At 68.3% G+C, this 445,599-nt stretch carries 420 protein-coding genes, 2 tRNA genes and 4 pseudogenes (2 of these 426 only partly in view); 199 read left to right on the top strand and 227 right to left on the bottom strand.

Annotated elements, in window-relative coordinates; translation table 11 throughout:
• The 5 genes from AC57B8_RS31485 to AC57B8_RS31465 form a co-directional block, all read left to right on the top strand.
• Positions 1 to 854, top strand: partial view of an NAD(P)/FAD-dependent oxidoreductase gene (locus tag AC57B8_RS31485; protein ID WP_496481744.1) — the 3' portion only. Its footprint begins 388 nt before the window's first position; 854 of the gene's 1,242 nt are visible here — the last part of the coding sequence; its start codon lies beyond the left edge, outside the window; its stop codon occupies positions 852 to 854.
• Between the two features lie 107 nt (positions 855 to 961).
• On the top strand, positions 962 to 1,648 hold the full coding sequence (locus AC57B8_RS31480; protein ID WP_496481743.1) for an energy transducer TonB: 687 nt from the start codon (positions 962 to 964) through the stop codon (positions 1,646 to 1,648).
• Positions 1,649 to 1,719: 71 nt separating this feature from the next.
• Positions 1,720 to 2,547 carry a MotA/TolQ/ExbB proton channel family protein gene (locus AC57B8_RS31475; RefSeq protein ID WP_496481742.1) on the top strand — a complete coding sequence of 276 codons (828 nt, stop codon included), beginning with the start codon at positions 1,720 to 1,722 and terminating at the stop codon, positions 2,545 to 2,547.
• An 88-nt stretch (positions 2,548 to 2,635) separates the two neighbouring features.
• Entirely contained in the window at positions 2,636 to 3,073 is a 438-nt protein-coding gene (locus AC57B8_RS31470; protein WP_496481741.1) for an ExbD/TolR family protein, read from the top strand.
• 9 nt (positions 3,074 to 3,082) lie between these two features.
• Positions 3,083 to 3,511, top strand: coding sequence for an ExbD/TolR family protein (locus tag AC57B8_RS31465; RefSeq protein ID WP_496481740.1), 429 nt, complete (start codon positions 3,083 to 3,085; stop codon positions 3,509 to 3,511).
• Positions 3,512 to 3,558: 47 nt separating this feature from the next.
• On the opposite strand, the gene AC57B8_RS31460 is transcribed toward AC57B8_RS31465, so the two are convergent.
• Both AC57B8_RS31460 and AC57B8_RS31455 read right to left on the bottom strand, forming a co-directional pair.
• On the bottom strand, positions 3,559 to 3,858 hold the full coding sequence (locus tag AC57B8_RS31460; protein ID WP_496481739.1) for a hypothetical protein: 300 nt from the start codon (positions 3,856 to 3,858) through the stop codon (positions 3,559 to 3,561).
• 161 nt (positions 3,859 to 4,019) lie between these two features.
• Complete coding sequence (locus AC57B8_RS31455; RefSeq protein WP_496481738.1) at positions 4,020 to 5,060, bottom strand: alpha/beta hydrolase; 1,041 nt, start codon at positions 5,058 to 5,060, stop codon at positions 4,020 to 4,022.
• A gap of 76 nt (positions 5,061 to 5,136) precedes the next feature.
• Here AC57B8_RS31455 and AC57B8_RS31450 point away from each other — a divergent pair, with 76 nt between their 5' ends.
• From AC57B8_RS31450 to AC57B8_RS31435, 4 genes are read left to right on the top strand one after another with little or no spacing between them, the layout of a single operon-like run.
• Entirely contained in the window at positions 5,137 to 7,299 is a 2,163-nt protein-coding gene (locus AC57B8_RS31450) for a TonB-dependent receptor (protein WP_496481737.1), read from the top strand.
• Between the two features lie 9 nt (positions 7,300 to 7,308).
• Complete coding sequence (locus AC57B8_RS31445; protein WP_496481736.1) at positions 7,309 to 7,584, top strand: hypothetical protein; 276 nt, start codon at positions 7,309 to 7,311, stop codon at positions 7,582 to 7,584.
• On the top strand, positions 7,581 to 7,871 hold the full coding sequence (locus AC57B8_RS31440) for a hypothetical protein (protein ID WP_496481735.1): 291 nt from the start codon (positions 7,581 to 7,583) through the stop codon (positions 7,869 to 7,871). The genes AC57B8_RS31445 and AC57B8_RS31440 overlap by 4 nt, the downstream gene beginning before the upstream one ends.
• Positions 7,868 to 9,415 (top strand): PepSY-associated TM helix domain-containing protein, encoded by a 1,548-nt coding sequence (locus AC57B8_RS31435; protein WP_496481734.1) that lies wholly within the window; start codon positions 7,868 to 7,870, stop codon positions 9,413 to 9,415. The genes AC57B8_RS31440 and AC57B8_RS31435 overlap by 4 nt, the downstream gene beginning before the upstream one ends.
• Before the next feature lie 572 nt (positions 9,416 to 9,987).
• On the opposite strand, the gene AC57B8_RS31430 is transcribed toward AC57B8_RS31435, so the two are convergent.
• Entirely contained in the window at positions 9,988 to 10,773 is a 786-nt protein-coding gene (locus AC57B8_RS31430) for a helix-turn-helix transcriptional regulator (protein WP_496481733.1), read from the bottom strand.
• Between the two features lie 71 nt (positions 10,774 to 10,844).
• Between AC57B8_RS31430 and AC57B8_RS31425 the strand changes: the two genes are divergently transcribed.
• Both AC57B8_RS31425 and AC57B8_RS31420 read left to right on the top strand, forming a co-directional pair.
• Complete coding sequence (locus AC57B8_RS31425; RefSeq protein WP_496481732.1) at positions 10,845 to 11,333, top strand: DUF3237 domain-containing protein; 489 nt, start codon at positions 10,845 to 10,847, stop codon at positions 11,331 to 11,333.
• Between the two features lie 55 nt (positions 11,334 to 11,388).
• Positions 11,389 to 12,402, top strand: coding sequence for a Bug family tripartite tricarboxylate transporter substrate binding protein (locus AC57B8_RS31420; protein WP_496482255.1), 1,014 nt, complete (start codon positions 11,389 to 11,391; stop codon positions 12,400 to 12,402).
• A gap of 551 nt (positions 12,403 to 12,953) precedes the next feature.
• Here the strand turns inward: AC57B8_RS31420 and AC57B8_RS31415 are convergent.
• Both AC57B8_RS31415 and AC57B8_RS31410 read right to left on the bottom strand, forming a co-directional pair.
• Positions 12,954 to 13,928, bottom strand: coding sequence for a Bug family tripartite tricarboxylate transporter substrate binding protein (locus AC57B8_RS31415; protein ID WP_496481731.1), 975 nt, complete (start codon positions 13,926 to 13,928; stop codon positions 12,954 to 12,956).
• A 58-nt stretch (positions 13,929 to 13,986) separates the two neighbouring features.
• On the bottom strand, positions 13,987 to 15,306 hold the full coding sequence (locus tag AC57B8_RS31410; RefSeq protein ID WP_496481730.1) for an arylsulfatase: 1,320 nt from the start codon (positions 15,304 to 15,306) through the stop codon (positions 13,987 to 13,989).
• Between the two features lie 82 nt (positions 15,307 to 15,388).
• On the opposite strand from AC57B8_RS31410, the gene AC57B8_RS31405 reads away from it, so the two are divergent.
• Complete coding sequence (locus tag AC57B8_RS31405) at positions 15,389 to 16,315, top strand: LysR family transcriptional regulator (RefSeq protein ID WP_496481729.1); 927 nt, start codon at positions 15,389 to 15,391, stop codon at positions 16,313 to 16,315.
• Positions 16,316 to 16,337: 22 nt separating this feature from the next.
• Here the strand turns inward: AC57B8_RS31405 and AC57B8_RS31400 are convergent, their stop codons facing one another.
• From AC57B8_RS31400 to AC57B8_RS31370, 7 genes are all read right to left on the bottom strand, one after another.
• Positions 16,338 to 17,708 carry an FAD-binding oxidoreductase gene (locus AC57B8_RS31400; RefSeq protein ID WP_496481728.1) on the bottom strand — a complete coding sequence of 457 codons (1,371 nt, stop codon included), beginning with the start codon at positions 17,706 to 17,708 and terminating at the stop codon, positions 16,338 to 16,340.
• 8 nt (positions 17,709 to 17,716) lie between these two features.
• Positions 17,717 to 18,535, bottom strand: coding sequence for an ABC transporter permease (locus AC57B8_RS31395; RefSeq protein ID WP_095950036.1), 819 nt, complete (start codon positions 18,533 to 18,535; stop codon positions 17,717 to 17,719).
• On the bottom strand, positions 18,532 to 19,365 hold the full coding sequence (locus AC57B8_RS31390) for an ATP-binding cassette domain-containing protein (protein ID WP_495305398.1): 834 nt from the start codon (positions 19,363 to 19,365) through the stop codon (positions 18,532 to 18,534). Before AC57B8_RS31390 ends, AC57B8_RS31395 begins: the two co-directional genes overlap by 4 nt.
• A gap of 19 nt (positions 19,366 to 19,384) precedes the next feature.
• Positions 19,385 to 20,371: an ABC transporter substrate-binding protein gene (locus AC57B8_RS31385; RefSeq protein ID WP_496481727.1), complete on the bottom strand. Its 987-nt coding sequence runs from the start codon at positions 20,369 to 20,371 to the stop codon at positions 19,385 to 19,387.
• 61 nt (positions 20,372 to 20,432) lie between these two features.
• Positions 20,433 to 21,296, bottom strand: coding sequence for a creatininase family protein (locus tag AC57B8_RS31380; protein ID WP_307584953.1), 864 nt, complete (start codon positions 21,294 to 21,296; stop codon positions 20,433 to 20,435).
• 19 nt (positions 21,297 to 21,315) lie between these two features.
• Complete coding sequence (locus tag AC57B8_RS31375; RefSeq protein ID WP_496481726.1) at positions 21,316 to 22,584, bottom strand: amidohydrolase family protein; 1,269 nt, start codon at positions 22,582 to 22,584, stop codon at positions 21,316 to 21,318.
• A 177-nt stretch (positions 22,585 to 22,761) separates the two neighbouring features.
• Positions 22,762 to 23,979: an MFS transporter gene (locus tag AC57B8_RS31370; RefSeq protein ID WP_496481725.1), complete on the bottom strand. Its 1,218-nt coding sequence runs from the start codon at positions 23,977 to 23,979 to the stop codon at positions 22,762 to 22,764.
• A 111-nt stretch (positions 23,980 to 24,090) separates the two neighbouring features.
• Here AC57B8_RS31370 and AC57B8_RS31365 point away from each other — a divergent pair, with 111 nt between their 5' ends.
• Complete coding sequence (locus tag AC57B8_RS31365; protein WP_496481724.1) at positions 24,091 to 25,029, top strand: LysR family transcriptional regulator; 939 nt, start codon at positions 24,091 to 24,093, stop codon at positions 25,027 to 25,029.
• 18 nt (positions 25,030 to 25,047) lie between these two features.
• On the opposite strand, the gene AC57B8_RS31360 is transcribed toward AC57B8_RS31365, so the two are convergent.
• The 3 genes from AC57B8_RS31360 to AC57B8_RS31350 all read right to left on the bottom strand — a co-directional run bounded on the left by AC57B8_RS31360 (position 25,048) and on the right by AC57B8_RS31350 (position 27,482).
• Complete coding sequence (locus AC57B8_RS31360; RefSeq protein ID WP_435533356.1) at positions 25,048 to 25,680, bottom strand: TetR family transcriptional regulator C-terminal domain-containing protein; 633 nt, start codon at positions 25,678 to 25,680, stop codon at positions 25,048 to 25,050.
• A gap of 292 nt (positions 25,681 to 25,972) precedes the next feature.
• Positions 25,973 to 26,821, bottom strand: coding sequence for a PhzF family phenazine biosynthesis protein (locus tag AC57B8_RS31355; protein ID WP_496481723.1), 849 nt, complete (start codon positions 26,819 to 26,821; stop codon positions 25,973 to 25,975).
• 31 nt (positions 26,822 to 26,852) lie between these two features.
• Positions 26,853 to 27,482 carry a LysE family translocator gene (locus tag AC57B8_RS31350; RefSeq protein ID WP_496481722.1) on the bottom strand — a complete coding sequence of 210 codons (630 nt, stop codon included), beginning with the start codon at positions 27,480 to 27,482 and terminating at the stop codon, positions 26,853 to 26,855.
• A gap of 126 nt (positions 27,483 to 27,608) precedes the next feature.
• Here AC57B8_RS31350 and AC57B8_RS31345 point away from each other — a divergent pair, with 126 nt between their 5' ends.
• Positions 27,609 to 28,955 (top strand): aminotransferase-like domain-containing protein, encoded by a 1,347-nt coding sequence (locus AC57B8_RS31345; RefSeq protein WP_496481721.1) that lies wholly within the window; start codon positions 27,609 to 27,611, stop codon positions 28,953 to 28,955.
• Between the two features lie 13 nt (positions 28,956 to 28,968).
• Here AC57B8_RS31345 and AC57B8_RS31340 read toward each other — a convergent pair whose 3' ends face one another.
• The gene (locus tag AC57B8_RS31340; RefSeq protein ID WP_496481720.1) at positions 28,969 to 30,516 is read right to left on the bottom strand and encodes an amidase; all 1,548 of its coding nucleotides are present in this window, start codon (positions 30,514 to 30,516) and stop codon (positions 28,969 to 28,971) included.
• Between the two features lie 21 nt (positions 30,517 to 30,537).
• Entirely contained in the window at positions 30,538 to 31,554 is a 1,017-nt protein-coding gene (locus tag AC57B8_RS31335; protein WP_496481719.1) for a Bug family tripartite tricarboxylate transporter substrate binding protein, read from the bottom strand.
• Between the two features lie 187 nt (positions 31,555 to 31,741).
• Here AC57B8_RS31335 and AC57B8_RS31330 point away from each other — a divergent pair, with 187 nt between their 5' ends.
• Positions 31,742 to 32,647 carry a LysR family transcriptional regulator gene (locus AC57B8_RS31330; RefSeq protein WP_496482254.1) on the top strand — a complete coding sequence of 302 codons (906 nt, stop codon included), beginning with the start codon at positions 31,742 to 31,744 and terminating at the stop codon, positions 32,645 to 32,647.
• Positions 32,648 to 32,668: 21 nt separating this feature from the next.
• Here the strand turns inward: AC57B8_RS31330 and AC57B8_RS31325 are convergent, their stop codons facing one another.
• From AC57B8_RS31325 to AC57B8_RS31310, 4 genes are all read right to left on the bottom strand, one after another.
• Positions 32,669 to 33,691 (bottom strand): Bug family tripartite tricarboxylate transporter substrate binding protein, encoded by a 1,023-nt coding sequence (locus AC57B8_RS31325; RefSeq protein WP_496481718.1) that lies wholly within the window; start codon positions 33,689 to 33,691, stop codon positions 32,669 to 32,671.
• Between the two features lie 85 nt (positions 33,692 to 33,776).
• Positions 33,777 to 34,460 (bottom strand): hypothetical protein, encoded by a 684-nt coding sequence (locus tag AC57B8_RS31320; RefSeq protein WP_496481717.1) that lies wholly within the window; start codon positions 34,458 to 34,460, stop codon positions 33,777 to 33,779.
• Between the two features lie 118 nt (positions 34,461 to 34,578).
• Complete coding sequence (locus AC57B8_RS31315; RefSeq protein ID WP_496481716.1) at positions 34,579 to 35,427, bottom strand: acid phosphatase; 849 nt, start codon at positions 35,425 to 35,427, stop codon at positions 34,579 to 34,581.
• A 22-nt stretch (positions 35,428 to 35,449) separates the two neighbouring features.
• Positions 35,450 to 36,778, bottom strand: a complete 1,329-nt coding sequence (locus AC57B8_RS31310) for a porin (protein WP_496481715.1) — start codon at positions 36,776 to 36,778, stop codon at positions 35,450 to 35,452.
• 373 nt (positions 36,779 to 37,151) lie between these two features.
• On the opposite strand from AC57B8_RS31310, the gene AC57B8_RS31305 reads away from it, so the two are divergent.
• Entirely contained in the window at positions 37,152 to 37,880 is a 729-nt protein-coding gene (locus AC57B8_RS31305; RefSeq protein WP_082817968.1) for a Crp/Fnr family transcriptional regulator, read from the top strand.
• A 4-nt stretch (positions 37,881 to 37,884) separates the two neighbouring features.
• Here AC57B8_RS31305 and AC57B8_RS31300 read toward each other — a convergent pair whose 3' ends face one another.
• The 22 genes and pseudogenes from AC57B8_RS31300 to AC57B8_RS31195 all read right to left on the bottom strand — a co-directional run bounded on the left by AC57B8_RS31300 (position 37,885) and on the right by AC57B8_RS31195 (position 75,549).
• Entirely contained in the window at positions 37,885 to 38,931 is a 1,047-nt protein-coding gene (locus AC57B8_RS31300; protein ID WP_496481714.1) for an AraC family transcriptional regulator, read from the bottom strand.
• A gap of 21 nt (positions 38,932 to 38,952) precedes the next feature.
• Positions 38,953 to 39,948, bottom strand: a complete 996-nt coding sequence (locus AC57B8_RS31295) for a Bug family tripartite tricarboxylate transporter substrate binding protein (protein WP_496481713.1) — start codon at positions 39,946 to 39,948, stop codon at positions 38,953 to 38,955.
• A 43-nt stretch (positions 39,949 to 39,991) separates the two neighbouring features.
• The gene (locus AC57B8_RS31290) at positions 39,992 to 41,323 is read right to left on the bottom strand and encodes a DUF1254 domain-containing protein (protein WP_496481712.1); all 1,332 of its coding nucleotides are present in this window, start codon (positions 41,321 to 41,323) and stop codon (positions 39,992 to 39,994) included.
• Positions 41,320 to 43,680 carry an arylsulfatase gene (locus AC57B8_RS31285; RefSeq protein WP_496481711.1) on the bottom strand — a complete coding sequence of 787 codons (2,361 nt, stop codon included), beginning with the start codon at positions 43,678 to 43,680 and terminating at the stop codon, positions 41,320 to 41,322. The genes AC57B8_RS31290 and AC57B8_RS31285 overlap by 4 nt, the downstream gene beginning before the upstream one ends.
• Positions 43,681 to 43,735: 55 nt before the next feature.
• On the bottom strand, positions 43,736 to 44,719 hold the full coding sequence (locus AC57B8_RS31280; RefSeq protein WP_496481710.1) for a Bug family tripartite tricarboxylate transporter substrate binding protein: 984 nt from the start codon (positions 44,717 to 44,719) through the stop codon (positions 43,736 to 43,738).
• A 244-nt stretch (positions 44,720 to 44,963) separates the two neighbouring features.
• Positions 44,964 to 45,122: pseudogene (locus AC57B8_RS31275) on the bottom strand (acyl-CoA dehydrogenase family protein); the annotation flags it as partial.
• A 15-nt stretch (positions 45,123 to 45,137) separates the two neighbouring features.
• Positions 45,138 to 47,888, bottom strand: coding sequence for an FAD-dependent oxidoreductase (locus tag AC57B8_RS31270; protein WP_496481709.1), 2,751 nt, complete (start codon positions 47,886 to 47,888; stop codon positions 45,138 to 45,140).
• Positions 47,889 to 48,065: 177 nt separating this feature from the next.
• The gene (locus AC57B8_RS31265) at positions 48,066 to 48,722 is read right to left on the bottom strand and encodes a winged helix-turn-helix domain-containing protein (RefSeq protein ID WP_369632028.1); all 657 of its coding nucleotides are present in this window, start codon (positions 48,720 to 48,722) and stop codon (positions 48,066 to 48,068) included.
• A gap of 78 nt (positions 48,723 to 48,800) precedes the next feature.
• A complete protein-coding gene (locus AC57B8_RS31260) occupies positions 48,801 to 50,162 on the bottom strand; it encodes a TolC family outer membrane protein (protein ID WP_095744453.1) in 1,362 nt (453 codons plus the stop codon).
• Between the two features lie 86 nt (positions 50,163 to 50,248).
• Entirely contained in the window at positions 50,249 to 50,902 is a 654-nt protein-coding gene (locus tag AC57B8_RS31255) for an SCO family protein (protein WP_496481708.1), read from the bottom strand.
• 29 nt (positions 50,903 to 50,931) lie between these two features.
• Entirely contained in the window at positions 50,932 to 52,716 is a 1,785-nt protein-coding gene (locus AC57B8_RS31250) for a multicopper oxidase family protein (protein WP_496481707.1), read from the bottom strand.
• A 34-nt stretch (positions 52,717 to 52,750) separates the two neighbouring features.
• The gene (locus AC57B8_RS31245) at positions 52,751 to 54,088 is read right to left on the bottom strand and encodes an HlyD family type I secretion periplasmic adaptor subunit (RefSeq protein WP_070059823.1); all 1,338 of its coding nucleotides are present in this window, start codon (positions 54,086 to 54,088) and stop codon (positions 52,751 to 52,753) included.
• Positions 54,089 to 54,124: 36 nt separating this feature from the next.
• Positions 54,125 to 55,807, bottom strand: coding sequence for a type I secretion system permease/ATPase (locus tag AC57B8_RS31240; protein WP_095950015.1), 1,683 nt, complete (start codon positions 55,805 to 55,807; stop codon positions 54,125 to 54,127).
• Positions 55,808 to 55,838: 31 nt separating this feature from the next.
• Positions 55,839 to 56,108, bottom strand: a complete 270-nt coding sequence (locus AC57B8_RS31235) for a hypothetical protein (protein ID WP_143599160.1) — start codon at positions 56,106 to 56,108, stop codon at positions 55,839 to 55,841.
• A 41-nt stretch (positions 56,109 to 56,149) separates the two neighbouring features.
• Positions 56,150 to 67,144: a peroxidase family protein gene (locus tag AC57B8_RS31230; protein ID WP_496481706.1), complete on the bottom strand. Its 10,995-nt coding sequence runs from the start codon at positions 67,142 to 67,144 to the stop codon at positions 56,150 to 56,152.
• Between the two features lie 497 nt (positions 67,145 to 67,641).
• Entirely contained in the window at positions 67,642 to 68,094 is a 453-nt protein-coding gene (locus tag AC57B8_RS31225; RefSeq protein WP_496481705.1) for a hypothetical protein, read from the bottom strand.
• Positions 68,095 to 68,108: 14 nt separating this feature from the next.
• The gene (locus AC57B8_RS31220; RefSeq protein ID WP_095744458.1) at positions 68,109 to 68,882 is read right to left on the bottom strand and encodes a LuxR C-terminal-related transcriptional regulator; all 774 of its coding nucleotides are present in this window, start codon (positions 68,880 to 68,882) and stop codon (positions 68,109 to 68,111) included.
• 857 nt (positions 68,883 to 69,739) lie between these two features.
• A complete protein-coding gene (locus AC57B8_RS31215; RefSeq protein WP_095950012.1) occupies positions 69,740 to 70,426 on the bottom strand; it encodes a response regulator in 687 nt (228 codons plus the stop codon).
• A gap of 37 nt (positions 70,427 to 70,463) precedes the next feature.
• On the bottom strand, positions 70,464 to 72,146 hold the full coding sequence (locus tag AC57B8_RS31210; protein ID WP_496481704.1) for a sensor histidine kinase: 1,683 nt from the start codon (positions 72,144 to 72,146) through the stop codon (positions 70,464 to 70,466).
• 377 nt (positions 72,147 to 72,523) lie between these two features.
• A complete protein-coding gene (locus AC57B8_RS31205; RefSeq protein ID WP_062470870.1) occupies positions 72,524 to 72,994 on the bottom strand; it encodes a hypothetical protein in 471 nt (156 codons plus the stop codon).
• Positions 72,995 to 73,372: 378 nt separating this feature from the next.
• Positions 73,373 to 74,719, bottom strand: coding sequence for a DUF5666 domain-containing protein (locus AC57B8_RS31200; RefSeq protein ID WP_496481703.1), 1,347 nt, complete (start codon positions 74,717 to 74,719; stop codon positions 73,373 to 73,375).
• Positions 74,716 to 75,549, bottom strand: a complete 834-nt coding sequence (locus tag AC57B8_RS31195; RefSeq protein ID WP_095950009.1) for a DUF6502 family protein — start codon at positions 75,547 to 75,549, stop codon at positions 74,716 to 74,718. Before AC57B8_RS31195 ends, AC57B8_RS31200 begins: the two co-directional genes overlap by 4 nt.
• Before the next feature lie 354 nt (positions 75,550 to 75,903).
• Between AC57B8_RS31195 and AC57B8_RS31190 the strand changes: the two genes are divergently transcribed.
• Together AC57B8_RS31190 and AC57B8_RS31185 are read left to right on the top strand one after the other, a co-directional pair.
• A complete protein-coding gene (locus AC57B8_RS31190; RefSeq protein WP_496481702.1) occupies positions 75,904 to 76,857 on the top strand; it encodes an alpha/beta fold hydrolase in 954 nt (317 codons plus the stop codon).
• Complete coding sequence (locus AC57B8_RS31185; RefSeq protein ID WP_496481701.1) at positions 76,854 to 77,171, top strand: antibiotic biosynthesis monooxygenase family protein; 318 nt, start codon at positions 76,854 to 76,856, stop codon at positions 77,169 to 77,171. Before AC57B8_RS31190 ends, AC57B8_RS31185 begins: the two co-directional genes overlap by 4 nt.
• Positions 77,172 to 77,175: 4 nt before the next feature.
• Here AC57B8_RS31185 and AC57B8_RS31180 read toward each other — a convergent pair whose 3' ends face one another.
• The gene (locus tag AC57B8_RS31180; protein WP_496481700.1) at positions 77,176 to 77,892 is read right to left on the bottom strand and encodes a FadR/GntR family transcriptional regulator; all 717 of its coding nucleotides are present in this window, start codon (positions 77,890 to 77,892) and stop codon (positions 77,176 to 77,178) included.
• A gap of 74 nt (positions 77,893 to 77,966) precedes the next feature.
• Complete coding sequence (locus tag AC57B8_RS31175) at positions 77,967 to 79,292, bottom strand: MFS transporter (protein WP_495260485.1); 1,326 nt, start codon at positions 79,290 to 79,292, stop codon at positions 77,967 to 77,969.
• A 184-nt stretch (positions 79,293 to 79,476) separates the two neighbouring features.
• On the opposite strand from AC57B8_RS31175, the gene AC57B8_RS31170 reads away from it, so the two are divergent.
• Positions 79,477 to 80,034: an ureidoglycolate lyase gene (locus AC57B8_RS31170; protein ID WP_496482253.1), complete on the top strand. Its 558-nt coding sequence runs from the start codon at positions 79,477 to 79,479 to the stop codon at positions 80,032 to 80,034.
• A 140-nt stretch (positions 80,035 to 80,174) separates the two neighbouring features.
• The gene (locus AC57B8_RS31165) at positions 80,175 to 80,537 is read left to right on the top strand and encodes a hypothetical protein (protein WP_496481699.1); all 363 of its coding nucleotides are present in this window, start codon (positions 80,175 to 80,177) and stop codon (positions 80,535 to 80,537) included.
• 162 nt (positions 80,538 to 80,699) lie between these two features.
• Here the strand turns inward: AC57B8_RS31165 and AC57B8_RS31160 are convergent, their stop codons facing one another.
• A complete protein-coding gene (locus AC57B8_RS31160) occupies positions 80,700 to 80,906 on the bottom strand; it encodes a hypothetical protein (RefSeq protein ID WP_062470893.1) in 207 nt (68 codons plus the stop codon).
• A gap of 145 nt (positions 80,907 to 81,051) precedes the next feature.
• Between AC57B8_RS31160 and AC57B8_RS31155 the strand changes: the two genes are divergently transcribed.
• The 12 genes from AC57B8_RS31155 (at position 81,052) to ntrC (ending at position 94,800) form a co-directional block, all read left to right on the top strand.
• Complete coding sequence (locus AC57B8_RS31155) at positions 81,052 to 82,647, top strand: class I SAM-dependent methyltransferase (RefSeq protein WP_496481698.1); 1,596 nt, start codon at positions 81,052 to 81,054, stop codon at positions 82,645 to 82,647.
• 59 nt (positions 82,648 to 82,706) lie between these two features.
• The gene (ggt, locus tag AC57B8_RS31150; RefSeq protein ID WP_139703601.1) at positions 82,707 to 84,443 is read left to right on the top strand and encodes a gamma-glutamyltransferase; all 1,737 of its coding nucleotides are present in this window, start codon (positions 82,707 to 82,709) and stop codon (positions 84,441 to 84,443) included.
• 61 nt (positions 84,444 to 84,504) lie between these two features.
• A complete protein-coding gene (locus AC57B8_RS31145; protein ID WP_354347831.1) occupies positions 84,505 to 85,245 on the top strand; it encodes a pseudouridine synthase in 741 nt (246 codons plus the stop codon).
• Between the two features lie 105 nt (positions 85,246 to 85,350).
• Entirely contained in the window at positions 85,351 to 86,364 is a 1,014-nt protein-coding gene (locus AC57B8_RS31140) for a YVTN family beta-propeller repeat protein (protein WP_492729593.1), read from the top strand.
• Positions 86,348 to 87,178 carry a polysaccharide deacetylase family protein gene (locus tag AC57B8_RS31135; RefSeq protein WP_496481697.1) on the top strand — a complete coding sequence of 277 codons (831 nt, stop codon included), beginning with the start codon at positions 86,348 to 86,350 and terminating at the stop codon, positions 87,176 to 87,178. The genes AC57B8_RS31140 and AC57B8_RS31135 overlap by 17 nt, the downstream gene beginning before the upstream one ends.
• Positions 87,179 to 87,194: 16 nt before the next feature.
• On the top strand, positions 87,195 to 88,169 hold the full coding sequence (locus tag AC57B8_RS31130) for a sterol desaturase family protein (RefSeq protein ID WP_492729597.1): 975 nt from the start codon (positions 87,195 to 87,197) through the stop codon (positions 88,167 to 88,169).
• Positions 88,170 to 88,225: 56 nt separating this feature from the next.
• Positions 88,226 to 89,128, top strand: a complete 903-nt coding sequence (locus AC57B8_RS31125) for an EI24 domain-containing protein (protein ID WP_496481696.1) — start codon at positions 88,226 to 88,228, stop codon at positions 89,126 to 89,128.
• The gene (locus AC57B8_RS31120) at positions 89,125 to 89,925 is read left to right on the top strand and encodes a competence/damage-inducible protein A (protein WP_167394999.1); all 801 of its coding nucleotides are present in this window, start codon (positions 89,125 to 89,127) and stop codon (positions 89,923 to 89,925) included. The genes AC57B8_RS31125 and AC57B8_RS31120 overlap by 4 nt, the downstream gene beginning before the upstream one ends.
• Positions 89,926 to 90,072: 147 nt before the next feature.
• A complete protein-coding gene (gene glnA, locus AC57B8_RS31115; protein WP_062470904.1) occupies positions 90,073 to 91,488 on the top strand; it encodes a type I glutamate--ammonia ligase in 1,416 nt (471 codons plus the stop codon).
• A gap of 146 nt (positions 91,489 to 91,634) precedes the next feature.
• Positions 91,635 to 92,159, top strand: a complete 525-nt coding sequence (locus AC57B8_RS31110) for a hypothetical protein (protein ID WP_496481695.1) — start codon at positions 91,635 to 91,637, stop codon at positions 92,157 to 92,159.
• A gap of 14 nt (positions 92,160 to 92,173) precedes the next feature.
• Positions 92,174 to 93,253 (top strand): nitrogen regulation protein NR(II), encoded by a 1,080-nt coding sequence (gene glnL / locus AC57B8_RS31105; protein ID WP_062470910.1) that lies wholly within the window; start codon positions 92,174 to 92,176, stop codon positions 93,251 to 93,253.
• A gap of 26 nt (positions 93,254 to 93,279) precedes the next feature.
• Positions 93,280 to 94,800, top strand: a complete 1,521-nt coding sequence (gene ntrC / locus AC57B8_RS31100) for a nitrogen regulation protein NR(I) (protein WP_493192983.1) — start codon at positions 93,280 to 93,282, stop codon at positions 94,798 to 94,800.
• Between the two features lie 26 nt (positions 94,801 to 94,826).
• Here ntrC and AC57B8_RS31095 read toward each other — a convergent pair whose 3' ends face one another.
• The 17 genes and pseudogenes from AC57B8_RS31095 to AC57B8_RS31015 all read right to left on the bottom strand — a co-directional run bounded on the left by AC57B8_RS31095 (position 94,827) and on the right by AC57B8_RS31015 (position 112,019).
• The gene (locus AC57B8_RS31095; RefSeq protein ID WP_369632047.1) at positions 94,827 to 95,357 is read right to left on the bottom strand and encodes a hypothetical protein; all 531 of its coding nucleotides are present in this window, start codon (positions 95,355 to 95,357) and stop codon (positions 94,827 to 94,829) included.
• 5 nt (positions 95,358 to 95,362) lie between these two features.
• Complete coding sequence (xth, locus tag AC57B8_RS31090; RefSeq protein ID WP_496481694.1) at positions 95,363 to 96,148, bottom strand: exodeoxyribonuclease III; 786 nt, start codon at positions 96,146 to 96,148, stop codon at positions 95,363 to 95,365.
• A 223-nt stretch (positions 96,149 to 96,371) separates the two neighbouring features.
• Positions 96,372 to 97,136 (bottom strand): ATP-binding cassette domain-containing protein, encoded by a 765-nt coding sequence (locus tag AC57B8_RS31085; protein WP_496482252.1) that lies wholly within the window; start codon positions 97,134 to 97,136, stop codon positions 96,372 to 96,374.
• Between the two features lie 51 nt (positions 97,137 to 97,187).
• Positions 97,188 to 97,865, bottom strand: a pseudogene (locus tag AC57B8_RS31080) (ABC transporter permease); the annotation flags it as partial.
• Between the two features lie 76 nt (positions 97,866 to 97,941).
• Positions 97,942 to 98,772 (bottom strand): ABC transporter substrate-binding protein, encoded by an 831-nt coding sequence (locus tag AC57B8_RS31075; protein WP_496481693.1) that lies wholly within the window; start codon positions 98,770 to 98,772, stop codon positions 97,942 to 97,944.
• Positions 98,773 to 98,820: 48 nt separating this feature from the next.
• Positions 98,821 to 100,746 (bottom strand): molybdopterin biosynthesis protein, encoded by a 1,926-nt coding sequence (locus tag AC57B8_RS31070; protein WP_496481692.1) that lies wholly within the window; start codon positions 100,744 to 100,746, stop codon positions 98,821 to 98,823.
• Positions 100,737 to 101,990 (bottom strand): molybdopterin molybdotransferase MoeA, encoded by a 1,254-nt coding sequence (locus AC57B8_RS31065; RefSeq protein ID WP_496481691.1) that lies wholly within the window; start codon positions 101,988 to 101,990, stop codon positions 100,737 to 100,739. The genes AC57B8_RS31070 and AC57B8_RS31065 overlap by 10 nt, the downstream gene beginning before the upstream one ends.
• 151 nt (positions 101,991 to 102,141) lie before the next feature.
• Positions 102,142 to 102,531: a hypothetical protein gene (locus AC57B8_RS31060; protein ID WP_095744480.1), complete on the bottom strand. Its 390-nt coding sequence runs from the start codon at positions 102,529 to 102,531 to the stop codon at positions 102,142 to 102,144.
• The gene (locus tag AC57B8_RS31055) at positions 102,528 to 103,784 is read right to left on the bottom strand and encodes a formate dehydrogenase subunit gamma (protein ID WP_496481690.1); all 1,257 of its coding nucleotides are present in this window, start codon (positions 103,782 to 103,784) and stop codon (positions 102,528 to 102,530) included. The genes AC57B8_RS31060 and AC57B8_RS31055 overlap by 4 nt, the downstream gene beginning before the upstream one ends.
• Before the next feature lie 12 nt (positions 103,785 to 103,796).
• Complete coding sequence (locus AC57B8_RS31050) at positions 103,797 to 104,048, bottom strand: hypothetical protein (RefSeq protein WP_496481689.1); 252 nt, start codon at positions 104,046 to 104,048, stop codon at positions 103,797 to 103,799.
• Positions 104,045 to 104,665, bottom strand: a complete 621-nt coding sequence (gene fdh3B / locus AC57B8_RS31045; protein WP_062470938.1) for a formate dehydrogenase FDH3 subunit beta — start codon at positions 104,663 to 104,665, stop codon at positions 104,045 to 104,047. The genes AC57B8_RS31050 and fdh3B overlap by 4 nt, the downstream gene beginning before the upstream one ends.
• A gap of 9 nt (positions 104,666 to 104,674) precedes the next feature.
• The gene (locus AC57B8_RS31040; protein WP_496481688.1) at positions 104,675 to 107,650 is read right to left on the bottom strand and encodes a formate dehydrogenase subunit alpha; all 2,976 of its coding nucleotides are present in this window, start codon (positions 107,648 to 107,650) and stop codon (positions 104,675 to 104,677) included.
• 9 nt (positions 107,651 to 107,659) lie between these two features.
• Positions 107,660 to 107,884 (bottom strand): formate dehydrogenase, encoded by a 225-nt coding sequence (locus tag AC57B8_RS31035; protein WP_070059792.1) that lies wholly within the window; start codon positions 107,882 to 107,884, stop codon positions 107,660 to 107,662.
• Positions 107,885 to 108,160: 276 nt separating this feature from the next.
• Positions 108,161 to 108,778 (bottom strand): TorD/DmsD family molecular chaperone, encoded by a 618-nt coding sequence (locus AC57B8_RS31030; protein WP_496481687.1) that lies wholly within the window; start codon positions 108,776 to 108,778, stop codon positions 108,161 to 108,163.
• Positions 108,775 to 110,853 (bottom strand): 4Fe-4S dicluster domain-containing protein, encoded by a 2,079-nt coding sequence (locus AC57B8_RS31025; RefSeq protein ID WP_496482251.1) that lies wholly within the window; start codon positions 110,851 to 110,853, stop codon positions 108,775 to 108,777. The genes AC57B8_RS31030 and AC57B8_RS31025 overlap by 4 nt, the downstream gene beginning before the upstream one ends.
• Positions 110,813 to 111,436: a DUF3306 domain-containing protein gene (locus AC57B8_RS31020; RefSeq protein ID WP_447742684.1), complete on the bottom strand. Its 624-nt coding sequence runs from the start codon at positions 111,434 to 111,436 to the stop codon at positions 110,813 to 110,815. Before AC57B8_RS31020 ends, AC57B8_RS31025 begins: the two co-directional genes overlap by 41 nt.
• Complete coding sequence (locus AC57B8_RS31015; protein ID WP_070059788.1) at positions 111,429 to 112,019, bottom strand: DUF3305 domain-containing protein; 591 nt, start codon at positions 112,017 to 112,019, stop codon at positions 111,429 to 111,431. The genes AC57B8_RS31020 and AC57B8_RS31015 overlap by 8 nt, the downstream gene beginning before the upstream one ends.
• Positions 112,020 to 112,101: 82 nt before the next feature.
• On the opposite strand from AC57B8_RS31015, the gene AC57B8_RS31010 reads away from it, so the two are divergent.
• On the top strand, positions 112,102 to 113,013 hold the full coding sequence (locus tag AC57B8_RS31010; protein ID WP_496481686.1) for a formate dehydrogenase accessory sulfurtransferase FdhD: 912 nt from the start codon (positions 112,102 to 112,104) through the stop codon (positions 113,011 to 113,013).
• 15 nt (positions 113,014 to 113,028) lie between these two features.
• Here the strand turns inward: AC57B8_RS31010 and AC57B8_RS31005 are convergent, their stop codons facing one another.
• Both AC57B8_RS31005 and AC57B8_RS31000 read right to left on the bottom strand, forming a co-directional pair.
• Positions 113,029 to 114,051, bottom strand: coding sequence for an alpha/beta fold hydrolase (locus AC57B8_RS31005; RefSeq protein WP_496481685.1), 1,023 nt, complete (start codon positions 114,049 to 114,051; stop codon positions 113,029 to 113,031).
• A gap of 369 nt (positions 114,052 to 114,420) precedes the next feature.
• Positions 114,421 to 115,161 carry a response regulator gene (locus AC57B8_RS31000; RefSeq protein ID WP_062470956.1) on the bottom strand — a complete coding sequence of 247 codons (741 nt, stop codon included), beginning with the start codon at positions 115,159 to 115,161 and terminating at the stop codon, positions 114,421 to 114,423.
• A gap of 192 nt (positions 115,162 to 115,353) precedes the next feature.
• Between AC57B8_RS31000 and AC57B8_RS30995 the strand changes: the two genes are divergently transcribed.
• From AC57B8_RS30995 to AC57B8_RS30985, 3 genes are read left to right on the top strand one after another with little or no spacing between them, the layout of a single operon-like run.
• Positions 115,354 to 115,773, top strand: a complete 420-nt coding sequence (locus AC57B8_RS30995; protein WP_062470958.1) for an organic hydroperoxide resistance protein — start codon at positions 115,354 to 115,356, stop codon at positions 115,771 to 115,773.
• A 51-nt stretch (positions 115,774 to 115,824) separates the two neighbouring features.
• On the top strand, positions 115,825 to 117,189 hold the full coding sequence (locus AC57B8_RS30990) for an ATP-binding protein (RefSeq protein WP_496481684.1): 1,365 nt from the start codon (positions 115,825 to 115,827) through the stop codon (positions 117,187 to 117,189).
• Between the two features lie 27 nt (positions 117,190 to 117,216).
• Positions 117,217 to 118,980 carry a cytochrome c biogenesis protein DipZ gene (locus tag AC57B8_RS30985; RefSeq protein WP_496481683.1) on the top strand — a complete coding sequence of 588 codons (1,764 nt, stop codon included), beginning with the start codon at positions 117,217 to 117,219 and terminating at the stop codon, positions 118,978 to 118,980.
• Positions 118,981 to 118,992: 12 nt separating this feature from the next.
• Here AC57B8_RS30985 and AC57B8_RS30980 read toward each other — a convergent pair whose 3' ends face one another.
• From AC57B8_RS30980 to AC57B8_RS30970, 3 genes are read right to left on the bottom strand one after another with little or no spacing between them, the layout of a single operon-like run.
• Positions 118,993 to 119,244 (bottom strand): hypothetical protein, encoded by a 252-nt coding sequence (locus tag AC57B8_RS30980; protein ID WP_062479609.1) that lies wholly within the window; start codon positions 119,242 to 119,244, stop codon positions 118,993 to 118,995.
• A 12-nt stretch (positions 119,245 to 119,256) separates the two neighbouring features.
• A complete protein-coding gene (locus tag AC57B8_RS30975) occupies positions 119,257 to 119,502 on the bottom strand; it encodes a hypothetical protein (protein ID WP_062479607.1) in 246 nt (81 codons plus the stop codon).
• Positions 119,503 to 119,511: 9 nt separating this feature from the next.
• Entirely contained in the window at positions 119,512 to 119,673 is a 162-nt protein-coding gene (locus AC57B8_RS30970; RefSeq protein WP_169805078.1) for a hypothetical protein, read from the bottom strand.
• 204 nt (positions 119,674 to 119,877) lie between these two features.
• Between AC57B8_RS30970 and AC57B8_RS30965 the strand changes: the two genes are divergently transcribed.
• The 20 genes from AC57B8_RS30965 (at position 119,878) to AC57B8_RS30870 (ending at position 155,183) form a co-directional block, all read left to right on the top strand.
• The gene (locus AC57B8_RS30965; RefSeq protein ID WP_496481682.1) at positions 119,878 to 120,828 is read left to right on the top strand and encodes a LysR family transcriptional regulator; all 951 of its coding nucleotides are present in this window, start codon (positions 119,878 to 119,880) and stop codon (positions 120,826 to 120,828) included.
• Positions 120,829 to 120,985: 157 nt separating this feature from the next.
• The gene (locus tag AC57B8_RS30960) at positions 120,986 to 121,495 is read left to right on the top strand and encodes a cupin domain-containing protein (RefSeq protein WP_496481681.1); all 510 of its coding nucleotides are present in this window, start codon (positions 120,986 to 120,988) and stop codon (positions 121,493 to 121,495) included.
• 23 nt (positions 121,496 to 121,518) lie between these two features.
• Complete coding sequence (locus AC57B8_RS30955; protein ID WP_070059783.1) at positions 121,519 to 122,526, top strand: hydroxyquinol 1,2-dioxygenase; 1,008 nt, start codon at positions 121,519 to 121,521, stop codon at positions 122,524 to 122,526.
• Positions 122,527 to 122,621: 95 nt separating this feature from the next.
• Positions 122,622 to 124,085, top strand: a complete 1,464-nt coding sequence (locus AC57B8_RS30950) for an aldehyde dehydrogenase family protein (protein WP_062479615.1) — start codon at positions 122,622 to 122,624, stop codon at positions 124,083 to 124,085.
• Positions 124,086 to 124,123: 38 nt separating this feature from the next.
• On the top strand, positions 124,124 to 125,098 hold the full coding sequence (locus tag AC57B8_RS30945; RefSeq protein WP_496481680.1) for a tripartite tricarboxylate transporter substrate binding protein: 975 nt from the start codon (positions 124,124 to 124,126) through the stop codon (positions 125,096 to 125,098).
• Positions 125,099 to 125,119: 21 nt separating this feature from the next.
• Positions 125,120 to 126,187 carry a maleylacetate reductase gene (locus AC57B8_RS30940; RefSeq protein WP_307694338.1) on the top strand — a complete coding sequence of 356 codons (1,068 nt, stop codon included), beginning with the start codon at positions 125,120 to 125,122 and terminating at the stop codon, positions 126,185 to 126,187.
• A 49-nt stretch (positions 126,188 to 126,236) separates the two neighbouring features.
• The gene (locus tag AC57B8_RS30935; protein WP_496481679.1) at positions 126,237 to 127,490 is read left to right on the top strand and encodes an ABC transporter substrate-binding protein; all 1,254 of its coding nucleotides are present in this window, start codon (positions 126,237 to 126,239) and stop codon (positions 127,488 to 127,490) included.
• A 12-nt stretch (positions 127,491 to 127,502) separates the two neighbouring features.
• The gene (locus AC57B8_RS30930; protein ID WP_062479592.1) at positions 127,503 to 128,222 is read left to right on the top strand and encodes an ABC transporter ATP-binding protein; all 720 of its coding nucleotides are present in this window, start codon (positions 127,503 to 127,505) and stop codon (positions 128,220 to 128,222) included.
• Positions 128,219 to 128,935 (top strand): ABC transporter ATP-binding protein, encoded by a 717-nt coding sequence (locus AC57B8_RS30925; protein ID WP_496481678.1) that lies wholly within the window; start codon positions 128,219 to 128,221, stop codon positions 128,933 to 128,935. The genes AC57B8_RS30930 and AC57B8_RS30925 overlap by 4 nt, the downstream gene beginning before the upstream one ends.
• Entirely contained in the window at positions 128,928 to 129,788 is an 861-nt protein-coding gene (locus tag AC57B8_RS30920; protein ID WP_095949975.1) for a branched-chain amino acid ABC transporter permease, read from the top strand. The genes AC57B8_RS30925 and AC57B8_RS30920 overlap by 8 nt, the downstream gene beginning before the upstream one ends.
• 11 nt (positions 129,789 to 129,799) lie before the next feature.
• Complete coding sequence (locus AC57B8_RS30915; RefSeq protein ID WP_496481677.1) at positions 129,800 to 131,395, top strand: sulfatase-like hydrolase/transferase; 1,596 nt, start codon at positions 129,800 to 129,802, stop codon at positions 131,393 to 131,395.
• 49 nt (positions 131,396 to 131,444) lie between these two features.
• Positions 131,445 to 132,419 carry a Bug family tripartite tricarboxylate transporter substrate binding protein gene (locus tag AC57B8_RS30910; protein ID WP_496481676.1) on the top strand — a complete coding sequence of 325 codons (975 nt, stop codon included), beginning with the start codon at positions 131,445 to 131,447 and terminating at the stop codon, positions 132,417 to 132,419.
• A gap of 5 nt (positions 132,420 to 132,424) precedes the next feature.
• Positions 132,425 to 133,462 (top strand): branched-chain amino acid ABC transporter permease, encoded by a 1,038-nt coding sequence (locus AC57B8_RS30905; RefSeq protein WP_496481675.1) that lies wholly within the window; start codon positions 132,425 to 132,427, stop codon positions 133,460 to 133,462.
• A complete protein-coding gene (locus tag AC57B8_RS30900; protein WP_496481674.1) occupies positions 133,446 to 134,309 on the top strand; it encodes an intradiol ring-cleavage dioxygenase in 864 nt (287 codons plus the stop codon). Before AC57B8_RS30905 ends, AC57B8_RS30900 begins: the two co-directional genes overlap by 17 nt.
• A gap of 73 nt (positions 134,310 to 134,382) precedes the next feature.
• Positions 134,383 to 134,613, top strand: coding sequence for a hypothetical protein (locus tag AC57B8_RS30895; protein ID WP_496481673.1), 231 nt, complete (start codon positions 134,383 to 134,385; stop codon positions 134,611 to 134,613).
• A 98-nt stretch (positions 134,614 to 134,711) separates the two neighbouring features.
• Positions 134,712 to 135,566 carry a response regulator transcription factor gene (locus tag AC57B8_RS30890; protein ID WP_492738361.1) on the top strand — a complete coding sequence of 285 codons (855 nt, stop codon included), beginning with the start codon at positions 134,712 to 134,714 and terminating at the stop codon, positions 135,564 to 135,566.
• 907 nt (positions 135,567 to 136,473) lie between these two features.
• On the top strand, positions 136,474 to 137,064 hold the full coding sequence (locus AC57B8_RS30885; RefSeq protein WP_159275150.1) for a DUF11 domain-containing protein: 591 nt from the start codon (positions 136,474 to 136,476) through the stop codon (positions 137,062 to 137,064).
• A gap of 180 nt (positions 137,065 to 137,244) precedes the next feature.
• Complete coding sequence (locus AC57B8_RS30880; RefSeq protein WP_496481672.1) at positions 137,245 to 140,211, top strand: beta strand repeat-containing protein; 2,967 nt, start codon at positions 137,245 to 137,247, stop codon at positions 140,209 to 140,211.
• A 177-nt stretch (positions 140,212 to 140,388) separates the two neighbouring features.
• Entirely contained in the window at positions 140,389 to 148,002 is a 7,614-nt protein-coding gene (locus tag AC57B8_RS30875) for an OmpA family protein (RefSeq protein WP_496481671.1), read from the top strand.
• 11 nt (positions 148,003 to 148,013) lie between these two features.
• Positions 148,014 to 155,183 carry a prealbumin-like fold domain-containing protein gene (locus AC57B8_RS30870; protein ID WP_496481670.1) on the top strand — a complete coding sequence of 2,390 codons (7,170 nt, stop codon included), beginning with the start codon at positions 148,014 to 148,016 and terminating at the stop codon, positions 155,181 to 155,183.
• 16 nt (positions 155,184 to 155,199) lie between these two features.
• Here the strand turns inward: AC57B8_RS30870 and AC57B8_RS30865 are convergent, their stop codons facing one another.
• On the bottom strand, positions 155,200 to 155,982 hold the full coding sequence (locus AC57B8_RS30865) for an IclR family transcriptional regulator (RefSeq protein ID WP_062481672.1): 783 nt from the start codon (positions 155,980 to 155,982) through the stop codon (positions 155,200 to 155,202).
• A 140-nt stretch (positions 155,983 to 156,122) separates the two neighbouring features.
• Here AC57B8_RS30865 and AC57B8_RS30860 point away from each other — a divergent pair, with 140 nt between their 5' ends.
• The 9 genes from AC57B8_RS30860 (at position 156,123) to AC57B8_RS30820 (ending at position 164,866) form a co-directional block, all read left to right on the top strand.
• The gene (locus AC57B8_RS30860) at positions 156,123 to 157,130 is read left to right on the top strand and encodes a TRAP transporter substrate-binding protein (RefSeq protein ID WP_369632074.1); all 1,008 of its coding nucleotides are present in this window, start codon (positions 156,123 to 156,125) and stop codon (positions 157,128 to 157,130) included.
• 155 nt (positions 157,131 to 157,285) lie between these two features.
• Positions 157,286 to 158,350 carry a ThuA domain-containing protein gene (locus AC57B8_RS30855; RefSeq protein WP_496481669.1) on the top strand — a complete coding sequence of 355 codons (1,065 nt, stop codon included), beginning with the start codon at positions 157,286 to 157,288 and terminating at the stop codon, positions 158,348 to 158,350.
• 91 nt (positions 158,351 to 158,441) lie between these two features.
• On the top strand, positions 158,442 to 160,667 hold the full coding sequence (locus AC57B8_RS30850) for an outer membrane protein assembly factor BamB family protein (protein WP_496481668.1): 2,226 nt from the start codon (positions 158,442 to 158,444) through the stop codon (positions 160,665 to 160,667).
• Between the two features lie 36 nt (positions 160,668 to 160,703).
• Complete coding sequence (pqqA, locus tag AC57B8_RS30845) at positions 160,704 to 160,778, top strand: pyrroloquinoline quinone precursor peptide PqqA (RefSeq protein WP_013539171.1); 75 nt, start codon at positions 160,704 to 160,706, stop codon at positions 160,776 to 160,778.
• 58 nt (positions 160,779 to 160,836) lie between these two features.
• Entirely contained in the window at positions 160,837 to 161,757 is a 921-nt protein-coding gene (gene pqqB / locus AC57B8_RS30840) for a pyrroloquinoline quinone biosynthesis protein PqqB (protein ID WP_496481667.1), read from the top strand.
• 4 nt (positions 161,758 to 161,761) lie between these two features.
• A complete protein-coding gene (pqqC, locus tag AC57B8_RS30835; protein ID WP_496481666.1) occupies positions 161,762 to 162,499 on the top strand; it encodes a pyrroloquinoline-quinone synthase PqqC in 738 nt (245 codons plus the stop codon).
• Positions 162,496 to 162,765, top strand: a complete 270-nt coding sequence (gene pqqD / locus AC57B8_RS30830) for a pyrroloquinoline quinone biosynthesis peptide chaperone PqqD (RefSeq protein WP_070059765.1) — start codon at positions 162,496 to 162,498, stop codon at positions 162,763 to 162,765. The genes pqqC and pqqD overlap by 4 nt, the downstream gene beginning before the upstream one ends.
• A complete protein-coding gene (pqqE, locus tag AC57B8_RS30825; protein ID WP_496481665.1) occupies positions 162,743 to 163,921 on the top strand; it encodes a pyrroloquinoline quinone biosynthesis protein PqqE in 1,179 nt (392 codons plus the stop codon). Before pqqD ends, pqqE begins: the two co-directional genes overlap by 23 nt.
• 12 nt (positions 163,922 to 163,933) lie before the next feature.
• Positions 163,934 to 164,866: an alpha/beta fold hydrolase gene (locus AC57B8_RS30820; RefSeq protein ID WP_496481664.1), complete on the top strand. Its 933-nt coding sequence runs from the start codon at positions 163,934 to 163,936 to the stop codon at positions 164,864 to 164,866.
• On the opposite strand, the gene AC57B8_RS30815 is transcribed toward AC57B8_RS30820, so the two are convergent.
• The 5 genes from AC57B8_RS30815 to AC57B8_RS30795 are packed head-to-tail and all read right to left on the bottom strand — an operon-like array spanning position 164,847 to position 169,588.
• Complete coding sequence (locus AC57B8_RS30815; RefSeq protein ID WP_496481663.1) at positions 164,847 to 166,262, bottom strand: ELWxxDGT repeat protein; 1,416 nt, start codon at positions 166,260 to 166,262, stop codon at positions 164,847 to 164,849. The two genes, AC57B8_RS30820 and AC57B8_RS30815, sit on opposite strands and share 20 nt — an antisense overlap.
• Before the next feature lie 4 nt (positions 166,263 to 166,266).
• Positions 166,267 to 167,547, bottom strand: coding sequence for a TRAP transporter large permease (locus tag AC57B8_RS30810; RefSeq protein ID WP_390345359.1), 1,281 nt, complete (start codon positions 167,545 to 167,547; stop codon positions 166,267 to 166,269).
• Positions 167,544 to 168,110 carry a TRAP transporter small permease gene (locus AC57B8_RS30805; RefSeq protein ID WP_095951047.1) on the bottom strand — a complete coding sequence of 189 codons (567 nt, stop codon included), beginning with the start codon at positions 168,108 to 168,110 and terminating at the stop codon, positions 167,544 to 167,546. The genes AC57B8_RS30810 and AC57B8_RS30805 overlap by 4 nt, the downstream gene beginning before the upstream one ends.
• Entirely contained in the window at positions 168,107 to 168,568 is a 462-nt protein-coding gene (locus tag AC57B8_RS30800) for a type II 3-dehydroquinate dehydratase (protein ID WP_062476570.1), read from the bottom strand. The genes AC57B8_RS30805 and AC57B8_RS30800 overlap by 4 nt, the downstream gene beginning before the upstream one ends.
• A 36-nt stretch (positions 168,569 to 168,604) precedes the next feature.
• Positions 168,605 to 169,588 carry a TRAP transporter substrate-binding protein gene (locus tag AC57B8_RS30795; RefSeq protein ID WP_496482250.1) on the bottom strand — a complete coding sequence of 328 codons (984 nt, stop codon included), beginning with the start codon at positions 169,586 to 169,588 and terminating at the stop codon, positions 168,605 to 168,607.
• 196 nt (positions 169,589 to 169,784) lie between these two features.
• On the opposite strand from AC57B8_RS30795, the gene AC57B8_RS30790 reads away from it, so the two are divergent.
• Both AC57B8_RS30790 and AC57B8_RS30785 read left to right on the top strand, forming a co-directional pair.
• Positions 169,785 to 170,567 carry an IclR family transcriptional regulator gene (locus AC57B8_RS30790; RefSeq protein WP_062476577.1) on the top strand — a complete coding sequence of 261 codons (783 nt, stop codon included), beginning with the start codon at positions 169,785 to 169,787 and terminating at the stop codon, positions 170,565 to 170,567.
• Between the two features lie 45 nt (positions 170,568 to 170,612).
• Positions 170,613 to 171,632, top strand: coding sequence for a TRAP transporter substrate-binding protein (locus tag AC57B8_RS30785; RefSeq protein WP_062476580.1), 1,020 nt, complete (start codon positions 170,613 to 170,615; stop codon positions 171,630 to 171,632).
• 56 nt (positions 171,633 to 171,688) lie between these two features.
• On the opposite strand, the gene AC57B8_RS30780 is transcribed toward AC57B8_RS30785, so the two are convergent.
• Complete coding sequence (locus AC57B8_RS30780) at positions 171,689 to 172,180, bottom strand: hypothetical protein (RefSeq protein WP_496481662.1); 492 nt, start codon at positions 172,178 to 172,180, stop codon at positions 171,689 to 171,691.
• 231 nt (positions 172,181 to 172,411) lie between these two features.
• Here AC57B8_RS30780 and gdhA point away from each other — a divergent pair, with 231 nt between their 5' ends.
• Positions 172,412 to 173,755, top strand: coding sequence for an NADP-specific glutamate dehydrogenase (gene gdhA, locus AC57B8_RS30775; protein WP_095744520.1), 1,344 nt, complete (start codon positions 172,412 to 172,414; stop codon positions 173,753 to 173,755).
• Between the two features lie 25 nt (positions 173,756 to 173,780).
• Here the strand turns inward: gdhA and AC57B8_RS30770 are convergent, their stop codons facing one another.
• On the bottom strand, positions 173,781 to 174,020 hold the full coding sequence (locus tag AC57B8_RS30770; protein WP_095951069.1) for a hypothetical protein: 240 nt from the start codon (positions 174,018 to 174,020) through the stop codon (positions 173,781 to 173,783).
• Between the two features lie 55 nt (positions 174,021 to 174,075).
• Positions 174,076 to 174,570, bottom strand: coding sequence for a MerR family transcriptional regulator (locus AC57B8_RS30765; RefSeq protein WP_095744521.1), 495 nt, complete (start codon positions 174,568 to 174,570; stop codon positions 174,076 to 174,078).
• Positions 174,571 to 174,639: 69 nt separating this feature from the next.
• On the opposite strand from AC57B8_RS30765, the gene AC57B8_RS30760 reads away from it, so the two are divergent.
• Positions 174,640 to 175,881 carry an NADH:flavin oxidoreductase/NADH oxidase family protein gene (locus AC57B8_RS30760; RefSeq protein WP_496481661.1) on the top strand — a complete coding sequence of 414 codons (1,242 nt, stop codon included), beginning with the start codon at positions 174,640 to 174,642 and terminating at the stop codon, positions 175,879 to 175,881.
• Positions 175,882 to 175,897: 16 nt separating this feature from the next.
• Here AC57B8_RS30760 and AC57B8_RS30755 read toward each other — a convergent pair whose 3' ends face one another.
• The 3 genes from AC57B8_RS30755 to AC57B8_RS30745 are packed head-to-tail and all read right to left on the bottom strand — an operon-like array spanning position 175,898 to position 178,385.
• The gene (locus AC57B8_RS30755; RefSeq protein WP_496481660.1) at positions 175,898 to 177,025 is read right to left on the bottom strand and encodes a phosphatidate phosphatase App1 family protein; all 1,128 of its coding nucleotides are present in this window, start codon (positions 177,023 to 177,025) and stop codon (positions 175,898 to 175,900) included.
• Positions 177,022 to 177,540 (bottom strand): dihydrofolate reductase, encoded by a 519-nt coding sequence (locus tag AC57B8_RS30750; protein WP_496481659.1) that lies wholly within the window; start codon positions 177,538 to 177,540, stop codon positions 177,022 to 177,024. Before AC57B8_RS30750 ends, AC57B8_RS30755 begins: the two co-directional genes overlap by 4 nt.
• 5 nt (positions 177,541 to 177,545) lie before the next feature.
• The gene (locus tag AC57B8_RS30745) at positions 177,546 to 178,385 is read right to left on the bottom strand and encodes a thymidylate synthase (RefSeq protein WP_390345343.1); all 840 of its coding nucleotides are present in this window, start codon (positions 178,383 to 178,385) and stop codon (positions 177,546 to 177,548) included.
• A 36-nt stretch (positions 178,386 to 178,421) separates the two neighbouring features.
• Between AC57B8_RS30745 and nthA the strand changes: the two genes are divergently transcribed.
• Genes nthA through AC57B8_RS30730 form a run of 3 tightly spaced genes read left to right on the top strand, consistent with a single transcriptional unit; the run spans position 178,422 to position 180,096 of the window.
• On the top strand, positions 178,422 to 179,060 hold the full coding sequence (nthA, locus tag AC57B8_RS30740) for a nitrile hydratase subunit alpha (protein ID WP_496481658.1): 639 nt from the start codon (positions 178,422 to 178,424) through the stop codon (positions 179,058 to 179,060).
• Positions 179,057 to 179,722: a nitrile hydratase subunit beta gene (nthB, locus tag AC57B8_RS30735; RefSeq protein WP_496481657.1), complete on the top strand. Its 666-nt coding sequence runs from the start codon at positions 179,057 to 179,059 to the stop codon at positions 179,720 to 179,722. Before nthA ends, nthB begins: the two co-directional genes overlap by 4 nt.
• Entirely contained in the window at positions 179,719 to 180,096 is a 378-nt protein-coding gene (locus AC57B8_RS30730; protein ID WP_496481656.1) for a nitrile hydratase accessory protein, read from the top strand. Before nthB ends, AC57B8_RS30730 begins: the two co-directional genes overlap by 4 nt.
• On the opposite strand, the gene AC57B8_RS30725 is transcribed toward AC57B8_RS30730, so the two are convergent.
• Both AC57B8_RS30725 and AC57B8_RS30720 read right to left on the bottom strand, forming a co-directional pair.
• Positions 180,093 to 181,520 carry an FAD-binding oxidoreductase gene (locus AC57B8_RS30725; RefSeq protein WP_307637923.1) on the bottom strand — a complete coding sequence of 476 codons (1,428 nt, stop codon included), beginning with the start codon at positions 181,518 to 181,520 and terminating at the stop codon, positions 180,093 to 180,095. The genes AC57B8_RS30730 and AC57B8_RS30725 overlap by 4 nt on opposite strands.
• Entirely contained in the window at positions 181,517 to 181,933 is a 417-nt protein-coding gene (locus tag AC57B8_RS30720; RefSeq protein ID WP_070059724.1) for a DUF2069 domain-containing protein, read from the bottom strand. Before AC57B8_RS30720 ends, AC57B8_RS30725 begins: the two co-directional genes overlap by 4 nt.
• A gap of 66 nt (positions 181,934 to 181,999) precedes the next feature.
• Between AC57B8_RS30720 and AC57B8_RS30715 the strand changes: the two genes are divergently transcribed.
• On the top strand, positions 182,000 to 183,211 hold the full coding sequence (locus AC57B8_RS30715; RefSeq protein WP_496481655.1) for a YihY family inner membrane protein: 1,212 nt from the start codon (positions 182,000 to 182,002) through the stop codon (positions 183,209 to 183,211).
• A 22-nt stretch (positions 183,212 to 183,233) separates the two neighbouring features.
• Here the strand turns inward: AC57B8_RS30715 and AC57B8_RS30710 are convergent, their stop codons facing one another.
• On the bottom strand, positions 183,234 to 183,584 hold the full coding sequence (locus AC57B8_RS30710) for an Mpo1-like protein (RefSeq protein ID WP_496481654.1): 351 nt from the start codon (positions 183,582 to 183,584) through the stop codon (positions 183,234 to 183,236).
• 98 nt (positions 183,585 to 183,682) lie between these two features.
• Here AC57B8_RS30710 and AC57B8_RS30705 point away from each other — a divergent pair, with 98 nt between their 5' ends.
• Positions 183,683 to 184,066 (top strand): thioredoxin family protein, encoded by a 384-nt coding sequence (locus tag AC57B8_RS30705; RefSeq protein WP_139705773.1) that lies wholly within the window; start codon positions 183,683 to 183,685, stop codon positions 184,064 to 184,066.
• A 21-nt stretch (positions 184,067 to 184,087) separates the two neighbouring features.
• Positions 184,088 to 184,753: an NAD-dependent epimerase/dehydratase family protein gene (locus AC57B8_RS30700; RefSeq protein ID WP_159275174.1), complete on the top strand. Its 666-nt coding sequence runs from the start codon at positions 184,088 to 184,090 to the stop codon at positions 184,751 to 184,753.
• Between the two features lie 30 nt (positions 184,754 to 184,783).
• Here the strand turns inward: AC57B8_RS30700 and AC57B8_RS30695 are convergent, their stop codons facing one another.
• Together AC57B8_RS30695 and AC57B8_RS30690 are read right to left on the bottom strand one after the other, a co-directional pair.
• Entirely contained in the window at positions 184,784 to 185,590 is an 807-nt protein-coding gene (locus AC57B8_RS30695) for an alpha/beta fold hydrolase (RefSeq protein ID WP_492729699.1), read from the bottom strand.
• 1 nt (position 185,591) lies between these two features.
• Positions 185,592 to 186,902, bottom strand: a complete 1,311-nt coding sequence (locus tag AC57B8_RS30690) for an O-acetylhomoserine aminocarboxypropyltransferase (RefSeq protein WP_496481653.1) — start codon at positions 186,900 to 186,902, stop codon at positions 185,592 to 185,594.
• Positions 186,903 to 187,050: 148 nt separating this feature from the next.
• Here AC57B8_RS30690 and AC57B8_RS30685 point away from each other — a divergent pair, with 148 nt between their 5' ends.
• Positions 187,051 to 187,509, top strand: a complete 459-nt coding sequence (locus AC57B8_RS30685; RefSeq protein ID WP_062476634.1) for a CBS domain-containing protein — start codon at positions 187,051 to 187,053, stop codon at positions 187,507 to 187,509.
• Positions 187,510 to 187,535: 26 nt separating this feature from the next.
• Here the strand turns inward: AC57B8_RS30685 and AC57B8_RS30680 are convergent, their stop codons facing one another.
• The gene (locus tag AC57B8_RS30680; RefSeq protein ID WP_496481652.1) at positions 187,536 to 188,519 is read right to left on the bottom strand and encodes a Bug family tripartite tricarboxylate transporter substrate binding protein; all 984 of its coding nucleotides are present in this window, start codon (positions 188,517 to 188,519) and stop codon (positions 187,536 to 187,538) included.
• Between the two features lie 8 nt (positions 188,520 to 188,527).
• On the bottom strand, positions 188,528 to 189,640 hold the full coding sequence (locus AC57B8_RS30675; RefSeq protein WP_496481651.1) for an adenosine deaminase family protein: 1,113 nt from the start codon (positions 189,638 to 189,640) through the stop codon (positions 188,528 to 188,530).
• 85 nt (positions 189,641 to 189,725) lie between these two features.
• Between AC57B8_RS30675 and AC57B8_RS30670 the strand changes: the two genes are divergently transcribed.
• Complete coding sequence (locus tag AC57B8_RS30670) at positions 189,726 to 190,628, top strand: LysR family transcriptional regulator (RefSeq protein WP_390345325.1); 903 nt, start codon at positions 189,726 to 189,728, stop codon at positions 190,626 to 190,628.
• On the opposite strand, the gene AC57B8_RS30665 is transcribed toward AC57B8_RS30670, so the two are convergent.
• Both AC57B8_RS30665 and AC57B8_RS30660 read right to left on the bottom strand, forming a co-directional pair.
• Positions 190,625 to 191,323 (bottom strand): N-acetyltransferase, encoded by a 699-nt coding sequence (locus AC57B8_RS30665; RefSeq protein ID WP_492695036.1) that lies wholly within the window; start codon positions 191,321 to 191,323, stop codon positions 190,625 to 190,627. The genes AC57B8_RS30670 and AC57B8_RS30665 overlap by 4 nt on opposite strands.
• A 406-nt stretch (positions 191,324 to 191,729) precedes the next feature.
• A complete protein-coding gene (locus tag AC57B8_RS30660) occupies positions 191,730 to 192,950 on the bottom strand; it encodes a polyhydroxyalkanoate depolymerase (protein WP_496481650.1) in 1,221 nt (406 codons plus the stop codon).
• 80 nt (positions 192,951 to 193,030) lie between these two features.
• Between AC57B8_RS30660 and AC57B8_RS30655 the strand changes: the two genes are divergently transcribed.
• Positions 193,031 to 193,687, top strand: a complete 657-nt coding sequence (locus tag AC57B8_RS30655) for a glutathione S-transferase (RefSeq protein ID WP_062476661.1) — start codon at positions 193,031 to 193,033, stop codon at positions 193,685 to 193,687.
• A 10-nt stretch (positions 193,688 to 193,697) separates the two neighbouring features.
• Here the strand turns inward: AC57B8_RS30655 and AC57B8_RS30650 are convergent, their stop codons facing one another.
• On the bottom strand, positions 193,698 to 194,525 hold the full coding sequence (locus tag AC57B8_RS30650) for a helix-turn-helix domain-containing protein (protein ID WP_496481649.1): 828 nt from the start codon (positions 194,523 to 194,525) through the stop codon (positions 193,698 to 193,700).
• Between the two features lie 116 nt (positions 194,526 to 194,641).
• Here AC57B8_RS30650 and AC57B8_RS30645 point away from each other — a divergent pair, with 116 nt between their 5' ends.
• The 3 genes from AC57B8_RS30645 to AC57B8_RS30635 all read left to right on the top strand — a co-directional run bounded on the left by AC57B8_RS30645 (position 194,642) and on the right by AC57B8_RS30635 (position 197,709).
• The gene (locus tag AC57B8_RS30645; RefSeq protein WP_496481648.1) at positions 194,642 to 195,625 is read left to right on the top strand and encodes a Bug family tripartite tricarboxylate transporter substrate binding protein; all 984 of its coding nucleotides are present in this window, start codon (positions 194,642 to 194,644) and stop codon (positions 195,623 to 195,625) included.
• Positions 195,626 to 195,658: 33 nt separating this feature from the next.
• Positions 195,659 to 196,993: a Rieske 2Fe-2S domain-containing protein gene (locus AC57B8_RS30640; RefSeq protein WP_496481647.1), complete on the top strand. Its 1,335-nt coding sequence runs from the start codon at positions 195,659 to 195,661 to the stop codon at positions 196,991 to 196,993.
• An 83-nt stretch (positions 196,994 to 197,076) separates the two neighbouring features.
• A complete protein-coding gene (locus AC57B8_RS30635) occupies positions 197,077 to 197,709 on the top strand; it encodes a phosphoribosyltransferase (protein ID WP_496481646.1) in 633 nt (210 codons plus the stop codon).
• Here the strand turns inward: AC57B8_RS30635 and AC57B8_RS30630 are convergent.
• The 6 genes from AC57B8_RS30630 to AC57B8_RS30605 all read right to left on the bottom strand — a co-directional run bounded on the left by AC57B8_RS30630 (position 197,706) and on the right by AC57B8_RS30605 (position 201,846).
• Positions 197,706 to 198,053, bottom strand: coding sequence for a DOPA 4,5-dioxygenase family protein (locus AC57B8_RS30630; protein WP_095744544.1), 348 nt, complete (start codon positions 198,051 to 198,053; stop codon positions 197,706 to 197,708). The two genes, AC57B8_RS30635 and AC57B8_RS30630, sit on opposite strands and share 4 nt — an antisense overlap.
• Positions 198,054 to 198,060: 7 nt before the next feature.
• A complete protein-coding gene (locus tag AC57B8_RS30625) occupies positions 198,061 to 198,678 on the bottom strand; it encodes a DUF4166 domain-containing protein (RefSeq protein WP_496481645.1) in 618 nt (205 codons plus the stop codon).
• Positions 198,675 to 199,715 carry an SRPBCC family protein gene (locus AC57B8_RS30620; RefSeq protein WP_496481644.1) on the bottom strand — a complete coding sequence of 347 codons (1,041 nt, stop codon included), beginning with the start codon at positions 199,713 to 199,715 and terminating at the stop codon, positions 198,675 to 198,677. Before AC57B8_RS30620 ends, AC57B8_RS30625 begins: the two co-directional genes overlap by 4 nt.
• Positions 199,716 to 199,745: 30 nt before the next feature.
• Positions 199,746 to 200,690 carry an SAM-dependent methyltransferase gene (locus AC57B8_RS30615; protein WP_496481643.1) on the bottom strand — a complete coding sequence of 315 codons (945 nt, stop codon included), beginning with the start codon at positions 200,688 to 200,690 and terminating at the stop codon, positions 199,746 to 199,748.
• 52 nt (positions 200,691 to 200,742) lie between these two features.
• Entirely contained in the window at positions 200,743 to 201,174 is a 432-nt protein-coding gene (locus AC57B8_RS30610) for a thiol-disulfide oxidoreductase DCC family protein (protein ID WP_496481642.1), read from the bottom strand.
• Between the two features lie 69 nt (positions 201,175 to 201,243).
• Entirely contained in the window at positions 201,244 to 201,846 is a 603-nt protein-coding gene (locus AC57B8_RS30605) for a GbsR/MarR family transcriptional regulator (RefSeq protein WP_159277636.1), read from the bottom strand.
• Between the two features lie 134 nt (positions 201,847 to 201,980).
• On the opposite strand from AC57B8_RS30605, the gene AC57B8_RS30600 reads away from it, so the two are divergent.
• Both AC57B8_RS30600 and AC57B8_RS30595 read left to right on the top strand, forming a co-directional pair.
• Complete coding sequence (locus AC57B8_RS30600) at positions 201,981 to 203,075, top strand: PA0069 family radical SAM protein (RefSeq protein WP_496481641.1); 1,095 nt, start codon at positions 201,981 to 201,983, stop codon at positions 203,073 to 203,075.
• 87 nt (positions 203,076 to 203,162) lie between these two features.
• The gene (locus tag AC57B8_RS30595; RefSeq protein WP_240531376.1) at positions 203,163 to 203,672 is read left to right on the top strand and encodes a gluconokinase; all 510 of its coding nucleotides are present in this window, start codon (positions 203,163 to 203,165) and stop codon (positions 203,670 to 203,672) included.
• Positions 203,673 to 203,815: 143 nt separating this feature from the next.
• On the opposite strand, the gene gnd is transcribed toward AC57B8_RS30595, so the two are convergent.
• Complete coding sequence (gnd, locus tag AC57B8_RS30590) at positions 203,816 to 205,237, bottom strand: decarboxylating NADP(+)-dependent phosphogluconate dehydrogenase (RefSeq protein ID WP_496481640.1); 1,422 nt, start codon at positions 205,235 to 205,237, stop codon at positions 203,816 to 203,818.
• 143 nt (positions 205,238 to 205,380) lie between these two features.
• Here gnd and AC57B8_RS30585 point away from each other — a divergent pair, with 143 nt between their 5' ends.
• Positions 205,381 to 206,364: an AraC-like ligand-binding domain-containing protein gene (locus AC57B8_RS30585; RefSeq protein ID WP_496481639.1), complete on the top strand. Its 984-nt coding sequence runs from the start codon at positions 205,381 to 205,383 to the stop codon at positions 206,362 to 206,364.
• Positions 206,365 to 206,371: 7 nt separating this feature from the next.
• Here the strand turns inward: AC57B8_RS30585 and AC57B8_RS30580 are convergent, their stop codons facing one another.
• Genes AC57B8_RS30580 through AC57B8_RS30555 form a run of 6 tightly spaced genes read right to left on the bottom strand, consistent with a single transcriptional unit; the run spans position 206,372 to position 211,829 of the window.
• Positions 206,372 to 207,157, bottom strand: a complete 786-nt coding sequence (locus AC57B8_RS30580; protein WP_496481638.1) for an SDR family oxidoreductase — start codon at positions 207,155 to 207,157, stop codon at positions 206,372 to 206,374.
• Positions 207,154 to 207,747 carry a cysteine hydrolase family protein gene (locus tag AC57B8_RS30575; protein WP_369632113.1) on the bottom strand — a complete coding sequence of 198 codons (594 nt, stop codon included), beginning with the start codon at positions 207,745 to 207,747 and terminating at the stop codon, positions 207,154 to 207,156. Before AC57B8_RS30575 ends, AC57B8_RS30580 begins: the two co-directional genes overlap by 4 nt.
• Positions 207,744 to 208,229: an aromatic-ring-hydroxylating dioxygenase subunit beta gene (locus AC57B8_RS30570; protein WP_496481637.1), complete on the bottom strand. Its 486-nt coding sequence runs from the start codon at positions 208,227 to 208,229 to the stop codon at positions 207,744 to 207,746. The genes AC57B8_RS30575 and AC57B8_RS30570 overlap by 4 nt, the downstream gene beginning before the upstream one ends.
• A complete protein-coding gene (locus AC57B8_RS30565; protein WP_496481636.1) occupies positions 208,226 to 209,581 on the bottom strand; it encodes an aromatic ring-hydroxylating dioxygenase subunit alpha in 1,356 nt (451 codons plus the stop codon). The genes AC57B8_RS30570 and AC57B8_RS30565 overlap by 4 nt, the downstream gene beginning before the upstream one ends.
• A 23-nt stretch (positions 209,582 to 209,604) precedes the next feature.
• Positions 209,605 to 210,570 (bottom strand): PDR/VanB family oxidoreductase, encoded by a 966-nt coding sequence (locus AC57B8_RS30560; protein WP_496481635.1) that lies wholly within the window; start codon positions 210,568 to 210,570, stop codon positions 209,605 to 209,607.
• On the bottom strand, positions 210,567 to 211,829 hold the full coding sequence (locus AC57B8_RS30555; protein WP_496481634.1) for a dienelactone hydrolase family protein: 1,263 nt from the start codon (positions 211,827 to 211,829) through the stop codon (positions 210,567 to 210,569). The genes AC57B8_RS30560 and AC57B8_RS30555 overlap by 4 nt, the downstream gene beginning before the upstream one ends.
• Before the next feature lie 188 nt (positions 211,830 to 212,017).
• Between AC57B8_RS30555 and AC57B8_RS30550 the strand changes: the two genes are divergently transcribed.
• Positions 212,018 to 213,214 carry an ABC transporter substrate-binding protein gene (locus tag AC57B8_RS30550; protein ID WP_159277626.1) on the top strand — a complete coding sequence of 399 codons (1,197 nt, stop codon included), beginning with the start codon at positions 212,018 to 212,020 and terminating at the stop codon, positions 213,212 to 213,214.
• Between the two features lie 10 nt (positions 213,215 to 213,224).
• On the opposite strand, the gene AC57B8_RS30545 is transcribed toward AC57B8_RS30550, so the two are convergent.
• From AC57B8_RS30545 to AC57B8_RS30525, 5 genes are all read right to left on the bottom strand, one after another.
• The gene (locus AC57B8_RS30545; RefSeq protein WP_495299264.1) at positions 213,225 to 214,250 is read right to left on the bottom strand and encodes an AraC-like ligand-binding domain-containing protein; all 1,026 of its coding nucleotides are present in this window, start codon (positions 214,248 to 214,250) and stop codon (positions 213,225 to 213,227) included.
• A 415-nt stretch (positions 214,251 to 214,665) separates the two neighbouring features.
• The gene (gene arsH, locus AC57B8_RS30540) at positions 214,666 to 215,385 is read right to left on the bottom strand and encodes an arsenical resistance protein ArsH (protein ID WP_496481633.1); all 720 of its coding nucleotides are present in this window, start codon (positions 215,383 to 215,385) and stop codon (positions 214,666 to 214,668) included.
• The gene (gene arsC, locus AC57B8_RS30535) at positions 215,369 to 215,800 is read right to left on the bottom strand and encodes an arsenate reductase (glutaredoxin) (RefSeq protein ID WP_496481632.1); all 432 of its coding nucleotides are present in this window, start codon (positions 215,798 to 215,800) and stop codon (positions 215,369 to 215,371) included. The genes arsH and arsC overlap by 17 nt, the downstream gene beginning before the upstream one ends.
• 36 nt (positions 215,801 to 215,836) lie before the next feature.
• Positions 215,837 to 217,123 carry an arsenic transporter gene (locus AC57B8_RS30530; protein WP_496481631.1) on the bottom strand — a complete coding sequence of 429 codons (1,287 nt, stop codon included), beginning with the start codon at positions 217,121 to 217,123 and terminating at the stop codon, positions 215,837 to 215,839.
• A gap of 304 nt (positions 217,124 to 217,427) precedes the next feature.
• Positions 217,428 to 217,745: an ArsR/SmtB family transcription factor gene (locus AC57B8_RS30525; RefSeq protein ID WP_496481630.1), complete on the bottom strand. Its 318-nt coding sequence runs from the start codon at positions 217,743 to 217,745 to the stop codon at positions 217,428 to 217,430.
• Positions 217,746 to 217,913: 168 nt separating this feature from the next.
• Here AC57B8_RS30525 and AC57B8_RS30520 point away from each other — a divergent pair, with 168 nt between their 5' ends.
• Complete coding sequence (locus tag AC57B8_RS30520; RefSeq protein ID WP_496481629.1) at positions 217,914 to 218,642, top strand: alpha/beta fold hydrolase; 729 nt, start codon at positions 217,914 to 217,916, stop codon at positions 218,640 to 218,642.
• 10 nt (positions 218,643 to 218,652) lie between these two features.
• Here the strand turns inward: AC57B8_RS30520 and AC57B8_RS30515 are convergent, their stop codons facing one another.
• The 10 genes from AC57B8_RS30515 to AC57B8_RS30470 are packed head-to-tail and all read right to left on the bottom strand — an operon-like array spanning position 218,653 to position 225,794.
• Positions 218,653 to 219,276, bottom strand: coding sequence for a 3'-5' exonuclease (locus AC57B8_RS30515; protein WP_159272632.1), 624 nt, complete (start codon positions 219,274 to 219,276; stop codon positions 218,653 to 218,655).
• Positions 219,273 to 219,665: a TfoX/Sxy family protein gene (locus AC57B8_RS30510; RefSeq protein WP_496481628.1), complete on the bottom strand. Its 393-nt coding sequence runs from the start codon at positions 219,663 to 219,665 to the stop codon at positions 219,273 to 219,275. Before AC57B8_RS30510 ends, AC57B8_RS30515 begins: the two co-directional genes overlap by 4 nt.
• Positions 219,662 to 220,057, bottom strand: coding sequence for a VOC family protein (locus AC57B8_RS30505; RefSeq protein ID WP_307637958.1), 396 nt, complete (start codon positions 220,055 to 220,057; stop codon positions 219,662 to 219,664). Before AC57B8_RS30505 ends, AC57B8_RS30510 begins: the two co-directional genes overlap by 4 nt.
• Positions 220,058 to 220,083: 26 nt before the next feature.
• On the bottom strand, positions 220,084 to 220,578 hold the full coding sequence (locus AC57B8_RS30500) for a GNAT family N-acetyltransferase (RefSeq protein WP_223301265.1): 495 nt from the start codon (positions 220,576 to 220,578) through the stop codon (positions 220,084 to 220,086).
• A 46-nt stretch (positions 220,579 to 220,624) separates the two neighbouring features.
• On the bottom strand, positions 220,625 to 221,503 hold the full coding sequence (gene fghA, locus AC57B8_RS30495) for an S-formylglutathione hydrolase (protein ID WP_496481627.1): 879 nt from the start codon (positions 221,501 to 221,503) through the stop codon (positions 220,625 to 220,627).
• Positions 221,500 to 222,429, bottom strand: coding sequence for an alpha/beta fold hydrolase (locus tag AC57B8_RS30490; RefSeq protein WP_496481626.1), 930 nt, complete (start codon positions 222,427 to 222,429; stop codon positions 221,500 to 221,502). The genes fghA and AC57B8_RS30490 overlap by 4 nt, the downstream gene beginning before the upstream one ends.
• A 19-nt stretch (positions 222,430 to 222,448) precedes the next feature.
• Positions 222,449 to 223,555, bottom strand: coding sequence for an S-(hydroxymethyl)glutathione dehydrogenase/class III alcohol dehydrogenase (locus AC57B8_RS30485; RefSeq protein ID WP_070059685.1), 1,107 nt, complete (start codon positions 223,553 to 223,555; stop codon positions 222,449 to 222,451).
• Positions 223,556 to 223,607: 52 nt separating this feature from the next.
• Positions 223,608 to 224,258 carry a glutathione S-transferase family protein gene (locus AC57B8_RS30480; protein WP_496481625.1) on the bottom strand — a complete coding sequence of 217 codons (651 nt, stop codon included), beginning with the start codon at positions 224,256 to 224,258 and terminating at the stop codon, positions 223,608 to 223,610.
• Positions 224,255 to 225,100, bottom strand: coding sequence for an aromatic ring-hydroxylating dioxygenase subunit alpha (locus tag AC57B8_RS30475; RefSeq protein WP_496481624.1), 846 nt, complete (start codon positions 225,098 to 225,100; stop codon positions 224,255 to 224,257). Before AC57B8_RS30475 ends, AC57B8_RS30480 begins: the two co-directional genes overlap by 4 nt.
• Positions 225,101 to 225,119: 19 nt before the next feature.
• A complete protein-coding gene (locus AC57B8_RS30470) occupies positions 225,120 to 225,794 on the bottom strand; it encodes a Rieske 2Fe-2S domain-containing protein (RefSeq protein WP_496481623.1) in 675 nt (224 codons plus the stop codon).
• A gap of 171 nt (positions 225,795 to 225,965) precedes the next feature.
• Between AC57B8_RS30470 and AC57B8_RS30465 the strand changes: the two genes are divergently transcribed.
• Positions 225,966 to 226,961 (top strand): LysR family transcriptional regulator, encoded by a 996-nt coding sequence (locus AC57B8_RS30465; RefSeq protein ID WP_496481622.1) that lies wholly within the window; start codon positions 225,966 to 225,968, stop codon positions 226,959 to 226,961.
• A 47-nt stretch (positions 226,962 to 227,008) separates the two neighbouring features.
• Complete coding sequence (gene aroQ, locus AC57B8_RS30460; protein WP_062470706.1) at positions 227,009 to 227,449, top strand: type II 3-dehydroquinate dehydratase; 441 nt, start codon at positions 227,009 to 227,011, stop codon at positions 227,447 to 227,449.
• Between the two features lie 166 nt (positions 227,450 to 227,615).
• Here aroQ and AC57B8_RS30455 read toward each other — a convergent pair whose 3' ends face one another.
• The 18 genes and pseudogenes from AC57B8_RS30455 to AC57B8_RS30370 form a co-directional block, all read right to left on the bottom strand.
• On the bottom strand, positions 227,616 to 229,190 hold the full coding sequence (locus tag AC57B8_RS30455; RefSeq protein ID WP_223301264.1) for a SpoVR family protein: 1,575 nt from the start codon (positions 229,188 to 229,190) through the stop codon (positions 227,616 to 227,618).
• Positions 229,187 to 230,479 (bottom strand): YeaH/YhbH family protein, encoded by a 1,293-nt coding sequence (locus AC57B8_RS30450; RefSeq protein ID WP_095744575.1) that lies wholly within the window; start codon positions 230,477 to 230,479, stop codon positions 229,187 to 229,189. Before AC57B8_RS30450 ends, AC57B8_RS30455 begins: the two co-directional genes overlap by 4 nt.
• A gap of 81 nt (positions 230,480 to 230,560) precedes the next feature.
• Positions 230,561 to 232,483 carry a PrkA family serine protein kinase gene (locus tag AC57B8_RS30445; protein WP_062470701.1) on the bottom strand — a complete coding sequence of 641 codons (1,923 nt, stop codon included), beginning with the start codon at positions 232,481 to 232,483 and terminating at the stop codon, positions 230,561 to 230,563.
• A gap of 653 nt (positions 232,484 to 233,136) precedes the next feature.
• On the bottom strand, positions 233,137 to 234,273 hold the full coding sequence (gene dnaJ, locus AC57B8_RS30440) for a molecular chaperone DnaJ (RefSeq protein ID WP_062470698.1): 1,137 nt from the start codon (positions 234,271 to 234,273) through the stop codon (positions 233,137 to 233,139).
• A gap of 103 nt (positions 234,274 to 234,376) precedes the next feature.
• The gene (dnaK, locus tag AC57B8_RS30435; protein ID WP_070059679.1) at positions 234,377 to 236,314 is read right to left on the bottom strand and encodes a molecular chaperone DnaK; all 1,938 of its coding nucleotides are present in this window, start codon (positions 236,312 to 236,314) and stop codon (positions 234,377 to 234,379) included.
• 114 nt (positions 236,315 to 236,428) lie between these two features.
• A complete protein-coding gene (gene grpE / locus AC57B8_RS30430) occupies positions 236,429 to 237,001 on the bottom strand; it encodes a nucleotide exchange factor GrpE (protein ID WP_082817966.1) in 573 nt (190 codons plus the stop codon).
• A 224-nt stretch (positions 237,002 to 237,225) separates the two neighbouring features.
• Entirely contained in the window at positions 237,226 to 237,576 is a 351-nt protein-coding gene (locus tag AC57B8_RS30425) for an FKBP-type peptidyl-prolyl cis-trans isomerase (protein WP_496481621.1), read from the bottom strand.
• A 213-nt stretch (positions 237,577 to 237,789) separates the two neighbouring features.
• Positions 237,790 to 238,092 (bottom strand): annotated as a pseudogene (locus AC57B8_RS30420) (winged helix-turn-helix transcriptional regulator); the annotation flags it as partial.
• 189 nt (positions 238,093 to 238,281) lie between these two features.
• On the bottom strand, positions 238,282 to 239,127 hold the full coding sequence (gene asd, locus AC57B8_RS30415) for an archaetidylserine decarboxylase (protein WP_070059678.1): 846 nt from the start codon (positions 239,125 to 239,127) through the stop codon (positions 238,282 to 238,284).
• Between the two features lie 336 nt (positions 239,128 to 239,463).
• Complete coding sequence (locus AC57B8_RS30410) at positions 239,464 to 240,456, bottom strand: Bug family tripartite tricarboxylate transporter substrate binding protein (protein ID WP_390345252.1); 993 nt, start codon at positions 240,454 to 240,456, stop codon at positions 239,464 to 239,466.
• Positions 240,457 to 240,482: 26 nt separating this feature from the next.
• Positions 240,483 to 241,463: a tripartite tricarboxylate transporter substrate binding protein gene (locus AC57B8_RS30405; RefSeq protein WP_139706642.1), complete on the bottom strand. Its 981-nt coding sequence runs from the start codon at positions 241,461 to 241,463 to the stop codon at positions 240,483 to 240,485.
• A gap of 53 nt (positions 241,464 to 241,516) precedes the next feature.
• Positions 241,517 to 242,278 carry a glucose 1-dehydrogenase gene (locus AC57B8_RS30400; RefSeq protein WP_495299286.1) on the bottom strand — a complete coding sequence of 254 codons (762 nt, stop codon included), beginning with the start codon at positions 242,276 to 242,278 and terminating at the stop codon, positions 241,517 to 241,519.
• A gap of 26 nt (positions 242,279 to 242,304) precedes the next feature.
• Positions 242,305 to 243,876, bottom strand: a complete 1,572-nt coding sequence (gene garD / locus AC57B8_RS30395; protein WP_496481620.1) for a galactarate dehydratase — start codon at positions 243,874 to 243,876, stop codon at positions 242,305 to 242,307.
• 22 nt (positions 243,877 to 243,898) lie between these two features.
• On the bottom strand, positions 243,899 to 245,194 hold the full coding sequence (locus tag AC57B8_RS30390; RefSeq protein WP_070059673.1) for a TRAP transporter large permease: 1,296 nt from the start codon (positions 245,192 to 245,194) through the stop codon (positions 243,899 to 243,901).
• Positions 245,195 to 245,202: 8 nt separating this feature from the next.
• Positions 245,203 to 245,691, bottom strand: a complete 489-nt coding sequence (locus tag AC57B8_RS30385) for a TRAP transporter small permease (RefSeq protein ID WP_062470671.1) — start codon at positions 245,689 to 245,691, stop codon at positions 245,203 to 245,205.
• Between the two features lie 96 nt (positions 245,692 to 245,787).
• Positions 245,788 to 246,765, bottom strand: coding sequence for a TRAP transporter substrate-binding protein (locus AC57B8_RS30380; RefSeq protein WP_070059672.1), 978 nt, complete (start codon positions 246,763 to 246,765; stop codon positions 245,788 to 245,790).
• Between the two features lie 45 nt (positions 246,766 to 246,810).
• A complete protein-coding gene (locus tag AC57B8_RS30375; RefSeq protein ID WP_496481619.1) occupies positions 246,811 to 247,698 on the bottom strand; it encodes an SMP-30/gluconolactonase/LRE family protein in 888 nt (295 codons plus the stop codon).
• Positions 247,699 to 247,715: 17 nt separating this feature from the next.
• Positions 247,716 to 248,540, bottom strand: a complete 825-nt coding sequence (locus tag AC57B8_RS30370) for an NAD-dependent epimerase/dehydratase family protein (protein ID WP_496481618.1) — start codon at positions 248,538 to 248,540, stop codon at positions 247,716 to 247,718.
• A gap of 109 nt (positions 248,541 to 248,649) precedes the next feature.
• Between AC57B8_RS30370 and AC57B8_RS30365 the strand changes: the two genes are divergently transcribed.
• The 8 genes from AC57B8_RS30365 (at position 248,650) to AC57B8_RS30330 (ending at position 257,129) form a co-directional block, all read left to right on the top strand.
• The gene (locus AC57B8_RS30365; protein WP_496481617.1) at positions 248,650 to 249,510 is read left to right on the top strand and encodes a FadR/GntR family transcriptional regulator; all 861 of its coding nucleotides are present in this window, start codon (positions 248,650 to 248,652) and stop codon (positions 249,508 to 249,510) included.
• 123 nt (positions 249,511 to 249,633) lie between these two features.
• Positions 249,634 to 250,623: a Bug family tripartite tricarboxylate transporter substrate binding protein gene (locus AC57B8_RS30360; protein WP_307585986.1), complete on the top strand. Its 990-nt coding sequence runs from the start codon at positions 249,634 to 249,636 to the stop codon at positions 250,621 to 250,623.
• 60 nt (positions 250,624 to 250,683) lie between these two features.
• Positions 250,684 to 251,595 carry a 5-dehydro-4-deoxyglucarate dehydratase gene (gene kdgD / locus AC57B8_RS30355; RefSeq protein ID WP_062470656.1) on the top strand — a complete coding sequence of 304 codons (912 nt, stop codon included), beginning with the start codon at positions 250,684 to 250,686 and terminating at the stop codon, positions 251,593 to 251,595.
• Positions 251,596 to 251,649: 54 nt separating this feature from the next.
• Positions 251,650 to 252,108, top strand: coding sequence for a nuclear transport factor 2 family protein (locus tag AC57B8_RS30350; protein WP_139706626.1), 459 nt, complete (start codon positions 251,650 to 251,652; stop codon positions 252,106 to 252,108).
• 14 nt (positions 252,109 to 252,122) lie between these two features.
• Positions 252,123 to 253,112 carry a Bug family tripartite tricarboxylate transporter substrate binding protein gene (locus AC57B8_RS30345; RefSeq protein ID WP_496481616.1) on the top strand — a complete coding sequence of 330 codons (990 nt, stop codon included), beginning with the start codon at positions 252,123 to 252,125 and terminating at the stop codon, positions 253,110 to 253,112.
• Between the two features lie 16 nt (positions 253,113 to 253,128).
• Positions 253,129 to 254,490: a glucarate dehydratase gene (gene gudD / locus AC57B8_RS30340; RefSeq protein ID WP_496481615.1), complete on the top strand. Its 1,362-nt coding sequence runs from the start codon at positions 253,129 to 253,131 to the stop codon at positions 254,488 to 254,490.
• Positions 254,491 to 254,539: 49 nt separating this feature from the next.
• On the top strand, positions 254,540 to 255,637 hold the full coding sequence (locus tag AC57B8_RS30335) for an SMP-30/gluconolactonase/LRE family protein (protein ID WP_496481614.1): 1,098 nt from the start codon (positions 254,540 to 254,542) through the stop codon (positions 255,635 to 255,637).
• Positions 255,638 to 255,692: 55 nt separating this feature from the next.
• Positions 255,693 to 257,129, top strand: coding sequence for an aldehyde dehydrogenase family protein (locus AC57B8_RS30330; protein WP_496481613.1), 1,437 nt, complete (start codon positions 255,693 to 255,695; stop codon positions 257,127 to 257,129).
• Between the two features lie 319 nt (positions 257,130 to 257,448).
• Here the strand turns inward: AC57B8_RS30330 and AC57B8_RS30325 are convergent, their stop codons facing one another.
• Positions 257,449 to 258,990, bottom strand: coding sequence for an ABC transporter permease/substrate-binding protein (locus AC57B8_RS30325; protein ID WP_496481612.1), 1,542 nt, complete (start codon positions 258,988 to 258,990; stop codon positions 257,449 to 257,451).
• Between the two features lie 110 nt (positions 258,991 to 259,100).
• Between AC57B8_RS30325 and AC57B8_RS30320 the strand changes: the two genes are divergently transcribed.
• Complete coding sequence (locus AC57B8_RS30320; RefSeq protein ID WP_496481611.1) at positions 259,101 to 260,159, top strand: ROK family protein; 1,059 nt, start codon at positions 259,101 to 259,103, stop codon at positions 260,157 to 260,159.
• 8 nt (positions 260,160 to 260,167) lie between these two features.
• On the opposite strand, the gene AC57B8_RS30315 is transcribed toward AC57B8_RS30320, so the two are convergent.
• The 4 genes from AC57B8_RS30315 to AC57B8_RS30300 all read right to left on the bottom strand — a co-directional run bounded on the left by AC57B8_RS30315 (position 260,168) and on the right by AC57B8_RS30300 (position 265,693).
• Positions 260,168 to 261,931, bottom strand: coding sequence for an Ig-like domain-containing protein (locus AC57B8_RS30315; protein ID WP_496481610.1), 1,764 nt, complete (start codon positions 261,929 to 261,931; stop codon positions 260,168 to 260,170).
• Positions 261,932 to 262,470: 539 nt separating this feature from the next.
• Positions 262,471 to 263,850: a phospholipase D-like domain-containing protein gene (locus tag AC57B8_RS30310; protein WP_496481609.1), complete on the bottom strand. Its 1,380-nt coding sequence runs from the start codon at positions 263,848 to 263,850 to the stop codon at positions 262,471 to 262,473.
• 25 nt (positions 263,851 to 263,875) lie between these two features.
• On the bottom strand, positions 263,876 to 264,544 hold the full coding sequence (locus tag AC57B8_RS30305) for a glutathione S-transferase family protein (RefSeq protein WP_496481608.1): 669 nt from the start codon (positions 264,542 to 264,544) through the stop codon (positions 263,876 to 263,878).
• A 27-nt stretch (positions 264,545 to 264,571) separates the two neighbouring features.
• Entirely contained in the window at positions 264,572 to 265,693 is a 1,122-nt protein-coding gene (locus AC57B8_RS30300; protein WP_062470629.1) for a 5-methyltetrahydropteroyltriglutamate--homocysteine S-methyltransferase, read from the bottom strand.
• Between the two features lie 145 nt (positions 265,694 to 265,838).
• Here AC57B8_RS30300 and AC57B8_RS30295 point away from each other — a divergent pair, with 145 nt between their 5' ends.
• The 10 genes from AC57B8_RS30295 to AC57B8_RS30250 all read left to right on the top strand — a co-directional run bounded on the left by AC57B8_RS30295 (position 265,839) and on the right by AC57B8_RS30250 (position 275,905).
• A complete protein-coding gene (locus AC57B8_RS30295) occupies positions 265,839 to 266,948 on the top strand; it encodes an aromatic ring-hydroxylating dioxygenase subunit alpha (RefSeq protein ID WP_496481607.1) in 1,110 nt (369 codons plus the stop codon).
• Entirely contained in the window at positions 266,948 to 267,721 is a 774-nt protein-coding gene (locus tag AC57B8_RS30290) for a GntR family transcriptional regulator (RefSeq protein ID WP_062470623.1), read from the top strand. Before AC57B8_RS30295 ends, AC57B8_RS30290 begins: the two co-directional genes overlap by 1 nt.
• 45 nt (positions 267,722 to 267,766) lie before the next feature.
• Positions 267,767 to 268,756 (top strand): PDR/VanB family oxidoreductase, encoded by a 990-nt coding sequence (locus AC57B8_RS30285; RefSeq protein WP_496481606.1) that lies wholly within the window; start codon positions 267,767 to 267,769, stop codon positions 268,754 to 268,756.
• 155 nt (positions 268,757 to 268,911) lie between these two features.
• On the top strand, positions 268,912 to 270,096 hold the full coding sequence (locus tag AC57B8_RS30280; RefSeq protein WP_062470617.1) for an ABC transporter substrate-binding protein: 1,185 nt from the start codon (positions 268,912 to 268,914) through the stop codon (positions 270,094 to 270,096).
• A gap of 330 nt (positions 270,097 to 270,426) precedes the next feature.
• A complete protein-coding gene (locus AC57B8_RS30275) occupies positions 270,427 to 271,299 on the top strand; it encodes a branched-chain amino acid ABC transporter permease (RefSeq protein ID WP_056582994.1) in 873 nt (290 codons plus the stop codon).
• Position 271,300: 1 nt separating this feature from the next.
• Positions 271,301 to 272,287 (top strand): branched-chain amino acid ABC transporter permease, encoded by a 987-nt coding sequence (locus AC57B8_RS30270; RefSeq protein WP_496481605.1) that lies wholly within the window; start codon positions 271,301 to 271,303, stop codon positions 272,285 to 272,287.
• Entirely contained in the window at positions 272,284 to 273,045 is a 762-nt protein-coding gene (locus AC57B8_RS30265; RefSeq protein ID WP_496481604.1) for an ABC transporter ATP-binding protein, read from the top strand. Before AC57B8_RS30270 ends, AC57B8_RS30265 begins: the two co-directional genes overlap by 4 nt.
• Positions 273,038 to 273,745: an ABC transporter ATP-binding protein gene (locus AC57B8_RS30260; RefSeq protein ID WP_095950659.1), complete on the top strand. Its 708-nt coding sequence runs from the start codon at positions 273,038 to 273,040 to the stop codon at positions 273,743 to 273,745. The genes AC57B8_RS30265 and AC57B8_RS30260 overlap by 8 nt, the downstream gene beginning before the upstream one ends.
• Before the next feature lie 38 nt (positions 273,746 to 273,783).
• Positions 273,784 to 275,487: a tannase/feruloyl esterase family alpha/beta hydrolase gene (locus tag AC57B8_RS30255; RefSeq protein ID WP_496481603.1), complete on the top strand. Its 1,704-nt coding sequence runs from the start codon at positions 273,784 to 273,786 to the stop codon at positions 275,485 to 275,487.
• Between the two features lie 118 nt (positions 275,488 to 275,605).
• Positions 275,606 to 275,905, top strand: coding sequence for a putative quinol monooxygenase (locus AC57B8_RS30250; protein WP_307586012.1), 300 nt, complete (start codon positions 275,606 to 275,608; stop codon positions 275,903 to 275,905).
• Between the two features lie 9 nt (positions 275,906 to 275,914).
• Here the strand turns inward: AC57B8_RS30250 and AC57B8_RS30245 are convergent, their stop codons facing one another.
• The 5 genes and pseudogenes from AC57B8_RS30245 to AC57B8_RS30225 all read right to left on the bottom strand — a co-directional run bounded on the left by AC57B8_RS30245 (position 275,915) and on the right by AC57B8_RS30225 (position 282,562).
• Positions 275,915 to 278,287, bottom strand: a complete 2,373-nt coding sequence (locus AC57B8_RS30245) for a TonB-dependent siderophore receptor (protein ID WP_496481602.1) — start codon at positions 278,285 to 278,287, stop codon at positions 275,915 to 275,917.
• Positions 278,288 to 278,440: 153 nt separating this feature from the next.
• Positions 278,441 to 279,778: a sigma-70 family RNA polymerase sigma factor gene (locus tag AC57B8_RS30240; protein ID WP_496481601.1), complete on the bottom strand. Its 1,338-nt coding sequence runs from the start codon at positions 279,776 to 279,778 to the stop codon at positions 278,441 to 278,443.
• Between the two features lie 130 nt (positions 279,779 to 279,908).
• Positions 279,909 to 280,637, bottom strand: coding sequence for a DsbA family protein (locus tag AC57B8_RS30235; RefSeq protein WP_496481600.1), 729 nt, complete (start codon positions 280,635 to 280,637; stop codon positions 279,909 to 279,911).
• A pseudogene (locus tag AC57B8_RS30230) lies at positions 280,631 to 281,524 on the bottom strand (MBL fold metallo-hydrolase); the annotation flags it as partial. The pseudogene AC57B8_RS30230 and the gene AC57B8_RS30235, both read right to left, overlap by 7 nt.
• A 120-nt stretch (positions 281,525 to 281,644) precedes the next feature.
• Positions 281,645 to 282,562 (bottom strand): LysR family transcriptional regulator, encoded by a 918-nt coding sequence (locus AC57B8_RS30225; protein ID WP_487849267.1) that lies wholly within the window; start codon positions 282,560 to 282,562, stop codon positions 281,645 to 281,647.
• Positions 282,563 to 282,662: 100 nt separating this feature from the next.
• Here AC57B8_RS30225 and AC57B8_RS30220 point away from each other — a divergent pair, with 100 nt between their 5' ends.
• The 3 genes from AC57B8_RS30220 to AC57B8_RS30210 are packed head-to-tail and all read left to right on the top strand — an operon-like array spanning position 282,663 to position 285,844.
• Positions 282,663 to 283,610 carry a hydroxymethylglutaryl-CoA lyase gene (locus AC57B8_RS30220; RefSeq protein ID WP_496481599.1) on the top strand — a complete coding sequence of 316 codons (948 nt, stop codon included), beginning with the start codon at positions 282,663 to 282,665 and terminating at the stop codon, positions 283,608 to 283,610.
• Complete coding sequence (locus tag AC57B8_RS30215) at positions 283,607 to 284,806, top strand: CaiB/BaiF CoA transferase family protein (protein WP_496481598.1); 1,200 nt, start codon at positions 283,607 to 283,609, stop codon at positions 284,804 to 284,806. Before AC57B8_RS30220 ends, AC57B8_RS30215 begins: the two co-directional genes overlap by 4 nt.
• 39 nt (positions 284,807 to 284,845) lie before the next feature.
• Complete coding sequence (locus tag AC57B8_RS30210) at positions 284,846 to 285,844, top strand: Bug family tripartite tricarboxylate transporter substrate binding protein (protein WP_095950667.1); 999 nt, start codon at positions 284,846 to 284,848, stop codon at positions 285,842 to 285,844.
• 49 nt (positions 285,845 to 285,893) lie between these two features.
• Here AC57B8_RS30210 and AC57B8_RS30205 read toward each other — a convergent pair whose 3' ends face one another.
• From AC57B8_RS30205 to rpoD, 3 genes are all read right to left on the bottom strand, one after another.
• The gene (locus AC57B8_RS30205; RefSeq protein ID WP_496481597.1) at positions 285,894 to 287,021 is read right to left on the bottom strand and encodes an HPP family protein; all 1,128 of its coding nucleotides are present in this window, start codon (positions 287,019 to 287,021) and stop codon (positions 285,894 to 285,896) included.
• Positions 287,022 to 287,033: 12 nt separating this feature from the next.
• Entirely contained in the window at positions 287,034 to 288,272 is a 1,239-nt protein-coding gene (locus AC57B8_RS30200; protein WP_354347233.1) for a multidrug effflux MFS transporter, read from the bottom strand.
• Positions 288,273 to 288,376: 104 nt separating this feature from the next.
• Positions 288,377 to 290,581, bottom strand: coding sequence for an RNA polymerase sigma factor RpoD (gene rpoD / locus AC57B8_RS30195; RefSeq protein WP_254668039.1), 2,205 nt, complete (start codon positions 290,579 to 290,581; stop codon positions 288,377 to 288,379).
• Here rpoD and AC57B8_RS30190 point away from each other — a divergent pair.
• A complete protein-coding gene (locus AC57B8_RS30190; protein ID WP_254668038.1) occupies positions 290,574 to 290,855 on the top strand; it encodes a hypothetical protein in 282 nt (93 codons plus the stop codon). The genes rpoD and AC57B8_RS30190 overlap by 8 nt on opposite strands.
• Positions 290,856 to 291,036: 181 nt before the next feature.
• Here AC57B8_RS30190 and dnaG read toward each other — a convergent pair whose 3' ends face one another.
• Complete coding sequence (gene dnaG, locus AC57B8_RS30185) at positions 291,037 to 293,064, bottom strand: DNA primase (RefSeq protein ID WP_139705421.1); 2,028 nt, start codon at positions 293,062 to 293,064, stop codon at positions 291,037 to 291,039.
• Positions 293,065 to 293,138: 74 nt separating this feature from the next.
• Between dnaG and AC57B8_RS30180 the strand changes: the two genes are divergently transcribed.
• Complete coding sequence (locus AC57B8_RS30180; RefSeq protein WP_496481596.1) at positions 293,139 to 294,086, top strand: YihY/virulence factor BrkB family protein; 948 nt, start codon at positions 293,139 to 293,141, stop codon at positions 294,084 to 294,086.
• On the opposite strand, the gene AC57B8_RS30175 is transcribed toward AC57B8_RS30180, so the two are convergent.
• Together AC57B8_RS30175 and AC57B8_RS30170 are read right to left on the bottom strand one after the other, a co-directional pair.
• Positions 294,034 to 294,792, bottom strand: a complete 759-nt coding sequence (locus AC57B8_RS30175) for a 3-hydroxyacyl-CoA dehydrogenase (RefSeq protein WP_307694236.1) — start codon at positions 294,790 to 294,792, stop codon at positions 294,034 to 294,036. The genes AC57B8_RS30180 and AC57B8_RS30175 overlap by 53 nt on opposite strands.
• A gap of 130 nt (positions 294,793 to 294,922) precedes the next feature.
• Positions 294,923 to 295,474 (bottom strand): phasin family protein, encoded by a 552-nt coding sequence (locus AC57B8_RS30170; protein WP_095950673.1) that lies wholly within the window; start codon positions 295,472 to 295,474, stop codon positions 294,923 to 294,925.
• Between the two features lie 184 nt (positions 295,475 to 295,658).
• Here AC57B8_RS30170 and AC57B8_RS30165 point away from each other — a divergent pair, with 184 nt between their 5' ends.
• A complete protein-coding gene (locus tag AC57B8_RS30165; RefSeq protein ID WP_070059641.1) occupies positions 295,659 to 296,585 on the top strand; it encodes a histone deacetylase family protein in 927 nt (308 codons plus the stop codon).
• Positions 296,582 to 297,034, top strand: a complete 453-nt coding sequence (locus tag AC57B8_RS30160; protein ID WP_354347224.1) for an acyl-CoA thioesterase — start codon at positions 296,582 to 296,584, stop codon at positions 297,032 to 297,034. Before AC57B8_RS30165 ends, AC57B8_RS30160 begins: the two co-directional genes overlap by 4 nt.
• Before the next feature lie 57 nt (positions 297,035 to 297,091).
• Here the strand turns inward: AC57B8_RS30160 and AC57B8_RS30155 are convergent, their stop codons facing one another.
• Both AC57B8_RS30155 and AC57B8_RS30150 read right to left on the bottom strand, forming a co-directional pair.
• Entirely contained in the window at positions 297,092 to 297,502 is a 411-nt protein-coding gene (locus AC57B8_RS30155; RefSeq protein WP_095950978.1) for a hypothetical protein, read from the bottom strand.
• A gap of 67 nt (positions 297,503 to 297,569) precedes the next feature.
• Complete coding sequence (locus tag AC57B8_RS30150; protein ID WP_095950977.1) at positions 297,570 to 297,803, bottom strand: CsbD family protein; 234 nt, start codon at positions 297,801 to 297,803, stop codon at positions 297,570 to 297,572.
• 185 nt (positions 297,804 to 297,988) lie between these two features.
• Between AC57B8_RS30150 and pncB the strand changes: the two genes are divergently transcribed.
• The 8 genes from pncB (at position 297,989) to AC57B8_RS30110 (ending at position 307,091) form a co-directional block, all read left to right on the top strand.
• The gene (pncB, locus tag AC57B8_RS30145) at positions 297,989 to 299,209 is read left to right on the top strand and encodes a nicotinate phosphoribosyltransferase (RefSeq protein ID WP_070059637.1); all 1,221 of its coding nucleotides are present in this window, start codon (positions 297,989 to 297,991) and stop codon (positions 299,207 to 299,209) included.
• 36 nt (positions 299,210 to 299,245) lie between these two features.
• Entirely contained in the window at positions 299,246 to 300,658 is a 1,413-nt protein-coding gene (locus AC57B8_RS30140; protein ID WP_159277575.1) for a sodium:proton antiporter, read from the top strand.
• A gap of 34 nt (positions 300,659 to 300,692) precedes the next feature.
• Positions 300,693 to 301,682: a 2-hydroxyacid dehydrogenase gene (locus AC57B8_RS30135; protein ID WP_159277574.1), complete on the top strand. Its 990-nt coding sequence runs from the start codon at positions 300,693 to 300,695 to the stop codon at positions 301,680 to 301,682.
• Between the two features lie 36 nt (positions 301,683 to 301,718).
• Entirely contained in the window at positions 301,719 to 303,089 is a 1,371-nt protein-coding gene (locus AC57B8_RS30130) for a DNA recombination protein RmuC (RefSeq protein WP_139705444.1), read from the top strand.
• Complete coding sequence (locus AC57B8_RS30125; RefSeq protein ID WP_070059634.1) at positions 303,086 to 304,249, top strand: MFS transporter; 1,164 nt, start codon at positions 303,086 to 303,088, stop codon at positions 304,247 to 304,249. The genes AC57B8_RS30130 and AC57B8_RS30125 overlap by 4 nt, the downstream gene beginning before the upstream one ends.
• A 109-nt stretch (positions 304,250 to 304,358) precedes the next feature.
• Positions 304,359 to 305,897 (top strand): MFS transporter, encoded by a 1,539-nt coding sequence (locus AC57B8_RS30120; RefSeq protein ID WP_496481595.1) that lies wholly within the window; start codon positions 304,359 to 304,361, stop codon positions 305,895 to 305,897.
• An 82-nt stretch (positions 305,898 to 305,979) separates the two neighbouring features.
• A complete protein-coding gene (locus AC57B8_RS30115; protein ID WP_095950973.1) occupies positions 305,980 to 306,438 on the top strand; it encodes a hypothetical protein in 459 nt (152 codons plus the stop codon).
• 2 nt (positions 306,439 to 306,440) lie between these two features.
• Entirely contained in the window at positions 306,441 to 307,091 is a 651-nt protein-coding gene (locus AC57B8_RS30110) for a TetR/AcrR family transcriptional regulator (RefSeq protein WP_496481594.1), read from the top strand.
• A gap of 9 nt (positions 307,092 to 307,100) precedes the next feature.
• Here the strand turns inward: AC57B8_RS30110 and AC57B8_RS30105 are convergent, their stop codons facing one another.
• From AC57B8_RS30105 to earP, 3 genes are all read right to left on the bottom strand, one after another.
• Positions 307,101 to 307,964, bottom strand: a complete 864-nt coding sequence (locus AC57B8_RS30105; RefSeq protein ID WP_070059745.1) for an LOG family protein — start codon at positions 307,962 to 307,964, stop codon at positions 307,101 to 307,103.
• A gap of 122 nt (positions 307,965 to 308,086) precedes the next feature.
• Positions 308,087 to 308,641, bottom strand: coding sequence for an elongation factor P (gene efp, locus AC57B8_RS30100; protein WP_062479082.1), 555 nt, complete (start codon positions 308,639 to 308,641; stop codon positions 308,087 to 308,089).
• Between the two features lie 153 nt (positions 308,642 to 308,794).
• Positions 308,795 to 309,880, bottom strand: a complete 1,086-nt coding sequence (gene earP, locus AC57B8_RS30095) for an elongation factor P maturation arginine rhamnosyltransferase EarP (protein WP_496481593.1) — start codon at positions 309,878 to 309,880, stop codon at positions 308,795 to 308,797.
• Positions 309,881 to 309,983: 103 nt separating this feature from the next.
• On the opposite strand from earP, the gene AC57B8_RS30090 reads away from it, so the two are divergent.
• Positions 309,984 to 311,432 (top strand): M20/M25/M40 family metallo-hydrolase, encoded by a 1,449-nt coding sequence (locus tag AC57B8_RS30090; protein WP_095744620.1) that lies wholly within the window; start codon positions 309,984 to 309,986, stop codon positions 311,430 to 311,432.
• 61 nt (positions 311,433 to 311,493) lie between these two features.
• Here AC57B8_RS30090 and AC57B8_RS30085 read toward each other — a convergent pair whose 3' ends face one another.
• Entirely contained in the window at positions 311,494 to 313,587 is a 2,094-nt protein-coding gene (locus tag AC57B8_RS30085; RefSeq protein WP_496481592.1) for a gamma-glutamyltransferase family protein, read from the bottom strand.
• Between the two features lie 146 nt (positions 313,588 to 313,733).
• Here AC57B8_RS30085 and uvrC point away from each other — a divergent pair, with 146 nt between their 5' ends.
• From uvrC to AC57B8_RS30070, 3 genes are read left to right on the top strand one after another with little or no spacing between them, the layout of a single operon-like run.
• On the top strand, positions 313,734 to 315,707 hold the full coding sequence (gene uvrC, locus AC57B8_RS30080) for an excinuclease ABC subunit UvrC (RefSeq protein ID WP_496481591.1): 1,974 nt from the start codon (positions 313,734 to 313,736) through the stop codon (positions 315,705 to 315,707).
• A gap of 57 nt (positions 315,708 to 315,764) precedes the next feature.
• Entirely contained in the window at positions 315,765 to 316,331 is a 567-nt protein-coding gene (gene pgsA / locus AC57B8_RS30075) for a CDP-diacylglycerol--glycerol-3-phosphate 3-phosphatidyltransferase (RefSeq protein ID WP_062479069.1), read from the top strand.
• Positions 316,328 to 317,215, top strand: a complete 888-nt coding sequence (locus AC57B8_RS30070; protein ID WP_095950969.1) for a DMT family transporter — start codon at positions 316,328 to 316,330, stop codon at positions 317,213 to 317,215. Before pgsA ends, AC57B8_RS30070 begins: the two co-directional genes overlap by 4 nt.
• 16 nt (positions 317,216 to 317,231) lie before the next feature.
• Here AC57B8_RS30070 and AC57B8_RS30065 read toward each other — a convergent pair whose 3' ends face one another.
• Complete coding sequence (locus AC57B8_RS30065) at positions 317,232 to 318,194, bottom strand: LysR family transcriptional regulator (RefSeq protein ID WP_082818222.1); 963 nt, start codon at positions 318,192 to 318,194, stop codon at positions 317,232 to 317,234.
• A 70-nt stretch (positions 318,195 to 318,264) separates the two neighbouring features.
• Between AC57B8_RS30065 and AC57B8_RS30060 the strand changes: the two genes are divergently transcribed.
• From AC57B8_RS30060 to AC57B8_RS30035, 6 genes are all read left to right on the top strand, one after another.
• Positions 318,265 to 319,176, top strand: a complete 912-nt coding sequence (locus AC57B8_RS30060) for an alpha/beta fold hydrolase (RefSeq protein ID WP_496481590.1) — start codon at positions 318,265 to 318,267, stop codon at positions 319,174 to 319,176.
• Positions 319,173 to 320,258, top strand: coding sequence for a tartrate dehydrogenase (locus AC57B8_RS30055; protein ID WP_062479058.1), 1,086 nt, complete (start codon positions 319,173 to 319,175; stop codon positions 320,256 to 320,258). The genes AC57B8_RS30060 and AC57B8_RS30055 overlap by 4 nt, the downstream gene beginning before the upstream one ends.
• 209 nt (positions 320,259 to 320,467) lie before the next feature.
• Positions 320,468 to 320,740, top strand: a complete 273-nt coding sequence (locus tag AC57B8_RS30050; protein WP_007830705.1) for an HU family DNA-binding protein — start codon at positions 320,468 to 320,470, stop codon at positions 320,738 to 320,740.
• Positions 320,741 to 320,769: 29 nt separating this feature from the next.
• Positions 320,770 to 320,845, top strand: a tRNA-Val gene (locus tag AC57B8_RS30045).
• 76 nt (positions 320,846 to 320,921) lie between these two features.
• Positions 320,922 to 322,841 (top strand): SurA N-terminal domain-containing protein, encoded by a 1,920-nt coding sequence (locus AC57B8_RS30040; protein ID WP_062479055.1) that lies wholly within the window; start codon positions 320,922 to 320,924, stop codon positions 322,839 to 322,841.
• A 109-nt stretch (positions 322,842 to 322,950) separates the two neighbouring features.
• Positions 322,951 to 323,625: a histidine phosphatase family protein gene (locus AC57B8_RS30035; protein ID WP_095744680.1), complete on the top strand. Its 675-nt coding sequence runs from the start codon at positions 322,951 to 322,953 to the stop codon at positions 323,623 to 323,625.
• 6 nt (positions 323,626 to 323,631) lie between these two features.
• Here the strand turns inward: AC57B8_RS30035 and AC57B8_RS30030 are convergent, their stop codons facing one another.
• Together AC57B8_RS30030 and AC57B8_RS30025 are read right to left on the bottom strand one after the other, a co-directional pair.
• Positions 323,632 to 323,964, bottom strand: coding sequence for a hypothetical protein (locus AC57B8_RS30030; protein WP_095744681.1), 333 nt, complete (start codon positions 323,962 to 323,964; stop codon positions 323,632 to 323,634).
• Positions 323,965 to 324,058: 94 nt separating this feature from the next.
• Positions 324,059 to 324,307, bottom strand: coding sequence for a GlsB/YeaQ/YmgE family stress response membrane protein (locus AC57B8_RS30025; protein WP_062479046.1), 249 nt, complete (start codon positions 324,305 to 324,307; stop codon positions 324,059 to 324,061).
• Positions 324,308 to 324,584: 277 nt separating this feature from the next.
• Between AC57B8_RS30025 and AC57B8_RS30020 the strand changes: the two genes are divergently transcribed.
• Together AC57B8_RS30020 and AC57B8_RS30015 are read left to right on the top strand one after the other, a co-directional pair.
• Positions 324,585 to 324,660, top strand: a tRNA-His gene (locus AC57B8_RS30020).
• Between the two features lie 285 nt (positions 324,661 to 324,945).
• The gene (locus AC57B8_RS30015; protein WP_056583066.1) at positions 324,946 to 325,293 is read left to right on the top strand and encodes an H-NS histone family protein; all 348 of its coding nucleotides are present in this window, start codon (positions 324,946 to 324,948) and stop codon (positions 325,291 to 325,293) included.
• Positions 325,294 to 325,390: 97 nt separating this feature from the next.
• Here AC57B8_RS30015 and AC57B8_RS30010 read toward each other — a convergent pair whose 3' ends face one another.
• A complete protein-coding gene (locus AC57B8_RS30010; RefSeq protein WP_095744683.1) occupies positions 325,391 to 326,377 on the bottom strand; it encodes an NADPH:quinone oxidoreductase family protein in 987 nt (328 codons plus the stop codon).
• A gap of 128 nt (positions 326,378 to 326,505) precedes the next feature.
• Here AC57B8_RS30010 and surE point away from each other — a divergent pair, with 128 nt between their 5' ends.
• From surE to rlmD, 5 genes are all read left to right on the top strand, one after another.
• Entirely contained in the window at positions 326,506 to 327,264 is a 759-nt protein-coding gene (gene surE / locus AC57B8_RS30005) for a 5'/3'-nucleotidase SurE (protein ID WP_062479041.1), read from the top strand.
• Between the two features lie 4 nt (positions 327,265 to 327,268).
• Positions 327,269 to 328,045, top strand: a complete 777-nt coding sequence (locus tag AC57B8_RS30000; protein WP_496481589.1) for a protein-L-isoaspartate(D-aspartate) O-methyltransferase — start codon at positions 327,269 to 327,271, stop codon at positions 328,043 to 328,045.
• A gap of 11 nt (positions 328,046 to 328,056) precedes the next feature.
• The gene (locus tag AC57B8_RS29995) at positions 328,057 to 328,968 is read left to right on the top strand and encodes a peptidoglycan DD-metalloendopeptidase family protein (RefSeq protein WP_070059619.1); all 912 of its coding nucleotides are present in this window, start codon (positions 328,057 to 328,059) and stop codon (positions 328,966 to 328,968) included.
• 4 nt (positions 328,969 to 328,972) lie between these two features.
• The gene (locus AC57B8_RS29990) at positions 328,973 to 330,046 is read left to right on the top strand and encodes a sigma-70 family RNA polymerase sigma factor (protein WP_496481588.1); all 1,074 of its coding nucleotides are present in this window, start codon (positions 328,973 to 328,975) and stop codon (positions 330,044 to 330,046) included.
• A 67-nt stretch (positions 330,047 to 330,113) separates the two neighbouring features.
• The gene (gene rlmD / locus AC57B8_RS29985) at positions 330,114 to 331,550 is read left to right on the top strand and encodes a 23S rRNA (uracil(1939)-C(5))-methyltransferase RlmD (protein WP_496481587.1); all 1,437 of its coding nucleotides are present in this window, start codon (positions 330,114 to 330,116) and stop codon (positions 331,548 to 331,550) included.
• Between the two features lie 46 nt (positions 331,551 to 331,596).
• Here rlmD and AC57B8_RS29980 read toward each other — a convergent pair whose 3' ends face one another.
• The gene (locus AC57B8_RS29980) at positions 331,597 to 332,298 is read right to left on the bottom strand and encodes a Bax inhibitor-1/YccA family protein (RefSeq protein ID WP_062479032.1); all 702 of its coding nucleotides are present in this window, start codon (positions 332,296 to 332,298) and stop codon (positions 331,597 to 331,599) included.
• A gap of 171 nt (positions 332,299 to 332,469) precedes the next feature.
• On the opposite strand from AC57B8_RS29980, the gene AC57B8_RS29975 reads away from it, so the two are divergent.
• Positions 332,470 to 332,877, top strand: a complete 408-nt coding sequence (locus tag AC57B8_RS29975; protein WP_056583078.1) for a GlcG/HbpS family heme-binding protein — start codon at positions 332,470 to 332,472, stop codon at positions 332,875 to 332,877.
• A 184-nt stretch (positions 332,878 to 333,061) separates the two neighbouring features.
• On the opposite strand, the gene hemP is transcribed toward AC57B8_RS29975, so the two are convergent.
• The 7 genes from hemP to AC57B8_RS29940 all read right to left on the bottom strand — a co-directional run bounded on the left by hemP (position 333,062) and on the right by AC57B8_RS29940 (position 338,884).
• Entirely contained in the window at positions 333,062 to 333,274 is a 213-nt protein-coding gene (hemP, locus tag AC57B8_RS29970) for a hemin uptake protein HemP (RefSeq protein ID WP_062479029.1), read from the bottom strand.
• A gap of 105 nt (positions 333,275 to 333,379) precedes the next feature.
• Positions 333,380 to 333,793, bottom strand: a complete 414-nt coding sequence (locus tag AC57B8_RS29965; protein ID WP_062479026.1) for an ExbD/TolR family protein — start codon at positions 333,791 to 333,793, stop codon at positions 333,380 to 333,382.
• 8 nt (positions 333,794 to 333,801) lie between these two features.
• On the bottom strand, positions 333,802 to 334,518 hold the full coding sequence (locus AC57B8_RS29960) for a MotA/TolQ/ExbB proton channel family protein (protein ID WP_062479023.1): 717 nt from the start codon (positions 334,516 to 334,518) through the stop codon (positions 333,802 to 333,804).
• Between the two features lie 22 nt (positions 334,519 to 334,540).
• Complete coding sequence (locus tag AC57B8_RS29955) at positions 334,541 to 335,230, bottom strand: energy transducer TonB (protein ID WP_496482249.1); 690 nt, start codon at positions 335,228 to 335,230, stop codon at positions 334,541 to 334,543.
• A 104-nt stretch (positions 335,231 to 335,334) separates the two neighbouring features.
• Positions 335,335 to 335,607: a (2Fe-2S)-binding protein gene (locus AC57B8_RS29950; protein WP_062473051.1), complete on the bottom strand. Its 273-nt coding sequence runs from the start codon at positions 335,605 to 335,607 to the stop codon at positions 335,335 to 335,337.
• Between the two features lie 111 nt (positions 335,608 to 335,718).
• Positions 335,719 to 336,399: a Fe2+-dependent dioxygenase gene (locus AC57B8_RS29945; protein WP_070059743.1), complete on the bottom strand. Its 681-nt coding sequence runs from the start codon at positions 336,397 to 336,399 to the stop codon at positions 335,719 to 335,721.
• 103 nt (positions 336,400 to 336,502) lie between these two features.
• A complete protein-coding gene (locus tag AC57B8_RS29940; RefSeq protein WP_496481586.1) occupies positions 336,503 to 338,884 on the bottom strand; it encodes a catecholate siderophore receptor Fiu in 2,382 nt (793 codons plus the stop codon).
• Here AC57B8_RS29940 and AC57B8_RS29935 point away from each other — a divergent pair.
• Entirely contained in the window at positions 338,883 to 339,104 is a 222-nt protein-coding gene (locus tag AC57B8_RS29935; protein ID WP_159272569.1) for a hypothetical protein, read from the top strand. The two genes, AC57B8_RS29940 and AC57B8_RS29935, sit on opposite strands and share 2 nt — an antisense overlap.
• Positions 339,105 to 339,122: 18 nt before the next feature.
• On the opposite strand, the gene AC57B8_RS29930 is transcribed toward AC57B8_RS29935, so the two are convergent.
• From AC57B8_RS29930 to bfr, 6 genes are all read right to left on the bottom strand, one after another.
• Positions 339,123 to 340,487 (bottom strand): sulfite reductase subunit alpha, encoded by a 1,365-nt coding sequence (locus AC57B8_RS29930; protein WP_496481585.1) that lies wholly within the window; start codon positions 340,485 to 340,487, stop codon positions 339,123 to 339,125.
• Positions 340,484 to 341,494, bottom strand: a complete 1,011-nt coding sequence (locus AC57B8_RS29925) for an FAD:protein FMN transferase (RefSeq protein ID WP_496481584.1) — start codon at positions 341,492 to 341,494, stop codon at positions 340,484 to 340,486. Before AC57B8_RS29925 ends, AC57B8_RS29930 begins: the two co-directional genes overlap by 4 nt.
• Positions 341,495 to 341,508: 14 nt before the next feature.
• A complete protein-coding gene (locus AC57B8_RS29920; protein WP_495273397.1) occupies positions 341,509 to 342,318 on the bottom strand; it encodes a DUF4198 domain-containing protein in 810 nt (269 codons plus the stop codon).
• 43 nt (positions 342,319 to 342,361) lie between these two features.
• On the bottom strand, positions 342,362 to 342,862 hold the full coding sequence (locus AC57B8_RS29915) for a DUF2271 domain-containing protein (protein WP_496482248.1): 501 nt from the start codon (positions 342,860 to 342,862) through the stop codon (positions 342,362 to 342,364).
• A gap of 98 nt (positions 342,863 to 342,960) precedes the next feature.
• The gene (locus AC57B8_RS29910; RefSeq protein WP_062473039.1) at positions 342,961 to 343,608 is read right to left on the bottom strand and encodes a PepSY-associated TM helix domain-containing protein; all 648 of its coding nucleotides are present in this window, start codon (positions 343,606 to 343,608) and stop codon (positions 342,961 to 342,963) included.
• Positions 343,609 to 343,738: 130 nt separating this feature from the next.
• Positions 343,739 to 344,215, bottom strand: a complete 477-nt coding sequence (gene bfr, locus AC57B8_RS29905; protein ID WP_062473038.1) for a bacterioferritin — start codon at positions 344,213 to 344,215, stop codon at positions 343,739 to 343,741.
• A gap of 259 nt (positions 344,216 to 344,474) precedes the next feature.
• Here bfr and ahpC point away from each other — a divergent pair, with 259 nt between their 5' ends.
• The 8 genes from ahpC to AC57B8_RS29865 all read left to right on the top strand — a co-directional run bounded on the left by ahpC (position 344,475) and on the right by AC57B8_RS29865 (position 353,328).
• Positions 344,475 to 345,038 (top strand): alkyl hydroperoxide reductase subunit C, encoded by a 564-nt coding sequence (ahpC, locus tag AC57B8_RS29900; protein ID WP_062473036.1) that lies wholly within the window; start codon positions 344,475 to 344,477, stop codon positions 345,036 to 345,038.
• Positions 345,039 to 345,126: 88 nt separating this feature from the next.
• Positions 345,127 to 346,683 carry an alkyl hydroperoxide reductase subunit F gene (ahpF, locus tag AC57B8_RS29895; RefSeq protein WP_496481583.1) on the top strand — a complete coding sequence of 519 codons (1,557 nt, stop codon included), beginning with the start codon at positions 345,127 to 345,129 and terminating at the stop codon, positions 346,681 to 346,683.
• 160 nt (positions 346,684 to 346,843) lie between these two features.
• A complete protein-coding gene (locus tag AC57B8_RS29890; RefSeq protein WP_496481582.1) occupies positions 346,844 to 349,060 on the top strand; it encodes a TonB-dependent hemoglobin/transferrin/lactoferrin family receptor in 2,217 nt (738 codons plus the stop codon).
• A 26-nt stretch (positions 349,061 to 349,086) separates the two neighbouring features.
• Complete coding sequence (locus tag AC57B8_RS29885; protein WP_496481581.1) at positions 349,087 to 350,172, top strand: hemin-degrading factor; 1,086 nt, start codon at positions 349,087 to 349,089, stop codon at positions 350,170 to 350,172.
• On the top strand, positions 350,169 to 350,555 hold the full coding sequence (locus AC57B8_RS29880; RefSeq protein WP_496481580.1) for a VOC family protein: 387 nt from the start codon (positions 350,169 to 350,171) through the stop codon (positions 350,553 to 350,555). Before AC57B8_RS29885 ends, AC57B8_RS29880 begins: the two co-directional genes overlap by 4 nt.
• Positions 350,556 to 350,588: 33 nt before the next feature.
• Positions 350,589 to 351,497, top strand: a complete 909-nt coding sequence (locus AC57B8_RS29875; RefSeq protein WP_496481579.1) for a heme/hemin ABC transporter substrate-binding protein — start codon at positions 350,589 to 350,591, stop codon at positions 351,495 to 351,497.
• On the top strand, positions 351,494 to 352,531 hold the full coding sequence (locus AC57B8_RS29870; RefSeq protein WP_496481578.1) for a FecCD family ABC transporter permease: 1,038 nt from the start codon (positions 351,494 to 351,496) through the stop codon (positions 352,529 to 352,531). The genes AC57B8_RS29875 and AC57B8_RS29870 overlap by 4 nt, the downstream gene beginning before the upstream one ends.
• Positions 352,528 to 353,328 carry a heme ABC transporter ATP-binding protein gene (locus AC57B8_RS29865; RefSeq protein ID WP_496481577.1) on the top strand — a complete coding sequence of 267 codons (801 nt, stop codon included), beginning with the start codon at positions 352,528 to 352,530 and terminating at the stop codon, positions 353,326 to 353,328. Before AC57B8_RS29870 ends, AC57B8_RS29865 begins: the two co-directional genes overlap by 4 nt.
• 41 nt (positions 353,329 to 353,369) lie before the next feature.
• Here the strand turns inward: AC57B8_RS29865 and ppsR are convergent, their stop codons facing one another.
• Positions 353,370 to 354,191, bottom strand: a complete 822-nt coding sequence (gene ppsR, locus AC57B8_RS29860) for a posphoenolpyruvate synthetase regulatory kinase/phosphorylase PpsR (protein ID WP_062473023.1) — start codon at positions 354,189 to 354,191, stop codon at positions 353,370 to 353,372.
• A gap of 193 nt (positions 354,192 to 354,384) precedes the next feature.
• Between ppsR and ppsA the strand changes: the two genes are divergently transcribed.
• The 7 genes from ppsA (at position 354,385) to dnaB (ending at position 360,613) form a co-directional block, all read left to right on the top strand.
• Complete coding sequence (ppsA, locus tag AC57B8_RS29855) at positions 354,385 to 356,781, top strand: phosphoenolpyruvate synthase (protein WP_062473021.1); 2,397 nt, start codon at positions 354,385 to 354,387, stop codon at positions 356,779 to 356,781.
• Between the two features lie 213 nt (positions 356,782 to 356,994).
• Positions 356,995 to 357,453, top strand: a complete 459-nt coding sequence (locus tag AC57B8_RS29850; RefSeq protein ID WP_492685177.1) for a hypothetical protein — start codon at positions 356,995 to 356,997, stop codon at positions 357,451 to 357,453.
• A gap of 116 nt (positions 357,454 to 357,569) precedes the next feature.
• Entirely contained in the window at positions 357,570 to 357,944 is a 375-nt protein-coding gene (gene rpsF / locus AC57B8_RS29845; RefSeq protein ID WP_062473016.1) for a 30S ribosomal protein S6, read from the top strand.
• A 4-nt stretch (positions 357,945 to 357,948) separates the two neighbouring features.
• Positions 357,949 to 358,263, top strand: a complete 315-nt coding sequence (priB, locus tag AC57B8_RS29840) for a primosomal replication protein N (RefSeq protein WP_062473014.1) — start codon at positions 357,949 to 357,951, stop codon at positions 358,261 to 358,263.
• A gap of 21 nt (positions 358,264 to 358,284) precedes the next feature.
• Positions 358,285 to 358,566: a 30S ribosomal protein S18 gene (gene rpsR / locus AC57B8_RS29835; protein WP_007830781.1), complete on the top strand. Its 282-nt coding sequence runs from the start codon at positions 358,285 to 358,287 to the stop codon at positions 358,564 to 358,566.
• 15 nt (positions 358,567 to 358,581) lie between these two features.
• Complete coding sequence (gene rplI / locus AC57B8_RS29830) at positions 358,582 to 359,034, top strand: 50S ribosomal protein L9 (RefSeq protein WP_056583114.1); 453 nt, start codon at positions 358,582 to 358,584, stop codon at positions 359,032 to 359,034.
• A gap of 172 nt (positions 359,035 to 359,206) precedes the next feature.
• A complete protein-coding gene (gene dnaB, locus AC57B8_RS29825; RefSeq protein WP_056583115.1) occupies positions 359,207 to 360,613 on the top strand; it encodes a replicative DNA helicase in 1,407 nt (468 codons plus the stop codon).
• Positions 360,614 to 360,633: 20 nt separating this feature from the next.
• Here the strand turns inward: dnaB and AC57B8_RS29820 are convergent, their stop codons facing one another.
• The 8 genes from AC57B8_RS29820 to AC57B8_RS29785 all read right to left on the bottom strand — a co-directional run bounded on the left by AC57B8_RS29820 (position 360,634) and on the right by AC57B8_RS29785 (position 366,356).
• Positions 360,634 to 361,383 (bottom strand): helix-turn-helix transcriptional regulator, encoded by a 750-nt coding sequence (locus AC57B8_RS29820; RefSeq protein WP_487849235.1) that lies wholly within the window; start codon positions 361,381 to 361,383, stop codon positions 360,634 to 360,636.
• A complete protein-coding gene (locus AC57B8_RS29815) occupies positions 361,383 to 361,862 on the bottom strand; it encodes an MGMT family protein (RefSeq protein WP_487849234.1) in 480 nt (159 codons plus the stop codon). The genes AC57B8_RS29820 and AC57B8_RS29815 overlap by 1 nt, the downstream gene beginning before the upstream one ends.
• Complete coding sequence (locus tag AC57B8_RS29810; RefSeq protein WP_487849233.1) at positions 361,859 to 362,308, bottom strand: GyrI-like domain-containing protein; 450 nt, start codon at positions 362,306 to 362,308, stop codon at positions 361,859 to 361,861. Before AC57B8_RS29810 ends, AC57B8_RS29815 begins: the two co-directional genes overlap by 4 nt.
• Before the next feature lie 43 nt (positions 362,309 to 362,351).
• Positions 362,352 to 362,801 (bottom strand): EVE domain-containing protein, encoded by a 450-nt coding sequence (locus AC57B8_RS29805; protein ID WP_070059600.1) that lies wholly within the window; start codon positions 362,799 to 362,801, stop codon positions 362,352 to 362,354.
• A gap of 6 nt (positions 362,802 to 362,807) precedes the next feature.
• On the bottom strand, positions 362,808 to 363,182 hold the full coding sequence (locus AC57B8_RS29800; protein ID WP_062473002.1) for a VOC family protein: 375 nt from the start codon (positions 363,180 to 363,182) through the stop codon (positions 362,808 to 362,810).
• A gap of 155 nt (positions 363,183 to 363,337) precedes the next feature.
• Positions 363,338 to 365,134 carry a PhoH family protein gene (locus AC57B8_RS29795; RefSeq protein WP_489057414.1) on the bottom strand — a complete coding sequence of 599 codons (1,797 nt, stop codon included), beginning with the start codon at positions 365,132 to 365,134 and terminating at the stop codon, positions 363,338 to 363,340.
• Positions 365,135 to 365,351: 217 nt separating this feature from the next.
• The gene (locus AC57B8_RS29790) at positions 365,352 to 365,828 is read right to left on the bottom strand and encodes a peroxiredoxin (protein WP_062472998.1); all 477 of its coding nucleotides are present in this window, start codon (positions 365,826 to 365,828) and stop codon (positions 365,352 to 365,354) included.
• 144 nt (positions 365,829 to 365,972) lie between these two features.
• Entirely contained in the window at positions 365,973 to 366,356 is a 384-nt protein-coding gene (locus AC57B8_RS29785; protein WP_062472996.1) for an Mth938-like domain-containing protein, read from the bottom strand.
• A 100-nt stretch (positions 366,357 to 366,456) separates the two neighbouring features.
• Here AC57B8_RS29785 and AC57B8_RS29780 point away from each other — a divergent pair, with 100 nt between their 5' ends.
• From AC57B8_RS29780 to AC57B8_RS29750, 7 genes are read left to right on the top strand one after another with little or no spacing between them, the layout of a single operon-like run.
• Entirely contained in the window at positions 366,457 to 367,689 is a 1,233-nt protein-coding gene (locus AC57B8_RS29780) for a pyridoxal phosphate-dependent aminotransferase (RefSeq protein ID WP_095950778.1), read from the top strand.
• Positions 367,686 to 368,723, top strand: coding sequence for a DUF1176 domain-containing protein (locus AC57B8_RS29775; RefSeq protein WP_496481576.1), 1,038 nt, complete (start codon positions 367,686 to 367,688; stop codon positions 368,721 to 368,723). The genes AC57B8_RS29780 and AC57B8_RS29775 overlap by 4 nt, the downstream gene beginning before the upstream one ends.
• Positions 368,724 to 368,737: 14 nt before the next feature.
• Positions 368,738 to 370,060: a homoserine dehydrogenase gene (locus AC57B8_RS29770; RefSeq protein WP_062472989.1), complete on the top strand. Its 1,323-nt coding sequence runs from the start codon at positions 368,738 to 368,740 to the stop codon at positions 370,058 to 370,060.
• Complete coding sequence (gene thrC / locus AC57B8_RS29765) at positions 370,057 to 371,472, top strand: threonine synthase (protein WP_492695250.1); 1,416 nt, start codon at positions 370,057 to 370,059, stop codon at positions 371,470 to 371,472. The genes AC57B8_RS29770 and thrC overlap by 4 nt, the downstream gene beginning before the upstream one ends.
• A gap of 16 nt (positions 371,473 to 371,488) precedes the next feature.
• Complete coding sequence (mobB, locus tag AC57B8_RS29760; RefSeq protein ID WP_095744706.1) at positions 371,489 to 372,034, top strand: molybdopterin-guanine dinucleotide biosynthesis protein B; 546 nt, start codon at positions 371,489 to 371,491, stop codon at positions 372,032 to 372,034.
• Positions 372,027 to 373,316 carry a molybdopterin molybdotransferase MoeA gene (locus tag AC57B8_RS29755; protein WP_496481575.1) on the top strand — a complete coding sequence of 430 codons (1,290 nt, stop codon included), beginning with the start codon at positions 372,027 to 372,029 and terminating at the stop codon, positions 373,314 to 373,316. The genes mobB and AC57B8_RS29755 overlap by 8 nt, the downstream gene beginning before the upstream one ends.
• Before the next feature lie 8 nt (positions 373,317 to 373,324).
• Positions 373,325 to 373,576: a MoaD/ThiS family protein gene (locus tag AC57B8_RS29750; protein ID WP_496481574.1), complete on the top strand. Its 252-nt coding sequence runs from the start codon at positions 373,325 to 373,327 to the stop codon at positions 373,574 to 373,576.
• On the opposite strand, the gene dapA (AC57B8_RS29745) is transcribed toward AC57B8_RS29750, so the two are convergent.
• Entirely contained in the window at positions 373,563 to 374,462 is a 900-nt protein-coding gene (gene dapA, locus AC57B8_RS29745; protein ID WP_496481573.1) for a 4-hydroxy-tetrahydrodipicolinate synthase, read from the bottom strand. The genes AC57B8_RS29750 and dapA (AC57B8_RS29745) overlap by 14 nt on opposite strands.
• A 238-nt stretch (positions 374,463 to 374,700) precedes the next feature.
• Complete coding sequence (locus AC57B8_RS29740) at positions 374,701 to 375,726, bottom strand: hypothetical protein (protein ID WP_496481572.1); 1,026 nt, start codon at positions 375,724 to 375,726, stop codon at positions 374,701 to 374,703.
• 36 nt (positions 375,727 to 375,762) lie between these two features.
• Between AC57B8_RS29740 and AC57B8_RS29735 the strand changes: the two genes are divergently transcribed.
• The gene (locus tag AC57B8_RS29735; RefSeq protein WP_447743081.1) at positions 375,763 to 376,248 is read left to right on the top strand and encodes a molybdenum cofactor biosynthesis protein MoaE; all 486 of its coding nucleotides are present in this window, start codon (positions 375,763 to 375,765) and stop codon (positions 376,246 to 376,248) included.
• Positions 376,249 to 376,264: 16 nt separating this feature from the next.
• Here AC57B8_RS29735 and AC57B8_RS29730 read toward each other — a convergent pair whose 3' ends face one another.
• On the bottom strand, positions 376,265 to 377,101 hold the full coding sequence (locus tag AC57B8_RS29730; RefSeq protein ID WP_496481571.1) for an acid phosphatase: 837 nt from the start codon (positions 377,099 to 377,101) through the stop codon (positions 376,265 to 376,267).
• Positions 377,102 to 377,206: 105 nt separating this feature from the next.
• Positions 377,207 to 378,187 carry a tripartite tricarboxylate transporter substrate-binding protein gene (locus AC57B8_RS29725; protein ID WP_495264357.1) on the bottom strand — a complete coding sequence of 327 codons (981 nt, stop codon included), beginning with the start codon at positions 378,185 to 378,187 and terminating at the stop codon, positions 377,207 to 377,209.
• Between the two features lie 156 nt (positions 378,188 to 378,343).
• Between AC57B8_RS29725 and clpB the strand changes: the two genes are divergently transcribed.
• Positions 378,344 to 380,965, top strand: a complete 2,622-nt coding sequence (gene clpB / locus AC57B8_RS29720) for an ATP-dependent chaperone ClpB (protein ID WP_139706121.1) — start codon at positions 378,344 to 378,346, stop codon at positions 380,963 to 380,965.
• 9 nt (positions 380,966 to 380,974) lie between these two features.
• Positions 380,975 to 381,304 (top strand): hypothetical protein, encoded by a 330-nt coding sequence (locus AC57B8_RS29715; RefSeq protein ID WP_223301262.1) that lies wholly within the window; start codon positions 380,975 to 380,977, stop codon positions 381,302 to 381,304.
• Between the two features lie 16 nt (positions 381,305 to 381,320).
• On the opposite strand, the gene AC57B8_RS29710 is transcribed toward AC57B8_RS29715, so the two are convergent.
• From AC57B8_RS29710 to AC57B8_RS29685, 6 genes are read right to left on the bottom strand one after another with little or no spacing between them, the layout of a single operon-like run.
• A complete protein-coding gene (locus AC57B8_RS29710) occupies positions 381,321 to 383,144 on the bottom strand; it encodes an AMP-dependent synthetase/ligase (RefSeq protein WP_496481570.1) in 1,824 nt (607 codons plus the stop codon).
• Positions 383,141 to 383,974 carry an ABC transporter ATP-binding protein gene (locus AC57B8_RS29705; protein ID WP_496481569.1) on the bottom strand — a complete coding sequence of 278 codons (834 nt, stop codon included), beginning with the start codon at positions 383,972 to 383,974 and terminating at the stop codon, positions 383,141 to 383,143. The genes AC57B8_RS29710 and AC57B8_RS29705 overlap by 4 nt, the downstream gene beginning before the upstream one ends.
• A gap of 8 nt (positions 383,975 to 383,982) precedes the next feature.
• The gene (locus AC57B8_RS29700; RefSeq protein WP_495264360.1) at positions 383,983 to 385,170 is read right to left on the bottom strand and encodes an ABC transporter substrate-binding protein; all 1,188 of its coding nucleotides are present in this window, start codon (positions 385,168 to 385,170) and stop codon (positions 383,983 to 383,985) included.
• A 15-nt stretch (positions 385,171 to 385,185) separates the two neighbouring features.
• On the bottom strand, positions 385,186 to 386,223 hold the full coding sequence (locus tag AC57B8_RS29695) for a branched-chain amino acid ABC transporter permease (RefSeq protein WP_070059585.1): 1,038 nt from the start codon (positions 386,221 to 386,223) through the stop codon (positions 385,186 to 385,188).
• Positions 386,224 to 386,225: 2 nt separating this feature from the next.
• Positions 386,226 to 387,104 carry a branched-chain amino acid ABC transporter permease gene (locus AC57B8_RS29690; protein ID WP_062472963.1) on the bottom strand — a complete coding sequence of 293 codons (879 nt, stop codon included), beginning with the start codon at positions 387,102 to 387,104 and terminating at the stop codon, positions 386,226 to 386,228.
• Positions 387,104 to 387,943 (bottom strand): ABC transporter ATP-binding protein, encoded by an 840-nt coding sequence (locus tag AC57B8_RS29685; protein ID WP_496481568.1) that lies wholly within the window; start codon positions 387,941 to 387,943, stop codon positions 387,104 to 387,106. Before AC57B8_RS29685 ends, AC57B8_RS29690 begins: the two co-directional genes overlap by 1 nt.
• A gap of 168 nt (positions 387,944 to 388,111) precedes the next feature.
• Between AC57B8_RS29685 and AC57B8_RS29680 the strand changes: the two genes are divergently transcribed.
• Genes AC57B8_RS29680 through arfB form a run of 4 tightly spaced genes read left to right on the top strand, consistent with a single transcriptional unit; the run spans position 388,112 to position 391,207 of the window.
• A complete protein-coding gene (locus tag AC57B8_RS29680) occupies positions 388,112 to 388,768 on the top strand; it encodes a TetR/AcrR family transcriptional regulator (RefSeq protein WP_235926668.1) in 657 nt (218 codons plus the stop codon).
• Entirely contained in the window at positions 388,765 to 389,556 is a 792-nt protein-coding gene (locus AC57B8_RS29675; RefSeq protein WP_496481567.1) for an enoyl-CoA hydratase/isomerase family protein, read from the top strand. Before AC57B8_RS29680 ends, AC57B8_RS29675 begins: the two co-directional genes overlap by 4 nt.
• Before the next feature lie 42 nt (positions 389,557 to 389,598).
• The gene (locus tag AC57B8_RS29670) at positions 389,599 to 390,783 is read left to right on the top strand and encodes an acetyl-CoA C-acyltransferase family protein (protein ID WP_496481566.1); all 1,185 of its coding nucleotides are present in this window, start codon (positions 389,599 to 389,601) and stop codon (positions 390,781 to 390,783) included.
• Between the two features lie 16 nt (positions 390,784 to 390,799).
• Positions 390,800 to 391,207, top strand: coding sequence for an alternative ribosome rescue aminoacyl-tRNA hydrolase ArfB (gene arfB / locus AC57B8_RS29665; RefSeq protein WP_062472954.1), 408 nt, complete (start codon positions 390,800 to 390,802; stop codon positions 391,205 to 391,207).
• Here the strand turns inward: arfB and AC57B8_RS29660 are convergent.
• On the bottom strand, positions 391,176 to 391,703 hold the full coding sequence (locus AC57B8_RS29660) for a DUF2306 domain-containing protein (protein ID WP_492738121.1): 528 nt from the start codon (positions 391,701 to 391,703) through the stop codon (positions 391,176 to 391,178). The genes arfB and AC57B8_RS29660 overlap by 32 nt on opposite strands.
• 136 nt (positions 391,704 to 391,839) lie before the next feature.
• On the opposite strand from AC57B8_RS29660, the gene AC57B8_RS29655 reads away from it, so the two are divergent.
• On the top strand, positions 391,840 to 392,421 hold the full coding sequence (locus AC57B8_RS29655; RefSeq protein ID WP_496481565.1) for a DUF3299 domain-containing protein: 582 nt from the start codon (positions 391,840 to 391,842) through the stop codon (positions 392,419 to 392,421).
• Here AC57B8_RS29655 and AC57B8_RS29650 read toward each other — a convergent pair.
• Positions 392,405 to 392,911, bottom strand: a complete 507-nt coding sequence (locus tag AC57B8_RS29650; RefSeq protein ID WP_496481564.1) for a GNAT family N-acetyltransferase — start codon at positions 392,909 to 392,911, stop codon at positions 392,405 to 392,407. The genes AC57B8_RS29655 and AC57B8_RS29650 overlap by 17 nt on opposite strands.
• Before the next feature lie 133 nt (positions 392,912 to 393,044).
• On the opposite strand from AC57B8_RS29650, the gene AC57B8_RS29645 reads away from it, so the two are divergent.
• On the top strand, positions 393,045 to 393,458 hold the full coding sequence (locus AC57B8_RS29645; protein WP_139706799.1) for a GFA family protein: 414 nt from the start codon (positions 393,045 to 393,047) through the stop codon (positions 393,456 to 393,458).
• Positions 393,459 to 393,468: 10 nt separating this feature from the next.
• Here AC57B8_RS29645 and AC57B8_RS29640 read toward each other — a convergent pair whose 3' ends face one another.
• From AC57B8_RS29640 to AC57B8_RS29610, 7 genes are all read right to left on the bottom strand, one after another.
• Positions 393,469 to 394,353: a LysR substrate-binding domain-containing protein gene (locus AC57B8_RS29640; protein ID WP_496481563.1), complete on the bottom strand. Its 885-nt coding sequence runs from the start codon at positions 394,351 to 394,353 to the stop codon at positions 393,469 to 393,471.
• 31 nt (positions 394,354 to 394,384) lie between these two features.
• The gene (locus AC57B8_RS29635) at positions 394,385 to 396,115 is read right to left on the bottom strand and encodes a SulP family inorganic anion transporter (RefSeq protein ID WP_496481562.1); all 1,731 of its coding nucleotides are present in this window, start codon (positions 396,113 to 396,115) and stop codon (positions 394,385 to 394,387) included.
• Positions 396,116 to 396,176: 61 nt separating this feature from the next.
• A complete protein-coding gene (locus AC57B8_RS29630) occupies positions 396,177 to 396,632 on the bottom strand; it encodes a DUF2501 domain-containing protein (RefSeq protein WP_496481561.1) in 456 nt (151 codons plus the stop codon).
• A 122-nt stretch (positions 396,633 to 396,754) separates the two neighbouring features.
• Positions 396,755 to 397,972, bottom strand: a complete 1,218-nt coding sequence (locus AC57B8_RS29625; protein ID WP_496481560.1) for a beta-ketoacyl-[acyl-carrier-protein] synthase family protein — start codon at positions 397,970 to 397,972, stop codon at positions 396,755 to 396,757.
• A complete protein-coding gene (locus tag AC57B8_RS29620; RefSeq protein ID WP_062472943.1) occupies positions 397,969 to 398,211 on the bottom strand; it encodes an acyl carrier protein in 243 nt (80 codons plus the stop codon). Before AC57B8_RS29620 ends, AC57B8_RS29625 begins: the two co-directional genes overlap by 4 nt.
• Before the next feature lie 165 nt (positions 398,212 to 398,376).
• Positions 398,377 to 399,063: a phosphatase PAP2 family protein gene (locus AC57B8_RS29615; protein WP_095950754.1), complete on the bottom strand. Its 687-nt coding sequence runs from the start codon at positions 399,061 to 399,063 to the stop codon at positions 398,377 to 398,379.
• Positions 399,064 to 399,128: 65 nt separating this feature from the next.
• Positions 399,129 to 400,022: an AraC family transcriptional regulator gene (locus AC57B8_RS29610; RefSeq protein WP_496481559.1), complete on the bottom strand. Its 894-nt coding sequence runs from the start codon at positions 400,020 to 400,022 to the stop codon at positions 399,129 to 399,131.
• Between the two features lie 89 nt (positions 400,023 to 400,111).
• Between AC57B8_RS29610 and AC57B8_RS29605 the strand changes: the two genes are divergently transcribed.
• Positions 400,112 to 401,362: an MFS transporter gene (locus tag AC57B8_RS29605; protein ID WP_496481558.1), complete on the top strand. Its 1,251-nt coding sequence runs from the start codon at positions 400,112 to 400,114 to the stop codon at positions 401,360 to 401,362.
• A 40-nt stretch (positions 401,363 to 401,402) separates the two neighbouring features.
• Positions 401,403 to 402,152 (top strand): sulfite exporter TauE/SafE family protein, encoded by a 750-nt coding sequence (locus AC57B8_RS29600; RefSeq protein ID WP_095950752.1) that lies wholly within the window; start codon positions 401,403 to 401,405, stop codon positions 402,150 to 402,152.
• 677 nt (positions 402,153 to 402,829) lie between these two features.
• Here the strand turns inward: AC57B8_RS29600 and AC57B8_RS29595 are convergent.
• On the bottom strand, positions 402,830 to 403,747 hold the full coding sequence (locus AC57B8_RS29595) for an AEC family transporter (RefSeq protein ID WP_307590444.1): 918 nt from the start codon (positions 403,745 to 403,747) through the stop codon (positions 402,830 to 402,832).
• Between the two features lie 116 nt (positions 403,748 to 403,863).
• Between AC57B8_RS29595 and AC57B8_RS29590 the strand changes: the two genes are divergently transcribed.
• Both AC57B8_RS29590 and xerD read left to right on the top strand, forming a co-directional pair.
• A complete protein-coding gene (locus AC57B8_RS29590; protein WP_496481557.1) occupies positions 403,864 to 404,838 on the top strand; it encodes a tripartite tricarboxylate transporter substrate binding protein BugE in 975 nt (324 codons plus the stop codon).
• Between the two features lie 67 nt (positions 404,839 to 404,905).
• Complete coding sequence (xerD, locus tag AC57B8_RS29585) at positions 404,906 to 405,820, top strand: site-specific tyrosine recombinase XerD (RefSeq protein ID WP_307590446.1); 915 nt, start codon at positions 404,906 to 404,908, stop codon at positions 405,818 to 405,820.
• Positions 405,821 to 405,834: 14 nt separating this feature from the next.
• Here the strand turns inward: xerD and AC57B8_RS29580 are convergent, their stop codons facing one another.
• Positions 405,835 to 406,719: a LysR substrate-binding domain-containing protein gene (locus tag AC57B8_RS29580; protein ID WP_095744730.1), complete on the bottom strand. Its 885-nt coding sequence runs from the start codon at positions 406,717 to 406,719 to the stop codon at positions 405,835 to 405,837.
• Positions 406,720 to 406,969: 250 nt separating this feature from the next.
• Here AC57B8_RS29580 and phnD point away from each other — a divergent pair, with 250 nt between their 5' ends.
• The 9 genes from phnD (at position 406,970) to AC57B8_RS29535 (ending at position 415,092) form a co-directional block, all read left to right on the top strand.
• Positions 406,970 to 407,833 (top strand): phosphonate ABC transporter substrate-binding protein, encoded by an 864-nt coding sequence (gene phnD / locus AC57B8_RS29575; RefSeq protein ID WP_062482233.1) that lies wholly within the window; start codon positions 406,970 to 406,972, stop codon positions 407,831 to 407,833.
• Positions 407,830 to 408,687, top strand: a complete 858-nt coding sequence (phnC, locus tag AC57B8_RS29570; RefSeq protein WP_139705637.1) for a phosphonate ABC transporter ATP-binding protein — start codon at positions 407,830 to 407,832, stop codon at positions 408,685 to 408,687. Before phnD ends, phnC begins: the two co-directional genes overlap by 4 nt.
• Positions 408,684 to 409,502: a phosphonate ABC transporter, permease protein PhnE gene (gene phnE, locus AC57B8_RS29565; protein ID WP_159272475.1), complete on the top strand. Its 819-nt coding sequence runs from the start codon at positions 408,684 to 408,686 to the stop codon at positions 409,500 to 409,502. The genes phnC and phnE overlap by 4 nt, the downstream gene beginning before the upstream one ends.
• Positions 409,503 to 409,564: 62 nt before the next feature.
• Positions 409,565 to 410,668, top strand: coding sequence for an iron-containing alcohol dehydrogenase PsrA (gene psrA, locus AC57B8_RS29560; protein WP_496481556.1), 1,104 nt, complete (start codon positions 409,565 to 409,567; stop codon positions 410,666 to 410,668).
• Between the two features lie 72 nt (positions 410,669 to 410,740).
• The gene (locus AC57B8_RS29555) at positions 410,741 to 411,709 is read left to right on the top strand and encodes a Bug family tripartite tricarboxylate transporter substrate binding protein (protein ID WP_062482231.1); all 969 of its coding nucleotides are present in this window, start codon (positions 410,741 to 410,743) and stop codon (positions 411,707 to 411,709) included.
• A 43-nt stretch (positions 411,710 to 411,752) separates the two neighbouring features.
• A complete protein-coding gene (locus tag AC57B8_RS29550) occupies positions 411,753 to 412,745 on the top strand; it encodes a Bug family tripartite tricarboxylate transporter substrate binding protein (RefSeq protein ID WP_496482247.1) in 993 nt (330 codons plus the stop codon).
• 45 nt (positions 412,746 to 412,790) lie between these two features.
• A complete protein-coding gene (locus tag AC57B8_RS29545) occupies positions 412,791 to 413,372 on the top strand; it encodes a TetR/AcrR family transcriptional regulator (protein WP_095947288.1) in 582 nt (193 codons plus the stop codon).
• Positions 413,373 to 413,466: 94 nt separating this feature from the next.
• Positions 413,467 to 414,600 (top strand): thiolase family protein, encoded by a 1,134-nt coding sequence (locus AC57B8_RS29540; protein ID WP_496481555.1) that lies wholly within the window; start codon positions 413,467 to 413,469, stop codon positions 414,598 to 414,600.
• 39 nt (positions 414,601 to 414,639) lie between these two features.
• Entirely contained in the window at positions 414,640 to 415,092 is a 453-nt protein-coding gene (locus tag AC57B8_RS29535; protein ID WP_062474638.1) for a MaoC family dehydratase, read from the top strand.
• Positions 415,093 to 415,104: 12 nt separating this feature from the next.
• Here the strand turns inward: AC57B8_RS29535 and AC57B8_RS29530 are convergent, their stop codons facing one another.
• A complete protein-coding gene (locus tag AC57B8_RS29530; protein WP_496481554.1) occupies positions 415,105 to 415,785 on the bottom strand; it encodes a pentapeptide repeat-containing protein in 681 nt (226 codons plus the stop codon).
• Positions 415,782 to 416,594, bottom strand: coding sequence for a ferritin-like domain-containing protein (locus AC57B8_RS29525; RefSeq protein WP_095744738.1), 813 nt, complete (start codon positions 416,592 to 416,594; stop codon positions 415,782 to 415,784). The genes AC57B8_RS29530 and AC57B8_RS29525 overlap by 4 nt, the downstream gene beginning before the upstream one ends.
• A 39-nt stretch (positions 416,595 to 416,633) precedes the next feature.
• Between AC57B8_RS29525 and AC57B8_RS29520 the strand changes: the two genes are divergently transcribed.
• Together AC57B8_RS29520 and hslO are read left to right on the top strand one after the other, a co-directional pair.
• A complete protein-coding gene (locus tag AC57B8_RS29520) occupies positions 416,634 to 417,158 on the top strand; it encodes a gamma carbonic anhydrase family protein (protein WP_070059531.1) in 525 nt (174 codons plus the stop codon).
• A gap of 31 nt (positions 417,159 to 417,189) precedes the next feature.
• Positions 417,190 to 418,188: an Hsp33 family molecular chaperone HslO gene (gene hslO / locus AC57B8_RS29515; RefSeq protein WP_496481553.1), complete on the top strand. Its 999-nt coding sequence runs from the start codon at positions 417,190 to 417,192 to the stop codon at positions 418,186 to 418,188.
• Positions 418,189 to 418,200: 12 nt separating this feature from the next.
• Here the strand turns inward: hslO and AC57B8_RS29510 are convergent, their stop codons facing one another.
• The gene (locus AC57B8_RS29510; protein ID WP_496481552.1) at positions 418,201 to 419,076 is read right to left on the bottom strand and encodes an NAD(P)-dependent oxidoreductase; all 876 of its coding nucleotides are present in this window, start codon (positions 419,074 to 419,076) and stop codon (positions 418,201 to 418,203) included.
• Positions 419,077 to 419,101: 25 nt separating this feature from the next.
• Positions 419,102 to 419,890, bottom strand: coding sequence for an SDR family oxidoreductase (locus AC57B8_RS29505; protein ID WP_496481551.1), 789 nt, complete (start codon positions 419,888 to 419,890; stop codon positions 419,102 to 419,104).
• Positions 419,891 to 419,996: 106 nt separating this feature from the next.
• Here AC57B8_RS29505 and AC57B8_RS29500 point away from each other — a divergent pair, with 106 nt between their 5' ends.
• Positions 419,997 to 420,872 (top strand): AraC family transcriptional regulator, encoded by an 876-nt coding sequence (locus tag AC57B8_RS29500; RefSeq protein WP_496481550.1) that lies wholly within the window; start codon positions 419,997 to 419,999, stop codon positions 420,870 to 420,872.
• A 2-nt stretch (positions 420,873 to 420,874) separates the two neighbouring features.
• On the opposite strand, the gene AC57B8_RS29495 is transcribed toward AC57B8_RS29500, so the two are convergent.
• The 8 genes from AC57B8_RS29495 to pyrG are packed head-to-tail and all read right to left on the bottom strand — an operon-like array spanning position 420,875 to position 427,684.
• Positions 420,875 to 421,849: a hypothetical protein gene (locus tag AC57B8_RS29495; protein WP_496481549.1), complete on the bottom strand. Its 975-nt coding sequence runs from the start codon at positions 421,847 to 421,849 to the stop codon at positions 420,875 to 420,877.
• Between the two features lie 52 nt (positions 421,850 to 421,901).
• Positions 421,902 to 422,579, bottom strand: coding sequence for an AAA family ATPase (locus AC57B8_RS29490; protein WP_496482246.1), 678 nt, complete (start codon positions 422,577 to 422,579; stop codon positions 421,902 to 421,904).
• Positions 422,576 to 423,208, bottom strand: a complete 633-nt coding sequence (gene pnuC, locus AC57B8_RS29485; RefSeq protein WP_495269503.1) for a nicotinamide riboside transporter PnuC — start codon at positions 423,206 to 423,208, stop codon at positions 422,576 to 422,578. The genes AC57B8_RS29490 and pnuC overlap by 4 nt, the downstream gene beginning before the upstream one ends.
• 22 nt (positions 423,209 to 423,230) lie before the next feature.
• Positions 423,231 to 423,509, bottom strand: coding sequence for a cell division protein FtsB (gene ftsB, locus AC57B8_RS29480; RefSeq protein WP_070059525.1), 279 nt, complete (start codon positions 423,507 to 423,509; stop codon positions 423,231 to 423,233).
• Positions 423,510 to 423,524: 15 nt separating this feature from the next.
• On the bottom strand, positions 423,525 to 424,808 hold the full coding sequence (gene eno, locus AC57B8_RS29475) for a phosphopyruvate hydratase (protein ID WP_062474653.1): 1,284 nt from the start codon (positions 424,806 to 424,808) through the stop codon (positions 423,525 to 423,527).
• 52 nt (positions 424,809 to 424,860) lie between these two features.
• On the bottom strand, positions 424,861 to 425,151 hold the full coding sequence (locus AC57B8_RS29470) for a DUF1330 domain-containing protein (protein ID WP_062474654.1): 291 nt from the start codon (positions 425,149 to 425,151) through the stop codon (positions 424,861 to 424,863).
• Entirely contained in the window at positions 425,148 to 426,005 is an 858-nt protein-coding gene (gene kdsA, locus AC57B8_RS29465; protein WP_062474657.1) for a 3-deoxy-8-phosphooctulonate synthase, read from the bottom strand. The genes AC57B8_RS29470 and kdsA overlap by 4 nt, the downstream gene beginning before the upstream one ends.
• Positions 426,002 to 427,684 carry a CTP synthase gene (gene pyrG / locus AC57B8_RS29460; protein WP_139705616.1) on the bottom strand — a complete coding sequence of 561 codons (1,683 nt, stop codon included), beginning with the start codon at positions 427,682 to 427,684 and terminating at the stop codon, positions 426,002 to 426,004. Before pyrG ends, kdsA begins: the two co-directional genes overlap by 4 nt.
• Before the next feature lie 124 nt (positions 427,685 to 427,808).
• On the opposite strand from pyrG, the gene coaBC reads away from it, so the two are divergent.
• The 4 genes from coaBC (at position 427,809) to AC57B8_RS29440 (ending at position 430,625) form a co-directional block, all read left to right on the top strand.
• Entirely contained in the window at positions 427,809 to 429,032 is a 1,224-nt protein-coding gene (coaBC, locus tag AC57B8_RS29455; protein ID WP_495304479.1) for a bifunctional phosphopantothenoylcysteine decarboxylase/phosphopantothenate--cysteine ligase CoaBC, read from the top strand.
• The gene (locus AC57B8_RS29450) at positions 429,032 to 429,472 is read left to right on the top strand and encodes a hypothetical protein (RefSeq protein ID WP_496481548.1); all 441 of its coding nucleotides are present in this window, start codon (positions 429,032 to 429,034) and stop codon (positions 429,470 to 429,472) included. The genes coaBC and AC57B8_RS29450 overlap by 1 nt, the downstream gene beginning before the upstream one ends.
• Positions 429,473 to 429,488: 16 nt before the next feature.
• A complete protein-coding gene (dut, locus tag AC57B8_RS29445) occupies positions 429,489 to 429,935 on the top strand; it encodes a dUTP diphosphatase (RefSeq protein WP_062474662.1) in 447 nt (148 codons plus the stop codon).
• 189 nt (positions 429,936 to 430,124) lie between these two features.
• Positions 430,125 to 430,625, top strand: coding sequence for a hypothetical protein (locus tag AC57B8_RS29440; RefSeq protein ID WP_369647613.1), 501 nt, complete (start codon positions 430,125 to 430,127; stop codon positions 430,623 to 430,625).
• A 70-nt stretch (positions 430,626 to 430,695) separates the two neighbouring features.
• Here the strand turns inward: AC57B8_RS29440 and AC57B8_RS29435 are convergent, their stop codons facing one another.
• Positions 430,696 to 431,220, bottom strand: a complete 525-nt coding sequence (locus tag AC57B8_RS29435) for an FKBP-type peptidyl-prolyl cis-trans isomerase (protein WP_369647612.1) — start codon at positions 431,218 to 431,220, stop codon at positions 430,696 to 430,698.
• A 14-nt stretch (positions 431,221 to 431,234) separates the two neighbouring features.
• Between AC57B8_RS29435 and AC57B8_RS29430 the strand changes: the two genes are divergently transcribed.
• The 3 genes from AC57B8_RS29430 to AC57B8_RS29420 all read left to right on the top strand — a co-directional run bounded on the left by AC57B8_RS29430 (position 431,235) and on the right by AC57B8_RS29420 (position 433,215).
• The gene (locus AC57B8_RS29430; protein WP_496481547.1) at positions 431,235 to 432,377 is read left to right on the top strand and encodes a JmjC domain-containing protein; all 1,143 of its coding nucleotides are present in this window, start codon (positions 431,235 to 431,237) and stop codon (positions 432,375 to 432,377) included.
• The gene (locus AC57B8_RS29425; RefSeq protein WP_496481546.1) at positions 432,367 to 432,873 is read left to right on the top strand and encodes a hypothetical protein; all 507 of its coding nucleotides are present in this window, start codon (positions 432,367 to 432,369) and stop codon (positions 432,871 to 432,873) included. The genes AC57B8_RS29430 and AC57B8_RS29425 overlap by 11 nt, the downstream gene beginning before the upstream one ends.
• A gap of 93 nt (positions 432,874 to 432,966) precedes the next feature.
• Positions 432,967 to 433,215: a hypothetical protein gene (locus tag AC57B8_RS29420; protein ID WP_056583267.1), complete on the top strand. Its 249-nt coding sequence runs from the start codon at positions 432,967 to 432,969 to the stop codon at positions 433,213 to 433,215.
• Between the two features lie 79 nt (positions 433,216 to 433,294).
• On the opposite strand, the gene AC57B8_RS29415 is transcribed toward AC57B8_RS29420, so the two are convergent.
• The 8 genes from AC57B8_RS29415 to AC57B8_RS29380 all read right to left on the bottom strand — a co-directional run bounded on the left by AC57B8_RS29415 (position 433,295) and on the right by AC57B8_RS29380 (position 440,823).
• The gene (locus tag AC57B8_RS29415) at positions 433,295 to 434,074 is read right to left on the bottom strand and encodes an MBL fold metallo-hydrolase (RefSeq protein WP_062474678.1); all 780 of its coding nucleotides are present in this window, start codon (positions 434,072 to 434,074) and stop codon (positions 433,295 to 433,297) included.
• 5 nt (positions 434,075 to 434,079) lie between these two features.
• A complete protein-coding gene (gene bamC / locus AC57B8_RS29410) occupies positions 434,080 to 435,156 on the bottom strand; it encodes an NlpB/DapX family lipoprotein (RefSeq protein ID WP_062474681.1) in 1,077 nt (358 codons plus the stop codon).
• A 157-nt stretch (positions 435,157 to 435,313) separates the two neighbouring features.
• Positions 435,314 to 436,210: a 4-hydroxy-tetrahydrodipicolinate synthase gene (dapA, locus tag AC57B8_RS29405; protein ID WP_370680965.1), complete on the bottom strand. Its 897-nt coding sequence runs from the start codon at positions 436,208 to 436,210 to the stop codon at positions 435,314 to 435,316.
• 71 nt (positions 436,211 to 436,281) lie between these two features.
• Positions 436,282 to 436,854 (bottom strand): class I SAM-dependent methyltransferase, encoded by a 573-nt coding sequence (locus AC57B8_RS29400; RefSeq protein WP_095947305.1) that lies wholly within the window; start codon positions 436,852 to 436,854, stop codon positions 436,282 to 436,284.
• A 43-nt stretch (positions 436,855 to 436,897) separates the two neighbouring features.
• Entirely contained in the window at positions 436,898 to 437,041 is a 144-nt protein-coding gene (locus AC57B8_RS29395) for a hypothetical protein (RefSeq protein ID WP_167395003.1), read from the bottom strand.
• Between the two features lie 41 nt (positions 437,042 to 437,082).
• Entirely contained in the window at positions 437,083 to 438,309 is a 1,227-nt protein-coding gene (locus AC57B8_RS29390) for an MFS transporter (protein WP_496481545.1), read from the bottom strand.
• A gap of 131 nt (positions 438,310 to 438,440) precedes the next feature.
• A complete protein-coding gene (locus AC57B8_RS29385; protein ID WP_496481544.1) occupies positions 438,441 to 439,637 on the bottom strand; it encodes an MFS transporter in 1,197 nt (398 codons plus the stop codon).
• Positions 439,630 to 440,823, bottom strand: a complete 1,194-nt coding sequence (locus AC57B8_RS29380; protein WP_496481543.1) for a serine hydrolase domain-containing protein — start codon at positions 440,821 to 440,823, stop codon at positions 439,630 to 439,632. The genes AC57B8_RS29385 and AC57B8_RS29380 overlap by 8 nt, the downstream gene beginning before the upstream one ends.
• 90 nt (positions 440,824 to 440,913) lie before the next feature.
• Between AC57B8_RS29380 and AC57B8_RS29375 the strand changes: the two genes are divergently transcribed.
• The 4 genes from AC57B8_RS29375 to parC form a co-directional block, all read left to right on the top strand.
• The gene (locus AC57B8_RS29375; RefSeq protein ID WP_159272439.1) at positions 440,914 to 441,825 is read left to right on the top strand and encodes a LysR family transcriptional regulator; all 912 of its coding nucleotides are present in this window, start codon (positions 440,914 to 440,916) and stop codon (positions 441,823 to 441,825) included.
• Positions 441,826 to 441,899: 74 nt separating this feature from the next.
• Complete coding sequence (locus tag AC57B8_RS29370; protein WP_496481542.1) at positions 441,900 to 443,888, top strand: DNA topoisomerase IV subunit B; 1,989 nt, start codon at positions 441,900 to 441,902, stop codon at positions 443,886 to 443,888.
• Between the two features lie 33 nt (positions 443,889 to 443,921).
• Positions 443,922 to 444,857 carry a lytic transglycosylase domain-containing protein gene (locus AC57B8_RS29365; RefSeq protein WP_354346271.1) on the top strand — a complete coding sequence of 312 codons (936 nt, stop codon included), beginning with the start codon at positions 443,922 to 443,924 and terminating at the stop codon, positions 444,855 to 444,857.
• Positions 444,858 to 444,944: 87 nt separating this feature from the next.
• Positions 444,945 to 445,599 carry the start of a DNA topoisomerase IV subunit A gene (gene parC / locus AC57B8_RS29360; RefSeq protein ID WP_496481541.1) on the top strand. It continues 1,742 nt past the right edge of the window, so 655 of the gene's 2,397 nt are visible here — the first part of the coding sequence; its start codon is at positions 444,945 to 444,947; its stop codon lies off the right edge, out of view.

Genomic DNA, 445,599 nt, shown 5'->3' with positions numbered 1-445,599 from the left:
AGGATCTTGTGCGACGCGAAGGCCTGCGCCTGATGTACCGCAGCGGGCACGCGATGGAAGCCGCGGCCGCGCACGCGCAGCAGCTGCACCGCGACCATGGGATCGGCCTGGCTCTGCTCGATGCGCGCGCCCTTGCTGCGGCCGAGCCTGCCTTTCGCATCCCCATGGCAGGTGCGGTCCACTGGCTGGATTCGTGGAGCGTCAGTGATCCCGGCGCGCTGGTCGAACGGTACGAGTGCGCGTTTCGGCAGCGTGGTGGCCGATTCGCCAGAGGGGACGCGAACAGCTTGCGTGAGCGCGCTGGCGGCTGGGAGGTGCGTCTTGACGAAGGCGTCGTGCAGGCGCGCCATGCCGTGGTGGCGTTGGGCCCCTGGTCCGATGTGCTGACGCGGCGCATGGGCTATCGGCTGCCGCTGTTCATCAAGCGGGGCTACCACCGGCATTACGCAGGCGGCGACGGTGTCAACGTTCCGACGCTGGACGCGGAGCGGGGCTATGTGATGTCTTCGCAGCAACGCGGCCTGCGCATCACCACCGGTGCGGAGATTGCACGCATGGATGCTCCCTCCACGCCACGCCAGCTCGCCGGCGCGGAGGCCGAGGTGCGCAAGCTGCTGAACCTCGGGCTGCCGGTCGAGGCGCAGCCGTGGCTCGGAAGCCGGCCTTGCTGTGCCGACATGAAACCGGTCATCGGTCGCGCGCAGCGCCACAAGGGCCTGTGGTTCAACTTCGGGCACGGCCACCACGGCTTCACGTTGGGGCCGGCGAGTGCGCGGCTCCTGGCAGACCTGATTGAAGGTGGCACGCCTTACACGGAGGCGACGGCGTTTTCGCCCTCGAGGTTTCCATGCTAGTCGCGGCGAACCCCGACGACTTCAGTCGTCGCCCCGCGAGGGGAGAAGGCGAGTCCGCAGTACATGAAGGTCGTACGCCAGCCCTGGCGGCGCCTGGAGGATATCGAATGGATTTCAATGAGAATCGCCGACCCACGGGGCGGCTGGTCGGCTTCGGCATCGTGGTGCTGTTGCACCTGCTGCTGGGATGGGCGCTTGTCAGCGGATTGGCGCGGCAGGTCGTGGACGTGATCAAGTCCCCGGTGGAAGTCAGCATCGTCGACGAGATCAAGCCGCCCCCTCCACCACCTCCACCACCTCCGCCGCCTCCGCAGGAGCCTCCCAAGCGTCCGCCGCCGGTACGCAAGGCCGCGCCACCGCCTCCCAGCTACGTGCCGCCACCGGAGGTGAGCGTCGCGCCTCTGCCGAATTCGGGCCCCGCGATCACCACCACGTCGGTGGCACCACCGCCCACACCCGTGGCCATCGCGCCCCCGGCGCCAGCGGTGCCGCGCCCCACCGGCACGCCAGCACGTATCGATGTGTCGTCCTGCGAAAAGCCGGAGTATCCGCGTGCCGCGTTGCGCGCTGAAGCCACCGGCACCACGCGCATCCGCTTCACGATCGATGCGACTGGCCGGGTCGCGAAAGCCGAGATCGACAAGCCTTCGGGGCCGACGCGGGAGCACCGCACGATGGACGCTGCCGCGGTCGAAGTGCTGAGCAAGTGCCCGTTCCGACCGGGGACCGATGCCGAGGGTCACCCGGTCGGCGGCGCCGTCACCACTGTCGACTACGTGTGGAAGCTCGAGTAAGCCTTCCCAGTCCTGTTCACCCCACGTGCTGGCTGTGCCGGCCACTTCTTGTTTTCAACGGAGAAAAATCCATGTCCCTGATCCAATTCATGCGCGCGGCCGTACTGGCCGTCGTCGCCATCGTCTCGCTGGCGGCACCCCTGGCTGCCTTCGCGCAGGCCGACCCTGCACCAGCGGTGTCGCCGGCGCAGGCCGCCGCAGCGCCTGCCGCTGCCGAGAGCCCCACCGCAGCCGTGCACGCCGTCGAGAACCCTTACGGTCTCGGCGCGTTGTGGGCGCAGGGTGACTTCGTGGCCAAAGGCACATTGATCATCATGGTGATCATGAGCATCGGCAGCTGGTGCATCATCTTCACCAAGCTGTTCGAACAGCAGAAGCTGTTGAATGCGGCCAATGCGGCCGGCAAGTCGTTCTGGAAGGCCGGCACGGTGCGCGCCGGTACCGATGCCCTGCACAGCGGCAGTGCCTTCCGCTACATCGCCGAGCAGGGCCTGACGGCAAGCGAGCATCACGAGGGCACGCTGGTCGAGCAGATCGACCTGCATACCTGGGTCACCATGAGCATCCAGCGCGCCGTGGACAAGGTCCAGAGTCGCCTGCAGGATGGACTGGCGTTCCTGGCCACTGTCGGCTCGACCGCACCCTTCGTCGGTCTCTTTGGCACGGTCTGGGGTATCTACCACGCACTGACAGCCATCGGCATTTCCGGTCAGGCATCCATCGACAAGGTGGCAGGCCCCGTGGGCGAGGCGCTGATCATGACGGCCATCGGCCTGGCGGTCGCGGTGCCTGCGGTGATGGGCTACAACTGGCTGATTCGCCGCAACAAGAGTGCGATGGAACGGGTGCGCAATTTCAGCGGCGACCTGCACAACGTCCTGATCGCCGGCAAGCGATGAACACGTCTGCATGGCGGTTGCGCCACCTCTCGAAGGATGGTCGGAGCGCTTTCCTGCCGGTCCTTTTCGCTGAAATGAGGGCTCCATCATGGCGATGAACATTTCTGCCGGGGGCGATGATGAGGAGGCCCTGAACTCCAGCATCAACACGACACCCCTGGTCGATGTGATGCTCGTGTTGCTCATCATCTTCCTGATCACCATTCCGGTGGTCACGCAGTCCATCAAGCTTGATCTGCCGAAGGAGAGGAACGTTCCGACACAGACCAAGCCCGAGAACATCGTGCTGGCCGTCAGCCGTGGTGGCGATGTCTACTGGGGTGTGGAGCGCGTGCCCGATATCGAGACGCTGGTGAGTCGGTTGAAGGCCTCTGCGGTCAAGGAGCCGCAACCAGAGGTGCATATCCGCGGCGATGCCGAGGTTCCGTACGAATCCGTCGGGCGCGTGGTCGTTGCCTGTCGGCGCGCGGGCATCCAGAAGGTCGGATTCATCACCGAGCCGCCGGCCGGTGTCGCCAGTCGCTAGGAGAAAAAAATGGCAATGAATGTAGGCAGCGGTGGTGGCGACGACGACGTGATGGTTGATATCAACACCACGCCGCTGATCGACGTGATGCTGGTGCTTTTGATCATGTTCATCATCACCATCCCCATCCAGACCCATGCGGTCAAGATGAACATGCCGGCACCCAGCACGGCTGCGTCACCGCCGAAGCCGCCCGAAGAGGTTCACATCGACGTCGAGACCGACGGAACCGTTGGATGGAACGGTGAAGTCGTGCCGAGTCGAACCGATCTGGAAAGACGGCTCGCGCAAGTTGCAACACAACCTGATCAGCCGGAGGTGCACCTGAGGCCCAGCAAGCTTGTGCCGTACAAGCATGTCGCGGGCGTGATGGCCAGCGCGCAACGCTTGGGCGTGACGAAGATCGGCATCGTCGGGAGCGAGCAGTTAACGAATTGAGGCGCGTCTGCGACTGCGACTGCGGGAGCAGGTCGATCTTGTGAGGTTCATGTGGTCAAGAACGGGCGAGCAGCATCTTTGAGCAATGTGATGACCTCGCTTGCCGACGACTGATACAGGCTGCGCCATTCGTAGTCCCATTTCACAGGTCGGCCGTCATCCCCCCAAGCCGCCAGTGCCGCTGCGTTGACGATCTCAACCTCGAACCATGCGCCCTGATAGCACTTCAAGGAATCAGCATCGCTTGAACCGGCGAAGAGAAATTCCGTCCGCTGAACAAACTTCGCAAATGCGACCACGTCGTCCGTGGCCGTAAGGGCGAGGTTGTCGAATTCGTGACGGTTCATAGATGACACACGTTTAGGTGGAAGGCGGAGGTGGACGGCTGCTCCTGGCCGATAGTACCCATTCGTGCGAGGCCAAGGGATGTCGGCAAACGCTGCAAGGCGGCCTTCCGCAATCCTCGCGACCAAGTAAGCGATCAGGCGACTTGCCCTCAACGTTTGACTCAAGCCGTTGGCGGGCGAGCAGCCAGTGCCAATGCGGCCGGCAGGCATGCCGCCAGCATCGGGCCGTGAGGCGTGCCGGGAAAGGCGAGGTACTGCGCACGCACGCCTGCGCGATCGAGTCGATCCACCAAATCCCGGCCAGCCTGCGGTGGCACGGCGGCACGCTGGCGTCGAAGGCGTTCGGCGCGCGCCGCGCTGACACCCGCGGGGGGCGGCGTGGCAGGACTCTCGCCTTCAGCCGAGGCGCCCTGCATGAGCAACAGCGTGGTCTCGCGTCCCGCCGGCAGGGGGGCGGGGTGTTCGGCCTCGCGCAGGATGAAGCCGTCCTGCCACCACAACGACGGGTCCGCCGCTGCGTAGCGCGAGAAGAATTGCGGCCGGCGCAGCAACGCGTGCAGTGCGAACAAACCGCCGTACGAGTGCCCCCAGAGCGTGCGACGTCGCGGATCCAGCGGCGCACGCGCCGCCAGGGCCGGCACCGCTTGGGCGACGATGAAGTCGAGAAATTGATCGGCGCCGCCGCCTGGCCGGCCACGCTCCTCGTCGTCCCAGGTCGGACCGTCCGCGCGCACCGACGGCGTGTAGTCATAGGCGCGCATCGCCACGTCGAAACGCAGATCGCTGTCGGGACCGATGGCCAGGATCGCCGGCGCGTCGCCGCGAGCGCTCAGTGCATCGAGTTGTGCGGTGCCGAGCGTGTCGGCCACGGCGTTGCCGTCCAGCAGGCAGGCCAAGGGATGGCCCCCGGGGGGCGTCACCCCTCGTGGCCACGCCATCCACAGCCGATAGCGTCGGCCGCCAGCCACGGCGGCGACGGTGGTTCGCTCGAAGTGGTAGCGCCGCGAGTCGCCGTCCCAGATGCTAGGGCCGACGCGACGATCAGGATCGAAACGCGGTGCAGCGGCAGCCGCTTCAGATTCAAGCGGTGGCGTGTCTGCGCACGCCGCGAGCGCGGCAACGCCCGCCAGGCCGGCCAACAGGCGACGGCGCGACGCAAGACCGGCATCGACGTTGGGAAAAAAGGGGGAATCGGTGGGCATCGGTTTCTTCGACCGCACGATTTTGGTGCAGCAGAATATAGAATAGTAACCATTCTCATTCGTTCTTTCTTTTATCGTGTCCCAAGTCAACCAGGCGCCCAGCCGCAAGATCCGTCTCACCCCCGTTGCGCTCGCCTTGCTGGCCTTCAGCGCCAGCGTGTCGGCCCAGACCGCCGACGCCGATCCGGCCGCCACGCTGCCCCAGGTCACGGTGCGCAGCAAGTACGAGCGCGAGGACCTGCCGGTGCGCGCATCGGGCCACAAGGCCGCATCCGGCGCGCGCCTGGGCATTCTGGGGGCTACGTCCATCGTGGACGCACCGGTTCACGTCAACGCCTACACCCGCGAGCTGGCCGAAGACTGGTCGGCGCTGACGCTGCAGGACGTGCTGGAAAACGACTCTGCGGTGGTCTTCACCACCAACAAGAATCACCTGCTGCAGAACTTCAATCTGCGCGGGCTGGACATGAGCGCGATCGACATCGCCACCAACGGCCTGTACGGCATCGCGCCTGCCAACCAAGTGCCGGTCGAGATGTTCGAACGCATCGAAGTGCTGCGCGGCCCCAACGTGCTGCTGTCGGGCATGCCGCCCGCATCCAGCGTGGCGGGCACCGTCAACATGGTGACCAAGCGCGCGCTGCCGCAGCCGATCGCCGACGTGACGATGACCTACGCCTCGCGCTCCTACTTCCAGGTGCACGCCGACGTGGGACAGCGTTTCGGCGCAGAAAAGCGCCTGGGCCTGCGCTTCAACGGCGTCTACGGCAAGGGCGAGATGGGTGCCGAGGACGAGAAGCAGTCCCGCAGGGTGGGGGCGCTGTCGCTGGACTACCTGGGCGATCGTGCCCGCTTCTCACTGGACGTGTACAACGGCGTCAACAAGATCGACAACGGCAGCCCCGGGATGTACAGCTTCCTCGGGCAGCCTCCGCAGTTGACCGGCGTGGGCTACCTGCTGGACCCGCCCAGGGGCGACGTCAACATGTTCCGCGGCACCCATGGCAAGTACGACAACAGCGGCATCCTGGCCCGCGCCGAGTTCGACTTCACCGAGAACTGGCAAGGTTATGTGGCCATGGGTGGCTCCAACTCAGTGGGCCAGGGCTTGATGTTCGGCACCCGCGCCATCGTCACCCGCGCGGACGGCACCACGCGCGGCGCCATCTACAACGTGGACACGCGCTCCCAGCGCCGCACTGCTGAAGCAGGCGTGATCGGCAAGTTCGACACCGGCAGCGTCAAGCACCGGCTGCAGCTGTCGGCGAACATCCTGACGATGAAGGAGGGCACGAACAACAACGCGTGCAACTACTGCTACACCACCAACCTGTACAACCCGGTGACGCCGGTCTTCCCCAGCGCACCGCGATGGACAGGCTATGAAACGGCAACGGTCGCCAGCAAGTACGACTTCCAGTCGCTGGCCGTGGCCGACACCATGAGCATCGCCGAAGACAAGGTGCTGCTGACCGTGGGCGGACGCCACCAGACGGTCAAGATGCCGTACAGGAACTACAGCGAAAGCCGCTTCTCCCCGATGGTGGCCGCCGTCGTGCGCCCCTGGGGCGACGACATCTCGCTGTTCGGCAACTACACCGAAGGACTGGAGCCGGGCCAGGTCGTGGGCGTCGGCTATTCCAACTCGGGCGAAGCGCTGGCACCCAAGGTTTCCAAGCAGATCGAGCTGGGCGTGAAGCTGCAGGCCGGCGAGATGACCCACACCCTCAGCGCTTTCCAGATCAAGCGTCCGTCCTTCGTCAGCGTCAGCGAAGGCGCTCGCCTGCCCGCGCTGCGCGATGACGGCGAACAGCGCCTGCAAGGCCTGGAATGGAGCGCGTACGGCAACCTGAGCACGAATCTGTCGCTGCTGGGCGGCATCACCCACATCAAGTCCAAGCAGCGCAACACCGGTCGCGATACCTATGGCGTGCCCGAATGGCGCGCGCGCATTGGTCTGGAGTGGCAAACACCCGTGCAGGGCTTGAAGGTCGGTGGCCGCGTGATCCACACCGGCGCGCAGTGGGCGGACTCGGGCAACAGGCTGCGCGTGCCGTCCTGGAACCGGCTGGACCTGAACGCCAGCTACGCCACCAAGTTCGGCAACACGCCCGTGCGATTCAACGCCAGCGTGGAGAACGTGACCGGCAAGAGGTACTGGATCGGCCTGTTCGGCGACGGCTTTGCGATGGCCGGGGCGCCGCGCACCTTCAAGCTCGCCGCCACCGTGTCGTTCTGATCTGCCGCGATGTGGATCGGTACTTTGCTGGCCGCCATTTCCGGCTGGTTTTTTCTGTGTGCCACGCGCCGCGCTGAAGGGCGGCTCCGGGGCTGGCGCGGCACGGCGCTGGGGCTGGCGGTGGCACTGCTCGCCGCGTGGCAAATGCATGCCAGCGGCATGGGGTGGGCGGTGTCCGTCGCCCAGGTGCTGGCCGTGGCCATGCTGGCCTTGCCCTGCCTGAGCTATTGGCAGGCGGCGCGCCGCCGCACTGCCAAGGCGGCCGCGCGAGGGGCTTCCCGGTGAGTCGCGCCGGCAACGGGCAGGCGGCTGTGCGCCATCTGCTGTTCAAGGGGCTGACGGGCTTCTTGCTGGGCTTTCCGCTGGCGCTGTGGCTCAGCTGGCTGCTGACCTACGGTGGCCTGCTTCCCGCCTATGTGCCCGTGCGCGATCAGATCGCCATGTGGCTCGCGGTGCTGCTGTGGGGCGCCGCGCCGTGCGTTGCCTTCCTGGCACAGAGTCGCAGGCAGTGCGCGATCGCCTTCCTGCTGGCCAATGCGGCAGCCTTCGGGGCCTGGAAGGTGCTGCAATGAAAGCGCAGACCGTCAAGGATTACCTGGCCGTCCATACCTGGGTGGGCATCCTCTGTGGGCTGGTGCTGTTTGTCGCCTTCTACGCGGGCGCCTTTTCGATGCTGGAGGCCGAGATCACTCGCTGGACGCAGCCGCCCGCGCCTGCGTCCAGTGCGGTGAGCGACGACGGCGATGCGCTGGCCGCTGCCTTCCTCGCCGCCCATCCAGAGGCCAAAGGCCGCGTGCGCCTGCGTTGGCCCGGCGCCGACAACGCCCAACCCGCACTGGCACACATGGAGCGCGGCAAGGATCCCGTGTGGTGGCAGTTGGGCAGCGATGGGCAGCTGCGTCGCATGGCCAGCATGCCGCGCGAGGACGACACCAGCGGAAATTTCGTCGACTACCTGCACCGCAAGGGCGGTCTGCCGATCCCCCTGGAGGTGGCCGAGCCGGTGATCGGCCTGGTCTCACTGGTCTACGCGCTGGCGCTGGTGTCCGGCGTCGTCGTTCTGCTTCCCTCGCTGGTCAAGGACCTGTTCTACCTGCGCCTGGGCGCCAACCTCAAGCGCATGTGGTTGGACGTGCACAACCTGCTGGGCGTGGCCAGCCTGCCATTCCATCTCGTCATCGCGTTGAGCGCCGCCGTGTTCGGCCTGCACGATGTCGTCTACCTGGCGCAGGACAAGTTCATCTACCAGGGCGGCCTGCGCGCCACGGTGGCGCGCGACAGTGTGCTCCCGCCCAAGGTGGCGCGTGCCGACTGGCTGCCGCCCAGCGAGATCAAGCGCCGTGTGCTGGAACAGGCGCCGCACTTCCAGCCGGTGGGCATGGACTACGTGATGCTGCCCACTGGCCCCGTGGCTCTGGTGGGGGGCAGCGACGAGCGGCACTTCCAGCGCGCTTCGCGCTACGGCCTGGCCTTTGTGCATCTGGGCACGGGCCAGATCTACGACCGCAGCTATCTGCCGGGCGACAGCGGCCATGGATCGACCGCACTGCTCAGCAGCCTGTTCGCGCTGCACTTCGGCAGCTTCGGAGGCGATCCGGTGCGCATCCTGTACCTGCTGCTGGGCCTCTCGGGCGCGCTGCTGTTCTATACCGGCAACCTGTTGTGGATCGAGACGCGCACCAAGCGCTTGCGACAGCCGCAGGCCGGGGCGGGCATGGAACGCCCGCGACACGTGCGCGTGGTGTCCGCCCTGACGCTGGGCGTGTGCCTGGGCTGCGCCGCCGCCTTGCCCGCCACGCTCGCGTTGGCGCGCTGGCTGGCCCCTGTGCTGGACGGTCCACTGGATGGCCTGGACGCACTGCATCAGGGCGTGTACTACGCCATCTTCAGCGCCTGCATCGCCTGGGCGATTTGGCGTGGCACGGATCGGGCCGCGCGTGGCCTGTTGTGGTTCACGGCGGCATGCAACGCGCTGGTGCCTCTGGCCGTGCTGCTGAACTTCCGTCCGGATGGGATGCTGCTGGGCGGCGTGTGTGCGCTGCTGGCGCTGTTCTTCGCGTGGCTCGGCTGGCGCCAGCGACTTGTGAATACTCCTGAGAACGACGACAGCCGGTGAGGGTGCTCAGGATGCAAACGGCCTTGTTTCGGCACTCCACTGACACGCTGATCAGAAGTTCGTCGGTCACCTGTCGTACTACCGGCAGCAGTCGATCACCGTTCGACGTGGCGTGCATACACCCCCGTGTTTGCGCATCCTCGAGGCTTGCTACAGTTGATCGCAAGTGGCCCAACATCGCGCAGGTGTAGTTCGGCAACTGCTTGCGGATCATTGAACTTCGGATGAGGGGAATTGAATGGGATGGGGAAGGTGTTTCGAGGTCGACGACTCGGCGAAGGTCCATTTCACCGACTCCAAGCTGCTCACGGCGCTGGCGTCAGCGTATCTCGGCAAGAGCGCCTGAAACCGTGATCGTTCCTCAGTTCTGGGCCGAGGGCCGGATCCAGGAGCGGGTGGCGGGAAAACAGTTGACCGTGCGCCGCTACGGCTGGTCCGACGACAGCCCGTTGGCTGCGCAGGCCCATGCCGATCAGCGCACTCGCGAAGCCTTCGACCGCATCGTCAGCGGCGAAACGTTGAAGCGTCGCGAGCGCAGGCTGGCCTACAACGGGGCGGACGGCCCCGGCGCGTCAGTTCTGGAGGGTTCGTTCTGGCAACATCAGCGCGAACAACTCGCTGCGAAAGTGGATGCCGAGCCGGCCGAAAGCGCGGTTGCGGTAGGTCTTGACCGTGGGCACTGCCAAGCTCATGTCCGCTGCGATGCCGTCCTGCGTCATACCGCGCAATAGTCGCAAGCACACTTGGAGCTCCTGCGCCGTCAGCGCCGGGCACAGGCCCAGCAACCGGCTGCGCAGTTCTTCGGTAGCAGGCGTGCGCGTGAGGGCGATGTGCTTGCGAGTCAGCGCCATCAGCAGCCGCCCCACTGCGCCAAAGTCGGCAAGCTGTGCGTCGCTGAGCGCACGCTGGTGCACATGGCGGTAGAAGTTGACGGCGAACAGCGCGTCGTCGCGGGCCGGTTCTTCCTCGACCACCGACACGCGCTCCATCACGCCGTGCGCGTCGTACACCTTGGCGCGATGCTCGGACGGCACCTCCCGCGCCGTGATGTGGCACACGCGCAGTTGCGGTGCGCTTGTTTCGCGCAAAGTGCGGTCGCCAAGGATCGGCCCCGACAGGTACGCACGCCAGCAATCTCGCGTGGTATCGGGCATGCCCCGGCTGCCGCTCAGGAAGATGGCCGGCTCCACGCCGGTGCGATAGACCGAGAACGAGCCCACCGGCAGGGCCGCCGCCATGGCCTCAAGCAGGCGAGCGCCGAAAGTCGGCTCACCGAGCACTGGCACGACCATCGGTAGGCACTGCGTCAGCGACGCTTCGACGCCTTGAGCAGGTGGTTCGGGAATCCAGGTGCGCATGGAGCAATACGGGGAATCCCGTCATCTTCCGGGATGACTGTGCCGCGCTGCCACCGGACTTACGCTAGGGCATGACTTTCCTCCTTCCAGATACCGACCCGCTCGCCGCACCGCGCCTGGCATGGTTCGCCGACGTCAGCGTCGACGTGGGCGAGCCGCTTGTGCTGGGCGACGGCCCCGAGGGACTGCGCCGTGTCGTGCCCATCACGGGAGGCCATGCCAAGGGAGAGGGCTGGAACGCGCGGGTGCTGCCCGGCGGCGCCGACTTCCAGCGCTTGGCCAGCGAGACAGTCTCCGAGCTCGATGCCCGCTACGGCCTGGAGACGGAGGCTGGCGAGCGCATCTACGTGCGCAACCGCGCGCTGCGCACCGCGCCGGCCGACGTAATGGCGCGGCTGCTGCGCGGCGATCCCGTCGATCCTGCACAGGTCTATTTCAGGTGCGCGCCCTCCTTCGAGACGCGCAGCCCCTCGCTGCGCTGGATCACCGAACGCCTGTTCGTCGGAGTCGGCGTGCGCCATCCCACGCAGGTTGTGATGCGCTTCTTCGCACTGCAGTGAGCTGACGGCGCCCGCGCTGCGCCCCCCGTTTCAACACCGACAGGAGACCTCCATGATGACCGCCTTTGCCATGGGCGCGCGCCGCCGCGCCCTCATCGCCGCCGCCACGTTGATTGGACTCGGGGCCATGCCCTGGGCCTCGCAGGCGTTCGCGCAGGCGGGTTCCGCCTACCCCAACCGGCCGGTGCGCCTCGTGGTCGGCTTTCCGCCCGGCAGCGGGCCCGACATCGTCGCGCGCCTAGTAGCCCAGAAGCTGTCGGAGGGCTGGGGCAACCTCGGCGTCGTGGTCGACAACAAGCCGGGTGCGGCAGGGCTCATCGCCGCGTCGGAGGTGGCCCGCGCACAGCCCGACGGCTACACGCTCCTGCTCGCCGAGACTGGCCTGCTGGCCATCGCGCCCAGCACCTACAGCAAACTCTCGTACGACCCGAAGAAAGACTTCGCGCCCGTGAGCCAGGTGGTCACCTCCGATTTCATGCTGGTGGTGAACCCCGCCAAGGTGCCGGCCCGCGACGTGAAGCAGTTCGTGACATGGAGCCGCGCACAGAAAGGCCTGTTCATGGGCACGTTCGGCGCCGGCACCTTGGGCCATTTCGGTGCCTTCCTGTTCGGCGACGCCATCGGCCTCAAGCCGGAGCCTGTGCACTACAAGACCACTGGCGATGCGCTGAGCGGCCTGTTCGGCGGCGACGTGGCGGGCAGCTTCGCGAGCGTGGGCCTGTCGGCGGCCAACGTGAAGGCGGGCAAGCTGCTGGCGCTGGCCTCCAGCGGCGACACCCGCAGCCCCAGCCTCCCCAACGTGCCGACCTTCCGTGAGCAGGGCTACCCTCAGCTGTCGTTCAGCGCATGGTTCGGCATCGTCGCGCCGGCGCGGACACCGCCCGAGGTAATTGCACGGTTGGAGGCCGACATCCGCAAGGCGGTGCAGTCGGCGCAAGGCAAGGCGAGGCTGGAGGACGCAGGCTTCAACGTCACAGGCACCACGTCCCGAGAGTTCGCGCACGTCATCGACGCCGACACGGTGAAGTGGGGCAAGGTGGTCGCGGCCACCGGCTTCAAGGCGGATTAAGGAGGCGCACCGTAGGGTTGTACTTCGGATCGACTGCCTGTGAGTGAGTGGTAGCCGCGCCCAAGAAAAAGCCTGCGCAAAGGCGGGCAAGGGCGACCTGGAGGGGGGAAGAGGGAGAAGGCGTGGGCCGCCGAGGTCAGTCTAGCGGGATCCTCGGCCGTGCTGGATTTGCGCCGTCTCCCCATTGATTCCCCCTCCGAAACCTTCGGATATAGGGCCGGAGAACATTTTTCAACAATATTGACGACGCTCGCAGAGCGAGGCCCTCGCTGATAACAGCGCGGAGCGCTTGGGGGCAAGGACGGTCAAGTACCCTGACGTGGGTCGTAGTCTATTGCCAGACTAAGACCGGGGAACAAAGCGGGGAACAAATCAAAGAGAGAAATTCTGATTTCCAATGGATGTAGGCTTTTCAGGGCATCATTCAGTAGACCCCAGCCAACGACCCAGGGCGTTCACTGAAATTCAGTGGACGCCCTTTTTCATTGGCCTGACGGCTTCGTTTGGACGACCCCCGCGATCCCGTCGATGGGGTGCACTCCACACGCTAGCTAGTCGATCGCGATCTTGTTCTTCTTCACGAGGTCTGCCCAGCGCCGCATGTCGGTGTGGATGTAGTCGGCGGTCTGCTTCGCGCTGCTGGCTTCGGGAAACATGCCGACGTTCTCGAAGCCTTTCATGACCTCCGGGTCCTTCAGGGCTTGTGCCACCGCTTCGTTGAGGCGATCGCTTCGGTCTGCCGGGAGGCCCGTGCGCGCAGCCAGGACGAACCACTGACTCGCTTCGAAGTTGGCAATGCCGGCTTCCCTGAGTGTCGGCACCTCGGGCAAGGAGGCGGAGCGGATCGCCGTGGAAACCCCGTACGCCTTGAGCTTGCCGGACCTGATGTGCGGGAGCACGGGTGTGATGCCCAGCACGGCCAGGGGGAGCTGTCCACCGATCACGTCGGTCACCGCCTGGTTGCCGCCCTTGTAGGGCACATGCGTCATCGTCACACCCGTCAGTGCCTGGATGAGTTCTCCGGTCAGGTGTTGGCCGGTGCCGTTGCCGGAAGAGCCGTAGCTGTACTTGTCCGGGTGGGCGGATGCGTCTGCAAGCAAGGCCTTGAGGTCCTTGGGCGCATCGGGCCGTGCCGGTCCTACGAGGACGGTGGAGCCTTTGGCGAGCATGGCGATGGCGCTCATCTCCTTGCCGATCTGTGGCATCGGGATGCTCGTGAGCACCGGGCCGGGGACCGTCACCAGGGTGTAGCCATCGGCGGGCTGGGTTGCCACATACCGCAGCGCGAGCGAGCCCGTGGCACCGGGCTTGTTGTCGACCACGATGGGTTGGCCGAGCGTCGCCTCCAGCTTGCGGGCGACAAGGCGCGTGACGACATCGACGCTGCCCCCGGGTGGGTAGCCGACGACCCAGGTGATCGCTCGAGAGGGGTACTTCTCTTGCGCGAGCGTCGCAGAAGAAGCCAGCGCCGTGAGTGCGCAGAAGATCAGAAAGAGGCCTCGGCGGCCGCCTGGATGCTTGGACATGGGGTGAGCCTTCTGGGACGGTGGGGAGATGCGCGAGCGCGTCAGGGATTCCGCGGCCTCAGTCCGGCGCGCCCGGCGCCGTGTGAGGATGTGCTGCCGCACTCTGATGAAAGGCGCGGACCATCCGCTGGATCGGCCCCAGGACCCACGTGTTGTAGACGAGCACATCCGACTCCTCCTTGGGGTCGCGCGTGATGTTGAAGAGATAGGGCGATTCGAGCTTGCCCTTGCCTTCGTTCACCTCGGGCTCCCAGTACAAATGCAGCTTCCAGTCGCGCCACTTCACTGCGCGCAACTCGTTCTTGATGTGAAAGAGAAAGCCCTCGCGCAGGGACTTCTGTTCGCCGAGGAAAAAGAGCATCTGGTCGATGCCGTCGATCGGCCTGTCCTCGGGAATGCGGGCGCCGCCCGCGCGTGCCAGCGTGGAGAAGAGGTCGGTGACGTGCACGATCTCGTTGCTCACCCGGCCCGCGGCGATCTTGCCCGGCCAGCGCACGATGCACGGCACGCGCAGGCTGCCTTCCATGGCCGTGTGATAGGTGCCGCGCCAGGGGCCGGCCGTGCCGCGGTACGGAGCGCGGAACTCGGGGCCGTTGTCGCTCGCGAAGATGAAGAGGGTGTCTTCTGAGATGCCGAGGCGCTCGATCTCGTCGATGACCTGGCCCACGCGGTGGTCCATCTCGACCATGGAGTCGGCGAAATCGCCATGGCCGGTGCGGCCCGCGAAATCGCGGTGAGGCAGGGTGGGAAAGTGCAGGTGCGTGAGCGGCAGGTAAAGGAAGAACGGCTTCTGTACCGCGTGGTTGCGCTGGATGAATTCCAGGGACCGGTTCGTCAGCGTTTCATCGATGCGCCGGCGCGAATCCAGGTTGTATTCCTCCACGTTTTCCGAGGGCGCACCGGCACGGCCCTGCATGATGTACGGGATGTCCGCCACGCTCGGGTCGTAGCCGACACTGGCCGTGAACTGGCTCTCGTCCGTGGTGCGCGGAATGCCGTACCACTCGTCGAATCCCCGGTCGCTCGGGAAGCGGCCTTGAACATCGCCCAGGTGCCATTTGCCGTAGTGCGCAGTCGCATAACCCTGTGCCGAGAGCAACTGCGCCAGCGTGATCTCGCGGCGTGCCAGGCCCTGAGGCAGGCCGGGCGGCACCGATTGCAGGCAGCCCGTACGGATCGGATGCCGCCCGCTCATCAGCGCGGAGCGCGTCGGCACGCAATCGCTCTCGACATTGAAGTTCTGCAGCAGAAGGCCTTGGCTGGCGAGCGCGTCGATGCGTGGCGTGGGCGCGCCCCGCAGCGCCCCGCCGCCGTAGCAGCCGAGCTCGCCCCAGCCGAGGTTGTCGGCAAGGATGAGAACGATGTTGGGTAGGTTCATGGAGGGACTCATTTCGACTGCAGTCTAGGAACGGCTAGGATTCGAGTGTTTCCAATTGGGAAATCTTCGTTAACTTTTATTCATGTCCTTTTCGGCACGCGACCTCGACTACTTCCTGGAAGTGGCGCGCCATGGGCAGCTGGCCCGTGCAGCAACCAGCCTGACGGTGACGGCCGCGGCGCTTTCCAAGGCGATCCGTCGGCTGGAGGACGAGATGGGGCTCGGTCTCTTCGAGCGCTCGGGCCACGGCATGACGCTCACCCCGTTCGGCGTCGCGTTCCGCGAACGTGCGCAACGCATGAAGTCCGAGCACGACGAGGCGCTTCGTCATGCGGGCGACGTCCGTGCAGGACGTGCCGGGCTCATCCGCGTGGGCGCGACGCTGGCGGTTCTGGATGCCGTGCTTTCACCGGCGCTTGCGGCGCTGCAGCCCCGTCGCCCGGGCATGCATGTGCGCCTGGAAGTGGCGTCTTCGGACGAATTGATCGACTGGACGCGCCAGGGCCTGCTCGATGTCGCCGTGATTCCGACCTATGAATCCATGCCGCACGGCCTGGTGCATGAGGACCTCCTGACCGATGCGCTCGTCGCCGTGGCGCGCGTGGGGCATCCGGTCTTCGCGCGTCGCCGTCTCACGATGGGCGATCTGTCGAAATTCCCCTGGGTGCTGCCGTCCGTTCATTCGGCCGCACGCGCGAAGTTGGACGAGGTATTTCGATGCGCGGGCGCGACGCCGCCGCAAGGCGCGATCGAGGTGCACTTCAGTGCATCCTGGTCGCTGCCGGTGCTTGCAGCGACCGATCTGATGGGCATCGTCCCGGTCTCCGTGCTCGCACTGCCCCAGGCGCGTGGTGTCAAGGTGATTCCCGTTGACGCGCTGTCGATTCCGAGGCGCATCTCGCTTTTCTCACGTCCGAATACTTATCGCTCCCCACTCCTCGAGGAGTTCGTGCAGGCGCTCAAGGCACTGGCGCCGACGCAGCGAAGCAGCGCGGCGCGCAAGGGCTGACGGGCGCTCGCTGAGGCCGTTTTCAGGCCGCGGTCGCCGCCTTCACCGGCCAGTCGCGCAGCTTGCCCGGGTTCAGCAAGCCCATCGGGTCGAAGCGCTTCTTCACCTCGATGACTTCCGGCGGCAGCGGCCCGCCGGCCTTGCCGTCTTCCACGATGTTCACGTGCGGGTTGTTGATGTGCACCTGGTGCGCGCGGTGGATGTCGATGATCTTGTTCAGGCGATCCTCGGTGCTGAAGCGCACCAGCTGCAGCCCGCTGCAGGTCAGCAGCCCCGCCGCGTTGCGCAGGAACTCGACGTGCATCATGACCTCGCCGCCCAGCAGCTTCTCCATCTCGATGACCTGCTCGACATGCTTGCCGGGAATGAAGCCGCTTTGCAGGTAGGTCAGCGTCGGGTCGATCTTCAGCGCGTGCAGCGTCGTGTGGTTCCAGGTGAATTCCATCAGCGTGCGGTTGCTCTTCTGTACTTCGGCGGCCGTCTTGCGGTAGCTCACGGTGCCGCCGTGCGCCTGCACCAGCAGCATCATGGCCGGCTCGCTCGGCTCGGCCACCAGCGACAGCACCGTGTGGCAGCCCTTGGGCAGGTGCGTCGCCAGCTGCGCGAGGTGGTCGGCGATGGGCGCCGCGAAGAAGGTGACGCCGCGCTTCACGATACCCGGCGCATGCGCGAGCTTGTCCGCGAAGTTCAGCGCGTTCTCGAAGTCGTCGAAGGTCACCAGCGTCTCGAGCCACGGATGCGCGGGCGCCAGTGCGATCTCCAGTTCCAGCACGAGGCCGTTGGTGCCCCACAGGTGGTGCATGCGCATCGCTTCGGCGCCGCGCAGCTCGATCACCTGCGGCTCGGCCTCGATGGTCATCGCGCGAATGCCCAGCACATTGCCGGGGGCGCCCAGCGGCCCGTAGTTGATCGAGCCCACGCCGCCGAAGCCGCCGCCGAACAGGCCGCCCAGTGTTGCGCTGCGGTAGGTCGAGGGCACGCAGCGCATCTCCTGGCCGGTGGGTTTCGTCTGCTTCTCGAGTTCGCCCAGGCGGATGCCGGCCTGCGCGCGCGCCACGCCGGGCTGCACCCACAGGCAGGCGTTGTAGGCCGTCATGTCGAGCACCACGCCGCCGGCGAGCGGCGTGGTCTGGCCGTAGTTGCCGGTGCCGCTGCCGCGAATGGTGATGGGCACGCCGCGGCGCGCGCAGGCGCCGACCACCGCGCGGATGTCTTCCTCGGTGCGCGGGCGCACCACCACGTCGGCGCGCTTGTCCTTCAGCTGGCGCGTGAGCACCGGGCTGAACCAGGAGAAGTCCTGCGAGAGGCGCGTGACGCGGCCTTCGTCGGTGATCCAGTCGAGGTCGGGGAGTTCGAGCAGCAGTTGTTCGATGGCGGAAGCGGGAGCGTTCATGGTCGATTTCAATCCTGGGAAAGTTCGCTCGCGTGCCACGAGCCCAGCGCCACCTTGGTGAGCCAGGCCATCAGCACGAAGAGCGCCACACCGGTGAGGGAGATGAGCAGCAGGGCCGCGAACATGCGCGGAATGTTCAGCTGGAAGCCCGCCTGCAGGATCTGGTAGGCCAGCCCGGCGCCGGAGCCGCCCGTGCCGGCCACGAACTCCGCCACCACCGCGCCGATCAGCGCCAGGCCGCTGGAGATGCGCAGCCCGCCGAAGAAGTAGGGCAGCGCGCTCGGGATGCGCAGGCGCACCAGCTGCTGCCAGCGCGTGGCGCGGTTCAGCTTGAAGTAGCTCTGCAGGTCGGGGTCGATGCTGCGCAGGCCCAGCGTGGTGTTGCTGATGATGGGAAACAGCGCCACCAGCGCCGCGCACACCGTCATGGCCGCCACCGGGTTCTTCACCCAGATGATGATCAGCGGCGCCACGGCCACGATGGGCGTGACCTGCAGCAGCACCGCGTACGGAAAGAGGGCGGTCTCGATGCGCTTGCTCTGCACGAACAGGAACGAGATCAGCACGCCCGCCACCGTGGCCAGCGCGAACGACAGCACCGTGATCTTCAGCGTGACCAGGAGCGCGCTGCCCAGCGGCGCCCAGTCGGTCACCAGCGTCTGCATCATCAGCCAGGGCGAGGGCACGAGGTAGGGCGGCAGTTCCATGGCCACCACCATCCATTGCCACAGCGCGACCAGCACCACGCCGATGAGCACCGGGTAGAGCACGCGCTGCACGCGCGGCTGGCCCAGCAGGGGCGTCGCGGGTTTCGTCGTCGTCTTCATGGCGCGGCCTCCTCTTCTTCTGTGGTGCTGGCGCGCAGCAGGCTGTCCTGCAATTGCTTCGCGTGGCGCGCGAACGCGGGCGTGACCATGAAGTCGGCCTGGCGCGGGTAGGGCTCGTCGATCTGGAACTGCTCGACCACGCGACCTGGCCGCGCGGCCATCATCACCACGCGGCTGGACAGGAACACCGCCTCGTGGATCGAGTGCGTCACGAAGATCACCGTGAGCTTCTTCTTGCGCCACAGCTCGAGCAGGTCGGCGTCGAGCTTGTGGCGCGTGATCTCGTCGAGCGCGCCGAAGGGCTCGTCCATCAGCAGCAGGTCGGGCTGCGTGACCAGGCCGCGCGCGATCGACACGCGCATCTGCATGCCGCCCGACAGCGCGCGCGGCAGCGCACTGGCGAACTTCTCCAGCCCCACGAGCGCGAGCGATTCCGTCACCCGCGCATCGGCCTCCTTGCGGGGCACGCCGGCCAGGTCCAGCGGCAGCCGCACATTGGTCTGCACGCTGGCCCACGGCATCAGCGTGGGCGACTGGAACACGAACGACATCTTGTGCGGGCAGTCGTGCAACTGCGCCACGGGCTTGCGCCACACCAGCAGGCGCCCGTCGCTGGGTTCGAGCATGCCCGCCACCATCTTCAGCAGCGTGCTCTTGCCGCAGCCCGAGGGGCCGAGCAGCGTGACGAACTCGCCTTCGGCGATCGACAGGTCCACCGGCAGCAGCGCCTGCGTGCCGTTGGGGTAGGTCTTCTCGGCCGAGAGCACTTCCACCGCGGGCACGGCGGGGGTGGTCGGCGGTGCGAGGGTGTGGGGTTCGATGCGGTTCATGAAGAAGAGGCGACGAAGTTCAGGGCAGCACCTTGGCGTCCTTCACGAACTCGGTCGTGTAGGTCTTGGCCAGGTCGACCTTGGCGGGGTCGAGCAGCTTCGCGTTCACCAGGAAGTCGTAGCTCGCCTTGGCGCGCGCGTCGGTCATCACGCCGATGCCCAGCTTGGCCGCGTCGCCGCCCGTGACCATGCCCATCTCTTTCAGCTTGGCCACGCTGTAGGCGAGCTGGTCGTCGGTCATGTTGGGGTTGTCCTTCTTGATCAGCGCGTTGGCCGGTACCGGGTCGGCCAGGTAGCTCTTCCAGCCTTCGGCCGAGGCCTTCACGAAGGCGGCGACCTGCTTGCTGCGCTCCTTCACCGTCTTGTCCATGCACGACACGGTGACCGCGTAGGAGGGGTAGCCGTGATCGCTGAACATCAGCACCGTGCTCTTCACGCCGGCCTTCTGGATGGCGTAGGGCTCGGAGGTTAGGTAGCCCTGCTGCGCGGTGTTCGGGTCGGCCACGAAGGGCTGGATGTTGAAGGTGTAGGGACGCGTCTGTTCGTCCTTCAGGCCGAAGCGGGCCTTGAGCCAGGGCCAGTAGCCGCGGTTGGCCTGCGCGCCGATCAGCAGCGTCTTGCCCTTGAGGTCCTCGAACTTCTTGACGTCGTCGTGCGCGATCAGCACCTGCGGGTCCTTCTGGAAGAAGGCCGCCACGTTGACCACGGGCACGCCGCCTTCGCGCACCTGCATCATCTGGATGTCGCTCGATCCCATGATGCAGTCGGCCTGTCCCGCGGCCATCATCTGCGTGATGTTGACCTGCGGGCCGCCCATGCGGATCGTCACGTCCAGGCCGTGCTTCTTGTAGATGCCCTGCGCCACCGCCTGGTAGAAGCCGCCGTGCTCGGCCTGCGCGTACCAGTTGGTCATGTAGGTGAACTTGTCCTGGGCCTGTGCGGGTGCAACGGCCGTGAGGAGCGAGAGCGCGGCGGCGCCGGCCAGGGAAAGAGCGAAGGAACGCATGGTGGGGACCTCTCGAAGGCGGGATGAAAAAGAAGAACGAAGCCGTTGCAAGGAGCGCGCCTCAGGCCGGCACGAACGACTGCTGGATGAAGCCCTGCTGGTGGCCGCGCTCCCAGGTGGCTTCCTCGCGCACGACCCAGCGCAGCGCATGAAGCTCGGTCAGCGCCTGCGCCCAGCTGTCCGAGAGCGTGTCCAGGATCTCCAGGCCCTGTTCGCGCGTGGCGCTGGTGGGATCGCCGATCACGCCGCTGGGGCCGAAGTCGCGCGCGGTCCAGGCGCAGGCCGGGCGGCCGTCGGCCGACAGCAGCTTGATCGGGAAGGGCGGCGGAAAGTTGGCCGCCGCGCGTTCCATGTGCACGGTGTCGGGCGCCAGCGCGAGCATCAGCGCGGTTTCGGAATGGCCTGCGTGCATCGCGAGCTTCTTCTCCTGCTCGCTCACCTGCCGGCTCGCCGCGCTGGGCAGGCGCGACACGCCGTGCGGCACGATCACGAAGTCGCCATGGCGCAGGCGCAGTTCGCGCGCCGCCATCTCCAGCACCTGCGGCTGGCCGCCGTGCCCGTTGGCGAACAGCAGCTTGCGAAAGCCCGAGCGGTACACCGATTCGCCGATCTCGATCACGGTCGACAGCAGCGTGGTGCCCGTGAGCGTCACCGTGCCGGGAAAGTGCAGGTGCTCTTCCGACTTGCCGTAGGTGATCGGCGGCAGGGCAAAGGCGCGCACCTCGGCCGGCAGCTTCTCCAGCGCCTTGCCCATCACGCCCGAGGCGATCACGCTGTCGACCGAGCACGGCAGGTGCGGGCCGTGCTGCTCGATCGCGCCGCACGGCAGCACGATGACGGTGTTCTCGCGGTCGGGCAGCGCGGCGATTTCGGTCCAGCTCAGGTAGGGCAGGAAGCGGTGGGGCGGGATGTAGCCGTGGAGCATGGGAGTCCTTGCGTGTTCTTTATTCGGGGAAGAAAGGCGATGCGTCGCCGTGCGTCACGCGGCCGTCGCGCAGCACCACGCGGGTGGCGCTGCGCGAGGGCCAGCCGTGGCGGTCGGCCTGCGTGAACAGCACCAGGTCGGCTTTCGCGCCGACCAGCGTGGGCGTCGTCGTGGCGGGCGCGCGTTCCAGCCAGTCGCTGCGGCACAGCGCCTGCGACCAGCGGTCGAACGGTTCGTCGAGCTGTGCCACCAGCGCGGCCGTGCCCAGCGCCTCGACGGGGTCGAAGCTGCCGAGGCGGCAGAACGGGTCCTGCACGTTGTCGCTCGCGAACAGCAATGGAATGCCGCGTGCATGCGCTTCCTTGACCAGCGTGATGCCGCGCTGGCGCGGCGTGCGCCCGGTGACGGCGTCCTGCAGCAGCAGGTTGGTGGCGGGCAGCGACACCACGGTGATCGGCGCGCGCGCCACGGCGTCCAGCGTGGCGAAGGCCTGCGCCTCGGGCTGGGCCGCCAGCGCGCAGAGGTGGCCGCAGACCACGCGGCCTTCGTAGCCGATCTCGCGCAGGAGGCGCGCGGTGGTCTGCAGGCCCACGGCCGAGGCGTCGAGTTCCTCGTCCACGTGCAGGTCGATGTCGAGCTCGCAGGCCTGCGCCGCCACCAGCAGGTTGCGCAGCGCGTTCTCGCTCCAGTTGGTGGAGTGCACGAAGCCGCCGAGCAGTGCGTGCGGTCCGGTGGCCTTCACCTGCCGCGCCAGGCGCAGCGCCTGCGACGCGTCTTCGAACAGGGGCAGCTTGATGAGGGCGACCTGCTCCAGCCGCACCCGGCCGGCCCATTCCTGCGCCAGCTCGGCCATGACGGGCCAGGCCGTGGGCAGCGCATCGGGCTCCCACCAGTCGACGTGCGTGCGCACATGGGCGGTGCCGCATGCCCAGGCCCATTGCAGGCCGCGCGATGCACGCTCGCGCACGTCGGCGGGCGTCCAGTGCACGCGGTCGGCCAGCATCGCGTCGATCGCGCCGAGCAGGCCGGGCTGCACCTTTTGCATGCGCGCCAGCGTGAACGCCTTGTCCAGGTGCGTGTGCGCGTCGACGAAGGCGGGGAGGGCGAGCGTGCCGGCGAGGTCCCAGCCGGCGCCCGGCGTGATGTCCCTCGCGGGTTGCACCGACCGCACGCGGCCGGCCTCGATGGCGATGCGTGCGAGTTCGGGCACCCCGTGGCGCTGCGGCCAGTCGGCGGGCAGCAGCCAGCGTGGCAGCCGTGCGTTGTCCAGCAGCGTGGGCGCGTTCATGGGAAACGCGCTCCCGCCGGGCCTGCGGGGGCGCTGGTTTCCATCGACAGACAGGAGGCAACGCGGGCGTGCATGAATTTGACCAATCAATCAGAGCAACTGGTCAGGTTATGCAAGCGACGTGCCAGTCCGGGTGCACCGGACTGGGGAGGCGGGCGGGGCCCGCGGCGGATGCGCTTAGCTTGCCTGGCGCGGCCAGAGCCGCACCGCCAGCGCGGCGGCGGCCGTGACGGTTGCCAGCGCCGTCACGCCGGCCCAGCCCCAAGAAGCGAGCACCAGCGCGCCCAGCGCCGAGCCGGTCGCCATGCCGATGAACATGCTGGTGAACAGCACGGCGTTGAGCCGGCTGCGCGCACCGGGCTCGATGCCGTAGACGATCGTCTGGTGGGCAATCAGCGCCGCCTGCATGCCCAGGTCGAAGCCGATCGCGGCCAGCGCCAGCAGCCACAGCTGCGCATGCGGCGCCATCAGCGGTGCCAGCCCCATGGCTGCGAACGACACCAGCGCCAGCCCCGCGCCCAGGCGCGTCACCAGCTCCGGTCCGCGCCGGTCGGCCAGTCGCCCCGCCAGCGGCGCCGCCAGCGCACCCGCCGCGCCGGCCAGGCCGAAGGCGCCTGCCGCCGCGCTGCCCAGATGGAAGGGCGCGCCGTGCAGCATCACGGCCAGCGTCGACCAGAAGGCGCTGAATCCCACGGCCAGCAGCGCCTGGGCCAGCGCCGCGCGGCGCAGCGTGCCGTGGCGCGACCACAGCGTGCCCAGCGAGCCGAGCAGGGCGCCGTAGGCCAGGTGCGTCGTCGGCCGAAAGCGCGGCAGCCCGCGCCAGGCCGCGGCGCCGATGAGCGCGATGCTGGCCGCGGCCGCGATGAACATGGCGCGCCAGCCGAAGTGCTCGGCCACGAAGCCACTCACCACGCGCGACAGCAGGATGCCCAGCAGCAGCCCCGTCATCACCGTGCCGACCGTCTTGCCGCGCGTGGCGTCGGGCGCCAGCGTGGCGGCGGCGGGCACGAGGTCCTGCGCCATCGTGGCCGCCAGCCCGATCGCGAGGCTGGCCGCGAGCAGCACGCCGATCGACGGTGCCGCGCCGGCCACCAGCAGCGCGGCGCACAGTGCCCCGGCCTTGATCAGCACGATGCGGCGCCGGTCGAAGCGGTCGCCCAGCGGCGCCAGCAGCAGGATGCCCAGCGCATAGCCCAGCTGCGTGAGCGTGGGAATGAAGCCCACCGCGCGGGTGGAGGCGCCGATGTCGGCGCCCAGCACCCCGAGCATCGGCTGGGCGTAGTAGAGCGAGGCCACCGACAGGCCCGCGCCGGCGGCCAGCAGCAGGATCAGCGAGGCCGGCAGGCCGTGCCCCGGCGCGGCGGCCGGTACATGCGTGGTTTGAATGGAAGACATGGTGTTAACCCTCGATTATCGAAGCAAGGGTTGGAATGTGCCCGTTGGGGTCTTGGCTTGGTAGTCCCGTGAATCGCACAATGCCCATACGCCAAACGTATAAATGAGGCCATGTCAACTTCACCTGCCGTCGACCGCATCGAGCTGATGCAGACCTTTCTTCACATCGTCGAGGCCGGCAGCCTGTCGGCGGCCGCGCTCCAGATGGGCGCGACCCAGCCCACCGTGAGCCGTCGCCTGCAGGCGCTGGAGCGCTCGCTGGGCGTGCGGCTGCTGCGCCGCTCCACGCACGCCATGAAGCTCACGGAAGACGGCGAGCGCTGCTACGAGCGGGCCCGGGAGCTGATCGCCGACTGGCACGCTTTCGAGGCCGACCTGCGCGGCGTGGGCGACGAGCCCGAGGGCACGCTGCGGGTGGTCGCGCCGCATGCGCTGGGCCAGCTGCTGCTGGTCGGTCCGCTGGCCGAGTACCTGCGCGCCTATCCGCGCGTGTCCGTCGAATGGCTGCTGAACGACCGCCGGCCCGACTTCATCGCCGAAGGCGTCGACTGCGCGATCCAGGTCGGCGAGATGACCGATGCCATGGCCGTGGCGGTGAAGGTCTCGGAGGTTCCGCGCGTGGTGGTCGCCGCGCCCTCGCTGCTGGAGGGCCGCCCGCCGCCCGCGCACGCGGCGGAACTGGCCGAGCTGCCGTGGCTCGCGCTGCGCACCTTCTATCGCAACGAGGTGCTGCTCACGCACCGGCCGACCGGCGAGATCGCGCGCGTGCCGATCCGTCCACGCATGAGCACCGACAGCCTCTATGCGCTGCAAAGCGCGGCGCGCATGGGACTGGGCGCCTGCCTGGGCTCGGCCTGGCTGCTGAACGAGGACATCGCCGCCGGACGGCTGGTGCAGCTCGTGCCGCAATGGCATGTGGCGCCGCTGCCCGTCTACCTGACCTACCCGCACGCGCGCTTCCAGCCGGCGCGCCTGCGCCGCTTCATCGAGATGATGCGGCTTGCGCTGGCCGACCCGACGGGCCAGGTCTGGGAGGCGCGCGTGGCCTGAGCGAGGGCGGCGCGGAACTCAGTCCTTGATGCCGCAGCCGCCCAGGACGAACGCCACCAGTTCCCGCGCGATCGGTTCGCGGTCGATCGGCGCTTCGGGTGGCAGGCCGAGCATCACGCGCGTCTGGATCGCGTAGTCGGCGTAGCTCTGGGTCATGGCCCAGATGTGCATCAGCAGCAGGCGCGCATCGAGCGGGCGCATCTGCCCGCGCGCGATCCAGCCGTTGATGATGTCGACCTTCTTCTGCGTCCACGCCTGCGCGTTGGGCCAGTAGCGGTCGAGGTTGCGTCCGCCGTCGAGCACCTCGCGCGTGAAGATGCGCGAGATCTCCGGGTTGTCGAACGCGTGGTCGAGCTTCTTGCGGATGTAGTCGCCCAGCACCGTGGCCGGGTCGCTGGCGTCCTCGAACGAGAACACCACCTTCCACGCATGCAGCACCTGCATCAGCAGCTCTTCGTAGAGCTCTTCCTTGCCGGCGATGTAGTAGTGCAGCTGGGGCTTGGTGAGGCCGGCGCGCGCGGCGATGGCCTGGGTGGAGGTGCCCTTCAGGCCGTGCAGGCTGAACTCGGTCACCGCCGCCGTGCGGATGGCCGCCATGATGCGTTCACGCCCCGGCCTTGCGCGCGACAGCGGGCCGTCGGGGGCGGGCATTTCTTGGGCGATGGCAGGGGGCACGGGGGCGGTGGCGACGGTCATGGGCGTGGGAGGCGCGGCGTGCGCCCGGCCGATGGTAATCCTTGGCCCGTGGCCCTTTCTTGCGATGAGTGCGCCTGCGCCTTTCTCGATGGGCGATGAAAGGTGACAGCGGTCGGCATCGAGGCGTTTCCCTGAGCTACTTTTTTTCTTCCCCTTGCCTCTACCAGCGCCGAACCGCTGTCGAAAAGTAGTGTGCGCAACGCAGGTGAAGTCAGAGTGAAGTCTGTGCAGGCCTTGCGTGAACGGATCAGAGGCCGTCCAGTTCGCCCTTGACGTGCGTGCGCGTGTCGCCGCCGACCCAGACCTGGCCGGCGTCGTCGCGGGTCAGGTGGATGCGGCCCTGCCGGCCCAGGCGTGTGCCCTGCGCGGCGACATAGTCGTCTTGTGCCACGCCCGTGGCGAAGAGCCACTGCGCGAGCGAGGCATTGAGGCTTCCCGTGACGGGGTCTTCGACGATGGCGCCCAGATGGTCGGTGAAGAAGGCGCGCACTTCGAAGGCCGCATCGCCGCCCTCGGCATGAGGGCCGACCACGCCGACGTCGATGCGCGTGGGCCAGCGCCGGGCCGGCTCCAGAGACAGCACCTTGTCTGCCGACGCCAGCCGGATTCCCAACCAGCCGGGACCGTTGTCGATCCAGGCGGCGTCGTGGATGTCGTCGGCTTCGATGCCCAGCAGCCGCCGTGCATCGTCGAGTTCGGCCGGGGTCGGCGCGCCCGAGCGGATCAGCGGCGGCGCGGCGAACGCAAGCCGTCCCTGGTCGCGCCGAATCTGGACCAGCCCCGCGCCGCACTCCTGCGTGATCACCGTGGCTTGTTGCCTGGGCGCGCCCTGGCCCGAGAGCCAGGCGTGGCAGCTGCCGAGCGTGGGGTGCCCTGCAAAGGGCATCTCCCGGTCCAGGGTGAAGATCCTCACGCGGTAGTCCGCCTCCGGGTGCGTGGGGGCGAAGACAAACGCGGTTTCCGAGAGGTTGAACCAGCGCGTCAGCTGCTGCATGTCGTGCGTGGCGAAGGCATCGGCGCCGGTGACGACCGCCAGCGGATTGCCCGAGAGCGGGCCGGCGCCGAAGACGTCGACCATGTGGACGGTGATGCTCATGAGCGTAGTCTTTCGCTGGGATTCATTGGATTCAGTTCTGCGAGGCCAGCAGCTTGAGCCCCGCGGCCGCGAACACCGCCGAGAGCACGCCTTCGATCCAGCGCCGCAGCCGCGCATACAGCGCAATCATCGATGCGGTGGAAAAGACGATCGCGTAGCCGCCGAACACCATGATGCCGAGAAGTACGCAGCCGCCCACGATGGCCGGCAACCCGCCGGCGGGTGTGTCCTGGCGCACGCCGAGCGAGATGATCGCGATCCACGACATGATGGCCTTCGGGTTGCCGATGTGCATGAGAACGCCCTGGCGGTAGAGGGTACGGTAGCGCAATGCGCCGCGTTCCGCGTTGCCCTTCACCGCGTCGGCGCCGGGTCGCATGGCGGACCGGCCCGCGCGAAAAGCCAGGTACAGCAGGTAGAGGCCGCCGGCGATCTTGAGCACGACAAGCGCCTGCGCATACGCGGTCAGGACCGCGGAAACACCGGTCGCCGCCAGGATCGCCCAGAAGAGCGAGCCCGTGACAACGCCGGCCGCAAGCGCGAGCGCAGGGCGGCGGCCGTCGCGCATCGCGGTGCCCATGATGGCCATGTTGCTCGGCCCCGGACTGGCGGTGGCGATGAGGTACGTCCCGTAGACGAGTGCGATCTGGCTGACGGCCATGCGGGTGCTCCAAAACCAAGGGTGTCTTCAGCGGCCTTCAGCGCGATGGAGGCCGTGCGGTGAAAGTTACACTATTGAGATATTCAAAAAGTGTAACGTGACACTTTTATTTGCGAGGCCGCGCACGTGCTTCTTCGATCCTCCTGGACGCCCCGTCTGGCCAGCAACGGCACGAATGCCACCGAGCGCGTGGTGCTGGCCCTGGCCGACGACATCGTCGAGGGGCGGCTCGCAGGCGGCGATCGTCTGCCTGCCCATCGGGACCTGGCGAAGACGCTGCAGATCGGCCTGGGCACCGTGACGAAGGCCTACGCCATCCTGGAGCGCAGGGGCCTCACGCGCAGCGTCAAGGGCCGGGGAACCTTCGTGGCGATCCATCAGGCGCACGGCGACCGGCAGATCGATCTGTCGTCGAACGCGCCGCCGGCCGCGCTCGGTGCGCGCGTGCTGGCGCGCACGTTGACGGGCATCGCGCGCAAGATCGACGCCGATCACTTCAACCTGTACGCGCCGCCCGGCGGGCACCTGGAGCATCGCCGTGTTCTCGCCCGCTGGCTCGAAACGATCGGCCTGGCCGTCGATCCGTCGCAGCTGGTCCTGACCAGCAGCGCACGCCAGGCGCTGTCGCTGGCCTTCGATCTGGTGTGCGGGCGGCAGGGATTGCTGCTCACTGAACGGATCACCTATCCCGGCGCCCTCGCGCTGGCCCGGCGCAAGGGATATCGGATCCAGGGCATCGAGATGGATGCGGAAGGGATGGTGCCGCAGGCGCTCGCACAGGCGCTCGACGGCGCGGCGCCCGCCGGTGGCACGGCGGTTTACCTCACCCCGACGCTGCACAACCCGACGACGGCCACGATGAGCGCGAAGCGACGGCGCGCCATCGTGGCGGTGTGCCGCCGCGCGGGCGCCTGGATCATCGAAGACGGCGTGTATGCGGCGGCCTCCGACGGCTTGCCCCAACTGGCGACACTGGCGCCCGACATCGCGTTGCATGTGAACGGGCTCTCCAAGTCGCTCGGCCCGGGATTGCAGGTCGGCGTGCTGGCACTGCCGCCCGAGCTGTGCGGCCCGGCGCAGGAGCTGCTGCAGGACGTGCCCATGGCGCCGTCGGCGTTCTCCTGCGCGGTGGTCGATGAATGGCTGGCCACCGGCGTGGTCGCCTCGGTCCAGCGCGATCTGCGCCACGAGGCCCGGCGGCGTTCCAGGCTGGCCGTCTCGCTGCTCGGTGCCAGCGAACTGGTCTGGCATCCCGATGCCTACAACGTCTGGCTGCCGATGCGGCGCGATGCGGCCGAGGGTGTCGTGGCCGCAGCGGCGCAAGCCGGCGTAAAGCTCACCCCGCCGCAGACCCTGATGGCGAACCCGAAGGACAAGGCGAGCGGCCTGCGAATCTGCCTGGGCGGCCCCGGCTTCGACGAGCTGACCGGGGCCCTGGCCCTCCTGGCCACCTTGCTGAAGCGAAGCGCCTGACGCGGCGCGGACCTCAGACGACTGGTGCCGGGGCGCCGTCGGTGGGCGCGCTGGCGTGCCGGTCGTCGGGCGGCGCGGTCACGATCGAGTCGAGGGCCGGCTCGGCCTTGCGAAGGCGTGCGAGATCGGGCCGCGGCCGGCGCAGCCGCGGATCGGGGGCGAAGGCCTGTTCCATCGCCTGCGCGGCCGACAGCAGCGCGAGGTCGCCGCGAAAGCGCCCCACCACCTGCAGGCCGAAGGGCATGCCGCGCTCGTCGGTGCCGCACGGCAGGCTGATCGCAGGGTGCGTGGTCAGCGTCACCACGTAGGTCAGTGCGAGCCAGCGGTAGTAGTTCTCCTGCGGGCGGCCGTCGATCTGCAGCGCATGCGACTGCGTCCAGGAAAAGGGCGATACCGGCGTCGTGGGCGAGAGCACCAGGTCGTAGTTCTCGAACACCTTCTGGAAGCGCTGGAGGATGCGCGTCTGTTCCGTCTGCGCCCAGGCCGCGTCGGGCAGGCTCATGCGTGCGCCCATCTCGTAGTTGCTGCGCGGGTTCGGGCCCAGGCTCTCGGGGGCGCGCTCGTAGGCCTCGCGCATGCCGGCGACGAAGGCCTCCGCGCGCAGCACATCGAAACAGCGGTGCACCTCGCCCAGGTCGAAGCGCACCTCGTCGCAGGCCGCAAAGAGCCCGCGCATGGCGGCCATGCGATCGTGCATCGTCCGGCGGATCGACGGGTCGACATCGCACAGGCCGAAGTCGGTGGTCCAGGCCACGCGCAGGCGCGACAGGTCCAGCGGCGCCGGCCGCGCGAAGGCTGCTGCATCCAGCGGATAGCTCAAGGGATCGCCCGGATGCGGGCCCGCCGTGGCCGCGAGCTGGAGGCAGGCGTCGGCCACATCGCGCCCCATCGGGCCGACCACCGAGATCGGCGACCAGCCCAGGCTCTTGCGCACGCTGGGCACGATGCCCGGCGACGGCCGCAGGCCCACCACGCCGCACTTGGCGGCCGGGATGCGCAGCGAGCCGCCGGTGTCGGAGCCGGTGCACACCGGCAGCATGTCCAGCGCCAGCGCCGCGGCCGAACCGCCCGACGAACCGCCGGCATTGAGGTTGGGGTCGAAGGGATTGCCCGTGGCCCCCCAGACCGGATTGCGGCTGTTGGCGCCGGCGCCCATCTCGGGCACGTTGGTCTTGCCCACCACGATCGCACCGGCGGCGCGCAGGCGGCGCACCAGCTCGATGTCGTTCGACGGCACATGGTTGCGCAGGGCGGGCGTACCCATGGTGGACAGCAGTCCCGCCGTCGGCTCGAGGTCCTTCACGCCCAGCGGCAGGCCGTGCAGCAGGCCCAGCGGCTCGCCGCTCTTCACGGCCCGCTCCGCGGCGCGGGCCTCGGCGCGGGCGCGCTCGTAGCAGGTGGCGGTCACGGCGTTGACGAAGGGGTTGAGCTGCTCGATGCGCGCGATGCAGGCCTCGAGCAGCTCGACCGGCGAGAGGGCGCGCGTGCCGATCAGCCGTCGCAGTTCCACTGCGGAGAGTTCGACGAGCTCGGAGGAGGAGGAAGAGAAAGGTTGGGTCATGGCTTTCGGAATGTGCCGCACTCAGTCGGCCTGGATGTTGGCGCGCCGGGCGACGGCGCGCATGAGCGGCAGTTCGCGTTCGATCTGCGCGAGCGAGGCGGCGGCGCCGGCGAAGGCCGGCTCCGCGCCCTGGGCCTGCAGGGCCGCCTGGGCCTGGGGCGTGGCGACGATCTTGGCGAGTGTCTTCTCCAGCCGCTCGCGCACCGGCGCGGGGGTGCCCTTCGGCGCGACGACCATGATCCAGGTGTCGGCATCGACCTCGGGGTAGCCTGCCTCGGCGAAGGTCGGGACCTGCGGCAGCTGCGAGGAGCGCTGCCGGGTGGTCACGGCGATCGCCTTGACCTTGCCGCCCTTGAGCTGCGGAATGGCGGCGGTGACGGTGTCCACCGAGAACGGCACCTGGCCGCCGATCAGGTCCGTCATGGCCGGCGCGCTGCCCCGGTAGGGCACGTGCATGATCTTCGCGCCCACCGCCTGCAGGATGATCTCGCCGGTGAAGTGCGAGGACGTGCCCGTGCCGAAGGACGCGTACGAGTACTTGTCGGGCGCTGCGCGCACCGCGCTGGCGAACTCCTTGACGTTGCCGATGGGCACGTTCTTGTTGGCCAGCAGGATCAGCGGAATGCGCGCGACGATCGCGACCGGCTCGAAGCTGCCCAGGGCGTCGTAGGGCAGGTTCGGGCGGATGGCCGGGTTCATCGTGAGGGTCGAGCCCGAGCCGAGCAGCAGGGTGTAGCCGTCGGGCGATGCCTTGGCCACGAACGCGGCGCCGACCGCCGTGCCGGCACCGGGGCGGTTGTCGATGAGCACCGGCTGCCCCAGTTCCTCCGACAGGCGCTGGCCGACCAGGCGCCCCACCGTGTCCGCGCTGCCGCCGGGCGGGTACGGCACCACCAGCGTGACGGGGCGCGTCGGGTAGGCCAATTGAGCCTGCGCCTGTGCCATCGCGGGCAGGGCCGTGCCGAGGCAGGCGGCCAGGCCCGCGAGGACGGCACAGCACCAGCGCCGATGCGGCGCTTGCGAACGGGGAGCGTTCATTGACAGGGTCCTTCCGTAGAGCGAAGAGAAGAGGGGGAGGGGAAATGCTGGGGCACGCCCTGCGGTGTAGCAAGCACAATGATTGGAAGGTTGCGTTGCTGCTGGCGCAACGCAGACCACGCCGATGAAATCTCCCACTTCCAAGTCTCCCGCCCCGGCTCGCACCGAGGCGCGCACCGAACGCCCGATCAACCAGCGCGTGCTCCAGGAGGAGTCGATGCGCTACTTCCTGGAGGTGGCGCGCGTCGGCTCGGTCACCGAGGCGGCCGTGCGGCTGAACGTGGCGCCGTCGGCCGTGAGCCGCCAGATCGGCCGCATCGAGCGCGAGCTCGACACCCTCCTGTTCGAGCGCCGCGCCCGCGGCATGGCGCTCAATTCAGCCGGCGAACTGCTGGCGGCGCACGCGCGCCGGGCCTGGCTCGACATCGAGCGCGTGACCGACGACATCCTCGCGCTGCGTGGCCTGCGCAAGGGCGAGGTGCGCGTGGCCGCGACCGAGGGCTTTGCCTACGAGTTCCTGCCGGCCCTGGTGGCTGCGTTCCAGGCGCGCTGTCCCGGCATCCGCTTCTCGCTCGACATGTGCGTGCAGCGCGAAGTGGCGCGCCGCGTGCGCGAAGGCCTGGTCGACCTCGGCGTGACGGTGAGCCTGGGCTCGGAGCACGGCCTGGACGTCGAGATCCGGCACCCCTCGCCCGTGTGCGCGGTCATGGCACCTTCGCATCCGCTGGCCGAGCGGCGGCAGGTGTCGCTGGCGCAGGTGGTCCATTACCCGCTCGCGCTGCCGGCGCCCACGTCGACGCTGCGTCAGCTGCTCAACATCAGCTGCGTCCGCCAGCGCCTGCCGCTGGAGGCGGCATTGACCAGCGACCACCTCTACCCGCTGGTGCACTACGCGGCGCACGGCCAGGCCGTGACCTTCTGCGGCGAGCTCGCGCTGCGCCAGCAGCTCGAGAACGGCACGATCGTGGCGCGCGCCTTGCGCGACCGCGAGATGAACGAGCGGCATTTCGAGGTGCAGAGCATGGCCGGTCGGCGCCTGCCCGATGCGGCGCGCGCTTTCGTCGAGCACCTGCGCGAAGTGCTCAGCGCCTGATGCGCGGCGCGGGGCCGAGGCTCAGTCGGCCGTGATGTTGTTCGCCTTCACGACGGCGCCCCACATCTTGTACTGGTCGCGGGTCATCGCGCCGAGCTGCTCGGGCGAGCCGCCACCGGGCTCGTCCCCGCGATCGACGATGCTCTTGACGACGGTCGGCTCCTTCAGTGCCGCGTTCATCGCGCTGTTGGCCTTCTTCACGACCTCGGGACTCAACCCGGGCGGTCCGTACAGGCCGATGAAGGAGATGATGCTGAAGTCCTTGATGCCGCTTTCCGCGGCGGTGGGCACATTCGGCAGCATCGGCGAACGCTTGTCGCTGGTCACCAGCAGGGGCCGCAGCTGGCCCGACTTCACGAACGGGGCGACGACGGAGGTGGCGTCGAACATGGCGTCGAGGCGCCCGGCCATCAGGTCGACCATCGCCGGACTGCTGCCCTTGTAGGGAACGTGGTTCATCGCCGGGTTGCCCAGGCGCTCGCGCAGCAGTTCCATGGTGACGTGGATCAGCGAGCCTGCGCCCCCCGTTCCGTAGTCGATGCCCTTGCCGCTCTTGGCACGCGACTTCACCTCTTCGGCGAACTGCGCGTAGGTCTTGATCGGCGACGTGGCGGGCACCACCAGCACCAGCGGCGACTGCAGCATGATGCCGATGGGTGTCATCTTTTGCGGATCGACGATGCCGAGCTTGGTGTACACGTGCGGCATGATCGTCATCGAGCCGTTGCCCACCAGCAGCTTGTGGCCGTCCGGTGGTGCCTTCATCAGTTCGACGGACGCGATGTTGCCGTTCACGCCGGCCTTGTTGTCGATGACCACGGGCTGGCCGAGTGCGCCCTGCATGCCGTTCGTCAACACGCGGCCGGCGAAGTCGGTCTGTCCGCCGGGTGGGAAGCCGATCAGCAGCGTGATCGATTTGCTGGGCCAGGCCGTCTGTGCCCACGCGGGGCTTGCCCCGAAGGCGCCCAGGCCGAGTGCCGCGGCACCCAGGCAAAGAAGCAGGCGCCGCGGCACTGCACGAAGGGGCTGGGTGGCTTGGATCATGAAGTCCTCCGATGGGTCGTCTGTGGCACATCGCAGCGCGCCCGCCCGTGGATCGACGCACGGGCCGGGGCGCTGCCCAGCAGGCTCAGTTCACGGCGAAGCAGTACATCAGGCCGGCACTGCCGCTTTGCTTGAGCTGGTCGACGCTGCAGCCCCGCGTGCCGTGCGACGCGTTCCACGAGGCGTTGGCGACCGGGTCGGGGTTGGTGCCCTTCTTGTCGTGGTGGCCGACGATGGCCGAGCCGTCGACGCTGCGCGTCCAGTTGCCGCAGGTGGTGTCCTTGCCGGCGGCGGCCGGTGCGAGCGTGCCGTCGGGGCGCGAGCCGGTGAGGATGTCGTGCCGGTTGACCGGGTCGCCGAAGCCCGAGACCACCTCGCTCTTTTCGGTCAGCGAGGTGTCCTTGCCGAGCTTTGCGTTCGGGCTGTGCAGGTCGGCCACGCTGGTGGCCACGACCACGCCCTTGGCGTTGCGCCACGGCCCCGCGCCGATGCGGTCGCGTGCGTTGACGGCCGGCTGGCCGCCCGCTTCGGTGGCGCTCAGGTAGGCGCGCCAGGTCTTGCCGCCCGCACCGGCGCTGGCGGCCAGCGCCTGGCACTGGCGGTCGGCGCCGGCCAGGCCGCCGAGGTCGCCGCCCTTGCCGGGGTTGGCACTCGTGATGAAGAAGCTCATCGGGTTGGCGTCCTTGCCCGAAGACATGGCGCCGCATGCAGCGAGGAGCGCGACCGCCGAGGCCGCGGCACCCCATGACAGAACGGAACGATGGCGCATGCGAGGTCTCCTTGGAGTGGTTGGAGTTGGCGAGGCTACCCGCTTCGCACACGCAGCGTTCCCCTCGACAACCCGCACACACGCTGGCCGTGGGCGAGGTGGTCGAGGGGGCGCGCGCTCAGGGCGTCAGCGCCGCGGAGCCCGCGATCGCGTTCGCCTCGGCCGCGCAGTCGGCCGCAGGCGGGGCGCTGTCCGGCCGACTGCGTGCCTGCGCGATCTCGCTCTTCGCCGCGTTCATCTGCGCCGTGAACGCCGGGTTGGCATGCAGCCGGCCCACGGTGGCCGCGCCGATCAGGCGTCCCGCTTCGATGTCGCTGCGCCAGTGCACGCCGCAGATGCCGCGGCTTTGCGCGAAGGCGCGGCCGCGCTGCAGCAGCGCATCCGCGCGCTCCGGCGCGAGCTCCGTCAGCACCAGCGCCCAGGCCCAGCCCAGCGCCGAGTGCCCGGAGGGGTAGGAGCCGTCCTTGGCCAGGTGCGCTTCTTCCTTCGGCGTGCAGCTGGCGGCCTTCAGCGCCACGAAGGGCCGCGTGCGCTGGTACTTCTCCTTGGCCTTGTAGGTGGCGCCGCCGGCATCGGCCAGCGTGCGCCGCAGCAGCATGTTCAGGTGCGGCGTCTGCTGCTCCGAGATGCGCACGCCCAGCGCGCAGGAGAAGGTGGAGGCCGCCTCCGGAAAGCGCAGGTTGGCATCGCGCACCGCGAGCGCGCCGCGCGGCGAACCCTGCAGCGCGGTGAGGCTGCGGAACGCGGCGACGTCGGCCGCCAGCGCGGCCGAATTCGCCTCGGGCGGCGGTGGCAGCAGCGCCAGGCTGTCGGGCATCTCGGCCGAGGCCAGGTAGCCCTTGAGATAGCCCGACCCCGGGCGTGTTTCGCCGACGTCGGCGGCCGAGGTGGTCGGCGCGGGCGACGTGGCGCAGCCGCCCGCGAGCAGGGCTGCGATGAACAGCGGCGACAGGTGTTTCAAAGCCATGGGTACCTCCTTTCGCATGCGCTCAGAACGCGTGGCGGATGCCGAAGTCGTAGCCCATCGACGAGCGCGGCGCCCAGCCCGCGGCCTGCGCGGTGCCGCCCGTGAGGTAGGCGGCCGAACCACCGGTGATGGCGCCCATCACGCCGGGGTTGTTCCAGCCGTCCTTGATGCGGATGCGCGACACCGAGGCATACAGCGCGGTGCGCTTGGACAGGTTGTGCACGTAGCCCAGCGAGATCTGGTTGGCCGTGGTGTCGCGGTTGCCGTTCAGGCCCCACAGCAGGCTGTTGAGGTCGGTGGCAGCGGGCGCGCCGTTCTTGTACTTCACCGACGCGTACGACGCGCGGATGAGGCCCGGGCCCACGGGCACGGTCACGCCGAGCATGTAGCCGTTGTACTTGTCCTTGCGCGTGGCGGTGTTCATGAACGGAACCGCCAGGCCCGGCAGGTTCTGCAGCGTGCCGGTCTCGTTCTTGTCCTGCACGCGCGAGACCTCGGCGAACAGCTTGGCGGGGCCGAAGTTGTACGACGCGCCCAGGTTCAGCGCGTTGATCTTGCGCTCCTGCGTGGCGGTCGCGATGCCCAGCGCGTTGAGCGTGGTGCTGTCGGCGGCCGTGCTCTGGCCGTAGGCGATGGCCATGTCGAGCGGTCCGCTGGCATAGCCCAGGCGGCCGCCCACGTAGCGGCCCTTGGCCGATGGCGTGCCGGGCTGGTCGCTGCGCTTGGTGTTCTCGTGCAGCGTGTACTGCAGCTGGCCGTAGACGCCGCCCAGGTTCGGCGGCAGGAAGTAGCCGATCGAGTTGCCGGTGCGGATGTAGTTGTCGGTCGCGGCCACCACGGAGCCGGGGCCGGCAATGGCGGCGATGCGGCTGTTGATGTTGGCGATGAGGTTGGTGCCCACGCCGTTGGTGCCGAAGGGATCGAAGACGGTGTCGTTCCAGAAGGTCGCGGCGTAGTCGCGGCCCAGGCGCAGTTCGCCGAACGGACCCGACAGGCTCATCGTCGAGCGGCGGTTGAAGTTGGTGATGCCCTTGGCGCCGTCGTCGTTGGTGATGCCGGACTCCAGCCAGAAGCTCGCCGCCAGGCCGCCACCGAGGTCTTCCGTGCCGCGAAAGCCGATGCGGCTGCCCGCATAGCCCGAGTTCGACAGCGCGGTCTGGCTCGTCTTCGCACTGCCGCCCGAGGCGTTCGCCGGTGGCAGCGCGAAGGGGTTGGGGCTGTGGTACGTGCTCTTGGACGTGTAGCGGCTGATGCCGACGTCGACGATGCCGAACACCGTGACGGACGATTGCGCCGACGCGGTACCGGCGGCGGTGAGGAGAGCCAATGCGGCCAGGGAGTGATGTTTCATGGCAGGTCTTGCTTTGCTTGCTTCTTCAGGGATGAACGAGTCCGCTGGTGCGCATCGCTGCGTTCCAGGGCTCGGGTGTTCCGAAGGGCGGATGCCCTTCGGGGACTTCGGGAAAAAGGGGTGCGGCCTCTAGCCGCGCGCGCGGGCCGTGTGGCCGCGCATCACGGCATTCGCATCGCGTCGCATGCGCGACGCAAGAAGCCGGATCAACGAACGCGCCGCGGTGCTGCGAAACAGCGGCAGGCGTGCAGGCAGGGAACGTGCATGTCTCACTTAGGGAGTTCCTCGTTGTTCTTTGATTGGCCAGTCCTATGATAGGAATCGCTGCTCTTCGAATCCGTCAACCAGGCAACAGTTTTTGCTGAGTCATCCCATGGAATACCCGCAACCCGTATCGCAGAGCACAAGGGAAGAGATCGAGCACGGGCTGAGCACGTGCGCGGTGTTTCTCGATTGGCCGAAAGACCGGCTGCGCGAGTTGGCGAACGCCGCGCGCGCCAGGCACTACCGGCGCCGCACGCCGCTCGTGAGTCGCGGCAACCACCAGCGGGAGGTGTTCGTGATCGTGTCGGGCTCGATCGAGATCGCGGCCACCAACGCGGCCGGCGACAAGTACATCCTCTCGGTGCTCGGGGCCGGCCAGATCACGCGCATGGTGCATCTCATCGACGACATGCAGCCCATCTTCGCCTTCGATGCGCGCGCCGATTCGCACATCATCCACATCCCCGGTGCCGCCATGCGGCGCATCCTCGATGCGGAGCCGGTGCTGTGGCGCAGCATCGCCCAGACCATGCTGCGGCGCTATCGCATGAGCGCCGAGATCCTGCAGGACCAGGTGCTGGGCTCGGTGCGCCGGCGCACGGCGATCACGCTGCTCAACATGGTGTATCGCTACGGGGACGCGAGCGGCGCGCCGTGCGACACCGAGCTGCGCGTGTCGCAGACCGACCTGGCGAACATGCTGGGCGTGTCGCGCCAGACCGTCGGCAAGGAACTGGCGCAGTTCAAGGACGAGGGCGTGCTCGGCTGCAACGAGGGCTACCGCCTGGTCACCGTGGTCGACCTGCCCCGGCTGCACCGCATCGCCGCGGAAGACTGAGGTCTCAGCACGGCGCGCAGCTCAGGCGGTAGGCGTGCGGGCTGGTGCCGGTCCAGCGCACGAAGGCGTGCCGGAAGTTCGCGGCCTCGCTGTAGCCCAGGCGCTCCGCGATCTCCTCGGTGGTCATGCGGGTCTTGCGCAGGTACTCGATGGCCAGCCGCAGGCGCACTTCGTTGAGGATCGACCGGTACGTGGTGCCATGCGTGGCGAGCCGCCGTCGCAGCGTGCGCGGCTCCAGAGCGAGCGTGCGGGCCATCGACTCGATGCTCGGAAACCGCCACGGCATCTGCTCCACCAACTTGCGGCGCACCGCCGCGGCGATGCCGCCGGCATGCGCCAGCCCGGCCACGAACTGCTGGCAGCTCTCGCTGGCCATGGCGTGCGTGAGCGGATCGTGCAGGCGCGGCGCGCGCGTGCACCAGGCCTCGTCGAACTGCAGCGCGTTGTCAGGCCGGCCGAACTGCACGGGGCACTCGAACCACGCCTCCCAGACGCCCGCGCCGTGCTCGGGCGCGGGGCAGGCCAGGCGCAGGCCCGTGAAGCCGAAGCCATCGCCGTACAGGTCGCGCGCCAGCGTCAGGTGGGCCGCGAAGGTGAAGGCCAGCGCAAAGCGGTAGAGCGGGTCGCGCGGGTCGGGCGACACCAGCACCTCGAAGCTGCAGGTGCCGGGCGCGCGCGCGGGGTCGTGGTGCATGTCGGCCAGCGGCCCGATGGCGCGGCGGTAGGTGATGGCGAACTCGATCAGCGCGCTGAAGCTGGGGCTGCTCTGCAATGCATAGCCCCACATGCCGTAGGCCGTGAGGTGCATGCGCGCGCCGGCGCGCAACGCCACCGTGGGGTTGCGCGCCAGCGCGAGCGCATTGCGCAGCACGGTGACCGTCTGCGCATACGACACGCGCGTGCCGGGCGCGCGCAGCGCGGCCTCGTCGAGCTCGCTGCCGGCCAGGGCCTGTGCGGCGGGGATGCCGTCCGAGGCCAGCGTGGCGACGACCGCGGCGATGCGCTGCGGGGTGTACACCCGGGGTTCGAAATCGGGAGGCGGGTGATGCACGGGTCTCGGCCGGCGGCGCAATCAGTCCAGCGTGACGCCCGTGGCCCGCGTGAGCTTCAGCGACACGGGCAGGAACGCCTTGTACGCCGCCGAGGCTTCGGCCGGCGTGTTGCCGATGGGCTCGGCGCCCATGTCCTCGATGCGGCGCTGCACCTCGGGCTGCTTCACCACCGCGGCGACTTCGCGGCTGAGCTTCTCGACGATGGCGTCGGGCGTCTTGGCGGGCACCAGCAGCGAGGTCGGCGCCATGAGCATGAACATGTCGTCCTTGTAGCCCTGCTCGGCGAAGGTCGGCACCGTGGGGGCGGCCTTGGCGCGCTGCGCGCCCGGCACGGCGATCGCGCGCAGCTTGCCGGCAGCGACGTAGGGCTGGAAGGTGCTGATGGAACCCACGGTCATCTGGATCACGCCGCTGAGCAGGTCGACCGCCATCGGGCTTTCGCCCTTGTAGGCCGCGTGCAGCGTCTGCGTGCCGTAGGTCTTGTCCATGAAGACCTGCATCTGGTGCGGCTGCACGCCGGGGCCCCAGGAGCCCATCACGTACTTGCCGGGCGCCTTGCGCACGGCCTCGACGAGGCTTTTGAAATCCTGCGCCGGCACCGAGGGGTGCACGACCATGATGGTGCGCGTGCTCGCGATGTCCGACACATGGCGCAGGTCGGTGCGCGGGTCGTAGGGCAGCTTCTTGTACAGCGCCAGGTTCGCGGCGATCGGGCCCGGCACAGACAGCAGCACGGTGTAGCCGTCGGGCGCGCTCTTGGCCACGTAGTCGGTGCCGATGATGCCGCCGGCGCCGCTGCGGTTCTCCACCAGCACGGGCTGCTTCAGCCGCTTGGCGAGCCCGTCGCCCACCAGCCGCGCGAGCGCGTCGGCCGAGCCGCCGGCCTGGTACTGGACGATGATGCGGATCGGCTTGCTCGGGTAGTCGGCCTGCGCCAGAGCGGCGCTGGCCGCGAGGTGGAGCCCGACGATGCACAGGCCGGGCGCGCGCAGCGCGTGGAAGCGGGAACGGGTCATGAAGTGAGTGCCTTTCGGGTGGGAGACGATGCAGTCGATACGGTCAGGGCAGGCGCTTCAGCGCGGGCGGTGCCCAGCGCCCGTCGAGCACCGGCGCCTGCGGCACGTACAGGCGCAGGTTCATGCTGAAGGGGCCGGCGGGCGCGGGCAGCCAGTTCGGGGCCTTGGCCGGGCCCGGCGACGCGTGCTGGATGTACAGGTCCAGCGAACCGTCGGCGTTGAAGGCGAGCGCGTCGCGGTCGCCGATGGCGTAGCGGTTCAGCGCGTTGTCGACGAAGAACTGGTCGGGGCCGTACAGCGTCAGCGACCAGAACGCGTCGGCCGGCGGCAGCTCGTGCGCATCGAAGTGCAGCACGTAGCGCGCAGTGCCCGACAGCGGCTGGCCTTCGCTGTCGCAGACTGAGCGCGGGTACATCGCCTCTTCGCGCGGCAGCGCGCCCAGGCCGGCGTAGGCGACGAAGGCGCGCGCCAGGTAGTCGTTGCCGTAGACGCCCACGTTGCTGCCGAGGCTCCAGCCGTTGCGCACCATGCGCATCGCCGGTGCGCGCTCGAGCATGCGCCGGTAGGCATCGGGCGCGGCGCGCTCGAGGGCGCGTTGCACCGCCTCGGGGGCTTCGGTCAGTGCGAAGCCGCGGCCGGGGACCAGGCCGATGCGCTCCATGCGCAGCAGCAGCGCACCGTCGGTGGCATGCGGCGGGTTGCGCTGGAGCAGTTCGGCGAAGAGCGCGAAGAAGGCACCGGCACCGAGCGCGGCCACCTGCTCGACGGGCGGGCGCATGTCCATCGCTGCGTCGAAGTGGCCGGCCGGTGGGCCATGGGGCTGGCCCCAGGCCGACAGCGGCACGGCCTCGAAGCCGGCCTGCAGCGTGTGCACGTGGGCGTAGTCGGCCGCGCCGTTGGTCTGGATGCGCCCGACGATCCAGCCCACGTCCGTGGGGCTCACGATGGCGCGCACGCCCTCGGGCAGCGTGCCTTTCCAGCGCGGACCGACGAGCGCGAAGTGGCCGCCGCCGTTGCCGTTGGTGCGCGTGCCCAGCGTGGCGAACACGTCGGTCCACAGGTCGTAGAACGGAATGACGTGGTAGCGCTCGCCCATGTCCGGCAGCGTCAGCACCAGCGGCTCGTCGCCGACGTCGTACCAGATGTTGGAGTACAGCGTGTCGGCGTTGGGACGCACCACGTCCTTGAAGCCGGCGTCGGGGTAGGTGGGCACGTGCACGAAGCGGTTCATCGGCCCGCGCACGCGCGCGCCGTCCGGCTGCGCGACGTTGGTGGCGACGCGGCGCGTCAGCTCCATCACCACCATCGGATAGGCATAGGTGTAGGCCTCGATGCCGATGGCGTAGGCGTCTGCTTCAGTGATCAACGTGCTCACGACTGCGTCTCCGCATAGCGCAGCCAGACGTCGTGGATGTGCCCGTCGAAGCCGAACGGCGCACGGTCGAAGTACTCCGCCGCCACCGGCGAGCCAAGGTCGCAGCCGACGTCGAAGGTCTCGCAGGCCGAGAAGATGGCCGTCACCGTGACGCCGATGTCGCACGCCGCCACCTGCACGCCATCGACGCGCAGCACGGCGCGCGCGGGCCGCTGGGGCGCCGTGCCGTCGCTCATCGTGAACTCGACGTCGATCGCACGGCGTCCGGCGGCAATGCGCGCGGTCGAGCGTGCCTTGAAGCGGTACATGCCGAGCATGTTGTATTCGTAGGCCAGGTGGCCGTCGTCCAGGTACAGGCAGATGCCGCCGTTGAAGCCGCCCAGCGCGAACAGCACGCCGCTCGCGCGCTCGCCCAGCGTGGCATCGACGGTGGCCGTGTGGCTGCGCGTCTTGATGTTGGGCGCGCAGTTCTCCGGGATGCGCGTGATGTCGCCGCTGAAGTGCCACGAGGTATGCCGGGGCGCGATGCGGTGCTGCGGCTTCAGCGTCAGGTGGTAGATCGCGCCCAGCGGATAGACGTGGTTGATGCCCGCCTGCACGGCGAACATCTCCTTCATCTGCGCCAGCTTGGCCGGCTGCGCCTGCGCCAGGTCGTGCGCTTGCGCGTAGTCCTGCGCGACGTGGTACAGCTCCCAGACGTCGTTGTCCGGGTCCCAGGTGGCCAGCCCGGGCGCGGCGCCCGCGACCCAGGGAATGCGCGGGCCGAACACGCCCGCGGTCCAGCCGTCGTGGTGCACCATGCGGCTGCCCGCCACCTCGAAGTACTGCACGCCCTTGCGGCCCTCGGCTTGCGGATGGGCGAAGGTGTAGGCCATCGAGATGCCGTCCAGCGAATCCTGCCGCACGCCGTTGAGCTCGACGGGCGGCGTGATGCCCAGGATGTCGTAGAGCGTGGGCGCGATGTCGTTGACGTGGTGGAACTGCGAGCGCGGCGTGGTGTCGGGCCGGATGCCGCGTGGCCACGACACGACCAGCGGCGTGCGCGTGCCGCCGAAGTGCGCGGCGATCAGCTTGGTGCTCTGGAACGGCGTGGAGCCGGCCCAGGCCCAGCCGGCGTGGTACATGTTGTCGGTCTTGCGGCCACCCAATGCGTCGAGGCCGCCCAGGCCTTCCAGCAGTTCGAGGTGCTGCGAGATCTTGGTGGAGATGCGGTTCTGCGCCAGCAGCTCGACCACGGTGCCGTTCTGTCCTTCGGCGCTGCCGCCGTTGTCGCTGAACACGAAGAACACCAGCGTGTTGTCGCGCAGCCCGAGCTGCTCCAGTTCGTCGACGACCTTGCCGACCTGCGCATCGGTGTGCTCCAGGAAGCCCGCGTAGACCTCCATCAGCCGGCGCTGGAACGGGCGCTCGGCCTCGGGAATGCTGTCCCAGCTGGCAAGCGTCTCGGGCCGGGGCGTGAGCTCGGCGGTCTCGGGAATCCAGCCCATCTTCTTCTGGCGCGCGAAGGCGCGTTCGCGGTAGGCGTCCCAGCCGTCGTCGAACTTGCCCTTGTACTTGTCGGTCCATTCCTTGAAGACGTGGTGCGGGCCATGCACCGCACCGGGCGCCCAGTACATCAGGAAGGGCTTGTCGGGCGTGATGGCGCGGTGGCGGCGCAGCCAGCCGCAGGCCTTGTCGGCCATGTCCTCGCTCAGGTGGTAGCCCTCGTCGCGCGGCGGCTCGATGAGCGTGGTGTTCTCGACCAGGCGCGGCTCGTACTGCGAGCTCTCGCCGCCCAGGAAGCCGTAGAAGTGGTTGAAGCCGTGGCCGGTGGGCCAGCGGTCGAAGGGGCCCATCTGCGTGGTCAGGTTGGCCGGCGTGTTGTGCCACTTGCCGAACGCGGCCGTGTTGTAGCCCCAGGCCCCGAGCACCTCGGCCAGGGTGCCGGCGCTCTTGGGAATGACGCCCACGTAGCCGTCCCAGTCGGTGGCGTATTCGGAGATGTGGCCGTAGCCCACGCGGTGCGCGTTGCGCCCCGTCAGCAGCGACGCGCGCGTGGGCGAGCACACGCCGCAGTTGTGGAAGGCGTTGTAGGTGATGCCGCTGCCGGCCAGCCGCGTCAGCGTGGGCGTGTGGATCTCGCCGCCGAAGGTGTCGGGGTGCGCGAAGCCGGCGTCGTCGAGCATCACGATCAGCACGTTCGGCGCGTCGTCGCGCAGGTGCGGCACCGCCTTGCGCCGCTCGTGCGTGGACTCCGACAGCTTGCGCCCCGCGATGCTGGCGCTGGGCGGCGCGTCGAAGGGCAGGTGGCTGCCCTGGCCGGGCAGGGTGTTGAAGCCGCCGAGGGTCGCGGACGGGTTGGATTTTTCTTGTGTCATGGGGGTTCTCCGGGACGCGCGGGGGCAGGGCCCCGGCGTCGTGGTGGATCGGGCGTCAGTCCAGCGTGACGCCGATGGACTTGACCAGGGCGCTCCAGTCCTGCAGGTCCTGGCGCAGGACCTCCTTGAACTGCTCGGGCGTGGGGCGCGGCAGGTCGGTGAAGTTGAGTTCGCGCAGGCGCTGGGTCACGGCCGGGTCCTGCAGCGCGCGGTAGATCTCTTCGTTCAGTCGCTTGACGACGGCGGGCGGCGTCTTGGCCGGCACGAAGAAGCCGTACCAGGTGTAGTTCTTGAACGGGAACCCGGCCTGCGTCATCGTGGGCACGTCGGGCAGCATCGGCAGGCGGTCGGGGCCGCTGTAGGCCAGGGCCTTGACCCGGCCGGCCTTCACCACCTCGATGGTGGAGGAGATGTCGGCGAAGCCGGCGTCCACCTGGCCGCCCATGAGGTCCTGCACGCAGGGGCTGCTGCCCTTGTAGGGCACGTGCAGCAGCGAGATGCCGGCCTGCTTCTTCAGGCTTTCCATCGTGAGGTGGCCGCCCGAGCCATTGCCCCACGAGCAATAGTTCAGCTTGTCGGGGTGGGCCTTGGCATGGGTGACGAAGTCCTTGAGCGTGTTCGGCGGCAGGTCCTTGCGCACCAGCAGCAGGTTGCCGCCACGGCCCACCTGCGCGACGGGCGCGAAGTCCTTGAGCGGATCGTAGGGCAGCTTCTTGTAGAGCGCCGGGTTGATCACCATCGTGGCGGCGTAGGTGAACAGCACGCGCGTGCCGTCGGCCGGCCCCTTGGCGACGAAGTCGACGCCCAGGATGCCGTTGGCGCCAGCGCGGTTGTCGACGATCACGCTCTGCTTGAAGGCCTTGCCCAGCACGTCGGCGAACAGCCGCGCGATGAGGTCGGTGCCGCCGGCGGGCGGCGTGGGCACGACGATCGTCACCGTCTTGCTTGGGTAGCCGGCGCCGTCTTGCGCCGTGGCCGCGCCGGCGAGGGCGAGAAGGGTCAATGCGGTGAGTGCCGGCCGCAGCAATGTCGTGTTCACGGGATGTCTCCTTGGGGATGGGTCGCGCAGGCCCCGCGCCTCCGGGCGCGTCCCCCGTTGCTACAGGGGGTGGGACTGCGTCTCCATGCTAGGAAACAGCGGCCATCGATTCCGTCAACCAGCCGACAGATTCGCCGACACCGGCTCGGGGAATACCCTCTGGCTCAGCCGGAGGCAGGCTGCATGCCGACCGGCGAGGGCGCGTTGTCGTTCCGTGGTCGCGCGCGCCCTCGACGCGGCGCTCTCACGCGCCGAGCTTTCGCGCAATCAGGTCCTTCATGATCTCGCTCGTGCCGCCGTAGATGCGCTGCACGCGCGCGTCGGCATGCATGCGTGCGATCGGGTACTCGACCATGTAGCCATAGCCCCCGAAGAGTTGCAGGCGCTCGTCCTGGGCCTTGCCCTGATGTGTGTATGACTAGGCCGCCAATGCCACCGAATGCTGCTGCCAGTCCCCACGCTCCAGCAAGGCGGTCATCGTGGAGACCGGCGCGTGCTCGCGCACGGCGGGAATGACCTCGTCCGCCTCGTCCGGCGATCCGACCAGCACCGCGCCGACAAGCCGGCCCTCGGCGACCACCAGCTTGCGATAGATGCCCTGCGCAGGCTCGGACTGCGTCAACTCGAATTCGCCGGGCCGCGCGGCGTGCACGGTGCCCGCGGAGCGGACGTCGATGCCCGAGACCTTCAGCGCGGTCACGGGCACATGGCCGCGATAGACGCGCTTGCCGCCCAGCGCGTTGACGGCCGCAATCTCTCCCTGCTCGGCAGCCACGGCCCACAGGGGGATCGAATGGCCCTCGAACTCGGCCACATCGCCCGCGGCGTAGACATGGGGGGCACTGGTGCGCATCTGTGCGTCGACGATGATGCCGCGACCGAGCGCCAGGCCGGCCGACTGCGCGATGTCGACGTTGGCGCGCACGCCGGTGCACACCACGACCACGTCGGCGGGGAGCTGGCGTCCGTCCTTGAGCACGAGCCGCGCCACGCGGCCCTCGCTGCCCGGCTCCAGCCGCGCGGCGTCGGCACCGGTCATGACATGGATGCCCTGGGTTGCCAGGTGCGCTTCCAGCAAGGCGCTGGCCGGGGTGTCGATCTGCCGGTCCAGGATCTGGCCGCTGTTCGACAGCACCTGGACCTGCGCCCCGAGCTGCGCCAGCGCCTGCGCGGCTTCCAGGCCGAGCAAGCCGGCCCCCAGCACGACCGCGCAGGTGCCGTGGAAGCGCTGCATGTAGTCGCGGATCGCCATCGCGTCGTCGGCATCGCGCAGCACAAAGCTGCCCTCGATGCCGTAGCCGTCGAGCGGCGGGACCCACGCCGAACTGCCGGAGCACAGGATGAGCCTGTCGTAGCCCAGCGTCTCGCGGGTCGCCAGCGTGAGCTCGCGACGCTGCGTGTCGACGCCCGACACATGCGTGTTGAGCCACGCGGTGACACGGTGCTCGGCATACCACTGCTCGGGCAGCAGGTGCAGGCCCTGGACACCCGTCGGCATGCTGATCAGCTTGGCAATGGCCATCCGGTTGTAGGCGTTGTGGTTCTCGCGGCCGATGAGATGGATCTCGCAGTCGGGGTGGCGGCGCCGCACATGGTCGGCCGCGGTCAGGCCGGCCACGCCGTTGCCCACGATCACGACGCGGCGGATCGACGCATCGAAGGGCACGACCTCGGGCTTGCGTGTCTCGCGCGCCGCCGGGGTCGCCTCCCGCTTCAGGTCGATGCGGATGGGCCCGGCATTGCGGATGCGCGCCATGCAGGCCAGGCGCGTGCCGTCGGCGCAGCCGAGCCGGGCCAGCGTCGCCCGCTCGTCGCTGCCGATGGGGGCGAGCCGTTCGCCGCCCGCCACGACGGCGATCGGGTCGGCGCCGCACACGCCGGAACGACAGCCGGCGTTGATGGGGGCGCCGCAGTCCTCGAGCGCCTCGAGCAGGGTCTGGCCCTTGCGGATGGGGGTCTTCATGCCGGTGGGGTCGATGCAGAGTTCGGCAGGCTGCGTGGACGCATCGGCCGGGGCGGCCGTAGCGGCCTCGTTCTCCGGCGGGGCTGCAACCGGCGCCTTGCGCGCGGCGTCGTTCGGGCCGCGGTGCAGCCGCATCGTCTCGATGACGATCGGCGCCAGCCGGGAGCCGTCCCGGACGCCCTTGCGCAATTCACGGCGAAGGAACAGGCGCTCGACATGCAGCGACCGCGCGATCCACGTCAGGCTCGCGATGATCGTCAGGCCGCGCAGCGTGGCGACGACTTCGGGGGCGATGGCCATGCCGCTCAGGCTGCTCAAGGTGCTGACGACCAGCGGGGCGGTGAACCAGTAGTACAGCGAGAACGCGGCCGCCGCGAAGAGCACCGGCGACAGGTTGCGCGTCTTGCTGCCCAGCAGTTCGATCAGGTTGAAGAGCGTCAGGCTGGCCGCCATGTAGACCAGCATCTGCATGACCGTGGAGACCGGGCCGATCTCGGCGGGCGAAGGCACGAGGTAGTAGCCGAGGATCAGGCCCGGAAAGACACCTGCGAAGAAGCTGCGGAAGTTGCGGTAGGCCGGGTTCGGGTCGTACTGGTCGGCCAGGTAGGCCGCGCCGGGATTGAGGTCGTAGCAGTTCTTGGCGCAGCCCACGCACGGTTCGCAGTGCGTGTTGGCGATGCGGATGAACGGCGTCTGGCCGTACAGCCGCTGCACCGGCAGCAGGGGGCAGATGCTGCTGCACCAGCCGCTCTTGCCCTTGAACAGCAAGCCGCCGATGAGCGCCGCCCCCATGGCTGCCGCCAGCAGGCCGGCGGTGGCCAGGCCGTTGCCGTTGAACAGCAGCTTGCGCGCGACGACCGCGCAGATCAGCAGGCCGATGCCGATCGGAAATGCCGCGCCCTGCGACAGGCGACGGCTCGTGAGTGCGCGCGTGATGCCGAGCCTGCGGGGGATCTGGTTGATGGCGGCCAGCGGGCAGACGTTGCGCCACAGCCCGGGTGCCAGCATGAACACGAGCGGGAGCGACGGCACGATCAGCCCCCAGAACAGCGGCATCGCGGTGGCGGGCCGCAGCGCCAGCATGACGGCCAGGGCCAGGGCCGAGGCGATGCTCACCACGCGCAGCGCGCGCCACACCGCTTTCGGCACGATGGTCGGCAGCTGCATGAAATTGGCGAAAACGAGAGCGGGAGAGGGCTTGAACATGGTTCGGTGGTACCTGCGTGAGAAGGTGTCGCCATTCATGCCCCGGGGGGACGCTGCGACAGTGGTGGCGCCATCGGTGAGTGATGGGGCTCTGCGAGTGGTGCGATTCTGGCCAGTCGCACGTCTTAAGGTTGCTATCTTGTGTGCGGCACGCTTACGAGTCTGAAGACGACGGGCTCAGGTATTCAGGCGGTAGCCGACCCCGCGAATCGTGCGGATGATCTGCCGCCCGAGCTTGCGCCGCACGTTGGACAGGTGCACTTCCAGGGCGTTGCTCGTCGGTGCGCCGTGGATCCCCTGCACCAGCAATTCCACCTGGGCCTTGGGGACCGTGTGATCGAAGCGCAGCGCCAGCGCCTCCACCAGGTTCCATTCCCGCTCGGTCAGCGCGACAGGCATGCCGCAGCGGACTGTCGTCCGGCTGCCCAGGTCGAACTCGACGTCGCCGCACCGCACGCGCGGCGTTGCCAGGCCCGCGGCCCGGCAACGCAGTGCCCGCACCCGCTCGGCCACCAGCTCGGGGCGGCACGGCATCACCACGAAGTCGTCCGCGCCCGCGTCGAGGACCTCGGCCTGCGCGGTCGGGCCGGGCGCTCCCACCATCAGCATCAGGACCGGCGTGGTGATGTGCTGCACCCGCAACAACCGGACCCAGTCGAGTCCCGATCCGTCGGGCAACTGCGAGCTGACGAGCAGCACGTCGTAGGACTCGTTCTCCAGCACGTCGATGTCGCCGAGCCGCTCGACGCTGTCGATCAGGAACCCGTTCTTGCGCAAGTGCGTGAACAGGCCGTCGTCGACCCGCGCGCGATCCTGAAGCAGAAGCAGTCGCATGGCGTCACCTGCATGTTCAGCGCCGTCATGGCCGCGAGCAGTCGCTGGTGCTGTCGGTACGTGCCATGGCATGCCTCGTCATTGGCGGGCCGGCGTTCTCCTGGACACGGAGACGGGCGCCGCGCTGTCGACCGGGGTACGGCCGTGGGTTGCAAGCGCGGCATCGATGGCGTTCAGGTCCTCGGGCACCAGCGTGCCGTTGGCCTGCCGCAGCTTGAGATTGCCGAGCAGCACCGAATAGCGCGCCACCGCCAGGTCGCGCTTGGTCTGGAACAGCTGGCTCTGCGCGTTGAGCACGTCGATGTTGATGCGCACGCCCACCTGGTAGCCCATGCGATTGGCCTCCAGCGCGATCTGGCTGGAGACCTCGGCGGCTTCGAGCGCCTTCACCTGGCCGGCGGCCGACACCAGCCCCAGGTAGGTGGCACGGGTGGCCTGCGCGACGCCGCGGCGCGTGGCCTCGAGCAGCGAGCGCGACTGGTCTTCGAGCGCCAGCGTTTCCCTGACGCGGTTCTCGATCGCGTAGCCGGCAAACAAGGGCAGGTTGAGGGAGACGCCCACGGTGAGGGCCTTGACCCGCGAGCGGCCCGGCGTGGTGTTGGTGCCCTGGGGGTTGTTCGTGACGTTGTAGCCCAGGGTCGCATCGAGCGTGGGCAGGTGGCCGGCCTGCGCCTTCTGCACCTCGAGCCCGGCCACGTCCAGGCCCAGGCGGGCCTGCTGGATCGCAGGGTGCCCGGCATCCGCGTGCGAGGTCCAGACCTCGATGTCGGCGGGCGCGAGCGGAGGCAGCATCACGGGCGCCGCCAGCGGCACGGGCACGCTGCCGGTGCTGCCGACGAGCTGGTCGAGCACGATCTTCTTCACCTGCAGGTCGTTCTCGGCCGCGATCTCCTGCGCGATCACCAGGTCGTAGCGGGCCTGCGCTTCGCGCGCGTCGGTGATGGTGGTGGTGCCGACCTCGAAGTTGCGCTTGGCCGATGCGAGCTGCTCGGCCACGGCCACCTTCTGCGCGCGCACCAGGGCCAGGCTGTCCTGACTGGCGAGCACGTCGAAGTAGGCCTGGCTCACGCGCACGATGAGGTCCTGCTCGGCGATGGTGAGCACCATCTGCGCCACCTCGGCCTGCCGCTGGCCCTGCTCGTAGGCGGCCCAGTTGGCGGGGCGGTACAGCGGCTGCGTGGCGTTGATGCCGACGCTCTGGGTGTTGAACCCGCGCGTCGTTGCGCTGCCTTCCGTCGAGAGGTCCTGCCGGGTGTGCGAGGCGCCGGCCGACAGGCCGACGGTGGGCAGGATGCCGGCCCTGGACTGCGCCGCCCGCGCCAGCGTGGCCTCGTACTGGGCCCGCGCGCCCTGGTAGGTGGCGTCGTAGCCGCGCGCCGACGTGTAGATCTCGACCAGGCTCTGGCCATGGACGGGCCACGCGAAGCTCGCTGCGAGCACGGCGCCCCATGCCGGGACGAGACGCTTCCCGGTGGCGGGGGCCCGTGAGCCCTGTCCACCGGGTGGGGGTCGGCGCAGGCGCTGGTTCAGACCGTGCTCCGAGGGTCGACCTGCAAGATGGCGCCACCCGCGCGGCGAACCGCGGCCGGGCTGCGATCGACATGCAGGATGGCCGCCACGATCTGCTCGGGCGCCGCCAGCGCCGGCGCCATCGACCAGCGGTCATAGACGTCGTTGCCGATGCGCACCATGCCGGTGTGGCGATTGATCTCCTTGTCGACCTTCGGGTCCGGGTCGTAGAAGCCCAGGGCGAAGCGCACGAGGTCGATGTTGCTCCGGCTCCCGGTCAGGAAAAGCCAGCCCGGGTTCACGCTGTGCATCTCGGCGTAGTCGGCCAGGTGCTCCACGGTGTCGGTCTCCGGGCGGATGGTGATCGAGTACATGAAGATGTCCCGGCCCACCCGAGAGGCCAGGCGCTCCTGCACGCGCAGGAGGTTGTTGGTCATGAGCGGACAGATGCCTTCGCAGTCCGCGTACATCATGTTGATGGCGACGATCTTTCCCCGGACCAGGTCGTCGTAGAAGTTCACCTTCGCCCCGGTGTGGGTCTTCAGTTCGACGTTCGGCATGCGACGCCCCGGGCGTGCAGCCGTTGCCGGCGCCTCGGCGGAGGCGGGCAGGCCGAACGCGTACAAGGACGCGACGCCCAGTCCGGCGATCAAGTGTCTGCGGTGGTTCATGAGAATCTCCTGAAAGTCATCGGCGTTCTTCACACGATGTCGAAGCGAACCATCATTGCGTGGTCCTCGTGGGTGAGGTTGTGGCAGTGCATCAGGTACTTGCCCGAGAAATCGCGAAAGCGCACGAGCACCCTCACGGTCATGAGTTCGCCGACGACGAAGACGTCCTTGCGTCCGCGCTCGTTCACGGGAATGGGCAGGCTCACGCCGTTGACGCTCTTGCTGAGAATCCGTCCCTCTTCGAAGTGCACGTGGATCGGGTGCTGCCAGCCGTTGTCGGGATTGATGAACTCCCAGATCTCGGCGGTGCCCCTGGTGATCCTGGCTCGGGCCGTGAGCGAATCGAAGAACAGCCCGTTGACGTTCCACATGCCGCTGTTGCGCGCGAACACCCAGGTGCGAACCGGCAGGGCCGCGAGTTCGCTGGCACTGGGCAGGTCGCGCAGCGGGCGCAGCACGCTCGGCACCACGCTCAGGTCGGGCGTCGGTGGCTGGCGATCGACGATGAACTTGAGCACGCGCGTGCCCGGCGACTGCACCACGCCGGGTTTGCGGGTGTCGACCTGCGTGAGCTGGTTGACGAGGTACAGCGTGGTGTTCAGCGGGAATCGCGAGAAGTCCACCACGATGTCCGCGCGCTCGGCCGGGGCGATCCGCACCCTCAGCTGGTTCACGATCGGTGCCGGCAGCAGGTTGCCGTCGCTGGCGATCTGGGTGTACGGGTACACGATGGTGCCGCCCGTGTTCTGCAGCACGAACTCGTAGAAGCGCGATGGGCCGACGTTCAGCAGCCGCAGCCGGTACTTGCGGCGTGCCACGCGCAGCACCGGCTCGATCTTGCCGTTGACCACGATCTTGTCGCCCAGCACGCCCTCGGGGTTGAGCTCGTCGAAGGTCAGCCGGCCGCCCGAGTCGAACCGCTTGTCCGAGAAGCTCAGGGGGTAGTCGTACGCGCCGCTGGGCAACCGCAGCCCCGTGGTCTCGTCGCCGGTGTCGAGCGTGTCGAAGACCATGTAGCGCCCGAACATGCCCTTGAGCACGTTCGGTGCCGTCACGCCTTCCGTGTGGTCGTGATAGAAGAGCGAGCCCAGGGCTTCGCGCGAATCGCCGAGGCCGCCGAACTCGTCGAAGCCGGCGTAGAGGTTGGGGTAGAAGTGGTCGTTGAAGGTCCCCGGCGCGGTCAGCGTCACGCCGCCCTGGACGGCGCTGTAGAAGTCGCTCGCGTAGCCGTCGCTCTCCGACGGCGTGTGCATGTTGTGCAGGTGCGTGCTGATCTCGGGCGAGCCGAATCCCGTGTGGTTCTGCGGCAGCTGGTTGCGGATGCGGCAGATGACCGACTGCCCGTAGCGCGCGTGGATCGTGGGGCCCGGCGTGGTCACCCCCGGCGTGTTGCCTTCGTAGCCCCAGATGGGCTGCGGGGGGTAGTAGGGGTTGTTGCCGTTGAACAGCCAGGCCGGGTTCTCCTTGGCCGTCAGCTGGTACAGCAGCGGCGTGCCGGCCCTGCCGGGCACGGTCAGTTCCGCGTAGCGCTGGTGCGGTGCACGCCCGCACTCGCCGCCTGCGATGTTCGCGTTGAGGGTCGGGGCCGGGGTCAGCGTGGCCAGCGGTGTGAGCGGCGTGACCTGGTTGGGCAGGTCCTCGACCCACGGTGTCGTCGGCGGGCTGGGCGGCAGGGGCGTGGGTTGTGCGCGGGTCTTGCCCGGTGTCAGGACCAGGGGGGCGGCCGTGGCTGCCAGCGAGGCCTTCAGGAACGTGCGTCTCTTGCTGTGGGCGACAGGCGTCACGGGGTCGTGGTGGTTGGAATCCTTGCGCATGATGTATTCCCCTCGTTGACAGAGAACAGCCCCGCTACATCTGCCGTCCCGATCGGCGGATGGTGGAGGTGATGGGCTCGATGACGTACTGCAGCGCGGTCTGCGAGACGCCCGCGATATAGACCTCGGCGGGCATGCCCGCCTGGAGCTTGAAGTCGCCGATGGCCCTGAGCGACTCGGCGTCGGCCAGGATCATCACGCTGTAGTAGGGCAGGTTGGTCTGGCGCTCGATCAACCGGTCGCCGGCGACATAGGTCACCTTGCCCGTGACCATCGAGGTGTTGCGGTACTTGAAGGCGGTGAACTTCACCCGCGCGCGCTGGTTGAGGTGCACGTTGCTGATGTCTTCCGGACGGATGCGCGCCTCGATCATCAGCTGGGCGTCGCTGGGCACGATGTCCGCGATCGCCTCTCCGGGCCCGACCACCGCGCCGGGCGAGGTGAACTTCAGGTCGATCACTTCGCCGCTGGCCGGGGCCACGACGACCTGCCGCTGCGCCGCGTCGTTCGACTTGCGCTGCTCCTGCTCGATCTCGCCCAGGCGCTGGGTGGTGGCCTTGAGCTGGTCGCTCGCGGCCTTCACGTAGTCGTTGCGGATCGACTGGATCTTCAGGTCGATCTCCACCAGGCGCTGGGCGGCGCGCGCCAGTTCCGTGCGCCGCTCTTCGAGCTTGGCCGCGTACTCCATCACCACCGATTCGAGCTGGGAAATCCGGCTCGACGAAATGAAGCCTTCCTGGATCAGGCCGCGGTTGGCTTCCAGGTCCTGGCGCTGCAGGACGAGCGAGTTCTGCGCCTGCGCGATCTGCGCGTGCACGGCAACGATTTCCTGCTGCACGCGATCGCGCTGCGTTCTCATGAGCGAGGCCGCGCTGTCCAGTGAATGGCGCTGGGCCTGGAACAGCGCCGTCTCCTTGAGCAGGGCCTGGCCGATGCGATCGTCCTGCCGGGCCGCGCGCAGCAGGTCTTCGGGGAAGGCGAGCGTCTTGGCGACGGACTGCTCGGCCTCCAGGCGCACCAGCATGGCACGCTCCAGATGGACGCGATAGCTCAGGCGGTTGCGGTCGGCGTCCACGCGCACGTCGCCCAGGACCAGGATCGGATCGCCGGCGTTCACATGCTGGCCGTCGCGCACCATGACTTCGCGCACGGTGCCGCCTTCCAGGTGCTGCACCGGACGGCGGTTGAGGTCCACCTTGACGAACGCGGGGGCCACCACCGCCATCGAGAGCGGGGCGAGGCCCATCCACAGGCCCAGGGGCAGGATCGCGCCGAGGATGACCCAGCATCCGCTTCGCGCGAGGCGTCGTGCGTGCTCCCGGCTGCTGCGTGGGGCTGCAACGGGAGGCATCGGGAGTGTGGCGGTGCTCATGGTGCGGGGTCCTTGTTCGCAACGGCGGCGCGGCGCTCAGGCGGCCTTCTGGTCCACGATCGCCTGGGCCTGGCGCTGCATGTCGCGCATCACCTCGCTCGCCGGGCCGAACTGCTGGATGCGGCCCGCGGCGAGCACCAGGATCTTGTCGACGTGGGCGATCAGCGACGGGCGGTGGGTGACGACGACCGAGGTCACGCCCGCCTGGCGCAGGCCGCTCATAGCCTGGGCGAGTGCGACTTCTCCCGCGCCGTCCAGGTTGGAATTCGGCTCGTCCAGGATCACCAGCTGCGGGTTGCCGTACAGCGCACGGGCGAGCGCGATGCGCTGGCGCTGGCCCGGAGACAACCGCGAGCCGTGTTCGCCCACCGGCGTGTCGTAGCCCTTCGGGAGGGTCAGGATCATGTCGTGCGCATTGGCGCGCACGGCGGCGGCAACCACCGCTTCGGAGTCCACCTTGTCCAGGCGCGCGATGTTGTCCGCCACGCTGCCGTCGAAGAGCTCGACGTCCTGGGGCACGTAGCCGATGTAGGGGCCCAGTTCTTCACGCGGCCAGTACGACACGTCTGCGCCGTCGAGGCGGACCTTGCCGCTGCTGGGGCGCCACACGCCCGTGAGCACGCGCGCGAGGGTCGACTTGCCGGCCGCGCTCGGGCCGACGATGGCCAGGGCCTCGCCCGGCGCCAGGGCGAAGACGATGTTCGAGAGCACCAGGGTCTCCGAGCCGGCCGCGCGGTACGAGATGTTCTCCGCGCTCAGGCGTCCTTCGGGGCGCGGCATGGCGACATGCGGCTCGGTGCGCTCGAAGTCCTTCGACAGTTCCTGCAGGCGCCCGTAGGCCGCCCGCGCCTCGATCAGCGTGCGCCAGCTGCCCACGAGCTGCTCCACCGGCTGCACCGCGCGGCCCAGCAGGATGCTGGTGGCGATCATCACGCCGGCGGAAGCCTGCTGGCTCAGCACCAGGTACGCGCCCAGGGCCAGCATGAGAATCTGGATGGCCTGGCGCGCGGCCTTGGTCCCGGCGGTGAACGCCACGGTGCTGCGGCTGGCGCTGGTCTGCATGGTCGCGATCTGGTCCTGCAGCGCCCGCCAGCGCACCAGCAGGCGCTGTGTCATTCCCAGGGCCTGCAGCACTTCGGCGTTGCGCAAGGAACTCTCGACGTATTGCGCGGCGCGTCGCCCTTCGTTCTGCAGGGTTTCGAGCGACCGGCGGCTGATGCGGTCGTTGAGCCAGGCCAGGCCGAGCATGAGGAGCGCGGAGAACGCAGCGCCCACGCCGAGCGCGGGGTGGAACATCCAGATCACGAACACGTACACGAACACCCAGGGCGCATCGAACACCGCGATCAGGCCATTGGCGGAAAACACGGCGCGAAGCGCGGCCACGTCGCGGATTCCTTCTGTCCTCACGCCGCTCGGGGCGCGTGCGGCGCGCTCCACGATGGCGTTCACCACCGGTGGGGAGAGTCGCTCGTCCACCATGATGCCCACCACGTTCTGCAGCCGGGTTCGCAGGTAGTCCAGCAGCAGCAGGATGAACAGCGCCACGCCGGTTCCGGCGAGCAGCACCAGCAGCGTTTCATGGCTGCTGGTCGAGATGACCCGGTCGAACACCTGCAGGGTGAAGAACGCGGGCACCAGGAACAGCAGGTTGATGAAGAAGGAGAACGCCGCGATGTACAGCAGCAGCGGTCGCAGTTCCATCCACAGGGTTTTCATGTGCGTCTCCTGTGGTTCTGTGGGGCGTTGCTCAGTTGACCTGCGGGTCCTGGGCCGCGGCCTGCGCCGCGGCTTCCAGCGACTTCACCCGCCGCACCAGCCGGTCGATGGTCACCATCTGCGCCGAGTAGGCGCGCGACAGTTGTTGGGTCGCGTCGCACAGGCCCTGGATGGCGACGCTCAGCTCGTCCTTCTTCGCGTTGACCATGCCGATGCGCGACATGATCAACGTCGCCACCTCGCGCGGGTCGGAGATGGAGCGAGGGGCCTGCTGCGGGCTTGCGTTGTTTTTCTCGTCCATGTCGTTCTCCGTGGTCAAGGTCGTTGAAACGTTGGCGGTGCTCATGCCGACAGCACGAAATCGGCCTGCGTGATGGTGTTCGTTCCCACCCCGTTCACGCCCATCAGCAGGATGCTTTCCAGGCCGTCGAACTCGACCAGCGTGTCGGCGCCCAGGTCGGTGATGGACACGTTGGCGGCAAAGTTGCCGGCGTTGATCCCCATCGCGGAGATGTTCAGCCGGTCCTGCCCGTTGAGCAGGTTCCCGCTGGCATCGAAGCCGAGGATCGTGTCGTTGCCGAACCCCGGCGCGAACACGAAGACGTCGTCTCCCGTTCCGCCGTCCATGGTGTCGTTGCCCGTGCCGCCGGTCAGCCGGTCCGCGCCCGCTCCGGTGCTGAGGGTGTCGTTGCCGCCACCGCCATCCACCACGTTCGCGGAATTCAGGAGGGCCACGGGCGCGAAGCTGATGTTGTCGTTGCCCTGGCTGCCGATCACGTTCTCCACCGAGCTCAGCGTGTCGGTGCCGGTCTCGGCGCTGGTGGCGGAGGTCGGCGTGACCGTCGCACCGGCCGAGGTGGCGGACAGGTCGTAGGTGTCGTTGCCGATGCCGCCGGCGTAGCTGTCGTTGCCGTCGCCCACCGTGGCGATGAAGGTGTCTGCGCCCGCATCGCCGTCCACCGTGTCGCTGTCCAGCCCGCCGGTGAGCCTGTCGTCGCCCGCCTGGCCGTTGATGGTGTCGTTGCCCGAGCCACCCAGCACGATGTCGTCGCCGGCGCCGGCACTGATGGTGTCGTTGCCGCCCTGGCCGTCGATGAAGTTCGCGCCGCCATTGACGACGATGATGTCGTTGCCCTGGCTGCCGATGATGTTCTCCATCGTGTTGAGCGTGTCGGTGCCGATCTGCGCGCTGGTCGCGAGGTTGACCGTCACCGTCGCGCCGGCCGTGGTGGCCGACAGGTCGTAGGTGTCCACGCCGGCCCCGCCGACATAGCTGTCGTTGCCGTCGCCGATCGTCGCGACGAAGCGGTCGTCGCCGCCACCGCCGTTCAGCGCGTTGGCACCGGTGTTGCCGGTCAGCGTGTCGTTGCCGGCGCCACCGGTCACGTTCTCGATGTTCGCCACCGATTCGAAGCCCGTGGCCGTGCCTGTGGCCAGGTTCACGGTGACGGCCGTGGTCGTGGCGCCGTAGCTCAGGGTGTCGACGCCGCCCTGGAGGTCGGCCGTGACCGCCTCGACGTCGGTGACGGTGCCGCCCGCCAGGGACGCGATCGCCGTTCCCGTCAGCACCACCGCGAGCGTCTGTCCCAGCGCCGTGCCGGCGATGTTCAGCCGGTCGTTGGCACCCGCGCCGCCGTTGATCGTGTCGGCGCCGTCGCCGACGATGTAGTGGAAGAGGTCGTCTCCCGCGCCGCCGCTGACCGTGTCGTTGCCGGCGCCGCCGGTGAGCGTGTCGTTGCCCTCGCCACCGGTCACGGTGTCGTTGCCGCCGCCGGCGTCGATGACGTCGTTGCCGCCCTGGCCGTCGATCACGTTCGCACCGCCGTTGACGACGATGCTGTCGGCGCCCTGGCTGCCGATGAAGTTCTCGATGGAAGACAGCGCATCGGTGCCCGTCTGCGCGCCCGTGGCGGTCGTCGGGGTGATCGTCACGCCTGCCGAGATCGCGGACAGGTCGAGCGTATCGGTGCCGCCGCCGCCGGTGTAGCTGTCGTTGCCGTCGTTCACCGTCGCGACGAAGCGGTCGTCGCCGCCGCCGCCGTTGAGCACGTTGGCCAGCGCATTGCCCACGAGCACGTCGGCGCCACCGCCTGTCGTCACGTTCTCGATGCCGGCGATCGAGGTGAAGCCCGAGGCCGTTCCGGCCGTGAGGTTCACCGAGATGGCGGCGGCGCTGGTGTAGGTCAGCGTGTCCACGCCGGCCAGCAGGTCGGCCGTGACCGACTCGACATTGCTCACCGTGCCGCCGGCCACCACCGTGAGCGCGGTGCCGTTGTAGCTCACCGCGAGCGCGTCGGCCGCCGCCGTTCCGATGACGTTCAGGGTGTCCAGCCCCGCGCCGCCGTCGACGGTGTCCGTGCCTTCGCCCATCGTGTAGTTGATGGTGTCGTTGCCGCCGCCGCCGGCGATGCTGTCGCTGCCCGCGCCGCCGTCGATGAGGTCGTCCTGGCCGAGGCCGTTGATGGCATCCGCGCCGCCGCCGCCGAAGATCACGTCCTGGCCTTCAGTGCCCGTGAGGACCTGGGCGGCGTTGTTGGCCGCGATGAAGTCGCCCGTGACCACGGTGGCCGCGGAGCGCACTGTCTCGAGCGCGCCCGCATCGTCCGTGAAGCTCACCGTCAGGCGCAGTTCGCGGTTGACCTGGTCGGCGCCCGGCGTGAAGGTCGCCAGCGTGGCGCCCGCGATGGGCGTGAACCCGGCGGCGCCGCCGCCGACGCCCGTGTTGACGGCCTGTTCCCACTGGTAGCTGAAGACGGCGCCCGTCAGCCCGTCCACGTCGATGATGCCGAGGGTCGATGCCGTCAGCAGCTGGCCTTCGGTCGGCGTGGTGTCGCTGATCGTCGGCTGCCCGGTGGCCGCGGTGTTGAGGGCCAGCGGCGCGGTCGTGGCGGAGTACACGTTCTCCAGCACGTCGTTGGCATCCTTGTAGACCGCCCGCACGCGCAGCGCCAGACCGAGCTCGAAGGTCCGCGGCGTGAAGCTCGTGCCCGTGGCCCGCGCCACTTCGCCGCCGGCGTTCTCGATCAGGATGTCCTCGAAGATGCCGGGGCGGACCTCGGCCTGCCAGAAGTAGGCGATGGGGCCGGTGATCGCACCGTCGGGGTTGGTCGCGCTGACGTTGTCCGGGTCGGTCACGCCCAGGGCCGACACGGTGAGGGTCGCGCCCAGGGTGGGCGTGGTGTCGCTGAGGGTCAGCTGGCCTTCGGGATCGAGGTTGAAGCCTTCTTCCGCAATGAACGCTGCGCCATCGGAGAACTGCAGGCGCTCGATGTTGCGCACCACGTCGATGCCGTCGGCGCCGGCCACGCCGTCCACGACATGGCTGATGCGCCAGACATCGTTTTCGAGGAAGGTGATCTCGTAGTTGCCGAAGACGTCCGAGAAGACGGCCGTGTCGAAGTCCGGCGCATCCGACATCAGGATCTCGCGGGCAATGGTGAGTTGACCCGGGTTGTAGGTGCCGTCGAAGACGCGCCCCTGCAGTTCGAGGTCGGTCATGGTGTCATAGCTCGCGATCTCGGCGCCCGTTCCGTCGCCGTTCTCCCGCACGCTGATGCGCACGTTCAGCCAGGCATCGCCGTCGATGATGTCGTTGCCGCCGCGGCCCTCCAGCAGGTCGCTGCCGCCGCCGCCCAGGATGATGTTGCCGGCGAACGAAGTCACCGGTCCGTCCATCTCCATGCCGACACCGAGCACCTGGTCCAGGAGGCCCTGCAGGCCGTCGATGAGTTCGATGTGGGTCAGCACGCTGCCCGTGGTGCCCGACAGCGCCATCGCGGCCGCATCGTTGTCGTCGCCGCGCAGGACGTCGGCGTGCGCCGAGCCCGACATGCCCTCGACCGAAGTGAACCGCGCCAGCACGGTCGCGTTCGAGATCGGCACGGGCGTTTCGTCGAAGGCACGAAGGAACAGGTCGGCCGTGACGCCGAAGGCATCGTCCTTGAACCCGGCCCAGTCGAAGCCGGAACCGCCTTCGTAGCGGTCCACCTGCCCGCCGTTGCCGAACATGATGTCGTCGCCGCCTTCGCCGTCCATCCGGTCGGAGATCGAGTTGCCGATGAAGACGTCGTGGCCCACCACCTGGTCGCGGGCGAAGGCGTCGAAGTTCTCGCCGGCGCTGCCGTCGGCCATGCCTTTCTCGATCCAGTCGTCGCCTTCGTTGCCGAACACGAACTCGTTGCCGCGGGCGCCGAGGATGAAGTCGTTGCCCGTGCCGCCGAACGCCTCGGACGGGTCTTCACCGGTGACGATGAAGTCGTTGCCGTGGCCGCCCAGGATCAGGTTGATGCCGTTGCCGCCGTGGATGGCGTCGTTGCCGTCGCCGCCCTGCATGTTGTCGTCGCCACCCAGGTCCGTCATGATGTCGTCGCCGGCCCCGCCGAAGACGAAGTCGTTGCCGTCCCCGCCTTCGAGCCGGTCATTGCCGGCGTCGCCCCACAGCGTGTCGTCGCCGATGCTGGAAATGATGGTGTCGTTGCCTGCGGTACCGCCCAGAACGACGTGGTCCTCACCGCTGTACTGCAGGTAGTTCGGATCGGCCGCTTCGGTGCCGGGGTTGTTGCGCAGCACCAGTGGCGTCAGGCTGCCTTCGGCCGTCGGATCGTCGCGCCCGTCGAGCCCCAGGCCCGTGAACTGCCGGGACGGGTCCACCTCCAGTGTGAACCCCGGCGTCGTGAAGATGTCGCCAGGCAGGTGCTCGACATCGGTGTTGGCCATCACCAGCCGGGCGAAGGAGTTGTTCTCCAGCTCGGTGAGGAAGTTCAGGCCCTGCGTGCGCTCCAGGTAGTAGAAGCGGTCGCCGTCCTGCAGCTTCTCCATCTGCTCTTCGAAGACGAAATTGAAGGTCGAGCCCAGCAGGCCGCCGAACGGCATCTGCTTTTCGGCCAGGCCGCCGATCCACAGGTCGATGTCGTCGACGCCGGTGGTCGTGATGCCGGCCTCGTCCGCGTAGGCATTGCGTCCGTACAGGAAGTCGAGCCGGTCCTCCGGCGCACCGATGCCGCCGTAGACCAGTGCCACCGCCGCCGCGCGCTTCTCGATCAGGGTGTCGGCGGCGGCCAGGCTGGCATGCACGCCGTAGGCCGCAATGAAGTTGACCACCGAGGCCTCATGCTTGATGTGCTGCATGAAGTCGACCCAGTTCGCGTAGGGCTTGAGCTGGCTGTCGCCGGTCACGCTGTAGAAGTCGCGCCGCGCGGCGTTGAGTGTCGGCACGCCGGTGTCGCGCCCGCGCACGATGTTGATCGTCGCCAGGTCGAGCGGCAGGCCGAGCAGGTTGTTGCGCAGGGCCTCGGTCACGAACTCGTCGATCTCGTTGCCCTGTTGCCGCGTGAGGCCGCGCGCGAGCGCGCCGGCCGCTTCATCCGCCGTGATGCCGCTGGCGGCGAACGCGAGCGGATTGAGGAAGGCCTCGATCAGCCCGAGCTGCTGGGTGGGGTCGACCGTGCCGCCGATCACGTTGAAGTCGACGTCGAAGCGGTCCACCGTCTCCGTCAGCATCGAGTGGCCGAAGCGGTACACGGTGTGGGCGAACTCGGCGACGATCGATGGATCGATCTCGGTGTCGTAGACCTGGGTGGCGGCAAAGAAGATGTCGATCTGCGGCTGCACCTTGCGCGCGAACTCCTCGAACACCAGGTGCTGGTATTGCATCTCGGTGCCGAAGCGGGCCGCCTGGAACAGGCGCTCGCCGTCCCACGAGCCATCGGGCAGGTGCCATTCGGCAATGAAGGCCGCGTCGCCCGACGCCATGATCACGGCCTTGGTGTGCTCGACCAGCCGGTTGTGCTCGGCGTGGAACACATGGTGAATGCTGGTCAGCGCGATGTTTTCGTTCACCCGGCCGTCGCCGGCGATGTAATGCGCGTCGAGCAGTTCGTCGTCGTAGAAGCCCGCGGCCGGCGTGCCGCCGATCTGGTCGTCGGCATCGGCCGTCAGCGCGACGCCCTGGCTGTTCACCGGGTTGGCGGTGTGGGCGATGTCGGCCAGGAACACGTGGCCCGTGCGCACGGCCAGGCTTGCATCGATCGGCGCGCCCGGCGAGCCCGAGGCCAGCGTGCCGCCGGCCTGCAGCACGATCTGCGCGAAGCCGGTCACCGGGTCGGGAATGAAGTTGCCGTACTCGTCGGCCGCCAGCAGCGGCAGGTTGAGCGCGTCGGCATTGTCCAGCGCGATGCCCAGCAGGTCGCGCGCCTGCGCCTTGACCACCGCCCAGGTGGCCATGCCGCCGAGTTCGATGTCGTCGCCGGTGCCGAAGATGCCGTCGGCACCGAGGTCGCGGTTGGTGATCAGCCGCCCGGTGGCGACCGGCTTGCCGTCGGCGTTGAGCTCGTAGGCGCGCAGGAAGACCTGGTGCGAGGGGTGCGACGTGTAGGTCTGGTTCTGGTCGATGAACGGCGTCGTGAGGTTCGTGGCCTCGTGCGTGGTGTCGTCCGCGGTGCCCATGACGCCGTCGGCGCCGGGTCCGGCAACCTGGGTGGCGCGCGTCAGCACCAGGAAGTTGCTGTTGCTGCCCGACACATAGAGCGGATCGTCGGGCTGCAGCGGGACGAAGATGGTGCCGTTGCCGCCCTTGGCCACGAGGTCCAGGCCGTGGTCGAAGAACTGGCCGAAGAAGGTCATGAAGGCGTTGAACGGCGCCGACAGGCCTTCGTCCGGCGCGGTGTTCGGAATGACCAGCAGGGTGCCGACGGGAATCGCCACACCGTCCAGGTCGTACAGGACACCGTCCACCAGCGTGCCCAGGCCCGCGTCGACGAATGCGCTCACCGCCGCCGGGTTGTTGCTCGTCATGTCGACGATCAGGTTGCTGATGATGCGCGGGTCGGCGTCCACCACATTGCCGCTGGGGCCGTAGTCGGTGTTGGTGAGCGTGCCTCCCGGACCGAGGTTGATGCTGTCACCGTCCTGGTCGTTGCGGAACACCGGATCGACCAGGCGCGGGAACACCTGGTCCGCCGCGCCGAAGCCGGACTGGCCCTGCACCAGGTTGTTGTAGGAGCCGTCCACCGTGCGCAGGCCCAGCGGTGCGCGCGCGTTGTCCAGGATGTCGGTCAGCGCCTCGCCGCTCGCATGCCGCTCCGAGATCTTGATCTGCTCCAGGATGAACTGCAGGTCGGACTGCAGGAAGCGCACGCCCGCGCTGTCGACCAGCGCGGAGGAAGGCGCCGGCGCCGGCGGCACGACGGCCGCCACGCCGGTGACCGCCGCGGTGGGCGCGGAGTACACGGTTTCCAGCACGCCGTCGGCATCGCGGTACACGGCCCGCACCCGGATGGCCAGGCCGTCGAAGGGCGCGGTGACCCGGAAGGTCGTGCCGTTCACCGTGGCGGGCTGGCCGCCGCCCAGGTCGATGATGTCACGGAACACGCCCGGCGCGCGCGTCGGGTCGGCCTCGTACTGCCACGTGTAGCTGATCGGCCCGGTGACGGTGCCGCCAGGGTTGTCCGCATCGGTGAGGGCGGCCGACACACTCAAGAGCTGGTTGATCTGCGGCGTGTCGTCGCTGATCGTGACCGAGCCGCCCGGTGCGTTGTTGCTGCCGGACAGCAGCTGGACGGCGTCGGAGAACTGCAGCCGCTCGATGTTGCGCAGGATGTCGGTGCCGTCGGTGCCGACGTTGTCGGTGACGGTGGTGCGGCCGTCGGCGCCGGTGGTGACGGTGTAGTTGGCGCGCAGCCCGGAGAACATCGCAGTGTCGTAGTCGGCGCTGTCGGACATCAGGATCTCGCGCACGATGCTGAGCTGGCCCGGGTTGATCTCGCCCGAGAGCATGCGCGGCACCAGTTCCTTCAGGCTGTCGACGCTGGTGAGGCCGGGCACGCCCGAGACGGCGATGCGCACGTTGAGCCAGGCGTCGCCGTCGATGATGTCGTTGCCGCCGCGGCCCTCGATGAGGTCGCTGCCGTCGCCGCCCAGGATGATGTTGCCCTCGCCGAACGAGGTCATGCCCGCGGGCAGGAGGCCTTGCAGGCCGTCGATCAGCGCGATGTTGGTGAGCACGCTGCCGGTCCAGCCGGCCTGCAGGATCTCGACGGCGTCGGCGTCGTCGCCGCGCAGGAAGTCGGCGAAAGCCGATCCCGACAGGCCTTCGGTGAAGGCGAAGCGGTCCATCATCGCGGCGTTCGAGTTGACCACCGGGGGCACCACGAAGTCGTTGACGATCATGTCGGCGGTCACGCCGTACTTGTCGAACTTGTAGCTGGCCCAGTCGAAGCCGGAGCCGCCGTCGAAGTGGTCTTCGCCGTCGGAGCCGGTGAAGATGTCGTCGCCGCCTTCGCCGATCAGCTCGTCGAAACCGCCGCCGGAGATCAGGACGTCGTTGCCGATGACGCTGTCTTGCACGAGCGGGTCGAAGCTGTCGCCCGTGGTGCCGTCCTGGGTTCCCAGCTCGATCCAGTCGTGGCCCTCGTTGCCGAATGTCGGCAGGTTGCCCTTGCTGCCCAGGACGAAGTCGTTGCCCTGGCCGGCAAAGACTTCGGAAACGTCCTCGCCGGTGATGATGAAGTCGCTGCCGTCCCCGCCGATGATGAGGTTCGCGCCGTTGCCGCCGTGGATGACGTCGTTGCCCTCGTTGCCCTTGAGCACGTCGTCGCCGCCGCGGTCCGTGATGATGTCGTCGCCCGCGCCGCCCTCGACCTGGTCGTTGCCGTCGCCGGACTCGATGCGGTCGTTGCCGCCGTCGCCGTAGATGGTGTCGTCGCCGATGCTGGCGATCAGGGTGTCGTTGCCGGCGGTGCCGCCGAGCACGACGTGTTCGTCGCCCGTGTAGCGCAGGTAGGTGGTCTCCACGGCCGCGGTCGTGGGATCGTCACGGATCACCAGCGGGGTGAGTTCGGTGCCGCCTTCGGTCGGGTCGCCGTGGCCGTCCACGCCGATGCCGGTGAACTGGCGCAGCGGGTCGACTTCGAGGATCAGGCCCGGGGTCGAGAAGATGTCGGCCGGAAGGTGCGTGGCGTCGGTGTTGAGCATCACCAGCTTGGCGAAGGTGTTGTTCTCCAGCTCGGTGAGGAAGTTGAGGCCGGCCAGACGGGAGAGGTAATAGAAGCGGTCGCCGTTCTGCAGCGCCTCCATCTGCGACTCGAAGACGAAGTTGAAGGTCGAACCCAGCAGGCCGCCGAAGGGCATCTGCTCTTCGGCCAGGCCGCCGATCCACAGGTCGATGTCGTCCACGCCCGTGGTGGTGACACCGCCGACCATCGCGTAGATGCCCGTGCTGTTCAGGAAGGCGAGCCTGTCGGCTTCGTCTGCAACGAAGCTGCGCTCCGCGGCCGTGCCGGCGTTGAGAACCACGGTGCCGCCGAAGACGAGTGCGGCCGCCACGGCCCGCTTCTCGGCCATCGTGTCGACGTCCGCGGCGGTCAGCGCGCCATGCGTGCCGTACGCCGCAATGAAGTTGATGACGGAGGCCTCGTGCTTGAGGTGCTGCGTGAGGTCGACCCAGCTCGTATAGGGCTTGAGCTGCGGGTCCGCGGTCGAGGTGTAGAACTCCCGGCGCGCTTCGTTGAGCGTGGGAATGCCGGTGTCCCGGCCGCGTGCGATGTTGATGGCGGCGAGGTCCAGCGGCAGGCCCAGGAGCTGGTTGCGCACCGCGTCGGTGACGAACTCGTCGATCTCGTTGCCCACCTGCCGGGTCATGCCGCGCACGATGGCGCCGGCCGCCTGCTCCGGCGTCAGGGCGCCGTCGTTGTTGAACCCGATCGGGTTGAGGAAGGCATCGACCAGCGCGAGATCGCTCGACAGGAAATTGGGGTCCAGCCGGTCCACGGTCTCGGTCAGCATCGTGTGGCCGACGCGGAAGACCGCGTGTGCGAACTCGGCGACGATCGCCGGATTGATCGTCGTCTGGTAGTTGGTTTCGGCCAGGAACTCGTCGACGGCCGGCTGCATCTTGCGCGCGAACTCTTCGAACACCAGGTGCTGGTACTGCATCTCCGTCGCGAAGCGCGCGGCCTGGAAGATGCGCTCGCCGTTCCATGAGCCGTCGGGCAGCTGCCATGAGGCGATGAACGCAGCGTCGCCGGTGGCCAGGACGGTGGCCTTGATCTCTTCGGCCTGCCGGTTGTGCTCGGAGTGGAAGACGTGGTGGACGGAGGTCAGGGCGATGTTCTCGTTGCCGCGGCCGTCGCCGGTGATGAAGTGGCGGTCCAGCAGCTCGTTGTCATAGGTGCCGGGTTCCGAGAGGCCGATGGCCGAGTCGCTGTCGGGCGCCAGCACGCCGCCCACGAACACGGGCGCCGCGGCATGCGCGATGTCGTTCAGGAAAGCATGGCCGGTGCGAACGCCCACGCTGGCATCGATGGGCGCGCCGGGCGTGCCCGAGGCGAGCCCGTTGCCGTCCGGGTCCAGCGGCCCGCCGACGTCGGCGGCTCGCAGCACGATCTGCGCGAAGCCGGTCACGGGATCGGGAATGAACTTGCCGAACTGGTCCGTCGCCAAGAGGGGCAGGTCCAGCACGTCGGCGTCGTCGAGCTGGATGCCGAGCATCAGCGCCTGCGCCTTGACCTGGGCCCAGTTGGCAAGGCCGCCGTCGGCGCCATCGAGCAGGCTGCCCGTGGCCACCGGACGGCCGTTGGCGTCGAGCACGTACTCGCGCAGGAACACCTGGTGCGAGGGATGCGAGGTGTAGGTCTGGTTCTGGTCGACGAAGGGCGTGGTCTGGTTGGTCTGGTCGCCGTTCGCATCGCGTGTGGCGCGCGAAAGGATCATGAAATTCGGGGCGCCGGGGGCCGTATCGAACAAGGGGTCGTCCGGCTGCAGCGGCATGAAGATCATCTCGGTGCTGCTCTTGTTGACCAGGTCGAGGCCGTGGTCGAAGAACTGGCCGAAGAAGGTGAACCATGAATTGAAGGGCGCCGAGAGGCCTTCGTCGGGGCTGGTGTTCGGAATCTCCAGCAGCGTGCCGGGGGGAATGACGACGCCCTGGAGGTCGTACAGGACGCCGGCTGCGTCGAGCGTTCCGAGGCCCGCGGCCACGAAGGCGCTCACTGCCGCGGGGTTGTTGCTGGTCATGTCGGCGACCAGGTTGCTGATCAGCCGCGGGTCGGCATCGACCACGTTCCCGGCGCTGCCGTAGTCCGTGTTGGTGATCCCTGCGAAGGCGTCGTCCTGCTCGTTGCTGTAGGTCTGCGGCACCAGCTGCGGGAACGGGTTGTCTGCGGAGCCGTAGTCGCTCTGGCCCGGCATCAGGTTGTTGTAGGACCCGTCGACCGTCCGGAGGCCGAAGGGCGCAAAGGCGTTCGGGACCAGGCTGGCGGGGTCTGCTCCCGCTGCTTGTGCTTCCGCAATGAGAATTTGTTGAAGAATGAATTCGAGATCGGACCTGATCAGCGTGGCCATTTCTATTCTCCTCAAGACGAACGACTTTCAATGCAGCCCCGGTCCCGCCTACATGGCGAAAAGGCTCATGTAGCGTGGCTCAGGAGTGACCGCGCGCCTGGAATTGCCAGCCGCGGGTTTTTCGAGGAAGTGATGCAGCGCGTGACCCGGTGGCGGTCACGCCTGGGGAGCGGCTAGGGTCGTCGTCGGCCGCTCAGGCACCGCAGCGGGGCGGTGCAGCAAATATCCATTGCGCGATGCCGGTCAGGCGTGATGCCGGCATGGAGATGAAGCCCGCATTTCATGCGGACCTTGATTCGACACTTGTTCATGCGATACCCCCACCATGGATCCCTGTCAAAAAGAATCTAGGTCGGCGCGCCGAAAGTCGTTGCCGCTTGTAAGCGGACGGCAACCGGTGGTCGATTGGTTGTCTTCGAAAACGAAGGTGCTAATTATGAGAGGCCATCTTCAGGAATGCAACTTTCTCACATACAAATTAACTGACGAGAACCTGACTACGCGCGCCAGAGCCAAAAAAAAACAGCGACCGCGGCGACACCGGCCGAAATCAGGGCGATCAGCGCCATTTCCGCATGGCCGTCATTGCTTTTTTGGGACGTCGCAGCGAAAGCGGGAGGACGTTCATTGCCGTGTGGCGGGCTCGCGAAGGGGCTGTAGACGGCGGAGCCGGGGCGCTCCGGGTCACCGCTTCCTGTTGTGGCCGCCGGATCGTCGGGAGAGGCCGTCACCGCGGCCGCGTCGCTTGCGACTTCGCCGTCCGCAACGCCGCCATCCGGGTTCTCGTGCGCCGCAACGGCGGCCGACGTCGCTTCCGTCGCGATCGCCAGGTCGGCGCACATGACCTGCGTGGCCCAGGCCGCGACAAGCATGGCCTGGACGAAGGGCCGCCTGTCGAGCGCGCGGCGGGGGTGCGATCCGGCGGCGAAGGGGCAATCGATCGGGGTCATGGGGTCGCTGCCCTTCAGATCAGGCCCGTGTGAACGGCGAAGTTCACCGCCTGGGCGCGCGAATGCACATGCAGCTTCTTGTAGATGCTCTTGATGTGCACATTGACGGTCTGGCCGGTGATGCCGAGCTTGGCGCCGATCTCCGCGGAGACGTAACCCGAGGCCACGCAACGCAGGACCTCGCTCTCTCGCGGCGTCAGTGTCATGTCGCGCGACGGCGGCCTCGGCGGCGACGGCGCCTTGTCGGCGACCGGCTCGCGGGGGTGGTAGTCCAGGCGGTGCAGCAGGCGCCGCGTGAGCCGGGGCGTGATCGCCGCCCCGCCGTTCACCACGTGCAGCACGGCATCGGCGAAGCTTTGCAACCAGGCGTTCTTCAGGAGGTACCCCATGGCACCCAGTTCGAAGGCGCGCAGCACGTGGGCATCGTCCTCGAGCGAGGAGATCACGATGACCTCGCTGCTGCGGTGCAGGCGGCGTGCCTCGGTGATCAGCTCGAAGCCCATCTCGTCGCCCAGCTGCAGCTCGAGCATCAGCACGTCGAAGGTGTGCGTGGTCAGCAGCCGGCGTCCCTCGCGAACGCTGTCGGCCTGGCCTTCGAGCTGGATGCGCAGGTCCGACAGCAACTCCTGGGCGATCACCCGGCGCATGTACTCGTCGTCGTCGACGAGCAGCACGCGCACCGGCGATTTTTCCTGGCCGATCAGGAAGTCCGGCCACAGCCTCGCGGCGGGCGCGCAGACGCCGACGGAGGCCTTCTCGCCAGAGCTGATGAGCCGGTGATCAAGCATGTGCCTGCCCCGGTTGGCGTGAGCGACGCAGGCCGGTCGTTGCGAGCGTGGGCGGGGAGACGCAAAGGTCGTCCATCGAGCGCTCCGGGGCCACTTTCCCCATCGGCGGCAAAGCAGTTTGGGGTTTCATACATTTTCAAGAGAAAAATGAAAGGCAAGTGCCGAATTGAATGTTTTCTGTGAGTTTTAATTGAAATTCAATTCGGCCCGAGGCTTGCGCAATCCTATGAACTTGACGGGGCGGTTGCGCGGGTCTTTTGCTCCTGTTTGTGGAAAGACATGAGTGTTTCAAAATGGAACTACCTGAACCATGACGTTCGATATACCTAATTTCTATGTTTCTGAGGCTGATCGTGAAAAACGACGCATTGTTCGCCAAGTGAGCAATGCTGGTTGAAAAGTGGAATGGGTTTATTTATGCATGGAAATTTTGAAAAGAATGAAATTAATCAAATATGAAATTCATTTTTAAATGGGTATTTGGTGTTCGGTGAAATAAAATATTCAAAAAACCAATTGAAACCGTGGAAATAATTTGATTATTGAGATTCCGGTGATATTTGAATTGAATGAAATCTTCTATTAACCAAATTGTCTGCTATCCGATTTTTATATTTGGAATTTATTCTCTCGCTTGATCGTGATTTTTCAATTCAATTGAAATTCAATTTCTTTGGGGTGGCACGAAATACGGTGCCGAATCTTTTCCTCCTCTGCCAGTGCGGTGCGCTCCCGCACGTCAGCTGATCGCAGCAGGCGGTGATCGGAAAAGCGGGGAAATGGCGGGTCCCGGAGGGGCAGCCGACGCTGAGCGGCCCGCAGTGGGCGCCCCGAAGGACGGGGCGGGCAGGGCGCTGTCAGTGCGCCATGGCGTCGAGGTGGTGCTTGACGGCGTAGATGTACAGCTCGAGCCGGTTCGTCACGCCGAGCTTCTGGTAGATCGACGTGAGGTGGTTGCGCAGCGTGTGCTCGGTGACGAAGGCCTGCCCGGCCAGCGTCTTGTTGGAGGCGCCGCTGCCGTGCACCACGGTGCGGACGATGTCGCGCTCCTTCTGGGTCAGGCTGGCCTGCCTGACGGACTCGGGGTCGGCTTTCGGCGGCTTCTTCACCGAGGTGAGCTCCGAGAGCACGCGGCCCATGGTCGGGGCATCGACGCAGAGCTCGCCGTGGTGCACGCGCTCGATCGCATCGAGCACCTGCTCGGCCGAGGCGTCCTTGCGCATCACGCCGCGCGCGCCGCGCAGCACCGCGAGGTCCAGCGTGCGCTGCTCGCGTTCGCCGGTCAGCACGACGACGCGCGAGACCTCGTTCGACAGCAGCTGCGGCAGGATGTCCAGGGCGCAATGGCCGTCCAGGTCGAGGTCGAGCACGATGACGTCGGGGGCCAGGCTCTGCGTGTGCGCCACGGCTTCTTCGCAGCAGCTGGCGGTGGCGACGACCTTCATGCGCGGCTGTTCGCCGTCGATCAGCCGGGACAGGCCCCACAGCATGGTCTGGTGATCGTCCACCAGCAGGACGCCGATGGGATGGGCTTCGGTTTGCATGAGGGGCTCCTCGGACTGTTGTCGTGCTTTTGGGGGCTCAGATGGGGATTTCGATCAGCACCTCGGTGCCGCCGCCCCGGCACCGGCTGACCTGCGCGCGGCCTCCGAGCGCCGCTGCGCGGTCGCTGAGGGAGCGTGGCCGGAAGGGCGCGAAGTTCTCTTCGTCGCCTTCGTTCTCGATGCGCAGGTGCAAGCAGCCGTTGCGGCAGCCGATGCGCACGCTGCCGCGGCGGGCCTGCGTGTGCTTGCAGATGTTGTTCAGGCCTTCGCCCACCATCTGCAGGACCTCCGCGGTCATGCGGTCGTCAAGACGCACGTGGCCTTCGACGTTCACCGAGATCTCGATGCCGTAGAGGCCCTGGATGCGGGCGGCCTGGCTGTACAGCTGGTGCAGCACGAGGCCGCACGAACTTTCCGGGCCGGCCTTGACCGCGCCCGCGAAGCGCCGCAGGTCGGCGATCACGCCGCTCGCCACCTCGGCGAGCTTGTCCAGGTCCTCGAGCAGCGGGTTGTCCGCGGCGGCCTTCTTGCGCAGGGCGCACAGGCCCATGCGCAACCCGATGTAGGGCTGCACGGCGGTGTCGTGCAGGTCCAGCGAGATCTTCAGGCGCTCGGTCGCGGCCGCTTCCGAGGCCATGCGGTCGAGCACTTCGATGGTCTCGATGACCGGGAAGATCTGTTCCATGAGGTGCGCGAGGAACAGCGCATCGGACTTGCTGAAGTGGCCGTTGCGCGAGGAGATGAACACGCGCCCCTCGCCCAGGCGCAGCGGCAGCGCGGCGCTGATGAACGCGCGGGCCTCGAGCATGGCGGCCACCGCGGCACTGCGCTTGGCGCCGTCGCGGCCCTCGGGGCGCCAGCCGATCGCACCGGGGCCGTGCATGTGGCTGCGCGCAAAGAAGAGGTTCAGCGGCCAGGGCAGGCGGTTGCTCAGCACGGTGTGCGGATGCTCCAGCGCCATCAGCGGCGACTCGGCGATGCCCCCGAGCGTCTCGACACCGACGTGCTCGCAGCTGTCGTCCTTGCGCAGCGTGCGCAGGGTCCAGTTGCCGGTGGCGGTGTCCCGCGTCATGAGGATGCAGTGGCTGGCCTTGAAGAAGGCCAGCGTCTTTTCCATCGTGCGGGCGATGGTGCGGCCCGCGCCGAAGCGCGGGTTCGACAGCTGGCTGATGTCACCCAGCAGGGCCAGGCGCCGCTGCAGGATGAGCTTGGAGCCGCCCCAGTGCACGATCATGTGCCCCAGCGCCAGCAGGAAGGTCGTGCGCATCAGCAGCTGCGGCGCGTCGTCGCCCGTGCTCGTGCCGAGCCCGCAGGCGGCGAACGACGCGACCGAGACGATCGTCACGCGGGCGCCTTCCTCGAAGCCCCAGCGGAACGAGGAGGTCAGGATGGCGAAGAAATAAAACAGGAAGAAGAGGCTGTGCACGCCGCCCGTCACGAAGACGATCAGCGTGAACCACATCACGTCGGACCAGTGGACCGCCTTGCCCTGGACATGGCGCCAGCCCCCCTGCGTGCAGGCGTGCACCAGCACGCTGTGCAGGAGGTATCCGCAAAAGGCCAGCCAGACCGCGCTGGCCACCGGTTGCCGCGTGGGCCCCGCATCGACCGCCATGGCCAGCACCGCCGAGATCGACAGCACCAGCCGCATGCGGGCGGCCATGAGCGCATCCGTCGACAGGCTGCTGTCGAGGCTCGGGGCGGAGACGGGGGCGCGCATGGCAAGACATCCTTCGCATGAACTGTTTCATGCACGGCAGGGGCCGACGTTCGGTGGTAACAGCCTGGCGTTCATTTCTTCGTGCCAATAACGCGGTGTATGTGAAGGTTTCACATTACTTCTTTGGTACTCGAAAGGAACCTTGTGGGCGATCTGTGACGTCTGTTGCGCTTGGTTTCAATTGTGTCGTGGGCAGGCTTTTTTCATCGCCGTACGAGGCGCCTTCGCTGGGCCGGGGGCTGCCGCAGGGCAAGCGGGTACCCGATTCATGGAGGTGTGGGGCAAGGGGAACGCGAGGGGCGGTGTTCGTGCGCGCCGGACGCACCGATCCCGGCGCGCCAGGGCTGGCACGCCGGGCGTTCGACCCGAACCCGGATTCAGCCGCGCCGCGGCACCAGCGCCGTCCGTCCCAGGGGCGTGACCCGCAGGACGGTGGCCTGGCGCAGCTTCTGCCGGGCGCGGCAGATCGGGGGGAGGGTGGCTTCCACCATGCCGGCGGCTTCGAGGACCGCCACGGAGTTGATCTCCGACGGGTCCTCGGTGTGCAGGGGAAAGGTCGAGTTGCCGATCCTGCGCAGGTAGTCGAGCGGCATGACGCTCCATTGGGGGCGTTCTTCATGCACCGAGGCGCCGTTGCCGCAGAGCGTGGCGATCTCCGCGTGCCCCTCGTCCGTGATGGCAAAGACCTGGGCGCTTTCGTACCGCTGGTAGCCGAAGTTGTCGACATGGAACTCGGCTTCGATGAGTCCGGTGGCGACCAGCACCGAGGCATGCCGGATGTCCGCGTCCGCCGTGAGCATGACCGGAAAACGCTTGTTCATGAGCCGAAGAAGAAGGACGAGCGGCATGCGGTACTCCTCGCAATGTCAGCGGTGCCGGCTGGCCCGGCGACGAACAGGCACCCGATGCGCAGCCCCGCACAGGGAGACATCCGTCAGGCGTGGGCCTGCGATGCCAACGGGGAGCAACGGTCGCACTGAACTCGCGGGAACAGACACGGAAGCCACCAATGTAATAAATGTGATTTTTTCACTTTAGTCCCTTTTTCGTACTTTCGCCACGGGTTTGGAGATAGATGGCCGAAGGTGCTATCCGGCCCGCGTGCGCGCAGGCCCGCCGCGATGCGGCGATATCGAGCTGGATGCGTGAGAAAGCCCGGCTTCGCCTGCCGCCAGAAGGGGCGGGCGATGCGACCGGGCGGCGGGGCGCTGCGCCGCCGCTTCAGGTCAAGGGTTGAACGTCACCCGCTGGGCGATGAGAACGCCGTCGACCACCCGGTCTCCCACGACGGTCACGCGCTGGCCGTTGGCCAGGTTCGCGGCGGTACCGTTCTCGAAGGTGGTACCCGGTCCGCTGGCGTCCACCGGCTGGCCCTGCACCCTGAAATTGGCCGAAGACTGGTAGCCGCCGATGGCCCCGATGAGCGTGAACGAGGCCGGCCCGCCCGTGCCCGGCACATGGCGGATGCGCAGCTTCTTGACGACCAGCACCCCGCCGGACATGAAGCCGTCGACCTCGACCTTCACGCCGTTGCCGAGCGAACCGACGGGGCCGCCCGTGATCTGCGCATTGGTGGCGTCCACCGGCGTGCCCAGCACCTTGAAGGCGCCGCGCGAGACGAAATCGGTGATGTCTCCCGCGAGCTGCAGTGCGATGCCGTTGCTCGTCGGTATCGCGTACCAGCCCTGCACCTGGGTCGCCGTGAACGCGTTGCCGGTCGGCGCGACCGTGCCGCGGGCGCGCACGATGATACCGTTGGCCAGCGACGAGGCGTCGATGCCCGCGAAGCTGGCGCCGCCATAGCTGACCGTCAGCTGGCCGAGCGTGAAGGTCTGATTCGTCGTGTTGAGGTTCTGGATGGCGCCCGTCACCAGCGGGGCGGTCAGCGTGGGTGCGGTCTGCACGCGGGTGGCGCGCAGCGTGCCCGGCGCACCGGGCAGGCCCCACACCTGGATCAGGCTGCCGTCGGCCACGTTGGCAAGCCCGTTCGCGTCGGCCCAGACCGTGGCCGCATCGACGGTCACGTTGATGCCCATGACGACGAAGCTGCCGGCGCCCACGTCGATGCGCGAGACGGCGCCGCGCAGTTCGGCCCCCGACACGACCTGCGTCGCGATGCCGCGGGTGAAGTCGGGGTCGACCTTGCCGGCGACCCGCGCACTCATGCCGATCTGGAGTTCGGTGGCGTCCTCGACGGTGATGGTGGCCGTGTCCGTGGTGTAGCGCAGGCCGTTCAGGATGATGCTGCCCAGGCCGTCCGCGGCGCCGATGCCGGCGGCGTCCGCAGTCACGCCGGTGCCGCCCGAGCCGACACCGGAGCCGTCGGTGTTGCCGTTGCTGGCGGTGTCGCCGGAGCCGCCCGTGCCGGCGTTGCCCGAGCCGGACCCGGTCCCATCCCCGCCGGTGCCCGTGCCCGCGCCGCCGGGGCTGTCACCGCCGATCGCGGTGCCGGTGCCCAGGCCCAGGTTCCCGGTCGAGGCACCACCGCCGCCTCCGCAGGACATCAACAGGACCGTGAGGCCGGCGCAAAGCAAGCCCAGCAGGAGGCGGCGGGGTGTTTTCATCGTGCTCATGAGGGGCGCTCGCTTTCAGAGGACGCGGGCGGGGGCGGCGTGCCCTCGTCCTCGTAGTACGTGTAGATGCCGACACGGATTCGTCCTTCGGCGCGGGCCGGCGCGCGGCTGACCGCCTGTGCCATTTCCTGCGCGAGCTCGTGGTGCAGGGCGGACCAGCGGTCGCGCACCAGGCGGTGGATCTGTTCGCAATCGTTCAGCGACAGCCCGCGCGCGTACACCGCGCGTTCGAGCATGCGGGGCTGCTCGCCCAGCGTGTTGGCGACGGCCGCCAGCAGGTGGTCCCGGCCGTTGTCGCCCAGGAAGGCCAGCATCGATTGCAGGTCCTGCACGGGCACGAAACCGTCGGCGGTGAGTTCGGCCATGCCCTCGTTTTCAGTCACCATGTTCAACCGGATCAGCTCGTCGAGGATGGTGCGGTGGTGCACGTTGCCGCGGCTGCTCAGGCGGGCGACCGCCTCGAACGAGGGCGCCGTGTGGCCCGAGGTGACGGGCAGGCGCCGGAACGAAGCGTCTTCGGTCAGCATCTGCAGCCACAGCGTGAACGTCTTGGCTGCGGCCGACAGTTCGGTGTGGGGCAGGGGGTCGACGGTGGAGCGGACCTTGGCGGTCACGGCCTTGCGGTTCAGGCCGGTGGTGACCGACAACTGGCTCAGGTTGGGTTTGGGAACGCCCTGGCTGCGCCAGGAGTGCTGCGCCTCCTCGATCAGCAGGTCGCGCAGCAACTCCTCCAGGTGGGGGTGCTTGACCCCCATCGCGAGGGCGAGCTTCACCACGGGTCGAAGGATGCGTGAGCAGGCCGCGAGGGCCCATTCCAGCCGTTGTTCCATGACGCGACGTGTGTAGTCCTGAAAGTGCGATGCCGACAGGATCGGAGGCGGCGCCCCGACCACCATCAACGCCCCATTGTCCTGCGCACCGCGCTGCAGTGAAAGCTTTGGACTGCGGTTTGACGGCCAGTGAGCCAAAGTTTCATGTTCGGGCGCGGGGCGACCGTCCGGCCGGTGCTGCCAAGGCCGATCGGCCGACGGGATGGCCAGGTTGCCTATGTCGCCCTGCAGCGTGCCCGCCGCAGGGCGCGCGCGGCCTGGACGACACCCAGGGTCGGCCCTTTCCCACATGCGGGCCCCGCGCCGGAGGCGACAAAGACACCTCTGTTTCTTTGCATGTCTCAAGGAGCCGAGATGGCCAATGCGAACCCCCGAAAGAACGACGCGGCCGGCACGACCGCCGTCACGCACCGCACGGTGCAGATCGATGGCGTCGAGGTCTTCTATCGCGCGGCCGGTCCGGTGGGTGCCCCGGTGCTGTTGTTGCTGCACGGCTATCCGTGTTCTTCGTTCCAGTACCGCGCGCTGATGCCGGCGCTGGCGGACCGCTGGCGCGTGGTGGCGCCCGATTTCCCGGGCTTCGGCTACAGCGGCACGCCCGAGGAGAACTTCGTGTTCGATTTCGATGGCTACGCGTACTTCCTCGACCGCTTCACCGCCGCGCTCGCGCTGCGCCGCTACGCGCTGTACCTGCACGACTACGGTTCGCAGATCGGCCTGCGCCATGCGATGCGGCGGGCCGGGCGGGTGACGGCGCTGATCATCCAGAACGGCGACATCTACGAAGACACGCTGGGGCCGAAGTACGCGGCGATCCGGGCGTACTGGAACGACCCGAGCGAGGTCCATCTCGCGGTGCTGGAGCGCGCCGTGAGCGAAGAAGGCTTTCGCGACGAGTTCATCGGCGAGGTGTCGTCGCGCGTGGCCCCTCGGCTCGCGCCCGATCTCTGGCGCCTTCACTGGCCGTTGATGGACACGCCCGTGCGGCGTGGCATTGCGCTCGGTCTCATGAAGGGGCTGAAGGACAACCTGCGGTGGTTCCCGCGCTACCAGGACTACCTGCGCACGTACCGCCCGCCCACGCTGATCCTGTGGGGGCCGCAGGACGGCTACATGCCGATCGAGGCCGGCCGTGCCTACCTGCGCGACCTGCCCGACGCCCAGTTCCACGCGTTCGACGACGGGGGCCACTGGCTGCTCGAGACGCACCTGGCCGAGGTGCTGCCGCCGCTGCGCGATTTCCTGGGGCGGCACCTGCCGGTGCCGGCGTCTGCATCCACCCGGACGATCGAAGGCGTGCCGGTATGAGCACCGCCACCATCGCGCGCATCTGGCGCGGCCGCGTCACGCCCGACCGCGCCGACGCCTACGAACGCTACCTGCTGGCTGAAGGCATTCCGCCGTTGCGCAAGACGGCGGTCGCGGTGCAGCTGTTCCGCGAAGACCGCGCCACCGACACCGAATTCGTCACGACCTCCTACTGGCCCGACGTGGCCGCGATGAGCGCGTTCACCGGCGGCGACCCGAATGGGGTGCATCACCTGCCGCGCGATGCGGAGTTCCTGATCGAGCTGCCCGAGCGCGTCGAGGTGCTGCGCATCGTCGTCGACACGTGGACCTGAAGCGTCAGGCCGCCGAACCTGCCTCGAGCCCCGTCGGAAAGTGCACGCCCGCGCGCTGCGCGGCCTGCACGATGTGCTGCGTCATCGCCTGCTGCGCCAGCGCCGGGTTGCCTTGCGCGAGCGCTTCGATGATCGCCATGTGCTCGTCGTAGGTGGCATGGCGCGCGCCGCGCTTGTAGAAGGGCAGGCGCTGGCTCTCCTGCATCACCTCGGCGCTGTTGCGCAGGATCTCGGCGATGGCCTGGTTGCCGGCGATGCCGATGATCTGCATGTGGAAATCGAAATCGAGCTGCGTGGCCTGCGTGAAGTCGCCGGCGTCGATGCATGCGCGCATGGCCTGTGCATTGGCGCGCAGCGCCGCCAGGTCGTCCGCTTCGATGACCAGGCAGGCCAGCCGCGCTGTGAAGTTCTCGACCGCGAAGCGCAGTTGATAAACGTCCTGCAGTGAATGCGAGGTGGCGAACTTCCAGGCCGGGGAGGCGGCCGGCGCCTGTTGTCCGCCGTCTTCGGCCACGTACATGCCCTTGCCGGGGCGCGGAATGACGAGGCCCGTGCCCTGCAGCGTCGACAGCGCCTCGCGCAGCGAGGTGCGGCTGATGCCGAGCTGCTCGGCCAGGTCGCGCTGCGAAGGCAGCAGCCCGCCGGCCGCGTAGGTGCCGTCCGCGATCCGCTGCTGGATCAGGCGGGCGGCGGTGGCGGCGACGGCGGGGGAGGCGAGCATGGGTGGTTTTCGGTGCGAAGTGCGGCAGTGGCGGGAGCTGGAAATCTTACTGTGGCCGCACCCCGGGGCCTTCCCTACTTGTTGACCAGCTTGGCCGGCACCGTCCAGGTGAGGAAGGCGCCGAACAGCAGCACGCCGGCCAGCACGAACAACGCGATGTCGGTGCTCTTCGTGGCGTCCTTGATCAGGCCGATCATGTAGGGGCTCACGAAGCCCGCCAGGTTGGCGAAGGAGTTGATGAGCGCAATGCCCGCCGCCGCGCCTGCGCTCGACAGGATGGCCGTCGGCAGGCTCCAGAACAGCGGCGACGTCGCCAGGCTGCCGCCCGCGGCCAGGGCCAATGCGGCCAGCGAGAGGTACACGTTGTTGCTGAAGATCGCGCTCAGCGTGAGGCCCAGCGCGCCGCAGCAGAAGGGCACGATCAGGTGCCAGCGGCGCTCGCGCATGCGGTCGGAGCTGCGGCTCACCAGCAGCATCGAGACGATGGCCACGGCAAACGGAATCGCCGTGAGCAGCCCGATGTTGAACGCGCCCGACACGCCCGACTGGCGCACCAGCGTGGGCAGCCAGAAGGTCAGGCCGTACTGGCCCATCACCGTGCAAAAGCAGATCAGCGCCATCTTCACGATGCGACGGTCGGCGAACAGCGCGCGCAGCGTCATGTGGCTGGTGCCGCCCTTGGTGGCGTTCTCGGCGGCGATGTTGCGCGCGAGCACGGCCTTTTCTTCGGCGGTGAGCCAGCGTGCGGCCTGGATGCTGTTGTCGAGGTACACGATGACCAGCAGGCCGATCACCAGCGAGGGCAGCGCCTCGATGAGGAACAGCCACTGCCAGCCGCGCAGCCCGCCCATGCCGTGCATGGCGTCCATGATCAGGCCCGACAGCGGTCCGCCCAGCACGCCCGACACCGGGATCGCGCACATGAACACCGCCACCATCTTGGCGCGCCGGTGCGAGGGAAACCAGTAGGTGAGGTACAGGATCATCCCCGGGTAGAAGCCGGCCTCGGCCGCCCCGAGCAGGAAGCGCAGCACGTAGAACTGCGTGGGCGTGGTCACGAACATCATCGCGGCCGAGATCAGGCTCCACGTGATCATGATGCGCGAGATGGTGGCCTTGGCGCCGATGCGGTGCATCAGCAGGTTGCTCGGCACCTCGAAGAAGAAGTAGCCGATGAAGAACAGGCCCGCGCCCAGCCCGTACATCGCTTCGCTGAACTGCAGGTCGCTGAGCATGTTCAGCTTGGCGAAGCCGACGTTCACGCGGTCCAGGTAGGCGGCCACGTAGCAGAGCATCAGGAACGGCATGAGTCGCCATGCCACTTTCTTGTAGAGCGCGTTCTCCGCTGCAGCAGAGGTGGTGGCCGGCTGCAGCGGCGCATGAAGGGTGGTGGTTGACATGGCGGTCCTCGAAGGCGTCGATGGGTGGATTAACTGGTATTACCGGTATGATTTAACGCGACCGAGACCTTAAGGCCTCATGCGCCATTGGACACTAGCGATTTCCCTGACGCCGGGAGATTGACTGAGTGGATGTATCGCAAGGATACTGGTAATACCAGTTGGACCAAAAGCCGAGGAGTTTCTGTTGACGATTGCCAGCCCCACTTTCCTGCCCCCGGCGCCGGGCACGCCCGCGGCGCTTGCGCTCGTTGCGCAGCCGCTGACGCGCGAGGCCTTCGCCGCGTTCGGCGACGTCATCGAGAGCGCGCACGCCCGGGCGATGCCGATCAACGCGGGCATGACCACGCGCTTTCACGACCTGGCGCGCGTGGACCCGGGCCCCGGCGACAGCCGCGTGCTGGTGAACATCTTCGAGACCCAGCCCTATGCGATGCCGTTGCAGGTCGGCATGCTGGAGCGCCACCCGCTGGGCAGCCAGGCCTTCGTGCCGATGGACGGCAGCCGCTTTCTCGTGGTGGTGGCGCCGGCGGGCGACACGGTGCGCGTGGAAGACATCCGCGCCTTCGTCACCGACGGACGGCAGGGCGTGAACTACGCGCGCGGCGTCTGGCACCACCCGCTGGTGGTCACGCAGCAGCCGGCCAGCTTCGTGGTGATCGACCGCGGCGGGGCCGGGCCGAACTGCGACGAGATTCTGGTGCCGCCGGCGTGCGTGGTGCGCGTCAGCCTGGCGGGCTGAGCGCGCTCCATCCCTGCGGCCATCGCCCGGCGGCTGCGCCAGCGTCGCAGGCACCGCGACGCCGACTTGCGGTCATTGGCGAAAGAGGCCTACACCGCCGGGAGCGCCCCGGTGAAACCTTCGGGCCATGGGTGAACGCCATGCGCAATCCAACGAAATCGATGTTTGCCGGAAGCCTCGCCATCGGGGTCTTGGGCGTCGCGGCGCTCGTTGCCGGGCCGGCTGCCGCGCAGTCGGCCGACAAGCCGCCGCCACCGCCGGTCAAGCCGCAAGCGCAACCTGGGCCCGACCCCGAATTCCTCGTGAAGCCGCCGCCCCATGGCCATCCGCGGCTGGTGAAGCCCGCGCCGCCCGACCGCGACCCCGGCATGGTGAAAAAGCCACCGGCGGACGCGAAGCGGGCCGGCGAAGACAAGCCCCGCGTGGACGACCCCGGCGCGCCCTCGCGCCAGGACGACTGCCGGGGCACCGCTGAGGACTGCAGGCAGAACTCCCCACGATGACGCCTTGAACGGAAGAACACGCCTCGCCATGAAATGGTCGAGTCGCCGGGCTACCTGCGCAAGACCTGAGATCGCGAGAGCGGGTTGGCGCTCATCGACATCGACGCCTGAGCGGTGCGGCCGGGCGTCAGCCCTGCGTGATGAGGTGGGTGGTGCAGTGACTCACTGGCACTGGAACAGCACGCCGGATTCGGCGGGCGCCTTGCCGAGCCACTTCGGCTCCTGGCTCTTGGCGCTGCAGTAGTCCGAGGCCTGGGTGTAGGTCATGGCACGCAGCACACCGTCGCGGAAGGGAACGATCTGGTTGGGCGGCGTCGAGCAGCCGGCAATGACCAAAGCCAGGGGAAACAGTGTGATGCGCCAGTTCATCGGGCCATTCTAAAGAGGTCGTGCAGACGCCGAGTCCCGCGGCCAGGGCAGGGCTGCTCGACCCGCGCCGGCTTCTTTTTGCGAGGGCACGGGGCTATAGTCTGCGAGCACTGCTGCAGCCCCTTCCGATCCCCAAAGGACGTTCGTGCCGGACTCTCTGACTTCCACGCTCACCAGTTACTACGATGCGGTGCCCTACGACTCGCACCCGTTTCCCCAGTCCGCCGTGGAGCACCTGGAAGCCCTGGCCTTCCTGTTCGGGCTCGAGGCGCCGCCGCCGCACAAGGCGCGCGTGCTCGAGCTGGGTTGCGCCGCCGGCGGCAACCTGATCCCGTTCGCGGCGCGCCATCCGCAAGCCCACGCGGTCGGTGTCGACCTGTCGCGCGTGCAGGTGGCGCAGGGCGCCGCGGCGCTCGACCAGGCGGGGCTGTCGAACATCGAGCTCAAGGCCTTCAACATCGCCGACATCGACGCCTCGTTCGGCCTGTTCGACTACATCGTCTGCCACGGCGTCTACAGCTGGGTGCCGGGGCCGGTGCAGGATGCGATCCTGCGCGTGTGCGCCGAGAACCTGGCGCCGGGCGGCGTGGCCTACCTGAGCTACAACGTGTACCCGGGCTGGAAGGCGCGCGAGATCGTGCGCGACGCGATGATCCTGCGCGGCGGCCCGCGCGACACGCCCGAAGAAAAGCTCTCGTACGCGCGCGGCATGCTCGAGTTCCTCGAACAGTCGGCCCGGCCCGACAGCGTGCTGCGCAAGACGCTCGAAGAGACGATGCCGATCGTGCGCAACTCCGGCAACTACTACCTGCTGCACGAGTTCCTCGAGCCCTGCAACGAGCCCTGCTACTTCAAGGAGTTCGTCGCGCGCGCCGAGGCACGCGGCCTGGCCTACCTGTGCGACGCCGAGCCCTCGACCATGTTCGTGCAGAACTACGGCGAGAAGGTGCGCGACCCGCTGCTGCGCGAGTGCGGCGGCAGCCAGGTGATGATGGAGCAGTACCTCGACTTCCTCGTCAACCGCACCTTCCGCCAGACGCTGCTGGTGAAGCAGGGCAACGCCGCGAACATCCGCTACCGCCTCGAAGTTCCCCGCTTGCGCGCGCTGGAATTCGCCGGCGTCTTCCGCGTCGATGGTGGTGATGCGCTCACCATCGACACCCGCGAGCAGCCCTGCACCGCGCTGCGCGACCTGAAGGTCACGTTGCGGCTGCCCGCGCACAAGGCGGTGGCGCAGGCGCTCGACGCGAGCTATCCGTGCTCGATGTCGACCGAGGCCCTGCTGGCCGCGGTGGTGACGCTCACCGGCGAGCCGCACGCGGCCGTCGAACCCATCGTGCTCGCCATGCTCGAGGAGCTGCTGATCCTCGGCGCGCTGCGCATCCGCCGCACGCCGGTGTCGGCGGCTGCTTCGGTGTCGGCGCTGCCGCAGGTGCTGGCCCCGGTGCGCCGCGCGCTGGCCGGCCTGCCCGCGTCGCAAGCGACGGCCGTGCTCTGCAACCAGTGGCACGAGCCGGTGTCGCTCTCGGTGCTCGAACGCAGCCTGCTGCCGCTGCTCGACGGGACGCACACGCACGAGGCGCTGGCCGCCTTCCTGCTCGACGAGGTGCGCGCCGAACGCCTGCGCTTCCTCAAGGACGAGCAGCCGCTGACCGACCCGTCGGCGCTGCACGCCTTCGCGCAGGAGCAGGTGGCGCAGGCGCTGCAAAGCCTGCGGCGCAAGGCGCTGCTCACGGCCTGAAGGCCAACACCATTCACCCCTCCCTCATTCTTCATCCAACGCACAGAGGAGACTTTTCCATGCAGCACTTCAAGTGGACCCCCACCCTGCGCGCCGCCGTCGCGGCCGCGCTCACCCTGGCGGCGGCCGGCGGCGCGCAGGCCGCGTCGCAGGCGCCGGTGGCGGCTGAACACGGCATGGTCGTGAGCGCGCAGCACCTGGCCAGCAAGGTCGGCGTCGACGTGCTCAAGCGCGGCGGCAACGCGGTCGATGCGGCCGTGGCCGTGGGCTATGCGCTGGCGGTGGTGTACCCGGCCGCCGGCAACCTCGGCGGCGGCGGCTTCATGACCGTGCAGCTGGCCGACGGCCGCAAGACCTTCCTGGACTTCCGCGAGAAGGCCCCGCTGGCCGCCACGGCCAACATGTACCTCGACAAGGACGGCAACGTCGTCAAGGGCCTGAGCACGCACGGCCACCTCGCCGTGGGGGTGCCGGGCTCGGTGTCGGGCATGGAGTACGCGCGCGAGAAGTACGGCACGATGAAGCGCGCCGACCTCATCGCCCCCTCGGTCCAGCTGGCCGACAAGGGCTTCGCGCTGGAGCAGGGCGACATCGACATGCTGCTCACCGCCACCAACGACTTCAAGAAGGACCCGGTCTCCGGCGCCATCTTCCTGAACAAGGGCGAGCCCTTCGCGGTCGGCCAGAAGCTGGTGCAGAAAGACCTGGCCAAGACGCTGCGCGAAATCAGCGCCAAGGGCACCGACGGCTTCTACAAGGGTTGGGTCGGCAAGGCGATCGTGGCGTCGAGCCAGGCCGGCAAGGGCATCATCACGCAGGCCGACCTCGACCAGTACAAGACGCGCGAACTCGCGCCGGTCGAGTGCGACTACCGCGGCTACCGCGTGGTGTCGGCGCCGCCGCCGAGCTCGGGCGGCGTGATCATCTGCGAGATGCTCAACATCCTGGAGGGCTATCCGCTCAAGGACCTGGGCTTCCGCTCGGCCGAGTCTGTGCACTATCAGATCGAAGCCATGCGCCACGCCTACGTGGACCGCAACAGCTACCTGGGCGACCCCGACTTCGTGAAGAACCCGCTCGATCGCCTGCTCGACAAGGGCTACGCCGCCAAGATCCGCGCCGCCATCGACCCCAAGAAGGCCGGCGTGTCCAAGGACATCAAGCCCGGCGTCGCGCCGCATGAAGGCAGCAACACCACCCACTATTCGATCACCGACAAGTGGGGCAACGCGGTCTCGGTCACCTACACGCTGAACGACTGGTTCGGCGCCAAGGTCACGGCCGACAAGACCGGCGTGCTGCTGAACAACGAGATGGACGACTTCACCTCGAAGATCGGCGTGCCCAACATGTACGGCCTGGTGCAGGGCGAGGCCAACGCCATCGCCCCGGGCAAGCGCCCGCTGAGCTCGATGAGCCCGACCATCGTGTCGAAAGACGGCAAGCCGGTCTTCGTGGTCGGCACGCCGGGCGGCAGCCGCATCATCACGGCCGTGCTGCACACCATCCTGAACGTGGTCGACTACGGCATGAACGTGCAGGAGGCCGTGGATGCGCCGCGCTTCCACCAGCAGTGGCTACCCGACGTGACCAACGTCGAGACCTTCGCGATCAGCCCCGACACCCGCAAGATCCTGACCGACATGGGTCACAACCTGGGCGTGCCGCAGCCGGCCAACCACCTGGCGGCGATCATCGTCGGCGCGCCCTCGCTGGGCGGCAAGCCGGTGGGTGCCAACCGTTTCTACGGCGCCAACGATCCCCGTCGCAACACGGGCCTCGCAGCAGGCTACTGAACCTGCGGCACACTTGAAGGCGGTCGTGCCCCTGTCGGCACGGCCGCTTTTTTCATTTTTCATGCACCTGCAAGACATCCTCTATACCCAGGGCTTCGGCACCCGCCGCGTGTGCGCGGGCCTGGTCCAGCAAGGCCACGTGAGCATCGCCGGCGCGGCCGTGACCGACCCCTTCGCCGACCTCGACCCCGAAGGCCTGCGGTTCACCGTGCAGGGCACCGAGTGGGCCTGCCACGAGAAGGCCTACCTGATGCTGCACAAGCCGGCCGGCACCGAGTGCTCGCAGAAGCCCTCGACCTACCCGAGCATCTACACGCTGCTGCCGTCGCCGCTGCGCCTGCGGCCCAACAAGGGCGCGGTGCAGGGCGTGCAGGCCATCGGCCGGCTCGACCAGGACACGACCGGCCTGCTGCTGCTGACCGACGACGGCCAGTTCATCCACAAGATGGGTTCGCCCAAGCACCATGTGCCCAAGGTCTACGAAGTGACGGCCAAGCACCCCATCGACGAGGCGCAGATCGCCAAGCTGCTGGCCGGCGTGGTGCTCGACGACGATCCGAAGCCCGTGCGCGCTGCGGCTTGCGAGTCCGACAGCCCGCTGCACCTGCGGCTCACGCTCACCGAGGGCAAGTACCACCAGGTCAAGCGCATGCTGGCCGCGGTCGGCAACCGGGTCGAAGGGCTGCACCGCTCGCGCATCGGCGGCCTGGCGCTGCCGGACGACCTGGCGCCGGGGCAATGGCGCTGGCTCACGGCCGAACAGGTGGCCCAGCTGCGCGCGCCCGTGCCCCGGGCCGCTTGACATAGGTCAAGGCGCCGGGCGCAACAGCGGGTGAGGGCGCGCCGGCGGTCAGCTGTTTGTCGGGTTCGACCGTTAAGATTGTTAACCCTCTCCCGGAACCTTCCCTTGCGACTCCCTGCCCGCCCGAACGGCCGCATCGCGGCCTTCCTGCTGTCCTGCCTGTGCCTGACAGCCCTGGTGACCCTCCCCGCCGCGGCGGCGCCGCCGGCCCCTCCACCGGTTTTTGTGCTCAATTCGCTGGACGCCAGCGTGAGCGTGATCAACCCGGTCGACTGGACCGAGAAGCAGCGCATTCCCACCGGCAAGGAGCCGCACCACATCTACATGACGCCCGACGAGAAGTCGGTCATCGTGGCCAATTCGGCGGGCGATTCGCTCACCTTCCTGGACCCGCGCACGGCCGAGGTGCAGCGCGTGGTGTACGGCATCATCGACCCCTACCAGCTGCAGTTCTCGCGCGACATGAAGTGGTTCGTCACGGCGGCCAACCGCCTGAACCACGTCGACGTGTACCGCTGGGACGGCAAGGACCTGAAGCTGGTCAAGCGCATCGCCACCGGCAAGACGCCCAGCCACATCTGGATCGACAACACCAGCACCGTGGCCTACGTCACCATGCAGGACAGCGACGAGCTGATCGCGGTCGACCTGCCGACGCAGACCGTGCGCTGGCGCATGGCCACCGGCGCCATGCCGGCCGACATCTTCGGCGCCCACAACGACAAGACGCTGCTCGTGGGCCTCACCGGCAGCGACGGCGTGCAGGTGTTCGACGTGGCCGGCGCCCAGCCCAAGCTGGTCGGCAAGATCCCCACCGGCAAGGGCGCTCACGCCTTCCGCTCGGCCGGCGACGGCAAGACCGTGTTCGTGAGCAACCGGGTCGCCAACACCATCAGCCGCATCGACCTGACCACGCTGAAGGTCGTCGCCACCTACAACGTGCCCGGCGGCCCCGACTGCATGGACGTGTCGGCCGACGGCAAGACGCTGTACGTGACCTCGCGCTGGGCCAAGAAGCTCACGGTGGTCGATCTCGCGAGCCAGAAGGTCGTGCGGCAGATCAACGTCGGCCGCTCGCCGCACGGCGTCTGGACCCTCGACCATGCCAAGCGCATCTGAACGCGTGCGCGGCTTGCGCACCGCCGGGGTGGCCCTCGCCGTCGCGGCGCTGGCCTGCGCCACCGTGCCGGCGGCCGGAGCGCAAGAAGCTGCGGCCTGCGACAAGCCCGTCTACCTGACGCTGGACACCGGCCACATGGGCATCGCCCCGCTGGTGGCCGACGTGCTCAAGCGCCAGGACGTGCGCGTCACCTTCTTCGCCGCCGCCGAGCGCACCCAGACCGACGGCGACAGCCTGGACGACCACTGGGCGCCGTGGTGGAAGGCGAGGGCGGCCGAGGGCCACGAGTTCGGCTCGCACACCTACGACCACGCCTACTGGCGCGGCGACGTCAAGGGCACGCCGCCGAGCTTTCGCATCAAGCCGTCGGCCGGCCCGCAGACCGGCAAGGAGTCGGTCTGGAGCGCGGCCCAGTACTGCGCCGACATCCGCAAGTCGTCCGACCGGCTGGCTGCCATCACCGGCAAGAAGCCGCTGCCGCTGTACCGCGCGCCGGGCGGCAAGACCTCGCCCGCGCTACTGGCGGCCGCCAGGGACTGCGGTTATGCGCACGTGGGCTGGTCCCCCGCCGGCTTCCTGGGCGACGAACTGCCCAGCGAGGCGTTCAGCAACCAGAAACTGCTGGCCCAGGCGCTCGCGGGCATCCGCCCCGGCGACATCCTGCTGGCGCACCTGGGCATCTGGTCGCGCAAGGACCCGTGGGCGCCCGCCAACCTCGAGCCGCTCATCGTCGGGCTGAAAGCCAAGGGCTTCTGCTTTCGCACCCTGCGCCAGCACCCGGACTACCGCGCCTGGATCGCTTCCCACCCTTGATGCCTGAGTTTTCGCCGTGATCGACTGGTTGACCGACGTTTTTTCCGCCATGCAGGGCTGGCTCTTCGAGACTGCCGTGCAGCCGCTGGTGTACGCCATCGGCCTGGGCGGCTGGGCCGAGGACGCCTTCGACGCCACCGGCTGGCTGCTGGTCGGCGTGGTCCAGATCCTCGTGCTCTTGGCCGTGATCGGCCCGCTGCAGCGCTGGCGCGCGGTCGAGCCCGTGACCGACCGCCGTGCCATCCGCATCGACGTGCTCTACACGCTGATCCACCGGCTGGGCCTGTTCCGGCTGGCGTTGTTCTTCACGCTGCAACCGCTGTTCGACGACCTGCTCGGCAGCCTGCGCATGGCCGGCTGGGGCACCTTCCACCTGGACGAGGCCTGGCCCGGCGTGACCGACGTGCCGTGGGTGGCTTTTGCCATCTACCTCGTGGTGCTCGACTTTGTCGGCTACTGGATTCACCGCGGCCAGCACCAGTTCAACTGGTGGTGGAGTCTGCATTCGCTGCACCACTCGCAGCGCCAGATGACGATGTGGAGCGACGACCGCAACCACCTGCTGGACGACGTGATCCACGACACGCTCATCGTCATCGTGGCGCAGCTGATCGGCGTGGCGCCGGGCCAGTTCATCGCCGTCGTGGCCTTCACCCAGCTCAGCGAGAGCCTGCAGCACGCCAACCTGCGGCTGAGTTTCGGGGCCATCGGCGAGCGGCTGTGGGTCAGCCCGCGCTTTCACCGGCTGCACCACAGCATCGGGCTGGGCCACGAGTCGCACGGCCGGAGCACGCTCGGCGGCCACAACTTCGGCGTGCTGCTGCCCTGGTGGGACATGCTCTTTCGCACCGCCAACTTCGAGAACCGCTACGACCCGACCGGCATCCGCGACCAGGTCGAGCCCGGCGCCGACGGCCGCCCGCGCGACTACGGCCAGGGCTTCTGGTCGCAGCAGTGGCTGGGGTTGAAGCGGCTGTTCGGCCGCGCCTGATCCACCCGCAGGCCCGGCGGCGGGCGGGCCGGGGCCTTGCGCTATCCTCGAACCTCATGCGCCTGCTCCTCGACTCCTTCTGGCGCGCGGTGGCCTATTGCATGCTCCCGCGCGTGATCGTGCTGTCGCTCCTGCCGCTGGCGCTCATGGTGCTGCTGGCCGCGGGGCTCGGCTACTTCTATTGGGACGCGGCCGTCGCCTGGACGCGCGAGGCCCTCGACGCCTGGCCGCTGCTGTCCAGCTTCTGGGCCTGGATCGGGCGCCTGTTCTCCAGCGACGTCACGGCCGCGCTGGCGCCGCTGGTGGTGGTGTTCGGCGTCACGCCGCTGATCGTCGTGCTGTCGCTGCTCATCGTGGCCGGCTTCATGGCACCGGCGCTCACCAAGCTCGTGGCCGAACGGCGCTTTCCGACGCTCGAGCAGAAGAAGGGCGCGTCTTTCTTCGGCAGCGTGCTGCGCTCGCTCGGCGCCACCGTGCTGGCGCTGATCGCGCTGGTGGTGTCGATGCCGCTGTGGCTCATTCCGCCGCTGGTGCTGATCCTGCCGCCGCTGATCTGGGGCTGGCTGACCTACCGGGTGATGAGCTTCGATGCGCTGGCCGAGCACGCCAGCCCCGAGGAACGCGCCGCGCTGCTGCGCGCCCACCGGCTGCCGCTGCTGTGCATCGGCGTGCTGTGCGGCTACCTGGGCGCCGCGCCGAGCATCGTGTGGGCCTCGGGCCTCTTGTTCGCCGCCGCCTTCTTCGTGCTGGTGCCGATCGCGATCTGGATCTACACGCTGGTCTTTGCCTTTTCTGCGCTCTGGTTCGCGCACTACTGCCTCGACGCCCTGACCCATCTGCGCGCCCAGCGCGCGGCGCAGCAGCCCGCGGCCGGCAGCGGCGACGCGCAGCAGACGCTTGAGGCGGCCGAAGCCACCGAGGCCAACAAGGCCGCTCTTTCTCAATGGAGTTCTCCATGACACGCGCATTCGGTCTCATCGTCGTCGGCGACGAGATCCTTTCCGGCAAGCGGGCCGACAAGCACATGGCCAAGGTCATCGAGCTGCTGGCCGCGCGCGGCCTGCAGCTGGGCTGGGCCGAGTACGTGGGCGACGAGCCCACGCGGATCACCGCGGCCCTGATGCGCGCCTTCGCCTCGGGCGACATCGTGTTCTCGACCGGCGGCATCGGCGCCACGCCCGACGACCACACCCGCCAGTGCGCCGCCCAGGCCCTGCGCGTGCCGCTGGCGCTGCACCCCGAGGCCGAGGCGCTGATCCGCGAGCGCATGCAGGACACGGCCCTGGAGCAGGGCGTGCCCTACGAGCCCGACCGGCCCGACAACATCCACCGCCTGAACATGGGCGTGTTTCCGCAGGGCGCGTCGATCATCCGCAACCCGTACAACAAGATCCCGGGCTTCAGCGTCGAGCACGTGCATTTCGTGCCGGGCTTCCCGGTCATGGCCTGGCCGATGATCGAGTCGGTGCTCGACAGCCGGTATGCCGACCTGTTCACCCGCAACGCCATCGCCGAGAAGTCCGTGATCGTTTTCGGTGCGATGGAAGCCACCCTCACGCCCCTGATGCAGGCCATCGAGCAGGCCCATGCCGGCATCAAGGTGTTCAGCCTTCCCAGCGTGGATCACCCCCAGTACGGGCGCCACATCGAGCTGGGCGTCAAGGGCGACCCCGCGAAGCTCGATGCCGCCTATGGCCAGCTCATCGAAGGCCTGCACACTTTCGATGCGAAGCTTGGCCCTGAATTGGTGCGTTAATCTGCATTGCACCAATTTGGGGATATTTTCCTTTTCCGGCAGCCCCTGGGCCGTCACCCGGGCCTCATCCGGCGGGGTGACAATGGCACAGAAACTGCATCCTCCCGTCCCTGTATTCCTAACCACCATCCAACTCAGGAGAAACTGATGGCAAAGACCGTCGCCGATGTACTCAAGCTCGTCAAGGAAAACGAGGTCAAGTTCGTCGACTTGCGCTTCACCGACACCCGCGGCAAAGAGCAGCACGTGACCGTGCCCGTGTCGCACTTCGATGAAGACAAATTCACCTCGGGCCACGCGTTCGACGGTTCGTCCATCGCCGGTTGGAAGGGCATCGAAGCCTCGGACATGCAGCTCATGCCCGACCCGAACACCGCCAACATCGACCCGTTCTTCGAAGAAACGACGCTGATCCTGACCTGCGACGTGATCGACCCGGCCGACGGCAAGGCCTACGAGCGCGACCCGCGTTCGCTCGCCAAGCGCGCCGAGGCGTACATGAAGGCGTCCGGCCTGGGCGACACCGCCTACTTCGGACCGGAACCCGAATTCTTCGTGTTCGACGGCGTGCGCTGGAAGAACGACATGTCGGGCTGCTTCGTGAAGATCGAGTCCGAAGAAGCCTCGTGGAACACCGATAAGGAGTTCGAGCACGGCAACAGCGGCCACCGTCCCGCAGTCAAGGGCGGCTACTTCCCGGTGCCTCCGGTCGACAGCTTCCAGGACATGCGCTCGGAAATGAGCCTGGTGCTCGAATCGCTGGGCATCCCGGTCGAAGTGCATCACCATGAAGTGGCCAACGCCGGCCAGCTCGAGATCGGCACCCGCTTCAGCACGCTGGTGCAGCGCGCCGACTGGGTCCAGCTGCAGAAGTACGTGATCCACAACGTGGCCCACGCCTATGGCAAGACCGCCACCTTCATGCCCAAGCCCATCGTTGGCGACAACGGCTCCGGCATGCACGTGCACCAGTCGGTCTGGAAGGACGGCAAGAACCTGTTCGCCGGCGACGGCTACGCAGGTCTGTCGGACTTCGCGCTGCACTACATCGGCGGCATCATCAAGCACGCCCGTGCCCTGAACGCCATCACGAACCCCGGCACCAACAGCTACAAGCGCCTGGTGCCCGGCTTCGAAGCCCCGGTGAAGCTGGCCTACTCGGCCAAGAACCGTTCGGCCTCGATCCGCATCCCGTTCGTGGCCAACCCGAAGGGCCGCCGCGTCGAAGCGCGCTTCCCCGATCCGCTGATGAACCCGTACCTGGGCTTTGCCGCGCTGCTGATGGCCGGCCTGGACGGCGTGGAAAACAAGATCCATCCGGGCGAAGCCGCCAGCAAGGACCTGTACCACCTGCCGCCGGAAGAAGACGCGCTGATCCCGACCGTCTGCCACAGCCTGGACCAGGCCCTGGAGCACCTGGACAAGGACCGTGCGTTCCTGACCAAGGGCGGCGTGTTCACCGACTCGTACATCGACGCGTACATCGACCTCAAGATGCAGGAAGTCACGCGCTTCCGCATGGCGACCCATCCGGTCGAATTCGACATGTACTACTCGCTGTAAAAAGCGCCACAGCAAGCCCGCTCCGGCGGGCAAGTAAGACAAAAGGACGGCCCCGGCCGTCCTTTTTCCTTGGTGCGGAACACCCTGTCGTGAGCGGGCCCGAATTGCATCAAAATGCGCGTTTGTCGCGCCCTCTCCGGATCCAAATGAAGACTGCCTCCCTGATTTTCCTGGCCGCCGCCTCGTTCGCCACCGCCACGGCGGCGCTCGCGCAAGAGCGCGTCTGGCGCTGCGGCAACGAGTACACCAACAACGCGACCGTGGCCCAGCAAAAGGGCTGCAAGATCATGGAAGGCGGCAACGTCACCGTCGTGCAGGGCACGAAGCCTTCGGGCGGCGGTGGCAGCGCGTCGTCGTCGGGTTCGGGCGGTTCGGCCGCGCGCGCCCCGGCGGGCAGCCCGCGCGTCGAAGGCGTCGACCAGCGCGCCCGCGACGGCGAGGCGCGCTCGGTGCTCGAGGCCGAGCTGCGCAAGGCCGAGGCCCGCCAGACCGAGCTCAAGAAGGAATACAACAACGGCGAGCCTGAAAAGCAGGGCAGCGAAGGCCGCAACTACCAGAAGTACCTGGACCGCGTGGCCGAGATGAAGGCCGAACTCGCGCGCAACGAGAGCGACATCGCCGGCATCCGCCGCGAAATCGGCCGCCTGCCCGGCAAGCCGCAAGCGCAGTAAGCGGCGCGCAGTCCATGGTGTTCGGCAAGAAGGCGACTGGCGCCAATCCGCGCTTTCGCGCCTTCGACCTCTTGTCCACGCTGATCGCGGTGGTCAACAGCGACGGCTCGGTGCTGTTCGCCAATGCAGGCCTCGAAGACGCGCTGGGTACCTCGCGGCGCACGCTCGAGGGCTCGCAGTTCGGCGCCTGTTTCCATGAGCCGCAGGTGCTGCGCACCGCGCTCGACGGCGCCAGCAGCAACGACTTCGCCACGCTGCGCTACGAGGCCTTCCTGCGCCGCGTGAACCACGAGCTGATGCCCGTGCAGGTCACGCTGGCGCACGGCGACAAGAAGGGCGAGCTCATCATCGAGATGTCGCCGCTGGAGCAGCAGGTGCGCCAGGACCGCGAGGAGCGCCTGATCGACCAGGCGCAGGCCAACAAGGAACTCATCCGCAACCTCGCGCACGAGATCAAGAACCCGCTGGGCGGCATCCGCGGCGCGGCGCAGTTACTGCAGATGGAGGTCGAGTCGCGCGACCTCATCGAATACACCCAGGTCATCATCCACGAGGCCGACCGGCTGCAGACGCTGGTCGACCGGCTGCTGGCACCGCACCGGCGCCCGCACGTGGTGGGCGACGTGAACATCCACGAGGTCTGCGAGCGCGTGCGCTCGGTCATCCTGGCGGAGTTTCCGCGCGACCTGCACATCGAGCGCGATTTCGACGTTTCCATTCCCGAGTTCCGCGGCGACCGCGAGCAGCTCATCCAGGCCACGCTCAACATCGCGCACAACGCGGCGCAGGCCCTGGCCGAGCGCCGCGCGGCGGGCGATGCGCAGATCACTTTCAAGACCCGCGTGGCCCGCCAGGTGATCTTCAACAAGCAGTGGTATCGATTGGCACTGGAATTGCATGTCATCGACAATGGACCGGGTGTGCCGGACACGATCAAGGACCGCATCTTCTATCCGCTCGTTTCGGGCAGGGAAGGCGGGACCGGGCTGGGACTGACGCTTGCGCAAACTTTTGTGCAACAGCATCACGGCGTGATCGAGTGCGACAGCGTCCCGGGCCGAACCGATTTCAAGATATTGATTCCGCTGCCCTAGCGCAGCCCCGGCAACAGAGGAGATGCATGAAGCCGATCTGGATAGTTGATGACGACCAATCGATACGCTTCGTGCTCGAGAAGGCGCTGCTGCGCGAAGACCTGCCCACGCGCAGCTTCACGAACACACGCGAAGTGCTGGCCGCGCTCGAACAGGCCGAAGGCGACGAGCAGCAGGGCCCGCAGGTCCTGGTGAGCGACATCCGCATGCCGGGCGGCTCGGGGCTCGACCTGCTCGACAAGATCAAGGCCAAGCACCCCGGCCTGCCGGTCATCATCATGACCGCCTTCTCCGACCTGGACAGCGCGGTCTCGGCCTTCCAGGGCGGCGCCTTCGAGTACCTGCCCAAGCCCTTCGACCTGCCGCGCGCCGTGGAACTCATCCGCCGCGCCGTCGACGAAAGCCAGCGCGAAGAGGTGTCCGAAGAGCGCATGGTCGCTGCGCCCGAGATGCTCGGCCAGGCGCCCGCGATGCAGGACGTGTTCCGTGCCATCGGCCGGCTGTCGCAAAGCAACGTCACGGTGCTCATCACCGGCGAATCGGGCTCGGGCAAGGAGCTGGTGGCGCGCGCGCTGCACAAGCACTCGCCGCGCGCCAACGGCCCCTTCGTGGCGATCAACACCGCCGCCATTCCCAAGGACCTGCTCGAGAGCGAACTCTTCGGCCACGAGCGCGGCGCCTTCACCGGCGCGCAGACCATGCGCCGCGGCCGCTTCGAGCAGGCCGAGGGCGGCACGCTGTTCCTCGACGAAATCGGCGACATGCCCTTCGACCTGCAGACGCGCCTCTTGCGCGTGCTCAGCGACGGCCACTTCTACCGCGTGGGCGGCCACAATTCGGTCAAGGCCAACGTGCGCGTCATCGCCGCTACCCACCAGGACCTCGAGCAGCGCGTGAAGCTCGGCGGTTTCCGCGAAGACCTGTTCCACCGCCTCAACGTGATCCGCCTGCGCCTGCCCGCGTTGCGCGAACGCGGCGAGGATGTGCCCGCGCTCACGCGCCACTTCCTGCAGCAGAGCGCGCGCCAGCTGGGCGTCGAGCCCAAGCGCATCTCCGACGCGGCGCTGGCCAGGCTCGCGGCCTTCAACTTCCCGGGCAACGTGCGCCAGCTCGAGAACATCTGCCACTGGCTGACCGTGATGGCGCCCGCGCAGCTGATCGAGTCGAAAGACCTGCCGCCCGAAGTGATGGCGGGCAGCGGGGCGGACGTGCATGTGGCGGTGGCCGAGGCGGCGGCGCCCGTGCAGGCTGCAGCGCCGTTGGCCGTCGAGCGCGACGCGTCCGCGCCGGTGGTCGCGGCCCCCGAGGCGGTGCCAGGCGCGCCGACGGGTCCCAGCGCTTGGGAAAGCGGCCTCGAAGCCGAAGCTCAGGCGCTGCTGGCCGCAGGCCGCACCGACGTGTGGGATGTGCTCACGCGCCGCTTCGAATCGCGGCTGATCCTCACCGCGCTGGCCAACACGCGCGGCCGGCGCATCGAGGCGGCCCAGAAACTGGGCATCGGGCGCAACACCATTACCCGGAAAATCCAGGAACTCGGTATCGAATGAAAAGGCCCTCCCAGGGCCTTTTTTTATTACCGGCTGCGTTGGCCTAGCGTCAGCGAATCGAGCTGGAAATTGCCGCTCTTGTCCCAGAGCCAGGTGTCGACGTACGTGTGGCCGCCCAGCTTGCCGGGGCTCGGCAAGGGCGAGGTCGCCTTGACCAGCTCCGCGATCATCGGCGGCACTTCGGGCGCATGGCTGGGCACGCGGCTGAAGGTGACGTTGGTGACCTTGCCGTTCGCATCGATCTCCGTTTCGACCACCACCACGGCGTACACCAGCGGCGGGATCTTGCCCTTGTAGATGCGGCTGGCGTAGGCCTTGTAGATGTGGCGCGCGCCGGTCTTGCGGTAGGTGCGGATCGCGGGCGTCTGCGCGGTGATGAGCCGCACGGTCGGCACGTCGCGGCTGCCTTCGGTGGCGGTTGCGCCGCCGGGCGATGTGCTGCCCGTGCTGCTTTCCGATCCACCACCCGGCTTCAGGACCGAGCAGGCGGCCAGTGCGAGCGCCGCGGCGGCGATCGCGGCAGAACGGGCCAGGCGTGCGGCGATCGGCGTCGTCATGGCCGTCAGGCGCCCGCGCCGAGTTCGAGCACCACCGGGGCGTGGTCGCTCGGCTTTTCCCACTTGCGCGGCACGCGGTCGATGACGCAGCTTTTCACCAGCGGCCGCAGCGGTTCGCTCACGAGGATGTGGTCGATGCGCAGGCCGCGGTTCTTCTGGTAGCCCAGCATGCGGTAGTCCCACCAGGAGAAGCTTTTTTCGGGCTGCTCGAACATGCGGAAGCTGTCCGTCAGGCCCAGGCCGAGCAGCGCCTTGAAGTGGTCGCGCTCTTCGGTCGTGTGGTGGATCGTTTCCTTCAGGCCCACCGGGTCGAAGCTGTCGCGGTCTTCGGGCGTGACGTTGAAGTCGCCCAGCAGCACGAGGTTCGGGTGCGCCGCGAGTTCACGCGCGATGTAGTCGTGCAGCGCGTCGAGCCACTTCATCTTGTAGGCGAACTTCTCGCTGCCCGGTTCCTGGCCGTTCACGAAGTAGCCGTTGATCACGCGCAGCGGGCCCGAGGGCGTCTCGATGGTGGCGGCGATCACGCGCGACTGCTCGTCGGCGAAGTTCTCGATGTTCTTCACCACGTCGCGCACCGGCGCCAGGCTGAGGATGGCCACGCCGTTGTAGGTCTTCTGACCGAACACCGCGGCCTCGTAGCCGGCCGACTTCAGCACCTCGAGCGGAAACTTGTCGTCGGTCATCTTGAGCTCCTGCAGGCACAGCACATCGACCGGGTTGGCGATGAGCCAGTCGAGCACATGCTGCAGGCGCGCGGTGAGGGAGTTGACGTTCCAGGTGGCTATTTTCATGAGGGCTCTGCGTATTCGGTTATCGGGGGGCGGCCGTGCGTTCGCAGCCGGTCGGTGAGGTCTCTGTGCAGGCGAAAGAAGTGGCCGCGCCCAGACCCGGAAGGAAGGCGTGTCGGCAGCGAGACCGCGACAGTGATTTCCATCGCGGTATTTTGCCTCGCTGGATCGGGATGCCGTGTAAGCGAAGGCGAGGGGCGCGGAACCGCCGACCCGCCCGCCGACGCTAGGGCTGACGGTACCAGCCCAGCTCGCCCTGCAGGAACTGGGCGGCCTCGGGCGGCAGGTCGTCCGAATCGAAGAAGCTCGCCACGGGCCGCTCGACCACGATGCACCCCGCGTGCAGGTAGGCCACGCGCGTGGCCAGTCGCTTGGCCTGCCCGAGGTTGTGCGTGCTCATCACGATCGTCACGCCGCTGTGGGCGACCTCTTCGATGAGGGCCTCGATCTCGTTCTTGGCGCCGGGGTCCAGGCTGGCCGTGGGCTCGTCCAGGAACAGGATGTCGGGCTGCAGTGCCCACGCGCGCGCCAGGCCCAGGCGCTGCTGCTGGCCGCCCGACAGCGAACGCGCCGAGCGCTCGGCGTGTTCGAGCAGGCCCACGCGCGCCAGCGCCAGGCCGCAGCGCTCGCTGCGCTCGGCGGCCGGCACGCCCGCCAGCCACAGGCCGACCCACACGTTGCGCCACACCGAGAGGCTCAGCAGGAACGGGCGCTGGAACAGCATGGCCGCGCGCGGCAGGCGGCCTTCGGGCCGCAGCGGCAGGCGCTCGCAGCGCCCTTCGCAGGGCAGCAGGCCGTGCAGCAGCCGCAGCAGCGTGGTCTTGCCCGAGCCGTTGGCGCCCACGAGCACGAGCCGGTCGCCCCGGTGCAGGGTCAGCGAGGCGTCGTCCAGCGCGATCAGCGCGCCGAAGCGCACCGTCGCGCGCTCGAGCCGAATCAGCGGCACCGTGCCGGCCGCGGCCGGCGTGTGCGAGGCGGGCGCGCGGCGCATCGCACGCGGCTTCGCTGGCGGGGCAGTGCTCAGCGGGCGCGTGGCCAGCCATTGCAGCAGCCCGATGGCACCGTTGACCGCGCCGACCACCGCCAGCAGCACGATGCCCAGCGCCAGGGCCAGCGCGAGGTCGCCCTTGCTGGTCTCCAGCGCGATGGTGGTGGTCATCACGCGCGTGACGCCGGCGATGTTGCCGCCGACGATCATCACGGCCCCGACCTCGGCGATGGCCCGCGCGAAGGCCGTGAGCAGCACGGTGGCCACGCCCATCCGGTCGTGCACCAGCATCAGCAGGGCGGTGGCGAGCGGCCCGGCGCCCAGCGAGCGCAGCTGGTCGCCGCCGTCGGCCAGCGCCGCCATCACGAGCCGGCGCGACAGCGCGGCGATCAGCGGCGTGACGAGCACGCTCTGCGCCACCACCATCGCCGACGGCGTGAACAGGATGCCCAGTTCGCCCAGCGGCCCCGAGCGCGAGAGCAGCAGGTACACCAGCAGGCCCACGACCACGGCGGGCAGGGCGAGCAGCGTGTTCACCAGCCACACGGCCAGCGCATGCCCCGGGAAGCGCGCCACCGCCAGCCAGGCGCCCAGCAGCAGGCCGAACAGCGCGCCGATCAGGCAGGCCGTGGCGCTCACCTGCAGCGACAGCGCCGTGATGCGCACGAGTTCGGGGTCGGCGCCGGTGATGAGGCGCCAGGCCAGCGCCCAGCCTTCGGTCACGGTGTTCATCGAAGGACGGCTTTCATCGCCAGCGCGAGGCCGTGCGCATCGCGCAGCCCGGCCCCGTCATCGACCGGCGCGCCGTTCACTGGCCCGCGTTCGGGAAGAAGAGCTGTTCGCCGCCGATCTTGTACGCGGCAATGGCGGCCTGCCCGTCGCGCGACACGACCCAGTCGGAGAAGGCTTGCGCCAGGTCCTTCTTCACGTGCGGGTGCCTGGTGGGGTTCACGACGATCACGCCGTACTGGTTGAACAACTGCTTGTCGCCCTCGACCACGATGCCCAGGTCGGCGCGGTTCTTGAAGTTGAGCCAGGTGCCGCGGTCGGACAGCACATAGGCATTGGTCGACGCCGCGATATTGAGCGCCTGGCCCATGCCGCAGCCGCATTCCTTGTAGCCGGCCGGCTTGGCCGCGGCCAGGTCGATGCCGGCCAGCTTCCACTGGCGCAGCTCGGCCGCATGGGTGCCGCTCTTGTCGCCGCGCGAGACGAAGGCGCCGCCCGTGGTGCCCAGGCGCTTGAGGGCCGCCGCGATGTCGTTGCCGCGCACGCCGGCCGGGTCGGACTTGGGCCCGATCAGCACGAAGTCGTTGTACATGACCGCGCGGCGCGGCAGGCCGAAGCCCTCGGCGACGAACTTCTCTTCGGCGGGCTGGTCGTGCACGAACAGCGCGTCGGCGTCGCCGCGGCGCGCCATGTCCAGTGCCTGGCCGGTGCCCACCGCCACCACGCGCACCTCGGTGCCCGATGCTTTCGTGAACTGCGGCAGCAGGTGCTTGAACAGGCCCGACTGTTCCGTCGAGGTGGTCGAGGCCAGCACGATGAACTTGTCCTGTGCCTGCGCCATCGGCGCGAGCAGCGCACCAGCAAGTGCGCCACCGAGGGCGAGAAGGGTGAAGCGTCTGCGCGAAGCCATCGTCATCGTGTCAGTCCTCGAGAGTGAAAGAAAGAAGCGCTCTTGCCATCAGGCGGCGGCATCGACGCGAAAGCCCAGCCGGCCCAGCGCCTCGCGCGCCGCGGCCGATTGCAGCAGCGCAATGAAGGCCTGCACCGGCGCGCGCCCAAGCCGTGCCTGGGGCACCACGAAGTCGTAGCGTTCCTCCTGCACGGGAATGAAGCCCAGCCCGTACTGCCGCGCGACCGTGTCGATGGCCAGGCCCCAGTCGGCGCGCTGCTGCGCCACGGCCACCGCCACCGCGTTGTGCGACTTGGTCTGCACGCCGTAGCCGGGCGGTTGTGCGCCGCCGAGCAGGCGGTCGATGAGGATGCGGGTGCCGCTGCCGGCGTTGCGGTTGACCATGGTGCAGCCGGGCTGCGCGGTCGCCGCGGCGATGGCCGCGGCGGCGTCCAGGCCCTCGAAGCGCGTGTCGCCGGGGCGATGGACGACGCCCTGCATGCGGCCGTAGCCCGTCACCAGTTCGAGGCCCGGCGTGAGCAGCGGCCGGTTGTAGATGCCCGTCGCCGGGTCCATCAGGTGGATGCCGGCCACGTCGCATTCGCCGCGCTTGGCGGCCATCAGCCCGCCCGTGCTGCCCACGTTCATGGCTTTGATGCGGATGCCCTGGCGCATCAGCTCGCCGGCCAGCCAGTCCAGGCCCACGCAATGGCTGCCGATGAAGATCAGGTCCGCGGCGTCCAGCCCCTGGCCCAGCAGCTGCACCTGCACGGGGGCGCCGGCATCGACGATCTCGGTGTGCTGGCCGATGGTGATGAAGCCGTCGGCGCTGCTGAAGGTGGTGACCGAGCCCGAGCCCTTGCCCATCGGGTAGGCGGCCACGCCGTCGTCGGTGGGCACCAGGCCCACCAGCAGGTACTCGGTGCGGCCGCGCTCGGAATTCACACGCATCGGCAGCGTGGCCGCCATGTGCGCGTGCCGCTGCGGCGGCCGGCCCGCGAAGGCGCGGATCACGGGCGCCAGGAACTCATGGAAGGTGAAGACCGCCGAGGTCGGAAAGCCCGGCAGGATCACGACCGGCTTGCCGCCCGTGACCGCCAGGCACACCGGCTTGCCGGGCTTGAGCGCCACGCCGTGCGCCACCACGCCCGGGTCGCCGAGGGCTGCCACCACGCGGTACGACAGGTCGCCTTCGCCCTTGGATGTGCCGCCCGAAAAGACCACGGCATCGCATGCGAGGCCCCGCGCGAGCGCGGCCGACAGCAGGGCCTCGTCGTCGGGGATCACGCCCAGGCGCACCGGCTCGCCGCCCAGTTCCTCGACCGCGGCGCCGATGATGGCGGCGTTGGAGTCGTACACCGCGCCCGTGGGCAGCGGCGCGCCGGGCGCGACGATCTCGTTGCCGGTGGAGAAGATGGCCACGCGCGGCTTGCGCCACACGCCGACCTCGGCCAGGCCCAGCGCCGCGAGCACGCCGATCTCGCGCGAGCTCAGCACCTGGCCGGCGCGCAGCACGGTTTCGCCGCGTGCGATGTCGGTGCCGGCGTAGCTGACGTTCTCGCCGGCCGTGGCCGCGCGGCGCACCTGCACGTTGCCGCCGTCGAGGTCGGTGTGTTCCACCATCACCACCGCGTCGGCGCCGCGCGGCAGCATGCCGCCGGTGGCGATCGCCGTGGCGTGGCCGGGCGTCACTTCGCGCTGCGGCACGATGCCCGGTGCGAGCGTCTCGCCCACGAGGGCCAGCGCGCGGACCTGCTCTTCCATCGCGCCCCAGGTGTCGGCGGCCTGCACGGCAAAGCCGTCGACGTTGGAGCGGTCGAAGCCGGGCACGTCGATGGCGGCGACCGCGTCGTCGGCGAGCACCCGGCCCAGCGCCGCGTGCAGGGGAACGGTCTCGCGGCCCAGCGGCGCGAGGCTCAGGTGTTCGCGGAAGCGGCGCTCGGCCTCGTCCCGCGTGACGACATCGAGAAATTGCGATTGGGCTTTCACAGGCACTCGTACAGATGAACAGTGACGTCGGTCCCGGGCCCGAAGCCTTCGCTTTCGGCGGGGGCGATCACGAAGCCGTCGGCGCGCGTGGTCGAGCTCAGCACCGAGGCGCCCGAGAGCGCGAGCGGCTCCACGCCGTCGGCGCCGATCTTCACGCGCACGTAGTCGACGCGCCCCACCTGCGAGACGATCTTGCGCGCCACGGTGGCGCGCGTGCGCGGGTAGGGCCAGTCGGCGGGCCGGCCGCCGAGCAGACGGATCGCACGCCCGGCAAAGAAGTCGTAGGCGCACAGGCAGGAGACCGGGTTGCCCGGCAGCAGGAACACCAGCGTCTCGCCGATGCGCCCCATGCCGGCCGGGCTGGAAGGTCGCATCGCGATGCCGTGGATCGCCAGCTCGCCGAGTTCGGCCAGCAGGCGCGGCGCGTGGTCCTCGGCGCCCACGCTGGAGCCGCCGGAGATGAGCACCACGTCGGCGCCGGGCGCGGCCAGGGCCTGCGAGATGATCTGCGGGTCGTCGCCCAGGCGCTGGTGCGACTCGAGCAGGCCGCCGTCGCGCGCGACCAAGCCGCGCAAGGTCACGGAGTTGGCGTCGTAGATCTCGCTCGGGCCCTTGGGCGTGCCGGGCGCGCGCACCTCGTTGCCGGTGACGAGCAGCCGCACGCGCGGCCGGCGCACCACCTGCAACTGTGCCAGGCCCAGCGAAGCGGCCAGCCCCGCATCTTGCGGGCGCAGGCGGCGGCCGGCGGCCAGCGCGGTGCTGCCGCGCGCGATGTCTTCGCCGACGTGGCCCACATGCTGGCCCGGCGCGACGGCGCGCGTGATGGCCAGGCGCCCGTCCTGCTCGCTTGCGTATTCGGCGGGCACCACGGCATCGAGCCCGCGCGGCACCGGGGCGCCGGTCATGATGCGGATGGCGGCGCCCGCGGGCACCTCGCCTTCGAAGGGGCGGCCGGGCCAGGCGTGGCCCGCGATCGGGAACTCGAGCGGGTTGTATTCGCCGGCCCCCGTGGTCTCGCCGCCGCGCAGCGCATAGCCGTCCATGGCCGCGCGGTCGAACTCGGGCACCGCGATGGGCGCGATCACCTCCTGCAGCAGCACCCGCCCCGTGGCCTCGTCGACGGCCACGGATTCACCGGGCAGCAAGGGCGTGTGGGCGTCGATCCAGGCGAGGGCGGCGGGCACCTCGGCGCGCTGCGTGAAGCCGCGCATACGCACATCGGTCGAGGCAGTTCGTTCGGGTGTGGGCATCGGGGCCAGTATAGAAGTTGGAGGTCGCCGGCGTGGTCGGGCATGGCACCCGACAGCCATGCACAAGGCGGCCGTGCCGGACCTTGCCGGCGGGCCATTTGCGGTCGTTTTTTCTTCAGCCGCGTCCGCGCACGCGCGGTGCGCCGCCGGCTTACTTCTTGGGTGCGGGATTCGTCTGTGCCGAGGTCTGGTTCGAACTCGGTGGCGACGCGGCCGTGGGGGCCGGGGAGTGGGCGCCCGATGCTTCGATGGGCTTGGTTTCAACCTTGGGGGCGGCGGCGTAAGGCCCCGGGTCCACGCAGGGCGGCGTGGCCACCGCGGCCGGTGCCGGCTTGCCGGCGGCCTGCGCGCTGGCGCGGTACTTGGCGGCGACCTGGTCCTGTGACTTGCACAGCAGGTAGCCGTCGGTCTTGGCGCTCCACGCGGTGCGGGCCGCGGCCTCGGCGGCCTTGGCCTGCGCTTCCGGCGTGGGCGGGGGGAGCTTGGCGACAGCGGAGGTCGCAGCGAGTGCGCACAGGAGAAGGGTCAGCGTGTGCTTCATGCGGAGGTTCCTTGCTGCGCCGTCGCCGGCCGTGCGGGCTCGGATGCGCCGGCCGGTTGCGAGCGCTGCGCGGGGATCTTGCCGGCCTGGATGTCGTCGTACCAGAGCTTGTGGTGCTCGCGCGCCCAGGCCTCGTCGACATAGCCTTCGCGCATCGCCTTGTAGGCGCCGTCCATGCCCAGCGTGCCGATGTAGATGTGACCCATGATCATCGCCATCATGAGCAGCGTGGCCACCGCATGCACCATGTGCGCGACCTGCATCTCGCCGCGCGTGTAGACGAAGCCGGGCAGCAGCTTGTCCAGGAACAGGCCCGAGGCGATGACGATGCTGCCCAGGAACAGCACGCCGCCCCAGAACACCGCCTTCTCGCCGGCGTTGAAGCGGTGCGACGCGGGCTCCTTGCCGCCGAACAGGCCGCCGCCGTGCCGCAGCCAGGTGAAGTCGTCCTTGCTCGGCCAGTTGCTGCGGATGAAGGTGAAGATCATGAACAGCGTGGTCACCACGAACAGCGGTCCCACGAAGTTGTGCACTGTCTTGAGCACGTAGGCGAGCCAGCCGAACAGCGTGCTGCCCAGCACCGGCAGCAGGAAGAACTTGCCGAAGGCCATCACGATGCCCGAGATCGCGAGCGTGACGAAGGCCAGCGCGTTCGACCAGTGCGTGGCGCGCTCGAAGGGCGTGAAGCGCTCGATCTTGCGGCCGGTTTCGGTGCCGTGCAGGCGGATCGGCCCGCGCGTGAAATAGAAGATGGCCAGCGCCAGCAGCGTGACGAAGAGCAGCGCCGCGCCGTACGGAATGATCCAGTCGTTGCGCACCTGCCGCCAGGCCTCGCCCGCGTTGGTGAAGCGCGAACCCGGGTACTGCACGAAGCGCTGGATCAGGTTGCCGGCCTCGGGCGCCTGGCTCACCGGCAGGCTGCTGTAGCCGGTGACGCCGCCGCTCACCTGGCGCCACATCGGCGCGTTGTTGCCGGGCTGCACCTTGTTGCGCTCGCCGTTGGTCTGGTTGAGGTAGTTGGGGTCGGCGCTGGCCTCGGGCTTGACGTCGAAGATGTTCTGGCTGCGGATGCCGCCCTCGGCCTTCGGTGCTGCAGCCGCCGCTGCGGCAGGCGAAGCAGGGGCGGGCGCCGCGGTCACGGCGCCGCTCGCGGCCGGGGTGGCCTCCTGGGCCGGTGCCACCGCCGCCCAGCCCAGGAGCGCGGTCGCCAGCAGCGCGTGGAACGCGTGCCTGGTGCGAATGGTGACGCTCATGCGGCCTCCGGTTCAGTTTTCTCGGGTGTACTCGTTCTGGCCGTTGGAGCGCGTCTTGATCTGCTGCTCCCACGCCGTCTTGTCGCCCACCTTCCAGCCGGGCGCGGTGAAGGCGGTGCCGGTGTTGGCCTGCGTGCCCGTGCCGCTCCAGGGCACCGCGTCATGCTTGACGCCCTCGGCGTTCGTCTGCGGCTTCTCGCTGCAGGCCGCCAGCAACATCGCGCTCGAGGCGAGCGCGACGAGCATCACGACCGCGCGCTTCACTTGGTGCCTCCGGTGGGCGGCGTGCCGGCCTGCTGCGAGCCGTAGGCCGTGCCCCAGCCCCAGACCTCGGCGCCCGTGCCGCGGTGCACGACGCGGGTGCGGAAGATGTCGGCCACCACGTCGCCGTCGCCGGCCAGCAGGGCCTTGGTCGAGCACATCTCGGCGCAGGCCGGCAGCTTGCCTTCGGCCAGGCGGTTGCGGCCGTACTTCTCGAACTCGGCTTCGGAGCCGTTGGCTTCGGGGCCGCCGGCGCAGAAGGTGCACTTGTCCATCTTGCCGCGTGCGCCGAAGGTGCCTTGCGACGGGAACTGCGGCGCGCCGAAGGGGCAGGCGTACGAGCAGTAGCCGCAGCCGATGCACACGTCCTTGTCGTGCAGCACCACGCCTTCGTCGGTGCGGTAGAAGCATTGCACGGGGCACACCGCCATGCAGGGCGCGTCGGAGCAGTGCATGCAGGCCACCGAGATCGATTTCTCGCCCGGCAGGCCGTCGTTGAGCGTGACCACGCGGCGGCGGTTCACGCCCCAGGGCACCTCGTTCTCGTTCTTGCAGGCCGTGACGCAGCCGTTGCACTCGATGCAGCGCTCGGAATCGCAGACGAACTTCATTCTTGCCATGGTGATTCCTTATGCTTTCTCGATGTTGCAGACCGTGGTCTTGGTCTCTTGCATCATGGTGACGCTGTCGTAGCCGTAGGTGGTGGCCGTATTGATGGCCTCGCCGCGCACGATGGGCGCCGCGCCCTTCGGGTAGTAGGCCAGCAGGTCTTCGCCCTGCCAGCGGCCCGAGAAGTGGAAGGGCATGAACACCGTGTCGGGCCCCACGCGCTCGGTCACCAGGGCCTGCACGTTGAGCTTGGCGCCCGTGGGCGTGTGCACCCAGGCGCGCTCGCCGTTGCGGATGTTCTTCTCGGCCGCCACCTTCGGGTTGATCTCGATGAACATCTCCTGCTGCAGCTCGGCCAGCCAGGGGTTGGAGCGGGTTTCCTCGCCGCCGCCCTCGTACTCCACGAGCCGTCCCGAGGTCATGATGTAGGGGAACTTCTCGGCGATCTTGTCGGCGATGTTCTTCTGCTGCACGGTCTTGTAGAGCGTGGGCAGGCGCCAGAACGCCATCTTGTCGTCGTGCGTCGGGTACTTGGCGACCAGGTCGGGGCGCGTGCCGTAGAGCGGCTCGCGGTGCTGCGGGATCGCATCGGGAAAGTTCCACACCACCGCGCGCGCCTTCGCGTTGCCGAAGGGGTGGCAGCCGTGGTTCTTCATGAACACGCGGATCATGCCGCCCGAACTGTCGGTCTTCCAGTTCTTGCCTTCGGCCTTGGGCTTCTCGGCCTCGGTGAGTTCGTCCCACCAGCCGAGCTTCTTGAGCAGCAGGTGGTCGAGCTCGGGGTAGCCGGTGGTGATGTCGGCGCCCAGCGAGTGGGAGCCGTCCTCGGCCAGCAGGTTCTTGCCGTTGCGCTCCACGCCGAAGTTCGCGCGGAAGTTGCCGCCGCCGTCCATCACGTGCTTGGACGGGTCGTACAGGTTCGGCGAGCCGGGGTGCTTGAGCTCGGGCGTGCCGTAGCAGGGCCAGGGCAGGCCGAAGTAGTCGCCCGAGATGTCGTAGCCGTTGACCTTGTCCTTGACCGCCCCCTTGGCCCGCAGCGTGCGCACGTCGAAGGCGGCCATGTTGCGCATGTGCGCCTGCAGCCGCTCGGGGCTCTGGCCCGAGTAGCCGACGGCCCAGCAGCACTTGTTGATCTCGCGCAGGATGTCGTCGGGCACGGGCTCGTCCATGCCCTTGACCTTCTGCATCTTGTAGTTCTTGCTGAGCTCCTTGCCGAAGCCCAGGCGGTCGGCGAACTGCTGCATGATCATGTGGTCGGTGCGGCTTTCCCACAGCGGTTCGATGACCTTCTCGCGCCACTGGATCGAGCGGTTCGACGCCGTCACCGAGCCGCTGGTCTCGAACTGCGTGCACGCGGGCAGCAGGTACACGGCGCGGTTCGCGTTGGCGTCCTCGGGCCGGCCCGGCATTGCGGCCATGGCGGCCGTGGCCGAGGGGTACGGGTCGACCACGACCAGCAGGTCGAGCTTGTCCATGGCCCGCTTCATCTCGAGGCCGCGCGTCTGCGAGTTGGGCGCATGGCCCCAGTAGAAGACGCCGCGCAGGTTCGAGTCCTGGTCGATGAGCTCGTTCTTCTCGAGCACGCCGTCGATCCAGCGCGACACCGTGATGCCCGGCTTGCTCATCATCGCGGGCGAGGCGAAGCGGCCCTTGATCCATTCGAAGTCCACGCCCCAGGTGGCGGCGAAGTGCTTCCACGAGCCTTCGACCAGGCCGTAGTAGCCCGGTAGCGAATCGGGGTTGGGACCGACGTCGGTCGCGCCCTGCACGTTGTCGTGGCCGCGGAAGATGTTGGTGCCGCCGCCCGAGGTGCCCACGTTGCCCAGCGCCAGCTGCAGGATGCACGAGGCCCGCACGATGGCGTTGCCGATGCTGTGCTGCGTCTGGCCCATGCACCACACCACGGTGCCGGGGCGGTGCTCGTGCAGCATGGTCGCGACTTTCAGCACCTGCGCCTCGCTCACGCCGCAGGCCTCCTCGACCTTGTCCGGCGTCCACTTGCTCATGACTTCCGCGCGCACTTCTTCCATGCCGTAGACGCGGTCGTTGAGGTAGCGCTTGTCTTCCCAGCCGTTCTTGAAGATGTGGTGCAGGATGCCGAACAGGAACGCGATGTCCGAGCCCGAGCGGATGCGCACGTACTCGTGGGCCTTGGCCGCCGTGCGCGTGAAGCGCGGGTCGACCACGATCATCTTGCAGCCGTTTTCCTTGGCATGCAGCATGTGCAGCATGCTCACGGGGTGCGCCTCGGCCGCGTTGGAGCCGATGTACATCGCGATCTTCGCGTTGCGCATGTCGTTGTACGAATTGGTCATGGCGCCGTAGCCCCATGTGTTCGCCACGCCCGCGACCGTGGTCGAGTGGCAGATGCGCGCCTGGTGGTCGCAGTTGTTGCTGCCGAAGAAGCTCACGAACTTGCGCAGCAGGTAGGCCTGCTCGTTGCTGTGCTTGCTCGAGCCGATCCAGTAGATCGCGTCGGGGCCGCTGGCCTTGGTGAGTTCCTTCAGCTTGGCGGTGATTTCATCCAGCGCGGTGTCCCAGCTGATGCGCTCGTACTTGCCGTTCACGAGCTTCATCGGGTAGCGCAGGCGGTACTCGCCGTGGCCGTGCTCGCGCAGCGCCGCGCCCTTGGCGCAGTGGGCGCCCAGGTTGATGGGCGAGTCGAACACCGGCTCCTGGCGCACCCACACGCCGTTCTCGACCACCGCGTCGGACGCGCAGCCGACCGAGCAGTGCGAGCACACGGTGCGCTTCACTTCGATCTTGCCGGCGCCGATGGCCGTGGGCCGGCCGTCGGCGGCCTTGGCCTTCTGGATCAGCGTGAGCTGGCTGGCCGCCAGGCCCACGCCGACGCCAAGGCCGGAGCGCCGCAGGAAGGCGCGCCGGTCCATGGTCGGCAGGGCGTTCGCGAGACCGCGCCGCAGGCTGTGAACGAAGGGCGACGCGTCGGAGGCCCGCGGGCTCGCGGTGCCTGGGGATTTTCTGGTCAGAAGCACGGGGTCTCCTCAGGCTGACGTGGTGGCGTAGTAACGCTTGACGTGTTCGCTCAGGGAATAGCCGCCGCCGTTTTCGGGCGGGGGCGGCAAAGAGGGGGCGACGGCGGCGACGGGTGTCTCGGCCATGTTTGGCAGCGACGTGACGGCCACCGCAGCGGCGCCGGCGGTGGCGGCACCGATGAAGAATCCGCGGCGGGAGGCCGGCTTGATGCCGGTGTTTTGGCTGTCCTGCATATTGACTCCAGGAGTGGCTGGGCGCGACGAGAGAGGGGAAACCCGGTCGGCCTTGTGGATACTAGACCAGCAACAAGGTGTGAGCAACCTGAATACCCCTCGCATTCGTTCGCCTCAGAAGGTGTGAATGAATCCGGCGTGGCCGAGCAGCCCGCGCAGGCGCGCGCCCTCAAGGCGCAAAGCGCAGCCATAGCTCGGGCTATGGCGAGCATTTGCAACGCAGAGGGGGTGCGTCTGGGCGGGATGAGCGGACATGGCGGGTTCGTTCACACCTTCTCAGTCCAGCATGTCGAAGGCCTGCGCCTCGACGTCGCCGAATGCGCGCGTGAAGGTGGCGAGCGCCGCGTAGAACCGCGCCTTTGGATGCTGCAACACAGCATCGCACAAGGCGGGCAGCCACGGCTGGACGTGTCTGGAGAACATCGCCTGCTGCTGCGTGAGGTTGGCCACCGCCACGTCCTCGCCGGCGATCAGGTAGCGCATGACCTCGAACAGGCAGGCGATGTGGTCCTCGGTCTCGTAGGTGGTCTCGGTGCGCGCCAGGCCCAGCTTGTCGAGGTCGTGGCGCAGCTGCACGAGCGGCTTGTCGTTGAGAAAGCCGCTCAGGTAGTGCGAACCGAACAGGAAGACCTCGGGCTTGCCGATGCCGCCGAAGAGCGCGTCGTATTCCTCGTGCGCGGCGGCCGCGTCGGTGTCGCGCGCGATACCGACCAGCTGGCGCCACGGTTCTTCCAGGAAGGCGCCCGCGGCCGGCGCCTCGGTGGGCGCGACCTGGAAGGCGGCCAGCAGCTCGGCATCGGGGGCGGCGTACCAGAGTCGCGCGAGCAGGCCGTAGAGCTCGGCCCGGGCCACCTCCTCGTCGAGCGCGGACGTGGCGGGAAAGGTCTGGCTCATAGCGGGGCGATCTTCACTTCGTTGGTGGCGCTGTACAGGTCGATGACGCGGCAGTCGCTGCACATCTTGAGGCGCTCCAGCGCTTCGCCCTGGAACATGGCATGCCCGGCCAACTTGCCGAGCATGGCCTCGATGGCTTTTTGCGTGCCGAAGGGCTTGCTGCAGCGGATGCAGGCCCAGGGCTTGGCCTCGTTCAGCAGCACCTGCTGCTTGCGCTCGGGCGCGGCCAGCAGGCGCGGCACGAGCGAGACGGCGTCCTCGGGGCAGGTGGTTTCGCACAGGCCGCACTGCACGCAGTTCTTCTCGATGAAGCGCAGCTGCGGCGCGCTCTGGCTGTCCAGCAGCGCGCCCGACGGGCAGGCGCTGACGCAGGCCAGGCACAGCGTGCACTTGTCCTTGTCGACCGCGACGGCGCCCAGCGGCGAGCCGGCCGGCAGCGCGAAGGCCAGCGGGGTCTCGGCGGGTGCCTGCAGGGCCGGGGCCGCGCCCATCAGGTGGTCCAGTGCCATCTCGAGCCGGTCGCGCTTGTCGGCGCCGACGGCGAAGCGCGCCGCCGTGGCCGGCACGCGCTGCGTGGTCGTGCGCAGGCCGGCCAGCGCGGCGTCCAGCGCGGCGGGCGAATCGGCCTCGATCACGTGGAAGTGCGTGCCGGTGTAGCCCAGGCCGAGCAGCAGCGCCTGCGCGACGTCCCTCTGTTGCTTGAGCGCCGCGAGGTACTGCGGCGCCTCTTCGCCGGTGCACAGCACCGCGACCTGCGAGGCGCCGAAGGCGATGGCACTCAGCCACAGGTCGATGCCGGTGCTGGCCGCATGAAAGAGGTCGACCGGCATCACGCGCGCCGGCACGCCCTGGGCCTTGCCCAGCTGCGCCTGCCGGCCGAGCTGTTCGAGCAGCGCCTGGCCGCCTTCCTGGTTGTGCAGCAGCAGCGCCGCATCGCGCCCGCCCGCCGCGGCATAGGTGCTGAGCAGCTTGCGCAGCTTCAGGCCCTGGTCGGGCGCGCGCGGGTAGGTGTAGCCCAGCGCGCCCGTCGGGCACACCGTGGTGCAGGCGCCGCAGCCGACGCACAGGTTCGGGTTGACCACGATGCGCTGGCGCTGCGGGTCGCTGCTCACGGCATGGGCCGAGCACACCTCGACGCAGGCGTTGCAGCCGACCACCTCGTTGCGGCTGTGCGCGCACAGCTTCTGCTTGTAGTCGAAGAACTTGGGCTTCTCGAATTCGCCCACCAGCTCGCGCAGGCGCAGCAAGGTCTGCAGGCCCTCGGCCTGCGCGACGCCGCCGGGCAGGTGGAAGTAGCCCTGCGGCGGCGCGTGCCAGTCGATCTGCGGCGCGGCGCCCAGGTCGAGCACGAGGTCGAAGGCCGCGTCGAGCGCCTGCGGCTCGCGGCTGAAATTGATGGCGCCGGCCACGCTGCAGGCGCGCTCGCAGTCGCGGTGCGAGGTGCAGCGCGCGTTGTCGATCTGGTAGTCCAGCCCGATGGCCTGCTCGGGGCAGGCGACCACGCAGGCGTTGCAGCGGGTGCACAGGTCGAGGTCGATCGCGTTGTCGCGCGTCCAGCGCAGCGTGAAGGCGCCGAGCCAGCCGGTGAGCGAATCGATGCGCCCGGCGATCACCGGCCAGCGGCGCGCCTGTGCGCCACCGTCTGCACCGGGGCCCTGCGCGAGCAGGGTGACGTCGAGCGTGTCGCCGACCAGCGCCGCGGCGCGCTCGGCGGCGTCGAGCGGGCCGATGATCAGCAGCCGGCCCTGGCTGGTGTAGGTCACGGTCGAGACGGGGTCGGGCTCGGGCAGGCTGGCGGCGGCCAGCAGCGCGGCGATCTTCGGCATCGCGCTTTTCGCGTCGCGGCTCCAGCCGCCCGTCTCGCGGATGTTGATGAAGCGGATCGGCGAGGTGGCGTTGGGCGTCTGCGTGGCGAGCTCGCCGAACAGCCGTTTTTCCTGGGTGCAGGCGACCACGACGTCGTCGCCGGACTGGATGGCGCGCTGGAAGGAGGTCGCCTCGCGGCGGCACAGCGACGAATGCAGCGGGAGGGTTTCAGCCAGTGCCGCGCCGAGCGTCTTCGGCTCGAGCGGCATCGTCTGGTTGCAGTCGCAAATCAGCGTGGTGGTCATCGGTTTCTTGGCTGGCGGGTTGCATCGCGGCAACCGGCGGGCTGGGAAGCGTTTCGGAACCCTGGGACTGTGCCACGTCCGCCGTCTCGGCGTCGTCGGGGGTTTCCGGGGGAATGTCTTCGGGGGCTTCGTCGAAAAGCTTGAGGAACTTGGCACTGGCCATCTGGCGCAGCACGCTCTCGGGCACCGGGGTGGACTGGGAGTAGTCGTCGACGTAGGTGTCCAGGCCGTCCATCACGTTGAAATGCGGATCGGCAAAGAGCTTGCGGAAGGCCGCGTTCTTGACCTCGGGCGCGACCTCCTTCGTGAGGAAGGGCTTGAAGTCGGACCCGATGTCCAGCGCGTCCACGTCCGCGAGCGTCAGCGGCGGCGCGGTGTCCTGCTCGCCTTCGGCGGCGGGGGACTCGGCGAGCGCGGCGGGTGCTGGCACCGGCACCGGCGCCGCAAGGGGTTCCACGGCCGGCGGGGTCTTTTCTTCCACGGCGGCCTCGGCCGCGCGCACCTCCTGCTTGCGGCGCGACCAGCGTCCCAGGAAACCCTCAGACATCGCCCGCACCCCGTCCGCGCTTTTTCTCGGTCGTCACGCTCGCGGCGTTGCCGAAGCGATCGACCAGCGAGCGGAAGCTCTCGGGCCGGCGGCGGCGCTTGGGCTCGACCACGTAGTGTTCGTCGACGAAGGCGCGCACCCAGTCGACCACCTCCGCCGGCGCCGGCACCTGTTCCACGGTTTCCTGCGCATCGAGCCAGCGGCCGGCCTCGTAGTAGCTGAGCGTGACCACGACCGGGCGCGGAATGGGTTCCGTGGAAAGCGTCGGTTCCTCGTCCATGCGCCACAGCACGAACCAGCACGGGGTCGGCGTGATCGCGTTGAGGTGGTAGCCCTCGGCCTCGTCGCGGTACAGCTCGACCTTGAAGCCGGGGTGCAGCCAGTGCTGCTCGCCGTCGTCGTCGCGCAGGAGGCGCGGTTCGGTGCCGAAGCCGGGCTCGTCGGGCAGCACGCTGTCGAGCGTCCAGCGCCAGGGCTGCCAGTGGCTCGAGGGGCCGTGCAGGCGTTCGCGGCGCATGACCACCGCGACGTCGAGCGTCGGGCGGCCCGTGGGCGCGGTCGCGGGAGTGTCCGAAGAAGGCATGAACGAACCATAGCCGATGGCGCGCCCGTTCGCGAGCAGTACCCCTTCGAGCTCCGCTCGCAGCGGTGGCGTAGGATTCCGCATGGCCCCACGTGAAGACGACGCAGAAGACGAGACACCGCTGGCTTTCGATGCGGTCCCGCTGCCCCGGCGCGCCGGCGCGCCGCGCCTGAACCCGGCGCGCGGCCCGCTGCTGCGCCGCATCGAGATCGTCGACCAGCACGGCGAGCGCCGCGACATCGACATCCCGGCGGAGCGGCCGTTGACCGTCTTCGTCGACAAGCGCGAACTCGTGACGCTGATGACCCTGGGCGCCGCGCCCGAACTGCTGGTGCTGGGCTACCTGCTCAACCAGGACCTGGTGCGGCACGCCGACGAGGTCGAGAGCATCGACGTCGACTGGAGCGTGGAGGCGGCCGCCGTGAAGACCCACCGCGGCATCGCGAACCTCGCCGAAAAAACCGCGCACCGGGTCGTGACCACGGGCTGCGGACAAGGCACCGTCTTCGGCGACGCCATGGCGCAGATCGGCGCCGTGCGGCTGCCGGCGGCGCAGTCGGCGCGCATCGCGCAGGGCACGCTGGCGCGCATCCTCGAACAGATGAAATCGCGCAACAGCGTGCACCGGCATGCCGGGTCGGTGCACGGGTGCGCGCTGTTTTGCGGCACCGAGATGCTGGTGTTCGCGGAAGACGTCGGCCGGCACAACGCCATCGACACCATCGCCGGCTGGATGGCGGTGCATGGCATCGACGGCGGCGACAAGGTCTTCTACACCACGGGCCGCCTGACGAGCGAGATGGTGATGAAGTCGGCCCACATGGGCGTGCCGATCGTCGTCTCGCGCAACGGCGTCACCGCGATGGGGCACGAGCTGGCCACGAAGCTCGGCATGACTCTGTTCGGCCGCGCCGCCAACCGCCACTTCCTGTGCTACTGCGGGTTCGAGCGCTTCGACGCCGAGCCGCTGGCGCAGGCGTTCACCGCCGACTGAGCAGGCCTGCGCGGCTTACCCGCGCGCCACGTCGATCACCGCCTTCGCAAACGCCTCGGGCGCCTCCTGCGGCAGGTTGTGGCCGATGCCGCCGCTGACCAGCCGGTGCTCGTAGCGGCCCGAGAACTTCTTCGCATATGCGCCGGGTTCCGGATGCGGTGCGCCGTTGGCGTCGCCTTCGAGCGTGATGGTCGGCACGCCGATCACCGGCGCCTGGGCCAGCCGGTTCTCCAGCGCCTGGTACTTCGCCTCGCCCTCGGCCAGGCCGAGGCGCCAGCGGTAGTTGTGCACCGTGATCGCCACGTGGTCGGGGTTCTCGAAGGCGACGGCGCTGCGCTCGAAGGTGGCGGCGTCGAAGTCCCACTTGGGCGAGGCGAGCTGCCAGATGAGCCTGGCGAAGTCGTGGCGGTTCTTCTCGTAGCCCGCGCGGCCGCGCTCGGTCGCGAAGTAGTACTGGTACCACCACTGCAGCTCGGCCTGCGGCGGCAGCGGCGCCTTGCCGGCCTCCTGGCTGCCGATGAGGTAGCCGCTGACCGACACCAGCGCCTTCACGCGCTCGGGCCACAGCGCGGCCATGATGCAGGCGGTGCGCGCGCCCCAGTCGCAGCCGGCCACGGTGGCGACGGGGATCTTCAGCGCGTCCATCAGCGCAACGATGTCGACGGCCACCGCCGACTGCTGCCCGTTGCGCGGCGTGTCGGTCGACAGGAAGCGGGTGGTGCCGTAGCCGCGCAGGTACGGCACGATCACGCGAAAGCCCGCGGCGGCCAGCTGCGGCGCGACGTCGACGAACATGTGGATGTCGTAGGGCCAGCCGTGCAGAAGGATCACCGGCGCGCCGTCGGCCGGGCCGGCTTCGTAGTACCCGATGCGCAGGCTGCCGGCGTCGATGCTCTTGAGGGGCTCGAGGCGACGGGCGCCGCCTGTGCTGGCGGACTGGGCGAAGGCGGGAACGATCGACGTGAGCTGCGTGGCGACGAGGCCGAGTGCGGCCTTGCCGAGGAATGCACGGCGTGGCAGCGAGGGGGAGGCGGTCATGGAAATCTCCTGGGATGCGAAGGGGTGACGGCGCGATTGTTCGGTGAGGAATCCACTTGCTGATCGGCTTGTGTATGCCTCTGTATCCGCGCCGGTTCCGGCCACACTAAATTTCAAACGCAGGCGCGCAAGACCGCTTCAACGAAACGTGGTGTGTCGATGTCGGGCCGGGATACACAGGCATACGCAATGCCCGTTGCGCGGTGCGCGGGCGGCCAACAATCCGCCCGTCATCCACTCATCGCCTGAAGGAAATCCCCATGACGCGCCCTCGCGGATTCAAGAAGCTCTGGTTCGCGCTGCTGTTCTTCGCGGGCGGGCTGGCGCACGAGGTGCGCCACCCGACCCAGTGCCAGAGCGTGGCGTCGGTCAGTCTCTCGCTTCGACCGCCGAAGCGAGCACGTAGCCTTCGCTGCGCACGGTCTTGATGTAGCGGGGCTCGCGCGCATCGTCGCGCAGGCGCTGGCGCAGCCGGCTCACGAGCAGGTCGATGGAGCGCTCGAAAAGCTCGGCCTCGCGCCCCTGCGTCAGGCTCAGCAGCTGGTCGCGGCTGAGCACCTTCTGCGGATGATCGAGGAACACGCGCAGCAGCCGGTACTCGGCGCCGCTGAGCGCCACCATCACGCCGGCGTCGTCGATCAGGTGGCGCGCCACGGTGTCGACCTGCCATTCGCCGAACCCCAGCTTCTGCGAGGGCTCGACGGTGCCCATGTTGGGCGGCAGCATGCGCGTGCGCCGCATCACGGCGCGGATGCGCGCCAGCAGCTCGCGCGCGGAAAAGGGCTTGGCCAGGTAGTCGTCGGCGCCCATCTCCAGGCCCAGGATGCGGTCGGCTTCCTCGCTGCGCGCGGTCAGCATGAGGATGGGCGTGGCCTTGTACTTGCCGGTGCGCAGGTCGCGGCACAGCGTGAGCCCGTCTTCGCCGGGCAGCATCAGGTCCAGGATGATCAGGTCGAAGGGCCCCGACGCCTCGAGCGCGGCGCGCATGTGGCGCCCGGTGGGCACCGCGACCACGCGCAAGCCGTTCTTCACCAGGTAGGTGGTGAGCAGTTCGCGGATGTCCCGGTCGTCGTCGACGATGAGGATGTGGTCGGAGGTCTTGGGCGTCATGGCAGGGGAGGCATTGGCGGCACGGCGCCGCAGCCGCAATGTAGCGTTCCGGCGGCGCCCGGGGGTGGCCGTGGAAACGTAGTGTGTGGATGTACGGGCCAGATACACAGGCATACAGAAGGCGATCCGGCAGGCGGTGGGCGGCCCAACAATCCGTGCGTTTTCCAACCACCCTGCATCCAAGGAACCCTCATGACCCGCATCGACAAAGTCCTCTACACCGGCAAGACCCACACCTCCTCGGGAGGCCGCGACGGCGAGGCGCGCAGCTCCGATGGCCGCCTGGACATCAAGCTCTCGTCGCCCGGCAGCGCCGGCACCGGCACCAACCCCGAGCAGCTGTTCGCGGCCGGCTGGTCGGCCTGCTTCATCGGCGCGATGGGCAAGGCGGCCGGCAAGATGAAGGTCGCGCTGCCGCCCGACCTGGCCGTCGATGCCGAGGTCGACCTGGGCACCGCCGGTGGCGAATACTTTTTGCAGGCGCGCCTGAACGTGAGCCTGCCGGGCCTGGACCGCGAGGTGGCGCAGGCCCTCACCGAGGCCGCGCACCAGACCTGCCCCTATTCCAAGGCGACCCGAGGCAACATCGACGTTGCCATCCACCTGGTGTGAGCCCGCTGCGCCGATGACGCATCGCCACGCCGCCTGACGAAGAAGCTGTTCATGTCCACTTCCGCGAATCCCGTTGCGAATCCGAGCGGTACTGCGCCGCGCTGGCGCCGGCTGCTGCCCGGTTCGCTGTTCTCCCGCGTGACGCTGATCATCGTGGTGGGCCTGGCGATCGCGCAGCTGCTCACCTTCGCGGCGATCCGCTACGAGCGGAACATGGCGCTTCGCGAGCTGATGATGATCGGCATCGAGCGCGACATCGCGAGCTCGGTCGCCATCCTCGACCGGCTCCCCGCGGCGGAGCGCGCCGGGTGGCTCGACCGGCTGGAACGGCGCAACTACCGCTTCGTGCTGGGCGGCAGCGCGCAGGGCGGCGCACCGGCCTCGGAGGCTTCGCGGCAGTTTGCCGCGGCCATCGTCGATGCGATGCGCCCGTTCCCGGTCGTCAAGGTCGGCGAGGTGGCCTGGCCGCCCGAGGGCCTGCAGATCGAGGTGCGGCTGAGCGACGGATCGTCCGTGGTCGTGCACGCCATGCGCGTGGGCATGCCGGTGTCGGGCTGGGTGATGTGGCTGCTGGCGGGCCAGCTGCTGGTGCTGGCCGTGTGCGCCTGGGTCGCGGTGCGGCTGGTGACGCGGCCGCTCGCGCAGCTGTCCGCCGCGGCCGACCAGCTCGGGCCCGACCTGAAGGGGCGCACGCTCGCGGAAGACGGCCCCACCGAAGTGGCGCACGCGGCGCGCGCCTTCAACGCCATGCAGCAGCGCATCGCGGGCTACATGGCGGAGCGCGTCGAAATCCTGGCGGCCATCTCGCACGACCTGCAGACGCCCATCACGCGGATGCGCCTGCGCACCGACCTGATGGACGACACGCACGACCGCGAGAAATTCCGCCAGGACCTGGACGCGATGAACGCACTGGTGCGCGAAGGCGTGACCTATGCGCGCACGCTGCACGGCGCCACCGAGCCGCCGCTGCGCATCGACGCCGACGCGCTGTTCGAGAGCATGGTGGCCGACTACGAAGACGTGGGCCAGCAGGTGCGGCTCGACGGCCGGGCCGGCGCGCCGATCGTGAGCCGCCCGAACGCGCTGCGCCGCATCCTGATGAACCTGATCGACAACGCGCTGAAGTTCGGCTCCGACGTGACGCTGTGCGTGCAGGCCGAAGGCGAGGGCGGCCGCCTCGTGGTGAGCGTGCTCGACAACGGCCCGGGCATTCCCCCCGACGAGCTCGACGCGGTGCTCAAGCCCTTCTACCGCGTCGAAAGCTCGCGCAACCGCAGCACCGGCGGCACCGGCCTGGGCCTGGCCATCGCGCACCAGCTGGCCATGGCGATGGGCGCCGAGCTCACGCTGCACAACCGCCCCGAAGGCGGGCTCGAGGCGCGGCTGGCCTTGGCCGCCGCGCCCGCTCGCTGAACCCGACCCCCCATCTTTCACATCCCCATGCTCATCCTCTTCATCGCCTACCTGGGCGGGGTGCTCACGATCCTGAGCCCCTGCATCCTGCCGGTGCTGCCCTTCGTGTTCGCGCGCGCCGACCGGCCGTTCCGCTCGCACGGCCTGCCGATGCTCGTGGGCATGGCGCTGGCCTTCGCCGTGGTCGCCACGCTGGCGGCGGTGGGCGGCGGCTGGATCGTCACGCTCAACGAATACGGGCGCTACGCGGCCATGGCCTTGCTCGCGCTGTTCGGTGGGACGCTGCTGTTCCCGCGCGTGGCCGAGCGCCTGAGCCGGCCGCTGGTGGCGCTGGGCCTGCGCATCTCCGATGCGCCGCAGGCCTCGGTGTTTTCTCCGCTGTGGCTCGGCGTGGGCACGGGCCTGCTCTGGGCGCCGTGCGCGGGGCCGATCCTCGGGCTGATCCTGACGGGTGCGGCGCTCAATGGCGCGAGCGTCGGCACCTCGCTGCTGCTTCTCGCCTATGCGGCCGGCGCGTGCACCTCGCTCGCGGTGGCGCTGCTGTCCGGCGGCCGGCTGCTCTCGGCGCTGAAGCGCACGCTGCCGACCGGCGACGGCGTGCGGCGCATCGCCGGTGCCGCGGTGCTGGCCGGCGTGGGCGCCATCGCGCTGGGGCTGGACACCGGCTGGCTCGCGCGCCTGTCGCTGGGCACCACGTCGACGCTGGAGCAGGCGCTGGTAGACACGCTGCGCCAAGACGCGCCGCAGGCGCAGCGCGCAGACGCCGGCTTCGTGCGCGTCGCGGACACCCGCCCGGCCCCGGTGCCCGCGCGCGAGCTCCGCGTCGAAGGCCGGCTGCCGTCGCTGGCGGGCGCGACCGAATGGATCAACTCGGCGCCGCTCACGCCCGAGGCCTTGCGCGGCAAGGTCGTGCTGGTCGATTTCTGGACCTACTCGTGCATCAACTGCCTGCGCACGCTGCCCTACGTGCGCGCCTGGGCCGAGAAGTACAAGGATGCGGGCCTGGTCGTCCTCGGCGTGCATGCGCCGGAGTTCGCGTTCGAGAAGAACCCGGCCAACGTGCGCAAGGCCGTGAAAGACCTGGGCATCGGGTTCCCGGTGGCACTGGACAACGACTTTTCGATCTGGCGCGGCTTCGACAACCAGGCCTGGCCCGCGTTCTATTTCGTCGACGCGCAGGGGCGCATCCGCCATCACCAGTTCGGCGAGAACCGCTACGACAAGGCCGAGCAGGTGATCCAGCAACTGCTGGCCGAAGCCGGGCAGGCCCGGGTCGCCGACGGGCTGGTCGCGCCGCAGGGGCAGGGCACCCAGGCCGCGCCCGGCGCCGAGCCGGCGCAGTCCGGCGAAACCTACCTGGGCCATGCGCGGGCGCACGGCTTCGCGTCGCCCGGCGGCATCGCGCGCGACCGTGCGAAGGCCTACGAGCCCATGGCTTCCTCATTGCGCACCAACCAGTGGTCGCTGGGCGGCGACTGGACGGTGGAGGGCGAGCGGGCCGTGCTGAACCAGGCCAATGGCCGCATCGCCTACCGCTTCAAGGCGCGCGACCTGCACCTGGTGCTGGGGCCGATGGCCGACGGCAAGCCGGTGCGTTTCACGGTGCGGGTCGACGGCCAGCCGCCGCTGGCGGACCACGGCGCCGACACCGATGCCCAGGGCCACGGCGTGGTCGATGCGCAGAAGCTGTACCAGCTGGTGCGGCAGTCGGCGGGCGGCGGCAAGGAGCGGCTGTTCGAGATCGAGTTTCTCGACCCCGGCGCGCAGGCCTACGCGTTCACCTTCGGTTGAGCGGCGCCCCGGTCAGGGCGTCAGGCCCGCCGCGTTGACGGCCCGGCAGGTGTCGACCTCCTGGCGCGTGGGCAGCACGAAGCAGCGGGCGTCGGCCTCGCGCGCGACGGCTTCGCGCAGCTGGCGTTCCTGCGCGGTTTCCACCTGCAGCTCGACCAGCCACTTCATGAGCAGCGCCATCACGATCAGCAGCACCACGGAGGCCGCAAGCAGGGTCGTGCGCCAGCTCTGGACGCGGAAGACGGAAGCGTTGGAAGTACTCATCGCGTGCGGCCCTCAGCTCGACAGCTGCGGAAAGATCCAGATGCTCATGCCGAGCACCACGCCCGCGCCCAGCGACATGGCCGCCGCGGTCGCGAACAGGCAGGCCACGAGCAGGCTCGGCACGACCACCGACATGCTCAGGAAGGCGATGGCGACGAGCACATAGGCCAGCACGGGCAGCAGCGCAATGTAGGCCGGCCGCGCGGTGCCGGTCGGCAGTTCGTCGGGCGTCATGTCACGCAGGAACGGGTTCAGCATGGCGGGCGATCAGCAGTTGCCCTTCTTGGCCTGGCCCGGCGGGCAGAAGTTGCCGCCCTTGTGGGCCGGCCCGGGCTCCGCACGCGGCGGCGGCGCGTGGTGGTGCACGCAGGCGCTCATGAGAACGGATGCCGCCAGCGCGAGCATCACGGTGATCGTGGATTTGGTCATGGGAACTCCCTGCTTCGATTTCTTGTGCACCCGGGGTGCTTCGGGGCAGGACAATAGTTGCCGTATTAACAATCTCACAGGGAAATGCTCACATTTGTGGGCGAATTGAGAAGGGTGCGGTCAATCTCCGAGCGGGATTGCGCAGTACTTCACACCCGTGCGGCCGACCGGCCGCCGCCGCGCAACCGCTACATTGCATGCCCCATGGACCGCCTCGAGAACATAGAGACCTTCGTGCGGGTCGCACAGACCCAGAGCTTTGCCGAGGCCGCGCGCCAGCTGCGGGTGTCGAAATCGGTGGTGACCAGCCGCGTGAAGCAGCTCGAGGACCATGTCGGCGCGCCGCTGTTCCACCGCAGCACGCGCGTGGTCCGGCTCAGCGACGTGGGGCAGGCCTTCCTGCGCGACTGCGTCGAGCTGGTCGGGCGGGCCAACGACATCATGGACCAGATGCGCGACGCCAAGGACGGGCCCACCGGCACGCTGCGCGTGCATGCGCTCACGGGTTTCGTGCTGGGGCATTTCGCCACGCTGCTGCGGGCCTTCCAGGTGAGCTTTCCGGACATCCACCTGGAGCTCATCGTGAGCGACGCGGTGGTCGACCCGGTGAAGGCGGGCGTCGATTGCGCGCTGCAGATCTTTCCGGCGGCATCGACCGAGCTGGTGTCGCGCCCGCTGTTCCCGGTGCGCCGCGTGTTCTGCGCCACGCCCGAGTACCTGCGCGCGCACGGCCGGCCCGCGAGCCCGCGCGAGCTGCACAAGCACACGCTCGGCCTGTACTCGGGCTATCCCACGCGCGACCGCTGGACCTTTCATCACGCCGGTGAACAGGTCACGCTGTACATGAGCGCGGCGCTGCTCACCAACAGCGTCCACCTGCTGCGCGAGTACGCGATGGAGCACGCCGGCATCGTCTGCCTGCCGACGCTGGTGGCCGGCGAGGCGATCCTGCGCGGCGACCTGGAGGTGGTGCTGCCGGCGCACCAGCTGTCGTCGTTCTCGCTCAGCGCGGTGTACGCGGGCACCTCGCGCAATGCCTTCAAGCTGCGCCTGTTCATCGAGCACCTGACCCAGGCGTTCTCGAAGGTGCCGCCATGGGACGCGGCCATGATCGAGCGCGGCCTGCTGCCGCTGGGGCTGATCTGGGACGCCTGACGCGAGCGCGGTCCGTTCCGGGGTAAACCCTGTGCATTGAACGGATTTGCCGAACAATGCGGCCCGCGTTTCGGGCCTACCGCTCGCGCCCCCCGTTTCCTACAGTGCACACATCGCAGCCACCACGCTGCATCGTCCGGCACCTCAGGAGACACCCATGACCGTCGCATACCAGACCCGCTTCGGGTCCCTCAAGCACTTCGAGAAAGGCCACGTCGAGCCCATCGACGACGACGTGCGCCACTACGCGTTCTCCAACTGCTTCGAGATCGCCAGCATCAGCGCACCGTACGAGAAGGTCGTGTTCGGCCAGAACCAGATCTACGTGCTGGAAACGCTGCGCGCCGAAGGCACCTCGCCCTGGTTCACCTGCGCCCACGACGAGTTTGCGCTGGTGATGGACGGCGACGTCGAAGTGCACCTCGTGCAGCTCGATGCGGCCCAGGCCGTGGCCGACACCGAGAAGAACGGCGCCGTGCAGGTGAAGGGCGAGCCGCAGGGCAAGAAGATGGGCTGGATGAAGCTCTCGCGCGGCCACCAGGGCCTGCTGCCCAAGAACACGGCCTACCAGTTCCGCGTGGCCGGCGACCCCGGCGTGATCGTGCTGCAGACCTGCAAGGGCGATCTGTCTGTCGAGAAATGGGCCGACATCTGCCAGACGCACTGAACCCGCCATCCAGGAGCCACACCATGAACGCACCCGCAGAACTCGCCAAGGTCATCGCATCGCAGCCCGATGCCACGCTCGGCTACAAGGATTTTTCGCTCGGCAGCTTCGGTTTCCGCCGCGACGAGTACTTCGCCCACATCACCTGGAAGACCCGGGACGGCCGCCCCATGAGCCACACCATGGACGCCGGCAACTACCTGCGTGCGCTGATGCGCGACGTGGCCTGGGGCTTCTTCTACGGCTGGGTCAACTTCGACAACGTGTTCGGCACCATCAACCACTACGACTCGGTCGACCTGTACGCCGGCAGCTTCAACGGCACCATGAAGGACGCCGGCATCGACCTGCTCGAGAACTTCCCCACGGCGCAGATCCGCGCCACCTTCGAGGCCATGCTCGACGACTGGACCAACGAGGCCTTCGACCCCTTCGCCGCGCCGCAGGAAACCGGCTCGCCCTACGGCCGCAAGAGCGGCAACAACACCGCCAAGATCACCCGGGCGCGCGAGCTGGCCAAGCGCTGCGTGGGCCTGAAGGGCGACCTCGACCTGCGCAGCGACGCGCGCGGCGCGCCCGTCAACCGCGCCTTCGCCGACGTGCCGCAGGGCCAGCCCGAGCTGCACCCCGAGCCGGGCTTCGAGAACGAGGTGCACGCCTTCAACCTCTTCGGCTTCCTGAGCCGCTCGCAGGTCACGTGGAACCCGAGCTTCACCTCGGTGGTGAAGCACAGCTACATGTGCCCGACGACCGAGGAGCACATCCTGCCGATCATCCACGGCAACGACCGCGTCGAGTGGTTCTTCCAGATGACCGACGAGATCCACTGGGACTGCGGCGACAAGAACACCGGCAAGCCCATGGCGCGCGTGATCATGAAGGCCGGCGACATGGCCGCCATGCCCGCCTACTGCCGCCACCAGGGCTTCAGCCCCAAGCGTTCGATGCTGCTGGTGTGGGAGAACGGCTCGCCCAGCCTGGTCTACGAGATCCAGAAGGGCGAGTCGCCCGAGATCCCGGTCGAGTTCTGACCGGCCGGCGCGCCGCCGCTTCTTTCTTCCCGCCATTCATCCATCCAGCCCTCCCCGCGCGGGGAGGGCGAGGAGAACCCATGCCTGCTCTTTCCATCCGCCACCAGCTTTTCATCGACGGCCGTTTCGTCGACGCCGAATCCGGCGAGACGCTCGCCACGCTGAACCCGCACGACAACACGCCCATCGCCCAGGTCGCGCTGGCCGGCAAGGCCGACGTCGACAAGGCCGTGGCCGCCGCGAAGCGCGCGTTCCCCAAATGGAGCCGCATGGCCGCCGCCGACCGCGGTCGCATCCTGCTGAAGTTGGCCGACCTCATCGAGGCCAACGGCGAAGAGCTCGCGCGGCTCGAATCGCTGGACACCGGCCACCCGATCCGCGACTCGCGCCGGCTCGACGTGCCGCGCACCGCCGCGTGCTTTCGCTACTTCGGCGGCATGGCCGACAAGTTCCAGGGCGAGACCATTCCGGTGGAAGAGGGCTTTCTCAACTACACGCTGCGCGAGCCGGTCGGCATCGTCGGCCAGGTGGTGCCGTGGAACTTCCCGCTCATGTTCACGAGCTGGAAGATGGCGCCCGCGCTCGCGGCCGGCAACTGCATCGTGATGAAGCCGGCCGAGATCACGCCGCTCACCTCGCTGCGCATCGCCGAGCTGATGGCCGAGGCCGGCGTGCCGCCCGGCGTGGTCAACATGCTGCCCGGCCTGGGCAGCGTGGCGGGCCAGTACATCGCCGAGCATCCCGAGATCGCCAAGATCGCCTTCACCGGCAGCACCGCCACCGGCCGGCGCATCGTGCAGGCCAGCGCGGGCAACCTGAAGAAGGTGCAGCTCGAGCTGGGCGGCAAGGGCCCCAACATCGTGTTCGAGGACGCCAACCTGCAGGCCGCCGTGAACGGCAGCGCCTGGGCCATCTTCCACAACCAGGGCCAGGCCTGCATCGCGGGCTCGCGGCTGATGCTGCACGAGAAGATCGCCGACGCCTTCCTCGAGCAGTTCATTCCGCTCGCGCAGTCGATCCGCCTGGGCAACCCGCTCGACGAGGCCACCGAGATGGGCCCGCTCACGAGCGCCCAGCACCGCGACCGCGTGCTGAGCTATGTCGAGGTGGCGCAGGCGCAGGGCGGCGAGGTGCTGGCAGGCGGCGGCGCGCCAGGCGGCGACCTGGCGCAGGGCTGCTATGTGCAGCCGACCGTGGTGCGCGCCCGGTCGTACCAGGACCGCGTGGCGCAGGAAGAGGTGTTCGGCCCCTTCGTCACCGTGCTCACCTTCAAGAGCGACGAAGAGGCGATGCAGATCGCCAACGGCACCGACTACGGCCTGGGCAGCGGCCTGTGGACCCGCGACCTGCAGCGCGCCCACAAGGTGGCGCGCGACCTGCACGCCGGCATGGTCTGGATCAACAGCTACAAGCGCGTGAACCCCGGCTCGCCCTTCGGCGGCGTGGGCCAGAGCGGCTACGGCCGCGAGATGGGCTTCGACGCGATGCGCGAGTACACGCAGGTCAAGAGCGTGTGGGTCAACGTCGACGCGCAGATTCCGCCGCACTTCGTGCGCTGACAGCTTTCCTGTTCTCTTCAACCCGACGGACGCACACGATGTCTTTCTCGATCCTCTCCCGGGCCCTGGTCGCCTGCACGTTGATGTGGGGCATGGCCGCGCAGGCCCAGGCACCGGCCTGGCCGACCAAGCCGGTGCGGCTGGTCGTCGGCTTTCCGCCGGGCGGCATCGTCGACACCGTCGCGCGCCAGTTGCAGCCGCGCCTGCAGGCCGCGCTCGGCCAGACCGTGATCGTGGACAACCGCAGCGGTGCCGGCGGCACGCTGGCAGGCGCCGAGGTGGCCCGCGCGGCGCCCGACGGCCACACGCTGCTGATGGTGTTCGACAGCTACGCGACCTACCCGCTGGTCTATCCGAAGCTGAGCTTCGACATCGCCAAAGACCTGCAGCCCGTGACGCAGGTGGCGAGCAACCCGCTGGTGCTGGTGGTCAACCCGAAGGTCGAGGCCAAGGATTTCGTGCGCTTCGTCGGCCTGCTCAAGGCGCAGCCGGGTCGCCTGAACTACGCCAGCGTCGGGCCGGGCTCGAGCAACCACCTCACGGCCGAGTACTTCAAGGCCGTGAGCGGCACCTTCGTCACGCACATCCCTTACCGCGGTGGGGGTCCGGCCCAGCAGGACCTGCTGGGCGGGCAGGTCGAGATGATGTTCCTCTCGGCCGTGCTGGCCCAGCCGCATGTCAACGCAGGCCGGCTGCGCGCCCTGGCCCAGACCGGCGCGCAGCGCGTGGCCGCCTATGCCGACGTGCCCACCGTGGCCGAGAGCGGCTACCCCGGCTTCGAGGTGAACTCCTGGGTCGGCCTGCTGGCCCCGGCCGGCACGCCGCGCGCGGTGGTCGACCGGCTGCAGGCCGAGGTGCGCAAGGTCGTGACCGAGCCCGCGTTCCAGCAGCGGCTGCGCGAACAGGGCCTGACCGGCATCGCCAACACGCCCGAACAGTTCGCCGCCGTGCTGCGCACCGAGCAGGACAAGTGGGCCCGGCTGGTGCGCGAGCGCCGCCTGAGCCTCGAATAGCCAGACAGAAAGGAGCGCGCCATGCACGACTTCATCCACACCACCCATCCGCAGCGCGTGGTGTTCGGCGCCGGTTCGCTGCGCCACCTGGCGCGCGAGATCGATGCGCTGGGCGCGAAAAAAGCGCTGGTGCTGTGCACCCCCGAGCAGCGCCCGCAGGCCGAGCGCGTGGCGGCCTCGCTCGGTGCGCAGGCGGCCGGCCTGTTCGACCGCGCCGTGATGCACGTGCCCGTGGAAACGGCGCGCGAGGCCCGCGACCTGGCGCGCCGGCTCGGTGCCGACTGCGCCGTGGCGCTGGGCGGCGGCTCCACCACGGGGCTGGGCAAGGCCATCGCACTGGAGTCCGGGTTGCCGATCGTCGCCATTCCCACCACCTACGCGGGCAGCGAGATGACGCCGATCTACGGCCTCACCGAGAACGGCCTGAAGAAGACCGGCAAGGACCCGCGCGTGCTGCCGCGCACCGTGATCTACGACCCCGAGCTGTCGCGCACGCTGCCCGTGGGCCTGAGCGTGACCAGCGGCATCAACGCCATCGCACACGCGGCCGAAGGCCTGTACGCGCAGGACAGCAACCCGGTGATGGACCTGATGGCCGAAGAAGGCATTGCCGCGCTTGCACGTGCACTGCCGGCGATCCGTCTGCAGCCCGACGACCTGGCCGCACGCTCCGACGCGCTGTACGGCGCCTGGCTCTGCGGCGGCGTGCTCGGCGCGGTGGGCATGGCCCTGCACCACAAGCTGTGCCACACGCTGGGCGGCAGCTTCAACCTGCCGCACGCCGAGGTGCACACGGTGGTGCTGCCGCATGCGCTCGCGTTCAACGCGCAGGCCGCGCCGCGTGCCATGGCGCGCATCGCGCGCGCGCTCGGCGGCGTGTCGGCGCCGGCGGCGGTTTATGCGCTGGCGCGCGACAACGGCGCGCCGGTGGCGCTGAAGGACATCGGCATGCGCGCCGCCGACCTCGACCGCGCGGCCGACATCGCCGTCGCCAACCCGTACTGGAATCCGCGGCCCTTCGGCCCGGCCGAGCGCGACGCGATCCGCGCGCTGCTGCAACGCGCCTTCGACGGCGAGCCGCCGGGCTAGGCCACGGCGCGGGCATCGAAGACACACACGAACAACGAAGGAGACAGCCATGACATTCAACCGCAGACAGTTCACGCAGGCCGCCGCCGCGCTCGCCGCCACCGGCGCCGCGCCGCGGGTGTTCGCCGCCGACACGCTCAAGATCGGCTACGTGTCGCCGCAGACGGGGCCGCTCGCGCCCTTCGGCGAGGCCGACAAGTGGGTGATCGAGCAGATGAAGGCCTCCTTCAAGGACGGCATCTCCGTGGGCGGCAAGAAGTACGCCGTGCAGATCGTGCTCAAGGACAGCCAGTCGAACCCCAACCGCGCGGGCGAGGTGGCCAACGACCTGATCCTCAAGGACAAGGTCGCGCTGGTGCTCACGGCCGGCACGCCCGAGACCGCCAACCCGGTGAGCGATGCCTGCGAGCTCAACGAGGTGCCCTGCATCTCCAGCGTGGTGCCGTGGCAGCCGTGGTTCTTCGGCCGCAAGGGCGACCCGGCCAAGGGCTTCAACTGGACCTACCACCTGTTCTGGGGGCTCGAAGACGTCATCGCCACCTTCACCAACGGCTGGAAGACCGTGGCCACCAACAAGAAGGTCGGCGGCCTGTTTCCCAACGACGGCGACGGCAACGCCTGGGGCGACAAGGAACTGGGCTTTCCCAAGCCGCTCGCGCAGATGGGCTTCACGCTCACCGACCCCGGTCGCTTCCAGAACGGCACGCAGGATTTCAGCGCGCAGATCGCGGCCTTCAAGCGCGACAACGTCGAGATCGTCACCGGCGTGGTGATCCCGCCCGACGCCAAGACCTTCCTCACGCAGGCGCGCCAGCAGGGCTTCAGGCCCAAGGTGATCACGCTCGGCAAGGCGCTGCTGTTCCCCGGTGCCATCGAGGCGCTGGGCGACCTCGGCGAGGGCCTGTCGACCGAGGTGTGGTGGAGCCCGTCGCACCCCTTCAGCTCCAGCCTCACGCAGCAAAGCGCCAAGGCGCTGGCCGAGGCCTACGAGGCCGGCACGAAGAAGCAGTGGACGCAGCCCATCGGCTTTGCGCATGCGCTGTTCGAGGTGGCGGCGAACGCGCTGTCGCGATCGAAGTCGCTCAAGGCCGGCGACGTGCGCGACGCCGTGGCCGCGACCTCGATCAACTCCGTGGTCGGCCCCGTGAAGTGGGGCGGGCAGGGGCCGTTCAAGAACGTCAGCAAGACGCCGCTGGTGCTCGGCCAGTGGGGCAAGGGCAAGCAGCGCAAGGTGGAGCTGACGCTGGTGAACAACGAGGCCGCGAAGGCGATCCCGACCGGCGGCGCACTGCGCCTGCTCTGAGTGACGGCTGCCATGACGCTGCTGGCCTTGCACGGCGTGAGCAAGTCCTACGGGGCGCTCAAGGTCACCGACGGCATCACGCTGGCGGTGGCCGAGGGCGAGACGCTGGGCATCCTCGGGCCCAACGGCGCGGGCAAGACCACGCTGTTCAACCTGATCTCGGGCGACGCGCGCGTCGATGCCGGCCGCGTGGAGTATGCGGGCCGCGACGTGACGCGGTTGCGCCCGCACCAGCGCTGCCGCGCCGGCATCGGCCGCAGCTACCAGGTGCCGCAGCCCTTCGGCCACATGAGCGTGTTCGAGAACCTCGTCACCGCCGCCTGCTTCGGCGGCCAGCAGGCCGAGCGCGAAGCCTGGGAGACGGCGCACGAGGTGCTGGCCCAGACCGGCCTGGCGCCGCACGCCAACAAGCCGGCCGGCGGGCTCACGCTGCTCGACCGCAAGCGGCTGGAGCTGGCGCGCGCGCTCGCGACCAAGCCGCGCCTGCTGCTGCTCGACGAGATCGCGGGCGGGCTCACCGAGCCCGAGGCGGCGGTGCTGGTGGCGGAACTGAAACGCATCAAGGCGCGCGGCGTGACCATGATCTGGATCGAGCACGTCGTGCATGCGCTGCTGTCGCTGGCCGACCGGCTGTTCGTCATCAACTTCGGGCAGCAGCTCGCGGAAGGCGCGCCGCGCGCGGTGATGAACGACCCCGAGGTGCGGCGCGTGTACATGGGGATCGAGGCATGAACGCGCTGCTCGACACCCACGGCCTGCAGGCCTTCTACGGCGATGCGCAGGCGCTGTTCGGCATCGACTTCACGCTGTCGGCGGGCGAGCTGGTGGCGGTCATCGGCGCCAACGGCGCGGGCAAGTCGACCTTTCTGAAAAGCCTCACGGGGCTGTTGCGCGCGCCGTCCGAAGCGATCCGCTTCAAGGGCGAACCCATCGGCGGCCTGCCGCCCGGCGAGATCGTGCGGCGCGGCCTGGCGATGGTGCCGGAAGGCCGGCGCCTGTTCCCGAGCCTGAGTGTGGAAGAGAACCTGCTGATGGGCGCCACGCCGCGCCGCGCGGGGCCGTGGAACCTGCAGCGCCTGTACGGCCTGTTCCCCATCCTGGCCGAGAAGCGGCGCCAGCCCGCCACCTCGCTGTCGGGCGGGCAGCAGCAGATGGTGGCGCTGGGCCGCGCGCTCATGAGCAACCCCGAGCTGCTGCTGTGCGACGAGCTCTCGCTCGGCCTGGCGCCGGTCGTCATCCGCGAGATCTATGCGGCCATGCCGGCCATCACGGGGGAGGGCATGACGGTCGTGATCGTGGAGCAGGACGTGCGCATGGCGCGGCAGGTGTCGCAGCGCGTGTACTGCTTCCAGGACGGGCGCGTGTCGCTCACGGGGCGCTCGGGCGAACTCACGCCGGAGCAGATCTCGCAAGCCTACTTCGGCATCGAGGAGCACCATGCTTGAAACCCTGCTCCAGGGCGTGCTGCTCGGCGGCCTCTACACGCTGTTCGCGCTCGGCCAGTCGCTGATGTTCGGCGTCATGCGGCTGACCAACACGGCGCAGGGCGACTTCATCATCCTGGGCGCCTTCGCGGTGATCGCCGGTGTCTCGATGACCGGCGCATCTGTGCCGTGGGGGGTGGTGCTCGCGGTGTTGCCGTTGGCCTTCGGCTTCGGCTACCTGCTGCAGCGCCACGTGCTCAACGGCACGCTGGGCAAGGACCCGCTGCCTTCGCTGGTCGTGACCTTCGGCCTGTCGATCGTGATCCAGAACCTGCTGCTGGAGCTGTTCTCGGCCGACCCGCGCGCCATCGAGGTCGGCGCGCTGGCCACCGCCTCGGTGCCGCTGGGCGACACGCTGGCGCTGGGGGCGCTGCCGCTGGTGATCCTGGCGGTCGCAGTGGCGGCCACGGGCGCGATGCAGTGGATGTTCACGCGCACGCCGCTGGGGCGCACCTTCCGCGCGGTCTCCGATGACCGCGAGATCGCCGAGCTGATGGGCCTGAAAGCCAAGCAGGTGTATGCGCTGGCCACGGGCATCGCCTTCGTGCTGATCGCCATCGCCGGCGCGCTGCAGGGCATGCGCACCACGGTGTCGCCGTCGGACGGCCCGCTGCTGCTGCTGTTTGCCTTCGAGGCCGTGATCATCGGCGGCATGGGCTCGTTCTGGGGCACGCTGGCCGGCGCCATGATCCTGGGCATCGCGCAGCAGATCGGCTTTCGCATCGATCCGGGCTGGGGCATCTGGTTCGGCCATCTCGTGTTCCTCGCGGTGCTGGTGCTGCGGCCGCAGGGACTGTTCCCCAAGACACGCTGACGACCCCCGACATGACCGACAAGACCTCCCCCGCGCCGCTCAGGCACGTGCTGTTCATCATGTGCGACCAGCTGCGCGCCGACCACCTCTCGTGCTACGGCCACCCGCGCCTGCAGACGCCGCACATCGACGCGCTGGCCGCGCGCGGCGTGCGCTTCAGCCATGCCTATGCGCAGGGCGCGGTCTGCGGCGCCTCGCGCATGTCGACCTACACCGGCCGCTATGTCAGCAGCCACGGGACGATGTGGAACTTCGTGCCGCTGTCGGTGGGGCAGAAGACGCTGGGCGACCACCTGCGCCCGCACGGCGTGCGCTGTGCGCTGGTCGGCAAGACGCACGTCGAGGCCGACACCGAGGGCGCGCGCCGCCTGGGCATCGACCCGACGCAGGGCGCGGGCCGGCTCGCGATGGAAGGCGGCTTCGAGCCCTATGCGCGCGACGACGGCATCTGGCCGCCGGGCTTCAAGGTCACGGGCAATGCCTACTGCGACTGGCTGCGCGCGCAGGGCTACGAATCGGACAACCCCTGGCACGACTTCGCCAACTCGGGCCGCGGCCCCGACGGCGAGATCCTGAGCGGCTGGCAGATGCGCTGGGCCGACCGGCCCGCGCACATCGCCGGCGCGCACAGCGAGACGCCCTACACGACCGAGCGCGCGATCGACTTCATGCGCGAGGCCGGCGACGCGCCCTGGGTGCTGCACCTGTCGTACATCAAGCCGCACTGGCCCTACGTGGCGCCCGCGCCGTACCACGCGATGTATGGGCCCGACGACATGCGGCCGGTGGTGCGCAGCGAGGCCGAGCGCGTCGACGCCCACCCGGTGGTCGAAGGCTTCCGGCGCGAGACCGTGAGCCGCAACTTCAGCCGCGACGAGGTGCGCCGCACCGTGGTGCCGACCTACATGGGGCTCGTGAAGCAGGTCGACGACGAGCTCGGCCGGCTCTTCGCCTTCATGGCCGAACAGGGGCTGGACCGCGACACGCTGGTGGTCTTCACCAGCGACCACGGCGACTACCTGGGCGACCACTGGCTGGGTGAGAAGGAGCTGTTCCACGACCCGATCGTGAAGGTGCCGCTGATCGTGGTCGATCCGCGCGCCGAGGCCGATGCGCGCCGCGGCACCGTGAGCGACGCGCTGGTCGAGTGCATCGACCTCGTGCCGACCATGCTCGACGCGCTGGGCCTGCCGCAGCCGGCCGAATGGCTCGAAGGGCAGTCGCTGCGCCCGCTGCTGCACGGCCACGCCGGCGCGGCCGGCAAGGACCTGGTGGTGTGCGAGAACAGCTTCGCCTTCCGCGACGAGGTGCGTCTGCCGCTGGCCCAGCCCGTCGAGCGCTGCCACATGACGATGCTGCGCACGCGCCGCTGGAAGTTCGTGCACTTCGAAGACCTGCCGCCGCAGCTGTTCGACATGCAGGCCGACCCCGACGAGCTGGTCGACCTGGGCCGCGACCCGGCCTTGGCCGCGGTGCGCGAGCAGATGCTGGGCCTGCTGTTCGACTGGCTGCGCCAGCGGCGGCGCTTTCCCACGGTGGCGCCCGAGGACATCGCGCGCTGGAACGAACGCGAGCTGGCGGCCGGCATCCTCATCGGCGCCTGGTAGGCCACGCCGGTCGGTCCGCGCACCCCATTTCAAAAAAAGGAGACATCCCATGAACGCTTTCCGCCGACCTCTCGCGGCCTGCCTGACAGCAGCCGCCGTGCTCGCCACCCTCGCGCCCAGCCACGCCGCCGACACCTGGCCCAGCAAGCCCGTGCGGCTGGTGGTGGCCTTCCCGGCCGGTGCGCCGGGCGACATCGTGTCGCGGCTGATGCAACCGGCCCTGCAGAAGGCGCTGGGCCAGCCCGTGGTGGTCGACAACAAGCCGGGGGCGGGCGGCAACATCGGCATGCAGGAGGTGGCGCGCGCCACCGACGGCCACACGGTGCTGGTCGGCCCCGACACCATGCTGACCATCAACCCGCACCTGTACCGCAAGCTCGCCATCCGCCCGATGGAAGACCTGGTGCCCGTGACCCAGCTGGCCGCGTTCAGCCAGGAGCTGGTGTGCTTTCCGGGCGCCGGCATCAAGACCTTGCCCGAGCTGCTGGCGGCGGCCCGGGCCAAGCCGATGAGCTACGCCTCGGGCGGCCCCGGCGTTCCCGGCCACATGGCCATGGAAATGCTGCTGGCCGACGCCGGCGTGCAGATGCAGCACGTGCCCTACCGCGGCCCGAGCCCGGCCATGCAGGACGTGATGGGCGGCATGGTGCCCTGCGGCTTCCTGGCCTCGCCGACGGTCGGCCCGATCATCCGCGACGGCAAGCTGGTGGCCATCGCCGTGTCGGGCAGCAAGCGCCTGGGCAGCCAGCCCACGGTGCCGACCGTGGCGCAGGTGGGCGTGAAGGGCTACGACGCCAGCTTCGCCGAGATGATGGCCATGCCGCGCGCCACGCCGCCGGCCGTGGTGGCGCGCCTGCAGGCCGAGGTGGCGAAGGCGCTGGCCGCGCCCGAGCTGCGCGAGCGGCTCGCCACCATGGACCTCGAGGTGGTGGCCAACACGCCCGAAGAAGCGGCGCGCCGCCTGCGCGCCGAGCACCAGCGCTGGGGCCAGGTGGCCGCGCGCGTGCAGCTGCAGCTGGACTGAGCGCGATGGCCTCCGTCGTCGTCACCATCGACACCGGCAGCAGCCGCCGCGCGGGCTGGACCGCCGCCGCGCTGGTGGCGGTGGCCGCCACGCTGCCCTTCTGGGGCGAGCCCAGCTGGATGCGCGAGTTCGTCGAGATCGCCTGCTACTTCATCTTCGCGATGATGTGGAACCTGCTGGCCGGCTACGGCGGCATGGTCAGCATCGGGCAGCAGGCCTTCTTCGGCTTCGGCGGCTACGTGATGCTGATGCTGGGCAACTTCGCGGGCGTGAATCCGTTCGTGGCGATTCCGCTGGGGGCACTGGCCGCGGCGCTGATCGCGGTGCCGGTGTCCTTCGTGGCGTTCCGGCTGTCGGGCGGCTACTTCGCCATCGGCACCTGGGTGATCGCCGAGGTGTTCCGGCTCAGCTTCGCCAACGTGTCGGCGGTGGGCGGGGGCTCGGGCACCACGCTCACGGCGCTGCGCGGCATCGAGCGTGCCACGCGCGAGAGCGTCACCTACTGGATGGCGCTGGGCTGCGTGGTGGCGGCGGTGTCGCTGGTCTACCTGTTTTTGCGCAGCCGCTTCGGGCTGGCGCTGCTGGCGATCCGCGACAACGAGATGGCCGCCGAATCGCAGGGCATCCCGGTGGCGCGCATGAAGCTCGCGGTGTACGTGGTGGCGGCCTTCGGCGCCGGGCTGGCGGGCGCGCTGTACTTCGTGGGCAACCTGCGCATCAGCCCCGACGCGGCCTTCGCGCCGAACTGGACCGCCTTCGCGATCTTCATGGTCGTGATCGGCGGCATCGGCCGCATCGAGGGGCCGCTGGTGGGCGCGCTGGTGTTCTGGGCGCTGAACAAGTTCCTGAGCGACTACGGCACCTGGTACCTGCTCGGCCTCGGGCTGCTGGCCATCGTGGCCACGATCTTCTTCAAGCAGGGGCTGTGGGGCTGGGCGCAGCAGCGCTGGGCCTGGTCCCTGTTCCCGACGCAGCGGCGCCTGGCGGCGCCGCACGCGCCTTCTTCCCCCCTGGAGCCCGACGCCCATGCGCAACATCGATGAACACACCATCACCGCCGCCGTGCTCGAGCGCATGGCCGGCTGCGAGGACGCGCGCCTGAAGGACGTGCTGTCGGCGCTGGTGCGCCACCTGCACGACTTCGCGCGCGAGGTGCGGCTTACCGAGGCCGAGTGGGCCGCGGGCATCGACTTCCTCACCGCCACGGGCCAGAAGTGCGACGCGCAGCGCCAGGAGTTCATCCTGCTGTCGGACACCCTGGGCCTGTCGATGCTCACGGTGGCGATGAACCACGCCAAGAGCCCGCAGGCCACCGAGGCCACCGTGTTCGGCCCCTTCCACGTGGCCGGCGCGCCGCAGTTGCCGCTGGGCAGCGACATCGCGGCCGGCGCGGTGGGCGAGCCGCTGTTCGTGCAGGCCACCGTGCGCGGGCGCGACGGCGAGCCCGTGGCCGGTGCGGTGGTCGACGTGTGGGAGGTCGACGCCGAAGGCTTCTACGACGTGCAGCGGCCCGGCGATCACTTGCAGGGGCGGGCGATCTTCCGCACCAACGGCGAGGGCCGGCTGTGGTTTCGCGGCGTGGCGCCAGTGGCCTATCCGATTCCCACCGACGGGCCGGTGGGCGCGATGCTGCGCGCGACCCGGCGCCATCCGTGGCGGCCCGCGCACGTGCACTTCATGGTGCAGGCGCCGGGCTACGAGACGCTGATCACGCACGTCTTCCGCGAGGGCGATCCGTACCTCGACAGCGACGCGGTGTTCGGCGTGCGCAGCTCGCTCATCGGCGATTTCGCGGCGCATGCCCCGGGCCGCGCGCCCGACGGCAGCGTGCAGGCCGGGCCGTTCCACACGCTGGACTTCGCGTTCGTGCTCGAGCCGGCCGCGGGATGAGGAGGGGGCCCGCGAACCGTTTCGGCGGTTCGCCGCCTCTCTTGCAGGTGTCCCTCTTCAAGGAGCCCTGCATATGTGTCCCGTTTCCATCACCTGGCATCTGCTTCGCGGCGCGAGCGCCCTGGCGCTCATCGCGCTGGCGGTGCTGTTGTCGTCCGCCCATCCCTGGATCGCGCCGCCGGCCCTCGTCGGCGCCTTGCTGCTGCTGCGCGGCTGCCCGATGTGCTGGCTCGTCGGGCTGCTCGAAAGGCTGTCCGCGCGCAAGGCGGCCCCTGCGTCCGAGGCCACTTCCCAGAGGGGTTGATGAGCGATCGGCCTTCGCGGAATGGAAGGCTGATCCGGGATTCCATCCGCCCGTGTCGAGGGGGTGACGCCCCATTAGTGTGAGTTTGTTTGCACACGATGACAAAAGAACAGGGCTACCTGTTTCCGTTGGTCAATATCGGCACTTTTCCCTATCGACTGTACATAAACGTTAATACATTCCACTCCATTGTGAGAGGCATGCGGGGAGCGATGAAAAGGGAAGCGATGGTGGACAGGGTGGAACAGAAAAACGGTCGTGTGGTGGTGCTGACGGACTCCGGCGAAGAGATCGACTGGCTGCGAGGCCGGTTGAAGGACGCCGGCTTCAGTCCCTTGTGTGTGGTCAACGAGGAAGACCTGCTGGAGGCCGCCTCGATGCCTGGCGTCGGGCTCTTCCTGCTGATGGGCGAGACGATGGAGGGCGCGCTGCCGGAAATCCTGTTCGGCATCGGCGCCAGCCGTGCGGCCACCGCGCCGGTGGTCGTGCTGACCCGGTCGCGCGGCGTGCTGGAAACGCCCCGCGTGTCGGTGTTCGACGTCGACGATTTCCTGGTGAGCCCCTGGAACGCGGAAGAGGTCGTGGCGCGCGTGTCGACGCTGTGCGGCAGGAAATCGCTGCGCCGGAACGCGAAGCCGCACGGCCTGTACGGTTTCCAGCTCGTGCGCAGCCGCCTCGCGGTCGAGTACGCGAGCCGCGAAGCCATCATGACGCCGAGCGAATTCGAGATCGCCCGGGTGCTGGTGCGCCACCTCGACACGCCCGTGTCGCGGCAGCAACTGCCCCAGGGGCCCCGATGCAACGGGGAGCTGGGCGCCAGCCGGTCGCTCGATGCGCTGGTGTCGCGCGTGCGCAAGAAGCTGGCATCGATCGTGGCGGGCGAATTCCGCGTGCGCTCGCTCTACGGCGTGGGCTACACGCTGGAGCGCGCACACAACCGGCACGGCAAGTGAGTTTTCGCGGGCAGCGCCCGCGGCATCCGAAGGGGTGACGCAAGGTCACCTTGAAAAAAGACGTTCGCCCATTCGCCTCCGAATTGAGGCCGGGCGTCGGCAGACCAACGAATGAATTCCGGCGAAGTGAGCCGGCTGGGATTGGCTTGAATTGAATTCAAGCCAATGGCGCAGCCGTGCCTGTTTGAATGGAATTGGATTTTGAAAAATCCATCAACCCGTATTTCACGCAGCCCGTGATTGAAACCATTGGGGGACAGGGCGCGCATGCAGGAACTTAAATTCACGGCGCCTGATTACACAGTCTGTGAATTTGTAAATTTAGTTTCGAAGTGGCCCCGAGGGCCAGTCCGAAGCCGCTCGAAGGGCCTCGTTTCTCCCTTGAAACACTGGATGGTCGTGAGGCGGCGGGTTGATGTGGAAGTGAAATTATTCAAACACATCAACAACTTGGAGGCGATCCGCTTGTGAAATTGATCACACTCCAATTGCAGGTTTATTCACAATCTAAGCAGACGTCCAGATTACATCTGTATTCACAGTTGTTAACTTTGGAGGGCCTCTCGTGACATTTTCACGGAACCCTCGGCCATTGCAAGTGGCGGATCGCGGACGTTCGATTGTTTTTGTAAACATTCAGAAAATAATATGAACGTGGTAAATGGCTCATGGAAGCGGCTCGAAAAGGGCGTGCTTGCGTGAGGCCGAGAGTGGGCATCGGAGGCGGTCGCCGCCGATGCCGGTGTGTCAGTGGTGTGCTGCAAGTGGCTGGGAAATGGCTTCGACGCCAATTCGCGAGGCCACAGGTCAAGTCGGTTTGATCTTCGTGTTGCCTCGGTCTGGCTTTGAAGTTGTTTTTTAGGAGTTGTCTATGTCTATCGGAAGTTCGTCTCAAGTGAATTCATTCATGTCGCCGGTGGTCCGGCTGACCGTTCGCCTCGGCCTGGGGCTCGGCGTGGCCATGACCCTGGGGCTGGGCGGCCTGGCCGCCGCGCAGGGCACGAAAGCCGCGCCCGCGCCCACCGAGGCTGCGCAGAAGAAGACCGTCGCGGTCGTGCTGACGCAGGCCAAGGTGGTCAAGGACGCGCAGGGCAAGGAGCAGCTGCTGGCGGCCGATTCGGTCAAGCCGGGCGACGTGCTCGAGTACACGGCCACCTACACCAACCACACGGGCAAGGCCGTCACCGGCCTGGTGGCCAACCTGCCGATCCCCGAAGGCCTGGAATACCTGCCCAAGACCGCCAAGCCCGGCGCGACGCTGGTCAAGGCCGCGACCAAGGACGGCGCCTTTGCCGCCGAGCCGCTGGCGCGCGTCGTCAACGGCAAGTCGGAGCCGGTTCCGTACAACGAGTACCGCTCGCTGCGCTGGACGCTGGGCCAGCTGCCCGCCAACGGCTCGGCCGCGGTGACCGCGCGCGCCAAGGTCGAAGTGGTGGTGCCGCCCGCGCCGGTGGCCGCTGCCGCCGACGCGCAGAAGGTTGCGCGCAGCACGCCCTGAGCTTCCCGCGCTGACGACGACCGTCGGCGGCCCTGAGCCGCGCTGACGGCCGGTTCTCTCTTTTCTTCAAAACCCCGCTGGTTTTTCCATTGCCGGTTTCCGTTCGCGGAAATCCCCGGCCGGGGTGAGTTCGTCCTTTTTTTGACCTTTTTTGACCCCAACCCCCGAGGAGAAACCCAAGTGATCCCTACCTTGTCTGCCCGTCGCACCGGCCCCGCGCCGCGCGCGCTCTGGGCGGGCGCAGCAGCCCTGACGCTGAGCTTCCTTTTTGGAAGTTCCGGCGCACTCGCTGCGGCTCCACCCGCCAACACCATCATCGGTAACCAGGCTTCGGCCACTTACCTGGACCCGAACGGCGCCAGCCAACTGGCCACCTCCAACCTCGTGCAGACGACGGTGCAGCAGGTCGGCTCGTTCAACCTGGACACCTACACCACCGTGACGACCAACGTGGTCAACACGAAGACCGGCGCTGCAGGCACGACCGTGTACGCACCGCACGTGCTGACCAACACCGGCAACGGCACCGACACGTTCACGCTGAGCGTGGCCGCACCGGCCAGCCCGAACGGCTTCACCAAGGTCGAAGTGTTCGCCGACGCGAACGCCGACGGCGTGCCCGACAGCACGGCCGCGCTGTGTACCGCGACCCTGGGGGCCGTTTGTAATGTTCCGGCCCAGACGGTCGCGGGCAACAACGGCACCTTCCCGTTCGTCGTTGCGTACTCGATCCCGAGCACGGCATCGTCGGGTACGTTCACCTCGCCGGTGGCTGCGACCATCACAGCCACGGCGGGTACGCCGGCGCTGTACGCGGCTGGCAACACGCAGGCAGCCGACGTGGACAACGTGAACCTCACGGACAAGGCGGCCTTCAATGCCACCAAGAGCCTGAGCGTTCCGGCGGTCAACTGGGTGAACAGCGGTGCCAAGCCGTGGCCCGCCGCTTCGGTGAACGGTCCGCGTTCTGTGGCTGGTTGCGTCGCTGACGTCGCAAGTGCAGGCGCGCCAGCAACGGGCTGCGTTTACACCACCTACACGCTGAAGTTCAACAATACCGGTGCCGCAGCGGGCAAGTTTGTGATGACTGATACGCTGCCCAGCGGTTTCACCTACGTCCCGGGCTCGGCAGTCTGGAGCAATATTCCGGGCACCGCGTTGACCGACGCGTCGGGAGACGACCAATCAGGTATCGACTTCTCCGCAACCGGCAACTCGCTGGCCTTCGTGGTGGCTTCGCTGCCGCAGAACGTCACGCAGACGGTGAGCTTCGTTGTGATGGTCAATAACACGGCGGCCATCGGCACGTCGACCACGACCAACACGGCCAAGTACAACCCGGTTACTGCGCCGGACGACACCAGTTCGACGAATACGAACAACCCGAGTTCGCCGACCAACCCCGCGAGCTACAACGTCGTGGGCACCTTCGGCATCATCCTCGGCTCGGCCGACGTCAGTGCCAGCCCCGTGGACTCGAAGGACACCGGCGCAGGCAACCCCAACACGACCGTGGCCGACACCACGACCGTCGCCACTGCTGGGGCCGGCACCACGGTGAAGTTCACGCAGACCGTGTTCAACATCGGCAATGCGGCTGACATCGTGAACCTTGCCGTGCCTGCGATTGGCACGCCGAGCAACACGTTCCCGGCGGGCACGACCTTCAAGTTCTTCGCCGCCGACGGCCTGACGCCGTTGATCGACAACAACGGCGACGGCATTCCCGACACCGGTCCTGTGCCGGCCAACGGCAGCGTGAAGTTCGTGCTGGCGGCCACACTGCCGGCCTCGGCAGCACCGGGCGCGGGCGGCAGTACGATCGTCATCGGTACCTCGGCGGGCGACAGCACCAAGACGGAATCGACGCGCGATACGCTGTCGGCAGTAACGGGTGTACTGGTCGACCTGACCAACACCACCGGCGGTAGCAACGATTCGCTCAAGGGTGACATCGGCACGGGCCCGAGCGTGGACCCGACGACCACCAACACGACGCCAGCAGGCACGGGCACGATCTTCACGTTGTTCATCAAGAACAACGACTCGGTGGCCAACGTCTACAGCCTGGCTGCGAGCCAGACCAACAGCTTCCCGGGCAGCCTGCCTGCGGGCTGGACGGTCAAGTTCGTGGATGCGGGTGCTACCTGCGCCGGCGCAGCGAGGACCACGATCAGCGTGCCCAACGGCGCTCCCCTCCCGACGCAGGTCGATGCCTGCGTGACGCCGCCTGCCACGCAAACGCCGGTCACGGGACAGCGGATCTACTTCCAGGTGCGTTCCACCATCACGACCTCCACGGGCGTGGTGGCGATGGACACGAAGCTGGATGCGGTGAACGTGATCACGGCCAACACCTACGGCGCGACGCTCACGCCGAACAACAGCGGCCAGGTCGCTCCCGGCGGTTCGGTTGTGTATGCCCACACGGTGACCATCACCGGCGCGCAAAGCTGCGGCACCAAGTACAGGGTCACCGCTTCGTTGCCTTCCGCGGATCAGACGGCAGGCTGGACTACGGCGCTGTATGTGGACAACAACGGCAATGGTCAGATCGACGCAGGCGACACGCTGGTGTCGGATCCGAATGGTGAAGTCATTCCGGCGGTTCCTCCTACCGGCGCAGCCCTGGACAGTGGCAAGACCCAGAAGCTGCTCGTCAAGGTCTTTGCACCGGGCGGTGCAACGGCAGGCGCCATCGACACCGCCAAGGTGACGGTGACCTTCCCTGACGTCCCGGCTTGCGGTAGCCCCTCGGCCACCGACATCACCACGGTCATCACGGGCCAGATGCGCCTCGTGAAGACGCAGGCACTGGACGTGAACTGCGATGGCGCCGAGGTCCCGTCCTCGTCGGCTCCGCTGGTCGCCAAGCCCGGTGAGTGCATCGTGTACCGCGTCGTTGCGACCAACGAAGGCGTGGCACCGGTCACCAACATGTCGATCAACGACGCGGTGCCGGCCTACACCTCCTTCACCGGTGCGACGCAGCCTCCGGCCCCCACCCAGTGCACGTCCACCGGCGTGTCTGGTACGGCCCTGGCCTACAGCAGCACCGCCACCGCCGTGGCTTGCGGCAGCGCAAGCAACACCGTGGCACCTGGCGGCAGCGCCACGCTGCTGTTCTCCGTGAAGGTCAACAACTGAGCTTCGCCTGAGTGAAGCGGAGCCGACGGGCACAAGCCCGTCGGCTCCCTCGCACAGGGCACACAAGCCTGTGCGTTTTCCTTTGCGCCTTCTCTCGTTTCTGAGGCGAGGGCGCAAACGAAAAAGTTCTTTCGTTTCTTCTGATCCCCACGCGGTGATCGATCAAGGGTTCGCGGCATGCTGTTCACTTTCAATCCCAGGAGCACACACCGGCCATCGTGGCGCGGATGGGCTGCCGCGCTCGCCGCTGGCGCGGCGCTGCTGCTGGGTGGTGCCGTGCAGGAAGCGAACGCCGCACCGGCCCCCGCCGGCATCGTGATCCGCAGCATCGCCACGGGCACGTACGTGCCCAACGGCCTGGCGCAGACCGAGACCATCTCGTCCAACGAAGTGATCGCCACGGTGCTGCCGGTGGAAGCGCTGGTGCTCACGCAAGACCAGTCGCGGTCGCGCCCACCCGCGAGCATCGTCACGCTGAGCCACCTGCTCACCAACACCGGCAACGTCGCCTCCACCTACACGCTGGCGCTGGCCAACAACGCGGGTGGCTGCGCGGCCGACACGCTCGATCTGTCGGCGCTTCGCGTGGTGCGCGATACCAATAACAACGGCGTGGTCGATGCGGCCGATCCGGTGGTGCAACTCAATGCCGCGGGCGCCATCGCGCTCAAGCCCGGCGAGACCGCTGCACTGCTGGTGCAGGGCACGATCCCCACCGCTGCGACCGGCGTGGCCTGCGTCGGCCTCACGGCCACCACCGCGCTGCAAGGCCTCACCGCGATCAACCGCGACACCGTCACCGTCGGCAACGCCGCCGCGCTGCAGCTGGTCAAGTCGGCCAGCTACCCCGGCAACGTCATCCCCGGCCAGACGCGCATCGACTTCTCGGTCTCGGGCACCAACATCGGCGCGCAGGACGCGCAGCCGTCCAACGTCATCGCGCCCACCAACACGCCACTGCTCGTGAACGGCGCGCCCAGCGCATTGGTCCTCGTGCGCGACCCCGTGCCCGCCGGCACCCAGTACGTGCCCGGCACGCTGCGCACCACCGCCGCCAACGCCGTCAAGCTGTACCGCCTGGCCAACGATCCGGCGTTCAGCTACCGCACCGCCGAAGACGCCTCGGCCGTCGAAGTGGCCATCGGCATCTCCACGCCCGTGGCGCGCAACGTGTCCATCGCGATGCAGTTCGCCGTCAAGGTCAACGCCGACCAGGTGGGCGAGATCCGCAACACCGCGCACAGCCAGTACAACGACGGCACCGGCCCGGCCACCGTGCCTTCGAACACCATCGTCATCAGCTCCAGCCAGGCGCGCATCGGCGTGGCCAAGGCGGCCTCCACCCCGCGCGTGAACCGCAGCGCCGACGGCAAGACCGACGGCACCGCCACCGTGCGCTTCAGCGTCAACGTGCGCAACTACGGCACGTCATGGCTGTACGGCGTGCAGGCCACCGACGTGATGGAAGGCGCGGGCACCACGCAGTTCGGCACCTACACGGCAGCCGTCGTGCCCGGCGCCAACCAGTACACCATCGTGCCCGGCTCGATCGTGATCGCGCCCGCACCCAGCGGCGGCACCGTCGCCGCGCCGAACCCCGCCTTCAAGGGCACCGCCGCCGCCTCGAACCTGCTGGCCGACGGCGCCGTGCTGCCCGTGGGCGGGCAGTTCACCGTGCAGTTCGATGCACGTATCAACTTCACCGGCCGCACCGGCACCTTGCTGAACACCGTCAAGGCTTCGGGTGCCCTCAATGCCGGCGGCCCCGCGGTGGCCCTGGACGACTCCGTCAACGGCGACAACCCCGACGCCGACGGCGACGGCAACCCCAACAACGACACCTCGCCCACGCCGGTGTCGACCCAGCTGCCCACGCTCACGCTGACCAAGCAGGCCTCCATCGCCCGGCGCGTGTCGCCCGGCGTCTACGAGCTGGACTACACCTTCAAGGTCACCAACACCGGCGCCGTCGCCGCGCCCAACGTGCGCGTGATCGACAACCTGAACTGCACCTTCGACATGGACAAGTCGAGCGGGCAGGTCGCCTCGTGGGAACTGCTGGGCCCGCCCAAGGCCGCCAACGGCAACCTCAACGCCGCCACCGGCTTCACCGGCCGCGCCACCTGCAACCGCACCACGCAGGACAGCGCCGACCCCTTCCAGCTGCCCACCGAAGTGGCGCTGAGCCTGACCGACGGCGCCCGCGCGCTGGCCCCGGGCCAGAGCGAACAGATCCGCCTGAGCGTGCGCATCACCGAGAAGGCATCGGCCATCGGTGGGCGCGTGTCGCTCACCAACAAGGCCTGGGCCGCCGCCTTCGAGCAGAACACCGTCAACGTCACGCCCACGATGCTGCTGGCGGCCACCGCCACCTCGGTGCAGGCGCTGCTGGTCGATCCGCAGGGCACGGTCTACAACGCATTGACCCGTCAACCTGTGGCCGGCGCGCTGGTCACCTACACGCGCCAGTCGTGCAGCAGCGGCACGGCCGGCCCGATCACCGCGGCCGAGATCTACGGCGCCGACTCGGGCACCTACACGCTCAACCCCAACGGCAGCGTCTCGATGACCACGGGCGCCGACGGCGCCTACCAGTTCTACCTGCAGACGCCGCCCGTGACGGGCCTGTGCACCTACGCACTCTCGGTCACGCCACCCGCAGGCAGCGGCTACGTCTACCCCTCGCAGCTGATCCCCGTCACCGGTGGCTCGTTCACCAGCTGCGGCGCCGTCGTGCCCAGCGCCGTGCCCCCGAAGGACGCCGACCCGACCAGCTACTACTTCCAGGTGCAGGCCGGCGCCAAGCCCGACGGCACGCCGTGCGACGCCGTGCACAACCACATCCCGCTCGACCCGGGCAACATCCTGGGCCTGGTGCTGCGCAAGGACGGCAGCAAGCGCCAGGTCGAGTTCGGCGACTTCATCGACTACGCGCTCACCGTCACCAACAAGACCGGCTTCCCCGTCACCGGCCTGACCTTCAACGACACGCTGCCCCCGGGCTTCGCCTACGTGGCCAACAGCGTGCGCCTGAACGGGCAAGTGGTGCCCAACCCCGCCGGCGGCGCCGGCCCGGGCCTGATCTTCAACTACCCCACGCTGGTCATTGCCCCCGACCAGTCGGCCATGGTGCGCTACCGCGTGCGCATCGGCGTGGGCGCGCCCACCAACGGCGACGCCATCAACCGCGCACGCGCCACCTCGGGCCCCATCCAGTCGAACCTGGCCAACTGGACCGTGCGCGTGACGGGCGGCGTGTTCTCCGACGACGCCTTCGCCTTCGGCAAGGTCTATCTGGATTGCAAGCGCAACACCGACCAAGGCAGCAAGCGCGACGGTCGCCAGGAAGGCGCCGACGAGATCGGCGTGCCCGGCGTGCGCCTGTACATGGAAGACGGCACCCACGTCGTCACCGACATCGAAGGCAAGTGGAGCCTGTACGGCCTCAAGCCCGTCACGCACGTGCTGCGCCTGGACCAGACCACGCTGCCGCTGGGCGCCAAGCTCGAAGTGCTCGACAACCGCAACTCGGGCACCCCCGAGAGCCGCTTCGTCGATCTGAAGAAGGGCGAGTTCCACAAGGCCAACTTCATCATCACGAACTGCGACGAGAAGAGCGTCATTGCCGACGTGGCCGCACGCCGCGCCGCCATCGCCGCGCGTCCCGACACCGAGGCCGAAGCGCAGGTGCGCCTGCGCCTGGACCCCGAAGGCAAGGTCGTGCCCGTGGGCGACGTGCGCGGCCTGCCGGCCACCGGCCAGGCGCTGGCCAGCGGCAGCACCGGCGCCGTGCAGCCCACCTCGGCGCCGCTGATCGCGCTGCCCGTGGCGCCGGCCAACGCCAGCAGCTTCGTCAGCGGCGGTGGCGGCAGCATGGGCGGCACGCTGGGCGTGCAGCCCGCGATCCCGACCGGCAGCCTGTTCTCGCCGCTGAACGGCGTGCCCACCTCGGGCCTGCCGTCGTCGGCCACCAGCGGCTCGGCCACCGGCGTCGGCGCGCAGGCCATGCGCCCCATCGGCACCGGCGGCGCGATGCTCGAACCGCGCACCAACCCGCTGCTGCCCCAGGCAGTTCCGAGTCCCATCGAACTCGAGACCCTGCTGCCCCAGCTGGAGAACAACACCCTGGGCTTCATCGGCCTGAAGGACCGCGACACCGTCGCCGGCCAGTCGATCAACGTGCGCGTCAAGGGCACGGCCGGCACCTCGTTGCGCCTGAGCGTGAACGGCACTGCCCTGGAAGAACGTCGCGTGGGAAAGAAGACCCAGCTGGCCTCCAAGAACATCGCCGCCTGGGAGTACATCGGCGTGGCCCTGCGCCCCGGCACCAACACCCTCAAGCTCGAAGCCGTCGACGGCTTCGGCAACGTGCGCGGCAGTGCCGACGAGATCACCGTCGTCGCCCCCGACAAGCTCGGCGCCATCGAGGTCGACCTGCCCGAGGTGGCGCGCGCCGACCTGCGCACGCCCGTCGTCGTCAAGGTGCGCCTGATCGACGCGGCCGGCGTGCCCGTGACCGCCCGCACGCAACTCACGCTGGAGACCGACCGCGGCCGCTGGCTGGCCGAAGACCTGAACCCCACCGAGCCGGGCACGCAGGTCTTCATGGACGGCGGCGCGGCCGAGTTCCAGCTGATGCCCCCGGGCGAGCCGGGCGATGCGCGCCTGCGCGTGAGCGCCGGCACCTTCGTCAAGGAAGTGCGCCTGGCGCTGCTGCCCGAGATGCGCCCCATGATCGGCGTGGGCATCGTCGAAGGCGTGCTCGACTTCACCAAGCGCGGCAAGCTGCCCATCGGCGCCATGCCTGCAGGCGCCGCCTTCGAAGCAGAGTTGACCGGCCTGAAGGACGAAGGCACCAACAGCCGCGCCGCCGGTCGCGCCGCCTTCTTCTTCAAGGGCACCGTCAAGGGCGAGTACCTGCTCACGGCCGCCTACGACTCCGACAAGACCCGCAAGGACCGCCTGTTCCGCGACATCCGCCCCGACGAGTTCTATCCGATCTACGGCGACTCCGCGGTCAAGGGCTTCGACGCCCAGAGCACCCAGAAGCTCTACGTGCGCATCGACAAGAACCGCTCCTACCTGCTGTACGGCGACTTCACCACCGCCAGCAGCACCGAGGTGCGCAACTTGAGCCAGAGCAACCGTTCGCTCACGGGCCTGAAGCACGTGTACGAGGACGAGAACGTGCGCGCCACCAGCTATGTCTCGCGCACCGCGCAGACGCAGCAGGTGGAAGAGTTCCGCGTGCTGGGCACCTCGGGCCCGTATTACCTGAGCGCCAGCAACGGCGAGTTCGTGGACAACAGCGAGCAGATCGAGATCGTGGTGCGCGACCGCAACCAGCCCAACATCGTGCTGCAGCGCACGGCCGTGGCGCGCTTCGTGGACTACACGGTGGAGCCGCTCACGCGCCGCATCCTGTTCACGCACGCCATCGCCTCCATCGACGCGAACCTGAACCCGCAGTCGATTCGCGTCACCTACGAAGTGGACTCGGGCGGCCCCAAGTTCACCGTGGCCGGCACCGACGTGCAAGTGAAGGTCGGCGAGAACCTGCAGCTGGGCGTGGTGGCCTCCACCGACCAGAACCCGCAGAACAAGCGCAACCTGCAGGCGCTCACGGGCGTGGCGCGCATCGGCCAGAACACCAGCGTGGCGGGCGAGCTGGTCAAGACCGACTCCGACGACAAGGGCAACGGCCACGGCGCGCGCGTGGAAGCGCGCTACCAGGACGAGAAGCTGGCCGTGGTGGCCCTGGCGGCCAAGACCAGCAAGGGCTTCGACAACCCCGGCGCGAGCTTCTCGGCCGGCCACACCGAAGCCTCGGCGCGCGCCGAGTACCGCGTCGACCCGACCCTGGCCGTGCGCGGCGAGGTGCTCTACAGCAAGGACGCAGCCCAGGTCGACGAGCGCAAGGGCGCCACGGTGAGCGTGCAGAAGAAGCTCAGCGACAAGACCGTCGCCGAGGTGGGCCTGCGCCACGGCCAGAGCAACAACGCGCTGGGCTCCAGCTCGGGCTTCGACTACGGCCAGATCTCCACCTACAACGGCCAGATGGGCAGCAGCATCGGCGCCAACAGCGTGACCACGCTGGGCGCGGCCGCCGCCGCAGCCGGCGTGGACACGCAGAGCCAGACGACCGTGCGCGGGCGCCTGTCGACCGAGGTGCCCGGCGTGGCCGGCGCGCAGGTGTTCGTGGAAGGCGAGCAGGACCTGAAAGACGGCAAGCGCCACGTGCTGGCCGTGGGCGGCAACTACGCCATCACCGACAAGACGCGCGTGTACGGCCGCTACGAGCTGATCTCCACGCTCAACGGCCCCTACGAGCTGGACAGCACGCAGCGCAACAACACCGGCATCGTCGGCATCGAGAGCAACTACATGGAAGGTGGTCGCGTGTACAACGAGTACCGCATCGCCGACGGCGCCGAAGGGCGCGGCGTGCAGGCGGCCATCGGGGTGCGCAACACCTTCAAGGTCAACGAGCAGATCCGCGTGACCGGGGGCATCGAGCACACGCGCGACATGAGCGGCTACAGCAACAGCAAGAACACCGGCACGGGTTATGCCGGTGGGCTGGGCGAATCGACCGCGATCACCAGCGGCATCGAATACATCACCGACCGGATCAAGGCCAGCGGCGTGTATGAAGCGCGCCGCGGCGACGACGCGAACACGCGCCTGTTCAGCGCCGGCTTCGGCTTCAAGCTCGATCCGTCCTGGAGCCTGCTGGCGCGCAGCATCGTGAGCGACAGCGAAGGCCAGGGCGCCAACGCGGGCAACGAGCGCCACCTGCAGCGCCACCAGATCGGCATCGCGTACCGCCCCGTGGACGACGACACCTGGAACGCGCTGGCACGCTACGAGCGCCGCTCCGAGCGCGTGGTGGGCGCGGGCAATGCGGCCGGCGCGCTGCAGGGCAGCAGCGTCTTCGGCGCCGAAAACGGTGCCAGCCTGCCGGGCAAGACGAGTGCAGACATCGTCTCGGCGCACGTCAACTACAACCCCGAGCCGGGCAAGGCGGTGATGGCGCGCTATGCCTTCAAGCTCAGCCGCGCCGACGACGGCACGCTGGCCAGCAAGTACTGGGCGCACCTGGTGCAGGCGCGCTACACGCAGGACATCAACCAGGACTGGGACTTCGGTGTGCAGGCCGGCCTGCTGTACGGCAAGGGCGGCGCGCTGCAGAAGACCTTCGGCGTCGAGGTGGGCTACCAGGTGCAGAAGAACATGTGGGTGTCGGCGGGCTACAACTTCGTGGGCCTGAACGACCGCGACCTGACGGCCAACGAGTACACGAGCAAGGGCGCCTACGTGCGGCTGCGCTTCAAGTTCGATGAGACCCATCTGGGCTTCGCTTCGACGGGGGAGACGAACACGGCCAAGGCACAGAAGGCCGAGAAGGTGGCTGTGGATGCGCCGGAAGTGGCCCCGCTGCCGATGCGCACGGTGTTGCAGGCCGAGGCGCTGTTCGAGCCCGCCAAGTCCTTCATCAAGCCGCAGGCACACGACACGCTGAACACGCTGGCCGCGCAGATCAAGGCGACCGAGGCGCAGGTGGTGATCCACATCAGCCACTCGGACGCGCAGCAGGGCAGCGCCGACGAGCGCATGCAGCTGGTCGCGCAGCGGACCAATGCCGTGCGCAGCTACCTGATCGGGCGCGGCGTCGACGTGCTGCGCCTGCGCACCGATACCAAAGAAGACACGCAGCCTGTCGCAGGCGATGACAGCAGCGCCAAGAGCCGCTGGGTCGTGATCGCCGCGGCCGCGCAAGAAACCCGCTGAACGAGACCATGATGCAAAGCAGAACGAGAAACGAAGCGGGCGGGATGGCGCGGTTCGGCGGGGTGTTGAAGGGCGTGCTTGCCGCGACGGCCTTGTGGCTGTTTGCCATGCCGGGCGCACAGGCTGCAACCGCTGCGTGCACGCCGCAGTCGGGCTACAACAGCTGCGTGACCTTCACCCATTCGGGCTCGGCGCAGACCTTCACGGTGCCTGCGGGCGTGTCGTCGGTGCGCGTCACGATGTGGGGCGCCGGCGGCGGCGGCTCCACCGCCGCCGGCGGTAACTCGGCCAACGGGGGCGCCGGCGGCTTTGCCGACGGCACCGTGTCGGTCACGCCCGGCACCGCCATGGCGGTGACGGTGGGGCAGGGCGGGCAGAACGGGGGCACCGGCGCGACCTACGGCCGCGGGGGCGGCGGCGGCAATGGCGCGAACGCGGGCGTTGCCGGTTCGTCGGGCGGCGGCATGAGTGCGCTGTGGAACGGCGGCACGGAGTTTTCGGCGGCCGCCGCGCGACTGATCGCGGGCGGTGGCGGCGGCAGCGCGTTCTGGACCGACGTCGGCAGCCCGGTGCCGGGCGGCGGCGGTGGCGCCAACGGGGGCTCGTCCACCGGCACGGGCGGACGGGGCGGCACCCAGGCCGCCGGCGGTGCGCGCGGCACCCCGAGCGCGGGGACCGTCGCGGCCACCTGTCCGGCCGGCACTGACGGCAGCGCCTTGCAGGGCGGCACCGGGTGCTCGGCGGTCGGTGGCACCCCCCTCCAGTACGAGGGCGGTGGTGGCGGCGGCGGCGGCTGGTTCGGCGGCGGCGGCGGCATGGCCCAGTGCAGCAACACGCCCAATCCCGTCTCGGTCGGCTGTTCCTACAACGGACCGGGCGGCGGCGGCTCGGGCTTCATCGGCACGGGCGTGACCGGCGGCGTGATCACCGCGGGAGCGGACGGCAGCTACTCGGCGGCTTCCAACCCGGCCAACCAGGGCAACACGCTCTACCAGGGCGGCGTCGGCGTGGGCGGCGCGCGCGCTTCGCTGACCGGCTCCACCGGCGGCAACGGCCTCGTCGTCATCCAGTTCAACGTGGTCAGGCTGCAGCTCGCGAAGGCCTGGTCGGCCGGCAGCAACACCGGCGACGTGGCGAGCATTGGCGCCTCTACGGGCGGTACCAACTTCTTCGGCGCCAGCAACACCTCGGCCTTCACCTCGACGGCGTCCACTGCCGCTTCCAGCTCCGTCGTGGGCGTGAACATCGGCAACGTCATCACGCTGCCCGCCGAAACACTGACCACCGGCACGCTGGCGAACTACAACACCGTGCTGTCATGCACCGTGAACAGCGGCACGATGGCCAGCACGTTGAGCGGCACCAACGGACAGGTATCGAACACGCTGACGATCGCCCTCGGCGACATCGGCAAGGACATCGTCTGTACCTACACCAACACGCGCAAGACCGCGACCCTGCAGCTGGCCAAGTCGTGGAACCCCATCAGCGTGACGGGCAACGTGGCGAACATCGGCGCCACCACGGGCGGCGCGGCCAACACTGCGGCGTTCTCGTCGACGGCACCGACGGCCAACACCAGCGCGACCGTGACCGTGGCGGCCGGCAACACGATCACCTTCCCCGCGGAAACCATGAACGGCGGCGTGCTGCCGAACTACACGACCGTGCTGTCGTGTACCGCCGGCGGCGGCGCGACGGCCAACAGCCTGAGCGGCACCAACGGCCAGGCGACCAACACGCTGCAGATCGGCGCGGGCGACGCGGGCAAGGCCATCGTCTGTACCTACACCAACACGCCGAAGACCTCGACGCTGCAGCTGGTCAAGTCGTGGGGCGCCAACAGCCTCACGGGCAACGTGGCGAGCATTCCCGCCTCCACGGGTGGCACCAACAACACCACGGCCTTCACGGCCACGGCCCCCACGGGCGCGAACAGCGGCACCGCCGTGACCGTGGCCACGGGCAACACGATCACGCTGCCGGCCGAGACGATGTCGCCGGGCACGCTGGCGAACTACAACACGGTGCTGGCGTGTACGGCCGGCGGCGGCGCCACGGCCAATGCGCTCAGCGGCACCAACGGACAGAACAGCAACACGCTGCTGGTCGGCGCGGGCGACGCGGGCAAGGCCATCGTCTGTACCTACACCAACACGCCGAAGACGGCGACGCTGCAGATCGCCAAGGCCTGGGGTGCGAACAGCATCGCCGGCAACGTGGCGAGCCTGGGCGCGAGCACGGGCGGTGCGAACAACACCACGGCCTTCACGGCGACGGCACCCACAGGCGCCAACAGCGGTGCGGCCGTGACCGTGGTCGCCGGCAACACCATCACCTTCCCCGCGGAAACGATGCCGACGGGGACGCTGGCGAACTACAACACGGTGCTGGCCTGCACGGCCGGCGGCGGCGCCACGGCCAACGCGCTCAGCGGCACCAACGGGCAGGCCACCAACACCTTGCTGATCGGCCCGGCCGATGCGGGCAAGGCGATCCTGTGTACCTACACCAACACGCCGAAGACGGCCACGCTGCAGATCACCAAGTCCTGGGGCGCGGGCGCCATCAGCGGCAACGTGGCGAGCATCGGCGCGAGCACGGGCGGCGCGAGCAACACCACGGCGTTCACGGCGACCGCACCCACGGCGGGCAACAGCAGCACGGTGAACGTGGTGGCGGGCAACACCATCACGCTGCCGGCCGAGACGATGCCCACGGGCTCGCTCGCGAGCTACAACACGGTGCTGTCGTGTACGGCAGGGGGCGGCGCCACGGCCAACGCGCTGAGTGGCACGAACGGGCAGAACAGCAACACGCTGCTGATCGGCGCGACCGACGCGGGCAAGGCCATCGTCTGTACCTACACCAACACCGGAAAGCCCGCGACCCTGACCCTCGCCAAGCGTTCGCTCGGCGGCGTGGCCGGCTTCGACTTCACGGGCACCAACGGCGTGGCGGCGCACACTATCACCACCACCGTGGCCGGCACGGCCGTCAACGGGCCGCTGCAGACGCTGACCGCGACGGGCACGGCGACCACCTTCACCGAAACCTACACGCCGGCCACGGGCGTGCCCGACTACGTGATCACCGACGTCAGCTGCACGGGCATGGGCAGCGGCGGCACGGTGACGCGCGGCACCGCGCAGAACACGAACCAGTTCACGCTGAATGCCGCGGCGACGGTGGCGGGCTCGAACATCGTCTGTACCGTCACCAACGCCAAGGCGCCGACGGTGCAGCTGCGCAAGAAGTGGGTCAACGCGCTGGTCAACGACGCCTTCACGCTGACCGCCTCGGGCACGGTGCACCCGAACCACAACATCGGCTACGCCTTCAACCTGCAGGCCACGGCCAACACACCCAACGAAACCGACACCGGCGGCGCGCAGCGCGTGGCAGTGGGCGACACCGTGACCCTGTCGGAGACGCCGTTCGGCACCAACGCCGGCTCGTACACCGCCAGCGCCTGGAGCTGCACCGGCGGCGGTTCGCTCAGCGGCAACCTGCTGACCCTGGGCAACGCCGATGCGGGCCTGCCGATCATTTGCGAGATCACCAACACCGCGAAGACGGCGACCGTCACGCTGGCCAAGACCTGGTCGGGCGCGATCGTCAACGACGCGGTGAGCGTCGCCGGCACGGGCCTCACGGCGCTGGCCTCGGTGGCCAACACGGCCGCCGAGACCGACACCGGCGCCGCACAGGCCGTGCCCGTGGGCAGCGTCATCACGCTGGCCGAGAGCTTCACCACCGGCAGCGCCGCCAACTACACCAGCGCGCTGAGCTGCACCGGCACCAGCGGCCTGTCGGGCAACACGCTGACGGTGGGCGCGGCCGACACGGCCATCGTCTGTACCTACGCCAACACGCGCAAGACGGCGGCGGTGACCTTGTCCAAGAGCTGGAGCGGCGCCATCGCCGGCGACAAGGTCAACCTGACGGTCAGCGGCAGCGCCGCCGAAGTGACGGGCGCGACCGCCGGCACGTCGACCGCGCCGGCCACCACCACCAACGCCACGGCCACCGCGGCCAGCGGCGCCACGGTGACGCTGGCCGAGGCCTTCACCACCGGCAACGCCGCCAACTACACCACGACGCTGGCCTGTACCAAGGTGTCGGACGGCAGCACGGTGACGGTGAGCGGCAGCGGCCTGAGCCGCACCTTCACCATGCCGTCGGACAGCGCGGTCAACTGCGCCTACACCAACACGCGCAGGACCGCGACGCTGCAACTGGCCAAGGCCTGGAGCGCCGGCAGCACCACGGGCAACGTGGCGAGCATCGGCGCGACCACCGGCGGCGCGAACAACACCGCCGCGTTCACGGCGACGGCGCCGACGGCGGGCACCAGCGGCACCGCGGTGTCGGTGGCCGCGGGCGACACGCTCACCTTCCCGGCGGAAGCCATGACCACGGGCACGCTGGCCAACTACACCACCGTGCTGTCGTGTACCGCCGATAGCGGCGCCACTGCCAACGCGCTGAGTGGCACCAACGGACAGAACAGCAACACGCTGCTGGTCGGCGCGGGCGACGCGGGCAAGGCCATCGTCTGTACCTACACCAACACGCCGAAGACCGCCACGCTGCAGATCGCCAAGGCCTGGGGTGCGAACAGCATCGCCGGCAACGTGGCGAGCATCGGCGCGAGCGCGGGCGGATCGAGCAACACCACGGCCTTCAACGCAACGGCGCCCACGGGCGCCAACAGCGGCACGGCCGTGACCGTGCAGGCCGGCAACACGATCACGCTGCCGGCCGAGACGATGGCGCCGGGCACGCTCGCCAACTACACCACGGTGCTGGCGTGTACGGCCGGCGGCGGCGCCACGGCCAACGCGCTCAGCGGCACCAACGGGCAGAACAGCAACACGCTGCTGGTCGGCGCGGGCGATGCCGGCAAGGCCATCGTCTGTACCTACACCAACACGCCCAAGACCGTCACCGTGCAGCTGCGCAAGGCCTGGAGCGCGGACAGCACGAACGGCGACGTGGCCAGCATTGGCGCCACCTCGGGCGGCAGCAGCAACACGTCGGCGTTCACCGCGACCGCACCCACCGCCGGCAACAGCGGCACGGCGGTGTCGATGGTCGTCGGCGGCACGCTCACGCTGCCGGCCGAGACGATGACCACGGGCTCGCTCGCGAACTACAGCACCGTGCTCGCCTGTACCGCCGACGGTGGCGCCACCACCAACCCGCTGAGCGGCACCAACGGCCAGGCGAGCAACACGTTGGCGATTGCCGCGGCCGACGCCGGCAAGGCCATCGTCTGTACCTACACCAACGCGAAGAAGACGGTCACCCTGCAGGTGCGCAAGGCCTGGGGCGCGAACAGCGAAGCGGGCAATGTCGCCAGCATCGGCGCGACCACGGGCGCGACCAACAACACGGCCGCGTTCACCGCGACCGCACCCACGGCCGGCAACAGCGGCGCGGCGGTGGTGGCGGCCGTGGGCAACACCATCACCTTCCCCGCGGAAACGATGCCCACCGGCACGCTGGCCAACTACACGACCGTGCTGTCGTGTACCGCCGACGGCGGCGCCACGGCCAATGCCCTGAGCGGCACCAACGGCCAGGCCAGCAACACGCTGGTGATCGGCGCGGGCGACGCCGGCAAGGCCATCGTCTGCACCTACAGCAACAATCGCCTGCCGACGGTGCAGATCCGCAAGCAGGCACTGGGCGGCACGGGCACCTTCGCGTTCAGCGGCACCAACGGCTTCGGCTCGGACAGCATCAACGTCTCGGTGTCGGGCTCGACGGTGGTGGGCACCATCAAGACGCTCACCACGGCCAACACGCAGACGGTGCTGACCGAAGTCGCGGCCTCGATGCCCGGCGGCTTCGCGTTCTCGGGCGCGACCTGCACGGGCCTGGCGGGCGGGGCGACGGCGGCCGTCGACCTGGTGGCGGGCACCGTCACGCTGCCCGCGGCCGGGCTGACGAACGGCACGGCGGTGGTCTGTACCTTCACCAACACGCTCGCGGCCATCGTGAGCGGCCGCGTGTTCCTGGACAACGGCGTGGGCAGCGGCACGGCCAACGACGGCCTCGTCAACGGCGGCGAAGGTCCGCTGTCGGGCGTGAGCGTGCGGCTGACCAACTGCGGCGCCACCGTGTACGCGAGCGCGCTCACGGACGCCTCGGGTGCCTACAGCCTGAGCGTGCCGGCCGGCACGGCCACGGGCTCGGCGATGTGCGTGGAAGAAACCAACCCGGGCACGCGCGTGTCGACGGGTGCCTCGGTGGGCAACGTCGCGCTGCCCTCGGGCTCGGCGGTGGCCGCGGCCGGTGGCACCTACACCTACACGCGCACCGGCACGCCCGACCGCATCGCCTTCAGCTGGAACGGCACGGGCCACGCCAACCTGAACTTCGGCGACGTCGACAACAGCGCCTTCGCGACCGACGGCGCCAAGACCGGCCTGCCGGGCAGCACCGTGACCTACGCCCACACCTTCACGGCCGGCACGGCAGGGCAGGTGCGCTTCAGCGTGGCGAGCGAGACGGCCACGCCGGCCATCACCGGCTGGACGACGAAGGTCTTCGCGGACGTGGGTTGCACCGGCAGCCTGCAGCCCGGCGCGGCGCAGCTGTACCCGCCGAGCGCGGCGGCCACGCCCGTGGCCTTCGCGGGCAAGGTCTGCGTGATCGTGCAGGAGTTCATTCCCGCCACGGCGCCGATGGGCTCGAACAACAAGGCGACGATCCGCGCCGACTTCACCTACACCAACGCGAGCCCGTCGCTCAGCGGCAGCTTCACGCTGGACGACCTCACGACGGTGTCGGGCGTGGCGCTGGAGCTGAAGAAGGAAGTGCGCAACATCACGCAAAGCGGCACCTTCGGCGTGAACAACCAGGCCAAGTCGGGCGAGACGCTCGAGTACCGCATCACCTACACGAACAACGGCGACGCGCCGATCCGCAGCATGGTCGTGAACGACATGACGCCGGGCTACACCACCTTCGTGAGCGCGACCACCGGCACCACGCCGGCGTCGCTCACGGGCTGCGTCAAGACCACGCCGGCGAACGCGCCGCCCGCGGGCGCGGTGGCCTGCACCACGGCCCAGCCCGCCGGCGGCACGGGCGCGATCGACTGGCGCTTCACGGGCACGGTCGAGCCGGGCGGCACGGGCTTCGTGCTGTTCCAGGTGAAGGTGGACTGAAGACCTGGCAGGGCCTTCAGGCCCGGCGCTTGAACAGTGCGGACGCGCCGCTGGCCCGCGCCACGTCGTCCGCCGCGGCCAGCAGCTGCGGGCCCAGCGCGAGCATGCGTTCTTCCGTGAGCCGCACCAGCGGCCCCGCGATGGTGATGACGCCGATCACGCCGCCGTGCGCACCGCGCACCGGCGCGGCCATGGCGGTCATCGCGGGGGCGAACACCTCGTTGATCATCGAGAAGCCGCGCTTGCGCGTGGCGCGCAGGAACACGAGCAGCGCCTTCACGGTGGTCGGCGCTTTCGGACCGAAGTCTTCCGGCTGGCCGAAGCCCTGTTTCGCGACGAGCTGCAGCGCCTGTTCGTCCGTCATGGTCGAGAGCCAGGCGTGGCCCGCGGAGCTGCATGAGAGGTTCACCGACAGGCCCATGTCCGGGTCGTAGCGCAGCCCGCGCGTGGCGCCTTGCGCCTTCGCGACGAAGGTGAGTTCGTCGCCGTCGACCACCGCCAACCGCACCAGCTCGCCCGACGCGACCGCGAGGCGGTCGAGCAGCGGCTGCGCCACGTCGACGATGCCGCTGTTGCTCAAGAAGCTCAGGCCCAGCGACACCAGCTTGATGGTCAGCATGTAGTCGCCATGGCTCTGGTCTTGCCGCACATAGCCGTAGCGCACCAGTTCGCTCAGCAGGCGGTGGGTGGCGCTCAACGGCATTTCCAGCTCGGCAGAAAGCGCGGAAAGCGCTCGGCCCTCGGGGTGGCCGGAGAGGTGTTCGAGCACCTTGAAGCTGCGTTCGAGTATGGCTGTCATGAGACGACTCTAGCATTTTGCCAAGTGTTTTCACTAGTAGAAAGATTTTCCACTAAATCGATAAGATCGCGCCGCCAGGAGTCGGAGCGCGTGTGAAGCGCCCCGGCATGGACCGCTCAATCGCACGCTGGAGAACAACTTTGAGAACGCTTTACCGCTCGCTGGCCACCGCCGGCCTTGCCCTCGCCCTGGTCGTTCCTGCTGTTGCGCAAGCGCAGCAGGAGCGCGTGATCCGCTTCGGCCACCTGAACAACGCCGACCATCCCGTGAGCTTCGGCGTCAAGCGCTTTGCCGAACTGCTGTCGGCCAAGAGCGGCGGCAAGATGAAGGTCCAGGAGTTCCCCGCCTCCCAGCTGGGCAACGAGATGCAGCAGCAGTCGGCCCTGCAGGGCGGCGTGCAGCAGATGTCGGCACCGGCCACCACGTCGCTGGCCGGCATCGTCAAGGAGTTCGGCCTCGTCGACTTCCCCTTCTCGGTGAACAACTTCGCGCAGGCCGATGCGCTGCTCGACGGCCCGTTGGGCCAGGCCCTGATCGCCAAGCTCCCCGAGAAGGGCCTCGTCGCCCTGGGCTACTGGGACCTGGGCTTTCGCAACGTCACGAACAGCAAGCGTCCGATCACCAAGCCTGAAGATCTCGAAGGTCTGAAGATCCGCGTGATCCCCAACCCTGTGTTCCTCGAGACCTTCAAGGCCTTCAAGGCCAACCCCGTGCCGATGCCTTTCGCCGAGCTGTACGGCGCCCTCGAAGCCAAGGCGGTCGATGGCCAGGAGAACCCGTATGCGGTGATCCTGTCGAACAAGTTCTACGAAGTGCAGAAGTTCGTCAGCGCCACCAACCACGTGTACGCCGCCAACATCGTGCTGGTGAGCAAGAAGTTCTGGGACTCGCTCACGCCCGCCGAGCAGAAGATGATGAACGACGCGGCCAACGAGGCACGCGGCTACCAGCGCCAGGTCAGCCGCGCCGCCGCGCAGAAGGCCGTGGGCGACCTGCAGGCCAAGGGCGCGCAGTTCAACGAACTCTCACCAGCTGAACAGAAGCGCATGCGCGACATCGCCAAGCCCGTCGTCGACAAGTTCGCCGCCCAGTACGACCCCGCCATCGTCAAGCTCTACAACGACGAGCTCGTGCGCATCCGCAAGTAGCGCGCCCCCACGGCTGACGACGAATTCCTTCTTCGTTCACGCCGGCAATTTCCGTCACTCCCACGTCTGCGCCTGCCGCCACCCGCGGCGCAGCGACACGTGCTGGGCGCGTGCGCCCGTCCGATTCCGCCATTGACCACCAAGAGGAGACTCCGTTGAAACATTCCAGATCCTTTCCCTTCGGACTTGCATCGGCCGCCGCGCTTGCGCTGGCATTGACTGCCTGCGGCGGAGGCGACGGCGGAGGTGGCACGGCCTTGCCGTTCCTGCCCGTGGCGCCTGCGCCTGCTGCATCGGCACCGCCGCCCGCACCGACGGACGAGGTGCCGGCAACGCCCACCGAACCGGTGGCCGAGGTCGACGACAGCTTCGACGAGTACTACAACGTCTGCCGCGGCACCAACCCCAAGTGCTACAACGACTGGGGCGCCTTCGCCAGCACGCCCGACCGCGTGCTGATCTACTCGCGCACCGCCGGCCCGCGCCATGCCGTGCTCGGCACGCCGATGGCGGCCGGCCTGAACCCGACGATGAACACCGACAACGTGATGCAGGCGGGCCTCGTGCGCATGCTGTCGGCCGAGGGCATCACGGTCGACTGGACCGAGGACGTGGCCGTGCTGGGCAGCCGCATCAACAACTACAAGGCGATCATCTTCGCGAGCTCGAACCGCGACACCTTGTGGAACGGCGCCGTGAGCACCAGCCAGGACGCCGCGCGCACCGCACTGCGCAACTACATGCGCCGCGGTGGCGGCTTCGTCGGCCTGCACAACGCCTTCGGCGCCGAATACAACTGGCCCTACTACGAAGGCCTGTTGGGCAACGCGAACTTCTACAACCACGGACCGAACCGCGCGGGCGATGTCGAGATCGTCTCGGACGACCCTTCGACGAAGGACGTGCCCAAGCGCTTCTCGTTCCAGGACGAGTGGTACAACCTGATGCCCTTCCCGACGAAGGTGAAGTTCCTGGCCAAGGTCGACACCTCGACGCTGAAGCCGCTCACCTCCGCGCCGCATCCCGGCCACGCCGACTTCCATCCGGTCGCCTGGTGCCAGTACTACGACGGCGGCCGCGCATGGCTCACGACCCTCGGGCACAACGCGCACTCGTTCACCGCCGACCTGTCGGGCGTGGGCGCCATCGAGTTCCAGAAGCTCGTCGTGCAAGGCGTGAAGTCGGCGATGGGGCTGACACCTTTCTGCACCACTGAGTAACCACGACCTCCCGGGGCCGGTGCGGCGCCGTGTGCGCGCCACCGGTCGTTTCGAACACCCCTGTTCCAACGTTCACCGAGTAGAGACATCCATGAAGAAAAAATCATTGGTCACGCTGCTGATCTCGTGCGGCGTGCTTGCATCGCCGTTGCTGATCACCGCCTGCGGCGGCTCCAGCGGCGGTGGCGGCACGCCCGTGCTGCCCGTCGTGCCGGCCCCTGCGCCGCCGCCGTCTGCCGGCACACCGCCGCCCGCATCGTCACCGGCCGCCGCCGCACCCGCGGCCGACCTGTCGGACTGCTGCACCGCCGGCGACAAGGACTTTCCGAAGGTCGGCGGCAACCTGGGCAACCAGAACTATTCGAGCCTGCGCAAGATCAACAAGGGCCTGGTCACGCAACTGGGCGGCGCCTGGGTCAACCAGATCGAAGGCGGCATGACCACCGGCAACAACCAGGGCACCACCGTCGTCGTCGACGGCGTGCTCTACATCGAGTCCGCACTGGGCAACGTGGTCGCGGTGGACGGCAAGACCGGCGTGACGAAGTGGAAGTGGACCACGCCCTACGGCAGCATCACCCGCCGCGGCGTGGCCGTCGCCAAAGACCTGGGCCTGGTGTTCACCGTGGCCACCGGCAACCGCCTCGTGGCGCTGCGCACCGACACCGGCGCCGTCGAGTGGATCAAGCAGTACCCGACCAGCAGCACCGATCCCGACTACAAGGGCGCGCTGCAGAAGGTCGCGCTGGTCTATCACGACAAGCGCCTGTACCTGGGCACCAACGACGGCAACCGCGGCGCCGCATTCTCGGCCGACGCACTCACCGGCAAGGTCCTGACCACCTTCTGGGGCGTGCCCCGCGCGGGCGAGCTGGGCTACGACACCTGGGGCGGCGCGCCCGACACGGCACGCACCGGTGCCACGCCGTGGATCCATCCCGCGGTCGACCCCGAGCTGGGCCTGGTGTACTGGACCTTCGGCAACGTGCGCGGCGGCTCGTCGCAGGACGGTTCCTCGCGCCCGGGCCAGAACCTGTTCGCCAACTCCATCGTCGCGCTCGACCTGAAGAGCGGCGAATACAAGTGGCACTTCCAGTCGGTGCACCACGACATCTGGGACATGGACAACGTGATGTCGCCCGTGCTCGCCGACGTGAAGATCGACGGCAAGGACCGCAAGGTCGTCATCTACGGCAGCAAGACGGGCATGTACTACATCCTCGATCGCAAGGACGGCAGCGCGCCGCTGGGCATCGACGAAGTGCCCGTGAAGCAGGACGCCCGCCAGGCCAGCTGGCCCACGCAGCCTCTGCCGCGCCAGGGCGCCTGGACCGAGACCTGCATCGTCGACCAGCCGCTGGGCACGGCCATTCCGGGCGACCCGAACCGCGCGGTGCCCAACTACACGAAGGGCTGCCTGTACGACGCGCACTGGGACGTGCCGATCCTGTCCATCCCGGGCCACGGCGGCGGTGCCAACTGGAACCACCAGTCCTTCAGCCAGCGCACGGGCCTGGTCTACACGGGCATGGGCTACGTGTCGGCGGCGCACTCGCTCAGCGAGTCGAGCAACGGCCTGCGCCCGCCGGGCACCTACATGACCGGGGCGGTCGTGGCGGTCGACCCGAGCACGAACCTCGTCAAGTGGAAGAAGCCGCTGCCGTACTCGGTGGCGCACGGCAACGGCATCCTGAGCACGGCCTCCGACCTGCTGTTCATCGGACAGCCCGACGGCAACCTGCTGGCGCTCGATGCGCAGGACGGCACCGAGCTGTGGCGCTTCCAGACCGGCGCGGCGATCAGCGCGAGCCCGGTCTCCTACGAGATCGACGGCGAGCAGTACATCGCGGTGTTCTCGGGCGGCACCAGCATTCCGTACGGCGACTCGGCCCCGCGCGGCGACCGGCTGTGGGCCTTCAAGGTCGGCGGCGCGGTGACCGCGGCCGCCACGCCGACACCGCCCGTGGTGCGCCGGCCCGTGTCGGGCCAGGCGGTGGAGGGCGCGGCACTGCCGACGCCGAACACCGTGTTCCTGGCGCGCGTGCAGACGGCGGCGAACGAACCGGGCGCGACCGAGTCGACGGCCGTCAATGCCATGACGCCGACCTTCATGCGCGTGCCAGTCAACACCGCCGTGACCTTCACCAACCCCGCAGCCAACGCCAACACCCACTGCGCCACGCAGTTCTTCGAAGGGCGGTTCAATTTCAGGCTGACCCCGGGCCAGTCGCAGACCCACACCTTTGACACGCCGGGCGAATACTTTTACAACGACTGCCATAGCCCGCGCCCGACGGGAAAGATCGTCGTTTATTGAAATGTCCCTCAACCCCAACCCTGAAGGAGCAATGCGATGAAGTGGTGCAAGCCTGAGTTTGAAGAAATGCGTTTCGGTTTCGAAATCACGATGTACATCTCCGCTCGCTGAGCGCGCAGACCCACGGCACCGGCCTTGCGCCGGTGCCGTGTTTTCTTGTTGGACCCCCATGAAGATTCTGGTGCTGGGTTCGGGAGCGGGCGGTGGCTTCCCTCAATGGAATTGCAATTGCCGCCTGTGTGCCGGCCAGCGAAGCGGGCAGGTGCGGGCCACGCCCCGCACGCAGAGTTCGATCGCCGTGTCGGCCGATGGCGAACGCTGGATTCTGCTGAATGCCTCACCCGACCTCGGCGCGCAACTGCGCGCCTCGCCGGCCCTGTGGCCGCGCCACGGCCTGCGCCATTCGCCGATCGAGGCGGTGGTGCTGATGGACTCTCAAATCGACCACGTCGCAGGCCTGCTGAGCCTGCGCGAAGGGCAGCGGCTGCAGCTGTACTGCACGCCCGAGGCCCATGACGACCTCAGCGGCAGCCTGCCGCTGCTGCGCACGCTCGACAGCTACTGCGGCGTGACCTGGCACCCGTTGTCGCTCGAGCCCGGCGGCGGTGCCTGGCACGACATCGCCGGGCTGCGGCTGCAGGCCGTGCCGGTGCCCGGCAAGGCGCCGCCGTATTCGCCGCGCCGCCAGACCGAGGCGCGCAGCGAGAACGCCGCGGTGCTCATCGAAGACCCCACCACCGGCAAGCGCGTGCTCTACGCGCCGGGCCTGGCGCAGGTCGGCGAGGCCGAGCGCCGCAGCCTCGACGCCTGCGACTGCGTGCTCGTCGACGGCACCTTCTGGACCGAGGACGAAATGGTCGCGGCCGGGCTCGGCAAGAAGCACGCGGCCGACATGGGCCACCTGCCGCAATGCGACGGGCCGCACGGCCCCGGCATGCTGAAAGCACTCGACGCCTGCGCTGCAAAACGCAAGGTGCTCATCCACATCAACAACAGCAACCCCATCCTGGACGAAGACGGGCCACAGCGCGCACAGCTCGTGCGCCGCGGCATCGAGGTCGCGTTCGACGGCATGGCCCTGGAGATCTGAACACGTGACCCAAGAGACACAAGGCCCATGGTCCCCGCAGGAGTTCGAAGCGAGGTTGCGCGCCATGGAGTCGCGCTACCACAGCCACCACCCGTTCAATCGCCGGCTCAACGCGGGCGAGCTGCAGCCCTTCCAGGTGCGCGGCTGGGTGGCGAACCGCTTCTACTACCAGTGCCGCATCCCGGTGAAGGACGCCGCCGTTCTGTCCAACTGCGACGACCGCGCCACGCGCCGGCGCTGGGTGGTGCGCATGCTCGACCACGACGGGCACGGCGCCCATGAAGGCGCCAACGCGGGCGGCATCGAGATCTGGACCCGCCTGGGCATCGCCACCGGCCTGGCGCGCGAGGTGCTCGAGTCGCACGCGCTCGTCGTGCCCGGCGTGCGCTTCGCGGTCGATGCCTACGTGAACTTCGCGCGCACGGCGCCGTGGCAGGAGGCGGTGATTTCGTCGCTCACCGAGATGTTCGCGCCGCGCATCCACAAGGACCGGCTCGCGGGCTGGCCCACGCACTACCCGTGGATCGACACCTCGGGCCTGGACTACTTTCGCAGCCGCATTCCACTGGCCGACCGCGATGTCGAGCACGGCCTCGAAGTGGCGATGCAGTGGTGCACCACGCGCGAGCGGCAGCAGCGCGCGCTGCAGATCCTGGGCTTCAAGCTCGACATCCTCTGGGCCATGCTCGACGCGATCGAGAAGGCTTACCCCGACGACCTTCCGAAAGACCAGCAACCATGACCGCATGGACCGACGATGCCCAACCGGCGCTCACCTCGATCTACCGCATGCAGTGGGAAGAGGCGCAGCAGTGCCACGTGCTGCTGTTCCCCGAGGGCATGATCAAGCTCAACGGGCCGGCGGCCGAAATCCTCCAGCGCTGCGACGGCAAGACCTCGGTGGCCGCACTCGTGGCGGACCTGGAGCGCACCTTCGGCGAGAGCGACCTGCATGCCGACGTGCTCGAATTCCTGGAGCAGGCCCATGGACGCCACTGGATCCGCTGAGCCGCAAGTCCGCGCACCCCGCGCGGTCGCCAAGCCGCCGCTGTGGCTGCTGGCCGAGCTGACCTACCGCTGCCCGCTGCACTGCGCTTTCTGCTCCAACCCGGTCGACTACACGCGCTACCGCGAGGAGCTGGACACGGCCGAATGGATTCGCGTGTTTCGCGAAGCACGTGCGATGGGCGCGGTGCAGCTGGGCTTCTCGGGCGGCGAGCCGCTGCTGCGCGACGACCTGCCGGAGCTGGTCGCGGCGGCGCACGAGCTCGGCTTCTATACCAACCTGATCACCTCGGGCGTGGGCCTCACGCCGCAGCGCGCAGAGACGCTCAAGCGTGCGGGGCTGGACCACATCCAGCTGTCGTTCCAGGACTCGAGCCGCGAGCTCAACGACTTCCTCAGCTCCACGAAGACCTTCGACCTCAAGCAGCGCGTGGCCCGCACCATCAAGGACCTCGGCTACCCGATGGTGCTGAACTGCGTGATGCACCGCTACAACCTGCCGCACGTGGGCCGGATCATCGAGATGGCCGAGGCGATGGAGGCCGACTTTCTCGAACTCGCCAACGTGCAGTACTACGGCTGGGCCTGGCGCAACCGCGAGATGCTGATGCCCTCGCGCGAGATGCTGGCCACGGCCGAGGCGGTGGTGCAAACCCATCGCCCGCGCCTGGACGGCCGCATGAAGATCCTCTGGGTGGTGCCCGACTACGCCGAGGGCAAGCCCAAGCCCTGCATGGCGGGGTGGGGCAGCGTGTTCCTCGTGGTGGCGCCCGACGGCGTGGCGCTGCCGTGCCACAGCGCGCGCATGCTGCCCGGGCTCGACTTTCCCAATGTGCGCGAGCACAGCATCCGCAGCATCTGGCAGGAGAGCCCGGCCTTCGGCGCCTACCGTGGCACGGGCTGGATGAGCAGCACCTGCCAGAGCTGCGACGAGAAGGAGAAGGACCATGGGGGCTGTCGCTGCCAGGCTTTTCTGCTGACCGGCGACGCGGCGGCCACGGACCCGGTGTGTCCGAAGAGCCCGCGGCATGACGAGGTAGAGGCGATGGTCAACGCGGCGGGCGACCCGCGCGACATCGGCACGCCGATCCGTTTCGTGCCGGGCGCGCGGCGTGCGGGCGACCTCGTCTTTCGCACCGACGCGAACGCGCTGAGCTGAGAGCACGCGCCAATGACGATCACCCATCGCCTGCCTCTGGACGGCGGGCATGTGATGCACGTCGAGGAGCACGGCAATCCGGCGGGCCTGCCGGTGGTGGTGTTGCACGGCGGGCCGGGCTCGGGCTGCTCGCTGCTGTTGCGCCGGGGCTTCGATCCCGCGCACTACCGCATCGTCTGCCCCGACCAGCGCGGTTCGGGCCTCAGCACACCTGCAGGATCGATCGAACACAACACGCTCGCCGATCTGCTGGCCGACCTGCGTCTGCTGCGCGCGCACCTGCGCATCGATCGATGGCTGGTGGTGGGCGGCTCGTGGGGCGCCACGCTGGCGCTGATGCATGCGCTCGATGCGCCCGAGGCCGTCGCGGGCCTGCTGCTGCGCAACGTGTTCCTCGCGCGCCCGGGCGACATCCACGCGCTCTTCGCCGGGGCCCTGCAGCACGACGGCCCCGCATGGCGCGCACTGTGGGACGAGGCCGGGCGCCGGAGATGCCCGGTGACGGTGCCGATCGCCGAGGTCTTCGCGCACGGCACCTGGGAGCGGCAGTGCGAGCTGACGCGCCACTGGTTCGATTGGGAGCAGCGCCTCGCCACCGGAGGCACAGCGCCGCCGATCGACGAAGCGATGCTGCCGCGGCTCGTGGCGCGCTACCGCGTGCAGAGCCACTACCTGCGGCATGGCTGCTGGCTCGACGCGCCCACGCTGCTGCAGCGCTGCGCCGCATTGCCTGCTGTTCCCACACTGATCGTGCACGGCACGCAGGACGCGCTGTGTCCGCCCGAGGGCGCGCAGGCGCTGGCGCAGGTGCTGGGCGCGCCGCTGCAGTGGGCGCAGGGCGCGGGCCACGACCCGACGCACCCCGCCATCGCCGTAGCCATGCAGCAGGCCTTGCGCGACTACGCGGCCACGCAGGCCTTCGGTGTCAGCGCAGCCGCTCCTTGAGCGGATCGCCGATCAATGTCACCTTGCCGTCCTTGCCGTTCTTGCGATAGGACCACAGGCGGTCATTGCCATGGCCATCGTCGGCCACGAAGAGCACCGCGTCGCCGAGCGCACGAAAGCCCAGCGGCATCGCGTGGCGTTCGCCGGCGGCGAGGTCGGCCACGGCACGCGTGCCGGCCGGTGTGCCGTCGCTGGTCCACGGCTCGACGCCCCGGCCACCGCCGCCGTTCGCCGCGAACCACAGGCGCGCCCCGATGACGGCGAAGCGCGCGGGTGAGCCGTTCTCCGCGCCCGGTGCGATGTCCTTCACGCGCACCGTGCCCGCCGCCGTGCCGTCGCTGCGCCACAGCTCCGCACCCGACACGCCGTCGGTCGCCGCGAAGTAGAGCTTGCCGCCCATCACGGCGATCGCGCTCGACACGGCGCCGCTCGGGCCGGGCCTGATGTCCTTCACCAGCGTCGTGCCCTTCGCGGTGCCGTCGGTCTTCCACAGCTCGATGCCGTGCACGCCGTCGTCGGCCGAGAAGTACAGCGTGCGGCCCAGCACCGCCAGGTGCGTCGGCCGCGAGGGCGCGGCGCCGGAGCGCAGGTCCTTCACCAGCTGCGTGCCGTGTTCGGTGCCGTCGCTCTTCCATAGTTCGGCGCCGTGTTCGCCGTCGTGCGCGGTGAAGTAAATGTCGTTGCCCACGGCCGTGAGGTTCTGGATGCCCGCGTCCTCGATGCCCGGGCGGATGTCCTTCACCAGGCGCGTGTGCTCGGGCGTGCCGTCGGTCACCCAGAGCTCGTGGCCGTGCGTGCGCGTGGTCGCGGTGAAGAACAGGCGCGGGCCGGCCACGGTGAGCTGGCGGGTGAGGGCGCGCGGCCCGGCGTCGACGGCGGACACGCGCGTGGTGCCCTTCGCATCGCCCGTGGTCTTCCACACCTGGAAGCCGGTCAGGCCGTCGTCGGCCACGAAGTAGAGCGCGTCGCGGAACACGGTCAGCTCATTGGGCATCGCGCCTTCCTCGCCGGGGCGCAGGTCGATCACCTGCGTCGTGCCGGCGGCGGTGCCGTCGGTGCGCCAGAGCTCGAGCCCGCTCGCGCCGTCGGTGGCCGTGGTGTAGACGTGGCCCTTGAATGCGACCTGACCGGCGGGGAATGAGCCCCGGAAGCCCGGCCGGATGTCCTTCAGCAGCGTGGTGCCGGCGTTGCTGCCGTCGGTGACCCACAGCTCCTGGCCGCTCGTCACGTGGAAGGCGCTGAACACCATCTTGCCGCTGCCCAGCGGCGTGAGGCCGGAGGGCGCGATGAAGGCCAGCCGTTGGCGCTGCTCGGGCAGCACCTCGCGTTCGGGGTCTTGCGCGACCGCGGGCAAAGCCGCGAGCAGGGCGAGCGCGGCGAGACAGATCGCGCGCATCGGCTCAGCCCCCGAACCACCGCGCCGGCACGATCACCAGCTGCGGAAACGCCACCATCACGAACAGGATCGCGAACTCGGCCAGCATGAACGGCACCACGCCGCGCGTGACGTCGTCCATCGAGATCTTGCCGACGCCGGCCACCACGTTGAGCACCGTGCCCACCGGCGGCGTGACGAGGCCGATCGAGTTGTTGATGATGAACAGCACGCCGAAGTACACGGGGTCGATGCCGGCCGCCTTCACCACGGGCATGAGCACCGGCGTGAGGATGAGGATGGTCGGCGTCATGTCCATCGCCGTGCCCACCACCATCACGAGCACCATGATCGCGATCATGAGCAGCATCTGGTTGCCCATGAACGGCTGCAGCATGCCCACGATCTTGGAGGGCAGGTCTGCCACCGTGATGAGCCAGGCGCTCACCATCGCCGCGGCGATCAGGAACATCACGATGGCGCTGGTCTTGGCCGCGCTCACGAAGATGGCGTACAGGTCTTTCCAGGTGATCTCGCGGTACACCACCGTCGACACGAACAGCGCATACACGGCGGCCACCACCGCGGCCTCGGTGGGCGTGAACACGCCCATGCGCAGGCCCACCAGGATGATCACCGGCAGCATCAGCGCCCACAGCGCGTTGCGGAAGGCGGCGGCAATCTCGGCCGACGACTTGCGCGGCGGCGGCACGATCTTTTCGCGCCGCACCAGCCAGGCCCAGGTGATCCACAGCGCGCCGCCGATCAGCAGGCCCGGCACGATGGCCGCGAGAAACAGCTTGGAGATCGACACGTTGGCCGCCACGCCGAAGATCACCAGGCCGATGCTCGGCGGGATCACGGGGCCGATCACGCCGGTGGCCGCAATGAGGCCGGCCGCGCGCGGCTTGTCGTGGCCCGCGCGCACCATCATCGGCAGCAGCAGCGCGGTGAGCGCGGCGGCGTCGGCCACGGCCGAACCCGAGAGCGCCGACAGCAGGCAGCCCGCCATGATGGTCACGTAGCCCAGGCCGCCTTTCACATGGCCGACCAGCGCGAGCGCGAAGTCGACGATGCGCTTGGACAGCCCGCCCACGTTCATGATCTCGCCCGCGAGCATGAAGAAGGGCACGGCCAGCAGCGGAAAGCTGTCGGCGCCGCCGATCACGTTCTGCGTGAGGATCTGCGCGTCGAACAGGTCGAGGTGCCACATCAGCGCCACGCCACTGGCCAGCAGCGAGAAGGCGATGGGAATGCCCATCGCCATGGCGAGCAGCAGCGAGCCGACGAAGACAACAATGGTCATGGCCGTGCTCCCGGTTCCTTGGCGTCTTGTGAACCCAGGATCTGCTGCAGCTGCACCGCTTCTTCCGATTCCTGCACCATCACCAGTTCATGGTCGGCGATGCGGCCCGTGAGCAGGCGCAGCAGGTCGAGCGCCAGGATGAGCCCGGCCAGCACCGAGAACACGATGCCCGCCGCGTAGACGATGGCCATCGAGGCGCCGGTGACGGGCGCCGTCACGTCCCAGTTGATGCGCGCCTGCGCGATGCTGCCTTGCAGCAGCAGCCAGACGATGTAGAGCATGACCACATGGCCGACGGCCAGGCAGATCTTCTTGCCGATGGGGGGCAGCTTCTGCACCACCATGTCGACACCCAGGTGGCCGTGCTCCTTCAGCGCCACCACGGCGCCCAGGAAGGTCATCCAGATGAAGAGCCAGCGCGAGATTTCCTCGGACACGGTGATGCCCGAGTTGAAGCCGTAGCGCAGCACCACGTTGCCGAACACGAGCACGACCATGACCGCGAGCGCGGCCGCGATCAGCGCCTCGATGCCGGTGCAGCACCGGTCGAGCCAGCGGGTCATGCGGAGGCCTGTGCTTGCGCTTGCGCCTGGCGCTGCATGTCGACCAGCGCGCGCAACGCGGCCAGGTACGACAGCGGGCCCAGGCCCTGGACCGTGCCCTTCACCGCCGGCGAGATGATCGAATGCGCGCGCCATGCTTCGCGCGCGGCGATGTTGGACATGTGGACCTCGATGGTCGGGAACGGCATGGCCTTGATCGCGTCGTGCAGCGGCACGCCGTGCTGCGTGAGGCCGGCGGGGTTCACCAGCGCGCCCTGCGCATCGTCGATGTGGGTGTGCAGGAAGTCGATCAGGTCGCCTTCGTGGTTCGACTGGATGGTGTCCAGCGTCACGCCGAGTTCGCCGGCGAGGGCCTGCAGCTGCGCGTTGATCTCGGCGAGCGTGGTCTTGCCGTAGATGTGCGGTTCGCGGCGACCGAACAGGTTGAGGTTGGGGCCGTGGAGAACGAGGATCTTCATGGGGAGCTTCGGTGAGGGACGGGCTGGCTTGCTGACTTACTTGCGGATGCGTGCGAGCTCGTCGTTGTAGAGCTTGACGATGGCGGGGGCGTACTGGGCGGCGAACTTGTCGACGACGGGCTTGGCGATGTCGCGCATGCGCTTTTGTTCGGCGGCGCTGAGTTCGTTGAACTGCGCGCCTTTGGCCTGCAGGTCGCCCACGGCCTTCTGCGCGGCGGCGCGGCTGACCTGGCGCTGGTAGCCGCGTGCCTCGTTGGCCGCGTCGTTCATCATCTTCTGCTCGGCCGGCGTGAGCGAGTCCCAGAACTTCTTGCTCACCAGCACGATGTTGGCGGCGTACACGTGGTTGGTGGCGCTGACGAACTTCTGCACTTCGTAGAACTTGTTCGACAGGATCACCGCATACGGGTTCTCCTGGCCATCGACCGCCTTGGCTTCGAGCGCGCCGTACAGCTCGGCAAAGGGCATGGGCACCGGGTTGGCCTTGAAGGCCTTGAAGGTCTCGAGGAACACGGGGTTGGGGATCACACGGATCTTCAGACCTTCGAGATCTTCAGGCTTGGCGATGGGACGCTTGCTGTTGGTGACGTTGCGAAAGCCCAGGTCCCAGTAGCCGAGCGCGACGAGGCCCTTCTCGGGGAGCTTGGCGATCAGGGCCTGGCCCAGAGGCCCGTCGAGCAGTGCATCGGCCTGCGCGAAGTTGTTCACCGAGAAGGGGAAGTCGACGAGGCCGAACTCCTTGACGATGCCTGCGAGGGACGTGGTGGCCGGTGCCGACATCTGCTGCACGCCGCCCTGCAGGGCCGACTGCTGCTGCATCTCGTTGCCCAGCTGGGAGGCGGGGAACTCCTGGACCTTCATCTTGCCGCCGCTCTTGGCCGAGAGCAGCTCGGCGAAGCGCTTGACGCCGAAGCTCACGGGATGGTCGGCGTTGTTCAGGTGGCCGAAGCGGATCACGCGCTCCTGCTGCGCCCACGACGGGGCGGTGAGGCCGGCGCACAGGCCGGCCACGGCAAGCATACGAAGAAGTTTCACGAAGGGTCCTCGGGCGGGAAGGAAGAAAGGGGGAAGGAAAAAATGCCGGACGGAGGCGATCGTATTTTTGTTGGAAAGAATTTCCATAATGGAAATCCCTTCCCCGAGTTCTGCTACGCTGGCGGACCCTGAGTGGCGGGCCGCATCGCCCGCGTTGACGAGACGACATCTGGAGGACGAAATGAGCGGAATACTGGAACGCAGCTTCAAGGTGCTGGAACATCTGGCGGAGCATCCCGAGGGGTGCGCGCTGTCGGCGTTGGCCAGCGAATTGCAGATTCCATTGAGTGCATCGCACCGATTGCTCGCGGAGCTCATCCGCTGCGGCTACGTGCGGCAGGAGGCGCGCGACGGCCACTACGTGCTGACCATCAAGCTGGTCTCGATCAGCCTGTCGTTCCTCAGCCGCTCGGGCATCGTCGACATCGCGCAGCCGCTGCTCGACCAGCTGGCCTCGACCTCGGGCGAGCTCGTGCGCCTGGCGGTGGTCGACGGCGAAGACCTGACCTTTGTCGCGAAGGCCCAAGGCGCCACGCATGGCCTGCGCTACGACCCCGACATGGGCTTGTCGGTCGCGCTCTCGTGCAGCGCCGCCGGGCACGCGTGGCTGTCCACCATGGGCGAGGACGACGCGATGGCGCTCGTCGCCAAGAAGGGGCTGGGCAAGCCCGAGGACTACGGCCCCAAGGCCCCCACGTCGCTCAAGGCTGTGATGGCTTTCGTGAAGGCGGCGCGCCAGCGCGGCTTCAGCATGATCAACGAGGTGTTCGCCCCCGCGATGACCGCCATGGCCGCGCCCGTGTTCGGCGCCGACGGCACGGCGATCGGGGTCGTCACCATCGCGGGCCCGTCGGTGCGGCTCACGCCGCAGCGCATGGAGGCGCTGGGGCCGGCGCTGTGCCAGGCCGCCGAAGAGGTGGCGCGCGCCAGCGGGGCCTCGGCGTTGTTCAAGAAGAGGGCGTAGGCCCTGCCGGTTTCACCACCCCCAAAAAGAGAAGGAGACATCACCATGAAGACGAAGCATTCGAAGCGCACCCTGCTGCTGGCCGCCATGGCGGCGGCCCTCGCGTTCGCCGCCCCTGGTGCGTTCGCGCAGCTCAAGGAGCGCACCATCAAGTTCGCGTTCCAGAACCAGGCCGGCCATCCGCAGGCGCAGGGCGCGCAGAAGTTCGCCGACCTCGTGGCCGCGAAGTCGGGCGGCAAGATCACCGTGAAGCTGTTCCCCGGCGGCACGCTCGGCGGCGACCTGCAGACCGTGTCGGCACTGCAGGGCGGCACGGTGGAGATGACCGTGCTCAACGCCGGCATCCTGTCGGCGCAGGTGAAGGAGTTCGCGGCCTACGACTTCCCGTTCCTCTTCAACAGCGGCAAGGAAGCCGACGTCGTCACCGACGGCCCCTTCGGCCAGAAGCTGATGGCCAAGCTGGAGGACAAGGCGCTGCACGGCTTGGGCTACTGGGACCTGGGCTTTCGCAACCTGACGAACAGCAAGCGTCCGATCGTCAAGGCCGACGACATCGCGGGCCTGAAGATCCGCGTGATCCAGTCGCCGATCTACATCGACATGTTCAGCGCACTGGGCGCCAACGCCACGCCGCTGCCGTTCCCCGAGCTGTACCCCGCGCTCGACCAGAAGGCGGTCGACGGCCAGGAGAACCCGAACACGACCATCCTGTCGTCCAAGTTCGCGGAAGTGCAGAAGTACATCACCCAGACCCGCCACATCTACAACCCGCAGGCGCTGCTGATCAGCCGCAAGACCTGGGACGGCATGAGTGCCGACGAAAAGAAGATCGTCAACGAGGCCGCCGCGGAGGCGACCACGTTCCAGCGCCAGGCCTCGCGCGGCGCCGCCGACAGCGCGCTCGATGCGCTCAAGAAGGCCGGCATGACGGTTTCGGAGCTGCCACCCGAAGAAATGGCGAAGCTGCGCGCCAAGGTGAAGCCGGTGATCGACAAGTACACGGCCTCGGTCGGCGAGGCCACCGTCAAGGAACTGATGGCCGAGATCGAGAAGGCGCGCAAGTAGCAGGCGAGCGCGCCCTTGATCCGGGGCGCCTTGCCTTCATCGTCCCCGGTTCCCGGTCAGAGCTCGCGGTAGTCCCAGATGCGCGCGCGTGCGAGCTGCTGCGCCGCTGCAACGGCCGCCGGATCGGCCGCGGCCGCATCGGGCAGCCAGTGGAAGGCGTCCGGGCCGTGGCACAGCAGCAGGCCGTCCTTGAAGCGGCGGGCCTTGGTGTAGGCCTCCCAGCCGTGGCGCACCTCGCTGTGGCGGCCCCGCGCATGGGAGCCGCTCTCCGACAGCGAGAAGTCGATCTCGTCGTTGTAGAAGGGGCTCTTCCTGAAGCGATGGAGGGCCAGCCGGGCGATGGCCGGCGCGCTCAGCAGCAGCGCGATGCCGACCGCGAAAACGACCGCCAGGACGGGAAACCCTTCGTGGACGCACACGGCCAGGGCCAGGGCGAACAGGAGTGCCAACGGCCACTTGAAGCGGACCCACCAGACCTGCTGCAGGTTGCGCAGGAAGCCGGTGAGCACATGCGCCTGCGAGAACTGGAAGCGGTAGGTGATCTGCATCTTTGAATTCCGAGACGGGCCGTGCGGGAGGGCGCGCGGGGCGGGATTCTGACCGCTTTTCCGGGCGCCGGTGCGCTCCGGCGATGTTCCAAGTTGGGGCCTCTCCACGCCACTCGCCCCAAACAACGCACCTTGTTAGGGCTTTGCGCCTCAATCTGGTTCTCTGATCCGGCAAAATGCAGGATTCGCATAAGGTTATGCACCGTTTTGGAAAACAGAGGATTGATTGGAATGAAGCACGCATCCGTCGGGGGGTTCCTCGCACACGTCGCACAACGCAACCCCGGACAGCCCGAGTACCTGCAGGCCGTGACCGAAGTGATGGAGAGCCTGTGGCCCTACATCGAGAAGCACCCCAAGTACACGAGCCACAGCCTGCTGGAGCGGCTGGTGGAGCCTGAGCGCGTGATCATGTTCCGCGTGTCCTGGGTGGACGACCACGGCGAGGTGCAGGTCAACCGCGGTTTCCGCATCCAGCACAGCCTGGCCATCGGCCCCTACAAGGGTGGCATGCGCTTCCACCCCTCGGTGAACCTGTCGATCCTCAAGTTCCTGGCCTTCGAGCAGACCTTCAAGAACGCGCTGACCACGCTGCCCATGGGCGGCGGCAAGGGCGGCGCCGACTTCGATCCCAAGGGCAAGAGCCAGGGTGAGGTGATGCGCTTCTGCCAGGCCCTGGTGACCGAGCTGTTCCGCCACGTAGGCTCCGACACCGACGTGCCGGCGGGCGACGTGGGCGTGGGCGGGCGCGAGGTCGGCTTCATGGCCGGCATGGTCAAGAAGCTCACCAACCGCGCCGATTGCGTGTTCACCGGCAAGGGCCTGAGCTTCGGCGGCTCGCTCATCCGCCCTGAAGCCACGGGCTACGGCAACGTCTACTTCGCGCAGGAAATGCTCAAGCGCAAGGGCCGCAGCTTCGACGGCCTGCGCGTGAGCGTCTCGGGCGCGGGCAACGTGGCGCAATACACCATCGAGAAGGCCATGGCGCTGGGCGCCAAGGTGGTCACCGTGTCCGACTCGAGCGGCACCGTGGTCGACGAGGAAGGCTTCACGCCCGAGAAGCTGGCCGTGCTGATGGACGTGAAGAACCACCTCTACGGCCGCGTGAGCGACTACGCCGAGCGCACCGGCACCCGCTTCGTGGCCGGCGCCACGCCGTGGCACGTGCCGGTCGACGTGGCGCTGCCCAGCGCCACGCAGAACGAGCTCAACGAGGAAGACGCGCGCACGCTGGTGAAGAACGGCGTGGTGTGCGTGGCCGAAGGCGCCAACATGCCCTCGACCATGGAAGCCGTGAAGGTGCTCGAGGGCCACGGCGTGCTGTACGCACCGGGCAAGGCCAGCAACGCGGGCGGCGTGGCCACGTCGGGCCTGGAGATGAGCCAGAACGCGGCCCGGCTGTCATGGACGCGCGACGAGGTCGATGCGCGCCTGCTGCAGATCATGCAGGGCATCCACGAGTCGTGCCTGCACTACGGCTCGCGCGCCGACGGCAGCGTGAGCTACGTGGACGGCGCGAACATCGCCGGCTTCGTGCGCGTGGCCGATGCGATGCTGGCGCAGGGCGTGGTCTGAGCGTTGCCCGAGCGGACGTGGCACCTCAGAGTTCGATGAACGAAGAGGTCGCCTTGTTCAGGGCCAGGCGGCCCTTCGCGGTGATCGATTCCACCTGGGCCAGCTGATGGATCGCGCGCTCGTCGGGCGCGTGCTCCGACGGCGGAATGAAGGCAGTCACGAGGTCGGCGGCACGCAGCACGCGCAGCCTGTCGATGTCTGCGGGCGTGTGGAGGACGTATGGCAATTTCTGCTCGGCGAGGGTCCGAAGAAATTCCATGGACATGGGTCGTCTCCTTGTGTTGAGGGGAGGGCGGTTCGGACATTGTGCGCACAAACAATTAGCGCTGTCTAAACCCTGCGCCGCGCATGCCTTTCGAGGCGTGTACCGAAGTTTCCAGTTCTTTCTGCGGGCGCGAGGGACGTGCCACTTTGTTTCTGGTCGTAGCCATGCTTTCGGCCAGCGTGGCGGGGTCCATGCATTCGCCGGCGGCCCAGGTCTGGCGCAAGGTGGTGCGCAGGTCGGTCAGGTCGCGCCGCTGCGCGCGCAGGCCGGCCATGAGCTGGTCGATTTCGCGCACGCGGCCGTCGAGACGTTCGAGCAGGTCGTCCCCCGAAAAGACCTCGCAGCCTGCGAAGGCGCTGCGCAGGCTGTCCAGCGAGAAGCCGAGGTTCTGCGCGATCTGGATCAGCTGCAGCCGCTTGAGCGCGGCCTCGGTGTAGACGCGGTACCCATTGGCGCCGCGCTCGGGCGCGGGCAGCAGGCCGCTTTGCTCGTAGAAGCGGATGGCCGAGGGCGCCATGCCGGTCTTGTCTGCCAGTTCACCGATCTTCATATCGCTTGACCTTCAAGTTGGCTTGAATCTTAGCATCGGGTTTTTCCACTCCACCGCCCGGTCCTCATCGTGAACTCCTCGCCGCTTTTCCTGCCGCTGACCCTGCCCAACGGGAGCGTCCTGCCCAACCGCCTGGCCAAGGCCGCCATGGAGGAAAACATGGCCGATGCCGGGCAGTTGCCGGGCGCGGCGCTGCACGACCTGTACCGCGTCTGGGCGCAGGGCGGGGCGGGCCTGATCCTCACGGGCAACGTGATGATCGACGGCCGCGCGCTCACCGGCCCGGGCGGCGTCGTGCTCGAAGCCGGCACGCCGCTGGAGCGCTTCAGCGAATGGGCCGCGGCCGCGCGCAGCGGCGGCGCGCAGGTGTGGATGCAGATCAACCATCCGGGCCGGCAGGTGCAGATCAGCATGGGCGGCACGGCGTGGGCGCCGTCGTCGGTGGCGCTCGACCTGGGCAAGCACAGCAAGCTTTTCGTGCAACCCAAGGCGATGAGCGAAGCGGAGATCGCCGAGACCGTCGACCGCTTCGCCGCCACGGCGCAGGCCGCCGAGCGCGCGGGCTTCACCGGCGTGCAGGTGCATGCGGCGCACGGCTACCTGCTCTCGCAGTTTTTGTCGCCGCTGACCAATCAGCGCACCGATGCCTGGGGCGGCAGCCTGGAGAACCGCGCGCGCTTCCTGCTCGACGTGGTGCGTGCCGTGCGGGCCCGCGTGGCGCGCGGCTTCGCCGTGGCCGTGAAGCTCAACTCCGCCGACTTCCAGCGCGGCGGCTTCTCGGAGAACGATGCGAAGCAGGTCATCCGCTGGCTCAACGACGAGGCCGTGGACCTGGTTGAACTGTCCGGCGGCAGCTACGAGAGCCCGGCGATGCAGGGCCGCACCGCCGACGGCCGCACGCTGGCGCGCGAGGCCTACTTCCTGGAGTTCGCCCGGGAGCTGGCCGCCGAGGCGCGCATGCCGGTCATGACCACGGGCGGCATCGTGCGCCGCGCCGTCGCCGAACGGGTGCTGGGAGAAGGCGTCGCCGTGGTGGGCATGGCCACCGCATTGGCCGTGGCGCCCGACCTGCCCGCACGCTGGCGCGCGGGCGAAGACGCGGCGGCGCAGAGCCCGCAGGTCGACTGGAAGGACCAGGTCATGGCCGCGCTGGCGCGCATGGCGCTGGTGAAGCGCCGGCTGCGCACGCTGCGCCCGGGCCGTAACAGCGCGCCCGCGCATTCGCCGTTCCTGACCCTGGTGCTCGACCAGCTGCGCACGAAGCGGCTGACGAAGCGCTACCGGCGCTGGCTGGGCGCGCGCGCGGCGTGAACCGTCGTCGGTGCCGCTATCGATTGGCCGGTTGAATGGGCCAGGCGGTGGTGTCGGGCCGCAGCAGGTGCCAGACCACGGGCGCGATGCCTTCGAAGGTGGCGCGGTAGCGGTCGGACAGCCGGTTCTCGTCGGTCACGTCGCGGATCACGATGCCGTCGATGCGCTGCGGATGCGCGCGGAACACCTGCGCATAGATCTCGGGGTCGGCCTCGCCCGAATCGCCCACGAGCAGGAAGCGGCGCTGCGGAAACTCGGCCAGCAGCCGCTCGATCACGCCGAGCTTGTGCGCGCGCGAGTCTTCGGCGCTGGGGATCAGCGTGCGCCAGGTCGTGCTCTCGCGCAGGTGCATGCTGCCGGCGGGAAAGTCGGCGTCGCGAATGAAGTCGGTGAGCGCGGGGTACAGCTGGATCGGGCTGCCCGAGAGGTAGTGAAAGCGCGTGCCGGGCGCCTGCGCCAGCGCGCGGTAGTGCGCCGCCATGCCGGGCGCGGCCTCGAAGCGGCGCGCGAAGGTGTTCAGCAGCATCTCGCGCCGGTCGCGCACCTGCGTGCGCTTGATGGTGTCGTCGATGTCCGAGATGACCGACACGCCCTGCGCCGGCACGATCTGCGCACGGCCGCGAAAGCGCGGCAGCAGCTCGCCCGGGCCGGTCACGCCATGGAAGGGCAGCCACTCCTGCGACGCCGGGATGTGCGAGGCCTCGATGACCGCGCGCAGGTTGCTGCGGCCGTCGACGCCCGTGGGCGGCATCGTGAGGCGCGTGGCCGAGCCGTCGAAGACGACGTCGATCACCTTGTCTTCTTCCGACTCGGCATGGAACAGCGCCGTGCGCTGGCTGAAGCGCAGCCGCGCGGCCGGCGTGAGCTTCTTCAGGTTCATGCCGAGGTAGCGCGCGAGCGCGGCGTCCAGGCCCCAGCGGTGCTCGCGTTCGAACACCCAGGCATGCACGTCGACCTCGAGCCGGCCGTCGGCCGTGGGGCGCGCGGTGCCGGGCATGAACAGCGCCTCTTCGTCCGATTCCAGCGGCCCGGCGGCCTGCAGGGCCTGCAGCGGCGCGAGGCCGGCGAGCAGGGCGGCACCGGCCAGCACGGTGCGCCGCGACAGCCGCGGAGGGAGACCGGGCGTGCGGTGCGGTGCCGTCATGCCGCGATGCGTTCGTAGGTCACGAAGCTGAAGGGCAGACCGTCCTTGGCCGAGACGTGCGACTCGCGCTGCGTCTCGCGCCATATGGCGGCGTCGAGCACGGGGGCGTGCGCGTCGCCTTCGTAGTCGCGTGCGATCTCGGTGACCACGGCGCGTTTGGCCAGTGGTTCGGCTTCGGCGTAGATCTGTGCGCCACCGATCACCCAGACTTCGGGCGAGTCCGCCGGCGTGCACAGCGACAGCGCATCGGGCAGGCTGCCGACCGCTTGCGCGCCTTCGGCTTGCCAGTCGGCCTGCCGCGTGACCACGATGTTCCGGCGGCCCGGCAGCGGGCGAAAGCGCGGGGGCAGCGAGTCCCAGGTCTTGCGGCCCATCACCACGGGCGCGCCCGCGGTCTGCTGCTTGAAGTGCGCCATGTCCTCGGGCAGGTGCCAGGGGATGGTGTTGTTCACGCCGATCACGCCATTGGCGGCGCGCGCGAAGATCAGGTTGATGCGGGGCGTGGTGGCACTCATGGCGCTCACACCGCCACCGGCGCCTTGATCGGATCGCCGTGCCTGTAGTCGAGCACCTCGAAGTCTTCATACTGGTAGTCGAAGATCGAGTCGGGCTTGCGCTTGATGTTCAGCGTGGGATAGGGGAAGGGCGTGCGGCTGAGCTGCAGCTTCACCTGCTCGGCGTGGTTGCTGTAGATGTGGCAGTCGCCGCCGGTCCAGATGAAGTCGCCCACGTCGAGGTCGCACTGCTGCGCCACCATGTGCGTGAGCAGCGCGTAGCTGGCGATGTTGAAGGGCACGCCCAGGAAGATGTCGGCGCTGCGCTGGTAGAGCTGGCAGCTGAGCTTGCCGCGCTCGCCCTCGGCCTGCGGCGGTGCCACGTAGAACTGGAAGAAGGCATGGCAAGGCATGAGCGCCATCTTCGACAGCTCGGCCACGTTCCAGGCGCTCACGATGATGCGGCGCGAGTCGGGGTTGGTCTTCAGCGTCTTGATGACGTCGGAAATCTGGTCGATGTGGCCGCCGTCGGGGGTGGGCCAGCTGCGCCACTGCACGCCATACACCGGGCCCAGGTCGCCGTCTTCGCGCGCCCATTCGTCCCAGATGGTGACGCCGCGCTCCTTGAGCCAGTTGTTGTTGCTGGAGCCGGTCAGGAACCACAGCAGTTCCTGGATGATGGACTTCAGGTGCACCTTCTTCGTGGTCACCAGCGGAAAGCCCTCGTTCAGGTCGAAGCGCATCTGGTGGCCGAACACGCTCTTGGTGCCCGTGCCCGTGCGGTCGCTCTTGAACACGCCGTGCGTGTCGACGTGGCGCATGAAATCTTCGTACTGGGAGCGGACGGGGCGGGCAGGGAGGGTCATGTTGGGAATTTTACGGGGCGGCGCTAGCATCGGCCGATGACCGGCCATGACCACTCCCACGACCATTCCCACGACCACAGCGAACTCGGCGAGATGGACCTGCGTGTGCGCGCCCTCGAAAGCGTGCTCACGCAAAAAGGCTACATCGACCCCGCCGCGCTCGATGCGCTGATCGACACCTACCAGACCCGCATCGGCCCGCGCAACGGCGCACGGGTGGTGGCGCGGGCCTGGGTCGACCAGACGTTCCATGACTGGCTGATGGCCGATGCCACGGCGGCCATCGCCTCGCTGGGCTACACGGGCCGCCAGGGCGAACACATGGTGGCCGTGGCCAACACCGATGACCAGCACCACATGGTCGTCTGCACGCTGTGCAGCTGCTACCCCTGGCCCGTGCTCGGCCTGCCGCCCACCTGGTACAAGAGCGCGCCCTACCGCTCGCGCGCCGTGAAAGACCCGCGCGGCGTGCTGGCCGACTTCGGCACCACACTGCCCGAGAACACCCGGATCCGCGTCTGGGACTCGACCGCCGAGGTGCGCTACCTCGTGATCCCGCAGCGCCCGGCGGGCACCGAGGGCTGGAGCGAAGACGAACTCGCCGCGCTGGTCTCGCGCGATTCGATGATCGGCACGCGCGTGGTCGAGGCACCGTCGGCAAGGAGCGTGGCATGACCTACACGACCCACGCCGACCTCGGCGGACAACCCGGCTTCGGCCCCGTCACGCCCGAGCCTGAAGGCGAGCTGTTCCATGGCGCCTGGGAGCCGCGCGCGCTGGCGCTCACGCTGGCCATGGGTGCGACCGGCTCCTGGAACATCGACACCAGCCGCGCCGCGCGCGAGACGCTGCCCGACTACCGCGACCTGAGCTACTACCAGATCTGGCTCGGCGCGCTGGAGCAGCTGATGCTGCAACGCGGCCAGGTCTTCGCGGACGAGATCGCGTCGGGCGAGATGCACCATCCGGCCGCGCCGGTCGCCCGCGTGCTGCAGGCCGCGAACGTGCCTGCCGTGCTCGCCAAGGGCTCGGGCACCGAGCGCCCCGCATCGGCGCCCGCGCGCTTTGCGGTCGGGCAGGCCGTGCGCATGCACCTCGGGCGTGTCGACCACCACACGCGCCTGCCGGCCTATGTGCAGGGCAAGCGCGGCACGATCGAACACATCCACGGCGCGCACGTGTTCGCCGATGCGAATGCGCAGGGCCTGGGCGAGCAGCCGCAATGGCTCTACACCGTGGTTTTCGACGAGGCCGAGCTGTGGGGCGACGACGTGCCGCGCCAGAACGTGGCCGTGTCGGTCGATGCCTGGGAAAGCTACCTGGAGCCCGCGGCATGAAGGCGAACGACGTGCCACCGCTCGCACTCGCCCCGGGCATGCCGCGCGACGCCGACGGGCCGGTGTTCAGGGAACCGTGGGAGGCGCAGGCCTTCGCGATGACGCTCGCGCTGCACGAGCGCGGGCTGTTCAGTTGGGTCGAATGGGCCGAGGCGTTGGCCACCCAGATCAGCGCCGCGCAGGCCGCGGGCGACCCGGACACGGGCGACACCTACTACCGCCACTGGCTTGCCGCGCTCGAACGCCTCGTGGCCCGCAAGGGCGCAAGCTCCGGCGATGAACTGGCCCGCTACCGCCACGCCTGGGACCACGCGGCAGAGCGCACGCCGCACGGCCAGCCGATCGAGCTGCGCGGCGAAGACTTTCCGGGCTAGACGCGGATCACGCGCCCCGGGTTCAGGATGTTCTTCGGATCGAGCCCGCGCTTGATCGCCCGCATCATCTCCAGCGCCACCGGCGACTTGTGCTTCTCGAGCTTGTCGACCTTGAGCGAGCCCACGCCATGCTCGGCCGAGAACGAGCCGCCGAACTGCTCGACCGCGTCGTAGACCAGCGTGTTGATGCGCTCTTCCTCGTTCTTCAAAAACGCCTTGGTGTCGATGTTCTCGGGCGCCTGCACGTTGTAGTGCAGGTTGCCGTCGCCCAGGTGGCCGAAGTTCACCAGCCGCACGCCGGCGATCTCGCGTTTCAGCAGCGCGTCGGTCGCTTCCACGAAGGCCGGGATGCGCGACACCGGGATCGAGATGTCGTGCTTGATGTTCAGCCCTTCCTCGGCCTGCGCGAGCGGAATGCTCTCGCGGATGTGCCAGAGCTGGTGCGCCTGCGTGAGGTTTTCCGCCACCACCGCGTCGGTCACGCAGCCGTCTTCGAAGGCGGTTTCGAGCAGCGCCTCGAAGCGCGCGCGGGCGTGGTCCTCGGACTCGCTGTCGGAGTTCTCGAGCAGCACGCAATACGGCACGGCCTCGTCGCCGATGAAGGGCACGCGCAGCTGCGGCATGTGCTTGTCGACCAGGCTCAGCGCGAACTTGCCCATCACCTCGAAGCCCGTGAGGCCCGAGCCCAGGTGCTTGTGAGCCAGGCCCAGCAGCGTGACCGCGTGGTCGAGCGAGGGCACGGCGGCCCAGGCCGTGAGCTGCGCGGCGGGCAGCGGGTACAGCTTCATGGTCGCCGCGGTGATGACGCCCAGCGTGCCTTCGCTGCCGACGATCAGGTCGCGCAGGTCGTAGCCGGTGTTGTCCTTGCGCAGGCCGCTCGTACCTTCCCAGATCTCGCCCTGCGGCGTGACCACTTCCAGGCCCAGGCACAGGTCGCGCGTGTTGCCGTAGCGCACGACCTGCGTGCCGCCCGCGTTGGTCGCCAGGTTGCCGCCGATGGTGCAGCTGCCCTCGGCCGCGAGGCTCAGCGGGAACAGGTAGCCGGCTTTCTCGGCCGTCTCCTGCAGCGTCTGCAGGATGCAGCCCGCCTCGACGGTCATCGTGAGGTTGGCGGCGTCGATGTTGCGGATGGCGTTCAGGCGCTGCAGGCTCAGTACCACCTGCGTGCCGCTGTCGTCGGGAATGGAGCCGACCGCCAGGCCGGTGTTGCCGCCCTGCGGAATGACGGCCGTGCCGGCCGCGGCGCAGGCCTTGACCACGTCGGCCACCTGCTGCGCATTGGCCGGGCGCACCACGGCGAGCGACTTGCCGCGCGCGCGCTTGCGCCAGTCCTGCTCGTAGGCCGCGAGGTCGCCCTCGGTCAGCACGTGCGTGGCGCCGACGATGGCGCGCAGTTGGTCGAGGAGGGAAGAAGAGGTGGTCATTGGGCGGAAGCCTCCAGGGGACGGGCAGCGGCAGCAGCGGCCTTGGCGTGGCGCAGGCGAAGGCGCACATGCCACGCGCAGGCCGCGAAGAGCACGAGGCACAGCAGCACCTCGACGAGCGCGAGGATTTGTCCCACGCCGTTGGTGTCGCTCCAGGCGCGCACCACGCCCTCGGTGAAGTAGAGCCAGATCATCAGGCTGACCCAGCGGTAGGTGTACATGCGGTTCTTGTAGAGCCCCGCGAGCGGAATGACCAGCGGCAGCACCTTCAGCGCCAGCAGCGAGCCGCCCGGGCGCAGCGGCGCCAGCCACAGCTCCCAGGCCAGGCCCAGCACGATCAGGCCGACAAGGCTGCCCACGGCGGCCCATCGGGTGGCGCGGACGGAAGAGGGCGGGAGTGGGGTGTCGGACACGGTGGCGGCGAAAGAGAGAGGGGGAGCCGCACCGGGTGTGGCGCGTCTCGGGAAAGAGCGGATGGCATGATACCGGCCATGAATCGCAGGCAGCTTTGGAGGGATCTTTCGCGCTTTCCTTGGCGCAACACCGCAGCGGTATTGGGCGAGCGTTTCCGCGAAGACCGCCTCGGCCTCACGGCCAGCAGCCTGACCTTCACCACCACCATCGCCATGGTGCCGTTCTTCACGGTGGCGCTCGCGCTGTTCACCGTGTTCCCGATGTTCGCCACCATGCAGGGCCGCCTGCAGCGCTGGCTGATCGAGAGCCTGATTCCCGACAACATCGCGCGCCAGGTGCTGGGCTACCTGAACCAGTTCGCGAGCAAGGCCAGCGGGCTGGGCATCGCGGGCCTGGTGGTGCTGCTGATCACCGCCATCGCGCTGATCCTCACCATCGACAAGACGCTCAACAACATCTGGCGCGTGCGCACGCCGCGGCCATTGGCGCAGCGGGTGCTGATCTACTGGGCCACCATCACACTCGGGCCGCTGATCCTCGCGGTGAGCCTGTCGACCACCTCGTACGTGTTCGCCGCGTCGCGCGACGTGGTGGGCGGCGGCATCGTCAAGCTGGCCTTCGACACCCTGGAATTCCTGCTGCTCGCGGCCGGCATGGCCGGGCTGTACCACTACGTGCCGAACACCACGGTGCGCTGGTCGCACGCCTGGGCCGGCGGCCTCTTCGTGGCGGCGGCCATCGAGATCGCCAAGCGCGTGCTGGGCTACTACCTGAGCCTGGTGCCGACCTACTCGGTGCTGTACGGCGCCTTCGCCACCTTCCCGATCCTGCTGGTGTGGATCTACGTGGCCTGGGTGATCGTGCTGCTGGGCGCCGTCATCGCGGCCTACCTGCCGAGCCTGCTGACGGGCGTGGCGCGCCGGGGCGGCGCGGCGGGCTGGCCGATGCAGCTCGCGATGGAGGTGCTGCAGCACCTGGCGCGCGCGCAGGCCACGCCGGCCAAGGGCATGGGCGCGAGCGAGCTGCTGACGCGCATGCGCGTCGACGGGCTGCAATTGGCGCCGGTGCTCGAGGCGCTGGTGCGGCTCGACTGGATCGCGCCGCTGGCCGAGGAGCCCGCCAACCAGGACCCGCGCTACGTGCTGCTGGCCGACCCGTCGACACCCATCGAGCCGCTGCTGCGCGAGCTGCTGATGCCGCGCGCGGAGCCGCTGGAAGACCTGTGGCAGAAGGGCCCGCTGCGCACGCTGCGGCTGGGCGACGTGCTATTGATCTAGGAGCGCCCTGGCGTTCGGGCCGTCAGATCTTGACCCGGCCGGCCCAGATGTCGCGGTACATCGTCCAGTCGCCCATGAAGGAATACAGCGGGCGCTTGAACGAGGCCGGCTTGTTCTTCTCGAAGCCGAAATGCCCGACCCAGGCGAAGCCGTAGCCCGCCACCAGCCCGGCCAGCAGCCACCACGGATTGAGCGTGACCACCAGGGCCATGAGGCACAGCAGCGAGATCGTCGAGCCCGCGAAATGCAGCCGCCGGCAGGTGACGTTGGCGTGCTCGGTCAGATAGAAGGGATAGAACTCGGCAAAGCTGGTGAAGCGGCGCGGATCGACCGTGGCCGGCGTGTCCGGTGCGGCAGGGGTGGAGGTGTTCATCGTGGGTCTCCTGCGCCCCGCAGGGGCTTTGTTGATAATAGCCACGACCCCGCGGCCGCACCACCCGGGTTCGCCATCCCACCTTCGCCGTATCCACCTTGAGCGCTGTTCCCGTCGTCCCCGTCGATTCTTCCGCCGATGCCAACGCGCTGTGGGTCGTGTGCCTGTGCGCCGAATGGTGCGGCACCTGCCGCGACTACCGGCCGCTGCTGGTCGAGCTGGCAAAGGCGCATCCGCAGTTCCGCTTCGCCTGGGTCGACATCGAGGACCACGCCGAGATCGCCGACGCCTTCGACGTCGAGACCTTCCCGACCCTGCTGGTGGCGGGCGCCGACGGCACGCGCTTTCTCGGTCCGCTGCTGCCGCACATCGAAACGCTGTCGCGCCTGCTCGGCGCGCTGCAGCCGCCGCAGCCTTCCAGCCTCGACGTCGACCTGCTGCTGGCCGTGCTCGAGAAAAAGCCCGCGGCCTTCGCGGTCTGACCGCTTCGGAGCTTCCCTCCCATGAACATCCTGATCTTTGGCGCCACCGGCATGGTGGGGCAGGGCGTGTTGCGCGAGTGCCTGCTGGCGCCCGACGTGGAACGCGTGGTCGCCGTGGGACGCAGTGCCACCGGGCAGCAGCATCCCAAGCTGCAGGACCTGGTGCACACCGACATGTACGACTACCGCGCCATCGAGTCGCAGCTGACGGGCTTCGACGCCTGCTTCTTCTGCCTGGGCGTGTCGTCGGTCGGCATGAAGGAACCGGAGTACAAGCGCATCACCTACGACCTGACGATCGCAGCCGCCACCGTGCTGGCGCGGCTCAACCCGGGCATGACCTTCACCTACGTGACGGGCGCGGGCACCGACAGCAGCGAGCGCGGCGAACGCATGTGGGCGCGCGTGAAGGGCGCGACCGAGAACGCGCTGATGCGCCTGCCGTTTCGCGCGTCCTACATGTTCCGGCCCGGGATGATCCAGCCGCTGCACGGCGTGCGCTCGAAGACGCCGCTGTACGACGCCGCGATCGTGGTGCTCAAGCCCGTGCTCGGGCTGGCCCACCGCTGGTGGCCCGACCGCGTGACCACCACGGAGAAGGTGGGCCGCGCGATGCTCGCGGTGGCACGCCGGGGCGCACGCAAGGTGCTGCTCGATCCGGCGGACATCAACGCGCTGGGCAGCTGAACAGCAGCTGAAACGCCGCCCTGCGTTCTTTCAGCCTGCGACGAAGTCGCGCAGCGCGAACAGCACCTCGTCCGGCGCCTCGCTCATCAGCGCGTGGCCGGCATGCACCGTCACCACCTTGGCGTTGCGCGCCTTGCTCACCAGCGCCTTGGTGGCGCGCGGCGGCGTCATCTGGTCGGCGTCGCCCAGGAGGAACAGCACGGGGCACTGCACCTTCTCCATCGCCGCCTCGCCGTTGGCGTAGTCGTTGCAGGCCTTGAAACCGATGTGGAACACATTGGCCTCGCGGTTGCTCGCGAGCACGCGGCGCATCAGCGCGCGCGAGCTGCCGTACAGCCACGTGCCCGGGCCGAGCGACGAAGGCGGCGGCGCCAGCAGCGAGTGCGAGAAGGTGTTGACCATCGCGATGGCGCGCTGCGGGTCGCTCACCGAGCTTTCGAGCAGCGCGGGCGACACCACCATCGGGTAGGCCGTGCCGACCATCGCCAGCTGCGTGATGCGCTCCGGCGCGCGCGCCGCGGTTTCGAGCGCGATCAGCGAGCCGAAGCTGTGGCCGACCAGCGCGGCCTTCTGCACACCCGCCGCGTCGAGCAGCGCAATGACGAACTGCGCCGCCTCTTCCACGCTGGCCGGCGGCGCGCCAGCGCTCTTGCAGTGGCCCGGCAGGTCGACCGCCAGCACGTTCCAGCCGTGGTTGGCGAACCAGCGGCTTTGCAAGATCCACACGCTGTGGTCGTTGAGCACGCCGTGGATGAACACCACCGTGGGCTTGGCCGCATCGAAGGGCTTGCCGGCGGTGTAGCAGTAGGTGTCGTGGCCGTTGACGGTGTAGTTCATCTCAGGCACCCGCCTTTTCCGCGGCCTTCAGCGCGCGCTTGAGGTCGTCGATCAGGTCGGCCGGATCTTCGAGTCCGATCGACAGACGGATCGTGCCTTGCGAAATGCCCGCGCCCGCCAGCGCCTCGTCGGTCATGCGGAAGTGCGTGGTGCTGGCCGGGTGGATCACCAGGCTGCGGCAATCGCCCACGTTGGCCAGGTGGCTGAACAGCTTGAGCGCCTCGATGAAGGCCTTGCCCTGCGCGCGGCTGCCCTTGATGTCGAAGCTGAACACCGCGCCGGCGCCGCGCGCGCCGTGGCGCAGCAGCTTCTGCGCGAGCGCATGGCTCGGGTGCGATTCGATCAGCGGATGCCCCACGCGCGACACGAACGGATGGCTGGCCAGGAACTCGACCACCTTCTGCGTGTTGTCGATGTGGCGCTCCATGCGCAGCGGCAGCGTCTCGATGCCCTGCAGGATCAGCCACGCCGTGTGCGGGCTCATCGAGGCGCCGAAGTCGCGCAGGCCTTCGCGGCGCGCGCGCAGCAGGAAGGCGCCGACGGTGCTTTCCTCGCTGAAGACCATGTTGTGGAAGCCGTCGTAGGCCTGCGTGAGCTCGGCGAACTTGCCCGACTTCTCCCAGTCGAAACTGCCGCCGTCGACCACCACGCCGCCGATCACCGTGCCGTGGCCCGACAGGAACTTGGTGGCCGAGTGGTAGACCAAGTCGGCGCCCCAGTCGAAGGGCTTGATCAGGTAGGGCGAGGTGAGCGTGGAGTCGACCAGCAGCGGCACGCCGGCTTCGTGGGCGATGTCGCTCACGGCGGGAATGTCGAGCACGTCCAGGCCCGGGTTGCCCACGGTCTCGCCGAAGAAGAGCTTGGTCTCGGGGCGCACCGCGGCGCGCCAGGCGTCGAGGTCGCCGGGCTTCACGAAAGTGGTCTCGATGCCGAAGCGGCGCATCGTGTAGTGCAGCAGGTTCTGCGAGCCGCCGTACAGCGCCGTGCTGGCCACGATGTGCGAGCCCGCGCCCATCAGCGTGGCGATCGACAGGTGCAGCGCCGCCTGGCCGCTGGCCGTGGCGATGGCGCCGATGCCGCCTTCGAGCGCCGACACGCGCTGCTCCAGCACCGCGTTGGTCGGGTTGCTGATGCGCGAGTAGACGTGGCCGGCGCGTTCCAGGTTGAACAGCGCGGCCGCGTGGTCGCTGGATTCGAAGACGAAAGAGGTCGTCAGGTGGATGGGAACGGCCCGCGCGCCGGTGGTGGGGTCGGGGGCGGCGCCGGCGTGCAGCGCGAGGGTGTCGAAACCGGGGTCGGAATAACCGGGCATGAAGGCCTTTCTGTTGTCTCTTCGCAATGCCCCGTGACGCCGGCAATGCTTGCACAGGCGACAGGGGCGTTCGGGTCGGCGTCGATTGTGGGCTATATTCAAATCGGCACGACGCCGAGAACGACGAATCCCCGAGAGGAGCACCACCATGAAAGTCAGCGACATTCTTCGCGTCAAGGGCAACACGCTCTTCACCACCACGCCCGACGACCCGCTGGCGGAAGCCGCCAAGACCATGGCGGACAAGGACATCGGTTCGCTGGTGGTCATGGAGCACGGCGACCTGGTCGGCATGCTCACCTTCCGTGAAGTGATCGTGGCGGTCGTCAACAACGGCGGTCAGGTCGGGACCACGCTGGTGCGCAAGGCCATGGACGACGCGCCGGTCACCTGCACGCTCGAAACCGACCTCGACGAAATCCGCCGCATCATGCTGGAGCGCCATGCGCGCTACATGCCCGTGATGGACAAGCGCATGCTCATGGGCGTGATCAGCTTCTACGACGTGGCCAAGGCCGTGGTCGACGCGCAGAACTTCGAGAACAAGATGCTCAAGGCGTACATCCGCGACTGGCCGGAAGACGAGAGCAACGAAAAGGCCGGCTGAGCCCGGCCGGCCGATGGACGGACCGCCTACTCTTTGATGTTGGCGGTTTCGACGATCTTCTTGTTGCGTGCGTACTCGGCCTGCACGAATTTCCCGAACGCCTCCGGCGTTCCGCTGCCCGGCAATGCGCCTTGCTCCGCCAGCTTGGCGCGCACGCCTTCCTCCTGCAGCACCGCATTCAGTTCCTGGTTGAGCCGCGCCACCACGGGCGGCGGCGTCTTCGCGGGCGCGAAGATGCCGGTCCAGCTCACCATGTCGTAGCCCTTGAGACCGGGCATCTCGTTGAAGGTGGGCACCTGCGCGAGCGCTGGCAGGCGCTGGCTGCCGGTGATGCCCAGGGCCTTCAGGCGCTTGCCGTTCACGTGCGGGATGGCGCTGGTGCTCACCAGCATCGCAAGGTCGACCTGGTCGCCGATCACGTCGGTGGCGATCTGTGCGCCGCCGCGGTAGGGCACGTGCGTCACGAAGATGCCGCTTCGCTCCTTGAGCAGTTCCATCGCCAGCTGCAGCACGGTGCCCACGCCGGAGGTGGCGTAGTTGTAGTGGCCCGGCTGGGCCTTGGCGAGCTTCACGAAGTCGGCGTAGCTGCGCACATCCAGGCCGGGGCGCGCCACCAGCACCATCGGCGCGGTGTTGAGCAGGCCGACGGGCGCCAGGTCTTTCAGCGGATCGAAGCGGAAGGCCGAGGGGTTGACCAGCCGGCCGATGGCGATGGCGCTGTCGGGGCCGACCACCAGCGTGTAGCCGTCGGGCGCAGCGCTCACGGCCTTGGCCACGCCGATGGCGCCGCCCGCGCCGCTCACGTTCTCGATCACGACCGACTGCTTGAGCCGCTCGCCCAGGCGCTGCGCCACGAGGCGGGCGTTGACGTCCACGCTGCCGCCGGCCGTGAAGGGCACGATCAGCGTGAGGGGCTTGGCTGCGGGCCAGGCGGGCTGGGCGAAGGCGCCCATGGGCAGGGCGGCGCAAAGCGCGGCGGCGGCGAGGATCAGGCGGCGGTTCGTGGTCATGGCGGGGTTCATCCGGGGAAGGGGGTGGCGGAAGGCGTGGGTTCGCAGGGCAGGCGGGCGCGCAGCGCGTCGAAGTCGGCGCTCCATTCGGCGCGCCACTGGCGGCGCTGCGTGTCGTCGATCCAGGCGCCGTCCAGGCCGTTGTGCATGAAGCCGCGCAGGTCGTCCAGGCCGAAGCCGAAGTCGCGCACCATCATCAGCCAGGCGCCCGTGGGCGTGACCTGGTGCAGCGTCGGGTCGTCGGTGTTCGGGTGGATGCGTAGACCCAGGCCAGGCATGCGGCGGATCGGGTGGTCCAGGGCCCAGCGCTCGGGCGGCAGCGTGCGCAGGTAGTAGGAGTTGGTCGGCACCACGGTGAAGATCACGCCGCGCTCGGCGCACTGGCGCGCGAAGTCGGGCTGGTCGACCACCGTGTAGCCGTGGTCGATGCGGTCGACCTGCAGCAGCTCGAGCGCGGTGCGCACGTTGGTCCAGGGCATGCCGAACTCGCCGGCGTGCGCGGTGGTCTTGAGGCCGGCCTTCTTCGCATCGGCGTAGGCGCGGGCGAACAGCTCGGGCGGCCGGTCGTTCTCGCGGTAGTCGATGCCGATGCCGATCACCTCGTCGCAGCGGTGGGCCCGGACCCACTCGACCATCTCCACCGCCGCCTCGGCGCTGGCCTCGCGGTCGATGGCGGCAATGAGCCGCCCGGTGATGCCGAAGGCCTGCTGCGCGTCGTGGATCGCGCGGACGATGGCGCCCTGCGCGAGCGGGTAGGCAATGCCCGAGCCGTGCACCGTGCCGGTCGGGTTCCAGAAGAACTCGGCGTAGCGCACCTGGTGCGAGGCCGCGTCCTGCAGGTATTCGAGGGTGAGCTGGTACAGGTCGTCGGCGCTGCGCACCAGCTGGGCGTCGAGTGCGCGCAGCACGCGCAGCACGCCCACGGGCTTTTCGCCGCGCGTGTAGAAGCCGTCGATCTCCGTGTTGGCCAGCGGCGCGCCGGCGCGCTGGTTGAGCTGGCGGAAGGTGTCGTGGCGCACGGTGCCGAAGAGGTGGCAGTGCAGCTCCACCTTGGGAATCGCGCGCAGCATCGCTTCGAGCGTGAAAGGAGCGGCGGCGGGCGCAGGCGCGGCAAGGGTCATGCGGCGCAGTCTAGGCAGTGCGTACTCATAAGGAAAATTTTGAATTTCTATAATTTGATTCATTGAATCGATAACCAGGACGCCCATGGCCGCCTTGCCCCTGCGTGCGCTCACGCTGCGCCAGCTGCAGTGTTTCTCGGTGCTGGTCGAGGAAGGGCACTTCGGCCGCGCGGCGCGCCGGCTCGCCATCACGCAGCCCGCGCTGAGCAACGCGATCAAGCAGATGGAAAAGCTGCTCGGCGCCGAGCTGCTGACCCGCTCCACCCACCGGCTCGAACTCACGCCCGTCGGCGCCGAGGTGCTGGCGCGCACCGATTTCCTGGTCCACACCTTCGAGGTGGCGCTGCGCGACATCGAGAGCACGGTGCAGCGCGGCCGGGCCTACGTGCGCGTGGGCGTGATCCCCTCGGCCAGCGCGCGCGTCGCGGCGGCGGCGGCCGGCTTCCTGCAGCAGCGCGCCGAGGTGGAACTGGCCTGGCGCGATGCACCCTCCACGGTGCTGCTGGCCGAGCTGCGCAGCGGCCAGCTCGACATGGCCGTGGCCGCGATCACCGAGCCGCCGGGCGGACTGACGTGCATCGACCTGTTCCGCGATCCGCTGGTGCTGGTGGTGCGCAGCGACCACGCGCTGGCGGCGGCCGGCGAGGCGCGCTGGGAGGCCATCGGCAGCGAGCGCCTCGTGCTGTTCGAAAGCGGCAGCATGCCGGCGCTGGGCGACCCGGCGCGCGCGCAGTTCGCGCAGGGCGCGCAGCCGTACCGCGTGAGCTACTCCGAAACGCTCTACGCGCTGGTGCGCAGCGGGCAGGCGCTGGGGCTGATGCCGCAGCTGTACACCTCGTCGCTGCGCGACCCCGAGCTGGCCGTGGTGCCGCTGTCGGCGCCGCGCATCGAGCGGCGCGTGGTGCTGGCCTACCTGCCGGGGCCGATGCGCAACGTGGCGGCGCAGGAGCTCATCGGGTTTTTGCGTGAGCGGTTGCCGCAGGCCTAGGCGGTTTCGAGCATCGCCATGCGCGTTTCGCTGCTGAAACGCTCCAGCGTCCAGCCTTCGCCGAGCATGAACATGCGCGTGTGCAGTTGCGACAGCGTGTCGCCGTCCACCTCGTCGCCGAGATAACTCAGGCGCTTCTCGCGCAGGTCGACAAAGCCCGTCGTGTAGTCACGCCCCAGGCGCAGCCACAGCGCGTGCGCGCCCGGCGACTGGCGCGCGCCGCTCATCAGGCACATGCCGCTGCCCAGTGCCCAGCGGTACACGGCCGTGGCCAGCCCGCGCCGCTGGTAGGCGGGGTCGTACTGCGAATGCGGCGCGCGGATGTGGCGGTCGGCGCGGCGGTCGAGTTCGATCAGGCGGTTGAACACGGTGTAGCCGACCAGCCGCTGGTGGCGCACGTCCTCGATGTACACGTAGGTCTCGCCATCTGCCTCGCGAAAGCGCGCGCGCAGGTCGGGGTCGTCCAGGCGCAGCGCGGGCAGGTCCTGCACCCGCTCGCCCATGGCGCGCATGCGCTCGTACACCGGTGTCAGCGGCTCGCTCGGGCGGCCCTTCTTCGGATCGACGTCGATGCGCAGCTCGGCCGGCCGCAGCAGGCGGCGGCGCAGCGCGTCGAACGACAGCCAGGCGGGCCAGGGCGGCAGGGCAGGCGAAGGCGAAAAAGAGACGGAAGGGGAGCAGGCAAGAGCCACCACGGGGAAATCCTCACGACGAAACACGACGGCGAAGCGGGCGAGGTCCTTCCGCACGGCACGGGGCCGGAGGCGGGAAGAAGGTCGGACGCTGGGGGAAGTGGTGCGTCGCCCGGGCGGATCAAAGCCAGGACGCGCGACCGCGCGGGGCGGGTGCCCGACGGTCGATGTGCGCTGAAGAAAAAAGGAGGCTGACCGCCGGGCTCAGGGATGTGCGAGGGTCTGCTGCGACCTCGCCGTCATCGCCGCGGGTGCGCGCACGCGCGCGTCGCCCGGGGCCGCAGAGGCCGCCGCGCGATCGAAACCGGGGATGAAAACCATGACGTTCATAGGGTCGATTGTAGGAAGCCAGGGGTGTCAGGGCAACCAAAGCCCCCGCGGTCTCTGCCAGATTGAACGCGGGTTGCGCTCAGTGCAGTTCGTCGGCCGCGTGGATCGTCTCGCGCACGCGCGGGTAGATCTGCGTGTTCCAGTTGCTGCCGCTGAACACGCCGTAGTGCCCCACGCCGGCCTGCAGGTGGTGCGTCTTGAGGTAGGGGCGGATGCTGCTGCACAGGTCTTGGGCGGCCACGGTCTGGCCGACCGCGCAGATGTCGTCGCGCTCGCCCTCCAGCGTGAGCAGCGCGGTGCGCCGGATGGCCGCGGGGTTCACCGTGCGCCCGGCCACGGTGAGCACGCCGCGCGGCAGGTCGTAGGTCTGGAACACGCGCTCGACGGTCTCCAGGTAGAACTCGGCCGGCAGGTCGTTCACGGCCAGGTACTCGTCGTAGAACTCGGCGATGGTGCGGGCCTTGTCGAGCTCGCCTTCGACGAGCAGGCGCTCCATGTCCTCGAACTGCTTCTTGTGGCGCTCGGGGTTCATGCTCATGAAGGCCGTGAGCTGCAGGAAGCCCGGGTACACGCGCCGCATCGCGCCCGCATGCGGCCACGGCACATGGCTGATGAGGTTGCGGCGGAACCAGTCGATGGGCTTGCTGGTCGCGAGCACATTCACGCCGGTCGGGTTGATGCGGCAATCGACCGGGCCCGCCATCAGCGTGAGGCTGCGCGGCGTGGCCGGGTGGTCGTCTTCCGCCATGAGCGCGGTCGCGGCCAGTGCGGCCACGCAGGGCTGGCACACGGCGACCATGTGCGCGCCCGGGCCCACGGCCTCGACGAAGCGCATCAGCTGCAGCGTGTAGTCGTCCAGCCCGAAGCGACCCTGCCACAGCGGCACGTCGCGCGCGTTGTGCCAGTCGGTCAGGTACACGTCGTGGTCGCGCAGCAAGGTGCGCACGGTTTCGCGCAGCAGCGTGGCGAAATGGCCCGACAGTGGTGCGACCAGCAGCACGCGCGGGTGCACCGCTTCGGTGTGTGCCTTGCGAAAGTGCAACAGCGTCCCGAAAGGCGAGACCAGCGCGACCTCTTCGTGCACGGGCACGTCGGCGCCGTCGACCACCACGCTGTCGATGCCGTAGGCCGGCCGCGTGTGGGTGAGCCGCATGCGCGAGAAGACCTCGCAGCGCGCGGCCATGCGCCGCAGCGCGGTGCGTTCGGTACCGTCCTGCCAGAGGGCGCGGCCCAGGTACTGCGCGGTGAGCCGCCATGGCGAGAGCAGGTCGGCCTGGTTCTGGTAAGCGCGGTACAGCATGCCCCCGCTGCAGGCAAGTTGCGGGCCAACCGTGTGGCACGGCGCTTGCACACAGCACGCATCGTCCAAGGAGTGTCGCGATGGCCAAACCCGTTCTCACGATCAGCAGCAAGAACTACGGCGCCTGGGCGCTGCGCGGCTGGCTGATGTGCAGGCTCGCGGGACTGGACTTCAGCGAGAAGGTCATCCCGCCCGACGACCCGGCCATGAAGGCCGAGATGCTGCTGCTGTCGTCGTCGATGCTGGTGCCTTCGCTGCAGCACGGCGGCATCAAGGTGTGGGACACGCTGGCCATCGGCGAGTACCTGAACGAGATCAAGCCCAAGGCCGGCCTGCTGCCCGCCGACGCCGCGGCGCGCGCGCACTGCCGCGCCATCTGCGGCGAGATGCATTCGGGCTTCGCCTCGATGCGTGGCGCGCTGCCGATGAACATCAAGGCCCGCTTCAAGAACTTCAAGGTGTGGTCGCGCGCGCAGGGCGACATCGACCGCATCGTCGCCATCTGGCGCGAGTGCCTGAAGGCCTACGGCGGCCCCTTCCTGTTCGGCAAGCAGCCCGGCATGGCCGACGCGATGTATGCGCCCGTGGTCACGCGCTTCCTGAGCTACGACGTGGCGCTCGACAGCGTGTGCGCCGCGTACTGCAAGCGCGTGATGGAGCTGCCCGCCATGAAGGAATGGGTGGCCGCCGCGCTGCAGGAGCCCGACGAGATCGACGAGCTCGACGCGGAGTTCTGACGCTGCTTCTTCAGGCGTTCGCGGGCGGCAGCCCGAGGCCGTCCTGCCGCAGCCGGCGCTCGATGCTCTGCGCGGCCTGCTGCAGGTCGCCCAGGTGCGCCGACACGATCTCTCGCTCGCTCTTCACCGCCGGCAGCCACGCGCAACTGAGGCAACCCACCACCTGCTCGCCCAGCCGCACCGGCACCGACACCGCGCCGAAGCGGTCGGGCGAATCGAGGCTGGTGGACGTGGGGTCGCGCGCCGCGTAGCCCTGGTCGCGTGCGTGCGCCACCATGCGGCGGATGCTGTCGGGGCGCCGCGCGCCGCGGTCGAAGTCGTTGGGTGAGCGCGCCAGTGCGGCAACGATTTCGCGCCGCTCGTCTTCGGGGCAAAACGCGAGGTAGCAACGCCCGAGCGACGACAGCAGCATCGGCGGACGAAAGCCCAGCGCGCGGTAGTTCACCGCCAGGCCGTTGCGCGGCCGGTCGGTGTCGAGGATGAGCATCGCCGTGCCGTCGCGCACGCCCAGGTCGATCGGCCACGGCACCAGCCGCTGCAGCGTGGCGCGCGGCGACGCCGCCAGGGCCGTGAGCCGCGTGCGCCACGCTGCTGCAGCCCCTGACTGGCCGGTGGCCGAGGTGGGCACGTAGCGCTTCTCCAGCTCGTTGCGTTCCACCCATCCGGCCTGCTGCAGCGTCTTCAGGATGCGCAGCAGCGTGGCTTTCGACAGGCCGGTCTGCCGGTGCAGCTCCTGCAGCGTGACGGCCGACGAACGCTGGATGGCCAGCATCACGTCGAGCCCGCGGCGCAGGGCATCGATCGACTTCACGCTGTGCGCGCCGCTGGTATCCGACATGCCGCCTCCGAAGAAAAAAAGGTTCACTCAGTGAAACTATATCTTCTGGCCGCGCGGCGCGATTCCTACAGTCCGACGACACCCCCACGTCGTCCCACCGAGAAGGAAAACGCAAGATGTTCCACCAACGAAACATGCTCCGTGCCGCTGCAGGAGCCATTCTTTTGCTGTGCGCCGCGACAGCGGCGCTGGCGCAATCGTGGCCCGCGAAGCCGGTCACGCTGGTCGTCGCCTACCCGGCCGGCGGCGACACCGACGCCATCGCGCGCACCTACGCCGAGAAGCTCGCGCAGCGCCTGGGCCAGCCGGTGCTGGTCGACAACCGTCCCGGCGCGAGCGGCATGATCGGCAACGCCTGGGTCGCCAAGGCGCCGGCCGACGGCTACACGCTGCTCTTCACGCCCAGCACCTTCCCCATCGCGCAGCACGTGCTCAAGGCCGGCCCCGGCGTGGCGCACGACGTGGTGAAAGACTTCACTCCCATCGTCAAGACCGGCAACATCCCGGTGCTGATGGTCACGGCGCCCACGAGCGGCATCCAGACCGTGGCGCAGCTCGTGGCCGGCGCCAAGGCCGGCAAGGCCTTCACCTACGGCACGCCGGGCGCGGGCTCGCCGATGCACATCGCGGGCGAGCTCTTCAACAAGGACGCCGGCGTGGCCATTGCGCACGCGCCGTACCGCGGCGTGGCGCCGGTGGTCAACGACACGCTGGGCGGCCACGTGAGCGTGGGCTGGATCACGCCCGGCGCGGTGGCGGGCCACATCGCCGCCGGCAAGCTGGTGCCGCTGGCCGTGGCCGAACGCCAGCGCACGAAGCTCATGCCCAACGTGCCCACCTTCCTGGAGCTGGGCTACCGCGACATGGACGTGAGCGCCTGGATGGGCCTGCTCGGGCCGAAAGCGATGCCGGCCGAGGTCGTGCAGACGCTCAACCGCCACGTCAACGAGATCCTGAAGATGCCCGACGTGCAGGCCCGCATGGCCGCGCTCGGCATCGAGCCCGTGGGCGGCGAGCCGGCCGTGCTGGCCCGCCAGATCGCCGACGACGACCAGCGCTTCGGCAAGCTGGTGCGCGAGTTCGGCATCCGCGCCGACTGACGACACACACACCCGCAGACAAGGAGACGATGCATGTTGAGCGAAGAAAAGAACCGCCTGCTGACCGAAGTCGGTCCGGGCAAGCCCATGGGCGACTACCTGCGCCGCTACTGGCACCCGATCGCCGGTGCCAGCGAGTTCGACGACAAGGCCGTGAAGCCGTTGCGCATCCTCGGTGAAGACTTGGTGCTCTACAAGGACCTGAGCGGCAACTACGGCCTCGTCGACCGCCGCTGCCCGCACCGCAATGCGGACATGTCGTACGGCTACGTCGAGAAGTGCGGCCTGCGCTGCAGCTACCACGGCTGGCAGTACGACACCAGCGGCCAGTGCATCCACCAGCCCTTTGAAGAAACGCTGGACCCCGACGCGCGCATGCGCAAGAACACGAAGATCAAGGCCTACCCCGTGCAGGAAAAGGCCGGCCTGCTGTGGGCCTACATGGGCCCGCAGCCCGCGCCGCTGCTGCCCGACTGGGAGCTCTTCAATTGCAAGAACGGTTTCGCGCAGGCCGTATTCGCCGAGATTCCCTGCAACTGGTTCCAGTGCCAGGAAAACTCCATCGACCCCGTGCATTTCGAGTGGACGCACAACAACTGGACCACGCGCCTGCAGGGTGATGAAGGCCCCTACGTGCCCACGCACCTGAAGCTCGCCTTCGAGGAGTTCGAGCACGGCTTCGTCTACAAGCGCCTGCGCGGCGGCGAGCGCGAAGACAACGTCATGTGGACCACCGGCCGCGTCACGCTGTGGCCCAACGGCTTCTTCCTCGGCCACCACTTCGAATGGCGCGTGCCCATCGACGACCACCACACGCTGAGCGTGCTGTGGGTGCTCAGCCGCGTGCCGACCGAGCAGGAGCCCTATGTGCAGGAACGCATTCCCTCGTGGTACGGCCCCATCAAGGACCCGGCCACGGGCCGCTGGATCACCAGCCACGTCGCCAACCAGGACTTCGTGGTCTGGGTGGGGCAGGGCACCGTGACCGACCGCACGCGCGAGAAGCTGGGCCAGAGCGACAAGGGCATCGTGATGATGCGCCGGCGCTTCTTCGAAGAACTCGAGTCGATGCAGTCCGACCCGGCGCACGAGCCCAAGGGCCTGATCCGCGACCCCGGGAAGAACCGCGACGTGTTCCTGCCCTCGGCCTGCCGCGACGAGATGCTGCACGGCCTGCCGCGCGAGGAACTGGCCGCGCATCCGCTGCTGGGGCCGTACCTGAAGGACTTCTTCGGGCAGGCCGGGCAGCCCGACGATGTGCGCGCGGCGTATGAGCAGGCCATCGGGCAGAAGGTCGAAGGGGCGCAGTTCTTCAAGGTCCACGGCGGCGCATCGGACACCGAGGTGGAAACGCAAGAGGCTGCGTAACGCACGCCGCGATCCGGGTCTTTGCGCCGGGGCTCGCCTCGACGCGAACGGCGTGTGAACATCCCGTGTCGGGAGCACACGCCGTGAAGTTTCGTGATCGCGCACAGGCCGGCCGCCAGCTCGCTGCGTTGTTGCGGCGAAGGGGCGGCTTTGCGGACGCTGTGGTGCTGGCGCTGCCGCGCGGCGGCGTGCCGGTGGCCTTCGAGGTGGCCCGCGCGCTGCGCTTGCCGCTCGATGTGCTGGTGGTGCGCAAGCTGGGCCTGCCCGAACAGCCCGAGTACGCCTTCGGCGCGCTCGCGGGCGATGGCGTGCCCGAGATCGACGAACACTTGGTGCGCACGCTGGACCTGCGTCCTTCGGAGATCGATGCCGTGGTGCGTGCTGAACTCGCCGAGTTGGCACGCCGCACGCAGGTCTATCGCGGTGATCGCCCGGCGTGCGAGGTGCAAGGCCGCACGGTGCTCGTGATCGACGACGGACTCGCCACCGGTGCCACCATGCGCGCGGCCGTTCGCGGGCTGCGGCGGCAGAACGCCGGCAGCGTCATCGCCGCCGTGCCCGTGGCGTCGCCCGAGGCCTGCGAGGCCTTGCAGCGCGAAGCCGACGACGTGTTGTGCGTGCGCTGCCCGACGGTGTTCCGGGCGGTCGGCGCCTGGTATGAAGATTTCTCGCAGACGACGGATGACGAGGTCTGCGCGCTGCTGGCGCAGGCCTAGCGCCTGAACATCCGCAGGTCGAGCGCGCTCTCTTCGCCCAGCCACATCGCATGGGCTGTGTGGTCCGCGAAGTCGTCGCCGGTCACGCCGTGCACGAACACGTCGAGGCCGTTGCGGTTGGCGTCGAGCCAGCCGATGACTTCGTCGAACTCGGCGGCGTCGAAGGCGAGCTGGCAACTCCAGTGCGGGTGCGGGCCGACGAGGCGTTCGTGCACGCGGCCCACCACCACCATCAGCTCGCGGCCGGCGCGCTCGCTGAGCTCGCGCGCCTGCGCCAGCGTGGCGGGGGCGAAGTAGATGTGGGCGTGGTACTGGGCGTAGAGGTTTTCGGGGCGGCGCGGCATGGTGGGCTCATTGTGAACCGAGGCGGAAGCGTCCGCTGTAGCGAAACACATCGCCGAACCAGCGGTGGCGTAGCAGCATCTTCATCGTGAAGTTGTCGGGGTCGGACGGATCGGGCCGTTCCTCGACGTAGGCGGTGCCGAGCAAGAGGCCCAGCGGCAGCGGAATGCGCAGCCCCGCGAGGCGCCAGATGTAGCCCCTGTCGCGGAACACGAGCGCGCCGTCTTCCGCGCTCACCGCCAGGCGCATGCCGATGCCGAAGCGCACGTATTCGATCACCTCGCTGCCTTGCGCCGCGTCGTGTTCCATGTGCGAACGGAAATGAAAAGGCGGCCTGCTCGGAAAGTGGAAGACGCGGTCCCAGTAGAGGTGGGCGTTGCCGGGGCGGCAGCGGTAGTGCACCTCGATCGGCACCTGGGTACCCTGGTGCGGAACCAGCGCGCCGAACAGCCGGCCGAAGGGCATCAGCAGCGCGGCCCAGGGGGCGTGCCAGACCTCGCTCATCGCGCCGCGCACGCAGACGTAGTCGTCGGAGAACGGCGCCATCGTGTAGTGCCGGCGAATCACGTCGCCGAGCTGGCCCCACGCGGGGCCGAGCGCCTGCTGGAAGACGGGTGGCGCGCTCATCCCGCGACCGCCTGGGTGGCTTCGCTGCGCGCCTTGTAGAAGCGCAGGATGTTCTCGGAGGCGTCGCCAAGCAGGAACTGCATGACCGGGTCCGCATACCAGTTGAAGCGCGTGCTCAGCCGCCACGACACCGCGACGCGCAGCTCGGTGCCACCGTCGCGCGGGGTCAGGGTGTAGGTCGCGTCGCGCAGGTCGAAATACTGGCCGCCGATCATCACGTGGTCGTCGAGCGCGCCGGCGGGGAAGGAGTCGGGCGTGAAGCGGAAGCGCCACTTCAGCAGGCGGTTCGGCTGCCACTCGGTGACGACCTCTTCGAAATGCACGTTCTTCTGCCATTGCACCTGGCGCACGCGGCCCTCGGGCGTGTCGACAGTCACGCCCGACACCGGCATCGGCACGCCGACGCGGTAGGCCCACGCGTCGCCGACTTCGCTGGGGCGGATGTCGCGCGCGGCGTTGAGCTCGTGCCACACACGTTCGGCCGGCGCTGCGATGAAGAGGGTGCGCGAGGTGTTCGAGAACTGGTCCGGGTTGGGCCATTGCGGCTCGATGCCGCCGAGCAACAGCGGCACCAGGGCGACGCTGTACAGCGCGGGCTTCGGCCAGTTGGTGATGCGGCACACGATGCCCATGGCCAGCCCGCCGACGCTGCCCATCACCGCGAACAGCGGCACGATGAAGGCGGCGCAGATGATGCCCTCGATGAACACCATCAGCGTGCCGCCGACGAACAGCGCGGTGGCCACCCACGGCGCCCAGAGGTAGTAGCCCCAGCTGCGTCGCTCGATGCGCTCGGCCAGGTACACCGTGACCGCGCCGCACGCCGCGGGCGCGAAGTAGACGAAGGAGCCCAGCATGGCCGAGAAGGGCTGGCCGGGGCCGCCGCTGAAGACGAGGCGCAGCACGAGCGCCAGCGCCGCGCCGGCGAACATGGGCCAGAACCAGCCGAAGGGCATGCCGTGCACGGGCTTGGGGGCCGGCACGTCGTCGTTGGCCGGCAGGTCGGCGAGTTTGCTTTCTTCGGGCTCGGTGCGCATGGAAATCTCTTCTCCTCTTTTTGTGATGTCTCAGCTGGCGCTGCGCCGGGCCGTCACCATGGCGTAGTCGAAGTCGCGCCAGAACATGCCCAGCGCGAGCGCGCAGTAGCTGGCCACGATGTGCTTGCGGCGCCAGGGGCTGAGCTTGCCGCGCGCCTTCCAGAGTTCGGCCAGCGTGAAGCGCGTGGCCAGCACGGGGATGTGCAGCGCGCTCGGTGCCACGCGCCAGCGCAGCGAGGTGAACGCGATGTCCTCGAAGCCGTGCGCGCGCAGCGCGGCCGTGAAGTCGTCGCGCACCGCCAGCGTGGGCACGGCCCAGCTGTCGGCCCACAGGCGGTGCAGCCAGCCCGCGAGCCGGCCCGGCCGGCGGCGCAGCAGGAAGCCGTCGACCACCACCAGCCGCGCGCCGGGCTTGAGCAGCCGCGCGGCCTCGCGCACGAAGTCGGCCTTGGCGGTGCCCTCGGCATAACAGGCGCTTTCGAGCGCCCAGGCACCGTCGGCCTGGGCGGCAGGCAGGCCGGTGCGGGTGTAGTCGGCCTCGACGTGCGCGACGCGGTCGGCCACGCCGGCGCGGGCGTCGAGCCGCGCGGCGATGCCGTTCTGCACCGGCACGTTGGTCACCGTGACCGCATGCAGCGCGGGGTCGTCGCCGACCAGCGTGCGCGAGGTGGCGCCGGCGCCGCAACCCAGGTCGAGCACGCAGCGCGGGCCGGTGGTGGCGGTGGTGTCGAGCCGCAGTGCGCGCCCGACGGTGCGGTTCATCTCGATCAGCATGCCCTCGCGCCGCAGCGGGTTCAGGCCCAGGCGCCAGAAGCCGAAGTGCATGTTGTAGCTGGGGCTCCAGGCGCGGTAGTCGTCGGCGACCTCGGTGAAATAGTCCTGCGTGTCCTCGCGGCTCACGTGGCCTTCGACGGCAGGCGGCGCGGGCCGCGCGGTGCCGGGCAGGCGGAAGTCGGGCTGGAAGACGTCGGGCATCGAAAACTCCTTCGGACGTGAGCGGGTGGGGTGTGACAGCGTGAGTGGTTTTTTAGAGCTTGCAGTGGTCGTCGGCGCAGGTGGCTGGCGCGATCGCACCGTGCCCCGCGAGCCGCAGGACCAGCCAGCGCGGCAGCCGGTAGCGGTTGCGGGCCAGCACTGCATACGCGCGGTCGGCCAGCCGGCCGACCACCGGCAGGTCGAGCACCGCGCCACCGGCCGGCAGGCCCACCGCGGCGCGGCAGGCGCGGATGGCGTCGACGCCCACGCGCAGTTGGCCTGCGGCATCGACCGCGTGCAGCGAGCGCATCAGCGCCTCGCGCGGCGCCGGGCCGTCCGCGAAACCGATGGGCGAGCAGTCGACCAGGCGCAGCCGCTTCGCGCTGTCGCGCGCCTGCATGGCGCCCATCTCGGCCGTGCACAGCGGGCAGGTGGCGTCGAAATAGACCGTGAGCGGGTAGGTGGCGGGGGCGAAGCGGGTCATGGTGCTTTTGGTTCTCGATATTTCAGTCAAAACAGAAATAGAAAGGCAAAAAAAAGGACGCGGCCTTTCTCAGATCATGGGCAGGCTGGCGTGGTGCGCGTCGGGGTCGTCGCCCTTGCCGGCGCCAGGAGGGGCGGGGGGCGGTGGGCTGTCGCCGCGCACGAACTTCTGCACGCTGGCGCCGAGCGTGAGCACCTTGTCGAGCGTGCCGGGCGACAGCCGCAGCATCTCGTCGGCCCAGGTGGCGAGCTTGGTCATGAGGTCCATGGTGGAGCGGATGCGGTCTTGCGCATCGGGCGGCTCCTTCTGGAAATCGGGGCTGGAAACGATCTCGCGCAGCACGCGGATGGTGGGGTCGAACTCGCGCTCCTTGCGCTCGCGCACCACGGTGCGGAACAGCTCCCACACGTCGACGCTGGTCTCGAAGTAGTCGCGCCGGTCGCCCAGCGTGTGGGTGACGCGCACGAGGTTCCAGGCCTGCAGTTCCTTCAGGCTGTTGCTGACGTTGGAGCGGGCCACGCCCAGCGTTTCCGACAACTCTTCGGCGTGCATCGGCTTGCCGTGCGCGAAGAGCAGGGCGTGGATCTGCGAGACCGTGCGGTTCACGCCCCACATGGAGCCCATCTCGCCCCAGTGCAGGACGAACTTGCGTTGAATGTCGGTGAGTTCCATGGCGTCGAGTTTAGGAATTCCTGAATTTCTGTCAAGACAGAAATAAAAAACTGTGCATGTCGGGATCAAAAGTGAAATACTGTATGAATAAACAGTTGTTCGACTTGTTTCCTGATTCCTTCCAAGGACTCGCCATGCCCGCCGCCCAGGTTCCCATCCACATCATCAAGGGCCGAGGCGCGGCCACGCGGCTCGCGCACCGGTTCTCCAAAGACGCACGCGACGCCTTCGACGACGGCTGGGGCACGCTGGAAGACGGCGAAGCCGAGGCCGCCGGACTGCTGCCGCTGGCCACCGAGGTGCGCTTCGAGGACGTGAAGTCGGTGCTCAGCAGCAACGAGTCGCCCGACATCCCCTTCGATCGCTCGCTCAACCCGTACCGCGGCTGCGAGCACGGCTGCATCTACTGCTTTGCGCGGCCCACGCACAGCTACCTGAACCTGTCGCCCGGTCTCGACTTCGAGACCAAGCTGATCGCCAAGCGCAACCTCGTCGAGGTGCTGCGCGCCGAACTCGGGCGCAAGGGCTACCGCCCCAGCAACCTCGCCATCGGCACCGCCACCGACTGCTACCAGCCCATCGAGCGCGAGCTGCGGCTCACGCGCGGCGTGATCGAGCTGCTGAGCGAGGTGCGGCATCCGTTCGCGCTGGTCACCAAGTCGAGCGCGGTCGAGCGCGACCTCGACCTGATCGCGCCCATGGCCGCCGACCGGCTCGCGGCGGTGTACGTCACCGTGACCACGCTCGACGGCGAGCTGGCGCGCAAGCTCGAGCCGCGCGCCGCCGCGCCGCACCGGCGGCTGCGCACCATCCGCACCCTGGCCGAGGCCGGCGTGCCGGTGGGCGTGAGCGTGGCGCCGCAGATTCCGTTCATCACCGAAGACATGGAGCAGGTGCTCGAAGCCGCCTGGGAGGCCGGCGCGCGCAGCGCCTTCTACACCGTGGTGCGCTTGCCGTGGGAGGTGGCGCCGCTCTTCAAGGAATGGCTCGAGCTGCATTACCCGCAGCGCGCCGAGCGCGTGATGGCGCGCATCCACGAGATGCGCGGCGGCAAGGACTACGACGCCGACTTCGCCACGCGCATGAAGGGCAGCGGCCTGTGGGCCGATCTGATCCACCAGCGCTTCCAGAAAGCGACACACCGGCTGGGCTTCAACCGCGAGCGGATCGCGCTGGACACCGGCGCGTTCCGCCCGCCCGGCGCCGCGGGGCAGGGCAGCCTGTTCTGAACAGGGCGCAGACGCGGTAGATTCGTGGCCGTGCCGGCCTCGGCACGCATTCGGCATCGGCTGCTTCAAACAAGGTCAAGAGCGCGCATGAACAGGGTCTGGCTCGTGGTGATGGGGGTTTCGGGCTGCGGCAAGTCCAGCATGGGCGCGGCGCTGGCCACGGCGTTCGGGCTGCCGCTGATCGAGGGCGACGACCACCATCCGCCCGCCAACGTCGACAAGATGAGCCGCGGCATCGCGCTCACCGACGCCGACCGCGCCGGCTGGCTGGCCACGCTGGGCCGCGCCCTGGCCGACGCGCCGCAGGGCGCCGTCATGACCTGCTCCGCGCTCAAGCGCAGCTACCGCGACCAGTTGCGCGCCGCCGCGCCGGGCCTGCGCTTCGTGTTCATGCAGATCGACCGCGCCGAAGCCGAGCGCCGCGTGGCCGCGCGCGCGGGCGCCGGGCTGCACATGTTCCCGGCCAGCCTCGTGGCCAACCAGTTCGCCACGCTCGAATCGCCGGTGGGCGAGGCCGGCGTGTTGGCGGTGGATGCGACGGCGCCGCTGGCGCAGTCGGTCGGCGTGGTGCGCGACTGGCTGGCCGACGCCGGCTGAGTCGCATCACCTGAAGAGGTGGCGAGCGGGCATTCACCAGAAACACCGCGGAACCGGCTTTGCCGGGCCGCTGGTGTTGCCCCCGGTAGGGGGTTGGCGAAGCGACACGAAGTGCGCGAAGCCTGGGGGCGAGTCCAATTTATTTATTCGATGACTTCGGGCCAGTCGGTGTGGAAGAACTGGCCCTCCGGCTTGTCGACCCGCTCGTACGTGTGCGCCCCGAAGAAGTCGCGCTGCGCTTGCAGCAGGTTCGCGCTCAGGCGTGCCGTGCGGTAGCTGTCGTAGTAGGCCAGCGAGGCGCTGAAGGCCGGCACCGGGATGCCGTTGCTCACCGCCAGTGCCACCACCTCGCGCCAGTTCTGCTGCGTGCGGTTCAGCAGGTCTTGAAAGAATGGGTCGAGCATCAGGTTGCCCAGCGCCGGGTCGCGGCGGAAGGCGTCGGTGATGCGGTTCAAAAAGCGCGCGCGGATGATGCAGCCGCCGCGCCAGATCGAGGCGATGCCGCCCAGGTCGAGCGGCCAGCCTTTCTTCTCGCCCATGGTCTGGATCAGGTCGAAGCCCTGCGTGTAGCTGATGACCTTCGAGGCGTAGAGCGCGTCGTGCACCTTGGCCACCAGCGCCTTTTTCTCCAGCGACAGTTCGATCCTCGGCCCCTGCAGCAGCTGGCTCGCAGCCACGCGCTGCTTCTTCTGCGACGACAGCACGCGCGCCTCGACGGCGGCGTTGATGGTGCTGATGACCACCGCGTTCTCGGCCGCGTTCAGCAGCGTCCACTGGCCCGTGCCCTTCTGGCCGGCCTTGTCCAGGATGAGGTCGACCACCGGCTGGCCGGTTTCCGGGTCTTTCTGTTCGAGCGCCTTGGCGGTGATCTGGATCAGGTAGCTCTGCAGCTCGCCCTCGTTCCATTCGTTGAAGATCGCGGCCATCTCGTCGGTCGTGAAGCCGGCCGCCTTGAACAGGCTGTAGGCCTCGCAGATCAGCTGCATGTCGCCGTACTCGATGCCGTTGTGCACCATCTTCACGTAGTGGCCCGCGCCGCCCGGGCCGATGTGGATCACGCAGGGCTCGCCGTCCACCTTGGCCGCGATGCTCTCGAAGATCGGCTTCATCACCTCCCAGGTCGACGCCGGGCCGCCCGGCATGATCGACGGCCCCTTGCGCGCGCCTTCCTCGCCGCCCGACACGCCCGCGCCGATGAAGCGCAGGCCCTTGCTCGCAAGGTAGGCGTCGCGCCGTTCCGTGTCGGTGTACAGGCTGTTGCCGCCGTCGATGACGATGTCATCCTTGTCGAGCAGGGGAATGAGCTGCTCGATCACCTGGTCGACCGGCGCGCCGGCCTTGACCATGATCTGGATCTTGCGGGGCTTGGCCAGGCTCTGGACGAACTCCTCGAGCGTCTTCGCGCCCACCAGCTGCTTGCCGGGGTGGGCGGCAATGAAGGCCTCGGTGGTGGCCTCGGTGCGGTTGTAGACGCTGACCTGGAAGCCGCGGCTTTCCACGTTCAGCACCAGGTTCTGTCCCATCACGGCCAGGCCGATCAATCCGAAATCGCTTTGCTTGCTCATGTGTGCCGGGCCCTTCGTGCGTGTGCGGTGGATGAAGCGGGCCATTGTGCCGGGCACCCGCGCGGTGCGGCGTCGGAGGGCGTCTATACCCGCTTGGCAAACGGGCCCGGGCTGGCTATGTTGGCGGGATGACTTCCGCCGCCATGCCCGCAGCCCCTGCTGCGATCCACACCTGGTCGACCGACACCGTGCCGCCGCCGCAGCGGCTGGACTACTGGATCGGCGCGGTCTGCGAAGGCTTTCTCGAAATGGACGTGACCAGCCCGCTGGCCGGCCGCTTCGGCGCCTCGCTCGAATCCGCGCCGCTGGGGCCGCTGCACGTGAACCGGGTGCGCGGCAGCGCGCAGGACGTGTACCGCACGCGCCGCGCCATCGCCCACAGCCGCCACAACTTCTACTACCTGCTGTGCAAGGCCGACTCGCCCTGGGTCGCGGTGCAGGAAGAGCGCTCGGCGCGCCTGCTGCCCGGCGACGCGGTGCTGGTCGATTCGCGGCGCTGCTACGCCTTCCACCTGCAGCAGTCGGCCGACACGGTGTCGATCGAGCTGCCGACCGCGTGGGTCGAGTCGTGGCTGCCCGATGCCGGCGACCACGTAGCGCGCCGCATCGACGGCCACAGCGGCTGGGGCGCGGCGCTCAGCGGCTTCGCGCAGGCGCTGTCGCCCGAGGTGGCCCTGCGGCCGCCGCTGCCGGCGGCGTTGCTGGCCGACCAGCTCGGCGGCCTGCTGGCCCTGGCGCTCGGCCCGGTCGGTGGCACGGCCATGCCCGACCCGTGCGGCCGCGCCGCCTTGCGCCAGCGCGTGCTCGACGCCACCCGCGAGCGCCATGCCGAGCCGGGCCTCACGGCCGCGGCCGTGGCGCAGGGGCTCGGCATCTCGGAGCGCAGCCTGCACCGCTGCCTGGCCGAAGGCGGCGGGGCAGGGCACAGCGCCACCACCTTCGCCAACGCGCTGGCCGCCTGCCGCATGCAGGTGGCGCAGCGCATGCTGGCCGACGCACGCTTCGACCGCCTGAGCGTGGCGCAGATCGGCTTGCGCGTCGGGCTGTCCGACGCCTCGCATTTCGTGCGCCTGTGCCGCCGCCACCTGGGCGGCACGCCGGGCGCGCTGCGGCAGTCGCGCGGCTGAACGGCGGCTACGCCTCGAACCAGTCGCGCGCCGAGCGGCCCTGGTCGGGCCCCAGCATCGAGAAGCCGCCGTCGACCGGGATGTCGGCGCCGGTGACGAAGCGCGCCGCGTCCGAGCACAGGAACAGCACCACCTGCGCCACGTCGTCGCCGTCGCCCACGCGGCCCAGCGGGTGCATCGGCGCGCCGACGCGGTCGGCCCGTGCGCGGTCGCCGTTCGTCATGCGCGACAGCGCGTCCGACCAGGTCCAGCCCGGCGACACCGAGTTCACCCGCACGCCCCGCGGCGCCAGCGTGGCGGCCTGGTTGCGCGTGAGCTGCAGGATGGCGGCCTTGGCCGCGGGGTACAGTGCGCGGCCCGCCGCGCCGAACTTGCCGCCGACGCTGCCCATGTTCACGATGGCGCCGCCGTGCGCGGCCAGCGCGTCGGCGGTCTTCTGCACCAGCATCGCGCCGGAGACGAGGTTGATGTTCAGCGCGCCCAGCCAGTCGGCGCGCGCGGAATCCAGCCCTGCATCGCCGTAGACCACGGCGTTGTTGATGAGGTAATCGATGCGGCCTTCGGTGCGCAGCACGCCGGCCACGAGCGCATCGAGCGCGTCGTCCGAGGCGATGTCGCAGGCGACGAAGCGGCAGCCCGCGCCCACATCGGCGGCCAGCGCGGCGCCGCGAGCCGTGTCGATGTCGACCGCCACCACGCGCGCGCCGGCCTGCACGAAGGCCCGCACGATGGCGCTGCCCAGCAGCGCGGCGGCGCCGGTCACGATCGCGACCTGGCCTTGCAGCGTCGTCATGGCCGGCCTCCCATCTGCGCGACGGCGTCGTCCACGCGCACCACGTCCGCAAGCATCGCCAGGGTTTCCAGGCTCGCCGCCTGCAGGTGCGCCTGTGCGGTGCTGCAGGCGTCGGCGACCACGGCCACGTCGTAGCCCAGGTCGCTCGCATGGCGCGCGCCGTGTTCGACCACATGGTTGGTGGCGATCCCAGCCACGTACAGGCGGCTGGCGCCGGTGGCGCGCACCGCCTCTTCGAGCCCGCTGGCCCAGAAGGGGTTGTTGCGCTTGTGGGTGACCACGGCTTCGCCCGGCAAGGGCGCGAGCTCGTCGTAGAACCCGGCGCCCCAGCTGCCTTCCTGCACCGCGCCGCTTTCGGCCACGCGGCGGAACAGCGTGCAGTTGCGCAGGCAGTCGGCGTAGTCGGGCGCGAAGGCGATGCGCACGAAGATCACCGGCACGCCGTTCGCGCGCGCCCCGGCGATGAGCCGCGCGGCCGAGGCGATGAGGCGCGGGCGCGCCGGGTCGTCGGCGGCCACGCCCACGCGCACCTTGCCGTCGACGTGCAGCACGTCGTTCTGGTAGTGCATTGCCAGCAGCGCGGCCTTCACAGGAACACCTGCAGGGCTTCGTGTGGCGCGTCGCAGTTGACGAGGTCGATGCGCTTGGTCTGGATGCGCCAGCCCTCGTCGCCGCGGCGCAGCGTGTGCAGCACGCTGCCGCCGAAGGTGCGCTGCTCGGTCTTGCGCCACTCCAGCAGCAGGAAGGTCGAGCGCACGGTGCAGCCCGCGTCGTCGCGCGATTCGAGCCCAATGTTGCCCAGCACGTGCACGGTGCGCGTGGGCGGCTGCTGCGAATAGGCGCGGGCCTGCTCGAGCCGCCGCGCGCGCATCGAGCGCAGCAGGGCGTCCTCGCAGAACAGCGAGGCGTGGTTCAGGTGGTCGGCCTGGCCGTGCACCAGCGGCACCCAGTACAGGCCGTCGGGCGTGAAGAGCTTCTGCCATTCGTCCCAGCGGTGCTCGTCGAGCAGGCGGGCCTCGTGGTGCAGGAACTGCGTGAGGTCCTGCTGTTCGTTCCAGTCGTGGAAGTTCATTCGGCGCTCCCGGTTTGCACGCCCGTGTCGACACCCATGTACCCGGCCCACGCCGCGAACATGTTGCGCGAGGGCATCTCGCTGTTGCCGTTGGACGCGCGCCCGCCCGGCAGCGGCTGGTCGCGCCCGGCGGCGCGGTGCATGCTGACCCAGTCGCCGCCGTCCGAGCCCAGGCCTTCCTGCACGCGGTTGTAGGCCTCCAGGTCGTCGGGCATCACGTTCGACGAGGGCGAGTTGACGATGTTGGTGTACTTGAGCGTGCGCTGGAAGGTGGCCTCCGGCGCGCCCTTGAGCCGGAAGCTGAAGATTTCGACCAGCGTGCGGTCCACCGACAGCGGCCGGATCACGCGGATCTGCTGGAACGAGGTGTGCGGCGAGCAGCTCGGGTACACGATGGTGTTGTGCCGGTTCACACGCAGGATCGCGTCGGCCTGTTCGGCGCCCTTCGCGGCTTCGAGCGAGGCCACGTAGGCCAGGCTCACCGGATCGGTGGGCGGCACGAAGATGCCTTCCATGAAGCCGTGGCCGTGGTCGTAGCCCTTGAGCTCCAGCTTCTCCCAGAACTCCAGCGGCTCGCCGTTGCCGTCGACGATCACCACCTCGAAGGGCTTGGGCGTGCCGGCCGGCATGGCCTCGTGCTCTTCCTTGGCCGCGCGCCACGACGACTCGTGCGTGGCCACGGCGTGGATGGTGTCGTGCAGGTTCTCGAAGAAGATCTTCCAGTTGTTGCGCTGGATCACGCGCTGAACGCCACCGGCCACTTCCACTTCGCCCTCGGGCGCGCGGTCGCAGAAGTTGTCGAGCGACGTGGCCACGCCGCCCAGGAATTCTTTCAGCTCAGGCCCGTCTTCCGACAGGCTGGCGAACACGAAGCCGCGGTGCGAAGCCACGCGCGCCACCTTGCGCACGCCGTACTGCGGGTCTTTCAGGTCGAGCGCGGTGCATTCGTAGCCGCTGCGCAGCGGCACCGACAGCAGGCTGCCGTCGCACTTGAAGGTCCAGCCGTGGTACAGGCAGCGCAGGAACTTGCCGGCGCTGCCGCTGCCGTCGGGTACGAGCTTGGCGCCCTTGTGCGGGCAGCGGTTGAACATCACGTGCACCTGGCCGTCGGTGTGGCGCACCATCACCACGGGCTCGCGGCCCAGGCGGGTGGTGAAGTAGTCGCCGGGCTTGGGCACCTGGCTTTCGTGGCCGATGTAGATCCAGGCCTGGCCGAACACGCGGTCCATTTCCAGCTCGAAGATGGCGGGGTCGGTGTAGACGCGCTTGTGCACGCGGTCGGGCTGCACGAGCGACTGGATGTCGATCGGGCTGGTCGCCGCGATGGGGATGATGGGGATCACGGAATTCATCGGGTGGTTCTCCTGAAACGTCATCAGATGTCGAGCACCAGGTGCGGCGTCTTCGCGCGCGACACGCAGGTGCACAGGGTCTTGCCGTCCGCCTTCTCGCGCGGACTGAGGTTGTGGTCGCGGTGGTCGGGCACGCCTTCGACCACGTCCACCACGCACACGCCGCAGTCGCCCTGGCGGCAGTCGTACAGCGGGTCCAGGCCGGCGGCGATGAGCACGTCGAGCAGGCTCTGGTCGGGCGCCACGGTCAGCGTCTTGCCTGAGCGCAGCGTGCGCACCTCGAAGGGTGCGTCGCCCGCCTGCTCGATGGCGCCGGCGAAGAGTTCGAAGTGCACGTGGTCGTCGGGCCAGCCGAGTGCGCGGGCGCTGTCGACCACCGCCTGCACCATGCCGCGCGGGCCGCACACATGCAGGTGGCGCCCGGACACGGGCGCGGCCAGCAGCGCGCGCAGGTCAATACCGCGTGACGGGTCGCCGCCGTCGTGCACCACCGTGCCACCGAGCGCGCGCACTTCGTGCAGGTAGGCCGTGGCTTCTTCGCTGCGCGTGGCATAGATGAAGTCGAAGGGGCGGGCTTCGGCCGCGAGCGAGCGCGCCATGCACAGCAGCGGCGTGATGCCGATGCCGCCCGCGATGAGCAGCGGCGGCGCACTGCCCGCGTGCAGGGCGAAGTCGTTGCGCGGTGCGTGCGCGGCGAGCGCGGTGCCGGGCTGCAGCGCGTGCATCCAGGTCGAACCGCCTGCGCCCTGGGGCTCGCACAGCACGGCGATCTCGCAGCGGTCGGAGCCGTCGTGCGGCCTGGCGAGCGAGTAGGCGCGCTGACCCGGGTGGCCGTTGGCCTGCACCACCTGCACGCCCAGGTGCGCGCCGGGTGCGAACGGCGGCAGCGGCTCGCCGTCGGCCGAGCGCAGCACGAAGGCCTTGATGGCCGGCGTGAGCGGCGTGACCGCGTCCACGACCAGCGCCAGCATGTCGGCGGCGTTGCTCATCCGAGGGGCAGCGCCGGATCGGCGATGGTGAGGCCGGTCGACTTTTCCCAGCGCGGCATCAGCGTGTTCGACGGCTGCGTCTCGTCGACCAGCTTGCGCGCCGTCTCGGCGCCGGCCACGGGCAGGCCCTTCGGATCGAGCAGGCCGATCTGCACCAGCACGCTGGCCTGGTCCCAGTAGATGTGCTCGTGGTAGAGCTTGTCGCCGCGGAACTTCACGATGGCCACGAGCGGAATCTCCACCGGCTTGCCGGTGGGCGCGATGCCCGGGAGCAGCCAGTCGATCTCGACCGTGTGGGTGAAGCTGAACAGCATCTCGTCCACGATCTGCGTCGCGCCCACGGTGCGCGAGATGGGCGTGAGCCGCGTGTCGGGCGGCGTGCTCGGAATGAAGTGGTGCTTGTAGAAGCGCGACAGCTCCTTGGCGCCCACGCCGCCGGTCATGGTGGGGATGTGGTTCACGTAGGGCTCGCTCACCATCGTGGCCATGGTGGCGACCACGTCGCGCGTGGCGAACTCGTACTCGCAGTGCTTGTCCCACAGCGCCGAGAGGTCGTACACCGGGCCGATCGCGTCCTTGAACAGCGCCATCGAGCGCTGGTGCGCCATGAGCGTGGAGGGCTTGTCGAAATGGTCGCCGCCGGTGCGCGCAAACGCATGGTCGACGCCGGGGTAGACGTACATCTGCGCATCGGGCTGGCCGGCGAAGGCTTCGAGCACCTGGGCGCGGGCCTCGGGCGGGCAGAACTGGTCGAGCTCCGCGAAGTGCAGGGCGATCGGGCATTTGATTTGCGGCACGAGGTCGAGCGCGCCCTCGATGCCTACGCCGTAGTAGCCCACGGCCGCGTCCACGCCCGAATGCGCGGCGGCCAGGTAGGCCAGCTTGCCGCCGAGGCAGAAGCCCAGCGCGCCGACCTTGCCGGTGCAGGCCGGGTGCGCGCGCAGCGCCTTCACGCTCGCCGTGACGTCGGCCACGCCGGCGTCGATGTCGAACTTCTGGAAGAAGCCGAAGGCGCGCTGCCAGTCTTCGGGCGAGTAGCCCAGATCGACGCCGGGCTCCATGCGCCAGAACAGGTCGGGCGCGAGCACCACGTAGCCTTCCTGCGCATAGAGGTCGGCCACCTCGCGCACGTAGGCATTGACGCCGAAGATCTCCTGGCACAGCACGATGCCGGGGCCGCGCCCCGAAGCCGGCAGGGCCAGGTAGCCGCGAAAGGTCTGGGTGCCGTCGCCGGTGGGAATGTCGATGGTGTTGCTCATCGGTTCGTCTCTCGAAGTGGTGGGGTCGGCGGCGATTCTGGGGAGCGCGCCGGGGCGTTGTCTGTCCATTTCGTGCAGCGGTTTGCGCCGCACGAAACGGATAGCGGGGCGCCGCCGCCGCACAGAGACTGCGGCCTGCATTTGCTGCCCCCCCCACGTTCAACGAACTCACCCCGAGGAGACCTTTCATGTCGCAGGCCACGCCCCGATCCGTCTTGTGCGCGCTCACCGTCCTGGTGGGCGCGCTGGCTTTACCCGCGCAGGCGCAGACCGCGCAGACCGTGAAAGTCGGCCTGGCGATGGACCTGTCCGGCCCCTTCGCCGTCGGCGGCGCCGAGGCCAAGGCCGGCTTCGCCGTGGCGATGAAGCAGCTGGGCGGCAAGCTCGGCGGCGTGCCGGTGGAGTTCGTCGAGGCCGACACGGCCGGCAACCCCGAGATGGCGCGCCAGGTGGTCGAGCGCATGCTGCTGCGCGACAAGATCGATTTGTTCACCGGGCCCGTCGGTTCGTCGGTCGCGCTGGCCGTCGGCCCGCCGCTCTTCGCGGCCAAGGTGCCCTACCTGTCGAGCAACACCGGCCCGAGCGACTATTCGGGCGCGCGCTGCAACCCGTACTTTTTCGGCGCCTCGTACCCGAACGACGCGTACTACGAGTCGGCCGGCAAGTTTGCGAGCGACAAGGGCTTCAAGAAGGTCGCGATGATCGCGCCCAGCTACCCGGGCGGCAAGGACGCCATCAACGGCTTCAAGCACACCTTCAAGGGCGCCGTGGGCGACGAGCTGTACACCAAGCTCGGGCAGCTCGACTACTCGGCGGAGCTGGCGCAGATCCGCGCCTCGAAGCCCGATGCGCTGTACTTCTTTTTACCCGGCGCGATGGGCGTGAGCTTCATCAAGCAGTTCGTCGGCGCGGGGCTGTCGAAGGACGTGGCGCTGATCTCCACAGCCTTCTCGGCCGACGAGGACATGATTCCCGCCGTCGGCGAGCCGATGCTGGGCCTGTTCAACACCGCGCACTGGTCGTTCGACCTCGACAACCCGGCCAACCAGCGCTTCGTGGCCGCGTTCCGCCAGCAGAACAACGGGCGCAACCCGTCGTTCTATGCCGGCCAGGCCTACGACGTGCTGATGGCGATGGATGCGGCCGTGCGCGACGTCGGCGGCAAGGTGGCCGACAAGCCCGCGCTGCTCAAGGCGATCAAGGCGGCCAACTACAAGTCGGTGCGCGGCGATTTCCGCTACGGCCCCAACAACTTCCCGATCCAGAACTACTACCTGCGCGTGGTCGCCAAGGACGGCAGCGGGCGCATCGCCAACAAGGTGATCGGCACCGTGCTGGAGCGCTACCAGGACCGCACCGCCGCGCAGTGCGCGATGAAGTCCTGAGGATGTGTGTTCAGTGCCGCGCGGCGGGCAGCCGCGCGGGGTCGCGCGAGGTGTCGCGCGGCAACTGCCCGAAGCGCTCGCGGTAGCAGGCGGCAAAGCGGCTCAGGTGCGAGAAGCCGCAGTTCAGCGCCACCTCGGTGACGCTGGCGCCGTCGTGCCGCGTCAGCAGCGCGTGCGCGGCATCGAGCCGCATGTTGCGCAGCACCTCGCCGGGCGACAGGTCGCGGTGGCGCCTGAAGAGCAGGGCGAGGCCACGGCGCGTGACGCCCGCGGCCTGCGCCACGTCTTCGAGCGAGAGCAGCGAGTCGAGCCGCTCGCGCATGAACTCTTCGGCCCGGCGCAGCTGCCGCAGGCTGGTTTCTTCGGTGCCGCGCTGCGCGTCGGCATGCCGCTGCAGCACCGAATTCGGCCGGTGGCACAGCAGGTAGAGCATGAGGTTGTCTTCGCAGTGCGCGAGCCAGCGCGGGTCGTAGCGCTCGAACTCGGTGGGCGGCAGCAGCGAAGCCAGGCTTGCCACCATGCGGCACCACTGCGTGCCCGCCGCGTCGTCCAGGCGCAGGGGCATGTCGAAATCGATCTCGCCCACGGTGTCGCCGCCGCGCAGTGCGAAGGCATGGCGCGCCACTTCCTGCAGGCGGCTGAGTTCGATCTTCAGCATCAGCTGCTCGCAGTCGGCATGCCAGCGCAGGCGCACCGGCTTGTGGGCCGAAATGATGGCGCCCTGGCCGGGGTGGATCTGCAGCGTCTGTCCGCCGGTGTGGATGTCGGCGCGGCCGCGCAGCGGCATCTGCACCAGCACGAAGTTGCCGAGCGCGTCGGGCTCGATGTCGACGTCGCAGCCGTAGCGCAGGATGCACAGCGACAGTGCGCTCATCTCGGCGCGGCAGAAGATCGCATCGACATCGCCCGAGCGCCACACGCTGCGGTGCGGCTTCAGCTCATGGGCCACGCGCGCATGCGTCTCTTCGGCCTCGCGCGAGCGGAAGACCTCGCGCCTGTACAGCGGGGACAGTTGCTGACTCGACCATGCGTCCATGGACACTCCTGCGGGGCCAAAGTGGGGGAAAGCGACGGAAACGGACGCTTTTTTCTACGCTGGAATCTACGTGGGTGCGCCGCGCGCCGCCATGGGAGTTGCCCGGGCAACGGGCGTCCCCGTTGCAAGAAGCCTGCCTGGCTTGTGTCCAGGGCCTGTTCACCCTATTTCTGGCGTCGCGTTGGCCGGCAAAGGGGCTGGCTGCAAGGCGCCCGTGCGCAGCAAGGCTTCTGCCTTGCAAGCGCGGGCAACGCCGCAGACGGCCCCTTTGCCGGCCAACCCGAAGGGAAGGTCTGCCACGGCGGGCCACTCGGCGTTGCGCTCCTTGCGTGTGCGCATGCACACGCGGCGTCACGCGCCTTGATTGGCCCGCCGTGGCAGACCTTCGCGACGCCAGAAATAGGGTGAACAGGCCCTAGATGCTGCGCAGATTCACTCGCTTCGACAGCGCTTCGGCGCTTTCGCGCCGCTCGCTGTAGCGATCGACCAGGTGGTCCGCGCAGTCGCGTGTGAGCAGCGTGAACTTGACCAGCTCTTCCATCACGTCGACCACGCGCTCGTAGTAGGGCGAGGGCTTCATGCGGCCCGCGTCGTCGAACTCGAGAAAGGCCTTGGCCACCGACGACTGGTTGGGGATGGTGATCATGCGCATCCACCGGCCCAGCACGCGCAGCTGGTTCACGGCGTTGAACGACTGCGAGCCGCCCGAGACTTCCATCACCGCGAGCGTCTTGCCCTGCGTGGGCCGCACCGAGCCGACGGCCAGCGGAATCCAGTCGATCTGCGCCTTCATGATCCCGGTCATCGCGCCGTGGCGTTCGGGCGAGGTCCACACCATGCCCTCGGCCCACTGCGCGAGATCGCGCAGCTCCTTCACCTTCGGATGGTCTTCGGGCTCGCCGTCGGGCAGCGGCAGGCCGCGCGGGTCGTAGATGCGGGGCTCGGCGCCCATCGCGCGCAGCAGGCGCGCGGCCTCTTCGGTCAGCAGGCGGCTGTAGGAGCGTTCGCGCAGCGAGCCGTACAGCAGCAGGATGCGTGGTGCGTGCGTGGCGCGTGCGGTGGGAAGCAGCTCCTGCAGGCGGGGGACGCGGAACGCGTCGGCGTCGAGCTGCGGGAGATCAGGGCTTGGCGACACGCTGGCCTTTCGCGTCGATCACCGCTTCGCCGTCTTCCTTGGAGAACGCGCCTTGCTGCGGCTTGGGCAGGATGTCGAGCACCGCCTCCGAAGGGCGGCACAGGCGCGTGCCCAGTGGCGTGACGACGATGGGGCGGTTGATGAGGATCGGGTGCTGCAGCATGAAGTCGACGAGCTGGTCGTCGCTCCACTTGGGATCGCCCAGGCCCAGTTCGTCGTACGGCGTGCCTTTCTGGCGCAGCACCTCGCGCACGGGCACGCCCATCGCCGCGATCAGCTGCGTGAGCGTGGCGCGGTCGGGCGGGGTCTTCAGGTACTCGATGACGGTGGGTTCGTCGCCCGTGTTGCGGATCAGCGCGAGCACGTTGCGCGACGTGCCGCAGGCGGGGTTGTGATAGATGGTGATGTCGCTCATGGCAGGCTCGTTGAGAGAGGAAGAAAGAAAAATGGGTCAGCCGAGGCTGAGGCGCAGCGCCAGTGCGGCGAGCGTCGCGGCCAGCACGGGCAGGGTCAGCGCGATGCCGATGCGGAAGTAGTGGCCCCAGGTGATGGTCATGCCCTTCTTCGAGAGCACGTGCAGCCACAGCAGCGTGGCGAGGCTGCCGATGGGCGTGATCTTCGGGCCGAGGTCGCAGCCGATCACGTTGGCATAGACCATCGCCTCCTTCACGAGGCCGACCGCGCCCGAGGCCTCGATCGACAGCGCGCCGACCAGCACGGTCGGCATGTTGTTCATGACCGAGGAGAGCACCGCCGCGAGAAAGCCGGTGCCCATGGCCGCGCCCCAGACGCCGCCTTGCGCGAACAGGTTCAGCAGCGTGGCGATCTGGCCGGTGAGCCCGGCGTTGCGCAGCCCGTAGACCACGAGGTACATGCCCAGCGAGAAGACGACGATCTGCCAGGGCGCGCCGCGCAGCACCTGGCGCGTACCGATCACCGGGCCGCGCGCCGCCACCGCGAGCAGGATCACGGCGCCGAAGGCGGCCACCGCGCTCACCGGCACGCCCAGCGGCTCCAGGCCGAAGAAGCCCACGAGCAGCAGCGCGAGCACGACCCAGCCCGCGCGGAAGGTGTCGCGGTCGCGGATCGCATCGGCGGGTTGCTTGAGGCGGGCCATGTCGTAGTGGGCGGGAATGTCGCGCCGGAAGCACCACAGCAGCACGCCCAGGCTCGCGAGCACGGCCGCGACGTTGACCGGCACCATCACCGAGGCGTACGCGTTGAAGCCGATGCCGAAGAAGTCGGCCGACACGATGTTCACGAGGTTCGACACGATCAGCGGCAGGCTGGCCGTGTCGGCGATGAAGCCCGCCGCCATGACGAAGGCCAGGGTGGTCGCCGGCGTGAAGCCGAGCGCCACGAGCATGGCCATCACGATGGGCGTGAGGATCAGCGCCGCGCCGTCGTTGGCAAAGAGGGCCGAGACCGCGGCGCCCAGCAGCACGATGAAGGCGAACAGCCGCCGGCCGTTGCCGCGCCCCCAGCGGGCCACGTGCAATGCGGCCCACTCGAAGAAACCAGCCTCGTCGAGCAGCAGGCTGATGAGGATGACGGCGATGAAGGTCGCGGTGGCGTTCCAGACGATGGCCCAGACGACGGGGATGTCGGTGAGCTGCACCACGCCGAAGAGCAGGGCGATGATGGCGCCCAGCGAGGCGCTCCAGCCGATGCCGAGGCCGCGGGGTTGCCAGATGACGAGCAGCAATGTGCCGGCGAAGATGAGGAGGGCGGTGGTCATGTTCTTCTGTTCAGGGGGTGTGCACAGGCCACCGGGTACTTCCCTCCGCGAATGTCCCCCGCCCTTCGGGCTCCTCCTTGATTTCGCTGCGGGAAGCACCCAGTGCCCTGCGCACGGGACGCGGCGGTTGTGTGCAGGCGATCAACGACCGCTCTGAACACGCTCACGTCGATGGGGTGCCTTGCGCAGCGAAATAAAGGAGGAGGGGCGAAGCCCCGGGGGACATTCGCGGAGCAAGGTGCCCCGTCGGCGGGAGCACGCCAGAGCGCACGCACGCTGCGTGCAACAGCACAGGCTTTCATGGTCAGCAGTCGCAGGTGGTCGCGGGAAGGCAGGCTTCCCCCTGGCAGCAGTTCTCGGTGAGGTAGCCGAGCAGGCCGTTCATCCGCTCGAACGATGCGCGGTAGATGAGGTTGCGCCCCTGGCGCTCCTGCGAGACCAGGTTCGCGTTCACCAGCTCCTTGAGGTGAAAGGACAGCCCCGTCGCCGGTACCGCCAGCGCTTCGGTCAGCGCACCCGGCGTCAGCCCGTCGGGCCCCGCCACCACCAAGGCACGGAACACCCGCAGGCGCACGGGTTGCGCGAGTGCGCCCAAGGCACGGACCACATCGTTTTCTTCCATTATTCAAGTATCTTTGAATTATTGAAGCGAAGCAACCCGAAAGACAAAAAGACCGGTGGCACGAATCGGCCATCGCCCTGGCAGGCAACGGCCATCCGCGACGCAACGCTTTTTCTACAGTCGCCCTCGGTCCATTCCCCAATGACGCATCCAACGAAGGAGACACCCATGTCCGACACCTATGTTCTGGTTCACGGCGCCTGGCACACCGGCGCCGAAATGGAGGCCGTGGCCGACGGCCTGCGCGCGGCCGGCCACACCGTGCATTGCCCCACCGTGGCAGGCAACAACCCCGGCGACGACCGCGCGGGCACCGGCCTGGCCGACGCCATCGCCTCGGTGGTCCGCTTCATCGAGGCCAAGGACCTCACGCAGGTGCGGCTCGTGGGCCACAGCTACGGCGGCATGGTGATCTCGGGCGTGGCCGACCGCATCGCGGCGCGGCTGCGGCGGCTGGTCTACATCAACGCCTTCGTGCCGCTCGACGGCGAGGCGCTCAACGACATGGTGCCGCCGCACTACGTGACCATGTTCGACGCGGTGGCGGCCGCCAACAACAACGCCGTGATGCTGCCCTTCGAGATCTGGCGCGAGGCCTTCATCAACGACGCCGACCTCGCGCTGGCGCAGTCCGCCTACGACAAGCTCAACCCGCACCCGTACCGCACCTTCACCGACAAGATCCAGCTGAAGCAGCCGCTGGCGGCGCTGGCGCTGGGCAAGTCGTACGTCAACTGCCAGCAGGACACTGCGCTGCCGCACAGCCTGCCGTGGCATCCGCGGCTGTCGGAGCGGCTGGGGTTGTTCCGGCTCGTGGAGTGCCCGGGCAGCCACGAGATGTTCTTCTCGAACCCGCAGCGGCTGGCGCAGGCGATCCTCGAAGCGGGGCGCGACTGAGGGCGGAGGTTCAGCCGTTCGGAAAGAGCGCGTCGAACACGCGCAGCGACGCATAGGCGTCGTTGGCCGCGTAGCGGATCTGCGACTCGGTGAGCTGCTTGTGCGCCCAGTTCGAGGTGGTCGCCTTGCGCGACTTGGCGAAGCGGCGGTTGAACATCAGCGCCACCGCCGTCTTCACGCCCACCGAGCGGCGGTAGCCGCGCCGGCGGAATTCGTCGTCGATGTCGAACACGGCCTGCGGCGCAATCGCCAGGCGCAGGCGGATCAGCGACAGGTCGCTCGAAAGGCCGAAGCCGACCTTGCGCAGTTCGGTGGACGCGAGCAGGCCAGCCACCACGGGGTTGCATTCGTCGCGGTGCAGCTGGAACAGCCAGGCCGTGTCGCGCGTGGCGAACTGCACCACGTGCGGGCCGGTCGACACTTCGTTCTTTGCAAAGGTGGGGCGCGACTCGGTGTCGAAGCCGGCCACGCCGGCGTCGAGCAATTCGTCGGCGGCGCGCTCGGCTTCGGCCAGCGAGGTGACGACCACGATGTCTTTCAGGTCGAGGCTGTCGAAGGGGTCGAGCAGCGCGATTTGTTCGCGCTCGGGAAGCGGAGGGAGCCGGTGGCCGTGGTTGTTGTTCTGGTCGTTCAACGGGTCTTCGCTTTCGCGGCCTTGGGGGTTGTTTGGGGTTTAGGTTTGGGCTTCTTCTGCTTCGGCGGCTGGCCCGAACGCAGTGCGGCCTCGTAGGCCAGTCGGCCCCAGCGCGCGGCTTCCTCGCGATCTTCGAACAGGTCGGCCGGCGCGAGGCGGTACGACATCGGCATTTCCTTGCCTTCGCGCACGTAGGTGAAGGGCGGCAGGTTGAGTGCATCGAAGTGCGCGGCGCTGCCGGCATCGGACTTGAGGTACAGCGTGTCCTTGGCGACGAGCGCGATCATGCGGCCCTCGTGCCACACGCCGTGGCCGCCGAACATGCGGCGGGTCTCGATGCGGCCGAGGCGTTCGAAGGTCTCGTGCAGGCTTTGAACAAACGCGCTCATGCGGTGATCTCGATGCGGTTGCCGTCCGGGTCGAGCACCACGCTCTCGTAGTAGCCGTCGCCGGTGCGGCGCGGGCCGTCGAGCAGCGGGTAGCCGTCGGCCTTCAGCCGCTGCGTGAGCGCATCGACTTCGGCGTCGGAGCCGACCGAGATCGCCAGATGCGTCCAGCCCATGCGCTGCGCGCCGGCCTCGGCGACCACGGGCGACAGGGTGCTCGTCGTCATGGCCTCGATGCGCGCGCCGTCGCCCAGGCTCAGGAAGCACGAGGCGAAGCCCTTGGCCGGGTTGACGTAGCCGGCGCCGGCGGTGGCGCCGAAGTAGTCGACGTAGAAGCGCTTGCAGCGTTCGAGGTCGGTGGTCCAGAGGGCGATGTGGTCGATGCGGATGCGCATGGGGCAGGAAGGAAGTGCGGAGGGTGTCAGCCCGTGCGCCAGGGCGCGCGGGTGGGCGACCAATGGTAGGCGATGCGTTCGCGTCCGCTGCCGGGGTGGCGGTCGACCACGCCGCGCACGAGGCCGTAGCGTTCGTAGAAGCGCTGCGCCTCGGTGTTGGTGACGGCCACATGCAGCCGCCAGCCGTGCGGCATGCGCACGCAGGCCTCGTCGAGCAGCGCCTTGCCCAGGCCCTGGCTGCGCAGGTGCGGCTCGACGAACAGCTGGGCCACGTACTCGCGCGCCGTGAGCAGCACCATGAAGGCCAGCACCTGGCCGTCGCGCTCCGCCAGCACCACGTCGGCGGGCGGGATGAATTCGGTCTGCACGCGCCGCAGCCAGTGGCCGATGGGCTCGACGTGGACGGCGCTGCGGTTGGCCGACACCCAGGCGCGGCGCCAGATGCCCGCGAGCACCATGTTCTCTTCGGCGCCGCCATCGCGCGAGCGCAGCTGGAAGGCAGGAATCTGGGCGGCGGACATGCGGACCATGATAGCCACGCCGGGTGCGGACCGCACCCCTTTGTGCTCAGCCGTTCAGCGTCTGCGCATGGTGCGCGATGTGGTCTGCCATGAAGCTCTGGATGAAGTAGTAGCCGTGGTCGTAGCCCGCGTGGCGGCGCAGCGTGAGCGGCTGGCCGGCGGCGAAGCAGGCGGCCTCGAAGACTTCGGGGTGCAGCTGCTCGGCCAGGAATTTGTCGGCCAGGCCCTGGTCGATGAGGATGCCCTGCGGATAGGGCGCCACGGTCTGCGATTGCATCAGCGCGCTGGCGTCGTGCGCGAGCCATTGGGCGCGGTCGTCGCCGGGCTCGCCCAGGTAGCCGGCGAAGGCCTTCTGGCCCCACGGGCACTGGGTGGGTGCGCAGATCGGCGCGAAGGCCGAGAGCGACTTGAAGCGCCCCGGGTGCCGCAGCGCCAGCGTGAGCGCGCCGTGGCCGCCCATCGAGTGGCCGAAGATGCCGATGCGCTCGCCGTCGACCGGAAAGTGGCGGGCCACCAGCGGGAGCAGCTCGTGCACGATCCAGCTTTCCATGCGCCAGTGCGTGGCCCAGGGCTCGGAGGTGGCGTCGAGGTAGAAGCCGGCGCCGATGCCGAAGTCCCAGCTGTCTTTTGCGCCCGGCAGGCTTTCGGGTTCCGTGCCGCGCGGGCTGGTGTCGGGCGCGATGAGCGCAACGCCCAGGCTGGCGGCCATGCGCTGCGCGCCGGCCTTCACCGCGAAGGTCTCTTCGTTGCAGGTCAGGCCGGCAAGGTAGAGCAGGGCGGGCACGCGCGTGTGCGCGGCCTGCGGCGGCAGGTAGACCGAGAAGCGCATCGGCAGGCCGATCTCGTGCGAGCGGTGCTCGACGAAGCGCTGCACGCCGCCGAAGGCGTGGTGTTCGGAAAGAAGGGTGGGGGCGGTGTCGGTCATGAAGAAGAGATCGTCTGGCTGCGCAGCGCGGGCACGAGTTCGAGCACGGCGTCGGCGAAGGTGCGCGGTGCTTCCTGCGGCAGGTTGTGGCCCGCGCCGGGCACGAGGCGGTGCGAGCGCGGTCCGCTGAAGCGGTGCGCGTGGGCCGAGGCGTCGGCGGGCGGTCGCACGCCGTCGTCGATGCCGTCGAAGGTGATGGCGGGCACGGTGATCGTCGGCTGCGCGGCAAGGCGGCGTTCGATGTCGGCATACGCCGGGTCGCCGGGCACGAGGCCGAAGCGGTGGCGGTACGAATGGATCACCACGTCCACGAAGTCGGGGTGGTCGAAGGCGGCGGCGCTGCGATCGAAGGTGGCGTCGTCGAAGCGCCAGGTTGGCGACCACAGCTGCCACAGCAGTTTCGTGAGGGCCTTGCGGTCCTTCGCAAGACCGGCGCGACCGCGCTCGCTGTGAAAGTAGTACTGGTACCAGAGGCTGTGCTCGTTGGCGGGCGTGTCGGGTTCCATCGCCTTGGCGATGTTCTGGATGTTGTAGCTGTTGAGCGAGACCAGCCCCGCGCAGCGTTCGGGCCACAGCGCCGCCACGACGCAGGCGGCGCGGCCGCCCCAGTCGTAGCCGGCGAGCACGGCGCGCTCGATCTTCAGGGCGTCGAGCAGGGCTAGCAGGTCGGCGCCGAACGCCGCCTGTTCGCCTGAGCGCGGCGTGGCGTCGCTCAGGAAGCGCGTGGCGCCGTAGCCGCGCATGTACGGCACGATCACGCGGCAGCCTTGGGCGGCCAGCATCGGCGCGACCTCGGCGTAAGTGTGAATGTCGTACGGAAAGCCGTGCATCAGCAGCACGGGCGGGCCGTCGGCCGGGCCGGCTTCGTAATAGGCGATCTCGAGGACGCCCGCTTCGATGGTGCGCAGGGGTTCCATGCGGTTCATGGCGGGCGCCTCCTCGGCCTCAGTACAGGACCACGCCGCGGATCGATTCACCCCGCTTCATCAGGTCGAAGCCCTTGTTGATGTCTTCCAGCGGCATGGTGTGCGTGATCAGGTCGTCGATGTTGATCTTGCCTTCCATGTACCAGTCGACGATCTTCGGCACGTCGGTGCGCCCGCGCGCGCCGCCGAAGGCCGAGCCTTCCCACTTGCGGCCGGTGACCAGCTGGAACGGGCGGGTGCTGATCTCGGCGCCGGCCTCGGCCACGCCGATGATGATGCTGCGGCCCCAGCCCTTGTGCGTGCATTCGAGCGCCTGGCGCATCACCTGCGTGTTGCCGATGCACTCGAAGCTGTAGTCGGCGCCGCCGTCGGTCAGCTGCACGATGGCGTCGACCACGTTCTCGGTGGTCTTGGGGTTGATGAAGTGCGTCATGCCGAACTGGCGGGCCATGGCTTCGCGTTCGGGGTTCAGGTCGACGCCGATGATCTTGTCGGCGCCCACCATCTTGGCGCCCTGGATCACGTTCAGGCCGATGCCGCCCAGGCCGAACACCACGACGTTCGCGCCGGCTTCCACCTTGGCCGTGAAGATCACCGCACCGATGCCGGTGGTGACGCCGCAGCCGATGTAGCAGACCTTGTCGAAGGGCGCGTCTTCGCGGATCTTGGCCAGCGAGATTTCGGGCGCGACCGTGTAGTTGCTGAAGGTGCTCGTGCCCATGTAATGGAAGATGGGCTTGCCGTCGAGGCTGAAGCGGCTGGTGGCGTCGGGCATGAGGCCCTTGCCCTGCGTGCCGCGGATCAGTTGGCACAGGTTGGTCTTGCGGCTCAGGCAGAACTTGCACTGGCGGCATTCGGGTGTGTACAGCGGAATGACGTGGTCGCCCTTTTTCAGGGTGGTGACGCCGGGGCCGACATCGACCACGATGCCCGCGCCTTCATGGCCCAGGATCGCGGGGAAGATGCCTTCGGGGTCGGCGCCCGAGAGCGTGTAGTAGTCGGTGTGGCAGATGCCGGTGGCCTTGATCTCGACGAGCACTTCACCGAACTTGGGGCCTTGGAGGTCCACGGTTTCGATGGTCAGGGGTTGGCCTGCTTGCCAGGCGACGGCGGCTTTGGTTTTCATGGGATTCGGTTCTTCAGAGAGCGGAGGGGGACAAGGATACTCAGGCGAGCCTTCAGGCGGGGCCAGCCGGGAAGATACCCGACATGCCCACAAAGCCCGGCAGGTGACGAAAGTCCCAGACCCAGCGGCGCAGCGCGGGAAACTCGTCGAGCGAGACGCCGCCTTCGCCCGCCAGCGCCACGTACGGAAAGCAGGCGAGGTCGGCAATGGTCGGCTCGGGCGCGGCCACGAGCCAGCGCAGGCCGGTGGCGGCGTGCTGCTCGGCCAGGTGGTCGTCGAGCACGCGGAAGGCCGCGCGCGCGCCGCGCCGGCAGGCCTCGATGTCCAGGTGCGTGTAGCCCAGCGCGTCGTGCAGCCGGGCGGCCGAGGCGGTGCGCGTGATCTCGTCGGCCATGGCGAGCCACATCGCGACCTGGCCGCGCAGCTTCGGGTCGGCGGGGTACCAGCGCTGCCGTGGGTCGTCGTAGCGGCTCGCGAGGTAGACCAGGATGGCCTGCGCGTCGCGCAGCACGAAGCCCTCGTCGTCGATCACCGGGAGCTGGCCGAGCGGGTTGATCTGCTCGAGGAATCGTGCGGACTTGTGTTCGCGACCCGGATGGAAGTCGACCGGCACGCTCGCGTGGTCCACGCCGAGCCACAGCAGCATCTGCCGCACCTTGAAGCAGTTGCCCGAGAGCGGGTAGTCGTAGAGCTTGACGGTCATGCGGCGGCCCTCGCGGTGCCGAAGCGCATGCCGCGCTCGCGCAGCCAGCGGCGGTAGGTGACGGAGGTGGTGTCGCCGCGCGTGGGCGTCTCGGCGCGGCCTTCGAGCGGCATGCGCTTGAAGGCGTGGTTCTCCAGGATCGGCTTGTCCTGCCCGAAGATGGTGTGCTGGAAGGCGATGAGCTCGGCGTCGCTCGACACGTCGTCGAAGTAGGCCAGCAGCGTGTGGGCGATGACGTGCTCGTCGTCCACCGGCTGCAAGAAGAGGCCGATGGCGTCGAGCTTGTCGGGCCGGTGGCTGGACTTGTAGAGCATGGCCGAGAAGGGTTGCATCACGCGGTACTTGTAGAACACCTCGCTGCCCGTGTCGTGGGCGGCCGAGGCGCGGGGTTGCCAGAAGCGGCAGTCGGTGGCCCAGATCTCGTCGGTGGCGCCGTCGATCTCGACGTTGTACTTGGCCACTTCGGTGTGCGGCACCTTGCCGAGGTAGTCGGGGTGCACGAAGGGAAAGTGCGCCATGTCCAGGAAGTTCTCGATCACGCGCAGGCCCGACACGGCCACGCCGAGCCCACCGCAATCGACGATGCGGCGGCCGGGTTCGTCGTATTCGGGGAAGGCGAACAGCGGGCGCGCCGGGCGGCCGCTGGGGCAGACCCAGAGGAAGCCGTAGCGCGACTGCACGGTCAGCGCGTCGGTGCCGAGCAGGGCGTGCGGCGTGCCGTCGGCGTCGGTGTGCAGGTGCAGGGTTTCGCCGAGCAGCCGCGTTGTTCGTGGCAAGCCGCTGGCGGGGCCGACGACGAGCCAGTCGTCGAGCATGTTGGGATCGTCGGTGACGAAGGGCATGTTGCTTCTTTCTTCCTGTTCAGGGCGAGGCAGCGGCTTCAACGTCGCTGCGCAGCTGGCGCGCCGCGCGGTGCACCCGGGCCATCGCGTCGGAGCCGGGGGCCGCGTCGGTCCACAGGTGCAGGAAGCTCAGCTGCGGTTGGGCATCTAGCAGCAGGGCGGCGACGGGCGAATCGTCCAGCGTGCCTTGCCATGCATCGGGCGTTCCCGTCGATGCGAAGCCGTGCGGCGCCAGCGCAGCACGCACCTCGGACGCAGCCACGCGCAGCGTCAGCGTGCGGGCGAGGTGCCAGCCGGCGGGCACGGCGTTGGCCAGCTCGGCCGGCGCAGACGGGCCGTCGGCCGCGAGGCGCACCCACAGCATGCCCGCGGCGTCCGCCGTGGCGAACACCTTGGCGCAGACGTTGCGCGGCGCTTGCATGGCCGGGTGCGCCGGGATGCGCACGCAGGCGCCGCTGCCGGCCTCGTACTGCCAGCCGTGGTAGGCGCAGGCCAGGCGATCGCCGCCGGTCACCTGACCGAGGGTGAAGCGCACGCTGCGGTGCGGGCAGCGGTTCTCCCAGGCCTGCGAGGAGCCATCGGCCGCGCGCCACAGCGCGAGCTCCTGGCCTTGCGCAAAGCCGGCGACGATGTTGGCGCCGGCGCGCACCTCGGCAGAGGGCGTGACGGGATGCCAGGTGACGGAGGAATTCATGGGTCTTGATCGTGGGGGCAGCGGGAAAGGGCGCCGCAAATCGGCATAGCATCGGCCATGCCCTTGTCGGCGGTGCCGCCTACCGTAGCGTGTCCGCCGCACCGATGAAAGCCCCATGCCAAGACGCTCCTTTTCATTCCTGCAACGACGACTTCCACAGCGGGGGTATTCATGAGCGCAGGGCGCATCGACCTCGCGCTGGTCGAGGCCTTCGTGCTCGTGATGAAGAGCGGCAGCCTCACCAAGGCCGAGAGCCTGTCGGGCGTGTCGAAGGCCACGCTGAGCCGGCAACTCACGCGGCTGGAGGAGTTGCTGGGCGCCCAGCTGCTGCTGCGCAGCTCGCGCCGCATCGCGCCCACGGAGGCCGGGCGTGCGTTCTTCGCACGCTGCGAGGGGCTGCTCGGCGAGGTCAGCGGCCGGCTGGAAACCGCGCGCACCGAGGTGCAGGAGCTCACGGGCGGGGTGTCGGGGCGGCTCACGCTGCTGTCCGACACGCAGTTCAGCACCTCCTTCGTCTGCCATGTGGTGCGGATCTTTCTCGAATCGCACCCGAACGTGCGCTGCCAGCTCGACGTGGCGAACGGCGCCCAGGCCCCGCAGATCGGCGAGGTCGACTGCTATGTGGGCTCGGCGCCGCCCGACCTGCCGGACCTGGTCGCCAAGCTGCTGGGTCGGTTGGCTTACGGCCTGTACGCCAGCCCGCAGTACCTGGCGCGGCACGGCACGCCGCACACGCCCGAGGCGCTGGCGCAGCACCGGATGATCGCGATGCGCGAGCCCTCGGGCCCGCCGTCGGCGCTGCGGCTGGTGTCGCAGCAGGCCTGGGGGCGCCATGTGGTGCGCTCGGAGCCGGCCTTCGAAACCAACGACCACTGGGTGATGAAGACCTTCTGCATCGACGGCCTGGGCATTGCGCCGCTGCCGGTGTTCTTCGCCGGGCCCGAGGTGGCGCAGGGCGTGCTGGTGCCGGTGCTGCCGCAATGGCCGCCGGAGGCGCGGCGGCTGTACTGCGCCTACCAGCGACAGCGCTACATGGGGCAGAAGCTGCGGGCCTTCGTCGACCTGATGGCTCGCTGTGTGGCGGACATCGGCTCGTACAACCACTACGTGGGGTCGACCGCGGCGGTGTCACCTGCACGGCGGGCGCGGTCGGCGGCGCGACCATAATCGGCTTTCTTCTTCCTGCATCCGCCAGCTTCCTTCACCGATCCATCATGAAGAAAATCCTCGTCCTCAACGGCCCCAACCTCAACCTGCTCGGCACGCGCGAGCCCGAACAGTACGGCCGCGACACGCTCGCCGACGTCGAACGCCTGTGCAAGGAGACGGGCGCGAAACTCGGTGTCGAGATCGAGTGCCGCCAGTCGAACCATGAAGGCGTGCTGATCGACTGGGTTCAGGAGGCGGGTCGTGAAGTGGCCGCCGGCAACATGCTGGGCGTGGTGATGAACCCGGGGGCCTACACCCACACGTCGATCGCGCTGCACGACGCCATCAAGGGGGCGAGCGTGCCGCTGATCGAGCTGCACATCTCGAACGTGCATGCGCGGGAAGAGTTTCGCCACCACTCGTACATCTCGCCTGCGGCGCGCGGGATCATCGTGGGGCTGGGGGTGAAGGGGTACACGCTGGCCATCGCCGCGCTGGTTCCCTGAGGTTGCCTTTCGGGGGCGTGCGCAGGGCACCGGGTACTTCCCTCCGCGAATGTCCCCCGCCTTCGGCTCCTCCTTGATTTCGCTGCGGGAAGCACCCAGTGCCCTGCGCACGGGGGCACGCTTCGGGTGGACGGCTGATCAACAGCCGCTCTGAGCAGCAGGTTTCTCAGTAGGTTTGCTTCGGCGCTGCGGCCTTCCAGCTGCGGCTGACCCGGCCTGCGCTGTCGACGCTTTCCAGGTGCACGTCGAAGCCCCAGAGCCTTGCGACGTGCTTCAGCACTTCTTCGGCGTTGTCGTTCAGCGGCAGGTTGTTGCGCTGCGTATGGCGCAGCGTGAGCGAGCGGTCGCCGCGCGTGGCCACGCTCCAGACCTGGATGTCGGGCTCGCGGTTGCCGATGTCGTACTGGCGTGACAGCGATTCGCGCAGCGCCTGGTAGCCGCTGTCGTCGTGGATGGCCGACACCTCGAGCTCCGATTCGCTCTGGTAGTCGCGGATCGAGAACAGGCGGAAATCGCGCATCGTCTTCGGGCTCAGGAACTGGCCGACGAAGCTCTCGTCCTTGAAGTTGCGCATCGCGTAGTCGAGCGTCTTGACCCAGTCGGTGCCCGCGAAGTCGGGGAACCAGCGGCGGTCTTCGTCCGTCGGCTTTTCGCAGACGCGGCGCAGGTCGGTGAACATCTTGAAGCCCAGCGCATACGGGTTGATGCCGCTGTAGGCGCGGTGGCCCACGGGCGGCTGGAACACCACGCTGGTGTGCGAACTGAGCCATTCCATCATGAAGCCGTCGTCCAGCTGGCCGCGGTCGTACATGGTGTTGAGCAGCGTGTAGTGCCAGAAGGTGGCCCAGCCTTCGTTCATGACCTGGGTCTGGCGCTGCGGGTAGAAGTACTGCGCGATCTTGCGCACGATGCGCACCACCTCGCGCTGCCACGGCTCGAGCAGGGCGGCGTTCTTCTCGATGAAATAGAGCAGGTTCTCCTGCGGCTCGGGCGGAAAGCGGCGCGCGGCTTCCGACTCGGCGGCTTGTTCGCTCTTGCGCGGCAGCGTGCGCCACAGGTCGTTCACCTGCTGCTGCATGTGGCGCTCGCGGTCGGTGCGCTGCGCGCTCTCTTGCGCCAGCGAACGCTTCTGCGGACGGCGGTAGCGGTCGACGCCGTAGTTCATCAGCGCGTGGCAGGAGTCGAGCAGGTCTTCCACCGCGTCGAGGCCGTGGCGCTCCTCGCACTCGGCGATGTAGTGCCGCGCGTAGACGAGGTAGTCGATGATCGACGACGCGTCGGTCCACATGCGGAACAGGTAGTTGCCCTTGAAGAAGCTGTTGTGCCCATAGGCCGCGTGCGCGATCACCAGGGCCTGCATGGCCATGGTGTTTTCTTCCATGAGGTAGGCAATGCACGGATCGGAGTTGATGACGATCTCGTAGGCCAGCCCCATGTGGCCGCGCTTGTAGTTCTTCTCGGTGGAAATGAACTGCTTGCCGTACGACCAGTGCCTGTAGATCATGGGCATGCCCACGCTGGCGTAGGCGTCCATCATCTGCTCGGCCGTGATCACCTCGAGCTGGTTCGGGTAGGTGTCCAGGCCGAAGCTCCTCGCGGTCTTCGCGATTTCGGTGTGGTACGTCTCGATGAGCTCGAAGGTCCAGTCGGACGGGCTGGGCAGGCGCTCGAGGCGGGAGGTGGGCAGGTCGGTGCTGCGCGGCAGGACGGGGGCCCCGGGAGGGCGTTCGGTGGTGATCATGTGGGCACCCCTTCCTTCTTGAACAGGTCGCGGAACACCGGGTAGATGTCCTGCGCGTCCGATACCTTGCGCATGGCGAAGTTGGGCGCCACGCCTTCGAGTTGCTGGTACTCCTGCCACAGGTTCTGCTCGGTCTCGGCCACCTGCACGTAGGCGTAGTAGCGCACCACGGGCAGGATGTTGTCGACCAGCAGTTCACGGCAGCGGCCGCTGTCCTGGTGCCAGTTGTCGCCGTCACTGGCCTGGGCGCCGTACACGTTCCATTCGCCGCTGGCGTAGCGGGCCTTGATGATCTCGTCCATGAGCACCAGCGCGCTCGACACCACGGTGCCGCCGGTCTCGGTGGCGTGGAAGAACTCTTCCTCGGTCACTTCCTGCGCCTGCGTGTGGTGGCGCAGGAACACGAGGTCGATGCGCTCGTAGTGCCGCGTGAGGAACAGGTACAGCAGCATGAAGAAGCGCTTGGCCATGTCCTTGCGCGCCTCGTCCATCGAGCCCGACACGTCCATGAGGCAGAACATCACGGCCTTGGCGCTGGGCACGGGCGTCTTCACGCGGTTGCGGTAGCGCAGGTCGATCGGGTCGATGTAGGGCACGTGCCGCATGGTGCGGCGCAGCTCGGCGATGAGGTCCTCGGTCTCGCGGATTTCCTTCTGGATCAGTGCGGTCTCGACCTGTGGATGCGCTTTCAGGACCAGAAGGTGCGCCTCCAGGCGCTTGAGCTCCTTGCGCGGTTCGCCGCCCAGCGCGATGCGCCGCGCCAGCGCGCCGCGCATGGAGCGCACCACGTGCAGGTTGTTGGGCGAGCCGTCGCTGGTGAAGCCGGCGCGGTGGCTCTTCCACTCGGGCACTTCGGCGATCTGGGTGCGCACGAGGTGGGGCAGCGCAAGGTCGTCGAAGAAGACGCGCATGAACTCCTCGCGCGTGAGGCGGAAGACGAAGTCGTCCTCGCCTTCGCCGCTGTCGCTGGCCTCGCCGCTGCCCGAGCCACCGCCGCCCTGGCCCTCGGGGCGCGCGATGCGATCGCCCTTGAGGTACTCCTGGTTGCCGGGGTGCACGTACTCGCGGTCGCCGCCGCGCGCATGGCCGAACACCGGCTCGGAGACATCGTGGCGCGGCAGGGTCACGTCTTCGCCTTGCTCCAGTTCGCGGATGTTGCGCCCGCTGACCGCGCGCCGCACCGCCTCCTGGATCTGGCCCTTGTAGCGCCGAAGGAAGCGCTCGCGGTTGCCGATGGACTTGTTCTTGCCCGAGAGCCGGCGATCGATGATCTGCTGCAGGATGGCCACGATGTTTTCAAAGCTCCTTGCAAAACGGTGGACGGTGCGCTGGTTAGGTCCTTCGCACGCGTCCGTTGTTCCCGCTGTCCGCTATGAACTCTTGCGCACCCGCAGGTACCACTCGCACAGAAGCCGGACCTGCTTGGCGGTGTAGCCCTTCTCGACCATGCGGGTCACGAAGTCCTCGTGCTTCTTCTGCTCGTCGGCGCTGCTCTTGGTGTTGAAGCTGATCACCGGCAGCAGCTCTTCGGTGTTGGAGAACATCTTCTTTTCGATGACTGCACGCAGCTTCTCGTAGCTGGTCCACGCCGGGTTGCGCCCCGCGTTGCCGGCCCGCGCACGCAGCACGAAGTTGACGATCTCGTTGCGGAAGTCCTTCGGGTTGCCGATGCCGGCGGGGCGCTCGATCTTCTCGAGCTCGCCGTTGAGCGAGGCGCGGTCGAACACTTCGCCGGTGTCCACGTCGCGGAACTCCTGGTCCTGGATCCAGTAGTCGGCGTAGGTCACGTAGCGGTCGAAGATGTTCTGGCCGTACTCGCTGTAGCTTTCCAGGTAGGCGGTCTGGATTTCCTTGCCGATGAACTCGGCGTAGCGCGGCGCCAGCAGCTCCTTGATGTAGCTGATGTACTTCTGCTCGGTTTCCGGCGGAAACTGCTCGCGCTCGATCTGCTGTTCGAGCACATACATCAGGTGCACCGGGTTGGCGGCCACCTCGGTGCTGTCGAAGTTGAAGACCTTGGAGATGATCTTGAAGGCGAAGCGCGTGGAGACGCCGCTCATGCCCTCGTCGACGCCCGCGTAGTCGCGGTACTCCTGGATCGACTTGGCCTTGGGATCGGTGTCCTTGAGGTTCTCGCCGTCGTACACCTGCATCTTGCTGAAGGTGCTGGAGTTCTCGGGCTCCTTCAGGCGCGTGAGCACCGACAGCTGCGCCATCATGCGCAAGGTGCCGGGCGCGCACGGCGCCTTGGCCAGCGAGGAGTTGCGCACCAGCTTCTCGTAGATCTTGATCTCTTCGGAGGCACGCAGGCAGTACGGCACCTTGACGATGTAGATCCGGTCGAGGAAAGCCTCGTTGTTCTTGTTGTTGCGGAACGCCTTCCACTCGCTCTCGTTGCTGTGGGCCAGCACGATGCCGTCGAAGGGAATGGCGCCGAAGCCTTCGGTGCCCTTGAAGTTGCTTTCCTGAGTGGCCGTGAGCAGCGGGTGCAGCACCTTGATGGGCGCCTTGAACATTTCCACGAACTCGAGCAGGCCCTGGTTCGCGAGGCACAGGCCGCCGGAGTAGGCGTACGCGTCGGGGTCGTCCTGGGCGTAGGTCTCGAGCTTGCGGATGTCGACCTTGCCGACCAGGGAAGAGATGTCTTGGTTGTTCTCGTCGCCCGGCTCGGTCTTGGCGACCGCGATCTGGCGCAGCACCGAGGGATAGCGCTTGACCACCTTGAACTGGCGGATGTCGCCACCGTATTCCTCGAGCCGCTTCACGGCCCAGGGCGACAGGATGCGGTTCAGGTAGCGCACGGGGATGCCGTACTCTTTTTCGAGGATCTCGCCGTCTTCGAGGGTGTCGAACAGCCCGAGGGGCGACTCGTTCACCGGGGAGCCGTGGATCGCATAGAAGGGCACGTGCTCCATGAGCTGCTTCAGGCGCTCCGCGATCGAGCTCTTGCCGCCGCCGACGGGCCCCAGCAGGTAAAGGATTTGCTTCTTTTCTTCGAGTCCCTGCGCGGCGTGGCGGAAATAGGACACCACCTGCTCGATGGCATCTTCCATGCCATAGAACTCCTTGAACGCCGGATAGATCTTGATGACCTTGTTCGCGAAGATCCGCGAAAGACGGGGGTCATTGCGGGTATCTACCAGTTCCGGCTCGCCAATGGCCTGGAGCATTCGTTCGGAGGCCGTTGCATATGCCGTCGGATCGCGTTTGCAGATATCCAGATATTCCTGCAGCGAGAGAACTTCCTCGCGGGTGCGTTCGTAGCGGGCTGCAAAGTTGCTGATCACGTCCATGGTCGCGCCTCCTTCAGGTCGGCGGGGCTTTTGACCCCGATGCCTACAGCCAGAGACTGCGTCGCTCCTCTTGGAAGAGGGGCCCCGCCCATGGCCGTATGCCGTGGAAAACTCCCTTACACACTATCTACACAATCGGTTCAATCAGCATAAAGCAAAGAATGAACCGGGCAAATGTTTTATTTATTCTGAACCCCTCTGCCGAGTAAAGTTCCTCGGAAAACAAGGAACTTCTATTCGTGTTTCTGTTAAATTGAAAAGCTCGCGCTCGCGTAATTGTCCCCGGATGAAATGACTATGCCGAATGGCTATCGTCCTCATTGAAATTCTGTGGCGAACACCTTTCCTAATTGAACCCGGGTTCAATAAAGCCGATGCCTTTCAGCAATAACGCGCGACCTGTCGTTTGGTTTATTGCATATCCAAAAAAACATTAAAGCAATCCCCGCGCCACTCCTGTGGCGAGTGGCTGGCGCATGGCAACGTGGGAAGACAACGCGGGCGCCGGTCGGCGGCGTTCCGCAACGGTGCGGGGAGCACCGTTCGCGTGCCTGGCGCGCCGCCAGAGGGCGGCAGCGGCCGAAAGAGGGCACGCTGCGGGCCGACAGGGCGTCGGCCCGGCGCTGACGAAGGCCGTCAGCGCGTCAGCATCATCAGCTGAAGAATTCCTTGGCCTTGTCGAACCAGCCCTTGTCGGTCGGGCTGTGCTTCTCGCCACCCTTCTTGAGCGATTCGTCGAGCTCCTTGAGTAGCTTGCGCTGGTGCTCGGTGAGCTTCACGGGCGTTTCCACGCGCACGTGGCAGTACAGGTCGCCCGGGTAGCTCGAACGCACGCCCTTGATGCCCTTGCCACGCAGGCGGAACTGCTTGCCGCTCTGGGTGCCGTCGGGAATGTCGATGGCGGCCGCGCCCTTGAGCGTGGGCACGTTGATCTCGCCGCCGAGCGCCGCGGTGGTGACGCTCACGGGCACCACGCAGTGCAGGTCGTCGCCGTCGCGCTCGAACAGGTCGTGCTTCTTGAGGCGGATCTCGATGTACAGGTCGCCGGGTGGCCCGCCGTTGGTGCCAGGCTCGCCGTTGCCGGTGCTGCGGATGCGCATGCCGTCGTCGATGCCGGCCGGAATCTTCACCTCGAGCGTCTTGTTGTTCTTGATCTTGCCCTGGCCGTGGCACACGGTGCAGGGCTCGGGAACGATCTTGCCGCTGCCGTGGCAGGTCGGGCAGGTCTGCTGCACGCTGAAGAAGCCCTGGCGCATCTGCACGGCGCCCGCGCCGTGGCAGGTGGTGCAGGTGATGGGCTTGGTGCCGGGCTTGGCACCGGAGCCGTGGCAGGTGCCGCAGTCGTCCCAGCTCGGGATGCGGATCTGCGCGTCCTTGCCGTCGGCGGCTTCCTCGAGCGTGACTTCCATCGCGTAGCTCAGGTCGCTGCCGCGGAACACCTGGCGCCCGCCGCTGGTGCGGCCGCGGCCGCCGCCGAACACGTCGCCGAAGATGTCGCCGAAGGCCTCTGCGAAGCCGCCGAAGCCTTCCGCGCCGGGGCCGCCGCGCATGTTGGGATCGACGCCGGCATGGCCGTACTGGTCGTAGGCCGCGCGCTTCTGGCCGTCCGACAGCATCTCGTAGGCCTCCTTCACCTCCTTGAACTTGGCCTCGGCGTCCTTGCTGGTGTCGCCGTGGTTGCGGTCGGGGTGGTGCTTCATCGCAAGCTTGCGATAAGCCTTCTTGATTTCTTCCTCGCTCGCGTTCTTGGGAACGCCGAGGGTTTCGTAGTAGTCGCGTTTGGTGGCCATGGCAGCAGATTCGGTCGGGCGGCGGGAACTCGTCGGGGAACTGGAAGCGAGAAAGGCTGGAGCACCTGTTCAGGTGTTCCAGCCTTGTTAGAAGGGCAGGGGATCAGCCCTTCTTCACTTCCTTGACTTCGGCGTCGACCACGTTGTCGTCGGCCTGCGCGCTGGCGGAAGCTTCCGCACCTGCCGGGCCGCTGGCGGCCGAGGCGTTGGCCGCAGCCTGCGATTCGGCATACATCTTCTCGCCGAGCTTCTGGCTCGCGGTCATCAGCGTGTTGGTCTTTTCCTCGATCACGGTCTTGTCTTCACCCTTGAGGGCTTCTTCCAGGTCCTTGATCGCGGCTTCGATCGCGTCCTTCTCGGCGGCTTCGAGGCTGGCGCCATGCTCGCCGAGCGACTTCTTCACGCTGTGCACCATGGCTTCGCCCTGGTTGCGCGCCTGCACGATCTCGAGCTTCTTCTTGTCTTCGTCGGCGTTGAGCTCGGCGTCCTTGACCATCTTCTGGATCTCGTCTTCGCTCAAGCCCGAGTTCGCCTTGATGGTGATCTTGTTTTCCTTGCCGGTGCCCTTGTCCTTGGCGCCGACGTGCAGGATGCCGTTGGCGTCGATGTCGAAGCTCACCTCGATCTGCGGCGTGCCGCGCGATGCCGGCGGAATGCCTTCCAGGTTGAACTCGCCCAGCAGCTTGTTGCCCGAGGCGATCTCGCGCTCGCCCTGGAACACCTTGATGGTCACGGCCGGCTGGTTGTCCTCGGCGGTCGAGAAGGTCTGTGCGAACTTCGTCGGGATCGTGGTGTTCTTCGTGATCATCTTGGTCATCACGCCACCCATGGTCTCGATGCCCAGCGACAGCGGGGTCACGTCGAGCAGCAGCACGTCCTTGCGGTCACCCGAGAGCACCTGGCCCTGGATGGCGGCGCCGACAGCCACGGCTTCGTCGGGGTTCACGTCCTTGCGCGGTTCCTTGCCGAAGAAGGCCTTCACCTTTTCCTGCACCTTGGGCATGCGGGTCATGCCGCCGACCAGGATCACGTCGTTGATGTCGCTCACGCTGATGCCGGCGTCCTTGATGGCCAGGCGGCAGGGCGCGATGGTGCGCTCGACCAGCTCGTCGACCAGGCTTTCCAGCTTGGCGCGGGTGAGCTTGATGTTCAGGTGCTTCGGACCGGTGGCATCGGCCGTGATGTACGGCAGGTTGATGTCGGTCTGCGCGCTGTTCGACAGCTCGATCTTGGCCTTTTCAGCGGCTTCCTTCAGGCGCTGCAGGGCCAACACGTCCTTGCTCAGGTCGACGCCTTGTTCCTTTTTGAACTCGCCGATGATGTAGTCGATGATGCGCTGGTCGAAGTCTTCGCCGCCCAGGAAGGTGTCGCCGTTGGTCGACAGCACTTCGAACTGCTTCTCGCCGTCGACGTCGGCGATCTCGATGATCGACACGTCGAAGGTACCGCCGCCCAGGTCATACACGGCGATCTTGCGGTCGGCCTTGTCCTGCTTGTCCAGGCCGAAGGCCAGGGCTGCAGCGGTGGGTTCGTTGATGATGCGCTTGACGTCCAGGCCCGCGATGCGGCCGGCGTCCTTGGTGGCCTGGCGCTGTGCGTCGTTGAAGTAGGCCGGCACCGTGATCACGGCTTCGGTCACGGCTTCGCCGAGGTAGTCTTCGGCGGTCTTCTTCATCTTGCGCAGGATGTCGGCGCTGACCTGCTGCGGGGCCATCTTCTTGCCGCGCACTTCCACCCATGCGTCGCCGTTGTCGGCCTTGGCGATGGTGTAGGGCATCAGGTCGATGTCCTTCTGGACTTCCTTTTCCTCGAACTTGCGGCCGATCAGGCGCTTGATCGCGTACAGCGTGTTCTTGGGGTTGGTGACGGCCTGGCGCTTGGCCGAGGCACCGACCAAGACTTCACCGTCTTCCTGGTACGCGACGATCGACGGCGTGGTGCGCGCACCTTCCGAGTTCTCGATCACACGCGTGGTGTTGCCTTCCATGATCGACACGCACGAGTTGGTGGTGCCGAGGTCGATGCCGATGATCTTTGCCATGTTCTTACTCCTGAAATTCGGAAAAATATGTTGTTATGAACTTGTGGATAACCCGGTGCGATTCAAGGGACGACGCGGGGATTTCCTGTGGGAATCTTGTGGGGCAGTGCCGATTTACTTCGGGGCGGCCACGGTGACCAGCGCCGGGCGCAGCACGCGCTCGTTGATCGTGTAGCCCTTTTGCAGCAGGCCGACCACGGTGTTGGCGTCCTGGTCGGCGGGCACCATCGAGATGGCCTGGTGCAGGTGCGGGTCGAACTTGTCGCCGGCAGCGGGGGCCACTTCGATCACCTTGTTGCGTTCGAGCGCGCTCTTGAGCTGGCGCAGCGTGGCTTCGGCGCCTTCGCGGATCTGCTCGGGCGTGGCGTCCTTGACGGCCAAGCCGGCTTCGAGGCTGTCGGTCACCGGCAGCAGGCTCTCGGCAAAGGCTTCGACCGCGAACTTGCGGGCCTTGGTGATCTCGTCGTCGGCGCGGCGGCGGGCGTTCTGCACGTCGGCCTGGGCGCGCAGGTACTGGTCGGCCAGCTCGGCATTCTTGGTCTGAAGGGCAGCCAGTTCGCCTTGCGCCACGGCCAGGGCGTCGAGCGCCTCGGCTTCGTTGGCGGCTTGCGCGGCCTCCAGTTCTTCGGGACTGGGCTCGCCTTGCAGCATTTGAGAATTCTGTGCGGATTGTTGCGGGTCAGACATTTTTCAAAGAACCGGCGTGCGCCGGAAAACAAACACAGCCAGCCACTTGGGGCTGGCCTAGGGCTTTTCAAGCGTAAAAATGCGGCCAAAAGGGCCGCAACAGGGGGCGCGAACTGAATTTCACGTGGGACACCGCGGAACCGGCTTCGCCGGGCCGCAGGTGTCGCCCCCGGTAGGGGGTTGGCGAAGCGGACACGAAGTGCCGCGCAGCCTGGGGGCGAGCCTCAGTGCGCGTCGAGGAGCTCGACGTCGAACTTCAGGGTGGCGTTCGGGGGGATCACGCCGCCGGCGCCGCGGGCACCGTAGCCCAGCGAGGCGGGGATGATCAGCGTGCGCTTGCCGCCGATCTTCATGCCGGCGACGCCTTCGTCCCAGCCCTTGATGACCTGGCTGGCGCCCAGCGAGAACGCGAAGGGGTCGTTGCGGTCGCGGCTGGAGTCGAACTTGGCGCCTTGCACGCCGTCGTTGTAGAGCCAGCCCGTGTAGTGCACGTGCACGTGGTGGCCAGCCTTGGCTTCGGCGCCGGTGCCGACTTCGGTGTCTTCGTATTGCAGGCCGGAGGGGGTGGTGGGCATGGGAAACGCTCCTTGCGTCGATGAAATGGGAGAGGAATCGGAGGCGCGGAGTTTACCGAGGCCCGGCGGGCCCCCGCTTCAGCCCTGGCTGTCGGAGCCGGGCGGCGTGGTTGCGGGAGGTGCTGCGTCGGGGGCGGAAGGCGCCGGTGCAGCAGGCGCCACGGGCGCGGAGGCATCGGCCGATACGGGCTGGGCGGCGGCCGGCCCCGCGGCCTTCTTGCTCTGCCCCAGCTGCCACTTGGCGGCGAAGGCCTGCAGGTCGGACAGGCGCTTGAGCAGGTCCTGCCCGCTGAGCGTGAGGCAGTAGCCGTCGCTGCCGTGGCTCACGACGCCGGCTTCGCGCAATTCCTTGATGCGGGTGTTGAGGGTGTTGGGAGTGATGCCGCCGACGCTGTCCTGCAGCAGCCGGAAGGTCTGGGCGTGGCCGTCGCGCAGGGCCCACAGCACACGCAGCGCATAGCGGGCTTCGAGCAGGGCGAGCAACTGGCTGATGGCTGCGTTTTCCTTGGTACTCATCGACATCATCTCCTCGAAGCTGGGCGGACCGTCGGCCGGGGGCAGGCCGGGGCGGCGCACTCTTGTTTGTGATTGGTCGTCATGGACCGTCTGGCTGGCCGACGACTATAGCGCGAAGGATCAGGATGCTACTGGTTTTATAGCTGTGCAGGCATGCAGCATGCGGGTTTCGAGACAAAGCTTCACAAATCAGGCGTAGTTGGCCATGGCTTCGCCCAGGCGGATCGCGCGGGTGGGCGACCAGTCCGGGTTGAAGGCCAGCGCGGGCGCCGGGAACAGCATGACGACGGTGGAGCCCAGCAAGAACCGGCCCATCTCGTCGCCTTTCTTGATGTCGATCTGCTGGTCGTTGTAGTGCCACTCGCGCAGCTCGCCCACGCGCGGCGGATTGACCACGCCGTGCCACACGGTGGCCATGCTGCCGACGATGGTGGCGCCCACGAGCACGAGCACGAAGGGGCCGTTGGCCGATTCGAAGACGCACACCACGCGCTCGTTGCGCGCGAACAGGCCGGGCACGCCGCGCGCGGTGGTCGGGTTGACCGAGAACAGGTCGCCGGGCACGTGGATCATGCGCACCAGCCGCCCGTCGCAGGGCATGTGGATGCGGTGGTAGTCCTTGGGGCTCAGGTACAGCGTGGCAAAGCTGCCGTGCGCGAACTTGGCGGCCAGCGCGGCATCGCCCCCGACCAGCGCGGTGGTCGTGTAGTTGTGGCCCTTGGCCTGGAAGATCTGGTCGCCCTCGATGGCGCCGAACTGGCTGATGGCGCCGTCCACGGGGCACACGAGGTCGGCCTGTGCGAGCGGGCGCATGCCGGGCTTGAGGGCGCGCGTGAAGAACTGGTTGAAGCTCTTGTAGTGATGGATGTCGGACTCGAGCGCCTCGCCCATGTCGACGTTGTACTTGGCAACGAAGCGGCGAATGATCCAGGTGGTGACCGCGCCTCGTTCCTTGCCTGCGACCCAGCCGGCGAAATTGGTCAGGGCCTGCTTGGGGAACAGGTATTGGGGCAGAACTGCGGAGCGATCGGACACGTTGTGGAAGGCCTGGAATGCGGAATCGGACGGGCATTCTATAAAGCGCTTCTTCTCGGGAGCGTAGGAAGCTTCCCTTGGTTCGCGGGGACTGGCGCTCCTTGCAGGCACGCGCCCGGCGGGCGGTGCGGCGCGGTCGGCCCCACTGTGCCGGCCGCTTCGCGGCTGCCCTGCGGTGCTCGCGTTTCGCGGGGTCTCGCAGAACTCGCTTCGCTCAAACAGCTGCGAGCCCTGATCCGCGAAACGCTGCGCTCCTCGGCGGCACAGAGGGGCCGCCCGCACCACACCGCCCACCAGGCGCTTGTGGGGGTGTGGTGGCTGCCGGATTCGGGGAGGTCAGTCGGCCTTGATGCCTGCTGCCTTGATCACCTGCGCCCACTTCTCCACTTCCGTCTTCTGGAAGGCGGCGATCTGCGCGGTCGTGAGGTCGGCGGGCTCCATCCCGAAGCCCTTGAGCTTGTCCTGCATCTCGGGCGTTGCAAGGATCTTGCGGATCTCGGTGTGCAGGCGATCGACGACGGGGGGCGGCGTGCCCGCGGGCACGAAGATCGCCTGCCACGACACCACCTCGAAGTCCTGCAGGCCGGGCACGCCCGACTCGGCGACCGTGGGCACGTCGGGCATCGAGGCCAGGCGCTTGGCCGAGGTGACGGCGATGGCGCGCAGCTTGCCGCTCTGGATGTGCGGGCCGGCCACCACTGTGGTGTCGAACATCATGTCGACCTGCCCGCCGATCACGTCCTGGATCGCGGGGCCGCTGCCCTTGTACGGGATGTGCGTGAACTTCACGCCCGACTTGTAGCCCAGCAGCTCCAGCGCCAGGTGCTGCGAGGTGCCCGTGCCCGCCGAGGCCGATGAGAGGCCGCCGGCCTTGGCCTTGCTCGCGGCGATCACGTCCTTCAGCGTCTTGTAGGGGCTGGCCTGGTTCACGACCAGCACCACGGGGTTGGTGCCGATGAGCGTCACGGGCGCGAACGACTTCTGCGGGTCGTAGCCCAGCTTGGGGTACAGGCTCACGTTGATCGCGTGCGAGCTGATCGTGCCGCCCACCAGCGTGAAGCCGTCGGGCGCGGCGCGCGCGCCGATCTCCGAACCCACGCTGCCGCCGGCGCCGCCCTTGTTGTCGATGATCACGCTCGTGCCCAGCACGGTGCCGAGCTTCTGGCCGATGAGCCGGCCCAGCACGTCGGTGGTGCCGCCCGCGGGAAAGGGCACGAGGTAGGTGATGGCCTTGCCCGTGGGCCAGGTATTGCCGCCTTGCGCGAAGGCGGGCAGGGCCGCCGCCAGCGAGGCGGCGAGGGCGGACTGGATGAGTGTGCGGCGTTGCATGGTCGTGCTTCCTTGTCGTGTCGCGCTCACGGCTTGATGTTGAGCTTGGTGATCAGCGCCTTGAAGTAGGCGTTGTCCTTGGCCAGCGTTTCCTTGAACACCGCACCGTCGGTGTAGACGTAGCCCAGGTTCTGCTTGTCCATCACCTCGTGCATCAGCGGCTCGGCGGCGGTCTTGGCGGTGATCTCGCGCAGCTTGGCCATCACTTCGGGCGGCGTGTTCTTCGGTGCGCCCAGGCCGCGCCACGTGCCGATCGACAGGTCGATGCCGCGCTCCTTGGCGGTCGGGATCTTCTCGAAGCCCTTCACGCGCTTGTCGGCCATCACCATCAGCACCTTGAGCTTGCCGCCCTGCACGTGCGTCGTGACTTCGGCGGGGCTCACGGCCACGGCCTCGATGTGGCCGCCCAGCAGCGCCAGCACGGCGGGCGCGGCGCCCTGGAACGGGATGTGGCCGAACTTGGTGCCGGTCTTGTCTTCGAGCGCGGCGGCGGCCAGGTGCCAGATGGAGCCGTTGCCCGAGTTGCCCACGCGGATGCTCTCAGGCGACTTCTTCGCGGCGGCGAGGAATTCTTCGATCGTGTTCCACGGCGCATCGGCCTTCACGGTGATCGCGGCCGGGTCGGCGTTGAGCTGCGCAATGGGCTGGAAGTCGTCGTAGTTGAACTTGGCCAGGCCCAGGTGCGGCAGCGTCAGCAGTTCCACGGTGAGCACGGCGAGCTTGTAGCCGTCGGGCTTGGCGTTGATCACCTCGGTCCAGCCGATGGCGCCGCCCGCGCCGGGACGGTTGACGATCACGATGCTCTGCGAAATGTGCTTGCGGCTCGCTTCCGAGAACGCGCGCGCCAGCCCGTCGGTGCCGCCGCCGGGCTGGTAGGGCACGAGCAGCTCGATGGTGCGGTTCGGGAAATCGTTGGCTTGCGCCGCGGCGGGCGCGGCCAGGCCGAGCGAGAGGGCGGCGGTGGCCGAAAGGGCGGCAAGGCCGCGGACGAACTGGCTTCTTTGCATGGTGTCTCTGTCTCCGTTGTTGATCTGTTGTGCTGAGAAGGCGGGGGAGTGCGTCAGGGCATGTACTGCCCGCCGTTCACTTCGAGCACCTGCCCCGTCACGTAGCCCGAGAGTTGCTCGGAGGCCAGGTACAGGAAGGCGCCCACGCATTCGTCGGCCGTGCCCAGGCGTCCCATCGGGATGCCGGTCCTGAAGGTCTCGAGCATTGCGGGCGTCGAGAAGCGGTCCTGGAACGGCGTCTGGATCACGCCGGGCGCCACCGCGTTCACACGGATGCGGTCGCCCACGAGTTCCCTTGCCAGGCCGTGCGTGGCGGTGCTCACGAAGCCCTTGGCGCCCGCGTACAGGTAGGCGCCGGGCCCGCCGCCGGTGCGCGCGGCCACCGAGGTCACGTTGATGATGGCGCCGCTGCCTTGCTTGCGCATCTGCGGCACCGTCTCGCGGCAGAAGGCCAGCACCGAGCGCGCGTTGATGTGCATCACCTCGTCGAACAGCGCATCGTCGAACTCGGCGATGGGCATGCGCTTGACCAGGCTGCCGGCGTTGTTCACCAGTACGTCGATGCGGCCGAACTGCGCCGTTGTCTCCTGCACGCAGGCGCGGATCGCGGCGGTGTCGCGCACGTCGGCCTGCAGCGCGAAGGCCGTGCCGCCGGCCGCGCGGATGGTGTCGACCACGCGGGTCGCCGCATCGGCCGAGCTGTTGTAGTGCACCGCCACGCGCATGCCGCGCGCGGCGAACGCGATGGCCACCGCCGCGCCGATGCCGGTGCTGGCGCCGGTGACGAGGGCGGTCTTGTCCTTGAGGTCTTCCATGGCTGTGCTCCGTGAGGGTGGTTCGATCAGGTGACCGGTGCCGGGTTGAACAGCACCAGCGCGTTGTGCAGCTTCCAGTGCTCGGCCCAGGTCTTCTTGCGGCCGCTGGCCACGTCGAGCATCAGGCGGAACATCTCCCAGCCGATGTCCTCGATGCTGGCCTCGCCGTCGGCGATGCGGCCGGCGTTCACGTCCATCAGGTCGTGCCAGCGGCGCGCGAGGTCGCTGCGCGTGGCGACCTTGATCACCGGCACCTCGGCCAGCCCGTAGGGCGTGCCGCGGCCGGTGGTGAACACATGCAGGTTCATGCCGGCCGCCAGCTGCAGCGTGCCGCAGATGAAGTCGCTGGCCGGCGTGGCGGCGTAGATGAGGCCCTTGTGCGTCAGCTTCTCGCCGGGCGCGAGCACGCCGGTGATCGGCGCCGAGCCCGACTTGACGATCGAGCCCATCGCCTTCTCGACGATGTTCGACAGCCCGCCCTTCTTGTTGCCCGGCGTGGTGTTGGCGCTGCGGTCGACGCGGCCCTTGTCAAGGTAGGCGTCGTACCAGGCCATCTCGCGGATCATGGCGTCGGCCACTTCGGGCGTGGACGCGCGCGACGTGAGCTGGTCGATGCCGTCGCGCACCTCGGTGACTTCCGAGAACATCACGGTGGCGCCCGCGCGCACCAGCAGGTCGGTGCAAAAGCCCACGGCCGGGTTGGCGGTGACGCCCGAGAAGGCGTCGCTGCCGCCGCACTGCACGCCCACGACCAGTTCGCTCGCGGGCACGGTCTCGCGCCGGCGCTGGTTCAGGCGCGCGAGGTGCGCCTCGGCCTGGCGCATCACCGAATCGATCATCGACATGAAGCCGACGTGCGCGTCGTCCTGCAGGCAGACGACGTCGAGCTCCTCGGCGGGCGCGCCGCGCTGGTCAGCGATGGGGATGGTGCCGGGCGGCAGCAGCCGCTCGGGCTGCAGCTTCTCGCAGCCCAGGCTCACGACCATCACCTCGCCGCCGAAGTTGGGGTTGAGGCTGATGTTGCGCAGGGTGCGGATCGGCACGATGGCGTCGGGCGCGTCGATGGCCACGCCGCAGCCGTAGCTGTGTTCGAGCGCCACCACGTCATCGACATGCGGGTACTTCGGCAGCAGCTCGGCCTTGATGCGCTGCACGGCGAATTCGGTGACGCCCGCCACGCACTGCACGGTCTGCGTGATCGCGAGGATGTTGCGCGTGCCCACCGAGCCGTCGGCGTTGCGGTAGCCCTCGAAGGTGTAGCCCTCGAGCGGCGGCAGGGCAGGGGGCTTGACCGTGGCGATGGGCAGGCCGTCGAGCTCCGGCGCGACCGGCATGCGCATCACGCGCTCGTGCACCCAGCTGCCGCGCGGGAGTGCCTTGAGCGCGTAGCCGATCACCACGTTGTAGCGGCGGATGGCGTCGCCCTCGGCCAGGTCGACGAGCGCCACCTTGTGGCCTTGGGGCACGGTGTCGACCAACACCAGGCCGTCGTCGAAGGCCGTGCCGGCCTTGAGGCCGCCATCGTTCGCGACGATGGCGACGTTGTCGGCCGCGTGGATGCGGATGTACAGCGGCGGTCGGGTGTTTGCATCGGCCATCGGGAGGCCCTTTCTCTTTTCTTTACTTCACCACCATGAACAGGCTGGGCAGCCAGGTGGAAAACGCGGGCACGAAAGTGACCACGCCGAGCGCGAAGATCAACGCGCCGTAGAAGGGCCAGATCGTGCGCATCACCGTGCCCACCGAGACCCCGCCGATGGCGCAACCGACGAACTGCGTGGTGCCCACGGGCGGCGTGTTCAGGCCGAGCGCGCAGTTGATGAGCATCACCACGCCGAACTGCACCGAGGTCATGCCGTACTGCTGTGCAATCGGCAGGAAGATCGGCGTGCACAGCAGGATGGTCGCGGCCATGTCCAGGAAGGTGCCCAGCACGAACAGGATGATGTTGATGAGCAGGAAGATCATCCACGGCGTGGTCGTCACCTGCGACAGCATCTGGCCCGTGAGTTCGGCCACGCCGTACAGGCTGATGAGGTAGCCGAAGGTGCTCGAGATGCCGATCAGCAGCAGGATCACGCCCGTTGTGCGCACGGCCTTCGAGGCGGCCTTGATGAAGTGCTCCCACTTCAGCGTGCGGTACACGAAGATCGTCAGCGCCAGCGCGTAAAGCACCGCCACCGCCGCCGATTCGGTCGCCGTGAAGATGCCCGACAGGATGCCGCCGAGGATCAGCACCACGATGAACAGGCCCGGCAGCGCCGCCGCGAACGAGCGCGCCACGATGGCCCAGCCCGGGAAGCTGCCGGCCGGGTAGCCGCGCTTCACGGCCACGAGGTAGGCGGCCGCGAGGTTGCTGAGCGTGAGCACGGCCGCCGGCAGCAGCGCCGCCAGGATCAGCGCCGCGATCGACACCTTGCCGCCTGCTGCGAGCGAGTAAATGATGAGGTTGTGGCTCGTCGGCATGAGCGCGCCGACCAGGGCCGCGTGGGTCGTCACGTTGACCGCGTAGTCGGCGTGGTAGCCCTCCTTCTTCATCATCGGGATCATCACGGCGCCCATGGCCGAGACGTCCGCCACGGGCGAGCCCGAGACGCCGCCGAACAGGGTGCAGGCCACCACGTTCGACATGCCCAGGCCGCCGCGCACGTGGCCCACGAGGTTGCGCGCGAAGTTGACGATGCGGTCCGCAATGCCGCCGTAGAGCATGAGCTCGCCGGCGAAGATGAAGAAGGGAATGGCCAGGAACGAGAAGATGCCCATGCCCGAGGTCATCTGCTGGAAGCCCACCGCGAGCGGCAGGCCCTCGTACAGCAGCGTGGCCAGGGCCGACAGGCCGATCGAGAACGCCACCGGCACGCCGAGCAGCAGGAACAGCGTGAACGAGAGGCAGAGAATGAGAAGAGGGGTCGTCATGATGAGGTTCAGCCCCAGGCGGGTTCGACTTCGCGGCCTTGGGCCAGGGCGATGATGTGTTCGATCGAGAACATCACGATGAGGACGCCCGACACGGCGGCGGGCACGTACTTCCAGCCTTCGGAAATCCACAGCGTGGGCAGGCGGTAGTCCCACACCGATTCGGCGAGCGAGGCGCAGTTCCAGGCCATGGCCAGGCCGAACAGCAGGATCAGCGCGTGGATGAGGTATTCCATCTTCAGGCGCAGCCAGTCGGGCGCGAGCACGAGGAACGATTCGAGTCCGATGTGGCCCGCATCGCGCACGCCCACGGCCACGCCCAGCATGGTCACGTAGAGCACCAGCAGCAGCGCGAGGCTCTCGGCCCAGGTGGGGGTGTTGTTGAGCACGTAGCGGCCGAACACCTGCCAGCTCACGGCGCAGATCACCGCGACGAGACCGAGGATGCCCAACCACATGCAGGCACGGGCGAGCGTGCGGCAAAGTTTGGTGTACATATTTCCAGCGCGAAAAATGGAGAGGCTCCGCCTCTTCGTGGCCCCCGGCAGGGGCGCAGGGTCACGAAGTGCGCGAAGCCTGGGGGCGAGCCCTGTTTACTTCGTGTCCTGGACGCGCTTGACCAGGTCCTTGAGCTTCGCGTCCGTGATGAACTTGTCGTACACCGGCTTCATCGCGGCCTGGAACGGGGCCTTGTCGACGTCGATGATCTCGGCGCCGCCGGCCTTCACCGTGGCCAGCGACTTCACTTCACGCTCCTGCCACTGCTTGCGCATGTAGGGCACCGATTCCTTGGCGGCCTGGCGCAGCCAGCCCTGCTCTTCGGCGGAGAGCTTGTCCCACGCGCGCTTGGAGAACAGCAGCATCTCGGGCGCCATCGAGTGCTCGGTCTTGCTGTAGTACTTGGCGACCTCGAAGGCGCGCGCGCTTTCGTAGGTGGGGTAGTTGTTTTCGGCGGCGTCGATGAGACCGGTCTTCAGGCCCGTGTAGACCTCGCCCATCGGCATCGGCGTGGCGTTGGCGCCCATGGCCTCGAGCATCGACACCCACAGGTCGGACTGCTGCACGCGCACCTTCAGGCCCTTCATGTCGGCGAAGTTGCGCACCGGCTTCTTGGCCGTGAACATCGAGCGCGCGCCACTGTCGTAGTAGGCCAGGCCCACGAAGCCCTGCTTCTCGCACGACTTCAGGATTTCTTCGCCGACCGGGCCGTCGAGCACCTTGTGCAGGTGCTCCACCGAACGGAACAGGAAGGGCATGGTCGGCACCTGCGTCTCGGGGCAGATGTTGTTCATGGGCGCGATGTTCACGCGCACCATCTGCAGCGCGCCGATCTTGGTCTGCTCGATCGTGTCCTTCTCGTTGCCGAGCGCGCTGTTGTTGAAGACCTTGATGCTGTGCTTGCCCCCGGACAGCGCCTTGAGCCGTTCGCTCATGAACTTCACGGCGGTCACGGTGGGGTAGTCGTCGGGGTGGATGTCGGCCGAGCGGAACTCGGTGGCGCCGGCAGCCAGCGTGGTCAACGCGGCCGCCGCGCCGGCAGCAAGTGCGATGAGTGTCTTGTAGAGCTTCATTTGTCTCGTCCTCTTGGTGGTTGTCGTCAATAAAAAGAAAAGGGGTCAGCCGAAGGCCGGCTCGGGCACGCCCGCCACGCCGGGGCGCAGCGCGAACACGCCGCCGGCCAGCGGCTGGTCCGACAGGTCGATGCCGCCGGGGCGGATCGAGGTGACGAACAGCGTGTCGAGCGTCGGGCCGCCGAAGGCGCACATGGCGGGCTTCTTCACCGGCACGGCGAGCGAGCGGTCGAGCCGGCCGTCGGGCGTGAAGCGGTGCACCAGGCCGGCGTCGTTGCCGCAGATCCAGTAGCAGCCGTCGACGTCCATCGCCGCGCCGTCGGGGCGGCCGGGCAGGGGATTCATGTCGACGAACAGGCGCCGGTTGCTCGGCGTGCCGGTGTCGGTGTCGTAGTCGAAGGCCCAGACGGCCTGCACGCTCGGGTGCGAGTCCGACAGGTACATCGTGCGGCCGTCGGGGCTGAAGGCCAGGCCGTTGGGCACGATCAGGTCGTCCAGTTGCAAGGCCGCGCCGTCGTCGCCGGGGCCGTGGCGGTACAGGCGGCCGACGCGCGCGCCCGCGGCCATGTCAAGCAGCATCGTGCCGGCCCAGAAGCGGCCCTGCCGGTCGCAGCGACCGTCGTTGAAGCGCATGCCCGGCGCGGCGTGCGCCACCGGGGCGAGCGGCGTGGCCGCGAGCGTGCCGTTGTTGCGCTCGCGCAGCGAGAACAGGCCGCTTTCCATGCCGGCGATCCATTCGCCGGGCCGGTCGGCGCGCGGTGCGATGCAGGCGATCATTTCGTCGGCGTGCCACTGCGCATGGCCTTCGCCGGCGTGCCAGCGGTTGAGCGTGCGCGCGGGAATGTCGACCCAGTACAGCGCCTGCTGCGCGGCCAGCCACACCGGGCTTTCGCCCGTGCCGTTGCGCGCGTCGAGAACGAGTTCGGCTTGCATGCGGTGGTGCGGCCTGTTCAGTCGCCGAACGGGCCTTGCGCGGTGAAGGCGCCGCCCTGGTAGATGGCGTTCGGATCGGTGGGCGCCACCTTCGGCTGCGCCTCGACCTTGTCGCGGAAGACCTCGGAGCTGTCTTGCGGCACAAAGCCCAGGTGCGCGGCGGCGGCGTTGTCCCACCACAGGTCGCGGTTGGCCGACATGCCGTAGACCACCGTGTGCTTCACGTCGGGCGTGAAGAGCGACTTCTGGATCAGCGCCGTGAGGTCGCGGTAGCTGAGCCAGGTGCTCATCATGCGGCGGTTGAGAGGTTCGGGAAACGACGAGCCGATGCGGATGGTCACCGTCTCGATGCCCCAGCGGTCGAAGTAGAACTGCGCCATGTCTTCGCCGAAAGACTTCGACAGGCCGTAGTAGCCGTCGGGTCGGCGCGCGGCGTGTGCGTTGATGTGTTCGTCTTGTTTGTAGAAGCCGATCACGTGGTTCGAGCTGGCGAACACCACGCGCTTCACGCCGTGGCGGCGCGCGGCTTCGTACAGGTTGAACACGCCCTTGATGTTGGCTTCGAGCACTTCTTCGAACGGGCGCTCCACCGACACGCCGCCGAAATGGGCGATGGCGTCGCAGCCGGCCACCAGCGCGTCGACCGCGGCCTTGTCGGACAGGTCGCAGGGCACGACTTCTTCATGCGCGCCCGTGGCCGGCGCGATGTCGGCGATGTCGGAGAGGCGGATCACGTTCGCAAAAGGCGCGAGCCGTTCGCGCAGCACGCGGCCCAAGCCGCCGGCGGCGCCGGTCAGCAGCAGGCGGCCAAGCTTTGGGGAGGGGGCTTCAGGCGTCGACATGTCTTCGGGATGTGTGAGGGGAAGCGGAGGAGGTGGACAACGTCGTCACCGCTTTTAGGTGATAAGTTATCTGTTGTCGTACAACTGTGAGGGGATTATGATCGTCGTCATGGCCTCAACGACTGCGGGTAATCCCGAAGTTCAGACAACGACCGCTGACAACCCGGCGGGCAACGCCGCTTTCGTGGGGCGGCCGCGCCAGCGCGCGCGCGGCCTGGCGAACGGGCTGGTGGAAGACCTGGGCGAGAAGATCCGCAGCCAGTCGCTGCGCCCCGGCGACAAGCTGCCGACCGAGTCGGCCATCATGCAGGCCTACGGCGTGAGCCGCACCGTGGTGCGCGAGGCGCTGTCCAAGCTGCAGGCGGGCGGGCTGGTCGAGACGCTGCACGGCGTGGGCACCTTCGTGCTGCAGCCGCGTCCGGGCGGCATGGGCGGGGTGTTTCGCCTCGATCCCGGCGAGATCGCGACCTCGGTCGACGTGCTCGCCGTGCTCGAGCTGCGCATCAGCCTGGAGACCGAATCTGCCGGGCTGGCCGCGAGCCGGCGCACCGACGAGCAGCTGGTCGCGATGCGCCAGGCGCTCGACGCGTTCGAGCAGAACGTCAAGGTGGGCGGCGATACCGTGGCGCCCGACTTCGCCTTCCACCTGGAGATCGCGCAGTCGACCGGCAACCCCTACTTCGCCGACATCATGCGGCACTTGGGCACGACGATCATCCCGCGCACGCGCATCAGCGCGATCCGCGTGCAGGACGGCAGCTACCTGAGCCGCGTGAACCGCGAGCACGAGGAAATCTACGCGGCCATCGCGCGCCGCGACCCCGAGTCGGCACGCGCCGCGATGCGCATCCACCTGACCAACAGCCGCGAGCGGCTGCGCATGGCGCAGGAAGCCGCGCAACAACAGAAAGCCAGGGCGGAGGCGGCCGGAAACGGCGGCGCCTCGTCCGACAACACCCCTTCGCGCTGAGTTCGCCCCGGGTTTTCGGGGCTCAAGTCTGGACAAGCTGATTTTCTGGTTGTACGATGACTGATAACATGCGGCGCCATCGCGGCCCCGCATGCCTGCATCGAACCTCAGGAGACAGCCCCCATGACCGTCAACCGACGCGGCGCGCTCGGCGCCGCCCTCGCCACCACACTGGCCGCCAGCCTGCCCTTGCACGCGTTCGCGCAAGGGGCGGGCGGCACCTGGCCTTCCAAGCCCATCCGTCTCATCGTGCCGTACCCGCCGGGCGGCTCGTCGGACATCATTGCGCGCGCCATCGGCCAGCCGCTGTCCGAGGCGCTGGGCCAGCCCGTGGTCATCGAGAACCGCGCGGGCGCCAACGGCAACCTCGGCGCCGACATGCTGGCCAAGGCGCCGGCCGATGGCCACACGCTCATGCTGTGCGACCTCGGCGCGCTGGCCATCAGCCCGTCGCTGTACCCCAAGCTGCCGTTCGATCCGTCGAAGGACCTGCGCAGCGTGGCCATGCTGGCCTACTCGCCGCACCTGCTGGTCGTGCACCCGTCGGTGCAGGCCAACACGCTGAAGGAGCTGGTCGAGCTGTCGAAGAAGAGCGACCTCAACTTCGCCGTCACCGCCAGCGGCAGCACCGCGCACCTGGCCGGCGTCGAGCTGCAGCGCAAGAGCGGCGCCAAGTGGGAGTACGTGCCCTACAAGGGCGGCGTGCAGGCCGTGCTCGACACCGTCGCGGGCCAGACGCAGGTGCTCATGAACGGCATGCTGGCCACGTACCCGCATGTGCAGAGCGGCAAGCTCAAGCTCATCGCTGTTTCCAAGTCGACGCGCATGCCGCTGATCGGCAGCGTGCCGACCATCGCGGAGCAGGGCGTTCCCGGCTACGAGTCGGGCACATGGCAGGGCATGGTCGCGGCGCGCGGCACCCCTGACGCGGTGATCGCCCGGCTCAACAAGGAACTGGTCCGCATCATCCGCACGCCCGACATCCGGGCGCGCCTTGCGGGGCAGGGCGCCGAGGTCGTGACCATGACCGCGCCCGAGCAGGACCAGTTCTTTGCCAAGGAGCGCGCGCGCTGGGCGCAAGTGATCCAGCAGGCCAATCTCAAGCTCGACTGAGCGGCCCCTTCTTCTTCTTTTCTCTTTTCCTCATTTCTCTTTTTCACTGGACGACTTCCGATGAACCCGCAAGAACTCAAGACCATCATGGGCTCCGGCCTGCTCTCGTTCCCGCTGACCGACTTCGACAGCAACGGCGACTTCAACAAGAAGGGCTACATCGAGCGCCTCGAATGGCTGGCGCCCTACGGCGCGAGCGCGCTGTTCGCCGCGGGCGGCACGGGCGAGTTCTTCTCGCTGACCGGTGACGAGTACCCCGGCATCATCCAGACCGCGGTCGACACCTGCCGCGGCGTGGTGCCGATCATTGCCGGCGCCGGCGGCCCGACGCGCTTCGCCATCCAGTGCGCGCAAGCGGCAGAGAAGGCCGGCGCGCACGGCATCCTGCTGCTGCCGCACTACCTCACCGAAGCCGGCCAGGAAGGCTTGGCCGCGCACGTCGAGGCCGTGTGCAAGAGCGTGAAGTTCGGCGTGATCGTCTACAACCGCGCTTCGAGCCGCCTCAAGCCCGACACGCTGGCCCGCCTGGCCGAGCGCAACCCGAACCTCGTCGGCTTCAAGGACGGCGTGGGCGACATCGAAGCGATGGTCGCGATCTTCCAGAAGATGGGCGACCGCTTCGCCTACCTGGGCGGCCTGCCCACGGCCGAGGTCTATGCCGCGGCCTACAAGGCGATGGGCACGCCGGTGTACTCGTCGGCGGTCTTCAACTTCATTCCGAAGACGGCGATGGACTTCTATCACGCGGTCGCGAACGACGACATGGCCACGCAGCACCGCCTGCTGAAGAACTTCTTCATGCCCTACCTGGAGCTGCGCAACCGCGTGCCCGGCTACGCCGTGAGCATCGTGAAGGCGGGCGCCAAGCTCGTCGGCCACGACGCCGGCCCCGTGCGCGCGCCGCTGACCGACCTGAAGCCCGACGAGATGGACGCACTGAAGGCGCTCATCGACACGCTCGGCCCGCAGTAAGCCGGCACTGATCGCAGTAGTCGCCAGCACCACAGAACAACAGGAGACAACGACATGCTCATCAGGAAATTCCTGCTCGCCGCCGCAGCGACCGCCGTGTTCGCGGGTTGCGCCGCCAGCGGTGGCAGCAGCAGCGGCGCAGCGGCCGAACCCGCAGTTGCGGCGGCCGCCGAGCGGCTGCGCGTCGCCATGGTCGACCCGACGCCGGCCGCGCTGCGCGCGCTGGTGGCCGACGACCTGAGCTACGGCCATTCGGGCGGCAAGGTCGACACGCAGGCCAGCTTCATCGCCGACCTGCTCGACCGCAAGTCGGACTTCGTGACCATCGCGATCACCGACCAGACCATCAAGGTCGTCGACGGAAACACCGCCATCGTGCGCCACACGCTCACGGCCGACACCAACGACTCAGGCAAGCCCGGCAAGGTCGCGCTGAAGATCCTCGGCGTCTGGCAGAAGCAGGGCGGCGAGTGGAAGCTGCTCGCGCGCCAGGCTGTGCGCCTTCCTTCCTGATCGGACCACCGCGCATGAAGAGAATGCAATTCCTGGCGACGGGCTTCGCGCTCGCCGCCACCGCGCTGCTGTCGCCGCTGCACGCTTCGGCCCAGGCCGATGCATGGCCGCAGCAGAAGCCCGTGACGATCATCGTGCCGTTCCCGGCAGGCGGTTCCACCGACATGGTGGCGCGCGCGCTGGCCCAGCAGCTGCAGGGCAAGCTCGGCGGCAGCTTCGTGGTCGACAACCGGCCCGGCGCCACCGGCACCATCGGCACCGGCTTCGTGCGGCGCGCACTGCCCGACGGCTACACGCTGCTCGTGTCGTCGCTCGGCGCCTTCGTCGTCACGCCGCATTTGCAGAAGAGCGTGCCCTACGACGCCACCAAGGACTTCGACTACATCAGCGTGCCCGTGCAGGCGCCCAACGTGCTCGTGGCGAATGTCGCGCGGCCCGAGCGCAGCGTGGCCGACGTGCTCGCGCTGTTGCGCAAGACGCCCGGCAAGGTCTCGTTCGCGAGCTCTGGCAACGGCTCGTCCGACCACCTGTCGGCCGAACTCTTCTGGCAGCAATCGAAGACCGAAGGCGTGCACGTGCCCTACAAGGGCGGCGCGCCGGCGGTGAACGACCTGCTGGGCAACCAGGTCGACTTCTCGTTCCAGAACGTGAACGCCGTGCTGCCGCACATCCGCGCCGGCAAGCTGCGCGCGCTGGCCGTCACCGGCGACAAGCGCTCGCCCGTGCTGCCCGACGTGCCCACGCTCGCCGAGGCCGGCGTGAAGGGCGCGGAGGTCTATTCGTGGCAGGGCATGGCCGCGCCCAAGGGCCTGCCGCCCGCCACGAAGAAGAAGCTGAGCGACGCGGTCATCGCCGCCATGCAGGACCCCGAGACGAAGAAGCGCATGCTCGACCAGGGCCTGGAAATCGTCGCCAGCACGCCCGAGGACTTCACCGCCTTCCAGTTGCGCGAGTGGGCGCGATGGAAGACATTGATCGACACCCGCCACATCACCGCAGACTGAGCCACCGAGCCCGAAGATGACCTCTCCTGAATCCGCTGCTTCCCCCGTCGTGTCGGGCGCGCCCGTCGTCACCGCCATGCGCGTGGTCCCCGTCGCGGGCCACGACAGCATGCTGATGAACCTCAGCGGCGCGCACGGCCCGTTCTTCACGCGCAACCTGCTGATCCTCACCGACAGCGCCGGCCACACCGGCGTGGGCGAAGTGCCGGGCGGCGAGAAGATCCGCCAGACGCTCGAAGACGCGCGCGACCTCATCGTGGGCCAGCCCATCGGCAACCACAACGCCGTGCTCAACCGCATGCGCAGCGCCTTTTCCGCGCGCGACAGCGGCGGGCGCGGCCTGCAGACCTTCGACCTGCGCGTGACCATCCACGCCGTGACCGCCGCCGAAGCCGCGCTGCTCGACCTCCTGGGCCAGCACCTGGGCGTGCCCGTGGCCGCGCTGCTCGGCGAAGGCCAGCAGCGCGATGCGGTGCAGATGCTCGGCTACCTCTTCTACGTGGGCGACCGCACCAAGACCGACCTGCCGTACGAGACCGACCCCGGCGCCGACAACGACTGGTTCCGCCTGCGCCACGAAGAAGCCATGACCCCTGAGGCCATCGTGCGCCTGGCCGAGGCCACGCATGCGCGCTACGGTTTCACCGACTTCAAGCTCAAGGGCGGCGTGCTGCGCGGCGAGGAAGAGGTCGAGGCGATCCGCGCGCTGCACGCGCGCTTTCCGCAGGCGCGCGTCACGCTCGACCCCAACGGTGGCTGGCTGCTGGCCGACGCCATCCGCCTGTGCCGCGACCTGCACGGCGTGATGGCCTATGCCGAAGACCCGTGCGGTGCCGAGGGCGTGTTCTCGGGGCGCGAGGTGATGGCCGAGTTCCGCCGCGCCACCGGCCTGCCCACCGCCACCAACATGGTCGCCACCGATTGGCGCGAGATGGTGCACAGCCTGTCGCTGCAGTCGGTCGACATTCCGCTGGCCGACCCGCACTTCTGGACGATGCAGGGCTCGGTACGCGTGGCGCAGCTGTGTCAGGCCTGGGGCCTGACCTGGGGCTCGCACTCGAACAACCACTTCGACGTGTCGCTCGCGATGTTCACGCACGTGGCTGCGGCGGCACCCGGCAAGGTCACGGCCATCGACACGCACTGGATCTGGCAGGACGGCCAGCGCCTCACGAAGGCGCCGCTGCAGATCGAAGGCGGCCTCGTGCAGGTGCCCACGCGCGGCGGCCTGGGCATCGAGCTCGACATGGCCGAGGTCGAGAAGGCGCACCAGCTGTACCTGAAGCACGGCCTCGGTGCGCGCAATGACGCGCAGGCGATGCAGTTCCTCATTCCGAACTGGACCTTCGACAACAAGCGCCCCTGCATGGTCCGCTGAGCGCCCGGTGCCTTCGTGCGCTGACGGCTGAAACATCCAAGGAGACTGAATGAACAAGCACATGGATCGCCGTCGCCTGCTGCAAGCGGCTGCCGGCTCGGCACTCGGCGCCGTGGCCGCCGCCGCGGGCGCCCAGTCGTTTCCCTACAAGCCGCAGCAGCGCTATCCCGACCCGTCGGTGCTGATCCTCGATCCCAGCTTTGCGAAGTACCGCATCTACAGCAGCACGCTCGAGCAGGTCGGCACGGGCATGCGCTGGGCCGAGGGCCCGGTGTACCTGCCGCGCGAGGGTTATCTCGTGTGCAGCGACATCCCGAACAACCGGCTCATGCGCTACGAGGAAAAGACCGGCGAGTTCAAGGTCCACAAGGCGAACGCCGGCTACTGCAACGGCAACACGCGCGACCGGCAGGGCCGCCTCATCAGCTGCGAGCACTCGGTGACGCGGCGCGTGGTGCGCACCGAATCCGACGGGCGCGTGACCGTGCTGGCCGACCGCTACCAGGGCAAGCGCCTGAACTCGCCGAACGACGTGGTCGTGAAATCGGACGACACCGTGTGGTTCACCGACCCGCTCTTCGGCATCTCGGGCACGTGGGAAGGCGAGAAGGCCGCGCCCGAGCAGGCGACGACCAACGTGTACCGCCTCACGCCCGACGGCCAGCTCTCGGCGGTGATCACCGACCTCGTGAACCCGAACGGCCTGGCCTTCTCGCCGGACGAGAAGAAGCTCTACGTTGTCGAGTGGAAGGGCACGCCCAACCGCAGCCTCTGGAGCTACGACGTGGCGGCCGATGGCAGCGTGTCGAACAAGCTGAAGCTCATCGACGGCACGGGCGCCGCGGCGCTCGATGGCTTTCGCGTCGACCGCGACGGCAACCTCTGGATGGGCTGGGGCTGGAACGGCGCCGTCGCTCTCGAACCCGTCGATGCCGGCAACGGCATGAAGGTCTATCAGCCGCAGGCGAAGTCCGAAGACCTCGATGGCGTCAAGATCTTCAATGCGCAAGGCAAGCCCATCGGTTTCATCCGCCTGCCCGAACGCTGTGCCAACCTCACCTTCGGCGGCCCCAAGAACAACCGCCTCTACATGGCGGCCAGCCATTCGCTGTACGCCCTCTACGTGGAGTCCGAAGGCGCCACCTAGCCTTCAGACTTTCCAACCTCCTCACCGCAACAGCACACAAGCAAGGACATCGACGATGACTGAATTCAACAACCTCATCAATGGCGAATGGCTGGCTGGCCAAAGCTACAGCCCCAACATCAACCCCAGCAACCTGGCCGACGTGCTGGGCCAGTACACGCAGGGCGACAAGGGCCAGGTCGACGCCGCCGTGGCCGCCGCCACCGCCGCCTTCCCCGCCTGGGCGACGGGCAGCATCCAGGCGCGTTCCGATGCGCTCGACAAGATCGGCACCGAGATCCTGGCGCGCAAGGAAGAGCTGGGCACGCTGCTGGCGCGCGAAGAGGGCAAGACCAAGGCCGAAGGCATCGGCGAGGCCACGCGCGCGGGCCAGATCTTCAAGTTCTTCGCGGGCGAGTGCCTGCGCCTGTCGGGCGAGGTGCTGCCGTCGGTGCGCCCGAACATCGGCGTGGAGATCACGCGCGAGCCGGTCGGCGTGGTCGGGCTCATCACGCCGTGGAACTTCCCCATCGCGATTCCCGCCTGGAAGATCGCGCCTGCGCTGGCCTTTGGCAACTGCGTGGTGCTCAAGCCCGCCGACCTCGTGCCGGGCTGCGCCTGGGCGCTGGCCGAGATCATCAGCCGCTCGGGCATTCCGGCCGGCGTGTTCAACCTCGTGATGGGGCGCGGCAGCGTGATCGGCGATGCGCTGGTGAACCACCCCGGCATCCATGCGATCAGCTTCACGGGCTCGGTGGGCGTGGGTCGCAACATCGCCATCCAGTGCGTCACCAACCACAAGAAGGTGCAGCTCGAAATGGGCGGCAAGAACCCGCAGGTGGTGCTCGACGACGCCGACCTCGCGCAGGCCGTGGAGCTCAGCGTGCAGAGCGCGTTCTACTCGACGGGCCAGCGCTGCACGGCGTCGAGCCGCCTCATCGTGACCGAAGGCATCTACCCGAAGTTCATCGAGGCGATGAAGGCGCGCATGGCGAAGATCAAGGTCGGCGATGCGCTCGCGCAGGGCACGGACGTGGGGCCGGTGTCGTCGAAGTCGCAGCTCGACCAGGACATGGAATACGTCGCCATCGGCAAGGGCGAGGGCGCCACGCTGGCGGCCGGCGGCGAGTTGCTCAAGCTGGAGACCGATGGCTACTACATGTCGCCGGCGCTGTTCAGCGAATCCGCCGCCCACATGCGCATCAACCGCGAGGAAGTGTTCGGCCCGGTGGCGAGCGTGATCCGCGTGAAGAACTACGAAGAGGCACTGGCGACGGCCAACGACACCGAGTTCGGTTTGTCGGCCGGCATTGCGACGACCTCGCTGAAGTACGCGACGCACTTCAAGCGCCACAGCCAGGCAGGGATGGTGATGGTGAACCTGCCGACGGCGGGAGTGGACTATCACGTGCCCTTCGGTGGTCGCAAAGGATCGAGCTATGGACCGAGGGAGCAGGGCAAGTACGCGCAGGAGTTCTTCACGACGGTGAAGACGGCTTACACGTTGGCCTAACGCCTCTTTCTGAATTGTTGGAAGCCCCCAGTCGGGGGCTTTTTTACGCCTGTGTTTTTCGGGGCGCGTGCGCAGGCCACCGGGTACTTCCCTCCGCGAATGTCCCCCGGCCTTCGGCCTCCTCCTTGATTTCGCTGCGGGAAGCACCCAGTGTCCTGCGCACGGGAAGCGGCGGTGGTGCGCAGCCCATCAACGACCGCACTGAACACGCTCACGTCGATGCGGTGCCTTGCGCAGCGAAATCAAGGAGGAGGGCGAAGCCCGGGGGACATTCGCGAAGCAAGGCACCGCGTCGGCGGGAGCGTCGCCCCGAAACAGCTCAGGCCAATGGCGCCCTGCGGCTGCGACGCATCAGGAACTCGATCAGTTCGAAGACCCCTTCACTGATCAGCGCCATCGCGGCAGCCGGCAACGCACCCGCCATCAACAGCTCGCGATCGTTGAGTGCCAGCCCCGTCACGATGCGCTCACCGAAACCACCTGCGCCGATGAAAGCCGCGATGGTGGCCGTGCCGATGGCGATCGCAGTGGCGGTTCGCACGCCCGCCAGCAGCGTGGGCAACGCGAGAGGCAGCAGCACCAACTGAAGGCTCTGCGGCGGCGTCATGCCCAGCGCGGTGCCGGCCAGCCGAAGTCCATTCGGCACTTCGGCCAGCCCGGTCACGGTGTTGCGCATGATCGGCAGCAGCGAGTACAGCGTGAGCGCGATGAGCGCGGGCAGGGCGCCGATGGCGCCGAGCAAAGAGATCAGCACCGCGAGCAGGGCCAGCGAGGGCACGGTCTGCATCACGCTCGCAAAGCCCAGCACCACGGCGCGCAGCCGCAGGTGCGGAAACACGAGGATCGCGAGCGGCACGCCGATGAGAATGGCCACGCCGACCGACACCGCCACCAGCAGCAAGTGCTGGCGCGCGAGCGGCCAGAGGTCGGGCCCGAAGAGCTTGGCTGTGAAGCCGCGCGCAGCGCTCGGCGGCGTCTTGCCGTCTTTCGTGGCGCCCGCGAGAAAGTCGCGCGCGATGGTGTCGAAGCGCACGCCCTGCAGTTCTGCGCGCGCGTTCATCGCGATCATCGCGTGCTCGTCGATCTTGCCTTCGAGCGCCTGCAACGCAGTCCAGGCCTTCGGCAGCCGCGCGGGCAGGTCGAGCTTGTAGAGCACCACCGCGTCGTAGCGCGGAAAGTACTGCTTGTCGTCCACCAGCACGCGCAAGCCGAGGTGGTCGATCTTGGCGTCGGTGGTGTAGATGTCGATCGCGTCGATCTGTTTGGCCGTCATCGCCTCGTAGGCTAGGCCGTGGTCGAGCCCGGTCGGGGTCTGCGTGAAGCCGTAGCGCGCGGCCAGGCCCTTCCAGCCGTCGGCGCGGCCGATGAATTCGTTCGACAGCCCGATGCGCAGCTCGGGGTGCCGGGCCAGGTCGCTCAGCGTGCGCAGCCCGAGCTTGTCGGCGTCGGCGGCGCGCACGGCCAGCGCATAGCCGTCGTTGAAGCCCAGCGGAATCGCCACGCCCAGCCCGAGCGGTGCGAGCGCGGCGTTCATGGCCTCGCGCGTGTCGGCGGGCGAGCCCTTGAGGATCTCGAGTGCGATGGTGCCGGTGTATTCGGCATACAGGTCGATGGCGCCCGAGCGCAGCGCCTCGTACACGATGGCCGTGTTGCCCAGCCCCTGGCGCACGACGGGTGGCGAGGCGGTGTGCGGCGCGGCGGTCTGCGCCAGCACCTCGGCCAGGATGTACGACTCGGTGAAGCGCTTGGAGCCGACGCGCAGCGTCTCGTCGGCGGCCTGCGCGCGGGGTGCGGCGGCGGCCAGCCAGAGCATCGCGAAAAGCCACAGGGCGGGGTGCCAGAAGCTGCGAGGCAGGTGCATCCGGATCAGTGTATCGGCATCGCCGCGCCAGCCGTACCCGTCCGTCTCCTACACGCCGTGGTGCGCGAAGCCGATGCGCCATGGGCCTGCGGCGGCCCATAGTGGCTGTCATGAAAAAAACCAGGCACGCGCCCCCCGGTCCCGACATCCATGGCCTGCGCGAGCTGCCCGGCCTGCGCGTGGACGGCTACAGCCTGCAGCTGCGCGACAAGGACGGCTTCGTCGGCGACCAGGCCAGCCAGACGGCGTTTCGCGAACTGCTCGAGCGCTGGCGCAAGCGGCGCCGCAAGACCGGCCGCGACCCGCTGGGCGCCGCCCACTCGCGCGACCTGAGCAAGAAGCAGCTCGACCGCGCGCTGCAGGGAAAGACCGCCACGGCCGCCGGCGACGTGATGCATGGCGCCATCGAGGAGTTCGCGCAAGAGCTGGCCTTCGTGGTCCAGCGCTTCGTGCGCCAGCCCTCGTGGCGCAAGGTGCAGCGCATCGTGGTCGGCGGCGGCTTTCCCGAGAGCGATGTGGGCGAGCGCGCGATCTTGGAGGCGGGCGCGATGCTCGAAGACCTGGGCGTGCACGTGCAGCTGGGCCGGCTGTCGCACAACGTGGACGACGGCGGGCTGATCGGCTGGGTGCACCTGACGCCGCCCGCGCTGCTGAAGGGGCACGACGCGATTCTTGCGGTGGACATCGGCGGCACCAACGTGCGCTGCGGCATCGTGAAGACGCGCCACCGCAAGGCGTCCGACTTCTCGCGCGCCAAGGTGGTCAAGCGAGAAAAGTGGCGCCACGCCGACGACGGCCCGAACCGCAGCCACATGGTCGAGCGCATCGCCGACATGCTCGAGGACATGGTCGTCTACGCCGAGCGCCGCAAGATCCGGCTCGCGCCTTTCATCGGCATCGGCTGCCCGGGGCTGATCCGCTCCGACGGCTCGATCGCGCGCGGCGCGCAGAACCTGCCGGGCGACTGGGAGAGCCGGGCCTTCCACCTGCCGGCCGCGCTGTGGCGGCGGCTGCCGATCATCGGCTCGGGCCCGACGCTGGTGCTCATGCACAACGACGCGGTGGTGCAGGGCCTGAGCGAGCTGCCCTTCATGCGCGACGTGCGCCACTGGGGCGTGCTGACCATCGGCACCGGGCTGGGCAACGCCAGCTTCACGAACCGGCGTTGAGTTCGGTCTTACAGATCCTCGGGCCGCAGTTCCGCGCCGACGCGCGCGGTGGCCGAGGTGGTAGCGACGTTGCCCGCCGCATCGGTGGCGCGCAACTCGATGTTCGCCAGGCCCGCACGCGCGGGCGTCCAGCTGCAGGCGTAGGGCGCGGCGCGCAGCGCGCAGACGGTCTTGCCGTCGACGATGAAGGCCAGCTCGGCCACGCCGGCGTCGTCGGTCGCACTGGCCGACAGCCGCACCGGCAGGCCGGCGGCCGACGAGGCCATCGGCGGCACGTTCAGCGTGACGGTCGGTGCGGTGGTGTCGGCGGGCGCGCGCACGATCACCTGCGCCGACGCGACCTCGGCATTGCCCGCGGCGTCGATGGCGATCACGCGGACGATCTGCACGCCCGGCGCGGTCGGCGTCCAGTGGCAGGTGTAGGGCGGGGCGGTGAAGGTGCAGATCGGCAGGCTGTCGGTGCCGATCACCTTCACGCCGAAAACGCCGACGTTGTCGACCGCCACGGGCGCCAGCGCCACGGGCTGGCCCACGGTCGCCATCGCGGGCGCGGCCAGCGACACGGCCGGCTTCTGGCTGTCGGGCACGCCCAGCGGCAGGTCGATGCTGAAGGCGGCCTGCCCCTGCACGGCCTTCTGCTCGAAGGCGTCGAAGATGGTGAACCAGGTCGCGCCCGGTGCGCGGCCTGCGGCCTGGGCCTTCACGAGCAACGTGGTCTTGCCGATGGCGAAGCAGCTGAAGCCGCAGCGCCAGTCGAAGACGAAGCGGCCGTCGGCGTTGGTCGTGCCCTGCGCGATCGGCTCCAGCGGCTTGCCGGCGCCCGGGTCGCGCCACACCGAGACGGGCGCGCCGGCCAGCGCGGCGCCGCTCTCGCGCTCGGTCACGCGCACCTGCGTGGCGGTGGTCGCGGCCATGAACTTCGAGCTGCCGAGCTTGGGCCAGTCGCGCCAGTCGGTGTTGATCTGTGCCTTGGTGCCTTCGGTGAAGCGGATCAGGCCGAGCGTGGCGACGCGGTTGGCGGCCGGGTCGTAGCGCTGCTCGAACACAGTGCCCAGCAGCGGGTCGAGGCGCCAGTGCTGGCGCGGCCACCAGTAGCGGTCGGTGTGCTTCACGAGGGCGAGGTCGCTGGCGGGTGCGGCCTCGGTGGTGTCGGCGACGGCGATGGCGTTGTAGTACTCGCCGGAGCCGGCGCCGAACACGTGCTCCAGCTCGTGCAGCAGGGTCTTGAGCTGGCGGCCGAGGTAGTCCTTCTCGGTGGACTCGGGCGCGGCCGGCGTGATGGCGCGCGACAGGCGCAGCGGGTCATGGATGGCGGTCCAGTTCAGGTTCCAGGTCACGCCGGTGGGCGGGAAGGTGGTGCTGGTGGTCAGGCCGCCGTGGCTGTAGCCGCGCTTCGAGGGGCCGACGCACAGCACGATCTCGCCGCCGGCCACGCCGCTGAAGCCGCAGGGCGGCGCCGCGCCGGGCGCGACGATCTGCAGGTCCTTCGCGGGGTCGAAGGTGAAGCTGCGCACGGTCTCGCGCTGGAACACGGTGTTGAGGTCGGCCACGTACTGCGCGAGCCGGCGGCCGGCCTCGGGCGCGCCGATGTCGGCCGCCAGTTGCGGGTCGATGAAGAAGCGCAGGCGGTGCACGCTCGGCGTGGCGCGGCCGACTTCGTTCAGGGCCGCCCAGGTCGGGGCGGCGGACAACGGCAGCAGCAGGGCCCAAACGACAGGCAAGGCTGCGCCCAGCCGGCGCGCGAGCGCCAGCAGCGAATCAATGAAAGGCATCGATTTTTCTCCCCGTGCTCAGGGGAATCCGGCAGTGATCGACAACAAAGGGGATCGCTTGGGGCCGCGCGAAGGTGTCGCCCGGCGCCCAGCGCTCAAACCCCGCGGCGACCGCCTTTGCCGGTCACGCTCCTGCATCGCATCGAGGTCGCCGAAGGCGATACGCCCTGACGGACGCCGATGCTTCTGAAGTGCGGGGGGACTACTGGTTGCTCATTCAGTGCAGAGGGCGGGCGGACCGCTCATTCCTCCCCACGATGTGGCAACAATCAGTGAACCTTTATCTTAATTTCTGGGCTCGTAGGAAGGGAACTGGCCTCGCTGTAGTGGTGCCTGTTATTTGGGCACTTTCTCACGACAACGGCGGTACGAATGGCGCTTCGGTGGGCCCCATGAGGCCGGGCCGGAGCGGGCTGCCCCGCAATGCAGGGGGCTCCGGAAGAACGGTCATCCACCGGAACCGGTGGCGATTCTAGTGCGAATGTTCAATTGGTTGCAATTGTGTTGCATTCGTGCATCTTGGGCGATGCGCCGCCCGTCTACAGCTGGAAGGCGACGGTCAGCAGCAGCCCTTCGGCCACGTCGCGCAGCAGCCCCGGGCGCCGCGCGCGGTAGGGCTCGCCGGCCGAGGCGGTGGTCTCGATCCATTTGGCCAGCCATTCGATGTCGTCGTGGCCGTAGAACACCACCGCCGCCTCGTGGTTCAGCAGCAGGCTGCGCAGGTCGAGGTTGATCGAGCCGCACATCGCCAGTTCGTCGTCGACCACCACGGCCTTGGCGTGGGCCATGAAGGGCAGCATGCGAAAGCTAGCGCCCGCGCGCGCGAGGTCGCGCATGGCGCGTGCGCGCACGAAGTCGGCCAGCCGGTGGTTCGACTGCGCGGGCATCGCGATGGTCACCTGCACGCCGCGCCGCGCGGCGAGGCGCAGCGCATCGCGCAGGCCGTCGCCGGGCACGAAGTAGGGCGTGATCGCGAGGATGCGGTGCTCGGCGCGAAAGCAGGCGTCGATGAGCAGCGCGTGCGCCGTGTCCTCGGTCTGGTCGGGGCCGCTCGGCAGGAATTGGGCCATCGCGCAGCCGGGCCCCGCGGGCACGTCGGCGGCGGTGATGGCGCGCGCCTTGCGCCCGCGCACCGAGCTCCAGTCGTGGTCGAACTGGCGCGCGGCGGCGGCGGCCACGCTGCCGTGCAGGTCGAAAGAGAGGTCGTGCCAGGCTTCGGGGTGCTTGTCGTTGCCGGAGAAGTACTCGCCCGCCAGGTTGCGCCCGCCCGACCACAGCCAGCGGTCGTCGGCGATGGTGAGCTTGCGGTGGTTGCGCAGGTTGCGCGGACCGATGCGGCGCAGGCTGAAGAAGGGGCGGAACACCGCCACCTCGCCGCCGGCCGCGCGCAGCCGGTCGAAGTGATGGCGCGGCAGCGAGAGCGCACCGAAGCCGTCGAGCAGCACGCGCACCTTGATGCCTTCGCGCGCGCGCTGCGCGAGCCGCGCCAGCACGGCGTGGCCGAGCGCGTCGTCGCCGATGATGAAGGTGCACACGTCCAGGCGCTGGCGCGCGCCGTCGATCACCTCGAACAGCGCCTCGCGCGCGGCCTCGCCGTCGGCGTGCATGCGGATCGCGCAGCGCCCGGGCGGCGCCAGGCCGAAGCTCTCGATCAGATCGGCCGCCCAGTGACCCGGCGGCAGCGAACGCGGCGGCCGGGGCGCGCCGGCCGGGCGCAGCTTGCGCTGGCCGAACAGCAGGTACATCGGCAGGATCACGTAGGGCATGAGCACCAGCCCCATGACCCACGCGATGGCGGTGGTGGGGGCGCGCTGCTCGCGGCGCGTGCGGGTGGTCAGCACATAGACCAGCAACGCGAAAGTGACGACAAGAAAATGCTGCGAAGGGGAGGGCAGCCAGTCGAAGAGGGTGTCCGGCATGGGCGGGTGATGCCTCGGTGCCCGCTCAGCGCTGCAGGAAGGCCGGCACGCCGCGCCCTTGCGAAGCCAGGAACCGCATCATCGGATCGACCACCGCGCGCACCGCGGGCCGCGCGCCCACGCGATCGCGCCAGGCCACGAGGCGCGGCGTGGCCCCGGTCATGCCGGCGCCCTTGCGGTCGGCGAACACATGCGCCATGTAGAAGGCGATGTCGGCGAAGGAGTAAGGGCCGGCCAGGTATTCGCGCGTGGCGAGCAGGCCTTCCATCTCTTCGTAGAAGCGCGCGCAGCCGGCGCATGCGGCCACGGCCGGCGCGCTTTGCATGGCGTCCTGCAGGCCGAAGAGCTTGATGACGTTGGGGAAGAACACCTCGTCCGACTTCTGCTCCAGCTGCCGCGCGCGGGCCCGGTCGGCAATGCCTTCGGGCCACAGCGCGGGCTGCGGGTAGCGGTCTTCGAGGTACTCGAAGATCTGCGTCGAGTCGAACAGAGCCACCTCCTCGTCGACCAGCACCGGCACCTGCTGCTTCACCGGGTTCACGCGCAGCACCTCGGGATGCTTGGGCTCGTAGGCGTCGTCGGTGGCGAACGGCACCATGGTGAGCTCGAAAGTGATGCCTTTTTCGTACGCGGCGATCTGCACCTTCGCGCCGAACATGCTGAGGGGGCCGGAGTAAATCTGCGTCGTCGTCATGCCCCCGACTTCAACAGAAAGCGCGCGTCAGGTCGAGCCCCAGACCTCCTGCGCCGTCTCGACCACGAGCCGCAGCTTGTTGCGCTGCGCTTCGACCGCGATGTTGTTGCCATGCACCGTGCTGGAGAAGCCGCATTGCGGCGACAGCGCGAGCTGGTCGAGCGAGGCGTACTTGCTGGCGTCCTCGATGCGGCGCTTGAGCTCGTCCTTGTCTTCCATCTCGCCGAACTTCGTGGTCACGAGGCCGAGCACCACCGTCTTGCCCTTGGGCAGGTAGCGCAGCGGCTTGAAGTCGCCCGAGCGGGCGTCGTCGTACTCCATGAAGTAGGCGTCGAGGTCCATTTCCTTCAGCAGCGCCTCGGCCACCGGCTCGTAGTTGCCGGCCGCGGCGTGCGTGCTCTTGAAGTTGCCGCGGCACAGGTGCATGGCCAGCAGCATGCCCGGCGGCTTCTGCGCCACCACCTTGTTGATGAAGGCGGCATAGCGGTGCGGCAGCTCGTTCGGGTCGTCGCCGCGCTTGCGGGCGGCTTCGCGCATGTGCTCGTCGCACAGGTAGGCGAGGTTGGTGTCGTCCATCTGCACGTAGGTGCAGCCGGCGGCGGCCAGCGAGCGCAGTTCGTCGCCGTAGGCCTTGGCCACGTCGTCGTAGAACACAGGGTCGAGCTCGGGGTAGGCGTCCTTGCTGATGCCCGCGCGCCCGCCGCGAAAGTGCAGCATCGTCGGCGACGGGATGGTCACCTTCGGCGTGCGGCCGGCCGAGACCTGGCTCTTGAGGTACTGGAAGTCGGCGAGCTGGATGTCCTTCACGTGGCGCACCTTGTCGATCACGCGCATCGCGGGCGGCGCCAGTTCCTCGGTGCCGTCGGGGCGGCGGATGGTGACCGGAATGTCGGTCTTCACGCCGCCGAGCTGGTCGAGGAAGTCGATGTGGAAGTAGGTGCGGCGGAACTCGCCGTCGGTGATGCTTTTCAGGCCGATGTCTTCCTGGAAGCGGACGATCTCGGTGATGGCCTTGTCTTCGACCTCGCGCAGTTGCTCGGGCGTGATCTGGCCCTTGGCTTTCTGTTCGCGGGCTTCGAGCAGGTATTGCGGGCGCAGGAAGCTGCCCACGTGGTCGTAGCGGGCGGGCAGGGCGGCATGCTGGGACATGGAATGAACTCCGTCGTGACTGTGAACGAGCGGAATCCTAGCGCCTTCGTGAAAAGCCTGTTTGTATACGTAGACGTCAGTGTTTACCCTCGAATAAGGGGTTCAACTCTGGAATTTCTCTCTGTTCTGTATACATTGTGTATTCATGAAGACGCCCACGACCGCCTTTCCGCTCAACGCCTGGTATGCCGCCGCCTACGACGTCGAAGTGCGTCACGCGCTGCTGCCACGCACCATCTGCAACCAGAAAGTGGTGCTGTTCCGCCGCACCGACGGCCAGGTGGCCGCGCTCGAAGACGCCTGCTGGCACCGGCTGATGCCGCTGTCGCTGGGCCGCCTCGAGGGCGACGAGCTGGTCTGCGGCTACCACGGCCTGGTCTACAACAGCCAGGGCCGCTGCACCCACATGCCGAGCCAGGAAACGCTGAACCCCTCGGCCTGCGTGCGCAGCTTTCCGGTGGTCGAGAAGCACCGCTTCGTGTGGATCTGGCCCGGCGACCCGGCCAAGGCCGACCCGGCGCTGGTGCCCGACATGCACTGGAACGACGACCCGGCCTGGGCCGGCGACGGCAAGATGATCCGCGTCAACTGCGACTACCGCCTCGTGGTCGACAACCTCATGGACCTCACGCACGAGACCTTCGTGCACGGCTCGTCCATCGGCAACCGCGAAGTGGCCGAGGCGCCCTTCGTGGCCACGCACGGCGACCGCTCGGCCACCGTAACGCGCTGGATGGAGAACATCGACGCGCCGCCGTTCTGGGGCAACCAGATCCGTCATGCGCGCGGCTACACGGGCAAGGTCGACCGCTGGCAGATCATCCGTTTCGAAGGCCCGTGCACGGTGAATATCGACGTCGGCGTGGCCGAGGCGGGCAGTGGCGCGGTGCCGTCGAACGACAACCCCGGCGACCGCAGCAAGGGCGTCAACGGCTACGTGCTCAACACCATCACGCCCGAGACCGACAAGACCTGCCTGTACTTCTGGGCCTTCGCGCGCAACTACTGCCTGAGCGAGCAGCGGCTCACGCACGAGCTGCGCGAGGGTGTCTCGGGCATCTTCCGCGAGGACGAGATCGTGCTCGAGGCGCAGCAGAAAGCCATCGACGAGCACCCCGACCACCAGTTCTACAACCTCAACATCGACGCCGGCTCGATGTGGGCGCGCCGCCTCATCGACCGCATGATCGAGAAGGAACGGCCCGCGCGCGCCGCGATCCCGATCCGCCCCGCGCCAGAGAGCCAGGCCGCGTGATGAAGGTCGCCACCGTCTCTCCCGCCGAGCCCGGCGACAGCGGCAGCTCGCAGGCCGTGAAGGCGCAGCTGCGGCTGCGCGAGATGATCCTGGCGGGCGAACTGCCCGGCGGCGCGCGCATTGCCGAGGTCGCCATCTCCGAGCAGCTCGGCGTGTCGCGCACGCCGGTGCGCAGCGCGCTCATGCGGCTCGAGCAGGAAGGCCTGCTCGAAGCGCTGCCCAACGGCGGGTATGCGGTGCGCACCTTTTCCGAACGCGACGTGGCCGACGCCATCGAGCTGCGCGGCACGCTCGAAGGCCTGGTGGCGCGGCTGGCGGCCGAGCGCGGCGCGGCGCCCGTGGTGCTGCGCGAAGCGCGCGCCTGCCTCACGCGCATCGATGAGCTGCTGCGCGAGCCCGCGCTCGACGACGCGGCCTTCTCGCGCTACGTGACGCACAACGAGAAATTCCATGCGCTGCTGTGCGAGATGGCGGGCAGCCCCGTCATCGCGCAGCAGCTCGAGCGCGTGGTCAACCTGCCGTTCGCCTCGCCCTCGGGCTTCGTCATCGTGCAGGCCAATTCGCCGGCCGCGCGCGACATGCTCGTGATCGCGCAGGACCAGCACCTGCAGGTGCTCGACGCCATCGAGTCCGGCGAGGGCTCGCGCGCCGAGGCGCTGATGCGCGAGCACAGCCGCATCGCACGGCGCAACCTGCGCGAGGCGCTGCACGGCACGCCGAGCGCCGAACAGCGTCCGCTGCCGGGCGTGCAACTGATCCGCCGTCGCGGCTGATCGACGACTTCTTTTTTTCTTCTCCTTCCCCGCTGGTGTTCCCCGATGAAAAGCGATCTTCAATGGATGCAGGCGCAGGTGGTGGCGCTGCGCGACGTCACGCCCACCGTGCGCGAGTTCACGCTGCGCCCCGACACCGACTTCGTTGCCGCGCATGAGCCCGGCGCCCACCTGCAGGTGCAGGTGATGACCGAGCAGGGCCGCGTGCAGACGCGCTCGTACTCGCTGGTGGGCGAGGGCGACGGCAGCTGCTGGCGCATCGCCGTCAAGCGGCTGGACGACGGTCGTGGCGGCTCGCGCGCGATGTGGCGGCTGGCCGAGGGCGACCGGCTGCAGGTGAGCGCGCCGCAGAACCACTTTCCGCTCGACCTCGCGGCGCCCGGCTACCTGCTGGTGGCCGGCGGCATCGGCATCACGCCGCTGGTGCTGATGGCGCAGCGCCTGGGCGCGCTGGCACGACGCCGCGGCGTGCCGGTGGCCATGCTGTACGGCGCGCGCCACGCAGGCGAGTTCGGTTACCTCAACACCCTGCGCGATGCGCTGGGCGAGGCCGGCGTGCAGGCGCACGAAGGCGCAGCGCCCATCGACTTCGACGCCGCCATCGCCGCGTTGCCGCCTGGCGGCCAGCTCTACACCTGCGGACCGGTGCCGATGCTCGAGGCCGTCAAGCGCGCCTGGGCCGCGGCCGGCCGGCCGCTCGCCGACCTGCGCTTCGAAACCTTCGGCAGCAGCGGCCGCCTCGCCACGCAGGCCTTCACCGTGCGCATTCCGCGCCACGACCTGTCGATCACCGTGCCGGCCGACTGCACCCTGCTCGACGCGCTCGATGCGGCCGGCGTGCAGACCCTGTCGGACTGCAAGCGCGGCGAGTGCGGCCTGTGCGCCATGGACGTGCTGGCCGTGGACGGCGAAGTCGACCACCGCGACGTGTTCCTGAGCCCGCACGAGAAGCAGGCGACCACGCGCATCTGCGCCTGCGTGTCACGCGCCGTGGGTACGCTCACGCTCGATTCCGCGTACCGCCCCGACCGTTGAAAACATCGGTTGCGCGATCATCGCGCAACCATTCGACTGATCGCGCAACAAAGTCCCGTGCGGCGGGTGGGTAGGTGGTTGCCTGCTCCGTCAATTGTTGCGAATTGTTCAAAATACGCCCGGTTTCGCGTTCCGTCCCTCAAAGGAAAAATTCCATGCAAAGACGCCATCTCATCCAGACCGCCGGCCTTTCGGCGATTGCGCTCGCCACCGCACTGTCGCTGCCTGTGGCCAGCGCCCAGGACAACAAGTTCAAGATCGGCCTGATCCTGCCGATGACGGGGCAGTCGGCCTCCACCGGCCGCCAGATCGAGGCTGCCGCGCGCCTGTACATGGCACAGAACGGCGACACCGTGGCCGGCAAGAAGGTCGAGCTGATCGTGAAGGACGACACCGGCCTGCCCGACGTGACCAAGCGCCTGGCGCAGGAGCTCATCGTCAACGACAAGGTCAACGTGATCGCCGGCTTCGGCATCACGCCGGCCGCGCTGGCCGCCGCGCCGCTGGCCACGCAGTCGAAGACGCCGCAGGTCGTGATGGCCGCCGCCACCTCGAGCATCACCGAGGCCTCGCCCTACATCGTGCGCAGCAGCTTCACGCTGCCGCAGGTGTCGGTCGTGATGGGCGACTGGGCGCCGAAGAACGGCGTGAAGTCGGTGGTCACGCTGGTCACCGACTACGGCCCGGGCAACGACGCCGAGAAGTTCTTCAGCGACCGCTTCCAGCTCAACGGCGGCAAGGTGCTCGAGAAGCTGCGCGTGCCGCTGCGCAACCCCGACTTCGCGCCGTTCCTGCAGAAGGTGCGCGACGCCAAGCCCGACGCGCTGTTCGTCTTCGTGCCCTCGGGCGCGGGCGCGGCGGTGATGAAGCAGTTCCTGGAGCGCGGCATGGACAAGGCCGGCATCAAGATGATCGCCACCGGCGACGTGACCGACGACGATCAGTTGAACGACATGGGCGACGGCGCGCTGGGCGTGGTCACCTCGCACCACTACTCGGCCGCGCACCCCTCGGCGCTGAACAAGAAGTTCGTCGAGGCCTTCCAGAAGGCCAACCCGAAGATGCGCCCCAACTTCATGGCCGTGGGCGGATATGACGGCATGCGCGTGATCTACGAAGCCCTCAAGACCACCAAGGGCCAGGGCGGCGGCGAAGCGCTGCTGGCCGCCATGAAGGGCCAGGTCTTCGAAAGCCCGCGCGGCCAGGTGCTGATCGACGCGCAGACGCGCGACATCGTGCAGGACGTGTACCTGCGCAAGGTCGAGAAGAAGGACGGGCAACTCTACAACGTCGAGTTCGACGTGTTGAAGGGCGTGAAGGACCCGGGTAAAGCCAAGTAATTTCGCTTCGCCGGTGGGAGCGCTGCTGTTCAGGGCGACGCTCCCGCCGACGGGGTGCCTTGCTCCGCGAATGTCCCCCGGCCTTCGGCCTCCTCCTTGATTTCGCTGCGCAAGGCACCCCATCGACGTGAGCGGGTGCAGAGCCGTTGTTGATCGGCCAGCACCCCGACAGCGCCCCTCGGGCTCAGGGCACTGGGTGCTTCCCGCAGCGAAATCAAGGAGGAGGGGCGAAGCCCCGGGGGACATTCGCGGAGGGAAGTACCCGGTGGCCTGTGCACGCACCCCGAATAGCAGCATTCTGAACGACCGCACCAGACCCAGACAACCGACATGCTGACCATTCTTTTCGACGGCATCGCCTACGGCATGCTGCTCTTCGTCCTCGCCGTGGGGCTGGCCGTGACGCTCGGGCTGATGAACTTCATCAACCTCGCGCACGGTGCCTTCGCCATGGCGGGCGGCTACCTCACCGTGTTCGCGATGCAGAAGTTCGGCGTGCCGTTCCTGGCCTGCCTGCCGCTCGCGTTCATCGTCGTCGCGTTGGCCGGCGCGCTGCTGGAGCGCACGCTCTACCGGCCGATGTACGGCAAGCCGCACCTGGACCAGGTGCTGTTCTCCATCGGCCTGGCGTTCATGGCCGTCGCGGCCGTCGACTACTTCGTCGGCTCGTCGCAGCAGAACCTGCAGCTGCCCGAATGGCTGCGCGGGCGCAGCGAATTCGGAGACGGCGCGTTCCTGCTGGGCATGGGCCACTACCGCATCTTCATCATCGCCGTGTGCGCCGTGCTCACCGTGGTGCTGCAGCTCATCCTCTCGAAGACGCGCTTCGGCAGCCGCCTGCGCGCCGCCGTCGACGACCCGCGCGTGGCCGCCGGGCTGGGCATCAACGTCAACATCGTGTTCCTGCTGACCTTCGCCGTGGGCTCGGGCCTGGCCGGGCTGGGCGGTGCGCTGGGCGCGGAAATCCTCGGGCTCGATCCGACGTTTCCGCTCAAGTACATGATCTATTTCCTCATCGTCGTCTCGGTCGGCGGCACCTCGTCGATCACCGGGCCGCTCGCCGCCGCGCTGCTGCTCGGCATTGCCGACGTGGCCGGCAAGTACTTCATTCCGAAGATGGGCGCGTTCACCGTCTACCTGCTCATGATCCTGATCCTCATGTGGCGGCCCCAAGGCCTGTTCACCCGCAAGGGAGGCCGTTGAGATGAGCGCGCCTGCCTATGAATCGGCCCTGCTGCGCACCGCGCGCTGGCGGCCTTGGGAGTTCGTGGTCTGGGCCGTGGCTTTCGCGCTGCCGCTGGCCATGCCCTCGCACTCGCTGCTGGTCAACGAGATCGCCATCGTCGCCCTGTTCGCGATGTCGCTCGACCTGATCCTCGGCTACACAGGCATCGTGTCGCTCGGCCATGCGGCCTTCTTCGGCTTCGGCGCGTACGCCGCCGCGCTGTTCGCCAAGCTCGTCATGCCCGACCCGACCGTCGGCCTCGTGTTCGCCACCTTGCTGTCGGCCGTGCTCGGCCTCGTGGCCAGCGTGACCATCCTGCGCGGCAGCGACCTCACGCGGCTCATGGTCACGCTGGGCACCGCGCTGCTGCTGCTCGAACTGGCCAACAAGCTCGACTGGCTCACCGGCGGCGCCGATGGCCTGCAGGGCGTGGTCATGGGGCCGGTGCTCGGCCTCTTCGAATTCGACCTGTATGGCCGCACGGCCGCCTGGTACTCGCTGGCCGTGATGCTCGTGCTGTTCCTCGTGATGCGCCGCATCGTGCATTCGCCCTTCGGCGCCACGCTCAAGGCCATCCGCGACAACCGGCTGCGCGCCATGGCCATCGGCATCCCGGTGGTGTCGCGGCTCGCCGTGGTCTACACCGTGGCCGCCGGCATCGCGGGCGCCGCGGGCGCGCTGCTGGCGCAGACCACCGGCTTCGCCTCGCTCGACGTGCTGGCCTTCGACCGCTCGGCCGACGTGCTGCTGATGCTGGTCATCGGCGGCGTGGGCTGGCTCTACGGCGGCGTGGCGGGCGCCATCGTCTTCAAGCTGCTGCAGACCTGGCTGTCGTCGGTGACGCCGCAGTACTGGATGTTCTGGATCGGCCTCATCCTCGTGCTGCTGGTGCTCGTGGGACGCGACCGCCTGCTCAAGCCGTGGACCTGGTTCGGCACTGCAAAGAAGAAGGGCGGTGCGGCATGAGCGACACCGTGCTCTCGACCCAAGGCCTCGTGATGCGCTTCGGCGGCATCACGGCCACGAACAACGTCACGATGGAACTGAAGCGCGGCGCGCGCCATGCGCTGATCGGCCCGAACGGCGCCGGCAAGACCACGCTGATCAACCTGCTGACGGGCGTGCTCACGCCCACCGAAGGCCGCATCTCGCTGCTCGGCGAAGACATCACCACGCTCGCGCCGCACAAGCGCGTGGCGCGCGGGCTGGTGCGCACCTTCCAGATCAACCAGCTCTTCGACTCGATGACGCCGCTGGAAACGCTGGCGCTCGTGGTGTCGCAGCACAAGGGCATCGGCGCGCAATGGTGGCGCCCGCTGGGTGCGGACAAGCGCATCGCCGAGCGGGCCGGGCAACTGCTGGAGCAGTTCCACCTCGCCGACGTCGCGCAGCAGCAGACCAAATTCATGGCCTACGGCAAGCGCCGCCTGCTGGAGATCGCGATCGCGCTGGCCTGTGAGCCGCGCGTGCTGCTGCTCGACGAGCCCGTGGCGGGCGTGCCCGCTGGCGAGCGCGAAGAGCTGCTGCAGACCGTGGCCGCGCTGCCGGCCGACGTGTCGGTGCTGCTCATCGAGCACGACATGGACCTGGTGTTCAGCTTCGCCGACCGCATGACCGTGCTGGTCAACGGTGCGCTGCTGACCGAGGGCGACCCCGAGACGATCGCCAACGACCCGAAGGTCAAAGAGGTCTACCTGGGCCACGGAGAACATGCCCATGTCTGAACTGCTGCGCATCGAGAACCTGAGCGCCGGCTACGGCGAGGCCGTGGTGCTGCACGACGTGGCCTTCACGCTCGGCGAGGGCCAGACGCTCGCGCTGCTGGGCCGCAACGGCACGGGCAAGACCACGCTCATCAACACGCTGGCCGGCGCCACGCGCCAGCACGGCGGCACCATCGCGCTCGGCGGGCAGGCGGCGCTGCACAAGCTGCAGCCGCACCAGCGCGCGGCGGCCGGCATCGGCTGGGTGCCGCAGGAGCGCAACATCTTCAAGTCGCTCACGGTGCACGAGAACCTCACGGCCGTGGAGCGCCCGGGCCAGTGGAACCCGCAGCGCGTGTACGAGATGTTCCCGCGCCTGGCCGAGCGCAAGACCAACCTGGGCACCCAGCTCTCGGGCGGCGAGCAGCAGATGCTGGCCGTGGGCCGCGCGCTGGTGCTCAACCCGAAGCTGCTGCTGCTCGACGAGCCGCTCGAAGGCCTGGCGCCGATCATCGTGGAAGAGCTGCTGCGCGCCATCCGCCGCATCACGCAGGGCGAAGGGCTGGCCGCGATCATCGTGGAGCAGCACCCGCAGGCGATCCTCGCGATTTCCGACCAGGCCGTGGTGCTCGACCACGGGACCATCGTGCATGCCGACACCGCGGCGGCGCTGCGCGCGCAGCCGGAGGTGCTCGACCGGCTGCTGGGCGTGGCGCGGTAGCGGCGGCCGATCACAAAAAACAACCAGGAGACAGACAGATGGCGATCCCCCAGACAGTGTTCAGCGGGGGCGCCATGCTGGCGACCGCCGCCTTGCTCGCCGCATGCGGCACGGCCCCGACCGGCCCCACGCGGCTCGGCCTCGGCGCCGATCCGGCCCAGGCCTGCGCGGCGCTCACCGCGCCGGTGGCGCCCACTGCCATCGGCCTGCCCAGCGGCGCGGCGACGATCGACTCCGCAGCGCTCGTGCCGGCGTCTGCATTGGCCGTGGCCGAGCGCGGCCCCAGCCCTGCGTCGCGCATCACGCCGGCGATGCCCGCGTACTGCAAGGTGCTCGGGCGCATCGCACCGGTCGACGCGAGCGCGCCGCCGATCCTGTTCCAGGTCAACCTGCCGCTCGCATGGAATGGGCGCAGCGTGCAGTACGGCGGCGGAGGCTTCAACGGCACGCTGATCACCGGCCTGGCGCTGGTGCCTGCCGCGCGCTTCGACCTGCCCACGCCGCTGGCGCAGGGCTACGTGACCTACGGCACCGACTCGGGCCACCAGAACGTGCAGGGCCAGCCGCCGCAGGCCTTTGCGCTCAACGACGAGGCGCTCGTGAACTTCGCGCATGCCTCGTACAAGAAGGTGCGCGACGTGGCGGTGGCGCTGACGCAGCGCGCCTACGGCCACGCACCGCAGAAGCTCTACTTCATGGGCAGCTCCGAAGGCGGGCGCGAGGCGCTCACGATGGCGCAGCGCTATCCGCAGGACTTCGACGGCATCTTCAGCCGCGTGCCGGTGATCAACTGGACGGGGCTGCAGCATGCGGGCACGCGCAACGGCATCGCCACCTTCGGTGAAGGCTGGCTGCGGCCCGCGCAGGTGCAGCTGGTGCACAACGCCGTGCTCGCGTCGTGCGACGCGACGGACGGCGTGGCCGACCGCATCGTGTCGAACCCGGTGGCCTGCCTGCAGCGCTTCGACCCGGCCACCCTGCGCTGCGCAGCGGGCACGAGCGGCGACAACTGCCTCAACGACGCGCAGGTGCAGGCGGTGCGCACGCTGCGCTCGCCGTGGCGCTCGCCCGTGCCGCTGGCGCATGGCGTCACCGAGTACCCGGGCTGGGGCATCGGCGGCGAAGGCACGCCGGCCTTCGCCTCGATGGGCGGCTGGAACGCCTGGTGGACCGGCACCGCCGCGCCGACCGTGCCGCCGCAGCCGAGCAACGGCATCGCGTGGTTCTACGGCAGCGGGGCGCTGCAGTATTTCTACGCGCGCAATCCGTCGCTCGACGTGCGCAACTACCGCGCCGAAGACTTTGCCGTGCGCATCGCCACCGTGTCGCAGCTGATGGACTCGACCAACCCCGACCTGAGCGCCTTCCATGCGCGCGGCGGCAAGCTGCTGGTGCTGGAGCACATGGCCGACTACGCGCAGAGCCCGTTCGCGGGCATCCGCTACTACGAGTCGGTGGTGGCACGCATGGGCCGCGAGAACGTGGACCGCTTCATGCGCCTGTACACCGCGCCCGGTGTCGACCATGTGGGCAGCGGCGCACCGGCCAACGTCGACATGCTCGGCGCGCTGGCCGACTGGGTCGAGCGCGGACGTGCGCCGACCGGGCTGCAATTGCTTGAACAGGAAGTGCAGCCGCCGTTCAAGACGACCCGCGCGCGTCCGCTGTGCGAGTGGCCGCTGTGGCCGCGTTATGTGAGTGGCGATGCGTCGCAGGCGGCGAGCTTCCAGTGCAGCCGGTAGCGCTCGCTTGAAGCGGTCGCGATCTTCAAGGGGCGGTTGAAGGAGTTTCGGGGCGAGGGGGCTTTTTCATGTGCGGGTGTCGCCGCAGACTGCAGGCATCCGAACTTCACAACGACCCATGAGCACCACGCCCCTCATCAGCATCGCCGTCCTGAAGGCCAAGACCGGCCAGCGCGAGGCGCTGCGCGACGCCTTGAGCGCGCTGGTGGCGCCCACACGGCAAGAGCCCGGCTGCCTCGACTACACCTTGTTCGAACTGCGCGACGAGCCCGGCAGCTTCTACATGCGCGAGTCGTTCCAGGACCAGGCCGCGCTGGATGCGCACTTCGCCACGTCGCATTTCCAGGCCTTCGAAAAGCGATTCGACGCGCTGCTGGACGCGCCGATCCGGCTGGTGTTCCTGGAGAAGGTCGCCTAGGCGCCGGCCTCAGAACTGGTACTTCGCGCTCGCGACCACCGCGCGATCGCTGCCGGGGTAGTACTTGCTGTACGCGCGCGATGCAGCGTACTGGCGGTTGGCCAGGTTCGTGGCGCTCAGGGCGAAGCGCCAGGGCCCGCGCTTGTAGTGCACCGTGGCGTCGAGCAGCGCGACGCCGCCTTCGGACGAGGTGTTGCCCACGTCGTTCCAGCGCTTGCCGATGTAGCGCACGCCGCCGCCGAAGCCGAAGCCGTTGGCCATCGTGTAGTCGAGCCAGAGCGAGGCCGTGTTGCGGGGCACCTGGATCGGTGTCTTGCCGCGCTCGGTCTCGTTGGCGCTCTCGCGCACCTTGGTGTCGAGCCAGGTGTAGGAGGCCGTGAGGTTCAGGTCGCGTGCCAGCTCGGCCTTGGCTTCGAGTTCGAGCCCGCGTGAGCGGATGCGGCCGATCTGGCGCGCCTCGAAGGTGTTCTGGTCGTAGGTCACCACGTTGGATTTGCGCAGGTCGAACACGGCCGCGGTGAACAGCGCGCGCGTGCCCTCGGGCTGGAACTTGACGCCGGCCTCCACCTGCTTGCCACGGCTCGGCCGGAACGGCGTGCTGTTCAGGTCGACGCCGCTGGTCGGCATGAAGGATTCGGCGTAGCTCAGGTACGGTGCCCAGCCGTTGCCGACGAGGTAGCTCAGGGCCGCACGGCCGCTGAACTTGTCGTCGGTCTGTGTCGTGCGCTCGCCCTTCAGCCGATCGTAGGTGGCGGACTTGACGTGGTCCTGCCGTCCACCGAGCGTGAGCAGCCAGTGGGGGCCGAACTTGATCTGGTCCTGTGCATACACGCCGAGCTGCTCGGTAGTCTGCGTGAAGTTGCTGTCGGGCCGGAACGGCTCCGCCACCGGCAGGCCGTTGACGGGAAAGCGCAGGTCCAGGCTCGGCGCCGGCCCCGAGAACTGCTTGGCCGTGTACCGGACGCGCGACCAGTCGACGCCGAACAGCAGCGTGTGCTCGACGTCGCCGGTGCGCACGCGGCCCTGCAGCTGCGTGTCGGCGGTCCATTGGTTGACCCACTCGGGGGCGAAACGCGCGGTTCGCCGCAGCGTGTAGCCGTCGGGCGCGAGGTTGACGACCACGTGGTGCTTGTCGGTGTCGAAGCTGAAGTAGCGCGTGTTCTGGCGCACTGTCCAGTCGTCGTTGATGTGGTGCTCGAACAGGTAGCCGAGCGACGATTGCTGCTGCTTGATCCGGCTGTAGTTCGGTTCGCCCTGGATGAGCCCGGTGTCGCGCCCCTTCGCGTCGGTCACGTTGAAGGTGTCGTCGCTGGCATCGCTCTTCAGGAACTCGCCGAGCAGGGTGAACGAGGTGGCGGCCGACGGCTGCCAGCGCAGCGAGGGCGCGAGGTAGCTGCGCTTCACTTCGGCGGGCGCGCCGTTGGGATAGCGCTGCTGGCTGTTGCTGTCCAGCTCGACGCCCACGAGGCGGTAGCTCAGCGTGTCGCTCAGGGCGCCGCCCAGGTCCACGGCCAGCTGCTTGCGCTGGAAGCTGCCGTACTGCACTTCGATCTCGCGCGTGGGCGTGCTGCTCGGCATCTTGCTGACGCGGTTGACGATGCCGCCCGCATCGCCCAGCCCGAACATCACCGACGACGGGCCGCGCAGCACCTCGACGCGCTCGACGCCGTAGGGCTCGGTCAGCGAGTAGGCGGGCAGCAGCAGGCCGTCGCGGTACATGGCGTTGCCTGCGGTGGCGTCGAAGCCGCGCAGCAGCAGCCAGTCGATGCCGCGTGCGTCGTAGCCCCAGTTGCCGGCGACCACGCCCGGTGCGTAGCGCACGGCTTCCATCACGGTCTGCACGCCGCGCGCTTCGAGTTCTTCGCGGCCGATGACGGAGATCGACTGCGGCACTTCGAGGATCGGCGTGTCGGTCTTGGTGGCGCTCTGGCTGCGCCGGGCGACATAGCCCGGCACCGGGCCCAGGCTGGTTTCGAGTTCGGCGGTGGCGCTCACGGTCACGGCCGGCAGGGTGGCACCGACGGCACTTGGCGCTTTCTCGATCACCAGCGTGCTGCCCGCTACGCGGCCGGCCAGCCCGCTGCCTTGGAGCAGTTGCGCGGCGGCGGCCTGCACGCTGAGGCTGGCCTGCACCGGGCGGCCCTGCAGGCCCTGCAGCAGGCCCGGCGCCGCCAGCAGCTGCACGCCGGCCTGGCGCGCAAGCTGGTTCAGCGCCTGGTCCAGCGGCTGGGCGGGGATCGAGAAGGCGATGGCTGCGCCGGCGGCGGGCGGTGTCGCGCTCTGGGCCCAGGCGGTCTGGCTGGCTTGAGCGACCAGGCACAGCACGGCCGCCGCGATCAGGTGGCGCCGGCCGGCGGGGAGAAGAAGGTGGCGGGAGGGCATGCGGTTCTCTCGGTTCAGGTCGGGGTCATGAAAATTCCGGGACGTCCGCAGGGCGGTTGTTCCGGGCTCCATGGACTGATACGACCGAGCGAGCGCAATCCCTCAAGCAGATCGCAAGAAAGACAAGGCAAGGCCAGCGGGCGGATGCCGGCGTCAGGAGATCGGGCGGCGCTCGATGACCAGGGCGCGTTCCGCCCCGTCGTCTTCGCGCACCCGCACCGGCAGGCTGTTGGGCAGCAGGCGCAGCCAGGTGCCCGCTTCGGCAATGCGCACGCGCCCGAACACCGGGAGTTGCGCGGCCTCGGGCGCCACGCGCAGGGGGCGCGGGCTGTAGCGCGCCAGGCGCTCCACCACCTCGCCGAGCGGCTGGTGATGAAAGTCGAGCCAGCCGTCGCGCCACGGGGCCACGGCGCTGTTCACAGCGTTCGCGGCCGGTTGGGCCGCAGACAGCTGCAGCGCCGTGTCGATGAAGGCGCGGTCGCCCGCGCCGAGCACGCGCGCGTCGCCGCTCGCGCTGCGCACCCGCACCTGGCCCGATTCCACCGCGACGCGCACGCCGCCGTCCTGCAGCGCAACCTCGAAGCGCGTGCCCAGCACCGTGATCTCGTGGCCCAGCGCGCTGACGATGAAGGGGCGCGCCTCGTCGCGCGCCACGTCGAAGAAGGCGCTGCCGGCCAGCAGCCGCACGGTACGGCGCGTGGCGAAGTACTGGACCTCGGCGCGGCTCGCGGCGTCGAGCGTGAGACGGCTGCCGTCGGGCAGCGCCTGCGCCTGGATGCGTCCGATGGCGGTCGCCAGGGTGGCGCTGTAGCCGGGCATCCACTGGCGCCAGGCCTGCCAGAGCGCGGCGCTGCCGACGCTGAGGCCGCCCAAGCTGAGCAGGGCCGACAGCGCGCGGCGCCGCCCGGTGCGCGCCGGTGCCACGTCGCCGCGCCAGCGGTGCAGCGCGGCCTCGACGCTGTCGAGCGCCCGCATCACCTCGCGCTCCACGGTCTTGATCGACACGCCGTGGCGGCGCGCCAGTTCGGCATGGCAGGCGCCGTCGAGCCGGTCGGCCAGGAAGATGTCGCGGCTGCGCGGCGGCAGGGCCCGCAACGCGGCATCCACCGCGTCGAGTGCCTGCCGGTGGGCGACGCCGTCGGCCACGTCCCGTGTGCTGTGGTGGTCGTGTCCCGTCGTCAGCCCGGTGTCGAGGTCGACGGGGGCGGGGCTGAAGCGCTCCGCGCTGCGCTGGCGGCGGCGCAGGTGGTCGATGGCGAGGTTCTCGGCCACGGTGTAAACGTAGGCGCGCACGGCGGCCTCGGGCGGGGCGGGGTCGGCGGTGGTGTCGTCCCGCGCTTGCGCACGTTCGGCCAGCCGGACCCAGGTGTCGTGCGCCAGCTCCCGCGCCTCGTGCGGGCTGCCGGTGCGGCGCGCGATGAAGCGCACCAGTTCCTGGTAGCTGTCCTGGAAGGCTTTCAGCAGCGGGCTGGAGGAGAGTTGGGCGGACATGGGCTGGGGTGTGGCGCGCGAATCGCAGGAGAATTATTGTCGAGAATAGTTCTCATTTGATGGCGGCATACCCGAATCGGCCCCGTTCTGTGGCGAACGGGGCCATCGCCGGCCCAGACCGGCGATGCGGCTAGATCGCGCAGCCGTCAGGGCCGCAGGCTTGCGGCGCTGCGGCTGCAGATGGCGCCGGCACGACGAAGGCGGCGAGCTGCGCCTTCCAGTCGTCCGCACGCCCCAGCCACGGCCCGATGTCGATGCGCCCCGCGCTGCCGTCGGCCTGCGCCAGCACGAAAGTCGGAAAGCCCTGGCCGCCCGCGCGCTGCAGCAGGTCGCGGCTCGCGGCGATGTGCCGCGCGGTGGCGTCGCCCGTGTGCTGCGCGAAGGCCGCAGCGAAGTCTTCGGCGTCGAAGCCGAGTTCGACCGCCAGTTCGGCGAGCACGCCGGCCTCCGCGATGCGCCGGCCCTCGACATAGTGGGCCTGCTGCACGCGGTGCGCCATGTCCAGCCCGCCGCCCGCACGCAGCGATTCGGCCGCGAGGATGGCGGTGATCGGCGGTTCGGAGTCCATCACCGCGCCGGTGTCGCGCAGCAGGCCTTCGAAGTAGGCCTCGCCAAAGGGCTGGCCCGTGAGTTCGGCGATGCGCCTGTCGTGCGGGATCACGTAGTCGCGCCACTGCGGCGTGATGGGGCGGCGGTTGGCGCCGGTCATCATGCCGCCGGCGTGGAGTTCGACGCGCAGGCCCGGCACGGTGCGCGCGGCCTCGACCAGCGGCGCGGCGGCGTAGCACCAGCCGCACAGCGGATCGAAGATGCAGTGCAGCGTGGCGGAGTCGCTGTTGTTGCTGGTTACTGCGGCCACTTCATTTCTCCCTTGATGACCTTGGCGCCCAGTTCGAGCGACGAGGCGTCCTCGAGCTTCGGGTAGCGCTGCTTCATGGCGGCGATCAGCGCAGCCGAGTCCTTGGCTTTCGTTGCTTCGGTCTCGAAGGCCTTCAGGTAGTCGCGCGTGAACTTCACCGAGGCCACGGTGTAGGGCGCCGAGCCGTCGGCGTTGGACAGGTAGTGGCCGGGCACCACGGTCTTGGGGTGCAGCGCGGCGATGCGGTCGAGGGTCTTGAGCCAGTCGCGGCGCGACTGCACCGTCTGCGTGTCGGCCACCCAGACGTGGATGTTGGCCGACACCGGAATGCCGCCGACCACCGCCTTCAGCGAGGGAATCCAGGCGAACGTGCGCGCGGGCGAGGGGCCGTCCAGGCCGACGACCTGGATCTTCTTGCCTTCGAGCGTCAGGCTGTCGCCGGCCAGCGGCTCGGGCACGACCAGCGCCTGGGGCGCGTTGTCCTTGAGGATCGGGCCCCAGTGCGCGAGCTTGCCGTCCTTCGAGGCCTGGATGGCGGCCACGGTCTGCGGCGTGGCGACGATCTTGGCGTCGGGGAAGGCGGCGCGGATCACGTCCAGGCCGAAGTAGTAGTCGGGGTCGCTGTGGCTGATGTAGACCGTGGTCAGCTTCTTGCCGCTGTCCTTGATCTTCTGCACCAGCGCCTGCGCGTCGTTGCGCTGGAACTGGGCGTCGACCAGCACGGCGTCGGTGGCGCCGGCGACCAGCACCGACGACACGGGGAACATCGACTTCGTGCCGGGGTTGTAGACGTCGATCTTCAGCGGCTGGGCCGCCTGGGCGGCGAACGGGGCCAGGGCGAATGCGGCGGACAGGGCGGCGGCGGCAACGAGGGTTCTGCGGAACATGGCGGTGTCTTTCGGTCGATGAGGTTGAGGGTGACAGCGTGAACAGACCGAATGTTAGGTTGCGCGAAACGAAACAAAAACCACCGCCAGCACAATGGATCGTTTCGGTTATCGGACGAATCAGGCGGCTTCCGCGCGGTCCGTGGCGCACCGCTCGAGGTGCGCGACCAGCAGCTGCGCCGAGGGCGACAGCGCCGCCTCGCTGCGAAAGCAGATCGCGAAACGCCGGCGCGCCCAGTCGTCCGTGAGCGGCATCAGCCGCAGCCCGAAGGCCTCGGTGAAGGGTCGGGCGACTTCCGCCGGCACCACGCTGATGGCCAGCCCGGCGCGCACCACGCGCAGCGCCGCATCGAAGTTGGACACCAGCACGCGGTACACGAGCGGCTTGCCGGCCACGGCCGCTTCGCGCGCCAGCATCAACTGCACGGCGCTGAGCGCGGGCATGCCGACGAATTCGTGGTCGAGCACCTGCTCGAAGCGCACCGCGTCGTGGCGGGCCACGGGGTGCGACGGGTGGGCCACGATGGCCAGGTGGTCCGAGCGGTAGTCGCGCCGCTCCAGCCCGTCGAGGTCGGCCGCGTCCCAGCACAGGCCGATGGACGCGATGCCCTCGCGGATGCCGCGCACGATCTCGGGGCTCACGCGCTCTTCCATGTCGACGCGGATGTTGCGGTGCGCCGGGTCTTGCAGAAAGCCCGCCACGTCCTCGGCCAGCGACTCGGCCATGACCGAGGCCGACGCCAGGATGCGCACATGCCCGCGCGCGCCGCCCGCGTAGGCGGCCATGTCGCGCTCGATGCGGGTGGCGCTGCCGAGCATGGCGCGCGCGTGTTCGAGCAGCGTTTCGCCGGCCGGCGTGGGCACCACGCCGCGGCGCTTGCGCAGCAGCAGCGGCGTGCCGACCGTGTCTTCGAGCTGGGCCAGGCGCTTGCTGATGGCCGAGCCGACGATGTTGGCCTGCTCGCCCGCGCGCGCGATGCTGCGGCTGTCGCAGACGGCGACGAACAGGCGCAGGGTGGTCAGGTCGAGGTCTCTCATGAAGTTCCAATCTGGAAGTAAACGGCTTCCAAAATATACCTTCAGGACTGAATCGGAACTTCTACGATCGGCGTCATTCCCTCACGACGGAGACACGCTCTTGATTCACGCCTTCCTGCCGCCGCGCGCGGTCGTCCGCGAAGTGGGCCTGCGCGACGGCCTGCAAAGCATTGCCCGCGTGCTGCCCACGGCGCACAAGCTCGAATGGATTCGCGACGCGCACGCGGCCGGCCAGCGCGAGATCGAAGTCGGCTCGTTCGTACCGGCGCACCTGCTGCCGCAGCTGGCCGACACGGCCGAGCTGCTGGCGTATGCGAAGACGCTGCCGGGCCTTTTCGCCTCGGTGCTCGTGCCCAACCTCAAGGGCGCCGAGCGCGCCATCGCCGGTGAAGCCGACCTGATGATGGTGCCGCTGTCGGCCAGCCACGCGCACAGCCTGGCCAACCTGCGCAAGACGCCGGACGAGGTGGTGACCGAGGTCGGCCGCATCCGCGCGGCGCGCGACGCGGCGGGCTCGAAGACGCTGATCGACAGCGGCGTCGGCACGGCCTTCGGCTGCACGCTGCAGGGCCATGTCGACCCCGACGAAGTGCTGCGCCTGATGCAGGCGCTGCTCGATGCCGGCGCCGACCGCGTGAGCCTGGCCGACACGGTGGGCTACGCCGATCCGGCCATGGTGCGCAGCCTGTTCGAGCGCGCACTGCGCATCGCGGGCGACCGCCTGTGGTGCGGGCATTTCCACGACACGCGCGGGCTGGGCCTGGCCAATGTCTACGCCGCGCTGGAGGTCGGCATCACGCGCTTCGACGCCTGCCTGGCCGGCATCGGCGGCTGTCCGCATGCACCGGGCGCGAGCGGCAATGTCGACACCGAAGACCTCGTCTTCATGCTCGAGAGCATGGGCGTGCAGACGGGTGTCGATCTGCCGAAGCTGCTCGATCTGAGGAAGCGCGTGGCCGGCTGGCTCGACGGCGAGACGCTGCAGGGCACGGTGTGGCGCGCGGGCTTTCCGAAGACCTTTGCACCGGCGGAAGGCGTCGCCGCATGAGCACCGAAGCCAAACGCCTGCCGCTCGCCGGCATCCGCGTGGTCGAGTTCACGCACATGGTCATGGGGCCGACCTGCGGCATGGTGCTGGCCGACCTGGGCGCCGAGGTCATCAAGGTCGAGCCCATCGACGGCGACCGCACGCGGCATCTGCTGGGCGCGGGCGCGGGCTTCTTCCCGATGTTCAACCGCAACAAGAAGAGCATCGCGCTCGACCTGCGCCATCCGCAGGGGCTCGAGGCCGCGCTGCGCCTGTGCGCCACCGCCGACGTGGTGGCGCAGAACTTCCGCCCCGGCACGATGGACAAGTACGGCCTGGGCTACGCCGCGCTGGGCAAGCTCAATCCGCGCCTCGTGTACGTGAACCACACGGGCTTCCTGCCCGGCCCCTACGAGCACCGCACCGCGCTCGACGAGGTGGTGCAGATGATGGGCGGGCTCGCGTACATGACCGGGCGCCCCGGCGATCCGCTGCGCGCGGGCACGAGCGTGAACGACATCATGGGCGGCATGTTCGGCGCCATCGGCGCCATCGCCGCGCTGATGCAGCGCGCCGAAACCGGCCGGGGGCAGGAGGTGCAGTCGGCGCTGTTCGAGAACAACGTGTTCCTCGTCGGCCAGCACATGCTGCAGTACGCGATCACCGGGCAGGCGGCCGCGCCGATGCCCGAGCGCATCTCGGCCTGGGCGCTGTACGACGTGTTCACCGTGAAGGACGGCGAGCAGATCTTCCTGGCGGCCGTGAGCGACGCGCAGTGGAAGACCTTCTGCGATGCACTGGGCTTCGACGACCTGAAGGCCGACGCCACGCTGCAGACCAACAACGACCGCGTGCGCCTGCGCCCGACCTTGCTGGCCGCGTTGCGCACGCGCCTGGCCGACCGTTCGGCCGCCGAGCTGTCGGCGATCTTCGAGGCGCGCGGCCTGCCGTTCGCGCCGATCACGCGGCCCGAAGACCTGTATACCGATCCGCACCTGCAGGCCACCGGCGGCCTCGCGGACATCCGCCTGCCCGATGGCGAGCGGGCCGGCGAGATGGCGCAGACGACGCTGTTCCCGATCACGCTGGGCGGCGAGCGGCTGGGCGTGCGCCTGCATCCGCCGACGCTGGGCGAGCACACGCGTGCGCTGCTGGCCGAGCTGGGCTACGCGCACGAGCAGGTCGAGGCGCTGCATGCCGAAGCGGCCGTGGCCTGATCCTTCAAGCACCGACAAAGACAAAGAGAGACAAGACCCATGAGCCCGATTCCGTTTTCCTCTTCTTCATTCAACCGCCGCGCGCTGCTCGGCCTGGGGGCGTCGGCGGTCGTGCTGTCGGCCGCCCGCCCGGTGTTCGCGCAGGGCGGCGACAAGCCCGTGCGCTTCATCCTGCCGATCAGCGCGGGCTCGGGCGTGGACGCCATTGCGCGCGCCGCCTCGGTTGCGCTCGGCAAGGCGCTGGGCCAGCCGGTGGTGATCGAGAACCTGCCGGGCGCCGGCGGCATCACCGGCACCTCGGCCGTGATCAAGGCGCCGCCCGACGGGTTCACGCTCGGCATGGTGTCGAACAACCACGTGATCAATCCGAGCGTGTTCAAGAAGATGCCCTTCGACGCCATCGCCGACATCACGCCCATCAGCGTGGTGGGCGCGACGCCGCTGGTGCTGGCCGTGAACCCGAAGCTGCCGGCGAAGAACGTGAAGGAGCTGGTGGCGTTGCTGCGCGCGAAACCCGAGGGCTACAACTACGCCTCGTCGGGCAACGGCACCATCATCCACCTCGCGGGCGAGATGTTCATGGACGAGGCCGGCGTGAAGGCGCGGCACATTCCGTACAAGGGCACGGGGCCGATGGTGACCGACATGATCGCGGGGCAGGTCGAGATGGGCGTGGTCGCGCTGCCGGCGGTGCAGCCGCATCTCAAGAGCGGCGCACTGCGCGCCATCGGCCTGTGCGGCCCGGCGCGTTCGCCGGCCGCGCCCGAGATTGCGACGATCGCGGAGCAGGGGCTGCCGAACTACGCGGTCGAAGGCTGGTTCGCGGTGATCGGCCCGCCGAAGATGCAGCCGGCCGACGTCAAGCGCGTGCACGAGGCCATCGTGGCCGCCTTTGCCGCGCCCGAGGTGCGCGAGGCGATGGACAAGCAGGGCAACATCGTCAAGCCCACGTCGCCCGAGCAGGCCGCGAGCTACTTCCGCAGCGAGGCTGCGCGCTATGCGGCGCTGGTGAAGAAGGCGAACGTGGTGCTGGAGTGAAGGTCTTGCGCCTTCCCCTTCGCGAGAAGGGGAAGGCAACGTGCGGGCCCTACGCCGGACTCACCGCGCGGTACAGCGCCCGCACGAAATCCGACTGCGTGATCATCCCCGTCAGCCGCTTCTCTTCATCGATGATCGGAATGTGGTGGTGGCCGCCTTCGGAGAACAGCGGCACCAGCTCGACCACCGGCCGGTCGGCGCTGGCCACGCGCACCTGGCGCGTCATGATCTGGCCGACCACCTCGGGCTTGTTCGACATCACCGTGCGCGTGGCGCGGATCAGGTCGCGCAGCCGGCCGGCGATGCCGTCGTGGTGCTGCAGGTCGAGCTGGCGGAAGAAGTCGGCCTGCGTGACGATGCCGACCACGCGGCGCGTGCGGTCGGTCACCGGGAGCGCCTTGATGCGGTGCTGGTGCATCAGCGTCCAGGCTTCCTGCAGCGGCGTGCCGAACTCCACCGAGATCGGCGTGCGCGACATGATGTCGGCGCAGTGCAGCGTGCCCAGGCGGCGCTTGTACGACTCGAGCTCGGTCTGCTGGATCAGCGACTCGAGGTCGTCGCGGCTGATGTCGAGCACCTGGTTGTAGCGCGCCAGCACGGCGTCGATGTCGGCCTGGCTGAAGCGCGCGTCGGGCGAGGGCGGGCGCGCCACCTGCACGTGCGGATAGCGCCGCCCCGTGAGCGTGTTGTAGGCCACGCCAGCCAGCACCAGCAGCAGCGAGTTCACGAGCACCGGGAACAGCGCCGCCGAGAAATCGGTGGTGTGCGTGAGCACCGCCAGCAGCGCCGCCGCGCCGCCGGGCGGGTGCAGGCAGCGCGTGAAGAACATCAGGCCGATGGCCAGCGCCACGGCCACGGCGGCAGCCACGGCGGTGTCGGGAATCCAGCTGGCGCAGGCGATGCCCACCAGCGTCGACAGCGTGTTGCCGCCGATCACCGACCAGGGCTGCGCCAGCGGACTGGCGGGCACGGCAAACACCAGCACGGCGGTGGCGCCCATCGGTGCGACCAGCCACACCGCATGCTCGAGCGGGACGGCCAGCCAGCGGCACAGCAGGCCGGTGATCAGCAGCCCGATGCCTGCGCCGCCCACGGCGCGCAGGCGCTCGCGCGCGTTGACGTTGGAAGGGCCCGGGAGCCAGGCGCGCAGATGAGTCCACAGTGCGGCGAATCGCATCCCCCGTCCCCCTCAGGCTTCTTCGTGCGCCACCCGACGCCCGATGTCGGGCCAGCGGTGGTGCAGCCAGACCCAGGCGACCAGCCCGATCGTGAGCATCAGCGCGGAGGTGAGGGCCAGTGCCAGCGTGGAGTGCATCACCAGCGGCGCCACCGCGCCGGCCACGACGCCGTTGGCGGTGGAGCCGATCACGGCCTGCAATGACGAGGCCATGCCGCGGCGCTCGGGGTGCAGGTCGAGCACGAGCAGCGTGACCACCGGCACCATCAGCGCCCAGCCGAAGGCGAACACCGCCAGCGGCCACACGGCCCAGGCCACATGCGCCTGGAAGAAGATGTTGGCCACCACGTTGACCACCGAGGTGACCATCATGATCAGGAAGCCGTCGCGGATCTGCCGCTTGGGCGCCACCTTGCCGGCCATGCGGCCGCTGGCGCGCGCGCCGAGCATGATGCCGCCGATGGTCAGCAGGAAGAACCAGAAGAACTGCTGCGGTTGCAGCGCGAGGTGGTCGCCCAGGAACGCGGGCGCGGCCAGCACGTAGAGGAACATGCCGTTGAAGGGCACGCCGCTCGCGAAGGCCAGCAAGAGAAAGCGCGGGTCGGAGCACAGGTCGCGGTAGCCGCGCATCAGGTGGCGCACCTGGAAGGGCTGGCGGTGGTCCTTGTGCAGCGTCTCGGGCAGCAGCTTGTAGTTGGCGACGAACAGCGCCACGCCCACGGCCACGAGGAACCAGAAGATCGAGTGCCAGCCCGCGTGCACGAACAGGAAGCCGCCCACGATGGGCGCGATGGCCGGCGCGACGCCGAAGTAGATCGTGACCTGGCTCATCACCCGCTGCGCCTCGGCCGGCGGGAACATGTCGCGGATGACGGCGCGCGACACCACGATGCCGGCACCGGTCGACAGGCCCTGCAGGCCGCGGAACAGCACCAGCTGCGTGATGTTCTGAGACAGCGCGCAACCCAGCGAGGCCAGCGTGAACACCGCCAGCCCCCACAGCACCACGGGCCGGCGCCCGAAGCTGTCCGACAGCGCGCCGTGGAACAGGTTCATGAAGGCAAAGCCGAACAGGTAGGCCGACAGCGTCTGCTGCATCTCGGCCGGCGTGGCGCCAATCGATTTCGCGATGCCCGAGAAAGCCGGGATGTAGGTGTCGATGGAGAAGGGCCCGAGCATGCCCAGCACGGCGAGCAGCACGGCAAGCGCCCAGCGCGGGGCCTGCCAGAGTTTGTCTGCGTCGGGATTCATGGAAAGGCGGCTCCGTTGTACTTGTCGTGTGTCGGTGGAAAAACGAGAACGCCCGCCGCCCGGGTGAGGGGCAAGGCGGGCGCTTGGGCTTCAGCGAACCTGGATTACAGGGTGTCGATGAAGCTGCGCAGCTTGTCGGAACGCGACGGGTGCTTCAGCTTGCGCAGCGCCTTGGCTTCGATCTGGCGGATGCGCTCGCGGGTCACGTCGAACTGCTTGCCGACTTCTTCCAGCGTGTGGTCGGTCGACATTTCGATGCCGAAGCGCATGCGCAGCACCTTGGCTTCGCGCGGCGTGAGGGAGTCGAGGATGTCCTTGACCACGTCGCGCAGGCCAGCTTGCATGGCGGCCTCGATGGGAGCCGTGTTGCTGCTGTCCTCGATGAAGTCGCCCAGGTGCGAATCGTCGTCGTCGCCGATGGGGGTTTCCATCGAGATCGGCTCTTTCGCGATCTTCATGATCTTGCGGATCTTGTCTTCCGGAATCTCCATCTTGGCGGCCAGGATGCCGGCGTCGGGCTCGAAGCCGAACTCCTGCAAGTGCTGGCGCGAGATGCGGTTCATCTTGTTGATCGTCTCGATCATGTGCACCGGGATGCGGATGGTGCGCGCCTGGTCGGCGATCGAGCGGGTGATGGCCTGGCGGATCCACCACGTCGCGTAGGTCGAGAACTTGTAGCCGCGACGGTATTCGAACTTGTCGACCGCCTTCATCAGGCCGATATTGCCTTCCTGGATCAGGTCCAGGAACTGCAGGCCGCGGTTGGTGTACTTCTTGGCGATGGAGATCACGAGGCGCAGGTTGGCCTCGATCATTTCCTTCTTGGCATCGCGCGAGGACGATTCGCCCTCGTTCATGCGCTTGTTGATGTCCTTGAGCTCGGTCAGCGGCACCACCACGCGCGACTGGATGTCGGTGAGCTTCTGCTGCAGTTCCTGCACCGGCGGGATGTTGCGCGCGAGCACGGCGCTCCAGGGCTTGCCGGCCGCGGCCTGCTTCTCGACCCACTTGAGGTTCAGCAGGTTGGAGGCGATGCGATTGCCGTTCTTGTCGAAGCCGCTGAAGTCGCGGATGAACTCGTCCTGCGGGAAGCCGCACTTGTCCACGATGATGCGGCGCAGTTCGCGTTCCTTCTTGCGCACGTCGTCCACCTGCGTGCGCACCAGGTCGCACAGCTTCTCGATGGTCTTGGCCGTGAAGCGGATGGTCATCAGCTCGTCGGACACGGCCTGCTGGGCCTTGGTGTACGCGGGCGTGCCGTAGCCTTCCTTCTCGTAGATCTTGTGGATCTTCTCGAACATTTCGGCGATGCGGTCGAAGCGCGAGAGGGCTTCGTTCTTGAGTTCTTCGAGCTTCTTGGTCAGGGCCTTGGAGCCGCCCTTGCCGTCATCGTCGTCTTCCTCGTCGAATTCGTCGAAGTCTTCTTCGGCCACGTAGTCGTCGGCCTCGTTGGGGTTCGAGAAGCCGTCCACGATGGTCGAGATGACGACCTTGCCTTCACGGATGGTCGCGGCCATTTCGAGGATCGCGGCGATGGTGGCGGGGGAGGCCGAAATGGCTTCCATCATGGCCATCAGGCCGCCTTCGATGCGCTTGGCGATTTCGATTTCGCCTTCGCGCGTCAGCAGCTCGACCGTGCCCATTTCGCGCATGTACATGCGAACCGGGTCGGTGGTGCGGCCGAATTCGCTGTCCACCGTGGACAGGGCCGCTTCGGCTTCTTCCTCGGCTTCTTCCACCGTGGTGGCGGTGGGCGCGGTGTTGTTCAGCAGCAGGGTTTCGGCGTCGGGCGTCTGCTCGTACACCGCCACGCCCATGTCGTTGAGCATGGTGACCACGACTTCCATGGTCTCGGCGTCGACCAGCTTGTCGGGCAGGTGGTCGGAGATTTCGCCGTGCGTGAGGTAGCCGCGGGTCTTGCCCAGCGTGATCAGGGTCTTCAGGCGCGAGCGGCGCTTGGCCAGGTCTTCTTCGGAGAGCACGGTCTCGTCGAGGCCGAACTCCTTCATCAAGGCGCGTTCCTTCGCCTTGCTGATCTTCATGCGCAGCGGCTTGACCTTCTCTTCGGTGGTCGCGACGGCCGCGGGCTCGTCACCGGCCAGGTCTTCCTCGATGTCCGACAGGTCGATGTCGCTCTCGCCGGCTTCCTTGGCGGCCTTGGGCTTGCGCCCGCGCTTGGCGCCGGTGGCGGGCGCGGCGGCAGCGCCGGCGGCCTTGGGCGGACGGCCAACTTTCTTGGCGGCGGGGGCAGCCGTGGCAGTGGCCGCGGCTTTTTTTGGATCGTCGAGAGAGGTCGATTTCGTGGGCACGGTTTTCACTTTCGTTGCGGCTGCCGTTTTGGACGCGGCGGCAGCCGTCTTGGTTGCCGGTTTGGCACCGGCTTTCAGCGGTTTCTCTGCTGCGGGCTTGGTGGCGACGCTTTTGACGCTTTTGGCAAGTGAAGGAGCAGGCTTCTTTGAACTGGGCATACGACCTCGTTACGACAAGAAAAGACAAGCGGGATCACAGGCGCGCTGTCACGCGGACAGCACCACCATGCCCGTGCACAGGCACGGACAAAACAATTGGGAAACGAGGAATTAATTCCTCACCAGGCAAGATGTCGGGCGAACATTTGGTGTGCAGTCCTTGCGGTTATTGACCCTTTCCGCCGGAATTTACCGTTGGAGTGCGTTGCGCTAGGGGTCGGCCCGGAGGTGCTGCTGTCGCTCTTGCCTAATTTCGCCAGTTGCGAAGCCCTACATTATAGCCTGTTGCGCAAATTTCAAGCAGTATCTGTCCCCGATGCGCGAATGCGGTCTCGCAATTCGAGCCGGCGGGCTTCCAGTGCCTTGTAGCGTTCCAGGGCTTTCGGGTCTTTTCCAACCGAAGCGATGGCCTCGCTCTGCTGGGCCTTCAGGCGGTCGTCGAGCATGAAGTCGAGCACGCTCCCCAGCTCCTTGGCGGCCTCGGCCAGGTGCTGTTCTTCCTCGCCCTCGGGCACCGGCCCGGCCTCGGAAACGCTCATGAGGCGCTCGGCCAGCGGCGCGAAATCGAGCCCGCGCAGGCCTTCACGCAGCGCCGCCCAGGGTTGCACGCCGTGCTCGTGCAGCTGGCTGTCCAGCCAGGTGAAGAGGGCGCCGTGCTCGCCCGGCAGGTCGCACAGCATCACGTGCAGCTCGTGCGACAGCGCCTCCCACTGCGCCATGTTCGACAGCACCAATCGCACCGCCACGTCGGGCCGGCTCGGCGGCTTGCCGCGTCCACGCAGCGGCTCGATGGGTTCCTCGAACTTGCCGCCCCAGCGCTTGCCCTTGGTGAACTTGCGCGGCTGGAACTTGGGTTTGCTCTCGTTTTCGTAGCGCGGCGGCTCGTAGTCCTGCGTCGGCGGCATGTCCGGGTAGTAGTCGCCGGGGTCGTTGCCGTAGCTGTCGGGTTCGCTGTGGCGCTGTGGCGCCTGGGACGGTGCGCCGGCGCCCTTGCGCGGGCCGGGCGCGGCCGTGGCCCACAGGTCGGACAGCGCCGCGGCGTCGAGCTGGACCAGCGTGGCGATCTCACTGAGCAGCTGCCGCTTGAGCGCGCCGTCGGGCATGGCGCTCCAGAGCGGACGCACGTTGCTGGTCATGTGGGCGCGGCCCTCGGCGGAGCTCAGGTCGCAGCCTTCGCGGGCGGCCTCGAGCATGAAGCGCGACAGCGGCGTGGCCTCGGCCACGAAGCCCGCGAAGGCCTCGGCGCCGTGCGCGCGGATGTAGCTGTCGGGGTCGTGCTCGGCCGGCAGGAACAGGAACTTGATGCTGCGCGTGTCGGTGGCGTAGGGCAGGGCGCCGTCGAGCGCCTTGCGCGCGGCGCGGCGCCCGGCGGCGTCGCCGTCGAAGCTGAACACCACCGATTCGGTGAAGCGGAAGAGCTTCTGCACATGCTCGGTGGTGCAGGCCGTGCCCAGCGTGGCCACCGCGTTCGGAAAGCCGAGCTGGGCCAGCGCCACCACGTCCATGTAGCCCTCGGTGACGAGCGCGTAGCCGCGGTCGCGGAAGGCGGCGCGCGCCTCGTACAGGCCGTAGAGTTCGCGGCCCTTGCTGAAGACGGGCGTCTCGGGCGAGTTCAGGTACTTGGGTTTTTCGTCGCCGAGCACGCGCCCGCCGAAGCCGATGCACTCGCCCTTGACGTTGCGGATCGGGAACATCACGCGGTCGCGGAAACGGTCGTAGCGCTTGGCCTCCTCGTCGCTGAGCTTGCCTTCCTCGTTGTTGACGATCACCAGCCCGCTCTCGGCGAGCAGCGGATCGTCGTAGTCGGGGAACACGCTGGCCAGCGCGCGCCAGCCGGCCGGCGCATAGCCGATGCCGAACTGCTTGGCGATCTCGCCCGACACGCCGCGGCCCTTGAGGTAGTCGATGGCGCCGGGCGCCTGGCGCAGCGCCTTGCGGTAGGCGTCGCCGGCTTTCTCGAGCACGTCGGTCAGCGTGGCCTGCTTCTGGCGCTGGCTGGCGGCGCGGGCGCGCTCGGCCGGCGAGACGTCGTCCTCGGGCACCTGCAGGCCGTACTGGCCGGCCAGGTCGTGCACGGCCTCGACGAAGCCCATGCCCGCATGTTCCATGAGGAAGCCGATGGCGTTGCCGTGCACGCCGCAACCGAAGCAGTGATAGAACTGCTTGGTCGGGCTGACCGAGAACGAGGGCGACTTCTCGCCGTGGAAGGGGCACAGCCCCATGAAATTGGCGCCGGCCTTCTTGAGCTGGACGTAGCGGCCGACGATTTCGACCACATCGGCGCGCGCGATGAGTTCCTGGATGAATGAAGCGGGGATGGTCATGGCTGCGGGGAGCGGCAAATCATACGCAAGCGCACGGGCGGCATACTGAACCCCGCCGCAAATCCACATCACGCATGAAGACGCCACTGCCTTTGCAACACGCCGCGCCGCTGCTGCGCCATCCGCTGCGCTTCGTCTGGGGCGCGCTCAAGGACTTTCGCGCCAACCAGGGCCTGCTGCTGGCGGGGGCGGTGGCCTACTACGCGCTGCTGTCCATCGTGCCGCTGCTGATCGTGAGCGTGATGGCGCTGTCGCACGTGATCGACCAGGCCGAGCTGCTGCGCACCATCGGGCGCTACCTCGAATGGCTGCTGCCGGGGCAGTCGAAAGCGATCGTGACCGAGCTGTCGAGCTTCCTGGACCACCGCTCGGTGCTCGGGCCGGTGCTGCTGGTGACGATGATCTTCTTCAGCTCGCTGGCGTTCAGCGTGCTCGAAAGCGCGATGGCGGTGATCTTTCACCACCGCAAGGACGATCACAAGCGCCACTTCCTGGTGTCGGTGGCGATGCCCTACCTCTACATCCTGAGCCTGTGCGCGGGGCTGCTGCTGGTCACGCTGGTGTCGGGGGCGCTGCAGCTGGTGGGGCAGGAAAGCGTCGACCTGCTGGGGCGCAGCTGGTCGCTGTCGGGCATTTCGGGCCTGCTGCTGTACCTGCTGGGGCTGGGCGGCGAGATCTTCATGCTGACGTCGCTCTACCTCGTGATGCCGGCCGGGCGCATGTCGCTGCGGCATGCGCTGCTGGGCGGCGTCACGGCCGCGCTGCTGTGGGAGGCCACGCGGCGCGTGCTGATCTGGTATTTCTCGACGCTGTCGCAGGTGAACATCGTCTACGGCTCGCTCACCACGGCGATCGTGGTGCTGCTGAGCCTGGAAATCGCCGCCATGCTGGTGCTGCTCGGGGCCCAGGTGATCGCGAACTACGAGCGCCTGGATCGCACCGGCAGCACGAAGCTGCCGGCGTCCGAGATCAGCGAGGGGCCAATCGAATCGCTCCGTCCAGACGAATCACCTCGCCGTTGAGCATGTCGTTCTCGATGATGTGCTTGGCCAGCTTGGCGTAGTCCTCGGGCGTGCCCAGGCGCGACGGGAAGGGCACGCTGGCGGCCAGCGCGTCCTGCACTTCCTGGGGCATGCCGAACAGCATGGGCGTGCCGAAGATGCCGGGGGCGATGGTCATGTTGCGGATGCCGCTGCGCGCGAGGTCGCGGGCGATGGGCAGGGTCATGCCGACCACGCCGCCCTTCGAGGCGCTGTAGGCGGCCTGGCCGATCTGGCCGTCGTAGGCCGCGACCGAGGCGGTCGAGATCAGCACGCCGCGCTCGCCGGTGGCTTCGGGCTCGTTCTTGCCCATGGCGTCGGCCGCCAGGCGGATCATGTTGAAGCTGCCGATCAGGTTGACCGTGACGGTCTTGCTGAACACGGCCAGCGCGTGCGGGCCGTTCTTGCCCACGGTCTTCTCGGCCGGTGCGATGCCGGCGCAGTTGACCAGGCCCATCAGCTTGCCGAGCTTGAGCGCGGCGGCCACGGCGGCCTGGCCGTCGGCTTCCTGGCTCACGTCGCACTTGACGAACACGCCACCGATCTCGCGGGCGACGGCTTCGCCCTTGTCAGCCTGCATGTCGGCGATCACCACCTTGGCGCCGTTGGCGGCCAGCATGCGCGCCGTGCCTTCGCCGAGGCCCGAAGCGCCACCGGTCACGATAAAAACTTTGCCGTCGATCTGCATTGAGAGTCTCCTGAAATGAGACCCGCATTATCGAAGACGGCCGCCGGACGAAAAAAAAGGCCTCGTCGTGAGACGAGGCCCTGAATTGGATCCGTGAGGACCCAAGGAGACAACTGGTGGTGGTCGGTGCTTAGCGCTTGCGCGAAGCGGTGGCCGTCTTGGCAGCGGCGACGGCTTGGGTCGACACGGCGTTGAAGTTGGCTTCGGCGACGTCCGACGCTTGCTTGACGGCCTTCTGGACCGATTCGAAAGCGTTGTTGGCGGCAGCCACGGCGCTCTTCAGCACGGCGACGGCGGTTTCCGAACCGGCGGGGGCGTTCTTGGAAGCGCTGTCGACGAGGCCGACGAAGGCTTGCTGGGCTTCAGCGGCCTTGGCTTCGAAAGCCTTCGAGAATTCGGTGCTGGTGCCTTGGGCGATGTCGTACAGGTGACGGCTGTAGGCAGCGGTCTTTTCGGCCAGGGGCTGGAACAGGCTGGCTTGCAGCGTCAGCAGCTCTTGGGCGTCCTTGACGTTCAGGGCAGCTTGAGCGGTGCTCTGGGCTTCGGTCAGGGCGGCCTTGGAAGCGGTCACGTTCAGTTCGACCAGCTTTTCAACGCCTTCGAAAGCCTTGGTGGTCAGGCCGAACAGGGTTTCGAGGTTTGCTTTTTGAGCGGCGAGGATTTGGTCAGCGGTCAGGGCCATTTGAGATCTCCAGAAAGGATGATGGGGTGGTCGATTCACGTTGCGCTGCGCCTCGTCGTCTATGTTGCGGTGCAGCATGGCCTCAAGTATAGGCAGCTGAACGCGGCGATCAAGTGGTTTTTGCTGCTCTGCAGCAATTTAGAAGCGGTCTTCTAAATCCGGCCTGCGCGGCCAGAATGCGGCCATGCGTGCTTTCTATTCCGGGCAGTTCGTCCTGCCTTTGCCGCCGGGCCACCGCTTTCCCATGTCGCGCTACGCGATGCTGCGCGATCGCCTGCAGGAGCAGCTGCCGGCCGTCGAGATGGACCCGGCCCCGCGCGCCACCGATGACGAGTTGGCGCTGGCCCACACCCCCGAATGGATCGCCGCCGTCAGCGAAGGCCGCGTGAGCCCGCAGGCCATGCGCGAGATCGGCTTTCCGTGGAGCGAGGCGATGGTCGAGCGCTCGCGCCGCTCCACCGGCGCCACCATCGCCGCCTGCCGCGCTGCCTTCGCGGGCGGCGTGGCGGCCAACATGGCGGGCGGCACGCACCACGCCTACGCCGACAAGGGCAGCGGCTTCTGCGTCTTCAACGACGCGGCGGTGGCTGCGCGGCTGATGCAGGTCGAGCAGGCCCGTGCCGGCCGGCTGCTCCGGGTGGCCATGATCGACCTTGACGTGCACCAGGGCAACGGCACCGCCCGCATCTTCCAGGGCGACCCGAGCGTGTTCACGCTGTCGGTGCACGGCCAGAAGAACTTTCCGTTCCGCAAGGAAGCGAGCGACCTCGACGTGGAGCTGCCCGACGGCTGCGGCGACACCGACTACCTGGCGGCGCTGGAGCACGCGCTCGACGAGCTCGACCGCCGCTTCTCGCCCGGCCTCGTGATCTACCTGGCCGGCGCCGACCCCTTCGAGCGCGACCGGCTCGGCCGCCTCAAGCTGAGCTTCGACGGCCTGGAGGCGCGCGACCGCCGCGTGTTCGACTGGACCTGGCAGCGCCGCATCCCCACGGCCTTCGCGATGGCCGGCGGCTACGCCAGCGACATCGCCGAGACGGTGCAGGTGCAGCTGGGCACCTTCCGGGTGGCGCTCGATTACTGGCGCCGCTGGCAAAATGCCGCGCGATGAGCGCCCCGACCCCCACCCCCAAGCCCACGCCCCACACCCGCAGCGCCTACCGGGCGTTTCGCAGCATCCCGACGCGCTGGGCCGACAACGACATGTACGGCCACGTCAACAACGTCGTCTACTACAGCTGGTTCGACACTGCGGTGAACGCGCTGCTCATCGAGCGCGGCGCGCTCGATATCCACGGCGGCCAGACCATCGGCTTCGTGGTCGAGACGCAGTGCAACTACTTCGCGCCGGTGGCCTTTCCGCAGACGGTGGAGGCGGGCATCCGCGTGGCGCAGGCGGGCCGATCGAGCGTGCGCTACGAGATCGCGCTGTTCGCCGAGGGCTCCGACACCGCGGCCGCGCAGGGGCACTTCGTGCATGTGTACGTCGACCGCGCGACGCAGCGGCCGGTGCCGTTGCCCGAGGCGCTGCAGCAGGTGGTCGATTCGCTGCGCGCCTGAGCGCCCATGAAAAACGGCGCCCGCAGGCGCCGTCCGTGAGAGGGGCCGCAGCCCCGCTTACATCGTCTTCTTCATGGCCTTGATGTCGGCCTTGCCCTGGGCTTCATCAGCCTTGGCCTGCTTCACGCAAGCGTCCTTGGCCGCGCCATTCTGGTCGTCGCACTTTTCCTTCGCGACTTCATAGGCAGCCTTCACCTTCTCTTCGGCCACCTTGCGGGCATGGCTGTCGCTCGGCTGGTACTGCTGCTCCAGCTCGGCCTTGGCCACTTCTTCCTTGCCCTTGGCTTCCTTCTGGCAGACGTCCTTGGCGTTGTCCTTCATCGTGTCGCACTGGGCCTTGGCGACCTTGTAGTCGGCCTCGACCTTTTCCTTGGCGACCTTGTACTCGTCCTTGGTCATCGCACCGGCCTGGCCGGCGACGAAGAAGGTGGAGGCGAGGGCGAGCATGACGAGGTGTTGTTTTTTCATGGTGTGTGTCCTTTGCGGTGAATGACAGGGAAAGAGAAGGGAAGGGCGCAGGGCGCTTGCTTCTTTCTCAGTTCTTCTCGAACCAGAGCGCGTCCGGCGAGCGGCCGTCGCGAGATTCCCAGTCCTTGACCTGCTTCTCGGCCTCGTCGCGGCTGATGCCGTGGCGTTCCTGGATGCGGCCCAGCAGCTGGTCGCGCTTGCCGGCGATGACGTCGAAGTCGTCGTCGGTCAGCTTGCCCCATTGCTCCTTGATCTTGCCCTTGAGCTGCTTCCAGTTGCCTTCGATGGTGTCCTTGTTCATGCGAATCTCCTTGAGAAAGAGTGATGACCCGGCGGAACATGCCGCCGCCGTGAAATCAATGTCGCGTGGGTGATTCCCCCTGCCGGTAGGACGTGCAGGCCGGCACTCGTAGGCACAGGCCGACGCAGGCCGTGATAATGGAACGGACGCCGATGACAGAGACCCGAGACACCGCGCACCGCACCATGATCATTCACAGCCTGCTCGACACCGACCTCTACAAGTTCACGATGATGCAGGTGGTCCTGCACCACTTTCCGGGGGCGCGGGTCGAGTACCGCTTCAAGTGCCGCAACCCGGGCGTCAACCTCGCGCAGTTCGCGGGACAGATCCGCGACGAGATCCGCAGCCTGTGCTCGCTGCAGTTCCGCGACGCCGAACTCGCCTACCTGCGCTCGATGCGCTTCATCAAGAGCGACTTCGTCGACTTCCTGGGCCTGTTCCGGCTCAACGAGAAGTACATCAACGTCATCCCCCAGCCCTCGGGCGAACTCGAGATCCGCATCAAGGGGCCGTGGCTGCACACCATCCTGTTCGAGATCCCGGTGCTGGCCATCGTGAACGAGGTCTACTTTCGCAACACGCAGAAGAACCCCGACTTCGAGGAAGGCCGCCGCCGCCTCGACCTCAAGATCAGCCAGCTGCAGGAAGCCGGCCTGGGCGACCTCAAGATCGCCGACTACGGCACGCGCCGCCGCTTCTCGAAAGACTGGCACGAGGAAGTGCTGCGCACCCTGACCCAGCGGCTCGGCGCCGTGGCCTCGCCGCCGGCCAAGTCGCCCGCCGGCGAGCGGCTGCCGCAACTGGCGGGCACCAGCAACGTGCTGTATGCCATGAAGCTGGGGCTCATCCCGCTGGGCACCATGGCGCACGAGTACCTGCAGGCCTGCCAGGCGCTGGGTCCGCGACTGCGCGACAGCCAGATCTTCGGCTTCGAGAGCTGGGCCCGCGAATACCGCGGCGACCTGGGCATCGCGCTGTCCGACGTGTACGGCATGAGCGCCTTCCTGCGCGACTTCGACCTGTACTTCTGCAAGCTCTTCGACGGCGCCCGCCACGACAGCGGCGACCCGTTCCAGTGGGGCGAGCGCATGCTGGCGCACTACCACGCGAACCGGGTCGATCCGCTCACCAAGACGCTGATCTTCAGCGACGGCCTCACGGTGCCGCGCACCATCGAGCTGTACCAGCAGTTCCGCGGCCGCTGCCTGCTGGCCTTCGGCATCGGCACCAACCTCACCAACGACCTGGGCTACGAGCCGCTGCAGATCGTCATCAAGATGATCCAGTGCAACGACCAGCCGGTGGCCAAGCTGTCGGACACGCCGTCCAAGAACATGTGCGAGGACGAGAAATACCTGGCCTACCTGCGCCAGGTGTTCGAGATCGAACAACCCCCCGTTTGAAGGCTGTACTGACCTGTCTGGTACGGTACAGCCCCCATGAAGAAAACGATCCGACTGACGGCAGCCGCGGCGCTGCCGATGCTCTTTCCCGCCCTGGCCTTCGCCGCCGATTTCGACGGTGCCGCGCTCTCGCCGCTGTGGGGCGTGCCGTTCGCCGGCATCCTGCTGTCCATCGCGCTCTTGCCGCTGGCCACGCCCTCGTTCTGGCACCACCACTACGGCAAGATTTCCGCCGCCTGGGCGCTGGCCTTCCTGCTGCCCTTTGCCGCGACCTACGGCGCGGGGCTGGCGGGCGTGCAGCTGGTGCATGCGCTGGTGGCCGAGTACATCCCGTTCATCATCCTGCTCACGGCGCTGTTCACCGTGGCGGGGGGCATCCACATCCGCGGCAACCTGCACGGAACGCCGGGGCTCAACACGGCGATCCTGGCCATCGGCGCAGTGCTCGCGAGCTTCATGGGAACCACGGGCGCCTCGATGCTGCTGATCCGGCCGCTGATCCGGGCCAACGACAACCGGCAGCGCAAGGTGCACGTGATCGTGTTCTTCATCTTCATCGTGTCGAACGCGGGCGGCTCGCTCACGCCGCTGGGCGACCCGCCGCTGTTCCTCGGCTTCCTCAAGGGCGTGGGCTTCTTCTGGACCGCGCAGCACATCCTGCCCGAGACGATCTTCATCCTGGCCGTGCTGCTGGCGCTGTTCTATGCCATCGACCGCCACTTCTACCGCAAGGACGGCGTGCTGCCCGTCGACCCGACGCCCGACACCCCGCGCCTGGGCTTCGACGGCGCGGCCAACTTCTGGCTCTTGGGCGGCATCGTCGCGCTGGTGCTGCTGAGCGGCTTCTGGAAATCGCCCGTCGTGTTCGACGTGTTCGGCACCGAGGTCGGCCTGCCGGGCCTGGTGCGCGACGTGGGGCTGGCGCTGATCGCCATCGTCTCGTACAAGCTCACGGCGCCCAAGGTGCACGCCGACAACCAGTTCGAGTGGGGCCCGATGGCCGAGGTGGCCAAGCTCTTCGCCGGCATCTTCCTGACCATCATCCCGGTGATCGCCATGCTCAAGGCCGGCACACAGGGCCCGTTCGGCGCCATCGTGGCGGCCGTGACGCGCGCCGACGGTCAGCCCGACCCGGCCATGTACTTCTGGGCCACCGGCATCCTGAGCTCGTTCCTGGACAACGCGCCGACCTACCTCGTGTTCTTCAACACGGCGGGCGGCGACCCGGCGGCGCTCATGACCACCTATGCCAGCACGCTGGCCGCCATCTCGGCCGGCGCCGTGTTCATGGGCGCCAACACCTACATCGGCAACGCGCCGAACCTGATGGTCAAGGCCATCGCCGAAAGCCGCGGCGTGCGCATGCCCAGCTTCTTCGGCTACATGGCGTGGTCGGGGGCGATCCTGGTCCCGCTGTTCGTCCTGTGCACCTTCATCTTCTTCCGTTGATCCTTCCAGCCCTTCAAAGAAAGAGACACGTTCCATGAGCAGCAAGCCCAAGATCCTGGTCGCGCGCGCGGTGTTCCCCGAAACCCTCGCGCGCCTGGCGCAGCATTTCGAGGTCGAGTCGAACCAGGCCGACGAGACCTGGAGCAAGGACCAGTTGATCGCCAAGCTGCAGGGCAAGCAGGGCGCCTTCACCACCGGCAGCGAGCGCATCGACGCCGCGGTGCTCGACGCCTGCCCCGAGCTGAAGATCTGCGCCAACATGGCCGTGGGCTACAACAACTTCGACGTCGACGCCATGGCCGCGCGCGGCGTGCTGGGCACCAACGCGCCCGACGTGCTGACCGAGACCACGGCCGACTTCGGCTTCGCGCTGCTCATGGCCACCGCGCGCCGCATCACCGAGAGCGAACATTTCCTGCGCGCGGGCAAATGGGAAAAGTGGAGCTACGACATGTTCGCCGGCTCCGACATCCACGGCTCGACGCTGGGCATCATCGGCATGGGCCGCATCGGGCAGGGCATCGCCAGGCGCGGCGCGCACGGCTTCGGCATGAACGTGATCTATCACAACCGCTCGCGCCTCGACGCCACGCTCGAGGCCGAGTGCAAGGCCCGCTACGTCGGCAAGGAAGAGCTGCTCAAGACCGCCGACCACGTCGTGCTGGTCGTGCCGTACTCGCCAGCCTCGCACCACACCATCGGCGCGGCCGAGATCGCGCTCATGAAGCCGACCGCCACGCTGGTCAACATCGCGCGCGGCGGCATCGTCGACGACGCGGCGCTGGCCGTGGCGCTGCGCGAGAAGCGCATCGCCGCTGCCGGCCTCGACGTGTTCGAGGGCGAGCCCAAGGTCCACCCCGACCTGCTCACCGTGCCCAACGTGGTGCTCACGCCGCACATCGCCAGCGCCACCGTGCCCACGCGCCGCGCCATGGCCGACCTGGCGGCCGACAACCTCATCGCCTGGGGCACCGGCAAGGGGCCCTTGACCCCTGTCACGCCGGTGCCGGCGGCCACGAAATAACCTGACAGCGAGAGCGACACGCCCCCCACCTTGGAACTGACGGATCTGATTCTTCTCGCACTGGCCGCATTCGCCGTGGTGCAGCTGGTGCTGGTCATCTGGCTGCTGGCCCGCCGGCCACCCCCACCTGATCACAGCGAAATGCTGGGCGTGCTCGCCGCCATGGGCCGCGCCAACGAACGCACCGAGCGCGAGCTGCGCCACGAGATCGGCGAAAGCTCGCGCGGCGCACGCCAGGAAACCGCGCAGGCCTTCGCCACCTTCCAGCAGTCGCTGGTGCAGCAGGGCGCCGAGGCCACGCGCACGCAGAACGCGCAGCTCGACGCCTTCGCGCTGCAGCTCGCGTCGCTGCAGAAGACCCTGGCCGACACGCTGAACACCCAGCTGCAGGGGCTGAGCGAATCGAACGCGCGCCGCCTTTCCGAGGTGCGCACGACCATGGAAACCCAGCTCGCCCAGCTGCAGCAGAGCAACACCGCCAAGCTCGACGAGATGCGCAAGACCGTCGACGAAAAACTGCAGAGCACGCTCGAAGCGCGCCTGGGCGAAAGCTTCAAGCAGGTGGCCGACCGGCTCGAGCAGGTGCACAAGGGCCTGGGCGAGATGCAGACGCTGGCTGTCGGCGTCGGCAGCCTGCAGCGCGTGCTGACCAACGTGAAGACGCGCGGCGTGTTCGGCGAGGTGCAGCTCGAGGCGCTGCTCGAGCAGGTGCTCACGCCCGAGCAGTACGCGCGCCAGGTCGAGACCAAGCCGCGCAGCGGCCAGCGCGTCGACTTCGCGATCCGCTTCCCGGGGCGCGGCGACGACGGCGCGCCGGTGTGGCTGCCGATCGACGCCAAGTTTCCGCGCGACGACTACGAACGCCTCATCGACGCCCACGAGCGCGCCGATGCAGCCGGCGCCGAGGCCGCGGCCAAGGCGCTCGAGACGCGCATCCGCGTCGAGGCCAAATCGATCGCCGAGAACTACCTCGCGGCGCCGCACACCACCGACTTCGCGATCCTGTTCCTGCCGGTCGAAAGCCTCTACGCCGAGGTGCTGCGCCGCCCTGGCCTGATGGACGCGATCCAGCGCCAGCACCGTGTGACGCTGGCCGGCCCGACCACTTTGCTCGCCATGCTCAACAGCCTGCACATGGGCTTTCGCACGCTGGCGCTGGAGCGCCAGGCCTCCGAGGTCTGGAAGGTGCTGGGCGCGGTCAAGACAGAGTTCGAGCGCTACGGCGAATGGGTGGCGCGCATCAAGGAGCAGGTGGCCAAGGCCTCCGACACCATCGACAAGGCCGACACGCGCGCCAAGCAGATGCGCCTGGCGCTGCGCAAGGTCGAGGCCTTGCCCGAGGCGCAGTCGCAGGCGCTGCTGCCGCCCACGGCCGACACTGACAGCGAGGCCGACGACACCCCGTGAAAGGTTCTGAATTGCTGCGCGTCATCGTGGCGCAGGTCTGTTTGCACGCCACGATGGCGGGCATGCGGCTCGCCACACCGCTGCTGGCGCTGCAGCAAGGCTACAGCGCAGCGGCCGTCGGCCTGCTGATCGCGCTGTTCGCACTGACCCAGGTGTTTCTTGCATTGCCGGCCGGGCGTTTTGCCGACCGGCATGGGCTCAAGCGGCCGCTGTGGCTGTCGGTGATCGCGGCCTCGGGCGGGGCAGGGCTGGCGCTGATTTTTCCGGTGTTCCCCGTCATGTGCATCGCCGCGCTGCTGACCGGCGGCGCCACCGGCGCGACCGTCATCGCGCTGCAGCGGCACGTGGGCCGCTCGGCCACCGACCCGACGCAGCTCAAGCGCGTGTTCAGCTGGCTGGCCATTGCGCCGGCGGCGGCGAACTTCGTCGGGCCCTTCCTGGCCGGGATGCTGATCGACCACGCCGGTCGCGCGCCGGCCGACCTGCTGGCCTTCCGCATCTGCTTCGCCGTGATGGCCTTCCTTCCGCTGCTGTGCTGGCTGCTGGCGCGCGGCGCGCACGAGCCGCCGCGGGTGGCGCCGGTGCCGGGCGCCGCGCCCACGCGGGCCTGGGACCTGCTGCGCGAGCCGATGTTCCGCCGCCTGCTGTTCGTGAACTGGCTGCAGTCGTCGAGCTGGGACGTGCACGCCTTCGTGCTGCCGGTGCTGGGTCACGACCGAGGCATTAGCGCCTCGGTGATCGGCTCCATCCTCGGCGCCTTCGCGATCGCCGCGGCAGTCATCCGCATCGTGTTGCCGTTGATCGCGTCGCGTGCGTCGGAGCGCAGCGTGATCCTGAGCTCGACCGTCGTCACTGCGGCCGTGTTCGCCATCTACCCGCTGCTGAATTCACCGTGGACCATGGGCATCTGCTCCGTGGTGCTGGGCTTCGCACTCGGCGCGGTGCAGCCAATGGTGATGAGCATGCTGCACCAGATCACGCCGCATGCCCGGCACGGCGAGGCGTTGGGGCTGCGGCTGATGACCATCAACGCATCGAGCGTCGCGATGCCGATGCTGTTCGGCTCGCTCGGCGCGCTGATCGGCATTGCCGGCGTGTTCTGGGTGGTGGGCGGCGTGCTGGCGCTGGGCGCCAAGGCGACCTGGGGATTGAAGCTGTGACGGCGGTTTGAATCCCACGTTGCAAATAACAGTAATTCTCATTTGATTGACAGAATACTGACTCGAAGTCAGTATCGGCGCCTTCTTTCTTCCTGACCCGAAGGCGTCCATGGACTCCCATTCCCCGTCGGCCGCTGCCGACCCGCGCCGCCGCCTGGCCCTGGTGGCGGCGGTCTACCTTGGCAGTTTCATCGCCACGCTCGACGTGAGCATCGTCAACGTGGCGCTGCCCACGCTGCAGCGCGCGCTCGCGACCGACCTGGCCGGGCTGCAGTGGGTGATCGACATCTATGCGTTGTGCCTGTCGGCCTTCATGCTGTCGGCCGGCCCGATCGGCGACCGCTACGGCCGCAAGCGCGCCTGGCTGGCCGGCGTGGTGGTCTTCACCGTGGGTTCGGCGATGTGCGCGATGGCGTCGGGGCTGCCGATGCTGCTGGCGGGCCGCGCGGTGCAGGGCGTGGCCGGCGCGCTGATGATTCCGGGCGCGCTGTCGCTGTTGGCGCACGCCTTCCCCGAGCCGGCCAGCCGCGCGCGGGTGATCGGCGGCTGGTCGTCGTTCACGGCGCTGTCGTTGATCCTCGGGCCGATGCTCGGCGGGCTGCTGGTGGACCACGCGGGCTGGCAGAGCATCTTCCTCATCAACCTGCCGATCGGCGTACTGACCGTGGCGCTGGGCATGTGGGGCCTGCGCGAGTCCTCACACCCCGAGCATGCGGCGCTCGACCCGGCGGGCCAGGTGCTCAGCGTGCTCTGGCTGGGCGCGCTCACCTACGGGCTCATTGCCGCGGGCGAACACGGCTGGGGCTCGCGCCACGCGGTGGTCGCGCTCGTCGCGGCGGCTGTCGGGCTGGCGCTGTTCCTGGCGGTGGAGGCGCGCGTGGAACGGCCGCTGCTGCCGCTCGCGCTGTTCCGCGACGCGCGCTTTTCGGTCACCAACTTCGCCTCGTTCGTGCTGGGCTTCTCGACCTACGCCAGCCTGTTCTTCTTCTCGCTGTTCCTGCAGCAGGTGCAGGGCTGGTCGGCCAGCGAGACCGGCTGGCGGCTGGTGCCGCAGTTCGTGGCGACCGGCCTCGTGGCCTCGCAGTTCGGCCGGCTGGCGCGCCGCTTCGAGGTGCACACGCTGATGGTCGCGGGCTACGGACTGATCGGCGTGGCGATGCTGCTGCTGACGCTGTTCTCGGCCGACACGCCCTACCTGCCACTGGCGCTGCTCTTCGTGGCGCTGGGGGCGGGCGCGGGCCTGGCCGTGCCGGCCACGAGCACGGCGGTGATGGCCTCGGTGCCCGCGCAGCGCTCGGGCATGGCCTCGGCCACCATGAACGCGCTGCGCCAGGGCGGCATGCTGATCGGCATTGCGCTGCTCGGCACGCTGATGCGCACGCGCGCCACCGCGCTGATGGCCGAGTCGCTCGCGCGTGCCGGCGTGCCCGACGCACCGCAGGCGGCCGTGGCGGCGGTGTCCCGCCACGACCTCGGCGCGCTGGCCGCGCTCGACCCCGGCATGGCGCAACGGCTCCTGAGCGATGCGCTCGCGGGCGGCTTCCATGCCGCGATGGCCTGTGCCGGCGTGGCCGGCCTGGTGGCGGCGGGGCTGCTGCTGCGTGTCAGGCCGCGTGCCGCCGCGCTCGCCGCCCCCACGCGTGCCTGAGCCGTTCGCCATGCCCGCCGTCCGCATTCCCTTCCTGCGCCGCAGTGCCCGGCGCCTTCCGGTTGTCTACAAGGAGTCTTTCATGATCCGTCACGAACTCAGTCAATGGCCGCTGGTCATCAGCGTGTCCGCAGGCCTGCAGACGCTGGAAAGCCTGCAGGCCTTCACCGAGGACTGGAACCGCTGGCTCGACCGCGGCGAGCCCTTTGTCTCGCTGCGCGTGTTCGCGGACGCCGATGCGCTGGTGCATCCCGAGGGCAGCGCCCAGAGTGCGAAGCAGTGGCTGCAGGCGCGCGGCGCCGACATCCGCCGCCATATGATGGGCATGGCGAGCGTGGTGCCCGCCGACCAGTTCGAGAAGATCAGCAAGATGAACGTCGAAAAACTCTTCGGTATTCCCGCCAGCACCTTCGCCCGCACCGACGAGGCCCTGGCCTGGCTGCGCGAGCGCGTGCTGGCCCCGCGCGGCCTGCGTCTCGATGCCGCGGCGGTGCACGCCGCCATCGACACGGCACGCGCCGGTGCCATGGCCGGTTCTTGAGCATGACAAGCAGCAGCCCCGACGACGCTCCCGCCACCGCCGTGCGCCGCCGCACCAAGGCGCCGCAGACCCGCGCCGTCGCGCTGATGGACGCCGCCGAGCAGCTGTTCATCGCCAAGGGCATCCCCGCCACCAGCATCGACGACATTGCCGCCGGCGCGCAGGTGGCCAAGGGCACCTTCTACCTGTACTTTCCGTCGAAGGAGGCGCTGCTCGGCGCGCTGCAGCAACGCTTCGTCGACACCTTCTGCGCCCGCCTGCAGGAGGCGATGGACCGCCACGCGCCGGGCAAACACCGCGCGCGGCTCAAGGCCTGGGTGGAAGCGGGGCTGGAGACCTACCTGGACAACGTCGCGCTGCACGACGTGGTGTTCCACGAGTACCGGCCCGAGGACCGGCGCATGCGCAACGACAACGTCGTCATCACGCAGCTCGTGACCCTGTTGACGCAAGGCGACGCCGCGGGCGTGTGGGAGGTCGAGGACGCGACGCTGACGGCTGTGATCCTCTTCAATGCGCTGCACGGCGTGGCCGACGATGCCGTGGCCATGGGGCCGCACGCGAACCCGGTGGCCGACCGCCGCCGCCGCGCCCGCGCGCTCACGCGCTTCTTCGAGCAGGCCCTGCGGCCCGACGACAGCGACGACGCCTGACCGGGGCGGTCAGAGCTTGTAGAAACGCTTGATGGCGTCCCACGCGTCTTCCGGCGCGTCGACGTATTCGAAGAGCTTCACGTCGCCGGGCGAGATCACGCCTTCGTCGACCAGGAAGTCGAAGTCGATCAGCTTCTTCCAGTAGTCCGAGCCGAAGAGCACGATCGGCACCGGCTTCGACTTCTTGGTCTGCACCAGCGTGATCACCTCGAACAGCTCGTCGAGCGTGCCGAAGCCGCCCGGGAACGCCACCAGCGCCTTCGCACGCATCATGAAATGCATCTTGCGGATCGCGAAGTAGTGGAACTTGAAGCTCAGCGCCGGCGTGACGTAGGGGTTGGCTTCTTCTTCCATCGGCAGCGCAATCGCCAGGCCGACCGAGAGGCCGCCGGCTTCATGCGCGCCGCGGTTGGCCGCCTGCATGATGCCGGGGCCGCCGCCAGTGCACACGAAGAGCTTGTCCTGCGGTTCCTTCTTCTCGCTGTACTGCGCGACCAGCTTGCCGAAGGTGCGCGCCTTCTCGTAGTAGTGCGAGTTGCGCGAGAGCCGGCGCCAGCGCTCGGCCAGGGCCGTGTCGCCGGCCGCCTCGGCCTGCGCGACCAGCGCGGCGGCTTCGTCCTCGCTGCGGAAACGCGCGCTGCCGAAGACCACCACCGTGTTCTCGATGCCATGGGCGCGCTGCTCGAGGTCGGGCTTCATCAGCTCGAGCTGCATGCGGATGCCGCGCGTTTCGCGGCGCAGCAGGAACTCGGGGTCGGCGAAGGCCAGGCGCGAGGGATCGGGATCGAGGGGCAGGCCCCGGTCGGAATGGGACTGCAGCGTGGCCCAGGCATCGGCCAGGCGCTTGTCGTGAATGTTGTGCGTGTTGTTCATGAAACGGTCGTCGAACGGAATTGGCTTGGCATTGTGCGCCGATGCAACCCGCGTGCCCGCCAACGAAAAAGGCTCCTTGCGGAGCCTTCGTCGTGGTGGTGGTCAGCCAGGTGCAGACGCGCTCAGACGCGCTTGCGGTATTCGCCGGTGCGGGTGTCGATTTCGATCTTGTCGCCTTGCGACACGAACAGCGGCACGCCGACTTCGAAGCCGGTGGCGATCTTGGCGGGCTTCATGACCTTGCCCGAGGTGTCGCCCTTGACGGCCGGCTCGGTCCAGGTGATTTCGCGCTCGACGCTGGTCGGCAGTTCGACCGAGATGGCCTTGCCGTCGTAGAACACCACTTCGACGGCCATGCCGTCTTCGAGGTAGTTCAGGGCGTCGCCCATGTTCTCGGCTTCGACTTCGTACTGGTTGTACTCGGCGTCCATGCAGACGTACATCGGGTCGGCGAAGTAGGAGTAGGTGCACTCCTTCTTGTCCAGCACGATCTGGTCGATCTTGTCGTCGGCCTTGAAGACCACTTCGGTGTTGAAGTTGGCGATCAGGCTCTTCATCTTCATGCGCACGGTGGCGCTGTTGCGGCCGCCGCGGCTGTATTCGGTCTTGAGGACGACCATCGGGTCCTTGCCGTGCATGATGACGTTGCCGGCGCGGATTTCTTGAGCGATTTTCATATCAGGTTCTCTGGATGTTGGCCGCTCGGTGCGCGGGGCCCTCGGCGCTGCATGCCGTCGTATCTGGCCCCGCCGTACATGTCCCGCGGCAGGTTTGGCGAAAGGCGTCCCCGACCGTGGCGGCCAGGGCTGAATTCCGCAAAGCCCGCTATTTTAGCTTTTTCCGGCGACCAGCTGCCGCAACTGGGCCAGCAGATCGTCCTGCGCGAGCAGCCTGCCGCGCGCCGCACGGGCGGTGTCGCGCCAGGCGTCCAGCGGGCCGGGCGCGGGCAGGGGCGCGTCGCCGAAGCCGTTCCAGGCGTGGTGAAAAAGCCGCAGCTCCGGCGGGGCGCCGAGCCAGTCGAGCCAGGCGTTGAGCTTGACGTGGTGCGCGTCGTCGTCCTGCGGGTAGATCTGCCACACGAGCGGCGCGCCGGCCCAGAGGGCGCGCACCAGCGAGTCTTCGCCGCGCACGAAGTTGAGGTCGCAGGCCCACAGCAGGTGGTCGAAATCCGTCTGGCTGAGGTAGGGGAGGTATGAAATTGATAGCGAACTTTGAACGCCCAACGGGCGATCTGGCATGCACGCCTGCACGGCACGCGCGGCCCGGCCCGCGGTGACCAGCAGGCGCGTAGGCACCGGGTCGGCGGCCAGCTGGGCGAGCAGGGCGGCCAGCGCCGGCGGCTCATAACAGAAGAGCGACACGAGGCGTTCACCCTCCTGCCAGGGAATCTGCTGCGCCTCCAGCCAGGGCGCCCGGTCGAAGCGCGCCTGGCGCGCCATGAGGTCGGGCTCGCGCAGCAGGCCGCCGGTGGCGGGCGTGAAGCCCGGGTAGAAGAAACGTTTCGTCAGCCCGGCGCCCGGGCCCTTGAACACCGGCGAGGGCAGCCGGTGCAGTTTCTCGACATAGGGCTCGGCCGACAGGTACTCGAGGTTGATCCAGGCTTGCGCAGGGCTCGGGGCCTGTGCGAAACGCGCGATGAGCTCGGGCTCCGGGTCGCAGCCGAAGGCCTCGACCAGCACGTCAGGCACCGAATCGGCAACGGCGCGGCACACGGCTTCGGCGTCGGACCAGTCGATCACCTGCACGCCGTCGCAGCCGGCCGGCGCCATCCAGTGCAGCGCCGTCGGGTCGTCGACCCACAGCCGCGCGCGCTCGCCCGCCGCCGCCAGCTGGCAGGCCAGGCGCCAGCAGACGCCCAGGTCGCCGTGGTTGTCGATGACTTTGCAGAAGATGTCCCATTGCATGCGCGTGCCCATGGCCGCGAGTGTGCCTGTCTTCGCGGTCGCTCAGGCGCGGGCGAAAACGGGGCCCGCTTGCTATGCTGCCCTCGCCACAACAACCATCGGAGAGAGCCAGACCATGAGGATGCAGACCCGTCGCCGTTCGTCGTTTTCTTCTTCGCCCTTGAGCAGCGCCAAACGCGGCGTGCTCGCGCTCTCGCTGGCCCTGGCCGGCATTGCGGGCGCCCAGGCCCAGACCGCGCCGCTCACCGCGCAGCAGCAGCGCTTTCGCGAGATCTACAAGGAACTGATCGAGATCAACACCACCCACTCGGTGGGCGACAACACGGTCGCGGCGCGGGCCATGGAAAAACGGCTGGTCGACGCGGGCTTCGCGCCCGGCGACATCCAGATCTTCGAGCCCTTCCCGAAGAAGGGGAACCTGGTGCTGCGCTTCAAGGGCGACGGCAGCAAGAAGCCGCTGCTGCTGCTGGCCCACATCGACGTGGTCGAGGCCCGCCGCGAAGACTGGAAGACCGATCCCTTCAAGCTGCAGGAAACCGGCGGCTACTTCACGGCGCGCGGCGCCATCGACGACAAGGCCATGGCCGCGGCGCTGGTCTCCGTGCTCGGGCAGCTCAAGCAGGAAGGCTTCAAGCCCAAGCGCGACATCATCCTGGCGCTCACCGCTGACGAGGAGCGCGGCGACGCGCTGAGCAACGGCGCCTTCTGGCTCATCAACAACAAGCCCGAGCTGCTGCAGGCCGAGTTCGGCATCAACGAGGGCGGCGGCGGCGAGTTGCGCGGCGGCAAGCCGAACCTGCACCGCATGCAGGTGGCCGAGAAGATGTACACCACCTACATGCTCGAGGCGCGCGACGTCGGCGGCCACAGCTCGGTGCCCACCAAGACCAACCCGATCTACGCGCTCTCGGCCGGCCTGGAGCGCCTGGGCAACTACGCCTTCCCGATCAAGCTCGCGGACGTCACCAAGACCTACTTCGCGCGCAGCGCCCCTTTCGCCACCGGCCAGCTGGCCGACGACATGCGCGCCATCGGCAGCGGCAACCCCGACGCCGGCGTGCTCGAGCGCATGACGGCCAACCCGGCCTACAACGCGCAGCTGCGCACCACCTGCGTGGCGACGATGGTGCAGGCCGGCCATGCCGAGAACGCGCTGCCGCAATCGGCCAAGGCCACGGTCAACTGCCGCATCCTGCCGCACGACGATCCCGAGGAGGTCGAGCGCCTGCTGACCCAGGCCGTGGGCAACGACAAGATCGTGGTGCGCAACATGGGCAAGCCGCTGCGCAGCCCGGCCTCGCCGCTCAACGGCGACCTCGTGAAGACGGTCGAGACGCTCACGCAGCAGATGTGGCCCGGCGTGCCCGTGGTGCCCGCCATGAGCACCGGCGCCACCGACAGCCGCTTCCTGCGCAACGCCGGCATCCCGATGTACGGCGTGACCGGCATGTTCCTCGAGCCGGCCGATGCGCGCGCACACGGGCTGGACGAGCGCATCGAGATCCAGCGCCTGTACGACGGGCGCGAGTTCCTGTACCGGCTGGTGTCGGAAGTCGCTAAGTAAATAAACAGGTGATCGGGCAAGGGGGCTGGCGCAGCGGAGGTTGCGCCAGCCCCTTTGTCGTTCAGGGCGTGAAGGTGTCGCCCAGCACGATGCCTTCGCGGCGCGGGTCGGCGCCACCGGTCAGCACGGGCTTGCCGCCGACGTTCGTGCGCAGGATGGTGCTCACGCCGCTGGACTGCGCTCCGAGGTTCACCGTGTGGCCGAGCGCGCGCAGGCCGGCGATCAGCGGATCGTTGTTGTCTGAGTTCGAGGTGTCGATGGCCGGGTGCTCGCCGCCCACGTTGGTGAGGCTGTAGGTGGCGCCAGGGGGCGTCGGTGGTGGGGTGTTGGTGGCACCGAAGTCGACCAGTGATGTGGCTTGTTGCGCGTCGAGTCCCCAGTCGAGCGCGCCAACCAGTGTCTTCACCACGTACTGGATGATCGTGCCGCCGCCCGGCGAGCCGGTGCCCATCACGAACTCGCCCATGCTGCCGTCGGCGTTCTTCTTGAACACCAGCGTCGGCGCCATCGTGCTGCGCGGGCGCTTGCCGGGCGCGACGCGGTTGGCGAACTTCACGTTCGGGGTCACCGAGGTGTCGATCGGGTTGAGTGCGAAGTCGGTCAGCTGGTTGTTCAGCAGGAAGCCCTGCGTCATGTGGAACGAGCCCATGCTGCCTTCCACCGTCGTGGTCATCACGACCACGTTGCCTTGCTTGTCGACGACGGTGAAGTGCGTGGTGCCATGCTCTTCGGTCTTGTCGATGCCCAGCGGCACATCGCCCCGGTCGCCAGCCTTGGCGAGATTCATGCTCTTCGTCAGGCTGATGAGGCTGGCGCGGCCCTGCAGGTAGGACTTGTCGATCAGCATGGCGGGGCTGCCGCCGGGCAGCGGCACGAAGTCGGTGTCGGCCACGTACTTGTCGCGGTCGGCATACGCCAGCCGCTCGGCTTCGCTCACCAGGTGCACGCCCATCACGCTCGGCTTGCCGCCTTCGAGGTCGATGGCGGTCGGCTTGTACAGGCCCAGGTTGAAGGTCTCGAGGATGCCGAGGGTCGCCACCACCGCGATGCCGCCCGAGGACGGCGGCGACATGCTGCAGATGTAGTACTCGCGGTAGGTGCTGCAGACCGGGTCGCGGCGCTTGGCCTTGTAGGTGGCCAGGTCGGCCAGCGTGGTCTTGCCGGGCGTGATGGCGGAGCCGTCGCTGGCTGCCGTGGTGATGCCGATCTTGTCGACGATGCCCTGGGCGATGTCGCCTGTGTAGAAGGCGTTGGCGCCCTGTGTGGCGATCGTGTTCAGCGTCCTGGCATAGGCCGGGTTCGTGAGCTTGGTGCCCAGCGCCTTGGGCGTGCCGTCGGCGTTGAAGAAATAGGCCGTGGCGTCGGCGTCGCGCTTCAGGCTCGATGCGGAACCCGCGATGGCGGTCGCCATGCGTCCGCCGATCAGGAAGCCGTCGGACGCCAGCGTGATGCCATAGCCGAACAGGTCTTTCCAGGGCAGCTTGCCGTGGTCTTGATAAGCGATGTCGAGCATGCGCACGGCGCCGGGCGTGCCGATGGAGCGGCCGCTCGCTCGGGCGCCGCCGGGCTTGGGTGCGGTCTGGTCGTTCGTGTCGTCGATCCAGCGCAGGTAGTTCTCGGTGGCTGCGGCAGGCGCCGTCTCGCGACCGTCGTAGGCCTGCACCTTCTTCGTCGCCGCGTCGTAGTGAAGCATGAAGGCACCGCCGCCCAGGCCGCTCGACTGCGGCTCGACCAGGCCGAGCACGGCCTGCACCGCCACCGCCGCATCGACCGCGCTGCCGCCGGCCTTGAGCACGTCGCAGCCGGCCCGCGTGGCCAGCGGGTGGTTCGCGACCACCATGTAGTTCTTGGCGTACACCAGCTTGTGGCCGGGCACGTAGCCCGACGCCGGCTCCGGCGCGGCCGGATCGCCCGGGTCGCCCGAGCCGACGACCACCGAGGTGCCGCTGCTCGGGATCTGGCAGCCGTTGTCGGCGGCGGGCGGGGCCGTGGGCGTGGGCGTGGGCTGGTTGGCCGCGTTGATCGCGGCGATGGCCGCGACCAGTGCGGCGTTGTTCTGCGCGTTGTTGTTGCTGTTGCCGCCGCAGCCGGCCAGGGCCAGGGAGAGCGCGAGGGGCGTCAGGGCCCACCACGCGCGCGTGGAATTCTTGTTCATGGAGAGTGCTTCCTGAGTGGTGTTATTCGAAGGACAACGGGCGCTCCTCGCGCCCGCGTCCATCATGAGCACATTTCATTCCCGTGCGTGTCGCGTTCGTGCCGGGGGCGCCGCAGGGCCCCGCGCCGCGCGCCACAATAGCCGCCATGTCCGACGTGCATTCCGATCAATTGCTCAGCGAAGTCGCGGCCCTGCCGCAGTTGCCGGGTGTCTACCGCTATTTCGACGCGGCCGGCGCCGTGCTGTATGTGGGCAAGGCGCGCAACCTCAAGAAGCGGGTTGCCAACTACTTCCAGAAGAGCCACGGGGGCACCCGCATCGGCCACATGATCTCGAAGATCGTGCGCATGGAGACCACCGTGGTGCGCTCCGAGGCCGAGGCGCTGCTGCTCGAGAACAACCTGATCAAGACGCTCAAGCCGCGCTACAACATCCTGTTTCGCGACGACAAGAGCTATCCCTACCTGAAGATCGCCTCGCACGGGTTTCCGCGGCTGGCCTACTACCGCGGCGCGGTCGACAAGAAGCACCGCTACTTCGGGCCGTACCCGAGCGCCTGGGCGGTGAAGGAATCGATCCAGCTGCTGCAGAAGGTGTTCCGCCTGCGCACCTGCGAGGACACGGTGTACGCCAACCGCACGCGGCCCTGCCTGCTGTACCAGATCAAGCGCTGCAGCGGCCCCTGCGTGGGCCTCATTTCGCCCGAGGCCTACGCGCAGGACGTGGCCAGCGCCGAGGCCTTCCTGCTCGGCGACACGCAGGGCGTGCTCTCCACGCTCGAACAGCGCATGACGGCGCACGCCGAGAAGCTCGAGTTCGAACAGGCGGCCGAGCTGCGCAACCAGATGTCGGCGATCTCGCGCGTGCTGCACCAGCAGTCGATCGAGGTGGTGTCCGACAAGGACGTCGACATCCTCGCGGTCAAGGTGCAGGGCGGCAAGGCCTGCGTCAACCTCGCCATGGTGCGCGGCGGGCGCCACCTGGGCGACCGCGCGTACTTTCCGGTGCACGTGGACGACGCGGCGCAGATTCACCACGGCGAGCTCGACGCCGAAGACGGCGCCGACCCGGTGGTCGCCGACCCGATCGAGGTGCAGGTGCTCGAAGCCTTCATCGCCCAGCACTACATCGACGTGCCGGTGCCCGCCACGCTGGTGCTGGGCCGGCAGGTGAGCCGGGCGCTCATCGAGGCCATTTCGCAGCAGGCCGGCGCGCGCGTGACGGCCGTGTTCCAGCCGCACGAACAGCGCCGCCACTGGCTCGAGATGGCCGAGACGAATGCCGGCCTGCAGCTGGCGCGGCTGCTGGCCGAAGAGGGCTCGCAGCAGGCGCGCACCCGTGCGCTGGCCGACGCGCTCGAGCTGGCGTCGGACGACCTGGACAACTTCCGCGTCGAGTGCTTCGACATCTCGCACACCGCGGGTGAGGCCACGCAGGCCTCGTGCGTGGTGTTCGCGCACCACACGATGCAGAACCGCGAGTACCGCCGCTACAACATCGAGGGCATCACGCCCGGCGACGACTACGCGGCCATGCGCCAGGTGCTGCACCGCCGCTACGGCAAGCTGGCCGAGGCGATGGCGGCCGAGACGCAGGCGCTGGCGCCGGGCGATGCCGAGAGCGAAGGGGCCGAGGGCGTCGAGGCGCCGCCGCCCAGGACGCCGGCCGCGCGCATGCCCGACCTGGTGCTGGTCGACGGCGGCAAGGGCCAGGTGTCGATGGCGCGCGAGGTGTTCAGCGAGCTGGGCCTGCCGCTGTCGCTGATCGTCGGCGTCGAGAAGGGCGAGGGCCGCAAGGTCGGGCTCGAAGAACTGGTGTTCGCCGACGGCCGCGAGAAGGTCTACCTCGGCAAGGATTCGGCCGCCCTGATGCTCGTGGCCCAGATCCGCGACGAGGCGCACCGCTTCGCCATCACCGGCATGCGGGCCAAGCGCGCCAAGGTTCGCGTGGGCGGCAGCCAGCTCGAAGACATTCCGGGCATCGGCCCGAAGCGCCGGGCGCGTCTGCTGCAGCGTTTCGGTGGCATCCGCGGCGTGGCGGCGGCGAGCGTCGAAGACCTCGCCTCGGTCGAAGGTATTGCCACCGAACTGGCCGAGGAAATCTATCGCGCGCTGCGTTGAAGCCGGGATTGCCCCCGTCCTTCCGGCGCTTCACGCGTGCATGACACAATCGCCCGCATGTTCTGGACCCTACCGACCATCATGACCTGGACGCGCATCGTCGCGATTCCGTTGATCGTCGGCGTTTTCTACCTGCCGATCAGCGAACCGACGCGCAACCTGATCGCCACGGTCATGTTCATCGTGTTCGCCGCCACCGACTGGCTCGACGGCTACCTGGCGCGCAAGCTCAACCAGACCTCTTCCTTCGGCGCCTTTCTCGATCCGGTGGCCGACAAGTTTCTCGTCTGCGCCGCGCTGCTGGTGCTGGTGCATCTGCAGCGCGCCGACGTGTTTGTTGCGCTCATCATCATCGGCCGCGAGATCGCCATTTCGGCGCTGCGCGAATGGATGGCGCGCATCGGCGCCGGCAAGAGCGTGGCGGTCCACATGATCGGCAAGGTCAAGACGACCGTGCAGATGGTCGCGATTCCCTTCCTGCTCTATGACGGGCACCTCTTCAAGGTGATCGACACCGGCCTGTGGGGCCAGTGGCTGATCTGGATCTCGGCGGTGCTCACTGTCTGGTCGATGGTCTATTACCTGCAAAAGGCCATTCCCGAGATCCGGGCCCACTCCAAATGACCGCGGCCGTCTCGGTCCGCAACGCAGGTTGGCTGCGGGCGATGCCGGCGGTCTTCGTGCTGATCTGGAGCACGGGTTTCATCGTTGCGCGCTATGGCATGCCCTACGCGCCACCCCTCAAGTTCCTCGCCGTGCGCTATGCGCTGTCGCTCGCCTGCTTCGGCGTGTGGGTCGTGCTCGCACGCGTGGCGTGGCCGGCGAAGCGATCGCAATGGGGGCACCTCGCGGTCACGGGCGTGCTGATGCAGGCCGGCTACCTCGGTGGTGTCTGGGCGGCGGTGCATGCGGGCATGGGTGCGGGGCTCGTGGCGCTGTTGGTCGGCATCCAGCCGGTGCTCACGGCGGTGTGGCTGTCTTTCAATGGTGGTCGCATCTCGGGACGGCAGTGGACCGGGCTGGCCCTGGGTTTCGCCGGACTGGTGCTCGTGGTGTCGCGCAAGCTGGGGCAGGGCACCGAGGTCAACGCGCTGACGATGGGGCTGGCCGTGATGGCGCTGCTGTCGATCACGGCGGGCACGCTGTACCAGAAGCGCTTCGTCGCGCCTTGCGACGTGCGCAGCGCCAGCGCGGTGCAGATGGCCGCCGCGCTGCTCGTGACCCTGCCTTTCGCCGCGCTCGAGGCGCAGGCCATCGAATGGAACACGCATTCGATCGGCGCCATGGCGTGGTCGGTGCTGGCGCTGTCGCTGGGCGGCAGCTCGCTGCTCTATATGTTGATCCAGCGCGGCACGGCCACCGCCGTCACCAGCCTGCTGTACCTCGTGCCGCCGTGCACGGCGCTGATGGCCTGGCTGCTGTTCGCCGAACCGATCACCTGGACCACGGTGCTGGGCATCGGGTTGACGGCCGTCGGCGTGAGCCTCGTGGTGCGCGCGGAGCGCTGACGGCGCTTTCTCTTTTTCAGCGCCCGGCCGGCTTGGCCGGCTTCCAGGGCTCCGAACGGAACTGCTCGACCAGGTGATCGACCAGCAGGCGCACGCGGCGCGGCGTCTTCGGCCGCCACGGCGCGACCCAGTGGATGTCGGCATCGGGCATGCTGTACAGCGGCAGCACGCGCACGAGTTCGCCGCTTGCGAGCTGCGGCGCGATGTCCCAGAGGCTGCGCAGCATGACGCCGTGGCCCGCGAGACACCAGTCGCGCACCATCTCACCTGAATTGCTCGTGAGCGGGCCTTGCACCCGCACGCGCGCCGTGCTGCCGTCGCGCGCGTGGCGCAGCGTCCAGAGCGCGAACTGGCGCGACTGCGCGGCGTCGCCGTTCTCGCGCGCGATCAGGCAGTCGTGCGTGGCCAGCGCCTCCACCGTGGCCGGCGTGCCGCGGCGTGCCAGGTAGTCGGGCGAGGCGGCCAGCACGCGCTGGTTGCGCGCGATGCGGCGCGTGGTCCAGTCGGCGGCGCGGTGCTGCTGCACCGCCCACAGCCAGACTGCGCCGTCGTAGCCTTCGGCGCCGAGGTCGGGCAGCTGCTCGGTCAGCAGCAGCTCGACCTGCAGGCCGGGGTGCTGCGCCTGGAAGTCCGCCAGCGCCGGACCGAGCCAGTGCCGGCCGAAGCCGAAGGTGGCGGCGAGACGGACCGTGCCGATCAGCGCGTTCTGCCGTTCGCCGAGTTCGCTTTCGAGCGCCGCGAAGCCTTCGAGCAGCGTGCGCGCATGCAGGCACACGGCCTCGCCCTCGGCCGTGACGCTGAGCCGCCGCGTCGTGCGGTCGAACAGCCGCTGCCCGAGCCGGGCCTCCAGCGCGCCGAGCCGCTTGGTGATGACCGAGGGCACCACGTCGAGCGTGGCGGCCGCGCCGGCCAGGCTGCCCTGGTCGCGGATGGCCAGCACCAGTTCGAGATCGCCGCGTTCCATCGCGTGGGGATTCATGCCAAAGTGGAAAGTATGAATTGGCTGATTGTTGCTTGATGGCCACCGAGGTGCAACGCACAATCGCGGCGTGACGGCTTCCTTCCTCGACTTTCCCCGCTTCGACATCGCCCGCGATGGCGTGCGCATCCACGGTCGCATCGGCGGGCAGGGCGCTCCCTTGCTGCTGTTGCACGGCCATCCGCAGACGCATGCGATCTGGCACCGCGTGGCGCCCGCGCTGGCCGAGCGCTTCACGGTGATCGCCGTGGACCTGCGCGGCTACGGCGACTCGGGTCGTCCGGCGGCCGACGCTGAACACGCGGTCTACAGCAAGCGGGAGATGGCGCGCGACGCGCTGGCCGCCATGCATCACCATGGCTTCGAACGCTTCGCCGTGCTCGCGCACGATCGCGGCGCGCGCGTGGCGCACCGGCTCGCGGCCGACCATCCCGGCGCGGTCGAGCGCATGCTGCTGCTCGACATCGCGCCGACGCTGGCCATGTATGAACACACATCCGAAGCGTTTGCCAAGGCTTATTGGCACTGGTTCTTCCTGATCCAGCCGCCGCCGCTGCCCGAGGCACTGATCGCCTCCGACCCGGTGCGTTACATACGCAGCGTGATGGGCGGGCGGCACGCGGGGCTCGCGCCGTTCGCGCCCGAGGTGCTGGCCGAGTACGAGCGCTGCATCGCCATCCCGGGCACAGCCGAATCCATCTGCGAGGACTACCGCGCCTCCGCCACCATCGACCTCGAGCACGACCGCGCCGACATCGCCGCCGGCCGCCGCCTCGCGCAGCCGCTGCGCGTGCTGTGGGGCGAACACGGGGCGGTGGGGCGCGCGTTCGATGTGCTCTCGCTGTGGCGCGAGCGTGCCGACGACGTGTCGGGCCGCGCGCTGCCCTGCGGCCACTACATCCCCGAAGAAGCGCCCGACGCCTTGCTGGCCGAGGCGCTGAATTTTTTCGTTTCCCCTGAACACCCAGGAGCCACTTCATGAGCACCCACAGAATCGCAGTCATCGCCGGCGACGGCATCGGCAAGGAAGTCATGCCCGAGGGGCTGCGCGTGCTCGATGCGGCGGCGCGCAAATTCGGCATCGACCTGAAGTTCGACCACTTCGACTTCTCGAGCTGGGACTATTACGAGAAGCACGGCCAGATGCTGCCTGACAACTGGAAGGACCAGATCGGCGGCCACGACGCCATCTTCTTCGGCGCGGTCGGCTGGCCCGAGAAGATTCCCGACCACGTGTCGCTGTGGGGCTCGCTGCTCATGTTCCGCCGCGAGTTCGACCAGTACATCAACCTGCGTCCCGCGCGCCTGATGCCCGGCATCGTCGCGCCCGTGGTGCGCCGCGACGGCACGCCGCGCGCGCCCGGCGAGATCGACATGTACATCGTGCGCGAGAACACCGAGGGCGAATACTCGAGCATCGGTGGGCGCATGTACCAGGGCACGCCGCGCGAGATCGTGGTGCAGGAAACCGTGATGTCGCGCGTGGGCGTCGACCGCGTGCTGAAGTTCGCCTTCGAACTCGCACAATCGCGGCCGAAGAAGCACCTGACCAGCGCGACCAAGTCGAACGGCATCTCGATCACCATGCCGTACTGGGACGAGCGCGTGGTGGAAATGGCCAAGGGCTACCCGGGCATCACGCTGGACAAGTTCCACATCGACATCCTCACGGCGCACTTCGTGCAGCGGCCCGACTTCTTCGACGTGGTGGTGGCGAGCAACCTGTTCGGCGACATCCTGTCCGACCTCGGCCCCGCCTGCACCGGCACCATCGGCATCGCGCCCAGCGCCAACCTGAACCCCGAGCGCACCACGCCCTCGTTGTTCGAGCCGGTGCACGGCTCGGCGCCGGACATCGCCGGGCAGGGCATCGCCAACCCGATCGGCCAGATCTGGTGCGGCGCGATGATGCTGGAGTTCCTCGGTCACAAGGACGCGCACGATGCGATCCTGGCGACCATCGAGAAGGTACTCGCGCCCCAAAGCGGCGCACCGCGCACGCCGGACATCGGCGGCCGGGCGGGCACGGCCGACCTCGGAAAGGCAATTGCCGAGGCCCTTTGAAAAGTACGTCGCGAAACGCCCCTAAAATCGCGCGCTCCGCTGGGCTGCAGTGCGTTGTGTCTTATTGACACCCCGCAGACCAGTGGTTGTAATCCTCGCTGGCAGTGAGCTGCCGAGGCGTCAGGCCTGCCATGTTCTTGAGTCGCTCCCGTCGCGGCCAGGTCGCAGCTGACGAAAGCCGACCAACTTTTTTTCGACAAGGGGCCCTTGTGAACAAGACCGAACTGATTGAGCACATCGCAAAGAACGCCGATATTTCCAAAGCCGCAGCGACCCGTGCGCTCGAATCCACCATTGGCGCCATTCGTACCACGCTCAAGAAGGGCGGTTCCGTGTCGCTCGTCGGTTTCGGCACTTTCGCAGTCGGCAAACGCGCAGCCCGCACCGGCCGGAATCCCCGCACCGGCGACGCGATTAAAATCAAGGCAGCCAAGATCCCGAAGTTCCGTCCCGGCAAGGCGCTCAAAGACGCGCTGAACTGAGGCTGTAGACTCGGAGAGTATTCCAGGTGGGGTGCTTAGCTCAGTTGGTAGAGCGGCGCCCTTACAAGGCGTAGGTCGGGGGTTCGAGCCCCTCAGCACCCACCACCACCCGATGCAAAGGCGAACACCGGTTCGCCTTTTTTATTGCCGTCCGGCGCCCGTCGAAAAAGAGTGTTCAAGCATGTTTGATACCTTCCGCAAGTACAACAAAGTCGTGATGATTTTCTTGTTCTTGCTGATCATTCCCTCGTTCGTCTTCTTTGGTGTCGAGCGCTACCAGGGCATGGGCGGCGACGAGAAGGTGGCCCGCATCCAGGGTCACGACATCACCAAGCCCGAGTGGGACCAGCAGCACCGCGTCGAGACCGACCGCATCCGCCAGCAGTCGCCCAACGTCGATCCGACGCTGCTCGACTCCGACGCGCTGCGCTACGCCACGCTGGAGCGCATGGTGCGCGATCGCGTGCTGGCGGCTGCGGCGGTCAAGACCAACATGTCGGTGTCCGAAGACCGCCTTACGCGCATGTTCGCGCAGGACGCCGGCCTGGCTGCGTTCCGCACGGCCGACGGCAAGTTCGACCGCGAAGCCTTCCTGCGCGCCACCGGCCGCACGCCCGAGCAGTACGAAGCCTCGGTGCGCGCCGACATGGCCTCGCAGCAGGTGCTGCTGGGCGTGACGGGCACGAGCTTCGCACCGGCGGCGCTGACCGCGGCCACGGTGAATGCCTTCTACGACCGCCGTGAAATCCAGGTCGCGCGCTTCGCGCCCGAAAGCTTCGCGTCGAAGGTCACGGTGAGCGACGCCGACATCGAGGCCTACTACAAGGACCACACGTCGCAGTTCCAGGCGCCGGAGCAGGCCAGCATCGAGTACCTCGTGCTCGACCTCGAAGCCGCGAAGAAGAACATCGTCGCGAACGAAGCCGACCTCAAGACCTACTACGAACAGAACACCGCGCGCTTCGGCACCAAGGAAGAGCGCCGCGCGAGCCACATCCTGATCACGGCGCCGGCCAGCATGTCCAGCGGCGACCGCGCCAAGGCGAAGGCCAAGGCCGAGCAGTTGCTGGCCGACGTGAAGAAGGCGCCGAACACCTTCGCCGACGTGGCACGCAAGAACTCGCAGGACCCCGGCTCGGCCGAGAAGGGCGGCGACCTCGACTTCGTCACGCGCGGCGCGATGGTCAAGCCGTTCGAAGACGCGATGTTCGCGCTCAAGAAGGGCGACATCAGCGACCTCGTCGAAACCGAGTTCGGCTATCACATCATCCAGCTGACCGACATCAAGCCGGCCGTGGTGCCGCCTTTCGAGAAGGTGCGCGCGACCATCGAGAACGAAGTGCGCGCCCAGCAGGCCACGCAGGAATTCGCGAAGGCTGCGGAAATTTTCACGGACACCGTCTATCAGCAACCCGAGAGCCTGAAGCCGGCCGCCGAGAAGCTGAAGCTCACGATCCAGACTGCCACCAACGTGCCGCGCACGCCCGCGCCGGGCGCCACCGGCCCGCTCGCCAGCCGCAACTTCCTGCAGGCGCTGTATGCCTCCGACTCGCTCGACCGCAAGCAGAACACCGAAGCCATCGAAGTCGGTCCGAACCAGCTCGCATCGGGCCGCGTGACGCAGTACACGGCCGCGCATCCGATTCCGTTGGCCGAGGTGAAGGACAAGATCCGCGCACAGCTCATCACCGAGCGCGCCGCAGCACTGGCCAAGACCGAGGGTGAAGCCAAGCTCGCCGCGTGGACGGTGAAGGCCGACGGCGCCAGCTTCGGCGCGCCGGTCACGGTGTCGCGCATCGATGCGCAGTCGCAGCCCGCACCGGTGATCGACGCCGCACTGCGTGCCGACGGCGCCAAGCTGCCCGCGCTGCTCGGTGTGGATCTCGGCACGCAAGGCTATGCCGTGGTCCGCGTGACCAAGGTCGTGCCGCGCACGCCGCCGACGGCCGAACAGGCGCAGCAGGAAAGCATGCAGATCGCCCAGTCGGTGACTGCCGCCGAAGCCGCTGCCTACTACGAGCTGCTGAAGCAACGCTTCAAGGTGGAGATCCTCGTGCCGAAGCCGGCCGACACGCTGCCGACCGCTGCCGCGGCGCGCTGAGACAGACGGGCAACTGCTGCTCGCCACAAGCCCGGGTTCGACGACCCGGGCTTTTTTTTGGTCGCACGAGGGACAAGCGCGTGTCGCGCTTCTTGCCAGAATCCGGCGCATGGGAACCCTTTACCTCGTGCGCCACGGGCAGGCCAGCTTCGGTGCTGCCGACTACGACAACCTGAGCGAGCTCGGACACCGGCAGTCCGTGCGCCTGGGTGAATACTGGCGCGAGCGCGGCATGCGTTTCGATGCCGTCATCACCGGCACGCTGAAGCGCCACAAGCAGACCTGGGAGGGCATCGCGCAGGGGCTCGGGCTGTCGCGTGACGACGTGCTCCCATGGCCGGGGCTCAACGAGTACGACAGCGAAGCCGTCATTGCCACGGTGCACCAGGGCAAGCTCGAAAAGCCCGATTCGCCCGAGATGTACCGCCATCATTTCCGCCTGCTGCGCGACGGGTTGGGTGCATGGATGCAGGGGCGCACGGCGCCGGTCGGCATGCCGAGCTATGTCGACTTCCTGGCCGGCGTGACCACGGCGCTCGACCATGTGCGCGAGCGGCACCATGGCGCGAAGGTGCTGGTGGTGTCGAGCGGCGGGCCGATCAGCACCGCGGTCGGCCACGTGCTGGGCACGAGCGCCGAGACGACCATCGAACTCAACCTGCGCATCCGCAACAGCTCGGTGACCGAGTTCGCCTTCACGCCGAAGCGGCACATGCTCGTGACCTACAACACCTTGCCGCACCTCGACGGCCCGGCGTACGAGGACTGGGTCACCTACTCCTGAACCGCGTCAGGCCTGCCAGACGCCGTAACCGGCGCGGCGCAGGGCGATGCCCAGGTCGACCTCCATCAGCCGCGCATCGTCATACGGCATCGGGTTGTAGCGTTCGTAGAGCGCGGGCAGCAGCCGCAGGCCGAACTCCTGCACGAAGCGGTTGGCCTGGATGCCGGCCTTGTGCTTGTCGAAACGGATGTCGGGGTCCAGGCCGGTCATGCCGACATACACGAAGGGCTTGCCGAGTTGGTAGTCGGGGTTGGCGCGCCGGAAGCGGCCATTGTTCCAGACGCGGTCGTCGAGTTCGACCACATAGACGTGATGACGGGCGCGTGGTTTGCGGGGCATTGGCGGGAAGGCCTCGCGAGGCTGGCTGAAGAAGTGGGGGCTCAGGCAACCGGAAGAACCGCCGGCCGCGTTGCGCGGCACGGCGTCAGGGACATCAGCTCTTGCGCTTGATAAGGCCGTAGAGAATCAGCAGCACGATCGCGCCCAGCACGGAGGCGATGAAGCCGGCGCCCTGGCCGGCGGTGTACCAGCCCATTGCCTGGCCGAGGTAGGTCACGCCCAGCGAACCTGCGATGCCGATCAGCGTGGTCACGATGAAGCCGGCGGAATCGTTGCCCGGCTTGACGGCCCGCGCCACGAGACCCACGACGAACCCGATCAGGATAGTCCAGACGATGCTCATGAAGAAGTTCCTTTGATGAAGTGAAGTGGCGAAAGCCGGGCCCGGTCGGGCCGCTCGCATTCATGATAGCGGAGCCATTCGCGGCTCAGCGTCGTCCAGGCACATCGAACGGGCGACTGCGAAGTTATGCCCATGGGGCAGGGCGCATGTGTGGCGGCAGGCCATCGCGGACGGCCTCTGAAGGCGTTGGGCCGCATGTCGATGTGGCATTTCAGCGTCTTTGGTGATCGCGGGAGCGAAAGCCGCGATTTTTAACGCTACAATCAGAGGCTCTACGGTGGCTGTAGCTCAGTTGGTAGAGTCCCAGATTGTGATTCTGGTCGTCGTGGGTTCGAGTCCCATCAGCCACCCCAAAAAATTCAGTCCCAGCGCTATTTCTCAATAGCACCCAAGGGATTCCAACGCCGGGCTTGCCCGGCGTTGTCATTTCTGGCTTCGCCGTCGCTTCAAGCGCCTGGTTGCACGCCGCATTCTTTCCCCGCTACCCTCGATTTTGAAAGTACCCAAAATGGTGCGCGTGTGTTGCGGGTTGTTGCATTCCACCAATGCGCCTGCATTTTTCTGCTGAAAAGGCGCTTGTGGCAAAAGTGGTTTGAATTAGAATTCAGCCGTTTTCAATTCACAACAGGAGTCCAACAATGGCTTCGTCACTCGCCGATATCAATTCCCAGATCCAGAAGCACGACGAGCAGATTGCGCAATTGCGCAAGCAGGCCGAAGACCTGCGTAACCAGGAGCGGGCCGGCGTGATCGAAGAAGTGCGCAGGAAGATTGCGGAATACGGTTTGACCGCTTCCGATCTGAAGCTGGGTGGTGGCCGTGCCGCCGCAACCAAGCGCAGCGCAGGTCCTGCAGCCGCCAAGGCCGCCGCCAAATACCGCGGCCCGACGGGCGAAACCTGGTCCGGTGGCCGTGGCCGCAAGCCGCGCTGGGTCACGGAAGCCCTGGCAGCCGGCAAGTCGCTCTCCGATTACGAGATCAAGTGATTGCCTGCAGAATCAGTTGGACATTCGCCCAATAAAAAAGCCCGCTTCGGCGGGCTTTTTTATTGGATGGCGCGCACGGCGATGCACGCGCGTCCGATCAGTTCACCATCACCAGTTTTCCCTTGACGCCGCGCGATCCCATGTGCGCATAGGCGGCCTTCAATTCGGCCATCGGCATCGTGCTGTCGATCACCGGCTTGATTTTTCCCTGGCCGTACCACTGGGCCAATTCGGCCATCATCTGCGCATTGGCCTTGGGTTCGCGCTTGGCGAAATCGCCCCAGAACACGCCCACGAGCGATGCGCCTTTGAGCAGCGTCAGATTCAATGGCAGCGACGGGATCGGGCCCGATGCAAAACCGACCACCAAATAGCGACCGCGCCAGCCAATCGAGCGGAATGCGGGTTCTGCGAAATCGCCGCCCACGGGGTCGTAAATCACATCCGGGCCTTTGCCGTCGGTCGCGGCTTTGATGGCATCGCGGAAACCATTGGGCAGTGCGTGCGTCGTGTAATTGATCGTCGCGTCGGCGCCGATCGAGCGGCACAGTTCGCACTTTTCGTCGGTCGATGCCGCGGCGATCACCTTGGCGCCCGCCGCCTTGGCGATCTGGATGGCTGCGGTGCCCACGCCGCCGGCCGCGCCGAGCACCAGCACGGTTTCGCCCGCCTTGAGTTGCGCGCGGTCCATCAGTGCGTGCCACGAGGTGGCGTAGATCATGATGAAAGCGGCCGCGTCGACATGGCCAAAGCCTTCGGGCAGCGGCATGCACAGCGCGGCGGGTGCCAGCGTGTGGGTGCCGAAGCCGCCCGTGCCCGACAGGCAGGCCACGTTCTGCCCGACCTTGAGGTGCGTGACGCCTTCGCCCACCGCCTGGATCACGCCCGCATATTCCGATCCGGGAACGAAGGGCAGCGGCGGCTTCATCTGGTACTTGTTCTGCACGATCAGCAGATCGGGGAAATTCAGGCTGGCGGCCTTGATCTCGATCAGCACCTGGCCCGGGCCCGGCGTGGGGGTGGGCAGTTCTTTCCAGGTCAGCGCGTCGACGCCGGTGGGGTTTTCGCAAAGCCATGCGTGCATGCTCGGGGTCTCCTTCGAATGAGTCGTGTGGGCAATGAATTCGGGGCGATGATAGGCGGCGCTGTGGTGCGGCGTTGTCCCTGCTGCGACGCACCCCGCACCTACAATCCGCTGCACCCAGAAGCACCATGAAGATACTTATTTCCAATGACGATGGCTTTCAGGCGCCGGGCATCGTCGCGTTGCACGACGCACTCAAGGACATCGCCGACGTCGAGGTGGTGGCACCCGAGCACAACAACAGCGCCAAGTCGAACGCACTCACGCTGGCCGCGCCGCTGTACGTGCACAAGGCGCACAACGGTTTCCGCTATGTGACGGGCACGCCGGCCGATTGCGTGCACATCGCGCTCAAGGGCCTGCTCGACTACCGCCCCGACCTAGTGGTCTCGGGCATCAACAACGGCGCCAACATGGGCGACGACACCATCTATTCAGGCACCGTGGGCGCGGCGATGGAGGCCTACCTGTTCGGCATTCCGGCCATCGCCTTCTCGCAGATCGAAAAGGGTTGGGCGCACGTGGATGCGGCAGCCCAGGTGGCGCGACGGCTGGTGCAGCAGATCGAGCGCGAAAAGATGCTCGGCGGCCCCGCCTTCCTGCTCAACGTGAACGTGCCGAACCGCCCGTTCGACGAACTGAAACCGGTCAAGGTGTGCCGGCTCGGGCGCCGCCACGCCGCCGAAAAGGTGATCACGCAGGACAGCCCGCGCGGCGAAACCATGTACTGGATCGCCGGTGCAGGCAGCGCCAAGGACAGTGGGGAGGGCACCGACTTCCACGCGACCGCGGCCGGCCACATCGCGCTGACGCCCTTGCAGATCGACCTGACCGACCATGCCAACCTGGGCCAATGGCGCGAGACGGTCGCCCGTCTCGGCAATTGACGACATGGCGACCCCTCCGCGGCCCAGTTTCCCGGTTCGACTGACCCCCACCGCCTCGGCCGCCACGCGCGGGCGCATGCCCGCCGTGCCGGTCAAGCCGATGGTCCCGTCCACGCCCTCGATGGCGTCCGACGCCGTGCGAGCCCGCATGGTGCAAAAGCTCGCGGCGCAGGGCATCACCGACGCGCGCGTGCTGCGCGCCATGGGCACCGTCGAGCGGCATCGCTTCGTCGACAGCGCGCTGGTCAATCAGGCGTATGAAGACACCAGCCTGCCGATCGGGCTGGGGCAGACCATTTCCAAGCCCAATGTGGTGGCTCGCATGATCGAGCTGCTGCTGGGCGCGCCGGCGCTGGTCGGCAAGCCGCAGGAGCGGCTGGGCCGCGTGCTCGAGATCGGCACCGGCTGCGGTTACCAAGCCGCGGTGCTGAACGAGGTGGCCACCGAGGTCTACAGCATCGAACGCCTGCGCGGACTGCACGAGCGCGCGCGCACCAATCTGCGGCATTTCCGCCTGGCCACCGTCCACCTGATGCTGGGCGACGGCATGATCGGTTACGCGAAGGGCGCGCCGTATGCGGGCATCATCGCCGCGGCCGGCGGCGAGGCCGTGCCCGAGGCCTGGATCGCGCAGCTCGCGGTGGGCGGGCGCATCGTCGCGCCGACCCATTCCGCCGCCGGTGGACAAGCCCTCGTCGTGATCGACAAGACCCCCCGTGGGCTCGAGCGGCGCATTCTTGAGGCGGTTCACTTTGTCCCCCTAAAATCGGGCATCGCTTGAAGGAATAACAAATGCAGGGTTTTGGCAATCGGAGTTTGTTCGCAGGCATCACGTTGGCTGTTGTGCTCGTGATCGCGGGCTGCTCCGCACCGCGCGGTCCCGCACCGGTCGAAGACCGAGGCACCATGACGCGCGCACCCGGGGCAACGACGCCCGGCGGTCCTCCCATCACGACCGACGCGTCCGGCAAACCGCTCCCCGGTATCGAGAACTACGGCAAGCCCGGCTACTACGCCGTGCGCCCCGGTGACTCCATCCGCCGCATCGGCAGCGAAACGGGCCAGCGCTGGCAGGACATCGTGCGCTGGAACAACCTCGACAACCCCGACCTGATCGAAGTCGGCCAGGTGTTGCGCGTGATTCCGCCGACCGGTGGCAGCACCGCGGTCGCCACGGCACCGTCCACCTCTGCGCCTGCTGCGCCCACCGAGGCGACGACCAAACCTGTGGCCCCGCAGGCGTCCGTCACGCCGGCCGTGCCGGCCAGCGGCGCGAGCGGCACCACCAAGCCGCCCGTCACGGCTTCGCCTTCGGGCCCGAGCAGCTCGGGTGACGACGACCTGGGCTGGATCTGGCCTGCGAGCGGTTCGCTGATCGCCGGTTTCGACGAAGCCAAGAACAAGGGCTACGACATCAGCGGCAAGGCCGGCGACCCCGTGCTGGCCGCGGCCGATGGCCGTGTGGTCTACGCCGGTGCCGGCCTGCGCGGCTACGGCAACCTGATCATCCTGAAGCACAACAACACCTACCTCACGGCGTATGCGCACAACCAGACGCTGCTCGTGAAGGAAGACCAGTCGGTTCAGAAGGGCCAGAAGATCGCCGAGATGGGCAACAGCGACGCCGATCGCGTGAAGCTGCATTTCGAGATCCGCCGCCAGGGCAAGCCCGTCGACCCGTCGCGCTACCTGCCCAACCGGTGATGCCATGGCTGCCTCCCGCCCTCTTCGCACACTGCCCGTGCGTGGGCTGGCGGGGCAGGGCAGCCCTTCACCTCGAAGCAACGGTGGCCGCAATGGCCATCAGGACAGCGGCGACGAGCCGCTGAGCACAGACGCCCTGCCCGACGACCCCACCGCGGAGCCGTCGATCCCCGCTGCAGCATCGGCTTCGCCCCACGGCGCCACCGCCGAGGTCATGGGCGGCGAGGGCGCCGATGCGCTGACCATCTACCTGCGCCAGGTCCGGCGCACCGGGCTCTTCACTCCCGCCGAGGAATACACCACCGCCTGCGCCGCACGCGCCGGCGACTTCGCGGCGCGGCAATCGATGATCGAGCACAACCTGCGGCTCGTGGTCAACATCGCCAAGAACTACCTGGGGCGCGGCATGCCGCTGTCCGACCTCATCGAGGAAGGCAACCTCGGGCTGATGCATGCCATCACGAAGTTCGAGCCCGAGCGCGGGTTTCGCTTCTCCACGTACGCGACCTGGTGGATCCGCCAGTCTGTCGAGCGCGCCGTCATCACGCAGTCGCGGGCGATCCGCCTGCCGGTGCATGTCGTGCGCGAACTGCAGCAGGTCCTGCGGGCGCGTCGCACGCTCGAGGGCGACGCGGAGTTCCTCGCGAGCCGGCCGGACGGCGTGCGCGTCGAGGACGTGGCCGCGCTGCTCGGTCGCGAGGTGCAGGCGGTGGCCGACCTGCTGGCGCTGGCCGAGGCGCCGCGTTCGCTCGATGCGGGCGACGCGCGTGGCGAAGAAGGCTTCACGCTGGCCGACACCGTGGCCTCCGACGACGAGCAGGGCAACCCTGCCGGCGTGACGCACACGCACGAGGTGGAGCGCCTGCTCGACCAGTGGGTGCAGGCCCTCAATGCGCGGGAGCGCGAGGTGCTCGAAGGCCGCTACGGCCTGCACGACCGGGAGCCCGAGACGCTCGAGGTGCTGAGCGTGCGGCTGGGCCTGACGCGCGAGCGCGTGCGCCAGATCCAGAACGAGGCCCTGGCCAAGATGCGCAAGCAGCTGGCGCGCTCCGGCGTCGGCCGCGACGCGCTGTTCTAGTGGTGTGAAGAAAAGAAGGTAACCCGTCGCGGCCGGACCGCCCCGGCCACGCTGAGACAATCGGGGGATGACGGAATCCATCGAAGAAAAGAAAGTCCCCGCGAGCCCCGCCGATGAGTGGCTCCAGGTCGAGTCGCTCGACCTGGACGCGCAAGGCGTCTCCCACAAGTCCGACGGCATGGTCGTCTTCATCGAAGGCGCATTGCCCTTCGAGGAGGTGCAGTTCAACGTCCATCGCCGCAAGAACAACTGGGAACAGGGCACGGTCACGCAGATCCGCCGCGAATCCTCGCAGCGCGTGCGCCCCGGCTGCCCGCACTTCGGCCTGCACACGGGCGCGTGCGGCGGCTGCAAGATGCAGCACCTGGACGCCGCCGCCCAGGTGGCGGTGAAGCAGCGTGCGCTGGAAGACAACCTCTGGCACCTGGGCAAGGTCAAGCCCGAGAACCTGCTGCGCCCGCTCGAAGGCCCGGCCTGGCACTACCGCTACCGCGCGCGCCTGTCGGTGCGCCACGTGGTCAAGAAGGGCACGGTGCTGATCGGCTTCCACGAGCGCAAGAGCCGCTACCTGGCCGACATGCAGGTCTGCCCAGTGCTGCCCAAGCAGGTCAGCGCCATGCTGATGCCGCTGCGCGCGCTGATCGGTTCCATGGACGCGCGTGACACCTGCCCGCAGATCGAGCTGGCCTGCGGCGACGCGCCGGACTCCACCGCGCTGGGCACCATCGCCCTGGTGCTGCGGCACCTGGAGCGGCTGTCGGGCGCCGACATCGGGCGGCTCAAGGCGTTCGCGGCCGAGAACGAGGGCGTCCAGTGGTGGCTGCAGGCCAAGGGCCCGGACACCGTGAAGCTGCTCGAAGAGGGCGGCACGCCGCTGGCCTACCGCCTGCCCGCGTTCGGTGTGACGATGCCGTTCAAGCCCACCGATTTCACCCAGGTCAACCCGCACATCAACCGCGCGCTGGTCGGCAAGGCGCTGCGCCTGCTCGATGTGCAGCCCGAGGAGCGCGTGATCGACTGGTTTTGCGGCCTGGGCAACTTCACGCTGCCGCTGGCGAGCCAGGCGCGCGAAGTGCTCGGCATCGAGGGCAGCGACACGCTGGTGGCACGCGCCACCGACAACTTCCAGAGAAACCAGCCTGCAACTCCCGAGCGGCGTGCGCTGTCGGCCACCCGGTTCGTGGCGCGCAACCTGTTCGACATGACGCCCGAGATGCTGGTGGCCGACGGCAGCGCCGACAAGTGGCTGGTCGACCCGCCGCGCGAAGGCGCCTTCGCGCTGGCCAAGGCGATGGCCGACCTGCACCAGCAGCCTGAACTGCGCACCGGTGGCTGGACGCCGCCCAAGCGCATCGTGTACGTGAGCTGCAACCCGTCGACGCTGGCACGCGACGCCGGCCTGCTGGTGCACCAGGCGGGCTACCGCTGCACCTTCGCGGGCGTGGTGAACATGTTCCCGCACACCGCGCACGTCGAGTCGATCGCGGTCTTCGAGCTGGAATGAAAAAAGGCCCCTCGGGGCCTTTTTTCTTGGGGTCGGAGCAAGCCGCTCAGTCGCGCTCGCCGCCGAAGATGCCCAGCAGGGCCAGCAGGCTCTGGAACACATTGAACATGTCCAGGTACAGGGCCAGCGTGGCGCTGATGTAATTGGTCTCGCCGCCGTCCATGATCTGCTTCAGGTCATAGAGCATGTAGGCCGAGAAGATGCCGATGGCCGCCACCGAGATCACCAGCATGCCGGTGCTCGAGCCCACGAAGACGTTGATGACCGCGCCGAGCATCAGCACCAGGGCGCCGACGAACAGGAACTTGCCCATGCCCGACAGGTCGCGCTTGATGACCGTGGCCAGCGAGGCCATCACGAAGAACACGCCGGCGGTGCCGCCGAAGGCCGTCATGATCAGTTCGGGGCCGTTCTTGAAGCCCAGCACCATCGCCAGCAGGCGCGACAGCATCAGACCCATGAAGAAGGTGAAGCCTAGCAGCACCGGCACGCCGGCGGCGGAGTTCTTGGTCTTCTCGATCGCGAACATGAAGCCGAAGGCGCCGCCGAGGAAGACGATCAGGCCGAGCCCGCCGGTGAGCGAGCGGGTGATGCCGGTGCTCACGCCGATCCAGGCGCCCAGTACGGTGGGCAGCAGGCTCAGCGCCAGCAGCCAGTAGGTGTTGCGCAACACGCGCTGGCGTTCGGCCTGCGGCAGTGTCTGGCCGTAGCCGGTGGAAGTGTCGAGGGTGGTCACACGGTCGTTCATGGCCGAAGCTCCTGAGGTTGCTGCATGCAATGACACGCAGTTGGGCGCATTCTAGGGGGCTGCAAGAGGGGGCCTTGCAAAGACCGTATGCCCGTTGTTCTTAAGCCCCGGTGGGACGCTGCGGCGCCCCGCCGTTATGCTGTCGGGTTTCGACGCAACCTGAGCCTATCCATGAAGACCAAATCATTCCTCGAACTCGCCGACGTCAAGGCCATCGCCGCTGCAGCGGAAGCCGAGGCCCTGAAGAACAACTGGGCCGTGACCATCGCCATCTCCGACGACGCCGGCAACCTGCTCTGGCTGCAGCGCCTGGACGGCGCCGCCGCGCTGTCCTCGCACATCGCTCCGGCCAAGGCACACACCGCCGCCATGGGCCGTCGCGAGAGCAAGGTCTATGAAGACATCATCAACGGCGGCCGCACCGCATTCCTGACGGCGCCCCTGGTGGAAGGCCTGCTCGAAGGCGGCGTGCCGATCGTGAAGGACGGCCACGTGATCGGCGCCGTGGGCGTGAGCGGCGTGAAGTCGAACGAAGATGCGCAGATCGCCAAGGCCGGCATCGCCGCGCTCGGCCTGTAAGCCTTTTCATTCGCCCAAAGCAAAACGCCGACCTGATGGTCGGCGTTTTCTTTTTTCGGGGCTTCAGCGTGAAAAAAAGCTTGGCTAGTCGGCGAACCGTTGGCTAGCAAAAAACGACCCTTCGGAGATGAATCTCCTCGAGTCGCCCCACGATGAAACTTGCGCGAGGGGCGGGCTGAACGACCTACTTGGTCAGGATCAGCTTGCCGAGTTTGGTGGCCTGAAGCCGGTAGAGCGAGCCGTTGTGCATGATGCCCACGGTCTTGCTTCCCTTCAGAAGCTCCGTGCTTTCGACCATCGGCGCCGGACGCGCTGCCTGGATCGATGCATGACCGCCACCCGATTGGTCGAGCGAAGGGTGGTTCAGGACAGAAAAGGCATTCGGGGTGGCTGGCATCTGGAGTTCCCTTTTATGGAAGCGATGAGTGAATGATAATGATTCTCAATATAAAGTCAATCGTCGCGATCAACTTTTTTTCGATCCGTCATTCACCCGTTCAGATCACTTCGTGTCGGGCTCGGTGATGAAGCCGATCTTGCGCACGCCGGCCTCACGCGCCTCGGCCATGGCCTTGGCCACGCGCTCGTAGCGCACGGCCTTGTCGCCGCGGATGTGCAGCTCGGGCTGCGGTTCCTTGGCGGCTTCGGCGGCCAGGCGGTTCGGCAGCTCGCTGTCGTCGATCTTCTGTTCGTTCCAGTAGTAGGCGCCGTCGGCCGTGACGCTGAACAGGATGTTCTGCGGCTTGGGCTGCTCGGGCTCGCTGCTGGCGCGGGGCAGGTCGATGTTGACCGCGTGCTTCATGACCGGCACGGTGATGATGAAGATGATCAGGAGCACCAGCATGACGTCGACCAGCGGCGTCATGTTGATCTCGTTCATCACCTCATCGGGTTCGTCTTGCGTTCCGAAAGCCATGATGCTGCTCAGCCCTTCTTGAGCGGAACCACGACGGCTTCGCCGCTGCCGCTTTGCACGCGGGCGCCGGTCACGAAGTAGGCGTGCAGGTCGTGGGCGAAGCTGTTGAGCTTGGTCAGCACGAACTTGTTGCCGCGCACCAGGGCGTTGTAGCCCAGCACGGCGGGGATGGCGACCGCCAGGCCCAGGGCCGTCATGATCAGTGCTTCGCCGATCGGGCCGGCCACCTTGTCGATGGTCGCCTGGCCGGCCGAGCCGATGCTCATCAGCGCGTGGTAGATGCCCCAGACGGTGCCGAACAGGCCGATGAACGGCGCCGTCGAACCCACCGAAGCGAGGATGGCCAGGCCGGTCTGCAGGCGCGCCGTGAAGGCGTCGATGCCGTTGCGCAGGGCGCGCGTGATCCAGTCGCTCACGTCAAGCGCGTCATGCAGGTGCGCCTTGGTGTTGCGGTGGTGGGCGGCGGCTTCGCGGCCTTCGAGCGCCAGGGCGCGGAACGGGTTGCTGTCGTCGGTGCCCAGCTTGTTCAGGGCGGTGGCGAAGTCTTCGCTGTGCCAGAAGTCCTGCGAGTGCTTGGCCAGGCGCTTGTATTTGATGACGTCGAGCGCCTTCACGATGATCACGATCCACGATGCGAGGGACATGCCGATCAACAGAACCGCGACTGCCTTGGTGACGAAGTCGCCCTGATTCCAGACGTTCATCAAGCCAAATTGGGAATCCATACGAAGTTGCTCCAGAGAAAAATTAGTTCAGGACGTAGTTGACGGGGGCGTCGTAAGACATGGCCTGCACCACGCCGTTGACCTTGCCGGGCACGAACCGGCATTTCATGATGTATTCGACGGCGGCTTCGTCGAGGCGGTCGAAGCCGCTGGACTTCTTGACCTCGGCGCTCTTGGGCAGGCCGTCGGCGCCCACGAGCACGCGCACGATCACCTTGCCCTGCTCGCCGAGGCGCTTGCTCATGGCGGGATAGACCGCCTTCGGGTTCTGCAGGTAGTCGGCATTGCTCGACGGCAGCTGCACGGCGGGCGGCGCCGGGGGCGACGGCGGCGGTGCGGGAGGGGCTGGCGGCGCGGGCGGTGCCGGTGGAGCAGGCGGGGGCGGCGGCTCGGTGGTGCCCGCGGGCGCGTTCGGCGCGGGCGTCGGCTTGGGTTCGCGGATGGCCTGCGGGCGCGGCGGCGGCGGCGCCTTGCTCACCTTGGGTTGCGGCGGCGGAGGAGGCGGGGGCGGCGGATCGGCTTTGGGTTTCGGCGGTTCGACGAACTGGCTCAGGATCTCGACGGGAATCACCACTTCGGCGGCCCGGCGCAGCAGGCCGCTTTGCAGCGCCCACAGCGCGGCGCCGTGAAACAGGATCACGCCGCCGGCAATGACGACAGTGCGCGACAGGCCAAGAAAGGAGGGAGGGGGGGCAAAGCGGTCAGACACGATCAACCATTCGAATGCGGGCACTACAAATCGTGCCCCGATTGCAGCAAAACCGCTACAGAGACGCTACTTGCGAAAAATCCACCAGACAGAGCCGGCGACGAGGATCAGGCTGCCGCCGAGAGCCGAGACGAGTTCCATGCTTTGCTTTCCTTGATGGAGTTGGCAAGCTGGATCGCTCTCGGCGCCGATTCGCAGTTCAAGGCGGCGACCGGGTGAGAGACACTGCACTGCGCCACGATGTCGCGGGCACAACCTTCACACTGGCCACACTGGGTGGCCACGCCGAGTTCGAACTGGACTTCGTCGAAAGTCATGCCCGCGCGCACGTGACGTGCGATTTCACGGTCAGAGACTCGGCGGCAGACGCAAACGATCATGGCGGTGAAAGCGGCAGTTGGCTGGCTGTTGGATGTGACTCATTATAAATAAGAATCCATCGCATTTGCAATCACTATGACTGACATGCAGTCGGAGTTTGCAAGCCGGTGTTACACCTCGGCCCAGAGCCGCAAGAGGTTGTGATAGTGGCCGGTGAGCGCCACGGTTTCCTCGCATTCGCCCAGGCGGGCGCGCAGTTTCTGGATGGTCTGGTCGAGTTCGAACAGCATGCCGCGCTGGGCGTCGCTGCGCACCATGCTCTGCAGCCAGAAGAAAGAGCACACCCGCGCCCCGCGCGTGACCGGGTGCACGCGATGCAGGCTGCTCGCCGGATAAAGGATGAGGTCGCCGGCCGGCAGCTTGACCTCGTGGGAGCCGTAGGTGTCGATCACTTCCAGCTCGCCGCCGTCGTAATCCTCCGGATCGCTCAGGAAGAGGGTGCACGACAGGTCGGTGCGCAGCTGCTGGCTGCTGCCCGGCACCGCGCGCACCGAGCCGTCGACATGCACGCCGTAGTGCTCGCCGCCCTCGTAGCGGTTGAACAGCGGCGGCACGAAACGCGCGGGCAGCGCGGCCGAGAAGAACAGCGCGTGGCGCGAGAGCGCGGCCAGGATGGTCGCGCCGAGTTCGCGCGAGACGGGCGAAGACTCCGGCAACTGGCGGTTGCGCTTCACCTGGGCGCCTTGGTCTCCCACGGTTTCGCGGCCGTCGACCCAGTGGGTGGCGTCGAGTGCGGCGCGCATCTCGCGCACCTGGTCCGGGCTCAGCACGTCGGGCACATGCAGCATCATTTCGGTGAACTCCACAAGAAAAAAGCCCCGGCGCAGGCCGGGGCTCGAGTGTCGCACCGCGCCTGCCGCAGGGGCCGGCACGGAGGCGACGCGGTCGTCGGGATCAGAACGCGAAGTTCGCGGTGATCTTGGCCGAGCGAGGGATGCCCGGCGTGTAGCGGTAGCCGCTCTTGTTGATGGCGGCCGCGTACTGCTTGTCGAACACATTGGCGATGTTCAGCTGGATGTCGACGTTCTTGTTGATGCGGTACGACGCCATGGCATCGAACACCCAGTAGGAGTCGATGTAGGCCGGCGTGCCCACGGCGCCGTCGGTGCCGCGGTGCAGCTTGCCGTTGTAGCGCGCGCCGCCGCCGACCGTCAGGCCGAACGGGAACTGGTAGGTGGTCCAGGCCGTGAAGGAGTTCTTCGGCGTGTAGGTCAGCACGTTGGTGCCGTCGGCCGTGACGTTGGGGCCGCTTTGCACCTTGGTGTCCATCGTCGTGAAACCGGCGCTCATGCCCCAGCGTTCGGTGATGGTGCCCGCCACGCCCAGCTCGATGCCCTGCACGCGCTTCTTGCCGCTCTGGTAGTACAGCGCGGTGTTGGTCGGGTCCTGCACCACTTCATTGGTCACGTCGGTGCGGTAGACCGCGCCGGTCAGCGACAGCTTGTCGTCCAGCACGTCCCACTTCGTGCCCACTTCGAAGGTCTTGGCCTTTTGCGGCAGGAAGTCGGTGCGCGCCGCGCTGTTGCCCGTGCCGGCGGCCGACAGCGAGAAGTTCGCGCCGCCCGGGGGCTGGGCCGAGGTGCCGTAGGCCGCGTAGATGCTGCCGTTCTTCGCGGGCTTGTAGACCACGCCGATCTTGCCGGTGAACAGGTTGTCGGAGAGCTTGAGCGACGAGGGCACCAGCGTGCCGACCGGCAGGCCGGGGTTGGTCGTTGCGGTCGACAGCGTCGCGCTCTGGAACGAGGTGCTGTAGTGATCGAAGCGCAGGCCGCCGGTGATCTGCCATTGCTCGTTGAGCTTGATGGTGTCGAAGGCGTACAGGCCGACCGTGTTGGTCACGCCCTTGCTGTCGGCGCCGCTGAGCATGCGGTTGTAGCCGTTCACGTAGGGGTTCGGCGCGTACAGGTTGGCCACGGGCCAGGCGCCGTTCTGCACGACCTTGCCGTTGAACGTGGCGCCGGGGCTGAAGTAGCCCAGGCTCGACTGCTCTTCACGGATCAGCTCGACGCCAGCGCTGAGCGAGTGGCTCAGGCTGCCGGTGTTGAACTTGGCGGTCACGTTCGTCTGGTTGACGAAGATCGTGTTTTCCTGGTTCTTGTTGGTCGGCAGGTTGCGCGTGGTCGTCCAGGTCGACGGCAGGCCCGGGATCGGCGTGCTGAGGAACGCGGTGTTGCCCGAGGGCGGCGGGTTGCCGTTGGTGCCCAGGCCGCCGAGCATGAACGCCGTCAGCATGTAGTCCTGCTTCGTCTTGCCGTAACGGGTGGTGTTGCGCAGCGTGATGTCGGGCGTGAAGTCGTGCTCCACGCGCGCCGTGAACATGTCGGCCGTCACCTTGTTGAAGTCGTAGGCGGTACCGTAGAAATTCTTCGGATCGACCGGCGCCGCGTAGTTCAGGAAGCTGCGGCGACGTGCACCAAGGGCGACCGGGTCGGGATTCGAATAGCTGGGCAGGCCGATGGTCGGCACGCCGCCATCGGGCACGTTGTCCTGGTCGACGTGCAGGTAGTCGAAGTAGAAGCGCGTGGGCGAATTCAGGCCGAGCGCGATCGACGGTGCAATGGCCGTGCGCTTGTTCTTGACGAAGTCGCGGCCGGGCACGCCCGAGTCTTCCATCGCCGCATTCAGGCGGAAGGCGGCGCCGATGCCGTTGGCGCTGCTGAGCGACTTGTTCCAGTCGATGCTGCCGCGCTTGTAGTCGGCGCTGCCGAAACCGAGCGAGCCCAGGAAGCTGTCTTCGAGCTTCGGCTTCTTGGTGACGAGGTTGATGTAGCCGGTGGGCGAGGTGCGGCCCACATCGGTGCCCGACGGGCCCTTCACGACTTCGACCTGCTCGATGTTGAACATGTCGCGCGAGACCGAGCCCAGGTCGCGGATGCCGTCCACGAAGATGCTGCTGGAGCTGTCGAAGCCGCGCATGAACACGGCGTCGCCGGTGTTCGTGTTGCCGTTCTCGCCCAGGAAGAAGGTGCCGACGCCGGCGGTATTGCGCAGCGCTTCGGTGAGCGTGGTCGCACCTTGTTCGCGAATGATCTGTTCCTTGATCACCTGGATGGTCTGCGGCGTGTTCACCAGCGGGGCCGTGAACTTCGGGTTGGCCGAGGTGTCGGTCTTGTAGTCGGCGGCGCTCGAATCCTGCACGCGGACTTCAGGCAGGGCCCGCCCGGTCTGGGCAAAGGCGGCGGGGGCTGCGATGACCAGCAGCGTGGCTGCGGCGGCACCCGAAAGGTGAGGAACGGCGCGTGCGACGGCGTGTTTGCGGCTCTTGATATAGGCCATGTTGTTTTCTCCAGAAAGGGCGGGCGGGCAGAGCTCGACTGGCTGGGTCCGGGCGGCGCACTCTCGGGGAGAAAAAGGGCGGCAAGACTGGCTGGGTGAGCTGATTTGCGAAGGGTTTTTGCAAATCGATGCAAATGATATTGCTTCTCAATACCAAGGTGCTCAACTGGCCGCTTTTAACCAGAAAGTTTCGCTCGCTCCGTTGCCGGCGCGCAACTGACGAGGCCGCGCGGGCCGTTCAATAGACGTCGCGGCGGTAGCGTCCGCTGGCCGACAGCTCGGCCCAGAGGTCGTCGCCGGCGATCTGCCGCAGCGCCGCGTCCACGCCCGATGCCATGCCCTGCAGGCTGCCGCAGACATAGACGGCGGCGCCGTCGCGCAGCCAGGCCTGCAGCGTGTCGGCCACCTGCAGCAGGCGGTGCTGAACGTAGAAGCGCTCGGCCTGGTCGCGCGAGAACACCATGTCGAGCCGCGCGAGCGTGCCGTCGGCCTGCCAGGCTTCGATTTCCTCGCGGCAGAGGAAGTCGTGGGCGGACTGGCGCTCGCCGAACACCAGCCAGTTGTCCTTGCGGCCGGCAGCGGCGCGTGCGCGCAGGTGGGCGCGCAGGCCGGCCAGGCCGGTGCCGTTGCCGATCAGGATCAGCGGGCGGTTCTCGTTGCCCTCGAGCCGGAAGCCGCGGTGCGGCCGCAGGCGCAGCGCCACGGAGTCGCCGACAGAAAGCGTCGAGGTGAGCAGGCCCGACGCGGCGCCCATCGAGCCGTCGGGATGCTGTTCCTGCCGCACGAGCAGCTGCAGTTCGCCGTCGGCGGGCAGGGAGGCGATCGAGTAGTCGCGCGGCCGCGTCGGGTCGCTTGCGATGGCGACCTGCACCAGGTCGCCCGATGCCCAGTGCGGCAGGGCGCCGGCTTGCGGCGTGAGTCCGAGATGGAAGACAGGTCCGCCCGTGCTGCCGGCGTTGAGCAGTTCGCGCCGCGTGAGCCGCCAGGGCGCGAAGCTTGCCGGGGCGTCGTCGCCGCCCTCCGGCACATCACCCCAGCGGGCGTGCCAATCGGCGAGCGCGGCGGGATCGCTGTTGTCGACCTCGATGGGATCGAAGTCGCGCACGGCGCCGGCCGTGTGAAGCCACGCATCGAGCGCGCGGCCGAAGCCGCAGAAGTGGGCGTACTGGCGGTCGCCGAGCGCCAGCACGGCGTAGCGCAGCGATGGCAGCGCCAGCGGCGCGCCCATCACGCGCTCGGCGAACACGCTGGCGCCGTCGGGCGCATCGCCTTCACCGTAGGTGCTGGCCACGAAGAGGGCGCGGCGGGCCGAAGCCAGCGTGGCGCTGTCGAGGGCGTTGAGGGCCATCACGCGCACGGCCGTGCCGGCCGCGCGCAGCCGTCGCGCGGTCTGCCACGCGATGGTTTCCGCCTGGCCGGTCTGGCTGGCGAACAGCACGAGGGTGGGCGACGTCTGCGCGCCGTCACCGGCCGACAGGGCCGCGGCTTCGCGTGCGGCCGTGGCCTGCAGCCGTCGCTGGCGTGCGTAGATGCCCAGGCACAGCGCGGCATAGGCCGTGACCGTCGCGCTGGCGCCCAGCGCACGCCACAGGGTCTCGGTCATGCGCCCGCCTGCGCCTGCCACGCGGGCGTGGCGCGCTCGGAGATCGATCCGTCGTCGGCACGGGCGATGAACAGGGCCGCGATGTCGCGCTGCTGCGCGAAGGTCAGCCCCTCGTCGGGGCCGAGCACGGTCAGCACGGTGGCGAGCGCATCCGCCTGCATGCACTGCGGATGCAGCACCGTGACGCTGGCCAGCGCATGCGCCACCGGCTCGCCGTCGCGCGGATCGATGGTGTGCGACCAGCTGCGGCCTTCGAGCGCGCGCCGATGCCAGCGGTCACCCGAGGTGGCGACGGCCATGTCGGCCAGGGGGATGCGTTGCGGGGTCGGCATCTCGGTGTCGACCTGGACCTGCCACGGTGCACCGCCGGGCCGCCGGCCGATGCCGCGCAGCTCGCCGCCGATCTCGAACAGCAGGTCGGTGAGGCCGAGCGCGCGCAGCGCGTCGACGCCGTGGTCCACCGCGAAGCCCTTGGCGATGCCCGACAGGTCGAGCTGCACGCCGCCGGGTTGCAGCAGCGTGGGGGCGGCCTCGTCGAATGCCAGCCGTTGCCAGCCGACGTTCGAACGGGTCGCGGCCAGCGCGTCGGGTGAGGGCAGGGCGTTGTCCTGCGCCGCCGCAGGTCCGAAGCCCCAGCGCGCCACCAGCGCACCGACCGTCGGATCGATCGCGCCGCCGCTGGCCTGCGCCCACGCGAGGGCGCACTGCATCACCTGTGCGAATTCGGCGGGCAGCGCATGGCGCGAGCCGGCGGGCGCGGCGTTGAAGCGGCTGATGAGGGAGTCGGGCTCCCAATGGCTCATTTGGTCGATCACGCGCGCGAGCGCCGCCTCGACCGCCTCGCGCACTTGCGCGAGCGGCAGCATCTGCGGGTTGTCGAAGCGCAGCGACCAGGTCGTGCCCATCGTCTGTCCGCCGAGCTGCTGGAGGCTGGCGGGATCGGCGGGACGGGGGACGGCCGCGTTGGCGTAGCCGCCCGCGCGCCAGGTGCTGAAGGAAAGGCCCAAGGAAAAACGCAGGGTCAGGGCATCACTTCCAGGGTGGCCGCGTAGCTCAGGCGGCGTTCCTTGGCTTGCGGCACGGTGGTCTTGCTGTCCTTGGTGCTGGCGTCGAGCCAGTACATGCCGGCGGCCGGCCAGGTCACGCTGAACTGGCCCTTGTCGTCGGTCTTGAGCTTGAGCTCGTCGAGCTTGTCGCGGTACTGGGTGTTGCCGGCGGTCACGGTCACTTCGAGGTCCTTGGCGGGCTTGCCGTCCAGGTGCAGCGTGAAGGTGGCCTTTTCGCCCTTGGCCAGGTCGGTCGGGCTGCCGGCCGAGATCAGTTCCAGGCCCTGGCCGATGGGCTTGAGCGCCGAGGGCTTGCCGACGGTCACGAAGGTCTCGATGCGGCCGGCCGATTGGGTGATGGTCACTTCCTGCGCATCGGCCGGGATTTCCTTGGCGATGGTTTCGGCCGTGCCGCGGGCGCGCTTGTTCTGGCCCGTGGCCTTGTCCTTCCAGGCGGCGAACGCGCCGTTGTTGACCACCGCGATGCGGTAGGTGCCCGGCTGCGCGACGTTCACGTCGAACACGTTGCGCAGCTTGAGCTTGGCCTCGGATTCCGGCTTGACCGTGCTGCCGTCGGGGGCGGTGATCTGCAGGCCGTCCAGGCGCAGCGGCGCATGGTTGGCAACGAACAGGTCGTTCGACACGGCGGCGTCGACGCTCACGGTGTCGGCCTTCGACAGCACGGTGGTCGAGGGCAGCAGCCAAGCGTTGTGCGCCTGGGTCACGGAAGCAACGGCCGAAAGGGCGAGGGCGAGGCCGGCGGCGCGCAGGGTGAAGCGGGTCATGGTGGTCCTTGGAATGAGAGAGAGAGGGCGGATTGGTCGGAAGTCAGGGCTTGAGTTCGAGCTTGATTTCGCCGAGCTCTTCCTTGCCGGCTGCGACCGGTTGCGCGGCGGCGGTGGGCGGCCACTGGAACGGGATGGTCACGACCTCGCGGCCGCCGACTTCGCGGGCGGCTTCCACCACCAGCTTGTAGGCGCCGGGGGCGAGCTTGGGCATTGCGCCCGAGCCTTCGGTGAAGCTCAGCTGGTGCTTGCCGGCAGGCTTGGAGGCGCCGGTCACGCCGTCGACCGGCACTGCCAGTTCACGGCCGCCGCGGCGCCACCACTGGCGCATGTCCTTGAGCCACTTGGTGCCTTCGCCTTCGGGGTTGTTGGTCTTGGTGCGCACGTCGTACCAGACGGCCAGCGTGCCGGCCATCGAGCTGTCGGCGCGTTCGATCCATGTCGCCACGTAGGGGCGGTGGTACTCCGACACATTGAGCCGGGGGATCTCGATGTTGACCGACAGGCCGGCAGCGATGGCCGGGGCCGCGAACAGCGCCGACATGGCGATCGGTGCGAGCGAGTAGCGAAGGTGCACGGGAAAACCTCTTTCTTCCTGAATCAGCAAAGACGACGCACGGGCCGATCCGTCGATCGGATCGGTCAGTGAATGAACAGCAACGCGAGCAGCACCGGCACCACAAGCCCCATGCCCACCATGGGCCAGGTGAAGGGGCGGTTGCCCGCATGCATCTTGAGAATGAACAGCCCGGTGACCGAGAAGACCAGCGTGGCGGCCGCGAAGATGTCGATGAACCAGCTCCAGGCGGTGCCGGTGTTGCGGCCCTTGTGCAGGTCGTTGAAGTAGGAGAGCCAGCCGCGGTCGGTGCGCTCGTATTCGACCTCGCCCTCGGGCAGGCTCAGGCGCAGCCAGGCGTCGCCGCCGGGGCGGGGGAGCGAGAGGTAGATTTCGTCGTCGGACCACTCGGCCTCGCGGCCGGCGGTGTCGATGTCCCATTGCTTGCGCAGCCAGGCTTGCAGTTCGGCGGGCAGCGGCGCCTTGCCCTGCTGGGCCTTGGCGGCCGGCAGCTGCTGTTCGAGGCGGGCGCGCAGCGCGTCGTCGACGGTGCCGTTGTGCGTGGTGACGACCGGCTTGGCCTCGATCTGGCCCGCGTGGTTGAGCGTGAAGCCCGTGACGCTGAACAGGATCATCCCGACGAGACAGATGGCGGAACTGACCCAATGCCACTCGTGGAGGGTCTTGAGCCAATAGGCGCGGCGGCGGTTGTCGGAACGGGCGGGGGCAGTCATCGAAAGCGCGAATTGTAGTCGCGCGAATGAGAATGACTGCTATTCAGTGGCTATGAAGTTAAGTAAAGAGCAATAAAAAACGGGGCCGAAGCCCCGTTTGTTTGCAATGCGTGGCGGCGTTGCGTTGTGCTTACTCGAGCTCGCCCACTTGCAACTGCAGGTAGTTCTGCAGGCCGACGCGGTCGATCAGGTCGATCTGCGTCTCGAGGAAGTCGATGTGCTCCTCGGTGTCGTCCAGGATCTCTTGCAGCAGGTCGCGCGAGACATAGTCGCGCACCGATTCGCAATGCGCGATGCCGTCCTTGATGGTCGCCTGCGCGCCGGTTTCGGCGCCGAGGTCGCAGCGCAGCAGCTCGGGCACGTCTTCGCCGATGTTCAGCTTGCCCAGGTCCTGCAGGTTGGGCAGGCCGTCGAGCATGAAGATGCGGTCCATGAGCTTGTCGGCGTGCTTCATCTCGCCGATGGATTCCTCGTATTCCTTCTTTGCCAGCTTGTCCAGGCCCCAGTGCTTGAGCATGCGGTAGTGGAGGAAGTACTGGTTGATGGCAGTCAGCTCGTTCTTGAGCTGCGCCTGCAGGTGTTCGATGACTTTGGGGTCGCCCTTCATGATTATTTTCCTTGTTCTGAAAGCGGTGATTGTCGGAGGGGCGAACACGCACTTGCAAGCAAACCCATGCTGCGCCGGTCTGCATGCGTGTGATGGTGATACACGTTCGTATTGACCTGACGCAAGGCGATGCGCGAGGCGATGGCAAACATAGCGGGTTCCAATACTTTCAATAGTTGATATCTATCAAAAACGATATATTGGTAGTTATACTCATGGCTCACGCTTATTTTTCCAACCGCAGCATCCAAGGAATCACATGTCCCTGATCAACACCGCAGTCCAACCTTTCAAGACCCAGGCTTACCTCAACGGCAAGTTCATCGATGTGTCCGACGAGACGCTCAAGGGCAAGTGGTCTGTGCTGATCTTCATGCCGGCGGCCTTCACCTTCAACTGCCCGACCGAAGTCGAAGACGCGGCCGACCACTACCCCGAGTTCCAGAAGCTGGGTGCCGAGGTCTACATCGTGACCACCGACACGCACTTCTCGCACAAGGTCTGGCACGACACGTCGCCGGCTGTCGGCAAGGCCAAGTTCCCCCTGGTGGGCGACCCGACCCACACGCTGACCAACGCGTTCGGCGTGCACATCCCCGAAGAAGGCCTGGCACTGCGCGGCACCTTCGTGATCAACCCCGACGGCATCATCAAGACCGCCGAAGTGCACTCCAACGAAATCGCCCGCGACGTCAAGGAAACCCTGCGCAAGCTCAAGGCCGCGGTCTACACCGCCGAGCACCCGAACGAAGTCTGCCCGGCCAAGTGGAATGACGGCGACAAGACCATCGCTCCGTCGTTCGACCTCGTCGGCAAGATCTAAGCGCCCCGCGCAAAGCCCGGGCGCTCACGAGGCCCCGGGCTTTTTTGTCCCCAGTTGATAGTTTCCAGTTATCGAAAGAGAGTCCGCCATGCTTGACGCCAGCACCAAAGCCCAATTGAAGAGTTACCTCGAACGCGCCACGCAGCCGATCGAGATCGTTGCCTCGCTCGACGACAGCAAGGCTTCGGGCGAAATGCTGTCGCTGCTGAAGGACGTTGCCGAAGTCTCGCCGCTGGTCACGCTGACCGAAAGCCGCGACGACAACCACCGCAAGCCCTCGTTCTCGGTCAACCGCCCGAGCGAAAACCACGGCCCGCGCTTTGCCGGCCTGCCGATGGGCCATGAATTCACGTCGCTGATCCTTGCGCTGCTGCAGATCGGCGGCTACCCCCCGAAGGTCGAGCGGGCCGTGCTCGACCAGATCAAGGCGCTCGACGGCGACTTCGAGTTCGAGATCTACGTCTCGCTCACCTGCCACAACTGCCCCGACGTGGTCCAGGCGCTGAACCTGATGGCCATCCAGAACCCGCGCATCCGCACCACGATGATCGAGGGCGGCACCTTCCAGGACGAAGTGAAGGAACGCCAGATCATGGCCGTGCCGACCGTGTTCCTGAACGGCACCGAGTTCGGCCAGGGCCGCATGAGCCTGGAAGAAATCCTCGCCAAGATCGACACCAGCGGCGTCGAGCGCGAAGCCGCGAAGATCGCCGCCAAGGACGCGTTCGACGTGCTGATCGTCGGCGGTGGCCCCGCCGGTGCCGCAGCTGCGGTGTACGCCGCGCGCAAGGGCATCCGCACGGGTGTCGCCTCGGAGCGCTTCGGCGGCCAGGTGCTCGACACGCTGGGCATCGAGAACTTCATCTCGATCAAGGAAACCGAAGGACCGAAGTTCGCCCACGCCCTCGAAGAGCATGTGCGCGACTACGACGTCGACATCATGAACCTGCAGCGCGCCAAGGCCCTGGTGCCGGGCAAGGACCTCATCGAGGTGCAGCTCGAAAGCGGCGCGTCGCTCAAGAGCAAGACGGTCATCATCTCGACCGGTGCCCGCTGGCGCAACATCAACGTGCCGGGCGAGCACGAGTTCAAGAACAAGGGCGTGGCCTACTGCCCGCACTGCGACGGCCCGCTGTTCAAGGGCAAGCGCGTCGCGGTGATCGGCGGCGGCAACTCGGGCGTCGAGGCGGCCATCGATCTGGCCGGCATCGTCGGCCATGTGACGCTGATCGAGTTCGACACGCAACTGCGCGCCGACGCCGTGCTGCAGCGCAAGCTCAAGAGCCTGAAGAACGTCGACATCTTCACCAACGCACAGACCACCGAGATCACCGGCGACCAGAAGGTCAACGGGCTGGTCTACAAGGACCGCGCATCGGGCGAGCTGAAGAAGGTCGAGCTCGAAGGCGTGTTCATCCAGATCGGCCTGGTGCCCAACACCGACTGGCTCAAGGGCACGGTCGAGCTGACGAAGCACGGCGAGATCGTCGTCGACGCGCGCGGCCAGACCTCGGTGCCCGGCGTGTTCGCGGCGGGTGACGTCACCACGGTGCCGTTCAAGCAGATCATCATCGCGGCCGGCGACGGCGCGAAGGCGGCGCTCGGTGCGTTCGACCACCTGATCCGCACGACGGCCCCTGCATGAGTAAGTCTTAAGTGCCTGAAGTTGTGAAGATGAGAATTATTCTCATACAATAAAAACACGGGCACACCGCTGCCCCTCATTGCCAGCCAGGTCACTCGCGCAAGCCTTTGCGCCTCAAGGTCCAGCAAGCAGTTCTTCAACTGTTTTCTGGACCTTTTTCGTGGCCGCTCATTTCCCTCGACCGTCTTCCCATCGACCCGCGCTGCTGCCCTGGCTGATCGCCTCTGCCTTCGGCATGGCCGCCGCGCCTGCGTGGTCCCAGCAGCTCGCGGCGCTCGGCGAAGTGGTGGTGAGCGGATCGCGCTCGGAGCAGGCCAGGGACGACCTGCCGCTGAGCATCGAGGTCATCAACCGCCAGGACATCGAGAGCAAGCAGATCCACGACATCCGCGATGCCGTGCGCGACCTGCCCAACGTGTCGGTCAAGCGTTCGCCTGCGCGCTTCGGGTTGGCGCAGGGCAATACCGGCCGCGACAGCAACGCGGGCTTCAACATCCGCGGCCTGGACGGCAACCGCGTGCTGCTGCTGACCGACGGCATCCGCACGCCGCGCAGCTACGTGTTCAGCGCCAATGCGTTCGGGCGTGACTACTTCGACATCAGCCTCATCGAGCGCATCGAGATCATCAAGGGCCCGGCCTCGGCGCTCTACGGTTCGGACGGCCTGGCCGGGCTGGTCAACTTCATCACCCGCGAGCCCTCGTCCTTCCTGCGCGAGGGCAAGACCTTCGGCGGCAGCGCGAACATCGGCTACAGCGGCGAAGACAACGGCGTGCGCGGCGGCGTCACGCTGGCGGGCAAGGCGAACGACGTGCTCGAATGGCTGGTGTCCGCCAACCTCGGGCGCGCCAGCGAGCTCGAGAACCGGGGCTCGCTCAACGTGCCCAACCTCGACCGCACCACGCCCAACCCGCAGCGCGACCAGACCCGCTCGCTGCTGGCCAAGGCCATCCTCACGCCCAACGCCGACCAGCGCCACGCCTTCACCTTCGAACATGTCGAGAAGAGCAGCCGCTACAACCTGCTGTCGGGCGTGGCCAAGCCGCCGTATGCGTCCACCTCGGTGATCGGCCTCAATGCCAAGACCGACCTGGACCGCGACCGCCTGACCTACGAAGGCCGGCTGCGCCTGAACAGCGTGGTGGCCGACAACCTGTTCGCCGTCGTGAGCTACCAGAAGGCCGGCTCGCGCGAGTACATCTACGAAGACCGCTTCACCGCGGCCGACCGCACGCGCGACGTCACCTACGACGAGAACACCTGGCAGTTCGGCCTGCAGGCCGACAAGACGATCCGCATGGGCAGCTGGGCCCAGAAGATCACCTACGGCCTGGACTACACGCGCACCAACGTCGAGAACCTGCAGACCGGCCTCGTGCCGCCGGCCGGCGAGAGCTACCCGCTCAAGCGCTTTCCCGACACGCGCGAAACCTCGACGGCCTTCTACGTGCAGGACGAGTTCATCCACGACCGCTGGAGCATCACGCCCGGCATCCGCTTCGACCGCTTCTCGCTCGATGCGAAGCAGGCCGGCTTCAACGCGCAGGCCGTGTCGCTGTCGGGCTCGGCCGTGTCGCCCAAGCTGGGCGTGCTGTTCCGCGCCACGCCGCAGTTCAGCGTGTACGGCAACTACGCCTCGGGTTTCAAGGCGCCCAATGCGTTCCAGGTGAACAACTTCTTCGAGAACGTGATCTCGGGCTACAAGACGATCCCGAACCCGAACCTCAAGCCCGAGAAGAGCCAGAACATCGAGCTGGGCGTGCGCGGTCGCACCGGCCTCCTGAGCTTCGACGTGGCCGCCTTCACCGGCGACTACAAGGACCTCATCGAGAACGACAGGCTCGTGGGTGGGCGCGGCATTCCGCGCATCGACCCGCTGATCTACCAGACCGTCAACGTCGGGCGCGCGCGCATCAGCGGCTTCGAGATCAAGGGCGAACTCGACTTCACCGAGAACGGCAACGGCTTCTCTGTGCCCTTCGCCTACGGCCGCACGCAAGGCCGCGACCGCACCAACAACCGGCCGCTCAACTCGATCGATCCGCAGAAGTTCAGCGCCGGACTCAAGTACCAGGCGCCGGCCTGGAGCGTGCGCCTCGATGCGGTTCATCATGGCGCCAAGGAGTGGGAAGACGTCGATCGCAGCGAAGTGACCTCGGGCCTGCAGTTCCGCACGCCGGCGGCCACCACGCTGGACATCAGCGCGCAGTGGCGCATCCGCAAGGACCTGCGCCTGAACGCGTCGGTGACCAACCTCACCAACAAGCGCTACTGGATGTGGAGCGATGTGCGCGGCGTGACGACCACCTCGGCCATCCGCGACGCCTACACCCAGCCGGGCCGAAGCTTCAACGTCTCGCTCGTGGCGGACTTCTGATCCGCCCTCACAACAAAGGACACCCGATGAATGCCGAAGACATCCGCACCCGTTTCGCCGAACTGCGCGCCAAGGGCATGCGCCACAAGGACGCGGCCGCGGCCATGGGCCTGAGCGAAGGCGATGCGATTGCGGCACACACCGGCGCGCACGACAAGGCGCTGCGCGCCACGCGGCTGAAGGGCCCGTGGGTCGAGCTGCTGCAAGCCTTGGAGCTGTGTGGCCCCGTGCTGGCGCTCACCCGCAACGAGACCACGGTGCACGAGAAGACCGGCGTCTACGAGAAGGTGTCCGGCAGCGACGCGATGGGGCTCGCGCTGGGCGAGGTCATCGACCTGCGCCTGTTCTTCAGCCGCTGGCATGCAGGGTTCGCGGTCAGCGAGGCGGCGGCCAATGCCGGCGTGCCGCCGTCGCTGAGCCTGCAGTTCTTCAGCCCGCAGGGCGTGGCAGTGCACAAGATCTTCGTGCGCGATGCGACCGATCGCGATGCGTTCCAGTCGGTCATCGACACCTACACCGCCGCACCCGACGCACCGGTGCAGTTCGTGCCCGCCGAGAAGAAGGCGGCGCCACGCGACGACGGCGCCATCGATGCGGTCGCACTGGCCGACGCCTGGCGCGGCATGCAGGACACGCACGAGTTCTTCGGCCTGCTCAACAAGTTCGATGTGGAGCGCCAGCAGAGCTTTCGCCTCACCGAAGGCGAGTTCACGCAGCGGGCCGAAACGGGGGCGGTGCGCGAACTGCTGCTCGAGGCTTCGTTCGACGGCACGCCGATCATGGTGTTCGTCGGCAGCCCCGGCTGCATCCAGATCCATTCCGGGCCGGTCGTGCGCATCGAGCCGATGGAGATGCACGGCATGCAGTGGCTCAACGTGCTCGACCCCGGCTTCAACCTGCACCTGCGCGAAGACCGCATCGCGAGCGTGTGGATCGTCCAGAAGCCGACCAGCGACGGCATCGTGACCTCGGTGGAGGCTTTCGATGGCGAGGGCGAACTGATGGCGATGTTCTTCGGTGCGCGCAAGCCGGGCGTGCCCGAGCGCGCGGAGTGGCGCCAGATCGTGGCCAAGCTCTCGCGCCTGGCCACCTCGGAAGCGCCAGCGCGATGAGTGCTGACACCTTTCCGGGCGTGGTCGAGATCAAGGCCTTCGTGCCGGCGAAGGACTTCGCGCTCTCCATTGCCTTCTACCAGGACCTGGGCTTCACGCTGGCCTCGAACGAGGACGGCATTGCTTACTTCTTCTGTGGCGAGAGCAGCTTCCTGCTGCAGGACTTCTACGTCCAGACCCATGCAGAGAATTTCATGATGCATCTGCTGGTCGATGACGCGCTGGCCTGGTGGGACCGCGTGCAGGCGCAGCGGCTGACCGAACGCTACGCAGTGCAGACCACGCCGCCCGCCGAGCGCCCGTGGGGCATGGTCGATTTCACGCTGACCGACCCGACCGGTGTGTTCTGGCGCATCGCGCACAACATTCCCCGGCGCGGCTGACGCGCATCTTTCTCTTTCGCTGTCCGTGACCCCATGACTGAACCACGCGATTCCTCTTTTCTTTCTTCTTCCGTGCCGCGTCGTCGTGATGCGCTGCGCCTGCTGTCTGCTGCAGCGCTCGGCGCGGGCGCGTGGCCCGCGTTCGCGCAGGACAGCAAGCGCCTGCCGCGGCTGGTCACGGTCAGTGGCGCGATCACCGAGGTGGTCTATGCGCTCGGCGCCGAAGGCCAGCTGGTCGGCACCGACACGACCAGCCTGTTTCCCGCTGCGGCGCGTGCCACGCCCAAGGTGGGCTACATGCGTCAGCTGTCGGCCGAAGGGCTGCTCTCGCTGAAGCCCGACGCGATCATCGCGACCAACGAGTCGGGCCCGACCGTCGTGCTCGACCAGATTCGCACGGCCGGCGTCAAGGTCGAGATCATCGAGGCCGACCACAGCTGGGGCGAGGTGCAGCGCAAGGTGCAGGCCGTGGGCCGCGCAGCTGCCAAGGAGGTGCAGGCGCGCGAACTGCAGGCCCGGCTCGATGCCGAATGGGCACAGGTGCTGCAGCGCATCGGCGGCGCGAAGGGGCGCAAGCCGAAGGTGCTGTTCGTGCTGTCGCACAGCGCGAGCCCGCAGGTGTCCGGCGAGAAGACCGCGGCGCATGCGGTGATCGGTTTCGCGGGCGGCGTGAATGCGCTGGGCGGCTTCCACGGCTACCGGCCGATGACGGCTGAGGCCATGGCCAGTGCGGCGCCCGACATCATCCTCACAAGCACGCAGAGCATCGAGGCGCACGGCGGCGTCGAGCGCTTCTGGCAGCGGCCCGAGCTGGCGCTCACGCCGGCGTACAAGAAGCGTGCGCTGATCACGCAGGACGCCTTGCTGCTGCTGGGCTTCGGCCCGCGCCTGCCGGCCGCCATCGGTGAACTGCACGACAAGTTCCGGGCCGCGCTCGCATGAGCCAGCGCTTGGGGGCGCGTGCCGTGCTGGGCGGCAGCGCGGTGCTGCTCGCCGCAGCCTTCGCTATGGGCGCCGTGTCGGGGGCCTATGCCATCAGTCTTTCGCAGCTCTGGAATGTGTTGACCTCGCTGGGGCAGGGTGCAAGCGGCCAGTCGCCCGAGCACCTCGTGTTCCTCAACATCCGCTTGCCGCGCCTGATTCTCGGCGTGGCGGCGGGTGCGGGGCTCGGCATGGCGGGCACGCTGATGCAGGGGCTGTTCCGCAATCCGCTGGCCGACCCGGGGCTGATCGGCATCAGCAGCGGCGCAGCGCTGGCGGCCGGCGTCACCATCGTGCTGGGCGCCTCGTTCTGGCCGATGCTGCCGCGCACGCTCGGCAGCTGGACGCTGGTGCTCATGGCCTTCGGCGGCGGCTTCGTCGTGACCTTGCTGATCTACGGCCTGTCGCGCAGCGAAGGCGGCACGCGCATGGCGCTGATGCTGCTGGCGGGCATTGCGATCAACGCGCTGGCCGGCGCCGGCCTCGGCCTCTTGAGCGTGATGGCGACCGACGAGCAACTGCGCAGCCTGCAGTTCTGGCTGCTGGGCAGCCTGGGCGGCGCGCGCTGGAGCGCGGTCATCCTCGTGGGTGTGGCGGTGTTGCTGTCGTGCTGGGCTGCGGCATCGCTCGCTTCGCCCCTGAACGCCATCGCACTCGGCGAGGCGCAGGCGGCGCTGTTGGGCGTGGACGTGGAGCGCACCAAGCGGCGCGCCGTGGTCATCACGGCGGTGGCGGTGGGTGCGGTGACGGCCACGACCGGGATCATCGGTTTCATCGGCCTGATCGCGCCGCACTGGGTGCGCATGGTGGCCGGGCCTGATCACCGCATCGTGCTGCCGGCCTCGGCGCTGCTGGGCGCGGCGCTGGTGCTCGCGGCCGACACGGTGGCGCGCACCGTGATGGCGCCGGCCGAGCTGCCGCTGGGCGTGCTCACGGCCTTCATCGGCGTGCCGATGTTCCTCTTGATGCTGCGGCACTTCAGGGGGCGCATATGACGGCGGCGAAGGGACACGGAGCGCTGGCGTGCGCCGCTGTCGAGGTGCGCATCGGCGCGAAGACGCTGTTGGCGAATGCCTCGGTCGAACTGGCGCCGGGCCGCGTGACCGCGATCCTCGGCCCGAACGGCGCGGGCAAGTCGACGCTGCTGTCGGTGCTGGCCGGCCAGCGCGAGCCGACCCAGGGCAGGGCGACGCTCGACGGCCGGCCGCTGTCAGACCACGGCATGCCCGTGCTGGCATTGCGCCGGGCCCTGATGCCGCAGGAAAGCGCGGTCGCCTTCGACTTCACGGCGCAGGACATCGTCGCGCTCGGCCGCTACCCGCACCGTCGCGCGCCGACCCGCGACGAGGACGCGATCATGGCCGAGGCGATGGCCCTGACCGACGTCACGGCGCTGGCGCCGCGCATCCTCAACACGCTGTCGGGCGGCGAGAAGGCGCGGGTCCATCTGGCGCGGGCGCTGGCCCAGCTCTGGCATCCGCGCCCCGATGGCGCGAGCCGCTGGCTGCTGCTCGACGAGCCGACCGCCGCGCTCGACCTTGCGCACCAGCATTCGGCGATGCGCCTGCTGCGCGCCTGGGCGGCGCGGGGCGTGGGTGTGGTGGCCGTGCTGCACGACCTGAACCTGGCGCGGCGCTATGCCGATGAGGTCGTGGTGCTGGGTGCGCCCGGCGGCCTGCGCCAGGGGGCGACTGCCGACGTGCTGCAGCCCGCGCTGATCGAGGCAGTATGGCGCATGCCCTGCCAGCCGGTAACCGGCGCGGACGGCGTCACGCAGTATCTGTTTGGATAGCCCGGCGGGCGGGCGGTGCTTGCTACTGAAAAGATAGCAGATCAGTAGACCAACCGCTCCGGCCGCAGCTCCTGCAGGATCGTCGTCGCGATTTCCTCGATCGACTTGGTGGTCGTCGAGAGCCAGCGGATGCCGGCGCGCCGCATCATGGCCTCGGCCTCGCTGATTTCGTGGCGGCAGTTCTCGAGGCTGGCGTAGCGCGAGTTGGGCCGGCGTTCGTTGCGGATCTCGCTCAGCCGCTCGGGCTGGATCGTCAGGCCGAAGATCTTCTTGCGGTGCGGGCTCAGCGCCGGCGGGAGCTGGCGGCGGTCGAAGTCTTCGGGAATCAGCGGGTAATTGGCCGCCTTCAGGCCGTGCTGCATCGCCAGGTAGAGCGAAGTGGGCGTCTTGCCGCTGCGGCTCACGCCGACCAGGATCACATCGGCGCCTTCCAGGTCGCGGTGGCTCTGGCCGTCGTCGTGCTGCAGGCTGAAGTCGATGGCCGCGATGCGGTCGTTGTAGGCCTTGCTCTTGCTGACGTCACTGAAGCGGCCGATGCGGTGGTTCGACTTCATGGCCAGCTCGATCTCGAGCGGCCGCACGAAGGTGCCGAACATGTCCAGCAGCATGCCCTTGCAGCCGGTTTCGATCACGCCCAGCACGTCCATGTTGGCCAGCGTGGTGAAGACGATGGGCCGGACGCCCTCGACTTCGGCCGTGTGGTTGATCTGCCGCACCGCCTGGTGCGCCTTGTCGACCGTGTCGGTGAACGGCAGCCGCACGTGGCGCGGCTTCATCTCGAACTGGGCCAGAACGGCATTGCCGAAGGTTTCGGCGGTGATGCCGGTGCCGTCGGAGACGAAGAAAACGGTGCGTGTATGCATGGTGTTGCTTTTGCGGCGGAGTCCTGCGGCGCGCGCGACCTGCCACGCCTACAATCCGGGCCATTATCGGGAATCCGCTTTCCCCACCCCCTCGAATTCTTTCCATGCACACCGCGACCGCACCCAAAGCAACGACAACGATCGTGCTGCGCCGTCTGCATGCAGCGCCGGTTTCAACTTCTGGAGCTTCCCCATGTCTGCACTTTTCGAGGCGACCGCACTGGTCGTGCCATTTGAAAACCTGAGGATGACCGACGTCGAGTCGGTTGGCGGCAAGAACGCCAGCCTCGGCGAAATGATCTCGCAGCTGCCACAGGGTGTGCGCGTGCCGACCGGTTTTGCGACCACGGCCCACGCGTTCCGCCAGTTCCTGGCGCACGACGGCCTGGCCGACAAGATCAGCAAGCGCCTGGCCGCGCTGGACACCGAAGACGTGCGCGCGCTGGCCGCCGCCGGCGCTGAAATCCGCGCCATGGTCGAGGCCCAGCCGTTCCCGGCCGACCTGCAAAAAGCCATCGGCGAGGCCTTTGCCACGCTGAGCGCCGGCAACCCCGCCGCCTCGTTCGCCGTGCGTTCCTCGGCCACCGCCGAAGACCTGCCCGACGCATCCTTCGCGGGCCAGCAGGAAACCTTCCTGAACGTGGTCGGCATCGACGACGTGCTGCACAAGATGAAGGAGGTGTTCGCCTCCCTCTACAACGACCGCGCCATCAGCTACCGCGTGCACAAGGGCTTCGAGCACGACGTGGTCGCGCTGTCGGCCGGCGTGCAGCGCATGGTGCGTTCCGACCTCGGCGCCGCCGGCGTGATGTTCACCATCGACACCGAGTCGGGCTTCGACCAGGTCGTGTTCATCACCTCCAGCTACGGCTTGGGCGAGACGGTGGTGCAAGGTTCGGTGAATCCCGACGAGTTCTACGTGCACAAGCCGACCCTCAAGGCCGGCAAGAAGGCCGTCATCCGTCGCAACCTCGGCTCCAAGCTGATCCAGATGGAGTTCGCCACGCCCGAAGAGAAGAAGGCGAGCGGCAAGCTGGTCAAGACCACCGACGTCAAGGCCGAGCAGCGCAACCGCTACTCGCTGAGCGACGCCGACGTGGAGCAACTGGCCCGCTACGCGCTGGTCATCGAAGAGCACTACGGCCGCCCGATGGACATCGAGTGGGGCAAGGACGGCACCGACGGCCACCTCTACATCCTGCAGGCGCGTCCCGAGACCGTGAAGAGCCAGCAGCAGGGCAAGGCCGAGCAGCGCTACAAGCTGCTGGGCAAGGGTGCCGTGCTGGCCGAAGGCCGTGCCATCGGCCAGAAGATCGGCACCGGTGCCGTGCGCATCGTGCACAACATCAGCGAGATGGACCAGGTGCAGGCCGGCGACGTGCTCGTCACCGACATGACCGACCCCAACTGGGAGCCGGTGATGAAGCGCGCCGCCGCCATCGTCACCAACCGCGGCGGTCGCACCTGCCACGCGGCCATCATCGCGCGCGAACTCGGCATTCCGGCCGTGGTCGGCTGCGGCGACGCCACCGACCTGCTCAAGGACGGCACGCTCGTCACCGTGAGCTGCGCCGAGGGCGACACCGGCTTTATCTACGACGGCCTGCTCGAGACCGAAGTGACCGAAGTGCAGCGCGGCGTGATGCCCGAGATCGATCTGAAGATCATGATGAACGTGGGCAACCCCCAGCTCGCCTTCGACTTCGCGCAGCTGCCGAACCACGGCGTGGGCCTGGCCCGCCTGGAGTTCATCATCAACAACAACATCGGCGTGCATCCGAAGGCGATCCTCGACTACCCGAACGTCGACAACGACCTGAAGAAGGCCGTCGAGTCGGTGGCCCGCGGCCATGCGTCGCCGCGCGCGTTCTATGTCGACAAGGTCACTGAAGGCGTTGCGACGATCGCCGCCGCGTTCTGGCCCAAGCCCGTCATCGTGCGCCTCTCGGACTTCAAGTCGAACGAGTACCGCAAGCTGATCGGCGGCAGCCGCTACGAGCCCGAAGAAGAAAACCCGATGCTGGGCTTCCGCGGTGCCGCGCGCTACCTGAGCGCTGACTTCGGCGAGGCCTTTGCCATGGAGTGCGAGGCGCTCAAGCGCGTGCGCAACGACATGGGCCTGACCAACGTGCAGATCATGGTGCCCTTCGTGCGCACCCTGGGCCAGGCCGAGCGCGTGACCACGCTGCTGGGCGAGCATGGCCTCAAGCGCGGCGAGAACGCGCTCAAGCTGATCATGATGTGCGAGGTGCCGAGCAATGCGGTGCTGCCGGAAGAGTTCCTGAAGTTCTTCGACGGCTTCTCGATCGGTTCGAACGACCTGACCCAACTCACGCTGGGCCTGGACCGCGACTCCGGCCTCGAGCTGCTGGCGGCCGACTTCGACGAGCGCGACCCGGCCATCAAGGCACTGCTGAGCCGCGTCATCAAGGCCTGCAAGGCCGAAGGCAAGTACGTCGGCATCTGCGGCCAGGGCCCCAGCGACCACCCGGACTTCGCGCTGTGGCTGGCGGAGCAGGGCATCGAATCCATCTCGCTGAACCCGGACAGCGTGATCGACACCTGGCAGCAACTGGCCCAGAGAGGCTGAGCCAGCGCGCGGCGGGCATGCCCCGCCGCGTGGTGCAGCGCGACGGATGGCGGAAATCCCCATGGGGGATTCCCCCGTGCCCGCCCGTGCAAGTGAAACAAAGTGCGTTTCCGGTGTCAGACTCGTGACATTCGCAGGCGGCGCAATCCGGCTGCCTGCCTGAGGTGATGCGGGCCCGTCAGGGCCCGTGTCAGCACTTCGCCGGAGACCCCCATGATTCTTGTCAAGACGGAAGCCGGACAGCAGGTCCTCAAGGACCGCTCGGTGCCGTTGACGCCGCGCCAGCGCTCGGCCTTCATCCAGTTCGACGGCAAGCGCTCGATCGACGACGTGCTGGCCTCGGGCTTGGGCATCGGGCGCGAGGAGGTCGATCAGATGGTCGCGCTGGGCCTGCTGGCGCCTCTGGCCGGCCAGCCGCCAGCCGCGGCGCCTGCAGTTTCGGCGGCCCCGCCGCCGGCTGCGTCTTCCGGTCGCAGCCGCCAGCAGCGCTACAAGGACGCATACCCCATCGCCACCCAGCTGACCGGCAGCTTGGGCCTGATGGGCTTCCGGCTCAACCTCCAGGTCGAAGGCACGACCAGCTACGAAGACCTCCTGGCACTGGCGCCCAAGATCCGCGCCGCCGTGGGCCCGGAGAAGGCCGCCGCCCTCGACAAGGCCCTCAACGACTGAGGTGCCTTGCCGGATCGCGCAACACAGGGCTATAATCGCCGGCTTTGCCTTGCCATACCGCGCCCGACGCTGCGGGTGGCTTTTCCTCTTCCACGGAAGAATCCACAAGGAGTGCCATGCGTCACTACGAAATCATCTTGCTCATCCACCCGGATCAGAGCGAACAAGTTCCGGCCATGCTGGAGCGTTACAAGGGCCTGATCACGGCCGGCGGCGGCAAGGTCCACCGCGTTGAAGACTGGGGCCGCCGTCAGCTGGCCTACCAGATCAACAAGCTCAACAAGGCCCACTACCTGTGCGTCAACATCGAAGCTGAACAAGCCGTGATGGGTGAACTGGAACACGCGTTCAAGTTCAACGATGCCGTGCTGCGTCACCTGACCGTTCAGAAGAAGAAGGCCGACACCGGTCCTTCGTCGATGATGAAGACGGTCGAGCGCGAAGAGGCCCGCAAGGCCCAGCAGGCCGAATACGCCGCCAACAACAACTGATGGCGTGACGGCTGCCGCTGCGGCGACCGGGGTCAACCAGCTTCTGCTGACCGCCTCTGTCGCCGAACTCGGAACCCTGCGATACACGCCAGCCGGCCTTCCCGCCCTCGATCTGAAGCTCGACCATGAGTCGACGCTCCAGGAGGCGGGAAAGCCCCGGCAGGTGAAGACGGCCCTGAAGGCCGTTGCGTTCGGCGCCATCGCCGAGCGGCTCGCAGCGCAGTCGATGGGAAGTCTCTGGCGATTCCAGGGGTTTCTCGCGACACCGGGCAACGGCAAGCATCCGGTCCTGCACATCCAGGATTTTCAGCAAGATTAATTTTCGACAAGAGGTCCCCCAATGGCCACGTTCAAGAAATTCAACAAAGACAAGCGCCCGAAGCGCAACACCCAGTCGCTGCTGTTCAAGCGCAAGCGCTTCTGCCGTTTCACCGTCGCTGGCGTCGAAGAAATCGACTACAAGGACATCGACACGCTGCGTGACTTCATCAGCGAAAACGGCAAGATCATCCCCGCACGCCTGACCGGCACGCGCGCGATCTACCAGCGTCAGCTGAACACCGCCATCAAGCGCGCGCGCTTCCTGGCCATGGTGCCGTACAGCGACCAGCACCGCGTCTAAGAAGGAGCACACACCATGCAAATCATTCTTCTGGACAAGGTTCTGAACGTCGGCGGCCTGGGCGACATCGTCAAGGTCAAGGACGGCTACGCACGCAACTTCCTGATCCCCTCGGGCCGCGCTCGTCGCGCCACCGCTGCCAACAAGGCCGAATTCGAAGCCAAGCGCGTCGAACTCGAAAAGGCTGCGGCCGCCAAGCTGGCCGAATCGCAAGCCCAGGGCGAGAAGCTCGCGGGCTCGACCGTCAAGCTGACCCAAAAGGCTGGCGTGGACGGCCGTCTGTTCGGTTCGGTTACCAACGGCGACATCGCCGAAGAGCTGAACAAGCAGGGCTACAAGGTTGCCAAGTCGCAAGTGCGTCTGCCCAACGGCCCGATCAAGGTCGTTGGCGACAACACCGTGAGCGTCTCGCTGCACACCGACGTGGTCGTCGAGATCACCGTCACGGTCTACGGCGAAACCGCCTGATCGTTCGCAGCGCCCGGTGCGCTGACGCAAGAAAGCCGCCTTCGGGCGGCTTTTTCTTTTCTGCGCGCGAGTTGTCCACCTCGCCGCACCGGAAGTTCACTGTTTATTAACAACCTTGTCCACACACGCCGCGCCCTGCGCGGCTTAGCATGCAGGGTTGCAAGGGAAGTCCATGTCCGCCGTTTTCTCCTATGCCGACAATGATTCGTCGGCCGACCGTCAGATCGCGCAATTGCGCATTCCGCCTCATTCCATCGAGGCCGAATCCAGCGTGCTGGGGGGCTTGCTGCTGGACAACGGCGCCTGGGACCGCATGGGCGACCTGCTGGTCGATGGCGACTTCTACCGCCACGAGCACAAGCTGATCTACGCGGCCATCGGCGGACTGATCAATGCCAGCAAGCCGGCCGACGTGATCACGGTCTTCGAGCAGCTGCAGAACCTCGGCAAGGCCGACGACATCGGCGGGCTGGTCTACCTGAACTCGCTCGCGCAGTACGTGCCGAGCGCGAGCAACATCCGGCGCTACGCCGAGATCGTGCGCGAGCGCTCCATCCTGCGCAAGCTCGTGTCCGCCGCCGACGAGATCGCGACCAACGCCTTCAATCCGCAAGGCAAGCCGGTCGACAAGATCCTGGACGAAGCCGAGCAGAAGATCTTCAACATCGGCGAAGAAGGCACGCGGATGAAGCAGGGTTTCCAGAGCATGGATTCCCTGGTGGTCGAGCTGCTCGACCGCGTGACCGAGATGGCCGAGAACCCGAACGACATCACGGGCGTGCGCACGGGCTTCAACGACTTCGACAAGATGACCTCGGGCCTGCAGCCGGGCGACATGATCGTGCTGGCCGCGCGTCCGTCGATGGGCAAGACCTCGCTCGCCATCAACATCGCCGAGCACGTGGCGCTCGAAGAGGGGCTGCCGGTGGCGGTGTTCTCGATGGAAATGGGCGCCGCCCAGCTGGCGGTGCGTATCGTGGGTTCCATCGGCCGCATCGACCAGGGCCACCTGCGTACCGGCAAGCTCAGCGACGAAGAGTGGCCGCGCCTGACCGAAGCCATCGAGAAGCTGCGCACGGTGTCGCTGCATATCGACGAGACGCCGGGCCTGTCGTCCAGCGAACTGCGCGCCAATGCGCGCCGGCTGGCGCGCCAGTACGGGCGCCTGGGCCTGATCGTGGTCGACTACCTGCAGCTCATGTCCACCAGCAGCTCGGGCGACGAGAACCGTGCCACGGCCGTGGGCGAAATCTCGCGCGGCCTGAAGATGCTGGCCAAGGAACTGAAGTGCCCGGTGATCGCGCTGTCGCAGCTCAGCCGCGGCGTGGAAGCACGGACCGACAAGCGCCCCATGATGAGTGACTTGCGCGAATCCGGCGCCATCGAGCAGGACGCGGACATCATCATGTTCATCTACCGCGACGACTACTACAACAAGGAGTCGAAGGAGCCCGGCGTGGCCGAGGTGATCATCAGCAAGCACCGGAACGGCCCGACCGGCACGGTGAAGTTGGCCTTCCTGAAGCCGATCACCAAGTTCGAGAACCTGGTGGGCTACAGCAACAACGACGAGTACTGACCGGCTCGCACGCCAGGTCGTCAGCTGGCTTCGCTGTCGGGCCCGGGTGTCGAGGCCGGCGGCTTCTGCGCCCACTCCTTGTGCCGCGCCGCCTCGGCCTTCACCTGCCGCAGCAGGTCGGCCAGTGTCTTGCCGGGTTCGTCCTGGAAGCGCGTGTCGAGCACCTCCACGGCCTCCATGCGGTCGACCCGGAAGCCGCGGAAATCGTTGCGCAGCTCGCACCACGTCGAGAGCGTCCAGACCTTGCCCCAATAGAAGCAGCCCAGCGGTCGCACCGTGCGCTCGCTGGCATCGCCCGAGACGTCGCGGTAGTGCAGCTGCAGTTTCTGGTGGGCCTGCACGGCCTCGCGCAGTGTCTGCAGCCGGGTGCGCAGGGCGTCGTCGAGGCCGAGCGCGGGCGCATACAGCGCCAGCGCCTCGGCCGAGACGCGCGCCGCTGGCGGCAGTACCGACAGGATCTTTCCAAGGCCCGTCTCGATGTTGCGCGCCATGGCTGGGTCGACCCAGCTCTGGGTCATGCGCGCGGCGGCCACGAGCGCCGACGCTTCGTCTTGCGTGAACATCAGCGGCGGCAGCTCGAAGCCCGCGCCGAGGCGGTAGCCGACGCCGGCCTCGCCCTCGATCGGCACGCCCTGGTGCTGCAGGTCGGCCACGTCGCGATACACCGTGCGCTCGGACACCTCCAGGCGCTGCGCCAGAAAGGCGGCCGTGGTGAGCCGGCGGCCGCGGATGAGCTGCACGAGCTGGAAGAGGCGGTCGGCGCGTCGCATCAACGCGTTCCGACGAGCTTCCTGGCGAAGTCCTCGACAAAGTAGCGCTTGCCGCGCTGGACCACCGTGTGGCCTTCGGCCTCGAGGCGCGACATCTGGGCCTCGATGCCACCCGGGTACTTCGGGTTGAGCTCGCCGCCGATCTTGAGCGTGCGCCAGTACGGCGTGCCTGGCGTGCGACCGGCGCCCGTCATCATGGCTTCCTCGGTGGCGTGGGCCACCATGTGGGCGAAGATGGCCGTGGTCACGGTGCAGCCGATGGTGGTCTGGTGGCGTGCCGCGATGTCTTCGCCGATACCGAGCACGGTCGCGAGCCGACCTTCGGGCACGCCGCGCATGGCTTCCTCGACTTCGGCCGGCGAGGGCGTGGCGATGGTGCCCTCGCCGTGCCGCGCGCGCATGGCCGGGGGAATGGCCTTCACGTTCGGCAGGTTCGGGTAGCCGGCCAGCCTGTCGCGCCAGCCCTTGCGTGTGCTCATGAGACTCCGATGTGGATCGCCACTGCGTCCGGCCCCTCGTAGGCTTCGAAATCGCTGCGGTAGCGGCGAACGATTTCCGGGTGCGCCTCGAAATACTGCCAGATGCGCTGCCAGGTGGCGATCACCATCTGCGGCATCTCGCCGCGGCCGCTGAACACGAGGTAGTCGCCGGCTTCGATGGCGACGCTGTTGGTGCCATCCGAGACGGCCACGCCGGCCGTCATGTCGAAGGCGCCGTGCGCGTCCGATTCGTAGGCGGAGTAGACGCTGAAGATGCGCGTGTCGCTGGTGCGGTGCGGCGTCGACTCGTAGGTCTGTTCGCCGAAGAAGCGGTTCCACAGCGCGCCGATGCGTGCGGTGGCGGGGTCGACCTCTTCGCGGTTGGTGGTGCGTACCGTGAGGCCGGCGACGCGGAAGGCGTCGTGGTGTTGGCGGATGGGGTCCATGCGTTTTTTCTCCGGAAGTGGCGGATGAGGAGGGCGAAGGCGCTCAAAACAGGAGCGCCTTCGGTTCAGCCTTCATCGTCTGCGCGATCAGTTTCATGTCGATGTCGGTGATGTCGAACAGGCCGAAGCGGAACTTGTAGCCCCATTGCTTCGGGGTTTCGATGAAGGCCAGGCGTTCGATCAGCGGGGCGATGGGCGCCTCGTGCGCGGCGACATAGGCCACGTCGCGGCGCCACGGGACGAAGCCGTTGCCCATGTCGAACTCGTACGGATCGCCCGGCTGCACGATGCCCAGCGCCACGAAGCTTTGCAGCTTGTCCGTGCCGCCGAACACCGTGGCCGGTGCGTAGTAGGCCACGCGATCGCCCGCCGCCACACGCTTGAGCGGCGCGAGCTTGCCGTGGCCCACCTGCATGAACCCGAGCGGCCGGTGGTCCCGGCCGCGCCGGGCGTGCTCGGCGCTGGCGACCGCAATCCAGTTGCGTTGTGCCATGGTGTCTCAGGCCGGGGCGTGCAGGCCGACTTCGTTGCCTTCGGTGTCGCGCAGGTGGGCGATGAAGCCCATGCCCGGCGGCAGCGCCGACTTGGGCGCCACGATCTGCCCGCCGGCTGCTTCGACGCGCGAGAGCACGGCATCGATGCTCGGCATGCAGTCGAGGTAGACGCGGATGCCGCTGCCGGCCTGCGCGCTGGTGTTGGCGCCGGGCTTCAGCGCACCGCCGGTGGCGGGGTCGTCGTAGGGAAACACGGCCAGCGGGTTGCCGCCGAAGTCTTCGCGGCGCAGCTTGCGCGCGAGCACGGTTTCGTAGAAGGCCTGGGCGCGGTCCAGGTTGGCGACCGGAATCTCGAACCAGGTGATGGCATGGGTGGTCATGAAGAGCTCTCTTTCGTTCGTTGCGTTGGAAGGAGCCTGGATGGTGCGAGCCGCCTCCTGACAACGTCTTGTCAGTAGCCTGTCATGGCGGGCGAAAAAAAGCCCGCGATGCTCCCGGAGCATGCGCGGGCTTGTGTCGGCCGGTGCCGATGAATCTAGAGCACGTCGCTTGCGAAGTCGGCCAGGCGCGAGCGTTCGCCGCGCGCCAGCGTGATGTGCCCGCCGTGCGGCCAGCCCTTGAACTTGTCAACCGCGAAGGTGAGGCCCGACGAGCCTTCGGTGAGGTAGGGCGTGTCGATCTGCGCGAGGTTGCCCATGCAGATGATCTTCGTGCCGGGGCCGGCGCGGGTGATCAGCGTCTTCATCTGCTTGGGCGTGAGGTTCTGCGCCTCGTCGATGATCACGTACTTGTTCAGGAAGGTCCGGCCGCGCATGAAGTTCATGCTCTTGACCTTGATGCGGCTGCGGATCAGCTCGTTGGTGGCCGCGCGGCCCCACTCGCCCGCGCCGCCGCCGTCGCCCTTGGCCAGGAACTCGAGGTTGTCGTCGAGCGCGCCCATCCAGGGGCCCATCTTTTCTTCCTCGGTGCCGGGCAGGAAACCGATGTCTTCACCCACGCTCACCGTGGCGCGGGTCATGATGATCTCGGTGTAGCGGCGGTCGTCGAGCACCTGCGTGAGGCCGGAGGCCAGCGCCATCAGGGTCTTGCCGGTGCCGGCCGTGCCGGTCAGCGTGACGAAGTCGATCTCGGGGTCCATGAGCAGGTTCATCGCGAAGTTCTGCTCGCGGTTGCGCGTGTTCACGCCCCACACCGCGTTCTTGCCCGAGCTGTAGTCCTTGAGCGTCTTGAGCACTGCGGTCTTGTCGCGGATCTCGGTGACGCGCGCGTACATGCTCGGCTCGCCGGGCGCCTCGAAGAAGACGAACTGGTTGATGTACAGGTTGGGTACCAGCGGACCACTGATCCGGTAGAAGGTGTTGCTGCCGCTCTGCCAGCTTTCGACCGTCTTGCTCTGGCGGGTCCAGAAGTCGGGCGGGAGCGCGAGCGAGCCGGCGTAGAGCAGGTCGCCGTCTTCCAGCGTCTTGTCGTTCTGGTAGTCGTCGGCGGCCAGGCCCAGCGCGCGTGCCTTGACGCGCATGTTGATGTCCTTGGACACCAGCACCACTTCCTGCTTCGGCTTGCCCGGGCGGTCCTTGGCGTACTCGTCGCGCAGCGCGTGCACCACACCCAGGATCTGGTTGTCGGCCTTGCCCTGGGGCAGGCTGATCGGCAGCGAGTAGTCGAGCGGGGCGGTCTGGAAGAAGAGGCGCCCGCCGGCTTCGCGGTGGCCGGTGGTGTCCAGCTTCAGGCCCTTGTCGATGTCGGCGTCCTGCGCGGCGGCCAGCGCGTCGAGCGTGCGGCTGGTCTGGCGGCCGTTGCGTGCGACTTCGGTCGTGCCCTTCTTGTGGCCGTCGAGCTCTTCCAGCACGATCATCGGCAGGAAGATGTCGTGCTCCTCGAAGCGGAACAGGCACATCGGATCGTGCAGCAGCACGTTCGTGTCGAGCACGAACAGCTTGGCCGGACCGGTGGATTTGCGCTTGGGGCGTGCCGGGGGCTGGGGTGCCGCGACGGGCATGGCGGGGGCGGGCGTGGGCACGCGCGTCTCGACCTGCACCATCGCGGGTTGTTGTGGCTGCTGCGGTGCGCTCACCGGTGCCGACGTGGGCGCCGGGGCGGGCGCAGCCTTGGTTTTCGAGCGGCGTGCCGGACGCGCGGCCGGCGCATCGCCGCCGCCTTCCGTGCCGAGGTTGTCGAACAGCTCCAGCGGCTGCGGTCCGCTCTTGGCGGGGGCGTCGTCGCGCGAATCGCCGGAACGGCGCGAGTTTCTGTGCGAGGGACGGGCGGGTGCGTCGATGGCGTCCGGCGAGAGCAATGCGGCGCGTTTCGTGGGGGCGGGAGGCAATGGCATGGGTCAGGTCGCTCGCAAGGAAGAAAGAGGAGGGCCGGAAAACGAAAAAGCCGCCTGTAGACCCAGGCGGCTTCGTTCGGAGGATGCGGTCGTGGAGCTCAACGGCATGAGGCCATTATGCACACCGCAAAAGACGCACCAGAGGCTCTTTGCACACTGCGTGGGGCAATTCCCACGACTTGATGCAAAAGCGCACGCCCGGTGCCTTGCGGCGCGATCAGGCGGCCTTCTTGAGTGCCTTGACGGCCTTGAGGACGTCTTCGACATGGCCCGGAACCTTGAGCCCGCGCCATTCGGCCTTCAGGATGCCGTCGGCGCCGATCAGGAAAGTGCTGCGCTCGATGCCCTTGACCTTCTTGCCGTACATGATCTTGTTCTTGACCACGCCGAACATGTGGCACATTTTTTCTTCGGTGTCGGCAATCAGTTCGAAGGGGAGTTCGAGCTTGGCCTTGAATTCGTCGTGCGACTTCATGTTGTCGCGCGACACGCCGAAGACCGTGGCACCGGCTTTTTCGAAGTCTTTGTAGTGGTCGCGGAACTGCATCGCTTCGGTCGTGCAACCCGGAGTGTTATCTTTCGGGTAAAAATACATGACCATGACGTGGCCGAGGTGCGAGGTGTTCGAAACCTTGATGCCGCCCGTGGCGTTGGCGTCGAATTCAGGAATGGGTTTGTTGACAACGATCGCCATGAAACTTGTTTTCTCCGTTAGATTCCGTTCTCCGAGCCCTCTCAGCCTTTTTCGGGCTTGCTCGATGAACGGAGGATTGGTCGTTGCTAACTTGGGGTAGCTGGCCGGTTCGCAACCCGGTATTTTACCTCGAAAACCCCTCTCTCAGCCACCCGCCGGGCTCTCGACGAGCAGGGCGGCGATGACGTGCCGGCCTTCGCCGGCCAGGATGTTGTAGGTGCGGCAGGCCGCCGGGGTGTCCATGGTCTCCACGCCGGTGCGTTGCGCCATCAGGGGCTGCAGCCAGGCCGGCTGGGGAAATCGGATGCGGTTGCCGCTGCCGAAAATGACCAATTCGGCGCCCAACGAGGCCAATTGCGCGAATTGTTCGGGGCCCAGCTGGTCGAAACGCGTGCAATCCCAGGCAAAGCGTTCGCCACGCGAACCCACGACCACGCTGCCCTCCACCTTTTCGTTGTTGATCGCGACCCAGCCGGGGCCGTGTGCGGTGAGGGTCTGGACGTCGGATTTGTCGGGCTGGAGCTTCATCGGGGCACTGGGAACTGTGGTCAAATTATAGGTTTTCCCTAGTGACACGAGGCCCGCAGGGGCCTTTGACCTTCGAGTAAACCCGCCCGGGAGGGCCCCTTTGAAGCAGCTCAAGAAATCGGCCAAGCTGGCCAACGTCCTCTATGACATCCGCGGCCCCATCATGGACGCCGCCAAGCAGATGGAGGAAGAAGGCCAGAAGATCATCAAGCTCAACATCGGCAACCTCGCCGTGTTCGGCTTCGATGCGCCTGAGGAGATCCAGCAGGACATGATCCGCAACCTGCCGACCTCGGCGGGCTACTCGGACAGCAAGGGCGTTTTCGCGGCGCGCAAGGCCGTGATGCACGAGACCCAGAAGCAGGGCATCGCGGGCGTCACGCTCGACGACATCTACCTGGGCAACGGCGCCAGCGAGTTGATCGCCATGTCCACCAACGCGCTGCTCAACGACGGCGACGAGCTGCTGCTGCCGGCCCCCGACTACCCGCTGTGGACCGCCTCCACGAGCCTGTCGGGCGGCACGCCGGTGCACTACCTGTGCGACGAGGACAACGGCTGGATGCCGAACCTGGCCGACATCCGCGCCAAGATCACGCCCCGCACCAAGGGCATCGTGGTCATCAACCCGAACAACCCGACCGGCGCGCTGTATTCCGACGAGCTGCTCAAGAGCCTCGTCGAGATCGCCCGCGAGCACGGCCTCGTGATCTTCGCCGACGAGGTCTACGACAAGGTGCTGTACGACGGCGTCAAGCACACGGCCATCGCCAGCCTGTCGACCGACGTGCTCACGCTGACCTTCAATTCGTTGTCCAAGAGCTACCGCTCGTGCGGCTACCGTGCCGGCTGGCTCGTGGTGTCGGGCGACAAGCGCAGCGCACGCGACTACATCGAGGGCCTGAACATGCTCTCGAACATGCGCCTGTGCGCCAACGTGCCGGGCCAATGGGCGATCCAGACGGCGCTCGGCGGCTACCAGAGCATCAACGACCTCGTGTGCGAGGGCGGGCGCCTGCGCCGCCAGCGCGACCTGGCCTACGAGCTGATCACCGCCATTCCCGGCGTGAGCTGCGTCAAGCCCAGCGCCGCGCTCTACATGTTTCCCAAGCTCGACCCCGAGGTCTATCCGATCGCGGACGACCGCCAGTTCTTCCTCGAGCTGCTGAAGGAAACCCGTGTGATGCTGGTGCAGGGCACCGGCTTCAACTGGGCCACGCCGGACCACTTCCGCATCGTGTTCCTGCCCCATGAAGACGACTTGCGCGAGGCCATCAACCGCATCGCCAAGTTCCTGGAGCAGTACCGGTTGCGTCGCAAGACGGGACCATGAAATCCGCCTGCGTCGCTGCCGCGCTGTTGCTGGGCGCACTGTCTGTTGGCGCGGCCGGGAAGAATGAGCCCGTTTCGTTCTCGCACAACGACTGGGAGCTGGTCTGCGACAACACGCTGACCTGCCGCGCCGCCGGCTACCAGGCGGACGGCGGGGAGCACCAGCAGGTGTCGATGCTGATCACCCGCGCGGCCGGGCCGAACACGGCCCTCGATATTCAGCTGCAGATCGGCGATGACGGCAGTGCCAAGGGGCCGCTGCGCTTCAAGGTCGGCAAGGCCGCCCTGTCCGGCCTCGACGCGGGAACCGCCAGCTTCGACCAGGGCCAGATCCGCGCCGTGCTGCCCGAGCTGCTCAAGAGCGATGACGCCATCGTCACGGCCAACGGCGGCAAGAAGTGGACGCTGTCGCTCGCCGGCCTCAACGCCGTGCTGCTGAAAATGGACGAAGCGCAAGGCCGCGTCGGCACCCCGGGTGCGCTGGTGCGCAAGGGCGCCAAGCCCGAGTCTTCCGTGCTGCCACCGGTGCCCATGCCCGTCGTCCAGGTGGTCAAGCCGCCGAAGGCGCGGCCTGGCGACGACGCGCTGGCCGCGCGCATCTTTCCGTCGCTCGACCTCAAAGAAGCGCGCGAGCGGTGCAACAACCAGGACCAGGTCAACGCCAGGTCGGTGGAGGTTCACCGCCTGAACGACCGCAAGGTGCTGCTGGCGCTGGGCTGCGGCGTGGGCGCGTACAACTACACCACGCTGCTCTGGACCGCCAACGACAAGCCGCCCTATGCGCCCGTGTCGCTCGAGGCGAGCGGCGAGTTCGACGAAAAAGACGCCAGCGTCACCTCTTCCATGAAGGGCCGCGGCATCGGCGATTGCTGGTCGAGCGAAACCTGGCACTTCAACGGCACGACCTTCGTGCGCACCAGTGCGAACGGCGACGGCATGTGCCGCGGCTTCGCGGGTGGCGCCTGGAGCCTGCCGCGCTACGTCAGCCGCCTCGTGGACGCCGCAGCACCGTCTCTCACCCCATCCAAACCATGAACGCGACCCCTCCCATGAAATCCATCCAAGTAGGCCTGCTCGGCGCAGGCACGGTCGGCAGCGGCACCTTCAAGGTGCTCCAGCGCAACCAGGAAGAAATCAAGCGCCGCGCTGGCCGCGGCATCGAGATCACCATGGTGGCCGACCTCGACACCGCCCGTGCCCGCGAAGTGGCCGGCGAAGGCGTGAAGGTGGTCGCCGATGCGCGCGAAGTCATCGCCAACCCCGACATCGACATCGTCATCGAACTCATCGGCGGCTACGGCATTGCCAAGCAGCTCGTGCTCGAAGCCATCGCGGCCGGCAAGCACGTGGTCACGGCCAACAAGGCACTGCTCGCCGTGCACGGCACCGAAATCTTCGCGGCCGCCCATGCCAAGGGCGTGATGGTGGCCTTCGAGGCCGCGGTGGCCGGCGGCATCCCGATCATCAAGGCGCTGCGCGAAGGCCTCACGGCCAACAGCATCCAGTGGCTGGCCGGCATCATCAACGGCACGACCAACTTCATCCTGTCCGAGATGCGCGACAAGGGCCTGGACTTCGCCACCGTGCTGAAGGAAGCCCAGCGCCTGGGCTACGCCGAAGCCGACCCCACCTTCGACATCGAAGGCGTCGACGCCGCGCACAAGGTCACGCTGATGAGCGCCATCGCCTTCGGCATTCCCGTGCAGTTCGACAAGGCCCACGTCGAAGGCATCACCAAGCTCGCCGCGCAGGACATCAAGTACGCCGAACAGCTCGGCTACCGCATCAAGCTGCTGGGCGTGACCAAGCGCACCGCCCAGGGCATCGAGCTGCGCGTGCACCCGTCGCTCGTGCCCTCCAAGCGCCTGCTGGCGAACGTCGAGGGCGCCATGAATGCCGTGGTCGTGCACGGCGACGCCGTGGGCACCACGCTGTACTACGGCAAGGGCGCCGGCAGCGAGCCGACCGCCAGCGCCGTGATCGCCGACCTCGTCGACATCACCCGCCTGCACACCGCCGACGCCGCGCACCGCGTGCCGCACCTGGCCTTCCACCCCGACGCCATGAGCGACCTGAAGGTGCTGCCGATGGCCGAGGTCGTCACGAGCTACTACCTGCGCCTGCGCGTGGCCGACCAGGCCGGCGTGCTCGCCAAGGTGACGGGCCTGCTGGCCACCGCCGGCATCAGCATCGACGCCGTGCTGCAGCGCGAAGCCGACGAAGTGGGCGGCGAAGGCTCCACGCAGACCGACCTCATCATCCTCACGCACGACGCGCGCGAAGGCACCGTCAACGACGTCATGGCCGAGCTGCAGGCGCTGCCGACCGTGCTCGAGCCCATCGTGCGCATCCGCAAGGAAGAGTTGAAGTGAACTACCTGAGCACCCGCGGTCACGCCGACCGCAAGCGCTTCTGCGAAATCCTCCTCGAAGGCCTGGCGCCCGATGGCGGCCTGTACCTGCCCGAGACGTACCCGCAGGTCGACACCGCCACGCTCGCAAAGTGGCGCACGCTGCCCTACGCCGAGCTGGCCTTCGAAATCCTCTCGCTGTACATCGACGACATTCCTGCGGCCGACCTGAAGGCGATCTGCGCGAAGACCTACACGGCCGAGGTGTTCGGCACCGACGAGATCGTGCCGCTGCGCGAGCTCGAAGATGGCGTGTACCTCGAAGCCCTGTCCAACGGCCCCACGCTGGCCTTCAAGGACATGGCGATGCAGCTCTTGGGCAACCTGTTCGAGTACGAACTGGCCCGTCGCGGCGCCGAGCTCAACATCCTGGGCGCCACCAGTGGCGACACCGGCAGCGCGGCCGAGTACGCCATGCGCGGCAAGAAGGGCGTGCGCGTCTTCATGACCTCGCCCGACGGGCGCATGAGCCCGTTCCAGCAGGCGCAGATGTTCAGCCTGCAGGACGCCAACATCCACAACATCGCCATCACCGGCGTGTTCGACGACTGCCAGGACATCGTCAAGGCCGTGTCGAACGACCTGGGCTTCAAGCGCAAGTACCGCATCGGCACGGTCAACTCGATCAACTGGGCGCGCCTGCTGGCGCAGGTCGTCTACTACTTCGCGGGCTACTTCCAGGCCACGGCGAGCAACGACAAGCCAGTGAGCTTCACGGTGCCCTCGGGCAACTTCGGCAACGTCTGCGCGGGCCATGTGGCACGCATGATGGGCCTGCCGATCCAGACGCTGGTGGTCGCCACCAACGAGAACGACGTGCTCGACGAGTTCTTCCGCACCGGCGTGTACCGCGTGCGCGCAGCGGTCGATACGCACGAAACCTCCAGCCCGTCAATGGACATCAGCAAGGCCAGCAACTTCGAGCGCTTCGTGTTCGACCTCGTCGGCCGCGATGCAGACCGCCTGCGCAAGCTGTTCGTGGACGACCTGGGCCTGACGGGCAGCTTCGACCTGAGCGCCGACCCGGCGTTCAAGCAGGCCGCCGAGCGCTTCGGCTTTCGCAGCGGCCGCAGCACGCACGCCGACCGGCTCGCGATGATCCGCGACACCGAGAAGCGCTTCGCCACGCTGATCGACCCGCACACCGCCGACGGCCTCAAGGCCGCGCGCGAGCAGCTCACGCCCGGCGTGCCGATGGTGGTGCTCGAGACCGCGCTGCCGATCAAGTTCGCGGCCACGGTGGTCGAGGCGCTGGGCGAGGAGCCCGCGCGCCCGAAGAAGTTCGAAGGCATCGAAGCCTTGCCCAAGCGCGTGGTCCAGCTGCCGGCCGATGCCGAGGCCGTCAAGGCCTACATCGCCCAGCACTGCGACTGACCGGGGCGTCCGCGGCATGAAGGTCGTCGGCTTCGCCGGGTATTCCGGCGCAGGCAAGACCACGCTGGTGGAGCGCCTGATTCCCGTGCTCAAGCAGCGCGGGCTGCGCGTGTCGGTGGTCAAGCATGCGCACCATCGCTTCGACATCGACCACGTCGGCAAGGACACCTGGCGCCACCGGCAGGCCGGGGCCTTCGAGGTGGTTGTCGCGTCCGACCAGCGGCTGGCGCTGATGCGCGAGTTCGAGGTGCCGGTCGAGCTCACGGTGCACCAGCTGCTCGCCGAGCTGCACCCGGCGGTCGACTGGGCGCTGGTCGAAGGCTTCCGGCACAGCGACGTGCTCAAGATCGAGGTCTGGCGCCCGAGCGGCGACGGCGAGGCGCCGCGCCCCGCGCTGTACATCGACGACCCCTTTGTCACCGCCATCGCCACCGATGCGCCGGACGGCCTGCCCGAGGCCACGGCGCGTCCGGTGCTCGACCTCAACGACGCCGAGGCCATTGCCACGTGGTTGATCGACAGCGGCGAGCGCTTCGACTACAACCCCGGACACCATGGCTGATTCCTCTCCCGTTCCCTTCGCCGCCTCGTCCTCGCGCCCGCCGCTGATGCCGCTCGATGAAGCGATCGCGGTGCTGCTCGCCAAGGCCCGGCCGCTGCTGCCGGCCGAAAGCGTTGGCACCTTCGATGCCGACGGGCGCGTGCTGGCGCAGGACCTCGTCTCGGGCCTCACCGTGCCGCCGCGCGACAACAGTGCGATGGACGGCTACGCCGTGCGCGCGGCCGATTGCGCCACGCCCGGCACCGAGCTGGCTGTGACGCAGCGCATTCCCGCCGGCACCGTCGGCACGCCGCTCGCGGCCGGCACGGCGGCGCGCATCTTCACGGGGGCGCAGATTCCCGAAGGCGCCGACGCGGTCGTCATGCAGGAAGACACGACCGCCACGCCGCAAGAGGGCGGCCTGGGGGCGGTGCGCATCGCCATCGCGCCCGTGGCCGGCCAGTGGGTGCGCCGCGCAGGCGAAGACGTGGCCTCGGGCGACGTGGTGCTTCAACGCGGCGAACGCCTCACGCCCGCCGCGCTCGGCCTGGCCGCCAGCGTCGGCTTCGACAAGCTGCAGGTCGCGCGCAAGCCGCGCGTGGCCATGCTCTCCACCGGCGACGAGCTGGTGATGCCCGGCGAGGTCGCGCCCGACGCGATGAAGCCCGGCGCGATCTACAACTCGAACCGCTTCTTCATGCGCGCGCTGCTGCACCGCCTGGGCTGCGAGGTGAACGACCTGGGCATCGTGCCCGACAACCGCGAAGCCACCATCGCCGCGCTGCGCGAGGCGGCCGAGGCGAACGACCTCATCATCACCACCGGCGGCGTCTCGGTCGGCGAAGAAGACCACATCCGCGCCGCGCTGCAATCGCTGGGCGAGCTGCAGCTGTGGTCGCTGTCGATGAAGCCCGGCAAGCCCTTCGCCTACGGCTCCATCGCGCGCGGCAACGGGCAGGGCGCCTGCCACGTCACGGGGCTGCCCGGCAACCCGGTGTCGAGCTTCCTGACCTTCCTGATGCTGGTGCGGCCCTTCCTGCTCGCGCTGCAGGGTGCCACGCGCGTGGCGCCCGCGGCCGTGCCGCTGCGCGCCGATTTCGACTGGCCGCGTGCCGACAAGCGCCGCGAGTTCCTGCGCGTGCGGCGCAACGCGGCGGGCGGGCTCGACCTGTTCGCCAACCAGAGTTCGGGCGTGCTCACCTCGATGGTTTGGGGCGACGGCCTGGTCGACAACCCGGCGGGCCGGACCATCCAGGCCGGCGACACCGTGAACTTCATTCCCCTCGCATCGCTGCTCGGCTGAACCACCCCATGAAGGTCCGCATCCGTTATTTCGCCTCCGTGCGCGAGTCGCTGTCCAGCAGCGGTGAAACCGTCGACACAGCCGCCGGCACGCTCGCAGCCCTGCGCGACGAACTCATCGCCCGCGGCGGGGCCTACGCCAGCGCGCTCGCACGCGGCAAGGCCGTGCGCATGGCGCTCGACCAGGCCATGAGCGACGAAGCCGCCGCGCTGCGCGACGACTGCGAAGTCGCGTTCTTCCCGCCCGTCACGGGCGGCTGAGCCGCGCGTCCAGCGCCACGAGGCGCTCGCGCAGGCCGTCCGACGCGCGCGTCATCGGCGAGCGCAGCTCATCACGCAGCTCGCCCGCATGCGCCAGCAGCGCCTTCAGCGGGCCCGGGTTGGGTTCGGCAAACAGCATCTCCAGCAGCGGTTGCAGCGGCTGCCATTCGGCGCGCGCCTCGGCCAGCCGGTTCTCGGCCAGCAGGCGCACCAGCCGCACGAGGCGCTTCGTCTGCACATGGCCGCTGGCCGCGATGGCGCCCACGCCGCCTTCGGCCATGGTGGCGAAGATCTGGTGGTCTTCGCCCGTGAGCACCTGCAGCCGGCCGTCGGCGATCACCGCGCGTGTCTTGGCCATGTCGCCGCCGCAGTCCTTGATGGCGCGGATGCGCGGGTGCTCGGCCAGCGCCAGCATCGTCTCGCGCGCGATGGTCACGCCCGTGCGGTAAGGGATGTCGTAGACCAGCACGGGCACCGTGCTGGCATCGGCGATGGTGTGGAACCACTCGATCACGCCGGCCTGCGACGGGCGGATGTAGTGCGGCGCGGCCACCAGCAGGCCCGCCAGCGGGCGTTCCGAGAGCCTGCGCACCCATGCCGTGGTCTTGCCCAGGTGGTAGCCCGACACGCCCATCACGACCGGCAGGCCACCGGCAGCGGTGAGCACGGTGTCGAGCACGGCGAGCTGTTCGGCCTCGTCGAGCGCGGCGGCTTCGCCGGTGGAGCCGCAGGGCACGAAGCCGGTCACGCCGTCGTCGGCGAGCCGGCGCACGAGCGCCGCCAGGGCGGTGTGGTCGACGGCGCCGTCGCGAAACGGTGTGACGAGGGCGACCCACAGGCCCGAGAAATCGGTCGCGGTGTCGGCGGTTGGTTGTTGATGTGGCACGCAGGCTTCCTTTCAGGAATCGACCGATGGAAAGAACCACCGTCCGATGCGCGCGCAACCCAAGAGGGGCCAAAGCCTTGGCAGGTTCCGTCGCTCATCCGACGACGGAACCTCGGCTCCGGTCAGACGAGCTTTGGTTTTTTGGCTTTGTTGCCCTGGCGCGCGCGTGCCTGGCCTTCGAACGAAGGCGAGAGGCGGGTGGGCGTGCGGCGCGAAGGCATGGGCTGCATTGTCGCGCCTAGGCCGGCGGTGCGGTGGCGCTGCGTTGCAGGCTCACGACACGGCCGCCCTCGGCGGCGCGGGCATTGCCCAGGAACTCGACGGTGACCTGGTTGCCCAGCTGCGCGTCGGTCTTGAGGTCGAGTGCGCCGAACAGCTGGCCGTTGACCCGGAACCAGCGCACCTCCGCCGTGTGCTTGCCCTGCGGCACCTGGGCCGTGAGGATTTCGGTGACCGGCCCGCTCACCGTGTGCAGGTGGGTGAACCGGCGTGCGCGCAGCAGCGGCGGCAGCACGCCGATCGCGAACACCAGCGCACAGATGGCGGCCGCGTACCCCGCCATGAACAGGCCGAAGCCCGGGCGAAAACCGTCGGCCCACGCCGTCCCGATCGCCAGGAACGCGCCGCCCGCCAGCACGACGCCCATGAAGCGGCGGTCCGAGCGCCCGGCGCGCCGACGGTCGCGCGAGGTGGCCGGCCGCTCGGTGCGCGTGGCCTGGCGTGCCATCGGATAACGCGTGCGCAGCAGCAGATGCACGGCGTTGTCGCGCGCCACGCATTCGATCTCGACGGGCGCCTGTGCCAGGTGCCGCACCACCGTCAGTGGTCGGCCCGTGGCGTGGCTGCGAGGCGCGTCCAGGCCCAGCACCGGCACGACGTCGACGTGGAACTGGCCGTCGACCGTGTAGCGCAGCGCACCGCCGGGCAGGGCGGCCACGTGGTCCACGGTGCCGGCCACGGTGAACTTTCTGTTCTTCGCCAGGGCCTCGCGGGTGGCCTGGGCCCGGCGCCGGTCGATCCGCGCCCGATGGGTGAACAGCCACACGCCCAGCAGCAAGGTGCCCAGCGCCGCCGCGTTCATCGCCAGGGCCAGGCCCGCCGGGGCGCCGGGAAGCCGCCCGATCACCACGAAGACGAGGGCGCAACCCGCCAGCAGCACGGCCAGCACCGCCAGGCCGGCGGCCGGGGTGCGCGCGGCAAGATCGACGCGCCGCAGCATCTCGACATCGTCGGGTGTCAGGGGCTGCGACGTGGGAGCCGGCATCGGCGCAGTGTAGGGCGGCAGTGCCACAATTTGGGCATGTCCTCGCTCCCTCGCGTTTCCATCCAGACGGCCGACTTCGACGCCGGTGCCGAGATCGCCGCCCTGCGCGCGGCCGACGCGCGCGTCGGCGCTGTCTGCAGCTTCATCGGCACCGTGCGCGACCGCAACGACGGCAGCACCATCGCCTCGATGGAGCTGGAGCACTACCCCGGCATGACCGAAAAAGCCATCGAGGCCATGATCGACGAGGCCCACAAGCGCTTCGACATCCTGGGTGCGCGCGTGATCCACCGCGTGGGGCTGCTGCAGCCGCTGGACCAGATCATGATGGTGGCGGTGGTGTCCGCCCACCGCGGCCAGAGCTTCCAGGCCTGCGAGTTCCTGATGGACTACCTGAAGACGCAGGCCCCGTTCTGGAAGAAGGAGCAGACGCCCGAAGGCGCCCGCTGGGTCGATGCCCGCGTGACCGACGACGAGGCGCTGGCGCGCTGGGGCATCGCGGCCTCGAACAGCGCCACCTGAGCGGCGCGTTCGAGGCTCAGGGCGCGATCAGTGCCGAGGCCGCCAGTGCCTTGGCTTCCGCACCGCAGTCCTGAGCGGGCACCGCGCCTGCTGCGCGTGCCTTCGCGATCTCTGACCGGGCACCCGCCATCTGCGCCTGGAACACCGGGTTCGTGTGCAGCCTGGCCACCGTCGCCGCGCCGACCAGCCGGCCGTTCTCGATGTCGCTCTGCCAGTGCACGCCGCAGATCGCGCGGCTCTGCGAGAAGGCCCGGCCGCGCTGCAGCAGCGCATCGGCGCGTTCGGGGGCGAGTTCCGTCAGCACCAGCGCCCAGGCCCAGCCCAGGGCTGCGTGGCCCGAGGGGTAGGAGCCGTCCTTGGCCAGAAAGGCTTCTTCGGCGGGCGTGCAGCTGCCGGTCTTGAACGCCACGAAGGGGCGCGTGCGGTTGTAGGTGTTCTTGGCCTTGTAGGTGGCCGAGCCGGCGTCGGCCAGCGTGCGGCGCAGCAGCATGTTCAGGTTCGGCGTGGCCTGCTCGGAAATGGGCATGCCCAGCGCGCACGAGAACACCTCGGCGGCCTTCGGAAACTTGAGGTTGGCGTCCTGCACCGCCAGCGCGCCGCGCGGCGTGCCCTGCAGGGCCGTGAGCGCGCGGAAGGTGGCGCCGTCGGCCGCCAGCGCGGCCGAGCCCTCAGCCGGGGGCGCCGGCAGCAGGGCGAGGCTGTCGGGCAGCTCGGCCGCGGGCAGGTAGCCCTTGAGGTAGCCCGAGCCCGGGCGCAATTCGCCGACGTCGGCAGGAGAAATGGGCGCGGTGCTGCCGCAGGCGCCGAGCAGCAGCGCGGCCGCCAGCGAGGCGGCGAGGGTCGTGAATCGCATGAGGGATGTGTCTCCGGCTTTGTTGTTGGAAGGCGAGGGCCCATCGTAGAGGGGCCCCGCCCGGCCGGAAGATCACCCAGGTGACGGCCGTGTCGGCCGCGCAAGTCAGGGCTTGAAGCCGCTCGCCTGGATGATCTTTTCCCAGGTCTGCGTGTAGGTGCGCACGCGGCCCGCGAACTGGCCTTGGGGCTCGTAGCCGACCGTCAGGCCCATGGTGGTGAGCTTCTGCTTCACGTCGGGCATGGCCAGCACCTTCTGCAGTGCGTCGCCGTACCTGTCGATGACGGCCTGCGGCGTGCCCACCGGCGCGAAGATGCCGTAGTAGGGCAGGTCTTCCAGGTTCGCAAAGCCCAGCTCGGTGAAGGTCGGCACGTTCGGCAGCAGCGCCTGGCGCTTGGCGCCGATGGACGCCACGATGCGCACCTTGCCCGCGCGGTGGTTCTCGATGAAGTCGGGCACCGAGGCGATGCCCGCCGTGATCTGGTTGCCCAGCATGTCGGCCGTCATGGGCGCGCTGCCGCGGTAGGGCGCGGGCTGCACGTCGATCTTGTACTTGTCCGAGATCATCTTCACCAGGAACTCGGGGATCGACGCGGGTGCGGGCACGCCGATGGTCTCCTTGCCGCCCTTTTGCGTGCGGATCCACTTCACGTACTCGTCGATGCTCTTGGCCGGCGTGCCGCCCGACACCGCCAGCACGTTGGCGAAGGTGGCAAAGCCGGCCACGGGCACGAAGTCGGTCGCGGGGTTGAAGCCCGGGTTCTTCACCACCTGCGGCAGGATCGAGATGGAGTGGTCATGCGACAGGAACAGCGTGTGGCCGTCGGCCGGCGCGGCCTTCAGCGCCTGCGCCGCGATCTGGCCGCCCGCGCCCGCACGGTTCTCGACCACCACGGGCACGCCCAGCACGTCCTTGAGCTTTTCGCCCAGGGTGCGGGCGATGGCGTCGGTGCCCGCGCCGGCGGGAAAACCCACCAGGAGGCGCACCGGCGTGCCGCTCTGGGCCTGCGCCAGGCCGGCCATGCCCAGGGCCGCTGCCAAGAGACCCACGCTGAACGCGCGGCGCATCGGTTGGACGCGCTGCATTGAAAAAACCATGATCGACTCCATTCGAAGAAAGAGAGAAATGCCTACGGCAGGACGGTGCGGGGCCCGGTGCAATACCCGTGCCCAGGGTGCAAATCCGATTCGCAACCTTGAATCGTGCCCGAACAGCCCTATTTTGGATGCAGGAATACCACCATGCGACAAGACAAACTCACCACCAAATTTCAGGAAGCACTGAGCGACGCCCAGTCGCTCGCCCTCGGCAGCGACAACGCCTACATCGAACCGGCCCACCTGCTGGTCGCGATGCTGCGCCAGGACGACGGCCCGCGCGCCCTGCTGGAGCGTGCCGGCGTCAACGTGCCCGGGCTGCTGCAGGCCGCCGAAGGCGCCATCAAGAAACTGCCCCAGGTGCAGGGCCACGACATCGTGCAGGTCGGCCCCGAGCTGGGCAAGCTGCTGCAGGCGACCGAGAAGGAAGCCATCAAGCGCAATGACCAGTTCATCGCGGGCGAACTCTTTCTGCTCGCCGTGGCCGACAGCAAGGCCGACATCGGCAAGATCGCCAAGGACAACGGCCTGAGCCGCAAGTCGCTCGAGGCCGCCATCGAGGCCGTGCGCGGCGGGCAGGGCGTGAACAGCGCCGACGCCGAAGGCCAGCGCGAAGCCCTCAAGAAATACTGCCTGGACCTCACCGAGCGCGCCCGCCTGGGCAAGCTCGACCCGGTCATCGGCCGCGACGAGGAAATCCGCCGCGCCATCCAGGTGCTGCAACGCCGCACCAAGAACAACCCCGTGCTCATCGGCGAACCCGGCGTGGGCAAGACCGCCATCGTCGAAGGCCTGGCCCAGCGCATCGTCGCGGGCGAGGTGCCCGAGTCGCTCAAGGGCAAGCGCGTGCTGTCGCTCGACATGGCCGCGCTGCTGGCCGGCGCCAAGTTCCGCGGTGAATTCGAAGAGCGCCTGAAGACCGTGCTCAACGAACTCGCGAAGGACGAAGGCCAGACCATCGTCTTCATCGACGAGCTGCACACCATGGTCGGCGCCGGCAAGGCCGAAGGCGCGATGGACGCGGGCAACATGCTCAAGCCCGCGCTCGCGCGCGGCGAACTGCATTGCGTGGGCGCCACCACGCTCGACGAGTACCGCAAGTACATCGAGAAGGACGCCGCGCTGGAGCGCCGCTTCCAGAAGATCATCGTGGGCGAGCCCAGCGTCGAGGCCACCATCGCCATCCTGCGCGGCCTGCAGGAGAAGTACGAAGTGCACCACGGCGTGCAGATCACCGACCCGGCCATCGTGGCCGCGGCCGAATTGAGTGACCGCTACATCACCGACCGCTTCCTGCCCGACAAGGCCATCGACCTCATCGACGAGGCCGCGGCCAAGATCAAGATCGAGATGGACTCCAAGCCCGAGGTCATGGACCGCCTGGACCGCCGCCTCATCCAGCTGCAGATCGAGCGTGAAGCCGTGCGCCGCGAGAAGGACGAAGCCTCGCAGAAGCGCTTCGGCCTCATCGAGGACGAGATCACCAAGCTGCAAAAGGAAATCGCCGACTACGACGAGATCTGGCAGGCCGAGAAGGCCCAGGCCCAGGGCAGCGCGCACGTGCGCGAAGACATCGACAAGATCAAGTTCCAGATCGAAGAGTGGAAGCGCAAGGGCGACTTCAACAAGGTCGCCGAGCTGCAATACGGACAGCTGCCGGCGCTCGAGAAGCGCCTGAAGGAAGCTGAAGAGAGCGAGGCGAGCAAGGGCAAGTCCAGCGCGCCCACGCTGCTGCGCACGCAGGTCGGTTCGGAAGAAATCGCCGAGGTCGTGGCGCGCGCCACCGGCATCCCGGTCGCCAAGCTCATGCAAGGCGAGCGCGACAAGCTTCTCGTGATGGAAGACAAGCTGCACGAGCGCGTGGTCGGCCAGGACGAGGCCATCGGTGCGGTCGCGAACGCGATCCGCCGCTCGCGCTCGGGCCTCTCCGACCCGAACCGCCCCACGGGCTCGTTCCTGTTCCTCGGCCCCACGGGCGTGGGCAAGACCGAACTGTGCAAGGCACTCGCGGGTTTCCTGTTCGACAGCGAAGACCACCTGATCCGCATCGACATGAGCGAGTTCATGGAGAAGCATTCGGTCGCCCGCCTCATCGGCGCGCCGCCGGGCTACGTGGGCTATGAAGAGGGCGGCTACCTCACGGAAGCCGTGCGCCGCAAGCCCTACAGCGTGGTGCTGCTCGACGAGGTCGAGAAGGCCCACCCCGACGTGTTCAACGTGCTGCTGCAGGTGCTCGACGACGGCCGCCTCACGGACGGCCAGGGCCGCACCGTGGACTTCAAGAACACCGTCATCGTGATGACCAGCAACATCGGCTCGCCGATCATCCAGTCGATGGTGGGCCAGCCGAGCGAAGAGATCAAAGAGGCGGTGTGGGACGAGCTGAAGAACTACTTCCGCCCCGAGTTCCTGAACCGCATCGACGAGACCGTCGTGTTCCACGCGCTCGACGCGAAGAACATCGAATCGATCGCCGCGATCCAGCTCAAGGTGCTGCAGGCGCGCCTGGCGAAGATGGACTTGGGCCTGCAGGTGTCGCCTGCGGCGCTGGCCGAGATTGCCAAGGTCGGCTTCGACCCGGTGTTCGGTGCGCGTCCGCTCAAGCGTGCGATCCAGCAGCGCATCGAGAACCCGCTCTCGAAGCTGTTGCTGGACGGCAGCTTCGGGCCGAAGGACACGATCGAAGTCGAAACCGACCCGATCCAGTCACCGGGCCAGTTCTCGTTCCGCAAGGGCGGGGAACCAACGGCGGCTGCATCGGCCTAAAGTCGGATGATGAACTTCATTCTTCGCGTCATTCTTCTGCTCCTGGGGCTGGTCTTCGCGGCCAGCCTGGCCGTGGCGGCCCTGCTGCTGGCGGCGGTGTGGGGTGTGCGCTACGCCTGGGGGCGCCTCACGGGCAAGCCCGTGACGCCCTGGGTCATGCGTTTCAACCCCCGCTCGGGTTTCGATCGTTTTCGCCATGCGGCACAGCAGCCGGCCGAGCCCACGGCGGCCGACGTGGTCAGTGCCCGGGCGCGCGGCGAATCGGTGCGCAGCCCGGTCGTGCTGGGCCCGGCCGACGATGTGACCGACGTGCGGGCCCGGCCCGTGCGCGGCGACTGATCCTTTTTCTTCCCGATCAGGCGCTGTACAGCGCCTCGATCTCGTCGGCGTAGGCCTTGTAGATGCTGGAGCGCCGCACCTTCATGGTCGCGGTGACTTCACCGTCGTCATGGTCCAACTCTTTGGTGAGCAGATGAAAACGTCTGATCTGCGACACCTGCGCCAGCTTCCCATTGCCGCGCGCCACTTCGGCCTCGATCAGCGCGCGCACCTTGGGTTCCTCCACCAGCGAGCGGAAATGCGTGAAGGGCAGGCGCTGCGCCTCGGCCCATTTGCCGACCGTCTCGTAGTCGATCTGCAGCAGTGCTCCCACGAATTTGCGGCCGTCCGCCACCACGATGCATTCCTTGATGAAGGGGCTGCCCTTCATGGTGTTCTCGATCTCCGAGGGCGTGAGGTTCTTGCCGCCGGCGGTGATCATGATGTCCTTCAGCCGGTCGACGATGCGCAGCTGCCCACCGGCTTCCTCGCGCACCACGTCGCCCGTGTGCAGCCAGCCGTCGCGGATCGATGAGGCCGTGGCCTCGGGGTTCTTGTAATAGCCCTCGAAGACCATGTCGCCGCGCACCAGCAGCTCGCCGGCTTCGCCCACGCGGTGCTCGGTGCCCAGCGTGGGCGGGCCGACGGTGCCGATGGTCACGGCGTCCGCGCGGTGGCCCGAGACCATGCCGGTCGATTCGGTGAGGCCATACACCTCGACCAGCGGCACGCCCAGCGTGCGAAAGAAGCGCACCACGTCCGCGGGAATCGGCGCGGCGCCCGTGAGCGCGATGCGCGCGCGGCGCAGGCCGATGAAGTTCTGCAGCGCGCGCAGCACGGTCCAGTAGGCGAGGGCGAAGCGGCCGCGCTCGGCCAGCGTCCAGGCGCTGCGCGGCTTCTCGGCCAGCGGCGCGCAGGCCTCGATGGCCTTGCGGAACAGCGCGCGCTGCAATCTGCCGGTTTCCTGCATCTTGATGCTGATGCCTGCGTGCAGCTTTTCCCAGATGCGCGGCACGCCGAGGAACATGGTGGGCGCCACCTCGCGCAGGTCTTCCTGCACGGTGCGGATCGATTCGCCGAAGTTGACCTGCGAGCCCAGGTACAGCGGCACGAAGGCCGTGAGCATCTGCTCGGCCACGTGGCACAGCGGCAGGTACGACAGGTGCGTGGTGCCGCCGTCGAGCCCGAGCCGATCGACGATGCCGGGCACGACGCCGCGGATGTTGCGGTACGAAATCATCGCGCCCTTGGGCTTGCCGGTGGAGCCCGAGGTGTAGATCATCAAACCGATGTCGGCCAGCGTCTGGCGCTGCAGCGCGGCGTCGATGAGCGCGGTGCCGTCGCGTGCCAGCACCGCGGCGCCGGCCTGCTCGACCTCCGCAAAGGTCGCGATGCGCTCGCGCACCTCGGGCGGGTAGCTCGCGAGGCCCTTGGTCTCGATCACGACGATCTTGCGCAGGCGCGGCAGCTGGTCGAGGGCGTCGAGCACCTTGTCGGTCTGTTCCTGGTCCTCGCAGACGATCACCTCGATGTCCGCATGGCCGACCACGTAGGCCACCTCGTTGCTCGGGCTGGTGGGGTACACGCCCACGGTCACGGCGCCGATGAGCCCCGCGCCCATCTGCGCGAGCAGCCACTCGACGCGGTTCTCGGAGATCACGCCCAGGTGCCCGCCGGGCGCGAGGCCCATCGCGTGCAGGCCCAGGCCGAAGCGGCTGGCGCGCTGCAGGTAGCCGGCCCAGTCCAGCGGATGCCAGATGCCGAAGTCCTTCTGCCGGATCGCGATGCGCTGCGGCTGCAGGCGTGCCTGCTCGCGCAGCATCTGCGGCAGCGTGAGCGAAGGGAGCAGGTTCGTCGTCATGACAGCCAGCGCTTGCGGCGCTTGTAGTGCTTCAGCTCGCGGAAGCTGCGCGATTCGCCGCTGCCGCCCACGCCCAGGTAGAACTCGCGCACGTCGGGGTCGGCCGCGAGGCGCTCGGCACTGCCGTCGATCACGACCTTGCCGCTTTCCATGATGTAGCCCGTGTGGGCGATGGCCAGTGCCACGCTGGCGTTCTGTTCCACCAGCAGCATCGAGGTGCCGCGCTCGGCGTTGATGCGCGCGATGATCGTGAAGATGTCCTCGACCAGCTTGGGCGAGAGGCCCAGCGAAGGCTCGTCGAGCAGGATCAGCTGGGGCTGCGCCACCAGTGCACGCCCGATGGCGAGCATCTGCTGCTCGCCGCCCGAAAGATAGCCCGCGAGGCCCTTGCGGCGCTCGTGCAGGCGAGGGAAGTAGGCGTAGACGTCGTCGAAGTTGCGCGACGCGGGCGCAACGCCCGTGCGACCGGTCAGCGCGTAGGTCGCGGCGACGAGGTTCTCTTCGACCGTGAGGTCTTCGAACACGCGCCGGCCTTCCATCACATGGCTCAGGCCGCGCCGCACGAGCTGCTGCGGCGCGAGTCGGTCGGTGGGGGCGCCGTCGAACACGATGCGACCGGCCTCCACCTCGCCGTCTTCCAGCGCGAGCAGGCCCGACACCGCCTTCAGCGTGGTCGACTTGCCCGCGCCGTTGCTGCCCAGCAGCGCCACGATCTGCCCGCGCGGCACGGCCAGCGACAGGCCGCGCAGCACCTGCACGACCTTGTTGTAGACCACCTCGATGTTGTTGACCTCCAGAACGAGGTCGGGCGGTGCCGCGCGCGCGTCCATCGTGTCGATCAGTTCAGTGCGATCCAGTCGGAGGCCGGCACCATTTTCTGCGCCTTCATGTCGGCCTTGTAGACGCGGCCCACGGGAATGGAGTTGCCCTTGATGGTGATCGGCGTGCCGATGATCCCGCCGGTGTCGAAGTCCTTGATGGTGTTGAGCGCGGCCTTCAGGTTCTTGCCGTCCAGCGGCTTGCCGGCGTCGAGCGTGCGCTTGGCGGCCTCGGTGAACAGCATCGCCGTGAGGAAGCCCTGCGTGTAGGCCGTGCTCTGGTACTCGGGGCGCAGCGCGCGGATCTTGTCGAGCATCGGCGCCTTGGCCGAGGTGTCGTAGTAGTAGCGGTAGGGCATGACGCCCATGAAGCCGTCGCCGCCTTCGCCCATCTTCATGACGGTGGAGCTGTCCATGGTCCAGAAGGTGCCCATCCACTTGCTGGTCATGCCCATCTGCTTGCCCTGCTGAACGAACTCGGGAATGGGCGCCAGGATGTAGCCGTGGAAGATCGTGTAGTCGGGCGCGGCGCGGCGCAGCTTGATGACCTCGGTCGACACGTCGACGCTGCCCGCGGGCGTCATGAGCTTCACCGGCACGCTCAGGCCCAGCTTCTTGGCAGCGGCTTCGCTGGCCTCGATGGGGTCGCGGCCGAACTCGGAGTCGGAGTACACGAAGGCCACCTTGGCGCCCGGCTTTTCCTTGGCGATGTGGCGCAGCAGGATGCCGATCTGCTCGGTGTAGTCGGGGCCGACCAGGAACTGGTTCGGGTACTTGGCCGGGTCGTTCAGCTCGGTGGCGAACGAGGCGCCCGCCATCAGGATCTGGCCGCCGCGGTCCAGCTCGGGGTTGATGGTCTTGGAGAAACCGGTGGAGTCGCCGTAGTAGAGGTTGACCTTGTTCTGGCTCGTGATCTTCTTGAAGGCCGCCACCGACACGTCGACCTTGTAGCCCGTGTCTTCCGGCACGTAGCGCAGCTTGCGGCCCTTGATGCCGCCCGCGTCGTTGACCATCTTCACGTAGTCGGCAATGCCGGCGTTGATGCCGACGCCCGCGAAGGCGAACACGCCGGTCATGGGGATCGAGCCGCCGATGACGATGTCTTCGTTGCCTTGCGCGTTCGCCGCGAACGGCACGGCGGCGGCCAGGCCCGCGGCGATCAGCAGGGCGCGGCGCTGGGGGAAAAGCTTCTTCGTTGTCTTGGGCATGTGTGTCTCCTGGTTCTAGTTACGAAACGGCCATAGATGGAAAAAGCGGCGCAGGCGCCGCCACACTTCTGCGAGCCCGTGCGGCTCGAACACCAGAAATCCGACGATGAGCAGGCCGAAGACGACGGTGCGCACCGGCGAGAGGAACACGGTCATCTCGACGCCGCCCGGCAGCAGGTCGACCACCAGCTTGAGCAGCTCGGGCACCATGGTCATGAACACGGCGCCGAAGATGCCGCCCAGGATCGTGCCCATGCCGCCGACGATGATGGCGGCCAGGAAGAAGATCGACATCAGGAGCGGAAAGCTCTCGGGCGTGACCACGCGGAAGAAGTAGGCCCACAGGCCCCCCGCCACGCCGGCGTAGAACGACGACAGCCCGAACGACAGCAGCTTGTAGCGCAAGAGCGGAATGCCCAGCACCTCGGCCGAGATGTCGCGATCGCGGATGGCGATGAAGGCGCGACCCACGCGCGTGCGAAACAGGTTGGCCGCGCCGAGCACCATCAGCACCATCACCGGAACGATCACCCAGTACAGGCGAAACGACGTGTCCAGCGGCAGCCCGAAGAGCTGCGCGGGCGGCAGCGAAATGCCCGTGGTGCCGCCCGTGAGCTTGAGGTTGGCGAACAGGAAGTGCGTGATGAACGAGGCCGCGATGGTCGCGATCGCCAGGTACAGGCCCTTCACGCGCAGCGAGGGGATGCCGACGACGAGTCCGCCGAGCATGGCGACCACGCCGCCCGCGAGGATGTTCAGCAGGAAGGGCGTGCCCAGCCGCGTCTGCATGATCGCGACGGTGTACGCCCCCAGGCCCATGAACGCGGCCTGGCCCAGGCTCACGAGGCCCGTGTAGCCCGTGAGGATGTTCAGTCCCGTGGCGCTCGCGACGTTGATGGCGACGAGGCACGCGAGGTACAGCCAGTAGTCGCTGGCCATGAAGGGGAACAGCACGAGCAGCGCCGCGCCGATCGCGAGCCACACCTTCTGCGTGCGCGAGTCGAACAGCGCCGCGTCGGCGATGTAGCTTTGCTTGAGGGTGCCGATGCGCATGGCTAGAGCCTCTCGATCTCGTGCGTGCCGAAGAGCCCGTAGGGCCGCACCATCAGCACGAACACCAGCACGATGAAGGTGGCGAGCAGCTTGTATTCGCCGCCCAAGTAGGAGCCCGCCAGCGCTTCGATCAGCCCGATGAGCACGCCGCCCACGAGCGCGCCCAGCACGCTGTCGAGCCCGCCGACGATCACCACCACCAGCACCGACAACCCGAACACGCCCATCGACGACGAGATGCCGCCGATGGCGCCGACGATGATGCCGGCCACCGCCGCGATCATGGCCGAGGCCACCCAGGCGAGCGAGAACACGCGCGGCACGTGGATGCCCATCGAGTAGGCGGCCGCCTGGTCCGAGGCGGTGGCCCGCAGCGCGACGCCGCCGCGCCAGAAGCGGAACAGCAGCAGCACGAGCCCGATCAGCACCACGGCGATCAATGCGCCGTAGGCGATCTTGGGCGCCAGGAAGGCCTCGCCGATCATCACGGGCGTGTTGGGCAGGAACTCGGGCAGGCGGCGCTGGTCGGCGGTCCAGATGATCTCGACCAGCCCGACGAGGATCGACGCCAGCCCCACGGTCACCATGAACACCGAGATCGGCGGCTCGCCCAGCAGCGGGCGGATCATGGTGCGCTCGATCACCGCGCCCAGCAGGCCGGTGCCGATCACCGAGCCCAGCACCGCCATCCAGATCGGCAGCGAGAAGCTCGCGGCGAAGGTGAAGAACAGGTAGGCGCCGACCATCAGCATCTCGCCGATGGCGATGTTGACCACGCGCGTGGCCTTGTAGACCAGCACGAAGGCCAGCGCCGCCAGCGCATACAGGCCGCCGCCGGCGATGCCGGTGAGTGCGATCTCGAAGAGGTAGGCCCAATCCATCAGGCGGCTCCCACGGCAGCTTCGCCGCGCAGCCGGCGACGCAGCTCGCCCACGTCGCCCGCGCCGAGGTAGGCGCGGATCACTTCCGGGTCGGCCTGCACCTGCGCCGGCGTGCCTTGCGCGATGACCTGGCCGAAGTTGAGCACCACCACGTGGTCCGACAGGTCCATCACCATGCCCATGTCGTGCTCGACCATCAGCACCGTGATGCCCCATTCGCGCCGCACGTCGAGGATGAAGCGCGCCATGTCTTCGGTCTCTTCGCGGTTCATGCCGGCCACCGGTTCGTCGAGCATCAGCACCTTGGGCTGCATGGCCAGCGCGCGCGCCATTTCCACGCGCTTTTGCAGGCCGTAGGGCAGGGCGGCCACCGAGGCGTGGCGGATGTGGTCGATCTCGAGGAAATCGATGATGCGTTCTTCCACGTCGCGGCGCAGCTCGGCCTCTTCGCGGCGCGCGCGGCCCAGGTAGAAGAGGGCGTCGAACACGTTGCTCTTCAGGTGCGCGTGGCGGCCGAGCTTGATGTTGTCGAGCACGGTCATGCCGCGGAACAGCGCGATGTTCTGGAAGCTGCGCGCCAGGCCGAGCGCAGCGCGCTTCGGCGCGGGCAGGCGCGTGATGTCCTCGCCCTCGAACAGCACGCGGCCCTGCGAGGGCTTGTAGAAGCCTGAGATGGTGTTGAAGAGCGAGGTCTTGCCCGCGCCGTTGGGCCCGATCACCGCGGTGATGGAGCCGGGCGCGACGCTGAAGCCGACATTGGTGAGCGCCTTCACCCCGCCGAATGCCAGCGTCAACGCCTCGGCCTGCAGCACCGGGGCCGTGGCGGAAGGTGCGGACATGGAGGTATCCCGTCGAGTCTCGTCAGGCATGGCTAAGGGGCGCGCCGCAAGGTCAGGGTTTGTGTCCAGCAGCGAAATGCTACTGGCCCGTAAAATTCCTACTGGCCGGTAATGTCCGTGTTCGCCGCAGTTCGCGGCATCGGGACTTTCCCCGCCCGCACAAACCCCATGCCCCGTTCCACCGCCGTTCCTGCTTCAGCCTCTCCGTGGGCGCCTGCCGACCGCCGTGCGCAGCAGCGCGAGGTCAAGCGCATGGCCGTGTTGCGCACGGCCGCCCAGCTGTTCAACGAGCGCGGCTTCCACGCGACCTCGCTCGACGACATTGCCGAGCGGCTCAACGTGAGCAAGCCCACGCTGTACTACTACATCGAGAACAAGGACCAGATCCTGCTGGAGTGCGTGAAGATGGCGCTGGACCTCATGCAGACCGGCATCGGCGAGGTGCGCGCCGCGGGCGGCAGCGCCATCGACCAGCTCAAGGCCTGCATGCGCATCTACTCGGGCGTGGTCACGCAGGACTTCGGCATGTGCGTGATCCGCATCGGCGAAGACCCGTTGCCCGATCCGCTCAAGAAGGAACTGCGCCGCCTCAAGGCCGGCATCGACGGGCATTTCCGCCGCCTGATCGAAGAGGGCGTGGCCGAAGGCGCGCTCGCGCCCTGCGACCCGAAGATGGCGGCCTTCATGCTGGCCGGCGCGCTGAGCTGGATCGGCCGCTGGTACCGCCCCGACGGCGACCTCACGCCCGACCAGATCGCCGACCAGGGCATCGAGCTGCTGCTCAACGGCGTGCTGCAGCGCGCCCCGACGAAAGCGAACCCATGACTTCAGAGACTTCTTCTTCGCCCCTGCTGGTGGGCCGCGAAGGCGCGGTGGCCACGCTGCGCTTCAACCGGCCGGCCGCGCTCAATGCCATCGACGTGCCGATGGCCACCGCCTTCCTCACCGCCGCGCGCACGTTGGCTGCCGACAAGAGCGTGCGCGCCGTGCTGCTGAGCGGCGCGGGCAAGGGCTTCATGGCCGGCGGCGACCTCGGCGTGCTGAGCGCCGACCCGAAGCAGGGCGCGGCCGATCTCATCGGCCCGCTGCACGAGGCGCTGACCGTGCTCGACGCCATGGACGCGCCGCTGGTCGCGCAGGTGCACGGCGTGGCGGCCGGCGCGGGCCTGAGCCTGATGCTGCAGGCCGACTTCGTGCTCGTGGCCGAGGGCACGCGCTTCAATCTGGCCTACGTGAACGTCGGCACCAGCTGCGACGTCGGCGCTTCGTGGGCGCTGCCGCGCCTGGTCGGCATGCGCCGCGCGCTGGAGATCGCGATGCTCGGCGACACCTACGACACCGCCGCCGCCGAACGCATGGGCCTCATCAACCGCGTGGTGCCCGCAGCCGAGCTCGAAGCGGAGGCCATGGCGCTCGCGCAGCGGCTGGCCAAGGGCCCGACCGTGGCGCTGGGCCACTTGCGTCGGCTGATGCGTGGCTCGCTCGACCGCGACCTCGCGAGCCAGCTCGATGCCGAGTCGGCCGCGTTCCAGTCGTGCGCGGCCACTGCCGATTTCCGCATCGGCCTCGATGCCTTTTTCGGCAAGAAGTCCGCGGCCTTCACGGGCCGCTGAAGAATTCATCTTTTCGTTTTTTCAATCCAGGAGATCCATCCCATGACTTCACGCGACATCTTCGTGGTCGGCACCGCCCGCACCGCCATCGGCACCTTCGGCGGCGCGCTCAAGGACGTGCCCAACACGCAACTGGCCACCACCGCCGTCAAGGCCGCCATCGAGCGCAGCGGCCTGGCCGCCGACGCCATCGGCCATGTGGTCATGGGCAACGTGATCCCCACCGACGTGAAGGACGCGTACCTGAGCCGCGTGGCCGCCATCGACGCGGGCTGCCCGATCGAGACGCCGGCCTTCAACGTGAACCGCCTGTGCGGCTCGGGCCTGCAGGCCATCGTGTCGGCGGCGCAGGCCATTGCGCTGGGCGACTGCGACATCGCCATCGGCGGCGGCTCCGAATCGATGAGCCGCGGCCCGTACTTCGACACCTCGGCGCGTTATGGCGCACGCATGGGCGACGCGGTGCTGGTCGACTACATGCTGGGCATCCTGCACGACCCGTGGGAGAAGATCCACATGGGCATCACGGCCGAGAACGTCGCCGCGCGCTACGGCATCACGCGCGAGCAGATGGACGAACTGGCCGTGACCAGCCAGCAGCGCGCCGCCGCCGCCATTGCCGCGGGCCGCTTCAAGGAGCAGATCGTTCCGGTCGAGGTGAAGACGCGCAAGGGCGTCGTGCTGTTCGACACCGACGAGCACGTGCGCGCCGACACCACCGTCGACACGCTGTCGAAGATGAAGCCCGCGTTCAAGAAGGACGGCCTCGTGACCGCCGGCAACGCCTCGGGCATCAACGACGGCGCCGCCGCCGTGGTGCTGGCCGAAGGTGGCCGCGTGAAGGCGCTGGGCCTGAAGCCGCTGGCACGCCTCGTGGGCTACGCGCATGCGGGCGTCGAGCCCGCGTACATGGGCATCGGCCCGGTGCCGGCCACGCGCAAGGTGCTGGAGCGCACGGGCCTGAAGGTCAGCGACTTCGACGTGATCGAGTCGAACGAAGCGTTCGCGGCGCAGGCTTGCGCCGTCATCAAGGAACTGGGCTTCGATCCCGCCAAGGTGAACCCGAACGGCTCGGGCATTTCGCTGGGCCACCCGGTGGGCGCGACCGGCGCGATCATCACGACGAAGGCGATCGCCGAGCTGCACCGCACGGGTGGCCGCTATGCACTCGTCACGATGTGCATCGGCGGCGGGCAAGGCATCGCCGCTGTCTTTGAGCGCGTTTGAGGGCACACTCGCGGGCATGCTCCGCCCCCCACTCCTGATCGACCCCGACGAGGTCGAGATCAGCGCCATCCGCGCGCAGGGGGCGGGCGGGCAGAACGTCAACAAGGTGTCGAGCGCGGTGCACCTGCGCTACGACATCCACGCCAGCTCGCTGCCGGCCGACGTGAAGGAACGGCTGCTCGCCTTGCGCGACAGCCGCATCACGCAGGAAGGCGTGTTCGTGCTCAAGGCGCAGCAGCACCGCACGCAGGAGATGAACCGCGCCGACGCGCTCGCGCGGTTGCAGGCGGTGATCGACAGCGTGGCCACGCCGCCGCGCGTGCGGCGCGCCACCAAGCCCACCTACGGTTCGAAGCAGCGCCGGCTCGAAGGCAAGAGCCAGCGCTCGCAGATCAAGAGCCTGCGCGGGCGGGTGCAGGACTGACCGGCTTGTCGCCGCGCAGCCGTTTGATCTGCAGTGTCACGCCGACCACGTACAGCGCGCCGAGCACCGCGGTGATCGCCTTCAGTTCGGGCGCCTCGGCGTTCGGCAGCAGCGGCGCGCCCAGCGGCAGGCGCGTCAGCGTTTCGGTGAACGCCGGAATCCAATGGAAGAGAAAGCTCGCCGAATAGGCGACGGCTTCGATGTAGCGCGATTTCGGCCCGAGCCGCCCGTACCCCGCCAGCGCGCCGACGGCCAGCGCCACCAAAGTGATGATGCCCAGCGCATGCGGCTTGCCGAAGCCACCGTGCTGGAAGATGCCGAAGCCCGTGAGGCAGGTCAGCACCGTGGTCCAGACGAAGACCTGGCCCAGGCCGGTGCGCAGGGTGATTTCCTTGTAGCGCAGCAGGGCCCAGATGCCTGCGAACACGGCGATCAGGCTGATCGCGGTGTGAACCGTGCCGAGTGACGTCAATCCAAGCCATCCTGTGGGTGCCATGCGGATCTCCTCGTGGTCGTGGTGCGGCATTCTGGCGCGGCGCCCGCCTTTTTGCCATGTGTGCCCATTCGTTTCAAGGCGGGTCTTCCGGCCTGCCCCGAGCGCTGTGTCACCTTCGGCAAGCACAATCGGGGCCATGAGTGTTTTTGTTCGTCGCACGGGAATGGTGCTGCTGATGGCTGTCGCGGGCAGCCTGCTGTCCGCCTGCAGCCCGGACGCGGCCCAGGGGCAGGGCGCGGCCAGCACGCCGGCCGCGCAGGAGATGGCCTGGGACGCGCTGGTGCCCAAGGAGTGGGACCCGACCCAGCGCTACCGCAACATCAGCCTCGAGGCGCTGCGCGACAACGACCCGCGCGCGATCCAGATGCTCGACGAGATGCGTGCCGTCTGGGACAACGCGCCGGTCAACGTCGCGCTCGACGGCAAGCCCGCGAAGCTGTCGGGCTTCGTGGTGCCGCTCGATGCCACGCAAGACGGCATCCGCGAGTTCTTGCTGGTGCCGTACTTCGGCGCCTGCATCCACACTCCGCCGCCGCCCGCCAACCAGATCGTCCACGTGATCGCGCCCGCGCCCGTGAAGGGGCTGCACGCCATGGACACGGTGCGCGTGAGCGGCACGCTGAAGGCGGCGCGCTACGCATCGGCCGACATGGGCGTGAGCGGCTACGAGATCGCGTCGGCGGCGGTGGAGCGGGTGGCGGTCACGCAGGGGCCGTGAAGGCCGCCAGTTCGCCCAGGGCCGGTTCCAGCAACCGATAGCTCAGTCGCTCCGCAACCTGGAAGGCGCCGAGCCCTTCATAGAACGCGATGCCGCGCGCATTCGTCGCCTTCACGGGCCAGTCGATGCGGTGGCATCCCTTGGCGATGGCTTGCGCGGCCACCCATGCCATGAGGGCGCGGCCCGCCCCGGCGCTGCGGTGGCCCGACTTCACGTAGAGCTCCTTGAGCTGGCAGTGCCTGCGTTGCTCCGGTGCGAAGTCGACCAGCGAAAAGACCCAGGTGATCGCGGCCAGCCCGACCACCGTGCGCGCGTCTGTCGACGCCACCACAAGCTGGTGCGGCGAGCCGGGCGCCAGGAGATTGCCCAGCAGGTGTTCGCGCACCAGCTCGCGCGGCACGCGCGCGCCTTGGTTGTAGAAGGCGTGCAGCTCGGCCAGCAGCTCGATGAGCGAATCGTGTTGGGCTTCGGACACCAGATCGACGTGCATGGCATTTCCTTGGGGATGCGTCTTCGTGACTGCCGGATTCTGGCCCGCTCCGGATTCACGACGATCTTGTTACTCCCCGCTCCAGTCCTCGCGCGGCTAGATTGCCCTTCACCACTTCGAAAGGACAAGAACCATGAACCCGGCCTACACCGGCGGTTGCGCGTGCGGCGCCATCCGCTACGAGATTTCAGGGGAACCCGTGTTCCAGAACGACTGCCAGTGCCTCGACTGCCAGCGCAAGAGCGGCACGGGCCACGGCTCGTACCTCAGCTTCGCAGGCGCCGAGGTGAAGCAGACCGGCGCGGCCACGCTGTGGAGCCTCAAGGGCGACAGCGGCAACATGAAGACGCGCGCGTTCTGCCCGACCTGCGGCTCGCCCGTGTACATGACCTTCGCGGCGATGCCCGGCGTCTTCACCGTGCATGCCGCCAGCCTGGACGACCCCGGGCGCTACCGGCCGCAGGCGGTCACGTACGCGGTGCGCGGGCACGCCTGGGACTTCCTCGACCCGGCGCTGCCGAAGTTCGAGCGGATGCCGCCGGGCTGAACTCAGCCGGTCAGCCCATCCGCTGCGACAGGAAATCGAGGAACGAGGTGATGCGCGCCGACAGCTGCGTGTTGCGGTAGTACACGGCGTTGACGGGCTGGCGCACGTCGACCGTGTCCTTGGGCAGCACCTGCACCAGCGCGCCGCTGGCGCGGTCGGCGGCGGTCATGAAGTCCGACAGGCAGACGATGCCCACGCCGGCCAGCGCCAGCTGGCGCAGGGTCTCGCCGCTGGACGCGACCACGGTGGGGGTGATGGTCCATTCGTCGCCGTGGACACCGCGCAGCGGCCAGCGGTTGAGCGACTCGGGCTGCGTGAAGCCCAGCAGCGCGTGCCCGGCCAGCTCGTCCACCTTGCGCGGCTTGCCGTGGGCCTCGAGGTAGGCGGGGCTCGCGAGCACGCGCAGCCGGTGCGTGCCGAGCGGGCGCGCATGCAGCGTGGAGTCGCGCAGCGGGCCGATGCGGATCGCCACGTCGGTGCGCCGCTCCAGCAGGTCGATGGGCAGGTCGTCGGTGTCGAGCTCCAGGCTGATCTGCGGATAGAGCCGGCGGAACTCCGGCACCAGCGGCACGATGGCGTGCAGCATGAATGGCGAGGCCGCGTTCACGCGCAGCCGGCCGGCCGGCTGCTGGCGGCGCGCGGCCATGTGCTCCTCGGCATCGTCGATCGCATCGAGGATGGCGCGCGTGCGCTGCAAAAAGGCGGCGCCTTCCTCGGTGAGTTCGAGCCGCCGCGTGGTGCGGCGCATCAGCGTGGTGCCGAGCTTCTGTTCGAGCCGGCTCAGCGCGCGGCTGATGCCCGACACCGTCTGGCCCAACTGGTCGGCCGCGGCGGTGATCGAGCCGGTGTCCACCACGGCGCGGAAGGCGACCAGTTCTTCGATGGTGGTTTTCATGGCGCCCGCGTCTGCGAAGAGAAGGGCGCGGTCAGGCCGCGGCTTCGGCCTCTTCGGGCATGTCGATGCGCGGCATCAGCGCGGCCAGCGCCTCGGCGTCGGTGCGGTAGCTGAAGAGCATCGGCCCCGGCGCCAGCAGGCCCGCGCGTTCCAGCACCTGCATGGCCGGCAGCTTCATGCCGCTCAGGTGCAGGCGCACGCCCTTGGATTCCATCATCCGGCGGATCGAGCCGAACACCTCGGCGCCGGTGATGTCGATGCGGTTGATCGGCTGCGCGAACAGGCACACGTCGGTCAGGTCGGGGCGCTCGGCCAGCGCGACCGTGAGCGCGCGCTCCAGCGTGGAGGCGGAGGCGAAGTCGAGTTCGGCGTCCATGCGCACCGCATACAGCTGCGGCGCGAGCGGCGGCAGCTTCCAGAGGTGGCGGTCGCGCAGGCTGCCGTCGGGGTGCAGGCCCACTTCGATGATGCGCGGGTGCAGGTGGCGGTACATGTAGTGCGCCAGGCTGGCGAGCAGGCCGCCCAGCACGCCCCAGTAGATGCTCGGCGCGGTGGCGATGGTGAGCACGAAGGTGCCGAAGGCGATGCCGGCTTCGAGCCGCGAAACGCGCCACAGCGCCGTGAAGCTCGACGGCTTCACCAGCCCGAGGATGGCCGTGACCACCACCGCCGCCAGCACCGCCTGGGGCACGTGGTACAGCAGCGGCATGAGCCACAGCAGCGCGCCGGCCACCACCGCCACGCTGAACAGCGTCGCCCAGCCGGTCTGCGCGCCCGCGTAGAGCGTGATGGCCGAGCGCGAGAACGACGAGCTGGTCGGGAACGACCCCGTGAAGCCCGAGGCCAGCTTGGCCAGGCCCTGGCCGATCAGGTCCTGGTTTTCGTTCCACAGCGTGCCGGCGCGGCCGTTGTCGACCTTGGCGCTCGACGCGGTTTCGAGAAAGCTCACCAGCGTGATCATCAGCGCGGGCAGCACCAGCGCGCTGAAGGTGTGCGCCGGCAGCAGCCCGGGCCAGTAGAACGAGGGCAGGCCCGAGGGCAGGGCCCCCACCACGGCGCCGCCGCGCAGCGCGTAGTTGATGCTCCAGCTGATGGCGGCCGCGCCGGCCACCAGCGCCATCGTGGTCGGAAAGCGCGGCACCCAGCGCTTGCCCAGCCACAGCACGGCGATGCTGCCCAGGCCGAAGGCGATGGCCGTGAGGTCGGGCAGCGGTCCGCCCTGCAGCACCTGCGGAATGGTGCGCCCGGTGAAGCCCAGCAGCGCGGGCAGCTGCGAGATCGCGATCAGTACCGCCGCGCCCTGCGTGAAGCCGATCAGCACCGGCGAGTTGACCAACCGCAGCAGCCAGCCGAAGCGCCCCGCGCCAAGCACGATCTGGATCGCGCCCGACATCAGCGTGAGCCACACCGCCATCGCCACCCATTCGTCGCTGCCCGCCACCGCCAGCGGCGCGAGCGACGCGCCCACCAGCAGGCTGGTGAGCGCGGTCGGCCCGACCGACAGCCGCTGCGACGAGCTGAACATCACGGCGATGAGCGCCGGGAACAGCGCCGCGTACACGCCCGTGACCAACGGCATGCCGGCCAGCGCCGCATAGGCCACGCCTTGCGGCAGTACCATCAGTGCGACGGTGATGCCGGCCATGGCCTCGTTGCGCAGCAGCGCGGCGGAAGGGCGGGGCCAGCCGAGGCAGGGAACCCAGCGTGCGAGGCGCTGGCGAAGAGACGGTGCGGGGGGAGAGGAAGGAGAAGCCGGATTCATGAAGCGGGGCGCGCGCACGGCGGGCAGGCCGCGCGCGGAGAGCGGGAGAGAGAGAAAGAGCCTAGATCAGTGAGGTCGCGTTTTTCAGGACGTAGTCGCAGGCCTTTTCCTTGACCTTCGACGACAGCCCCTTGAGGTTGAGCGACTTGCCGTCGCCGCCCTTGAGCAGGCCCTTGGCGCCGCTCGCGAAGTCGTTTTCCTGTTTCTTCTGGCCGGTGATCTTTGCGAGCAGCTTGTCCTTGACGGAGGCGGCATCGCCGCCGAGGTAGTTGTTCTTGACGCAGTACTCGAGCACGCCGGCGGCGCTGCCGATGGTGCTGGAGCCGATGGCGGGCATCTTGAAGCCGCCGAGGCTGAGGCCGCTGAGCGCCGAGCCACCACCGCTGCTGTTGCTGCTGCCTTGTGAGTTGACCGCCGCGCCGGCCTGTTCTTTCAGCTGGTCGAGCAGGTTGTTGGCCTGCACCGAAGCGCCTGCGGCGAGCAGGGCAAGGGCGACGAATGTGGAGCGAACGTGCATGGTGGCCTCCTTGGACGGACATGGGGGGAGAAGCGCCCACCAGCATACCGGAGAGCCCGGAATGTCTCTATCGCGCGGGGCACAGCGCCACGGGGTGCGCAGCGCCCGCAAGAGCACGCGGCTCAGCCTCGGCGGAACAGCAGCACCGAGTTCGTGCCGCCGAAGGCGAAGGAGTTGCTGATGGCGGCGTCGAGCGCGGGCGCGGCGCTGTCACCGAGGGCGACGAGGTTCATCCGGCAGTCGGGGTCGACCTCGGCGCAGTTCGCGTTGGGTGGCAGCTCGCGCCGGTGCAGCGCCAGCACGGTGATCAGCGCCTCGATGGCCCCGGCCGCGCCCAGCATGTGGCCGTGCAGCGCCTTGGTCGAGCTGACGCGCAGGGCGTCGAAGTCGGCGCCCCAGACCTCGGCCAGCGCGTTGCGCTCGACCACGTCGCCGATGCGCGTGGCCGTGCCGTGGGCGTTGCAGTAGCCCACGTCGCGCGGCTGCAGGCCGGCCTGGCGCAGCGCGGCGCCCAGGGCGCGGGCCTGGCCCGTTGCGTCGGGCTTGGTGAGGTGGGTGGCATCGCTGCTCAGGCCCCAGCCGGCCAGCGTGGCGTAGCGGCGGGCACCGCGCGCGCGGGCGCGCTCGGCCGATTCGAGAATGAGGAAGGCCGAGCCTTCGCCCAGTGCGAAGCCGCTGCGGTCGGTGGCAAAGGGGCGCACCGCGCCGGCCGCTTCGCCGGGCTGGAAGCCGGCCAGCGTCTGCATGGCCTGCCAGGCCAGCACCACGCCCGGGACGATCAGCGCTTCGCTGCCGCCCGCGATGGCGATGTCGACCTCGCCGCGCTGCACCGCCTTGGCGGCCTCGGCGATGGCCACCGACGACGAGGCGCAGGCGACCGAGTACGTGAGCACCGGGCCCAGCACGCCGTTGCGCATCGCCACGTGGGCGGCCGGCGCGTTGGGCATGAAGGCGGGAATGGTGAGCGGCGAGACGCGCCCGTTGCCGCGGTAGGCGGCCTCGAGCGCGGCGGCGCCGCCCATGCCGCAGCCGGCGTAGACGCCGACGCGCTCGGCATCGATGCCGGCATCGCTCAGGGTCAGCCCCGCATCGCGCAGGGCGAGGTCGGCGGCGGCCACGGCCAGCTGGCTCACGCGGTCGACGCCCGCGAGCTGCAGCTTGGTGAACCAGCGCGTCTCGTCGAAGGCGACCGTGGCGGCGGCGGCGGGTTTGGGGAGTTCGGGAAAGACCGGGGCGATGGCCGAGCGGCCCTGCAGCAGCGCGTCGAACAGCGCGTCGGGCGCGTCGCCATGCGGCGCCATGACGCCCAGCCCGGTGACGGCGACTTCGTGCGTGCTCACGCTGTCTTGGCGGCCCGGACCTTGTCGACCAGCTGCGCGAGCTCGGCCAGGGTGTCGATGCTCGCGTCGTCGTCGGGCATGGTGATGCCGAAATGGTCTTCGATGGCGAACAGGAATTCGGCCAGGGCCAGCGAATCGAGTCCGCCGGTTTCACGCATCGAGGCGTGGGGGTCGAGCTTGGACGGTTCGATGCCGTACTTCTCGTGGATCAGGTCCTGCAATTCCTTCAGCGAACTCATCTGCGATGCCTGTCGTCTTGTGCCGCCGTTGATCGATGGGCTGCCTGTCCCTTGCGGGTGGCGGGCCACGGGGTCGATCCCTTCCTCGTTCGGCCTGTGTTGATGATCAATGGTGATTGATGATATCCGCTTCGACCTTAGGGAAATCCTCGGGGCGGCCCCGGATCAACGGGGGCCGGGGCGCCAGCGCAACGAGGGCAGCGCAAAGGCCAGTCCGAGCAGCGCGCCGGCCACCGCGTCGAGCACCACATGCTGCTTGACCGCCAGCGTGGAGTAGGCAATGGCTGCAAACCAGGCCCAGTTGATCGCCTGCAACAGCCACGGCGTGCGCGCCGCGCGCAGCACGTCGGCCAGGCGCACGGCGGTGAAGATGGCGACCGCCACGTGCATCGAGGGGCAGGCGTTGCCCGCCGCGTCCACGCCCTGCAGCATCGCGAAGCCGGGGTAGCCCGAGACGTCGATGTCCAGCGGCGGGATCTGCGTCGGCCAGAAGTAGAAGAGGCCCAGGCCGCTCAGGCACAGCGCGCCGATCCACAGCCCGTAGACCACCAGCTCGCGAAACGTGAGCTGCAGCCCCGGCGCGAAGCCCACGTACACCCACAGCGACAGGTAGGCGCCGAGCGTGTAGGGCTGGAACGGAATCAGGTGGTCCAGCGGCGTCAGCGGCATCACCGTGACCGGAAAGGCCGGGTTGCGCAGCAGGTGGAAGTAGCCGATGAAGAACAGCCAGGTGAAGGCCGTGGTGCCGACCGCCTTCAGCAGGAAATGGCGGCGGATGCGCAGCCAGATGTCGGCGGTCCACGTTGCAGGCCTGGCCTCGGCCGCGATGTGCAGGGGGATCGGTGAGTGCATGGTGTCGGTGTCGGTCGCCGATCTTGCCAGAGCACCATGGCGTGCCCGGTCCATGCCCTGCGGCATCAAAGGGTGGCCGGCCGCTTGCGGTGCTGGAACGAGGTGGGCGAGCGCCCGGTGGCTGCCTTGAACATGGCGCAGAAGGCGCTGTCGGTGGCGTAGCCGCTGGCCGACGCCACCTGGCTCACGGCCATGCCGCGCGCCAGCAGCGGCAGCGCATGCGCCATCACGGCCTGCTGGCGCCATTGCTGCCAGCTCATGCCAAGCTGGTCGCGAAACAGCCGCGCCACCGTGCGCTCGCTGGCGCCGATGGCGGCGGCGCGCTCGGCCAGCGTGGCGCGGTCGGCCGGGTTGCGCAGCAGCGTCTCGCACAGCTGGCGCAGGCGCTTGTCGGAGGGCAGCGGCACGTCGATGCGGATCTGCGTGGCGCGCTCGACCTCGTCGACCAGGAGCGGCGCGATCATGCGTTCGCGCTGCGGCGCATGCGGGTCGGCCGGGGGCAGGCCGTCGGGCGTGGTGTCGAGCGCGAGCATGAGGGCGCGCAGCAGCGGGCTGATCTCGAGCACCTCGCACTTCTCCCAGGTGGGCGCGATCCAGGCGTGCAGGTAGACGGTGCGCAGCTCGGCGTCTTCGATCAGCGTGATGCTGTGCGGCATGTTGGCCGGCACCCACAGCGCGCGCGACGGCGGCACGATGTAGCTGCCATCCTGTGTGCTCAGGCGGATCACGCCGCGCGTCGAGAACGTGAGCTGCGGCCACGGGTGCTCGTGCAGCTCGACCAGCGTGTCGGCGCTCAGGAAATGTTCCTTGGCGCGCAGCGGTCGCACCGCGTCGGGGGCGTACAGGTGCGGCGTGAGCGGGCCCACGCTGTTGGTCGGCGCGGTGGGCGTTCCGCGCGCCTTGGCGGAGGGGGCTGGCTCGGGAGCGGGCGGAGCGTGGGGGGGGACGGCGCTTGGCATGGTTTCGACAAATGTTGTCGCTGTATCGCCATTCTGCCGCGTCGGTGCCGCATAGCATCGGTGCCCGCACCGGTTTTTTGTAGCAATCCATGTCATCCACTTCCTCGACAGCCGTTCCCGCCACCACTTTGCGCACCGACGCCCAACTGATCGGGCTGGTCGGCCTGGCGCATGCGGTGAGCCATTTCAGCCAGCTGATCCTGGCGCCGCTGTTTCCCTGGCTGAAGGACGCGTTCAACGTGAGCTACACCGAGCTGGGCGCGGTGCTCACGGTGTTCTTCGTGGTCTCGTGCATCGTGCAGGCGGCCTCGGGCTTCATCGTCGACAAGCTGGGCCCGCGCCCGGTGCTGTTCGTCGGGCTGGGCGCGCTGGGGCTCGCGGCCTTCGGCTATGCCATGGCGCAGAGCTACTGGATGCTGCTGGCCTGCGCCGTGGTCGGCGGCATCGGCAACGGCGTGTTCCACCCGGTCGACTACACGCTGTTCAACCGCAAGGTCGCGCCCACGCGCCTGGGCCATGCCTACAGCGTGCACGGCATCACCGGCAGCCTGGGCTGGGCGTTGGCGCCGGCCTTCGTGGTGCCGATCGCCATCGCCTTCTCGTGGCGTGTGGCGCTGGCCTCGGCCGGCGTGGTGGCGATCGTCGTGCTGCTGATCCTGTGGATCTACCGCAGCGTGCTGGCGCTCGACGCGGCGGCCGTGCACAAGGCCACGGGGCAGGGCGAGCCCGCGCCGGTGGGCGGCGAGTTCGACTTCCTGCGCATCCCGGCCGTGTGGATGTGCTTCGGCTTCTTCTTTTTCTACGCCGCCGTGATCAGCGTGGTGCAGACCTTCGCACCCGTGGCCGCCGGGCATCTGCACGCGGTGCCGGTGGCGCTGGTGGCGGTGTGCCTCACGGTCTACATGGTGGCGAGCGCGGCCGGCATGGTGGTGGGCGGCTTCCTCGCCTCCGACCCTTCGCGCTGCGAGCGCATCGTGGGCGCGGGCTTCGGCGTGGCGGCGGCGCTGGCGCTGGTGCTGGCCTTTGCGCAGTTCCCGCCAGTGATGGTGCCGGTGCTGTTCGGCGCGATGGGTTTCGTCTCGGGCATCGCCGGGCCGTCGCGCGACCTGCTGGTGAAGAAGTCGACGCCGCCCAATGCGACGGGGCGCGTCTACGGCGTGGTGTATGCGGGCCTGGACATCGGGCAGGCCGTGGCACCGCTGGTGTTCGGTCGCCTGATGGACGCCGGCCAGTACACGAGCGTGATCGTCGGGCTGGCGCTGGTGCAGGGTGTGCTGATCGCCAGCGCCTTCAATGTGCGGCGCGTGCGTCGCACGGCGCTGGTGCCTGCGTCGGCTTAGGCCACCTGGGCGCGGGGCGGCGGCCCCTATCATCGGCCGCATGCAAGCCTTGTATGTCTATGTGATCGTCGGCGCTGTGCTGGCGGGTTTTGTGCAGGGCCTGTCGGGCTTTGCCTTCGGCATGGTAGCGATGTCTGTGTGGGCCTGGACGCTGGAGCCGCAACTGGCCGCCGTGCTCGCGCTGTTCGGCGCGCTCACGGGGCAGGTGATCGCAGCGCTCACGGTGCGGCGGTCTTTCGACAAGCGCATCCTCTGGCCCTTCGTGCTCGGCGGCCTGGTCGGCGTGCCCTTCGGTGTCTGGCTGCTGCCGCACCTGGACATCGTGCTGTTCAAGGTGTGCCTGGGCACGCTGCTGGTGCTGTGGTGCCCGGCGATGCTGATGTCGCAGCACTTGCCGAAGATCACTTTTGGCGGTCGCGCAGCGGACGGCGTGGCGGGTGCCATCGGCGGTGTGATGGCGGGCATCGGGGGCTTCTCGGGTGTCGTGCCTACGTTGTGGTGCACGCTGCGCGGTTTCCAGCGTGACACGCAGCGCGCTGTGATCCAGAACTTCAACCTCTCGATGCTGGCTGTGGCATTTGCTGTGCACGTGGCGAGCGGGAGTATTGGGCGGTCGGTTTTGCCGTTGCTGGTGTTGGTCGCTGCGGCTGTTGCGGTGCCGGTGTTGTTGGGGGCTCGGTTGTATATCGGGATCAGTGAAGCGGCGTTTCGCAAGATCGTGTTGAGCTTGTTGACATTGTCTGGGGTTGCTATGTTGGCTTCGGCTTTGCCTGCTTTGCTGGCTCGTTGAATTCCTGTTGTGGGTTTGTTTTCCGAGGCCGGGACTCGCCCCGGCGGGCGACTTACTTTCTTTTGCTTCGCCAAAAGAAAGTAAGCAAAGAAAAGGCGACCCCACTGTCTGCGACCCTCCGCTTCGCTACGGGCAACCTGCGGTGCTCGCGTTTCGCGGGGTCTCGCAGAACTCGCTTCGCTCAAACAGCTGCGAGCCCTGATCCGCGAAACGCTGCGCTCCTCGGCGCAGCCAGAGGGGCTTTGACACCGGGCGGGCCGTCGCTTCGCTCGGCCCGGGAATTTCCAACAGCCGAATCCCGTGCCCGTATCCGTGCTTGCGCTTGCAACCATACGCGCTGCGCACGCACCACTACCAATCCCAGCCGCAGCAGGCGCGCAGCGCCTGCTGCGGCCCACAGGCCGAGCGAAGCGATGGCCCGAGGGGTTCCCCAATCCCTTCTGTATGCGCCGAGGAGCGCAGCGTTTCGCGGATCAGGGCTCGCCCTTGTTTGAGCGAAGCGAGTTTGGGCGAGACCCCGCGAAACGTGAGCACCGCAGGTTGCCCGTAGCGAAGCGGAGGGACGCAGACAGCAGGGTCGCCTTTCTTTTGCCTACGTTTCTTTGGCGAAGCAAAGAAAAGTAGGTCGCCCGCCGGGGCGAGACCCGGCCTCGGAACGTCCTACGACCACGCGGCAACTACCGAGGCAGAGCCAACGCAAACGGCAAGCTAACCACCCCCAAGATCGTAGACAGCGTCACCAGCCCAGCCACATAAGGCCCGTTGTATCCCATCCGAGCCGCCAACACATAAGCACTGGAAGCAGTAGGCACAGCAGAAAAAGCCATCAACACCGAAGCCTGCGTAGCGTCCAGCTTCAGTGCAAGCGACAACCCCCAAGCCACGAGCGGCAAAAAGAAATGCCGTATCGCCAGCACAGACACCGCCAACACCTTCCCCCGCCCCAACGTCGCGAACTGCATCCCCGCCCCCGCCGCAAGCAACCCCAACGCCAGCGACGCAGCCCCGATCCGCGTGAGCGTCGGCGTCAACCAGCCAGGCACCGTGAGCCCCAGCACATTGGCCAGCAGCCCCGCCAGCGTCGCCACGATCAGCGGATTGCGCACCAGCTGCCGCACGAAGCCGGTCTGCGCATGCCGCGTCATCGGCCACACGGCGGCGATGTTGAACATCGGCACGCACACGCCGATCAGCACCGCGATCAGCAGCAGGCCTTCGGGCCCGGCCAGCCGCTCGGCCAGCGCCAGGCAGATGAAGGAGTTGAAGCGGAACGCGATCTGCGCGCTGGCGGCGTGGTCGTGCCGGTCGATGTGCGTGCGCAGGCCCGGCACGAAGGGCAGGGCGTAGGCCATCGCGATGCCGGCCAGCCCGACGCCGACGCCCGCGGTCAGCAGGCTCGAGGTCGCACCGAAGTCGAGCGGGCTGCGCACGATCGAATGGAACAGCAGGACGGGAAATAGAAAGTAATACACCAGGCTCTCGACCTGGTCCCACACGCGGCGGTCGAGCGCGGTGTAGCGGCACAGGAGCCAGCCGATGGCGATGAGGGAGAAATCGGGGAAGAGCAGCTGCGCGTAGTTCACCGCTTCGAGCATAAACCGGCACAACCGTGGGTATTCCACAGCATGACGGAAAGCCCCGACCCGCTAGCATCCGGGCTTCGCTTTTTTCCGGCCGCCCCGGCCGGTTCCGTCAAGTCAAGGAGTTATCGATGCAACGTCGTCAATGGAGCGCGTTCGTGGGCGCTGCCGCGCTGGTCACAGTGGCAGGCCAGAGTTTCGCGCAGGGCTATCCCACCAAGCCGGTCGAACTGAGCGTGCCGTTCGCACCCGGCGGCACGACGGACATCGTGGCGCGCGTGATCGCCGACCCGCTGGGCAAGGTGCTGGGTCAGCCCGTGGTGGTGATCAACCGCGCCGGTGGCGGCGGCATCGTGGGCGCGGCCGAAACGGCGCGTGCGCCCGCCGACGGCTACAAGCTGGGCGTGGCCACGGTGTCGAGCACGGCGGCCAACCCGGCCATCAACCCGAAGACGCCGTACGACCCGATCACCGACTTCACGCCGATCATCAACATCGCGGCCACGCCGAACGTGATCGCCGTGAACCCGAGCTTTCCGGCGAAGAACTACGCCGAATTCGTGGCCGAGCTGAAGAAGAACCCGGGCAAGTATTCGTACGCCTCGTCGGGCACGGGCGGCATCGGCCACCTGCTGATGGAGCTGTACAAGAGCCTGACCACCACCTTCGTCACGCACATCCCGTACCGCGGCGCGGGCCCGGCGTTGAACGACGTGGTGGCCGGCCAGGTGCCGATCATCTTCGACAACCTGCCCTCGGCGATGCCCTTCATCCAAAGCGGCCGCCTGGTGCCGATCGTGGTGTCGGCGCCGACGCGCGTGGCCGGCCTGCCGAACGTGCCGACCTTCAAGGAAGTCGGCCTGGAGCCGGTCAACCGCATGGCCTACTACGGCATCCTCGGCCCCAAGGGCCTGCAGAAGGAAGTGGTCGACAAGATCAACGCCGGCGTGAAGAAGGCGGTGGAAGATCCGGCTGTGAAGAAGCGCATCGAAGACACCGGTTCGCTGATCGTGGCCAATACGCCCGACCAGTTCGCCGCGCAGATCAAGGCCGAGTTCGACGTGTACAAGCAGGTCGTGAAGAAGCAGAACCTCAAGCTCGACTGAGCCTCTTCGCTTCCCCCGAAAGCCGCCCGCGTTCCGGGCGGCTTTTTCTTTTGTTATCTTGCACCGCATGACCGAGGCCGCCGCCGCTCCCCCCACCGCCGACATCGACACCTTCATCGACGCTCTCTGGCTCGAAGACGGGCTGTCGAAGAACACGCTGGCCGCCTACCGCCGCGACCTCGCGCTGTTTGCGCAGTGGCTGCGCGAACAGCGGGGCGGCATGGGCCTGGACGCCGCGCGCGAGACCGACCTGCAGGCCTACATGGGCGTGCGCCTGTCCACCAAGGGCAAGGCGACCTCGGCGAACCGCCGGCTCACGGTGTTCAAGCGCTACTACCGCTGGGCGCTGCGCGAGCGGCGCATCACGGCCGACCCGAGCATCCGCCTCATGCCCGCGCGCCAGATGCCGCGCGCGATCAAGACGCTGTCCGAAAAGCAGGTCGACGACCTGCTGGCCGCGCCCGATGTCGAGAGCCCGCTCGGCCTGCGCGACCGCGCCATGCTGGAGCTGATGTACGCGAGCGGCCTGCGCGTGAGCGAGCTGGTGGCGCTGAAGGCGATCGACATGAGCCTCAACGACGGCGTGCTGCGCGTGCTCGGCAAGGGCAACAAGGAACGCCTCGTGCCCTTCGGCGGCGAGGCGCGGCGCTGGATCGAACGCTACCTCGACGAATCGCGCCCCGTGATCCTCGACGGCCAGCAGACGCCCGACCTGTTCGTGACCGCGCGCGGCGCGGGCATGACGCGCGTGATGTTCTGGGTCATCGTGAAGAAGCAGGCTGCGGCTGCCGGCATCCACGTGCCGCTGTCGCCGCATACGCTGCGCCACGCCTTTGCCACGCACCTGCTGAACCACGGCGTCGACCTGCGTGCGGTGCAGCTGCTGTTGGGCCATGCCGATATCTCGACCACCACCATCTACACGCACGTGGCGCGCGAGCGCCTGAAGCAGCTGCACGCGCAGCACCATCCGCGCGGCTGACGCAGCCTTCGTTCTCAGCCCTTGCGCTTGCGCGCTTCGATGGCGGGCACCAGCGTGTCGTAGAAGGCGCTCACCATGCGCATCTCGCGCCGCTCGGCCAGGCACAGCACGTGGGCGTAGGTAAAAATTTCGGTGTCGCTGAAGCCGACCATGTGCAGGTTCGGCCCCGGCACGAACTCCACGCCCGACACGGCCGCGATGCCCAGGCCTTGCGCCACGGCTTCGCGGATCACTTCGCGGCTGCTGATCTCCATCACCACGTCGACCTCGACTTTGGCTTTGGCCAGTGCCAGTTCGAGCGCCTTGCGCGTGGTCGATCCTTGTTCGCGCAGGATGAGCCGTTCGCCCTGCAGCTCGGCGAGCCGGATGTTGCGCCGCTTCGCGAAGCGGTGCGTGGAGGGCACGAACATCACGACCGGGTGCTGGCTGAAGGGCACCGACAGAAAGCGGTCGTCGCGCACCAGCTGCGCGAGCACGCCGACGTCGGCGCTGTAGTCGAGCAGGCGGTCGAGCACGTCCTGTGAATTGCCGGTGCTCACCGTGACCTTCACGTCGGGGTAGCGCAGGCTGAAGTCGACCAGCATCTTGGTCACGTGGTACGGGCCCACGGCCGCCACGCGCAGGTGGCCGGTGCGAAGCTTGCCGGCGTCGCCGAGCAGTGCCACCGCATCGCCTTCGAGGCTGAAGATCTGCTGCGCCAGTTGCATGAGCTGCTCGCCGATCTCGGTGAGCTGCACGCGCCGGCCGCGCCGGTGAAAGAGCTCGACCTGGTAGGCCTCTTCGAGAAAGCGCACCTGCGTGGTGATGGTGGGCTGGCTCACATGCAGGTGCTCGGCGGCCCGCGTGAAGCTGCCTTCGCGGGCCACGGCATAGAAGGAACGCAGCTGGGTGAGGCGCATCGCGGGAGCCTTTCTGATCTATAGGTTCAGTATATAGATCATCGAAAAAATTTGAATTTGATCGATATGAGTACCAGTGATGTACTCGCGCTCAAGACGGACCAGGCCTCGACAGAAACACGCCGGACGTCCCGAATCCTCGCGTTGTCATGACCATGACACGCACGACTGGAAGACTCGAGACGGGTACTTTTGCCCTTCGAAACGACCTGAGGATTCCATGCAACGCAGACCACTGGAGACAACCATGATGAAGCGTAGAAAGCTGCTGCTCGGCACTGCCGCCGTGACAGCGTCCGCCTTCGTGCCGATGGCACGGGCACAGCAGGTTCTCACTGTCGGGCTGATTCCTTCCGAGGACTCGCGCGCCATGATTGCCAACAGCCAGGCCATGATGGACATGCTGTCCAAGGCCCTCGGTTTCGCGGTCAAGCCCTTCGTGGCGGCCGACTACAACGGCGTGATCGAGGCACTGCGTTCCAAGCGGCTCGACGTGGCCTACCTCGGCCCGTTCTCGTATGTGCTGGGCACCACGGTGGCCGACATCGAGGCCTTCGCGGTGGCCGAGACCAAGAAGGCCGGGCGCACCTCCTATCACAGCCAGATCGTGACCCACAAGGACACCGGCATCAAGACGGTGGCCGACCTCAAGGGCAAGACCTTCGCCTTCGTCGATCCGAGCTCCACCTCGGGCCATCTGTTTCCCAAGGCCGGCCTGCTGAAGGCGGGCTTCAATCCCGACAAGGATTTCGGCCGCGTGATCTTCTCGGGCTCGCACGACTCGAGCGCGATCGCGGTGCAGAACAAGAAGGTCGATGCCGCGGCCATCGCCGACCGCATCCTCGACGCTGCCGTGTCCAAGGGCCTGGTCAAGCGCGAAGACCTGGTCGAGGTCTGGAAGTCGGACCCGATCCCCGAGTCGCCCACCGTGTGGCGCAAGGACCTGCCCGCCGACCTGAAGACGCGCGTGCAGGCCGCCTTCCTGCAGGTGAAGGACATCCCCTGGTCCGACCAGGGCCTGCTCAACGGTTTCCACCCGACCAACGACGCGGCCTACAACATCATCCGCGACACGGCCAAGGTGTTGAACCTCGACCTGAGGAAGATGAAATGATCGAGATCCGCGGGCTGTGCAAGCGCTACGGCGACTTCACCGCGCTCCACCGTGTCGACCTCACGGTGGCCAAGGGCGAGTTCGTCGTCATCCTCGGCGCATCGGGCGCGGGCAAGTCGACGCTGCTGCGTTGCATCAACCACCTGGCCGAGCCGAGCGAAGGCGAGATCCACGTGGACGGCGAGCGCTCGCGCGGCGACCGCGCCGGGCTGCGCAAGGTGCGCCGCGACGTGGCGATGATCTTCCAGCACTACAACGTTGTGCCGCGCCTGTCGGTGCTCAAGAACGTGCTGACGGGGCGGCTGGGTTCGATGCCCGCGCTGTTGTCGTGGTTCCAGGTGTTCCCCGCGAAGGACATCGCCATCGCCCGCGAATGCCTGCGCCGCGTCGAGCTCGACCCCAAGGCCGACCTGCGCACCGACACGCTCTCGGGCGGACAGAAGCAGCGCGTGGGCATTGCGCGCGCGCTGGCGCAAAAGCCCAAGGTGATCCTGGCCGACGAGCCCGTGGCCAGCCTCGATCCGAAGACCTCGCGCAAGGTGCTCAACTACCTGAAGCAGGCCAGCCGGCAGGACGGCATCACGGTGATCTGCAACCTGCACCAGGTCGACTACGCCCGCGAGTTCGCGCAGCGCGTGATCGGCGTGGCGGCCGGACGCATCGTGTTCGAAGGCCGGCCCGACGAACTGACCGACGAGGTGCTGCACCTCATCTATCCGGGCGGCGTGGAAGAGGGCACCGAGGCCGCCGTTGCGGGCGCAGAGCCTGACACCGCAACGCCGAGCGTGCCCGCTGCGGCCCTTCATGCGGCGCCGGTGCGCACCGCCCCGCAACTCGCCATGGAGCAATCATGATCGCCCTCGGACGCTACAACCTGCTGATCGCCAAGAGCGCCGGCAACCCCGGCTGGTGGAAGTACGCCGTGGCCGTGCTCGCCGGCATCGGCGTGTTCTGGTGGGCCGCCATCGGCAGCCAGGTGAGCTTCAGCGAACTCGGCAAAGGCATGCCCTGGATCGCCGACTTCCTGGGGCGCATGCTGCCGCCCAACTGGGAGTTCATGGGCAAGCTCGTGAAGCCGGCCATCGAGACCGTGCAGATCGCGCTGTGGGGCACGCTGCTGGCGGTGATTCTTGCGGTACCGCTGTGCTTCTTTGCGGCGCGCAACATCTCGCCAAACGTCGCCGTATTCCACGCGATGCGGCAGGTGCTGAACATCACGCGCGGCATCAACGAGATCATCCTGGCGCTGATCTTCGTGGCGGCCGTCGGCCTCGGTCCGTTCCCCGGCGTGCTGGCGCTGGCGCTGCATGGCGCGGGCATGCTCGGCAAGTTCTTCGCCGAGTCGATCGAGGAGATCGACCAGGGCCCGATCGAAGCACTGCGCGCCACCGGCGCGGGGCCGATCCAGACCATCATCTTCGGCGTGATTCCGCAGGTGGTCACCGCGTGGATCGGCGTGATCGTCTACCGCTTCGAGACCAACCTGCGCCAGGCCACCGTGCTGGGCATGGTGGGCGCGGGCGGCATCGGCTTCGAGCTCGTGGGCAGCATGAAGCTGTTCCAGTACCAGGACACGGCGACCTGCATCCTGGTGATCGTCGTGATGGTCATGACGGCCGACTACCTCTCGACCCGGCTGCGCGGCTGGATCCAGCAGGGCGCGCGCTGATGACTCGATCGCTCCTCGCGTCTGTCCCCGCGGCTTTGGCCGCCTCCTGAAGAAACCCCTCCATGAGCGCCAATTACCACAACCCCGTGCACAGCGTGTACGGGGCAGGGGCCCTGCTGTCCCTGCCGAAGCTGCTCGAAGGCCGGCGCGCCGCGCTGGTGACCTTTCCCGAGGCGCGCGCGCTGGGCCTGCTGGACCGGCTGGCGTCGGTGCTCGGCGACGCGCTGGCCTGCACGCTCGACCAGACGCGACCCAACCCCGACGTGGCGGAACTGGCCGAAACCTACGAATGGTTCTGGCGCACGCATGCCGACGTGGAGGTGATCGTCGCGGTCGGCGGCGGCAGCGCCATCGACACCGCGAAGGCGCTGATGGTGGCCGACGACCACGGGCGCTTCGCGGACCTGGTGGCGGGCCTCGCGGGCGAGCGGCCCTTCGTGGCAACGCGCCACAAGACGCTCATCGCCGTGCCCACCACGGCCGGCACGGGCAGCGAGGTCACGCCCTGGGCCACCATCTGGGATCGCGAGCGGCAGAAGAAGTACTCGCTGCACCTGCCGCAGACCTGGCCGACCTATGCCGTCATCGACCCCGAGCTGATGCTGTCGCTGCCCGCGGCGGTCACGCTGCAGAGCGGGCTCGATGCGCTGTCGCACGCGCTCGAAGCGATCTGGAACGTCAACGCCAATCCGCTGTCCGACACCTTCGCCGTGGCGGCCGTGCAGGACACGCTGGAGGTGCTGCCGCAACTCATGGTGCGGCTCAACGACGTCGACCTGCGCGGGCGCATGGCACTCGCGGCACTGAAGGCGGGCATGGCGTTTTCCAACACCAAGACCGCGCTCGCGCATTCCATCTCGTACGAGATGACGCTGCGCTACGGCCTGCCGCACGGCATCGCCTGTTCGTTCCCGCTGCCGATGGTGCTGGCGCGCGCCATCGGCCGCCGGCCCGACCGCGACGCGGTGCTGGCGCAGGCGCTGCGCATGCCGCTGGCCGACGCGCCGGCGCAGCTCGCGGCCTTCATCGAATCGCTGGGCGTGAAGACGCGCTTCGCCGACTACGGCGTGGGCGAGGACGAGGCGCGCGAGATGCTGCGCCATGCGCAGGGCGGGGCGCGCGGGCGCAACTTCATTGGCAACGACGTGGAGGCGCAGGGAGCCTGAGCAGGTGCGAGCCGGAGGTCCGGCGATGTTTCAAAATGGATGCTCTTATTCAAGAGACATCGAGAGACATCCATGAACCTTCGCAGACTCTGCACCGGCCTCGCACTGGCCACGACCGCCGGCCTTGCCATCGCCCAGGGCTTTCCCACCGCCAAGCCCATCCGCCTGATCGTCGGCTACCCGCCCGGCGGCGGCATCGACTTCGCGGCGCGCACGGTGCAGGTGCCGCTGCAGGAAGCGCTCAAGCAACAGCTGGTGGTCGACTACAAGCCGGGCGCCAGCGGCATGATCGCAGCCACCGAACTCACGCGCCAGCCGGCCGACGGCTACACGCTGCTGCTGGCCAACACCGGCCCCTTCGCCATCGCGCCGTACCTGCAGAGCAAGCCGCCGTACGACCCGATCAAGCAGTTCACCTACATCGGCCAGATCAGCCAGGGCAGCTACATCGCCGTGACGCGGCCCGACCATCCGGCGAAGAACCTCAAGGAGTTCGTGGCGTGGGCCAAGGGCCAGCCCGGCAAGGTCAACTTCGCCTCGGGCGGCAACGGCACCTCGACGCACCTGAACGGCGAGCTCATGAACCAGGTGACGGGCCTGGACATGACGCATGTGCCGTACAAGGGCAGCGCGCCGGCCGTGCAGGACCTGCTCGGCGGGCAGACGCAGATCCTCATCGACGCGGGCAGCGTGCTGCTGCCGCAGGTGAAGGGCGGCAAGCTCAAGGCGCTGGCCGTGACCGGCCCGGTGCGCGATCCGCAACTGCCCGACGTGCCGACGGTGAAGGAGCTGGGCCTCGCAGGCATGGAAGCAGTCGGCTTCCAGGGCCTGGTCGGCCCCGCCAACATGCCCAAGGAGGTGGTCGATCGCCTGTCGGGTGAACTCGCGAAAGCACTGGCGACGCCCGAGATCAAGGCCAAGTTCGCGACGGCCGGTGCCGAGGTGCATCCGCTCGGCCCGGCGGCCTTTGCGGCTTTCGTCAAGGCGGACAATGAGAAGTGGTCCAAGCTGATCCGCGAGCGCAAGCTGCAGCTGGACTGACCGACTTTCTTCTTCTCCTCGACGCATGCCTTTCATCGACACCATGAACTTCCTCGCCGCCTCCAAGCCTTCGCGCCGCACCACGACCCGGCTGCTCGCCGCCGCGGCGCTGTGTGCGGCCAGCGGCGCGCATGCGCAGGCCGTGCCGCGCACCGTGCGGCTCATCGTGGCCTACCCGGCGGGCGGCGTGAGCGACGTGGTCGCCCGCGCGCTCGGCGACCGGCTCGCCGCGCAGCTGGGCACCACGGTGATCGTCGACAACCGCGCGGGCGCGAGCGGCGCCATCGGCATGGACGCGGTGGCCAAGGCCGCGCCCGACGGTGCGACGCTGGGCTTCTCGGCCATCAGCCCGCTGGTGCTGAGCCCGCACCTGGGCAAGCTGCCGTTCGATCCGCTGAAGGACATCGTGCCGGTGGCCAGCGTGATGTATTCGCCCGTGCTGCTGGTGGCCACGCCCGCCAGCAAGGCGAAGGACTTCCGTGCGCTGATTGCCGAGGCCAAGGCGCAGCCCGGCGCGGTGCGCTGGGCCACGTCGGGGCCGGCCTCGCTCGGGCACATCGTGCTCGAGCAGGTGCGCGCGACGGCCGGCGTGGACATCACGCACGTGCCGTACAAGGGCGGCGGCCAGCAGCTCAACGATGCGCTGAGCGGGCAGTTCGAAATTTTGTCGACCAACGCGAGCCCGACGCTGTCGGCGCACATCCAGTCGGGCAAGCTGCGCCCGCTGGCGGCCGGCGCGCCCGCGCGGCTCGACAGCCTGCCGCAGGTGCCCACGCTGGCCGAACTGGGCTACAGCGCGGCCAACATCCATTCGCTGTTCGGCGTGTTCGTGCCCGCGGGCACGCCGGCGGCGCTGGTCGCGAAGTACAACGCCGAGATCAACAAGGCGCTCGCCAGCCCCGAGCTGCGCGCCAAGCTCACGGCCACCGACAACGTGCCCGCCCCGGGCACGCCGGCCGCCTTCGCCAAGGAAATCGCCAGCGAGTTCGAGAGCAACGGCCGCATCGTGAAGGCCGCGGGCATCAAGGCCGATTGACCCCGGCGCTTGCAGGGGTGAGATTCCCTACCTTATAGTAGGTAGATGCACGACGCTTCCACCCTGGCCCCCGGCGGCACCCGCGATCAGATCCTCGCGGTGGCGCGCGGGCTCATCGAAACCCGTTCGTACCTGGGCTTCAGCTTCCAGGACGTGGCCAACGCGGTGGGCGTGCGCAAGGCCAGCCTCTACCACCACTTTCCCACCAAGGAAGCGCTGGGCATCGCGGTGATCCAGGGCGCCACGCAGGGCTTCAAGGACTGGGTGGCGGCGCGTGCGCGCGAGCCCAAAGACGCGCTCGAATCCTATTTCCGCATGTACCGCAACACGCTGAAGGCCGGCTCGGGCCTGTGCCCGGCGGGCGCGCTGGCGCCGGGCTGGGACTGCATCAACGAAGACCTGCGCCAGGCCGTGCAGGCGCTGCGCAACACGCAGGTGATGTGGCTCACCGGCGTGCTCGGCGCGCTGGTGCCGGCGCAGGCGCAGAAAGACAATCCCGTGGCCTCGCTCGCGGCCTTCGTGTTCTCGTCGTGCCAGGGCGCGCTGCTCGCGTCGCGCATGACGGGCCGCGTCGAAGACTTCGACGACGCCATCGCCCAACTGCGGCGCGCACTGCCGCTCGACTGACCGATCTGTTCCACCACGGGCACGCCGGGCGTGCCTTTTTTTGAACCCCGAAGCCTACCGATTGGAAGGTAGTTTTTCTCCAAGGAGTGTTCCCATGAAAGCCGTGATTTCCGCCTACGCCCGTTCCCCGTTCCACTTCGCCAAGAAGGGCGCGCTGGCCGAAGTGCGCCCCGACACGCTTGCCGCCGGCGTGGTGCAGGGCTTGCTGCAGCGCACCGACCTCGACCCCGCGCTGCTCGAAGACATCATCCTGGGCTGCGCCTACCCCGAGGCGTCGCAGGGCAACAACCTGGCGCGCATCGTCGGGCTGCTGGCCGGGCTGCCGCACGAGGTGGGCGGCATGACGGTGAACCGCTTCTGCGGCTCGTCGATGCAGGCCGTGCACATTGCCGCCGCGCAGATCGAGGCGGGCATGGGCGACGCTTTCCTGTGCGTGGGCGTGGAGTCGATGACGATGGTGCCGCAGGGCGGCTTCAACTTCTCGCCCAGCCCCGAGCTGCTGGCGAACAGCGATGCCTACATCTCAATGGGCGAGACGGCCGAGAACGTCGCGCAGCGCTGGAATGTGAGCCGCGCCGACCAGGAAGCGCTGGCCGTCGAATCGCATCGCAAGGCGACCGAGGCGCGCGCGCAGGGCCGGCTGGCCGGCGAGATCGTGCCGGTGCGTCTGGCCTCCGGCGAGGTGGTCGATGCCGACGGCTGCATCCGCCCCTCGACCTCGGCTGAGGCGCTGGCCAACCTCAAGCCCGCGTTCCGCCCCGACGGCGTGGTCACGGCCGGCACCTCGTCGCCGCTGACCGATGGGGCGGCGGCCGTGCTGGTCACCAGCGACGCCTTCGCCGCCAAGCACGGCCTGAAGCCGCTGGCGCGCATCCGTTCGTTCGCGACCGTGGGCGTCGACCCGGCCGTCATGGGCATCGGCCCGATTCCCGCCACGCGCAAGGCGCTGGCACGCGCTGGGCTGAACGTGGCCGACCTCGACGTGGTCGAGATCAACGAGGCCTTCTCGTCGCAGGCGCTGGCCTGCATCCGCGACCTCGGGCTCGACCCGGCCACCGTCAATCTCGACGGTGGCGGCCTGGCCATCGGCCACCCGCTGGGCGCCACCGGCGCGCGCATCACGGGCAAGGCGGCTGCGCTGCTGGCGCGCGAGAACGGCCGCTATGCGCTGGCCACGCAATGCATCGGCGGCGGGCAGGGCATCGCCACCATCCTCGAGCGCGTCTGATCGCCCGAGAATGACGGGCAACGCAACAAGGAGACTCCCATGGACAAGCTGTATCTCGAAGACCTGAAGGTCGGTGACCGTTTCCAGAGCGGCGAACACCTGCTCGACGCGGCGCAGATCAAGGCCTTCGCGCAGCAGTTCGACCCGCAGCCCTTCCACACCGACGAAGAGGCCGCCAAGAACACCTTCTTCGGCGGGCTGGCTGCGAGCGGCTGGCACACGGCGGCGCTCACGATGAAGCTGCTGGTCGACAGCGGCATCCCGCTGGCCGACGGCATCATCGGCTCGGGCGGCGAGCTGCAGTGGCCCAAGCCTACGCGGCCCGGCGACGTGCTGCATGTGGTGAGCGAAGTGGTCGACATCACGCCCTCGCGCTCCAAGCCCGGCCGCGCGATGGTCTCTATGCGCTGCCAGACGCGCAACCAGCGCGGCGAGGTGCTGCAGTACTTCACGCCGAAGCTGGTGGTGCACAGCCGCACCGCGACGTCCTGATCCTCGGGCGACTCAGACGACGCGCAGGCCCAGTTCCTCGACCAGCGCGGCGGCCTGCCGGTGGGAGATGGTCGCGCCCTTGAACGGCGCGGCGTTGGCCAGCCGCAGGCCGCCCAGGTCCACGTCGCGCAGGTCGGCGCCTTCGAAGCGCGCCAGCTTCAGGTGCGCGTTGCGCAGGCTGCCGCCTTCGAAGATGGTCTCGCGGAAATCGCAGCCCGACAGGTCGGCCTCCGACAGGTCGAGCTGCGCGAGCGTCTGCTTGCGGAACGACAGGCCGCGCAGGTGCGCGTCGACCAGCAGCGAATCCTTGAACACGACGCCCAGCGCCGACACCTCGCCGAAGTGCGCACCCGTGAGCTTCACGCCTGTGAAGAGCGCCGAGGCCAGCTTGGCGCGCGCCCATTGGGTGTTGTTCAGGTCGCAGTCCTGGAAGCGTGCGTTCGTGAGGTCGGCCAGGCCGAAGTCGGCCTGGCGCGCACGGCAACCGACCCAGCGCGTGTCGGCCAGCTGCGCGCGCTCGAACGAGGTTTCGGCGAAGCTGCACAGCGTGAACTGCGCGCCGCGCAGATCGAGGCGCGACAGGTCGGCCTCGTCGAAATGGCAGCGTTCGAAATGCGGCGGCGTGTCGCGGCCCTGCAGGCAGGCCTGCAGTTCGGCGCGTGACCAGGTCTGGTCGGAAATCACTTCGGTCATTCGGGGCGGGAGTCGGTCAGCGCGCGCAGCTCTGCGGGGCTGAAGCCCGCCCGGCCGCGTGCTTCGAGGTTGAAAGGCGGCTTGTGGCGCGGCGCGTCGTAGCGCGCCACCAGGGCCGGGTAGTTGGCTTCGGCGTCGAGCCCGGCGCGCTCGCACAGCCAGCGGTACCAGTGGTTGCCGATGGCCACGTGGCCCACTTCGTCGCGCAGGATGATGTCGAGGATTTCCACGGCACGCAGCGCGTCGGGCGTGTTCACGCGCTTGAGCTTGGACTGGATCAGCGGCGTGGCGTCGAGCCCGCGCGCCTCGAGCGTGCGCGGCACCAGCGCCATGCGCGCGAGCACGTCGTCCTTGGTCTTCTCGCACATGTTCCACAGGCCGTCGTGGCCCGGAAAGTCGCCGTAGCGCCAGCCCATGGCCTGCAGGTGCGTGTGCAGCAGCGTGAAGTGCTGCGCCTCTTCGTCGGCCACGCGCAGCCAGTCGCGGTAGTAGGCCTCGGGCATGCCGTCGTAGCGCCACACGGCGTCCAGCGCGAGGTTGATCGCGTTGAACTCGATGTGGCAGATCGAATGGATCAGCGCGGCGCGGCCTTCGGGCGTGAAGGGCGAGCGCTTCTGCACGGCGGTGGCGGCCACGCGCAGCGGGCGCTCGGGGCGGCCGGGCACACCGTCGTCGTCGCCGAGCGTGCGCAGGGGCTCGAGTGCTATGGAAATGGTAGCTGCCTGTGCAGCCGTGGCGCGCGTGGCGGCCACTTTGTCGTCGGGGTCTGTCAGGCGCAGCGCGGCCAGCGCGCTCAATCGGGGGTGCATCCCTACAATTCTAGTTTTGCCCCTCCGGAGACAACCACGATGGCGATTTACGAATTGGATGGCATTGCACCGCGCCTTGGCGAAGGCGCATGGGTCGCGGACAGCGCCCAGGTCATGGGCAATGTCGAACTGGCCGAGAACGCGAGCGTCTGGTTCGGCGCCGTGCTGCGCGGCGACACCGAGGTGCTGACCATCGGGCGCAACAGCAACATCCAGGACCTGTCGGTGCTGCACGCCGACATCGGCTGCCCGCTGACCATCGGCGACAACGTGACGGTGGGGCACCAGGTGATGCTGCACGGCTGCACCATCGGCGACAACTCGCTGATCGGCATCCAGGCGGTGGTCTTGAATAACGCGAAGATCGGCCGCAATTCGATCGTTGGCGCCGGCAGCGTCGTGACCGAGGGCAAGGAGTTTCCCGACAACTCCCTCATCATCGGCTCGCCCGCCAAGGTGGTGCGCACGCTCGACGATGCGGCTGCCGCCAAGCTGCGCCAGAGTGCGGAGCACTACGTAGAAAACGCCCATCGCTTCGCGAAGGGCCTGAAAAAAATCGCCTGACCCGCGCAGGCACACAGAGAAAGATTCCGTTTTGAGCGAGCTGCACAAATTCCTGTTCGATGGCCTGCCGGTGCGCGGCATGATCGTGCGCCTGACGGATGCGTGGCAGGAGATCCTTGCGCGGCGCGCCTCCAACACCGCCTCCGGCGCCTACCCGCCGCCCGTGGCCGAGCTGCTCGGCGAGATGACGGCCGCGGCCACGCTGATGCAGGCCAACATCAAGTTCAACGGCGCGCTGATCCTGCAGATCTTCGGCGACGGCCCCGTGAAGGTGGCGGTGGCCGAGGCCAAGCCCGACCTGAGCCTGCGCGCCACCGCCAAGGTCATCGGCGACCTGCCGGCCGACGCGCACCTGCCCGACATGGTCAACGTGAACAACAAGGGCCGCTGCGCCATCACGCTCGACCCGAAAGACAAGCTGCCCGGCACCACGCCGTACCAGGGCGTCGTGCCGCTGTTCGGCGACGACGGTCAGAAGCTGGGCAAGCTCAGCGACGTGCTGCAGCACTACATGCTGCAAAGCGAACAGCTCGACACCACGCTGGTGCTCGCCGCCGACGACAAGGTGGCGGCCGGCCTGCTGATCCAGCGCCTGCCCATCAAGGGCGAAGGCAACCTCGAAGGCACCTCGCAGCAGACGCACGACGAGGCGCACCAGGACCAGATCGGCCGCAACGAGGAATACAACCGCATCTCGATCCTGGCGTCGAGCCTCACGCGCGACGAGCTGCTCACGCTCGACGTCGAGACCATCCTGCGCCGCCTGTTCTGGGAAGAGAAGCTGCTGCGCTTCGAACCGCAGGCGGGCCTGCTGGGTCCGCACTTCGCGTGCACCTGTGGCCGCGAACGCGTGGCGCAGATGATCCGCGGCCTCGGCGTGGAAGAGGCCGAGGAAATCCTCGCCGAGCGCGGCGACATCGAGGTCGGCTGCGACTTCTGCGGCAAGCAGTACCGCTTCGACGCGGTCGACACCGCGCAGCTGTTCAAGCCGCTGGGCGACCAGCTGCCGGGCAGCCCGGTCGTCCAGTAAGCGCGACGCGGCTCAAGCGGGCTGCGGCGGTTGCCGCAGCACCTTGACCATCGCGGCCAGGCGCTCGTTGCCCAGGCCGGCGCGCAGCGCGCGCTCGAACTGACCCATCAGGAAATCCGGAAAGCCCGCGTCGAGCTGCGCCTCGTGCGCCTGCTTCACGAACAGCCGGCCCGAGCCCGCGCAGGTGGCCATCGAACTCTCGGGCTCGCCGTACCGGCCGGCGTGGATCGCCTCGCCCTCGGCCTGGATCATTTCGCCGAGCACCGGCGAGATCGCGCCGATCATCTGAGAGAACCCGTCCACCGGCAGTCCTTCGGCTTCGCAGATGCGCACGCCGTGGAAGAAGCCGCTCATCGCACCGAACATGCATGACAGCGTGGCGAGGTCCCAGGCCGCCGCGTTGCCGATCGGCTCGCCCATGTGCTGGATGTTGCCGGCGATGGCGTCGAGCAGCGGCCGGCAGGCGGCAAGGGCGCGTGCCTCGCCGGAGATGAAGAGCGGCGTGTCGGGCCGGCCGATCTGGCCCGGCGTGGCGAGCAGGGCACCGTCGAGGTACGCCACGCCGCTGAGCGCGGCCCAGTCGTCGCGCGCGTCCTGCGGCGTGCCGGTGCTCAGCTGCACCAGCACCTTGCCGCACAGCGCGTCGTGAACGCCGGGCGCGGCGAGGATGGCGCGCGACGCCGGGTAGTCGGCCACGCAGACCAGCACCACGGGGCTGGCCTGCACGGCGGCCAGGGCCGTCGGTGCGAGCACCGTGCCTTGGTTCAGGAGGGGCGTCGCGCGTTCGGCGGTGCGGTTCCACACCGTCAGCGTGAACTTCGACGATTGAAGGGCGCGCGCGAGGGCGATGCCCATGGGGCCGAGGCCGATGAGGGAAACGTCGGTCATGTGAGGTCCTTGGTCAGAAATGGGATCAGGCTGCGCCCGGCGTCAGGCTCTGGCCCAGCCCGCCATCGACGGTGAGGCGCGCACCCGTTGTGAAGGTCGCCTCGAAGGCGAAGAAGAGCACCGCGCGCGCCACTTCGGCCGAGGTGCCGTGGCGCCGCATCGGCGTGATCTGGTCGCCCAGGCGCATGAACTCGGCGCGTTCCTCGGCGCTCGCATCGGTCACGCCGAGCGTGGGCGTGTCGATGAAGCCGGGGCTCACCACGTTCACGCGGATGCCGCGCGTCACCAGCTCGGCCGCGAAGCCCGAGGCCATCGAGCGCAGCGCGGCCTTGGTGGCGCTGTAGACGCTCATGCCGTGCATGCCGCCTTCGTCCGCGATGGACGAGGTGAAGACGATGGCGCTGCCCGCCGGCATCAGCGGTGCCAGGCGCTGCACGGTGAAGAACGGGCCTTTGGTGTTGACGGCGAAGGCGCGGTCGTAGCCGGCCTCGGTCACCTGCTCGAAGGGTTCGAGCGACGAGATGCCCGCGTTGATGTGCAGCAGGTCGATGCGGCCGAAGCGCTCGCGCACGGTGGTGGCCAGTGCATCGATGTTGGTCAGCGAGGCCGTGTCGGATGCCAACACGTGCGCCCGCGCGCCGTACGGGCCGAGCACGCGGCGCGCGGCCTCCAGGTTCTGTGGATTGCGGCCGGTCACAAGCACGTCGGCGCCGCCGTCGAGCAGCGCCTGCGCGGTGGCCAGGCCCATGCCGAGGGTGCCGCCGGTGATGACGGCTTTCTTGCCTGCGTAAGGAGTGTGGGGTGTGGTGTTCATGGCCGTCGATGATCCGGATCGCACGGCTTTCGGTCGCGCACGTTCAGCCGTGGGGGAGCACAAACGGTCGACGACACGCGACGTGCCCGCGGCCCATAATGTTTCGATGAGTGATACCGACCTGGACACCGATCTGCACGGGCACAGTGGTGCGGCGTCCGAGGTGGCGCTGTCGGCCGACAGCTTCGTCGCGCCGCCCGCCACCGACAGCCTGCGCGTCGACGTGCGCCAGACCCCCGGCGGCGTGGTCGGCTACGAGGCGCTGCCCGACCACCGCCTCAAGCTGCACGCGGGCGCGCCGGTGGCGGGCGCCTGCCAGTTCCATCGCTTTCTCTACACACGCGGCGACCTCGACATCCTGCCGGCCGGCAGCACCGACATCTGGCATGAAGAGTCGCCGAGCACCTCGGTCGTGGTGCGCATGGCGCCCGCGCTGCTGGTGCGCACGGCCGACGAGATGGGCCTGCCGGCCGAGCGTGCGGTGCTCGGCGAACGCCACCAGTTCCGCGACCCGCAGATCGAGCACATCGCCTGGGCGCTCGACGCCGAGCGGCGCGCGGGTTTTCCCAATGGCCGGCTCTACACCGACAGCCTCGGCACCGCACTCGCGGTGCAGCTGATCGCGGCCGGCCCGCAGGTGGCGCCGTCACCCGCACAGGGGCTGACCCGGCTGCAACTGAAACGCGTCACGGAGTTCATCGAGGCGCACCTGGACGGCGACCTGTCGCTGGCCGCGCTGGCCGAGGTCGCGGGCCTGAGTGCCTCGCACCTGAAGACGCAGTTCAAGCGCTCCACCGGCCAGGCGGTGCATGCCTACGTGGTGCACCGCCGCGTCGACCGCGCGCGCAGCCTGCTGCTGAACAGCGAGATGCCCGCGAGCCTCGTGGCGCTCGAGAGCGGCTTCTCGCACCAGAGCCACATGGCGCGCTGCATGCGCCGCGTGCTGGGCCTCACGCCCGGCGAGGTGCGGCGCGCGGCCTGAGCTCAGCGCGCTTCGTCGTCGAAGCCGCCGAATGCGATGTCGGGCGCGCTCGTGTTGTGCTTCGAAGGCAGGCTGCGGCCGAAGCGCACCTGCGTGGCGTTCAGCGTCTTCACCTCGGGCAGCGGCAGCGCCTGCTCGGCCGCCTGCGGCGAGGCCTGCCAGCGCACCTCGCTCATGTCGGCGTTGTCGGGGGCCACGTACATCGAGCGCAGCACTGCGAAGGGTTGCTTGGCGCTGGCTGTGGGCTTGGAGAGCGTCACGTCGAGCACAGTGCGGGTGCGGCTGATCTCGGTCACGCGCGCCACGGCGCTGCCGCCGTCGGTGAAGCGCAGGTGGATGGCCAGCGGTTTCGGCACGACGCGGATCGACGCGATGTCCACCACCGGTCGCCCGGCCTGCACGACCGGGCCGAGCAGGAACGACGAGCCGTACACGCCGTCGCCGAAGCGCGCCTCGGGCAGCGGCTTGAGGCGCCAGTAGCCGTCGGACGGGTAGAGCACGATGGCCTCGAGCGCCTTGCCGTTTTCCTTCTTGAACACCTGCAGCAGGTGAAAGCCGCGGTCGTGGCGCGCGCCGACCTGCACCGGCACGCGCGCCGGACGCCAGAAGGTCGGCAGCGTCATGCCGACGATGCGCCACTGCGCGTTGTCGAGCAGCACGACAGTGCGTTGCTTGAAGCGGTGCGCCGGGTCGGTGGGGTGCGCGCCGCCGTCGAAATTGCAGCCCGAAAAATCGGGCGCGGTGACGTCGTTGCCGATAGTGCCCAGGTAGCTGGGTTGCAGCGCTTCGATGCGCAGGCGGCGGATGCCATCGCCGCGTAGCACCATCGACACGTTGTCTTCCTCGGCGCAGGCCGTGGGGGTGGTGGCGTTCTCGACGGTGGCGGCAACGGGGGCTGCAGAAGTGGCACCGGTGGCCAGCAGCAGGGCGAGGAAGGCGGCGGCGGGAGCGCGGCGCGCAGCAATCGAAACGGGCATCGGGTCTCCGGTGAGGGGGAGAGGGCGCGCGAATGCGCAAGAACCGGAAGGCTCAGGGCGGGTCGCGGCGCGCCATCAGGTCGCTGAAGAGCTTATGTTCGCATTCCGGGTCGGAACACTTCTCGCAAGGCCATGTCCACGAGGCGGGCTTGGCGTCGCGGCGGGTGCGCGTGCGGGCACGGCCTTCGTTGCCGGCGATGGTGTTGATCGCATTCCAGGCGTTCGCCAGCCGTTCGCCGCCGCTACCGTGCACGACCGCATACGAGAGCCCGGCGCGCGTGAGCGCGGCGCGCACCAGCGTGTCGGTCGGCTGGCGCGCATGCGGGCCGTCGCGCATGTCGTCGGCCACCCAGGGCAGGTCGAGCGCGGTGAGCAGCGTGATGGCATAGCGCCGCTGCGCGGCGAGGGCGCTGTCGTACAGCGAGGTGTCGGCGAACAGCTGCTCGCTGTAGACCGCCGTCATGAGCGCCGTGGTGTCGGCCACCACCACGCCGGTGGCGGCAGCGGCGTCGATGCGGCGCCCCTGTTCGTCGGCGATGGCCTGCTGCTCGTCGGGGCGCGGCGTGCGGCCTTCGCGCTCGCACCATTCGCGCAGGTACTCGCCCACCAGCGTGACGGGCGTGCCGCGGTCTTGCAGGCGCTGTGCGATGGCGCGCGAGAGCTCGGTCTTGCCCGTGCTCTCGGCGCCCACGAGCGCGATGACGCAGCCGGTCGGCAGGTTCGGCGTCATGCCGGCACCGCCTTCGTCGTGGCCTTCGGCAGGCGTCGCTGCCATGCCAGGAAGCCGGCCACGCTGAGCACGGCGAACACCGCGTACAGCGCTGTCGTGAGCCACAGGCCCTTGTGGATGAACAGGCCCACGCTGACCACGTTCACGGCCAGCCACACGAGCCAGTTCTCGATGAACTTGCGCCCGAGCAGGAACTGCCCGACCAGACTCAGGCCGGTGACGAAGCCGTCCCACCAGGGCACGTCGGTGTTGGTGAAGCGGCGCAGGAAGAGGGCGACCACGGGCCACGCAATGGCGCAGGCCAGGAGGGCGTACGCGGTCCCGCGCGGCGACAGCCGGCTGACCCGCAAGGCGCTGCCGTCGGCGCGAAAGCCGCGCAGCCATTGCGCCCAGCCCCACAGGGCGACGAAAGCGAAGAAGACTTGAAGGGCTGCGTCGCCGTAGATGCGTGCGTTGGCGAACACCACCACGTAGAGCAGCGAGCTGACGATGGCCAGCGGCCAGCCCCAGTGGATCTCGCGCATGTTGCAGCCGACCATCGCGAGCGCGAGCACAGCGGCGACGAGTTCGAGCCAGGTGACGGGAGAGCCCCACAGCGCAAAGGCGGAGGCCGAGAGAAGCTCTGGCATCGAGAAGCGGCGAAAGAAAGGATCAGTGCGCGATCTGCACGAAGACTTCGTTCGGTTTGACCATGCCGAGTTCCGCGCGCGCGCGTTCCTCGACCATCTCGAGGCCATCTTTCAGGTCATTGACCTCGGACGCCAGCCGTTCGTTGTTGAGGGCGGCCTTGGCGTTGGCGTCCTTCTGGTCGGCCAGCTGGGTCCTCAGCTGGGCGACCTCGCGCACGCTGCCGCGCCCGTTCCACAGCTGCCACTGCAGGATGACCAGCAGGAGCACCAGGATGAGAGGAGGGACGAAGCGCGCGCGCATGCAGGCTGCGAGGCGCTACTTGAGGTTGTAGAACGCGCCGCGGCCCGGGTAGACGGCGATGTCGCCGAGGTCTTCTTCGATGCGCAGCAGCTGGTTGTACTTGGCGATGCGGTCCGAACGCGACAGCGAGCCGGTCTTGATCTGGCCGGCGTTGGTGCCCACGGCGATGTCGGCGATGGTGCTGTCTTCGGTTTCGCCCGAACGGTGCGAAATGACGGCCGTGTAGCCCGCGCGCTTGGCCATCTCGATGGCGGCGAAGGTCTCGGTCAGCGTGCCGATCTGGTTGATCTTGATCAGGATCGAGTTGGCGATGCCCTTGTCGATGCCTTCTTGCAGGATCTTGGTGTTGGTGACGAACAGGTCGTCGCCCACCAGCTGCACGCGCTTGCCCAGGCGTTCGGTCAGGTGCTTCCAGCCGTCCCAGTCGCCTTCGTGCATGCCGTCTTCGATGCTGATGATCGGGTACTTGTCGACCCAGGTCGCGAGCATGTCGGTCCAGCTCTCGGCCGTGAGCGACAGGTTCTCGCCCGACAGCACGTACTTGCCGTCCTTGTAGAACTCGCTGGCCGCGCAGTCCAGGCCCAGGGCGATCTGTTCGCCGGCGGTGTAGCCGGCCTTGTCGATGGCTTCCAGGATGAGCTGGATGGCTGCTTCGTGGCTCTCGACGCTGGGGGCGAAGCCGCCTTCGTCGCCCACGGCCGTGCTGATGCCGCGGTCGCCCAGGATCTTCTTCAGGGCGTGGAACACTTCGGCGCCATAGCGCACGGCCTCGCGGAAGCTCTTGGCGCCCACGGGGATGATCATGAACTCTTGCAGGTCCAGGCTGTTGTTGGCGTGCGCGCCGCCGTTGATGACGTTCATCATCGGCACCGGCAGCTGCATGCCGCCCATGCCGCCGAAGTAGCGGTACAGCGGCAGGCCCGACTCTTCGGCCGCGGCGCGGGCCACGGCCATCGAGACGGCGAGGGTGGCGTTGGCGCCCAGGCGGGCCTTGTTGTCGGTGCCGTCCAGGTCGATCATCGTGCGATCCAGGAAGGCCTGTTCGCTGGCGTCCAGGCCCAGCACGGCTTCCGAGATCTCGGTGTTGATGTTCTCGACGGCCTTCAGCACGCCCTTGCCGAGGTAGCGGCTCTTGTCGCCGTCGCGCAGCTCGATGGCCTCGCGCGAACCGGTCGAAGCGCCCGAGGGCACGGCCGCACGGCCCATGGTGCCCGATTCGAGCAGCACGTCGCACTCGACGGTGGGGTTGCCTCGGCTGTCGAGAATTTCGCGGCCGACGATGTCAACGATTGCACTCATCTCTATCTCTTTCTCTGGGTCTCTTGGTGGAGTGGACTGGCAAAAAACGGAATCAAAGGCCTTCGACCGCGATCATGTTCATGATGGCGGCGCCGGCACGCGCTTCACGCGCCTTCAGGTATTCGGGCGTCTCGTAGAAGGCCTTGGCCTTCTCGAAGCTGGGGAATTTGAGCACGACCACGCGGGTGGGCTTCCAGTCGCCCTCGAGCGGCTGCACCTGGCCGCCGCGCACGCAGACTTCGGCGCCGTGCGCCTGCATCGCGACGCTCGACCACTTCTTGTATTCCTCGTACTGCGTCGGGTTGGTAACTTCGACGTGGGCAATGACGTAACCGCTGCTCATGCTTGAAAACTGTCCTCGAGGAAAGCGTTTTTCTTGGTGACCCGGTCGAGCGCGACGAGCGTCTCGAGCAGGGCCTTCATGTGCTTGAGCGGCACGGCGTTGGGGCCGTCGCTCAGGGCTTTGTTCGGGTCGGGGTGCGTCTCCATGAAGAGACCGGCCACGCCCACGGCCACGGCCGCGCGCGAAAGCACCGGCACCATCTCGCGCTGGCCGCCCGAGCTGGTGCCCTGGCCGCCGGGGAGTTGCACCGAGTGCGTGGCGTCGAACACCACGGGCGCTTTCGTCTCGCGCATGATCGCGAGCGAGCGCATGTCCGACACGAGGTTGTTGTAGCCGAAGCTGGCGCCGCGTTCGCAGGCCATGAAGCTGTCTTCGTCCAGGCCGGCTTCCTTGGCGGCAGCGCGGGCCTTGTCGATCACGTTCTTCATGTCGTGCGGTGCGAGGAACTGGCCCTTCTTGATGTTCACCGGCTTGCCCGACTGCGCCGCGGCGTGGATGAAGTCGGTCTGGCGGCACAGGAAGGCAGGCGTCTGCAGCACGTCGACCACCTTGGCGGCCTCGGTGATGTCTTCGTGGGTGTGCACGTCGGTCAGCACGGGCAGGCCGAGTTCGCGCTTCACCTTGGCCAGAATTTCGAGGCCCTTGTCACGGCCCGGGCCGCGAAAGCTCGTGCCCGAGGAGCGGTTGGCCTTGTCGAAGCTGCTCTTGAAGATGAACGGGATGCCCAGCGACGCCGTGATTTCCTTCAACGTGCCGGCCGTGTCCATCTGCAGCTGCTCGGATTCGACCACGCACGGGCCGGCGATCAGGAAGAAAGGCTGGTCCAGCCCGATGTCGAATCCGCAAAGCTTCATGCCACTGCCTTGAGCGTCTTGTTGGTGCTGCCCGCACCCTTGTCCTTGTGGTCGAGCGCCGCCTTGATGAAGGCGTTGAACAACGGATGGCCGCCCCACGGCGTTGACTTGAACTCGGGGTGGAACTGCACGCCCATGAACCACGGGTGCACGTTCTGCGGCAGCTCGACGATTTCGGTCAGGTGCTCGCGCTGCGTGAGCGCCGAGATCACGAGGCCGGCGTTGCGCAGCTCGTCCAGGTAGTTGACGTTGGCTTCGTAGCGGTGGCGATGGCGCTCGGTGACCACGTCGCCGTAGATGCTGTGCGCCAGCGTGCCCGGCGTGACGTCGGAGCTTTGCGCGCCCAGGCGCATGGTGCCGCCGAGGTCGGACTTCTCGTCGCGCGTCTTCACGGTGCCGTCGCGGTCCTTCCACTCGGTGATCAGTGCGATCACGGGGGTGGGCGTCTCGGGGTCGAACTCGGTGCTGTTGGCGTTCTTCAGGCCGGCCACGTGGCGGGCGTACTCGATGGTGGCGACCTGCATGCCCAGGCAGATGCCCAGGTAGGGCACCTTCGATTCGCGGGCGAAGCGGGCGGCCGAGATCTTGCCTTCCACGCCGCGCTGGCCGAAGCCGCCGGGCACCAGGATGGCGTCGTACTTGGCCAGGCGCGACACGTCTTGCGCCGAGATGGTCTCGGAGTCGATGTAGTCGATCTTCACGCGCGCATGGTTCTTCATGCCGGCGTGGCGCAGCGCTTCGTTGAGCGACTTGTAGCTGTCCGACAGGTCGACGTACTTGCCGACCATGGCGATCGACACTTCCTGTTGCGGATGCTCGACCTCGTACACCAGCTCGTCCCAGCGCGTGAGCTTGGCCGGCGGGGTGTTGATGCGCAGCTTGTCGCAGATCAGGCCGTCCAGGCCCTGTTCGTGCAGCATGCGGGGCACCTTGTAGATGGTGTCCACGTCCCACATCGAAATGACGCCCCATTCGGGCACGTTCGAGAACAGCGAGATCTTGGCGCGCTCGTCGTCGGGAATCGGTCGATCGGCGCGGCACAGCAGGGCGTCGGCCTGGATGCCGATGGCGCGCAGTTCCTTGGCGGTGTGCTGCGTGGGCTTGGTCTTGAGCTCGCCGGCGGCGGCGATCCAGGGCACGTAGGAGAGGTGCACGAAGGCCGAGTTGTTCGGGCCCATGCGCAGGCTCATCTGGCGCACGGCTTCCAGGAAGGGCAGCGATTCGATGTCGCCCACGGTGCCGCCGATTTCGACGATGGCCACGTCCACTTCGTGCGCCGTGCCGATGCCGGCGCCGCGCTTGATGTATTCCTGGATCTCGTTGGTGATGTGCGGAATGACCTGGACGGTCTTGCCGAGGTAGTCGCCGCGGCGTTCCTTCTCGAGCACGGTCTTGTAGATCTGGCCGGTCGTGAAGTTGTTGGCCTTGCGCATCCGCGTGTTGATGAAGCGCTCGTAGTGCCCGAGGTCGAGGTCGGTCTCGGCGCCGTCATCGGTGACGAACACTTCGCCATGCTGGAACGGTGACATCGTGCCGGGGTCGACGTTGATGTACGGATCGAGCTTGATGAGGGTGACTTGGAGGCCGCGCGATTCGAGGATCGCGGCGAGCGAGGCGGAGGCGATTCCCTTGCCAAGGGAAGATACGACACCACCGGTGACGAAGACAAATTTGGTCATGCCAGTTCCGGACGCGTGAATCCGGGCAGTGGGAAATTGCGATTATAGGTGTCCCCTTTGTGCCTCCACGGCCGAAGGCCATCCGGTTCCTGATCTTGTCGGTATGTGAGCAACAATATGTCCCATGCAAGATCTCGCCGGCAAACACATCGTCCTCGGACTCACAGGGGGCATCGCCTGCTACAAATCGGCCGAGCTGTGCCGCCTGCTCGTGAAGGCGGGCGCCACCGTCCAGGTCGTGATGACCGAGGCGGCCGAGCAGTTCATGACGCCGGTCACCATGCAGGCGCTCTCGGGGCGCACCGTCTACACCTCGCAGTGGGACGCCCGCGAGCCCAACAACATGCCGCACATCAACTTGAGCCGCGAGGCCGATGCGATCGTGTTGGCGCCCTGCAGCGCCGATTTCATCGCGCGGCTGGTGCAGGGCCGCTCCGACGAGCTGCTGAGCCTGCTGTGCCTGGCACGCCCGACCGACCGCGTGCCGCTGTTGATCGCCCCGGCCATGAACCGCGAGATGTGGGCCCATCCGGCCACCCAGCGCAACCTGATGCAGGTGTCGGTCGACGGCGCGACCGTGCTGGGCGTGGGCAGCGGCTGGCAGGCCTGCGGCGAAACCGGCGACGGGCGCATGCTCGAACCGGCGCAGCTGCTCGAGGACATCACGGCCTTCTTCCAGCCCAAGCTGCTGGCGGGGCAGAAGGTGCTGGTCACGGCCGGCCCGACCTTCGAGGCGCTGGACCCGATCCGCGGCATCACCAACCATTCGTCCGGCAAGATGGGTTTCGCCATCGCCCGCGCGGCGCGCGAGGCCGGTGCCGAGGTCACGCTGGTGGCCGGCCCGGTGCACTTGCCGACCCCGCGCGGCGTGAGCCGCATCGACGTGCTGTCGGCGCAGGAGATGCTCGAAGCCACCACCCGTGCTGCGCAGGCAGCTAGCATTTTTGTAGCAACGGCCGCCGTGGCCGACTGGCGCCCGGCGACGCACAGCGACCAGAAGATCAAGAAGGACGGCAGCGGCCAGACGCCGGTGCTGCACTTCGTCGAGAACCCCGACATCCTGCTCACCGTGGCAAAGAGCGAGCGTGCGCAGGCCAGGAAGCTGTTCTGCGTGGGCTTTGCCGCCGAGAGCGAGAACCTCGCCGAGCACGCCAAGGCCAAGCGCGAACGCAAGGGTATTCCGCTGCTGGTGGGCAACATCGGCCCGCTGACCTTCGGGCAGGACGACAACGCACTGCTGCTCGTGGACGCGAAGGGCGTGCGCGAGCTGCCCCGCGCGCCCAAGCTCCGGCTGGCGCGCGAGTTGATGACGGAGATTGCCGCGCGACTTCCTGATTGGAGGGCCTGATGAACACCGAATCCAACACACCACCCAACGGCGACTTCGCCCGTTACGTGGAGCAGCTGTCGGCGCGGGCCGGCCAATCCGCCCGCGTCCCGGGCAAGGAGTCCGAGCATGGGCTGGACGTCGGCATGACGCCCTCGCCCGGTGCGCAGGGGACCACCGTCGCACGGCGTGAATCGCCGGCTGGCGAGGCCGCGAAGGCTGACGGCAGCAAGGCCATCCCCCCGGGCACGCTCAAGGTGCTGGCCGGCATGGGGGCGATGGTGTTCCTGGTGCTGTGGGCCATCGGCGTGCCGCTCTCCGTGCTCGTCCTGGGCGCCGCCGCGGCGGCCTGGTTCGGCAAGCGTTTTCTCAAGGGACTCAGCCTGAGGCCCGGGGTCGCCAAGTGGCAGCAGGTGCTCGAAGAGGCCGCCCGCAGGCAAAAAGAACAGCAACAGAAATAAACAAGGCAGCAAGTCAGTGAAAGTAGACGTCCGAATCCTCGATCCGCGCATGGTGGATCAATTGCCCGCGTATGCCACCCCCGGAAGCGCCGGCCTCGACCTGCGGGCCTGCCTCGATGCCCCGGTCACGCTCGAACCCAATGCCTGGCAACTGGTGGGCACCGGCATCGCGATCCACCTGGCCGATCCGGCCTATGCCGCGCTGATCCTGCCGCGCTCGGGCCTGGGGCACAAGCACGGCATCGTGCTGGGCAACCTCGTCGGCCTGATCGACAGCGATTACCAGGGCGAGCTGAAGGTCAGCGCCTGGAACCGCAGCAACACGCCCTTCGTGCTGCAGCCGATGGAGCGGCTCGCGCAGCTGGTGATCGTGCCGGTGGTCCAGGCGCAGTTTCGTGTGGTCGCCGAGTTCGAGGCCTCGCAGCGCGGCGAGGGCGGCTACGGCTCGACGGGCAAGCACTGAGCCTTTGCCCCAGCAAAGCTGAAGGGCACCTGAGTATCCAAGGCGTAAAGAACGGAACCGCCGGCGCGTGGTTCGTCTCGAAGGTTTCAGCGTGTGTCTTTCGTCATCGCGGCTTCGGCTGAGGCGTTAGACACAGGCAGGCATGCAGCCCGTCCGGGCGCGTGCTGTTTTCTTCGAGGAGCCTCTTTCATGAACATCTCAACGCGCTTCATTTCCGTCACGGCGTCCGTGCTCGCACTGGCCACGCTCACGGCCTGTGTCGCGCCGGCCCCGGTTTACCAGACCTCGCGCTATCCCTACCAGGCCCCGCCGCGGGCGATCCAGTACCAGGAAGCGGCCTACGTCGAGTACGGCCACGTCGCCAACATCGAGGTGCTGCGCAGCGAAACCGCGGGCGTGGGCACCACGGGTGGCGGTGCCATCGCGGGCGGCCTCATCGGCGGCGTGGTGGGCAACCAGTTCGGACGCGGCAACGGCCGTGCCGCAGCCACTGCGCTCGGCCTCGTGGGCGGCGCCTTGCTGGGCAACACCATCGAGGCCCAGCAGAACGGCCCGCGCGCCTACGAGAGCTACCGCGTCTCGGTGCAGACCGACCGCGGCGGCTACCGCGCCTTCGACGTGCAAAACCCGGGCGACCTGCGCATCGGCGACCGCGTGCGCATCGACAACGGGCACATCTCGCGCATGTAAGCGGTCGGCCGCGCGCGCAAAGAAAAAAGCCGGGCACTGCCCGGCTTTTGCTTTGTGGGATGGCTGGGTGTCAGTGCAGCATCTGGCCGCCCGGTGCCATCGGCGGCACCTTGAAGAAGGCGGTGCCCGCCGTGCCGCGGCCGACTTCTTCTTCGGTGGCTTCGCGCACCGAACGCACCGTGATGTCCAGGCGGATCGCGATGCCCGCCAGCGGGTGGTTGCCGTCGAGCACGAGGTGGTCGGGGTAGATCTCGGCCACGGTGTAGATCGCATCCTTGGGGATGCCGTCGCTCACGCCCTTGGGCAGGGCGGAACCGTCGAAGGTCATGCCTTCTTCGGTGCCTTCGGGGAACAGCGTGCGCGGCTCCAGGAAGAGCAGCTGGTCGTTGAAGTCGCCGAAGCCCTGCTCGGGCTCGATCTGCAGTTGCACGCGCGCGCCGGGCTCATGGCCCTGCAGGGCGGCCTCGATCACGTCGAAGAGGTCGTCGCCGCCCACCATGAATTCCACCGGCTCGTCGAGCACGTCCAGCACATCGCCGAGCGTGTCTTTCATGGTCCAGGTCAGGCCGACCACGCATTGTTCAGAGATTTCCATTGCAGAATTCTCCCATGGAGATCAATCAACCGCTGCCCTTGCTTGGCGGCCTGAGTCCCGCGCAGTTCATGCGCCGGTACTGGCAAAAGAAACCCCTGCTGATCCGGCAGGCCGTTCCCTCGATGGTGCCACCGATCGACCGCCCCGCGCTCTTCGCGCTGGCGGAGCGCGAGGGCGTCGAGTCGCGTCTGATCCGGCATGGCAAGGCCGGCTGGTCGCTCAAGCACGGCCCGCTGACCCGCCGCGCGCTGCCGCCGCTGAAGCAGCCGGGCTGGACGATGCTGGTGCAGGGCGTCGACCTGCACCACGACGGCGTGCACGAGCTGCTGCGGCAGTTCCGTTTCCTGCCCGATGCGCGCCTGGACGACCTGATGATCAGCTACGCGAGCGACACGGGCGGCGTCGGCCCGCATTTCGACAGCTACGACGTATTCCTGCTGCAGGCGCAGGGCCGGCGCCGCTGGTCCATCGGCAAGCAGTCCGACCTGCGGCTGCAGCCCGACGTGCCGCTCAAGGTGCTCGAGCATTTCGAGCCCGAGCAGACCTTCGTACTCGAGCCCGGCGACATGCTGTACCTGCCGCCCAAGTACGCCCACGACGGCGTGGCGGTGGGCGACGACTGCATGACGTATTCCATCGGGCTGCGCTCGTCCGCCGTGGGCGAGCTGGGCGCCGACCTGCTGGCGCGCGTGGCGCAGGCCTACGCCGAAGACCTGGAAGACGCGGGCCCGGCCGAACTGGCGCGTTACCGCGATCCGTCGCAGCCTGCCGTGGAAGCCCCGGCCGCGATGCCGGCCGCGCTGCAGGACTTCGCACGCAAGGCCGTCGAGGCCGCGCTGCGCGACCCCGACGCCATCGACCGCGCGCTGGGCGAATCGCTCACCGAGCCGAAGGCCAACGTCTGGTTCGGCGAGGGCAACGAAGTGCCCGAGGTGCTGCGCGCGGTCGCGCTCGATCGCCGCACGCGCATGCTCTACGACGCGCGGCACGTCTACATCAACGGCGAGAGCTTCCGCGCCGGCGGGGCCGACGCCACGCTGATGCGGAGGCTGGCCGACCAGCGCGCGCTCGGTGCGCGCGAACTGGCCCGCGCCAGCGAGGGCGCGCGGGCGCTGCTGGGCGAGTGGTGCGAGGCGGGCTGGCTGCATGCCGAATGAAGGCGCCGCACCGGTACTGAGCGAAGGCCGTTTCGACGGCCGAGAGGTCTTCGCCGACCTCGTCCGCGGGGCGTTGTCCGCCGCCGCGCACCAGGGCTGGAACGAGATCGTCTTCAGCGACCCCGACTTCGCCGACTGGCCGCTGGGCGAGCGCGCCAGCATCGAGGCGCTGCAGGCCTGGTCGGCCAGCGGGCGCCGCCTGTTGCTGCTGGCTGGGCGCTTCGATCTGATCGAGCGCGGTCATGCGCGCTTCGTGACGTGGCGCCGCACCTGGGACCACATCGTCGAATGCCGCGCGGCAGGCCGCTCAGGCACGGCAGAAGAGGTGCCCAGCGCCTTCTGGACGCCCACCTGGTGCCTGCACCGCATCGACCCCGAACGCAGCCGCGGCGTCTGCAGCAGCGAGCCGCGTGCGCGGCGCGACCTGCGCGAAAGCCTCGACGAGCGCTGGCGCCAGGGCCGGCCGGCCTTTCCGGCCTCCACGCTCGGCTTGTAAGCCAATGCCGCAAATACACCCCGCGACATATCCAGGCGGGGTTGGCGGTCTAGAATTTTTTGGTTCCAGACCTTCATTGCCAAAGGAGTCCTCATGAAGAAGTCGTCGTCCGTCCTGATTGCCTCGCTGATCGCCGCTGCCGCCCTGGTGGCCTGCGGAAAGAAAGAGGACGCCGCCCCCGCGGTCGTGACCCCGCCGCCCGCTCCCGTGACCGAACCCGCACCCGCCGCACCGCCGGCCGCCGCACCTGCGTCGGCACCGTCGGCAGCCGCCTCGTCGGCCCTGGACGCCGCCAACGCCGCGACCGAAGCCGCCAAGAAGGGCGAGGCACCGAAGCAGTAATTCTGCTGCCAGGTCCGCACCATGCAAAAAGCCGCCCTCGGGCGGCTTTTTCATTGGGGGAGGGCAATGCCTCGCCTGCTCAGACGTCGAGCCAGGGCGAGCCTTCTGCGGCGGTGGCCGTGAGCATCTCGGCCTCGTCGCCGCCCAGCGCCTCGGCCATCAGGCGCCGCACGATCTCGGGCCGGTTGTTCTGCTCGCTCAGGTGCGCCGCGACCACGTGGCGCAGCCCGTCGTGAAGCACGGCGCGCGCGATCTCGGCGGCCGCGGTGTTCGACAGGTGGCCGTAGTTGCCGCCCACGCGCTGCTTCAGGAACGACGGGTAGGCCGAGCCGGCGAGCAGATCGCTGTCGTGGTTGAACTCCAGCAGCAGTGCATGCGCGCCGCGCAGCCGGGCCAGCACATGGCTGGTGGCGTGGCCCAGGTCGGTCAGCACGCCCAGCGTGCGGTTGCCGTCGGTGCAGCGCAGCTGCAGGGGCTCGCGGGCGTCGTGGGGCACGGTGAAGGGCTGCAGGCAGAGGTCACCGACCGTGAACTCGGCATCGTCGCGCGCCAGGTGCAGGCGGCCTTCGTAGTCGCGGCCACCGGTGGCGAGCCAGGTGCCTTCGCTCATCCAGACGGGGATGCGGTCGCGCAGCGACAGGGCATGGGCGCAACCGATGTGGTCGCCATGCTCGTGGGTGATGAAGACGGCGTCGAGGTCCGCTGCGGCCAGGCCCGCCTGGGCCAGGCGCCGGTCGAGCTGGCGGATGCCGAAGCCGCAGTCGACGAGGAGGCGGGTGGTGCGGCCGGCGCTGGTCGTTGCTTCGACCAGCGCGGCATTGCCCGTGCTGCCGCTGCCGAGGCTTCGGAAGCGGAGCATGGGGCTTACTTCAGGTCGTCGGCGATGACCTTGACGATGCGCTGCGCGTTGGCCGAGGTTTCGGGCGCGCCGGCGTCGTTCAGGACCGAGACCGTGGTGGCTTCGCCCTGGCTCTTGACCGAGATGCGGAACTTGATCGGCGCTTCGTCCTTCTTGGAGCTGAACAGCTTGCCGAAGAAGCCATCGTCCTTCTTGTCGGGGTTCGGCGTCACGTAGCGCACGTAGTAGGTGCCGGCGCTGCGATCGCGGTCTTCGACGGTGAAGCCGGTGCGGTCCAGGGCCAGGCCGACGCGGCGCCATGCGCGGTCGAAGCCTTCGCTGATCTGCACGACCGGCTGGTTGCCGACGGTGGCCACGGTGGCGGTCTTGGGCGCCGCGGTGGTCGCGGCGAGGATCTTCGACTGCTCTTGCGACACGCCGAGCTTGACCATCAGGCGGCGCAGGAATTCGGTCTCGAGCTCAGGATCGCTCGGGCGGGGCTGCCACACGGTCTGGTCCTGGCGGGAGTTGTTGTAGACCTCCTGCATGCCGCGGTGGCTGACGAAGATCTCGGTGCCGTTGGTGCTGCGCTCCAGGCGGGTGCGGAAGCGGTCGAGTTCGCCGGTCGAGTAGACCGAGTCGACCAGCTTGCCCAGCGTGCCGCGGATGATGTCCTGCGGCAGCTTGGCGCGGTTCTCGGCCCAGTCGGTTTCCATGATGCCCAGGTTGCGCTGGTCGGTGGTCAGCAGGAAGCCGTTTTCCTGCCAGAAGTCCTTGACGGGCTCCCAGAGCTGGTCGGGCGTGCGGTTGATGACGATCCAGCGCTGCGTGCCCGAGCGTTCCATGCGCACGTCGCCGATGTTGGCCACGGCGGTGGGGATGCCCGGTGCGTTCGCGATGCCGGCCTGGTAGGCGTTGGCGGTGACGGCGCCGCCCGGCACTGCGTAGCGGTTGTCGCGCGAGAGCTGGGACAGGTCGGGTGGGACTTCGAGCGTCGGGGCCTTGCCTGCGCTCTTGTAGTCGATCTTGTCGCTCTCGAGGACGGAGCAGGCGGCGAGGCTGGCAACGAGGGCCAGCAGTGCAAGTCGCGAAATGTTCTTCAACGTCGTCTTCCTTGGTGGAATGGTTCGGTCAATCGATGGGCCCCAGCGCCCCGCCCTCTCTGAGCACTGTTGCGGCAAAAGGTTGCTTGACCTTGCTGCGAACAGGGGAAAAGGGCGGACGGGAGCCGGTGTGATCGGTGGGGAAACCCGGGCTCGGTCAGTCCTTGAGCAGGCCGGTGGCGCGCAGGGCGCCCTCGACCGCCGGGCGGCTCGCTTCGCCGAGTTCCGTGAGCGGCAGCCGCAGGGCGCCGCCGCACAGACCCAGGCGGGCCATGGCCCACTTGAGCGGGATCGGGTTGGGTTCGACGAACAGGTTGCGGTGCAGCGGCATCAGTTCGAACTGCAGCTGCATCGCGCGCTTGACGTCGCCGGCCAGCGCGGCCACGCACAGCTCGTGCATCTTGCGCGGCGCCACGTTGGCCGTGACGCTGATGTTGCCCTGGCCGCCGCACAGCATGAGCGCGACCGCGGTCGGGTCGTCGCCGGAGTAGACGGCAAAGTGCTTCGGCAGGTCGCGGATGAGCCACTGGGCACGCTCGATGTTGCCGGTGGCTTCCTTGATGCCGATGATGCCGGGCACCTGCGCCAGGCGCAGCACGGTGTCGTGCGCCATATCGGCGACGGTGCGGCCGGGCACGTTGTACAGCACCACGGGCAGGTCGCCGACGGCTTCGGCGATGGCCTTGAAGTGCTGGTACTGGCCCTCTTGCGTGGGCTTGTTGTAGTAGGGAACGACCTGGAGCTGCGAGTCGGCGCCGACGCCCTTGGCGAACTTGGCGAGCTCGATGGCTTCCTTGGTCGAGTTCGCGCCGCAGCCGGCCATCACGGGCACGCGGCCCCGGGCCTGCTCGACGGATACGCGGATGATTTCGCAGTGCTCTTCCACATCGACCGTCGGCGATTCGCCGGTGGTGCCGACCACGCCAAGGCAGTCGGTGCCTTCGTCAATGTGCCAGTCGATGAGCCGCCGCAGGGCGGGGTAGTCGACACTGCCGTCGTCGTGCATCGGCGTGACGAGCGCGACGATGCTGCCTGTCAGTTGCTCCAAGGGAATCTCTTTGTCGGTGGACGAAAGCGGCCATTCTACTGACTCCGGCCGGGCCGGAGACAGTTGTGTCGGCCAGCTCAGCTGGCCTTCAGGAAGTGGCGCGGCGGGGCGCCCGCGGCCGCTTCGCCGGGCCGCACGGCGGCGATGCGCTGGACGAAGCGCGCCGGCTCCGGCAGGAATCCGTCTTCATAGGCGATCACCTGCAGGCTGGCGCAGGCCCCGAGCAGCTCGCCCGGCTGCAGCAGGAAATCGGGCCGCGAGGGCTTGCCGACGGTCTCGTTGCCGGCGGCGAAGGTCTCGTACAGCAGCACGCCGCCCGGCGCCACGGCGGCCACGATGTCGGCCATGCGCGGGCGCCAGAGGTAGTGGGTGACGATCACCGCGCCGAAGCGCTGGGCCGTGAAGGGCCAGGGGCCCGATTCGATGTCGGCCGCCACCACGCGCCCGAAGGCGCCGGCCGCCTCGACGGCCTCGGGCGCCCGGTCGACGCCGGTCGCTGCATGGCCGCGCCCGGCGAACCACTGCATGTGCCGCCCGGACCCGCAGGCCACGTCGAGCACCGTGGCGTTCGGCGCAAGCAGGTGCGACCAGCGCACGATCCATTCGGAGGGCGCCGTGCTCGCATGCACGGGAATTGCTACATCTTTCATAGTGGCCTGGGCCCGGCTTGCGGGCATTTCGGGGCGAAGTCGTTCAGAAACAGGACCACACCTGGTCGACCAGCGTGACCAGGAACGTCGGATGCACGTACAGCGCGAACACGCCGCCCAGCGCCGCCAGCACGGCGGCGAGCCAGGCGGCTTGGGCCAGGTAGTGGTTGCGTGTGCGGGGCGTCATGGCGATGGCTCCTTGCAAACAAGACAGAAAGGCGCGAGCCGTCAGCCCGCCACGGCGACCGGCCGGACCGCGCGCGCGATGGCGCTTTCCTTGACCGGCAGGTTGATCAGCGCCGCGAACACGCCCAGCGCGATCGAGATGTACCAGACGATGCTGTAGCTGCCCGTCGTGTCATACAGGAAGCCGCCCAGCCACACGCCCAGGAACGAACCCACCTGGTGGCTCAGGAACACGAAGCCGCTGAGCATCGACAGGTGCGCCACGCCGAAGATGCCCGCCACGATGGCGTTGGTGGCCGGCACGGTCGACAGCCACAGGAAGCCCATCGCCGCCGAGAAGACGTACACGCTCAGCGGCGAGATCGGTGCCAGCAGGAAGAGGGCGATCGACACCGCCCGTGCAAAGTAGATGGCCGCCAGGATCTTGGGCTTGGACAGCTTCTGCCCCAGCAGGCCGACCGTGTAGGTGCCGAACACGTTGAACAGCCCGATCAGCGCCAGCGCGTAGCCCGCCACTTCGGGCGACAGGTTCTTGTCGCGCAGGTAGGTCGGCATGTGGATGCCGATGAAGGCCAGCTGGAAGCCGCAAACGAAGTAGCCCGCCATCAGCAAGCCGAAGCTCGGGTAGCGGAAGGCCTCGCCCACGGCCTGCAGCACCGATTGGTCACGGTGGCCGGCCAGGGCCGCGGTCTTGGGCTCGCGCAGGCCGAAGGCCAGCGGCACGATCACCAGCACCAGCACCGCCACCACGGCCAGCGCCGTCTGCCAGCCGAAGGCGCCGATCAGGCGGCCTTCGATGGGCGCCATCAGGAACTGGCCGAACGAACCGGCCGCCGCCGCCACGCCCATCGCCCAGGAGCGCCGCTCGGCCGGAATCTGCCGGCCGATCACGCCGTAGATCACGGCGTAGGTCGAGCCCGCCTGCGCCGCGCCGATCAGCACGCCCGCGCTCAGGGTGAACAGCAGCGGCGTCGGCGAATGCACCATGCCGAAGAGGCCCGCCGCGTACAGCAGCGAGCCGCCGATCAGCACGCGGAACGCGCCGAAGCGGTCGGCCAGCATGCCCGCGAACACGCCGAAGATGCCCCACGACAGGTTCTGCACCGCCAGCGCGAACGAGAAGGTCTGTCGGTTCCAGTCCTGCGCCTGCGTGATGGGCTGCAGCCAGAGGCCGAAGCCGTGGCGGATGCCCATCGAGAGCGTGACGATCATGGCGCCGCAGAACAGCACCTGCTTGATCGAAAGGGTGGGAGCGGGGGAGGCTTGCATCCTTCGAATGTAGCGAAATGGATGCTGCGGCAGGTGGCGTGGCGGCCAAGGCCATTGATGATTTGTGGGCGCGGTTTCGATGCGCGGACGGCATCAAAGAAAGAAGGCAGGCACGCGGCCTGCCTTCGGGGTCAGCGCGCCGGTGCCGCCGCCGCGCCGCGCGCACCCGGGAATCCGTGCTCGCAGGCCCGCCACGCCAGCACCAGCCCCGGTACCAGCAACGCCAGCAGCGACCAGGGCAGGCTGCCCGCGCCGCCGCCCTGCAGCAGCAGGCCACCCGCCAGCCCGCCGCCGGCGATGGCGAGGTTCCAGGTCGTCACGACCATCGACTGCGCCACGTCCGCCGCGTCGCCGGCGGCCTGGGCCGAGGCGGTCTGGAACAGCGTCGCTGCGCCGCCGAAGGCCAGGCCCCAGACCGCGACCGCGAGGTACACGCCCGCCGTCGATCCGCCCGCCGCGGCGAGCATCAGCGCCGCCAGCGCGAAGGCGGCCGTGCCGGCCAGCACCAGTGTGCGCAGCCAGCGGTCGATCAGCATGCCCGTGAGCCAGATGCCGCCCAGCGACGCCGCGCCGAACACCAGCAGCACCCGCCCGACCTGCGCGCCGAGCCCGGCGTGCGCCAGGAAGGGCGCGATGTAGGTGTAGAGGATGTTGTGCGCCAGCACGAAGGCGAACATCACGGCCAGCACCGGCCGCACGCCCGGCAGCAGGAACACGCGGCGCACACTTTGCTGGCGTCCAGCGTCTTGGCCGGGGAAGTCGGGCACCTGCCAGCGCACCCAGCCGAGCAGCAGCACCGACAGCGCCGACATGATCAGGAAGGCCGGCCGCCAGCCGACGCTCGCGCCCAGCAGCGTGCCGGCCGGAATGCCCAGCGACAGCGCCAGCGGCGCGCCCAGCATCGCGACCGCAATGGCCCGGCCCTGCTGCGACGGCGCCACCATGCGCGCCGCGTGCCCGGCCAGCAGTGCCCACAGCAGGCCCGCGAACACGCCGGCGAAGAAGCGCGCGACCAGCGTCAGCGTGTAGTCGTGCGACAGCGCCGTCACTGTGTTGACCACCGCGAAGCCGCCAATCGCGCCCATCAGCAGCGGCCGGCGGCGCCAGCCGCGCGTGAAGGCCACCAGCGGAATGGCCGCCACCAGCGAACCCAGCGCGTACACGGTGACGAGCTGGCCGACCAGCGCGGGCGCCACGCCCAGGTCGGTGCCGATCTGCGGCAGCAGGCCGGCCGGCATCGCCTCGGTGAGGATGGTGATGAAGCCGCCGGCCGCCAGTGCCAGCAGGCCCGACAAGGGGAGCGGTGAGGAAGAGGTCGCGTCACGCATAGACGGCGTCCCTCAGTTCGGTGACGAAGCGGCCCGACATGCCTTCGTAGAGCGTGTTCGTGAAGGCCACCACGCTGAGCCCGCGCGCCCGGTCGACGAACCAGGCATGGCCGTAGGCGCCGCCCCAGCGCCAGGTGCCGGGCGATTCGGGCGTCTGCGTGGGCTGCGGGTCGTGCAGCACCGAGAAGCCCAGGCCGAAACCCCAGCCCGGCGCGTCCGTCGGCCCCCAAGCGCCCGTGTGGTTGCGCCCCATGGTGTCGACGGTGGCGGCGCCCAGCAGCGGGGCGCCGCCGGTGCGCAGCGTGTCGAGCAGGCGCAGGAAGTCGCCCGTGCTGCCGACCATGCCGGCGCCGGCCGAGGGCCAGGCGTTGGCGTCGAAGGCGCGCGCCGGGTCGAAGCGGATGCCGACGGCGCCCTCGAACGGCGTGGCGACGACGGGGCCGTCCATGCGCTGCGGCGGCGTCGCGTCGGCGCCGTTCACATAGGGCGTGGCCAGCCGCGGGTCGCCGGGTGCGGCGGCGAAGCCCGTGTCGTGCATCTGCAGCGGCCCGGTCACCAGCGTGCGCACCGCTTCGGGCAGCGGCAGGCCGCTGGCCGCCTCGACCACCGCGCCGAGCACGTCGATGGCCAGCGAATAGAGCCATCCGGTGCCGGGCGGGTACAGCAGCGGCACGGCGGCCAGGCGTTGCAGGTTGCCGGCCAGCGTGAGGCCGTCGTCGCGGTCCATGCCGTCCGACACGCCGGCGCGCGCGTACAGGCCGTCGTCCGAACTTTCGAGGAAGCGGTAGCCCAGGCCGGCCGTGTGGGTCAGCAGCTGCCGCAGCGTGATGACAGCTTCGCCGCCATCGGGAAGGCGCGGGCGGAAGTCCGGCAGCCAGCGCGTCACCGGGGCGTCCAGGTCGAGCCGGCCCTGGTCCACGAGCACCATCGCGGCGGTCGAGACGATGGGCTTGGACACCGAGGCCAGCCGGAACAGCGCGTCCTCGCGCATCGGCCGGCCGGCCTCGCGGTCGGCCAGGCCGGCGGCGCGCCGGTGGACGAGGCGGCCACCGCGGCTCACCAGCACCACGGCGCCAACCAGCCGCTGCTCGGCCAGCGCGCGGTCGATGGCCGCGTCGATGCGCGACGGGTCTGGGCCCTGCCACGCAGGGGTGAAAGTGGGGGAAATATCGGGGAGAAAGGTCATGCGGCCAACGATAGGAAGAAGCCGACTTCGGATAAAGACGGCTACAGTTCCGCTCAATGCGGATGTTTGAGTCCGCAATGGAGATTCCCCATGGACAGCCTCAGCGGCTTTGCCGTCTTCGTTCAGGTCGCCGAGACCCGCAGCTTCGTCGCGGCCGGGCGCGCGCTCGGCGTGTCGGCCTCGGCCGTGGGCAAGCGCGTGGCGCGGCTCGAGGAGCGGCTGGGCGTGCGCCTGTTCCACCGCAGCACGCGCAGCATCACGCTCACCGCCGAGGGCGCGCTGTTCCTGGCGCGCAGCCGCCGCGTGCTGGCCGAGATCGAGGCCGCCGAGCAGGAGCTGTCGCACGCCGCCGAGGCGCCGCGCGGGCGGCTGCGCGTGAGCCTGCCGCTGGTCAGCTCGCTGGTGCTGCCGGTGCTGGCCGACTTCATGGCCGCCTACCCGGCGATCGAGCTCGACCTCGACTTCAGCGACCGCCTCGTCGACGTCATCGAGGAGGGCTTCGACGCCGTGGTGCGCACCGGCGAGCCGGCGGATTCACGGCTGTCGTCGCGCCAGCTGGGCGAGTTCTCGCAGCTGCTGGTGGCCTCGCCCGCGTACCTGGCGCGCCACGGCACGCCCGCCTCGCCGGACGACCTGGCCCGCCACGCCTGCCTGCACTACCGCTACCCGGCGACCGGCAAGGTGGAGGTCTGGCCGCTCGCGCCCGGGCCCGACGGCAGCGAGGTGCGCCCGCCGGTCTCGATGATCTGCAACAACATCGAGACCCGGTTGTGCTTCGCCTTGCGCGGGCGCGGCATCGCCTGCCTGCCCGACTTCAGCGTGCGCGCCGCGCTGGCCGAGGGGGCGCTGCAGCCCGTACTGGCCGACCACCTGCTGCGGCCCCGTACCATCGCGTTCCGCGTGCTGTGGCCGTCGGGGCGCCATCCGTCGCCCAAGCTGCGGGCGTTCATCGATTTCCTGGGCGCGCGGATGTTCGGTCCGCCCGCAGAAACTCCCGCCTGATGTGCGAAAAGACCGAAGCCGGTGCCTGTATGGGTATCCAGTCATTTCAACCCAACTGACTACAATCCGCCCCCATGGCGACTTCCCCCAAGACATCTTCAGACTCCGCTTCCGGCTATTCGGAAGGCTCCATCCGCGTGCTCAAGGGCCTCGAGCCCGTGAAGCAGCGCCCGGGCATGTACACCCGGACCGACAACCCCCTGCACATCATCCAGGAAGTGCTCGACAACGCCGCCGACGAAGCGCTGGCGGGCTACGGCAAGAAGATCAAGGTCACGCTGCACACCGACGGCTCGGTCAGCGTCGAGGACGACGGCCGCGGCATTCCCTTCGGCCTGCACCCCGAGGAAAAGGCCCCCGTGATCGAGTTGGTCTACACCCGGTTGCACGCCGGCGGCAAGTTCGACAAGGGCTCGGGCGGCGCCTACAGCTTCTCGGGCGGCCTGCACGGCGTGGGCGTGTCGGTGACCAACGCGCTGTCCAAGCGCCTCGAAGTCAGCTCGCACCGTGAAGGCTCGGTCGCCAAGCTGGCCTTCAGCGCCGGCGACGTGATCGAGGCGCTCGAGATCCGCAAGCTCGAAGCCGGCGAACGCAAGCAGGGCACCACCGTGCGCGCCTGGCCCGACGCCAAGTACTTCGAGACCGCCGCGCTGCCCATGGGCGAACTCACTCACCTGCTGCGCAGCAAGGCCGTGCTGATGCCCGGCGTGAGCGTCACGCTGGCCGTCGAGAAGACCGGCGAAAGCCAGCAGTGGCTCTACAAGGGCGGCCTGAGCGACTACCTCATGCAGACGCTCAACGGCGACCCGGTCATTCCGCTGTTCGAAGGCAGCGGCCATGCCGACAAGAACGCCGACAACTTCGCCGAGGGCGAGGGCGCCGACTGGTGCGTGGCCTTCACCGAAGACGGCCAGCCGGTGCGCGAGAGCTACGTCAACCTGATTCCCACCAGCGCCGGCGGCACGCACGAAAGCGGCCTGCGCGACGGCCTGTTCAACGCGGTGAAGAGCTTCATCGAGCTGCACTCGCTGCTGCCCAAGGGCGTGAAGCTCCTGCCCGAAGACGTGTTCGCGCGCGCCTCGTACGTGCTCAGCGCCAAGGTGCTCGACCCGCAGTTCCAGGGCCAGATCAAGGAACGCCTGAACTCGCGCGACGCCGTGCGCCTGGTGTCCAGCTTCGTGCGCCCCACGCTCGAGCTGTGGCTCAACCAGCACGTCGACTACGGCAAAAAACTGGCCGAGCTGGCCATCAAGGCGGCCCAGACGCGCCAGCGCGCCGGCCAGAAGGTCGAGAAGCGCAAGGGCTCCGGCGTGGCCGTGCTGCCCGGCAAGCTGACCGACTGCGAGAGCAAGGACATCAGCCACAACGAAGTCTTCCTGGTCGAGGGCGACTCCGCCGGCGGCAGCGCCAAGATGGGCCGCGACAAGGAAAGCCAGGCCATCCTGCCGCTGCGCGGCAAGGTGCTCAACACCTGGGAGGTCGAGCGCGACCGCCTCTTTGCCAACACCGAAATCCACGACATCTCGGTGGCCGTGGGCGTCGATCCGCACGGCCCCACCGACACGCCCGACATGAGCGGCCTGCGCTACGGCAAGATCTGCATCCTGTCGGATGCCGACGTGGACGGCTCGCACATCCAGGTGCTGCTGCTCACGCTGTTCTTCCGGCACTTTCCCAAGCTCATCGAAGCCGGCCACGTGTATGTCGCAAAGCCGCCATTGTTCCGGGTCGATGCGCCCGCGCGCGGCAAGAAGCCGGCCTCCAAGGTCTATGCGCTGGACGAGGGCGAACTGACCGCCACGCTCGACAAATTGCGTAAAGATGGCGTGCGCGAAGGCGCCTGGAGCATCAGCCGCTTCAAGGGCCTGGGCGAAATGAGCGCGGAACAATTGTGGGAAACCACGCTCAATCCGGACACCCGTCGCCTGATGAAGGTCCAATTGGGGCGGTTCGATTTTTCGTCCACCCAGGGCGAGATCACCAAGCTGATGGGCAAGGGCGAAGCGGCGGCGCGGCGCGAGCTCATGGAATTGCGCGCAGACGACGTCGATATCGACGTCTGACAGTTTCCTTTTTCTTTCCTTCTTCTCACACGCATGTCGGTTTTCAAGCGTTCGCTGTGGTTGGCCCTTCTGCTGTGCATGCAGCAGGGGCTCGCGCACGCGACCGACATCTACGGCTACATCGACAGCAACGGCGTGGCGCATTTCGCGGCCGAGAAGGTCGACGAGCGCTACAAGCTCTTCTTCCAGGGCGGCCAGAGCTTCGACACCGCCAAGGGCCTGTCACCGATGGGCCGCGGCAGCATCAACCGCCGGCTCGACGGCAAGGTGTCGCCGGCGTCGCAGAACCTGCTCGCCATGTTCGAGGCCTCGCCCGGCTACAAGACCGCCAAGGCGGCGCTGCGCGATGCGTCGAGCAAGCACGCCATCGATTACGAGCTGCTGCAGGCGCTGGTCGCCACCGAGTCGGGCTTCGATGCCAAGGCTGTCTCGCCGAAGGGCGCGATGGGGCTCATGCAGCTCATGCCGGCCACCGCGCAGCGCTACGGCGTGGCGACGGACAAGCGCGGCACGATCGAGAAGAAGCTGTTCGACCCGCACATCAACATCGCCGCCGGCTCGCGCTACCTGCGCGACCTGATCGCGATGTTCCCGGGCCAGATCGAGCTCGCGCTGGCCGCCTACAACGCGGGCGAGGGCGCGGTGCAGCGTGCGGGCAACAAGATCCCGAACTACAAGGAAACGCAGAACTACGTGCAGACCGTGCTGCAGCTGTATGCGTACCTCAAGCCCTCGGCCGTGACCGTGGGCGGCAACCTGCGCAGCGGAAGCGGCAGCAGTGGTGGCAGGACGCCCGGGCGCATCCGCATGGAAATGTCGGTGCCCAAGGGCGGCGCGATCGGGCGCGGCAACATGCCGTCCGAGTCGCCGCGCAATGTGCCGACCATGCCCGATATTCCCGAGCCGTCCGACGTGCCGACCAGCGCGGTGGAGCCGGGCGACGCTTCGCCGCCGTCGCCGCTGTCGTGATCCCGCAGGCCGCCATGCACCCCACTTTCATTTTGGGCTGAGCGCGAACGCACGCCGCCCGTCACTGTTTTTCTCTCTCTCTTCTTCATGGACGACTCTCAACCTCCGCTCGACCTTGCAGGCCCCACCGACGGCGACACCACCCTCACGCTGGCCGACTACGCGCAGACCGCCTACCTCGAATACGCCCTGAGCGTGGTCAAGGGCCGCGCGCTGCCCGACGTGTCCGACGGCCAGAAGCCGGTGCAGCGGCGCATCCTGTACTCGATGTCGCGCATGGGCCTGGGCTTCGGCGGCACCAACGGCACCGTGGGCGCCAAGCCCGTGAAGAGCGCGCGCGTCGTCGGCGACGTGCTCGGCCGCTTCCACCCGCACAGCGACCAGGCCGCGTACGACGCGCTGGTGCGCATGGCGCAAGATTTTTCGCAGCGCTATCCGCTGGTCGACGGCCAGGGCAACTTCGGCAGCCGCGACGGCGACGGCGCCGCGGCCATGCGCTACACCGAAGCGCGCCTGGCCCGCATCACCAGCCTGCTGCTCGACGAGATCGACGAAGGCACGGTCGACTTCATTCCCAACTACGACGGCAGCACCGAAGAGCCGCGCCTCTTGCCCGCGCGGCTGCCGTTCACGCTGCTCAACGGCGCCAGCGGCATCGCCGTGGGCCTGGCCACCGAGATACCGAGCCACAACCTGCGCGAGATCGCCGACGCCTGCGTGGCGCTGATCAAGTCGAACGGCA

The sequence above is a fragment of the Variovorax sp. BGA-UO-ETr-C22 genome, assembly GCF_059567965.1.
The sequence above is the reverse complement of the archived record's forward strand: the minus strand, read 5'-3'. Positions and strand labels throughout refer to the sequence as shown.

Bases quoted from the DNA above. Each gene is read 5' to 3' on its own strand.
- AC57B8_RS31480 (WP_496481743.1), top strand. From the start codon at position 962: ATGGATTTCAATGAGAATCGCCGACCCACGGGGCGGCTGGTCGGCTTC.
- AC57B8_RS31475 (WP_496481742.1), top strand. From the start codon at position 1,720: ATGTCCCTGATCCAATTCATGCGCGCGGCCGTACTGGCCGTCGTCGCC.
- AC57B8_RS31470 (WP_496481741.1), top strand. From the start codon at position 2,636: ATGGCGATGAACATTTCTGCCGGGGGCGATGATGAGGAGGCCCTGAAC.
- AC57B8_RS31465 (WP_496481740.1), top strand. From the start codon at position 3,083: ATGGCAATGAATGTAGGCAGCGGTGGTGGCGACGACGACGTGATGGTT.
- AC57B8_RS31460 (WP_496481739.1), bottom strand. From the start codon at position 3,858: ATGAACCGTCACGAATTCGACAACCTCGCCCTTACGGCCACGGACGAC.
- AC57B8_RS31455 (WP_496481738.1), bottom strand. From the start codon at position 5,060: ATGCCCACCGATTCCCCCTTTTTTCCCAACGTCGATGCCGGTCTTGCG.
- AC57B8_RS31445 (WP_496481736.1), top strand. From the start codon at position 7,309: ATGTGGATCGGTACTTTGCTGGCCGCCATTTCCGGCTGGTTTTTTCTG.
- AC57B8_RS31435 (WP_496481734.1), top strand. From the start codon at position 7,868: ATGAAAGCGCAGACCGTCAAGGATTACCTGGCCGTCCATACCTGGGTG.
- AC57B8_RS31430 (WP_496481733.1), bottom strand. From the start codon at position 10,773: ATGCGCACCTGGATTCCCGAACCACCTGCTCAAGGCGTCGAAGCGTCG.
- AC57B8_RS31425 (WP_496481732.1), top strand. From the start codon at position 10,845: ATGACTTTCCTCCTTCCAGATACCGACCCGCTCGCCGCACCGCGCCTG.
- AC57B8_RS31420 (WP_496482255.1), top strand. From the start codon at position 11,389: ATGACCGCCTTTGCCATGGGCGCGCGCCGCCGCGCCCTCATCGCCGCC.
- AC57B8_RS31415 (WP_496481731.1), bottom strand. From the start codon at position 13,928: ATGTCCAAGCATCCAGGCGGCCGCCGAGGCCTCTTTCTGATCTTCTGC.
- AC57B8_RS31410 (WP_496481730.1), bottom strand. From the start codon at position 15,306: ATGAACCTACCCAACATCGTTCTCATCCTTGCCGACAACCTCGGCTGG.
- AC57B8_RS31405 (WP_496481729.1), top strand. From the start codon at position 15,389: ATGTCCTTTTCGGCACGCGACCTCGACTACTTCCTGGAAGTGGCGCGC.
- AC57B8_RS31400 (WP_496481728.1), bottom strand. From the start codon at position 17,708: ATGAACGCTCCCGCTTCCGCCATCGAACAACTGCTGCTCGAACTCCCC.
- AC57B8_RS31395 (WP_095950036.1), bottom strand. From the start codon at position 18,535: ATGAAGACGACGACGAAACCCGCGACGCCCCTGCTGGGCCAGCCGCGC.
- AC57B8_RS31390 (WP_495305398.1), bottom strand. From the start codon at position 19,365: ATGAACCGCATCGAACCCCACACCCTCGCACCGCCGACCACCCCCGCC.
- AC57B8_RS31385 (WP_496481727.1), bottom strand. From the start codon at position 20,371: ATGCGTTCCTTCGCTCTTTCCCTGGCCGGCGCCGCCGCGCTCTCGCTC.
- AC57B8_RS31380 (WP_307584953.1), bottom strand. From the start codon at position 21,296: ATGCTCCACGGCTACATCCCGCCCCACCGCTTCCTGCCCTACCTGAGC.
- AC57B8_RS31375 (WP_496481726.1), bottom strand. From the start codon at position 22,584: ATGAACGCGCCCACGCTGCTGGACAACGCACGGCTGCCACGCTGGCTG.
- AC57B8_RS31370 (WP_496481725.1), bottom strand. From the start codon at position 23,979: ATGTCTTCCATTCAAACCACGCATGTACCGGCCGCCGCGCCGGGGCAC.
- AC57B8_RS31365 (WP_496481724.1), top strand. From the start codon at position 24,091: ATGTCAACTTCACCTGCCGTCGACCGCATCGAGCTGATGCAGACCTTT.
- AC57B8_RS31360 (WP_435533356.1), bottom strand. From the start codon at position 25,680: ATGCCCGCCCCCGACGGCCCGCTGTCGCGCGCAAGGCCGGGGCGTGAA.
- AC57B8_RS31355 (WP_496481723.1), bottom strand. From the start codon at position 26,821: ATGAGCATCACCGTCCACATGGTCGACGTCTTCGGCGCCGGCCCGCTC.
- AC57B8_RS31350 (WP_496481722.1), bottom strand. From the start codon at position 27,482: ATGGCCGTCAGCCAGATCGCACTCGTCTACGGGACGTACCTCATCGCC.
- AC57B8_RS31340 (WP_496481720.1), bottom strand. From the start codon at position 30,516: ATGACCCAACCTTTCTCTTCCTCCTCCTCCGAGCTCGTCGAACTCTCC.
- AC57B8_RS31335 (WP_496481719.1), bottom strand. From the start codon at position 31,554: ATGAACGCTCCCCGTTCGCAAGCGCCGCATCGGCGCTGGTGCTGTGCC.
- AC57B8_RS31325 (WP_496481718.1), bottom strand. From the start codon at position 33,691: ATGATCCAAGCCACCCAGCCCCTTCGTGCAGTGCCGCGGCGCCTGCTT.
- AC57B8_RS31320 (WP_496481717.1), bottom strand. From the start codon at position 34,460: ATGCGCCATCGTTCCGTTCTGTCATGGGGTGCCGCGGCCTCGGCGGTC.
- AC57B8_RS31315 (WP_496481716.1), bottom strand. From the start codon at position 35,427: ATGGCTTTGAAACACCTGTCGCCGCTGTTCATCGCAGCCCTGCTCGCG.
- AC57B8_RS31310 (WP_496481715.1), bottom strand. From the start codon at position 36,778: ATGAAACATCACTCCCTGGCCGCATTGGCTCTCCTCACCGCCGCCGGT.
- AC57B8_RS31305 (WP_082817968.1), top strand. From the start codon at position 37,152: ATGGAATACCCGCAACCCGTATCGCAGAGCACAAGGGAAGAGATCGAG.
- AC57B8_RS31295 (WP_496481713.1), bottom strand. From the start codon at position 39,948: ATGACCCGTTCCCGCTTCCACGCGCTGCGCGCGCCCGGCCTGTGCATC.
- AC57B8_RS31285 (WP_496481711.1), bottom strand. From the start codon at position 43,680: ATGACACAAGAAAAATCCAACCCGTCCGCGACCCTCGGCGGCTTCAAC.
- AC57B8_RS31270 (WP_496481709.1), bottom strand. From the start codon at position 47,888: ATGTTCAAGCCCTCTCCCGCTCTCGTTTTCGCCAATTTCATGCAGCTG.
- AC57B8_RS31265 (WP_369632028.1), bottom strand. From the start codon at position 48,722: ATGCGACTGCTTCTGCTTCAGGATCGCGCGCGGGTCGACGACGGCCTG.
- AC57B8_RS31255 (WP_496481708.1), bottom strand. From the start codon at position 50,902: ATGAACCACCGCAGACACTTGATCGCCGGACTGGGCGTCGCGTCCTTG.
- AC57B8_RS31250 (WP_496481707.1), bottom strand. From the start codon at position 52,716: ATGCGCAAGGATTCCAACCACCACGACCCCGTGACGCCTGTCGCCCAC.
- AC57B8_RS31245 (WP_070059823.1), bottom strand. From the start codon at position 54,088: ATGAGCACCGCCACACTCCCGATGCCTCCCGTTGCAGCCCCACGCAGC.
- AC57B8_RS31240 (WP_095950015.1), bottom strand. From the start codon at position 55,807: ATGAAAACCCTGTGGATGGAACTGCGACCGCTGCTGCTGTACATCGCG.
- AC57B8_RS31235 (WP_143599160.1), bottom strand. From the start codon at position 56,108: ATGGACGAGAAAAACAACGCAAGCCCGCAGCAGGCCCCTCGCTCCATC.
- AC57B8_RS31230 (WP_496481706.1), bottom strand. From the start codon at position 67,144: ATGGCCACGCTGATCAGGTCCGATCTCGAATTCATTCTTCAACAAATT.
- AC57B8_RS31225 (WP_496481705.1), bottom strand. From the start codon at position 68,094: ATGACCCCGATCGATTGCCCCTTCGCCGCCGGATCGCACCCCCGCCGC.
- AC57B8_RS31220 (WP_095744458.1), bottom strand. From the start codon at position 68,882: ATGCTTGATCACCGGCTCATCAGCTCTGGCGAGAAGGCCTCCGTCGGC.
- AC57B8_RS31215 (WP_095950012.1), bottom strand. From the start codon at position 70,426: ATGCAAACCGAAGCCCATCCCATCGGCGTCCTGCTGGTGGACGATCAC.
- AC57B8_RS31210 (WP_496481704.1), bottom strand. From the start codon at position 72,146: ATGCGCGCCCCCGTCTCCGCCCCGAGCCTCGACAGCAGCCTGTCGACG.
- AC57B8_RS31205 (WP_062470870.1), bottom strand. From the start codon at position 72,994: ATGCCGCTCGTCCTTCTTCTTCGGCTCATGAACAAGCGTTTTCCGGTC.
- AC57B8_RS31200 (WP_496481703.1), bottom strand. From the start codon at position 74,719: ATGAGCACGATGAAAACACCCCGCCGCCTCCTGCTGGGCTTGCTTTGC.
- AC57B8_RS31195 (WP_095950009.1), bottom strand. From the start codon at position 75,549: ATGGAACAACGGCTGGAATGGGCCCTCGCGGCCTGCTCACGCATCCTT.
- AC57B8_RS31190 (WP_496481702.1), top strand. From the start codon at position 75,904: ATGGCCAATGCGAACCCCCGAAAGAACGACGCGGCCGGCACGACCGCC.
- AC57B8_RS31185 (WP_496481701.1), top strand. From the start codon at position 76,854: ATGAGCACCGCCACCATCGCGCGCATCTGGCGCGGCCGCGTCACGCCC.
- AC57B8_RS31180 (WP_496481700.1), bottom strand. From the start codon at position 77,892: ATGCTCGCCTCCCCCGCCGTCGCCGCCACCGCCGCCCGCCTGATCCAG.
- AC57B8_RS31175 (WP_495260485.1), bottom strand. From the start codon at position 79,292: ATGTCAACCACCACCCTTCATGCGCCGCTGCAGCCGGCCACCACCTCT.
- AC57B8_RS31165 (WP_496481699.1), top strand. From the start codon at position 80,175: ATGCGCAATCCAACGAAATCGATGTTTGCCGGAAGCCTCGCCATCGGG.
- AC57B8_RS31160 (WP_062470893.1), bottom strand. From the start codon at position 80,906: ATGAACTGGCGCATCACACTGTTTCCCCTGGCTTTGGTCATTGCCGGC.
- ggt (WP_139703601.1), top strand. From the start codon at position 82,707: ATGCAGCACTTCAAGTGGACCCCCACCCTGCGCGCCGCCGTCGCGGCC.
- AC57B8_RS31145 (WP_354347831.1), top strand. From the start codon at position 84,505: ATGCACCTGCAAGACATCCTCTATACCCAGGGCTTCGGCACCCGCCGC.
- AC57B8_RS31135 (WP_496481697.1), top strand. From the start codon at position 86,348: ATGCCAAGCGCATCTGAACGCGTGCGCGGCTTGCGCACCGCCGGGGTG.
- AC57B8_RS31125 (WP_496481696.1), top strand. From the start codon at position 88,226: ATGCGCCTGCTCCTCGACTCCTTCTGGCGCGCGGTGGCCTATTGCATG.
- AC57B8_RS31120 (WP_167394999.1), top strand. From the start codon at position 89,125: ATGACACGCGCATTCGGTCTCATCGTCGTCGGCGACGAGATCCTTTCC.
- glnA (WP_062470904.1), top strand. From the start codon at position 90,073: ATGGCAAAGACCGTCGCCGATGTACTCAAGCTCGTCAAGGAAAACGAG.
- AC57B8_RS31110 (WP_496481695.1), top strand. From the start codon at position 91,635: ATGAAGACTGCCTCCCTGATTTTCCTGGCCGCCGCCTCGTTCGCCACC.
- glnL (WP_062470910.1), top strand. From the start codon at position 92,174: ATGGTGTTCGGCAAGAAGGCGACTGGCGCCAATCCGCGCTTTCGCGCC.
- ntrC (WP_493192983.1), top strand. From the start codon at position 93,280: ATGAAGCCGATCTGGATAGTTGATGACGACCAATCGATACGCTTCGTG.
- AC57B8_RS31095 (WP_369632047.1), bottom strand. From the start codon at position 95,357: ATGACGACGCCGATCGCCGCACGCCTGGCCCGTTCTGCCGCGATCGCC.
- xth (WP_496481694.1), bottom strand. From the start codon at position 96,148: ATGAAAATAGCCACCTGGAACGTCAACTCCCTCACCGCGCGCCTGCAG.
- AC57B8_RS31085 (WP_496482252.1), bottom strand. From the start codon at position 97,136: ATGCGCCGCGCGCCCGCCTCGCACACGCCGGCCGCGGCCGGCACGGTG.
- AC57B8_RS31075 (WP_496481693.1), bottom strand. From the start codon at position 98,772: ATGGCTTCGCGCAGACGCTTCACCCTTCTCGCCCTCGGTGGCGCACTT.
- AC57B8_RS31065 (WP_496481691.1), bottom strand. From the start codon at position 101,990: ATGCCCACACCCGAACGAACTGCCTCGACCGATGTGCGTATGCGCGGC.
- AC57B8_RS31060 (WP_095744480.1), bottom strand. From the start codon at position 102,531: ATGAAGCACACGCTGACCCTTCTCCTGTGCGCACTCGCTGCGACCTCC.
- AC57B8_RS31055 (WP_496481690.1), bottom strand. From the start codon at position 103,784: ATGAGCGTCACCATTCGCACCAGGCACGCGTTCCACGCGCTGCTGGCG.
- fdh3B (WP_062470938.1), bottom strand. From the start codon at position 104,665: ATGGCAAGAATGAAGTTCGTCTGCGATTCCGAGCGCTGCATCGAGTGC.
- AC57B8_RS31035 (WP_070059792.1), bottom strand. From the start codon at position 107,884: ATGCAGGACAGCCAAAACACCGGCATCAAGCCGGCCTCCCGCCGCGGA.
- AC57B8_RS31030 (WP_496481687.1), bottom strand. From the start codon at position 108,778: ATGAGCCAGACCTTTCCCGCCACGTCCGCGCTCGACGAGGAGGTGGCC.
- AC57B8_RS31025 (WP_496482251.1), bottom strand. From the start codon at position 110,853: ATGCCGCTCGAGCCGAAGACGCTCGGCGCGGCACTGGCTGAAACCCTC.
- AC57B8_RS31020 (WP_447742684.1), bottom strand. From the start codon at position 111,436: ATGTCTGAGGGTTTCCTGGGACGCTGGTCGCGCCGCAAGCAGGAGGTG.
- AC57B8_RS31015 (WP_070059788.1), bottom strand. From the start codon at position 112,019: ATGCCTTCTTCGGACACTCCCGCGACCGCGCCCACGGGCCGCCCGACG.
- AC57B8_RS31010 (WP_496481686.1), top strand. From the start codon at position 112,102: ATGGCCCCACGTGAAGACGACGCAGAAGACGAGACACCGCTGGCTTTC.
- AC57B8_RS31005 (WP_496481685.1), bottom strand. From the start codon at position 114,051: ATGACCGCCTCCCCCTCGCTGCCACGCCGTGCATTCCTCGGCAAGGCC.
- AC57B8_RS31000 (WP_062470956.1), bottom strand. From the start codon at position 115,161: ATGACGCCCAAGACCTCCGACCACATCCTCATCGTCGACGACGACCGG.
- AC57B8_RS30995 (WP_062470958.1), top strand. From the start codon at position 115,354: ATGACCCGCATCGACAAAGTCCTCTACACCGGCAAGACCCACACCTCC.
- AC57B8_RS30990 (WP_496481684.1), top strand. From the start codon at position 115,825: ATGTCCACTTCCGCGAATCCCGTTGCGAATCCGAGCGGTACTGCGCCG.
- AC57B8_RS30985 (WP_496481683.1), top strand. From the start codon at position 117,217: ATGCTCATCCTCTTCATCGCCTACCTGGGCGGGGTGCTCACGATCCTG.
- AC57B8_RS30980 (WP_062479609.1), bottom strand. From the start codon at position 119,244: ATGAGTACTTCCAACGCTTCCGTCTTCCGCGTCCAGAGCTGGCGCACG.
- AC57B8_RS30975 (WP_062479607.1), bottom strand. From the start codon at position 119,502: ATGCTGAACCCGTTCCTGCGTGACATGACGCCCGACGAACTGCCGACC.
- AC57B8_RS30970 (WP_169805078.1), bottom strand. From the start codon at position 119,673: ATGACCAAATCCACGATCACCGTGATGCTCGCGCTGGCGGCATCCGTT.
- AC57B8_RS30965 (WP_496481682.1), top strand. From the start codon at position 119,878: ATGGACCGCCTCGAGAACATAGAGACCTTCGTGCGGGTCGCACAGACC.
- AC57B8_RS30960 (WP_496481681.1), top strand. From the start codon at position 120,986: ATGACCGTCGCATACCAGACCCGCTTCGGGTCCCTCAAGCACTTCGAG.
- AC57B8_RS30955 (WP_070059783.1), top strand. From the start codon at position 121,519: ATGAACGCACCCGCAGAACTCGCCAAGGTCATCGCATCGCAGCCCGAT.
- AC57B8_RS30945 (WP_496481680.1), top strand. From the start codon at position 124,124: ATGTCTTTCTCGATCCTCTCCCGGGCCCTGGTCGCCTGCACGTTGATG.
- AC57B8_RS30940 (WP_307694338.1), top strand. From the start codon at position 125,120: ATGCACGACTTCATCCACACCACCCATCCGCAGCGCGTGGTGTTCGGC.
- AC57B8_RS30935 (WP_496481679.1), top strand. From the start codon at position 126,237: ATGACATTCAACCGCAGACAGTTCACGCAGGCCGCCGCCGCGCTCGCC.
- AC57B8_RS30930 (WP_062479592.1), top strand. From the start codon at position 127,503: ATGACGCTGCTGGCCTTGCACGGCGTGAGCAAGTCCTACGGGGCGCTC.
- AC57B8_RS30925 (WP_496481678.1), top strand. From the start codon at position 128,219: ATGAACGCGCTGCTCGACACCCACGGCCTGCAGGCCTTCTACGGCGAT.
- AC57B8_RS30920 (WP_095949975.1), top strand. From the start codon at position 128,928: ATGCTTGAAACCCTGCTCCAGGGCGTGCTGCTCGGCGGCCTCTACACG.
- AC57B8_RS30915 (WP_496481677.1), top strand. From the start codon at position 129,800: ATGACCGACAAGACCTCCCCCGCGCCGCTCAGGCACGTGCTGTTCATC.
- AC57B8_RS30910 (WP_496481676.1), top strand. From the start codon at position 131,445: ATGAACGCTTTCCGCCGACCTCTCGCGGCCTGCCTGACAGCAGCCGCC.
- AC57B8_RS30905 (WP_496481675.1), top strand. From the start codon at position 132,425: ATGGCCTCCGTCGTCGTCACCATCGACACCGGCAGCAGCCGCCGCGCG.
- AC57B8_RS30900 (WP_496481674.1), top strand. From the start codon at position 133,446: ATGCGCAACATCGATGAACACACCATCACCGCCGCCGTGCTCGAGCGC.
- AC57B8_RS30895 (WP_496481673.1), top strand. From the start codon at position 134,383: ATGTGTCCCGTTTCCATCACCTGGCATCTGCTTCGCGGCGCGAGCGCC.
- AC57B8_RS30890 (WP_492738361.1), top strand. From the start codon at position 134,712: ATGACAAAAGAACAGGGCTACCTGTTTCCGTTGGTCAATATCGGCACT.
- AC57B8_RS30885 (WP_159275150.1), top strand. From the start codon at position 136,474: ATGTCGCCGGTGGTCCGGCTGACCGTTCGCCTCGGCCTGGGGCTCGGC.
- AC57B8_RS30875 (WP_496481671.1), top strand. From the start codon at position 140,389: ATGCTGTTCACTTTCAATCCCAGGAGCACACACCGGCCATCGTGGCGC.
- AC57B8_RS30870 (WP_496481670.1), top strand. From the start codon at position 148,014: ATGCAAAGCAGAACGAGAAACGAAGCGGGCGGGATGGCGCGGTTCGGC.
- AC57B8_RS30865 (WP_062481672.1), bottom strand. From the start codon at position 155,982: ATGACAGCCATACTCGAACGCAGCTTCAAGGTGCTCGAACACCTCTCC.
- AC57B8_RS30850 (WP_496481668.1), top strand. From the start codon at position 158,442: ATGAAGAAAAAATCATTGGTCACGCTGCTGATCTCGTGCGGCGTGCTT.
- pqqB (WP_496481667.1), top strand. From the start codon at position 160,837: ATGAAGATTCTGGTGCTGGGTTCGGGAGCGGGCGGTGGCTTCCCTCAA.
- pqqD (WP_070059765.1), top strand. From the start codon at position 162,496: ATGACCGCATGGACCGACGATGCCCAACCGGCGCTCACCTCGATCTAC.
- pqqE (WP_496481665.1), top strand. From the start codon at position 162,743: ATGGACGCCACTGGATCCGCTGAGCCGCAAGTCCGCGCACCCCGCGCG.
- AC57B8_RS30820 (WP_496481664.1), top strand. From the start codon at position 163,934: ATGACGATCACCCATCGCCTGCCTCTGGACGGCGGGCATGTGATGCAC.
- AC57B8_RS30815 (WP_496481663.1), bottom strand. From the start codon at position 166,262: ATGCGCGCGATCTGTCTCGCCGCGCTCGCCCTGCTCGCGGCTTTGCCC.
- AC57B8_RS30810 (WP_390345359.1), bottom strand. From the start codon at position 167,547: ATGACCATTGTTGTCTTCGTCGGCTCGCTGCTGCTCGCCATGGCGATG.
- AC57B8_RS30805 (WP_095951047.1), bottom strand. From the start codon at position 168,110: ATGACCCGCTGGCTCGACCGGTGCTGCACCGGCATCGAGGCGCTGATC.
- AC57B8_RS30800 (WP_062476570.1), bottom strand. From the start codon at position 168,568: ATGAAGATCCTCGTTCTCCACGGCCCCAACCTCAACCTGTTCGGTCGC.
- AC57B8_RS30795 (WP_496482250.1), bottom strand. From the start codon at position 169,588: ATGCTTGCCGTGGCCGGCCTGTGCGCCGGCCTCACCGCCCCGTCGTGG.
- AC57B8_RS30790 (WP_062476577.1), top strand. From the start codon at position 169,785: ATGAGCGGAATACTGGAACGCAGCTTCAAGGTGCTGGAACATCTGGCG.
- AC57B8_RS30785 (WP_062476580.1), top strand. From the start codon at position 170,613: ATGAAGACGAAGCATTCGAAGCGCACCCTGCTGCTGGCCGCCATGGCG.
- AC57B8_RS30780 (WP_496481662.1), bottom strand. From the start codon at position 172,180: ATGCAGATCACCTACCGCTTCCAGTTCTCGCAGGCGCATGTGCTCACC.
- gdhA (WP_095744520.1), top strand. From the start codon at position 172,412: ATGAAGCACGCATCCGTCGGGGGGTTCCTCGCACACGTCGCACAACGC.
- AC57B8_RS30770 (WP_095951069.1), bottom strand. From the start codon at position 174,020: ATGTCCATGGAATTTCTTCGGACCCTCGCCGAGCAGAAATTGCCATAC.
- AC57B8_RS30765 (WP_095744521.1), bottom strand. From the start codon at position 174,570: ATGAAGATCGGTGAACTGGCAGACAAGACCGGCATGGCGCCCTCGGCC.
- AC57B8_RS30755 (WP_496481660.1), bottom strand. From the start codon at position 177,025: ATGACGGCACCGCACCGCACGCCCGGTCTCCCTCCGCGGCTGTCGCGG.
- AC57B8_RS30750 (WP_496481659.1), bottom strand. From the start codon at position 177,540: ATGAGTGCCACCACGCCCCGCATCAACCTGATCTTCGCGCGCGCCGCC.
- AC57B8_RS30745 (WP_390345343.1), bottom strand. From the start codon at position 178,385: ATGACCCTCCCTGCCCGCCCCGTCCGCTCCCAGTACGAAGATTTCATG.
- nthA (WP_496481658.1), top strand. From the start codon at position 178,422: ATGACCGGCCATGACCACTCCCACGACCATTCCCACGACCACAGCGAA.
- nthB (WP_496481657.1), top strand. From the start codon at position 179,057: ATGACCTACACGACCCACGCCGACCTCGGCGGACAACCCGGCTTCGGC.
- AC57B8_RS30730 (WP_496481656.1), top strand. From the start codon at position 179,719: ATGAAGGCGAACGACGTGCCACCGCTCGCACTCGCCCCGGGCATGCCG.
- AC57B8_RS30725 (WP_307637923.1), bottom strand. From the start codon at position 181,520: ATGACCACCTCTTCTTCCCTCCTCGACCAACTGCGCGCCATCGTCGGC.
- AC57B8_RS30715 (WP_496481655.1), top strand. From the start codon at position 182,000: ATGATACCGGCCATGAATCGCAGGCAGCTTTGGAGGGATCTTTCGCGC.
- AC57B8_RS30710 (WP_496481654.1), bottom strand. From the start codon at position 183,584: ATGAACACCTCCACCCCTGCCGCACCGGACACGCCGGCCACGGTCGAT.
- AC57B8_RS30700 (WP_159275174.1), top strand. From the start codon at position 184,088: ATGAACATCCTGATCTTTGGCGCCACCGGCATGGTGGGGCAGGGCGTG.
- AC57B8_RS30695 (WP_492729699.1), bottom strand. From the start codon at position 185,590: ATGAACTACACCGTCAACGGCCACGACACCTACTGCTACACCGCCGGC.
- AC57B8_RS30690 (WP_496481653.1), bottom strand. From the start codon at position 186,902: ATGCCCGGTTATTCCGACCCCGGTTTCGACACCCTCGCGCTGCACGCC.
- AC57B8_RS30685 (WP_062476634.1), top strand. From the start codon at position 187,051: ATGAAAGTCAGCGACATTCTTCGCGTCAAGGGCAACACGCTCTTCACC.
- AC57B8_RS30680 (WP_496481652.1), bottom strand. From the start codon at position 188,519: ATGACCACGAACCGCCGCCTGATCCTCGCCGCCGCCGCGCTTTGCGCC.
- AC57B8_RS30675 (WP_496481651.1), bottom strand. From the start codon at position 189,640: ATGACCCTTGCCGCGCCTGCGCCCGCCGCCGCTCCTTTCACGCTCGAA.
- AC57B8_RS30670 (WP_390345325.1), top strand. From the start codon at position 189,726: ATGGCCGCCTTGCCCCTGCGTGCGCTCACGCTGCGCCAGCTGCAGTGT.
- AC57B8_RS30660 (WP_496481650.1), bottom strand. From the start codon at position 192,950: ATGCTGTACCGCGCTTACCAGAACCAGGCCGACCTGCTCTCGCCATGG.
- AC57B8_RS30655 (WP_062476661.1), top strand. From the start codon at position 193,031: ATGGCCAAACCCGTTCTCACGATCAGCAGCAAGAACTACGGCGCCTGG.
- AC57B8_RS30650 (WP_496481649.1), bottom strand. From the start codon at position 194,525: ATGTCGGATACCAGCGGCGCGCACAGCGTGAAGTCGATCGATGCCCTG.
- AC57B8_RS30645 (WP_496481648.1), top strand. From the start codon at position 194,642: ATGTTCCACCAACGAAACATGCTCCGTGCCGCTGCAGGAGCCATTCTT.
- AC57B8_RS30640 (WP_496481647.1), top strand. From the start codon at position 195,659: ATGTTGAGCGAAGAAAAGAACCGCCTGCTGACCGAAGTCGGTCCGGGC.
- AC57B8_RS30630 (WP_095744544.1), bottom strand. From the start codon at position 198,053: ATGCCGCGCCGCCCCGAAAACCTCTACGCCCAGTACCACGCCCACATC.
- AC57B8_RS30625 (WP_496481645.1), bottom strand. From the start codon at position 198,678: ATGAGCGCGCCACCCGTCTTCCAGCAGGCGCTCGGCCCCGCGTGGGGC.
- AC57B8_RS30620 (WP_496481644.1), bottom strand. From the start codon at position 199,715: ATGCGCACCGAGCCCGAAGAAAGCAAACTCGCCGACCTGCCGGCCAAC.
- AC57B8_RS30615 (WP_496481643.1), bottom strand. From the start codon at position 200,690: ATGCCCGACGTCTTCCAGCCCGACTTCCGCCTGCCCGGCACCGCGCGG.
- AC57B8_RS30610 (WP_496481642.1), bottom strand. From the start codon at position 201,174: ATGACCCGCTTCGCCCCCGCCACCTACCCGCTCACGGTCTATTTCGAC.
- AC57B8_RS30605 (WP_159277636.1), bottom strand. From the start codon at position 201,846: ATGGAACTCACCGACATTCAACGCAAGTTCGTCCTGCACTGGGGCGAG.
- AC57B8_RS30600 (WP_496481641.1), top strand. From the start codon at position 201,981: ATGCCCGCCGCCCAGGTTCCCATCCACATCATCAAGGGCCGAGGCGCG.
- AC57B8_RS30595 (WP_240531376.1), top strand. From the start codon at position 203,163: ATGAACAGGGTCTGGCTCGTGGTGATGGGGGTTTCGGGCTGCGGCAAG.
- gnd (WP_496481640.1), bottom strand. From the start codon at position 205,237: ATGAGCAAGCAAAGCGATTTCGGATTGATCGGCCTGGCCGTGATGGGA.
- AC57B8_RS30585 (WP_496481639.1), top strand. From the start codon at position 205,381: ATGCCCGCAGCCCCTGCTGCGATCCACACCTGGTCGACCGACACCGTG.
- AC57B8_RS30580 (WP_496481638.1), bottom strand. From the start codon at position 207,157: ATGACGACGCTGCAAGGCCAGGTCGCGATCGTGACCGGCGCCGCCGCG.
- AC57B8_RS30570 (WP_496481637.1), bottom strand. From the start codon at position 208,229: ATGAACTTCCACGACTGGAACGAACAGCAGGACCTCACGCAGTTCCTG.
- AC57B8_RS30565 (WP_496481636.1), bottom strand. From the start codon at position 209,581: ATGAATTCCGTGATCCCCATCATCCCCATCGCGGCGACCAGCCCGATC.
- AC57B8_RS30560 (WP_496481635.1), bottom strand. From the start codon at position 210,570: ATGAGCAACGCCGCCGACATGCTGGCGCTGGTCGTGGACGCGGTCACG.
- AC57B8_RS30555 (WP_496481634.1), bottom strand. From the start codon at position 211,829: ATGAGCAACACCATCGACATTCCCACCGGCGACGGCACCCAGACCTTT.
- AC57B8_RS30550 (WP_159277626.1), top strand. From the start codon at position 212,018: ATGTCGCAGGCCACGCCCCGATCCGTCTTGTGCGCGCTCACCGTCCTG.
- AC57B8_RS30545 (WP_495299264.1), bottom strand. From the start codon at position 214,250: ATGGACGCATGGTCGAGTCAGCAACTGTCCCCGCTGTACAGGCGCGAG.
- arsC (WP_496481632.1), bottom strand. From the start codon at position 215,800: ATGAGCGACATCACCATCTATCACAACCCCGCCTGCGGCACGTCGCGC.
- AC57B8_RS30530 (WP_496481631.1), bottom strand. From the start codon at position 217,123: ATGACCACCGCCCTCCTCATCTTCGCCGGCACATTGCTGCTCGTCATC.
- AC57B8_RS30525 (WP_496481630.1), bottom strand. From the start codon at position 217,745: ATGGAAGAAAACGATGTGGTCCGTGCCTTGGGCGCACTCGCGCAACCC.
- AC57B8_RS30520 (WP_496481629.1), top strand. From the start codon at position 217,914: ATGTCCGACACCTATGTTCTGGTTCACGGCGCCTGGCACACCGGCGCC.
- AC57B8_RS30510 (WP_496481628.1), bottom strand. From the start codon at position 219,665: ATGAGCGCGTTTGTTCAAAGCCTGCACGAGACCTTCGAACGCCTCGGC.
- AC57B8_RS30505 (WP_307637958.1), bottom strand. From the start codon at position 220,057: ATGCGCATCCGCATCGACCACATCGCCCTCTGGACCACCGACCTCGAA.
- AC57B8_RS30500 (WP_223301265.1), bottom strand. From the start codon at position 220,578: ATGTCCGCCGCCCAGATTCCTGCCTTCCAGCTGCGCTCGCGCGATGGC.
- fghA (WP_496481627.1), bottom strand. From the start codon at position 221,503: ATGACCGACACCGCCCCCACCCTTCTTTCCGAACACCACGCCTTCGGC.
- AC57B8_RS30490 (WP_496481626.1), bottom strand. From the start codon at position 222,429: ATGAACCGCATGGAACCCCTGCGCACCATCGAAGCGGGCGTCCTCGAG.
- AC57B8_RS30485 (WP_070059685.1), bottom strand. From the start codon at position 223,555: ATGAAAACCAAAGCCGCCGTCGCCTGGCAAGCAGGCCAACCCCTGACC.
- AC57B8_RS30480 (WP_496481625.1), bottom strand. From the start codon at position 224,258: ATGACCGTCAAGCTCTACGACTACCCGCTCTCGGGCAACTGCTTCAAG.
- AC57B8_RS30475 (WP_496481624.1), bottom strand. From the start codon at position 225,100: ATGCCCTTCGTCACCGACGATCCCAACATGCTCGACGACTGGCTCGTC.
- AC57B8_RS30470 (WP_496481623.1), bottom strand. From the start codon at position 225,794: ATGAATTCCTCCGTCACCTGGCATCCCGTCACGCCCTCTGCCGAGGTG.
- AC57B8_RS30465 (WP_496481622.1), top strand. From the start codon at position 225,966: ATGAGCGCAGGGCGCATCGACCTCGCGCTGGTCGAGGCCTTCGTGCTC.
- aroQ (WP_062470706.1), top strand. From the start codon at position 227,009: ATGAAGAAAATCCTCGTCCTCAACGGCCCCAACCTCAACCTGCTCGGC.
- AC57B8_RS30455 (WP_223301264.1), bottom strand. From the start codon at position 229,190: ATGATCACCACCGAACGCCCTCCCGGGGCCCCCGTCCTGCCGCGCAGC.
- AC57B8_RS30445 (WP_062470701.1), bottom strand. From the start codon at position 232,483: ATGGACGTGATCAGCAACTTTGCAGCCCGCTACGAACGCACCCGCGAG.
- dnaJ (WP_062470698.1), bottom strand. From the start codon at position 234,273: ATGGCCACCAAACGCGACTACTACGAAACCCTCGGCGTTCCCAAGAAC.
- dnaK (WP_070059679.1), bottom strand. From the start codon at position 236,314: ATGGCAAAGATCATCGGCATCGACCTCGGCACCACCAACTCGTGCGTG.
- grpE (WP_082817966.1), bottom strand. From the start codon at position 237,001: ATGTCTGACCCGCAACAATCCGCACAGAATTCTCAAATGCTGCAAGGC.
- AC57B8_RS30425 (WP_496481621.1), bottom strand. From the start codon at position 237,576: ATGCCCACCACCCCCTCCGGCCTGCAATACGAAGACACCGAAGTCGGC.
- AC57B8_RS30410 (WP_390345252.1), bottom strand. From the start codon at position 240,456: ATGCAACGCCGCACACTCATCCAGTCCGCCCTCGCCGCCTCGCTGGCG.
- AC57B8_RS30405 (WP_139706642.1), bottom strand. From the start codon at position 241,463: ATGCAAAGAAGCCAGTTCGTCCGCGGCCTTGCCGCCCTTTCGGCCACC.
- AC57B8_RS30400 (WP_495299286.1), bottom strand. From the start codon at position 242,278: ATGGAAGACCTCAAGGACAAGACCGCCCTCGTCACCGGCGCCAGCACC.
- garD (WP_496481620.1), bottom strand. From the start codon at position 243,876: ATGGCCGATGCAAACACCCGACCGCCGCTGTACATCCGCATCCACGCG.
- AC57B8_RS30390 (WP_070059673.1), bottom strand. From the start codon at position 245,194: ATGACGACCCCTCTTCTCATTCTCTGCCTCTCGTTCACGCTGTTCCTG.
- AC57B8_RS30385 (WP_062470671.1), bottom strand. From the start codon at position 245,691: ATGTACACCAAACTTTGCCGCACGCTCGCCCGTGCCTGCATGTGGTTG.
- AC57B8_RS30380 (WP_070059672.1), bottom strand. From the start codon at position 246,765: ATGAAGCTCTACAAGACACTCATCGCACTTGCTGCCGGCGCGGCGGCC.
- AC57B8_RS30375 (WP_496481619.1), bottom strand. From the start codon at position 247,698: ATGCAAGCCGAACTCGTTCTCGACGCGCGCAACGGCACGGGCGAAAGC.
- AC57B8_RS30370 (WP_496481618.1), bottom strand. From the start codon at position 248,540: ATGTCGACGCCTGAAGCCCCCTCCCCAAAGCTTGGCCGCCTGCTGCTG.
- AC57B8_RS30365 (WP_496481617.1), top strand. From the start codon at position 248,650: ATGGCCTCAACGACTGCGGGTAATCCCGAAGTTCAGACAACGACCGCT.
- AC57B8_RS30360 (WP_307585986.1), top strand. From the start codon at position 249,634: ATGACCGTCAACCGACGCGGCGCGCTCGGCGCCGCCCTCGCCACCACA.
- kdgD (WP_062470656.1), top strand. From the start codon at position 250,684: ATGAACCCGCAAGAACTCAAGACCATCATGGGCTCCGGCCTGCTCTCG.
- AC57B8_RS30350 (WP_139706626.1), top strand. From the start codon at position 251,650: ATGCTCATCAGGAAATTCCTGCTCGCCGCCGCAGCGACCGCCGTGTTC.
- AC57B8_RS30345 (WP_496481616.1), top strand. From the start codon at position 252,123: ATGAAGAGAATGCAATTCCTGGCGACGGGCTTCGCGCTCGCCGCCACC.
- gudD (WP_496481615.1), top strand. From the start codon at position 253,129: ATGACCTCTCCTGAATCCGCTGCTTCCCCCGTCGTGTCGGGCGCGCCC.
- AC57B8_RS30335 (WP_496481614.1), top strand. From the start codon at position 254,540: ATGAACAAGCACATGGATCGCCGTCGCCTGCTGCAAGCGGCTGCCGGC.
- AC57B8_RS30330 (WP_496481613.1), top strand. From the start codon at position 255,693: ATGACTGAATTCAACAACCTCATCAATGGCGAATGGCTGGCTGGCCAA.
- AC57B8_RS30325 (WP_496481612.1), bottom strand. From the start codon at position 258,990: ATGCACCTGCCTCGCAGCTTCTGGCACCCCGCCCTGTGGCTTTTCGCG.
- AC57B8_RS30320 (WP_496481611.1), top strand. From the start codon at position 259,101: ATGAAAAAAACCAGGCACGCGCCCCCCGGTCCCGACATCCATGGCCTG.
- AC57B8_RS30315 (WP_496481610.1), bottom strand. From the start codon at position 261,931: ATGCCTTTCATTGATTCGCTGCTGGCGCTCGCGCGCCGGCTGGGCGCA.
- AC57B8_RS30310 (WP_496481609.1), bottom strand. From the start codon at position 263,850: ATGCCGGACACCCTCTTCGACTGGCTGCCCTCCCCTTCGCAGCATTTT.
- AC57B8_RS30305 (WP_496481608.1), bottom strand. From the start codon at position 264,544: ATGACGACGACGCAGATTTACTCCGGCCCCCTCAGCATGTTCGGCGCG.
- AC57B8_RS30300 (WP_062470629.1), bottom strand. From the start codon at position 265,693: ATGTCCCAGCATGCCGCCCTGCCCGCCCGCTACGACCACGTGGGCAGC.
- AC57B8_RS30295 (WP_496481607.1), top strand. From the start codon at position 265,839: ATGAAGACGCCCACGACCGCCTTTCCGCTCAACGCCTGGTATGCCGCC.
- AC57B8_RS30290 (WP_062470623.1), top strand. From the start codon at position 266,948: ATGAAGGTCGCCACCGTCTCTCCCGCCGAGCCCGGCGACAGCGGCAGC.
- AC57B8_RS30285 (WP_496481606.1), top strand. From the start codon at position 267,767: ATGAAAAGCGATCTTCAATGGATGCAGGCGCAGGTGGTGGCGCTGCGC.
- AC57B8_RS30280 (WP_062470617.1), top strand. From the start codon at position 268,912: ATGCAAAGACGCCATCTCATCCAGACCGCCGGCCTTTCGGCGATTGCG.
- AC57B8_RS30275 (WP_056582994.1), top strand. From the start codon at position 270,427: ATGCTGACCATTCTTTTCGACGGCATCGCCTACGGCATGCTGCTCTTC.
- AC57B8_RS30270 (WP_496481605.1), top strand. From the start codon at position 271,301: ATGAGCGCGCCTGCCTATGAATCGGCCCTGCTGCGCACCGCGCGCTGG.
- AC57B8_RS30265 (WP_496481604.1), top strand. From the start codon at position 272,284: ATGAGCGACACCGTGCTCTCGACCCAAGGCCTCGTGATGCGCTTCGGC.
- AC57B8_RS30260 (WP_095950659.1), top strand. From the start codon at position 273,038: ATGTCTGAACTGCTGCGCATCGAGAACCTGAGCGCCGGCTACGGCGAG.
- AC57B8_RS30255 (WP_496481603.1), top strand. From the start codon at position 273,784: ATGGCGATCCCCCAGACAGTGTTCAGCGGGGGCGCCATGCTGGCGACC.
- AC57B8_RS30250 (WP_307586012.1), top strand. From the start codon at position 275,606: ATGAGCACCACGCCCCTCATCAGCATCGCCGTCCTGAAGGCCAAGACC.
- AC57B8_RS30245 (WP_496481602.1), bottom strand. From the start codon at position 278,287: ATGCCCTCCCGCCACCTTCTTCTCCCCGCCGGCCGGCGCCACCTGATC.
- AC57B8_RS30240 (WP_496481601.1), bottom strand. From the start codon at position 279,778: ATGTCCGCCCAACTCTCCTCCAGCCCGCTGCTGAAAGCCTTCCAGGAC.
- AC57B8_RS30225 (WP_487849267.1), bottom strand. From the start codon at position 282,562: ATGAGAGACCTCGACCTGACCACCCTGCGCCTGTTCGTCGCCGTCTGC.
- AC57B8_RS30215 (WP_496481598.1), top strand. From the start codon at position 283,607: ATGAGCACCGAAGCCAAACGCCTGCCGCTCGCCGGCATCCGCGTGGTC.
- AC57B8_RS30210 (WP_095950667.1), top strand. From the start codon at position 284,846: ATGAGCCCGATTCCGTTTTCCTCTTCTTCATTCAACCGCCGCGCGCTG.
- AC57B8_RS30205 (WP_496481597.1), bottom strand. From the start codon at position 287,021: ATGCGATTCGCCGCACTGTGGACTCATCTGCGCGCCTGGCTCCCGGGC.
- AC57B8_RS30200 (WP_354347233.1), bottom strand. From the start codon at position 288,272: ATGAATCCCGACGCAGACAAACTCTGGCAGGCCCCGCGCTGGGCGCTT.
- dnaG (WP_139705421.1), bottom strand. From the start codon at position 293,064: ATGACCATCCCCGCTTCATTCATCCAGGAACTCATCGCGCGCGCCGAT.
- AC57B8_RS30180 (WP_496481596.1), top strand. From the start codon at position 293,139: ATGAAGACGCCACTGCCTTTGCAACACGCCGCGCCGCTGCTGCGCCAT.
- AC57B8_RS30175 (WP_307694236.1), bottom strand. From the start codon at position 294,792: ATGCAGATCGACGGCAAAGTTTTTATCGTGACCGGTGGCGCTTCGGGC.
- AC57B8_RS30170 (WP_095950673.1), bottom strand. From the start codon at position 295,474: ATGGCCCTGACCGCTGACCAAATCCTCGCCGCTCAAAAAGCAAACCTC.
- AC57B8_RS30165 (WP_070059641.1), top strand. From the start codon at position 295,659: ATGCGTGCTTTCTATTCCGGGCAGTTCGTCCTGCCTTTGCCGCCGGGC.
- AC57B8_RS30160 (WP_354347224.1), top strand. From the start codon at position 296,582: ATGAGCGCCCCGACCCCCACCCCCAAGCCCACGCCCCACACCCGCAGC.
- AC57B8_RS30155 (WP_095950978.1), bottom strand. From the start codon at position 297,502: ATGAAAAAACAACACCTCGTCATGCTCGCCCTCGCCTCCACCTTCTTC.
- AC57B8_RS30150 (WP_095950977.1), bottom strand. From the start codon at position 297,803: ATGAACAAGGACACCATCGAAGGCAACTGGAAGCAGCTCAAGGGCAAG.
- pncB (WP_070059637.1), top strand. From the start codon at position 297,989: ATGATCATTCACAGCCTGCTCGACACCGACCTCTACAAGTTCACGATG.
- AC57B8_RS30140 (WP_159277575.1), top strand. From the start codon at position 299,246: ATGAAGAAAACGATCCGACTGACGGCAGCCGCGGCGCTGCCGATGCTC.
- AC57B8_RS30135 (WP_159277574.1), top strand. From the start codon at position 300,693: ATGAGCAGCAAGCCCAAGATCCTGGTCGCGCGCGCGGTGTTCCCCGAA.
- AC57B8_RS30120 (WP_496481595.1), top strand. From the start codon at position 304,359: ATGGACTCCCATTCCCCGTCGGCCGCTGCCGACCCGCGCCGCCGCCTG.
- AC57B8_RS30115 (WP_095950973.1), top strand. From the start codon at position 305,980: ATGATCCGTCACGAACTCAGTCAATGGCCGCTGGTCATCAGCGTGTCC.
- AC57B8_RS30110 (WP_496481594.1), top strand. From the start codon at position 306,441: ATGACAAGCAGCAGCCCCGACGACGCTCCCGCCACCGCCGTGCGCCGC.
- AC57B8_RS30105 (WP_070059745.1), bottom strand. From the start codon at position 307,964: ATGAACAACACGCACAACATTCACGACAAGCGCCTGGCCGATGCCTGG.
- efp (WP_062479082.1), bottom strand. From the start codon at position 308,641: ATGAAAATCGCTCAAGAAATCCGCGCCGGCAACGTCATCATGCACGGC.
- earP (WP_496481593.1), bottom strand. From the start codon at position 309,880: ATGGGCACGCGCATGCAATGGGACATCTTCTGCAAAGTCATCGACAAC.
- AC57B8_RS30090 (WP_095744620.1), top strand. From the start codon at position 309,984: ATGAGGATGCAGACCCGTCGCCGTTCGTCGTTTTCTTCTTCGCCCTTG.
- AC57B8_RS30085 (WP_496481592.1), bottom strand. From the start codon at position 313,587: ATGAACAAGAATTCCACGCGCGCGTGGTGGGCCCTGACGCCCCTCGCG.
- uvrC (WP_496481591.1), top strand. From the start codon at position 313,734: ATGTCCGACGTGCATTCCGATCAATTGCTCAGCGAAGTCGCGGCCCTG.
- pgsA (WP_062479069.1), top strand. From the start codon at position 315,765: ATGTTCTGGACCCTACCGACCATCATGACCTGGACGCGCATCGTCGCG.
- AC57B8_RS30070 (WP_095950969.1), top strand. From the start codon at position 316,328: ATGACCGCGGCCGTCTCGGTCCGCAACGCAGGTTGGCTGCGGGCGATG.
- AC57B8_RS30065 (WP_082818222.1), bottom strand. From the start codon at position 318,194: ATGAATCCCCACGCGATGGAACGCGGCGATCTCGAACTGGTGCTGGCC.
- AC57B8_RS30055 (WP_062479058.1), top strand. From the start codon at position 319,173: ATGAGCACCCACAGAATCGCAGTCATCGCCGGCGACGGCATCGGCAAG.
- AC57B8_RS30040 (WP_062479055.1), top strand. From the start codon at position 320,922: ATGTTTGATACCTTCCGCAAGTACAACAAAGTCGTGATGATTTTCTTG.
- AC57B8_RS30035 (WP_095744680.1), top strand. From the start codon at position 322,951: ATGGGAACCCTTTACCTCGTGCGCCACGGGCAGGCCAGCTTCGGTGCT.
- AC57B8_RS30030 (WP_095744681.1), bottom strand. From the start codon at position 323,964: ATGCCCCGCAAACCACGCGCCCGTCATCACGTCTATGTGGTCGAACTC.
- AC57B8_RS30025 (WP_062479046.1), bottom strand. From the start codon at position 324,307: ATGAGCATCGTCTGGACTATCCTGATCGGGTTCGTCGTGGGTCTCGTG.
- AC57B8_RS30015 (WP_056583066.1), top strand. From the start codon at position 324,946: ATGGCTTCGTCACTCGCCGATATCAATTCCCAGATCCAGAAGCACGAC.
- AC57B8_RS30010 (WP_095744683.1), bottom strand. From the start codon at position 326,377: ATGCACGCATGGCTTTGCGAAAACCCCACCGGCGTCGACGCGCTGACC.
- surE (WP_062479041.1), top strand. From the start codon at position 326,506: ATGAAGATACTTATTTCCAATGACGATGGCTTTCAGGCGCCGGGCATC.
- AC57B8_RS30000 (WP_496481589.1), top strand. From the start codon at position 327,269: ATGGCGACCCCTCCGCGGCCCAGTTTCCCGGTTCGACTGACCCCCACC.
- AC57B8_RS29995 (WP_070059619.1), top strand. From the start codon at position 328,057: ATGCAGGGTTTTGGCAATCGGAGTTTGTTCGCAGGCATCACGTTGGCT.
- AC57B8_RS29990 (WP_496481588.1), top strand. From the start codon at position 328,973: ATGGCTGCCTCCCGCCCTCTTCGCACACTGCCCGTGCGTGGGCTGGCG.
- rlmD (WP_496481587.1), top strand. From the start codon at position 330,114: ATGACGGAATCCATCGAAGAAAAGAAAGTCCCCGCGAGCCCCGCCGAT.
- AC57B8_RS29980 (WP_062479032.1), bottom strand. From the start codon at position 332,298: ATGAACGACCGTGTGACCACCCTCGACACTTCCACCGGCTACGGCCAG.
- AC57B8_RS29975 (WP_056583078.1), top strand. From the start codon at position 332,470: ATGAAGACCAAATCATTCCTCGAACTCGCCGACGTCAAGGCCATCGCC.
- hemP (WP_062479029.1), bottom strand. From the start codon at position 333,274: ATGCCAGCCACCCCGAATGCCTTTTCTGTCCTGAACCACCCTTCGCTC.
- AC57B8_RS29965 (WP_062479026.1), bottom strand. From the start codon at position 333,793: ATGGCTTTCGGAACGCAAGACGAACCCGATGAGGTGATGAACGAGATC.
- AC57B8_RS29960 (WP_062479023.1), bottom strand. From the start codon at position 334,518: ATGGATTCCCAATTTGGCTTGATGAACGTCTGGAATCAGGGCGACTTC.
- AC57B8_RS29950 (WP_062473051.1), bottom strand. From the start codon at position 335,607: ATGATCGTTTGCGTCTGCCGCCGAGTCTCTGACCGTGAAATCGCACGT.
- AC57B8_RS29945 (WP_070059743.1), bottom strand. From the start codon at position 336,399: ATGATGCTGCATGTGCCCGACGTGCTGAGCCCGGACCAGGTGCGCGAG.
- AC57B8_RS29935 (WP_159272569.1), top strand. From the start codon at position 338,883: ATGTTGTTTTCTCCAGAAAGGGCGGGCGGGCAGAGCTCGACTGGCTGG.
- AC57B8_RS29940 (WP_496481586.1), bottom strand. From the start codon at position 338,884: ATGGCCTATATCAAGAGCCGCAAACACGCCGTCGCACGCGCCGTTCCT.
- AC57B8_RS29930 (WP_496481585.1), bottom strand. From the start codon at position 340,487: ATGACCGAGACCCTGTGGCGTGCGCTGGGCGCCAGCGCGACGGTCACG.
- AC57B8_RS29920 (WP_495273397.1), bottom strand. From the start codon at position 342,318: ATGACCCGCTTCACCCTGCGCGCCGCCGGCCTCGCCCTCGCCCTTTCG.
- AC57B8_RS29915 (WP_496482248.1), bottom strand. From the start codon at position 342,862: ATGTCGGCGCTGTTCGCGGCCCCGGCCATCGCTGCCGGCCTGTCGGTC.
- AC57B8_RS29910 (WP_062473039.1), bottom strand. From the start codon at position 343,608: ATGACTGCCCCCGCCCGTTCCGACAACCGCCGCCGCGCCTATTGGCTC.
- bfr (WP_062473038.1), bottom strand. From the start codon at position 344,215: ATGAAGGGCGACCCCAAAGTCATCGAACACCTGCAGGCGCAGCTCAAG.
- ahpC (WP_062473036.1), top strand. From the start codon at position 344,475: ATGTCCCTGATCAACACCGCAGTCCAACCTTTCAAGACCCAGGCTTAC.
- ahpF (WP_496481583.1), top strand. From the start codon at position 345,127: ATGCTTGACGCCAGCACCAAAGCCCAATTGAAGAGTTACCTCGAACGC.
- AC57B8_RS29885 (WP_496481581.1), top strand. From the start codon at position 349,087: ATGAATGCCGAAGACATCCGCACCCGTTTCGCCGAACTGCGCGCCAAG.
- AC57B8_RS29880 (WP_496481580.1), top strand. From the start codon at position 350,169: ATGAGTGCTGACACCTTTCCGGGCGTGGTCGAGATCAAGGCCTTCGTG.
- AC57B8_RS29875 (WP_496481579.1), top strand. From the start codon at position 350,589: ATGACTGAACCACGCGATTCCTCTTTTCTTTCTTCTTCCGTGCCGCGT.
- AC57B8_RS29870 (WP_496481578.1), top strand. From the start codon at position 351,494: ATGAGCCAGCGCTTGGGGGCGCGTGCCGTGCTGGGCGGCAGCGCGGTG.
- AC57B8_RS29865 (WP_496481577.1), top strand. From the start codon at position 352,528: ATGACGGCGGCGAAGGGACACGGAGCGCTGGCGTGCGCCGCTGTCGAG.
- ppsR (WP_062473023.1), bottom strand. From the start codon at position 354,191: ATGCATACACGCACCGTTTTCTTCGTCTCCGACGGCACCGGCATCACC.
- ppsA (WP_062473021.1), top strand. From the start codon at position 354,385: ATGTCTGCACTTTTCGAGGCGACCGCACTGGTCGTGCCATTTGAAAAC.
- AC57B8_RS29850 (WP_492685177.1), top strand. From the start codon at position 356,995: ATGATTCTTGTCAAGACGGAAGCCGGACAGCAGGTCCTCAAGGACCGC.
- rpsF (WP_062473016.1), top strand. From the start codon at position 357,570: ATGCGTCACTACGAAATCATCTTGCTCATCCACCCGGATCAGAGCGAA.
- rpsR (WP_007830781.1), top strand. From the start codon at position 358,285: ATGGCCACGTTCAAGAAATTCAACAAAGACAAGCGCCCGAAGCGCAAC.
- rplI (WP_056583114.1), top strand. From the start codon at position 358,582: ATGCAAATCATTCTTCTGGACAAGGTTCTGAACGTCGGCGGCCTGGGC.
- dnaB (WP_056583115.1), top strand. From the start codon at position 359,207: ATGTCCGCCGTTTTCTCCTATGCCGACAATGATTCGTCGGCCGACCGT.
- AC57B8_RS29820 (WP_487849235.1), bottom strand. From the start codon at position 361,383: ATGCGACGCGCCGACCGCCTCTTCCAGCTCGTGCAGCTCATCCGCGGC.
- AC57B8_RS29815 (WP_487849234.1), bottom strand. From the start codon at position 361,862: ATGAGCACACGCAAGGGCTGGCGCGACAGGCTGGCCGGCTACCCGAAC.
- AC57B8_RS29810 (WP_487849233.1), bottom strand. From the start codon at position 362,308: ATGGACCCCATCCGCCAACACCACGACGCCTTCCGCGTCGCCGGCCTC.
- AC57B8_RS29805 (WP_070059600.1), bottom strand. From the start codon at position 362,801: ATGGCACAACGCAACTGGATTGCGGTCGCCAGCGCCGAGCACGCCCGG.
- AC57B8_RS29800 (WP_062473002.1), bottom strand. From the start codon at position 363,182: ATGACCACCCATGCCATCACCTGGTTCGAGATTCCGGTCGCCAACCTG.
- AC57B8_RS29795 (WP_489057414.1), bottom strand. From the start codon at position 365,134: ATGCCATTGCCTCCCGCCCCCACGAAACGCGCCGCATTGCTCTCGCCG.
- AC57B8_RS29790 (WP_062472998.1), bottom strand. From the start codon at position 365,828: ATGGCGATCGTTGTCAACAAACCCATTCCTGAATTCGACGCCAACGCC.
- AC57B8_RS29785 (WP_062472996.1), bottom strand. From the start codon at position 366,356: ATGAAGCTCCAGCCCGACAAATCCGACGTCCAGACCCTCACCGCACAC.
- AC57B8_RS29775 (WP_496481576.1), top strand. From the start codon at position 367,686: ATGAAATCCGCCTGCGTCGCTGCCGCGCTGTTGCTGGGCGCACTGTCT.
- AC57B8_RS29770 (WP_062472989.1), top strand. From the start codon at position 368,738: ATGAAATCCATCCAAGTAGGCCTGCTCGGCGCAGGCACGGTCGGCAGC.
- mobB (WP_095744706.1), top strand. From the start codon at position 371,489: ATGAAGGTCGTCGGCTTCGCCGGGTATTCCGGCGCAGGCAAGACCACG.
- AC57B8_RS29755 (WP_496481575.1), top strand. From the start codon at position 372,027: ATGGCTGATTCCTCTCCCGTTCCCTTCGCCGCCTCGTCCTCGCGCCCG.
- AC57B8_RS29750 (WP_496481574.1), top strand. From the start codon at position 373,325: ATGAAGGTCCGCATCCGTTATTTCGCCTCCGTGCGCGAGTCGCTGTCC.
- AC57B8_RS29740 (WP_496481572.1), bottom strand. From the start codon at position 375,726: ATGCCGGCTCCCACGTCGCAGCCCCTGACACCCGACGATGTCGAGATG.
- AC57B8_RS29735 (WP_447743081.1), top strand. From the start codon at position 375,763: ATGTCCTCGCTCCCTCGCGTTTCCATCCAGACGGCCGACTTCGACGCC.
- AC57B8_RS29730 (WP_496481571.1), bottom strand. From the start codon at position 377,101: ATGCGATTCACGACCCTCGCCGCCTCGCTGGCGGCCGCGCTGCTGCTC.
- AC57B8_RS29725 (WP_495264357.1), bottom strand. From the start codon at position 378,187: ATGCAGCGCGTCCAACCGATGCGCCGCGCGTTCAGCGTGGGTCTCTTG.
- clpB (WP_139706121.1), top strand. From the start codon at position 378,344: ATGCGACAAGACAAACTCACCACCAAATTTCAGGAAGCACTGAGCGAC.
- AC57B8_RS29715 (WP_223301262.1), top strand. From the start codon at position 380,975: ATGAACTTCATTCTTCGCGTCATTCTTCTGCTCCTGGGGCTGGTCTTC.
- AC57B8_RS29710 (WP_496481570.1), bottom strand. From the start codon at position 383,144: ATGACGACGAACCTGCTCCCTTCGCTCACGCTGCCGCAGATGCTGCGC.
- AC57B8_RS29705 (WP_496481569.1), bottom strand. From the start codon at position 383,974: ATGGACGCGCGCGCGGCACCGCCCGACCTCGTTCTGGAGGTCAACAAC.
- AC57B8_RS29700 (WP_495264360.1), bottom strand. From the start codon at position 385,170: ATGCCCAAGACAACGAAGAAGCTTTTCCCCCAGCGCCGCGCCCTGCTG.
- AC57B8_RS29695 (WP_070059585.1), bottom strand. From the start codon at position 386,223: ATGCGCATCGGCACCCTCAAGCAAAGCTACATCGCCGACGCGGCGCTG.
- AC57B8_RS29690 (WP_062472963.1), bottom strand. From the start codon at position 387,104: ATGGATTGGGCCTACCTCTTCGAGATCGCACTCACCGGCATCGCCGGC.
- AC57B8_RS29685 (WP_496481568.1), bottom strand. From the start codon at position 387,943: ATGTCCGCACCTTCCGCCACGGCCCCGGTGCTGCAGGCCGAGGCGTTG.
- AC57B8_RS29680 (WP_235926668.1), top strand. From the start codon at position 388,112: ATGCCCCGTTCCACCGCCGTTCCTGCTTCAGCCTCTCCGTGGGCGCCT.
- AC57B8_RS29675 (WP_496481567.1), top strand. From the start codon at position 388,765: ATGACTTCAGAGACTTCTTCTTCGCCCCTGCTGGTGGGCCGCGAAGGC.
- AC57B8_RS29670 (WP_496481566.1), top strand. From the start codon at position 389,599: ATGACTTCACGCGACATCTTCGTGGTCGGCACCGCCCGCACCGCCATC.
- arfB (WP_062472954.1), top strand. From the start codon at position 390,800: ATGCTCCGCCCCCCACTCCTGATCGACCCCGACGAGGTCGAGATCAGC.
- AC57B8_RS29660 (WP_492738121.1), bottom strand. From the start codon at position 391,703: ATGGCACCCACAGGATGGCTTGGATTGACGTCACTCGGCACGGTTCAC.
- AC57B8_RS29655 (WP_496481565.1), top strand. From the start codon at position 391,840: ATGAGTGTTTTTGTTCGTCGCACGGGAATGGTGCTGCTGATGGCTGTC.
- AC57B8_RS29650 (WP_496481564.1), bottom strand. From the start codon at position 392,911: ATGCACGTCGATCTGGTGTCCGAAGCCCAACACGATTCGCTCATCGAG.
- AC57B8_RS29645 (WP_139706799.1), top strand. From the start codon at position 393,045: ATGAACCCGGCCTACACCGGCGGTTGCGCGTGCGGCGCCATCCGCTAC.
- AC57B8_RS29640 (WP_496481563.1), bottom strand. From the start codon at position 394,353: ATGAAAACCACCATCGAAGAACTGGTCGCCTTCCGCGCCGTGGTGGAC.
- AC57B8_RS29635 (WP_496481562.1), bottom strand. From the start codon at position 396,115: ATGAATCCGGCTTCTCCTTCCTCTCCCCCCGCACCGTCTCTTCGCCAG.
- AC57B8_RS29630 (WP_496481561.1), bottom strand. From the start codon at position 396,632: ATGCACGTTCGCTCCACATTCGTCGCCCTTGCCCTGCTCGCCGCAGGC.
- AC57B8_RS29620 (WP_062472943.1), bottom strand. From the start codon at position 398,211: ATGAGTTCGCTGAAGGAATTGCAGGACCTGATCCACGAGAAGTACGGC.
- AC57B8_RS29615 (WP_095950754.1), bottom strand. From the start codon at position 399,063: ATGCACTCACCGATCCCCCTGCACATCGCGGCCGAGGCCAGGCCTGCA.
- AC57B8_RS29610 (WP_496481559.1), bottom strand. From the start codon at position 400,022: ATGCCAAGCGCCGTCCCCCCCCACGCTCCGCCCGCTCCCGAGCCAGCC.
- AC57B8_RS29605 (WP_496481558.1), top strand. From the start codon at position 400,112: ATGTCATCCACTTCCTCGACAGCCGTTCCCGCCACCACTTTGCGCACC.
- AC57B8_RS29600 (WP_095950752.1), top strand. From the start codon at position 401,403: ATGCAAGCCTTGTATGTCTATGTGATCGTCGGCGCTGTGCTGGCGGGT.
- AC57B8_RS29595 (WP_307590444.1), bottom strand. From the start codon at position 403,747: ATGCTCGAAGCGGTGAACTACGCGCAGCTGCTCTTCCCCGATTTCTCC.
- AC57B8_RS29590 (WP_496481557.1), top strand. From the start codon at position 403,864: ATGCAACGTCGTCAATGGAGCGCGTTCGTGGGCGCTGCCGCGCTGGTC.
- xerD (WP_307590446.1), top strand. From the start codon at position 404,906: ATGACCGAGGCCGCCGCCGCTCCCCCCACCGCCGACATCGACACCTTC.
- AC57B8_RS29580 (WP_095744730.1), bottom strand. From the start codon at position 406,719: ATGCGCCTCACCCAGCTGCGTTCCTTCTATGCCGTGGCCCGCGAAGGC.
- phnD (WP_062482233.1), top strand. From the start codon at position 406,970: ATGAAGCGTAGAAAGCTGCTGCTCGGCACTGCCGCCGTGACAGCGTCC.
- phnC (WP_139705637.1), top strand. From the start codon at position 407,830: ATGATCGAGATCCGCGGGCTGTGCAAGCGCTACGGCGACTTCACCGCG.
- phnE (WP_159272475.1), top strand. From the start codon at position 408,684: ATGATCGCCCTCGGACGCTACAACCTGCTGATCGCCAAGAGCGCCGGC.
- psrA (WP_496481556.1), top strand. From the start codon at position 409,565: ATGAGCGCCAATTACCACAACCCCGTGCACAGCGTGTACGGGGCAGGG.
- AC57B8_RS29555 (WP_062482231.1), top strand. From the start codon at position 410,741: ATGAACCTTCGCAGACTCTGCACCGGCCTCGCACTGGCCACGACCGCC.
- AC57B8_RS29550 (WP_496482247.1), top strand. From the start codon at position 411,753: ATGAACTTCCTCGCCGCCTCCAAGCCTTCGCGCCGCACCACGACCCGG.
- AC57B8_RS29545 (WP_095947288.1), top strand. From the start codon at position 412,791: ATGCACGACGCTTCCACCCTGGCCCCCGGCGGCACCCGCGATCAGATC.
- AC57B8_RS29540 (WP_496481555.1), top strand. From the start codon at position 413,467: ATGAAAGCCGTGATTTCCGCCTACGCCCGTTCCCCGTTCCACTTCGCC.
- AC57B8_RS29535 (WP_062474638.1), top strand. From the start codon at position 414,640: ATGGACAAGCTGTATCTCGAAGACCTGAAGGTCGGTGACCGTTTCCAG.
- AC57B8_RS29530 (WP_496481554.1), bottom strand. From the start codon at position 415,785: ATGACCGAAGTGATTTCCGACCAGACCTGGTCACGCGCCGAACTGCAG.
- AC57B8_RS29525 (WP_095744738.1), bottom strand. From the start codon at position 416,594: ATGCACCCCCGATTGAGCGCGCTGGCCGCGCTGCGCCTGACAGACCCC.
- AC57B8_RS29520 (WP_070059531.1), top strand. From the start codon at position 416,634: ATGGCGATTTACGAATTGGATGGCATTGCACCGCGCCTTGGCGAAGGC.
- AC57B8_RS29510 (WP_496481552.1), bottom strand. From the start codon at position 419,076: ATGACCGACGTTTCCCTCATCGGCCTCGGCCCCATGGGCATCGCCCTC.
- AC57B8_RS29505 (WP_496481551.1), bottom strand. From the start codon at position 419,890: ATGAACACCACACCCCACACTCCTTACGCAGGCAAGAAAGCCGTCATC.
- AC57B8_RS29500 (WP_496481550.1), top strand. From the start codon at position 419,997: ATGAGTGATACCGACCTGGACACCGATCTGCACGGGCACAGTGGTGCG.
- AC57B8_RS29495 (WP_496481549.1), bottom strand. From the start codon at position 421,849: ATGCCCGTTTCGATTGCTGCGCGCCGCGCTCCCGCCGCCGCCTTCCTC.
- AC57B8_RS29490 (WP_496482246.1), bottom strand. From the start codon at position 422,579: ATGACGCCGAACCTGCCGACCGGCTGCGTCATCGCGCTCGTGGGCGCC.
- pnuC (WP_495269503.1), bottom strand. From the start codon at position 423,208: ATGCCAGAGCTTCTCTCGGCCTCCGCCTTTGCGCTGTGGGGCTCTCCC.
- ftsB (WP_070059525.1), bottom strand. From the start codon at position 423,509: ATGCGCGCGCGCTTCGTCCCTCCTCTCATCCTGGTGCTCCTGCTGGTC.
- eno (WP_062474653.1), bottom strand. From the start codon at position 424,808: ATGAGTGCAATCGTTGACATCGTCGGCCGCGAAATTCTCGACAGCCGA.
- AC57B8_RS29470 (WP_062474654.1), bottom strand. From the start codon at position 425,151: ATGAGCAGCGGTTACGTCATTGCCCACGTCGAAGTTACCAACCCGACG.
- kdsA (WP_062474657.1), bottom strand. From the start codon at position 426,005: ATGAAGCTTTGCGGATTCGACATCGGGCTGGACCAGCCTTTCTTCCTG.
- pyrG (WP_139705616.1), bottom strand. From the start codon at position 427,684: ATGACCAAATTTGTCTTCGTCACCGGTGGTGTCGTATCTTCCCTTGGC.
- coaBC (WP_495304479.1), top strand. From the start codon at position 427,809: ATGCAAGATCTCGCCGGCAAACACATCGTCCTCGGACTCACAGGGGGC.
- AC57B8_RS29450 (WP_496481548.1), top strand. From the start codon at position 429,032: ATGAACACCGAATCCAACACACCACCCAACGGCGACTTCGCCCGTTAC.
- AC57B8_RS29440 (WP_369647613.1), top strand. From the start codon at position 430,125: ATGAACATCTCAACGCGCTTCATTTCCGTCACGGCGTCCGTGCTCGCA.
- AC57B8_RS29435 (WP_369647612.1), bottom strand. From the start codon at position 431,220: ATGGAAATCTCTGAACAATGCGTGGTCGGCCTGACCTGGACCATGAAA.
- AC57B8_RS29430 (WP_496481547.1), top strand. From the start codon at position 431,235: ATGGAGATCAATCAACCGCTGCCCTTGCTTGGCGGCCTGAGTCCCGCG.
- AC57B8_RS29425 (WP_496481546.1), top strand. From the start codon at position 432,367: ATGCCGAATGAAGGCGCCGCACCGGTACTGAGCGAAGGCCGTTTCGAC.
- AC57B8_RS29420 (WP_056583267.1), top strand. From the start codon at position 432,967: ATGAAGAAGTCGTCGTCCGTCCTGATTGCCTCGCTGATCGCCGCTGCC.
- AC57B8_RS29415 (WP_062474678.1), bottom strand. From the start codon at position 434,074: ATGCTCCGCTTCCGAAGCCTCGGCAGCGGCAGCACGGGCAATGCCGCG.
- AC57B8_RS29400 (WP_095947305.1), bottom strand. From the start codon at position 436,854: ATGAAAGATGTAGCAATTCCCGTGCATGCGAGCACGGCGCCCTCCGAA.
- AC57B8_RS29395 (WP_167395003.1), bottom strand. From the start codon at position 437,041: ATGACGCCCCGCACACGCAACCACTACCTGGCCCAAGCCGCCTGGCTC.
- AC57B8_RS29390 (WP_496481545.1), bottom strand. From the start codon at position 438,309: ATGCAAGCCTCCCCCGCTCCCACCCTTTCGATCAAGCAGGTGCTGTTC.
- AC57B8_RS29385 (WP_496481544.1), bottom strand. From the start codon at position 439,637: ATGCGTGACGCGACCTCTTCCTCACCGCTCCCCTTGTCGGGCCTGCTG.
- AC57B8_RS29380 (WP_496481543.1), bottom strand. From the start codon at position 440,823: ATGACCTTTCTCCCCGATATTTCCCCCACTTTCACCCCTGCGTGGCAG.
- AC57B8_RS29375 (WP_159272439.1), top strand. From the start codon at position 440,914: ATGGACAGCCTCAGCGGCTTTGCCGTCTTCGTTCAGGTCGCCGAGACC.
- AC57B8_RS29370 (WP_496481542.1), top strand. From the start codon at position 441,900: ATGGCGACTTCCCCCAAGACATCTTCAGACTCCGCTTCCGGCTATTCG.
- AC57B8_RS29365 (WP_354346271.1), top strand. From the start codon at position 443,922: ATGTCGGTTTTCAAGCGTTCGCTGTGGTTGGCCCTTCTGCTGTGCATG.